Annotated in this window: 436 protein-coding genes, 6 tRNA genes, 4 pseudogenes and 2 riboswitches (2 of these 448 running past the window's edge); of the genes and pseudogenes, 232 read left to right on the top strand and 214 right to left on the bottom strand. The window is 64.3% G+C overall.

Features of this window, described 5'->3' with window-relative positions; translation table 11 throughout:
- The 3 genes in view from J2X62_RS10720 to J2X62_RS10710 are tightly spaced (at most 23 nt apart) and all read right to left on the bottom strand, a layout consistent with a single transcriptional unit that may run on beyond the window.
- Positions 1 to 431, bottom strand: the start of a protein-coding gene (locus J2X62_RS10720; protein ID WP_310180314.1) for a siderophore-interacting protein. It extends 457 nt beyond the left edge of the window; 431 of the gene's 888 nt are visible here — the first part of the coding sequence; it begins with the start codon at positions 429 to 431; the stop codon falls past the left edge of the window.
- A 10-nt stretch (positions 432 to 441) separates the two neighbouring features.
- A complete protein-coding gene (locus J2X62_RS10715) occupies positions 442 to 1,488 on the bottom strand; it encodes an ABC transporter substrate-binding protein (RefSeq protein ID WP_222081538.1) in 1,047 nt (348 codons plus the stop codon).
- Between the two features lie 23 nt (positions 1,489 to 1,511).
- Complete coding sequence (locus J2X62_RS10710) at positions 1,512 to 2,093, bottom strand: TetR/AcrR family transcriptional regulator (protein ID WP_027494702.1); 582 nt, start codon at positions 2,091 to 2,093, stop codon at positions 1,512 to 1,514.
- Between the two features lie 102 nt (positions 2,094 to 2,195).
- On the opposite strand from J2X62_RS10710, the gene J2X62_RS10705 reads away from it, so the two are divergent.
- Genes J2X62_RS10705 through J2X62_RS10690 form a run of 4 tightly spaced genes read left to right on the top strand, consistent with a single transcriptional unit; the run spans position 2,196 to position 6,585 of the window.
- Positions 2,196 to 3,110, top strand: coding sequence for a metal-dependent hydrolase (locus J2X62_RS10705; protein ID WP_310180307.1), 915 nt, complete (start codon positions 2,196 to 2,198; stop codon positions 3,108 to 3,110).
- Positions 3,107 to 4,216 (top strand): PDR/VanB family oxidoreductase, encoded by a 1,110-nt coding sequence (locus tag J2X62_RS10700; RefSeq protein ID WP_310180305.1) that lies wholly within the window; start codon positions 3,107 to 3,109, stop codon positions 4,214 to 4,216. The genes J2X62_RS10705 and J2X62_RS10700 overlap by 4 nt, the downstream gene beginning before the upstream one ends.
- Before the next feature lie 15 nt (positions 4,217 to 4,231).
- Entirely contained in the window at positions 4,232 to 5,755 is a 1,524-nt protein-coding gene (locus tag J2X62_RS10695) for an NAD(P)/FAD-dependent oxidoreductase (RefSeq protein ID WP_310180303.1), read from the top strand.
- Positions 5,752 to 6,585 (top strand): SDR family NAD(P)-dependent oxidoreductase, encoded by an 834-nt coding sequence (locus tag J2X62_RS10690; RefSeq protein ID WP_310180300.1) that lies wholly within the window; start codon positions 5,752 to 5,754, stop codon positions 6,583 to 6,585. Before J2X62_RS10695 ends, J2X62_RS10690 begins: the two co-directional genes overlap by 4 nt.
- 16 nt (positions 6,586 to 6,601) lie before the next feature.
- Here the strand turns inward: J2X62_RS10690 and J2X62_RS10685 are convergent, their stop codons facing one another.
- Positions 6,602 to 7,246 (bottom strand): TetR/AcrR family transcriptional regulator, encoded by a 645-nt coding sequence (locus tag J2X62_RS10685; RefSeq protein WP_057472472.1) that lies wholly within the window; start codon positions 7,244 to 7,246, stop codon positions 6,602 to 6,604.
- Between the two features lie 124 nt (positions 7,247 to 7,370).
- Between J2X62_RS10685 and J2X62_RS10680 the strand changes: the two genes are divergently transcribed.
- From J2X62_RS10680 to J2X62_RS10665, 4 genes are read left to right on the top strand one after another with little or no spacing between them, the layout of a single operon-like run.
- Positions 7,371 to 8,504 (top strand): VOC family protein, encoded by a 1,134-nt coding sequence (locus tag J2X62_RS10680; protein ID WP_057472471.1) that lies wholly within the window; start codon positions 7,371 to 7,373, stop codon positions 8,502 to 8,504.
- The gene (locus J2X62_RS10675) at positions 8,501 to 9,436 is read left to right on the top strand and encodes a fumarylacetoacetate hydrolase family protein (protein WP_310180292.1); all 936 of its coding nucleotides are present in this window, start codon (positions 8,501 to 8,503) and stop codon (positions 9,434 to 9,436) included. Before J2X62_RS10680 ends, J2X62_RS10675 begins: the two co-directional genes overlap by 4 nt.
- Positions 9,433 to 11,040 carry a bifunctional 3-(3-hydroxy-phenyl)propionate/3-hydroxycinnamic acid hydroxylase gene (locus tag J2X62_RS10670; RefSeq protein ID WP_310180290.1) on the top strand — a complete coding sequence of 536 codons (1,608 nt, stop codon included), beginning with the start codon at positions 9,433 to 9,435 and terminating at the stop codon, positions 11,038 to 11,040. Before J2X62_RS10675 ends, J2X62_RS10670 begins: the two co-directional genes overlap by 4 nt.
- Positions 11,037 to 11,852 carry an SDR family oxidoreductase gene (locus J2X62_RS10665; RefSeq protein ID WP_310180289.1) on the top strand — a complete coding sequence of 272 codons (816 nt, stop codon included), beginning with the start codon at positions 11,037 to 11,039 and terminating at the stop codon, positions 11,850 to 11,852. The genes J2X62_RS10670 and J2X62_RS10665 overlap by 4 nt, the downstream gene beginning before the upstream one ends.
- On the opposite strand, the gene J2X62_RS10660 is transcribed toward J2X62_RS10665, so the two are convergent.
- The 3 genes from J2X62_RS10660 to J2X62_RS10650 all read right to left on the bottom strand — a co-directional run bounded on the left by J2X62_RS10660 (position 11,849) and on the right by J2X62_RS10650 (position 14,855).
- On the bottom strand, positions 11,849 to 12,949 hold the full coding sequence (locus tag J2X62_RS10660) for a lipase family protein (RefSeq protein ID WP_310180401.1): 1,101 nt from the start codon (positions 12,947 to 12,949) through the stop codon (positions 11,849 to 11,851). The genes J2X62_RS10665 and J2X62_RS10660 overlap by 4 nt on opposite strands.
- Before the next feature lie 53 nt (positions 12,950 to 13,002).
- Positions 13,003 to 14,124 (bottom strand): HoxN/HupN/NixA family nickel/cobalt transporter, encoded by a 1,122-nt coding sequence (locus tag J2X62_RS10655; RefSeq protein ID WP_310180287.1) that lies wholly within the window; start codon positions 14,122 to 14,124, stop codon positions 13,003 to 13,005.
- Between the two features lie 128 nt (positions 14,125 to 14,252).
- Entirely contained in the window at positions 14,253 to 14,855 is a 603-nt protein-coding gene (locus tag J2X62_RS10650; protein WP_371832717.1) for a TetR/AcrR family transcriptional regulator, read from the bottom strand.
- A gap of 116 nt (positions 14,856 to 14,971) precedes the next feature.
- On the opposite strand from J2X62_RS10650, the gene J2X62_RS10645 reads away from it, so the two are divergent.
- The 6 genes from J2X62_RS10645 (at position 14,972) to J2X62_RS10620 (ending at position 21,524) form a co-directional block, all read left to right on the top strand.
- The gene (locus tag J2X62_RS10645; protein WP_310180281.1) at positions 14,972 to 16,549 is read left to right on the top strand and encodes a carboxyl transferase domain-containing protein; all 1,578 of its coding nucleotides are present in this window, start codon (positions 14,972 to 14,974) and stop codon (positions 16,547 to 16,549) included.
- Between the two features lie 5 nt (positions 16,550 to 16,554).
- Entirely contained in the window at positions 16,555 to 18,552 is a 1,998-nt protein-coding gene (locus tag J2X62_RS10640) for an acetyl/propionyl/methylcrotonyl-CoA carboxylase subunit alpha (RefSeq protein WP_310180279.1), read from the top strand.
- Positions 18,549 to 19,715 (top strand): acyl-CoA dehydrogenase family protein, encoded by a 1,167-nt coding sequence (locus tag J2X62_RS10635; protein ID WP_222066648.1) that lies wholly within the window; start codon positions 18,549 to 18,551, stop codon positions 19,713 to 19,715. Before J2X62_RS10640 ends, J2X62_RS10635 begins: the two co-directional genes overlap by 4 nt.
- Entirely contained in the window at positions 19,712 to 20,197 is a 486-nt protein-coding gene (locus tag J2X62_RS10630; RefSeq protein ID WP_027494718.1) for a MaoC family dehydratase, read from the top strand. Before J2X62_RS10635 ends, J2X62_RS10630 begins: the two co-directional genes overlap by 4 nt.
- Positions 20,194 to 21,003 (top strand): CoA ester lyase, encoded by an 810-nt coding sequence (locus J2X62_RS10625; RefSeq protein ID WP_310180274.1) that lies wholly within the window; start codon positions 20,194 to 20,196, stop codon positions 21,001 to 21,003. The genes J2X62_RS10630 and J2X62_RS10625 overlap by 4 nt, the downstream gene beginning before the upstream one ends.
- Positions 21,004 to 21,071: 68 nt before the next feature.
- Entirely contained in the window at positions 21,072 to 21,524 is a 453-nt protein-coding gene (locus J2X62_RS10620; protein ID WP_032373551.1) for a MarR family winged helix-turn-helix transcriptional regulator, read from the top strand.
- Positions 21,525 to 21,526: 2 nt separating this feature from the next.
- Here J2X62_RS10620 and bla read toward each other — a convergent pair whose 3' ends face one another.
- On the bottom strand, positions 21,527 to 22,456 hold the full coding sequence (gene bla, locus J2X62_RS10615; protein WP_310180269.1) for a class A beta-lactamase: 930 nt from the start codon (positions 22,454 to 22,456) through the stop codon (positions 21,527 to 21,529).
- Between the two features lie 224 nt (positions 22,457 to 22,680).
- Here bla and J2X62_RS10610 point away from each other — a divergent pair, with 224 nt between their 5' ends.
- Positions 22,681 to 22,899 carry a hypothetical protein gene (locus J2X62_RS10610; protein ID WP_032367887.1) on the top strand — a complete coding sequence of 73 codons (219 nt, stop codon included), beginning with the start codon at positions 22,681 to 22,683 and terminating at the stop codon, positions 22,897 to 22,899.
- 97 nt (positions 22,900 to 22,996) lie between these two features.
- On the opposite strand, the gene J2X62_RS10605 is transcribed toward J2X62_RS10610, so the two are convergent.
- Both J2X62_RS10605 and J2X62_RS10600 read right to left on the bottom strand, forming a co-directional pair.
- Positions 22,997 to 23,806: an enoyl-CoA hydratase/isomerase family protein gene (locus tag J2X62_RS10605; protein ID WP_032367888.1), complete on the bottom strand. Its 810-nt coding sequence runs from the start codon at positions 23,804 to 23,806 to the stop codon at positions 22,997 to 22,999.
- Entirely contained in the window at positions 23,787 to 25,325 is a 1,539-nt protein-coding gene (locus J2X62_RS10600) for an acetyl-CoA acetyltransferase (protein WP_230592075.1), read from the bottom strand. The genes J2X62_RS10605 and J2X62_RS10600 overlap by 20 nt, the downstream gene beginning before the upstream one ends.
- Positions 25,326 to 25,387: 62 nt before the next feature.
- On the opposite strand from J2X62_RS10600, the gene J2X62_RS10595 reads away from it, so the two are divergent.
- Positions 25,388 to 25,987, top strand: coding sequence for a TetR/AcrR family transcriptional regulator (locus J2X62_RS10595; RefSeq protein ID WP_032367890.1), 600 nt, complete (start codon positions 25,388 to 25,390; stop codon positions 25,985 to 25,987).
- Between the two features lie 54 nt (positions 25,988 to 26,041).
- On the opposite strand, the gene J2X62_RS10590 is transcribed toward J2X62_RS10595, so the two are convergent.
- Genes J2X62_RS10590 through J2X62_RS10575 form a run of 4 tightly spaced genes read right to left on the bottom strand, consistent with a single transcriptional unit; the run spans position 26,042 to position 31,196 of the window.
- Positions 26,042 to 27,148 carry an ABC transporter substrate-binding protein gene (locus tag J2X62_RS10590; protein ID WP_201010491.1) on the bottom strand — a complete coding sequence of 369 codons (1,107 nt, stop codon included), beginning with the start codon at positions 27,146 to 27,148 and terminating at the stop codon, positions 26,042 to 26,044.
- Entirely contained in the window at positions 27,148 to 28,908 is a 1,761-nt protein-coding gene (locus tag J2X62_RS10585) for an iron ABC transporter permease (RefSeq protein ID WP_080966139.1), read from the bottom strand. The genes J2X62_RS10590 and J2X62_RS10585 overlap by 1 nt, the downstream gene beginning before the upstream one ends.
- Positions 28,905 to 30,020 carry an ABC transporter ATP-binding protein gene (locus J2X62_RS10580; RefSeq protein WP_048317094.1) on the bottom strand — a complete coding sequence of 372 codons (1,116 nt, stop codon included), beginning with the start codon at positions 30,018 to 30,020 and terminating at the stop codon, positions 28,905 to 28,907. Before J2X62_RS10580 ends, J2X62_RS10585 begins: the two co-directional genes overlap by 4 nt.
- 45 nt (positions 30,021 to 30,065) lie before the next feature.
- Positions 30,066 to 31,196: a PrpF domain-containing protein gene (locus J2X62_RS10575; protein ID WP_310180257.1), complete on the bottom strand. Its 1,131-nt coding sequence runs from the start codon at positions 31,194 to 31,196 to the stop codon at positions 30,066 to 30,068.
- A gap of 182 nt (positions 31,197 to 31,378) precedes the next feature.
- Here J2X62_RS10575 and J2X62_RS10570 point away from each other — a divergent pair, with 182 nt between their 5' ends.
- A complete protein-coding gene (locus J2X62_RS10570) occupies positions 31,379 to 32,275 on the top strand; it encodes a LysR family transcriptional regulator (protein WP_048317096.1) in 897 nt (298 codons plus the stop codon).
- A gap of 11 nt (positions 32,276 to 32,286) precedes the next feature.
- On the opposite strand, the gene J2X62_RS10565 is transcribed toward J2X62_RS10570, so the two are convergent.
- Positions 32,287 to 33,423 (bottom strand): PrpF domain-containing protein, encoded by a 1,137-nt coding sequence (locus tag J2X62_RS10565; protein WP_310180254.1) that lies wholly within the window; start codon positions 33,421 to 33,423, stop codon positions 32,287 to 32,289.
- Positions 33,424 to 33,536: 113 nt separating this feature from the next.
- Positions 33,537 to 34,928 (bottom strand): SLC13 family permease, encoded by a 1,392-nt coding sequence (locus tag J2X62_RS10560; RefSeq protein WP_032367891.1) that lies wholly within the window; start codon positions 34,926 to 34,928, stop codon positions 33,537 to 33,539.
- A 137-nt stretch (positions 34,929 to 35,065) separates the two neighbouring features.
- On the opposite strand from J2X62_RS10560, the gene J2X62_RS10555 reads away from it, so the two are divergent.
- Positions 35,066 to 36,001 carry a LysR family transcriptional regulator gene (locus J2X62_RS10555; protein ID WP_032367892.1) on the top strand — a complete coding sequence of 312 codons (936 nt, stop codon included), beginning with the start codon at positions 35,066 to 35,068 and terminating at the stop codon, positions 35,999 to 36,001.
- On the opposite strand, the gene J2X62_RS10550 is transcribed toward J2X62_RS10555, so the two are convergent.
- On the bottom strand, positions 35,985 to 36,656 hold the full coding sequence (locus tag J2X62_RS10550) for a GntR family transcriptional regulator (RefSeq protein WP_027494729.1): 672 nt from the start codon (positions 36,654 to 36,656) through the stop codon (positions 35,985 to 35,987). The genes J2X62_RS10555 and J2X62_RS10550 overlap by 17 nt on opposite strands.
- 166 nt (positions 36,657 to 36,822) lie before the next feature.
- Here J2X62_RS10550 and glyA point away from each other — a divergent pair, with 166 nt between their 5' ends.
- Genes glyA through J2X62_RS10510 form a run of 8 tightly spaced genes read left to right on the top strand, consistent with a single transcriptional unit; the run spans position 36,823 to position 45,824 of the window.
- A complete protein-coding gene (glyA, locus tag J2X62_RS10545; protein ID WP_032367893.1) occupies positions 36,823 to 38,103 on the top strand; it encodes a serine hydroxymethyltransferase in 1,281 nt (426 codons plus the stop codon).
- Positions 38,100 to 39,338: a sarcosine oxidase subunit beta family protein gene (locus J2X62_RS10540; RefSeq protein WP_032367894.1), complete on the top strand. Its 1,239-nt coding sequence runs from the start codon at positions 38,100 to 38,102 to the stop codon at positions 39,336 to 39,338. The genes glyA and J2X62_RS10540 overlap by 4 nt, the downstream gene beginning before the upstream one ends.
- Before the next feature lie 51 nt (positions 39,339 to 39,389).
- Positions 39,390 to 39,668, top strand: coding sequence for a sarcosine oxidase subunit delta (locus J2X62_RS10535; RefSeq protein ID WP_027494732.1), 279 nt, complete (start codon positions 39,390 to 39,392; stop codon positions 39,666 to 39,668).
- Positions 39,665 to 42,508 carry a 2Fe-2S iron-sulfur cluster-binding protein gene (locus J2X62_RS10530; RefSeq protein WP_032367895.1) on the top strand — a complete coding sequence of 948 codons (2,844 nt, stop codon included), beginning with the start codon at positions 39,665 to 39,667 and terminating at the stop codon, positions 42,506 to 42,508. Before J2X62_RS10535 ends, J2X62_RS10530 begins: the two co-directional genes overlap by 4 nt.
- Positions 42,501 to 43,079: a sarcosine oxidase subunit gamma gene (locus J2X62_RS10525; protein ID WP_032367896.1), complete on the top strand. Its 579-nt coding sequence runs from the start codon at positions 42,501 to 42,503 to the stop codon at positions 43,077 to 43,079. The genes J2X62_RS10530 and J2X62_RS10525 overlap by 8 nt, the downstream gene beginning before the upstream one ends.
- A gap of 41 nt (positions 43,080 to 43,120) precedes the next feature.
- On the top strand, positions 43,121 to 44,038 hold the full coding sequence (gene folP / locus J2X62_RS10520) for a dihydropteroate synthase (protein ID WP_052074046.1): 918 nt from the start codon (positions 43,121 to 43,123) through the stop codon (positions 44,036 to 44,038).
- The gene (locus J2X62_RS10515; protein ID WP_052074029.1) at positions 44,035 to 44,445 is read left to right on the top strand and encodes a glycine cleavage system protein H; all 411 of its coding nucleotides are present in this window, start codon (positions 44,035 to 44,037) and stop codon (positions 44,443 to 44,445) included. The genes folP and J2X62_RS10515 overlap by 4 nt, the downstream gene beginning before the upstream one ends.
- Positions 44,442 to 45,824, top strand: coding sequence for an L-serine ammonia-lyase (locus tag J2X62_RS10510; RefSeq protein WP_310180223.1), 1,383 nt, complete (start codon positions 44,442 to 44,444; stop codon positions 45,822 to 45,824). The genes J2X62_RS10515 and J2X62_RS10510 overlap by 4 nt, the downstream gene beginning before the upstream one ends.
- A gap of 95 nt (positions 45,825 to 45,919) precedes the next feature.
- Here J2X62_RS10510 and purU read toward each other — a convergent pair whose 3' ends face one another.
- The 3 genes from purU to J2X62_RS10495 all read right to left on the bottom strand — a co-directional run bounded on the left by purU (position 45,920) and on the right by J2X62_RS10495 (position 51,079).
- Positions 45,920 to 46,768, bottom strand: coding sequence for a formyltetrahydrofolate deformylase (purU, locus tag J2X62_RS10505; RefSeq protein WP_310180220.1), 849 nt, complete (start codon positions 46,766 to 46,768; stop codon positions 45,920 to 45,922).
- Positions 46,769 to 46,793: 25 nt separating this feature from the next.
- Positions 46,794 to 49,259: an FAD-dependent oxidoreductase gene (locus J2X62_RS10500; protein ID WP_310180218.1), complete on the bottom strand. Its 2,466-nt coding sequence runs from the start codon at positions 49,257 to 49,259 to the stop codon at positions 46,794 to 46,796.
- Positions 49,260 to 49,435: 176 nt separating this feature from the next.
- Complete coding sequence (locus tag J2X62_RS10495; RefSeq protein WP_080730000.1) at positions 49,436 to 51,079, bottom strand: BCCT family transporter; 1,644 nt, start codon at positions 51,077 to 51,079, stop codon at positions 49,436 to 49,438.
- A 361-nt stretch (positions 51,080 to 51,440) separates the two neighbouring features.
- On the opposite strand from J2X62_RS10495, the gene J2X62_RS10490 reads away from it, so the two are divergent.
- The 6 genes from J2X62_RS10490 (at position 51,441) to J2X62_RS10465 (ending at position 57,274) form a co-directional block, all read left to right on the top strand.
- Positions 51,441 to 52,526: an S-(hydroxymethyl)mycothiol dehydrogenase gene (locus tag J2X62_RS10490; protein WP_032391485.1), complete on the top strand. Its 1,086-nt coding sequence runs from the start codon at positions 51,441 to 51,443 to the stop codon at positions 52,524 to 52,526.
- Positions 52,527 to 52,896: 370 nt separating this feature from the next.
- Positions 52,897 to 53,259 (top strand): bifunctional 3-phenylpropionate/cinnamic acid dioxygenase ferredoxin subunit, encoded by a 363-nt coding sequence (locus J2X62_RS10485; RefSeq protein WP_027494739.1) that lies wholly within the window; start codon positions 52,897 to 52,899, stop codon positions 53,257 to 53,259.
- Positions 53,256 to 54,419, top strand: coding sequence for an NAD(P)/FAD-dependent oxidoreductase (locus tag J2X62_RS10480; protein ID WP_179274907.1), 1,164 nt, complete (start codon positions 53,256 to 53,258; stop codon positions 54,417 to 54,419). The genes J2X62_RS10485 and J2X62_RS10480 overlap by 4 nt, the downstream gene beginning before the upstream one ends.
- A 95-nt stretch (positions 54,420 to 54,514) precedes the next feature.
- The gene (locus J2X62_RS10475; protein ID WP_310180213.1) at positions 54,515 to 55,666 is read left to right on the top strand and encodes an aromatic ring-hydroxylating dioxygenase subunit alpha; all 1,152 of its coding nucleotides are present in this window, start codon (positions 54,515 to 54,517) and stop codon (positions 55,664 to 55,666) included.
- Positions 55,667 to 55,708: 42 nt separating this feature from the next.
- Entirely contained in the window at positions 55,709 to 56,401 is a 693-nt protein-coding gene (locus J2X62_RS10470; protein WP_201010485.1) for a GntR family transcriptional regulator, read from the top strand.
- A 69-nt stretch (positions 56,402 to 56,470) separates the two neighbouring features.
- Positions 56,471 to 57,274: an IclR family transcriptional regulator gene (locus J2X62_RS10465; RefSeq protein WP_027494743.1), complete on the top strand. Its 804-nt coding sequence runs from the start codon at positions 56,471 to 56,473 to the stop codon at positions 57,272 to 57,274.
- Here the strand turns inward: J2X62_RS10465 and J2X62_RS10460 are convergent.
- Positions 57,244 to 58,119, bottom strand: coding sequence for a bifunctional methylenetetrahydrofolate dehydrogenase/methenyltetrahydrofolate cyclohydrolase (locus J2X62_RS10460; RefSeq protein WP_310180209.1), 876 nt, complete (start codon positions 58,117 to 58,119; stop codon positions 57,244 to 57,246). The genes J2X62_RS10465 and J2X62_RS10460 overlap by 31 nt on opposite strands.
- 113 nt (positions 58,120 to 58,232) lie before the next feature.
- Here J2X62_RS10460 and J2X62_RS10455 point away from each other — a divergent pair, with 113 nt between their 5' ends.
- Together J2X62_RS10455 and J2X62_RS10450 are read left to right on the top strand one after the other, a co-directional pair.
- Entirely contained in the window at positions 58,233 to 58,691 is a 459-nt protein-coding gene (locus J2X62_RS10455) for a hypothetical protein (protein WP_310180207.1), read from the top strand.
- Positions 58,692 to 58,902: 211 nt separating this feature from the next.
- Positions 58,903 to 59,178, top strand: coding sequence for a hypothetical protein (locus J2X62_RS10450; RefSeq protein ID WP_310180204.1), 276 nt, complete (start codon positions 58,903 to 58,905; stop codon positions 59,176 to 59,178).
- A 40-nt stretch (positions 59,179 to 59,218) separates the two neighbouring features.
- On the opposite strand, the gene J2X62_RS10445 is transcribed toward J2X62_RS10450, so the two are convergent.
- Entirely contained in the window at positions 59,219 to 60,709 is a 1,491-nt protein-coding gene (locus J2X62_RS10445; RefSeq protein WP_310180202.1) for an AMP-binding protein, read from the bottom strand.
- Positions 60,710 to 60,803: 94 nt separating this feature from the next.
- On the opposite strand from J2X62_RS10445, the gene J2X62_RS10440 reads away from it, so the two are divergent.
- The 5 genes and pseudogenes from J2X62_RS10440 to J2X62_RS10420 all read left to right on the top strand — a co-directional run bounded on the left by J2X62_RS10440 (position 60,804) and on the right by J2X62_RS10420 (position 67,156).
- Positions 60,804 to 62,087 (top strand): helix-turn-helix domain-containing protein, encoded by a 1,284-nt coding sequence (locus J2X62_RS10440; protein ID WP_310180199.1) that lies wholly within the window; start codon positions 60,804 to 60,806, stop codon positions 62,085 to 62,087.
- A gap of 197 nt (positions 62,088 to 62,284) precedes the next feature.
- A complete protein-coding gene (locus tag J2X62_RS10435; protein ID WP_310180196.1) occupies positions 62,285 to 64,132 on the top strand; it encodes a DUF3556 domain-containing protein in 1,848 nt (615 codons plus the stop codon).
- On the top strand, positions 64,129 to 65,547 hold the full coding sequence (locus J2X62_RS10430) for an NAD(P)/FAD-dependent oxidoreductase (protein WP_310180193.1): 1,419 nt from the start codon (positions 64,129 to 64,131) through the stop codon (positions 65,545 to 65,547). Before J2X62_RS10435 ends, J2X62_RS10430 begins: the two co-directional genes overlap by 4 nt.
- An 85-nt stretch (positions 65,548 to 65,632) precedes the next feature.
- A pseudogene (locus J2X62_RS10425) lies at positions 65,633 to 66,409 on the top strand (SDR family oxidoreductase).
- A 189-nt stretch (positions 66,410 to 66,598) separates the two neighbouring features.
- The gene (locus tag J2X62_RS10420) at positions 66,599 to 67,156 is read left to right on the top strand and encodes a hypothetical protein (protein ID WP_310180189.1); all 558 of its coding nucleotides are present in this window, start codon (positions 66,599 to 66,601) and stop codon (positions 67,154 to 67,156) included.
- Positions 67,157 to 67,258: 102 nt separating this feature from the next.
- Here J2X62_RS10420 and J2X62_RS10415 read toward each other — a convergent pair whose 3' ends face one another.
- Positions 67,259 to 67,852, bottom strand: coding sequence for a hypothetical protein (locus tag J2X62_RS10415; protein WP_222072284.1), 594 nt, complete (start codon positions 67,850 to 67,852; stop codon positions 67,259 to 67,261).
- Between the two features lie 61 nt (positions 67,853 to 67,913).
- A complete protein-coding gene (locus J2X62_RS10410) occupies positions 67,914 to 68,561 on the bottom strand; it encodes a hypothetical protein (protein ID WP_143536207.1) in 648 nt (215 codons plus the stop codon).
- Between the two features lie 214 nt (positions 68,562 to 68,775).
- On the opposite strand from J2X62_RS10410, the gene J2X62_RS10405 reads away from it, so the two are divergent.
- The 14 genes from J2X62_RS10405 (at position 68,776) to J2X62_RS10340 (ending at position 84,405) form a co-directional block, all read left to right on the top strand.
- Positions 68,776 to 70,407 (top strand): methane monooxygenase, encoded by a 1,632-nt coding sequence (locus J2X62_RS10405; RefSeq protein ID WP_027494756.1) that lies wholly within the window; start codon positions 68,776 to 68,778, stop codon positions 70,405 to 70,407.
- Between the two features lie 87 nt (positions 70,408 to 70,494).
- Positions 70,495 to 71,538: an FAD-binding oxidoreductase gene (locus tag J2X62_RS10400; protein WP_032366492.1), complete on the top strand. Its 1,044-nt coding sequence runs from the start codon at positions 70,495 to 70,497 to the stop codon at positions 71,536 to 71,538.
- Between the two features lie 65 nt (positions 71,539 to 71,603).
- Positions 71,604 to 72,728, top strand: a complete 1,125-nt coding sequence (locus J2X62_RS10395; protein WP_283548715.1) for an aromatic/alkene monooxygenase hydroxylase subunit beta — start codon at positions 71,604 to 71,606, stop codon at positions 72,726 to 72,728.
- On the top strand, positions 72,725 to 73,069 hold the full coding sequence (gene mimD, locus J2X62_RS10390) for a propane 2-monooxygenase effector subunit MimD (protein ID WP_027494759.1): 345 nt from the start codon (positions 72,725 to 72,727) through the stop codon (positions 73,067 to 73,069). Before J2X62_RS10395 ends, mimD begins: the two co-directional genes overlap by 4 nt.
- A 71-nt stretch (positions 73,070 to 73,140) precedes the next feature.
- Positions 73,141 to 73,482 (top strand): hypothetical protein, encoded by a 342-nt coding sequence (locus J2X62_RS10385; protein WP_310180170.1) that lies wholly within the window; start codon positions 73,141 to 73,143, stop codon positions 73,480 to 73,482.
- A gap of 42 nt (positions 73,483 to 73,524) precedes the next feature.
- The gene (gene groL / locus J2X62_RS10380; protein ID WP_222072281.1) at positions 73,525 to 75,174 is read left to right on the top strand and encodes a chaperonin GroEL; all 1,650 of its coding nucleotides are present in this window, start codon (positions 73,525 to 73,527) and stop codon (positions 75,172 to 75,174) included.
- 308 nt (positions 75,175 to 75,482) lie between these two features.
- A complete protein-coding gene (locus J2X62_RS10375) occupies positions 75,483 to 77,249 on the top strand; it encodes a sigma-54-dependent Fis family transcriptional regulator (RefSeq protein ID WP_371832706.1) in 1,767 nt (588 codons plus the stop codon).
- Between the two features lie 1,083 nt (positions 77,250 to 78,332).
- Positions 78,333 to 79,067, top strand: coding sequence for a hypothetical protein (locus J2X62_RS10370; RefSeq protein WP_167325899.1), 735 nt, complete (start codon positions 78,333 to 78,335; stop codon positions 79,065 to 79,067).
- Positions 79,068 to 79,452: 385 nt separating this feature from the next.
- On the top strand, positions 79,453 to 80,097 hold the full coding sequence (locus J2X62_RS10365; protein WP_310180162.1) for an MspA family porin: 645 nt from the start codon (positions 79,453 to 79,455) through the stop codon (positions 80,095 to 80,097).
- A gap of 90 nt (positions 80,098 to 80,187) precedes the next feature.
- Entirely contained in the window at positions 80,188 to 80,574 is a 387-nt protein-coding gene (locus J2X62_RS10360; RefSeq protein ID WP_032366499.1) for a hypothetical protein, read from the top strand.
- A gap of 108 nt (positions 80,575 to 80,682) precedes the next feature.
- Positions 80,683 to 80,967, top strand: a complete 285-nt coding sequence (locus tag J2X62_RS10355) for a hypothetical protein (RefSeq protein WP_240933861.1) — start codon at positions 80,683 to 80,685, stop codon at positions 80,965 to 80,967.
- Entirely contained in the window at positions 80,964 to 82,970 is a 2,007-nt protein-coding gene (locus tag J2X62_RS10350; protein WP_310180157.1) for a hypothetical protein, read from the top strand. The genes J2X62_RS10355 and J2X62_RS10350 overlap by 4 nt, the downstream gene beginning before the upstream one ends.
- A 40-nt stretch (positions 82,971 to 83,010) precedes the next feature.
- Positions 83,011 to 83,490, top strand: a complete 480-nt coding sequence (locus tag J2X62_RS10345; protein WP_052053680.1) for a hypothetical protein — start codon at positions 83,011 to 83,013, stop codon at positions 83,488 to 83,490.
- A 285-nt stretch (positions 83,491 to 83,775) separates the two neighbouring features.
- On the top strand, positions 83,776 to 84,405 hold the full coding sequence (locus tag J2X62_RS10340; protein WP_310180405.1) for a hypothetical protein: 630 nt from the start codon (positions 83,776 to 83,778) through the stop codon (positions 84,403 to 84,405).
- A gap of 80 nt (positions 84,406 to 84,485) precedes the next feature.
- Here J2X62_RS10340 and J2X62_RS10335 read toward each other — a convergent pair.
- A pseudogene (locus J2X62_RS10335) lies at positions 84,486 to 84,719 on the bottom strand (transposase); the annotation flags it as partial.
- Between the two features lie 601 nt (positions 84,720 to 85,320).
- Here J2X62_RS10335 and J2X62_RS10330 point away from each other — a divergent pair.
- The 3 genes from J2X62_RS10330 (at position 85,321) to J2X62_RS10320 (ending at position 90,690) form a co-directional block, all read left to right on the top strand.
- A complete protein-coding gene (locus J2X62_RS10330) occupies positions 85,321 to 85,983 on the top strand; it encodes a TetR/AcrR family transcriptional regulator (RefSeq protein WP_162247545.1) in 663 nt (220 codons plus the stop codon).
- A 199-nt stretch (positions 85,984 to 86,182) separates the two neighbouring features.
- Positions 86,183 to 89,263 (top strand): MMPL family transporter, encoded by a 3,081-nt coding sequence (locus J2X62_RS10325; RefSeq protein WP_310180151.1) that lies wholly within the window; start codon positions 86,183 to 86,185, stop codon positions 89,261 to 89,263.
- A 593-nt stretch (positions 89,264 to 89,856) separates the two neighbouring features.
- A complete protein-coding gene (locus J2X62_RS10320) occupies positions 89,857 to 90,690 on the top strand; it encodes an SDR family NAD(P)-dependent oxidoreductase (RefSeq protein WP_310180148.1) in 834 nt (277 codons plus the stop codon).
- Positions 90,691 to 90,783: 93 nt separating this feature from the next.
- Here J2X62_RS10320 and J2X62_RS10315 read toward each other — a convergent pair whose 3' ends face one another.
- Complete coding sequence (locus J2X62_RS10315; protein WP_310180146.1) at positions 90,784 to 91,389, bottom strand: hypothetical protein; 606 nt, start codon at positions 91,387 to 91,389, stop codon at positions 90,784 to 90,786.
- A gap of 805 nt (positions 91,390 to 92,194) precedes the next feature.
- Positions 92,195 to 92,410, bottom strand: coding sequence for a DUF3263 domain-containing protein (locus J2X62_RS10310; RefSeq protein WP_032366508.1), 216 nt, complete (start codon positions 92,408 to 92,410; stop codon positions 92,195 to 92,197).
- Between the two features lie 499 nt (positions 92,411 to 92,909).
- Here J2X62_RS10310 and J2X62_RS10305 point away from each other — a divergent pair, with 499 nt between their 5' ends.
- Positions 92,910 to 93,932, top strand: coding sequence for a diguanylate cyclase (locus tag J2X62_RS10305; RefSeq protein WP_196249358.1), 1,023 nt, complete (start codon positions 92,910 to 92,912; stop codon positions 93,930 to 93,932).
- Between the two features lie 418 nt (positions 93,933 to 94,350).
- The gene (locus J2X62_RS10300; RefSeq protein WP_032366510.1) at positions 94,351 to 94,776 is read left to right on the top strand and encodes a helix-turn-helix domain-containing protein; all 426 of its coding nucleotides are present in this window, start codon (positions 94,351 to 94,353) and stop codon (positions 94,774 to 94,776) included.
- A gap of 24 nt (positions 94,777 to 94,800) precedes the next feature.
- Here the strand turns inward: J2X62_RS10300 and J2X62_RS10295 are convergent, their stop codons facing one another.
- Genes J2X62_RS10295 through J2X62_RS10285 form a run of 3 tightly spaced genes read right to left on the bottom strand, consistent with a single transcriptional unit; the run spans position 94,801 to position 97,029 of the window.
- Positions 94,801 to 95,718, bottom strand: coding sequence for a hypothetical protein (locus J2X62_RS10295; RefSeq protein WP_310180137.1), 918 nt, complete (start codon positions 95,716 to 95,718; stop codon positions 94,801 to 94,803).
- Position 95,719: 1 nt separating this feature from the next.
- Complete coding sequence (locus J2X62_RS10290) at positions 95,720 to 96,211, bottom strand: ImmA/IrrE family metallo-endopeptidase (protein ID WP_032366511.1); 492 nt, start codon at positions 96,209 to 96,211, stop codon at positions 95,720 to 95,722.
- Complete coding sequence (locus J2X62_RS10285) at positions 96,208 to 97,029, bottom strand: hypothetical protein (protein WP_310180133.1); 822 nt, start codon at positions 97,027 to 97,029, stop codon at positions 96,208 to 96,210. Before J2X62_RS10285 ends, J2X62_RS10290 begins: the two co-directional genes overlap by 4 nt.
- A 707-nt stretch (positions 97,030 to 97,736) precedes the next feature.
- Here J2X62_RS10285 and J2X62_RS10280 point away from each other — a divergent pair.
- The 3 genes from J2X62_RS10280 to J2X62_RS25445 all read left to right on the top strand — a co-directional run bounded on the left by J2X62_RS10280 (position 97,737) and on the right by J2X62_RS25445 (position 100,501).
- Entirely contained in the window at positions 97,737 to 98,177 is a 441-nt protein-coding gene (locus J2X62_RS10280; RefSeq protein WP_306901183.1) for a hypothetical protein, read from the top strand.
- A gap of 71 nt (positions 98,178 to 98,248) precedes the next feature.
- On the top strand, positions 98,249 to 99,871 hold the full coding sequence (locus J2X62_RS10275) for a cholesterol oxidase substrate-binding domain-containing protein (RefSeq protein ID WP_310180125.1): 1,623 nt from the start codon (positions 98,249 to 98,251) through the stop codon (positions 99,869 to 99,871).
- Positions 99,872 to 100,072: 201 nt separating this feature from the next.
- The gene (locus J2X62_RS25445; protein WP_397517583.1) at positions 100,073 to 100,501 is read left to right on the top strand and encodes a helix-turn-helix domain-containing protein; all 429 of its coding nucleotides are present in this window, start codon (positions 100,073 to 100,075) and stop codon (positions 100,499 to 100,501) included.
- A 166-nt stretch (positions 100,502 to 100,667) separates the two neighbouring features.
- On the opposite strand, the gene J2X62_RS10270 is transcribed toward J2X62_RS25445, so the two are convergent.
- The 6 genes from J2X62_RS10270 to J2X62_RS10245 are packed head-to-tail and all read right to left on the bottom strand — an operon-like array spanning position 100,668 to position 107,606.
- Entirely contained in the window at positions 100,668 to 101,501 is an 834-nt protein-coding gene (locus J2X62_RS10270) for a GAF domain-containing protein (protein ID WP_135044806.1), read from the bottom strand.
- A gap of 54 nt (positions 101,502 to 101,555) precedes the next feature.
- Entirely contained in the window at positions 101,556 to 103,043 is a 1,488-nt protein-coding gene (locus J2X62_RS10265; protein ID WP_310180120.1) for an FAD-dependent monooxygenase, read from the bottom strand.
- Positions 103,044 to 104,282, bottom strand: coding sequence for a cytochrome P450 (locus tag J2X62_RS10260; RefSeq protein WP_283548706.1), 1,239 nt, complete (start codon positions 104,280 to 104,282; stop codon positions 103,044 to 103,046).
- A complete protein-coding gene (locus tag J2X62_RS10255; RefSeq protein WP_310180115.1) occupies positions 104,279 to 105,868 on the bottom strand; it encodes an MFS transporter in 1,590 nt (529 codons plus the stop codon). The genes J2X62_RS10260 and J2X62_RS10255 overlap by 4 nt, the downstream gene beginning before the upstream one ends.
- Positions 105,865 to 106,584: an HAD family phosphatase gene (locus J2X62_RS10250; RefSeq protein ID WP_032392937.1), complete on the bottom strand. Its 720-nt coding sequence runs from the start codon at positions 106,582 to 106,584 to the stop codon at positions 105,865 to 105,867. The genes J2X62_RS10255 and J2X62_RS10250 overlap by 4 nt, the downstream gene beginning before the upstream one ends.
- A complete protein-coding gene (locus J2X62_RS10245; protein WP_310180112.1) occupies positions 106,581 to 107,606 on the bottom strand; it encodes an AfsA-related hotdog domain-containing protein in 1,026 nt (341 codons plus the stop codon). The genes J2X62_RS10250 and J2X62_RS10245 overlap by 4 nt, the downstream gene beginning before the upstream one ends.
- Positions 107,607 to 107,924: 318 nt before the next feature.
- On the opposite strand from J2X62_RS10245, the gene J2X62_RS10240 reads away from it, so the two are divergent.
- The gene (locus tag J2X62_RS10240; RefSeq protein ID WP_230072767.1) at positions 107,925 to 109,160 is read left to right on the top strand and encodes an MFS transporter; all 1,236 of its coding nucleotides are present in this window, start codon (positions 107,925 to 107,927) and stop codon (positions 109,158 to 109,160) included.
- A 340-nt stretch (positions 109,161 to 109,500) separates the two neighbouring features.
- Here J2X62_RS10240 and J2X62_RS10235 read toward each other — a convergent pair.
- The 3 genes from J2X62_RS10235 to J2X62_RS10225 all read right to left on the bottom strand — a co-directional run bounded on the left by J2X62_RS10235 (position 109,501) and on the right by J2X62_RS10225 (position 110,606).
- A tRNA-Arg gene (locus tag J2X62_RS10235) sits at positions 109,501 to 109,573 on the bottom strand.
- A gap of 55 nt (positions 109,574 to 109,628) precedes the next feature.
- Positions 109,629 to 109,718 (bottom strand) — tRNA-Ser (locus tag J2X62_RS10230).
- A 123-nt stretch (positions 109,719 to 109,841) separates the two neighbouring features.
- On the bottom strand, positions 109,842 to 110,606 hold the full coding sequence (locus J2X62_RS10225) for a dienelactone hydrolase family protein (protein ID WP_027494763.1): 765 nt from the start codon (positions 110,604 to 110,606) through the stop codon (positions 109,842 to 109,844).
- 96 nt (positions 110,607 to 110,702) lie between these two features.
- On the opposite strand from J2X62_RS10225, the gene hisC reads away from it, so the two are divergent.
- A complete protein-coding gene (hisC, locus tag J2X62_RS10220; RefSeq protein ID WP_204847133.1) occupies positions 110,703 to 111,758 on the top strand; it encodes a histidinol-phosphate transaminase in 1,056 nt (351 codons plus the stop codon).
- Here the strand turns inward: hisC and J2X62_RS10215 are convergent.
- Positions 111,747 to 112,793, bottom strand: coding sequence for an alpha/beta hydrolase family protein (locus J2X62_RS10215; protein WP_032388159.1), 1,047 nt, complete (start codon positions 112,791 to 112,793; stop codon positions 111,747 to 111,749). The genes hisC and J2X62_RS10215 overlap by 12 nt on opposite strands.
- A 292-nt stretch (positions 112,794 to 113,085) precedes the next feature.
- Positions 113,086 to 113,289, bottom strand: coding sequence for a DUF3072 domain-containing protein (locus J2X62_RS10210; RefSeq protein ID WP_032368910.1), 204 nt, complete (start codon positions 113,287 to 113,289; stop codon positions 113,086 to 113,088).
- Between the two features lie 160 nt (positions 113,290 to 113,449).
- Between J2X62_RS10210 and J2X62_RS10205 the strand changes: the two genes are divergently transcribed.
- Both J2X62_RS10205 and J2X62_RS10200 read left to right on the top strand, forming a co-directional pair.
- Entirely contained in the window at positions 113,450 to 113,785 is a 336-nt protein-coding gene (locus J2X62_RS10205; protein ID WP_027494767.1) for an excalibur calcium-binding domain-containing protein, read from the top strand.
- 78 nt (positions 113,786 to 113,863) lie between these two features.
- Positions 113,864 to 114,787, top strand: coding sequence for an RluA family pseudouridine synthase (locus J2X62_RS10200; protein ID WP_310180099.1), 924 nt, complete (start codon positions 113,864 to 113,866; stop codon positions 114,785 to 114,787).
- Between the two features lie 16 nt (positions 114,788 to 114,803).
- Here the strand turns inward: J2X62_RS10200 and J2X62_RS10195 are convergent, their stop codons facing one another.
- The 14 genes from J2X62_RS10195 to J2X62_RS10130 form a co-directional block, all read right to left on the bottom strand.
- Positions 114,804 to 115,616, bottom strand: coding sequence for a formate/nitrite transporter family protein (locus J2X62_RS10195; protein ID WP_204847134.1), 813 nt, complete (start codon positions 115,614 to 115,616; stop codon positions 114,804 to 114,806).
- A gap of 519 nt (positions 115,617 to 116,135) precedes the next feature.
- Entirely contained in the window at positions 116,136 to 116,306 is a 171-nt protein-coding gene (locus J2X62_RS10190) for a hypothetical protein (RefSeq protein ID WP_310180095.1), read from the bottom strand.
- Positions 116,307 to 116,850: 544 nt separating this feature from the next.
- On the bottom strand, positions 116,851 to 117,438 hold the full coding sequence (locus J2X62_RS10185; RefSeq protein WP_310180092.1) for an AAA family ATPase: 588 nt from the start codon (positions 117,436 to 117,438) through the stop codon (positions 116,851 to 116,853).
- The gene (locus tag J2X62_RS10180; RefSeq protein WP_310180088.1) at positions 117,435 to 117,722 is read right to left on the bottom strand and encodes an acyl carrier protein; all 288 of its coding nucleotides are present in this window, start codon (positions 117,720 to 117,722) and stop codon (positions 117,435 to 117,437) included. The genes J2X62_RS10185 and J2X62_RS10180 overlap by 4 nt, the downstream gene beginning before the upstream one ends.
- The gene (locus J2X62_RS10175) at positions 117,700 to 118,752 is read right to left on the bottom strand and encodes a beta-ketoacyl-ACP synthase III (protein ID WP_310180085.1); all 1,053 of its coding nucleotides are present in this window, start codon (positions 118,750 to 118,752) and stop codon (positions 117,700 to 117,702) included. The genes J2X62_RS10180 and J2X62_RS10175 overlap by 23 nt, the downstream gene beginning before the upstream one ends.
- Entirely contained in the window at positions 118,749 to 119,456 is a 708-nt protein-coding gene (locus J2X62_RS10170; RefSeq protein WP_310180083.1) for an AAA family ATPase, read from the bottom strand. Before J2X62_RS10170 ends, J2X62_RS10175 begins: the two co-directional genes overlap by 4 nt.
- 25 nt (positions 119,457 to 119,481) lie before the next feature.
- Complete coding sequence (locus tag J2X62_RS10165; RefSeq protein WP_310180080.1) at positions 119,482 to 120,465, bottom strand: AvrD family protein; 984 nt, start codon at positions 120,463 to 120,465, stop codon at positions 119,482 to 119,484.
- A gap of 22 nt (positions 120,466 to 120,487) precedes the next feature.
- A complete protein-coding gene (locus tag J2X62_RS10160; RefSeq protein WP_310180077.1) occupies positions 120,488 to 121,618 on the bottom strand; it encodes an NADH:flavin oxidoreductase in 1,131 nt (376 codons plus the stop codon).
- Complete coding sequence (locus J2X62_RS10155) at positions 121,615 to 122,337, bottom strand: NAD(P)-binding domain-containing protein (protein ID WP_310180075.1); 723 nt, start codon at positions 122,335 to 122,337, stop codon at positions 121,615 to 121,617. Before J2X62_RS10155 ends, J2X62_RS10160 begins: the two co-directional genes overlap by 4 nt.
- Entirely contained in the window at positions 122,306 to 122,770 is a 465-nt protein-coding gene (locus J2X62_RS10150; RefSeq protein WP_310180073.1) for a nuclear transport factor 2 family protein, read from the bottom strand. Before J2X62_RS10150 ends, J2X62_RS10155 begins: the two co-directional genes overlap by 32 nt.
- A 50-nt stretch (positions 122,771 to 122,820) precedes the next feature.
- Positions 122,821 to 123,942 (bottom strand): LLM class flavin-dependent oxidoreductase, encoded by a 1,122-nt coding sequence (locus J2X62_RS10145; RefSeq protein ID WP_310180071.1) that lies wholly within the window; start codon positions 123,940 to 123,942, stop codon positions 122,821 to 122,823.
- A gap of 42 nt (positions 123,943 to 123,984) precedes the next feature.
- Positions 123,985 to 124,683, bottom strand: coding sequence for an alpha/beta fold hydrolase (locus J2X62_RS10140; protein WP_310180069.1), 699 nt, complete (start codon positions 124,681 to 124,683; stop codon positions 123,985 to 123,987).
- 443 nt (positions 124,684 to 125,126) lie between these two features.
- Positions 125,127 to 125,909 carry a helix-turn-helix transcriptional regulator gene (locus tag J2X62_RS10135; RefSeq protein ID WP_310180067.1) on the bottom strand — a complete coding sequence of 261 codons (783 nt, stop codon included), beginning with the start codon at positions 125,907 to 125,909 and terminating at the stop codon, positions 125,127 to 125,129.
- An 81-nt stretch (positions 125,910 to 125,990) separates the two neighbouring features.
- Positions 125,991 to 127,415: an MFS transporter gene (locus J2X62_RS10130; RefSeq protein ID WP_310180066.1), complete on the bottom strand. Its 1,425-nt coding sequence runs from the start codon at positions 127,413 to 127,415 to the stop codon at positions 125,991 to 125,993.
- A 165-nt stretch (positions 127,416 to 127,580) separates the two neighbouring features.
- Between J2X62_RS10130 and J2X62_RS10125 the strand changes: the two genes are divergently transcribed.
- A complete protein-coding gene (locus J2X62_RS10125) occupies positions 127,581 to 127,913 on the top strand; it encodes a helix-turn-helix domain-containing protein (RefSeq protein WP_310180064.1) in 333 nt (110 codons plus the stop codon).
- 342 nt (positions 127,914 to 128,255) lie between these two features.
- Here the strand turns inward: J2X62_RS10125 and J2X62_RS10120 are convergent.
- Positions 128,256 to 128,342 (bottom strand) — tRNA-Ser (locus J2X62_RS10120).
- 58 nt (positions 128,343 to 128,400) lie between these two features.
- Positions 128,401 to 128,913: a MarR family winged helix-turn-helix transcriptional regulator gene (locus J2X62_RS10115; RefSeq protein WP_048319194.1), complete on the bottom strand. Its 513-nt coding sequence runs from the start codon at positions 128,911 to 128,913 to the stop codon at positions 128,401 to 128,403.
- Between the two features lie 77 nt (positions 128,914 to 128,990).
- Here J2X62_RS10115 and mgrA point away from each other — a divergent pair, with 77 nt between their 5' ends.
- Both mgrA and J2X62_RS10105 read left to right on the top strand, forming a co-directional pair.
- Positions 128,991 to 130,025, top strand: a complete 1,035-nt coding sequence (mgrA, locus tag J2X62_RS10110) for an L-glyceraldehyde 3-phosphate reductase (RefSeq protein ID WP_310180061.1) — start codon at positions 128,991 to 128,993, stop codon at positions 130,023 to 130,025.
- 34 nt (positions 130,026 to 130,059) lie between these two features.
- Positions 130,060 to 131,049, top strand: coding sequence for an NAD(P)H-quinone oxidoreductase (locus J2X62_RS10105; RefSeq protein ID WP_048319190.1), 990 nt, complete (start codon positions 130,060 to 130,062; stop codon positions 131,047 to 131,049).
- Positions 131,050 to 131,121: 72 nt separating this feature from the next.
- Here J2X62_RS10105 and J2X62_RS10100 read toward each other — a convergent pair whose 3' ends face one another.
- Entirely contained in the window at positions 131,122 to 132,327 is a 1,206-nt protein-coding gene (locus J2X62_RS10100; protein ID WP_032366782.1) for a cysteine desulfurase-like protein, read from the bottom strand.
- 175 nt (positions 132,328 to 132,502) lie between these two features.
- On the opposite strand from J2X62_RS10100, the gene J2X62_RS10095 reads away from it, so the two are divergent.
- The 5 genes from J2X62_RS10095 (at position 132,503) to J2X62_RS10075 (ending at position 136,649) form a co-directional block, all read left to right on the top strand.
- Positions 132,503 to 133,081 (top strand): bacterial proteasome activator family protein, encoded by a 579-nt coding sequence (locus J2X62_RS10095; protein WP_027494774.1) that lies wholly within the window; start codon positions 132,503 to 132,505, stop codon positions 133,079 to 133,081.
- Positions 133,082 to 133,185: 104 nt separating this feature from the next.
- On the top strand, positions 133,186 to 134,022 hold the full coding sequence (locus tag J2X62_RS10090) for an ABC transporter permease (protein WP_167328462.1): 837 nt from the start codon (positions 133,186 to 133,188) through the stop codon (positions 134,020 to 134,022).
- Between the two features lie 16 nt (positions 134,023 to 134,038).
- On the top strand, positions 134,039 to 134,851 hold the full coding sequence (locus J2X62_RS10085) for an ABC transporter ATP-binding protein (RefSeq protein ID WP_186439974.1): 813 nt from the start codon (positions 134,039 to 134,041) through the stop codon (positions 134,849 to 134,851).
- Positions 134,832 to 135,746, top strand: a complete 915-nt coding sequence (locus tag J2X62_RS10080; RefSeq protein WP_310180057.1) for a glycosyltransferase family 2 protein — start codon at positions 134,832 to 134,834, stop codon at positions 135,744 to 135,746. The genes J2X62_RS10085 and J2X62_RS10080 overlap by 20 nt, the downstream gene beginning before the upstream one ends.
- 39 nt (positions 135,747 to 135,785) lie before the next feature.
- Complete coding sequence (locus J2X62_RS10075; RefSeq protein ID WP_032366779.1) at positions 135,786 to 136,649, top strand: TylF/MycF/NovP-related O-methyltransferase; 864 nt, start codon at positions 135,786 to 135,788, stop codon at positions 136,647 to 136,649.
- Here the strand turns inward: J2X62_RS10075 and J2X62_RS10070 are convergent, their stop codons facing one another.
- The 4 genes from J2X62_RS10070 to J2X62_RS10055 all read right to left on the bottom strand — a co-directional run bounded on the left by J2X62_RS10070 (position 136,650) and on the right by J2X62_RS10055 (position 141,897).
- A complete protein-coding gene (locus tag J2X62_RS10070; RefSeq protein WP_310180054.1) occupies positions 136,650 to 138,539 on the bottom strand; it encodes a glycosyltransferase in 1,890 nt (629 codons plus the stop codon).
- Positions 138,540 to 138,676: 137 nt separating this feature from the next.
- The gene (locus tag J2X62_RS10065) at positions 138,677 to 139,510 is read right to left on the bottom strand and encodes an alpha/beta fold hydrolase (RefSeq protein WP_310180052.1); all 834 of its coding nucleotides are present in this window, start codon (positions 139,508 to 139,510) and stop codon (positions 138,677 to 138,679) included.
- A complete protein-coding gene (locus J2X62_RS10060; protein ID WP_167325925.1) occupies positions 139,507 to 140,109 on the bottom strand; it encodes a TetR/AcrR family transcriptional regulator in 603 nt (200 codons plus the stop codon). Before J2X62_RS10060 ends, J2X62_RS10065 begins: the two co-directional genes overlap by 4 nt.
- The gene (locus tag J2X62_RS10055; protein WP_032407818.1) at positions 140,110 to 141,897 is read right to left on the bottom strand and encodes an amidohydrolase family protein; all 1,788 of its coding nucleotides are present in this window, start codon (positions 141,895 to 141,897) and stop codon (positions 140,110 to 140,112) included.
- Positions 141,898 to 142,060: 163 nt separating this feature from the next.
- On the opposite strand from J2X62_RS10055, the gene J2X62_RS10050 reads away from it, so the two are divergent.
- The 5 genes from J2X62_RS10050 to J2X62_RS10030 are packed head-to-tail and all read left to right on the top strand — an operon-like array spanning position 142,061 to position 147,585.
- Positions 142,061 to 144,313, top strand: coding sequence for a hypothetical protein (locus tag J2X62_RS10050; protein ID WP_084819034.1), 2,253 nt, complete (start codon positions 142,061 to 142,063; stop codon positions 144,311 to 144,313).
- A 41-nt stretch (positions 144,314 to 144,354) separates the two neighbouring features.
- Entirely contained in the window at positions 144,355 to 145,350 is a 996-nt protein-coding gene (locus J2X62_RS10045) for a glycosyltransferase (protein WP_032367283.1), read from the top strand.
- A complete protein-coding gene (locus J2X62_RS10040; RefSeq protein ID WP_032392948.1) occupies positions 145,347 to 146,288 on the top strand; it encodes an NAD(P)-dependent oxidoreductase in 942 nt (313 codons plus the stop codon). The genes J2X62_RS10045 and J2X62_RS10040 overlap by 4 nt, the downstream gene beginning before the upstream one ends.
- Positions 146,285 to 146,752, top strand: a complete 468-nt coding sequence (locus J2X62_RS10035) for a GtrA family protein (RefSeq protein ID WP_032374162.1) — start codon at positions 146,285 to 146,287, stop codon at positions 146,750 to 146,752. Before J2X62_RS10040 ends, J2X62_RS10035 begins: the two co-directional genes overlap by 4 nt.
- Entirely contained in the window at positions 146,749 to 147,585 is an 837-nt protein-coding gene (locus tag J2X62_RS10030; protein ID WP_032374163.1) for a glycosyltransferase family A protein, read from the top strand. The genes J2X62_RS10035 and J2X62_RS10030 overlap by 4 nt, the downstream gene beginning before the upstream one ends.
- A 12-nt stretch (positions 147,586 to 147,597) precedes the next feature.
- On the opposite strand, the gene rfbB is transcribed toward J2X62_RS10030, so the two are convergent.
- A complete protein-coding gene (rfbB, locus tag J2X62_RS10025; RefSeq protein WP_032407817.1) occupies positions 147,598 to 148,602 on the bottom strand; it encodes a dTDP-glucose 4,6-dehydratase in 1,005 nt (334 codons plus the stop codon).
- A 90-nt stretch (positions 148,603 to 148,692) separates the two neighbouring features.
- Between rfbB and J2X62_RS10020 the strand changes: the two genes are divergently transcribed.
- Genes J2X62_RS10020 through J2X62_RS10010 form a run of 3 tightly spaced genes read left to right on the top strand, consistent with a single transcriptional unit; the run spans position 148,693 to position 151,027 of the window.
- On the top strand, positions 148,693 to 149,469 hold the full coding sequence (locus tag J2X62_RS10020; protein WP_310180040.1) for a hypothetical protein: 777 nt from the start codon (positions 148,693 to 148,695) through the stop codon (positions 149,467 to 149,469).
- The gene (locus tag J2X62_RS10015; protein WP_310180038.1) at positions 149,466 to 150,674 is read left to right on the top strand and encodes a hypothetical protein; all 1,209 of its coding nucleotides are present in this window, start codon (positions 149,466 to 149,468) and stop codon (positions 150,672 to 150,674) included. The genes J2X62_RS10020 and J2X62_RS10015 overlap by 4 nt, the downstream gene beginning before the upstream one ends.
- Positions 150,671 to 151,027, top strand: a complete 357-nt coding sequence (locus J2X62_RS10010) for a hypothetical protein (RefSeq protein ID WP_057473994.1) — start codon at positions 150,671 to 150,673, stop codon at positions 151,025 to 151,027. The genes J2X62_RS10015 and J2X62_RS10010 overlap by 4 nt, the downstream gene beginning before the upstream one ends.
- A 15-nt stretch (positions 151,028 to 151,042) precedes the next feature.
- Here J2X62_RS10010 and J2X62_RS10005 read toward each other — a convergent pair whose 3' ends face one another.
- On the bottom strand, positions 151,043 to 151,561 hold the full coding sequence (locus tag J2X62_RS10005) for a maleylpyruvate isomerase family mycothiol-dependent enzyme (RefSeq protein ID WP_051364928.1): 519 nt from the start codon (positions 151,559 to 151,561) through the stop codon (positions 151,043 to 151,045).
- A 147-nt stretch (positions 151,562 to 151,708) separates the two neighbouring features.
- Between J2X62_RS10005 and rfbA the strand changes: the two genes are divergently transcribed.
- Positions 151,709 to 152,581 carry a glucose-1-phosphate thymidylyltransferase RfbA gene (gene rfbA / locus J2X62_RS10000; RefSeq protein ID WP_310180033.1) on the top strand — a complete coding sequence of 291 codons (873 nt, stop codon included), beginning with the start codon at positions 151,709 to 151,711 and terminating at the stop codon, positions 152,579 to 152,581.
- On the top strand, positions 152,578 to 153,159 hold the full coding sequence (locus J2X62_RS09995; protein ID WP_310180031.1) for a dTDP-4-dehydrorhamnose 3,5-epimerase: 582 nt from the start codon (positions 152,578 to 152,580) through the stop codon (positions 153,157 to 153,159). The genes rfbA and J2X62_RS09995 overlap by 4 nt, the downstream gene beginning before the upstream one ends.
- Before the next feature lie 62 nt (positions 153,160 to 153,221).
- Here J2X62_RS09995 and J2X62_RS09990 read toward each other — a convergent pair whose 3' ends face one another.
- Together J2X62_RS09990 and J2X62_RS09985 are read right to left on the bottom strand one after the other, a co-directional pair.
- Positions 153,222 to 154,250, bottom strand: coding sequence for a TerC family protein (locus tag J2X62_RS09990; RefSeq protein WP_310180030.1), 1,029 nt, complete (start codon positions 154,248 to 154,250; stop codon positions 153,222 to 153,224).
- 174 nt (positions 154,251 to 154,424) lie between these two features.
- Positions 154,425 to 154,943: a GtrA family protein gene (locus J2X62_RS09985; RefSeq protein ID WP_080729430.1), complete on the bottom strand. Its 519-nt coding sequence runs from the start codon at positions 154,941 to 154,943 to the stop codon at positions 154,425 to 154,427.
- A gap of 47 nt (positions 154,944 to 154,990) precedes the next feature.
- On the opposite strand from J2X62_RS09985, the gene J2X62_RS09980 reads away from it, so the two are divergent.
- The 3 genes from J2X62_RS09980 to J2X62_RS09970 are packed head-to-tail and all read left to right on the top strand — an operon-like array spanning position 154,991 to position 159,206.
- Positions 154,991 to 156,442, top strand: coding sequence for an FAD-binding oxidoreductase (locus tag J2X62_RS09980; protein ID WP_057473073.1), 1,452 nt, complete (start codon positions 154,991 to 154,993; stop codon positions 156,440 to 156,442).
- Positions 156,439 to 157,203, top strand: coding sequence for a decaprenylphospho-beta-D-erythro-pentofuranosid-2-ulose 2-reductase (locus tag J2X62_RS09975; protein WP_310180028.1), 765 nt, complete (start codon positions 156,439 to 156,441; stop codon positions 157,201 to 157,203). Before J2X62_RS09980 ends, J2X62_RS09975 begins: the two co-directional genes overlap by 4 nt.
- A gap of 5 nt (positions 157,204 to 157,208) precedes the next feature.
- Positions 157,209 to 159,206 (top strand): galactan 5-O-arabinofuranosyltransferase, encoded by a 1,998-nt coding sequence (locus J2X62_RS09970; RefSeq protein WP_310180026.1) that lies wholly within the window; start codon positions 157,209 to 157,211, stop codon positions 159,204 to 159,206.
- 45 nt (positions 159,207 to 159,251) lie between these two features.
- Here J2X62_RS09970 and J2X62_RS09965 read toward each other — a convergent pair whose 3' ends face one another.
- Positions 159,252 to 159,704 carry a helix-turn-helix domain-containing protein gene (locus J2X62_RS09965; RefSeq protein ID WP_310180025.1) on the bottom strand — a complete coding sequence of 151 codons (453 nt, stop codon included), beginning with the start codon at positions 159,702 to 159,704 and terminating at the stop codon, positions 159,252 to 159,254.
- Between the two features lie 79 nt (positions 159,705 to 159,783).
- On the opposite strand from J2X62_RS09965, the gene J2X62_RS09960 reads away from it, so the two are divergent.
- The 5 genes from J2X62_RS09960 (at position 159,784) to J2X62_RS09940 (ending at position 170,198) form a co-directional block, all read left to right on the top strand.
- The gene (locus J2X62_RS09960; RefSeq protein ID WP_052053690.1) at positions 159,784 to 160,482 is read left to right on the top strand and encodes a nitroreductase; all 699 of its coding nucleotides are present in this window, start codon (positions 159,784 to 159,786) and stop codon (positions 160,480 to 160,482) included.
- 96 nt (positions 160,483 to 160,578) lie between these two features.
- The gene (locus tag J2X62_RS09955; RefSeq protein WP_310180022.1) at positions 160,579 to 162,348 is read left to right on the top strand and encodes a glycosyl transferase; all 1,770 of its coding nucleotides are present in this window, start codon (positions 160,579 to 160,581) and stop codon (positions 162,346 to 162,348) included.
- A 10-nt stretch (positions 162,349 to 162,358) separates the two neighbouring features.
- Positions 162,359 to 165,529 (top strand): arabinosyltransferase domain-containing protein, encoded by a 3,171-nt coding sequence (locus tag J2X62_RS09950; RefSeq protein WP_310180020.1) that lies wholly within the window; start codon positions 162,359 to 162,361, stop codon positions 165,527 to 165,529.
- Between the two features lie 75 nt (positions 165,530 to 165,604).
- Positions 165,605 to 168,922 carry an arabinosyltransferase domain-containing protein gene (locus J2X62_RS09945; protein ID WP_032366762.1) on the top strand — a complete coding sequence of 1,106 codons (3,318 nt, stop codon included), beginning with the start codon at positions 165,605 to 165,607 and terminating at the stop codon, positions 168,920 to 168,922.
- Between the two features lie 304 nt (positions 168,923 to 169,226).
- A complete protein-coding gene (locus J2X62_RS09940) occupies positions 169,227 to 170,198 on the top strand; it encodes a hypothetical protein (protein WP_032366761.1) in 972 nt (323 codons plus the stop codon).
- Positions 170,199 to 170,361: 163 nt separating this feature from the next.
- Here the strand turns inward: J2X62_RS09940 and J2X62_RS09935 are convergent, their stop codons facing one another.
- The 16 genes from J2X62_RS09935 to cobM form a co-directional block, all read right to left on the bottom strand.
- Positions 170,362 to 171,906 (bottom strand): acyl-CoA carboxylase subunit beta, encoded by a 1,545-nt coding sequence (locus J2X62_RS09935; protein ID WP_032366760.1) that lies wholly within the window; start codon positions 171,904 to 171,906, stop codon positions 170,362 to 170,364.
- Between the two features lie 3 nt (positions 171,907 to 171,909).
- Positions 171,910 to 176,949, bottom strand: a complete 5,040-nt coding sequence (gene pks13, locus J2X62_RS09930) for a polyketide synthase Pks13 (RefSeq protein ID WP_032366759.1) — start codon at positions 176,947 to 176,949, stop codon at positions 171,910 to 171,912.
- Between the two features lie 42 nt (positions 176,950 to 176,991).
- Positions 176,992 to 178,890 carry a long-chain-fatty-acid--AMP ligase FadD32 gene (gene fadD32 / locus J2X62_RS09925; protein ID WP_032382997.1) on the bottom strand — a complete coding sequence of 633 codons (1,899 nt, stop codon included), beginning with the start codon at positions 178,888 to 178,890 and terminating at the stop codon, positions 176,992 to 176,994.
- Positions 178,891 to 179,069: 179 nt separating this feature from the next.
- Entirely contained in the window at positions 179,070 to 180,068 is a 999-nt protein-coding gene (locus J2X62_RS09920; protein ID WP_027494807.1) for an LLM class F420-dependent oxidoreductase, read from the bottom strand.
- Positions 180,069 to 180,357: 289 nt separating this feature from the next.
- Complete coding sequence (locus J2X62_RS09915) at positions 180,358 to 181,311, bottom strand: cutinase family protein (protein WP_027494808.1); 954 nt, start codon at positions 181,309 to 181,311, stop codon at positions 180,358 to 180,360.
- Positions 181,312 to 181,320: 9 nt separating this feature from the next.
- A complete protein-coding gene (locus J2X62_RS09910) occupies positions 181,321 to 181,872 on the bottom strand; it encodes a DUF732 domain-containing protein (protein WP_310180015.1) in 552 nt (183 codons plus the stop codon).
- An 83-nt stretch (positions 181,873 to 181,955) separates the two neighbouring features.
- Positions 181,956 to 183,860: an alpha/beta hydrolase-fold protein gene (locus J2X62_RS09905; RefSeq protein WP_371832707.1), complete on the bottom strand. Its 1,905-nt coding sequence runs from the start codon at positions 183,858 to 183,860 to the stop codon at positions 181,956 to 181,958.
- A 219-nt stretch (positions 183,861 to 184,079) separates the two neighbouring features.
- A complete protein-coding gene (locus tag J2X62_RS09900) occupies positions 184,080 to 185,093 on the bottom strand; it encodes an alpha/beta hydrolase family protein (protein WP_057473080.1) in 1,014 nt (337 codons plus the stop codon).
- A 331-nt stretch (positions 185,094 to 185,424) separates the two neighbouring features.
- The gene (locus J2X62_RS09895; protein ID WP_174557192.1) at positions 185,425 to 186,435 is read right to left on the bottom strand and encodes an alpha/beta hydrolase family protein; all 1,011 of its coding nucleotides are present in this window, start codon (positions 186,433 to 186,435) and stop codon (positions 185,425 to 185,427) included.
- Between the two features lie 213 nt (positions 186,436 to 186,648).
- Positions 186,649 to 188,514, bottom strand: a complete 1,866-nt coding sequence (gene zomB, locus J2X62_RS09890) for a flagellar motor control protein ZomB (RefSeq protein ID WP_032366755.1) — start codon at positions 188,512 to 188,514, stop codon at positions 186,649 to 186,651.
- Positions 188,492 to 189,397 carry a decaprenyl-phosphate phosphoribosyltransferase gene (locus tag J2X62_RS09885; protein ID WP_027494814.1) on the bottom strand — a complete coding sequence of 302 codons (906 nt, stop codon included), beginning with the start codon at positions 189,395 to 189,397 and terminating at the stop codon, positions 188,492 to 188,494. Before J2X62_RS09885 ends, zomB begins: the two co-directional genes overlap by 23 nt.
- Positions 189,394 to 189,930 carry a phosphatase PAP2 family protein gene (locus tag J2X62_RS09880; RefSeq protein WP_310180009.1) on the bottom strand — a complete coding sequence of 179 codons (537 nt, stop codon included), beginning with the start codon at positions 189,928 to 189,930 and terminating at the stop codon, positions 189,394 to 189,396. The genes J2X62_RS09885 and J2X62_RS09880 overlap by 4 nt, the downstream gene beginning before the upstream one ends.
- On the bottom strand, positions 189,908 to 191,815 hold the full coding sequence (locus tag J2X62_RS09875) for a glycosyltransferase (protein WP_204858831.1): 1,908 nt from the start codon (positions 191,813 to 191,815) through the stop codon (positions 189,908 to 189,910). The genes J2X62_RS09880 and J2X62_RS09875 overlap by 23 nt, the downstream gene beginning before the upstream one ends.
- The gene (gene glf, locus J2X62_RS09870; protein ID WP_032366753.1) at positions 191,812 to 193,041 is read right to left on the bottom strand and encodes a UDP-galactopyranose mutase; all 1,230 of its coding nucleotides are present in this window, start codon (positions 193,039 to 193,041) and stop codon (positions 191,812 to 191,814) included. Before glf ends, J2X62_RS09875 begins: the two co-directional genes overlap by 4 nt.
- A gap of 67 nt (positions 193,042 to 193,108) precedes the next feature.
- Positions 193,109 to 193,858 carry a precorrin-6A synthase (deacetylating) gene (gene cobF, locus J2X62_RS09865; RefSeq protein ID WP_027494818.1) on the bottom strand — a complete coding sequence of 250 codons (750 nt, stop codon included), beginning with the start codon at positions 193,856 to 193,858 and terminating at the stop codon, positions 193,109 to 193,111.
- On the bottom strand, positions 193,855 to 194,598 hold the full coding sequence (cobM, locus tag J2X62_RS09860) for a precorrin-4 C(11)-methyltransferase (protein WP_032366752.1): 744 nt from the start codon (positions 194,596 to 194,598) through the stop codon (positions 193,855 to 193,857). Before cobM ends, cobF begins: the two co-directional genes overlap by 4 nt.
- Before the next feature lie 282 nt (positions 194,599 to 194,880).
- Between cobM and J2X62_RS09855 the strand changes: the two genes are divergently transcribed.
- Positions 194,881 to 197,067, top strand: coding sequence for an N-acetylmuramoyl-L-alanine amidase (locus J2X62_RS09855; protein ID WP_204847149.1), 2,187 nt, complete (start codon positions 194,881 to 194,883; stop codon positions 197,065 to 197,067).
- A 78-nt stretch (positions 197,068 to 197,145) separates the two neighbouring features.
- Here the strand turns inward: J2X62_RS09855 and J2X62_RS09850 are convergent, their stop codons facing one another.
- Positions 197,146 to 197,982: an HAD family hydrolase gene (locus J2X62_RS09850; protein ID WP_310180006.1), complete on the bottom strand. Its 837-nt coding sequence runs from the start codon at positions 197,980 to 197,982 to the stop codon at positions 197,146 to 197,148.
- 75 nt (positions 197,983 to 198,057) lie between these two features.
- On the opposite strand from J2X62_RS09850, the gene J2X62_RS09845 reads away from it, so the two are divergent.
- Positions 198,058 to 199,089, top strand: a complete 1,032-nt coding sequence (locus J2X62_RS09845; RefSeq protein ID WP_310180005.1) for an NADP-dependent oxidoreductase — start codon at positions 198,058 to 198,060, stop codon at positions 199,087 to 199,089.
- A 55-nt stretch (positions 199,090 to 199,144) separates the two neighbouring features.
- Positions 199,145 to 199,657 carry a peptide-methionine (S)-S-oxide reductase MsrA gene (msrA, locus tag J2X62_RS09840; RefSeq protein WP_032366748.1) on the top strand — a complete coding sequence of 171 codons (513 nt, stop codon included), beginning with the start codon at positions 199,145 to 199,147 and terminating at the stop codon, positions 199,655 to 199,657.
- A 53-nt stretch (positions 199,658 to 199,710) separates the two neighbouring features.
- Here the strand turns inward: msrA and J2X62_RS09835 are convergent, their stop codons facing one another.
- Positions 199,711 to 200,757, bottom strand: coding sequence for an NAD(P)-dependent alcohol dehydrogenase (locus J2X62_RS09835; protein ID WP_222081805.1), 1,047 nt, complete (start codon positions 200,755 to 200,757; stop codon positions 199,711 to 199,713).
- Between the two features lie 94 nt (positions 200,758 to 200,851).
- On the opposite strand from J2X62_RS09835, the gene J2X62_RS09830 reads away from it, so the two are divergent.
- From J2X62_RS09830 to J2X62_RS09805, 6 genes and pseudogenes are all read left to right on the top strand, one after another.
- Complete coding sequence (locus tag J2X62_RS09830) at positions 200,852 to 201,445, top strand: TetR family transcriptional regulator (RefSeq protein WP_310180001.1); 594 nt, start codon at positions 200,852 to 200,854, stop codon at positions 201,443 to 201,445.
- A 51-nt stretch (positions 201,446 to 201,496) separates the two neighbouring features.
- Complete coding sequence (locus J2X62_RS09825; protein ID WP_371832708.1) at positions 201,497 to 202,795, top strand: YhgE/Pip domain-containing protein; 1,299 nt, start codon at positions 201,497 to 201,499, stop codon at positions 202,793 to 202,795.
- A 19-nt stretch (positions 202,796 to 202,814) separates the two neighbouring features.
- Positions 202,815 to 203,558: a CPBP family intramembrane glutamic endopeptidase gene (locus tag J2X62_RS09820; RefSeq protein ID WP_027494825.1), complete on the top strand. Its 744-nt coding sequence runs from the start codon at positions 202,815 to 202,817 to the stop codon at positions 203,556 to 203,558.
- Between the two features lie 5 nt (positions 203,559 to 203,563).
- Positions 203,564 to 204,157 carry a DinB family protein gene (locus J2X62_RS09815; RefSeq protein ID WP_051365305.1) on the top strand — a complete coding sequence of 198 codons (594 nt, stop codon included), beginning with the start codon at positions 203,564 to 203,566 and terminating at the stop codon, positions 204,155 to 204,157.
- Between the two features lie 393 nt (positions 204,158 to 204,550).
- Positions 204,551 to 205,009, top strand: coding sequence for a nitroreductase family deazaflavin-dependent oxidoreductase (locus J2X62_RS09810; protein ID WP_052053248.1), 459 nt, complete (start codon positions 204,551 to 204,553; stop codon positions 205,007 to 205,009).
- A gap of 28 nt (positions 205,010 to 205,037) precedes the next feature.
- Positions 205,038 to 205,787 (top strand): annotated as a pseudogene (locus J2X62_RS09805) (TIGR03619 family F420-dependent LLM class oxidoreductase); the annotation flags it as partial.
- A gap of 201 nt (positions 205,788 to 205,988) precedes the next feature.
- On the opposite strand, the gene J2X62_RS09800 reads toward J2X62_RS09805, so the two are convergent.
- Positions 205,989 to 206,591: a hypothetical protein gene (locus tag J2X62_RS09800; RefSeq protein ID WP_310179997.1), complete on the bottom strand. Its 603-nt coding sequence runs from the start codon at positions 206,589 to 206,591 to the stop codon at positions 205,989 to 205,991.
- A 127-nt stretch (positions 206,592 to 206,718) separates the two neighbouring features.
- Here J2X62_RS09800 and J2X62_RS09795 point away from each other — a divergent pair, with 127 nt between their 5' ends.
- Both J2X62_RS09795 and J2X62_RS09790 read left to right on the top strand, forming a co-directional pair.
- Complete coding sequence (locus J2X62_RS09795; RefSeq protein WP_072691980.1) at positions 206,719 to 207,402, top strand: response regulator transcription factor; 684 nt, start codon at positions 206,719 to 206,721, stop codon at positions 207,400 to 207,402.
- Positions 207,399 to 208,814, top strand: a complete 1,416-nt coding sequence (locus J2X62_RS09790; protein ID WP_230591995.1) for a HAMP domain-containing sensor histidine kinase — start codon at positions 207,399 to 207,401, stop codon at positions 208,812 to 208,814. The genes J2X62_RS09795 and J2X62_RS09790 overlap by 4 nt, the downstream gene beginning before the upstream one ends.
- 9 nt (positions 208,815 to 208,823) lie before the next feature.
- Here J2X62_RS09790 and J2X62_RS09785 read toward each other — a convergent pair whose 3' ends face one another.
- Positions 208,824 to 209,309, bottom strand: a complete 486-nt coding sequence (locus J2X62_RS09785) for a GNAT family N-acetyltransferase (protein WP_032366739.1) — start codon at positions 209,307 to 209,309, stop codon at positions 208,824 to 208,826.
- Positions 209,310 to 209,318: 9 nt separating this feature from the next.
- Positions 209,319 to 210,059 carry a 1-acyl-sn-glycerol-3-phosphate acyltransferase gene (locus J2X62_RS09780; protein WP_032366738.1) on the bottom strand — a complete coding sequence of 247 codons (741 nt, stop codon included), beginning with the start codon at positions 210,057 to 210,059 and terminating at the stop codon, positions 209,319 to 209,321.
- Between the two features lie 100 nt (positions 210,060 to 210,159).
- Between J2X62_RS09780 and J2X62_RS09775 the strand changes: the two genes are divergently transcribed.
- Positions 210,160 to 211,044 carry a hypothetical protein gene (locus J2X62_RS09775; RefSeq protein WP_032366737.1) on the top strand — a complete coding sequence of 295 codons (885 nt, stop codon included), beginning with the start codon at positions 210,160 to 210,162 and terminating at the stop codon, positions 211,042 to 211,044.
- A gap of 7 nt (positions 211,045 to 211,051) precedes the next feature.
- Here the strand turns inward: J2X62_RS09775 and serS are convergent, their stop codons facing one another.
- A complete protein-coding gene (serS, locus tag J2X62_RS09770) occupies positions 211,052 to 212,305 on the bottom strand; it encodes a serine--tRNA ligase (protein ID WP_032366736.1) in 1,254 nt (417 codons plus the stop codon).
- Between the two features lie 11 nt (positions 212,306 to 212,316).
- Positions 212,317 to 212,709: an ankyrin repeat domain-containing protein gene (locus J2X62_RS09765; RefSeq protein WP_032366735.1), complete on the bottom strand. Its 393-nt coding sequence runs from the start codon at positions 212,707 to 212,709 to the stop codon at positions 212,317 to 212,319.
- A gap of 34 nt (positions 212,710 to 212,743) precedes the next feature.
- Here J2X62_RS09765 and J2X62_RS09760 point away from each other — a divergent pair, with 34 nt between their 5' ends.
- Both J2X62_RS09760 and J2X62_RS09755 read left to right on the top strand, forming a co-directional pair.
- Positions 212,744 to 213,826, top strand: coding sequence for a septum formation family protein (locus tag J2X62_RS09760; protein WP_032366734.1), 1,083 nt, complete (start codon positions 212,744 to 212,746; stop codon positions 213,824 to 213,826).
- A gap of 13 nt (positions 213,827 to 213,839) precedes the next feature.
- Positions 213,840 to 214,172: a metallopeptidase family protein gene (locus J2X62_RS09755; protein WP_027494838.1), complete on the top strand. Its 333-nt coding sequence runs from the start codon at positions 213,840 to 213,842 to the stop codon at positions 214,170 to 214,172.
- Positions 214,173 to 214,300: 128 nt separating this feature from the next.
- Here J2X62_RS09755 and J2X62_RS09750 read toward each other — a convergent pair whose 3' ends face one another.
- Both J2X62_RS09750 and J2X62_RS09745 read right to left on the bottom strand, forming a co-directional pair.
- Positions 214,301 to 215,071 carry a CbtA family protein gene (locus J2X62_RS09750; RefSeq protein ID WP_032366733.1) on the bottom strand — a complete coding sequence of 257 codons (771 nt, stop codon included), beginning with the start codon at positions 215,069 to 215,071 and terminating at the stop codon, positions 214,301 to 214,303.
- Positions 215,062 to 215,256: a CbtB domain-containing protein gene (locus tag J2X62_RS09745; protein ID WP_027494840.1), complete on the bottom strand. Its 195-nt coding sequence runs from the start codon at positions 215,254 to 215,256 to the stop codon at positions 215,062 to 215,064. The genes J2X62_RS09750 and J2X62_RS09745 overlap by 10 nt, the downstream gene beginning before the upstream one ends.
- 50 nt (positions 215,257 to 215,306) lie before the next feature.
- Positions 215,307 to 215,441, bottom strand: a riboswitch (cobalamin riboswitch).
- Positions 215,442 to 215,505: 64 nt separating this feature from the next.
- Between J2X62_RS09745 and J2X62_RS09740 the strand changes: the two genes are divergently transcribed.
- The 4 genes from J2X62_RS09740 to J2X62_RS09725 all read left to right on the top strand — a co-directional run bounded on the left by J2X62_RS09740 (position 215,506) and on the right by J2X62_RS09725 (position 218,589).
- A complete protein-coding gene (locus tag J2X62_RS09740) occupies positions 215,506 to 216,072 on the top strand; it encodes a histidine phosphatase family protein (protein WP_032366732.1) in 567 nt (188 codons plus the stop codon).
- An 88-nt stretch (positions 216,073 to 216,160) separates the two neighbouring features.
- Positions 216,161 to 216,472, top strand: coding sequence for a PE family protein (locus J2X62_RS09735; RefSeq protein ID WP_027494842.1), 312 nt, complete (start codon positions 216,161 to 216,163; stop codon positions 216,470 to 216,472).
- Between the two features lie 66 nt (positions 216,473 to 216,538).
- Positions 216,539 to 217,714: a PPE domain-containing protein gene (locus tag J2X62_RS09730; protein ID WP_310179985.1), complete on the top strand. Its 1,176-nt coding sequence runs from the start codon at positions 216,539 to 216,541 to the stop codon at positions 217,712 to 217,714.
- Positions 217,711 to 218,589, top strand: a complete 879-nt coding sequence (locus J2X62_RS09725) for an ESX secretion-associated protein EspG (RefSeq protein WP_310179983.1) — start codon at positions 217,711 to 217,713, stop codon at positions 218,587 to 218,589. The genes J2X62_RS09730 and J2X62_RS09725 overlap by 4 nt, the downstream gene beginning before the upstream one ends.
- On the opposite strand, the gene J2X62_RS09720 is transcribed toward J2X62_RS09725, so the two are convergent.
- The 3 genes from J2X62_RS09720 to J2X62_RS09710 are packed head-to-tail and all read right to left on the bottom strand — an operon-like array spanning position 218,582 to position 220,908.
- Positions 218,582 to 219,247 (bottom strand): histidine phosphatase family protein, encoded by a 666-nt coding sequence (locus tag J2X62_RS09720; protein ID WP_032374193.1) that lies wholly within the window; start codon positions 219,245 to 219,247, stop codon positions 218,582 to 218,584. The genes J2X62_RS09725 and J2X62_RS09720 overlap by 8 nt on opposite strands.
- Positions 219,244 to 220,176 carry a prephenate dehydratase gene (gene pheA, locus J2X62_RS09715; RefSeq protein ID WP_032385342.1) on the bottom strand — a complete coding sequence of 311 codons (933 nt, stop codon included), beginning with the start codon at positions 220,174 to 220,176 and terminating at the stop codon, positions 219,244 to 219,246. The genes J2X62_RS09720 and pheA overlap by 4 nt, the downstream gene beginning before the upstream one ends.
- A 9-nt stretch (positions 220,177 to 220,185) precedes the next feature.
- Complete coding sequence (locus J2X62_RS09710; RefSeq protein ID WP_310179980.1) at positions 220,186 to 220,908, bottom strand: hypothetical protein; 723 nt, start codon at positions 220,906 to 220,908, stop codon at positions 220,186 to 220,188.
- 124 nt (positions 220,909 to 221,032) lie between these two features.
- Here J2X62_RS09710 and J2X62_RS09705 point away from each other — a divergent pair, with 124 nt between their 5' ends.
- From J2X62_RS09705 to J2X62_RS09685, 5 genes are all read left to right on the top strand, one after another.
- A complete protein-coding gene (locus J2X62_RS09705) occupies positions 221,033 to 221,803 on the top strand; it encodes a DUF2470 domain-containing protein (protein ID WP_310179978.1) in 771 nt (256 codons plus the stop codon).
- A 35-nt stretch (positions 221,804 to 221,838) separates the two neighbouring features.
- Complete coding sequence (locus J2X62_RS09700) at positions 221,839 to 222,648, top strand: type II CAAX endopeptidase family protein (RefSeq protein WP_310179975.1); 810 nt, start codon at positions 221,839 to 221,841, stop codon at positions 222,646 to 222,648.
- 286 nt (positions 222,649 to 222,934) lie between these two features.
- Positions 222,935 to 224,185, top strand: a complete 1,251-nt coding sequence (locus J2X62_RS09695; RefSeq protein WP_310180390.1) for an LCP family protein — start codon at positions 222,935 to 222,937, stop codon at positions 224,183 to 224,185.
- A 30-nt stretch (positions 224,186 to 224,215) separates the two neighbouring features.
- The gene (locus tag J2X62_RS09690; RefSeq protein WP_283549530.1) at positions 224,216 to 224,761 is read left to right on the top strand and encodes a ferritin; all 546 of its coding nucleotides are present in this window, start codon (positions 224,216 to 224,218) and stop codon (positions 224,759 to 224,761) included.
- A gap of 112 nt (positions 224,762 to 224,873) precedes the next feature.
- Positions 224,874 to 225,428 (top strand): ferritin, encoded by a 555-nt coding sequence (locus tag J2X62_RS09685; RefSeq protein ID WP_027494851.1) that lies wholly within the window; start codon positions 224,874 to 224,876, stop codon positions 225,426 to 225,428.
- A gap of 157 nt (positions 225,429 to 225,585) precedes the next feature.
- Here the strand turns inward: J2X62_RS09685 and J2X62_RS09680 are convergent, their stop codons facing one another.
- The 4 genes from J2X62_RS09680 to J2X62_RS09665 are packed head-to-tail and all read right to left on the bottom strand — an operon-like array spanning position 225,586 to position 228,807.
- Positions 225,586 to 226,497, bottom strand: a complete 912-nt coding sequence (locus J2X62_RS09680; protein WP_032401101.1) for a DUF5926 family protein — start codon at positions 226,495 to 226,497, stop codon at positions 225,586 to 225,588.
- Positions 226,498 to 226,507: 10 nt separating this feature from the next.
- Entirely contained in the window at positions 226,508 to 227,281 is a 774-nt protein-coding gene (locus J2X62_RS09675; protein WP_027494853.1) for a glycerophosphodiester phosphodiesterase, read from the bottom strand.
- Positions 227,278 to 228,456, bottom strand: a complete 1,179-nt coding sequence (locus J2X62_RS09670) for a DUF4328 domain-containing protein (protein ID WP_310179970.1) — start codon at positions 228,454 to 228,456, stop codon at positions 227,278 to 227,280. Before J2X62_RS09670 ends, J2X62_RS09675 begins: the two co-directional genes overlap by 4 nt.
- Entirely contained in the window at positions 228,457 to 228,807 is a 351-nt protein-coding gene (locus J2X62_RS09665; RefSeq protein WP_027494854.1) for a rhodanese-like domain-containing protein, read from the bottom strand.
- Positions 228,808 to 229,085: 278 nt separating this feature from the next.
- On the opposite strand from J2X62_RS09665, the gene J2X62_RS09660 reads away from it, so the two are divergent.
- Positions 229,086 to 230,030 carry an LLM class F420-dependent oxidoreductase gene (locus tag J2X62_RS09660; RefSeq protein ID WP_310179968.1) on the top strand — a complete coding sequence of 315 codons (945 nt, stop codon included), beginning with the start codon at positions 229,086 to 229,088 and terminating at the stop codon, positions 230,028 to 230,030.
- A gap of 286 nt (positions 230,031 to 230,316) precedes the next feature.
- Here the strand turns inward: J2X62_RS09660 and J2X62_RS09655 are convergent, their stop codons facing one another.
- Positions 230,317 to 231,456, bottom strand: coding sequence for an acyltransferase family protein (locus J2X62_RS09655; protein WP_371832709.1), 1,140 nt, complete (start codon positions 231,454 to 231,456; stop codon positions 230,317 to 230,319).
- A 259-nt stretch (positions 231,457 to 231,715) separates the two neighbouring features.
- On the opposite strand from J2X62_RS09655, the gene J2X62_RS09650 reads away from it, so the two are divergent.
- Positions 231,716 to 232,339: a superoxide dismutase gene (locus tag J2X62_RS09650; protein ID WP_019667073.1), complete on the top strand. Its 624-nt coding sequence runs from the start codon at positions 231,716 to 231,718 to the stop codon at positions 232,337 to 232,339.
- Positions 232,340 to 232,418: 79 nt separating this feature from the next.
- Here J2X62_RS09650 and J2X62_RS09645 read toward each other — a convergent pair whose 3' ends face one another.
- Both J2X62_RS09645 and J2X62_RS09640 read right to left on the bottom strand, forming a co-directional pair.
- Positions 232,419 to 233,339 (bottom strand): sucrase ferredoxin, encoded by a 921-nt coding sequence (locus J2X62_RS09645; RefSeq protein WP_310179959.1) that lies wholly within the window; start codon positions 233,337 to 233,339, stop codon positions 232,419 to 232,421.
- Position 233,340: 1 nt separating this feature from the next.
- On the bottom strand, positions 233,341 to 234,288 hold the full coding sequence (locus J2X62_RS09640; RefSeq protein WP_310179957.1) for an ABC transporter substrate-binding protein: 948 nt from the start codon (positions 234,286 to 234,288) through the stop codon (positions 233,341 to 233,343).
- 157 nt (positions 234,289 to 234,445) lie between these two features.
- On the opposite strand from J2X62_RS09640, the gene J2X62_RS09635 reads away from it, so the two are divergent.
- The 5 genes from J2X62_RS09635 (at position 234,446) to J2X62_RS09615 (ending at position 238,995) form a co-directional block, all read left to right on the top strand.
- Positions 234,446 to 234,973: a hypothetical protein gene (locus J2X62_RS09635; protein WP_027494858.1), complete on the top strand. Its 528-nt coding sequence runs from the start codon at positions 234,446 to 234,448 to the stop codon at positions 234,971 to 234,973.
- Positions 234,974 to 235,179: 206 nt separating this feature from the next.
- Complete coding sequence (locus J2X62_RS09630) at positions 235,180 to 235,887, top strand: TMEM165/GDT1 family protein (RefSeq protein WP_032388118.1); 708 nt, start codon at positions 235,180 to 235,182, stop codon at positions 235,885 to 235,887.
- 312 nt (positions 235,888 to 236,199) lie between these two features.
- Entirely contained in the window at positions 236,200 to 237,102 is a 903-nt protein-coding gene (locus J2X62_RS09625; protein WP_371827933.1) for a sensor histidine kinase, read from the top strand.
- Complete coding sequence (locus J2X62_RS09620) at positions 237,099 to 238,115, top strand: hypothetical protein (RefSeq protein ID WP_310179956.1); 1,017 nt, start codon at positions 237,099 to 237,101, stop codon at positions 238,113 to 238,115. The genes J2X62_RS09625 and J2X62_RS09620 overlap by 4 nt, the downstream gene beginning before the upstream one ends.
- A 112-nt stretch (positions 238,116 to 238,227) precedes the next feature.
- A complete protein-coding gene (locus J2X62_RS09615) occupies positions 238,228 to 238,995 on the top strand; it encodes an SDR family NAD(P)-dependent oxidoreductase (protein ID WP_027494862.1) in 768 nt (255 codons plus the stop codon).
- A 40-nt stretch (positions 238,996 to 239,035) separates the two neighbouring features.
- Here J2X62_RS09615 and J2X62_RS09610 read toward each other — a convergent pair whose 3' ends face one another.
- Positions 239,036 to 240,658 (bottom strand): TM0106 family RecB-like putative nuclease, encoded by a 1,623-nt coding sequence (locus J2X62_RS09610; protein WP_371832710.1) that lies wholly within the window; start codon positions 240,656 to 240,658, stop codon positions 239,036 to 239,038.
- A 129-nt stretch (positions 240,659 to 240,787) separates the two neighbouring features.
- Here J2X62_RS09610 and J2X62_RS09605 point away from each other — a divergent pair, with 129 nt between their 5' ends.
- The 9 genes from J2X62_RS09605 (at position 240,788) to J2X62_RS09565 (ending at position 248,479) form a co-directional block, all read left to right on the top strand.
- Positions 240,788 to 241,438, top strand: coding sequence for a DUF6474 family protein (locus tag J2X62_RS09605; protein WP_027494864.1), 651 nt, complete (start codon positions 240,788 to 240,790; stop codon positions 241,436 to 241,438).
- Positions 241,439 to 241,454: 16 nt separating this feature from the next.
- Positions 241,455 to 241,988, top strand: a complete 534-nt coding sequence (locus J2X62_RS09600) for a hypothetical protein (RefSeq protein ID WP_032391162.1) — start codon at positions 241,455 to 241,457, stop codon at positions 241,986 to 241,988.
- A gap of 51 nt (positions 241,989 to 242,039) precedes the next feature.
- Positions 242,040 to 242,702 carry a YcnI family protein gene (locus tag J2X62_RS09595; protein ID WP_032366718.1) on the top strand — a complete coding sequence of 221 codons (663 nt, stop codon included), beginning with the start codon at positions 242,040 to 242,042 and terminating at the stop codon, positions 242,700 to 242,702.
- Positions 242,699 to 243,298, top strand: coding sequence for a copper resistance protein CopC (locus tag J2X62_RS09590; protein ID WP_310179950.1), 600 nt, complete (start codon positions 242,699 to 242,701; stop codon positions 243,296 to 243,298). Before J2X62_RS09595 ends, J2X62_RS09590 begins: the two co-directional genes overlap by 4 nt.
- Positions 243,299 to 243,314: 16 nt before the next feature.
- Complete coding sequence (locus J2X62_RS09585; RefSeq protein ID WP_310179949.1) at positions 243,315 to 244,259, top strand: CopD family protein; 945 nt, start codon at positions 243,315 to 243,317, stop codon at positions 244,257 to 244,259.
- A gap of 68 nt (positions 244,260 to 244,327) precedes the next feature.
- Positions 244,328 to 245,518, top strand: a complete 1,191-nt coding sequence (locus J2X62_RS09580) for a DNA cytosine methyltransferase (RefSeq protein WP_027494869.1) — start codon at positions 244,328 to 244,330, stop codon at positions 245,516 to 245,518.
- On the top strand, positions 245,487 to 246,362 hold the full coding sequence (locus tag J2X62_RS09575; protein ID WP_222073964.1) for a GIY-YIG nuclease family protein: 876 nt from the start codon (positions 245,487 to 245,489) through the stop codon (positions 246,360 to 246,362). The genes J2X62_RS09580 and J2X62_RS09575 overlap by 32 nt, the downstream gene beginning before the upstream one ends.
- A 24-nt stretch (positions 246,363 to 246,386) precedes the next feature.
- Positions 246,387 to 247,295: a LysR family transcriptional regulator gene (locus J2X62_RS09570; protein ID WP_310179945.1), complete on the top strand. Its 909-nt coding sequence runs from the start codon at positions 246,387 to 246,389 to the stop codon at positions 247,293 to 247,295.
- Positions 247,296 to 247,363: 68 nt separating this feature from the next.
- A complete protein-coding gene (locus J2X62_RS09565) occupies positions 247,364 to 248,479 on the top strand; it encodes a TDT family transporter (RefSeq protein ID WP_310179943.1) in 1,116 nt (371 codons plus the stop codon).
- 2 nt (positions 248,480 to 248,481) lie between these two features.
- Here J2X62_RS09565 and J2X62_RS09560 read toward each other — a convergent pair whose 3' ends face one another.
- On the bottom strand, positions 248,482 to 248,832 hold the full coding sequence (locus tag J2X62_RS09560; protein WP_032391160.1) for a VOC family protein: 351 nt from the start codon (positions 248,830 to 248,832) through the stop codon (positions 248,482 to 248,484).
- A gap of 226 nt (positions 248,833 to 249,058) precedes the next feature.
- Here J2X62_RS09560 and J2X62_RS09555 point away from each other — a divergent pair, with 226 nt between their 5' ends.
- Both J2X62_RS09555 and J2X62_RS09550 read left to right on the top strand, forming a co-directional pair.
- Positions 249,059 to 249,544: a MarR family winged helix-turn-helix transcriptional regulator gene (locus J2X62_RS09555; RefSeq protein WP_032366715.1), complete on the top strand. Its 486-nt coding sequence runs from the start codon at positions 249,059 to 249,061 to the stop codon at positions 249,542 to 249,544.
- 3 nt (positions 249,545 to 249,547) lie between these two features.
- Complete coding sequence (locus tag J2X62_RS09550; RefSeq protein ID WP_287453754.1) at positions 249,548 to 251,608, top strand: MDR family MFS transporter; 2,061 nt, start codon at positions 249,548 to 249,550, stop codon at positions 251,606 to 251,608.
- 74 nt (positions 251,609 to 251,682) lie between these two features.
- On the opposite strand, the gene J2X62_RS09545 is transcribed toward J2X62_RS09550, so the two are convergent.
- Positions 251,683 to 253,236, bottom strand: a complete 1,554-nt coding sequence (locus tag J2X62_RS09545) for a succinic semialdehyde dehydrogenase (protein ID WP_027494877.1) — start codon at positions 253,234 to 253,236, stop codon at positions 251,683 to 251,685.
- 156 nt (positions 253,237 to 253,392) lie between these two features.
- Here J2X62_RS09545 and J2X62_RS09540 point away from each other — a divergent pair, with 156 nt between their 5' ends.
- Positions 253,393 to 254,598 carry a lipase family protein gene (locus tag J2X62_RS09540; RefSeq protein ID WP_032366712.1) on the top strand — a complete coding sequence of 402 codons (1,206 nt, stop codon included), beginning with the start codon at positions 253,393 to 253,395 and terminating at the stop codon, positions 254,596 to 254,598.
- Positions 254,599 to 254,708: 110 nt separating this feature from the next.
- A complete protein-coding gene (locus J2X62_RS09535) occupies positions 254,709 to 255,461 on the top strand; it encodes a MerR family transcriptional regulator (protein ID WP_032367256.1) in 753 nt (250 codons plus the stop codon).
- Here the strand turns inward: J2X62_RS09535 and J2X62_RS09530 are convergent.
- Complete coding sequence (locus tag J2X62_RS09530) at positions 255,430 to 255,813, bottom strand: WhiB family transcriptional regulator (protein WP_256983338.1); 384 nt, start codon at positions 255,811 to 255,813, stop codon at positions 255,430 to 255,432. The genes J2X62_RS09535 and J2X62_RS09530 overlap by 32 nt on opposite strands.
- A gap of 31 nt (positions 255,814 to 255,844) precedes the next feature.
- Complete coding sequence (locus J2X62_RS09525) at positions 255,845 to 256,876, bottom strand: amidohydrolase family protein (protein WP_230593068.1); 1,032 nt, start codon at positions 256,874 to 256,876, stop codon at positions 255,845 to 255,847.
- Between the two features lie 115 nt (positions 256,877 to 256,991).
- Between J2X62_RS09525 and J2X62_RS09520 the strand changes: the two genes are divergently transcribed.
- The gene (locus J2X62_RS09520) at positions 256,992 to 257,375 is read left to right on the top strand and encodes a DUF5313 family protein (protein WP_094642801.1); all 384 of its coding nucleotides are present in this window, start codon (positions 256,992 to 256,994) and stop codon (positions 257,373 to 257,375) included.
- Positions 257,376 to 257,399: 24 nt separating this feature from the next.
- Entirely contained in the window at positions 257,400 to 257,879 is a 480-nt protein-coding gene (gene rraA, locus J2X62_RS09515; protein ID WP_032371978.1) for a ribonuclease E activity regulator RraA, read from the top strand.
- 64 nt (positions 257,880 to 257,943) lie between these two features.
- Here rraA and J2X62_RS09510 read toward each other — a convergent pair whose 3' ends face one another.
- The gene (locus J2X62_RS09510; protein WP_310179934.1) at positions 257,944 to 258,783 is read right to left on the bottom strand and encodes an alpha/beta hydrolase; all 840 of its coding nucleotides are present in this window, start codon (positions 258,781 to 258,783) and stop codon (positions 257,944 to 257,946) included.
- A gap of 103 nt (positions 258,784 to 258,886) precedes the next feature.
- Here J2X62_RS09510 and J2X62_RS09505 point away from each other — a divergent pair, with 103 nt between their 5' ends.
- Together J2X62_RS09505 and J2X62_RS09500 are read left to right on the top strand one after the other, a co-directional pair.
- On the top strand, positions 258,887 to 259,447 hold the full coding sequence (locus tag J2X62_RS09505; protein ID WP_027494884.1) for a TetR/AcrR family transcriptional regulator: 561 nt from the start codon (positions 258,887 to 258,889) through the stop codon (positions 259,445 to 259,447).
- 66 nt (positions 259,448 to 259,513) lie between these two features.
- The gene (locus J2X62_RS09500) at positions 259,514 to 260,662 is read left to right on the top strand and encodes a serine hydrolase domain-containing protein (protein ID WP_310179931.1); all 1,149 of its coding nucleotides are present in this window, start codon (positions 259,514 to 259,516) and stop codon (positions 260,660 to 260,662) included.
- On the opposite strand, the gene J2X62_RS09495 is transcribed toward J2X62_RS09500, so the two are convergent.
- A complete protein-coding gene (locus tag J2X62_RS09495; protein WP_310179929.1) occupies positions 260,663 to 261,574 on the bottom strand; it encodes an aminotransferase class IV in 912 nt (303 codons plus the stop codon). It abuts the gene before it with no gap.
- A gap of 64 nt (positions 261,575 to 261,638) precedes the next feature.
- On the opposite strand from J2X62_RS09495, the gene J2X62_RS09490 reads away from it, so the two are divergent.
- Entirely contained in the window at positions 261,639 to 262,649 is a 1,011-nt protein-coding gene (locus tag J2X62_RS09490; RefSeq protein WP_310179926.1) for an aldo/keto reductase, read from the top strand.
- Entirely contained in the window at positions 262,636 to 263,112 is a 477-nt protein-coding gene (locus J2X62_RS09485; RefSeq protein ID WP_310179924.1) for a GNAT family N-acetyltransferase, read from the top strand. Before J2X62_RS09490 ends, J2X62_RS09485 begins: the two co-directional genes overlap by 14 nt.
- Here the strand turns inward: J2X62_RS09485 and J2X62_RS09480 are convergent.
- Together J2X62_RS09480 and J2X62_RS25440 are read right to left on the bottom strand one after the other, a co-directional pair.
- Positions 263,078 to 263,335, bottom strand: coding sequence for a hypothetical protein (locus tag J2X62_RS09480; RefSeq protein WP_141215083.1), 258 nt, complete (start codon positions 263,333 to 263,335; stop codon positions 263,078 to 263,080). The two genes, J2X62_RS09485 and J2X62_RS09480, sit on opposite strands and share 35 nt — an antisense overlap.
- Positions 263,332 to 263,481, bottom strand: coding sequence for a PLDc N-terminal domain-containing protein (locus J2X62_RS25440; protein ID WP_397517584.1), 150 nt, complete (start codon positions 263,479 to 263,481; stop codon positions 263,332 to 263,334). Before J2X62_RS25440 ends, J2X62_RS09480 begins: the two co-directional genes overlap by 4 nt.
- A gap of 136 nt (positions 263,482 to 263,617) precedes the next feature.
- On the opposite strand from J2X62_RS25440, the gene J2X62_RS09475 reads away from it, so the two are divergent.
- The 3 genes from J2X62_RS09475 to J2X62_RS09465 are packed head-to-tail and all read left to right on the top strand — an operon-like array spanning position 263,618 to position 266,405.
- The gene (locus J2X62_RS09475; RefSeq protein WP_310179921.1) at positions 263,618 to 264,619 is read left to right on the top strand and encodes a hypothetical protein; all 1,002 of its coding nucleotides are present in this window, start codon (positions 263,618 to 263,620) and stop codon (positions 264,617 to 264,619) included.
- A gap of 31 nt (positions 264,620 to 264,650) precedes the next feature.
- Positions 264,651 to 266,171 (top strand): hypothetical protein, encoded by a 1,521-nt coding sequence (locus tag J2X62_RS09470; protein WP_310179919.1) that lies wholly within the window; start codon positions 264,651 to 264,653, stop codon positions 266,169 to 266,171.
- A 36-nt stretch (positions 266,172 to 266,207) separates the two neighbouring features.
- A complete protein-coding gene (locus J2X62_RS09465) occupies positions 266,208 to 266,405 on the top strand; it encodes a PLD nuclease N-terminal domain-containing protein (RefSeq protein ID WP_032366706.1) in 198 nt (65 codons plus the stop codon).
- Between the two features lie 4 nt (positions 266,406 to 266,409).
- On the opposite strand, the gene J2X62_RS09460 is transcribed toward J2X62_RS09465, so the two are convergent.
- Positions 266,410 to 266,766: a hypothetical protein gene (locus tag J2X62_RS09460; RefSeq protein WP_310179915.1), complete on the bottom strand. Its 357-nt coding sequence runs from the start codon at positions 266,764 to 266,766 to the stop codon at positions 266,410 to 266,412.
- Positions 266,767 to 266,884: 118 nt separating this feature from the next.
- Positions 266,885 to 268,783, bottom strand: a complete 1,899-nt coding sequence (locus J2X62_RS09455) for a DUF222 domain-containing protein (RefSeq protein ID WP_310179913.1) — start codon at positions 268,781 to 268,783, stop codon at positions 266,885 to 266,887.
- 183 nt (positions 268,784 to 268,966) lie between these two features.
- On the opposite strand from J2X62_RS09455, the gene J2X62_RS09450 reads away from it, so the two are divergent.
- Together J2X62_RS09450 and J2X62_RS09445 are read left to right on the top strand one after the other, a co-directional pair.
- Complete coding sequence (locus J2X62_RS09450; protein WP_310179911.1) at positions 268,967 to 269,551, top strand: hypothetical protein; 585 nt, start codon at positions 268,967 to 268,969, stop codon at positions 269,549 to 269,551.
- Between the two features lie 62 nt (positions 269,552 to 269,613).
- A complete protein-coding gene (locus tag J2X62_RS09445; protein WP_310179910.1) occupies positions 269,614 to 270,141 on the top strand; it encodes a hypothetical protein in 528 nt (175 codons plus the stop codon).
- A 6-nt stretch (positions 270,142 to 270,147) separates the two neighbouring features.
- On the opposite strand, the gene J2X62_RS09440 is transcribed toward J2X62_RS09445, so the two are convergent.
- Positions 270,148 to 270,618, bottom strand: a complete 471-nt coding sequence (locus J2X62_RS09440) for a hypothetical protein (protein WP_283541695.1) — start codon at positions 270,616 to 270,618, stop codon at positions 270,148 to 270,150.
- A gap of 42 nt (positions 270,619 to 270,660) precedes the next feature.
- Positions 270,661 to 271,914 (bottom strand): formamidase, encoded by a 1,254-nt coding sequence (gene fmdA, locus J2X62_RS09435; protein ID WP_310179906.1) that lies wholly within the window; start codon positions 271,912 to 271,914, stop codon positions 270,661 to 270,663.
- A gap of 68 nt (positions 271,915 to 271,982) precedes the next feature.
- Between fmdA and J2X62_RS09430 the strand changes: the two genes are divergently transcribed.
- Together J2X62_RS09430 and J2X62_RS09425 are read left to right on the top strand one after the other, a co-directional pair.
- Positions 271,983 to 272,342 carry an FmdB family zinc ribbon protein gene (locus J2X62_RS09430; RefSeq protein WP_306438637.1) on the top strand — a complete coding sequence of 120 codons (360 nt, stop codon included), beginning with the start codon at positions 271,983 to 271,985 and terminating at the stop codon, positions 272,340 to 272,342.
- A gap of 42 nt (positions 272,343 to 272,384) precedes the next feature.
- A complete protein-coding gene (locus J2X62_RS09425) occupies positions 272,385 to 273,605 on the top strand; it encodes an FAD-binding domain-containing protein (protein WP_032392680.1) in 1,221 nt (406 codons plus the stop codon).
- On the opposite strand, the gene J2X62_RS09420 is transcribed toward J2X62_RS09425, so the two are convergent.
- The 3 genes from J2X62_RS09420 to J2X62_RS09410 are packed head-to-tail and all read right to left on the bottom strand — an operon-like array spanning position 273,599 to position 276,296.
- On the bottom strand, positions 273,599 to 274,378 hold the full coding sequence (locus J2X62_RS09420) for a DUF4097 family beta strand repeat-containing protein (protein WP_027494896.1): 780 nt from the start codon (positions 274,376 to 274,378) through the stop codon (positions 273,599 to 273,601). The two genes, J2X62_RS09425 and J2X62_RS09420, sit on opposite strands and share 7 nt — an antisense overlap.
- Positions 274,375 to 275,031, bottom strand: a complete 657-nt coding sequence (locus J2X62_RS09415) for a response regulator transcription factor (protein ID WP_027494897.1) — start codon at positions 275,029 to 275,031, stop codon at positions 274,375 to 274,377. Before J2X62_RS09415 ends, J2X62_RS09420 begins: the two co-directional genes overlap by 4 nt.
- A complete protein-coding gene (locus tag J2X62_RS09410; protein WP_218828676.1) occupies positions 275,022 to 276,296 on the bottom strand; it encodes a histidine kinase in 1,275 nt (424 codons plus the stop codon). Before J2X62_RS09410 ends, J2X62_RS09415 begins: the two co-directional genes overlap by 10 nt.
- 194 nt (positions 276,297 to 276,490) lie before the next feature.
- On the opposite strand from J2X62_RS09410, the gene J2X62_RS09405 reads away from it, so the two are divergent.
- Positions 276,491 to 276,673 (top strand): hypothetical protein, encoded by a 183-nt coding sequence (locus tag J2X62_RS09405; protein ID WP_027494898.1) that lies wholly within the window; start codon positions 276,491 to 276,493, stop codon positions 276,671 to 276,673.
- Here J2X62_RS09405 and J2X62_RS09400 read toward each other — a convergent pair.
- Positions 276,661 to 277,494, bottom strand: coding sequence for a MerR family transcriptional regulator (locus J2X62_RS09400; protein ID WP_032374602.1), 834 nt, complete (start codon positions 277,492 to 277,494; stop codon positions 276,661 to 276,663). The two genes, J2X62_RS09405 and J2X62_RS09400, sit on opposite strands and share 13 nt — an antisense overlap.
- Before the next feature lie 379 nt (positions 277,495 to 277,873).
- Here J2X62_RS09400 and J2X62_RS09395 point away from each other — a divergent pair, with 379 nt between their 5' ends.
- Positions 277,874 to 278,524 carry a cutinase family protein gene (locus J2X62_RS09395; protein ID WP_057473124.1) on the top strand — a complete coding sequence of 217 codons (651 nt, stop codon included), beginning with the start codon at positions 277,874 to 277,876 and terminating at the stop codon, positions 278,522 to 278,524.
- 6 nt (positions 278,525 to 278,530) lie between these two features.
- Here J2X62_RS09395 and galK read toward each other — a convergent pair whose 3' ends face one another.
- The 5 genes from galK to J2X62_RS09370 form a co-directional block, all read right to left on the bottom strand.
- Complete coding sequence (galK, locus tag J2X62_RS09390) at positions 278,531 to 279,697, bottom strand: galactokinase (protein ID WP_094621315.1); 1,167 nt, start codon at positions 279,695 to 279,697, stop codon at positions 278,531 to 278,533.
- A complete protein-coding gene (gene galT / locus J2X62_RS09385) occupies positions 279,694 to 280,809 on the bottom strand; it encodes a galactose-1-phosphate uridylyltransferase (protein WP_094621341.1) in 1,116 nt (371 codons plus the stop codon). Before galT ends, galK begins: the two co-directional genes overlap by 4 nt.
- Before the next feature lie 23 nt (positions 280,810 to 280,832).
- On the bottom strand, positions 280,833 to 281,648 hold the full coding sequence (locus J2X62_RS09380) for a DeoR/GlpR family DNA-binding transcription regulator (protein WP_032367561.1): 816 nt from the start codon (positions 281,646 to 281,648) through the stop codon (positions 280,833 to 280,835).
- Positions 281,649 to 281,737: 89 nt separating this feature from the next.
- Positions 281,738 to 282,013 (bottom strand): YrhK family protein, encoded by a 276-nt coding sequence (locus J2X62_RS09375; protein ID WP_027494905.1) that lies wholly within the window; start codon positions 282,011 to 282,013, stop codon positions 281,738 to 281,740.
- A gap of 38 nt (positions 282,014 to 282,051) precedes the next feature.
- Complete coding sequence (locus J2X62_RS09370) at positions 282,052 to 283,320, bottom strand: reverse transcriptase family protein (protein WP_310179894.1); 1,269 nt, start codon at positions 283,318 to 283,320, stop codon at positions 282,052 to 282,054.
- A 389-nt stretch (positions 283,321 to 283,709) separates the two neighbouring features.
- Here J2X62_RS09370 and J2X62_RS09365 point away from each other — a divergent pair, with 389 nt between their 5' ends.
- Positions 283,710 to 284,264: a DUF3558 family protein gene (locus J2X62_RS09365; protein ID WP_310179893.1), complete on the top strand. Its 555-nt coding sequence runs from the start codon at positions 283,710 to 283,712 to the stop codon at positions 284,262 to 284,264.
- 26 nt (positions 284,265 to 284,290) lie between these two features.
- Complete coding sequence (locus J2X62_RS09360) at positions 284,291 to 284,677, top strand: hypothetical protein (RefSeq protein ID WP_222060661.1); 387 nt, start codon at positions 284,291 to 284,293, stop codon at positions 284,675 to 284,677.
- Positions 284,678 to 284,951: 274 nt separating this feature from the next.
- Here J2X62_RS09360 and J2X62_RS09355 read toward each other — a convergent pair whose 3' ends face one another.
- On the bottom strand, positions 284,952 to 285,779 hold the full coding sequence (locus J2X62_RS09355; protein ID WP_057473129.1) for an SDR family oxidoreductase: 828 nt from the start codon (positions 285,777 to 285,779) through the stop codon (positions 284,952 to 284,954).
- A 167-nt stretch (positions 285,780 to 285,946) separates the two neighbouring features.
- A complete protein-coding gene (locus J2X62_RS09350; RefSeq protein WP_032400928.1) occupies positions 285,947 to 286,504 on the bottom strand; it encodes a helix-turn-helix domain-containing protein in 558 nt (185 codons plus the stop codon).
- A gap of 66 nt (positions 286,505 to 286,570) precedes the next feature.
- Here J2X62_RS09350 and J2X62_RS09345 point away from each other — a divergent pair, with 66 nt between their 5' ends.
- The 3 genes from J2X62_RS09345 to J2X62_RS09335 all read left to right on the top strand — a co-directional run bounded on the left by J2X62_RS09345 (position 286,571) and on the right by J2X62_RS09335 (position 289,029).
- Positions 286,571 to 287,269, top strand: a complete 699-nt coding sequence (locus J2X62_RS09345) for an AzlC family ABC transporter permease (RefSeq protein WP_057473131.1) — start codon at positions 286,571 to 286,573, stop codon at positions 287,267 to 287,269.
- Entirely contained in the window at positions 287,266 to 287,577 is a 312-nt protein-coding gene (locus tag J2X62_RS09340) for an AzlD domain-containing protein (RefSeq protein ID WP_057473132.1), read from the top strand. Before J2X62_RS09345 ends, J2X62_RS09340 begins: the two co-directional genes overlap by 4 nt.
- 432 nt (positions 287,578 to 288,009) lie before the next feature.
- A complete protein-coding gene (locus tag J2X62_RS09335; RefSeq protein ID WP_027494916.1) occupies positions 288,010 to 289,029 on the top strand; it encodes a DUF5914 domain-containing protein in 1,020 nt (339 codons plus the stop codon).
- Between the two features lies 1 nt (position 289,030).
- Here the strand turns inward: J2X62_RS09335 and J2X62_RS09330 are convergent, their stop codons facing one another.
- Positions 289,031 to 289,498: an SRPBCC family protein gene (locus J2X62_RS09330; protein ID WP_310179884.1), complete on the bottom strand. Its 468-nt coding sequence runs from the start codon at positions 289,496 to 289,498 to the stop codon at positions 289,031 to 289,033.
- Positions 289,495 to 289,839: a metalloregulator ArsR/SmtB family transcription factor gene (locus J2X62_RS09325; protein WP_167330003.1), complete on the bottom strand. Its 345-nt coding sequence runs from the start codon at positions 289,837 to 289,839 to the stop codon at positions 289,495 to 289,497. Before J2X62_RS09325 ends, J2X62_RS09330 begins: the two co-directional genes overlap by 4 nt.
- 206 nt (positions 289,840 to 290,045) lie before the next feature.
- Between J2X62_RS09325 and J2X62_RS09320 the strand changes: the two genes are divergently transcribed.
- Positions 290,046 to 290,495 carry an Hsp20/alpha crystallin family protein gene (locus J2X62_RS09320; RefSeq protein ID WP_310179880.1) on the top strand — a complete coding sequence of 150 codons (450 nt, stop codon included), beginning with the start codon at positions 290,046 to 290,048 and terminating at the stop codon, positions 290,493 to 290,495.
- 58 nt (positions 290,496 to 290,553) lie between these two features.
- Complete coding sequence (locus tag J2X62_RS09315; RefSeq protein ID WP_032371449.1) at positions 290,554 to 290,736, top strand: hypothetical protein; 183 nt, start codon at positions 290,554 to 290,556, stop codon at positions 290,734 to 290,736.
- An 84-nt stretch (positions 290,737 to 290,820) separates the two neighbouring features.
- Here the strand turns inward: J2X62_RS09315 and J2X62_RS09310 are convergent, their stop codons facing one another.
- The 7 genes from J2X62_RS09310 to J2X62_RS09280 are packed head-to-tail and all read right to left on the bottom strand — an operon-like array spanning position 290,821 to position 296,824.
- Positions 290,821 to 291,276 carry a GNAT family N-acetyltransferase gene (locus J2X62_RS09310; protein WP_310179878.1) on the bottom strand — a complete coding sequence of 152 codons (456 nt, stop codon included), beginning with the start codon at positions 291,274 to 291,276 and terminating at the stop codon, positions 290,821 to 290,823.
- A gap of 49 nt (positions 291,277 to 291,325) precedes the next feature.
- Complete coding sequence (locus tag J2X62_RS09305) at positions 291,326 to 292,843, bottom strand: NAD(P)/FAD-dependent oxidoreductase (RefSeq protein ID WP_167326989.1); 1,518 nt, start codon at positions 292,841 to 292,843, stop codon at positions 291,326 to 291,328.
- Positions 292,840 to 293,577: a class I SAM-dependent methyltransferase gene (locus tag J2X62_RS09300; RefSeq protein WP_032367575.1), complete on the bottom strand. Its 738-nt coding sequence runs from the start codon at positions 293,575 to 293,577 to the stop codon at positions 292,840 to 292,842. Before J2X62_RS09300 ends, J2X62_RS09305 begins: the two co-directional genes overlap by 4 nt.
- Entirely contained in the window at positions 293,574 to 293,807 is a 234-nt protein-coding gene (locus tag J2X62_RS09295) for an RNA-binding S4 domain-containing protein (RefSeq protein ID WP_027494925.1), read from the bottom strand. The genes J2X62_RS09300 and J2X62_RS09295 overlap by 4 nt, the downstream gene beginning before the upstream one ends.
- Before the next feature lie 43 nt (positions 293,808 to 293,850).
- On the bottom strand, positions 293,851 to 296,040 hold the full coding sequence (locus J2X62_RS09290; protein WP_310179874.1) for a heavy metal translocating P-type ATPase: 2,190 nt from the start codon (positions 296,038 to 296,040) through the stop codon (positions 293,851 to 293,853).
- On the bottom strand, positions 296,037 to 296,285 hold the full coding sequence (locus J2X62_RS09285) for a hypothetical protein (protein WP_032385296.1): 249 nt from the start codon (positions 296,283 to 296,285) through the stop codon (positions 296,037 to 296,039). Before J2X62_RS09285 ends, J2X62_RS09290 begins: the two co-directional genes overlap by 4 nt.
- Positions 296,286 to 296,311: 26 nt before the next feature.
- On the bottom strand, positions 296,312 to 296,824 hold the full coding sequence (locus J2X62_RS09280) for a GNAT family N-acetyltransferase (RefSeq protein WP_287454766.1): 513 nt from the start codon (positions 296,822 to 296,824) through the stop codon (positions 296,312 to 296,314).
- A gap of 104 nt (positions 296,825 to 296,928) precedes the next feature.
- On the opposite strand from J2X62_RS09280, the gene J2X62_RS09275 reads away from it, so the two are divergent.
- The gene (locus tag J2X62_RS09275) at positions 296,929 to 298,635 is read left to right on the top strand and encodes a cutinase family protein (RefSeq protein ID WP_371832718.1); all 1,707 of its coding nucleotides are present in this window, start codon (positions 296,929 to 296,931) and stop codon (positions 298,633 to 298,635) included.
- 22 nt (positions 298,636 to 298,657) lie between these two features.
- Here J2X62_RS09275 and J2X62_RS09270 read toward each other — a convergent pair whose 3' ends face one another.
- Positions 298,658 to 299,890: a hypothetical protein gene (locus J2X62_RS09270; protein ID WP_152530362.1), complete on the bottom strand. Its 1,233-nt coding sequence runs from the start codon at positions 299,888 to 299,890 to the stop codon at positions 298,658 to 298,660.
- A gap of 16 nt (positions 299,891 to 299,906) precedes the next feature.
- Complete coding sequence (locus J2X62_RS09265; RefSeq protein WP_057473178.1) at positions 299,907 to 301,442, bottom strand: aldehyde dehydrogenase family protein; 1,536 nt, start codon at positions 301,440 to 301,442, stop codon at positions 299,907 to 299,909.
- A gap of 157 nt (positions 301,443 to 301,599) precedes the next feature.
- Here J2X62_RS09265 and lat point away from each other — a divergent pair, with 157 nt between their 5' ends.
- Positions 301,600 to 302,895 carry an L-lysine 6-transaminase gene (gene lat, locus J2X62_RS09260; protein ID WP_161631828.1) on the top strand — a complete coding sequence of 432 codons (1,296 nt, stop codon included), beginning with the start codon at positions 301,600 to 301,602 and terminating at the stop codon, positions 302,893 to 302,895.
- Positions 302,896 to 302,968: 73 nt separating this feature from the next.
- Positions 302,969 to 303,373 carry a hypothetical protein gene (locus tag J2X62_RS09255; protein ID WP_027494931.1) on the top strand — a complete coding sequence of 135 codons (405 nt, stop codon included), beginning with the start codon at positions 302,969 to 302,971 and terminating at the stop codon, positions 303,371 to 303,373.
- A 1-nt stretch (position 303,374) separates the two neighbouring features.
- Here the strand turns inward: J2X62_RS09255 and J2X62_RS09250 are convergent, their stop codons facing one another.
- Complete coding sequence (locus J2X62_RS09250) at positions 303,375 to 304,229, bottom strand: LysR family transcriptional regulator ArgP (RefSeq protein WP_371832713.1); 855 nt, start codon at positions 304,227 to 304,229, stop codon at positions 303,375 to 303,377.
- 75 nt (positions 304,230 to 304,304) lie between these two features.
- On the opposite strand from J2X62_RS09250, the gene J2X62_RS09245 reads away from it, so the two are divergent.
- The 3 genes from J2X62_RS09245 to J2X62_RS09235 all read left to right on the top strand — a co-directional run bounded on the left by J2X62_RS09245 (position 304,305) and on the right by J2X62_RS09235 (position 305,955).
- A complete protein-coding gene (locus J2X62_RS09245) occupies positions 304,305 to 304,922 on the top strand; it encodes a LysE/ArgO family amino acid transporter (protein WP_032400921.1) in 618 nt (205 codons plus the stop codon).
- A gap of 122 nt (positions 304,923 to 305,044) precedes the next feature.
- Complete coding sequence (locus J2X62_RS09240) at positions 305,045 to 305,566, top strand: DUF664 domain-containing protein (protein ID WP_032381985.1); 522 nt, start codon at positions 305,045 to 305,047, stop codon at positions 305,564 to 305,566.
- The gene (locus J2X62_RS09235) at positions 305,563 to 305,955 is read left to right on the top strand and encodes a VOC family protein (RefSeq protein WP_222069314.1); all 393 of its coding nucleotides are present in this window, start codon (positions 305,563 to 305,565) and stop codon (positions 305,953 to 305,955) included. Before J2X62_RS09240 ends, J2X62_RS09235 begins: the two co-directional genes overlap by 4 nt.
- A gap of 4 nt (positions 305,956 to 305,959) precedes the next feature.
- On the opposite strand, the gene J2X62_RS09230 is transcribed toward J2X62_RS09235, so the two are convergent.
- Positions 305,960 to 306,346: a VOC family protein gene (locus J2X62_RS09230; protein ID WP_310179866.1), complete on the bottom strand. Its 387-nt coding sequence runs from the start codon at positions 306,344 to 306,346 to the stop codon at positions 305,960 to 305,962.
- 19 nt (positions 306,347 to 306,365) lie between these two features.
- Complete coding sequence (locus J2X62_RS09225; RefSeq protein ID WP_032371440.1) at positions 306,366 to 306,743, bottom strand: VOC family protein; 378 nt, start codon at positions 306,741 to 306,743, stop codon at positions 306,366 to 306,368.
- A 67-nt stretch (positions 306,744 to 306,810) separates the two neighbouring features.
- Between J2X62_RS09225 and J2X62_RS09220 the strand changes: the two genes are divergently transcribed.
- The 3 genes from J2X62_RS09220 (at position 306,811) to J2X62_RS09210 (ending at position 309,050) form a co-directional block, all read left to right on the top strand.
- Positions 306,811 to 307,635, top strand: coding sequence for a helix-turn-helix transcriptional regulator (locus J2X62_RS09220; RefSeq protein ID WP_230074833.1), 825 nt, complete (start codon positions 306,811 to 306,813; stop codon positions 307,633 to 307,635).
- 115 nt (positions 307,636 to 307,750) lie between these two features.
- On the top strand, positions 307,751 to 308,821 hold the full coding sequence (gene mraY / locus J2X62_RS09215) for a phospho-N-acetylmuramoyl-pentapeptide-transferase (RefSeq protein ID WP_027494939.1): 1,071 nt from the start codon (positions 307,751 to 307,753) through the stop codon (positions 308,819 to 308,821).
- Between the two features lie 16 nt (positions 308,822 to 308,837).
- On the top strand, positions 308,838 to 309,050 hold the full coding sequence (locus J2X62_RS09210) for a hypothetical protein (RefSeq protein WP_027494940.1): 213 nt from the start codon (positions 308,838 to 308,840) through the stop codon (positions 309,048 to 309,050).
- Between the two features lie 6 nt (positions 309,051 to 309,056).
- Here J2X62_RS09210 and J2X62_RS09205 read toward each other — a convergent pair whose 3' ends face one another.
- Positions 309,057 to 309,737, bottom strand: a complete 681-nt coding sequence (locus J2X62_RS09205) for a hypothetical protein (RefSeq protein ID WP_310179862.1) — start codon at positions 309,735 to 309,737, stop codon at positions 309,057 to 309,059.
- A 67-nt stretch (positions 309,738 to 309,804) separates the two neighbouring features.
- Between J2X62_RS09205 and J2X62_RS09200 the strand changes: the two genes are divergently transcribed.
- Complete coding sequence (locus J2X62_RS09200; protein WP_032389476.1) at positions 309,805 to 310,254, top strand: MarR family winged helix-turn-helix transcriptional regulator; 450 nt, start codon at positions 309,805 to 309,807, stop codon at positions 310,252 to 310,254.
- Positions 310,255 to 310,278: 24 nt separating this feature from the next.
- Here J2X62_RS09200 and J2X62_RS09195 read toward each other — a convergent pair whose 3' ends face one another.
- Together J2X62_RS09195 and J2X62_RS09190 are read right to left on the bottom strand one after the other, a co-directional pair.
- Positions 310,279 to 310,506, bottom strand: a complete 228-nt coding sequence (locus J2X62_RS09195) for a hypothetical protein (protein WP_032389475.1) — start codon at positions 310,504 to 310,506, stop codon at positions 310,279 to 310,281.
- Between the two features lies 1 nt (position 310,507).
- Positions 310,508 to 311,233 (bottom strand): haloacid dehalogenase type II, encoded by a 726-nt coding sequence (locus J2X62_RS09190; RefSeq protein ID WP_310179861.1) that lies wholly within the window; start codon positions 311,231 to 311,233, stop codon positions 310,508 to 310,510.
- Between the two features lie 112 nt (positions 311,234 to 311,345).
- On the opposite strand from J2X62_RS09190, the gene J2X62_RS09185 reads away from it, so the two are divergent.
- Positions 311,346 to 311,807 (top strand): GNAT family N-acetyltransferase, encoded by a 462-nt coding sequence (locus J2X62_RS09185; protein WP_310179860.1) that lies wholly within the window; start codon positions 311,346 to 311,348, stop codon positions 311,805 to 311,807.
- Positions 311,808 to 311,829: 22 nt separating this feature from the next.
- Here J2X62_RS09185 and J2X62_RS09180 read toward each other — a convergent pair whose 3' ends face one another.
- A complete protein-coding gene (locus J2X62_RS09180; protein WP_310179859.1) occupies positions 311,830 to 312,903 on the bottom strand; it encodes an aldo/keto reductase in 1,074 nt (357 codons plus the stop codon).
- 129 nt (positions 312,904 to 313,032) lie between these two features.
- Between J2X62_RS09180 and J2X62_RS09175 the strand changes: the two genes are divergently transcribed.
- The 3 genes from J2X62_RS09175 to J2X62_RS09165 all read left to right on the top strand — a co-directional run bounded on the left by J2X62_RS09175 (position 313,033) and on the right by J2X62_RS09165 (position 315,473).
- Positions 313,033 to 313,902: a helix-turn-helix transcriptional regulator gene (locus tag J2X62_RS09175; protein WP_310179858.1), complete on the top strand. Its 870-nt coding sequence runs from the start codon at positions 313,033 to 313,035 to the stop codon at positions 313,900 to 313,902.
- 89 nt (positions 313,903 to 313,991) lie between these two features.
- Positions 313,992 to 314,861 carry an AraC family transcriptional regulator gene (locus tag J2X62_RS09170; RefSeq protein WP_094665913.1) on the top strand — a complete coding sequence of 290 codons (870 nt, stop codon included), beginning with the start codon at positions 313,992 to 313,994 and terminating at the stop codon, positions 314,859 to 314,861.
- Positions 314,862 to 314,978: 117 nt separating this feature from the next.
- Entirely contained in the window at positions 314,979 to 315,473 is a 495-nt protein-coding gene (locus J2X62_RS09165) for a hypothetical protein (protein ID WP_310179857.1), read from the top strand.
- Positions 315,474 to 315,588: 115 nt separating this feature from the next.
- Here J2X62_RS09165 and J2X62_RS09160 read toward each other — a convergent pair whose 3' ends face one another.
- Positions 315,589 to 316,032 (bottom strand): MarR family transcriptional regulator, encoded by a 444-nt coding sequence (locus J2X62_RS09160; protein ID WP_310179856.1) that lies wholly within the window; start codon positions 316,030 to 316,032, stop codon positions 315,589 to 315,591.
- A gap of 60 nt (positions 316,033 to 316,092) precedes the next feature.
- Between J2X62_RS09160 and J2X62_RS09155 the strand changes: the two genes are divergently transcribed.
- Both J2X62_RS09155 and J2X62_RS09150 read left to right on the top strand, forming a co-directional pair.
- Positions 316,093 to 316,611: a phenolic acid decarboxylase gene (locus J2X62_RS09155; protein ID WP_197077467.1), complete on the top strand. Its 519-nt coding sequence runs from the start codon at positions 316,093 to 316,095 to the stop codon at positions 316,609 to 316,611.
- 1 nt (position 316,612) lies between these two features.
- Positions 316,613 to 317,068, top strand: a complete 456-nt coding sequence (locus J2X62_RS09150) for a DUF3237 domain-containing protein (protein ID WP_310179855.1) — start codon at positions 316,613 to 316,615, stop codon at positions 317,066 to 317,068.
- Positions 317,069 to 317,163: 95 nt separating this feature from the next.
- On the opposite strand, the gene J2X62_RS09145 is transcribed toward J2X62_RS09150, so the two are convergent.
- Both J2X62_RS09145 and J2X62_RS09140 read right to left on the bottom strand, forming a co-directional pair.
- Positions 317,164 to 317,595 (bottom strand): PPOX class F420-dependent oxidoreductase, encoded by a 432-nt coding sequence (locus J2X62_RS09145; protein WP_032389469.1) that lies wholly within the window; start codon positions 317,593 to 317,595, stop codon positions 317,164 to 317,166.
- A complete protein-coding gene (locus J2X62_RS09140; protein ID WP_052060783.1) occupies positions 317,592 to 318,137 on the bottom strand; it encodes a tetratricopeptide repeat protein in 546 nt (181 codons plus the stop codon). Before J2X62_RS09140 ends, J2X62_RS09145 begins: the two co-directional genes overlap by 4 nt.
- A gap of 292 nt (positions 318,138 to 318,429) precedes the next feature.
- Between J2X62_RS09140 and J2X62_RS09135 the strand changes: the two genes are divergently transcribed.
- Positions 318,430 to 318,900, top strand: coding sequence for a nuclear transport factor 2 family protein (locus tag J2X62_RS09135; RefSeq protein WP_027494954.1), 471 nt, complete (start codon positions 318,430 to 318,432; stop codon positions 318,898 to 318,900).
- Positions 318,901 to 318,980: 80 nt separating this feature from the next.
- Here the strand turns inward: J2X62_RS09135 and J2X62_RS09130 are convergent, their stop codons facing one another.
- The 4 genes from J2X62_RS09130 to J2X62_RS09115 all read right to left on the bottom strand — a co-directional run bounded on the left by J2X62_RS09130 (position 318,981) and on the right by J2X62_RS09115 (position 323,191).
- Positions 318,981 to 319,769 (bottom strand): ABC transporter ATP-binding protein, encoded by a 789-nt coding sequence (locus J2X62_RS09130; protein WP_032373381.1) that lies wholly within the window; start codon positions 319,767 to 319,769, stop codon positions 318,981 to 318,983.
- On the bottom strand, positions 319,766 to 320,791 hold the full coding sequence (locus tag J2X62_RS09125; protein ID WP_310179849.1) for an iron chelate uptake ABC transporter family permease subunit: 1,026 nt from the start codon (positions 320,789 to 320,791) through the stop codon (positions 319,766 to 319,768). Before J2X62_RS09125 ends, J2X62_RS09130 begins: the two co-directional genes overlap by 4 nt.
- Entirely contained in the window at positions 320,788 to 321,816 is a 1,029-nt protein-coding gene (locus J2X62_RS09120; RefSeq protein WP_032373382.1) for an ABC transporter substrate-binding protein, read from the bottom strand. Before J2X62_RS09120 ends, J2X62_RS09125 begins: the two co-directional genes overlap by 4 nt.
- Before the next feature lie 41 nt (positions 321,817 to 321,857).
- Positions 321,858 to 322,000: riboswitch (cobalamin riboswitch) on the bottom strand.
- On the bottom strand, positions 321,992 to 323,191 hold the full coding sequence (locus tag J2X62_RS09115; RefSeq protein ID WP_032371426.1) for an MFS transporter: 1,200 nt from the start codon (positions 323,189 to 323,191) through the stop codon (positions 321,992 to 321,994). It overlaps the preceding riboswitch by 9 nt.
- 46 nt (positions 323,192 to 323,237) lie before the next feature.
- Between J2X62_RS09115 and J2X62_RS09110 the strand changes: the two genes are divergently transcribed.
- The 4 genes from J2X62_RS09110 (at position 323,238) to J2X62_RS09095 (ending at position 326,923) form a co-directional block, all read left to right on the top strand.
- Entirely contained in the window at positions 323,238 to 324,284 is a 1,047-nt protein-coding gene (locus tag J2X62_RS09110) for a LacI family DNA-binding transcriptional regulator (protein WP_310179846.1), read from the top strand.
- Between the two features lie 83 nt (positions 324,285 to 324,367).
- On the top strand, positions 324,368 to 325,723 hold the full coding sequence (locus J2X62_RS09105; RefSeq protein ID WP_310179845.1) for a bifunctional diguanylate cyclase/phosphodiesterase: 1,356 nt from the start codon (positions 324,368 to 324,370) through the stop codon (positions 325,721 to 325,723).
- Positions 325,724 to 325,733: 10 nt separating this feature from the next.
- Positions 325,734 to 326,153 carry a TIGR03668 family PPOX class F420-dependent oxidoreductase gene (locus J2X62_RS09100; protein ID WP_027494960.1) on the top strand — a complete coding sequence of 140 codons (420 nt, stop codon included), beginning with the start codon at positions 325,734 to 325,736 and terminating at the stop codon, positions 326,151 to 326,153.
- A 215-nt stretch (positions 326,154 to 326,368) separates the two neighbouring features.
- Positions 326,369 to 326,923 carry a GNAT family protein gene (locus J2X62_RS09095; RefSeq protein WP_310179842.1) on the top strand — a complete coding sequence of 185 codons (555 nt, stop codon included), beginning with the start codon at positions 326,369 to 326,371 and terminating at the stop codon, positions 326,921 to 326,923.
- Here J2X62_RS09095 and J2X62_RS09090 read toward each other — a convergent pair.
- Positions 326,905 to 327,876 (bottom strand): hypothetical protein, encoded by a 972-nt coding sequence (locus J2X62_RS09090; RefSeq protein WP_032367600.1) that lies wholly within the window; start codon positions 327,874 to 327,876, stop codon positions 326,905 to 326,907. The two genes, J2X62_RS09095 and J2X62_RS09090, sit on opposite strands and share 19 nt — an antisense overlap.
- A 305-nt stretch (positions 327,877 to 328,181) precedes the next feature.
- Here J2X62_RS09090 and lysX point away from each other — a divergent pair, with 305 nt between their 5' ends.
- The 5 genes from lysX (at position 328,182) to J2X62_RS09065 (ending at position 334,811) form a co-directional block, all read left to right on the top strand.
- Positions 328,182 to 331,493 (top strand): bifunctional lysylphosphatidylglycerol synthetase/lysine--tRNA ligase LysX, encoded by a 3,312-nt coding sequence (gene lysX / locus J2X62_RS09085; protein WP_371832714.1) that lies wholly within the window; start codon positions 328,182 to 328,184, stop codon positions 331,491 to 331,493.
- A 109-nt stretch (positions 331,494 to 331,602) separates the two neighbouring features.
- Positions 331,603 to 332,499, top strand: a complete 897-nt coding sequence (locus J2X62_RS09080) for an alpha/beta hydrolase (RefSeq protein WP_310179840.1) — start codon at positions 331,603 to 331,605, stop codon at positions 332,497 to 332,499.
- 100 nt (positions 332,500 to 332,599) lie between these two features.
- Positions 332,600 to 333,604, top strand: a complete 1,005-nt coding sequence (locus tag J2X62_RS09075) for a beta-ketoacyl-ACP synthase III (protein WP_027494965.1) — start codon at positions 332,600 to 332,602, stop codon at positions 333,602 to 333,604.
- A 239-nt stretch (positions 333,605 to 333,843) separates the two neighbouring features.
- Positions 333,844 to 334,245 carry a PPOX class F420-dependent oxidoreductase gene (locus J2X62_RS09070; RefSeq protein ID WP_032367602.1) on the top strand — a complete coding sequence of 134 codons (402 nt, stop codon included), beginning with the start codon at positions 333,844 to 333,846 and terminating at the stop codon, positions 334,243 to 334,245.
- Positions 334,246 to 334,295: 50 nt separating this feature from the next.
- The gene (locus J2X62_RS09065; protein ID WP_310179837.1) at positions 334,296 to 334,811 is read left to right on the top strand and encodes a DUF4190 domain-containing protein; all 516 of its coding nucleotides are present in this window, start codon (positions 334,296 to 334,298) and stop codon (positions 334,809 to 334,811) included.
- On the opposite strand, the gene J2X62_RS09060 is transcribed toward J2X62_RS09065, so the two are convergent.
- Positions 334,797 to 336,029, bottom strand: a complete 1,233-nt coding sequence (locus J2X62_RS09060; RefSeq protein ID WP_051365314.1) for an MFS transporter — start codon at positions 336,027 to 336,029, stop codon at positions 334,797 to 334,799. The genes J2X62_RS09065 and J2X62_RS09060 overlap by 15 nt on opposite strands.
- An 82-nt stretch (positions 336,030 to 336,111) precedes the next feature.
- Between J2X62_RS09060 and J2X62_RS09055 the strand changes: the two genes are divergently transcribed.
- From J2X62_RS09055 to J2X62_RS09045, 3 genes are all read left to right on the top strand, one after another.
- Entirely contained in the window at positions 336,112 to 337,023 is a 912-nt protein-coding gene (locus J2X62_RS09055; RefSeq protein WP_155290241.1) for a LysR family transcriptional regulator, read from the top strand.
- 4 nt (positions 337,024 to 337,027) lie between these two features.
- The gene (locus J2X62_RS09050; protein ID WP_094642767.1) at positions 337,028 to 337,642 is read left to right on the top strand and encodes a histidine phosphatase family protein; all 615 of its coding nucleotides are present in this window, start codon (positions 337,028 to 337,030) and stop codon (positions 337,640 to 337,642) included.
- Between the two features lie 96 nt (positions 337,643 to 337,738).
- The gene (locus J2X62_RS09045) at positions 337,739 to 339,235 is read left to right on the top strand and encodes a phage infection protein (RefSeq protein ID WP_235579956.1); all 1,497 of its coding nucleotides are present in this window, start codon (positions 337,739 to 337,741) and stop codon (positions 339,233 to 339,235) included.
- On the opposite strand, the gene J2X62_RS09040 is transcribed toward J2X62_RS09045, so the two are convergent.
- The gene (locus J2X62_RS09040) at positions 339,170 to 339,463 is read right to left on the bottom strand and encodes a putative quinol monooxygenase (protein WP_032367959.1); all 294 of its coding nucleotides are present in this window, start codon (positions 339,461 to 339,463) and stop codon (positions 339,170 to 339,172) included. The two genes, J2X62_RS09045 and J2X62_RS09040, sit on opposite strands and share 66 nt — an antisense overlap.
- 102 nt (positions 339,464 to 339,565) lie before the next feature.
- Here J2X62_RS09040 and J2X62_RS09035 point away from each other — a divergent pair, with 102 nt between their 5' ends.
- Positions 339,566 to 341,092: an MFS transporter gene (locus J2X62_RS09035; protein ID WP_032392647.1), complete on the top strand. Its 1,527-nt coding sequence runs from the start codon at positions 339,566 to 339,568 to the stop codon at positions 341,090 to 341,092.
- On the opposite strand, the gene J2X62_RS09030 is transcribed toward J2X62_RS09035, so the two are convergent.
- The 4 genes from J2X62_RS09030 to J2X62_RS09015 form a co-directional block, all read right to left on the bottom strand.
- Positions 341,093 to 341,995 carry a cutinase family protein gene (locus tag J2X62_RS09030; RefSeq protein ID WP_310179830.1) on the bottom strand — a complete coding sequence of 301 codons (903 nt, stop codon included), beginning with the start codon at positions 341,993 to 341,995 and terminating at the stop codon, positions 341,093 to 341,095.
- Between the two features lie 228 nt (positions 341,996 to 342,223).
- The gene (locus tag J2X62_RS09025; protein ID WP_032367609.1) at positions 342,224 to 343,675 is read right to left on the bottom strand and encodes a glutamate synthase subunit beta; all 1,452 of its coding nucleotides are present in this window, start codon (positions 343,673 to 343,675) and stop codon (positions 342,224 to 342,226) included.
- Positions 343,668 to 348,257: a glutamate synthase large subunit gene (gene gltB, locus J2X62_RS09020; RefSeq protein WP_032385264.1), complete on the bottom strand. Its 4,590-nt coding sequence runs from the start codon at positions 348,255 to 348,257 to the stop codon at positions 343,668 to 343,670. Before gltB ends, J2X62_RS09025 begins: the two co-directional genes overlap by 8 nt.
- 424 nt (positions 348,258 to 348,681) lie before the next feature.
- Positions 348,682 to 348,767: transfer RNA gene (locus tag J2X62_RS09015), tRNA-Leu, on the bottom strand.
- A gap of 207 nt (positions 348,768 to 348,974) precedes the next feature.
- On the opposite strand from J2X62_RS09015, the gene J2X62_RS09010 reads away from it, so the two are divergent.
- The 7 genes from J2X62_RS09010 to pknB all read left to right on the top strand — a co-directional run bounded on the left by J2X62_RS09010 (position 348,975) and on the right by pknB (position 358,780).
- On the top strand, positions 348,975 to 350,444 hold the full coding sequence (locus J2X62_RS09010) for a DUF3662 and FHA domain-containing protein (RefSeq protein ID WP_032407757.1): 1,470 nt from the start codon (positions 348,975 to 348,977) through the stop codon (positions 350,442 to 350,444).
- 180 nt (positions 350,445 to 350,624) lie between these two features.
- On the top strand, positions 350,625 to 351,089 hold the full coding sequence (locus J2X62_RS09005) for an FHA domain-containing protein (protein WP_027494977.1): 465 nt from the start codon (positions 350,625 to 350,627) through the stop codon (positions 351,087 to 351,089).
- Positions 351,086 to 352,531: a PP2C family serine/threonine-protein phosphatase gene (locus tag J2X62_RS09000; protein ID WP_032371412.1), complete on the top strand. Its 1,446-nt coding sequence runs from the start codon at positions 351,086 to 351,088 to the stop codon at positions 352,529 to 352,531. The genes J2X62_RS09005 and J2X62_RS09000 overlap by 4 nt, the downstream gene beginning before the upstream one ends.
- A complete protein-coding gene (locus tag J2X62_RS08995) occupies positions 352,528 to 353,985 on the top strand; it encodes an FtsW/RodA/SpoVE family cell cycle protein (protein ID WP_027494979.1) in 1,458 nt (485 codons plus the stop codon). Before J2X62_RS09000 ends, J2X62_RS08995 begins: the two co-directional genes overlap by 4 nt.
- Entirely contained in the window at positions 353,982 to 355,466 is a 1,485-nt protein-coding gene (locus tag J2X62_RS08990; RefSeq protein ID WP_032367613.1) for a penicillin-binding protein 2, read from the top strand. The genes J2X62_RS08995 and J2X62_RS08990 overlap by 4 nt, the downstream gene beginning before the upstream one ends.
- Positions 355,467 to 355,472: 6 nt before the next feature.
- Positions 355,473 to 356,849, top strand: a complete 1,377-nt coding sequence (locus J2X62_RS08985) for a serine/threonine-protein kinase (RefSeq protein WP_310179827.1) — start codon at positions 355,473 to 355,475, stop codon at positions 356,847 to 356,849.
- Complete coding sequence (gene pknB, locus J2X62_RS08980; protein ID WP_032373397.1) at positions 356,846 to 358,780, top strand: Stk1 family PASTA domain-containing Ser/Thr kinase; 1,935 nt, start codon at positions 356,846 to 356,848, stop codon at positions 358,778 to 358,780. The genes J2X62_RS08985 and pknB overlap by 4 nt, the downstream gene beginning before the upstream one ends.
- Before the next feature lie 3 nt (positions 358,781 to 358,783).
- Here the strand turns inward: pknB and J2X62_RS08975 are convergent, their stop codons facing one another.
- Positions 358,784 to 359,425 (bottom strand): aminodeoxychorismate/anthranilate synthase component II, encoded by a 642-nt coding sequence (locus tag J2X62_RS08975; protein ID WP_032371409.1) that lies wholly within the window; start codon positions 359,423 to 359,425, stop codon positions 358,784 to 358,786.
- A gap of 13 nt (positions 359,426 to 359,438) precedes the next feature.
- Positions 359,439 to 360,185 carry a DUF881 domain-containing protein gene (locus J2X62_RS08970; protein ID WP_310179824.1) on the bottom strand — a complete coding sequence of 249 codons (747 nt, stop codon included), beginning with the start codon at positions 360,183 to 360,185 and terminating at the stop codon, positions 359,439 to 359,441.
- Between the two features lie 203 nt (positions 360,186 to 360,388).
- On the opposite strand from J2X62_RS08970, the gene crgA reads away from it, so the two are divergent.
- Entirely contained in the window at positions 360,389 to 360,652 is a 264-nt protein-coding gene (crgA, locus tag J2X62_RS08965) for a cell division protein CrgA (protein WP_310179822.1), read from the top strand.
- A gap of 36 nt (positions 360,653 to 360,688) precedes the next feature.
- A complete protein-coding gene (locus tag J2X62_RS08960; protein ID WP_045841529.1) occupies positions 360,689 to 361,174 on the top strand; it encodes a PH domain-containing protein in 486 nt (161 codons plus the stop codon).
- A gap of 216 nt (positions 361,175 to 361,390) precedes the next feature.
- Here J2X62_RS08960 and J2X62_RS08955 read toward each other — a convergent pair whose 3' ends face one another.
- Both J2X62_RS08955 and J2X62_RS08950 read right to left on the bottom strand, forming a co-directional pair.
- Positions 361,391 to 362,308, bottom strand: a complete 918-nt coding sequence (locus tag J2X62_RS08955; protein WP_094642762.1) for a rhomboid family intramembrane serine protease — start codon at positions 362,306 to 362,308, stop codon at positions 361,391 to 361,393.
- 24 nt (positions 362,309 to 362,332) lie between these two features.
- The gene (locus J2X62_RS08950) at positions 362,333 to 362,869 is read right to left on the bottom strand and encodes a peptidylprolyl isomerase (protein ID WP_094621787.1); all 537 of its coding nucleotides are present in this window, start codon (positions 362,867 to 362,869) and stop codon (positions 362,333 to 362,335) included.
- Between the two features lie 82 nt (positions 362,870 to 362,951).
- Between J2X62_RS08950 and J2X62_RS08945 the strand changes: the two genes are divergently transcribed.
- Positions 362,952 to 363,341, top strand: a complete 390-nt coding sequence (locus J2X62_RS08945; protein ID WP_052054687.1) for a hypothetical protein — start codon at positions 362,952 to 362,954, stop codon at positions 363,339 to 363,341.
- Here J2X62_RS08945 and J2X62_RS08940 read toward each other — a convergent pair.
- From J2X62_RS08940 to dnaA, 15 genes are all read right to left on the bottom strand, one after another.
- Entirely contained in the window at positions 363,330 to 364,961 is a 1,632-nt protein-coding gene (locus J2X62_RS08940) for an alpha/beta hydrolase (RefSeq protein WP_310179815.1), read from the bottom strand. The genes J2X62_RS08945 and J2X62_RS08940 overlap by 12 nt on opposite strands.
- Positions 364,962 to 365,083: 122 nt before the next feature.
- On the bottom strand, positions 365,084 to 366,079 hold the full coding sequence (locus tag J2X62_RS08935; protein ID WP_310179813.1) for a GGDEF domain-containing protein: 996 nt from the start codon (positions 366,077 to 366,079) through the stop codon (positions 365,084 to 365,086).
- 196 nt (positions 366,080 to 366,275) lie between these two features.
- Positions 366,276 to 367,226, bottom strand: a complete 951-nt coding sequence (locus tag J2X62_RS08930; RefSeq protein WP_032367964.1) for an acyl-ACP desaturase — start codon at positions 367,224 to 367,226, stop codon at positions 366,276 to 366,278.
- Positions 367,227 to 367,618: 392 nt separating this feature from the next.
- Positions 367,619 to 367,691 (bottom strand) — tRNA-Ala (locus tag J2X62_RS08925).
- Positions 367,692 to 367,881: 190 nt separating this feature from the next.
- Positions 367,882 to 367,955, bottom strand: a tRNA-Ile gene (locus tag J2X62_RS08920).
- 109 nt (positions 367,956 to 368,064) lie between these two features.
- Positions 368,065 to 369,426, bottom strand: a complete 1,362-nt coding sequence (locus J2X62_RS08915) for a DUF3566 domain-containing protein (protein ID WP_283549470.1) — start codon at positions 369,424 to 369,426, stop codon at positions 368,065 to 368,067.
- Positions 369,427 to 371,970, bottom strand: a complete 2,544-nt coding sequence (gyrA, locus tag J2X62_RS08910) for a DNA gyrase subunit A (RefSeq protein WP_027494992.1) — start codon at positions 371,968 to 371,970, stop codon at positions 369,427 to 369,429.
- Between the two features lie 65 nt (positions 371,971 to 372,035).
- The gene (gyrB, locus tag J2X62_RS08905; RefSeq protein WP_027494993.1) at positions 372,036 to 374,078 is read right to left on the bottom strand and encodes a DNA topoisomerase (ATP-hydrolyzing) subunit B; all 2,043 of its coding nucleotides are present in this window, start codon (positions 374,076 to 374,078) and stop codon (positions 372,036 to 372,038) included.
- Positions 374,079 to 374,333: 255 nt separating this feature from the next.
- Complete coding sequence (locus J2X62_RS08900; RefSeq protein WP_371832719.1) at positions 374,334 to 375,431, bottom strand: 2Fe-2S iron-sulfur cluster-binding protein; 1,098 nt, start codon at positions 375,429 to 375,431, stop codon at positions 374,334 to 374,336.
- A gap of 32 nt (positions 375,432 to 375,463) precedes the next feature.
- Positions 375,464 to 376,381, bottom strand: a complete 918-nt coding sequence (locus J2X62_RS08895; RefSeq protein WP_027494995.1) for a metal-dependent hydrolase — start codon at positions 376,379 to 376,381, stop codon at positions 375,464 to 375,466.
- A 167-nt stretch (positions 376,382 to 376,548) separates the two neighbouring features.
- Positions 376,549 to 377,109, bottom strand: coding sequence for a DUF721 family protein (locus tag J2X62_RS08890; protein ID WP_094621757.1), 561 nt, complete (start codon positions 377,107 to 377,109; stop codon positions 376,549 to 376,551).
- Positions 377,106 to 378,338, bottom strand: a complete 1,233-nt coding sequence (gene recF / locus J2X62_RS08885; protein ID WP_310179806.1) for a DNA replication/repair protein RecF — start codon at positions 378,336 to 378,338, stop codon at positions 377,106 to 377,108. Before recF ends, J2X62_RS08890 begins: the two co-directional genes overlap by 4 nt.
- Positions 378,339 to 379,265, bottom strand: a complete 927-nt coding sequence (gene gnd / locus J2X62_RS08880; protein ID WP_027494998.1) for a phosphogluconate dehydrogenase (NAD(+)-dependent, decarboxylating) — start codon at positions 379,263 to 379,265, stop codon at positions 378,339 to 378,341.
- Between the two features lie 104 nt (positions 379,266 to 379,369).
- Positions 379,370 to 380,554 (bottom strand): DNA polymerase III subunit beta, encoded by a 1,185-nt coding sequence (dnaN, locus tag J2X62_RS08875; protein WP_027494999.1) that lies wholly within the window; start codon positions 380,552 to 380,554, stop codon positions 379,370 to 379,372.
- 659 nt (positions 380,555 to 381,213) lie between these two features.
- Positions 381,214 to 382,746, bottom strand: a complete 1,533-nt coding sequence (gene dnaA / locus J2X62_RS08870; RefSeq protein WP_027495001.1) for a chromosomal replication initiator protein DnaA — start codon at positions 382,744 to 382,746, stop codon at positions 381,214 to 381,216.
- A gap of 622 nt (positions 382,747 to 383,368) precedes the next feature.
- Here dnaA and rpmH point away from each other — a divergent pair.
- From rpmH to J2X62_RS08825, 9 genes are all read left to right on the top strand, one after another.
- Entirely contained in the window at positions 383,369 to 383,512 is a 144-nt protein-coding gene (rpmH, locus tag J2X62_RS08865; protein ID WP_026347786.1) for a 50S ribosomal protein L34, read from the top strand.
- Positions 383,513 to 383,542: 30 nt separating this feature from the next.
- Entirely contained in the window at positions 383,543 to 383,923 is a 381-nt protein-coding gene (gene rnpA, locus J2X62_RS08860; protein ID WP_032367623.1) for a ribonuclease P protein component, read from the top strand.
- Positions 383,920 to 384,249: a membrane protein insertion efficiency factor YidD gene (gene yidD, locus J2X62_RS08855; RefSeq protein WP_027495003.1), complete on the top strand. Its 330-nt coding sequence runs from the start codon at positions 383,920 to 383,922 to the stop codon at positions 384,247 to 384,249. Before rnpA ends, yidD begins: the two co-directional genes overlap by 4 nt.
- 4 nt (positions 384,250 to 384,253) lie before the next feature.
- Positions 384,254 to 385,345 carry a membrane protein insertase YidC gene (yidC, locus tag J2X62_RS08850; RefSeq protein ID WP_310179779.1) on the top strand — a complete coding sequence of 364 codons (1,092 nt, stop codon included), beginning with the start codon at positions 384,254 to 384,256 and terminating at the stop codon, positions 385,343 to 385,345.
- Between the two features lie 25 nt (positions 385,346 to 385,370).
- Entirely contained in the window at positions 385,371 to 386,063 is a 693-nt protein-coding gene (locus J2X62_RS08845; protein WP_032371398.1) for a R3H domain-containing nucleic acid-binding protein, read from the top strand.
- Between the two features lie 2,657 nt (positions 386,064 to 388,720).
- Positions 388,721 to 389,398 (top strand): 16S rRNA (guanine(527)-N(7))-methyltransferase RsmG, encoded by a 678-nt coding sequence (rsmG, locus tag J2X62_RS08840; protein ID WP_310180376.1) that lies wholly within the window; start codon positions 388,721 to 388,723, stop codon positions 389,396 to 389,398.
- Positions 389,399 to 389,474: 76 nt separating this feature from the next.
- Positions 389,475 to 390,476 carry a ParA family protein gene (locus J2X62_RS08835; RefSeq protein WP_027495008.1) on the top strand — a complete coding sequence of 334 codons (1,002 nt, stop codon included), beginning with the start codon at positions 389,475 to 389,477 and terminating at the stop codon, positions 390,474 to 390,476.
- Positions 390,477 to 390,479: 3 nt separating this feature from the next.
- Entirely contained in the window at positions 390,480 to 391,556 is a 1,077-nt protein-coding gene (locus tag J2X62_RS08830) for a ParB/RepB/Spo0J family partition protein (protein WP_310179775.1), read from the top strand.
- Between the two features lie 235 nt (positions 391,557 to 391,791).
- Positions 391,792 to 392,472, top strand: a complete 681-nt coding sequence (locus J2X62_RS08825) for a hypothetical protein (protein WP_027495010.1) — start codon at positions 391,792 to 391,794, stop codon at positions 392,470 to 392,472.
- Positions 392,473 to 392,510: 38 nt separating this feature from the next.
- Here J2X62_RS08825 and J2X62_RS08820 read toward each other — a convergent pair whose 3' ends face one another.
- From J2X62_RS08820 to J2X62_RS08785, 8 genes are all read right to left on the bottom strand, one after another.
- Positions 392,511 to 393,704, bottom strand: a complete 1,194-nt coding sequence (locus tag J2X62_RS08820; protein ID WP_032371397.1) for an N-acetylmuramoyl-L-alanine amidase — start codon at positions 393,702 to 393,704, stop codon at positions 392,511 to 392,513.
- Positions 393,705 to 393,842: 138 nt separating this feature from the next.
- Positions 393,843 to 394,175 carry a thioredoxin gene (trxA, locus tag J2X62_RS08815; protein ID WP_008711582.1) on the bottom strand — a complete coding sequence of 111 codons (333 nt, stop codon included), beginning with the start codon at positions 394,173 to 394,175 and terminating at the stop codon, positions 393,843 to 393,845.
- Between the two features lie 47 nt (positions 394,176 to 394,222).
- Positions 394,223 to 395,212 carry a thioredoxin-disulfide reductase gene (trxB, locus tag J2X62_RS08810; protein ID WP_032367966.1) on the bottom strand — a complete coding sequence of 330 codons (990 nt, stop codon included), beginning with the start codon at positions 395,210 to 395,212 and terminating at the stop codon, positions 394,223 to 394,225.
- Positions 395,213 to 395,337: 125 nt separating this feature from the next.
- The gene (locus J2X62_RS08805; protein ID WP_283549464.1) at positions 395,338 to 396,096 is read right to left on the bottom strand and encodes a hypothetical protein; all 759 of its coding nucleotides are present in this window, start codon (positions 396,094 to 396,096) and stop codon (positions 395,338 to 395,340) included.
- 59 nt (positions 396,097 to 396,155) lie between these two features.
- Positions 396,156 to 396,737: an RNA polymerase sigma factor SigM gene (sigM, locus tag J2X62_RS08800; RefSeq protein ID WP_045841535.1), complete on the bottom strand. Its 582-nt coding sequence runs from the start codon at positions 396,735 to 396,737 to the stop codon at positions 396,156 to 396,158.
- A 99-nt stretch (positions 396,738 to 396,836) separates the two neighbouring features.
- Entirely contained in the window at positions 396,837 to 401,027 is a 4,191-nt protein-coding gene (murJ, locus tag J2X62_RS08795; protein ID WP_310179767.1) for a murein biosynthesis integral membrane protein MurJ, read from the bottom strand.
- Positions 401,024 to 403,426 (bottom strand): DUF6049 family protein, encoded by a 2,403-nt coding sequence (locus J2X62_RS08790; protein ID WP_310179765.1) that lies wholly within the window; start codon positions 403,424 to 403,426, stop codon positions 401,024 to 401,026. Before J2X62_RS08790 ends, murJ begins: the two co-directional genes overlap by 4 nt.
- 2 nt (positions 403,427 to 403,428) lie before the next feature.
- Positions 403,429 to 404,004, bottom strand: coding sequence for an NUDIX hydrolase (locus J2X62_RS08785; protein ID WP_027495017.1), 576 nt, complete (start codon positions 404,002 to 404,004; stop codon positions 403,429 to 403,431).
- 101 nt (positions 404,005 to 404,105) lie between these two features.
- Here J2X62_RS08785 and J2X62_RS08780 point away from each other — a divergent pair, with 101 nt between their 5' ends.
- Positions 404,106 to 405,572 carry a CCA tRNA nucleotidyltransferase gene (locus J2X62_RS08780; protein ID WP_032371394.1) on the top strand — a complete coding sequence of 489 codons (1,467 nt, stop codon included), beginning with the start codon at positions 404,106 to 404,108 and terminating at the stop codon, positions 405,570 to 405,572.
- Between the two features lie 50 nt (positions 405,573 to 405,622).
- Here J2X62_RS08780 and J2X62_RS08775 read toward each other — a convergent pair whose 3' ends face one another.
- The 3 genes from J2X62_RS08775 to J2X62_RS08765 are packed head-to-tail and all read right to left on the bottom strand — an operon-like array spanning position 405,623 to position 409,422.
- Positions 405,623 to 407,119: a DUF4185 domain-containing protein gene (locus J2X62_RS08775; protein ID WP_310179758.1), complete on the bottom strand. Its 1,497-nt coding sequence runs from the start codon at positions 407,117 to 407,119 to the stop codon at positions 405,623 to 405,625.
- Between the two features lie 59 nt (positions 407,120 to 407,178).
- The gene (locus J2X62_RS08770; RefSeq protein WP_032389443.1) at positions 407,179 to 408,465 is read right to left on the bottom strand and encodes an MFS transporter; all 1,287 of its coding nucleotides are present in this window, start codon (positions 408,463 to 408,465) and stop codon (positions 407,179 to 407,181) included.
- Between the two features lie 24 nt (positions 408,466 to 408,489).
- Entirely contained in the window at positions 408,490 to 409,422 is a 933-nt protein-coding gene (locus J2X62_RS08765; protein WP_222097938.1) for an NAD-dependent epimerase/dehydratase family protein, read from the bottom strand.
- A gap of 117 nt (positions 409,423 to 409,539) precedes the next feature.
- Between J2X62_RS08765 and J2X62_RS08760 the strand changes: the two genes are divergently transcribed.
- Entirely contained in the window at positions 409,540 to 410,229 is a 690-nt protein-coding gene (locus tag J2X62_RS08760) for a TetR/AcrR family transcriptional regulator (protein ID WP_057474596.1), read from the top strand.
- A 54-nt stretch (positions 410,230 to 410,283) separates the two neighbouring features.
- Positions 410,284 to 410,901: a YqgE/AlgH family protein gene (locus J2X62_RS08755; RefSeq protein WP_032371389.1), complete on the top strand. Its 618-nt coding sequence runs from the start codon at positions 410,284 to 410,286 to the stop codon at positions 410,899 to 410,901.
- Positions 410,902 to 410,965: 64 nt separating this feature from the next.
- On the opposite strand, the gene J2X62_RS08750 is transcribed toward J2X62_RS08755, so the two are convergent.
- Genes J2X62_RS08750 through J2X62_RS08735 form a run of 4 tightly spaced genes read right to left on the bottom strand, consistent with a single transcriptional unit; the run spans position 410,966 to position 414,753 of the window.
- On the bottom strand, positions 410,966 to 412,327 hold the full coding sequence (locus J2X62_RS08750) for a glutamate decarboxylase (protein ID WP_094665886.1): 1,362 nt from the start codon (positions 412,325 to 412,327) through the stop codon (positions 410,966 to 410,968).
- A 32-nt stretch (positions 412,328 to 412,359) separates the two neighbouring features.
- Entirely contained in the window at positions 412,360 to 413,355 is a 996-nt protein-coding gene (locus J2X62_RS08745; RefSeq protein WP_094665885.1) for a bile acid:sodium symporter family protein, read from the bottom strand.
- A gap of 8 nt (positions 413,356 to 413,363) precedes the next feature.
- On the bottom strand, positions 413,364 to 414,344 hold the full coding sequence (locus J2X62_RS08740; protein ID WP_310179753.1) for a DUF1648 domain-containing protein: 981 nt from the start codon (positions 414,342 to 414,344) through the stop codon (positions 413,364 to 413,366).
- 4 nt (positions 414,345 to 414,348) lie between these two features.
- Positions 414,349 to 414,753, bottom strand: a complete 405-nt coding sequence (locus J2X62_RS08735; RefSeq protein WP_027495026.1) for an SdpI family protein — start codon at positions 414,751 to 414,753, stop codon at positions 414,349 to 414,351.
- Positions 414,754 to 414,821: 68 nt separating this feature from the next.
- Here J2X62_RS08735 and leuS point away from each other — a divergent pair, with 68 nt between their 5' ends.
- Together leuS and J2X62_RS08725 are read left to right on the top strand one after the other, a co-directional pair.
- Entirely contained in the window at positions 414,822 to 417,644 is a 2,823-nt protein-coding gene (gene leuS / locus J2X62_RS08730) for a leucine--tRNA ligase (RefSeq protein ID WP_310179752.1), read from the top strand.
- 88 nt (positions 417,645 to 417,732) lie between these two features.
- Entirely contained in the window at positions 417,733 to 419,007 is a 1,275-nt protein-coding gene (locus J2X62_RS08725) for a lipase family protein (RefSeq protein ID WP_310179749.1), read from the top strand.
- 5 nt (positions 419,008 to 419,012) lie between these two features.
- On the opposite strand, the gene J2X62_RS08720 is transcribed toward J2X62_RS08725, so the two are convergent.
- On the bottom strand, positions 419,013 to 419,438 hold the full coding sequence (locus J2X62_RS08720) for a pyridoxamine 5'-phosphate oxidase family protein (RefSeq protein ID WP_222063333.1): 426 nt from the start codon (positions 419,436 to 419,438) through the stop codon (positions 419,013 to 419,015).
- Between the two features lie 91 nt (positions 419,439 to 419,529).
- Between J2X62_RS08720 and J2X62_RS08715 the strand changes: the two genes are divergently transcribed.
- Positions 419,530 to 420,255 carry a molybdopterin-dependent oxidoreductase gene (locus J2X62_RS08715; protein WP_094693119.1) on the top strand — a complete coding sequence of 242 codons (726 nt, stop codon included), beginning with the start codon at positions 419,530 to 419,532 and terminating at the stop codon, positions 420,253 to 420,255.
- Positions 420,239 to 420,829 carry a cytochrome b/b6 domain-containing protein gene (locus tag J2X62_RS08710; RefSeq protein ID WP_310179746.1) on the top strand — a complete coding sequence of 197 codons (591 nt, stop codon included), beginning with the start codon at positions 420,239 to 420,241 and terminating at the stop codon, positions 420,827 to 420,829. Before J2X62_RS08715 ends, J2X62_RS08710 begins: the two co-directional genes overlap by 17 nt.
- Before the next feature lie 21 nt (positions 420,830 to 420,850).
- Here the strand turns inward: J2X62_RS08710 and J2X62_RS08705 are convergent, their stop codons facing one another.
- Entirely contained in the window at positions 420,851 to 422,089 is a 1,239-nt protein-coding gene (locus J2X62_RS08705; protein ID WP_310179744.1) for a TetR/AcrR family transcriptional regulator, read from the bottom strand.
- A gap of 303 nt (positions 422,090 to 422,392) precedes the next feature.
- Between J2X62_RS08705 and J2X62_RS08700 the strand changes: the two genes are divergently transcribed.
- Entirely contained in the window at positions 422,393 to 422,662 is a 270-nt protein-coding gene (locus J2X62_RS08700; protein ID WP_370878644.1) for a LuxR C-terminal-related transcriptional regulator, read from the top strand.
- A 218-nt stretch (positions 422,663 to 422,880) separates the two neighbouring features.
- Here J2X62_RS08700 and J2X62_RS08695 read toward each other — a convergent pair whose 3' ends face one another.
- Positions 422,881 to 423,552 (bottom strand): SDR family oxidoreductase, encoded by a 672-nt coding sequence (locus J2X62_RS08695; RefSeq protein ID WP_032399372.1) that lies wholly within the window; start codon positions 423,550 to 423,552, stop codon positions 422,881 to 422,883.
- 13 nt (positions 423,553 to 423,565) lie between these two features.
- The gene (locus J2X62_RS08690) at positions 423,566 to 424,081 is read right to left on the bottom strand and encodes a DinB family protein (protein ID WP_027495035.1); all 516 of its coding nucleotides are present in this window, start codon (positions 424,079 to 424,081) and stop codon (positions 423,566 to 423,568) included.
- Positions 424,082 to 424,188: 107 nt separating this feature from the next.
- On the opposite strand from J2X62_RS08690, the gene J2X62_RS08685 reads away from it, so the two are divergent.
- The gene (locus J2X62_RS08685; protein WP_167328992.1) at positions 424,189 to 425,526 is read left to right on the top strand and encodes an amylo-alpha-1,6-glucosidase; all 1,338 of its coding nucleotides are present in this window, start codon (positions 424,189 to 424,191) and stop codon (positions 425,524 to 425,526) included.
- Positions 425,527 to 425,536: 10 nt separating this feature from the next.
- On the opposite strand, the gene J2X62_RS08680 is transcribed toward J2X62_RS08685, so the two are convergent.
- Positions 425,537 to 426,223 (bottom strand): thioesterase domain-containing protein, encoded by a 687-nt coding sequence (locus J2X62_RS08680; RefSeq protein ID WP_032371378.1) that lies wholly within the window; start codon positions 426,221 to 426,223, stop codon positions 425,537 to 425,539.
- A 140-nt stretch (positions 426,224 to 426,363) separates the two neighbouring features.
- Positions 426,364 to 427,557, bottom strand: coding sequence for an MFS transporter (locus J2X62_RS08675; RefSeq protein WP_310180371.1), 1,194 nt, complete (start codon positions 427,555 to 427,557; stop codon positions 426,364 to 426,366).
- Between the two features lie 138 nt (positions 427,558 to 427,695).
- Between J2X62_RS08675 and J2X62_RS08670 the strand changes: the two genes are divergently transcribed.
- Positions 427,696 to 428,577 carry a LysR family transcriptional regulator gene (locus J2X62_RS08670; protein WP_310179740.1) on the top strand — a complete coding sequence of 294 codons (882 nt, stop codon included), beginning with the start codon at positions 427,696 to 427,698 and terminating at the stop codon, positions 428,575 to 428,577.
- 67 nt (positions 428,578 to 428,644) lie between these two features.
- On the opposite strand, the gene J2X62_RS08665 is transcribed toward J2X62_RS08670, so the two are convergent.
- The 5 genes and pseudogenes from J2X62_RS08665 to J2X62_RS08645 form a co-directional block, all read right to left on the bottom strand.
- Positions 428,645 to 430,696, bottom strand: coding sequence for a PhoX family phosphatase (locus J2X62_RS08665; RefSeq protein WP_310179738.1), 2,052 nt, complete (start codon positions 430,694 to 430,696; stop codon positions 428,645 to 428,647).
- A gap of 83 nt (positions 430,697 to 430,779) precedes the next feature.
- A complete protein-coding gene (locus J2X62_RS08660; protein WP_174557188.1) occupies positions 430,780 to 431,508 on the bottom strand; it encodes an amino acid ABC transporter ATP-binding protein in 729 nt (242 codons plus the stop codon).
- Between the two features lie 5 nt (positions 431,509 to 431,513).
- A pseudogene (locus J2X62_RS08655) lies at positions 431,514 to 433,229 on the bottom strand (ABC transporter substrate-binding protein/permease).
- A 125-nt stretch (positions 433,230 to 433,354) separates the two neighbouring features.
- Complete coding sequence (locus tag J2X62_RS08650) at positions 433,355 to 434,119, bottom strand: LLM class F420-dependent oxidoreductase (protein ID WP_310179736.1); 765 nt, start codon at positions 434,117 to 434,119, stop codon at positions 433,355 to 433,357.
- Positions 434,120 to 434,191: 72 nt separating this feature from the next.
- Positions 434,192 to 434,701, bottom strand: a complete 510-nt coding sequence (locus tag J2X62_RS08645; protein WP_032367655.1) for a TIGR04338 family metallohydrolase — start codon at positions 434,699 to 434,701, stop codon at positions 434,192 to 434,194.
- Between the two features lie 106 nt (positions 434,702 to 434,807).
- Between J2X62_RS08645 and J2X62_RS08640 the strand changes: the two genes are divergently transcribed.
- From J2X62_RS08640 to J2X62_RS08615, 6 genes are all read left to right on the top strand, one after another.
- Positions 434,808 to 435,533: an ABC transporter ATP-binding protein gene (locus J2X62_RS08640; protein WP_310179734.1), complete on the top strand. Its 726-nt coding sequence runs from the start codon at positions 434,808 to 434,810 to the stop codon at positions 435,531 to 435,533.
- Positions 435,530 to 436,291, top strand: coding sequence for an ABC transporter ATP-binding protein (locus tag J2X62_RS08635; protein WP_230074305.1), 762 nt, complete (start codon positions 435,530 to 435,532; stop codon positions 436,289 to 436,291). The genes J2X62_RS08640 and J2X62_RS08635 overlap by 4 nt, the downstream gene beginning before the upstream one ends.
- Positions 436,292 to 436,308: 17 nt before the next feature.
- Positions 436,309 to 437,793, top strand: a complete 1,485-nt coding sequence (locus tag J2X62_RS08630) for an ABC transporter substrate-binding protein (protein ID WP_238325138.1) — start codon at positions 436,309 to 436,311, stop codon at positions 437,791 to 437,793.
- 3 nt (positions 437,794 to 437,796) lie between these two features.
- Positions 437,797 to 439,548, top strand: coding sequence for an ABC transporter permease subunit (locus tag J2X62_RS08625; protein WP_310179730.1), 1,752 nt, complete (start codon positions 437,797 to 437,799; stop codon positions 439,546 to 439,548).
- On the top strand, positions 439,545 to 440,810 hold the full coding sequence (locus tag J2X62_RS08620; RefSeq protein WP_204847230.1) for an MFS transporter: 1,266 nt from the start codon (positions 439,545 to 439,547) through the stop codon (positions 440,808 to 440,810). Before J2X62_RS08625 ends, J2X62_RS08620 begins: the two co-directional genes overlap by 4 nt.
- Before the next feature lie 288 nt (positions 440,811 to 441,098).
- The gene (locus tag J2X62_RS08615; RefSeq protein WP_310179727.1) at positions 441,099 to 441,908 is read left to right on the top strand and encodes a MerR family transcriptional regulator; all 810 of its coding nucleotides are present in this window, start codon (positions 441,099 to 441,101) and stop codon (positions 441,906 to 441,908) included.
- Between the two features lie 3 nt (positions 441,909 to 441,911).
- Here J2X62_RS08615 and J2X62_RS08610 read toward each other — a convergent pair whose 3' ends face one another.
- Positions 441,912 to 442,730 (bottom strand): DUF2786 domain-containing protein, encoded by an 819-nt coding sequence (locus J2X62_RS08610; protein ID WP_032385407.1) that lies wholly within the window; start codon positions 442,728 to 442,730, stop codon positions 441,912 to 441,914.
- Positions 442,731 to 442,918: 188 nt separating this feature from the next.
- On the opposite strand from J2X62_RS08610, the gene J2X62_RS08605 reads away from it, so the two are divergent.
- Genes J2X62_RS08605 through J2X62_RS08590 form a run of 4 tightly spaced genes read left to right on the top strand, consistent with a single transcriptional unit; the run spans position 442,919 to position 446,248 of the window.
- Complete coding sequence (locus J2X62_RS08605) at positions 442,919 to 444,199, top strand: ABC transporter substrate-binding protein (RefSeq protein ID WP_032367659.1); 1,281 nt, start codon at positions 442,919 to 442,921, stop codon at positions 444,197 to 444,199.
- A 14-nt stretch (positions 444,200 to 444,213) separates the two neighbouring features.
- Complete coding sequence (locus J2X62_RS08600) at positions 444,214 to 445,260, top strand: carbohydrate ABC transporter permease (RefSeq protein WP_196248930.1); 1,047 nt, start codon at positions 444,214 to 444,216, stop codon at positions 445,258 to 445,260.
- Positions 445,257 to 446,078 (top strand): carbohydrate ABC transporter permease, encoded by an 822-nt coding sequence (locus J2X62_RS08595; RefSeq protein ID WP_032367661.1) that lies wholly within the window; start codon positions 445,257 to 445,259, stop codon positions 446,076 to 446,078. Before J2X62_RS08600 ends, J2X62_RS08595 begins: the two co-directional genes overlap by 4 nt.
- The gene (locus J2X62_RS08590; RefSeq protein WP_167327633.1) at positions 446,075 to 446,248 is read left to right on the top strand and encodes a hypothetical protein; all 174 of its coding nucleotides are present in this window, start codon (positions 446,075 to 446,077) and stop codon (positions 446,246 to 446,248) included. The genes J2X62_RS08595 and J2X62_RS08590 overlap by 4 nt, the downstream gene beginning before the upstream one ends.
- Here J2X62_RS08590 and J2X62_RS08585 read toward each other — a convergent pair.
- Together J2X62_RS08585 and J2X62_RS08580 are read right to left on the bottom strand one after the other, a co-directional pair.
- Positions 446,232 to 447,116, bottom strand: a complete 885-nt coding sequence (locus J2X62_RS08585) for a LysR family transcriptional regulator (protein ID WP_032373433.1) — start codon at positions 447,114 to 447,116, stop codon at positions 446,232 to 446,234. The genes J2X62_RS08590 and J2X62_RS08585 overlap by 17 nt on opposite strands.
- Positions 447,107 to 447,541, bottom strand: a complete 435-nt coding sequence (locus tag J2X62_RS08580) for an MmcQ/YjbR family DNA-binding protein (RefSeq protein WP_032385219.1) — start codon at positions 447,539 to 447,541, stop codon at positions 447,107 to 447,109. Before J2X62_RS08580 ends, J2X62_RS08585 begins: the two co-directional genes overlap by 10 nt.
- Before the next feature lie 108 nt (positions 447,542 to 447,649).
- Between J2X62_RS08580 and J2X62_RS08575 the strand changes: the two genes are divergently transcribed.
- Positions 447,650 to 448,000: a nuclear transport factor 2 family protein gene (locus J2X62_RS08575; RefSeq protein ID WP_310179718.1), complete on the top strand. Its 351-nt coding sequence runs from the start codon at positions 447,650 to 447,652 to the stop codon at positions 447,998 to 448,000.
- Between the two features lie 95 nt (positions 448,001 to 448,095).
- Here J2X62_RS08575 and J2X62_RS08570 read toward each other — a convergent pair whose 3' ends face one another.
- Together J2X62_RS08570 and J2X62_RS08565 are read right to left on the bottom strand one after the other, a co-directional pair.
- A complete protein-coding gene (locus J2X62_RS08570; protein WP_027495057.1) occupies positions 448,096 to 449,178 on the bottom strand; it encodes an inositol-3-phosphate synthase in 1,083 nt (360 codons plus the stop codon).
- Positions 449,171 to 449,761 carry a PadR family transcriptional regulator gene (locus J2X62_RS08565; RefSeq protein WP_027495058.1) on the bottom strand — a complete coding sequence of 197 codons (591 nt, stop codon included), beginning with the start codon at positions 449,759 to 449,761 and terminating at the stop codon, positions 449,171 to 449,173. The genes J2X62_RS08570 and J2X62_RS08565 overlap by 8 nt, the downstream gene beginning before the upstream one ends.
- 197 nt (positions 449,762 to 449,958) lie before the next feature.
- Between J2X62_RS08565 and J2X62_RS08560 the strand changes: the two genes are divergently transcribed.
- The 3 genes from J2X62_RS08560 to J2X62_RS08550 are packed head-to-tail and all read left to right on the top strand — an operon-like array spanning position 449,959 to position 450,946.
- Positions 449,959 to 450,402 (top strand): phage holin family protein, encoded by a 444-nt coding sequence (locus tag J2X62_RS08560; protein ID WP_310179715.1) that lies wholly within the window; start codon positions 449,959 to 449,961, stop codon positions 450,400 to 450,402.
- Positions 450,399 to 450,677, top strand: coding sequence for a DUF3618 domain-containing protein (locus J2X62_RS08555; RefSeq protein ID WP_032367665.1), 279 nt, complete (start codon positions 450,399 to 450,401; stop codon positions 450,675 to 450,677). Before J2X62_RS08560 ends, J2X62_RS08555 begins: the two co-directional genes overlap by 4 nt.
- Positions 450,674 to 450,946: a DUF4235 domain-containing protein gene (locus J2X62_RS08550; protein ID WP_032370038.1), complete on the top strand. Its 273-nt coding sequence runs from the start codon at positions 450,674 to 450,676 to the stop codon at positions 450,944 to 450,946. The genes J2X62_RS08555 and J2X62_RS08550 overlap by 4 nt, the downstream gene beginning before the upstream one ends.
- Before the next feature lie 26 nt (positions 450,947 to 450,972).
- On the opposite strand, the gene J2X62_RS08545 is transcribed toward J2X62_RS08550, so the two are convergent.
- On the bottom strand, positions 450,973 to 451,815 hold the full coding sequence (locus J2X62_RS08545) for a DUF1707 domain-containing protein (protein ID WP_310179705.1): 843 nt from the start codon (positions 451,813 to 451,815) through the stop codon (positions 450,973 to 450,975).
- Positions 451,816 to 451,839: 24 nt separating this feature from the next.
- Complete coding sequence (locus tag J2X62_RS08540) at positions 451,840 to 452,655, bottom strand: DUF1707 domain-containing protein (RefSeq protein WP_310179703.1); 816 nt, start codon at positions 452,653 to 452,655, stop codon at positions 451,840 to 451,842.
- A gap of 99 nt (positions 452,656 to 452,754) precedes the next feature.
- Here J2X62_RS08540 and J2X62_RS08535 point away from each other — a divergent pair, with 99 nt between their 5' ends.
- The 3 genes from J2X62_RS08535 to J2X62_RS08525 all read left to right on the top strand — a co-directional run bounded on the left by J2X62_RS08535 (position 452,755) and on the right by J2X62_RS08525 (position 457,509).
- Positions 452,755 to 453,186, top strand: coding sequence for a DUF5318 domain-containing protein (locus J2X62_RS08535; protein WP_027495064.1), 432 nt, complete (start codon positions 452,755 to 452,757; stop codon positions 453,184 to 453,186).
- A gap of 411 nt (positions 453,187 to 453,597) precedes the next feature.
- A complete protein-coding gene (locus J2X62_RS08530) occupies positions 453,598 to 455,949 on the top strand; it encodes a transglycosylase domain-containing protein (protein ID WP_230591041.1) in 2,352 nt (783 codons plus the stop codon).
- Positions 455,950 to 456,060: 111 nt separating this feature from the next.
- Entirely contained in the window at positions 456,061 to 457,509 is a 1,449-nt protein-coding gene (locus J2X62_RS08525; RefSeq protein ID WP_310180369.1) for a glycosyltransferase 87 family protein, read from the top strand.
- Here the strand turns inward: J2X62_RS08525 and J2X62_RS08520 are convergent.
- The 4 genes from J2X62_RS08520 to J2X62_RS08505 form a co-directional block, all read right to left on the bottom strand.
- Positions 457,484 to 458,710, bottom strand: coding sequence for a TerD family protein (locus J2X62_RS08520; RefSeq protein WP_310179699.1), 1,227 nt, complete (start codon positions 458,708 to 458,710; stop codon positions 457,484 to 457,486). The genes J2X62_RS08525 and J2X62_RS08520 overlap by 26 nt on opposite strands.
- A 90-nt stretch (positions 458,711 to 458,800) precedes the next feature.
- Entirely contained in the window at positions 458,801 to 459,028 is a 228-nt protein-coding gene (locus J2X62_RS08515; RefSeq protein WP_032367670.1) for a helix-turn-helix transcriptional regulator, read from the bottom strand.
- A complete protein-coding gene (locus tag J2X62_RS08510; RefSeq protein ID WP_230591619.1) occupies positions 459,028 to 459,606 on the bottom strand; it encodes a hypothetical protein in 579 nt (192 codons plus the stop codon). Before J2X62_RS08510 ends, J2X62_RS08515 begins: the two co-directional genes overlap by 1 nt.
- A 105-nt stretch (positions 459,607 to 459,711) precedes the next feature.
- Positions 459,712 to 459,792: the end of an ESX secretion-associated protein EspG gene (locus tag J2X62_RS08505; protein WP_310179698.1), read on the bottom strand. 630 nt of this gene lie beyond the right edge of the window; 81 of the gene's 711 nt are visible here — the last part of the coding sequence; its start codon lies off the right edge, out of view; its stop codon occupies positions 459,712 to 459,714.

Raw genomic sequence — 459,792 nt, 5'->3', positions numbered from 1 at the left:
CCCGGTAGATCGGCGATCAACAACATCCACTCCGTGTCGGCGGGCGGCTCGTACCACGACCGTGTTCCCCACATCCCCAGCGCCGTACCCGGCTCGGCCGAGCGAGCCCAGTCCGCGGCCACGCCGCCGACGTGGTCCACGAAGTCGATCGTGATCCGGTTCTCGTCCCAGCACCGGACGGTGTAGTTGCGGCATTCACGAACCACGTCGTCATGGTGCGCGAGAACGCCGTCGCGTCGGGTCATCTCGGGCGGTACGTCCTCTCCGTCGGCCGGAAAGTACAGGTGCACGATTTCGTCGGGCACTCCGCTCGACTCGAACCCGCGTGCAGCGGAAGCATCGAACACGACGCGAATCAGCGACGGTGACAATCGTTTCGATTGGACTACCCGTGCGGTGAGATATCCACCCCCGTCACGTCGACCGGCCATGACAGGGCGTTCAGCTCTGCTCTGCCGGCTCGACGAACATCGTTTCGATGTCGTCCATGATCCTGTTCAGGCCGATCGGGTCCGACGAATTCCACACGCTCGCCGAGACCCAGTGCACCCGATTCTGCTGCACCGCAGGCAGTGTCGACCACAGCGGTGCAGCACTGATCGCGTCCCGTTCACTGTCGGCACCCTGGTCGGTGTACACGAACAGGGTGTCGGCGGAGTTCAGAATGTTCAGCGTCTCGTCGGTGATGTCGATACGGAACACACTGGGATCCTGCTGGCCCTCGGGCTGCGCCATGCCCACACCGCGGAAGGCGATGCTCTCACCCGTGCCGACGCGAATCGAGTACTCCCCACGCTCGCTCAATCGAACAGCGGAGACCGGCTTGTCGGCCAGGCCCGCGTCGGCAACCCGCTGCTTCAGCGCGGCCATGCGATCGGTCAGCCCCTGCATGAGGTCCGTTGCCTGGCTCTGCTTTCCGAGCGCATCCCCTACGGCCGCTACCCCGTGCGAGACATCCTCGAGCGACACCCCGTCGTTGTAGGCGAAGCCGTAGGTCGGCACTCCGCTGGCCGCGAGCTTGTCGTAGATCTCCTTGTTCCAGGCCTTCTCGCCTTCGCCGTCGTACCCGGCGACCACCACGATCAGGTCGGGGTCCTGAGCCAGAATTCCCTCGACGTTGGGATCGAAGCCGCCACCCTCACCCGCAATGTTCGCGATGTCGCCGATGCGCTCGTCGACGTGCGCGGGTAGCGCCAGCGGGTTGAAGGACGCGGCCACGGGATTCACCTCGAGCGACAGCATCAGTGCCAGTGAGATGGGGTCGGCGGCGACGACCCGGGCGGGTCGCTCGGGAACCTCGACCGGGCCGAAGTAGTCCTGCACCGTCCTGGTGCCGGCGGCCTCGGCTGGACCGGACGGTTCCGACGTGGCGCTCGAGCATCCGACCAGAGCCAGAGAGAGTGCGCCGACGAGCGTGTACAGCCCAGCAGAGGCGGAACGTCTCATCCGGCCGGTTGCACGGCCGTGGAACACGAAGAATCGAGGCATGACTGGGCAGCCTAGCCTAACTTCTAGCCGCGGTGGTCACCGCCGACAAGCAACGGCACGATGCTGCGGTGCGCGAAGGCCAGCAGATCGTCGTACGTCTCGAGTGCAGCGCCGGCTGCCGGAGTCAGCAGAATCGAATGCACGACGCGGACCACGATTTCCGGGGCGTCGGGTACCGCGAAACTGTCCGAGTCCAGCCCTCCCCGGGCGATCTGGGCGGCAGCGTCTATTGCAGACGCGAGCAGGGTCGACGCATTGGTCGTCAACTGTTCGAGTACCAGCGCACTCTCGGAGTCGAACATCTTGAGCAGGACGGGGTTGGTTCGCACCGACTCGATCGTCGTCGCGAATCCGTGCGCGGCGCGATCCGCCCGTGACGATTGTTCGGCGGCCGCTGCCGCCACCGCGACGAACAGTCTCGTCGACTCACGTGCCATGACCGCGCGCACCAGCTCGTCCTTGGATCCGATGCGGCGATAGACCGTCACCCGGTTGATCTTGGCGCGCTTGGCTACGTCCCCGATGGTCGTTCTGGGGATGCCGACCTCACCGAACAACTCCAACGCGGCATCGAGGATCGGCCCGTCGTCACCGTCTGGATGCATCGTCCGATCCTAACGGCACCCTCGATGATTGAATGCAACATTGCAACACTCTCTGTTGCTATGTAGCATCGCCTCATCAGCATTTCGACGAATGGAGCTCGAATGTCTCGTGACCGAGCGATCGACCCGAACGCGCGCCACCTGGACGAGTCCTACGCGATCGTGGCCCGCGCAGTGACGTTCGACTGGACCGGCGTTCCGCTGCAGTACATTCCGCACGAGTGGTACGCCACGCACTTCTGGAACGTGATGCACCTGGTGCTTCCCGAGGGCGAACGGGCAATGGCAGACGTGTTCGCCCTCGCGCTTCCGTACATCGACGACCGCAGACTGCACGAGGAGGTCGTCGGATTCGTCGGACAAGAAGCCACGCACGCGTCCTCCCACGAGAGCTTTCGTACGTACCTCGTCGCGCACGGCGTCGACATCGAGCCGATCCTGCAGCGCATTCGATTCGCGGTGGGGGTCGTGTTCGGCGATCACGGACTCACCGGCCGCGCAGGCAAAGCGTGGCTGAACGAGCGCCTCGGGATCTACGCCGCAGCCGAACATTTCACCGCAGTAGTGGGCGAATGGCTGTTGGACAACACACAATTCGACCGTCTCGGTGTCGATCCGACGATGCTAGACCTGCTTCGCTGGCACGGGGCCGAGGAACTCGAACACCGCAACGTTGCCTTCGACGCATTCCAGTACGTCGACGGGGGTGCGTTTCGCCGCGCCCGCACCGCGGTGATAGCCAGCGCGGGGTTGGCCGTGCTCTGGTTCAGCACCGCCGCGTACCTGTACAAGAACTCGGTGGCCACCCCGCGCACCGGGAAGCGCCGACTTCGCACCCCCTGGCCTCTCGCCTTCGCACGAGCATCCCGCAAGCAACTGGTACCGGGCCTGTCGTTTCTGTTCGTACAACTCGCCCTGTACATCCGACCGGGTTTTCACCCATCGAAGATGGGCGACATCGACAAGGCCGTGCGATACCTGGCGACGTCACCTGCAGCACTGGCGGCCCAGCAGTGACCACCGAAACAGCCTCGAGGCACAGCCATCTGGGTGAGATCACGGTGACCGACCCCGGCCGTGGTCTCCGAGCCATCGCTGCGGCGTCTCGGGTGTACGCAAGACTGGTCACCGACTCGTCCGTCGTGACCGCTCTCTCCCCGGCGCGACCGCGCCGATGCGTCGGCTACGAATTCGAGACCAGCATCGACGAGATCGTCGACGAGGCCGAGGACGTGCGCTCACTTCTACTGCGTCGCAGCGACGGAAGCGCATTGCCGACCTGGTTGCCCGGTGCACACATCGACGTGACCACACCGGCAGGCTCGGTTCGGCAGTACTCGCTCGCAGGTCGGCCGGCAGGAGGCGATCGATATCGCATCGGTGTCCGCAGGATCCCCGGCGGCGCGGCCTCCACCGAGATACACGGTCTCGTTCCAGGAGACACCCTCCGAGTCCGTGGACCCCGCAACGCATTTCCCATGGCCGCCGCCGAGCACTACTTGTTCGTCGCGGCCGGCATCGGCATCACGCCCATTCGGTCCATGATCGAGCGAGCCGTCGCCGACGGCACACGGTGGACCCTCTACTACCACGGCAGATCTCGTGCGAGTCTGCCGTTCGTCGCCGAACTGCAGCAGCTGGCGCTCACCTCCCGCGGGCACGTGATCGTCAAAACCGATGATGTAGAGGGACTTCCGAGTCCGTCGGACATCGTCGATCTCGGGACGGGATCCTCGGCCCTGTACGTCTGCGGCCCCGCGGCACTCTCGCGTCGGCTGCGCGAGGAGGCCACCCGAAGTACCGCGGTTCGAGAGTTCCACACCGAGCTGTTCGCGCCCGCCCCCGTGGTCGACGGCCGTCGGTTCGTGCTGAAGCTCGCACGGTCCGGCGACACCGTCGAAGTCGGTGCACAGGAGACCGCCCTCGACGCCCTCCGACGAGTCCGTCCCGATCAGCCGTTCTCGTGCCGCCAAGGTTTCTGCGGTGCCTGCGTCGTCGGCCTCACCGGCGGACGCGTCGACCATCGCGATCGCGTGCTGAGCCGCACCGAACGCGAGAACTCACTCACCCTGTGCGTGTCACGCGCCGCGGTCGACGGCGACGTCGTCGTTCTCGATCTGTAGAAGGAGCCACACATCATGATCGACAACGACTCTGCCGCGCCGCACATCGACGTCGCCATCATCGGTGCCGGCTTCGGCGGTCTCGGAGCTGCGATCAGGCTCGAACAGGAAGGCCGCGGCAACTTTCTGATCTTCGAGCGTGACAGCGCGGTCGGCGGGACGTGGCACGTGAACACCTACCCCGGCGCCCAGTGCGACATTCCCTCGGCGCTGTATTCGTTCTCGTTCGCACCCAACCCGGACTGGACCCGCCTGTATCCACTGCAGCCCGAGATCGAGCAGTACCTCAACGACTGCACCGACCGGTTCGGTATCCGGGATCGAATCCGATTCGGACACGAGGTGCTCGACGCGACGTGGGACGACGACCGGGCGCGTTGGATCGTGCGAACGAGCGGCGGAACATGGACTTCTCGGATTCTGATCGGAGCCCTCGGCCCGTTCAGTGAACCCGCCACTCCGAGTATCGACGGTCTGGACTCGTTCTCGGGCAGCATCTTTCACTCGGCTCGGTGGAACCACAAGCATTCGGTCGAGGGTAGGCGTCTCGCCGTCATCGGCACCGGCGCATCGGCGGTGCAGTTCGTACCCCGACTCGCTCCGTCGGCCGCACATCTGACGCTTTTTCAACGCACGCCCACGTGGATCCTTCCCCACCCGGACCGTTCCATCTCCGAGTCCGGCAGATCCGCGCTCAGGATGTTTCCAGCGGCTCAGCGCGCCATGCGTCGTACGTTCGATCTGTTCCAGGAAGCTTTGGTGCCCGGCCTGATTCGGCACCGCGCCCTGCTGATGCCGTTGACCGCACTGGGCCGGGCTCACCTACGCAGACAGGTGAAGGATCCCGTACTCCGTGAGAAGCTGACTCCCACCTACACATTCGGCTGCAAGAGGCCGACGTTCTCGAACAAGTTCTACCCCGCCCTGTGCCGCGACAACGTCACCGTCGAGACCACCGCCATCTCCCGCGTCGTGCCCGAGGGCGTCGTTACGACCGACGGAACCGTCCACGAGGTCGACACCATCGTTCTCGGAACAGGTTTCACCGTCGCCGGGCATTCAGGCTTTCGGCGCATCGTCGGTCGAGGCGGTCGGTCGTTGGCGCAGACCTGGCCCGACGGAGAGATGTCGTCGTATCGAGGGACGACGGTGCACGGTTTTCCGAACTTCTTCATGGTCCTCGGCCCCAATTCGGTGGTGTACACCTCGCAGGTCGTCACCATCGAAGCACAGGTGAACTACGTTCTCGCAGCACTGCGGGCGATGGACGACAAGCGCTTGGCCGCAATCGACGTCACCCGCACTGCACAAACGGAATTCGCGGACTACACAGACGAACGGTTGGCCGGTTCGGTGTGGAACTCGGGTGGGTGCAGCAGCTACTACCTGAGCCCATCGGGCCGCAACGTCACCTACTGGCCGGGTTCGGTACGCAACTTCACCCGTCGTATGGCGACCATCGAACTCGACCACTATTCCTGCCGCAGTGCCACTGTCGGTGTGCCGGGCACACTCGCCGTCACCAAGGAGTCCGTATGAAGAACCACATGGATCTCACCGGCAAGGTCGCACTGGTGACCGGCGGTGCACGCGGCATCGGTGCCGCGACCGTAGCAAAACTGGTGGCCGCCGGTGCGTCCGTGGCAGTGGTGGATCTTCACTTCCCGACCGACGCGGCTGGCGCTGCACGGGTGTTGCTGTTGACCGGGGACGTCACGGATCCGGAGGCGATGACGGAGTGCGTGCAGGCGACGGTGCGCGCCTTCGGCGGGATCGACATCGTGATCGCCAACGCCGGCATCACACCGCCGCCTGCCACCATCCGGACCGTCGACCGCGCGGTGTTCGACTCCGTCATGGCGGTCAACTTCGGCGGTGTGCTCACCATCGTCCGCGCCGCGGCGGACGAGATCGTGACCAGTGGTGGACACATTTTGCTCGTATCCTCCTGTGCTGCATTCACTCCCGGCATGGGCGGGTCTGCCTACATGGTCAGCAAGGCCGCCGTGGAACAGCTGGGCCGCGCGCTACGCATCGAACTCGCAGCGGTCGGTGCATCGGCCGGTCTGGCGTACTTCGGGGTGGTCGACACCGATCTGGCGCGCCACACCCTCGACAACGATCCGATGGGGCAGCGGATCGGCGGATTTCTCCCCTGGCCGTTGAGCCGTCGACTCCCGTCCCCACGGGCGGCGGACCTCCTGGTCGACGCGGTCCGTACGCGTCGAGCACGGCTGATCGCCCCCGCAGTGTGGGCACCGTACTTCTGGTTCCGTGGGATCCTCAACCCGATCCTGGAGTGGAAGCTACTGCGTGACACCGCAGTCGGCGATATCATTCGCGACCTCGAACACAGCCGGGCGCGCTGACACCCGCACGGGCCCGTTACGCGTCGACGCTCGGAACCGCGTCCAACGGAGGCAGGGTTCGCGAACACAGCTGGCGCGCATCCGCGTCGGACATCCCGAGGGCGAGCAGCACGCTGTGCGCCATGTTGTCGACGGCATCGACGTCGCTTCGTTCCGGCTGTTCGAGCAGTAGTTGCCCCATGCCCAGTAACGCCCCCGCTGCCAGGGCCAGAGCCAGCTGGGTGTCCTGCACGCGGAAGTGCCCGCTCAGTACTCCGGCTTCGATGTCGCGCGAGGCCCGCGGACCGAGACCGTGCTTCGAGGTGATCAACTCGGGCCCGGAGTGGATGAGCACTCGGCTCAGATCCGGTTGTTGCCGGAACAGCCGGCCTGCGATGCGGAACGACCGGGTGAACGCTTCTGCGGGATCGTCCTCGTCGTCGCTCAACGAGTCCAGGTAGATGCCCAACAGCTCGAGGGCACCGTCGACCGCAGCCTGGAACAGCTGCTCTCGGCTCTCGAAATGGTTGTAGAACGACCCCATGCCCACGTCTGCGGCCTGAGTGATCTCGGCAATCGGCACGTGCAATTCGCCGCGGGCGATGAAGCTCTGCGCGGCAGAGATCAGGGCACCGCGCGTGCGCGCTTTGCGTCGCTCGAGGCGATTCGGGGTTTCGGTCATGGTCCCTACTCCTGAGTGCATTTGTCGCCGCCTTGACCCTTCCTCACCGCTGACGAATTTGTCAACACTCTTGACTGACCGATTAGTCATAGGTGACGATAGTGTCACCAACGAGGGAGGGCTGATGGGACACGACGTCGACGGCCACAAGAACATGCATGTGGATCAGGGCGCGCTTCCAGGCGAACACCCGGGAAAAGCCGCCGACCCGATCATCAAGGTGCGCGACATCGCGTGGCTCGAGTTCCGCAAACCCGACCTGGCCAAGGCCGAGGCATTCGCGGTGGCGTTCGGTTTCACCGTCTCACTGCGCACGTCCGAGGAGATTCACCTACGCGGCACGCACGTCGGGTCGCCGTGCGTGATCATCCGACGCGGCAAACGAACGCGGTTCGTCGGCGCGGCGTTCGCTGCCGCCGAGGACGCCGACGTCGTCCGCCTCGCCGATGCCACCGGGCAGCAGGTGCACCGGCTACCCGACACACTCGGCGGCATCGCCGTCACTCTGACCGATCCAGGCGGACAGCCTGTGCAGATCGTGTCGGGCTACACCGAACATCCCGAACTCCCGGGCCAGGACGCGCACACCTACAACTTCGGCGATCCACGCAACCGGATCAACGCCACCCAGAGGCCCCCGCGTCAGCCGGCGCGCGTCCAACGGCTCGGGCACGTGGTGCTGCAGCGAGTGGACTACCTGGAGAATCTGAACTGGTACCTACACCACCTGGGTCTGATCGTCAGCGATTTCCTCTACTACGACGGCCAACGCGACCGTGGACCGGTGATGAGCTTCATCCGCTGCGATCGGGGCAGCATCCCGTCCGATCACCACACGCTCGCGATGACTCTCGGCCCGTCGAATCGCTACGTGCACTCGGCGTACCAGGTGACCGACATCGACGCCATCGCCGCCGGTGGCGAATTCCTCACCGAGCGTGGGTACAAGCACTCCTGGGGCATCGGCAGACACATCCAGGGCAGTCAGATCTTCGACTACTGGCGCGATCCCGACGGTTTCCTGGTGGAGCATTTCAGCGACGGCGACATGTTCGACAGCTCGCTCGAACCCGGCTGGGCACCGATGACGGCATCCGGCCTCGCCCAGTGGGGCCCACCGGCATCGAAGGACTTTCTCGGTATCGCCCCGAGCAAAGCCTCTCTGCACGAGCTCAAATCGATCCTGTCCTCCCTACGCACCGACAACGAGTTCGACACCGAACGCCTTCGCGGCCTGATGAAAGTGGCTTCCTCATGAGCATCGCTGTACTACGCACCGCCGACGCCTGGTGGGTCGAGACCCCGGCCGGGGCGTCGCGCATCGACACGTCGGCAACCACGACCGCCGAGCTTCTCGCCGATCGCGCCGCTGTGGACGCAGCGCGTACCGGCACCGATGTGCTTGCAGTGGACACGCTTTCGCTCCTCTCCCCGGTCACCGCACCGTGCCGGGTAGTGGCGAACATGACCAATTTCGTCTCGCACGTCAAGGACTCGGGAATGAACCCCGACACGGTGCCACTGACGTTCTTTCGGAAGACGTCCGGTTCGATCAGCGGCCCCACCGACGACATCGTCAAGCCGACGCACGTGAAACTCCTCGACTACGAAATCGAGATCGGCCTGGTATTCAGCAAGACGCTGACCGTCGGCACCAAGATCGATGCCAGCAACGTGGCCGAGTACGTCGCCGGACTCGTCATCACCAACGACGTGTCTGCGCGAGACGTCCAACTACCGAAAACCCAGTTCTACGAGGGCAAGTCGTACCCCACGTTCACGCCGGTCGGCCCACGACTGCTCCTTCTCGAGGCCGGAGAATTCGACCGGTTCGGCGAGCTGACTCTGACACTGCGCGTCAACGGGACTGTGCGACAGGACAGTACCGTGGCCGACATGATTTACCGGCCGGTCGAATCGCTGAAGGCGCTGAGCAATTTCCAGCGGCTCGACGCGGGCGATCTGCTGCTCACCGGCACTCCCGGTGGTACTGCGCTGAAGGCTCCGGCCAAGCCGATCGAGATGATCGGATCCCTGATCCCGCCGGCGCTCAAGTGGAAGGTGTTCTTCAAGAAGCAGGCCAAGAATCCCGACTTCCTGCAGGACGGCGACGTTCTCGAACTGACGTGCTCCACCCCCGACGGATCCCTCGACCTGGGAGTGCAGCGCACCCGGGTCTCGTACCGATGACCGAACGCGGATCCGACGGCACCCACCACCCGGTGGTCATCGTCGGATCCGGCCCGACGGGCATGACGGCCGCTCTGCTGTTGGCGCAGTACGGCATCCCCTGCCTGGTGCTCGATCGCTGGGCCGACGTCTATCCGCAGCCGCGCGCAGTACATCTCGACGACGAGGTGTACCGAATTCTGCACGACATCGGTGTCGCAGAGGATTTCGCCGGCATCTCACGTCCCGGGCGTGGGCTGCGACTGTGCACCAAGGATCTGCGCACTTTGGCCGAGTTCGAGCGCGATCCCGACGACAGACCGCACGGCTATCCCCAGGCGAACATGTTCGATCAACCGGACCTCGAGCGCCTCATGCGCACGCACGTCGCCCGATACGACACGATCGAGATGCGCGGCGGGTGCGAGATCACCGACGTGCAGAACCTGAAAGATACGGTCCGAGTGTCGTACACATCCACCGAGGACGACACCCCACACTGGGTGACCGCGGACTACGCGCTGGGGTGCGACGGTGCCAACAGCATCGTGCGCCGGTCCATCGGGTCGAAGATGGAGGACCTCGGGTTCGCGCAACGGTGGTTGGTGATCGATATCGCCACCGATGCCGAACTCGATCAGTGGGACGGCGTTCACCAGGTGTGCGACTCCGAACGATCCGCCACGTACATGCGAATCGGTTCCACCCGCTACCGCTGGGAATTTCGGATGCTCGACGGCGAAACCCTCGACGAGTTCGAGGATCTCGCCGCCGTCCGGCCGCTCATAGCGCCGTGGCTGCGGCACGTCGACGACCCCTCGATGGAGCTGATTCGGAGCGCCGAGTACACATTTCGGGCGCAGGTCGCCGATAGCTGGCGGGATCGACGCGTGTTCGTCCTCGGCGACGCGGCGCACTTGACTCCACCGTTCATCGGACAGGGAATGGGCGCGGGTCTGCGCGATGCGCGCAACCTGGTCTGGAAGATTGTCGGGGCCCTGGATGGGCACGTCTCCGATTCGGCACTCGACAGTTACGAAATCGAGCGAAAGGCCCATGCCACAGCCATGATTCGGATGGCCGTCGCCATGGGCTGGGCGATGACCGGCGGCAGTCGACTGACCGGAATCTTGCGCACCACGCTCGCACCGGCTCTCGGCCACCTGCCCCTCATCGGAGCGAAGGTGTCCGACAGCGCCACTCCTCCGCTCACCCGTTCCGATTTCGTCCAGCGTCCGGCCGCGCAGATCCGTTCGGTGGTAGGCGCGCTGTGCCCCAACAGCTCCCTGGACAACGGCGCCCGACTGGACAGCATCGCGCCGGGACAGTTTCTCTTCGTCTCGACGACCCCGTTGACCGTCGAACAGCGACGCGAGGTCGATCGTCGTGGCGCTGTCGTCGTCGAGGTCGCGGCCTCCTCCGAGCTCGGACTGTGGTTGCGGCGCGGTCACGCGGTAGCGGCTGTCGTACGACCGGACCGAACCGTCATGGCGGCGGGTAAGTCGGTGCCGGCCTTGCACACCCGAGTTCCGAGCACCAGGTTGCGAAGAATCGATCGAACCACTCCCACGGCGGCAGTAGCCACCCCGAGAACCGGAAACACCGCAACGAAGAGGCGTAGATGAACACCGCACTTGTCACCGGAGCCACGTCCGGTATCGGCCAAGCCGTCGCCGAACTACTGCTCGCTCGCGGCTACCGCGTCATCGGCACGAGCCGCAGTTGTTCCACCGTGGTCGACCCCATCCCCGGGGTCGAGTACCGAGATCTCGATCTGACCGAACCGGACTCCATCCGGACGTTCGTCGACGGACTTGCCGACGTGGAGATCGATGTTCTGATCAACAATGCGGGCGAAAGCCAGTGCGGCCCCATCGAGGAACTCCCGATCGAGGCGGTCACCCGGTTGTTCCAGCTCAACGTGTTCGGTGCCGTCGAGCTCATGCAAGCCGTGCTGCCGGGGATGCGCGAACGCCGTCGGGGCAAGGTCGTCAACATCGGCTCGATGCTGGCCAGCTTCCCGTTGGCCTATCGCTCGTCGTACGCCGCGACCAAGGCAGCGATCAAGGGCTTCTCGACGGCGGCCCGCTTCGAGCTCGCGCCCTACGGGGTGGACATCACCACCGTCGAACCCGGCTCCATCGCCACCGGACTCTCCGCCCGCCGCACGAAGTACTGCGGACCGCATTCTCCGTATCTCCGCGATTTCACGACAGTGATCTCGCACCTCGACGCCAAAGAGGCACAGGGTATCTCCGCGGACACCGTGGCCGAGACGGTCCTGAAAGCCGTCGAGGACAAGAAGACTCGACCCCTCTATGCCGTCGGCAGCAACGCTCCCGCGGTGTTCATGGCGCAGCGACTGCTGCCGCGCACCGTGCTCGAAAAGTTCACCGCCCGGGCGTACGGACTGCCCACCAAGCGACCGGTGACCTAACGGAACAGCCCTGCGACGAACGGGATCGTGTCGGCCTGTGATTGCACGAGCGCTCCGCTGTGATCGGCGTCGTAGGGCCGGAAGGTCACCGGCTGACCGTTGGCGGTGAGCCTGGCGACGTACGCGGCGGTCGTCGGGAACGGGACATCGGTGTCCCGCAGTCCGTGGCCCATGAAGAACGGCTTGTCGAAGCCGGCCTCGGGCATGGCCATGTAGTCGTCGAGAACTGCGGTGAAATTCGGCAGGCTGGCCAGCGGCGCAGTGAAGAAATCACCGACCTTCACACCCTCGAGCTGCTCCTCGAGGTCCGCGACACAGGCCGTCTCGGCCAGATCAGCGTACTTCTTTCCGACGGGAGTGAGGATATTGTCCAGGCCCAGCTCCGGGTGCGAATAGCGAAGAGCCGCACCGATGTACGCGACGTACGCGGTCAGACCGGCCGGGAGCGCGACCGGCGGCATCCCCGGTCCACCGATCGAGACGAGCTTCTCGATGTACGCGGGAGTTCCGGTGCCCACTGCGCCGCGATAGTCCAGATCCGGTCCACCGAATTCGGTTGCGTAGCGCGCGGTGTAGATCGCTGCTCCGCCGCCCTGGGACTGACCGACCGTCACCCACTTGCGCGAGAGTTGATCGCTGTAGTTGCGCCCTGCCTTCAGCATGTCGACCACGTTGTGCGCCGTGGTCCGCCCGTCCAGATATGCCTGCAATCCTTCGGTGCCGAGGCCGGCATAGTCACTGGCCACAACGGCGTAGCCCTGCGCGAGCCAGTTACCGAGGTACGGCAGATCTCGTTCGGCCAGCGCCGGTCCCGCGACCGACGGCGCGCACGAGTCACCGAGCCCGGAGGTGCCGTGAGCCCACGAGATCACCGGCCAACCGCCCTCGGGCGCAGTGCCCTGAGGAAGGAAGACAGTGCCGGTGCTGAGCGCCTTCTCGCCGAACGTGTCGGTGGTGACGTAGGTGAGTACCTCGGCCGAGGACGAGCCAGGGATCCAGAATTCTTGCGGTAGAGCGCGACTGGAGACGACGTCGCCGATGTTCTGAGTGATCGTCGGCGCAGCCGAGGCAGGGGCGGTCAGCAGGCCAGAAGCCATGCTCGACGCCAGCGCCGTAACTACTGCAAGGGCACCGATCCGACGACGAGCGATCACTGGGTCTCCGTTGCGTTCGAGTGTGCGCCACCGCGTTCGTCGATGCGCGCCACCTTGTAATACACGACCGCGCCGATCCAGACAACGAAAAACGTGCCGACGACGAGTTGGCCCGCGAGGTTGAGGTCGATGACGGCCAGTGCGTCCCACAGGCCACCGGTCAGCTCGAACTGCTCGGCAAGCAGCGTCAGCAGCTGGACCGTCCCGATCACCAACGCAACGAAGACCGACAGGCCCGTCATCGTCATGTTGTAGTAGATCTTGCGGACCGGAGTGACGAACGCCCAGCCGTACGCCTTGGACATGAAGATGCCGTCGATCGTGTCCATCGTGGTCATGCCCGCGGCGAACAGGACCGGCAGCGCGATGATGGCCATCGGTGGGAGTCCGCCGGCGATAGCGGTGGTGCCGGCGATCGCGAGTAGACCGACCTGAGTCGCGGTGTCGAAACCGAGCCCGAACAGTAAGCCGAGCGGGTACATCTGCCACGAATGGTTGATCATCTTGTCGTAGCGGCCCCGGAACAGTCGATTCATCAAGCCGCGCTTGGCCAACAGCTCGTCGAGCCCGGCCTCGGTGACGTCACCGCGTTTTGCGCGCCGCCAGACTCCGACGATGCCGGCGAGGACCGCGATGTTCAGCGCGGCGATGAGGTACAGGAAGGTTCCCGACACCAACGTGCCGATGATGCCGCCGACCCCGGCGAACGCGTCCTGAAACGCCGTCGCCTGCGACGCGACGAAGGCAATCGCAGCGACGAAGACGAACACGACCGTCGAGTGTCCGAGCGAGAAGAACAGCCCGACGGCCAACGGCCGCTTGCCCTTCTGCAGCAGAAAGCGGGTGGTGTCGTCGATGGCGGCGATGTGATCGGCGTCGAACGCATGCCTGAGACCGAGGGTGTACGCCAGTACGCCGGCTCCTGCGTAGACGAGAGTGCCGTCGGCTCCGGTGAGGCCGTGGATGCTGGGAATCGAGTCGTAGTGGGTGAACAGGCCCCAACCGATCACATGCAGAGCGGCGAGGAAGCCGGCCATCGCCAGCAGTCGCGGCACCTCGTCACGAGTGAATCGACTCTGCCGTCGGCCGATCTCGACGGGCGAAAGTTGGGTCGTCATGTCGATCATTGTCTCCGATAACGACGATTTGCTCTTCCTGTGTGACGGCACAGTAGGTGTGCTGAGTGTCCACAGTTCGTGTCTGTAGGCGGGATCGCGATCGTCGACGCCCATTGTGGACGCTCAGATCAGTGCGATACGCCCAGTGCCGCCAGTGCCATTGTTCGCAACACCGGCCGAGCATTGCGCGACGGAGTGCGGCCCGCGCTGTAGGGCGTGGAGTTGATGAGTCCGAACACCGCGTGCGCCGTGGTTCGGGCAGCGGATTCGTTCAGTTCCGGGTCGACGGCACACAGGGTCGCCACCCACAGTTCCACGTACTCGCGCTGCATGCGGCGCACCTTGCGTCGCGCCCCCTCAGGGAGGCTCTGCAGGTCGCGATCCTGAATCCGAATGAAAGCCGGTGTCTCGAAGGCGAAGTCGAGGTGGAAATCGACCAGAGCCGACACCGTCTCTTCATCGACCTTCCGCGAGCCGACCACCTCGCGACCGCCGTCGAGCAGATACTCCGAGATTCCGACCATCAGTTCGACGAGCACCGCCTCCTTGTTCGGGAAGTGGCGATAGACGGCCGGTCCACTGATGCCGACGGCTGCACCCAGATCCTCGAGCCGCACCGACGCGAACCCGCGTTCGGCGAACAGTGATGCCGCGGCATCGAGCAGTTGCTGCCGACGTTCGGCTTTGCGTTGCTCACGCACCGTGGCCGGCTTGACCTCGATCTCCTGCACTGCCACCCCCTCGAACCTGGACTCTCGGTTAATCGTAGTTTACTATCATGTCAGTTATCAACCATTAACTGAACCCTGTGTGACACCGACGTCCAACCCCTGAAGGCGTGCATCTCATGGCGATCGATACCGCTGCCAACCGCGCAGATCATCAGCTACTCACGCAGCAGCTCTCCCAGAAGCTCGCCGTGGCAGCACTCGGCGGTAGCGAGAAGTCCCGGGAACGGCACATCGCCCGCGGCAAGCTGCTCCCGCGCGACCGCGTCGACGAGCTGTTGGATCCGGGTAGCCCGTTCCTCGAGATCGCACCGCTGGCGGCCAACGGCCTGTACGACGACGAGTGCCCCGGGGCAGGCGTGATCGCCGGCATCGGTCGCGTGGCCGGTCGAGAGTGCATCATCATTGCCAACGACGCCACCGTCAAAGGCGGCACCTACTACCCGATGACGGTGAAGAAGCACCTGCGCGCGCAGGAGATCGCCCTGCAGAACACACTGCCGTGCATCTACCTCGTCGACTCCGGCGGCGCATTCCTCCCGCGCCAGGACGAGGTATTTCCTGACCGCGACCACTTCGGACGCATCTTCTTCAACCAGGCGACCATGAGCGCCAAAGGAATTGCGCAGATCGCCGCCGTGATGGGCTCGTGCACTGCGGGTGGGGCATACGTGCCTGCAATGAGCGACGAGGCCATCATCGTCAAGAACCAGGGCACCATCTTCCTCGGCGGCCCGCCCCTGGTGAAAGCCGCGACCGGCGAGGTCGTCACCGCCGAGGAACTCGGTGGCGGAGACCTGCACTCGAAGGTCTCCGGAGTCACCGACCATCTGGCAGACGACGACCGCGACGCATTGCGCCGCGTCCGGAAAATCGTCTCCACCCTCGGGCCCCGCACGCCGCGGCCATGGGATGTCGCTCCCACCCGCGACCCGATCGCCGACCAGAGCGAGATCTACGACGTCGTCCCCACCGACCCACGCACCCCGTACGACGTGCGAGAGGTGATCACCCGGGTGGTCGACGCAGGCGAATTCGACGAGTTCAAAGCCGAATACGGCAAGACACTCGTCACCGGATTCGCCCACCTCCACGGCCATCCCGTCGGGATCATCGCCAACAACGGTGTGCTGTTCGCCGAATCTGCGATGAAGGGCGCGCATTTCATCGAACTCTGCGACAAGCGCAGCATCCCACTGGTGTTCTTGCAGAACATCACCGGCTTCATGGTCGGCCGAGACTACGAAGCCGGCGGCATCGCCAAGCACGGCGCGAAGATGGTCACCGCAGTGGCCTGCGCCCGCGTTCCGAAGATCACCGTCGTCATCGGCGGCTCGTACGGTGCAGGCAACTACTCCATGTGCGGCAGAGCGTATTCCCCGCGTTTCCTGTTCATGTGGCCGAACGCGCGGATCTCGGTGATGGGCGGTGAACAGGCGGCATCCGTTCTTGCCACAGTCCGAGGGGACCAACTGGATGCGTCGGGTAAGCCCTGGTCTGCCGAAGACCAGGAGGCCTTCAAGGCACCGATTCGAGATCAGTACGAAAGTCAGGGCAACCCCTACTATTCGACGGCCCGGCTGTGGGATGACGGCATCATCGACCCCGCCGACACCAGAACTGTTCTCGGACTGGCACTCTCGGCGTGCGCCAATGCGCCGCTCGAGCCGGTCTCCTACGGCGTTTTCCGGATGTGAGAGAGATGACCACGATGTTGGACACCATTCTGATCGCCAACCGCGGTGAGATCGCGGTACGCGTCGCTCGAACGTTGCGCCGCATGGGCATTCGCACCGTCGCCGTCTACAGCGATGCGGACGCCGACGCCCGGCACGTCCGCGAAGCCGATACCGCGGTACGACTCGGGCCCGCCAGTGCACGCGAGAGCTACCTCGACATCGACAAGGTGATCGCCGCCGCGAAAGCTACCGGCGCACAGGGAATTCACCCCGGCTACGGCTTCCTCTCGGAGAACTCCCACTTCGCTGCGGCCTGCGCCGAAGCCGGAATCGCCTTCCTCGGGCCGCCGGAGAAGGCCATCGAGGTGATGGGCGACAAGATCGCCGCCAAGGCCGCCGTCAGCGCCTTCGGTGTCCCGGTGGTACCCGGCATCTCCCGACCGGGGCTGTCCGACGACGACCTCGTCGCCGGTGCACCCGACGTCGGATTCCCGGTCCTGGTCAAACCGTCCGCAGGTGGCGGCGGCAAGGGCATGCGTCTGGTCGAGCGCGCCGAGGATCTGCCCGCCGCGCTGGCCAGTGCCCGCCGCGAGGCGGCCTCCTCGTTCGGCGACGACACGCTGTTCCTCGAGCGATTCGTGCTGCGTCCCCGGCACATCGAGGTGCAGATCCTCGCCGACGGTCACGGCAACGTCATCCACCTCGGTGAGCGTGAATGCAGCCTGCAGCGACGCCATCAGAAGGTCATCGAAGAAGCGCCGTCCCCACTGCTCGACGCGCAGACCCGAGCGCGTATCGGCGAGGCTGCCTGCAACACCGCTCGCAGCGTCGACTACTCCGGCGCAGGCACCGTCGAGTTCATCGTCTCCGCCTATCATCCCAACGACTTCTTCTTCATGGAGATGAACACTCGACTCCAGGTGGAACACCCGGTGACCGAGATGGTGACTGGCATCGACCTCGTGGAGTGGCAGGTCAGGATCGCCGCCGGCGAGTCACTGACGCTGAGTCAGAACGATATTCGACTGACCGGGCACGCCATCGAGGCGCGCGTCTACGCCGAGGATCCCGGCCGCGAGTTCCTCCCGACCGGCGGCACCGTCGTCGGGTTGCGCGAGCCCACCGGCACGGGCATCCGCGTCGACTCCGGCCTCGCCATCGGCACCGAGGTGGGCAGCAACTACGACCCGATGCTCTCGAAGGTCATCGCGCACGGCCCCGATCGCAGCACAGCGCTGCGCAGCCTGGATCGTGCTCTGGCCGATACCTCGGTACTCGGCGTCGTCACCAACATCGAGTTCGCTCGATTCCTGCTCGCCGACAACGAGGTCCGTGCCGGCAATCTCGACACCGGCCTACTGGACCGCCGCGTCGAGGATTTCGTTGCCGCCGACGCCCCCGACGAGGCGATGATCGCCGCAGCCACCGTCGCCTGGCTCGACACGTGGCAGGAGGCGGGCCAGGACATCTGGGCAACGCCGTCGGGATGGCGGGTGGGAGCGCACGCACCCTTCCAGCTCCGACTGACATCCGGCACTCGAACCGCGCACGTGTCCATCACCGGGACCCTCGATGTGGCGACGGTCGTCGTCGACGACGACGAACCGCGCCGACTGCGGGCCTCCGCTACCGAGGATTCCATCGACCTCGTACTCGACGATCGACGCGAGTCGATGACCGTAGCCCGAAACGAATCGTCCACCTGGGTATCCAGCTCACGCGGCACCTGGAGAATCGATCGAATCGCCGAACCCAATGTGCGCGAAGACGACACGCAGTCCGGCGACGCAGAGATCCTCTCGCCGATGCCGGGTTCGATCATCGCGATCGGAACGACCTCCGGCAGCGCCGTCACCGCAGGCACGGCCATCGTCGTCGTCGAGGCGATGAAGATGGAACACACTTTGACCACGCCCATCGACGGCACCGTCGAACTCACAGTCGCAGTAGGAGATCAGGTCCGCGTCGACCAGGTCCTCGCCCGCATCGTTCCCACCGACACCGAAGAGGACAAGTCATGACCGAACATCTGTCGTCGTCCAATCTGCCCGACGAATACCAGCAACTGGTCAAATCCGTGGCGGACTTCACCCGCACCGTCGTCGCGCCGGTCTCGGCGAAACACGATGCCGAGCAATCCTTTCCGTACGAGGTGGTCGCAGGGATGGCCGAGATGGGCCTCTTCGGTCTGCCCTTCCCCGAGGAGTACGGCGGCATGGGCGGCGACTACTTCGCCCTGTGCCTGGCACTCGAAGAGCTCGGCAAGGTCGACCAGAGCGTCGCGATGACGCTCGAGGCAGGCGTCTCGCTCGGTGCCATGCCCGTCTACCGTTTCGGCAACGACGAGCAGAAGCAGCAGTGGCTACCCAAGCTCACCGCGGGCAAAGCTCTCGCGGCCTTCGGGTTGACCGAGCCGGGTGCCGGTAGCGACGCGGGCGGCACCAAGACCACTGCCAAGCGCGACGGCGGTGACTGGATCATCAACGGCAGCAAGCAGTTCATCACCAACTCCGGAACCGACATCACCGAACTGGTGACCGTCACCGCTGTGACCGGCGTCGACGAGACAACAGGACGCAAGCAGATCTCGTCGATTCTGGTGCCCACCGACACTCCTGGGTTCGTGGCCGAAGCTGCGTACAACAAGGTCGGCTGGAATGCCTCGGACACACACCCGCTCAGCTTCACCGATGTACGAGTCCCACAGGAGAACCTGCTCGGCCAGGAAGGCCGCGGGTACGCGAACTTCCTGCACATCCTCGACGAGGGCCGGATCGCGATCGCTGCCGTATCGGTCGGTGCGGCTCAGGGTTGCGTCGACGAGAGCGTCAAGTACGCCAAGGAGCGCGAGGCGTTCGGCGCTCCGATTGCCCGCAATCAGGCGATCTCGTTCAAGATCGCCCGCATGGAGGCACGCGCACACACCGCACGGACGGCGTATTACGACGCGGCGGCACTGATGTTGGCGGGCAAGCCGTTCAAGAAGGCCGCGTCCATCGCCAAGCTCGTGGCCTCCGAGGCTGCGATGGACAACGCCCGCGACGCGACGCAGATTCACGGCGGCTACGGATTCATGAACGAGTACGTCGTCGCCCGTCACTACCGCGACAGCAAGATCCTCGAAATCGGTGAAGGCACCACCGAGGTTCAGCTGATGCTCATCGCCCGGAGCTTGGGGCTATGAGCGACAAGCGCATTCGGCAACGCGGCCTGTGGTTCGAGGAGATGGAGCTCGGTACCGTCTACGAGCATCGCCCCGGCCGCACCATCACCGAGGCCGACAACACATCGTTCACCACACAGACGATGAACACCCAGGCCCTGCATCTCGATGCCGCCTACAGTGAGACAACATCTTTCGGTCAACGGCTGGTGAATTCGATGTTCACCGTGTCCACCCTCGTCGGATTGTCGGTGACGCAGCTGACCCAGGGCACGATTGTCGCCAACCTCGGCTTCTCCGAGGTCTCCTTCCCGAAGCCGCTGTTTCACGGCGACACCCTCTACGCGGAGACGGTGATCTCGGACAAGCGCGAATCCAAGTCCCGCCCCGGCGAGGGAATCGTGACGTTCACCCACACCGGTCGAAATCAGCACGGTGACGTCGTCGCGATTGCCGTCCGCAAGACTCTCGTCCGGATGCGGCCCGAGGACGACGCGTCGTGACCTGGATTGCCCCTGGCCCGGCGTGGCTGTTCTGTCCCGCTGATCGACCCGAGCGATACGAGAAGGCAGCGGCCCGAGCCGATGTCGTCATTCTGGATCTCGAGGACGCTGTCGGTGCCGCGGACAAAGCCGGCGCTCGCGAGTCCGTGGTGTCGACACCGCTGGACCCGTCGCGCACCATCGTTCGAGTCAATGCGCACGGCACCGAGGACCAGGCTGCCGACCTCGACGCGTTGCAGCGCACCGAGTACACGACCGTCATGTTGCCCAAGTGTGAATCTGCCGGTCAGATAACAGCTCTGGCCCCACTGAATGTCGTCGCACTGATCGAATCCCCCCTCGGGGCGATGACGGTGTTCGACGCACTCGCAGCCGACAATGCCATCGGTGCCATGTGGGGCGCCGAGGATCTGGTCGCTGCGATGGGCGGGAATTCGAGTCGACACACCGGTGGGCAGTACCGCGATGTCGCACAGCATGTTCGGTCGCAGACATTGCTGGCCGCCAAGGCGCGGGGACTGTTCGCGCTCGATTCGGTCTACCTCGACATTCCCGATCTCGACGGCGTCCGCGCCGAGGCCGACGACGCTGTAGCCGTGGGCTTCGACGGCAAAGTGGCCATCCACCCCAGTCACATCCCCGTCATTCGCGAGGCCTATGCGCCCACGGTCGAGGAAATCGATTGGGCCACAGCCGTACTCGACGCCGTCGAGCACAATCGCGGGGTGTTCGCCTTCCGAGGTCAGATGGTGGACGCACCGGTGCTGGCCCATGCTCGACGCATCGTCGCCCGCCGACCGATGTAGTTGCAGACGCCGATTAACGGCAGGCGCTGTACGGTGGCTGTACGAGCATCGGCACGGAAGGCGCAGCAATGACGGCGAAGGACCCCGCCCTGACGGCGCTGGCCCAGAACTGGCTGGCGTTGTCGGTCCTGCACGGTCGCATCGAGAGCCGCATCGAGAAGGCTCTGCAGGCCGGCCACAACCTCAGCGCTCGCGAGTATTGGCTGCTCGACGTCCTGGCACGTCAGCACGACGGGGTGGGCGGACACCTGCAGATGAAGCAGGTGGCCGACGCCGTCGTCCTGAGCCAGAGTGCAACGACCCGTCTGGTCACCCGCCTCGAGGACCGCGGCCTGCTCACCCGGTACCTCTGCCCCACCGACCGCCGCGGCATCTACACCGACGTCAGTGACGAAGGCCTGGCTCTGCTCGAGGCAGCGCGGCCGACCAACGACGCGGCCCTGCGTGAGGCCCTCGACGAAGCAGCACGCGAACCGGACCTCGTACCCCTCGTCGACGCCGTCCGCCGATCCGCGAACTGACGTCAATCCAGCTGTTCGACGACCGTCCGAGTCGTATCGGCGACAAGGGCGTTCATGGCCGGTGAGTCCTCCGCGCCCGACGTCGTAGCACTGAGGACGACGAGCAGGATCCTCTGACCTTCGGGTCCGAGCATGAGGCCCGCGTCGTTGGAGACACCGTAGCTAGCGGTTCCGGTCTTGTCGGCCGACGTCCACTGCGGGGGAATGCCCGCGCGGAAGCGAGCCGTGGAGGTTTGGGTGCCCGCCATCCAGTCCAGCAACTGCTGTCGTGATGCCTGCGTCAGTACGTCGCCGTCGAGCAGGGTCCGATAGCCGGCGGCCATCGAATTCGGAGTTGTGGTGTCCCGAGGGTCGTCCGGGATGGCCGTGTTCAACTCCGGCTCGATGCGATCGAGGCGGAATTCGGTGTCGCCGAGCGATCGCGCGAAGTCGGTGAGCGCCGCTGTGCCACCTGCTTCACGTATCAGCAGATTACCGGATGTGTTGTCGCTCTTCGTCAACGCTGCGGAGGCGAGATCTGCGATGGTGACGACCGAGCCGGGTGCCCAATCGACGGCCGACTCGGGCACCTTGTCCTCTGCGGCGATTGTTCTGGTGTCGGTCAGCTGCAGCCTGCCTGCGTCGACGGCAGCGAGTACGGCACCGACGGCGTACACCTTGAACGTCGAGCAGAACGCGAAACGTTCGTCACCGCGATAACTCTGGATGGATCCGGACGTGAGATCGAGTGCGCTGACGCCGAGCCGAGCGCTGTCCCTCGCCTCGAGCTGAGAATATGGCTGTTCGGCCATGGCCTGATCGGTCGCGGTCCGAGATGCACTCGCTGCGGATTGCGGTGGCTCGGTAGTGGTCGTCGAGGAGCACGCGACGCCTGCCGTCAACGTTGCCGCCGCGATCACGGTGATCAGTCGGGTGGATGTCGAGGTACGCATGGGGTCATGCGATCACAGAACCTGGGTACGTAGCTACTGGCCCCACGCCCTTTCATTCCGCTTTTCGCCCAGCAGCTGTTCGCGGGCTCGAGCGCCTGGTGGCGAAAGCCGACCACGCGGGTGCGTGGAACCTTCAGCTCCATTATCGTTACTTCTGGTACGTAACGGAGGCCTCAATCGACCTCGAACGAGCCGCCCGGACGACAACAATCAGGAGGCACTTCATGAACGCCACCACACGCGCGCTATTGAGCCCGGTCGTCGGCGCCATCGTCGCGCTGGCAATTCTCTGGGGCGTCGGCGGAGACATCCCGCTCTGGCGAGCCGCATCGATGGTTCTGGTCGGTGCGGGCGTCGTCTTCGGACTGAATTTCGCCTGGGAAGCCAATCCCTGGACCGAGAATCCCACAAGCGACGAGCACGAGCAGGTCACTGCCCGATAGAGGAACACTGCGGGAGGATCACTCGGCTTTCGACGGTGCCTCCCGCACTGCAACCGCCTGAGTAAAGCTTGGATTTCCCACGCTCACGGCCGTGCGTTCACTGCGCGGTCCACGTCGGATCGCGTTTCTGCAGGAATGCGGTGATTCCTTCGACGACGTCCTGCGTGGTGCTGAGTCGATCCAATTCCCGACGGTTCTGTGCCCACGAATCTTTCTCGTGCGCGATGGCACCGTCGGTGATACGTCGAGCCAGACGCTTGGATGCGCGCACCGCCAGCGGAGCGCCCTCTGCGCAGAGCCGAGCGAGTTCGAGGGCGGTGTCGAGGACCTCGGTCGGGGCCACAACTCTGTTGACCAATCCCCACCGTGCGGCATCCTGCGCGGAGATCGGCTGTCCGGTCAAGATCATCTCCAGGGCAATGTGTTCCGGCACCGCGGACATCAGCCGAAAAGCGCCACCTGCACCGGCGATGAGACCACGCCGGATCTCGGGCAGTCCGAACACGGCCGTGTCCGACGCGACGACCATGTCCGAGACCAGAGCTATCTCGGTTCCTCCTCCCATCGCCGACCCGTTCACGGCCGCGATGACCGGGACCGAGATCGGGTGTCGGACAATGCCGGCAAACCCCCAGTGTTCGGTCTCGGGCGGGGTCACCGCGCCGGGCCCTCCGGTGCCGAGGGCCTTCAGATCGGCACCGCCACAGAAAGTCGCCGACCCCGCGCCGGTCAGGACGATGGCTCGGACGTCTCGATCTGCCTCGGCGGACTCCCACGCCTCCCCCAGCAACGTGTGCACGCGAGCGTCGATGCTGTTGGCAGCCTTCGGTCGGTTGATCGTGACGACGAGTACATGACCTTCCCGTCTCGTCAGGACAACAGGTTCGTTACTCGCTGCTTCGGACACGGATGTTCCCCTCGATGGTGTCGACAGTGACTGCGGTCCCGATGATTTCGCGTGCCGGATCGGTTCGATACAGGGACAACGCACGGGCGCTGGCCGTATCCCCGGGAGCCGTCTGTGCGGCGACACGTCGTCCGCGCTCGTCTCTCGCGACGAGGAACGCCTGGTTGGGTTCCTGCTGCCGCGAATGCTCGACGGCGACGGTCTCCACCACGAGAGTCCCGTCCTGTACAGGTGCTCGAGGCGGTGGTTCCGGCGTCAGCACTGCGGGTTCGGGGTTTCCGACGTAGCCGAGTGGGTGCTGGTCGCCACCGAGCAGCACCGAGTGGTGATACGTCAGATAGCCGCCGTTCGCGTGCACCAGCGCACAGCTCTTTCCGCCGCGGATCTCGCGGACCGATGCGGTGATCGAATGCAGCGAATGGCTGCTGAGGGGACCACCGAAGGACGAATGCCCACCGGTCACACTGGGTATCAACGACTTCGGCGTTCCGAGGTGGCGGGTAGCGAGGGTCGGCACGATCGGGAAACAGCTGTACACGTCGACCACCTCGAGTTGTTCGACTCCGATCTCCGCGGCGCGCAAGGCTCGGTCCATCGCATCCTCCATCGCTGGAGACCGGCCGAAATCGCTGCGGTCGAGAATGTCGACCGAATCCTCGGCACCCGCACCGCCCCAGACGAACACGATGTCACCCTCGGGGACACCGCGTTCTCGGGCTTCGGCCAAGCTGGTCACCACGATGCACGCCGCCTGGTCGACGAAGGGCATGGCGTTCATCGACAACGGATACGGCTCGCACACGATGCGGTTCTTCGGCGACGGCGTGCCGATGTCGGCAGCCGTCCGCACTCGCCCGTTCCACGAGTACGGGTTCTTCTGGGCGACAACGGAAAACTCCGCATAAACGTCGCTGCACTCGACCAGTCGAGACTCCGGATCCAGTCCGGCCTCGAATCTGAAGCGGCTCTCGAACAACGGATAGATCCGAACCGGAGTGATGAGGCCGGCCTCTTGCATTGCGGCACTTCCGAGTTGATCGAGGTCGAAGGTGGGCGGACCTCCCGGGTCCGCGCTCCATCCCCCATCCCGCACGGGCTCTCGCCCGGCCTTGACCAAGGCGCCCATCGAGGCCTGCGCTTCACCGCCCGCGATCACCGCTACCGTCGACTCCCCGGACGCAATGCGCGAGGCTGCGCGATCGAGAAGGCGCGCGGGCCACTGGCCACCGATCGGCGCGTCGAACACATCTGTGGGGGTGGCACCGAATCTACGGGCCAGCGCAGCGGCGGGACTGGCGTAAGCCCAGCTGGCGATGTGGCAGAACGTGATGCTGTCCGCTCTGCAAATCCACGGCTCCGACGTCGGCGAATCCTGAAGTGCCTCGGTGGCAGCGCGCGTGATCAGTTCCATGGGTTCGACGCCCATGGGTTCGCCGCGGCCGCTTGTCTCACCGATAGCCACGATCACCGGAACACGTCTCGGATCCACCGTCGACGCCTCGTGGCGTACAGAACTCATGACCGGGAACCTATTACAGACACAGATTGTCCGCAATGCCGGGTAGGTGCCACAATCCCTGGGTGACCGACAAAACCACGAGCCGACGGGGCAGGCCGCGTGATCCCGATCTGGAGGACCGCGTCTACGACGCAGTGCTCGAGGTCTACTGGGAGAAAGGCTGGTCGGGTTTCACGCTCGACGCCGTTGCTCGCCGCGCGTCCGTCGGCAGGGCGGCGCTCTACCGACGCTGGGAATCGAAGGGGGCCTTAGTCGTCGATGCGCTGGAAGCTCGAAGTCCGCTCGCGACACCGATCGACCTCGGCAACCTGCGGGCGGATCTCGTCGAATTGGCGGTGCAGCTTTTGCAGGGCTACCGAGGAACGGCCGGTCTCGTCAGCCTGCGCGTCGCCCTCGATGCGCGGGTGCACCCCGATCTACTCGGGCACATGATCGACACACTCAACCGAAGCCGACTGGTTGCGGCCCGGCTGATCGTGCACCGAGCCCAGAAACGGGGCGAATTACCCGAGTCGGCCGATACCACCAGGATTCTCGAACTCGTGACAGGAGCGGTTCTCAGCCATGTCATCTTCTCGCATCACACCGATGCCGATCGAGGCGACACCGAGGACCGCGTCTACGCAGAAAGTCTGGTCGACGCGGTCCTCGGTGGTGTGTAGCTACCGTCGTGCGCGTTTTGCGTACCTGGAGGTGCGCAAAACGCGCACGACCCGTTATTCGTTGTAACCGAAGATCGCGTTCCAGGCCTCTTGGTCGTCCGCCGAATTCTCGATCGACTCCGACTGCGTGATCCGGTTGACCTTGGGGTCGGTGAACTTCGGCAGCTCGATTCCGCGGATCACCGGCGGGTCGATGTCGTTGCGCACCGAGTACTCACCGAGATCGCTGAACACCTGTTGTCCCCTCTTGGAGAGGTTCCAGTTCATGAATACCTGCGCGGCCGCAACGTTTTTCGCAGTGGACGCGACACCGGTGTAGTAGTCGTAGGCGGTGAGCCCCTCCTCCGGTACCACGAAGTTGACCGGCGCATTCTCGTTGTTGGCGATATTGACGCTGCTCACCACCACGGTCCCTGCTTCGATCTCGCCTCGAGCCAGCGCATCGAGCTGAGCTCCGATCGAGTCGAACACCCTTGCTTCCGACGAGTACTCACGGAGGTAGTCGTCACCGAGGACCTCGCGCTGGAACCGAGTCAGTGCCAGTGCGCTACCGCCGGCGCCGGCCTGAGCGATACCGAGATTGCCCTTCCACCGATCGTCGAGAAGATTCGCCCACGAGGTCGGCCTGTCGTCGCCCTCGATCAGCGCGCTGTTGTAGCCCATCGTGTAGATCGGGTCGAACGTCCGGTAGTAGTTCCCACCGTCGAACACCACGTCGTCCTGCAGCTCGGTAGCTGTCGGCGGCGTATAGGGCTGGAACACACCACGTTCGCTCAGTCCGCTGACGAAGCCGGCATCGGAGATGCGCACGACGTCCGCGTCGAGACGGCCGGCACCGTACTCGGCCACCAGTCGCTCGTACAGCCGGTTCGGGGTGAGTCGCACGAGCTTGACGTCGAGTCCGGTGTCCTTCTCGAAGTTCTTCAGCACCGTCGCCTCGGTGACCGCGGTGTAGCCGCTGTATAGGGTGATGCCACCCTCGGCCTGGGCCCGCGTCCACAGATCCGGATCAGCGATCTGTTCGCCGTCGATGACGAGACCGTTGTCGGTGATGATCTCCTCCGCCGCCCGAGCCAGAGCGGGCCGTTCGGGTGGCGGCGAGCAAGCCGTGGCCGTTGCCACTGCGACACCCAGCGCGATTGCTGTGACCAATTTTCTCATCAGACAGTTTCCTTGGATCCGAAGCGACGCGAGAGGATTGCGAGCACACCGATCACGACGCAGTACAGCAGACTCAACTCGGCCGCCGACTGGAACGAGCCGTTGTCGTAGGCGTCGAAGATCGCGATCGACAGCAACCGGGTGTCGGAGGTGAACAGGAACAGCGCGGCGGTGAGCTCACGCATGGACAGCATCAACAGCAACAGGAACGTCGAGGACAGTCCGACCTTGAGCAGCGGCGCGGTGACGAACGAGATCGCCCGATGCCGTCGTGCACCCAACATGACGGCGCTGTCTTCCAAGTCCTTGTCCAACTGGATGATCGACGCCGATACACCGCGATAGCCCTGGGGAATGGTGACAGCGACAAACGCGATCACCAGCACCGCCAGTGTTCCGTAGATCGGAAGCGGGAGCGCCAGCCACGTCCACAGCAGACCCAGCCCGAGCACGATGGCAGGAACGGCCAGCGGCAGCATCGCCAGGTACTCCAACAGCTTTCGGCCCGGAGCGTTCGTGCGATACCTCGTGTACGCCAAAGCGAAGCAGAACGCGGTACCGATGGCGGCGGTGGCGACACCGACGATGACGCTGTTGGTCATCACACTGTGGAAGTCGGCACTGCGCAACGTTTCTCCCAGTCCCCAGAACGACAGGGCCCCCGAGTCGAAGAGCTGACCGATGTTCGCGACGTACGGGCTCGTCTGCAGCGCAGCCAACACCAGGGCGATTAGCGGCAGGAGAACGGCGAGGGCGAAATACACCCACGCGAACACTGCAGCCGGGATACGCCATGCGCGCAGCGGAACCTGGCGCGCCCGAACACCTTTGCCGCTGACGGTGGTGTATTCCTTGCTGCTCATCGCGCGCTGCTGGAATGCGACGACGGCAACCAGCAGGACGGTCAGTACGACGGCGACAGCAGCGGCATCGTTACCGCGGGCCGGCGACGCGTTCATCAGCCGGTAGATCAGAGTCGGCAGAGTGTCGACTCCACCGGGAACACCGATCACCTGTGCGACCGGGAAGTTCTCCACGGTGAGTGCGAAAACCAGGATTCCCGAACCGATCACGGCAGGCATGACGAGCGGGAAGGTGATCTTGCTGAGCATCTTCGTCAGCTTGGCACCGTGCAGGCTGGCGGCGTCCTCTAGGTCGGGGTTCATCAACGACAGTGCGGAGTGGACCATCAGGAACGGGTACGGCGCGTAGTAGATGCCGAGGATGAAGATCATGCCGCCGAAGCTGTAGATGTCGATGAACCCGGGCAGGCCGATCGCTGTCAGCACCAGGTTGATGTAGCCGGTGGCCGGTCCGGCCAGCAATGCCCACGCCAGTGCGCCGACGAGTGCCGGCAGAAAGAGCGGGGCGATACCTATGCCGTAGATCATCTTTCGCCCCGGCACGTTGGTGCGGGCGGCCAGGAAAGCCAGCGTGCACCCGATCGCCAGGGCGACGATCGAGGACCCGATCCCCACCAATGCCGAATTCCACAGGGCACTCTGCGCGGTCGAGGATCCGAGCAGCGAGAAGTTGTCGAGGGTGAAGTTGCCGAAGTCGAACAGCGAGGTGCGCTCGGCGTTGTCGGTGAATGCGCCCATCACGATGAAGAACATCGGGAACAGCACGATCACGGTGAGCAGAGCCAACTGCAGAAGCGTCGGAATCCACTTCTTCAGACCGGGCCTGCGTTGGGGTGCGGGAGTGTCGACCGGCGGCGTCGTCGTGGTGACGGGCCGATTGTCGGTGGGAGCGCTCATACCGGCACCGCCTCGGAGGCGACGCGATCGTCGACGAGAACCTGAGCTCCGCCCGCTACTGCTGTGACCCGTGCGCGTTCTCCCATTCCCAGGATTCGGCTGGCGTGTCCGGTGGCGACGGCTTCGATCTCGGGGCCGTCGTCCAGTGTGACGCGGTACCGAATGGACGCCCCCTGGTAGCTGGCGACATCGACTGTGCCCATCCAGGACTGGCCCTCGGGCTCGACATCATCCAACGGGGTGACCAACAGATCCTCGGGCCGCAAGCACACCACGACGGGCCCGTCGGCGGCCGACGCTGCGTCGACCGACACTGCAATCTGTCCGAAGTCCGTCAGCTCCATCGTCGAGCGCGGTCCCGACGCAGCCGTGGCGCGGAAAATGTTGCCGACACCGAGGAACTCGGCCACCGAGGCGGACATCGGCGAGGTGTAGATGTCCTCGGGGGTACCGATCTGGACGATTCGGCCGTTCTGCATCAACGCGATTCGGTCCGCAAGGGCGAATGCCTCGACCTGATCGTGCGTGACGTAGACGGTAGTCAGTCCGAGTCGGAGCTGAAGCTCTCGCAATTCCATCCGAAGTCGTTCGCGCAGTCGGGCATCGAGGTTCGACAGCGGCTCGTCGAGGAGGAGCACGCTGGGGCGCATCACCAACGACCGAGCCAGCGCCACCCGCTGCATCTGACCGCCGCTGAGCAAGCTTGCTCCGCGGTGGGCCATTTCGCCCAACCCGACGAGGTCGAGGGCTTCGAGGACGCGCTGGTTCATCTCGGTCTTGTTCACCTTCTGCATCTTCAACGAGAACGACACGTTGTCGAAGACAGTCCGGTGCGGCCAGACCGCGTAGGACTGGAAGACCATGCCCACGTTGCGCTTGTGCGGTGGGATCGTCTTGTTCTTGTGCGAGTCGTGGACGACGCGATCACCGATGGTGATACGCCCCGCGCTGGGGGTCTCCAGCCCTGCGACACAGCGCATCGTGCTCGTCTTACCGCAACCCGACTGGCCCAGTAACACCAGGGATTCTCCGTCGGCGATCTCCAGGTCCAGGTCTCGGACCACAGTGTTTCCCGAGTATGCGAGGCTCAGATTCTCGATGCTAACCTTCATGATCTTCCTTTTCTTCAGTCGTCGAAGCCGTGTTCACTGGTCGAGCTATCCGATCGAAAGTGCCTTCGCCGCAGCGGAAACGAACAGTTCTGCCGTCGCGATGCGTCGGGCAGCGCGGTGCAGGGTCACGCTGGTGAGGTTGCCGTCCGCAGCGATGTCGAAGCCGACGACCAACACACCTGCCGGTGTCCCCAGCCGTAGGGTCGAGGTAGCGGCGCCGTCGACGACTCGATCGACCACGCCGCCGCGCACGGTCGCGGCTGCGGCCACCGCCACTGCCGACGTCAGGCCGATGGACGGGTGCGGTGCCATCATCGAGAGCATCCGCACGCAGACGTCGTACTCACCGGCCGAGACGAGCGTTCCGTCTTCGAGGTGGTAATCCACCGGCGGAGCGATGATGCCGACCTTCGGCACTGCATGAGTGATGGGGTCCTCCGGGCGCGACAGGCCCATGAGCAGAGCCGATGCGCGCCGCAGTTCGACCAGCAACGGAACTCGGTCCATCAGTTCGGCATTCGACTCCGCTCCGGTCATGCCCACGTCGGCCGCATCGAACAGCGCAGCGGGAGCGCCGGCGACCACCATGGTGCCGCGGTAGTGCGATCCGTGCAGCTCCACGGTGTCCTGCACCGATCCGGTGGGGAGCAACCGAGTGCGATCGGCACCGAGGTCGACGAACGTCAGTCCGACCGGAACACCGAGGGCCGACGTTCCGGCAACCTGGGCGGATCCCTCGGACGGAACGACGCCGCCCGGTGTATCGATCTCGGTGAGCAGCACGGCACCGGTGTTGCGGTTACGCAGCCGCACGACGGTGGTGACCGGATCGACCGCCACCAGTCCCTGCTGAAGCGCGTACAGGCCGATCGCGGTGGCACAGTTGCCACAGTTGCTGCCCCACTCCACCTTTCGGTCATCGATGGCGACCTGCGCGAAGAGGTAGTCCACGTCGATTCCGTCCTCGGAGGACCTGCTGACGATGGCCGCCTTCGAGGTGGTCGAGCTGCCGCCACCGACGCCGTCGAGCTGGCGGGGGTCGCCGGATCCGAAGGCGGAGACCAGAATCTCGTCCAGAGATCCTGCCTGTTCGATCAGTGGCTCGACATCGACGGAGCTGAAGAGCCAGCATTTGCTGGTCCCGCCCCTCATCCACGTGCCACGCAGTGAATACATTTTCGGATACCTTCCGATCGTTACTCTCGAAAAGGTTCTTGGAGTTGAACATTCGAGGGAGCGGTGCGGTCGTGTGACGCAGCTCTCGTGCGGTTGCTGTACATAGCCTGCATCACACAGCCGTCGAGTACAATTACGAAAAAGTCGAGATCCCTTAACTTTCACTTAAAGGTGGTTCGATCGTGTTCGACACCCGACGCCTACTGCTCTTGGTAGAGGTGGTGCGCACCGGGTCCATCACTGCGGCCGCAACTCGATTGAGCTTCACCACATCTGCTGTATCGCAGCAACTGAGCAAGCTCGAACTCGAAGCCGGTCAACCCCTGCTCGAACGACACGCTCGCGGGGTGCGCCTGACCGAGGCCGGCGAAGTGCTGGTCCGGCACGCCGAACGGATCGAGACTCAATTGCTCGCTGCGCGTAACGAACTCGAAGATCTGTCCGGTCTACGCGCCGGGACCTTGAGAATCGGCACTTTCCCGACGGCCGGTGCCAGCTTGCTACCTCCGGTGGTGAAGCTGTTCAAGTCGCGGTATCCAGCCGTCGCATTGACCGTGCGCAGCTCGCGGTTCGCAGGACTGCGGGGAATGCTCGACACCCGCGAGGTGGAGCTGTCTCTGCTCTGGGATTACGAGTGGGCCAGAATCACCGACTCGGATCTGACGGTGCACCAGCTCATCGTCGACCCACCGATGTTGGTCATCGCAGTCAATCACCATCTGGCCGAACGCGATTCGGTGGACATGACCGAGCTGGAACACGAGCAGTGGATCACCCGGGAAGACACTCATCCGGTCGGTGCAGCGCTCGAGCGCGCATGTCACGCTGCGGGCTTCTCCCCCACCGTCTCGTTCGCCGCGAACGACTACCAGGAGGCGCAGGCAATGGTGGCAGTGGATCTGGGCGTCTCGTTCGCACCGCGCATGGCACTGTCCAACATCCGTGACGATGTGCGATTGGTCCCGTTGACGGGCGCGCCGTCACGTCGAATCCTGTTGGCGCACTTGGCGGAGCAGAAGCTGTCGCCGAGCGCCACCGTACTGCTGAGAATCTTTCAGGACGTCGCCGCCCGGTTCTGAAAGCCGCGACCTCAGGCGGAGACGGCACCGACCAGAGCCGGCATCGGCACCACGAAGAGGTCTGCGGTGGCGATGCGTCGCACTGCGCGGTGCAGGGTGACCGATTGCAGTAACCCGTTGGCGTCCACCGTGTAGTCGACCTCGAGCACTCCCGCGGCGGTGCCGATCCGAATTGTTCCTGGACGGCCGGACCCTGCGTTGGCAGTGACGACCCCACCGATGACCGTTGCCGCTGCGGCCACGGCTACCGCGGAGGTCAGTCCGATCGCCGGGTGCGGGGCCATCATCGACAGCATGCGCACCGAGATGTCGTAGTCGGCGGCAGCGACGTGCTCGCCCGTGGTGGTCACGTACTCCCGCGGTGGCCCGACGATGCCGACCTTCGGAATGGCATGCGAGACAGGTTCTTCGGGCTTGGTCAGCCCCATCCGCAGAGCGGCCTGTCGGCGTAGCGCGATCAGAGTGGGGACGTGAGCGGCGACGAGGTCGTTGGGCTCCGACCCGGTCAGTCCGAAATCGGCGGCGTCGAACAATGCGGCGGGCGCACCCGCTCGAACGAACGTTCCGCGGAACTCGTTGCCGCCGAATGCGACTCGATCGACCTCGGCACCGGTGGGAAGCATCGTCACTCGGTCCGACGCCGGATCGGTGAAGGTCAATCCCACCGGGACGCCGAGAGCCGTGGTGCCGGGGACGGACGCGTCGCCCTCGGCAGGAATGCGTCCGCCGGGGGTCGCGATCTCCGCCGCCAGAATTGCGCCGGTGTTCTCGTTGCGCATCCGAACCACGGTGACGTGGTCGTCCACAGCGACGAGACCGGTCTGCACGGCGTAGAGGCCGATTGCCGTCGCACAGTTTCCGCAGTTGCTGCCCCACTCCACGGTGCGGTTCTCGATGGCGACCTGAGCGAACAGGTAGTCGACATCGATACCGGGTGCGCTGGAGCGTCGAACGATGGCGGCCTTGGAGGTGGTGGAGCTACCGCCCCCGACCCCGTCGAGCTGACGCGGGTCACCCGATCCGAAGGCCGCGGTCAGGATGTTGTCGAGACCGCCGGCGTCGGCGATGTACGGGTCGATGTCGACCGCGTTGAACAGCCAGCACTTGCTGGTGCCTCCACGCATCCACGTTCCACGAAGAGTGAACATCTGGTGTGCCTTCCGATCAGAATCCGATGCTTCCACCCTGCGACAGAGGATGGTCAAGCACAATTACGAAATATGTTCAGGCCGTGCAGAAGCGCTTAACGCGCTAGTCCCGGTCAGAACAGCTCGGGCACGACGACCAGGATCAACCAGCACAGGGCCGGCGCGATGGCGACGACGATTCCGGCATTGAGCAGCAGCTGACGGTAGAAGCGCGGGCGCTCGATGTTCTGCGCGTTGGCCAGCACGAGCGCACCGTTGGTGGAGAAGGGCGAGACATCGACGACGGTGGCCGAGATGGCCAGAGCAGCGACGACTCCGACGACCGGCAGTGCACCGGTTCCCAGCAGTGGCATGGCCAGCGGAATGACGGCTGCCAGCAGAGCGGTGGAGGACGCGAAGGCCGAGGTGATGCCGATGACGTAGCAGAGCACGATGGCCACGATGATCGGAGCACCGATGGTGATCGCCATTTCGGCGAGGTGATCGATGGTGCCCACTTCTTGCAGGATGGAGATGTAGGTGACCATGCCGGCGACCAGCAGAACCGTCGACCAACTGATGTCTGCGATGGCCTCGTTCTGCTTCTTCAGATCCGTGAACGCCAGAACCGCTCCGGCTCCGATGGCAATGAAGCTGATCGGCAGGTGCAGTACGAGAACGAGTACCAGGAGTGCGCCGATGAGGAAGAGCGTGAGCTTCTGGACGAACGTGACCGGGGCCGGGGCGTCGACCAGTGTGGTTGTGGTCGGACGAGTGAGCACCTGGGTGCTGCCGCCTGCCGAGCTGCCGCCGCCGGTACCGCCGCCGGTGGGGACGGACGTCTTGACCGGCGTTCCGCCGACGGGGCCACTGCCGGGAGCGGGATCGGTGGACCCCGTTGCGGTGTACTCGAAGCCCTTCATGCGGGCCAGGGCCGCGTAGCCGACAACCGTCAGCACCGAGAGCAGCAGGTTGATGCCGTAGCTGGCGAAGAACAGCGTCCACGGGTTCAGGGCGAGGCCGTTGTTCTCGACGATGTCGCGAACCAGTACACCGGAGACGGAGATCGGGGAGAACGCGCCTGCATGGGCACCGTTGATGACCATGATGCCCATGACCAGCGGGCTCATGCCGGTTCGAGTTGCGAATGCCATGGCTGCAGGCACGATGAGCGCCACCGCGGCGGGGCTGAAGGTACCGAGTGCAGTCAGGACCGAGGCGACGAAGAAGAACACCCACGGAACCACCGTCACCCGGCCGTGCACCGCTCGGATGCAGCTGTTGACCAGAAGATCGATGGTGCCGTTGCGTTTGGCCATGCCGAAGAAGTAGGTGACTCCGACGATGGTCAACACGATCGAGCTGGGGAACTCGTTCAGAATTTCCTTGTCGTCGAATCCCAGCGCGAAGTATCCGACCACGAAGGCACCGATGAAGCCGAGGATGCCGATGTTGATCGGAAAGAAGGTTGCGATCACGAACATCGCAACCAATGCGATGAGCGGGAGGATCTCGATGGAGGTCATGGGCGTCTTTCAGGTGGCTGGTAAGTGCTCGGTTACATCCGCACTCGAACGTTGTCCCAGTCACATTATTGACGTCCGCTTTTTAGGACAATATCGTTTTGCTACCTAGCCGTTTAGCTGAGCTGAAAGACAGGCGCATGAACCACACCTTCGACGTCGTGACGTTGTTTCTTCTTCTCGACATCGCCGAGGCCGGATCGCTGACCGCCGGTGCCGAGCGGGCGAACATGACCCCCTCCGCGGCGTCGCAGCGCATCAGCAAACTCGAACACGGCATCAAACAGCCGGTGTTGACCCGCCTGCCACGCGGCGTACAACTCACCGAAGCCGGCGAAATCCTCACCAGCCGCGCCCGCTTGTTTCGACGGGAGATGCGGGCCGCGAGCGGCGACCTCGAAGCAATTCGGGGGCTCGAACGCGGTTCGGTTCGGCTCGGCTCGTTTCCCACGGTCAGTGCGTCGCTGCTCTCCGACGCACTGAAGGACTATCACTCACGATGGCCCGGTGTGGACGTTCGCGTGCGATCGGCGGTGCGCCCGCAGTTGCTCGACATGCTGCATTCGAGCGAAATCGACCTGGCGCTGCTGTGGAGCTACGCCTGGACGGAAGAGGCCGAACGATCGCTGTCACTCGAGCCGCTGATGGAAGACCCGACCGTGCTGCTGCTGCCGATCGACGACGATCGGGTGCAGCACGATGTGTCGCTGCATGATCTTCGTGACGCGCGATGGATCATCCGCAGCAACGACCACCCGGCTGCCGAAGTTCTCTATCGCAGTTGTCGCGTAGCAGGATTCGAGCCCGACGTCGTCTACGAGGCACATGACTATCAGGAGATCGAGGCCATGGTGGCTGCCGGTGTCGGCATCGCAATGGTGCCCGGGTTGTCGGTGATTCACCATCGACCCGACGTCACCACCATCGACTTCCCCGACACGGATCGGGTACCGACGCGCGTCATCTACATCGCGTCACTCGCCAGGCGTCAGTACACCCCGGCGATGTATGCCATCTCGACCGCATTGCGCGGTGCGGCCGAGCGCATCGCGGCTGCGACTACAACAGTTCCCTGATGGCGTTCTCGAAGCCGGTGACATGTTCGAGGGTCAGTTCGGCAGCGGTATCGGCGTCGCCGTCGATGATCGCCTGCAGCAACACGACGTGCTCACGGACATGGCCGGCCACATTCGGGAGTCGGTCGAGAAACAGGCACCAGATGCGCGTGGCGTGCGCGTCGAGGCTGACCAGAATGTCTTCGAGGTGAGGATTGCCCGACGCCCGATAGATCTCTCGGTGCACCGCAACATCTTTGCGCAGCACCTCGCGTGAATCGTCGGTGTCGTCGATGCTCGCGATGGAGGCCGCGAGCTCGGCCAGCCGGTCTCGGGCCGCCCGTGTCGCGGTCCGCGCCGCACGAGCCGAGGCCGCCGGCTCGAGCTGCTTGCGGATCTCCGAGATGTTGGCCAGGTCGGTCATGTCGACGGCGGTCGCGAAGGTTCCGCGCCGGGGATACGCGACGACGAGGCGCTCTCGTTCGAGTCGTTTGAGACCCTCACGAATCGGTGTGCGACCCAACCCCAATTGCTCGGCCAGGCGGTCGTCGTTGATCGGTTCACCCGGACGAATTTCCAGCATGATCAGCTGCTCACGCACTATTTCGTAGGCTCGATCGGCATTGGTTCCGACAAACTGCGTGGCATCCATCACCGGCTGAATTTCGATCGTCATCTTGTCTGCTCACTCCCGGTCGACGCCCCGCCCTTGACGGCTCTGCTTTGTGATCTTACTCTATTGGCATCTTGATATATCAGTTCCAGATCATTGATCTTCCAGAAGGGCGGCCATCTTGACGCAGGACTTCGCACCGACGGCGACGGCACCGCACCCGAGAGGCGTGACGAACCGAGTACTCGCCGATCTCGACCCCGAGGTGCACCGCGCGATCAGTGCCGAGCTCGGCCGCCAGCAGAACACCTTGGAAATGATCGCGAGTGAGAACTTCGCACCATTGGCCGTCATGCAGGCGCAGGGTTCGGTACTGACCAACAAGTACGCCGAGGGCTACCCCGGCCGGCGTTACTACGGCGGATGCGAAAACGTCGACGTCATCGAGCAACTCGCGATCGACCGGCTCAACGCCCTGTTCGGATCGTCGTTCGCCAACGTGCAGCCGCACTCGGGTGCGCAGGCAAATGCCGCTGCCATGGCGGCACTGCTGCAGCCGGGCGATTCGATTCTCGGTCTCGCACTCGCCCACGGCGGACACCTCACGCACGGCATGAAGCTGAACTTCTCGGGCAAGTTGTACGACGTCTCGGCCTACCACGTCCGCGAAGACGACCATCTCGTCGACATGGAAGAGGTGGAGCGCCTCGCCCACGAGCACCGTCCCAAGCTGATCATGGCCGGTTGGTCCGCCTACCCGCGCCACCTCGACTTCGCCGAATTCCGCCGCATCGCAGACGAAGTCGGCGCCTACCTGATGGTGGACATGGCGCACTTCGCCGGCCTGGTCGCCGCCGGACTGCACCCGTCACCGGTACCGCACGCACACGTGGTCACCTCGACGACGCACAAGACGCTCGGCGGACCGCGCGGCGGCGTCATCATCACCAACGACGCCGCGCTGGCGAAGAAGTTCAACTCCTCGGTCTTTCCCGGTCAGCAGGGCGGGCCCCTCGAACACGTCATCGCCGGCAAGGCCGTCGCCTTCAAACTCGCTGCCGAAGAGGACTTTCGGGAACGGCAGCAGCGCACCCTCGAAGGCGCGAAGATCCTGGCCGATCGACTGTTGACCGACGACGCAGCAGCCGCAGGCATCGACGTGGTCTCGGGCGGCACCGACGTCCACCTCGTTCTCGTGGACCTGCGCAAGTCCGAACTGGACGGCAAGCAGGCCGAGGACAGACTCCATCACGTCGGAATCACCGTGAACCGCAACGCAGTTCCGTTCGATCCACGGCCACCCATGGTGAGCTCCGGAGTCCGCATCGGCACCCCGGCCCTCGCGACCCGCGGCCTGGACGCCACGGCCTTCGCCGAGGTCTCCGACGTCATCGCCCACGCGTTGCGTCCCGACACCGACGACCGCGGACTCGATGCACTGCGAATCCGGGTCGAAGCCGTCGCCGCGCAGTTCCCCCTCTACTCCGACCTGACGGAAGGCTACCGATGACCGCCCCCGCAACCCCTCCGGGCGCACATCTGCCCGACCACCCGGACTTCCTGTGGCGCAACCCCGAGCCGAAGAAGTCCTACGACGTCGTGATCATCGGCGGCGGCGGACACGGCCTGGCCACCGCGCACTACCTCGCCAAGAACCACGGCATCACCAATGTGGCTGTGCTGGAGAAGGGGTGGCTCGCCGGAGGAAACATGGCGCGCAACACCACCCTCATCCGGTCCAACTACCTGTGGGACGAGAGCGCGCGCATCTACGAGCACTCGCTGAAACTGTGGGAAGGGCTCGCCGACGACCTCGACTACCCCATCCTGTTCAGCCAGCGCGGCGTCCTCAACCTCGCGCACAGCCTGCAGGACGTGCGCGACAGCGTGCGACGCGTCGAGGCCAACCGACTCAACGGCATCGACGCTCAGTGGGTCGACCCCGACGAGGTCAAGAAGCTGTGCCCGATCGTCAACATCTCCAGCGACATTCGCTACCCGGTGCTCGGTGCGACGTACCAGCCACGCGCCGGCATCGCCAAGCACGACTACGTCGCCTGGGGATTTGCCCGACGCGCCGACGCGGCCGGTATCGACATCATCCAGAACTGTGAGGTCACCGGCTTCACCACCGACGGCAACCGCGTCACCGGGGTGAAGACCACGCGTGGCGACATCGCCACCGGCCAGGTCGCGCTCTGCGCAGCCGGGCACACCTCGACGCTGACGGACATGCTCGGCATCAAGACTCCGCTGCAGAGCCATCCGCTGCAGGCCCTCGTCTCGGAGTTGCTCGAGCCCGTGCATCCCACGGTCGTCATGTCGAATGCCGTGCACGTGTACGTCTCTCAGGCCCACAAGGGCGAACTGGTGATGGGTGCAGGCGTCGACTCCTACAACGGCTACGGCCAGCGCGGTGCGTTCCACATCATCGAACGGCAGATGGCGGCTGCGGTGGAGTTGTTCCCCGTCTTCGCTCGCGCGCACCTGCTGCGCACCTGGGCCGGCATCGTGGACGTCTGCCCCGATGCCTCCCCCATCGTCGGACGCACGCCGTTCGACAACGTGTTCCTCAATTGCGGTTGGGGTACAGGCGGATTCAAGGCCACCCCCGGTGCCGGTTGGTGCCTGGCCGACACCATCGCCAACGACGAGGTGCACGAGTACATCGCACCGTTCAGTCTGGACCGATTCGTCACCGGCGCGCTGGTGGACGAGCACGGTGCCGCAGGCGTGGCGCACTAGTTTCTCCGCCCCGACACACGCAGCACCCGAACGAGAAATCTTGGAGTGGCAATGCAATTGATCGAATGCCCGTGGTGCGGGAGTCGAGAAGAGACCGAGTTCCACTACGGCGGCCAGGCGCACATCGCCTACCCCGAGGATCCCTCGGCTCTGACCGACGAACAGTGGGCGCACTTCGTGTTCTTCCGCGACAACCCCAAGGGGCTCTTCGCGGAACGGTGGAGCCACAGCGCGGGCTGCCGGCGTTGGTTCAACGCCGTGCGGGACACCGCCACCTATCGAATCCACAGTGTCTATCGCCTCGACGACCCGAAGCCGGTGAACCCATGACCGCATTCCGCACCGCATCCGGCGGCCGCATCGACCGCACGAGCACCTTCGACTTCACGTTCGGCGGCTCGGCCCTGCAGGGCCACCCGGGCGACACGCTGGCATCTGCGTTGCTCGCCAACGGTATTCATCAAGTGACCACCAGCATCAAGCTCGGCAGGCCCCGTGGATTCACCGCTGCATGGGCCGAGGACACCGGCGGACTCGTACAGATCGAGGAGCCGTTCCCCGAGCCGATGCTGCTCGCCACGACGATCGAGCTGTACGACGGCCTGGTCGCTCGGGGCATCCCCGGACAGGGCCGTCTCGCCGAGATCTCCGACTCCGCCAAGTACGACGCCATGCACGCCCACGCCGACCTGTTGGTCGTCGGTGCCGGTCCGGCTGGTCTGACGGCCGCTCTGGCCGCCGCCCGCAGTGGCGCTCGCGTGGTCGTCGTCGACGATCAGAGCGAGTTCGGCGGCTCCCTGCTCGGCTCCGACGACGTCATCGACGGACGGCCGGCCCTGGACTGGGTTGCCGACGCGGTGGCCGAGTTGTCGACCTTCCCCGACGTGAGCTTGCTGCGCCGCACCACCGCGTTCGGTTCCTACGACGACGGCTTCGTGCTCGCCCTCGAGCGCCGCACCGATCACCTGGGCTTGGAAGCTCCTGCAGCGCTGAGCCGTCAGCGAGTCTGGCGTATTCGCTCGCGTCACATCCTGGTGGCCACCGGTGCCCACGAGCGGCCCGTCGTCTTCACCGACAACGACCGACCCGGAATCATGTTGGCGCACAGTGCACGTACGTTCCTGCATCGCTACGGCGTGACGGTAGGAACCGAGGCCGTGGTGTTCACCACCAACGACAGCGCGTACAAGGCAGCCGTCGATCTGCACGACGCCGGGGTCCGCATCGCGCGCATCGTCGATGCCCGCTCCGAGGCACCGGAACACTGGCTCGGCCTGTGCCGCGAGCGCGGTATCGAGGTGCGCACCGGCAGCGTCGTATCCGGCACCCGCGGCGACACCCGCGTCACTCATGCATTGGTGACCGGTGCCGACGGTGCCACCGACACCGTGGCGTGCGACGTACTGCTCGTCAGCGGCGGTTGGAACCCCGCCGTCCACCTGTTCAGCCAGGCCCGCGGAAAGCTGCGCTACGACGGCGAACTCGGTGCGTTCGTCCCGGCGGACGACGTCGAGGGCATCAGCGTAGCCGGATCGGCCTCGGGAGTGTTCGATCTGGCAGGATGCCTCCGCGACGGCAACTCGGCCGCGGCAGGTGTGCTGACCCGTCTCGGCTTCGACGTCACCGAAACGTCGCCACCAGCAGTCGAATCCGTGCCCAGCAGCGAGTCGCTGGTGCTGTGGCGGGTGCGCGACGACTTCGGAGCCGACAGCCAGTTCGTCGACGTGCAGCGTGACGCGACGGTGGCCGATCTGGTCCGCGCCGTCGGTGCAGGCATGTCGTCGATGGAGCACATCAAGCGCTACACCACGATCGGCACCGCGCACGATCAGGGCAAGACCTCCGGTGTGGTGTCCTCGGGCATCGTGGCGGAACTGCTCGACAAGCCGGTGGAGAACCTGGGCACCACCACCTTCCGACCGCCGTACACCCCGGTGGCGTTCGCGGCGTTGGCCGGCCGCAACCGCGGCATGGCTTTCGACCCGGAACGGGTTACTGCAGTTCATGATTGGCACGTCGCCCGCGGCGCGGTCTTCGAGGACGTCGGACAGTGGAAGCGGCCCCGCTACTATCCACTGCCCGGCGAGGAGATGCACGACGCCGTGCTCCGCGAGTGCGCGGCCGTGCGTGCGAGCGTCGGCATGCTCGACGGTTCGACACTGGGCAAGATCGACGTACAGGGCCCCGATGCCGGTGTGGTGCTGGACATGTTCTACACGAACATGATGAGCAACTTGAAGGTCGGCATGGTTCGCTACGGCGTGATGTGCGGTGCCGACGGCATGGTGATCGACGACGGCACCGTGATGCGGTTGGCAGACGACCGATTCCAGGTATTCACCACCACGGGCGGCGCAGCAGGAATGCTCGACTGGATGGAGGAGTGGCTGCAGACCGAATGGCCGCACCTGGCGGTTCGGCTGACGTCGGTGACCGAGCAGTGGGCCACGTTCCCCGTCGTCGGACCGCGCTCCCGCGACCTCGTCGGCGAGATCTTCCCCGAGCTCGACGTCTCCAACGAGGCGTTCCCGTTCATGGCCTGGCGTGACGCCTCGGTCGACGGTGTGCCGGTACGCGTGGCGCGCATCAGCTTCTCCGGTGAACTGGCCTTCGAAGTGAACATCGATTCTTGGCACGCCCGCGCACTGTGGTCGCGGCTGATCGATGCGGGCGAGAAGTACGGCATCACCCCGTACGGCACCGAGACCATGCACGTGCTGCGGGCCGAGAAGGGCTACCCGATCGTCGGCCAGGACACCGACGGGACCGTCACCCCACAGGACCTCGGTATGAGCTGGGCGGTATCGAAGAAGAAGCTCGACTTCATCGGAAAGCGCTCGTTCGACCGTGCCGAGAACCGGAACCCGTTGCGCAAGCAGTTCGTCGGGCTCCTGCCCGTCGATCGGGAGACCGTCCTTCCCGAGGGCTCGCAGATCATCGAGCACTCCGAGAGCGGCGTCCTCCCCGAGCTTCCGGTTCCGATGCTCGGCCACGTCACGTCGAGTTACGCCAGCGCAGAATTGGGCAGGCCGTTCGGGCTGGCCCTGCTCGAGGCCGGGCGTGACCGACTCGGCGACATCCTGCACGTCCCGGTGGGCGACACCCTCGTCGCCGTGGAAGTCACCGGCTCCGTACTCGTCGACCCGGAAGGTAACCGCCGTGATGGCTGACCGACTCGCCGCCAGAAGCCCACTCGCAGAAACAGTTCTGCCGGACTCCTCTGCTGTACGCATCGTGGAGGAGCCGTTCCTGGCCGGGATCGACCTGTGGGTCGACCCGAGCGGGCCGGGCGGTGCCGCTGCCTCGACCGAGCTCGGCACCGAGTTGCCCGGCCCCGGACGCGTCGCCGAGGGCACGAACACCACCGCGATCTGGCTCGGCCCGGAGGAGTGGCTGGTGATCGGAGCGGGCCTCGATCCGGTCGAACTCGAACACCGTCTCGGCTCGGCCGTTCGTGAGCATCGCGGTGCGGCAACCGATGTGTCCGCACAGCGAACCAGTCTGCGCCTGAGCGGTTCCCGGGCCCGCGACGTGCTGGCGAAAGGGTGCTCGATCGATCTGCACCCCCGCGTCTTCCCGGCCGGGTCGACGGTACAGACGATGCTGGCGATGGCAGGCATGATTCTCATTGCCTGTGACGACACCGGAACGGACTATCGCATCCTGGTGCGCTCGTCGTTCGCACGCTATCTCGCAGCCTGGCTGACCGACGCGGCCGAGGAATACACCGACGCCGGCTGAGTCGGACCACCGAACCCGACGCGAGAGAAAAGGTGACCGCAGTGCTCACGACCGTCTCCACGGCAACCCGGGCAGCCGATGCCCGCGACCGGCTGCTGACCCGGCTGACGACCTCGCATCCGGTCGTCTGCGGGATCGTCAACGTCACCCCGGATTCGTTCTCCGATGGCGGCCACTTCCTGGACTCGGATCGTGCTGTGGCGCATGCTCTGTCGATGGTCGACGAGGGTGCCGAACTGCTCGACATCGGCGGTGAGTCGACCAGGCCGGGGGCAACCCCACCCACCGTCGACGAGGAGATCGAACGAGTCGTACCGGTGATCGACGCCCTGTCCAGGCTTACCTCGACACCGCTGTCGGTCGACACCTCACGGCCCGAGGTGATGCGAGAGGCGGTACTCGCCGGGGCGAGCGTCATCAATGACGTTCGTGCTCTTCGTCTTCCGGGCGCACTCGCGGCAGCTGCCGAACTGGACGTTGCCGTTTGCCTGACGCACATGCAGGGCGAGCCGGCGACGATGCAGCATTCCCCTCGGTACGGCGATGTCACGGCAGAGGTCTGCGAGTTCCTCGACGACCGGGCCGCCGAATGCATCCGGGCCGGTATCCCGGCGTACCGCATTCTGGTCGATCCCGGATTCGGGTTCGGGAAAACTCTCGAGCACAATCTGCAACTGCTGCAGGGCCTTCGGGCGCTCACCGCGGCCGGGCGACCGATCATGGCGGGTCTGTCGCGGAAGGGAATGATCGGTGCCATCACCGGACGAGAGGTCGACGGCCGACTCGCCGGATCACTCGCCGCCGCGATCTTCGCGGCCCAGAACGGGGCGTCACTCCTGCGGGTCCACGACGTCGCCGCCACCATCGACACACTGGCCGTGATGCGGGCAGTGCGGTCGCTCGACGTACTGCACTCACACCCAGGTCAATCCACGATGAATGCCGAGGCCACCTCATGACCGCATCCCTCTCCTCCGCCCGTCGGCTCTTCAGCGCCGAGCACGGTTGGATGGCCGTCGACCCGTTCGGTTCACCGGCCCAGACTCCGAGCCGTGTGGGGGTGACGCCGGCAGCGTTGGCCGACGCGGCCGACATTATCGGCGTCGATCTTCCGTCGGTTCGTACCGTGCTCGCCGCCGGTGATGCGTGCGGCACCATCCATAGTTCCGCCGGCTCGGTCACGGTGTACGCCCCGGCGAGCGGCATGGTCACGATCGTCAACCCCGCTGTGCGCGAGGACCCGTCGCTCGTCGCTGCCGATCCACTCGGTGCCGGCTGGCTGTTCGCGGTCCTGACTCCTGCGGCCTCGTCGTTCGACGACCTGACCATGTGCGAGCCGACCGGCGCAGTTCGCACGACCTCATGACCATCAGTGTGTTCGACCTCTTCTCCGTCGGAGTCGGCCCCTCGAGTTCGCACACCGTCGGACCGATGCGCGCGGCCGCTCGATTCGTCGACGACCTGCGGACGATGTCTGCGTTCGACGACGTTCGAGAGCTGGCGGTCGATCTGTACGGCTCGTTGGCCGCGACCGGAGCCGGCCACGGCACCATGAACGCCGTACTGCTGGGGTTGGAAGGCCATGCGCCCGAGACCATCACGACCGAGGTCATGGAAGAACGGCAGGCATCGATGGCGGCCACCGGCCGAATCGTCTTCGGTGGTCACCGCGAGATCGACCTGGCTGTCGACGACATCGTGCTGCGTCCGTTGACGGTACTGCCGTTCCACCCGAACGGGATGAAACTGACTGCGCGCAGAGCGGATTCGACCGAACTGCACAGCGAGGTGTACTTCTCCGTCGGTGGCGGCTTCGTGGTGACCGAGGCCGAAAGCGTCGAGGCCGTCGCACCCCTCGCCTCCGCGAACGGATTCGCGTCGGCCAAGGAACTACTTCAGCTCTGTGAACGTCGGCGCTGCAGCATCAGTGACGTCATGACCGAGGTCGAGCTCGAACGCCGCACACACGAGGAGATTCGGGACGCGTTGCTGCACATCCGTGACGTCATGGTCGAGTGCGAGGTTCGCGGCATCTCCCGCGACGGCTACCTTCCCGGCGCGCTGGGAGTGCGGCGTCGAGCACGGGACTGGTTCCTGCGGCTCGATGCCGAGGATCCGAACCGTTCGAGCGAATTCGCCGAGGACTGGGTCAATCTCGTCGCCCTCGCAGTCAACGAGGAGAACGCCTCCGGCGGACGAATCGTCACGGCACCCACCAACGGCGCGGCCGGCATCATCCCGGCCGTGCTGCACTACGCCACTCGCTACACCGCCGCGGGGGTCGCCGATCCCGACGGCAGCACGGTGCGTTTTCTGCTCACCGCCGGCGCGATCGGATCGCTCTACAAGGAGATGGCCTCGATCTCCGGTGCCGAAGTGGGCTGCCAGGGCGAGGTGGGTTCGGCAGCATCGATGGCGGCCGCCGGTCTGGCCGAGGTTCTGGGCGGCACACCCGAACAGGTGGAGAACGCCGCCGAGATCGCGATGGAGCACAGCCTCGGTCTCACGTGCGACCCCATCGGCGGACTGGTGCAGATTCCGTGCATCGAACGCAACGCCATCTCGGCAGGCAAGGCCATCAATGCCGCTCGGATGGCGCTACGCGGCAACGGTACTCACCGCGTCAGCCTGGACCAGGTGATCGAGACGATGCGCTCCACCGGGGCCGACATGCACTCGAAGTACAAGGAGACCTCCAGCGGCGGCCTCGCGATCAACGTGCCGGTCAATTTCGTGGAGTGTTAGAGCGTGGAGTGCTAGAGGCCGAGAACTTTCTCCACCGCCACACAACGACGAGGGGCCCGTACCGATTCGGTACGGGCCCCTCGTCGTGTGTCGGTTCAGCTGAAGATGACCGTCCGGTGTCCGTGCAGCAGGACGCGATTCTCGCAGTGCCAGCGGACCGCTCGCGAGAGTGCGAGTGCCTCGGCGTCCTGTCCGACGGTGGCCAGACGAGACGGGTCGTGAGTGTGGTCGATACGAATGACCTGCTGCTCGATGATCGGGCCCTCGTCCAGGTCGGGGGTGACGTAGTGCGCTGTCGCTCCGACCTGCTTGACGCCCCGGTCGAAGGCCTGGTGGTAGGGCTTTGCGCCCTTGAAGCCGGGCAGGAACGAGTGGTGGATGTTGATCGCCTTGCCGTGCAGCGCTCGACACGTCTCGTCGGAAAGCACCTGCATGTAGCGGGCCAGCACCACCAGGTCGACCTCGTACTCTGCGACGAGGTCGAGCAGGCGTTGCTCGGCCTCGGCCTTGGTTCCCGGGGTGACGGGAATGTGGACGAACGGCAGCCCGGCAGCCTCGGCCATCGGCCGCAGCACCTCGTGATTGCTCACCACGGCCACCAGTTCGCCGCCGAGATTCTGTGAGCGCCAACGGAAGATGAGGTCGTTGAGGCAGTGCCCCATCTTGGACACCATGACGAGCACGCGCGGCTGGCTGCAGCCGTTGAAGGTGTACGTCATCGCGAATCGATCGGCCACCTCGCGGAAGCTCTCGGTCAGCTTCTCGATGTCGGTGGTGCCGCTGGCCACGAACGAGGTGCGAAGAAAGAACGAGCCGTCCGTGGAGTCGTCGAACTGTTGGTGTTCGGCGATGTCGCAGTCGTTGTCGAAGAGGAACGCACTGACGGCCCGGACGATGCCCGGCCGCTGGCCGCAGCTGAGCGTGAGGGTGAAGTTCTCGGTCATCGAATCTCCTGGTACTGGTGGGTCGTCAGCTGCGGATCTTGGCCATCTCGGGGTCGACGAGGGGCTCGGCCACGACGGTGGCGGACACGAGCCGATCGAAGTATCGAATCTGTACTGCTGCACCTGGTTCTGCGCTACCGGCAGGAACCCAGGCGTAGGCGATCGGCGCACCGACGGTGTGACCGAACGAGGCGCTGGTGACGTAGCCGGCGGGTTCACCGTCCACCAGGACGGGCTCGTGGCCGAGTACCACCGACGTGCCGTCGTCGATCTTCAAGCAGACCAACTTCTTCGAGACGGTGTCGTCGGACATCTCGAGTACGGCGTCGCGGCCGCGGAATTCGCCCTTCTGTGGGCGTACCGCGAAGCCGAGGCCTGCCTCGTAGGGGTTGTGCTCGGTGGTCATGTCCGAACCCCACGACCGGTAGCCCTTCTCCATGCGCAGGCTGTTGAACGCAGCGCGCCCGCCGGCGATGATCCCGAACTCGGAACCGGCCTGCCACAACATGTCCCACAGTCGCTGGCCGTAATCGGCGGTGGTGTACAGCTCCCACCCGAGCTCGCCCACGTATGACAACCGCATCGCGGTGACGGGCACTCCCCCGATACGAACCTGCTTGCAGCGGAAGTACTTGAAGTTCTCGTTCGAGAAGTCGTCCTGGGTGAGCTTCTCCACGACCTCGCGGGCGTGGGGACCCCACAGGCCGATGCAGCACGTGGATCCGGTGATGTCGTCGACGGTGACGCTGCCGTCACTCGGTGCTTCGCGGCGAAGGTAATCGAAGTCGAGATTGCCGTTGGCTCCGACCTGGAACTCGTCCGCGGACAACCGCGCCACGGTGAGATCACTTCGGACGCCGCCCTTCTCGTCGAGAGCCAGCGTGTACGTGACGGCCCCGACGGACTTGTCCATCTTGCCGGACGTCAATCCCTCCAACAGTGCAAGCGCACCGGGCCCGCGAACGCGCAGACGCTTGAGCGGGGTCATGTCGTACATGGCGACGGACGTACGGGTCTTCCACGCCTCGGCCGCGGCAATGGGCGAATGGAACATCGACGCCCACTCGTCGCGCTCGGGCGGCTGCCACTCGACGGGAAGCTGGTGCACCAGATCGGCATTGGCCTCGTACCAGTGCGGGCGTTCCCACCCGCCGCCTTCGAGGAACACGGCACCGAGTTGATGCTGCCGCGCGTTGAAGGGGCTGACCCGAACGTCACGCGGGGACAACCGCGGCTGCGAGGGATGCAGCACGTCGTAGATCTCGATGAAGTTCTGCTGCGAGGTTTCGCTGACGTACGAGGGATCGAGCTGGAAATCCTCGAAGCGGTTGACATCGCATCCGTGCAGTTCGACCTCGGAGCGTCCGTCGACCAGCAACTGTGCGATGGCCCGGCCGACTCCGGCCGAATGCGTCACCCACACGGCCTCGGCGATCCAGAAGCCCTTGACGTCCGGGGATTCACCGAGCAGCGGTCCACCGTCGGGGGTGAACGAGAAGACTCCGTTGAAGCCGTGGTCGATCTTGGCGGTCTCCAGGCACGGCAACAGCAGCTTGGACTGCTCCCACGACGGCGCGAAGTCCTCCTGCGTGAAGTCGAGCATGGACGGCATCGCCTCGTCGGACACACCGTCCCCGCCGGGCAGGGTCTTGGTGTCGACGGGCATCGGGCGGTGCGCGTAGGTTCCGATGCCGAGACGGTCGACGTGCTCGCGGAAGTACAGGTCCTGATCCTGATGACGAAGAATGGGCATGCCGGCCTCGGCCGCTTCGGTGTTGCGTCCCACCAGTTCCGGGATCTGATCGGTCTTGGCGTACTGGTGCGCCAAGGGCAGCAGCGGCACCTTCATGCCGACCAGTTCGCCCACATCGGGGCCCCAGAAGCCGGCGCAGGACACCACGATGTCGGCCTCGATGACGCCGTTGTCGGTTGCCACACCGGTGACGCGGCCACCCGTCTGTTCGATTCCGATGACCTTGGTGGAACCACGGAACACGGCTCCGCGCGATTCTGCGCGACGGGTGAGTGCCACGACGGCACGGGACGCTTTGGCAAGACCGTCGGTCTCGACGTACAGACCGCCGAGAACCCGCGAACGGTCTATCAGCGGATGCAGTTTGGCGCATTCGGACGGGTCGATGACCGATCCTTCGATGCCCCAGGACGTGGCCCAGCCCTGCTTGCGATGCAGGTCGGCCAGTCGCTCCTCGGTGGTGGCCACTTCGAGGCCGCCGAGCTGATTGAAGCACCACTGCCCGTCCACCTCGAGGTTCATGAACTTCTCGACCGTGTATCGGGCGAGTTCGGTCATGGTCTTGGATGCATTGGTCTGGAACACCAGACCCGGTGCGTGCGAGGTGGATCCACCCGTGAGAGGGAGCGGCCCCTGATCCAGCACGGTGATGCGATCCCAACCGCGTGCGGTGAGCTCGTCGGCCACGTTGGTACCGACTATGCCGGCGCCGATGATGACAACTCTCGGTGAACCCATGGTGGTCCTTCCGTATCGGGGTGGAGAGATGGAGCTCGGCCGAAGCGGTCCACGGCCTGCACGACAACTAACCAGAGATTGATATATCAAGAGTATGGGCAGGGATGGTTGTGGTCAACCCCCGAAATACCGATGGTGCGGGACGCATAGTTTCGCGTCCCGCACCATCGCTCACTTCACTTGCCGGCCTTGACTTTCGGCGGGGCCTTGGGGTTCTTGACGATGAACGGATCGTTCGTGACGTCCTTGTACAGCGAGACACACGTACCGATCATCACCAGTACGAACGGTGCCGCCACGATGATGGTCATCGTCTGCAACCCGTTGAGGGCGTCCGAACCTCCCGTCCACAGCATCAGGATCGCGATGCCGCCGGTGACGACACCCCAGAAGGCGACGACCCCACGCGACGGATCCAGGGTGCCGCGTTGCGACAGGGTGCCCATCACGATCGAGGCAGCGTCGGCACCACTGACGAAGAAGATGCCCACCAAGACCATCACCAACACCGACGAGATGCCGGCCAACGGGAAGTGGTCGAGAACCGCGAACAGCTGCGATTCCGGCTTACCGAGGGCCACCAGATCCTCGGTTCCCTTCTGCTGCTCGCCGATTGCCGCTCCACCGAAGATCGAGAACCAGACCAAGCTCACCGACGTAGGGATGAGAATGACGCCGATGACGAACTGGCGGATGGTACGGCCACGACTGATGCGAGCGAGGAACATACCGACGAAGGGGGTCCACGAGATCCACCAGGCCCAGTAGAAGATCGTCCAGGACGAGAGCCAGGACTCGGTCTCGGGACCACCGGATGCCGCCGACCGCGCCGACATGCCGGCGATGTGCGCGGCGTAGTCACCGAGAGTGGTGGGCAGCAGATTCAGGATCAGGACCGTGGGGCCCGCGACGAACACGAAGATCGCAAGCACGAGAGCCAGCACCATATTGATGTTCGACAGCCACTGAATTCCTTTGGAAACCCCGGACACTGCCGAGGCCACGAATGCAAGTGTCAGGATGGCGACGACAGCCACGAGCAGAAGCGTCCCCGCTTGGTTGACCCAGCCGAGAACCTCGATACCGGAACCGATCTGGAGTGCGCCGAGGCCGAGGGATGCCGCGGTGCCGAACATCGTGGCGAAGATCGCCAGAATGTCGATGACCTTGCCGATGGGGCCTTCGGCTCGGCGACCGATCAACGGAATGAACGAGGAGCTGATGAGCTGCTTGCGGCCCATCCGGTAGGTGCCGTAGGCGATGGACAATCCGACCACCGCGTACATCGACCAGGGATGCAGTCCCCAGTGGAAGATGGCTGTCGAAAGTGCCGTTCCCACAGTGGAATCGGTGATTCCGGGCGGCGGGGTGACGAAATGAGTGAGGGGCTCGGCCACTCCCCAGAAGATCAATCCGATTCCCATGCCGGCGCTGAACATCATTGCGATCCAGCTGACGGTGTTGAATTCGGGCTTCTCACCGTCTTTGCCGAGCGGAATCTTTCCGTAGCGACTGAGCGCGAGCCACAGCGCGAAGATCACGAACCCGGTGGCCGAGAAGATGAACAGCCAGCCGACGTTGGTCACGACCCAGTCGAGTACCGACGCGTTGACGGACTTCATGTTCTCGGTGCCGAGGATGCCCCATGCCAGAATCGCGATCACGATGGCGGCGGTGATACCGAACACCACCTTGTCGGTGCGCGGCTTGCCCTCCTCTCCGTGGTGGTAGACCTCGAGGGGGCCGTAATGATGAGGGGCATGTTTCTCGGGTGCATCGACGCGAGTTTTGTCGCCCCGGGGTTTGCTGTTCGTTGTCACATCGTTCTCCCTCCGGCTCTCGCCGAATAGGTGTGTCGCCCGTGCACGCAGCGTGGGTGGTCGGATAGGTGCGCGACTCGTTGCTCTCTGCGCAACTACGATTTGTTTGGACTCGAACAAGACTGAGCCGACCCAGGGGCTATGTCAATAGATGGCTGGTCATTTAGACGCGTTCATCACGGTTTTTGGAAACGGACAACGCCCCTGAACAGCATCTATGCAAGTGTAAATGCCAAAAGTTGTCCGAATTCGATACTCGCTTTTAACATTCGATACTGCCCGGTAACTGATATATTAAGCCGATTCCACCACCGTCGCGGCCTCAAACGCCGCTCCTTCACCTCACCCAGGAGTACCAGTCATGCCGCAGCAGGTCCGCGCCGTCGTCGCCAAGAGCAAAGGCGAGCCCGTCTCGATCGAGACGATCACCATTCCCGATCCCGGCCCGAACGATGTCGTGGTCACCATCGCCGCGTGCGGGGTGTGTCATACCGATCTGCATTACCGCGAGGGCGGTATCAACGACGAGTTCCCGTTCCTGCTCGGCCACGAAGCCGCGGGCACCGTCGAAGCCATCGGCGATGCTGTCACTCATGTCGAGGTCGGTGATTTCGTGGTGTTGAACTGGCGGGCGGTGTGCGGGGAATGCCGAGCCTGCAAGAAGGGCACCCCCTGGTACTGCTTCGACACCCACAATGCGTCGAAGAAGATGACTCTCGCCGACGGCACCGAACTCTCTCCCGCGTTGGGGATCGGGGCGTTCGCCGACAAGACCCTCGTCCACGAAGGACAATGCACCAAAGTCGACCCCGACTCCGATCCGGCGGTCGTCGGGTTGCTCGGGTGCGGGGTGATGGCCGGACTCGGTGCGGCGATGAACACCGGCCACGTCTCGCGCGGGGATTCGGTGGCGGTGATCGGGTGCGGCGGTGTCGGTGATGCTGCGATCGCCGGAGCCCGGTTGGCGGGGGCGTCGACGATCATCGCCGTCGACCGCGACAAGAAGAAACTCGACTGGGCTCTCGAACTCGGCGCCACCCACACTGTCGATGCCTCGCAGGTCGATGCCGTCGAGGCCATCCAGGAGCTCACCGGTGGGTTCGGGGCCGATGTGGTCATCGATGCCGTCGGCCGCCCGGAAACCTGGAAGCAGGCGTTCTACGCCCGCGATCTCGCCGGGACGGTCGTCCTCGTCGGGGTGCCGACGCCGGAGATGACGGTGGAGATGCCGTTGATCGATTTCTTTTCCCGGGGTGGGTCGTTGAAGTCGTCGTGGTACGGCGATTGCCTGCCGGAGCGGGATTTTCCGATGTTGGTCGATCTGTACGAGCAGGGCCGGTTGCCGCTCGAGAAGTTCGTGACCGAACGGATCGGTCTCGGTGATATCGAGGCGGCGTTCGAGAAGATGCATCAGGGCACGGTGCTGCGTTCGGTGGTGGTCCTGTGAGCGGGCAGTTCCGGGTCGAGAAGGTGGCCGCTTCCGGTGACTCGAGCCCGTGCGCTGCGGCTCGACACCTCTGATATATCAAAGTGGGCCTCTTTACCCGTCGGTAGCGTTTTGTTTCATGATGCCCTCAACGTATTCCGACGTCGGGGGCATCATCGAGTCGGGCGGACGCGACACCGGCCACGCATGTCATTGCACGGGCTAACCACCTGCTCAGCTGGTACAACGCGTGGTTTGTCCGGTTCCGGTTACGTCGTGTTTCGCGTGTATGAAAAGTGCCGTCACCTATTGACACACTCTTGTGGCGATGTTCACACTGTTGTTGCGGGAAGTAAGACGTGTTCCGCATAGCGATACAGAAAGGATCCGAATGCTCAAGGTGTGTTCCTTGGCCGATCTCCCCGGCGGCGAAGCTCTGCGCGTCGACACCACCCCTCCGGTGGCGGTGTTCCACACCGAGGACGGTGAGCTGTTCGCGATCGATGACACCTGTACGCATCAGGACGCGTCGCTCGCCGACGGCTGGCTCGAAGGGTGCGCGGTCGAATGCCCGCTCCACGCGTCCACCTTCGACCTGCGTACCGGTGCTGTCGACGCTCCGCCCGCCAAGTTGCCTGTCCGCACGCACACCGTCGTCGTCGAGGACGGCGTCGTCTATGTCGAGCTGAGCACCGCGGCCCCCAATCTTCCGCCCGACGTTCGCAGCCGGTTGGCCGCCGAGGGACATTCATGAAGAGCGTCACCATCGTCGGAGCCTCCCTGGCAGGCCTGTGCTCCGCGCGTGCACTGCGGGCGGCCGGGTTCGACGGCTCCGTCACCATCGTCGGTGCCGAGAGCCATCGACCCTACGACCGCCCTCCCCTGTCGAAGGAATACCTCGCCGGCGACGTGGACGTGAGCACTCTCGCCCTCGAACCCGACGACGAAAACCTCGACGCCACCTGGATTCTGGGCCGCACAGCCACCGCCCTCGATCCATCGCGTCGCACCGTCACCCTCGACGACGGTGCCGAACTGACCTCCGACGGCGTCGTCCTCGCCACCGGCTCACGCGCGCGATCGCTTCCCGGTACCGATCACCTCGCCGGTGTGCACGTATTGCGTACGATCGACGACGCCGACCGGCTGCGTGCAGATCTCACGCCCGGCGCACGTCTCGTCGTCATCGGCGCAGGCTTCATCGGAGCCGAAGTAGCTTCCACCGCAAGGAAGTTGGGCCTCGAGGTCACCGTCGTCGAAGCCGCCCCGTCACCGCTCGCCGGGCCACTCGGTGCACGGTTGGGTAGCGCGGTGGGCAATCTGCACCGCGACAACGGCACCACGTTGATCTGCGGAATCGCCGTCGACGGCCTGACCGGCACCGACCGAGTGACGGGCGTTCGCCTCGCGGACGGCCGACTCCTCGACGCCGACGTCGTGGTTGTCGGCATCGGCGGCATTCCGAACATCGACTGGCTCGGCACCAGCGGACTCGCACTGGGCAACGGAATCCTGTGCGACGGCGGCGGCGCGACCGCCGTACCCGGAGTGGTCGCAGTCGGCGACTGCGCCGCATGGCTGGATTCGACCGGCGTCCACCGACGCGTCGAGCATTGGGCCGGGGCATCCGAACGACCCACCGTCGCAGTGGCCACCCTGCTCTCTGGCAGTTACGGCGGCCAACACGTCAAACCTCCGTATTTCTGGTCCGACCAGTACGGGTCACGTATTCAGTTCGCCGGCACCGCCGGACCGGACAGTGAATGCACCATCGAAGAGGGTTCGCCCGAACTCGGGAGTTTCCTCGCCGTGTATCGATCCGACGGACTTCCGGTCGGTGTACTCGGTGTCAATCAAGTTCGATTGTTCACCCGCTGGCGCCGACAGCTCTCGGCTCCCGCTCGCGCGGTCTGAAATCATCCAGGCCGCTGCTCCACCCGTCGTATTCCATTACCCCAGTTGACGTCTCGTCACCGATCCACAAGATCGGCCACGTACGGAGGACCGAAGTGACCACCATTCCCGACACCACGCCGCCCGCAACCTCCCTTCCCCTGCCCGAAAGCCTCATCTCCACCCTTCCCGGTCGCTACTACACCGATCCGGCCATCTTCGAGCTCGAGCAGGAGAAGATCTTCGAGGAACTGTGGATCTGCGCGGTCCGTGCCGCCGATCTGGACAAGCCCGGCGCCTTCCGCACCGTGCAGATCGGCCGCGAAAGCGTCATCGTGACGCGCACCCGAACCGGGGCGATCAAGGCCTACCTGAACGTGTGCGCGCACCGCGGTGCTCGAATCTGCATGGAGGACAAGGGCGAAGTCAAGCGATCGTTCCAGTGTCCGTACCACGCCTGGACCTACGATCTCGACGGAAAGCTCATCGCAGCACCGAATCTCACCAAGATGCCCGATATCGACCGAGTTCGCTACGGCCTGACGTCGGTGTCGGTCGAGGAATGGCTCGGGTACGTCTGGGTCAATCTCAGCGACGATCCGGCCTCCTTCGACACCACTGTCGTGCAGGACATCCGTGATCGACTCGGCGACGTCGAGTCGATCGACCGCTACAAGATCGAAGACCTCGGTCTCGGCCGCCGCGTGAGCTACGACGTCAAGGCCAACTGGAAGCTCATCATCGAGAACTTCATGGAGTGCTACCACTGCGCCACAATCCACCCCGAGCTGACCGAGGTACTTCCCGAATTCGCCGACGGTTACGCCGCCCAGTACTACGTGGGCCACGGAGCCGAATTCGGGGAATCCGTCAAGGGATTCACGCTCGACGGTTCCGAGGGACACGACTCCATTCCCGGAATCGCACCCGAACAGGACCGGCGCTACTACGCCATCACCGTCCGGCCACAGGTGTTCGTCAACCTCGTCCCGGATCACGTGATCATCCATCGGATGTATCCACTTGCCGCCGATCGCACTCTGGTGGAATGCGATTGGCTGTACCTGCCCGGAGTCGTCGCATCGGGACGGGATCTGCAGAAATCGGTGGAGTTGTTCCACCGCGTCAATCTGCAGGACTTCGAGGCGTGCGAACGCTGCCAGCCCGCCATGAGCTCACGGAAGTACCGCGACGGCGGAGTGCTGGTGGGCAGCGAACACCACATCGGCATCTTCCACGATTGGCTGAAGAACCGCATCGAGGCCTGACCGCACGCTGCCCCGCACTCGGTGCCGATAGGATCGGTAACCATGAGTGTCGAGGTCGCATCGCCGGGCGCCCCCGGATCGTCGGGGGTGCCGGGCGAACCCGGAGCGACGATGGCCGACGTCGCTTACTCGGCTATCCGCGACAAACTGATCATGCTGACCATCAAGCCGGGTGAGGCCGTCGTCGAATCGGCGTTGTCCGCCGAGCTGGGGGTTGGACGCACGCCGGTACGGGAAGCGCTCAAACGGCTCGAGTACGAGCGCCTCGTCATCTCGCACGCCCGCCGCGGCACTTTTGCCACGGCCATCGACGTCGCCGATCTGGGTGACATCTCCGAAATCCGCCAGCGGCTCGAGCCCCTGGCCGCCGCCAAGGCAGCCACCGCGGCCACCGCAACCCAACGCCAAGTTCTGCTGGGCATGGCCGACCGCACCGAAAAATTCGAGGCGACGCCGCCGAGCCAACACGACCTGATCAACTGGGACGCCGAAGTGCATCGCACCGTCTACCGGCTGGCGGCCAACCCGGTTCTCGAAGACGCATTGATTCGCTACAACAATCTCGCGACGCGAATCTTCTGGTTGTTCATGGATCGTCTGCCTCCCCTAGCCGACCATGTGGGAACGCACACCGAGCTGCTGCGCGCCATCGCGGCCGGGGATGCCGAGAAGGCCGCAACCATCGCCCGAGCACACGTGACCGAGTTCGACGACGCGGTGCGCGCCGTCATCTAGATCGCCGGCTCGGGCCACACCCCGAGGGGCAACACCACGGCCAAGTGCCTGTTACGTATAGTCGCGGGGGTGGCCAGCGACGATTCGACACGTGCCCCCGAGGGTGGCGTCCAGTCCGTCGACCGCGCATTTCGGGTGCTCGAGGTCGTGGCCCGGCTCGGAGAGGCCGGCGTGAGCGCCATCGCCACCGAGATCGGTGTGCACAAATCCACGGTGTCGAGGCTGCTGGCGTCGCTCGAAGAACACGACATGGTGATGCAGACGCACAATCGCGGCAAGTACCGGCTCAGCCTCGGAGTCCTCCGGCTCGCGGCGGCCGTGCCCGAGCGTCTGGAGATCACCGAATACGGCCACGCGGTCTGTGAACGCCTCGCCGGCAAGCTCGGCGAAACGGTCAATATCGCTGTGCTGCGGTCCAATACAGCGGTCCACCTGGACCAGGCCCGCGGGCCGAGCTCGGTGGGAACCCACAACTGGATCGGGGAGCAGACACCGCTGCACGCCACCGCGAGCGGCAAGGTGTTGCTGGCTGCCCTCGACTCGGATACTCGTCAGGACGTCGTGGACGGACTCGACCTCCACCGGTACACCGAGCACACGCTCACCACCAAAGCCGGTCTCACTGCCGAACTCGATGCCGCGGTATCCCTCGGATATGCCGTCGTCGTCGAAGAGTTCGAGACCGGACTCAACGCCATCGCAGCCCCGATTCTCGACTACACCGGCAAGACCACCGCCGCGCTGAGCATCTCGGGACCGGTATACCGCTTCGACGAAACCAGAATGCGGGCCATCGTCCCCGACGTACTGGCCGCCGCCGCCGAGATCAGCGAGAAGATGGGCTACCGGGAGTCCTTCATCCCCTCGGCCTGAGCGGCCTCCGCGCACTCCACCACGTTCGTCAGCAGCATCGCCCTGGTCATCGGCCCGACCCCGCCGGTCGCTCCGCTGATCCGCCCCGCAATGTGCTCGACGCCGGGGTGCACGTCGCCGAGAATGCCCTCGACGGTACGGGTGATTCCCACCGACAACACCGTGGCTCCGGCACTGATCCAGTCCGGTTGCACCAGATGCGCAACACCCGCTGCCGCGATGACCACGTCGGCGGCCCGAGTGTGCGCGGCGGTGTCCACCGTCGCCTCGTGACACATGGTCACGGTGGCGTGTTCGCTGCGACGCGTCAGCATCAAGCCGAGCGGACGACCCACCGTGATTCCACATCCGATGATGCAGAAGCGAGCACCGGTGATCGGAACATCGTGGTGCCGAAGCAGTTCCAATATCCCCCGTGGGGTGCAGGGCAGCGGCCCGTCCATGCCGAGTACGAGCCGGCCCAAATTGGTCGGATGCAGCCCGTCGGCATCTTTACTAGGATCGATCAGCTCGATCACCCGATGGGTGTCGATGTGCGAGGGCAGCGGCAACTGAACGATGAACCCGGTGCACTCGGGATCCTCGTTGAGAGCGTGCACGGCATCTTCGATCTCCTGCTGACTCGCGGACGCAGGCAACCGGACCTGAATCGAATGCAGTCCCACCTCGGCGCAGTCGCGATGCTTCGCCGCGACATAGGAACGGCTCCCCGGATCGTCGCCCACCAGAATCGTGCCCAGACCGGGCCGAATCCCCTGCTGGGCGAGCCGTTCGACGCGGTATCGCAGATCGTCCTTGACGATCGCGCTGACCGCGGTTCCGTCGATCTTGAGCGCTGTGGTCATACTTTCGATTCCTCGGTTCGGCGGTCCGCTGCGATTCTGATATATCAACTGTCGGTCAGGGTACGGTGAGTCGCAGGGACCGGTCAAGAGCCGCGGTATGGGAGGGTCGAGACATGGAGCCCCTGCAGCCGATGCGGCCGGTCGACGTGCAACGGGACGAGCGCGAAGCTGCACCTCGATGGAAGGTGTGGGGTGCGCGCATCGTCCTTGTAGGACTTGTTCTGACCGCGATTCTGTTCGAGGACGGACAGTCATGGATGGTTGTCGCAGGGATATGCACCACAGCGATAGGCGCGTCGCTGACCGTTGCGTCGACAAGGCGGACGCTGCGCGAGAACGCTGGCCACAGAATTCCCTGGAACGGTCGGCCACCGATCGAACCCCGGCAAGTAGACCTACTGGAGGCCTTCGGATTTCCGATGGCCGTCTTCGGCGTCGCGTTGACCGCGAAGAGCGCATACGTGCCGTGGTCTTTCGCAGTAGCGGTCGTCTGTATCGGCGCTGTCGGGATACCTCTGGCGGCGCAGGTATGGCACAACCACCGAGTCCGCAGACGCACGCCCACCCCCTGACCACTCGGGTCGGGTGCGAAGCTCGACGGCGATTGCCCGACGGCGCAGCGCATACAACTGGCCGCGACTCCCACCACATGCCGGTGAAATCCGACCGACCGTCGCCGATGAAGAGATGATCGAGTCTCTACTATGGAGGCGTCGTTGCCGGTTACCTGCAGAACAGGTCGGGGCGGTGCTGCCGCACTGCATGCGAGAAGGAGTGCCGGTGATGCGCAAGTCCCCTTCTCGGTCGATGTTCCGAGACGGTGCCGGAAACGTGGCGTTGATAGCGGGCATCGTCGCGGTCGTCTGCGCATTCGTGCCGTTCGTCGGAGACTTCGTGACCATCCCGGCCGGAGTGATCGCGGTGGTCAGTGGCTGGATCGGTCTCGGCCGCGCAGTCGAGGGCGACGCGTCCAACGGTCGCGACGCCGTGATCGGTGCGGCGCTCGGTGGCATCGGATTGTTCGTCGTGTTCCTGACCTACTTGGCGTCGTCCATGTGATCGCGGCCGTCCCGCCCCGGTACCGGCGGGCCGGATCGGACTACGCGCCGAGCTCCTTCTTCACGATCTTTCCGACGGAGTTCTTCGGCAGAGCGTCGTGGACGACTGTCCGAGTCGGTCGCTTGAACTTGGCCAGGCTCCGCGCGCAGTGCGCGTCCAGCTCGTCGACCGAGATACTGCGACCGGCTCGTGCAACGACGTGCGCGACGGGCACCTCTCCGTAGACCGGATGCGCTTCGCCCACGACGGCCACTTCCAGGACGTCGGGATGGGATTGCAGGACATGTTCGATTTCGCTCGGCGCGATGTTCTCGCCGCCGCGAATGATCATGTCCTTGAGTCGATCCACCAAGACGAGATAGCCGTCCTCGTCGAGGACTCCGATGTCGCCGGTGTGCAACCACCCCTCTCGAATGGTCTTTGCGGTCACGTCCGGCAGGCCCAGATATCCCTGCATGACCGTCTCGCCGCTCACCAACACTTCACCGGTCCGGCCAGGGAGGGAGCTCGGACCGTCGGGTGTATCGATCGCAATGTCGATACCGGGTAGCGCGATGCCGACCGTGCCCGGTTTTCGAATCCCGTTCGGCGGGTTGATCGTTGCCGCCACAGTGCATTCCGACAGGCCGTACCCTTCGACGACCGGCACGCCGAAGATCGATTCAAATGACGCGATCAGGCCGGCAGGCATGGGCGCTGCTCCACAGATGACGAATCGAAGCGACGAGATGTCGCGGTCGGTCGATCCACGGTCCGCAAGCAGTGAGTACATGGTGGGCACTGCGGAGAAGTAGGTGGGCCGGACGGTCTCCACGTTGTCCCAGAACGTGTCCGGCGAGAAACGTGGGGCGATGTGCACACGTCCACCGGCTCGCAGCGGAGCGACCGAGCCGACGACGAGTCCGTTGCAGTGGAAGAGTGGAAGCACCAGCAGGCTCGTATCGACATCGGTCAATTCGCAGGCCGTCACGATCGCGGCGCTCATTCGGTCGACGTTGCGATGAGTCAGCACACAGCCTTTCGGCCGCCCCGTCGTTCCCGAGGTGTAGACGATCAAGGCCGGTGCCGAGCTGTCGGCAGGCCCCGATCCACGATGCGTGCCGTCCAACTGCGGCGTGCGGGGACGACGATCGCGGGAGTCCACGTCGATGAACGAAATACCCTGCGCGCGGCCGAGAGTGCAGGCTTGCTCGCTACCGACGAGCACGCGGGCGGTCGAGTCCTCGAGTTGATAGCGCACCTCGTCGTCGGTGAGTGCGGGATTGACGGGAGTCAACGTTGCTCCCAGCACCCATGCCGCGAACATCGTGGTGATGATGTCGATGCGATTCGGAAGCAAGACTGCAACCACATCACCCGCTCCCACCCCCGCGTCGACGAGTTCGGCGGTAACCGAGTCGACTTCGAGCCCGAACTCGGCATTGCTCAACCGGGTGGAGTCGTCGGACAGACACGCGCCGTCCGGGTCGTTGTCGATCCGGCGGTACATGGCCTGCAGAACCGGCGAGGAGGCGTCGAGAATTGGCAGCATGTGACGTAGGTTACGGATTGCCCATTTGAAAGACTTCGGTCCAGCAGCACAAAAACCGCGGATTATTTGTAGCCCGAAACGAAAAGGAACACCCGTGCCGACACCTGCCGACATCTCGCCCGCCTCCGCCGAGGCGGTGCGCACTCACGTGGCCGCGGTTGCCGCGCACCTCAATGCCCGGCTGGCAGATGTCGTGGCGCAGATGCGCACGACACTCGCGTCGCGCATCACGGAACTGAACAACGAACCATCGCTGATCGAGCTGCTGGGATCGAGTATCGAGGGCAACGTCGACACGATCCTGCACGCTCTGCAGCACGACATCGGCGGTGCCGGATTCGAGCCGCCGGCGGCGGCCATCGAATATGCGCGCCGCCTGGCTCAGTGGGGCGTACCGGTCAACGCCCTGGTTCGCGCCTATCGACTCGGACAGCAATTTCTGCTCGATCGAGCGTTCGAGACCTCGATGTCGCTGGCCGCGCCGGACCCGGTTCGGATGGAGGCGCACCGCGTGATCGTCGATTCGGTGTTCGACTACATCGACTGGATCTCGCAACGGGTGGCCGCGGTGTACGAGACCGAGCGGGAGTCCTGGCTGGCGGATCGCGAGAATGCTCGACTCGATGCGGTACTCGATCTCCTGAACGGCAAGGGGTCGGTGGACGTCGTCGAGCGAGTGACCGGGTATCGACTGCGCGGACGCCACCTGGCCGTCGTGGCCTGGGTCGGCGAGTCCGCCGTTCGCGGCGACCGGATGCGCAGGTTCACCACCACCATCCGCGCTCTGGCGGCGGACTTGGACAGTCCGGCCCCTCCCCTGGTGGTCGGACGCGACGGCGCTACCGCGTGGGGATGGATTCAGATTCCAGCGAACGACACAGATCTCGCCGTCGTTCTCGATCGCATCAACACTCGACCGCGGACCGAGGACGCACCCCTGTTGGCGGCCGGGGCCATCGGACTCGACGCGGCCGGGTTCGTCACGTCCCACCGACAGGCTCAGCGCGCCCATCACGTGGCCGTTCTGGGTGGCCGAGGCCGAACGATCGAACGCTACGACGACCCCGGGTTGGCCGTGGTGGACCTGTGCGCTCGCGACCCGTCGGCATTGCAGGCCTGGGTCGTGAGCGTGCTGGGACCGCAGTTGGCTGCCGACACCACACATGCCGAACGATTGCGCACCACGTTGCGGATCTACCTTGCGTGCGAACGGAGCCTCTCCGCGGCGGCTGCGGTGATGACGATGCACAAGAACTCGATTCGCTACCGCGTCGACAATGCCGAGAAGCTGCTCCCCCGGCCACTGTCCGACGACCGACTCGCCGTCGAGGTTGCCCTCACCGCATGTCAGTGGCTCGGGTCTCGGATCCTCTCCTGAGAGTGCACTTTGTGTCGGCGTCACAAAAACGAAGGTGAGCCTCGGGTCGGCGAACCATTGGGACCGCCGATAGGAACCCCGTAGCTTTCTGTGGTGCAGGACACAGTCCGATGGTTGCGTCACCGCGACCCGAGCCTCGGGCGACAGGGCTGACTCCTGCTCCTTCATCCTCAGCGCTCGCTACAGAAAGCTCACTCATGGGATTCAAGAACGGACAGTTTCCACCTGTCGACCTCGAAACCTTCCTCGACCGGCCCCTGCTGGAACGAGTGAAAACCCTTGCACTGCATTGGGTCGACTACGGCTTCGGCTCGCCGAAGGTCATCCCCACCACCTACGTCGTCAAGCTCCTGGTGCTCTACATCGGGATCGGCCTGACTCTGGCGACACTGAGTTCCGGCGTCGGGATGCCGTGGGACGTCGGCTCGTGGTGGGACGACATGATCGTCTACCAGAAGTTGGTCTACTGGACGATGCTGCTCGAAACCGTCGGACTCGCGGGGTCGTGGGGACCGATCGCCGGCAAGTTCAAGCCGATGACAGGCGGAATCCTGTTCTGGGCGAAACCGGGGACCGTTCGGATGCCTCCGTGGCCGGGCAAGGTGCCGTTCACCTCGGGTGACACCAGGACGCCGCTGGACGTCGTGCTGTATCTCGCTCTCCTGGTGAGTCTGTTCGTCCCCGTCATCGCGCCCGGAACACCGCCCGGTGCATTTGCCTCGATCCTGCCCGAGGGCATCGGCAACCTCGTCGATCCACGCTGGGCGATCGCGCCGGTCTTGCTCACCATCGTTGTGGGCCTTCGCGACAAGACGATCTTCATCGCTGCCCGCGCCGAGCAGTACGGTCCTGCGATAGTCCTGTTCGGTCTCGTGGGAATTCTCGGTGACAACGCCATCGTCGACCTCGTCGTCGGACTGAAACTGCTCATCTTCTCGGTGTGGGTCGGGGCCGGCATCTCGAAATTCGGTGCACATTTCGCCAACGTCGTTCCGCCCATGGTCTCGAACAGCCCCTGCATTCCCACGCGCTGGGCCAGGCGCAAGCACTACCGGAATTTCCCGGACGACATTCGGCCCTCGGCAACAGCCAAATTGATCGCGCACGTATTGGGCACCACCGTCGAGATCGCGGTACCGGTCGTGTTGCTGCTCACCACCAACACGACCGTCGCCCTCGTCGGAGCACTTCTCATGGTGGCATTCCACCTGTTCATCATCTCGACGTTCCCGCTGGCGGTGCCGCTGGAGTGGAATCTGTTGTTCGCCTACGCAGCAGTGTTCCTCTTCGTCGGACATCCTGCAGGACAGGGCTTCTCGATCTTCGACGCCTCCCCGTGGTTCGTGGCGACAGCGCTGGTGTGCTTGTTCTTCTTCCCGGTGCTGGGCAACCTACGACCGGACCTCGTGGCCTTCACGCCCTCGATGCGCCAGTACGCGGGCAACTGGGCCTCCGGTCTGTGGGCGTTCGCACCGGGTGCCGAGGACAAGCTCGATCAGATCGTGCGCCCCACCCGCAATCAGGTACGACAGCTCGAAGCCATGGGTTACCCGCCTGCCGTCGCCGAGATCACGATGCAACAGACCATCGCATGGCGCTCGATGCACAGTCAGGGCCGCGGATTGTTCTCGCTTCTGATCCGCAACGTTCCCGACCTCGATCGATGGACGGTGCGTGAAGGCGAATTCGCATGCAACTCGATCCTCGGCTTCAACTTCGGCGACGGCCACCTGCACGACGCCTCCCTCATCGCAGCGATTCAGCGACGCTGCAACTTCGAGCCGGGCGAGTTCGTGGTGGCGTGGGTCGAATCGCAGCCCATCCATCGAAAGACGCAGTCCTACAAACTCATCGATGCCGCCCTCGGCGTGATCGAAACCGGTACGTGGAACGTCGACGACGCGGTGTCCGCCCAGCCGTGGCTACCCGACGGCCCCATCCCCATGTCGGTGACGTGGCGGCGTCGCGCAGACTCGACAACCGCTCGACACTCGGCACCAGAGGCGTCGTCAGCGACGGCCGGTGCTGGAGAATCGACATCATGACGCGATCCGCGACGATAGTGGGCAGCGGCCCGAACGGGCTTGCCGCTGCACTTGCTCTGGCACGCGACGGCATACACGTCACCGTGCTGGAGGCAGAGAGCGAGATCGGCGGCGGCACCCGTAGCCACCGGCCTTTCACCACCGTCGATCTGCTCGTCGATCACTGTGCCGGTTTCCATCCGATGGCGGTGGGTTCACCCGCCCTCGCCGGTCTCGAGCAACACGGACTGACGTGGCGGTGGCCCGAGATCGATTGTGCTCATCCGCTTCTCGACGACGCGGCAGCACTGCTCCATCGATCGATAAACGAGACTGCTGTGGGCCTGGGTGCGGACGGCAAACGATGGAAGGCACTGTTCGGGCAACCGTCGTCGTCGTACGACAGACTGTCCGCAGACCTACTCGGACCGGTCGTCCACCTGCCCCGACATCCACTGCTGCTGGGGAGATTCGGTGCGCCGACTGCTCTGCCCGCTGCGGTGTTGTCACGGGTGTTCGCCACGCCGCAGGCGCGGGCACTGTTCGTCGGAGCAGCGGCACACGCGATGCGGCCGTTGACCGAAGTGTTCTCCTCCGCCATCGGGGTGGGAATCCTGACCGCGGGACACCACAACGGATGGCCGGTGGCGGAGGGCGGAACCGCGGCGATCTCACGGGCGATGCACTCCGCGCTCATCGAACTCGGAGCAACCGTGCAGACTTCGACGCGGGTTGCCTCGCGAGCCGATCTGCCGTCGTCGGACATCACGATTTTCGACACGACGCCGTCCGTGGTGGCCGACGTACTCGGCCAGGAACTCACGACGCGTACACGTCGCTCCTACAACAGGTTTCGACACGGACCGGCTGCGTTCAAGGTCGACCTCGCGGTGCGCGGTGGAGTCCCGTGGACCGACACCCGGGTCGCGCAGGCCGGCACTGTGCACGTGGGAGGTAGCGCCGAGGACACCATCGCAGCCGAGGCGGCCGTTGCTGCAGGACGAATGCCCGATCGGCCGTTCGTCCTCGTCGGGCAGCAGTTCGTCGCAGATCCTCAGCGCGCGGACGGAGACGTCGTACCGCTGTACGCATACGCCCATGTTCCCGCCGGCCTCGACCACGATGTCACCGACGTCGTGATCGACCGCATCGAACAGTTCGCACCGGGCCTGCGTTCGCGAATTGTGGAGACAGTCACCACGTCTCCGCAGAGCTTCGCCGAAGGAAACGCGAATTTCGTCGGCGGCGACATTCTGTGCGGTACGTCGTCACCGACACAATTGCTCCTCGGACCACGGCCCGGCCGAGACCCGTACCGCACGGGTACGCCGGGGTTCTATCTGTGCTCGGCGGCAACTCCCCCCGGACCCGGTGCACACGGCATGGCGGGACTGAATGCAGCGCGACGAGCTCTGGATGACCTGCTGAAGCGCTGAAACATCGACACAGCAATACCTTTCGCCTTCTCTGTCGTCAGCGAGAAGGCACCACCTCTGCTTTCCCACGGAAGGACCGAACACAATGCCAATCGACGAATCTCTCCACGGCAAGGTCGCACTCGTCACCGGTGCCGGGGCAGGCCTCGGCGCCGCCATCGCGCGGCGACTGGCCTCCGACGGTGCACAGGTGGTCGTCTCCGACACCGATCTCGACGCCGCCCGCCAGGTGGCGTCTTCGATCGACGGTGCGATCGCTGTCGCGACAGACGTCACCGACGAGGATCAGGTTCGATCTCTCGTCGATCAGACCGTCGAACACTTCGGCAACCTGCACACAGCAATTCCCAACGCCGGTGTCGGCGAAGTCAGAGCGATCGCACAGATGTAGTACGCCGATTGGCGGCGTACCACCGCAGTCAACCTGGACGGCGTGTTCCTGACCATCCGCTACGCCGCACCCGCGATCGCAGCATCCGGCGGCGGCTCCATCGTCACCATCAGCTCGATCACCGCGACGGCAGGTTCGGCGCTGCTCGCGCCCTACGCCGCCAGCAAGGCCGCGGTGAGAAATTTGACCGAAACTGCCGCAACGGAGTTCAGAACGCAGGGTGTTCGAGTCAACGCTGTGCTGCCGGGGTTCATCGACACCGCCCTGGTCACCACGGCAGCCCCCGAATTCGAGGCAGCTCTGGGGCTACCGGAGGGAGGGTTCGACACCCTCATCGCCGACAAACAAGGGCGCTACGGCACACCGGAGGAAGTAGCAGCAGCGGTCGCGTTCTTCGCATCGCAACAGTCGTCGTGGTGCACGGGAAGCAGCCTCGTCCTGGACGGCGGACTGGTCGGCTCACTGCTCTGAACGCCTGACGGGGTTCGAGGAGCGAGGGCGCAGCCGTGGCATTTCGACGCGAATCGACGTGGGGCCCAGGTGTGGAAACTGCTCACGCGGGTAACCGATGGACAAGGAGCCGTTCACGCGGCCGCCAAAACCTCTGTTATATCGCGTGTTTCGCGATCGGAGCAGCGCACACAACCGAAGGATCCTCTGATGTCCAACAGAAATACCCTCATCCGTTCGCTACACGATCTCGGTGCCGCCGCCTGGTTCGGCGGCTCGCTCATGGGTGCCGTCGGCGTGAACGGTGCTGCCACTGCGGTGCGGGATCCGCGAGACCGCGCACAGGTTGCCGCGGCAGGGTGGGCGAAATGGGCTCCGGTCAACGCCGCGGCCATCGGTGCACATCTCATCGGCGGCGCAGGCATACTCATGGCCAACCGCGGTCGGGCTCGGCATCAGCAGGGTGTCACCGCCAATACCAACTTGAAAATCGCCGTTACCGGTGCCGCCCTGGCCGCCACTGCATACAGCGGCGTTCTCGGCGCGAAAACGACCAAGGCTCAGGGCCATTCGATCGATTCGGCAACCGAGCCGTCAGCAGCTACCCCACGCGAGGCCGCCGCAGCACAGAAGCAACTGAAGTACCTCCAGTGGGCATTGCCGGTCCTGACCGGAACCCTCGTGGTGCTGGGTGCTCAGCAGGGTGAGCAGCAGAGGCCGACCGAAATCTTGTCGGGAATCGCAGGAAAGCTGGTCGCCCGCGCGTAGATACACGCGCATGTGCCCTACCCCGTCGCAGACACTGCGGCGGGGTCGCACTTTTTGGGGCAGTGCCGACACCGGCGTGCAAGGTACGGCGGTCAAGGGGGCCTAGGAATTCCAGCGAAGACCGGGCGTCATCGCGATGTCGGTCACTTGCTGGACCGTCAACACGGGGTCGGCGGATACATCGACGATGCTGCCGTCGGTCCCGTATACCTCTACGCGACTGCCTCTTTCGGATGATCTCAGATCGACGACTGTGCCGTCACTCAGTGTCCGACGCTCATCGACGTAGCCGGCCAAACATGGACCGGCAGATTGGTCGGATGTCGACAGCCTCACGTTCAGGTCACCCACGGCTCCGCCCAGCGAGATACGCCCATACGCAGAGGCGCTGAAGTCGAATGTCAGCGGTGGGAACATGGCATCGGGTTCTACCGTGGTCCCGGCGGGAAGGGCTCGCGCCAAAGCGGCCGACTTGGCTGCTGCGTCGAACCCCGTCGGGGCGGAATCCGGTCCGACAATGGCGTAGTTGATTCTCTGCATGTCCTCGGGCTGAATGACCTCCGCACAGCCGGGTATCGACACGGCGTCGGGTTGCGGATCGTGGAAAAGACCGGCGACTACGACGCCTGCTGCCACGGTGCCGACGATCACCGAGACTGTCGTCCACACCGACTTCGGGTCACCTGGGCTGGCCATCCTGCCAGTGTCCACCGCCGGCGACGACCCCCATCGCCCGGGTCACGCTGCGTTGCAGGCTTTACCGCCGGGACCGTTCGGCAAACCCCGACCCCACTGCTCCGACCGCGAACACCGCTGCGGTCAGCACGATGTTCGGCCACAGACCGAAGCGGGGGTCCAGTGCCCACTCCCGCGGCACGAGATTCTCGACGTTGTAGAGGTTGGACACCAGACTCGCAGCAACGGCGACAACACCGATTGCCACCAGCAACCGCGACCGCAGGCCGACACCCCACACCAGGACCGCGATCGATATCGCCAGTAAGGGCAACAATCCTCGAATCGTCATGTTACCCACGTAGAACATCATTCCGTTCTGCACGAAAACTGCTATTGCACTCGACAATCCGAGACTCGCAACGAGCCACAGCCGAACATGCATGGCGACGCCCGATCGACGTTCGCTCCACACGCAGTAGACCGCGACGGCCCCGATGCACACCGGCAGAGCGCACAGCCAGTACACATCGGCTGCTGGTTCTCCGAGGTGCGCACCACCGAACCACGCCGGACCCGACACCGACTCACCGCTGACGACCGGTTGCCGAACGTAGAACGGCAACGCACCGACGAAGAGCACCGAGATGAACAACAGCGGGATAAACAACGGCGAAGCCTGAGCATCCGACTCGCTCACAGTCGCCGTTCTGCCTGATCCAAAACTCACGTGCCCTCCTCGGCGAGACAATCACACCTTACGTTCGGTTTGTTTCCAATGGGTGCACTTTCGACCGATCTATACGCCGTCTACCAGGCCGCACATCGAGTGCCACAAATCTCAAACTGAGACGGATGAGACGTAAGTCACGGTGTTCAATCATGTGCACATCTTCCCGAGAAGGTCGACAACCCCTGCCGACCTCGCATCCAGGAGGCGCACATTGAGTAGGCAAAGCCTTACCAAGGCACACGCGAAGATTTCGGAGCTGACGTGGGAACCCACGTTCGCTACCCCTGCTACTCGCTTCGGCACGGACTACACGTTCGAGAAAGCACCCAAGAAGGACCCACTCAAGCAGATCATGCGGTCCTACTTCCCCATGGAGGAGGAGAAGGACAACCGCGTGTACGGCGCGATGGACGGTGCCATTCGCGGCAACATGTTCCGCCAGGTCCAGCAACGCTGGCTCGAGTGGCAGAAGTTGTTCCTCTCGATCATTCCGTTCCCCGAGATTTCGGCGGCCCGTGCGATGCCGATGGCGATCGATGCCGTGCCGAACCCCGAGATCCACAACGGCCTTGCCGTTCAGATGATCGACGAGGTGCGTCACTCGACGATTCAGATGAATCTCAAGAAGCTGTACATGAACAACTACATCGACCCGGCCGGCTTCGATATGACCGAGAAAGCGTTCGCGAACAACTACGCGGGCACTATCGGCAGGCAGTTCGGCGAGGGCTTCATCACCGGTGATGCCATCACGGCCGCAAACATCTATCTGACCGTGGTGGCGGAGACGGCGTTCACCAACACCTTGTTCGTGGCCATGCCGGACGAGGCCGCCGCCAACGGCGACTACCTGTTGCCGACGGTGTTCCACTCGGTGCAATCCGACGAATCACGGCACATCTCGAACGGGTACTCGATTCTGCTCATGGCCCTCGCCGACGAGCGGAATCGTCCTCTACTGGAACGCGATCTGCGTTACGCCTGGTGGAACAACCACTGCGTTGTCGACGCGGCCATCGGCACCTTCATCGAGTACGGCACCAAGGATCGACGCAAGGACCGCGAAAGCTACGCCGAGATGTGGCAGCGGTGGATCTACGACGACTACTACCGCAGCTACCTGATCCCGCTCGAGAAGTACGGCCTGACGATCCCCCACGACTTGGTCGAAGAAGCGTGGAACCGGATCACGAACAAGGGTTACGTCCACGAGGTCGCGCGATTCTTCGCCACCGGTTGGCCGGTCAACTACTGGCGCATCGACACCATGACCGACACGGACTTCGAGTGGTTCGAGCACAAGTACCCCGGCTGGTACAGCAAGTACGGCAAGTGGTGGGAGGAGTACAACCGGCTCGCGTACCCGGGGATCAACAAGCCGATCGCATTCGAGGACGTCGGCTACCAGTACCCGCACCGCTGCTGGACGTGCATGGTGCCGGCCCTCATCCGTGAGGACATGGTGGTCGAGAAGGTCGACAACCAGTGGCGCACTTACTGTTCGGAGACGTGCTACTGGACCGACGCAGTTGCCTTCCGCGGCGAGTACGAGGGCAAGGAGACGCCGAACATGGGTCGTCTCACCGGTTTCCGTGAATGGGAGACACTGCACCACGGCAAGGATCTCGCCGACATCGTCTCCGATCTCGGCTACGTCCGCGACGACGGCAAGACGCTCGTCGGTCAGCCACATCTCGATCTGGATCCGAAGAAGATGTGGACACTCGACGATGTCCGCGGGAACACCTTCCAGAGCCCGAACGTGTTGCTGAACCAGATGACCGAATCGGAGCGGAACGCACACATCGCCGCGTACCGAGCCGGCGCGACCATGCCTGCCTGATCACAGACTCGGTGGGCAGCGGCCGATCACGGGCGCTGCCCACCGCATCCAGCACGATCACTTTCTTTCGATTCAGGAGAACCCCTCGTGGCCGACACACACCGAATCACGTTCGACCCGGTCGACATCGAGATGGAGGTCCGAGAGGACGAACACATTCTCGACGCGGCCTTCCGACAAGGAATCCACCTGATGCACGGCTGTCGCGAAGGACGTTGCTCGGCGTGCAAGTCGTTCGTTCTCGACGGAGACATTCAGATGGAGGGCCACTCCACTTTCGCGTGCAATGAGGCAGAACAGGACGAGGGATTCGTACTACTCTGTCGCACAAAGGCTTACAGTGATTGCACCATCGAGCTGCTCAATTTCGACGAAGACGAACTACTCGGTGGAATTCCGATTCAGAACGTCACCACCCGCGTAGTCTCGGTCGAGTCGGTCACCGCCGACATCGTGGCCCTACGCCTCGAACCGATCGAGCCCGAGGTGTTCGAGTTCAAACCCGGCCAGTACGCCGATCTGCAGATCCCCGGCACCGACGAGTTCAGATCCTTCTCCATGGCGTCGACACCGTCGACGCCGAACCAGGTCGAGTTCCTCATCAAGAAATATCCGGGCGGCGTATTCGCAGCCTTGCTGGACGACGGAATTTCGGTCGGCGACAGCATTTCCCTGACCGGCCCGTACGGTTCCTCGACCCTCAAGGACGGTCACGTCCTGCCGGTGGTCTGCATCGGCGGTGGTGCCGGCATGGCGCCCGTCCTGTCGCTGGTCCGGCACATGAGCGAGTCCGGCAACACCCGTCCCGTGCACTTCTACTACGGCGCGAGAACCCCGGCCGACTTGTTCTACGTCGACGAGATCATTGCCCTCGGTGCAGGTTTGGTCGACTTCACCTTCGTGGCGTGCGTATCCGACGCAGCGGGAGTCGCATCCTCGGGATCCTTGTCGATCGAAGAGGGAAACGTCACCGACGTCGTACGTCGTCTCGAACCCGACATCGCCAGAGCCGAGGTCTACCTGTGCGGACCTCCCCCGATGGTCGACGCTGCGTTGGACCTCCTCGACGTGTGCGGAACGCCGACGGACCAGATCTTCTTCGACAAGTTCACCAGCCCTGCCTTCGACTAGTTCACCGCCGAGACCGGGCACGCGTACCACGAACATCAGCCCCTACCTCAACCGAGAGGCCAGACATGACTGCCACCACAGACTCGACTGCCACGACGGAGCCGAAGCAACGCAGCTTCCCCACAATCGAATTCACCGATTCCGAAGCCGGAGCCAAGGAGTTCCCCAGTTCGAGAAGCCGTACGTACAGCTACTACACACCGGCCAAACGTCGGGCCACGATGTACGAGGACGTGACCGTCGACGTTCAGCCGGACCCGGATCGGCACCTCACGCAAGGGTGGATCTACGGCTTCGGCGACGGCCCGGGCGGTTACCCACAGGAGTGGACGGTCGCGAAATCCTCGAACTGGCACCAATTTCTGGATCCCAACGAAGAATGGGACCAGACGATCTTCCGCAACAACTCCGCGGTCGTGCATCAAGTCGAGCTGTGTCTGAGCAACGCCAAGCGGGCCCGTGCCTACGCCGGCTGGAACACCCCGTGGCTGAAGTTCATCGAGCGGAACGTCGGGGCGTGGATGCACGCGGAAAATGGACTGGCACTGCATGTGTTCACGTCCATTCAGCGTTCGGGGCCGACAAACATGATCAACACGGCCGTTGCGGTGAACGCCGCCCACAAGATGCGGTTCGCACAGGATCTCGCATTGTTCAATCTCGATCTGTCCGAAGCCGATGTCTCCTTCGACGGTTCGGCCCACATGGAGGTGTGGAAGAGCGCACCCGAGTGGCAGCCGACACGTGAGGTCGTGGAACAGCTGACGGCTGTGCCGGATTGGTGCGAATTGCTCTTCGCAACCAACATCGTCTTCGAGCAGCTCGTCGGCTCCCTGTTCCGCACCGAACTGGTGATGCAGATTTCCGCCCGCAACGGCGACTACATCACCCCGACCATCGTCGGTACCGGCGAGCACGACTACGACCGCGACCTCAACTACACCCGGACGCTGTTCCAGCTGCTCACACACGACCCGGAATACGGCGAAGCCAATCGCGCACTGTTCGGCGAGTGGATGTCGCTGTGGGTACCGAGATGTCTGTCCGCCGCGCGCGCCCTGCAACCCATCTGGTCGCAGCCCGCGGACAAGGCTGTGACGTTCGCGACCAGCTTGGACGCGGCGATCGCCAAATTCACCGTTCTGCTCGAATCACTCGGCCTCGACATCCCGCAGGAGTTGGCACTATGACCATGCATTTCGGATCGGACACGGAGTTCTCCAACAAGTGCGGCGTGACGCTGATGAACACGCCGGTCGGACGTGTGGTTGCCGAGGTGATGGGTGACAAGGACGGCGTCGAGCTCACCGAGTATCCCTCGATGATCCGCGTCGACGGCACCAAACTCCTCTCGTTCGACTACGACGAGCTGACCGATGCACTCGGCCAGGAATTCGACGGGTCGGTCTTCGAGGAGATCAGCTCGACGCATTACGGCCGCATGGTGCACCTCGACGACAAGACGATGCTCTTCGCTAGCCCCGAGGACGCCGCCAAGTACATCGGGTTCGATCTCGCCGAACGGCCCTGACCTCGCTTCGGCCGATCGAGCGCCGGCCATCGATGCGCAGCCCCGAACCGACACGAGTGGGAGATTCGAAGATGTACGAAACCGACGTCGACCAAGACCTCTTCGCTGCCGTGGGCACCGGCGGGGTCGACGAGACTGCTTGTCTCGAGGCTTATTTCGCGGTTCTGGAGCGTTCGATCGAGGAGCATCTGGCTCGCACCGGAGAAGGTACCGATCGTGTTCGTTCCCTGACACTCCGCGATATCAGGGGCGAACGACACACCACAGCATTGTTGCGACGGCGGAGCGCACTCGGGCTGAGCATCTGTCCCAACAGTCGCGTCTTCGTGGACGAGAGCGGCAAACCCATGATGCCGGACGACCGAAGAGGGCTTCGACTTTCGTCCGGACAGTCCACGCTCTCGACCCCGTGAACCGAACCGACCGCACATCACACCACTCGAAGGGAATACGTCATGGCCAAAGAACTGCGGTTCAACACCGAGGCGCGCGCTTTACTGGAGCAAGGCGTCAACGCACTCGCCGACGCGGTCAAGGTGACTCTGGGCCCGAAGGGGCGCAACGCCGTGCTCGAGAAGCTCACGGGCCCACCGACTATCACCAACGACGGCGTCACCATCGCAAAAGAGATTCAGCTCAGCAACCCGTTTGCGAACATGGGTGCGCAGCTGGTCAAAGAGGTTGCGATGAAGACGAACGGAGTGGTCGGCGACGGAACCACCACTGCCACCGTGCTCGCCCAAGCGATGGTGCGGGAGGGGCTGCGAGCAGTGGACGCCGGTGCCAACCCGATGCGTCTGCGCCGAGGCATCGAGACCGCCGTCTCGGCCGTCGTCGATTCCTTGCGCGCTCAAGCCGTCGAAGTGGTCGGCAATGCAGACCTCGAGCGCATCGCGACACTGGCGGCCAGCGACGACGACGCCATCGGACAGTGCGTGGCCAAAGCCGTGGAGTACGTGGGTAAGTCGGGCATCGTCACCACCGAGGAAAGCGACACTCTCGGGATGTCGGTCGACGTGGTCGACGGCATCGAGTTCGATCACGGGTTCATCTCCGGCTACATGATCACCGATCACGAGCGAGCAGAAGCCGTCCACGAAAATCCGGTCATTCTGTTGACCAACAAGAAGATCAACCAGGTCCAGGACATCATGCCGAGCATCGAAGCCGCGAAGCGAGCAGATCGTCCCCTGGTGGTCATCGCCGAGGACGTCGATGGACCGGCGCTGCAGCTGTTGGTCGGTGGAAACATGCACAACACGATGCAGTCCGTCGTGGTGCGAGCACCGGGCTTCGGACATCGCCGCGTCGCAGAACTCCAGGACCTCGCCGTGTCGCTCGGGGGCCAGGTCATCGCCAAGGACACCGGCCTCGAACTGTTCGAGGTCTCGCTCGACCAACTGGGCTCGTGCGACCGCATCACCGTCACCGAGCACTCGACCACCATTGTCGGCGGCCGGGGCGATCCCAAGCTGCTCGACGCGCGCGTGGCTCAGCTCGAGTCGCAATTCGAGCGCTCCAAGATCGACGGTGACCGGGACAGCCTCGAGCAGAGGATCGCACGACTGACCGGCCGGGTGGCCGTGGTCAAGGTAGGCGGGGCCACCAGTGTCGAGCTCAAGGAACGCATGCTGCGTGTCGAGGACGCCCTGGCAGCGTCTCGAGCAGCTCTGGAATCCGGGATCGTCTCCGGCGGGGGTACCGCGTTGGCGCAGTCCCATCGCGCCCTCGGCGAGTTGGAGCTGACCGGAGACCAGGCGATCGGTGCCGAAGTGGTCCGCAAAGCGCTCACCGAACCACTTCGATGGATCGCCATCAACGCCGGCTACGAAGGCGACGACGTCGTGGAGATCGTGTCCGGACTGCCACTGGGCCATGGCTTCAATGCGCTCACCGGCGAATACGGAGACATGTTCGACGACGGAGTGATCGATCCCTTCAAAGTGACGCGTGCGGCGCTCGAAAGTGCGGCTTCCATTGCAGCGCTGCTGATCACCACCGAAACCGCAGTGGTGGAAGAGGTATTCGGCAATCCGGGCGCGATCATGGCCCCCGGATTCGGCGATCTCGCCGAAGGAATGGTCCGCCCCTCGAACATCTACTGAAACCTAACAAGTTTCACGCTGCTCGGGGGTCGGCATCGCAGTGCGGACGCCGATCCCCGAGCGGCACCAAGGAGACAACCACGATGTCCTCATCGAATCCGCGACGCGAGCTGACCGATCACGACCTCCGAGTCGTGCTGCGAGTTCTGACCGGCATTCATATCGGCCCCGAGGTGCCTGCCGCAGCCGAGTGCCAAAAACCGCAGACGCCACGCTTTTCGACGGGTAGACTCGATCCCCGCAGAACACCTACGCCGAATCGATCACGCGCAGGCGGTAATTGAGTTTCCTCGATTGTTTGTGGGTAGGTGGCGGCTTTGGCAAGACAGGGCGCACGCGATCTCTCGAGAGCGCGTGACAAGTTCTTCGTAGAGAACGAGTTCGACGACGCGGTCCGAGACCAGATCTCGTTCTCGTGGGAACGATCGCGCGCACTGAACATCCAACCCGACATTCTGCACCTGCCCTTCGTTCGCGAACCCGACTTGGACAGCCCTCTCGTCGTCGCCGCAGCGCCCGTACTTCGCCAGCTCGCAACAGGTTTGGTGGACGAGCCGATTTCGGTGATCCTCACCTCGGCCGACGGTGTGGTGTTGGACCGCGTGGCCGGCAGCAAGCCACTGCTGGACAATTTGGACAACGTCAATCTCGCACCGGGCTTCAGCTACTCGGAAGAATATGCCGGCACCAACGGCATCGGCACAGCGCTCGAGACTCGCAAACCGACTCTGGTCTACGGAGCCGAACACTACGTCGAGAGCTTGGGCGGGTTGGTGTGCGCCGGTGTCCCCATCGTTCATCCCATAACCGGACTCGTCGTCGGCGTTCTCGACGTGACCGGATGGATCGACGACGGAGCTCCACTCCTGGTGACACTCGCGCAATCGGCGACGGCACAGATCGAAGGTCGACTGCTGTCCCAATCGAGTCAGGAGCAGACCGCTCTGCTCAACACCTATCTCAAAGCGTGCAGGCGATCCCAACAGGTCGGAGTTCTGGCACTCGGCGACGACATCGTCCTGCTCAATCGCAAGCTACGCAATGCCCTTACCCCGCAAGACCAAGCCGCGTTGCTCGAGCACGCAGTCGATCTGAGCGTCCACACCGACAACAGCAAGTATCTGCTGACCCTGCCCGGTGGGCAGACCGTCAGGTTGTCGCCGTTCCACGACGACGCCCTTGCGCCTCGACACGGCGTGGCGGTGTACCACGCCTACCTCAACGACACAGCCGGGCCGGCGGCGATAGCCATCGAGGGCATCAGGTCGCTGCCCGGCATCGTGGGAGACAGCGCATCGTGGAGGCGCGCGACCCGAGACGTGTCGCAGTGCGTCCGCAGGCACGAATGGGCCGTGGTGGCAGGCGAATCCGGCTCGGGCCGATTCGCGGTCCTCAAAGCTGCAGCACAACAGCATATTTCCAGTCGCACACACTTCGTCACCGCAGCCGAACTCGCCGACGGGGACGCAGGGATGCGGGCGCTCGAAACCGAGATCGAACAGGACGAATTCAGCGTCATCATTCGCGACCTCGACCTGGTTCCGAACTCTGTCCAGCAAGAGATCGCGAGCCTGATTCAAGGGCGCGAACACGCCGGATGGATGGGAGCCACCATCGGAACCGGTACGCAGAGCGCCGGAAGCGAGGCACTGATACTTCCCTTCTTCGGCCACACCGTGCACGTACCCGCCCTTCGACACCGCATCGAAGACCTCCACAAGTTGATTCCCTACCTACTGCGCCAAGTCAGTCGCGGTCAGGAGCTGTCACTGTCGGCGGCTGCTGTCCGCCAGCTGACCAAATACAGCTGGCCCGGCAATGTCGGACAGCTCCGCGACGTGCTCCAGGAGGTCGTGCAGAGTCAACGTTCAGGGGTCGTCGAGGCAGACAAGCTGCCACCATCCGTCCGAGCGGTGAGCCGCAGAACCCTCACCCCGATAGAGGCAATGAACCGAGACGCAATAGTGCGCAGCCTCGAGGAAAACGGTGGGAACAAGCAGGCCGCCGCCGATGCCCTCGGAATGTCACGGGCCACGATCTACCGAAAAATCCGAGAATTCGGCATCGAGTTCTAGACAGGCCAGACGCCGAGCCGGCCGCAGGTCGGATGCTCGACGAAAAAGCCCCGAACCGCATCGCTGCAGTTCGGGGCATCTTCTTCTGTGCGCCCGAAGGAATTCGAACCGAGCGGGTTGTGGGTTCGAGCGACCTCGAAGGTCTAGCTCAGTCCAACCACGTTTTCCCGCCCAGGTGTCTGCGTGATCGGACACATTGACGAGGTCGTATCGACTGCGAGGAGCCGGGTGCGCTGTCGCAATTCGGCACGTGCACTCGGGGCCACCCGCGCCACGAGACGCCTCGTGGCACTGCGTCGATGTTTCCGGCTTCACTCGGCTGGCACTTCAGCGGTGCCGAACAGGAGCGGACCACCGCCGCAGGGGTTTTGGCGGTCGGTGGTCGACTTCATATCGGAAGGCGTCCAGCTGATTGAAAACCTGCGCACCAAGCCGCCAAACGGGCACGAATACGTCACACAGCGTCCGATCGCGGCGTTCCACGCAGGCGCATGAGGGTGTTGTCTGATTCAATATCGCCATGACTGGGACGCGGAGTAACACACAAATTGGCCACAAGGTTGGTGACAAAGTCCAAATTCGACGCGAAGGAGGTATCAGCAAAGGGACCCTTGTCGAAGATTTCGCAGACTCGTTGATTCCCACCGAGCAGCTCGGGCGAGAGTGGGCACAGCCACACCGGTGGGCCGTTGCACTCGATACGGGTGTGCTCGTATTCGCGGACGACAGTGATGTCGTCGCGGGTGACGCCGTCAGGGCACAGTGACATCGATGACCGCGAGTGAGCCGGCGGCAACGACCGCTTCACTGTCGACGCGGTAGCCGTCGAATGCGGCAACACTCGAGCTCGTGCACGGCGAGAGCACTAGCCGCTCGGAATTGTTCTACGACAGCAGCTATCGCCTGCCGACTCGGTGGACTGGGTTCAGAGGGGACATGGTCTCGGTCCTCTGGGGGCTGTCCCTGACCGCTGTCGAACGCCCGCACCCTGTGCGGAGCGGCCTGTCCGTGGATTGGTCGGTGTGAGATAGTCCCGTCTTCCGGCCCTCCAATTGTGTTGCGAGAGAGGGCAGCATTGGTGGTGTGATGAAGGTACTGATGTGGTGGCTACCTGCGCGCCGCAGAGCCGCGCGGGTAGAGATCGCAGCCGTGGTGGAAGAGGCGCGAAAGGCGTTGATAGAGCATCAGAAATTGGCGCGGACTGCGCAGATCACTGGCAGTGCCGACGATCAGTGGGCTGCGGACGACGCGCGCAGACGGTGTCAGCATCAATGGTTCGCGATCGGCGACGCAATGCGGGCTCTACCCAAGCGTGAGCGTGAGCTGGTCGAGGTATGGGACCGGGCAGCCGCCATGGCGTGGTGGCACCGCACCAGTGACCGTCAGGGATGGGCATGCTTCGAAGCTGCAGCGGCACAGGTGATCGCAGCTCTACCGGGCGGCGTGGATTCCGATGCCGTTGCGGCTGTGATCGAGGCGAGTGCACGTCGTTTCGACGTTGAGCTGCAGCGGCGGAGCGAAGTGAATCCCGACCCGTCGACACCGAGTGCGCCCGAGCTGATCGACCAGGAAGAGCTGGTGCGGCTGCTGCGCGAAAATCTGCTGGAGGTACTCGCAGACGAGTCCGGCTCGGCGCGGGCGGACATGGCGTTGCGGCATCTCGAGCCTTGGCTGTGTGAGTCAGTTGTAGAGCTGGCGAAGCCACAGTCGCAGCATCGTCTGCGCGAAATCCTCGATCGGTGGCGCGCACTGCGCGCGCAGTTCTCCCCGCCCCGGATTGGTGGTCCGAGCGATCCCACACCGGCGCGAGGCGAGTGACCGCACGTTCCCATCCTCGCTTGCCATTGAGACCGATCTTGGTCGCGTCGGATACAGCCCACCCTCACGGGCACGGTGAATGCGATTCGGCCGTGTTCGGGACTGACAATCGTGAGCCCTGTCACCCTCGTTCGGTCAGCAAACCGCCTGGTCCACGACTTGCCGAAATGTTCCTGTAACTCCAAGTACAGCTATTCGTGGGCCATTCGAGCCTCGTGAACCGGTCGAGTGCCGGTGTGGTGTTGTAGCGTGCCATCCAAAATGCTCAGCAAATATCCAGCAACATAGATAGTCCTGACCTTTCCGGTCCGCCGAGGGAGACAACAAAGTGGGAACAACGACAAGCAGAACATCCACATCGAGGACGGCGCGGAGCCGCCACGCTGTGAAGAGAATCGCTATTCCAGCGGTGGTTTCGACGTTATTGGCCGCGGGTTCGCTTGCGTTCGCAGGCAGTGCCGCAGCAACCCCGACGCCATTGGCCGACAAGTTTTCGAGCACGGTCACCGATGACGGATGGATCCTCGATCTCACCGCGAGCAAACTATCGGCGAACCCAGTTCCGAACCTGGCGACTACAGCGTTCACGCGCGAGGGATTCGTGTCGGCAAAGGTGACCGGCACCGTCACCGGTGCCGGTGATAGCGCGGTGAAAACAGGGTACATCGAGCAGGGGTTGCAGATCGGGTGTCAGATCGATGTCTCGTCCGGACTCGGCTTGGGGCTTGGCTTTTCGTTCGGTCCGTCGGTGGGTGTGTCCATCTCTGGGGTTCCCTCGGCAAATATCGGTGTCAATGCTTCGGTGAACCCGAACATCCAGGCCACCATCGCTCCAGGAACGATCACCACGATTCCGCTCGGCAAGAAGGATCTCGAAACCTCGAAGGCCTCGATCACGGCGGAGAACGTGCATGTGAAGGTCGATGCCTGCCTGGGACCGGTCACGATCCGCTCCTACGCGCAGTTCGCGGTGTCGACAGCGACCTCGGACAACAGTGTGTTCGTGTACTCCGACCCCACTTGGCTCTGACCGACGTCTCGATTTCATCGAAACAGCACTGAGGCTGTTACCCAACAGTGTTCGAGCCCATCGGACCTGATCATTCACAGGGAGTACTCCATGTTCGACGCACGTATGAACAAAGCCGCGGCTGTGGCCGCAGCAGCGACGACTGTGGTCGGCGGCGTTCTGCTCGCCTTCGCACCGGCAGCATCGGCAGCACCCATCCTTGCTGAACTCGGTGCCCCCGTTGTGCAGATACCCATCGACCACACTGTCGCTATAGCAGCCCGGGACAGCGGCATCCCGGCCGCCCTGGCCAACGCGAATGTCACGATTCCGGTACAGGGGTGGGAGAGGGTGATCGACTCCTCAGCGAACGTTCTGGCAATCGCGACCGCTCGAGCTGCGCAGTACCCCAACGGTTGCGCTTCCTATCAGTTCTACCTTCCGCCGAGCGGGAAGTGGGCAGCCGCGGCCACCTCGTACATCAACTGCCCCTGGTAGAGAACATCTTCTTCCTTTCCAGATGCATCTCCTCCCGCCATGCGCCCCAGCTGATTGGGGTATCTCGAGTCCCGTGTTTCTTTTGGTAGAGAAAGGCATTCACTTTCGATGACCACTTCACCGGCCGACCCGATGACCCCACCGACCCGCCGCGTCGGCGCAGCACGGAACCAAACCTCCACAGCGGTTATCGCGACACTGTTCGGGCTCGGGTTGCTTATTGTGGCGTTCGCGGTGATCGGACGCCTCGCCGGGTGGGCTGCCGAGAACGGGACGATCCTGGTGTATCTGGCGTTCTTTCTGTGGATGTCGATCGCGGGCCGGGTGTTCTGGTGGGGCGCAGACAGATTGGTTGCCACGGTCCGGAAGACGGCGGCCCAGGACCACCGATGACACCGGAACCTATATCGAAACCGCCTGCGGCATCGAGGAAGCCGGCGCTACGCAGGTCGGTGGCGGGAGTCCTCGCTGCCGGGGCACTGTTGGCCGGGACCGCCGCAGTGATCGGTGCCGCGATCGTGCTCACAGCAGGGCCGGCGTATGCGACACCGGAAGAGGATTGTGCGGCGGTGCGGGCGCGGGATCATCAGATCTACCTGAACCTGATTGCCTCCTTACCGCCGGGCTCTCCGATCCCGCCGGAATACATCAACCCGTGCCTGACCGCACCGTCGACGACCACGACTGCTCCGCCGACGAGCACCGCCGGATTGCCGGGCGCGCAAGCACCCGGCGGTGGCCCGAACGTCGGAGCGAACGCGCCGACGAACTTCCCCACCTACAACGGCACCCCCATCGTCCCCGTGCCTGTACCTGCGCCGGGGGCGGCGCAGACCGCAACACCCGGCGCACCAACGGCCCCGGGTGTCGAGAACCCGACAGGCGTCCCGGCTGCGACGACGACCAGTGGGGATGCGCCGACATCGCCGCAGCCTGCTGGATCGACTGCACCCACCGCGGTACCCGATCGTGGCCCCGGGCCGATACCTACCAATACCGCACCAGCGCAACCGGTTTCGGAAGCTGGATCCTCGATAGCCGGGGAGGGTGCAGATCGTGACAGGTATCTCGAACTCGTGTTGGTCGGTGCCGCCGCGTTCACCGCAGCCGGGATCGGAGTGCGTGGGCGGCCCGGACCGTTCAGCCCTCGGACTCCGGAATCGATTCTCTCCCAAGCGGTCGGCACTGTTGCTTCGCCGTTGATCGCGTATGCCCCTGGTGGGCAGTCGAAGATCACCGTCCCCGATCCGGGTGGGGGTCGCCGCACGTTCTTCCTCATCCACGACCCGTCGTCCTCGCACGAATCGGTGATTCCTGTCGACGTGCCGCCCGGGGGCCACATGTCGATCGATCCGGACGGTTCGGTGACCGTTGTCGACGCCGACGGAAACCCGGTGTCGACGGTCGCCGCGCCGTGGGCGTACGACGCCGACGGCACACCGATTCCCACGCACTACGAGATCCGCGACGGACACCTCGTCCAAATCGTCGACACCGTGGGCATCGAGAACATTCTGTATCCGATCCTGGCCGACCCCTTGTCCGGCGGTGAGAACGCAGCCACCGGAAGGTCGATCACGGCGACACCGTTGTACAACGGGCAGGATGCGATCAGCGGTCAACCCGGCGGTATCGCCGTCGTCGGTGCTCCCGACCCCGGATACAGCCCATACCAACCCACCACCGACACCGTCAAAGACGGTACCGACCTCACCGTCGACCAAGGCGGCGGCACCACCAACCGCTACACCGGCACCGGCACCGATGCCGGTCTGCCGTACACCACCGAAGCCACCACCGACACCTATCAGCAAATGGCCGAAGACCAAGCCACCGCCGAGCAATCCGCTGACGATGCTGCGACGCAGGCCGAGGTCGAACAACAGCTCTCCGCGGCCCCGACGACAAGCGACTCCCTCTCCCGCGCCGCCGGTGCTGTCGCTATCGGCGCAGTGGGGGCCGGTGAGACTGGTATCGGAGTCCCTGCCGCCATCGGACTCGCAGTCCTCGCCGGAGGCTTGTTCATCGCGGGAATGGCGCTCGACCGCGGAGACGGACGAGACCTCGGCGGACATTACGCCGACGGCAACGACGGCCGGAGCGGCAAGGAAGCCGAACAAGCCGCACTCGACGAACGTGAAGAGCTAACCGGCGAAACGATCGAACGGCGACAGGTCCGGTCCACTGTCGATGGAGCCAGAAACGGCAGGTACTACGATGGGCTCGCCGAAAACCCAGATGGGACGTACACCGCGTACGAAGTCAAGAGCGGAACCGCTCGTAAAACGGCCGGCCAGCGCGCGTTCGACGACCTCGTCTCCCCGGAGAACCCCGCAACCGCCACACTGAACGGCAAGACGATCAAAATAGTCGAAGTCCAAGACCTAGCGGGATGATCACTCACTTTTCAGACGGCACTCACATCCAAGGAGCTCAATGTTTCTGTTCGTGTCCAACGGCGGCAAACAGCAATCCATTGCACATCGAATCGATTTTCCATGGCAGTTCGGGCAGCTACTCTCGCGGTTCGATGGAATGCAGCGGTCTGCGTTGACGGTCTCGAAGGTCCCAGAGGGCCGGTACTACGAGGATCTCAGCGACGACGAGAAAACCGCGATGAGCGAAAGCTACATCCAAGCAGCTGGGTCAGCGCGAGCGATGTCGGTCGAATTGAGGTTTCCCATCGACGGTGTTCATCGCCTGTTCGTCATCGGCCGACCCGGCCCTCGTCATGGCGAACCCACCGTCGGAATCCCCTTCTTCAGCGGCAAACGCTCCCTCACCGTGTACCCCGAAGAGGTGTTCACCGCTGACGATGCCACGCAGTTGTTCTTCGATTGGGCCACCACCGGAGACATCGACCGCACGAAGCACCATCTCCGCGAATTCGACCTCGACGCTTTCTACAGAACCTGAGACCTCGTCGACTGCTCCGATCCGACCGGGCGTGCACCCGACTTGTGGTTGCCCGCATCGACGACTGAGCCGGGCGCGCTCGAGCGCGATCACCCCGAAGTCGCGGCTTCCGATGTTGCGGTGTCCGTCAGTGCCGCCGACCCCAGAAACGTTGAGCAACAATACTATTGGAAGCTCCCTGTCGGCAGGCGGGCCATTTTCCATGGTCCACCTGCCGGTCATCACCTGAGCTATTCGCTGGAGACGTCGACCAGCACCTTGCCGAACACCCACTCAGGAGCAGCGATGACCAGGAACCCTCTTCGTGAGGCGGAGGAGAACAACCCCCACGGGGTGGGGGCGTTGACCGATGGCGAGGTGGCTCAGTTCACGGCGGCGGTGGAGTATTTGCGGTCGGTGATTCTTGCCGCGTTCGGGGTGGAGTGGACCGATCCGGTGTTTTCCGGTGACGGATACGTCGTGACCGAATTCCCACGCAGTCGTAGGTACTTCGCCGGGTATGACGGGGTGCGCAAGACTGCGCGCGGGTATGCGGTGATGTCGGGCGACGAGCGCAACCTCGAGGGTGGGTCGGTGACGTTCGGTCGGTTCGAGGATGCGGTGAAAGGCTACGCAGCGGGGGTGCTCGATTCGTTTCGGACGTGGCGCAGCGGCCGTTACCTGGGCAGCGTGGCGTGGATGTGGAACGGCACGATCGGGCCCGGTGTCGTTGCGCACCTGTTGGGTCGGTCGAATACTCAGTTTCGTTATTTCCTCGAAGAGGATCCGAGTGCATGGCTCGAGGGTGACAGGGTGGTTGCGACGTTGTCGCATGGTTTGGGTATGTCGGTTGCGGCGTTCATCGCGGTGATCGTCGCGCATCCGAAGGTGACTGCCAAGGATGCGACAGCGTGGCCGAAACCGGTGCGTCCCTGACCTTCTCGACCCGTATCGATGGTCCGGTCAGACCGGCATCTCCATCCCCACCGGCGGCAGGGGCCCAACGGTGAGAACAACGGGAGTGTGCGCGCCGCGTCAGCGATGAACGCATCTTTGGCGCCGGTCTTTCCCCTGCCGGGATACAGGTCGGCAATGCGTCGCATACGCAGCCCGGGTAGGTAGGCGGCATCGATTCCGCAATCGCAAGCAACCACAACCGGGTGTGCGCCGATGTTGCGTGGTCGGTCGACGATCACCAGCAGCTTCCCGTGACGGCTCAGATCGTCGAACATTCGCCGCAACGCGGCCTTGTCTTGACGATGAGCTCGCCGAGAACCCGACGGGACGTACACCGCATACGAAGTCAAAAGCGCGGAGCGACCGGAGACGAACGGGTTCCTATGTGGTCGGACCGTCCAGCTGGGCCGTTCGCGTGGCAAAACGGTGCGGTGTCTGCTTTGATTTCGATATGTCTGCAACGCGAAGTAACACTTACATTCACGATTCTGTCGACATAAAAGCTCAGTCGCGACACAATCCAGTCGCTGCTGACGGAAAGCCGGGGGCGACGTGACGGGCGGGGGTCTCGAACTGAGCGATGCGCTGGTCGCGTTCGCTGTGCAGTGGGAGCCGTTCGGGGGCGCGTCGCCTGCTGATGTCTTTGTCGAGTTCGGGATCGACATCGATGAGTATCGGCGTCGTTTGTTCAGTCGATTGTGCAGGCCCGATCGGGCGCTGGTCCCCCTTGATGTGCACGGGCGACTCATCCGGTACGCCCTCGAGCCTGCGGAATCCGAGCCCAGAGTCGGTGAGTAGTGCACCGCCGCTGATCTCGCCGCGACTGTTGTGATGCGGGCGCTCGGGTAGTCTTCGCGGTCTGGGTCGTGAAGAACCGACAGGGCAGGAATGTTCGTGAAGCAGGTGCAGTGCGTGTTTCGGTCGCTACTGGGTGCTGATCCGACTGCTCAGCGTTCGTTGAGCGATCCGGCTGCCGCGCGAATCGTCGACGAGGCGATCGAGGCGATCGCGGTTCTCGGTTGGCGTCGTATGACGATGAGCGATGTGGCCAAACGCGGCCGTATCGGACGCGCGACGCTGTACCGCTACTTCGCCTCCAAAGACGAACTGCGCGATGCCATCTTCCTGCGGGAAGTCAACCGCTTCATGGACGCGTCTACTCGAGCGAGGGCCAGCACAGCCTCCGTGGAGGATGCGCTGACCTCGTCTCTGGCGATTACGCTCGAATTCGTCCGTGACAACCGCATGCTGAACAGGCTTCGCGAAACCGACCGCGAAATGCTCCTGGAGGCCCTGTTCGACGACGACCTGATCGCAATGGGACGTGAATTCTCCGCACAGCTATGGAAGACCCAACTCCACGGCGAGGCACCGGTCGACGAATCTGTCATGACGCATCTTCGGACAGTCAGTGAGATCACCACCCGGCTGACGTTGTCGTTGATCGCCAACCCACAAACCGTCGTCGACTTCACCGCACCCGACGCGTCCCGCGCCTACGTTCAGCGGTATCTGCTGCCTCTGTTCCGCCCGTCCACGAACTTCGAGCAGGCGTAGACCCGCCCGCTGTAGGAGCTCCGAACGCGTCTTTCGCTTCGATGACCCGCCTCGAGGCGCGGCCTGCAGCACCGGCGAACATGGCCGGGCACACGACATAACCACTCGACAGTCCTTCTTGTAACTGACGTTCTGCGATGCTAACGTCACCGACACTGAGACACATTGCGTATTTGTGTCTCACTACGGAAGGCATTCGATGGGTCGTCGAGCAGTAGGTAGAAGTCCTTTTCGTGCGGTCACCGCAGTCGCCGCGAGGCATTCCTGGTGGGTCGTCGGCATCTGGCTGATCGCGGTCGCTGCTCTCAATGTCGTTGCGCCACAGCTCGAACAGACGGCAACCGAGAAGTCTGCAGCGATCGTTCCCTCCGATATGCCCTCGACCCAGGCCCTGGTTCGAATGGCGGACGACTTCGACACACCGGCATCGACGGCCGTCGGTGCTGTCGTCCTTGCCAGCGACAACGGGTTCGGTGAGCAAGAGCAGAAGTACTACTCCGAACTGATCGCCCGCCTGTTGGCGGACCGCGACCATGTGGCTTTCGTTCTCGATATGTACGGCGATCCCGCTACCCGAGACTTCGCGGTCAGCCCCGACGGCAAGGCCGTCACCGTGACGGTCGGTGAGCAGGGCGATATCGGTACCGCCGACGCGCATCGATCCACCGAGGCCATCCGTTCGACGATTACAGATGTCGCGGCACCCGAGGGGTTGGATGTGCACTTCTCCGGTCCGGCACCGACGGTGGTCGACGAATTCATTGCGGTCGATACTTCGATGGTCCTGATCACGGCGGTGTCGGTGCTGCTGATCACGTTGATGCTGGTCATCGCGTTCCGGTCGGTAGTGGCTGCGCTGATTCCCCTTCTGACCATCGGTATCGCGTTGGCGGCATCACGGGCAGTGGTGTCTGCACTGGGATGGAATGCGGTTCTTCCGGTCTCGACTCTGACGGTCACCCTGATGACAGCGCTCGTCCTCGCGTCCGGTACGGACTACGCCATCTTCCAAACGGCGGCGTATCACGACGCGCGTCGTCGCGGTGAGACTCCGCTGCGTTCGGTCGTCGCTGCGGGCTCGAACGTGGGAGCCGTTCTGACGGCATCGGCATTGACCGTCGCCGCCGCCGCAACGTCGATGGTCTTCGCCAAGAACGGAATGTTCACCACCTCCGGGCCGGCGATCGCCATCGGTTTGATGGTCACCCTCGCCGTGTCTGTGACCTTCACTCCCGCGTTGATCGCGATTTTCGGACGCCGCGGATGGATAGAGCCGCGAGTCTCGCACGAGCGGCAATGGCGCAAGCGCGGTACCCGAATCCTGCGCCGCGCAGGCGCGCTCACCGCAGTGTCGGTTCTCGCCCTCGTAGCGTTGGCCGCACCAGCGCTCGGCATGGTCCCCAACGGGGACGACAGCGCCATGATCATGGGCGACGCCGACTCCAAGGCGGGATACGACGCGGTGTACGAACACTTTCCGGCCAACGAGATCGTCCCGGAATACCTGGTGATTCGCGCCGACCACGACCTGCGAACCACTACCGATCTCGCAGCATTGGACCGCGCCGCCGCCGCAGTGGCGGACCTGCCGAACGTTGCGTACGTGCGGTCGTTGACCCGGCCGAACGGCGAACCGCTCCCCGAGTCTGCAACCGGTTACCAAACCGGCCTGATCGGCAGCCGCCTGGGTGCGGCGCAGGGCCAGATCGCCAACGCACAACCCGACCTCGAGCGATTGGCATCCGGCATCACCGAACTGCGAGACGGAGCGCTCGATGCACAGAAACAGCTGCCCCAATTGATCGACGGAACCAATCAAGTTGTCGCGCTCTCGAATTCGGTAATCGATCTGCTGCCTACCGTCACGGCTCTGACCACCGCCACCACTGCCGACGGCCGAACCCTCGATCAAGCACTCGGCCAGGTGCAGTCGCTGACCGGCACGCTCGGAACCCTGGCCTCGGCCATCCAGGCGAACCAGGGTGCGGTGAACGACTTGCAGAATGCGCTGGCCCCGTTCGCTTCTCCCGAACCGTCGCCGCAGTGCGCCGTGAACCCGGGCTGTACGGCCGGGCGCGCACTGTTCGATCAGCTCGACGCCGCAACCTCGGGCGCACTGACCGCAGCCCTGTCCGCATCCGAAGCCGTCACCGCGCTGCCACCCGACACCGTCGACACCATCGACAGCGTCCTGCCGACACTTCGCAACGGACTGGGCGAGATCGATTCGCTCGTCGCATCTCTCGGCGGCCGCACACCGCAATCGATCCGGTCCGACCTCGAGCGACTCCAGGACGGGATGTCGGCACTGGCAACAGGAATGGACCAGATAGCCGGTGGCCTCTCTCAGGCCAAGGACGGCACAGACACCACCGTGGCGCTGACCGGACAACTCTCCGGCGGCCTCGGCGACGCCGCGAACTATCTGGCATCCATGAGCCGAGACACCTCCACCGGACCCGGATCGGGATTCTATCTACCTCCGAGCGCCCTACAGGACCAGCGATTCGTCACCGGAGCGAAGTTGCTGATGTCGCCGGACGGTCACGTCGCACGTATGTTGGTGATGCAGGAGGGAAACCCCTACAGCGCCGACAACATTGCCACTGTCGGTGACATTTCCCAGGCCGCACGAAACTCGTTGCAGGGCAGCACTCTAGCGGACTCCGAGGTCGGCTCCACCGGCCTCACCTCGATCACGGCCGACATCATCGATCAAGCAGAACGCGATTTCCTGCTGATCGCGATCGTTGCTGCGGTCGCCGTCTTCGTCATCCTGGCAGGCCTCCTCAGGAGTCTCGTCGCACCAGCGCTACTCGTGACTACCGTATTGCTGTCCTTCGCCACAGCTGCCGGCATCAGCGTCCTACTGTGGCAGCACCTCATCGGAATCGGCCTGCACTGGTCGGTTCTACCGGTGTCGTTCATGTGCCTGGTCGCCGTCGGAGCCGACTACAGCATGCTGTTCGCCTCACGAGTTCGCGAGGCCAGCGCCGGCGGCACCACCAGTGGGATTCTGCGAACGTTCGGAACCACCGGCAGCGTGATCACCACTGCGGGAGTGGTATTCGCAGTCACCATGTTCGCCCTGATGTCAGGTTCGGTGGCGCTACTGCTGCAAACCGGCTTCACCATCGGTGTCGGACTGCTGATCGACATAGCCGTGGTGCGCACCGTCATCGTCCCCGCAGCACTGCACCTGCTCGGCAACCGAATCTGGTGGCCCTCGGCACCAGCAGCGCAGAACCGGCACATCCGAACACATCCCAGTCACCAGTGATGCCATGCAACCGGCCCCCATCTACCCGGCATCCGATACCAGCCCTCACCGTCTCGAATGCGAGGAGAAAAATATGCATTGCGCTCTCGATCAGCAACTCGTACTCGCGTGCAGGGGCACCCCTGATTCTGCACATCGAGGCGGACGCCGCCGTAGACACTCGAGTCCACATCGAAGTATCGAGTCCTCACCGATTCGCGCCGAGCACGAACCCATCACTGCCGTATCCCATTTCGACAATCGGATGGTCTCAGCTATCGAGTGGGCACCGTTCGGCGGCGGAACAGCCCGCGACATCGACGCTGTCCACGCGCTGACGGTGACCGCGTTCTACGAAGAAGTACTGTCGTTGGCCGACAGCGAGGAGTACCGCCGTAAGTTGCCCAGGATTGTGCTCGAGCGCGTAACCGAGACGGCACGTCTTCGCCTCCGCCGAGAGCGCAATATTGAACCAACACAAGCGAACCCCGACCGTAGCCCTGATCCACCGAACCAGGGGACCTCGTCGACGCGATGAGAGCTGCTGCACAGCCCACACCCACCAAAACCGTTGCTAGAAGCCCGATTGGATACATGAGACAGGAGCGAACGCAATGACCAGAACAGCCGTAGTGACAGGAGCAGGACGCGGAATCGGGAGGGCCATCACCGACCGATTGTGTGGCGAGGGATGGACGGTGTATGCGACGGTTCGTTCGGATGCACACATGCAGGAACTGTCCCAACTGGATCGGGTTGTTCCGATCCGAGTCGATATCACGGACGACGATGCAGGCGAGGTACTTACAGAAAATGTTCCTGCGCGAATCGACGCGCTGATCAACAATGCCGGATACGCGCTGACGGGACCACTCGAAACGGTATCGGCCGACCAGCTGATGAGTCAGTTGGCCACAAATGTGGTCGGTCACCACAGAGTGACCCGAGCCCTGCTTCCCAACCTACGCGCAAACGAAAACGCGAATGCAGGCCGGATTGTCTTCATCTCATCACTGAGTGGATTGTTCGCGATACCGGGCAATGGTGCGTATACCGCATCGAAGTACGCGGTCGAGGGGCTCGCGGACACTCTGCGTATGGAACTACGACGGTGGAGCATCGGAGTGAGCTTGATCGAGCCCGGGACCACGCGGACCGACATTTGGACCGGCATGCTGAACGACTTCGATGCCACCGTCGCACAGTGGTCCGATCGCGACAAGAACCTGTACCGGCCGGCCACCGACAAGATGCGCCGACTCATCCCCCTGCTGCAACGAAGTGCCGTCGCCCCCGAACGCGTCGCCGACGCAACACTGCGAGCACTGACCGACAAACGACCCCGACGCCGCTATCGATGCGACCTTGCCAGCCGCATACAGATCCACGCAATGGCCCTCACGCCCGCCGCTGTCACCGATCGATTACTGGCCCGCGTACTCGCCTGACTCGTCGCGCGCACATTCCTGGGCCTCTAGCAGTAGGGCCCCCGGAATGGGGGGACACCCGTCGATCTCTGGCCAGTTGCGGTCGGACACTGTTCAGCAATCGCCGCTCGATTCGAGGATGCGCACGCTCCGTTCGAGGTTGTGAAGCACGTCGATCTCACGAGCAGCGTTGTCGCCAACCCGCCCGGACCCGGCATAGAGGGTGATCGTGCTCGTCACGGTGCGCCCAGGAATAGAGATAACGGAGCCTGGTGCGATCGGCTGGTCATGATCGGACAGGCGGAAGGCGACGTGCACGCCGGGAGTCGATGTCGGTGGCCACATCGCGGCGTTGATCGCCGTGCAGATCAGGACGTGAAAATCCCGCGAGCGGAACCGCGGCCGCCCGCTCACCACATAGACCAGCGTTCTAGGAGTGAAATCGGGGTCGCCATACGGAGGGGGCAGAGGAAGGAAGGCGACCGCTTCCCAGGTCTTGTACGAATCGAGTGCACGGTTGTATGCGAAATCTTCTCGCAAGTGCGGCCTGGCGTCGAGAGCCAGCGAGTACAGAAACCGAGCAGCGAGCTCGGCATCACCGCGATCGACCGTGCCGTCGGAGATACCTCGGAGCTGGAGCGCTACTCTTTCGGCCTGGAAGGCTGACATCGCGATCGGGGCGTCGTCGCCGTCACGGATGGCATTGAAGTGATCGGTCACAGTGTTCCGGGGGCTAGGACGATCGAAGGATCGTAGTGCGGGCCGAATGATATCGGCTGAACGCTGTAGTCATTGGTAAGGCCGGTGGTGCGAGTGTTCCGCTCGATTTTCTGGTGCTCGATCGACGCGATTCGCGCTCGTGCCACCAACTCTGCAATTCGAACCCGTGCGGCTCGGCGGCCCGCAGGCGGCCACGACACCCACAATTTCCTCACGACAACCATGATGCCCTCCCAGACAACGCGATTGGACGTGAAAAACGAAGGACTATCTCACACCCGTACTGACTCGACGCGACCTTTGCGTCCGTTGCCGGCCGCTAGCCGGCCCGGCAGAGACATTCGAGTCCTGTTACGAACATACCTATTTGGAGACCACAGGTTCTCTCGCTTCTACGTGCCCTCGGTCGACGAGTTGGCGCTCGGCCCGTTGTCTTTCCAGGTTGCGCGAAGAGGGTCACCGCAGCTTGCCGCACTTACCCGGTTTGCGGACAGCTACTTTTCCGCTAACGTATGTGTGTCGGCGTCGAACACGCAGACGACGTCGGCCGCACCGGGCGCGGGGAGCCTTCCCCCGGGGTCTCGATACTCGCACCCGGTGCGCAAGTAGCCGAAATAAACTGACCAAAAACGATATACCCGGATCGTCGGAGTGACAGAGTTGTGTTCGGAAGAACCGACTCTTCGTCGTGTGACAACCGAAGCACAGACCACCCCAAGCCCTGAACAACGAGGCCACGGTCCGGGCTAACAGTCAGCGACACCTACATGGTGCCACGGGACGGATCACAGTCCTCGCGCAGCGCTCACCTGGTCGCCGCGTACCGCAGAAGTCGCCGATAAACGCCGGGGTCCAGGTCATATGCGGTGGTACGAGTCAAGATGCGGTGCAGCCGAGCTCGGAACTCGTCGACAGACAGGCCGAAGCACAGCAGAATCTCCGAGGCGTCCGCACCGCCGTAAGGCTCCCACCTTCTGGCGAAGTCCAGGACAACGGCATCCTCGGTTTGTCGTGGCATCATCGGGTAAACCTTTGCTCCAGAAGAATCAAATTGCTCCAGCTAACTCTAGGCTATCAGCCAGCCGACTGTCGACACTCGTTTGCATTCGCAAGCGCCCTGGCGCCCGTAATCGATACGCACCCGGCCGGCCAGTCGAATGATGTTCATACTGAACCATTGTCGAGAACGCATACGCTCTTGCCGTACGGACGACGACCACACTCATCGACAGGCTGCTCCACACCTCACACTGGCCACCGTCAGCCAGCAAGCAAACAGCAAGCAGTCGGCGTTCCATGTCACAGGCTTCCCAACGGCCCCTTCTCTCACCCACGCGATCAGCCTGAGACGTGTAAATAGCTGGTAGGTTGCCATGTGGACACCATGGTGCGACATCGACACATGAACGATGTGCATTCGCAGACAAACTACTTCGCACAGTGGCGCTCGACATCGACAGATGTTCATGCATGTTCGGTAACGGATCGATAGCTGCGTCGATATGCAGGGAGTGAAATCAGTGCGGACCACGCTACGACCCACCATCCACTTCCGGGAGGGTGGCCGCTGGATACTACTGTCCGTGCTCGCCCTGCTGGCTGTCGCAAACGGGGCCGGACTCACGTTGGCGAGGTCTGCTACCAACGACAGGCAGGCCACGGAGTACACCTCATGGTGGTTTTTCGCGGCCCTCGTTGTCGCTATCCTCGGGCTCGCATCGCTGGCTACGCCGAACGCCGGAAATGCCCGCCATTCGATCGCGCTGTCGTGTGCCGCCACGTTGCCGCCCTGCACCCTGGTCACCCAAGGACTCGCGATGCTCCAGATGTGGGGCCTGGTGTCGATTCTGTTCCTGGCCATATATATTCGAGTCTTCTACCCGGCTCGAACTGCCCGCTTACTCGTCTGTGCACTGGCGGCGACAGCCGTAATATCGGCAGTACTGTCCCCCACGCCATCACCTCTGGTATGGATCGGTTTCTATCTCGTGAGCGTATCCGTGGCGGCCGAAGTATTCGGTGCGATGGGGGCGACGCTGATAGATGGTGCCTTGCGTGACCCCTTGACCGGTGCACTCAATCGAGCAGGTGCGGCGCACGCGGCAAGCCACCTCCTGGCGCGCACCAGGAAACGCGGCGAGAACTTGGTCGTCATCGTGCTCGATGTCGACGATTTCAAAGCCGTCAACGATTGCCACGGGCATGCAGAAGGCGACCGCATCCTCGTCGAGTTGGCGCGGTCGTGGATGACGTCGCTTGCCCCGTCCGACGTGTTGGTTCGCTTGGGGGGTGACGAATTTGCAGTTCTCACAACCGGTTGCAGTCGATCCGAAGCAGAGGCTCTGGCATCCTCGCTGGTCGATGGCCATGTAGTCGAAGTGTCCTACGGAGTGGCCATTGCCGAGCCCGAAACGGACCCGTACGGAATTCTGATATCGATCGCCGACTCGGAGCTGTACTGCAACAAGCGTTTTCGCCGAAACCATTGCGACGGCACCAGCGGTGGCAACAGTTGCGACGCCGATCCCTCGATTGCCATCTGAGGTGCCGAGAGCGAGAACGACACATCGATCGAGGTGGTGAAGATTCGCTCCGAGACATTTGTGAACTTCGCAATACGCTGGGCTCGACTCGGTGGGGCAGACGAGAAGACAATCGAGGAAACATTCGGGATTTCCACGGATGAGTACCGGCGGCGGCTGCGCCTGGCGCTCACGCTGACGGACAGTTCGATCCTCTCTCCTGAAGAACGACGACGTCTTGTGCGTTCGGTTCGCACTGACGGCCCGCAGTCGAGACGATCCGGGCAGCACTAGCGGCGCTCCACCCGGCCACTGGTCGAAACGACAGCATTTACCTCGCGGGTGGAGAAGTCGGGGTCTCGAAAAGGTAACATCACGACCCGGAGCTATCGGGCGGTTATCCCGACGCTCATCACCACCACCGAGGAGGGCTTGGGCAGTGCCGACGCAGGGGTCTTTCGCGGAACGATTGAACAAGTTGTTCGAATCGATTCATCCTTCGGGACGGAAGCCGTACACGAATGCCGATGTTGCCGAAGCCCTGGCAGCGGCTGGTCACCCGATCTCGAAGCCATACATTTCGCAGTTGAGATCCGGTCATCGAACCAATCCCTCGAACGAGACCGTTGCGGCGCTGGCCCGCTTTTTCAAGGTCAAGCCCGACTACTTCTTCGATCCTGTGTACGAGGCATCGGTGGACCGCGACCTGGAGGTCTTGTCGCAACTCCAAGGCTATGGCCTGCGACGACTGTCCACGCGAGCATTCGACCTATCCGAGGAATCACAGAACCTGTTGACCGCAATGGCGGAGAAGCTGCGGACCAGCGAGGGGCTGCCCGCAGTTCCCCCGGATGGATCGGACTGACTCCTTCCGCTGTCGCGGATCGCGTCAGCGCCCGAATTCCGAAGCGATCATCGTCACCCACCTGGCCAGCGACACGCCGCTCGGCACAGCAATCCAATGTCCACCCATAACTGGGTCGGCAAGCGGATCCCGAACCGTGCGGGCCACGCGAACGGCTCGGGCACCGGATTCCACAGGCACAGGCGCTCCGTCGTCGAATTGCCCGGCACCGACCTGAAGGTACAACGCGTCCATGATTTCGGAGACGTGGTCCGATGCACGCAACACCGTCGGAGCGCCCGACCGTTTGTCGTCCACCACCTCGGGAAATCTGCGAGTGAGAGTGCGATGAAGGTTCCTGATGCGCCACAACAGGATCCGCGCACGAACCCAGCTCGTCACCAGAACCCACACTGCGGCAGCGGCCATCAGCAGCGCGCCGGCCGTGAGTACCGAGTGTCGGGGTGCAGACCCGAAGACAACCGATACCGCCACGAAAGTCGGTGCACACGTTCCGACACAGAACAGAGCTACCGCGCGGCCCAACGGCGTTCGATCGACCATTCCGAGACCTGTGACAATGAGTAGCGGAAACATGAGAAGAACGAAAACCCACGCAGCAGTAGGCCACACAGCGGAGGCAATTCCAGAAGCCACAGCGAAGAAGACCACTGCTGCGATCGATCGACGCTCTCGCGCCGCGCCGAGCATCGGTCGCGCAGTCAGAGTGATGACAGCGGAAGTTGCGGCAACTCCGATCCAACACATTCCGATGACGGTCGGCACGTCGACATAGGGTGTCAGGAGTCGCGCGACATCGTCGACCAGCAATGTTTGCCCCACAGCGAGGAAGCCAACGGCGAGCACAATGGACACTCGCACGGTATTCGCGCTCCGCACCACCACGCGGCCGACGCGAGCACCGACTGCGAGCCACACCAACAGCGCCGCTACCCAGTCCATGTCATCCCAGAGCCTGATCGAAACGCAACACCGACAATGGAGCGCCTCGGGTGTTCATCCGCCGCAGCCGCTGTAGCAATTGGCCGGCGAACGTTTCCGCCTCCCACTCTGCCAGGGCGTCCGACCCATCGAGAACTGTGGACATCAAGCTGCGCTCACTGAGCATGAACGCGATCAACTCGTCACTGACTACGTGCAACGATTTCTCTACCGGTGTGCCTTCGTGCCGAAACACGATGTGACCCAGCTCGTGCGCCAGCGTCCGTTCGTAGTTCGGTAGATCCGGGGCCAGAACGATGACGTCATGGTTGGGGAAAGCACGTCGTTGTCCGCACACGCCGGGCGGCAGCTCGGCCATCTCTACCTCGATCGACCTGCCCCGCTCTCTGGCGACTGCGGAGACTATGTCATCGAGATCGAATTCTGTTGTGTCCGAGGCAATGTCGAATACGACGTCAACTGCGGCAGACACGCGGCGGTGCGAACGGATCATGGGAACAACTCCGCGCGCGCGGCAGACCGTCGCGCCTCGGTAGCGCGCGCACCGCGAAAGGTGATGACACCCGCTCCGAACCCCGCCAGCGCCAGGCCCGCGACGCCACCGACAACCGGAAGAGGAGCCACGTCATCGAGACCACTTGTTGCCGATGATAATTCGGTATCGGGATCCTCATCTTCGATCACGCCATCGACGTTCGCCGCCGGCGTCGGTGACGGTGACGGTGACGGTGACGGATCGGCAGTACTCGTGGTTTCGGTCTGCGAATAGGACGACGTCGGTTCCCCGTCGCCAGGAGACTGGCCGGCGGGTGACTGGTCGGCGGAAGACTCGGGCGAGTCGGCAGCATCCGACGCCGGCGACTCGGCATCCCGCGGTTCGAGCGGGTGCACCGTCTTGCCGACAGTCGAAGGGTCCGAGTAGCGGGTGTCGGAATGCAGCTCGCCATCGACGATAGGTGGGCCGGCATTGGCACTGCTCTTCGGCTCGGCTGTTGCAGTCTTCTGCGTGTCAGCGGAAGTCCTGGTCGGGGCGTTGCTCGTCGCGGTCGGGGTGTTGCTCGCCGTAGTCGGCTCGACAGTGGTCGTGGTCGGATCGTTGCTCGTCGTAGTCGGCTCCACAGTGGTCGTGGTCGGACCGTTGCTCGTCGTGGGTGTCGATTCCCCACACTTTCCAGGCCGCCCGATGCATATTTCGATGGTGCTGGCCGCCGAGGTCTGGCCTGCCACAGCTATGGCGAAGACACCCGAGGTGAGGGCCGCGCAGCACATCGCCAGGCCCACTTTGCGCCCGACCGAGGTCATGGCAGGCACCGATCCCACCCAGACGTGGACCACGTGCCGATCTCATTCACGCAGTGCATCGCCCCTCCGCCTGATTGATGGTGGTACCGACCGGGATAGGACATCCGGCAATACAAAATGTGTCGCTGCTCTTGTAAACCGCGTTACTCGTCGATGCTGTGATGTCCAACACCGGCACTTCCTATGTCGTTTCTGCGAGACCGACCCGAATCAGCAGCATTGCGCCGCAACATGATTCGGCAACGTGCATTACGTCGACCACACGCGGCGCGCCGGGCGTGCCGCCGAGGCTCGATTCACGCATCCGACCGTAGGGTCGACACGCGCCGAACAAGGAACCCGTACTGCTCAATTTCATTTCCAATAGCAAGTGTTTCATACGCATCACACCCTCTGGCGGCCGCAAGATGTGTGACAGACCACAGCTGCGCGACCTGATCAACACGTCGAAGCCCTCGGCGCATCGTCCATGAGTTACTTTCCAGCACCTAGCAATGGTGAGACCTAAGACACTCCCGCATCGGGCGTCCAGGCTGCGATCCTTACAAAAGCAGAGGTTATTTGACCATATGGGTCAAGGTCGACGGGCGCTTCCGCGGATGGATACGCCACCCGGCATTCTCCAAAGGTTGCTGAACGTTAGCCAATGTGCCTGAATACAGGGACCACGCCGGTTTCTCCGGGCTGGTCTCAATCTCTTCGATTCAGGAGCTCCCATGAAACGTTCGATCAAGACCGTTATCGGTGCCATTGCTGTGGCCATCTCAGCAGCAACTATTGCGTCGCCGGTCGCTTCCGCAGCACCTGCGACAACGACAGGCCCCACCACGCAAGCTGCACCGACAGGAGACGGCGTCTGGGCACCGAGCCATGACGAAGCTCTGGCACTGATTCCGGTGTGCAGTGGACCGACCGCAACGTTCAGTTGGCTGAACGCGAATTTCGCAGACCATGGGAACGACGTGAAAGCTGCGATCAAGCGGAACACGGCTCTCGTCACGTCCATTCTCACGTTCTCCGCTTCCCCATACCAGGTTCTCGAGGGGTTGTTCGTCGACGTTCTCCAGGTACCCGTCTATGCGGTCAACGATGTTGTTTTTCACGATCCCGCGACGGTGAAGGACATTCTCACTTTCTGCGCCTCCACCCGGAAATGAGTCCGAAGCACTCGCGCCGAGCGGGCGATAGCGTGTTGGGCCGTCGGTCTTTTCTCACGGGTACCGCTGCCGTGACGGGTCTACTCTTCGCCGGGTTCTCTGCACCGGTGCGGGCAGAGACCGTGCTGCCGGCCTTCCCCGAAGGGCTGTCCCTGCGTAAGGCACAATTCCGCAACTGGGACGAGGCAATTGTCACGGAGGATCTGTGGACAGTAGCCATCGGCTCTGCCGACGATGCGGTAAGGGTTGCCGAGTGGGCTAGAATCAACTCGTATACGTTGCGCCCCCATGGATTTCGACACACTTGGTCACCGCTCGTCGTCGATTCCGGCACGCCCTCGTCGGCACGAGTGCTTCTTCTCGACATGACCACCTTGAACTCGATGGCGATGGTCGACGACACCGTTGTCGACGTCGAGGCAGGTGCCTCCATGCAGGACCTACTCGCCTACCTCCACGCGCACGGTCGCGCAGTACTTTCCGCGCCGGCACCGGGAGACGTCACCGTCGGAGGTGTGCTCGCAGTGGGTGGGCACGGTAGCGCCGTCGCTTCGGCCGCCGAACAGGGCAACCGGTCGTTGCCGTTCGGTTCGGTGAGCGACCTCGTCGAAACCATCTCGGCCGTTGTGTTCGACAGCCGCACCGGTACCTATATCGAGAGGACGTTCACCCGTTCCGAACCCGAATGTTCCTCTTTACTTGTGCATTTGGGGCGTACTTTGGTCACGCGCGTTCGTCTGTCGACGTTGCCGACGCACAACCTGCGGTGTCGGACCTTCACAGACATCCCGATCGAGGAACTGTTCGCAGCACCCAACGCAGCAGGCCCGCGGTCCCTGACCGCAATGCTCGACGACGCGGGTCGAGTCGGAGTCATCTGGTACACCTTCACCGATCGACCGTGGATTCAACAATGGTCCGTCTCGCCCACTCGCCCGGCCGAATCACGCCCGACCACAGGACCGTTCAACTTTCCGTTCGCGGACAACCTTCCCGATCCGATACCGCAGATGCTCGGCCGGATCATCGAGGGGCATACCGAACTCGCGCCGGCATTCGGGGACGCCGTCATCGCTGCCACCGATGCAGGCCTCACCCTGACGGGTGCTCGCGACATGTGGGGTCCGGCCAGAGATTTCATTCACTTCGTCAGACCCACAACGCTACGCGTCACAGCGGCCAGCCATGCGGTGATCACCCGTCGAGACAATGTTCAGCATGTGGTTCACGAGTTCACCGAAGTGATCAGCACGATGCTCGACGAGTACGCCACACGCGGCGAGTACCCCATCAACAGCTGTGTAGAAATCAGGGTGACCGGGGTGGATTCTCGATACCCGGTAGACAAAGCTCCCGCCCTCTCCCCCGCTACGCCGGTACCCGGACGCGCCGACTTCGATACAGCGGTGTGGCTCGACACGCTGACTTTGCCGGGCACCCCTGGGCATGCGGACTTCTACGCGGACCTCGAACGGCGCTTCTTTCGGCCCTTCCCAGCCGAACTCGGAATCGTTCGACCCGAGTGGGCGAAGCGCTGGGGTCACGGAGACGGTGGTGCATGGACCGACCCCCACGCGCTCAGCCACGAAATTCCCGACGTGTATCCGCAGTGGTCGATCGCGGCAAATACGTTGGCTGCTCTCGACCCACACAATCTGTTCACCACGTCGCTCACCCGACGGTTGGGACTCTGAACCAGACGTCCGGACCCGGGCACCAACACGTCCCATCGAATCACGATGGGCGACTTCACAAGGAGAAGAACATGTTCGATCCCATCATCACCACCCTGACTCTCGCCGGCGGCCTCGGAGCCCTCGTGATCGGTGTCATCCCCTACGCGATCAAGGGCCTTTTGTTCTGACCGTACGCAATCCGAGAGATCGGGCTGCACGATGATCGTTTCCCTTCCCGGGCCTGATCATCGTGCAGTCCCTTCTTCTCGAACTCGAAGCAGTGACACCACCGAGGCGCGACCGACAGCAACAGGCATGGGAAGGCAACCGATGACACCGACAGGCCCACAGAGCCCGTGCTTGGCCGAGCTCATGGATGCTCGCGGAATGCGAGACAGTATCGATTTGCTTCCACATCTGGCCGACCGCGGTGTGCTCTTGACCGAGTCACAGGTTCGCAGACTCGTTGCGCGGCGTCCGATGCTGGTGTCCCTGACAACGTTGATTGCATTGTGCGACATCTTCGGCTGTGCGCCGGCCGACTTCGCTCCTTCCGACGTGCACCGTGCCGAATATCGTAATCGTCTGTCGCAGAACGAAATTATCGTCGATATCAACACTGCGTTTCACACTCGGCGCGCCCCGTGACCGATTGCTGATCGATGCGACCGGCAGCACCTGCCGATACGCAGACTGCGCAATACGACACGAGAAGTGGAAACAATTTTCGCGCGGCGGCCATTTCATTTCCGGCGGCACAGCCGGGCGTCGGATGTGCGAGAGTGTCCAAATCTGCAGCGCACTGCTGCAGCGGTCAACCGGGATACGGTTCGGATCGCTCGAGGTCGAAGATTCCCAGCGCCAGTTGTCCGGTCTCGTCGATCGGAATTGTCGCTGATGGCGTGGGGGCGGCGATCAGCCCGGAGACGACTTCGGGAGGGAAGTCAGGGCGCCCGTCTGTGAGCCACGCGAGCACACGCCCGCTTGCGGCGTGCAGCACCGCCGTAGAGGTTCCAGCGTAGGTAGCGGTGGCCTGAAGTGCGGCGCGTGGAAGTAGCTCGTCTTCTACGGCGGCGGTCGGCTCAGGGAGGCGTACGGATACTGCAAGGATGGCCGGTCCATCGAAGGTCGCCACGACCCGCATCGTGTATCGCTCGACGGTCCCATCGGTGCGGATCCAGTCTCCGGCGAAGCGATCGCCGACAGTGGCACCGTGGACGTCCGCGGCGGTGCGACGGATATCGGACAGTCGAGCGCATCCGGAGAGCCAGTCGGTCATCGTGCCGGTCTTCGGGTCGTCGACGAAGCTCGGCGAGATCGGATCGGCCAGTTCCCATGCGAATGCCCACACCGGGGGCTCGGGTGGTGGCGTCTCGGTGGCGTCGCCGATCCACATCAATATCGCGTGTACCTGTCGAGACGGCCCGAGGACGGGCTGTGCCAGCGCCAACCGCGGCCCGCCGACGTCGAGGAGCACCTGCGATTGTTTCAGGTTGTTGAGGACGGTATCGAGTAGTTGCAGCACCGTTGTGTAGACCGAGCCGCGGAACATGTTGGAGACCGGTCGCCATTGCTTGGAGCGCGCACCGACCATGACCACGGCGGGGGTCGATCCCGAGGTCTCGACCAGAAACCAGCCATTGTCCACGACACCCTCAGTCTCCAGCCGAGTCGACGAAATCGGCAATGGGCGGCAACGATATCAGTGATCCTGCGTCCAGCGCAGCGCGAAATGACCCTCCAGAACCTTGCGCATCAGTGTGATCTGCGAACTTTCGCCGGCCCACGCGACGTATCCGTCCGGTCGGACGACGACGATCTCTGGGTAGAGCTCGGGCAATCCCTGGGCGACGACTGTGTCGGCGAACGGGATGGCTGCCGTCTCCTCGAGAGCCGAACGTGCTTGCGCACCGACAAGTATCACGATTCGGCCGCGGGCCAGAAGCTCCGACACGGTCGTCCGTGTGCCGTCGACGTCGATTTCGTGGTCGGGCAGGAACGACCCGTCGAGCTCGCTTTCCGACAGTCCGGGGATATCGTGGCGCAGGGAGTGACCGTTGATCTTGTCGCCCAACCAATCGTGAGTATCTTTGTGGCACAACATCTGCGAGACCATTCGACGCAGTGGGTCCTGTGCAGGATCTGGATTCATGATCGCCGACTGAAGACGCGTGTTGTCGATGACCCACTGCCCGACAGGTTGACGTTCGGTGGAGTAGCTGTCGAGCAGGGCGTCGTCTGCGGCACCGGTCACCACAGCGGCAAGCTTCCATCCGAGGTTGACCGCGTCGGAGATTCCGGTGTTGAGGCCCTGCCCACCGAGTGGGTAATGGATATGGGCAGCGTCTCCGACCAGGAACAGTCGACCGTCTCGATAGTTGTGCACGATCCGGCTGAAGTCACTGAACCTGTTGAGGTAGTGCGGCGACTCGAGCTCGACGTGCGAACCGACCACGCGGTCGATGGCGGCTCCGAACTCCTCCGGTGTGACCGGTGCATGCCGGTCGGCGGCTGGACCGTCGAACTCGAACACAATTATCCGGCTGTGTCCGTAGCGGTTCAGGTTGAGCAGCGTCCATCCGGCGTCGGTGCGGTTCCATCCTCCACGGAGATGCTCGGGGTGCGGCAACTGCGCGAGGCCCAGGATCGCGCGCATCGTCGGCGAGTATTCGGTTGTCGTGAACTCACCCGAACGCAGTACCGTGCTGCGGCCGCCGTCGGCACCGACCACGTAGCGCGCTGCGTACCGCTGCTCGGTGCCATCGGCGTCATGTGCAATGACGAGTGCCTGGTCGGCGGACTGTTGCACGGAGGTGACCGTGATGCCTCGGATCACCTGTGCGCCATGCGTTTCGGCCTTCGCTGCGATCGCGCGCTCGAGTTCGGCCTGAGCAATGCCCATCATGACCGGCCCGTCGATGGTTCGCGACCGCAGCGTCAGCCACGGGTATCCAGCGAACTGGAACAGCTCCGAAGAGATGGTCGTGTGATCGTTGGTCCGGCGTGGGACGGCGACGACCTGTCTGCGCGCAAGGGTCGCGATAGCGCGCGCGTGATAAGTCCCGGCCTTGGGGTACTCGTTGACGGCATCGCGACTCTCCAATACCACCGCCGAAATGTCGTGCAGCGCCAGCTCGTTGGCAATGAGCATCCCCACCGGCCCGCCGCCGACCACGATCACGTCGTACATCTACACAATTCCTCTCGCACCGAGATCCACCGGCAGGACGGCAGGTCGCCGCAGTCCGGTTCCTAGATCCCATTCCACATTCGACGGATCCACACGCAGGGACAGGTCCGGGTAGCGCGTGACGACCCGGGTGAGTATCGCGATCAACTCGGTCTGCGCCAGCGCCGACCCCATGCACCGATGCATGCCATACCCGTATTGCAGATGCCGACCACGCGGGCGATCCAGCCGGATCTCCAACGGTGCATCGAACACCGCCGGATCGCGATTGGCCGCGTTGATGTGTGGGTAGACGATCGCCCCGATCGGAAGCCGACCGGCCGTGGTTTGGAGAGAACGGGTCAATTCACGCGGGAACGACCCCGGCGTTCCGAGCGGCATGAGCCGCATGATCTCTTCCACCAAGTCAGATACGAGGGAAGGATCGTCGACAACTTGTGAATACAGATCCCGATGCGCCAGTGCGGCATACAGCGTTTTCGCGAGCATCGTCGCGACGTTGTTGTCCCCTCCGAGGACGATTCCCATCACGGTCCCGCTGATGAGGGTGTCGTCGATGGCGGCGAATTCCGGTTGCCGGGCCCGCCGCTTGTAGGTGGCGAGCAGTCCGGTGTCGTCGTGTTCGGTGTCGTCGGCAACGAGTTTCTGGACCCAGCCGTACAGCTCTACCCACGAGTCGACGATGAGAGGTATCTCGTCGCGACGAGCGAGCTGGATTCGTCGACCGAGCTCGTTCATCCACGGCGCATGGTCGAGCGAGATGCCGAGCAGAGTGCACACCATCTGCGCCGGCACGACACGGAAGACCTGAGCCATGACGTCGGGATCGGCCATCGCGTCGAGCGTGTCCAACGCAGCATCGGTGAGGGCGAGGATGGTGGGTTCGAGTCCCGCGATGGCGCGGGCACTGAACTCGTGAGACACGAACTCCCTCACCACACCGTGCACCGGGGCGTCGAGATTGATGAGCACCTCGGGTGCCCAGTTGGTGGGCATGAACGACGGACCGCCATCGACGTTGCAGAGCGTGCGGCTGGCAGTCCGGTCGAGCATCAACGTCTTGACGTCCTCGTATGACGTCAGGCAGATCGCACTGTGTCCACTGGGTAGCTCTATTCTCTGGTGCCCATCGTCACTGGCGAGTTCCCGGACGTACGGCGGCGGGGTGTCGAGATTCGGAATGTCGGTCACCAGAGGGTTTGTCGATGTGCCGTCGGGGCGGTGGATGGTCTGGGTCATTGCTGGATCTCCTCGCGATCGAGAGCGGTATCGGCATCGAGGACCGGATCGGCCGCGGTGGGTGTCGTCGAAGCATCGACGGGGCGGCGCAGCAGGAGTGTGACGGTCACCGCGAGGACAAGGGACAGGGCGGCGAGCACCCAGAGCAACGGAGTGAACCCGTCGGCGAACGCGGCTCGCAGCAGACCGGTGTCCACGGAGCTGTCGATACCTCCGATCTCCCCGGTGACGACCTTGTCCACGATGTTCTCCCGCTCGCCGGATCCCAGGGCGGCCGGCAGGCGGTCGCGGACCTGACCACCGACGCCCTCAGTCAGCGCGCTTGCAAACACCGCCACGACGACGGCCTCACTACCCAGCCGCACCGTGGACACCAGACCTGACACCATGCCCGACTTGTCGGCAGGCACCGATCCGATCGCCTGGCCGTCCACCAGCCCTACGCCCAACCCGAACCCCAGGCCGAGCAACAGGAACGGGACGATGATGGTGCCGATGTTCTCCTCGGTACCGACCAGAGTGAGTGCGGCCGCACCGGCGACGAACAACAAGACGCTGCCGCCGAGGATGATCCACACCGGTATGCCACGGGTGTGCATGGCACCGGCGATGAGCGGGCCGACGATGACCGGCACGGTCATGATCAGCATCACCAGACCTACGGTCCCGGTGCCCAGCTGCCATACCGTCGACAGGAACGTCGGGTAATAGGTGAGCAGCGTGACGAAGCCGACTGCGCCGGCGACGGGGACGGCGAGCAGACCGACGAGCCGGGAGGATCGCAGCAGCGTCAGGTCGAGCAACGGGTGAGCGGTGGTGAGTTCGATCCGGATGAACGCCGCGAACAGTGCCACCCCGGCGATCAAGGTGCCGAGTGTCGCAGGCGAGTGCCATCCCCACGAATCCGACTGCACCACAGCTGCAATCACCAACGTGAGTGACGCGGCGAAGGCGACCGCGCCGGGGTAGTCCAGCCTGCCGGTGGACTGGGCAGGCGTGTCGTGCACCTTCGACGCGATGACCAAGGCTGTCGATACAGCGATGACGACGGCGTTGAACCAAAAAATGCCTGACCACCCCACCACGGCGATGGCGGTCGAGGAGATCGTCGGCCCGAGCCCGAGTCCCACTCCTGCGGCGGTGCCGAACAGCGCGAACGCGCGCGCCGCAGCAGCGCCGTCGAAGGTGATGGCCAACAGTGCTCCTGAGCAGGCAAAGATGATCGCGGCCCCGATGCCGGCGAGCGCTCGACCGACATCGAGCAGCAGTAACGACGGTGCAACAGCGCTGAGGACCGCCGCCCCGGCGAACAGCGCGCCGCCCAGGACCAGGCCGCGGCGGCGGCCGAGATGATCGGCGATGGATCCAGCGACCAAGCTGAACACTGCGAAGGTGAGATTGAAACCGTTGACGACCCACTGCAGCAGTGCCGGATCGGAGCCGAGATCGGCCGCGATGTGCGGTAACGCCACACCGGTTCCGGACACACCGGTGGGTACGACGACGACGCCGAGCAGGATCGCCGCCAACAGAAGGTTGGGTTTGGCGGACGATGTGACTGTCGAGGACGATGCGGGTGCGGTCATGCGCTGGTCTCCCTGTCTGCGATATCACCGAGATCTGCGCGTAGCAGCGCAACGAGGTCGGCGAGGGTTCGATCGTTGTCGACGAAGCGGACTGCTCCCCAACCGAATTTGCGTGCGGCGGCACAGTTCGATTCGAGATCGTCGATGAGGACGGCGGTTCCAGGGGCGGCCCCGATCCGAGTCTCGGAGATCGCGAAGATCTCCGGCTCCGGTTTGCGACACCCGACGTCGTAGGAGTCGACGATCGCGTCGACGTCGTCGTCGAGTCCGACCATCGGGCGCCAGTGGGCCTCCCACTCGCGGACGTTGTTGGTGAGAATCCCGACTCGGTAGCCCTGCGCCTTCAGCTCGTAGACCAGGTCGCGCATCGTCGTGTTGACCTGATGGCCTGCGAACCACTGTCGACCGAAGTCGCTCTCCGCCCGCGAGACGTCGATCCCTCGGGATGTGAGCCATCGGTGCATGCGACTCACCCACTCGGCCTCGGTCAGCAGGCCGAGTTCGACGGGGGCGAGCACCTCGACACCGAGACCGTCGGCGACGCCCGCCATCGCTGCTTTGAGATCGGCTGGGCTGATACCTGTCTTGCGTTCGTAATCGACGAACAGGTCTTCGATGGGGGGCGAGAGCACGCCACCGAAGTCCAGGAAAACCGTCGTGTATCGCGACGCGGCGGATACCGGCGGGACGGTCCCGACGTGCGCTGAGGCGGTCATCGCGCGACCGCCACATGGCTGGATGCGTGCGACCGATCGAAGAGCACTCCACAGGAGGCGATGACTACACCTTCCTGTGTGATGTCGATGTCGAAACCGACACCCCGGTCGCAGGTGTCGGTCTGCGGCCGGACAAGCGCGCTGGTCGGTAGGTCGAGCTCGCCGAAGCGGGTGAATGTCGCAGACAGAGAACGTATTCGGAGACGTCGTGCACTGAGTCCGAAGTACTCGTCGGCACCGATGATCCCGGCCTGGCGTACCGCTTCGAAGAGAACTGCTCCGGGGATGTGATCGAGCGGGTGGTCGAACAGACTCGGGTGATGCTGGTCGACGAGTACATCGACGTCGAAGCCGCCCGATACGTGGCGTGCAGCACCGACAACAACATTGCGACCCAAGCTACGGCCGAGGGCTTCGGGCTCGTGCGCACCGACCTGTGGGTGAGGGTGGCGTCCGGACAAAGGTTCTATGCCGCTGCAATATTCGGCCAGCCCCAGCTTCGCCCGTCCCGATGCTCGGACCCGAGCCCAGACAGATTTCGGCATCCACTGAATCGACATAGTCATGGTGACTGCGGTCGTTCCGCCAAGTGTGACCGTCATATCGAGTGTGATGCCGATGATCGTGGTGTCGCGGACCTTCTCGCCGACGATCACCGCACTCAGCTCACCGTTGCCAGGGGCTGGCGTCACCGTCATCGCATCATCCGAAACAACGGTGAAGGAACCGGCATTGAAAATGAAGGACTGGTCGAACTCGACTCCCACGTGGCGATGGGCGATCAAGATCGACGCCTGCCGAAAGCACTCCAGGACGAGCAACGGGTCGTATCGGCCTGCGGCGGGCCCGACGTGATCGCTGTAGTAGCTGTGCGACTTCGGAAGATGAATACCGACGCGAAAGTTGGGGTACCGATCGCAGATGATGTCGGTGAGATAGACCTCCGACAATGCGTCGCGGTGCACATGTTCGCGCGGGACCAGAGTCGAATGTGAAAGTGGAGGGTAAAGAGTAGATGTCACGGTGAGCCCCTTGCTGAAGGTTCGGACGGATACACAGACGAGAGGTATTGCTGGCCACCGCACGGGTGCCGCTCACGTCTGCGATTTGTCTCAAGCGATCCGGCAGGTCTCGGGCTTGTAAGCAAGGGGCTCTCAAGCGACTCTGTTCGGACTGGCAGTAGTTTAGCGCGCGCAACGAGTTCCGTCGCGCCCGAGAACCGAGTGCGCGTGAAGTCACACCACTTGTTTGACGAGTGACTTGTTGCACACGCCTTCGCAGTGGCGCACATCATGTGTTGCTGGCGTGTCGATTCCATACTCGGCCCGCATAGTGGTCCGATGACTCCGAACCGACGACCGGTTGCCGTTGTCGCGGCGGGGATGGCCGTGGAGGGCTACGACTGGGTGACGTTCCTTACGCTGCTCCCCTATATGACCCGCGAGCTGTTCGGTGACGACGAAACCGGGATGACTGTAGGCCTCGCAATCTTTGCCGCCGGGTTCGTCTCTCGTCCCATGGGGGCTTACATTGTCGGGAGTATCGCCGACCGGCGGAGCCGCACAACGGCATTCGTAGCCTCTTTGTGGATCGGGGTCGGCGCGACTACCGGAATGGCCTTCACGCCCGCGATAGACGGAGTGGCCTGGGCAGCTCCGGTGTTGTTGTTGATCTTCCGTGTGATTCTGGGTGCCGCACACGGCGGACAGGCCGCGGTGGTCAATGCACACATGTACGAGATGCATTCTGTCGGAGGGAGACTGGACCCGTCGGCGTTGATCTACACGATGGCCGCGTGTGGAAAAGTGGTGTCGCTGACGGTCACCCTGCTGACGATTGCCTTGCTCGGTCATGAGCAGATGTCCGTGTGGGGCTGGCGAATTCCCTATGTGGCCGGGGCGGTGGCAGGTGCGCTGCTGGCAATAGCCGCAACCCATGGCACAGACGCCGCTCGATCACGATCTGAAGAGGTGAGCACTGCGCCGAACCTCCGGGGTTCGGCGATACTGGCTCGGATGGCGGCAGTCTGTGCGCTCACCGTGGGAACCACGCTGTCTTACAACATTTGGGTCGCCGGCACCGTTCCCTATGCGGTCACGCATCTGGGCGTTCGCGAATCGACCATGGTCGCAATATCTCTCGGGCAGACGGTTGGTTTCGCTGGACTGGTTGTTTGCGCCGGAGTGCTGATGCGGCACCGACCCCGCACCGAGCTGTACGCCGCCTCCGCGGTCATTAATGCCGTGTTCGCTCTGCCCGTGCTGTATCTGACCCGGCCGTCGGCGACACTGGCGACGTACTTGGTAGGCACGTCGCTGGCGACGGTGGCCTTGGCGGGACTGTGTGCGGCATTGCCCGCGGTTATCAGCGCGCTATTTCCGCGATCGGCGCGCGGGGTGGGCAACGGCCTGCCCTATGCCATTGCCGTTGCATTGATCGGTGGGACGGCACCGAGCCTGCGCGAGACGTTCTCATCGAACTACACAGTCTTCGCGTGGTACGCCGCGGCGACGTGTCTCATCACGGCAGGCACAGCAATCGTGGTCGACCATCGGTCAATCGGGCTGCGACGCTGAAAGCAACTTATGGCAGTAACATCTGGACCAAGTTTTCGATCGCGCTTCGACGCTGCCGGTCGAGCAGTACGTCGTCGTCAGAACTTTTGTTCCGATGTCATGTGTCCGCTCAGAGTTCGCCGGGAACGTATGAACGCCTCTGGGCTTTAAAATCTCGTGCCGAGGCAAAGCGCACCCACACGGAGCAATCCATCGATCGGGCCACCAACGTTCACACGAGTCCACATCACTCGATACTTTCGACGCAGTGCAGGTCGTTCGTGTTGAGTTGCAGGCACGTCCAGCACATACAAAAAGCCCCTGACCTACGAATGTTCGCAGATCAGGGGCTTTTTTCCTGTGCGCCCGAAGGGATTCGAACCCCTAACCTCTTGATCCGTAGTCAAGTGCTCTATCCGTTGAGCTACGGGCGCATGTTCAGTTGTGTCGGTTCCGAAGAACCGACGTGCCGATCCTTGCGGATCAGCGTGGCGGAGGCGAGAGGATTTGAACCTCCGGACCCGGTGAAGGGTCAAGTCATTAGCAGTGACTCCCATTCGGCCGCTCTGGCACGCCTCCTAGGCTGCCGGCCCTCTCGGACCGCCGAGGAAAGAGATTACACACGGCTGAGGCCAGAAGGCAAAACGGCTGGTCGACGCCCCAGGTTCGCGCGGCGTTCGCGTAAAAGATGCTTGTTGCTCGTCAACGCATGAAGCTGTCGAACCAGTCGAAGATGCGCGTCTGCGCATCGACGAGAGCGGCCTCGGCGGGGTCGGTGTCGTCGCTGCTGCCCGGCTGTTCCCGAGGATGATCGGCGCGATGCTCCACACCGGAGTAGCTGACGACGTTCGTGGCCACTGAGGCGCGCGTGGCGGCATCGCGAAGGGCTTCGATGTGTTCGGGTGGGGTGTGGGGGTCGTTCTCGCCGTAGAGGCCGAGCCACGGCGCCTGCAACTTCGGCGCGGCGTCGACCAAAGCGATCGCGTCCGAATTGAGCGGCTCCACGATCCCTGCTGCGGCGACACTGACCGCCGCTCCGACCGGACGGCTGGTGGCCACGATCAACGCGGCCGTTCCGGCATCGTCGAATCCGATGACGCCGATGCAATCGGAGTACACCCCGCGCTGGACGAGCCAGTCGGAGGTGGCGTCGAAATCGGCGAAGAGGTCGTCGCCGAACACTTCCTTGTCGTCGCCGTGCCCCCGATGGAACAGGTCCGGCGCTACCGCCAGCCACCCTTCCAACGCGAGCGCGCGCAGGAGATCCTTCAGCGACTCGGGAATCTCCCTGGCCTCGTGCAACACGACGATCCCGCCGCGCGGGGACCCATCGGGCTCGACGGCCGTCAACGGCACTTTCTCCTGCGAGACGGGTTTCGATGCGGCCGTATCCACCTCGTCGTCCGCGCCGACTGTGGGCGCGGGGGCGGACCGAAGGACTGCGAAGTCGCTGAAAGTTCCCGACATACTGTACGAAGATAGGACGATCGCGGCCGTCCTGCACAGCTTTGACGCGGACAGGCAGAAGTCGCTTACCGACAGGGTCGGCGCATAATGACTGACGTGACCGTGCACATCCGCCCCGACCTCGACGCCATCCCCGCTTACGTACCCGGCCGCAGCTTTCCCGGTGCGATCAAGCTGGCGAGTAACGAAACGACACAGGGCCCTCTGCCGAGTGTCCGCGAGGCGATCGTGGAAGCCGCCGGCGGCGTCAATCGCTACCCCGACATCCGCGCGACAGCGCTCGTCGAGTCGTTGGCGAAGAAGCTCGGAGTGGCCCCGGAGAACGTGGCCGCCGGAAATGGCTCGGTCGCGTTGTGCCAGGAGGTCGTCCAGATTACCTGTGGCCCCGGTGACGAAGTGATCTTCGCGTGGCGCTCGTTCGAGGCCTATCCGATCATCGTCCGGGTGACGGGAGCGACGCCCGTTCAAGTGCCGCTGACCTCGGACCACGTGCACGATCTCGACGCAATGCTCGACGCCATCACCGAGCGCACCCGACTCATCTTCGTCTGCAACCCGAACAACCCGAGCGGAACCGTCGTTCAGCGCGACAAGCTCGTGGCCTTTCTCGACGCGGTGCCGCCCAACGTCCTCGTCGTCCTCGACGAGGCCTACTTCGAGTACACCCGGCCCGACGCGGCAGGCAATCACACCGATGGGGTGGAGATCGCACGCGGTCGGCGCAACGTGATCGTGCTGCGGACGTTCTCGAAGGCGTACGGCCTCGCGGGTCTCCGAGTGGGCTACGCGGTGGCCGATCCCGAGGTGATCACTGCGCTGTCCAAGGTTCGTATTGCGTTCGCAGTCAGCACCATTGCTCAGCAGGCGGCTCTGGCGTCGCTCGAAGCCTCGGCCGAGCTACTGGCTCGTACCGATGCGCTGATCGCCGAACGTGATCGAGTGCGCGACGCCCTGGTCTCGGGTGGCTACGACGTGGGCGTATCCCAGTCCAATTTCATTTGGCTGCCGCTAGGCGAACGTTCGGGTGAATTCGCCTCGGGCGCAGCCGAACAAGGCGTGCTGTTGCGTTCCTACGGAAACGACGGAGTGCGGGTCACCATCGGCGACCCGCACGAGAACGACGCGTTCCTGAAGTTCGCTCTACAGTCCTAGCGCGCGCTCGAGCGTCGGCCAGGATTCCCGGAGATCGTCCTGCCAGTACGGCCACTGATGAATGCCGTAAGGGCGGTAGGTGAAGGTGGCCGGTATGTCGATCGAGCGCAGGCGTGTGTCGAAGAGCGTGGTGCAGTACAGCGCTGCAGCTTCGAGCGGTCCGCCCATCGCAGCCTCCTGCACACCACCGCCGCCGGGGCCCAGCTCGTACGGGCCGGGTAGGCCGGTGCCGACGGACACGTAGACGTCCTTGCCGCGCAATGCTTCTGCGTTGCGTGACGGATCGTGTTCGATCCACTTCGCGTCGGCGTTCTCGCCCCACATGTTGGTGGCGTTGCCGCCGTTGGTGGCGACCGTGGCGCGCACGGCGTCCTTGAGGTTGTTCTGCGAATTGTCGTAGCACCCGCTCAAACCGGCTACTCCGGTGTAGAGATCGGGGTGACGCGTGATGAGATCCATCGCGGCCTGGGCACCCATCGACACACCGCCGATGGCATTGGTGCCGTTACCGGAGAACCGCGCGTCGATCAGCGGCGGCAACTCCGCAGTCAGAAATGTCTCCCACTTGTTGACGCCCAGAACGGGGTCGGGCACATTCCAGTCGGTGTAGTAGCTACTCGATCCACCGACCGGCAACACCACATTGACCGGCTTGTCCGCGAAGAAGTCGACGATGTCGGTCTTCTGCGTCCAGGTGCTTTCCTTGTAATCGGATTCCTTGCCGGCACTGACCCCGTCGAGCATGTAGAGCGTCGGACGGGACACGGCCTGCGCGGCTGGAAGAAGAACCTGCACCTGAATCGCCCGACCCATGGCCGGCGAATCGACCCACACGGCCGCACGACGCGGAGTCAACATGTCGACTCGATCGATACGAGCCGCTGCCGTCGGCAACGACTGCGCCTGTATGCCAGGTGCCGCCCCGCCACCATCGGCACTGCCGGTACCCGGAAGCGGCTGCGCTCCGGCGATACCCGACGACAGCAAGGACACAGCCAGCGCAGCCCCCGCTACTGCCAACACACGACGGTGCATCTGATCTGCCATCCTCCCCAGGCGCACCCTCGCGGGCGCAACACAAACAACATCCGTTCCACAACGTACCCACCGCGACGCAGACACGCCGAGGGCTGTGGGTCCGCTCACAGTAGCCGCGAAATCCCGGGTACAAAAGTCTGCGTAATCCTTTGTTACATGTACCGAAGAAATAACGGTCTACCTGGTGGGATGCTGCCGTCGGGCGGCGCTTCGGAAGGCACTCAATGTGACATTCGGTGGACTTTTCGGGGGTCGATGTCACATCGAGTGGACTTCTGACGGAGCAGGCTCAACCGCGGCCGGTTTCGCCCTGCAACTTGTCGATCATTTCCGACGCCTGCGCCTTGTTCAGGCCGTCGGGAACTTCCTCCCCTGCTTCCTGCGCGAGGGTGCTCAGGTAGCTCTTCTGCGGACCGGTCATCGGCTCGTCGCCGGTGACCCAGTCGTCGGGATCCTTCTCGGGGTTCTGGTTGACCTGCTCGTTTTCGCTCATACGTTCGTAAATACGCTCTATTGCCGGTTTCCAAACGCATCGACCCTGCGCATTTCGGTGCCGCCCTGCTCAGCACGGCTGTCGGTCGCGCGAATGACTTCGTTGACAGTTCAAGGATCCGACGAGGAAGCTCCATCGCACCCCCTCGAATTGGAGCAACATGAAGACGAAGAATCTGCTGGTCAGAATCGGCATCGGAAGCGCGATCGCTGCGGCAGCCATGGTCACCACCCCCGCCCTCGCTTCGGCGGATCCGATCACCGATTTCCTGTGCGGTGCCGGCTCGGCGCAGTTCTGCATCCTTCCGCCGCCGCCTGCTTTCGCTCCCCCGCCCGCACCGCAGGGTGCGCCCGCCCCCGCACCCCGGCCCAACGGTGGGTTCCAGTACCAGAACTGCGACGCCGCCCGCGATGCCGGAGCTGCACCGGTCTATCGCGACGAGTACGGCTACGGCCCCCACCTCGACCGCGACAACGACGGCATCGGCTGCGAGTAGCGAGTTCGCACTTGTGTAGGTGAATCGCTGTCGATTGTCTGCACAAGTGCGATCTCGGCGGGCGGATACGCTCGGTCGGTGAGACGACGCCAGCAACCGCCCCTGGCGAAGCGCTACGGCCTCGACCCCGCACGCGTCCGAATGCCCGAGGACGGGACATGGCCCACCGTCCGCGAGTTCTTGACGGCGACCGAGCAACGGATCTCGCCGGAGCGCATCGACGAGATGCTCGCTGCGGGTGAGGTCGTCGACATGGGCGGGCCTGTATCCGCTGATGCGCCGTACGTCCCCGGCGACGCTGTCTGGTTCCACCGCGACCTCCCGACGGAAACCGTTGTGCCATTCGATATCTCGATCGTGCACCAGGACGACGTCATATTGGTGATCGACAAACCGCACTTTCTGCCGACGATCCCGCGCGGCGGCCACATTCTGCAGACCGCGCTGGTGCGCCTGCGCCTCGAACTCGGCCTTCCGCAACTGGTGCCTGCTCATAGACTCGATCGCGTCACCGCGGGCCTGGTGCTGTTCGTCGTCGATCCGACACTTCGCGGGGCGTATCAGACGTTGTTTCAGGATCGGAAAGTACACAAGGAATACGAAGCCATCGCGGCCTACGAACCGTCGCTAATCCTGCCTACCGAGGTACGCAGTCGAATCGTCTCGGACAAGGGCCAGTTCACTGCACGCGAGGTGGACGGAGAACCCAACGCGCACACCGTCGTCGAACTCTTGGACCACCGCGAGGGCATCGGACGGTATCGACTGACACCGTCGACGGGACGAACCCATCAGCTACGTCTGCACATGAACTCGTTGGGCATCCCCATCCTGGGTGACGATCTGTACCCGACGGAATCCGGGCGAGCCGTCGACGATTTCACTGCTCCACTCCAATTACTCGCCAGTGCAATCGAATTCATCGACCCGATCTCGAAAGCTGTACGACGCTTCGAGACTCGGCGCAGCCTGGAGCGCTGGGTGTCGAACAGCAGTCCGTGACTCCCGGTTCCGCTGACTACTCAGAATTCTGGTCACGCTCGGACTTCACCAGTTCCTTCGTGCGGACCAAGCGCAGCGCCGTGACCAACACGACGCCGCCGATGATGTTGAACAGCACTGTGTATCCGAACCATTCGATCCACTCGCGGTAGCTCACATCCGCTCCTGCGTGGATGGCCCCGAAGATCAGCAGAGAATCCAGGACCGAGTGGAACAACTGCAATCCGGCCAACAGAAAACCCGCCGCCATGGCGGCGATGATCCGCGCCACGTCGGATTCGGTTCCCTGCTGCATGCGGGTCAGCAGTGTCATCGTGCTGCCGCCGAGAACAGCGAGGCAGATCGACTGAAGATCCAAGGGTGCGTAGACGAAATGATGCGCCGACTCGGACAACACTTCGAGCCATTGCGGAAACGCGTGCGCGATCAACCACATCACGAACCAACCGCCGAGCAGATTCGCGAGCAGCGCCCCGACCCATAACTTCGCGAGCTGTGCAGGCGTGCCGTTGCGGGCCACAATCGCGGCGATCGGCATCAGGAAATCCTCGGTGAACAGCTCACCGTGTGCGAGATAGATGGCCACGAGGCCGATTCCGAACGCCAGGCCAGCCAGCAGGTGACTGCCGGTCTCGTCCAGCACCGCCAGGTACGCCATCACCCCCAGAGCGACCTCGAGTCCGCCGAATAGTCCGGTGATCAGCACGGTGCGTACGGTGCGATGCAATCGCTCACCACCTTCGGTGACGACAGCGTCGAAACTCTCCTCGAGCTCCTCTTCCAGAGGTCCCTCGTTGTCGCCGTCGTTGCGCCGCGCTTCTTCGCTCATTGGCAGGTAGTACCCACTGAACCGGTATTGATGCCACGCCGAGTATTCGCTGCTTCGCAAACGATCAAACCCGGTCCACCCTCGCGGGCGGACCGGGTTTGATCAATCGACATGTGGCGGGGGTAAGTGCATGGCAATCAAACCTGTCGAAAGAAACTCGTCGGATGCTGAGCAAGTGGTCTGAGCTATAGGCCTCAGCGGCTGAGCCTTGCCGGTCGCTTGCACTAGTTCTCCAGTTCAGCAAGGAGGCGTGCCGCGAGTGCGTCGACTCGACGTAGGTTCGCTTGTGCCGTAGACAAGTCCGGCCACATTGGTCGACGCTTCTAGTAGCTCGGGCCCGTTGATCGTAGCCAGGCCAAGGACTCAAAAAGTTGAAAGTCCGCTCAATACCGGTCACCTGGGGTTGACAAGCCCAACATGCGGCATTTTGTGTCATTGAGGGCCTCGTGGGGCGTGTCGGTCGCGGCGCTAATCTATCGCGCGCACGAACTCGACTACATCGATGACTCCCGGTATCGATCACTTCAGATCCAAATGTCGAAGTGGCGCAAGAATGAGCCTGGCGGTTTTCGTGCCATGCACGGCACCCTGTTCAGCTGGCTGGTAAAGAGAAACGGCGGCACCGCGGAATTCGCTGAGAACTTTGGTTGCAATAGAAACCACGTCGCCGAACTCCAAGACTGGCGTCATCTTAGAGCTGCATAACTGACCGACCCAACCTGGGTAGACCAGGCGTCTTCGATGCGCCCGTCCACGTCGGCCCCTCGTCGACACGTTGGCGTGTGCTCACGAGGTCGAGAGGGGCGGGCCTGTCGATCGGTGCTGGTTAACGTGACGGTACGTCAGCGAAAGCTCGGACTGCCCGTCTGCAACAAATCACACGCTGTCCGCGCGGGCCTCTTTTACGGCGAACTAAAAAGTCGTGGCGGTCACTCCTGATCATGCAATGTTCGCGCAGGTAGTAACACCGGTCCGGGCTTGCTTGGGCTTGCTCGACGGTCAGATCATCGGTAAGTGTTCGCCACCGGCGCGAGTCAGGTGGGTTGGTAGATCGACCAATCCCATTGGGTCTCTTCACCTTGCGGGCGATCGATCACCGTATTGGGTCGCTTGGCCGCGGTCAGGCAGGGTATACGACGTAGCCACAAGGCCGGATCCAATTCCACAAGTCGTTCCGACCGGATCAACTGGTTCACACATTCAAAGTGAATACAAAGCGCTGAGCACGGAATATCTACAAACTCGCGATAAAGCCGGTCGCAGCGTCGGTGCGCTCTCTGACTGGACCCCGCACTACTACATAAGGAAACCTTTCGGCTTTCAATAAGTCCAGCATTGCACTGTCAAGCAGCGCGCGGAATTGTTCACTTATTGGCGGGGGATCGTCGCTTAGCCGCTTCTCGTTCGGTACGAAGATGACGGCATCGTAGGTCTGCCGAGCGTAGTTCACGACCTCGACCCTTAGAGCTTCCACCGCCTTGGCCTCGGCTGGCAGGATCCGCGTGGGCACACATTCTCCGTCGGATGGGTGGAGACCAAAACGGTAGCGGATGGCGGCGTACAGTAGCTCATGAAGCACAGACCCGTCGGATACGAAACCGGTATCAAGTGCGGCACTTTCAGCGCTGACGCGCTCGATCAGCCGGCGACTCACGAGCTGTAGCAACTCCAGTTCGTCACACTGTTCCAATGAAATTTGGAGCGCGCCGTCGCTAAGCACCATGGGGGTCGCATGAACACGCGAAAGGTTTAGCTCCTCAGCGATGGCCGTAGACAACGTAGTCTTGCCGTTCCCGTACGAGCCGACAACTGCTAATTTCATTTCAAAACATCCGATCCGATTTCATCACCGCTTACTACAGCACCCCGTCTCAGGATGTAGCCGGCGGCGCTTTCGATTTCCGCCAGCTCGTAGAACTGCTCATCGGTCACAACGACTCCGAGATCTTTCTCGACCAATAGACCCAACTCGATCAGACTGAGCGAGTCCAGACCCAGTTCGTCGAACCGGCTGGAACCGACTACTTGACCATCCTGCAAATCGACATTCTCCAACCGATTCTCAATCGCATGTATCAAATACTTAGCTATAGATTCTTGATTCATCTCGATCTCCGTTTCTTTCGTCCGAAGACACCGACACCGGCGCCGCCACGACGATCTCTGGCCAAGTTAGAGAAATAGAACCCCACGTCGTCCCACCTCCGAAGGCGGTTAGCAAAAGCTTGTCACCTCCACGCATATTGAGCTCTCTCGCACCATGTATTAGCGCCAGTGGGATTGATGCGGCTGAAGTATTTCCCACTCTGTCGAGATTGCTCACCAGATTTGACCGATCCACTCCGAGCTGATCAGCTAGCGCATGTAGGATTCTTTGATTTGCCTGATGACCCACGATCCAGTCGACATCGCGCGGCTCCCACCCGGTCCGCTCCAAAGCGGCTCGAGATGAGCGTGACATCCGTGTGACCGCGCTATGAAAGACGTCCCGTCCCTGCATAGTGAAGTAGGGCCCTGAGTCACTTTCAGGGTGAGCGGCTTGATAGGAGCCGCCACCTGGAATTTGAATCAGCGACCCACCCGAGCCGTCACTTCCAAGATCCACCTCGTAAAGACGGCCGATCTCACCATCCGTCCCGGCCCTCAACACGCAGGCTCCAGCACCATCTCCGAAGATAACGGATGTTGTTCTGTCGTTTGGATTGAGAATCGTGGAGTATGTCTCGGCCCCGATCACGAGCGCCGAGCGTGCCAATCCCCCAGCTATGTATCCCTTTGCTGTGGCTAGCGCGTATACAAAGCCACTGCAGACCGCTGCGAGGTCGAACGCCGGAACGGTACCGAGTCCGAGCCGAGCCGCGACAGACGGGGCCGTCGCCGGGCAGCGGTAGTCGGGCGTAGTCGTGGCCACGATGACGATGTCGACCTCTTCAAGACCCGCCGAGTCCAAGGCCTGCCTACCTGCTGCGTATGCCAAGTCTCCGGTCGACACACCCTCAGCCCAGTACCGGGCACCGATGCCCGTACGCGTCCGAATCCACTCATCGGTTGTATCCATCCGCAGAGCCAGGTCGGCATTGGACACCCGATTGCTCGGAAGTGCCCCGCCAACTCCAGCGATGACTGCGCTGGTCATGTCATGACCTGCGTCTCTGTCCGTTCCGATTCCGAAGTCGTGTCGAGCTGGGAGTAATCCTCCTGCGCCCGCCAAATCGCATCCTCGATAGACATTTTAGGCGTGAAATCATAGATCGAGAGGATCTTCTCCAATCGTTCTGGTATTGAGCCTCCAACGATATGAACTGGTATGTCGAGTTCTTTCAACGTACTCAGCAGCATGTCGTCCGCCAGTGAGCGGAATCGTTCGCTCACTGGACGATGCCCATCTGCAACCAGCGGAAACTCGATAGGTAAGTGCACGAATGAGTCATACGAGGCAGTCGCGTGCTGTTTCGCGGGAACACCGATCTGTTTCATTACTTCCGCGTAAAATTTGAGCTCGTCTGTGAGCGGTACATTCTCCAGATTAATCGATTCGTTCGGATTGATACCCACTAGCACTCGTACGGTGCCGTAGCACCACTCATGAAGAGAGGAACCATCTGAGACGAAGCCATCTGTCAGGTGACTCTCGTTTACGGCACGCCCCTGATTACGCCGCGTGATGAGCATGATTATCTCGGCTGCAGTGCACTCTTCAAGAGTTTTACCTGGCACTGAGACTGGCAAGAGTTCACGCATGGTTAGTGCCGAGCTCCTTGTTAGCCCGGTGAGATGCGAAACCGCCATCGTTGTCAGCGTCTTGCCCACTGAGTAGGTTCCTGAGATTGCCAATCGCATTGCTGCTCCTATTTTTCGGTTTGTTTCAGGGAAGTTGGTGGGCAACGGAGCACCGCGTGGTGACGCCGTAAACGTCTCCTACAACGTCTGCAACCCTCCATGGGTGACCACTTTTTTCGAGCAATCGCATCTTTTCGAGCCGAAAAGTGCTTATATCCGACTTCAATACGCCCGGGGCTGGCCAGGTCAAACTGGTATGACGCATCCACAGCGTTTGACTAGAGGCTCTCTCGATCGAATCGAGTTCGTACAGCAAGATCTGACCGACCTGGAGGGTGACAACGAACGAATCAATCACTGCATCCGCGGGGCGGAAACTGCGGATGTCCGGCAACGTTGCCGGACGGGCCGTGGCCGTCCAATCAGCACGGTCGATAGCAATATCGTTCACGACATTGCGGCGAACAGCCCAGTCTGTCGCGAAGCAACGTCGCCCCGACGTCTGTGCCACCGCTTCTTCAATACTTACTTCGCTTGGAGACTCAAACGACATTCGTACTCGCGATTGCACCCAGAAAGGGTGCTCAAGCGTCACATCCAAGCGCAGTTTCCCAATATGGCAGATGAAACTGGTCGCCGCCGTGCGTGCACCGGGTTCAGACTTCGAGGCGGCGATCAATTCGAGCGGGAATTCGCTTAAATCATCTTCTACCGCCGTTATTCCGGCGTCCACGCGCAACCCGCTCTTGATTGTTATCGAAGGGTCAGACGGATCGCCCCTCAGAGCAGAGACGAGGTAAAGCGATATCATCTCTTCGCCTAGCGCGATTACATCAACAGTACTGAGGTGGGGTGCCTGATCGTTCTGCCCTTTTCTCGACCAGTCTTTCGGATACGAAACAGCGGCGTTCGCAGTTAGCGTTCCATGTCCGAACCCGTCAGTCTGTATGGCAATATCACGCATCTCCCGCGAAGACCGCCGGTAGCCGTCGCCGAAAAACCGTCTTTCAGCGGACCCCAGGTAAACATCGGCCGATGAAAGAGCAAGCGGATCTAAGGTTACAGACATTGACATCTCCTTTCGGTCCAGATCAAAAAAGTGTTTCAAGCATTTCAGCCTCGAAGGCCTGGGTCGCCTGTCCATGCAAGACTCGAATGGGCCAGTTTGGGTCCGCAATTAGCGCTCGTCCGACAGCCACCAGATCAAACTCGCCAGCGGCGAGACGGTCACACACGTCCGATACGTCCGAGGGGCTCGCTCCCCCGCCATCCAGGTAGGTGAGAAAGTCACTATCGGCGAGACCAACTGAGCCCACCGTGATAGCTGGTCGGCCGCTAAGGTCTTTGACCCAGGCAGCCAGATTCAGTGGCGATCCTTCGAACTCTGGCTGCCAGAACCGACGCTGCGAACAATGAAAGATGTCAACGCCGGCAGCAGCCAAAGGTTGAACCAGCGTTGCGAGTTCGCCTGGGTCTTGAGCTAGTTTGGCCCCGTAGTGACCGACTTTCCACTGTGACAGACGAAAGATAATTGGAAATTCTGGCCCAACTGCAGCTCGGCAGGCTGCCACGATCTCTTGCGCAAACCGGAGTCGATCCGAGATTGACTTACCCCCATACCTGTCGCCTCGCTGATTCGTTACCTCCCAGAGGAACTGATCGATCAGGTAGCCGTGCGCACCGTGAAGCTCGATCCCGTCGAAACCGAGCTGCTTTGCAACGCGCGCTCCTGATGCAAAACCGTCGATCACATCGGCAATATCGTTCTGCGTCATCGGGTTACGAGATACTTTCGTGCTGGGGTCAATCCCCGATGGGCTGCTTGGGTATCGAAGCTCGCGACCGAAATCGCCTTCATGACCCCAATGCAACGGGTCCCAGCCGACGTGCCACAGCTGCGGAACGATCGCGGCACCGTTCTCGTGGACAGCATCCACCACTGCCCGCCAGCCAACCAGCGATTCTGCGCCGAAAAACCTCGGTATATCGTCTCTACTGGAGGATGTCGGGTGGTCGATGACGGTTCCCTCAGTGATGATGAGCCCAACTCCACCTGCGGCGCGGCGTGCGTAGTACTCAGCAACGTCCGGCCCAGGAACTCCACCCTCGGACATTCCTCGGGTCATAGGTGCCATGACGACGCGGTTCCGTAGCTTGAGTCCGCCGAGTTCGAAGGGCTCGAACAGTGGTGCAACGGCGGATTCAAGCTTGGCCGAAGTCACACTGTCACCGCGGGGAGGTCGCTAGGAGCATCGAAACCGACGACGCACCGCAAGTCTTGAGGTGTGAACATGTGAGGGAACAACACACCGCCGGGATCGAGGGGCTTGGATTGAGCCAGCGAGCCGATGTCCACTGGTACAAAGCCTGCAGCAGTGACCAGAGCCGCCACCGACGCCTTACTCGACGGATCGTCACCGGCGAGCGCCATTCCCCAGAACAGCGATTGCTCAGTGCCACGAGACCACAAGAGCTCTTCCATGACGTGACTAAAGCCCCTGACCACAGAGGAGCGCGGAAGCAAGTCGGCGGTATGCTGGCCGGAGGCTCGGTCATCGTCCAAGGTCGATATAATTCGACCGTCGCCGGACAGGCCCATCGGATTTGTCGCATCAATGACTACGGTGTCTGCAAGATTGCCCGATTGCGCGGCCGCAACATCTTTGAGCGCAGGGTAGGGAACCGCCAAAAGTGCGATATCGGCCGCCGCCGCTGCATTGTCCAGAGTCGTAACCGGTGCGGTCAATCCGTCAGCCACGATTCGTTTGTGTAACGCTTCTGGTGAGCGCGACCCAAGAATGACATGGTAACCCGCCCGAATCCATAGCCTTGCGATCGGGAGTCCAATTCCGCCGACACCCAAAACTGATACGGTCGGCTTCTTACCTGTTTCGCTCATTGTCTTCCCTTCATGGCAGGTCTCGGATATTCCGATTTCCATCAGCCCAGATTATCCGCATTGCAAGGCCGCTAATGCGCCACCCGGAATTTGAACTGGAGAATGTATATTCATACTCTCCTCCCAGTGTCCACAACGGCCCGCCCTGATCGTTGGGCTTCAGGTGAGTCGCTTGAAACATCGCAGTAGCGGTTGCCGAATCGTCGCTCAGTCGTGAAACGAGATGGTTTGAAATGAGATGCTGTGTCGAGGTCAAAGGCTCCCGGTTTTTCGCCCACTTTTCTACCATCGCAGCGCGGTCAACAACCGCGACGTCGCCACCGTTGAGACCTGTGTAGTCGAGTCTCACACGATCAGTGAATAATTCATCCATCAATTCCCACTGCTTGTGGTCAAGATACCAGCCCATCTTCACCGTCAGCTGTACTAATTCTTGATGTAGTTCGGGCGTCACGGTTTGATCGAAGAGTGTCATGGTTCGCCATTTCCTAGATTTACAGACTGAACAAGGTAGTGACAGGCCCGCTACGGCGTCAGCTGGCTAAAAGTGTGCCGATTCTCTTTGAACCAATCGGCCGATTCGTTAAGTCGCCGCGTCGACCCATTGAAGTGTGGTGCCACGTAGCGTGCGAGCCGCTCATAGCTTCGTTTGGTCTTGTCCCAGTCGGCCCAATCCTGGGCATAGACCAGCAGGGTGCCAAATCCGCCAGTCACATCTTGAAGGTGGCGGATCCCCTCCACTACGTCATCCACAGACCCCACCAACACGCCACCGAGCTCGATCGATCGATCCAGGAGCTGGTCGTCACGGACTCCGTCGACACTAATGTTCAGTCCGCGCAGGTCACGCCAGTATTCATGCGTCCAACGATCGTATCCTTCGCGCACGTCATTTATGGCCTGCTGCCGGGTCTCCCCCACATAAACCGGCAAGGTGATGCGCCACTTCTTACGATCCATCGTATTGCCGTGCTCTGCAGCAGACTCCTCGGCGTACGACCACTGCTTCCTGAGGTCAACGGGAGGATGGCCTGGGCGGGGCGCTCCGAACGAAACAACGCTGACACCGTGCTCGCCGGCTAGCCGCATACTATTTGGTGAGCCGACGCTCGCCGTAACAATTTCGAGTGGTCCACGGTATGGGGCTAGTTGCAACCGCGCCTCGTTGAGCGTGAACCATGACGTCTTTTTTGTCACGCGCTCATCAGTGTTGATGAGTCTGACTACTGCATCGAGGGATTCACCCATCATTGCGCGTATGTCGGTCATCTCTATGCCGAGAGTTCGCGCGTCGACCGGGATTGATCCAGCCCCAACGCCCAGCACGAATCGACCGTGACTGAGGTGATCTAGATGCAAAGCGCGTGTGGCGACCATGAAAGGGTGGTGGTAAGGCAACGTCGCTACCCCGGTCGCAAGTGTGATCCGGGATGTGCGCTCCGCCGCAGCGGCGACCAGCAACTCGGGTGCACCGATCGTGTTCCAGCCCATCGAATGGTGCTCGCCAAGCCAATATTCTTTGTAGTTGAGCTGGTCGAGAAGCTCTGCGAGTTCCAAATCGCGCTGATAGAGCAACGTGAGATCCTCCCCGATTGGATGCATCGGAGACATAAACACGCCGAAATCAATGCGTTCTGTCGGTTCCATATCAGTACCTCATTCTCCCGAAGATTAGATGCCAAAGGAACATCAGGCAGCCATTAAGTCGGCACAGCATTGGTTGATTCGATCGACAAATTTGGGAATCCGATGAAAAAAGTGATCCCCAGCAACTTCCTCGACTGCGACATCGCCGACGGTCTGCAATTTCCACGCCGCCGGCATTACAGGCAGTGGGTCTTGGTTTCCGACGAAGACGCGAATCGGGAACGATGCCTTCCTCGGAAACGTCGAGGAGCAGTATGTCCGCACTCGCTCAAGCACATAGAGGTCGGACACTAATTGCTGCTGCTTTACGCTGCCGAGATCAGACTGCTGGTCAGGATTTATAGCAGCGCCCACCAGGTCTACCACAGCCGTTGACCCCAACAGTACCGTCGGAGATTTCGGTGCGGCCGCGGCACCGACAAGCAACGAAATTGGCGGCCTTCGGTGTCGTTCACCCTGGTACATCGCGAAGGCATATCCGATTGTTGCACCCATGCTGTGGCCGTAGACGACGTACGGTCCTGCGCATTTGTCGCGTAATTGCATATCGAGGTCGAGCAAAAGATTCTCGACGTCTCTGCGCTTGTAACTCGCGAGGTCCTTTCTACCCGGTAGCGAGACCGCGATAAATCGGATATCGGTGCCCAGATGCCGCCTCCAGTTGGTGAACGCTGCTGGGGAACCACCCGCGTGATGGAACGCCACCAGAGTCAAAGGTGCGTGTTCAGATTCCGATGTCATTACTCCTCCTCCCTGACGTAGACGCTAGTGAGCCTTGCGAACGGGGGGGAGTGTGAGTTTCACCTATGAGTGTCACCACCACTCAGGCAGATGGCGATCGACTCGACTACTTCGAGCCCTGAGCCTGGGGTCGGCGGTGTACACACTTATGCCGGCGCTTGTGGGCGCAGCAGTCATTGCCCTCGCCCGGAGACGGCGGTGGCAGGCCTGAAATCTATTGCAGATCAACAGTACTGATGGCAGCTACGCCGACGCTCGTCTCATGCCAGTCGTCCGAAGCCTTCGATTCGGGCGTTGGAGATCTGTGCAGGCCTGCCTACCTGGCGTGACGACGACCGGGAGTTTGGCAGTCGTCTTATCAGCATTCGGTTCAGACGGAGCGGAGCTTCTACCATCCAGTTGGCTGCGAACACGGCGGCGTTGACGGCCCTCGCCGTGAGTGGTCAGCTCTTTCGCGGGATATAGCTAATTAGCTGGAGATCATCGCAGCCGCTTAGATCCATGGCGGCAGCATCGAAAATGGCGTCGGTACCGTCCGGGAGCTTCAGAACTACTTTCCGCGCTTTACGATGCGCAGTGGAATGCTGCTGCCACAACTCCAAGAAGAAGGGGTTCTCGCTCAGCGCCCCGACCAATTTCATCAAATCCTTGTCGTCGGGGAACGCTCCGGCGCGAACCCGTAGGCTACCCACGAAGCACTCCGCCATCTCGTCCCAGTTGACCACCAGGTTTCTGTACGAGGAGTCTAGAAAGAAATATTCAAGGAATGCTCTTTGTCCTGGTATCAAATGAAGAAGAGTCTGAGCCTGATCGTTGACATACAAAATTCTCCAATGTTTATCAACGACGAATGCTGGACTTGGCATGTCCTCTGCAATTCGCGCGAGCAACGAACGCTCATTGCTGGATGCGGCCGTCGAGACGGTGGGTGGATTCATATCGGCCAGATTGTAAAGGTGTGCGCGGTCTGTTTCGTCCAGTTGAAGTGCTGTGGCAATCGAGTCAAGTGCAGATTCGGAAATCCGAATGTTGCGGCCCTGCTCGAACCATGTGTACCAAGATGTGCTGACACCGGCAAGTACCGAAACTTCTTCCCTCCGGAGGCCGGGTGTATTGCGTCGCCCATAGGCGGGCAAGCCCACATCGCTAGGCTTCACTCTCGCGCGACGGGACTTTAGAAATTCGCTGAGTTCGTTCCTTCGTGCAATCAGGGCGGGCGACGGCATGCGCACAACCTACAGTCCGCACGTCAGCGATGTCAGGCCTGCATCGGACAAACCGGGCAATAGGTTGGTTTGTGATGAAGATCATGCCTTAGCAGTTTTGGCTGCCGCTGATCGCCACACGAGACGCCACGCGCAGACGGCTGCGAGGGCATACGCGATTGTGATCATAAAGAACGCGATGGATGCGCGGTCGTACCAATCTTCACCAACGCTAATAGCAACGCCCATCGCGGCGATGCCGAACAATGAGCCGATTTGGCGGTTCGCGTTGAGAACAGAGCCCGATACGGCCGCATGTTCAATACCTGCAGAGTCAACTAGAACGGCGGTCATCGCCGGCGAGATGATTCCGGCCCCAATATTTGCGAGACCGACGGCCACCGCCAGCACCCAGTAGGGAGTACCCGGAGAAATGGCCGTGAGACCGACAGTCGCGGCTGCTGCAACGACTAGGAATCCGGTCAGCAGCGGACCGTTAGAGAATCGACCGGAGATCTTTGAGTACACGATATTGGAGATCGGAAAGAACATGGTCATGGGTAAGAGCTGAAGCCCAGCTTCGAAGGGCGTTGCCCCCCTCGCGTTCTGCAGAAAAAGGCCGAGAATGAAGATTCCTCCAAAAAGCGAAAAGTTGAATAGAAACCCGATCAGGTTACCCCCGGCGAATGCTGGTCGACGAAAGAGGGACCACGGCATCACTGTCGACGTGGCTGATCGCTCCCGGAGATACAAGAGAACAATTGCCACAATAGCCAGGATAAACGCACCAAGGACTTTCGCGGAGAGCCATCCCTCATTGGGCCCTTCAATAATCCCGTAGCAGGTCGCGGCCAGCAGGAGCACTGCCAAAGCGTGCCCAGCTACAGGTACTGGGGATCTCGTGGGCGCGATGGGTGCAATCACACGGTATGTGAGCAGTGCACCGATCACCCCAATTGGCAGATTGATGAGGAAGATACTTGGCCAGCCGAATGCTGAGACCATGATCCCGCCGACTGTCGGACCGACACCAGATGCCGTGGCGACGATGGCCGACCAGAGACCCAGCATACGTGTCCGCTCCATTGGGTCAGGGAACGAACGGACAAGCAGGGCAAGGGAGCTGGGCATGAAAAGTGCAGCTCCAACACCTTGAACGAATCTGGCTCCAATTAGAACTTCGCTGGTGGGTGCCACTGCGCAGGCGAGTGACGCAGCGACAAATACCGCCATGCCGATCATGTAGATACGTAGGCTGCCAAATCGGTTGGCCAAGCCGCCCGCGAGGAGCAAAAGTGCGGCAAAGGCGAGAACATAACTGTCGACTATCCAAGTCAGTTCTGTGATCGAGGTGTCGAGGTCGCTCTGAATTCGGGCACCCGCAACGTTCACGACGGTCGTGTCCAGAGAAGCCATCACAAATCCAGCTGCCAGCGCTGTGATTTTCAGTCCACGGTTAGCGACGTGCGGTGATCCTTGGTCACTAGCGACATCGGGTGTCTCCGAGACGCGTTGGTTATGAGTCATGCGTGTCTCCCTCGGTTACGCAATTTGGTTGGACGGAGCTGATCACTCGCGACGATGTCGCCAGCCCCATGTAGCTAAGCCCTTATGACGATGGCTGTCAACCTTTGATGCTCATCAACCGTTCATGACAGTGATACGATGGCGACCGAAGACAGGAGAGCGACAATGAGCATCGCCACCGACAACCGCGTGACCGACCACATCGACATCAACGAGATCAGCACTCAGGGCCTGCTTGACGCGCTCGTTGACCCGGTGCGCCGGAGCATCGTCCGGCAACTTGCAGAAGCTGATCACGACATTGCTTGCGGAACGTTCGATATCAATGTCAGTCGGTCGACGGGAACGCACCACTTCAAGGTCTTACGTCACGCTGGAATAATTCGTCAGTATTATCTCGGCACGTCGAAGATGAACTCGCTACGCCGCGAGGATCTGGAAGCGGTTGCTCCTGGCCTAATTGACGCCGTGCTGGCAGCACCGGAAAGACTGCGCTAGCGATGCGAGTAAATGGGTGGAGATCGGAAATATAGGGAAGAGATCCGCCACTTTTCGGACCAGAACGAACTCGCATTCAGTCCAGCACATGCCCGAAGGACGCCCCGGACGCGAGATGCGTAGTCCGAGTTCCCGCAACGCAGAAGAACACCGGCACCATGGAAGCGGTGCTGGCATTCGCGGAGGTCCCCACTGCTCACACCACCGCGATGTTCTCGTGATGTAGCGCCGCCCTCGCCGGTGAGATACAACGCGACGGTAACGGCACCTCAACCTTCAACATTTTCTAGCAAAAAGACCCTGACCCGCATCGTTCGGTGCGGGTCAGGGCACGTCTCGCAGCGGAAGCGGAGGGATTTGAACCCCCGGACGCTTTTACACGTCTCTCGCTTTCAAGGCGAGTGCATTGGGCCGCTCTGCCACGCTTCCGTGTGCGATCTTAACGGCCGAGGCGGCACCGGCCCAATCGCCCCTCGTTGCCGGTCTGTCAGCGTCGGGGTCGGGTTGCCGATGCGTCCATTGCGGCGTCCACCTTCTGGAAGATGTCGCCCAGGACCTCGAGTTCGGTCGGGGTGAGGAGATCGACCAGATGTTGCCGGACGCTGCGGACGTGCGTGGGTGCTGCCTCCGTCAGTCGTCGTCGACCTTCCTCGGTGATGACGGCGAGGACGCCACGGCCGTCGTGCGCGCAGGTACTGCGGCGCACCATGTCCTGGACTTCCATCCGCCTGATCTGGTGGGTGAGGCGACTTCGGGAGGACAGAACCCCGTCGGCCAACTCGCTCATGCGGATGGAGCCGTCGTCCGCCTCGGACAGCATCACCAGGATGCGGTACTCCGCCATCGACAGGTCGTGTCTGTCCTGTAGATCCCTGTTCAATACCTCCATCAATCGTTGACCGCCGTCGACATAGGCACGCCAAGCTCTCATTTCCGCAGTGTCGAGCCACTGCGGGTCCCCCCCGGGACCAATGGCTAATTCGGCCGTCACGCGAGTCATCTTAGGCAGGAAATCTACTCACGAGTAGCTTGCCGTGGTTCGGGGTCCGATTCGCCGATGCGACCTAGGGTCGAGTTATGACAGATCCCTACATCGACCCTCCGTACGTTGCCGCCGCCGATCGCTACGAATCCATGTCGTATCGCCGAGTGGGATCGCGTGGGCCGGTACTGCCGGCTGTGTCGCTGGGCCTGTGGCACAACTTCGGCGACGACGTTCCACTGATGAAGCAGCGCGCGATTCTTCGTCGCGCCTTCGATCTGGGAATCAACCACTTCGACTTGGCGAACAACTACGGTCCGCCGTACGGAAGCGCCGAGAAGAACTTCGGCCGCATCTTCTCCGAGGACTTCGCCGGGTACCGCGACGAACTGATCATCTCCAGCAAAGCGGGATGGGACATGTGGCCCGGCCCGTACGGCTTCGGCGGCTCCCGCAAGTACCTGCTGTCGTCACTCGACCAGTCGTTGACGCGTATGCGACTCGACCACGTCGACATCTTCTACAGCCACCGCCCCGACCACGACACCCCCATCGAAGAGACAGCCGGCGCGCTGATCAGCGCTGTCCAGCAGGGGAAGGCCCTGTACGCGGGTATCAGCTCGTACAAGCCCGAGGGCACGCAGAAGATGGCGGATCTACTCGCCGACGCCGGTGTTCCGTTGCTGATCCATCAGCCCAGCTACTCGATGGTCAACCGGTGGATCGAACCCGAACTGTTGGGCACACTCGACGCGATCGGCGCAGGCGTCATTGCATTCTCTCCCCTCGCCCAAGGCATGCTCACCGACAAGTACCTCGACGGCATTCCTGCGGATTCGCGCGCAGCACAGGGTAAGTCGCTGAACCCGGACTGGCTCACCGACGACCACATGGGGCACCTTCGCGCACTGAACGACATCGCGTCCACCCGCGGTCAGTCACTGGCTCAGCTCGCGCTGAGTTGGGCGCTGCGCGACCGGCGAGTGACGTCGGTACTGATCGGCGCATCGAGCGTCGAGCAGCTCGAGAACAACGTCGCGGCGCTGGACAATCTGGACTTCTCCGACGCCGAACTCGAACAGATCGACAGCCACGCCGGCGACTTCGGCATCAACCTCTGGGACCTGTAAAGCGCCTGCGACAGTGGTGGCGCATCATGGATGCATGCGTGCAATCACACTGAAAGAATTCGGCGATCCCGACGTCATGGAGTGGACCGAGGTTCCCGATCCACGACCGGCCCGCGGACAGGTGATCGTCGACGTCTCCGCCACTGCCGTCAACCGTGCCGATCTGATGCAGCGTCAGGGCAACTACCCGCCGCCCCCGGGTGCCAGCGAGATCCTCGGTCTCGAGTGCTCGGGAATCATTTCCGAGCTCGGTGACGGCGTCAGCGGCTGGAACGTCGGCGACAGGGTCTGCGCGCTTCTGGCCGGTGGCGGGTACGCCGAGCAGGTCGCCGTGCCCGCCACCCAGCTGTTCCCGATCCCTGCGGGCCTCGATCTTCATGTGGCAGCGGCACTTCCGGAGGTCGCGTCCACGGTGTGGTCCAACCTGGTGATGGATGCGCACATGCGTTCGGGGCAGGTGCTGCTGATTCACGGCGGCGGTAGCGGAATCGGTACGCACGCAATCCAGGTCGCGAAACAGCTAGGTGTCACCGTCGCCGTGACCGCCGGATCCAAGTACAAACTGGACATGTGCGCGGACCTCGGTGCCGACATCCTCATCGACTACAAGAATCAAGACTTCGTCACCGAAATCCGTTCACAGACAAACGATCACGGTGCCGACCTGATCCTGGACAACATGGGCGCGAAGTACCTCGACCGAAACCTCGATGCCCTCGCCATGGACGGCACCGTCGTCACCATCGGAATGCAGGGCGGCGTGAAGGGTGAGCTGAACTTCGGCAAGCTCATCGCCAAGCGCGGCTCGGTACACGCGGCCGGATTGCGTGGACGCCCCGAGACCGGACCGTCGAGCAAAGCCGACATCGTCGCCGACATGACCGCACACCTGTGGCCGATGATCTCCGAGGGCCGGGTCACCGCCGTCGTGCATGCCGAAATCCCGATAACCGAAGCAGCACAAGGGCATCGAATGCTCGATGACGCCGAGACGATCGGGAAGGTCATCCTGCGCGTGCAGTGATGTGCGTCCGAGGGTCGTGCGTGGAACTTCGTAGTGGGCTACGAAGTTCCGCGCACGTGCGGCGCAGCCGCTCTATAGAGCGAGCGCAGCGAGAGCTTTCACGAGCTGATCGATCTCGTACCGGGTGGTGTAGGGAGCGAGTCCGATGGTGACGGCACCACCTTCGTCGTTGACGCCCAGGGCGTCGAGCAGACGACTGCCACCGTGGACCCCGCTGACGCTGCCGATGCGAGCCTGCGCGAGTTGCTCGGACACCTTCACCGCGGGCATACCGTCGACGGTGAAGCTGACGGTCGGGATACGCGTGGGCGCAGTGCCGAGCACCATGACGTGGTCGAGGGTGGCGAGCGCAGCCATCAGATGCTCGAAGAGCCGATCCTGATAGTGCTGCAGCGACCCGATGGACAGCTCCAGCCGCTCACGGCGAGTGCCGGTGGCTGCGTCGTCGAGGTTGGCCAGGTAGTCGATGGACGACACGACACCGGCCAGCAGCGCGTACTGATGACCACTGACCTCGAGCCGCTCGGGCCCCTTCGCCGACGGGTTCAGCGACATCGACGGCAACTGGTCGAGCAGTGTCGGATCGCGGAAGATCAGCGCACCCACCGACGGCCCACCCCACGCGGCCGCGTCGATCGCGACGACGTCGGCTCCGAGTTCCTTGATGTCGACGTGTGCGTAGGGGGCTGCTCCGGCGGCATCGACGACGATGAGTCCACCGACCTCGTGGACCAGATCCGCCGCGACGCGAACGTCGGGAGCGCTACCCACGATCGGCGACGCCGCGGTGACCGCGACGAGCCGGGTGGTGGAGGTGATGAGTTCCTCGAACTGCCACGTGGGCAGCTCGCACGTATCGATCTCGACCTCGGCCCAGCGCACGTGTGCGCCGGTTCGGCTGGCGACCCGCAGCCACGGCGCGACGTTGGCTTCCTCGTCCAGACGCGAGAGCACCAAGCCGGTTCCGAGCCCGAGCCGGGAGCTCAGAGAATCGGCGAGCCACGATAGCAGCGTCGCCCGATCCGGTCCGATGACCACCCCGGACGGATAGGCACCGACCAGATCTGCGATTGCGACGCGGGCGGATTCGAGCAGAGCAGCACTCCGCTTGGCGGCGATGTTGCCGGCCGAATGATTGGACGCACTGTGCCGGAACGCCGTGGAGACGGCCGTCGACACGCGATCCGGAATCAGCATTCCCAGCTGAGGGTCCAAATGAATCCACCCGTCGCCGAGGGAGGGAATGGACCCTCTGACCCGTGCGACGTCGTACCCCATGCCGGACACTCTAAGCGCCGACCCGCCGAGGGTGTGTTTCACGTCCCGTTTCCCCAGGGAACGGCAGCCAACAACGCACGCTTCGATCCTCCTGACACCCCGGTTGCGAACGACCGAACCAGGATAATCGCCCCTGTCGATCGCGCAACGGCAGGCGACGCGTAAAGATGGATGCATGACGCAATCCGAGTCGAACAATGCACCCGGCGATCACGTCGTCGTGATCGGCCCCAACGGAGAGCCACTCGCACTGAGCCGCGAGGAAGCCACCGCTGCTGCAGCCCGCGCTTCCGGATCGGCGGCCAACGAGGAGTCGTCCGACGGATCGGACCTCTCGGAGATGGTGGAACAGCCCGCCAAGGTGATGCGCATCGGCACGATGATCAAGCAACTGCTCGAAGAAGTGCGCGCGGCACCTCTCGACGACGCCAGCCGTAATCGGCTCAAGGAAATCCACAAATCGTCCATCCAGGAGCTCGAGCAGGGCTTGGCCCCGGAGCTGCGCGACGAGCTCGAGCGTCTGGTGCTGCCGTTCGGCGACGACGTCGTGCCCACCGACGCCGAACTGCGGATCGCGCAGGCTCAGCTCGTCGGCTGGCTCGAAGGACTGTTCCACGGCATCCAGACGGCATTGTTCGCTCAGCAGATGGCCGCACGGGCCCAGCTCGAGCAGATGCGTCAGGGCGCGTTGCCTCCCGGCGTCATGCCCACACCGGGCGGCGGCCACGGCAGCGGTACCGGCCAGTACCTGTAACACCACACACACGCTCGCAAAATGAGCTGCATGGTCGATTACAGGTAGTGTCGACCGTCGTGTCGGCACCAGCGAAGGATCCCGAGAGCGAGGCAGGAGAACAGATGCCTGCTCCGGTTTCGGACTCACAGACTTATCGGCGCGCGTTCGGCGATCTGCGGACCGGTTTCAACCAGCGTGAGCTGTGGCTGCATCTCGGCTGGCAGGACATCAAGCAGCGCTATCGACGGTCGGTGATCGGCCCGTTCTGGATCACCATTGCCACCGGCGTGCAGGCCATCGCCATGGGCCTGCTGTATTCGGTGCTCCTGAACATCGATCTGCGCGAGTTCCTGCCGCACGTGACCGTCGGGCTGATCGTGTGGGGCCTGATCAGCGCCGCAATCCTCGAGGGCGGAGACGTCTTCGTCGCCAACGAGGGCCTGATCAAGCAGCTGCCCAGTGCGCTGAGCGTGCACGTCTATCGGTTGGTGTGGCGCCAGCTGCTGCTCCTCGGCCACAACCTGCTGATCTACGTGATCATCATCGCGATCTTCTGGCCGCCCGGCGGACTGCACTGGACGGTGATCTTCGCGATCCCGGCGCTGGTCCTGATTCTGCTCAACGCGGTGTGGGTGTCGATCCTCTTCGGCATCATCGCCACCCGCTACCGCGACATCGCGCCGATCCTCGGCAGCTTCGTCACACTGATGTTCTTCATGACGCCGATCGTGTGGACAACCTCGGGCCTACAGCAGATGGGCGGCGAGGCCGCGAATCGCGCCAAGCTCGTCGAGATCAACCCGCTCTTCCACTACCTGGACATCATCCGGGCCCCTCTGATCGGCGAGGACCAGCAGGCGTACCACTGGTACATCGTGCTCGGGTTCACCGTGGTCGGGTGGGCGCTGGCCATCGTCGCTCTCAAGAAGTACCGGGCCCGCGTGCCCTACTGGGTTTAGGGGTCAGCAGTTGTCCATCAGCATCAGTACCCATGACGCATGCGTCGACTTCCCGATCTTCGACGCCAAGACGCGGTCCTTGAAGAAGGCATTCCTCGGTAAGGCGGGCGGTGCCATCGACCGCAACTCCTCCGACGTCGTCGTCGTCGAAGCTCTCAAGAACATCACGATGAACCTGAAGGACGGCGATCGCGTCGGCCTGGTGGGACACAACGGTGCCGGCAAGTCGACGCTGCTGCGGCTGCTCTCGGGCATCTACGAGCCGACGCGTGGCAGCGCCACCATCCGCGGCCGCGTCGCGCCGGTGTTCGATCTGGGCGTCGGTATGGACCCGGAGATCTCCGGTTACGAGAACATCATCATCCGCGGTCTGTTCCTCGGCCAGACGCGCAAGCAGATGCTCGCGAAGATGGACGAGATCGCCGACTTCACCGAACTCGGCGACTACCTCGACATGCCGCTGCGCACCTACTCCACAGGTATGCGGGTGCGCGTCGCGATGGGCGTCGTCACCAGCATCGACCCGGAGATCCTGCTGCTCGACGAGGGCATCGGTGCCGTCGACGCGGAGTTCATGAAGAAGGCCCGGCACCGACTGCAGCAATTGGTGAAGCGCTCGGGAATCCTGGTGTTCGCCAGCCACTCCAACGAATTCCTGGCTCAGTTGTGCGATACCGCGATGTGGATCGATCACGGCCAGATTCGGCAGCAGGGCGGCATCGAGGACGTGGTGCGGGCATACGACGGCGACGACGCCGGAGACCACGTCGCGCAGATCCTGAAAGAGATCGAGCGGGAAGACGGACCTGATGGGCAAGCCGGTGCCTGACCGGATCATCGGGGTCATCGTCACGCACAAGCGGCGTGAGTTGTTGGCTCTGTCGTTGGACGTGATCGGTGCCCAGACGCGTCCGCTCGATCATCTGGTCGTCGTCGACAATGCGAACGAGCCGGACGTCCATGAGTTGGTGGAGTCGACGGCCCTGCCGACGACGTACCTCGGCTCTCAGCACAATCTGGGTGGCGCAGGCGGATTCGCGCTCGGCATTCTGTATGCGCTCTCGCTCGGCGCGGACTGGGTGTTTCTCGCCGACGACGACGGCCGACCCGAGGGCCCGAAGGTCCTCGAAACCCTCTACGACTGCGCGCTCGCGCACGGACTGGACGAGGTCTCCCCCGTCGTCTGTGACATCGAGGATCCGGATCGTCTGGCGTTCCCGCTACGACGCGGCGTCGAGTGGCGTCGTCTTCGCTCGGAGTTGATCGACCCGGAGAATCCCGACGACGATCTGCTCGAAGGCATCGCATCGTTGTTCAACGGTGCCTTGTTCAAAGCGTCGACGATCGATGCGGTCGGCGTGCCGGATCTGCGACTGTTCGTGCGCGGCGACGAGGTGGAAGTACACCGCCGATTGCAGCGCTCGGGCCTGAAGTTCGGAACGTGCCTCACCACCGCGTACGTCCACCCCAACGGGGCCGAGGAGTTCAAGCCGATCCTCGGTGGCCGGATGCACACGCAGTACCCGGAGGATGCGACCAAGCGGTACTTCACCTACCGCAACCGCGGTTACCTGATGTCGCAGCCTGGTATGCGAAAGCTGTTGCCGCAGGAGTGGATTCGCTTCACCTGGTTCTTCCTGATCACCACCAGGAATCCTCGCGGTCTGGCCGAGTGGTTCCGGTTGCGCGGACTCGGCCGTCGAGAGCACTTTCGTAAGCCCTGACGTGTTTGCGAACGCGCCCTCACCGGCTACCGTGTGCCCATGACGGAACCTCGGAAGCTCGCGGATCGCATCAAGTCGTCGGCTCGAGAAAAACTTCAACGAGCAATAGGTGAGGTTCTGGCGCAGCAGACCGCGCAGCTGGCCGAGCAGACCAGCGATCAGCAAGCGAAATTGCTCGACGTCCTCGAACGCCAACGGCGCGAGATCGACGATCTGCACGCCTTCATTCGCGGTCTCGAGATGCGGATGCGTCGCGACATTCCGTACGCCTCCGATGTCGAGGCCGCCGCTCAGAGCGCAGAGTTCGCCGAAGAGATGATGCCGGAGGCACCGACCTTCCTACGGCCGCACGCCACGCTGCGATTCGCCCTCGGCGAGGTCTCCATCCGCGGCATGGCGCTCGAGTTCGGAGTGGCCAGCGGGACGACGCTCGAGATCATCGCCGAGGAATTGGCGTCGCGTAAGGACATCACCGTCGTCGCCGGATTCGACGTGTTCTCCGGCCTACCCGAAACCTGGCGTACGGGCTTCCCGAAGGGACTGTTCGAGCAGGACACCATCCCCGAAGTGCCCGGCGCACAGATCGTCCCGGGGCTGTTCGAGGATTCGCTGCCGGGATTCCTGAAGGGCCACCACGAGAAGTTGGCCTTCCTGCACCTCGACGCCGACCTGTACTCGTCGACGGTCACCGTGCTGGACCTCGTGGCCGATCGACTCGCAGTGGGCACCGTCATCGTGTTCGACGAGTACTTCAACTTCCCCGGCTGGCGCAACCACGAGTACCGGGCGTGGACGGAATTCGTCGCACGCACCGGCACCGAATTCGACTACCTCGGGTACACCGCCGACAACGAACAGGTCGTCGTACGGATTCGCACGGCACCCAAGGTCCGGTCGAACTAGCTACTGCCCGTAGAGACGAGCCCAGTTCTCGCGGCTCGTCAGCTGTGGGACGGCGGCGCGGTACGACGCCGCCACTGCGGGTGTCTCGGTGCGCAGACGCTTGAGTGCCGACACACCGCGCTTGAGCAGCTCGACGGCATGTGCCTTGTTGCGCTTGCGAACTCGGACGCCCTCTTGCGAGCGGTCGGTGACGATCGCGTGGGAGAACAGCGAGACGTGCCACCAGTGCGCGTCGTCGGCGGAGATGGAAACGGGGCCCGGATCGACCGTGCCGCGCCACTGGTTGAGGACGCGCTTGGCGAGCACGGCGAACTCCATGCTCTTCTTCGGGTGCGGGCCGGCCGGGGTGATGAACATATCGGCCGGACGCACCCCCGGAACGTCGTTGGAGTTGTGTCGCTTGGTTTCTCCGTACGCCGCGCGCTCACGCCGGATGGAACCGGCCGCGTCCATGCCGCCGTCGAGCAGATGTTCCGGACCGGCCAGGAAGTCCTCGACGGACTTGATCAGCGTGTACGCCATGCCGTACTGCATCGACACCAGGTAGCGAAGCAGGTCGGTGAACAGCTGCTTGGCGAGCGTCTTACCGTCGAGTTCGATGTGCAGGGCGGCGGTGATCATGCCGTTGCGCAGGTTGAAGTAGCGGTGCCACTCGTCCCAGTCCTTCCACGCGAAGTCGGCGTGCCACACCGCTGCGCCCGGCAGCGTCACGGTGGCGAATCCGTTTGCGCGCGAACGGTATCCGTACTCGATGTCGTCCCACTGGAAGAACAGCGGCAACGGGTAGCCGACCTGCCCGACGATCTCCGACGGGATGAGGCACGACCACCAGCCGTTGTATCCGGCGTCGACGCGGACGTCCTGCTGACGCTTGCGCTTGAATGCGCTCTTGTCCGATACTGCGTTCTTGACGTGGACTCCGGCCTCGAGCTTCTGCAGGTTGGCCACCTCGGCACCGACGTGCACGCGGTCGGGGTGCAGCAGGTACAGCATCTGGGCGCCGATGATCGCCGGCTCGACGGTCATGTTGGCGAACGAGTTCATGCGCACGATCGCCTCGGGCTCGCACAGCACGTCGTCGTCCATGAAGATCACGTTGGCCGGATCGCCGCCCTTGCCCTGCACCTCGTAGAGCCCGCGAGTGAATCCGCCCGCGCCGCCGAGGTTGGGCTGCGTGATGTAGACGAGCTTGTCGCCCAGTTCGGCCGCGACGCGCTGGAACTTCTCGCGCGTCTGCACCTGATCGGTGCCCTGATCGACGACGTAGACGTTGTCCACGCCGAGCAACGCGATGGGATCGTCGGCCATGGCAGCGACGGTGTTGGCGCAGTCGTCGGCGCGATTGAACGTGCAGATCACCACCGAGGTGGGACGCAGCTTCTCCGGTGCGGCGACGGTCCATTCCGCGTCCTGCACGGACAACTCGCTCGACGTCGTGGTGAAGCGGACGTACAGCGCGCCGCCGTCGAGGAACTGCGTGGTGGCGACGGGAACGGCCAACTGAGTCGACGCGTTCGCGGAATCGACCGTTGTGCTGGCCATCGTGCGCTCGTGACCCTTGTAGTCCGTGGCCACCAGATCGATCCGGCCGGCACCGGCGACGGTCGCCCGGAACACCACCTCGGTGACCGTCGTCCACCGCTGCCAGTAGCTGGCCGGGAACCGTCCGAAGTAGCTGTTGGTATGTACGACGCTGCGCTTGGCGATCCGGACGCCGGTGCGGGTGCGCTCGGCGTTGCCCTTCCTGACCTCGCTGTACATGTCTGCGCTGACCAGGGGCGACGGGCCGTCGAACAGAAGCCTCTGAACTGTCAGTTCGGCCGTATCGTCACCGCCGGCGGCAGCCGGCACGTCCGAGGAACCGAGACGATCGAGAGCAGTGCCGTCCATACCGAGAAATACCCCATCCAGTTCGAGTAGTGACAGTTCGAGCGATCACAGGTGTGGCCGTACCGAGAAGAAGACCACTGACCATGGTTGCACAGCCCACGGCCGATCCGTCCGACGCTCGCCGCACTGCCCGCCACCTACTCCCCTTCCCGCACCCTCTCCATCAGCACGCGAGCGGCGTCGGCCGGGTGCGTGTACGGCCACCAGTGGCCCGCCTCGACGTGAACGACGCGCAGGTCGGGGATCCACCGATCGAGACCCTCGGTGAGGTTCGTCGACAGCATCGGGTCGTGTGTCGGGACCACCACGGTGGTCGGGACGACGCAGCGCGGATCGGGTCCACGGAACACCCGCCGCAGCACGTTGGCCCGGTACAGCGCGATGCCGCGCTGCTGGTCGGCCGCCGTCGGGGTCGGCTCGCCCTCGGCCTGCAGTCGGGCCAGCAGAGCCGGTATTCGCGTTCGCAGGACGGGCACGTGAAACCCGAAGACGTACCAGGACCTGGCCAACTGCCCCACCAGCGACGGCCATCGATGCGGCCGGACCGACCGCGCCCGTGCCACCTGCCGCAGATGATCCAGACTCGGCCCGGACACCGACGTGTACGACGCGAATGCGGTGCTCGCCCGAGGCGAGGCCATCGCCTCCCACATCTGGACCGACCCCCAGTCGTGGGCGAAGACGTGCACCTTGCCGGTGAGGCCCGGAATCGACTCGACCACCGCGAAGGCGTCCTGCGCCAGCCGCTCGATGGCGACGTCTGCCGCGGGCTCCAGCACGGACGCTCCGCTGCCTCGTGTGTCGTAGGCGATCACCCGGACCGTGTCACCCAGCGCGGTGATCAGCGGATCGAACACGTGCTGGTTGTCGGGATAGCCGTGCACCAGCAGCACTGTGGACTCAGCCGCCGGGTCCCCGTATTCGAAGACGGGAAGCTCGGCACCGGCGATGCGTACCGTCCAGTGAGTCATCCCGCGTCGGTCAGGGCGTGCAGTGCGCCACCGCGCAGCAGGTGAGCAATCATCCTCAGCCGCATGGCTTCCTGCTCGGGCTGCGGATGGACCACGGCTGCCAACGCCTCGCCGTCGAGCAGGTGGACGACGCTGAAGACCACCGTTTCCAGATGCTGCGGATCGATCACGCCGGCAACGGGAAGCGCACGAGCAAGTTCGGCGATCTGCTCGTGATATCGAACGGTGAAGGGCTGCAGTCTCTCTCGCAGCTCGTTGTCGCTGCGGGCGGCGGTCAACAGCTCGTACCAGGCCCCGTTGATCGGGGCGCGGCACGCTGCTCTGAGCAGTTCGAGACAGTGCTCGATGGATGCGCTACCGAAACCGGACAGGCCGCGGCGAAACTCCTCGAACTGACGTCGACGAACCTCGTCGGCTGCGGCGACGATCAGGTCGAGCCTGGTGTCGAAATGTCGAAACATGGCCCCGGACGACACCCCGGCCCGGCTGACGATTTCACTGACACTGGTTGCGGCGTAGCCCTTCTCGCACAACGACGAAATAGTCGCGTCGAGCAGTTTTCCGATGGTCTCGGTTCGACGCTGGTGTTGACTCGCCACTCACACACGCTCCCGGCGTCGCGGGGCGGTGGGAGTGCCTGCCCGCAGGAAGCTACCGGCCCGCTCCGACACACCGAACCAGGGCGCAAAGGTGCCGCCGGAGAACACGACTCGGCCCGCGACCAGAGTGGCGGTGACTGCTCGGTCGTTGCGATTGACCATGCGGCTCAGGCCACCGAATTCCGGCATGGTCTCCTCGCGATAGGCCAGGACATCCTCGTTCAGGCCCTCCGGGTCGATCACGACGATATCGGCACGGTCCCCCACCCGCAGGTGACCGGCGTCGACACCGTAGAAGTCGGCCAGTTCGCCGCTGAGCTTGTGCACGGCCTTCTCCACGGTCATGAACGGCCGGCGATCGTTTCGCGCGTCGTGCACGCGGTGCAGCAACCGAATGCCGAAGTTGTAGAACGCCATGTTGCGCAGATGAGCGCCGGCATCGGAGAACCCCACGGTCACCCCGGGCTGATTGATCAGCTTGTCCATCTGCCGCTTGCGATGATTGGCAACCGTCGTGTGCCAGCGCAACTTTCGGCCGTGCTCGACCACCAGATCGAGGAATGCGTCCACCACGTGCACACCGCGCTCGGCCGCGACCTCCGCGATGTTCTTTCCGACGACCGACGCGTCGGGGCACTCGGTGATCTCGGCGTCGGCGAAGTCGCGATGCCAGACGCGCGAGCTGAACTTCTTCTCGAAGTCGGCACGGAACCAGCGTCGGTAGGCCTCGTCGGACAGCAACTCGTTGCGTCCCAACTCTTCTCGCAGATGCAGCGCGGCGCGGCCGGAGCCGAACTCCTCGAACACCACGAGATCGATGCCGTCGGAATACACGTCGAACGTAGTGGGGAGGTGCTGCCAGCGGAACTGCCCCTTGCCCGGGCCGTTGACCATCCGGGCGAGCGGGCCGAAGACGCGATGGATCCACGGCGACGCCTTGGCATCGGCCGCCGCCAGCAGCGAGATCTTGAGCGGAGTGCGGCCGACCCCGGTGGCCGAGGCGAGGAAGAACAACATGTCGTACTTGGTGTTCAGGTTCGGAATGCTCTGCAACAGCCGACCGCGTCGACGCAGAATCTTGTGCAGAGAACGGAATTCGCTCCACCGCGCATAAGAGGACGGCAACGAACGAGACCGGTATCGATCGCCGTCCAACTTGTCCCACGGGTTCGTCATGGTCGACATTCCGAGCAGCCCGGCATCGAGCGCCTTCTCGAGCGCGTCGGACATGGCACGCCATTCTTCGCGGGTGGGCTTCTGACTTCGGTCGGTCGAGCGGTCGAGCCCCATGACATGCGCCCGTAGATCCGAATGACCCACCAATGCAGCAATATTGGGCCCGAGAGGCAGGCGCTCGAGGGCTGCGATGTACTCGTCGGGACTGTTCCAATTTTTGTGCGCATCGACTGCCTTGAGCACATGATCGCGCGGCAGCGCCTCGACCCGACTGAACAGGTCCGCAATGTCGACCGGAGTGGAATAGAGCGTCGACAACGAACAGTTGCCCAGGAGAACAGTCGTGACCCCGTGCCGGACGGATTCTTCGAGACCCGGCCCGACCAACACCTCTGCGTCGTAATGGGTGTGTACGTCCACGAAGCCCGGCGTGACCCACTTGCCGGTGGCGTCGACCACCTCGGTCGTCGCGCTCGGCTCGAGAGGAGTGGACGACACGGCCCGCACGACGCCGTCGACGATGCCCACATCCGCCCGAACTCCCGGGCCGCCGGATCCGTCGTACACGGTTCCGCCGGCGATGACGACATCGAAAGGAATGTTCGGGTTCATGTGACCTCCGTCATAGAATGACGAAACCATAACTTAGAGAGTGGTCACTCGCAATAGCCGCTTTCCTGCGGACATCTGCGTGGTGCATGCGTCGGCGTTTCGGCTCGGGAGCAAGACGACAGCTACAGTCGGGTGTCTTTGCCCGAACTCACGGAGTTGACCCTTGCCCACCACGGATACCCAGATCGCGAGCAGCTCCCTGCCCGACAGCAGACGAGAGCGCCTCGTTTGGGGAGCGGCAATTGCTGCCGTCGTCGTGTTGGGCTATCTCTTGGTGCTCAGCGTCGACCCTCGCTTCTTCTACATCGACGACACCGAATCCGGTGCCATCCCCAACTGGCTTCAACTCGGGCGCATCATGCGCGACGGTCACTTCCCGTCCCTCGTGCTCGATCAGTGGATGGCGGGCAACTATCCCGTCGAAGGCCAGGGCGGACTGTGGAACCCGGTGCAGATGGCGATCAACTACGTCTCGCCCTCGATCGACAACCTGGTCCTGCTCGCGACGGTCGTCAAACTCGGCTTCTCGATCCTGCTGGCCTGGGGTGTGTACCGCGTCGCGCTCGTCTACGGGGCACGCGCCAACTGGGCCGCCGTCGCAGGCGCAAGCGCACCGTTCGTCGGCTTCACCCTCTTCTTCGAGAACACCTCGTGGGTGACGGCCCTCATCGGCACCGCGTACATCACCAACGCGTGGGCGAGCTCGGTGAAGTACGCCCGCGGCCACAGCGGTCCCGTCGTGCCGTTCGTGTTCCTCTACCTGGCCATCAGCGTGGGATACGTCCACGCCGCGGTCATGGCCGGCGTCATGATCGGCTCGGTCGCGATCGGCGAACGGTTGTTCCAGCGCCTGTGGCCTCCGGCGCTGAAGGTGTGCAGCGTCGGCATCGCCGCGGCAGCCTGCGGGGCCGTCACCTTCCTGCCGGGAGTACTGACCTCCGCGGTCACCTGGCGCAGCGGTGACGAGGGAACGTTCAACGACAACTTCCTGACGGCACCGTGGTCGGAATCGTTGACCGCCAGCATCCCGACGGCCGTGACCAGCATCGAATCGTGGGCAGGCGAGACCACCGAAGCCCCGGTCACCTACATCGCCTGGTTCCTCGTCCCTGCGCTCGCGTTCATCGCGTGGCGTCGGGTGCCCGCGGCCTTGCGTGAGCTGGCCGCACCACTGATTCTGTTGGCGTTCGCGCTGGTCTTCACCGCGGGCCCCAGCGACATCGGCCCCATCCGCTGGCCCGCGCGCATCCTCCCCTTCGTCGCCATCGTCGCGTTGATCCTCGTCGTCACCCTGATCAGCCGATACGGAACTCTGGACAAGCTGCGGCCCCGATTGCTCGCCGCCGGCCTGCTGACGCTGGTGTTGCTGCTGCGTGCCGGCTCGTCGGGTCCGGAGTTCTTCGGCCGCCACATCGTTGCTGCGCTCGCGATCCTGCTGGTCGGCGCACTCGCCCTGCTGCTCGCCCACCGCTTCTCCACCCGGGCCACCGCCGCGCTCATCCTGGTCACGATCGCGCCGATCGCGATGTACCAGGTGGCCGGATACCAACCGCCGTTCGCCAAATGGTGGCTCCCCACCTCGCAGTCCGAGGCCAAGGCGCAGTTCCCGCAGTGGCAGGGCTCGACGCTGCAGCTCGGCAGTCGTGCGCTGACCGAGACCGAAGCCGACGGGCCCGACGACCCGCAACTGCCGTGGCACTCGCAGGTCTACGGCAACTCCGCCAAGGTGATGGGCCTGGACTACGTCAACGCCTACACCCCCGTCGGCTACCTCGATTTCGCAAACCTGCTGTGCTTCGAGCACGAGGGTTCGACCTGCACCGACGCCTTCGACCGGCTCTTCGAGATCGAGCCGTACACCGGCAAGACCTATGCCGATCTGATGCAGCTCGACCGCGTCGTACTGCAGAAACTGCAGTATCCGCTGGCCGAGAGGGAGGCCGCGCCCGCAGGCTGGCAGTGGGTCACCGCGCCCACCCCCGACTCCGCTCGGCAGGTCTACGTCCTCGAACGCGTCGATGGATTGATTCCTGCCGCGTCGGGACGCGTCGTAGCGACGGTGAACGCCTCCGCCGACCCGATCTCGTCCGACGCGGACTCCGAGCACGTCACCGTCTCCGCGCCCGCCGGTGGCAGCGTCGTCTTCTCGCGGTTGGCCTGGCCCGGCTACACCGCCACTCTGAACGGTGAGCCGCTGCAGACGAAGGGCCTGGCCGATATCTTCCTGTACGTCGACCTGCCGCCCGGCACCGACGCAGCGGACCTGGAACTCACCTTCCGGCCGCCCGGTGAACGACTCGGACTCGCTGCCATGGCCGGTGGGGTGATGGTGCTGATCGGCCTGGTCGTACTCGATGTTCGACGACGTCGACGCCCCTCCGCGCCGGAGTTCGGCAGTACGACGTCCAGCAGATAGGGTCAGACCTCGTGACGTCCGACGCTGCTGCTCCGCACCGCATCTCCATCGTGGTTCCGGTCTACCAGGGCGAACGGACGCTCAGCGCGCTGATGGACGAGATCATCCCGTTGACGCAGGTCACCCACACGCCCCTCGGGCGGCCGATGATCGTCGAAGAAGTTCTCCTCGTGTTCGACCACGGACCCGACAACTCCGCAGCCGTGATCCGGCAGCTGACCGAGGCGCATACGTTCGTTCGTGGCGTGTGGCTCAGTCGTAACTTCGGCCAACACCCCGCCACCCTCGCCGGCATGGCATCGAGCGGCGGCGAGTGGATCGTCACGATGGACGAGGACGGCCAGCATGACCCGGCCGCGATCGGCGGCATGCTCGATACCGCCCTCGACCGGCAATCCACCGTCGTCTACGCCAAGCCGACGAACGTCGCACCGCACGGACTCTGGCGCAACGCCGCATCACGCGGAGCGAAGTGGCTCATCGCCAAGGCTCTGGCCGGAGACAACACCGTCGACTACCAGAGCTACCGCCTGGTCCTCGGCGAAGTCGGTCGATCCGTTGCCGCCTACGCCGGCTCCGAGGCATACCTCGACATCGCACTCGGGTGGATTGCAGGCGACGTCACGACGAGCCCGGTGGCCCTGCGAGAAGAAGTGGACCGTCGATCGGGATACCGACTGCGGACGCTTCTGTCGCACTTCTGGCGCATGGTGCTCTCCAGCGGCACCAAAGGTCTGCGACTGGTGTCCTTCATCGGCATCGCCTTCGCGCTACTGGGCCTCGTTCTCGTCGCCTACGTGCTGGTGTCGTACTTCGTCTTCGATTCCGGTGCCGAAGTGCGAGGCTGGGCATCGACGATGGTGATCCTGCTGTTCGGCTTCGGAGCCACCCTGTTCTCACTCGGAGTGGTGGCCGAGTACGTCGGCGTCAACGTCAAGACCGCCATGGGCAAGCCGCCCTACCTGATCGTGACCGACCCTGGAAACGGGCCGCTCGGACGCACCGAACCATCGACCGATCCCGCACCGCCGGCGTGAACGCGACGCACACCTGGGTCGTCGGCAGCGGCGGACTGCTCGGCGCATCGGTGACGCGGGAAGCTCGACGACGCGGACATCACGTGCACACCAGTGCAATCCCGTGGTCCGACCGATCACTGGCCGAAGAAACTCTGCTACAACGCTGTTCGGCCTTCTTCGACTCCTTCCGGACCGGCGCGTGGAACGTCGTCTGGGCCGCCGGAGCCGGCGTGAACGGCACCAGCGCAGCACAATTCGCCGAAGAGAACGATCTGATCCGGACCGTACTGGCCCGGGTCGAGTCCGTCGCTGCGGACCGCGCGGACACCGGAACGGTGTTTCTCGCGTCGTCTGCCGGAGGCGTCTACGCCGGCGCACCGGGAGCCCCCCACGACGAAGAAACACCGCCGATCCCGTTGGGTGACTACGGTTTCGCGAAACTGCAGTCCGAGTCGGTCGCGACCGAATTCGGCATCCGCACCGGGGTGAACGTTGTCGTCGGCCGGTTCGCCAACCTCTACGGCCCGGGACAGAATCTCGCGAAACCTCAGGGGTTGATCTCGCACCTGTGCCGCGGATACCTGATGGCCTCACCGGTGTCGATCTACGTCCCCATGGACACCCTGCGCGATTACCTCTACGTCAGCGACGCCGCCGAAATGGTGGCCGACGCCCTCGCCGTCTCCGCCGAACGACGTATCGCGCCGACCGTCAAGATCTTCGCCTCGGGTGAGGCCGTCACCATCGGTTCCATTCTCGGCGCCTGCCGAACGGTCTTTCGTCGACGCCCCAACGTAGTGCTTGCCGCCTCTCCCCTCGCGGCGTTCCAAGGACGCGACCTACGACTGCGGTCGACCGTCTGGCCGCAGATCGATCGACGCACCCACCGCACACTGCCTGCGGGTATCGCCTCGACCCTGTTCGCGACGCGTCAGGCACTGGCGGTGGGCCGATGACCGAACCGCAGACTCCCGCGCCTCCGGCCGGCATGAACGGTGCACCGGGACCACTGATGCGCATCGTCAAGAATCAGAAGATCGCATTTCTGCTCGTCGGCGGCGTCAACACCGCACTGGGCACCGCATGGTTCATCGTGTGGCAGTTGCTGATCGGCGAGCGATACGGCTACCACGCCGCCATCGTGCTCGGGTATCTCTGCAACGTACTGTGCGCATTCGCGATGTATCGCTACCTCGTGTTTCGCGTTCGCGGGCACTTCTTCAGAGATCTGCTCCGGTTCTTCGTGGTCAACTTCGGAGCGTTCCTCGCCAACATCTCACTGATGACCCTCGCCGTCTCGGTGTTCCACTTCCCGCCCATCCCTTCCCAATTGGTCGTCACAGCAGTGATGGCAGTCGTCAGCTTCTTCGGCTACCGCGACTTCTCGTTTCGCAGAAAGAGCCAGGACCCCACACCATGACACCCCGAGTATCCGTCGTCGTCCCGGCGTACAACAACGCCGAATACCTGGCCGAGACCATCGATTCGATTCTCGCCCAGACGTTCACGGACTTCGAGCTGGTCATTGCCGACCACTCGTCGACCGACGGCACCCTGGCCGTTGCCCAGAAGTACGACGATCCACGCATTCGACTCCTCACCACACCCGCGGGCGGCGGGGCACAGGCCAACTGGAATCGCGTCACCGAGGAAGCATCGGGCGAGCTGATCAAACTCGTGTGCGGTGACGACACCATCCACCGCACCGCGCTCGCCGCCCAGGTTCAGGCTTTCGACGCCCATCCGACCGCGGTACTCGTCGCCGCGCAACGCACGTTGATCGACGCCAACAGCAAAACCGTCATCGCCGCGCGCGGACTCGGCGGACTACAGGGAAAGACGTCGGGTCGAGTGGCCGCGAGAACAGCAGTTCGGGCCGGAGCCAACATCTTCGGTGAACCCGGCGGCGTCATGATGAAGCTCTCGGAACTGCGCGCAGTCGGACTGTGGGACAACAGTCATCCGTACCTGATCGACCAGGCCACCTTCATCGCCGTAGCGCTGCGCGGCGACATCGTTGCCATTCCCCAGCCGCTGGCGTCGTTTCGCATCAACTCGGGACAGTGGAGCGTCGAGCTCGCCACCCAGCAGGCCCGTCAGGCCGCCGACTTCCACCGCTCCCTCCAGGCGAGCGACCCGACGTTGTTGTCCGACAGTGACGTTCGCATCGGCAACGCCAAGGCACTCATGACCTCGTTCATGCGGCGAGCCGTGTACCTGCTGCTGCGACATAGGATGTCGCGCAGCAGCTAGCGTTTCGGATTTTCAGGGCAGTACGGATTCCTTCGTCGCATAGACGGCCTCGGTGGCGTCCTTCTGCGGTCGCCACCACTGCTCGTTATCGCGGTACCAGTCGACGGTCGCCTTCAACCCTGCTCGGAAGTCGACATAGGTTGGTGTCCAACCCAATTCGGTGCGGAGTTTGGTCGAGTCGATGGCGTAGCGCAGATCGTGGCCGGGGCGGTCGGTGACGAAATCGAATGCGTCGGGTGCGTTGCCGGTTTCTTCGAGGATCGCTTCGAGGACGGTGCGGTTGTTGGCTTCGCCGTCGGCTCCGATGAGGTAGGTCTCGCCGATGCGGCCACCGTCGATGATGGCCCAGACGGCACTGTTGTGGTCGTCGACGTGGATCCAGTCGCGCACGTTCTGCCCGGCACCGTAGAGCTTGGGGCGTGAGCCGCTGAGGATGTTGGTGATCTGACGCGGGATGAACTTCTCCACGTGCTGATACGGGCCGTAGTTGTTGGAGCAGTTGGAGATGGTGGAGCGGACCCCGAACGAGCGGGTCCAGGCGCGCACCAGCAGGTCGCTCGAGGCTTTGGTCGAGGAATACGGGCTCGACGGGTTGTACGGGGTCGATTCGGTGAATCTCGCCGGGTCGTCGAGTTCGAGGTCGCCGTAGACCTCGTCGGTGGAGATGTGGTGGTAGCGGACGTCGTGCTCGCGGACCGCATTGAGCAACGTGGTGGTGCCGATGACGTTGGTGTGCACGAACGGCCACGGGTCGGTCAACGAGTTGTCGTTGTGGGATTCGGCGGCGAAGTGGACGACGAGATCGGTCTCGCGGACGAGGCGGTCGACGAGATCGGCGTCGGCGATGTCGCCGTGCACGAAGTCGATGCGATCGGCGACGGGGTCCAGAGAGGCCTTGTTGCCGGCGTAGGTGAGCTTGTCGAGCACGGTGACCTGGGAGTCGGGGCGCTGCGCGAGGGTCTGATGTACGAAGTTCGCGCCGATGAACCCGGCCCCACCCGTGACGAGAATTCTCATGAACAGGCACTTTACCGGGGGATGCTCGTGTGGGCCGTTCTTGTCGGGCGCGCGTGCTAGCTTCTGTTCGACTTCGGGGGGAGTACGTCAATGGGTCTGGGAAAAATTCTTGTCCGTCTCGCGGCACTGACAACGCTGCTGTTCGGGCTCATGTGGGCAATTCCGCAGCTGGCTCCGCAAGTGCCGGAACCGTACGAGGGTGTACGGACTCTGCCACCGGTGTCACCGAAACCCACGGGCTCGACGACCGTGCCGCCACCATTGCCGCCGGGTTTTCCGTCGATGGAACGCCCGCCACCGCGAATCGAGGTACCCGACGGGCAGCCGCAGCCCATCGCCACCAAATTCGGCTGGACTTACGACATTCCGGCTGACTGGGAGAATTGGAACGACGGATTCTCGGAGTGGGTCGGCGAGGACGGATCGACCGCAACATACGGCGCAATGGGTCTCCACGGACGATTCGATTGCGAAGGCGGTGAGTTCGAGTCTTCGGCAATCAGCGGAATGACCGGTCGTCGTGCCGGTGACTTGACTGTCCTCGCCTATCGAGAGGTGCAGAAAGCGTCGATGATCTTCACCAACGAAGATGGGTCTCTGGAACCCACCGTTCGGATCGGGGACCCCAAGTATCTGCAGATCGACGGAGCTCCGGCTGTCCACTACACAGCCCTGGTGGAAGACATACCGGATTCGCCGTACTGCCCTCCTCCCCGCGCGACATTCGATGTAGTCACGACTACCGGTTTCGCCACCGCAGAGGTCGCGGTCTTCGTCGTGCTTGCCGACCGTGATGTCGAGAACGCACTGACCGACGAAGACGTCGAAGGCCTCATCTCCTCACTACGGAAGAGCTCGACGGAATGACCGAACAGCTCTCGGCGAAAACATCCGAAATCGCCGGTCTCGGTAATCTTCTCGATCGCATCGGTGTCGATACCCTGGCCAGTCACCACTACTTGCTCGACAACGCGGGCCTCGGCGAGAACGTGGTCGGAGAGATTCTGAAGAAGCTGCGTCCGTATATCGCGCGCTTCCAAGAGATGACCCGCACCCGACACGTTCACCTGTCGGCCAACTGCGGCGAGATGGGGGCCGAGCTGAACAAAGCTGCCTGGTTGTATGCCGATCAAGATCGAAAGAATTACGACCTGCTCAACGCCCACACATCTGTGCCACCGCTACCCGGCAGCGACCGCGGGAGTTCGGATCACGCCGCGGCCGGGCATGTAGACGAATTCGACGGTGCCGCTGACTACGGTCATCCTCACGGAATCGATTATTCTCCAACCAATCCCGCCATCGGCGACATCCGCGACGTGCTCGCCGATGCCTCCGAGTGGCTCGGCGAGATCGACCGAACGATCTTCGAACTCTCCGGGTGGAGTCCGCTACGCGAAGCGACCATTCCTGTCACCGGCAACTGGAACGAAATCCGTCGAATCGGTCAGGCGTACCAGATTGCGGGCGACGCCATGGAAGCCGCAGCCGAGTCGTTGGCTGCAGGAGTACGCCGCGTCGACGGTCACTGGAACGGTGCAGCCGCACAGGCATTCACCGACTATGCCGACCGACAACTCGCCGCAATGCGATGGGAAGGGCATGCCGGCCGAACGATCGCCGCAATCTGTACAGCCATCGCCGAGCAACTTCGTGGCGCAGCGCTGGCAGTGGTCCGCAAGATCGTCGAATTGCTCGAGTCCGAAGTGGCCCTCGACAACGCCCGCGGTGCGTTGAAGGTCGTGCTCAAGAAAGTGCCGGTGGTCGGCACTGCATGGCAGGTGGAGAGCATCATCGAAATATGCTTGACGGCAATGGATCTGACCAAGGATCTCATTGTGAAGATCGAGCAGGTGGTCGACGACTTCGGCGGGTTCCTCGACGCGCTCGGCGACCCCGAAGGCCAGGTGGGCCAGAAGATCGACGACACACTGCGACCGCTGAACGACCTCCTCGACTACGGCACGCAAGCCGTCGAAGCGGGCAAGACCGCGGATATCCGACCGGTACTCGACACACCGGACGAGGACTTCTCCGTCGGCACCGGCGACGAACCATGGCGGGACGCATGATCGAGTCCCTGCCTCCGCACGCCCGCGCTGCCTACGACCGACTGATGGCATCCTGCGGAGAGCTCGAAGCCACGCGTACACGCGCCTCGAACGCAGACCTGAAAACCCGGACCGTCACAACGGAACTACTGGCCCGCGTGGCGTCCTCACCGCGAGCGTCGGCCGACCTGATCCACTACGCACGCCGCGTCGCGTCGGGTGAATGCTGTTGGGAACGAATCCAGGTGGACGCGAATCCGCTGCCTCCGGAGGTGGACGAGCTCACAGCCGATCCGCTGATCGTGTGGCCGTCGGAATGGCCGACATCGACGACCGACGCCCTGTCTCAGCCCTATCGAATCCCGTGGGAGTGAGTGCCGCTGAACGTGTCAGGACCGTCGAACAGTGCGCCCGGCAAAAGCCGCGATGCGCTCGTACGCGTTTGCTCCGTCGGGTGCAGGCTGCTCGGGATCGAAGGCACCACCCCTGCGCTCATCGGTCATATTGGCCGACATGAACACCATCCCCTCCTCCGCCACGGTCTGGTCGAAGTCGTCGGTACCGCGCCCGAGCGCGGTCGCAAGGTCCCACGCGTGCACCGAAAGTTCAGCAGCGACCATGCCGGCCGGCAGCGGTGAACCTGCGTCGAGCTCGGTCAGCAGTTCGCGGGTCCGGGCGGTCCACAGCGGAACCGGATCCGAGGAGGGCTCGGGTGCGGCCGACCAGTCGATCTCCCCACCTCGCGCCATCGTCACCAGGTTGGCCGCGGTGTGCACCAGGTGGTCCGTCAGGTCAGCGACTGTCCACTCCGTGCAGGGCGTGGCCGACGCGCGTTCGGCGTCGGTCATTCCGGCCATCAATTCGGTGATCTGAGTGGCACCGGTGGCGATCTGGCTACTCGTCGTCACGTGGCTTGTCCTTTGTTCGGTCGACGGGCGGTTCCGTCGGAACGGGGCAGGGCTGGCCGGAGTCTATGGGCAGTTGCCACCTCGCGCGCCGGAAACGAAGGTGCACGACCGAGCGGGCGATCGGAGGGTCTGGAAGACTTCGGGCTCATGCGGGGAATCATTCTGGCGGGCGGCACGGGCTCACGGCTTCATCCGATCACGATGGGAGTGAGCAAACAGCTGGTCCCGGTCTACGACAAACCGATGATCTACTACCCCCTCTCGACCCTGATCCTCGCCGGCATCCGCGAGATCCTCATCATCACCACACCCCAGGACGCCGACCAGTTCGCACGACTACTCGGCGACGGCTCCCAATTCGGCATCTCCTTGACCTACCAGGTCCAACACGAACCCAACGGCCTCGCCCAAGCCTTCGTCCTCGGAGCCGATCACATCGGCACCGACTCCGCCGCCCTGGTGCTCGGCGACAACATCTTCTACGGCCCCGGCCTGGGCACCCAACTCTCACGCTTCGACACCATCGACGGCGGAGCCGTCTTCGCCTACGAGGTCTCCGACCCCACCGCCTACGGCGTCATCGAATTCGACGACAACCGAAAAGCCGTGTCGTTGGAAGAAAAACCCACCGCCCCGAAATCGAACTACGCCGTCCCCGGCCTGTACTTCTACGACAACGACGTCATCGCCATCGCCCGCGACCTCGCCCCCTCCGCCCGCGGCGAATACGAGATCACCGACGTCAACCGCCACTACCTCGACGCCGGCCGCCTCCAGGTCGAAGTCCTCCCCCGCGGCACCGCCTGGCTCGACACCGGCACCTTCGACTCCCTCCTCGACGCCTCCAACTACGTGCGCACCATCGAACAACGCCAAGGACTCAAGATCGGATCCCCCGAAGAAGTCGCCTGGCGACGAGGATTCATCACCGACGACGAACTGCGCGCCCGCGCCGAGACACTCGTCAAATCCGGCTACGGCCGCTACCTGCTCGACCTGATCGACCGAGGAAACCGATGACCTTTCGTGAACTGAAAATATCCGGTGCCTACGAATACACCCCACGCCAGTTCGGTGACGACCGCGGCGTGTTCTTCGAATGGTTCAAAGCGAGCCTGTTCGAGAAAACCACCGGGCGAGCGTTGGATCTGAAGCAGGCGAACTGCTCGGTCTCCGCCGCCGGAGTGCTGCGCGGGATCCACTTCACCACCAACCCACCCGGGCAAGCGAAATACGTCACCTGCGCCCGCGGAGCGTTCCTCGACGTCATCGTCGACCTGCGCGTGGGCTCCCCGACGTTCGGGCAATGGGACAGCGTGTTGATCGACGACATCGACCGGCGAGCAGTGTTCCTCTCCGAAGGCCTCGGGCACGCCATCTTGTCGTTGGAAGACAACTCCACCGTCATGTACCTGTGCGGCCTCGAATACACCCCGGCACTGGACCGCGACATCAACCCCCTCGACCCCGCCCTGGGCATCGACTGGCCCACCACCGGCCGCGACGGATCGCCTCTGACCTACGAGCTCTCCGCCAAAGACAAAGCCGCCCCCACCCTCACCGAAGCCCTCGAAGCAGGAAACCTGCCCACCTTCTGAGTAAGTCGTTGTGGGGGCGACACCGCGGCCGTGCCGCGTCGCCCCAACACCCGATGCGAAGGCTACAGACGGTCGCTCTGTCGACCGCGCGTGCTCCACAAGGGTTGAGCCGCAACAAGTTCAGCATCTGTTGCCGTCCGGAACGGCGACACCGGCCGGTCGACCTGCGGGTGCGCATCCTGCCCTCGGGTGGCTCGCAAACTGAGTATCACGGAGACCGCGAGAATCGACGAGATGACACCGAGCGAGACGGCGGTGGGGATGTAGAACACGTCGACCTTGAGTGCCATCTTGATGCCGACCCAGATCAGGACCAACGCCAGTCCCACCTTCAGGTACACGAATCGGTGCATCAGGTCCGCGAGCAGAAAGTACATCGCCCGCAGTCCGAGAATGGCGAATGCGTTGGCGGTGAACACCAGGAAGGGGATGTCGGTGACGGCGAAGATCGCCGGGATGGAATCGACAGCGAAGACGATGTCGGTGACTTCGACGAGGACCAGCACCGCCAATAGCGGAGTGGCCAGCGCAACGCCCCCGATGCGCACCACGAACTTCTGCCCGTAGAACGCGTCGGTCATGGGAACGTAGCGACGGAACAACCGCAGCGTACGAGACTGTTCGGGATCGAGATGCTCGTTGCGCTGACGCACCATGCGGTATCCGGTGAAGATCAAGAAGGCAGCGAAGAGGTAGAGCACCGCGCTGAAGCTGGCGATGAGGGCAGATCCCCCGGCGATGAAGATGCCACGAAAGACCAGAGCACCGAGTACGCCGAAGAACAGGACGCGGTGTTGCAACTCTCTGGGCACCGCGAAGTACGTGAAGATGATGGCCCACACGAACACGTTGTCGACCGCCAGCGACTTCTCGATCAGGTAGCCGGCGAAGTACTGCTGGCCGAACTCGGCACCGGCGGTGGCCCAGATCAGTGCACCGAATCCAACGCCGAAAGCGACCCAGATACCGGACCAGACAGCCGCTTCGCGCACTCCGATGACGTGTGCTCGCCGATGGGCGAACAAATCGACCGCAAGCATGGCGACGATGAAGCCGAGTACTGCCACCCAAGCCCAAATTGGAACGGACATGACAACCTCCAGTTCTGTGAACTGGAGGTCTCTCCCGCCCGACGTGGGCCGCTCGCCGGGCCCGGATTGCCGGGCCGTGGTGACGACGAAGCTGCTGGGGGATACTCCCCTCCTGAGGCCATACTGAACCAGGACTTCGGCCCAGGATCAAGGAAACTTAGCGCCCCACAACAGTTACCGAATTTTGAAGATCACGAACCGCTGAACGAGGAAGTTGATGACCGTCGCCGTTCCCTGCGCGACGACGAACGCCACGTTGGCGTACCAGAAGCCGTCGGGAAGAACCTGGTAGAGCCAGGTGTAGATGCCGACTTGGACGGCGAAGGTGACCCCGTACAGTGCGACGACGGCGAGGAACCGGGCACGCGACGGTGCCGCGTTGAACGTCCACCGGCGGTTGATCAGGTACGCCGTGGTGGTGCCGAGCACGAAGCCGATTGCCTTGGCCAGCGTCACCCCGACGCCGAACACGAAATGCAGGATCAGATTGACGCCCTGGTCGACGATTGCCGACAGCACACCCGTCGCCAAAAACCGCACTACCTGCGTCTTGAGATCGAGGGCCGCGTCGGCGATGTTCTCGGTCAGTGGCAGCTCGACGGGCAGCGGGACGTGATGCTGCAGCTCGTCGTCCTCGGGCGACCAGTCGTCGTTCCCGGAGCCGTCTTCGATGGAGCGATCAGGGGTGGACACGAGGACTGACATTAGCTGCTATCGCAATGCGGGTACCCTCTTGAGCGATGTCCACGACAGCCGACGACGCACTCTTCCCCCTGGAACCACAGGCCGGGAACACTGCGCCGCTACCCACGCAGACCCGCACGATCTCCGGATTCGGACGCACCGCGCGCTCGACCGGAGAGGTGCTCGCTACCTCCGACCCCGAGCTCATCGCGAACGCGGTCAAGCAGGTCGCCGAGCAGAACGACTCCAAGCCGACTTACCTCCGACGCGGCGTCATTCCACGCGGCCTCGGCCGGTCTTATGGCGACAACGCCCAGAACTCCGGTGGGCTCGTCATCGACATGACGGCGCTCAACCGCATTTACAGCATCGACACCGCGACGCGGATCGTCGATCTGGACGGCGGCGTGAGTCTCGATCAGCTGATGCGCGCTGCGCTGCCGTTCGGCCTGTGGGTACCGGTGCTTCCGGGTACCCGTCAGGTCACCATCGGTGGTGCCATCGGCTGCGACATCCACGGCAAGAACCACCACAGCGCGGGTAGCTTCGGCAACCACGTCCGCTCGATGGAACTGCTCACCGCCGATGGCCAGATCCGTCACCTGACGCCGACGGGCAAGAACGCCAAGCTCTTCTGGGCGACGGTCGGCGGCAACGGCCTGACCGGCATCATCCTGCGTGCGACGATCGAGATGACGCCGACCGAAACGGCTTATTTCATCAACGACGGCATCCGCACCGAGAGCCTCGACGAGACCGTCGCGGCTCACCAGGACGGCACCGAGGACAACTACACGTACTCGAGTGCGTGGTTCGACGTGATGAGCGCACCACCCAAGCTTGGGCGCGCAACGATTACTCGCGGATCGCTGGCCAAGTTCGACGAACTTCCCGCGAAACTGCAGAAGGATCCACTGAAGTTCGACGCACCCCAGCTCTTGACTGTGCCGGACATCTTTCCGATCAGCGGCTTGAACAAACTGTCGATGAGCATGATCGGCGAGGCGTACTACCGCATGGGCGGAAACTACACCGGCAAGGTGCAGAACCTGACGCAGTTCTACCACCCCCTCGACCTCGTCGGTGAGTGGAACAGAGGCTACGGGCCCAAGGGTTTCCTGCAGTACCAGTTCCTTGTTCCGACAGAGGCGCTCGAGGAGTTCAAGGACATCATCCGGTTCATTCAACGCTCCGGCCAGTACTCGGCACTGAACGTGTTCAAGCTGTTCGGCCCGGGAAACAAAGCTCCACTGAGCTTTCCGATGGCCGGCTGGAATGTCGCGATGGACTTCCCCATCAAGGCGGGCCTGAACGAGATGGTCCGCGAACTCGACAAGCGTGTGCTCGAGTTCGGCGGTCGTCTGTACACCGCGAAGGATTCGCGCACCGACGCCGAGACGTTCCACTCGATGTACCCGCGGATCGACGAATGGATCAAGGTTCGTCGATCTGTAGACCCCACAGGCGTTTTCGCCTCCGATATGGCTAGAAGGCTGGAGCTGCTGTGACGATAGACGCCGTAGGTAACCCACAGACGATTCTCGTTCTGGGTGGCACCAGCGAGATCGGTCTCGCGATCACCGAGGAGTACCTGTCGAAGTCTCCGGCACGCGTCGTTCTCGCTGCGCTGCCCAACGATCCGCTGCGTGAGAGTGCCGTTGCACAGCTCACCGCCAAGGGCGCGAAGTCCGTGGAAGTCATCGACTTCGACGCACTCGACACCGCGTCGCATCCGAAGGTCATCGACGCGGCCTGGGCCAAGGGTGACGTCGACGTCGCCATCGTTGCCTTCGCCGTCGACTTCGATGCCGAGCAGCTCTGGCAGGACCAGCGCAAGGCCGTCCTGGCCGCGAACATCAACTACACCGCATCCGTGTCGGTCGGCGTTCTGCTGGGCGAGAAGATGAAGGCGCAGGCGTACGGCCGCATCATCGTCATGTCCTCGGTGGCAGGCGAGCGGGTCCGTCGCTCGAACTTCGTCTACGGCTCCACCAAGGCTGGTCTCGACGGTTTCTACCTCGGACTCGGAGAAGCGTTGCGCGAGTTCGGTCCTCGGGTCACGGTCGTTCGTCCGGGCATGGTGCGCACAAAGTTCAGCGCCCACGTCAAGGAAGCGCCGATGACCGTCGACAAGGAGGTCATCGCGAAGCTCGCGGTGAACGCTTCGCGCAAGGGCACCCCGCTCATCTGGACTCCCGCACCGTGGCGTCTGGTGATGATGGTGCTGCGACACGTGCCGCGGCCGATCTTCCGCAAGCTGCCCATCTGATCTCGATGACTGACGGGGTTGCACCGGCTCGCAGAACCGCCTCTGCCGTCGGGGAGATCGTTCTCGGTGCGCTCGTCGCAGTCGTGGTGGCGACGGTCGGGCTGTACGCCTTCTCGCTGGTTCAGTGGCCGGCGTTCAACTCGTCCAACGTCACTCGCGCTCTGACAACTCTGGGCCAGGTGGTAGCCGCGGCATTGTTCGCGTCGTCGATCTACCTGTACCGAATCCGCAAGTGGCCGTGGATCGCTCGACTCTCGGCGTGGGTCGGGCTGTCCGGTTTCGTTACCGTGACCCTCGGAATGCCGTTGGCGGCAACCAAGCTGTACCTGTTCGGCATCTCCGTCGACCAGGAGTTTCGGACCGAATACCTGACGCGGCTGACGGATTCGGCGTCGTTGCGCGACATGACGTATGCCGATATCCCACCGTTCTACCCCGCCGGTTGGTTCTGGCTCGGTGGACGGGTCGGCAACCTGCTGGGTATGGACGGCTGGGAAGTGTTCAAGCCGTACGCAATCGGACTGCTTGCTGTCACGTCGGTGGTCGCTTTCGTACTGTGGAAGGCCTTGATCCGCAGTGACTGGGCTGTCGCCGTCAGCGCTGTCACGACTGCATTGGTTGTCGCCTACGCCTCGCCCGAGGCCTACAGCGCCGTCATCGTGCTGCTGTTCGCCCCGGCATTGCTCCTGGCCTGGGGCGCGTTGCATCGCCCCGTCACTCCTGTCTCCAACGGGGCTGGAGCGGCCACCCCTGTCGGGATGAATGCGACATCCAGTCGGTCAGACGGCAAGAATGGGACATTCATCCCCACGGGGGGACGCGCAGCAGGCGGCTGGGGAGCGGTAATCGGTACCGGCCTGTTCCTCGGTCTGGCCGCGACGTTCTACACCCTGTACCTGGGTCTGGCCGCGTTCACCGTCGTGCTGATGGCCTTGTTCGCCGCCGTTCTCGCCTGTCGCGAGCGCAAGACCTGGCGGGCTTTGATTCCCATTGCACTCAAAGTGGCTGCGATCGCCGTCATCTCGGGCCTCATAGCGGCGACGGTATGGCTGCCGTATCTCGTCGACTTCCTCCGCGGCGCACCGTCCACATCGGGCACCGCACTGCACTACCTGCCCGAGGCCGGTGCAACGCTTCCGTTCCCGATGTTCGAGTTCTCGATGATGGGCATTCTGTGCCTCTTCGGAACGGTATGGGTCGCAGTACGTTTCTCGTCGTCGCGTCGAGCACAGGCACTCGGAGTCGGCGTCGTCGCGGTCTACCTGTGGACGTTGCTGTCCATGGCGGCCACGGCTGCGGGCACCACACTGCTCTCGTTCCGACTCGAAGCGGTTCTCATCGTATTGCTCGGCAGCGCAGGCGTTTTCGGATTCCTCGAAGGCAGCCACGCGATCTACCAGGCCATCAACGAGCCACCGAAGTTCCGCATCGCTGCCGTCGTCGTCGCGGCCATCGGCGCAATGGCCTTCGCGCAGAACATCCCCCAGGTACTGCAGAGCGAGATCACCGTCGCGTACTCCGACACCGACGGTGACGGCAACCGTGCCGATATGCGTCCGCCGAGCGCCGTCTCGTACTACCGCGAGGTCGACGACGCCCTGACCGAACAGACCGGTCGACCGCGCGATGAAACCGTCTTGCTCACTGCGGACACCTCGTTCCTGAGCTACTACCCGTACTTCGGATTCCAAGGACTGACGTCGCATTACGCCAATCCACTGGCGCAGTTCGATCAGCGGGCCGACGCCATCGAGCGGTGGACCGAGCTCGAGACTCCCGACCAGATGATCGAGGCGCTCGACACCAGCCAGTGGCGCGCCCCCGATGCCTTCCTGTTCCGCCGCGGTGCCGACGGCTACACCTTGAGACTGGCGGAGGACGTCTACCCGAACGATCCGAATGTGCGGCGCTACACCGTCACCTTCCCCGAGTCGCTGTTCGAGGATCCACGCTTCACGGTGACCGATATCGGGCCCTTCGCACTGGTCGTACGCACTGCATAATCGCTGCGCGCGCCGGATCGAGACCGCGGCTGCAGGCCGAGTACGTCACGGCGCAAGCGGGTTACCCGCGGCAGGCGTCGGCAGCACCTGACGAGCCGTGATCTCATCGCCGCACGAGTCACACTCGAGCCTCACGTGTGCGTTGCCCCCACAGTCGCGGTGCGTGTAGTGCACGGGGACACCGTCGGGTGCCATGTACGCGTCGCCCCAGTCCTTGAAGGCCATCAGAATCGGATAGATGTCGTGGCCCTTGCGGGTCAGCCGGTATTCCGCGTAGGTGGAATCGGTCTGCACCTTGGCGAGAATGTCGTGCTCGACGAGGCGGTCGAGTCGATCCTGCAGCCGACTTCGTGAGATCCCCATGGCGCTCTGGAAGTGGTTGAAACGGCGAACCCCGGCGAACGACCACTTCAGAATCACCAGCGTCCACCGGTCACCCAGAACGGACAGAGACCTCGAAATCGAGCAGGGCACATCGGCCAGCTCCGCATGACGCATACCGTCGACCTTACCCAGCAGTCTCGAAACGAGACTATTGCTGCTACTTTGTAGTCTCGAAATGAGACCAGGGGTGTACATGGACGCTGTGACAGACGATCGAGGGCAGCAATTCTCGGCACTCGCCGGAATTCTCGAAGAACGCTGGACGTGCCGACAGTTCCGGCCGGATGCAGTGCCACGCGGCGATATCGAGCGTGTGCTCGCGCTGAGCCAGCGCACACCGTCGTGGTGCAACACCCAGCCGTGGCAGGTCATCGTGACGGAAGGGGAAGGGACAGACCGCTTCCGCCGGACACTCCAGGACCACGTCCGCGGCGGCGGCCCCGTGCAGAGTGACATCCCCTTCCCCACCCAGTACGCCGGCGACTATCGCGACCGTCGCCGTGCGTGCGGACTGCAGCTCTACGACAGTGTCGGCATCGAGAAGGGGGATCCGCGCGCCCTTGCTCAGATGCTCCGCAACTTCGACTTCTTCGATGCGCCACACGTCGCCGTGATCACCACCGAGGCCGATCTCGGCGAGTACGGAGCGATCGACTGCGGTCTGTACGTCAACACCTTTCTGCTCAGTGCACACAGCCTCGGCATCGCAACCGCCCCACAGGCCGCCCTCGCGTCGTACTCCGATTTTCTGCACGACTACTTCGACATACCGGAGCACCGGCGCATCGTGCTCGGCATCTCGTTCGGATACGCGGACCTGGAGCACCCGATCAACTCGTTCCGAACCGAACGGGCGGACGTGACGAATGTGGCCACCTGGATCGGTGACTGATCTGTACATAGGGGTGGGGCGGCGTCGCACTCCAGCCGGTGTGACCCAGCACGTTCGAGTTTTCGCCCACCGTGATCTTTCTGTAACCTCGACGCGATGACCACCCACGACCAGAGCGTTCTCGAGCGGCAGCCGACCACGGCACCGGCTCGACACTCCGGCGTCGGGCGAGGCGACATCGGGGCGGCCGTCGGGTTTCTGATCGCCGCCGTGTACGTCCTGCAGGGTCAGTGGCGCAATCTGAACGGTGGCTACCTCTACAACAGCGGCCAGGACCAGACGATGTGGGAGTGGTTCTTCTCCGTCGCCGCCCATGCCGTCGCGCATCTGGACAATCCACTGTCCAGTGACCTGCAGAATTACCCACTCGGGGTGAATCTGATGGCGAACACGGCGATGTTCGGCATCTCCATTCCGCTGGCCCCGATCACGTTACTTTTCGGACCAACGGTGACCTGGGCAATTGCCCTCACAATCGGCCTCGCAGGCACCTCGTTCGCCTGGTACTGGCTGTTCTCGCGTCAGTTGAACGCGTCCAAGGGTGCCGCCGCAATGGGCGGCGCACTGTGCGGCTTCGCGCCCGGTGCCATCTCCCATGCCAACGGCCACCCCAACTTCGTGGTGCTGTTCCTGCTCCCGGTCATCGCGATGCTGGTCACCCGCGTCGCACACGGCGGTGGAACCACCAAGAACACCGTCGGGCTCGGCCTGATCGTCGCGCTGCAGATCCTGCTCGGCGAAGAACCGCTGCTGATCTTCGCGATGTCGTTCGCCATCTTCGCCGTCGTCTACTACCTGTCCCGGCCGCGTTCCCTGTGGCCGGCCGTCCGCAATGCCGTACCCCGGCTCGCGGTGTCGGCGAGCATCGCGCTGGCCATCGTCGCGTTGCCGCTGTGGTGGCAGTTCTTCGGACCGCAGTCGTATTCTTTCCTCGAACACGGCCCGATGGGCAACGACGCCAAAGCCCTGTTCCAGTTCCCGACGCAATCCATCGGTGGCGTCGCCACCCCGGGGCAGAACGTACGGATCAACGCCACCGAGGAGAACGCCTACTTCGGTTGGCCGCTGCTCGTGCTGTGCCTCGTGGCGGCAGTGTGGATGTGGCGTGTTGCCTGCGCCAGGGCCGCGGCTGCCACGGCCATCGTCATGAGCGTGCTCTCGCTCGGCGCGACGCTGATGATCGGCAAGAACGACACCGGCATCACCCTGCCGTGGACGAAACTCGCCGAATACCCACTCGTCGAATCCGTCCTCGAGACCCGCTTCGCCCTCGGCGCGGTCCCTGCGCTGGCTCTGTTGCTCGTCCTGGCCACCGATCGGACGTTCCGCAACGGACTACGGCCGTTGCCGGCATTCTGGATCGCCGGACTCGCCCTCGCCCTCGTTCCGCTGATCCCGACGCCGCTGGTCACCGTCGACAAATCCCCCACACCTCGGTTCTTCGCCGACGGCGATTGGCAGAACTACGTCGACGACGGTTCCGTCGTCACCGTCCCTCTCCCACGGCCCGAGGACGCCCGGCCGCTGCGTTGGCAGATGGACGCGGACATGGGCTTCACGCTGGCCGCCGGATACTTCGTCGGACCGAGCGATCAGGAAGAGAAGGTCGCCAAGTACGGTGCCGTGGATCGCCCGACGGCGCTGCTGCTCGGCTCGGTCTACGACTCCGGCACCGTCCCCGAGATCACCGCTGATCAGCGCAGCCAGGCGGCGCAGGACATGAGCTTCTGGGAAGCCGACGTCGTGGTACTTCCGCCGAGCAAGAACACCGTCGCCCTGCGCAGCACGGTGACCGAGCTGCTCGACGTCCAGCCGCAATACACCGGCGGCGTATGGGTGTGGGATGTGCGCTCGCTCGTCCAATAGCATCGCCGGTGTGCCTGCGACCGCTCCGAACATCACGACCGCCCGGCTGATAGCGATCGTCACCGGCATCATCGGTGCCGTTCTGGCCATCGCCACTCCGCTGCTGCCGGTGCAGCAGGACGTCTCCACGCTGTCGTGGCCGCAGAGCTCGTTCGGCAGTGTCAACGCTCCGCTGGTGAGCTACTCCCCGCTCGATCTGGACGCAACGATCCCGTGCAGTACTGCCACTCGGCTCGACGGCGGCGGCACGGTGATGTCCACCGCTCCGATCGCGGCGGCGAAAACCGAGCAGCGAGCACTGACCGTGCGGGTCGACGACGATCGACTGCAGGTGCTGCTGCGCGATCGCGTTCTCGCCGAGGCTCCCGTATCCGACCTGGCCTCCGATTGCGCGCTGACCATCTCCTCGAACGCCGCTCGCACGGTGGTCGACCTCGGCGGCGCGGCCACCACTGTCGACGGCGACGTCCGACCTCAGGTCGTCGGCATCTTCACCGACCTCACCGCGCCGGTCGACGGTCTGAACGTGCGCGTGGACATCGACTCCCGTTACTCCTCGACCCCGACGACGTTCAAGCTGCTGGCGATGATCGTCGGCGCGCTGGCCGTCGTCGCCTCCCTGTTCGCATTGCATCGCCTCGACAGCGTGGACGGTCGACGTCACCGCCGCTTCCTGCCGTCGCGCTGGAAGACGGTGACCGGCGTCGACGCCGTCGTCGTCGGAGTGCTGGTGTTGTGGCACTTCATCGGTGCCAACACCTCCGACGACGGCTACCTGCTCAACATGGCCCGCGTCTCCGAGCACGCCGGATACATGGCCAACTACTTCCGCTGGTTCGGCGTTCCCGAAGCACCGTTCGGCATGCCGTACTACGACATGCTGGCCGCCCTCGCCAAAGTCAGCACCGCCAGCATCTGGATGCGCCTACCCGCCACGATCGCCGCACTGCTGTGCTGGCTGGTCATCAGCCGCGAGGTCATCCCCCGCCTCGGGCGCGCGGTACTGACCAACCGCGTCGCGCTGTGGACCGCAGGCCTGGTGTTCCTCGCCTTCTGGCTGCCCTACGACAACGGACTGCGTCCGGAACCCGTCATCGCCCTGGGCGCGCTGCTGACGTGGTGCTCGGTCGAGCGGGCGATCGCCACCGGACGACTGTTGCCCGCCGCGGTCGGCACACTGATCGCCGCCTTCTCCCTCGCCGCCGGACCCACCGGACTGATCGCCGTCGCCGCGCTGCTCGCCGGCCTCCGCCCGATCGTGATGATCATCGTCAAACGAGCCCGCCAAGTGGGGTTGCTCGCGGTCCTCGCGCCGCTGATCGCGTCGGGACTGGCCGTGGTGATCGCGATCTTCGCCGACCAGACTCTGAGCACCGTGCTCGAAGCGACCCGGGTGCGCTCGGCTCTCGGACCCAACGTGCCCTGGTTCGAGGAACGGGTGCGCTGGGACGCGTTGATGACCATCTCCCCCGACGGCTCGCTCGCCCGACGATTCGGCATGTTCGCGATGCTGCTGTGCATCGTCGTCTGCATCGCGGTGATGCTCCGCAAGAACGGACGCATCCCCGGTACCGCCACCGGGCCATCGCGTCGGATACTCGGAATCGTCTTGGGCGCACTGGCTTTGATGATGTTCACCCCCACCAAGTGGACCCACCACTTCGGTGTGTACGCCGGTCTCGCCGCGTCTCTCGGCGCACTGGCAGCGGTGGCCGTCACGGCGGCCACCGTCCGATCCCCGCGTAACAGAACGCTGTTCACGGCAGCGGTGCTGTTCCTGACGGCCGTGGCGTTCACCAGCTCGAACGGTTGGTGGTACGTCTCGAGCTACGGCATTCCGTGGTTCGACAAGCCGCCGTCCATTGCCGGCAAGGGCTTCTCGACCATCCTGCTCGGCCTGACCGTGCTGACCCTGCTGTATGCGGCGTACCAACATGTCCGATTGCCTTATCGCACAGCAGAAACCACCACGCGTCGACGCTTCGCCCCCTCCGCGTTGACCATCGTCGCCGGCGGTGTCGTCGCATTCGAAGTGCTCTCGTTCGCCAAAGGTGCTGTGGCGCAATACCCTGCGTACTCCATCGCGCGATCCAACTTCTCCGCACTCGCGGGCAACTCGTGCGGACTCGCCGGTGACGTGCAGGTGGAGACCGACGTCAACGGATCCGTCCTGCAGCCGATCGAACCCGCCCCGGACGCGCTGGGAGCAGGCGGCAGCACCGGATTCACCCCGGACGGCGTCGCCGAAGACCTCACGGCCGACTCCGAGGACACCGCCCAGGGCAGTGCCAACTCCATCCGCCCCGAGGACTCCGAAGAGAGCGCGTCGGCCACCTCGTCGAACTCCGCAGGCACCTCGGGCGGAACCAACGAGAACGTCGGAATCAACGGCAGCACAGTCGCTCTGCCGTTCGGACTGAACCCCGAAACGACCCCGGTCCTCGGCAGCTTCGGAGCGACCGAGCCCGCGTCACTGACCTCCGGTTGGTATTCGCTGCCTGGAGAGGGCGACCTGATCGCCATCGCCGCCGCAGGCCGAATTCGCTCGGTGGACAAGGACGGCATCGTCACCCCGGGCCAACGCGTCGAACTGGAATACGGACGCCGCGACGGCGGCGACGTCCAGGCACTCGGCCGTGTCACGCCTCTCGACATCGGCCCCGCACCGTCGTGGCGCAACCTGCGCGTACCGATGAACGACCTACCCGCCGACGCGAACGCCGTTCGCATCGTCGCCGAGGACAACGACCTGGCCGGAGATCAGTGGCTCGCCGTCACTCCCCCACGCGTCCCGAAAACTCAGACGCTGAATTCTCTGGTCGGGTCCACCGACCCCGTTCTGCTCGACTGGGCGGTCGGGCTGGCGTTCCCGTGCCAGCGTCCGTTCGATCACCGTGACGGCGTCGCCGAGGTGCCGAAGTACCGCATCCTGCCCGACCGAACCGGAGCCGAATCCACCAACGCCTGGCAGGACTCGTTCGGCGGCGGCCCGCTGGGGTGGACCGAACTGCTGCTCGGTGCCCAGACTCTGCCGTCGTATCTCGCCGACGACTACGCCCGCGATTGGGGGTCGATCGAGAGATACACGCCACTCGATCCGGCTGCCGCGACCGCCGGGATCACCGTCGAGCAACAGTCTCGGTCGGGACTGTCCAGCGACGGACCGATGAAGACCGGCTGATTCCCTGTTTCTCCAACGGATCCGGGGACGGCGCCTGTGTGACCTCGAAGTCACGCTCGCATAACATCGACAATTGTGCCCGACGTCGTGACAGATTCATCAGCTGGTCCCCCCGTCCCCGCTCCGCTCGGAGCCTCGGACGAACTTCGTGCTCAGGTACGGATTCCCAGGCTGATCGCGATGGTGGCCGGCATACTCGGCGTGCTGTTCGCACTGATCACTCCGTTCGCACCCGTCACGCAGACCACCGCGAGCATCGAGTGGCCGCAGAACGGCCTCCTACAGGACGTGGACGCCCCACTGGTGTCTCAGGCACCACTGCGACTGTCCGCAACCCTCCCGTGCTCTGCTGTGGCCGCATTACCCGCGTCAGGCGGGCTGTTGCTGGCGACAGCACCCCCGCAAGGTGAGGGTGCCGCGCTCAACAGCCTGTTCGTTCGCGTCGGCGAGTCGAACGTCGATGTCCTCGACCGCAACGTCGTCGTCGCGACGGCACCGCGCGCCGACGTCCAGAGCACGCGCTGCGCCGCCATCGAGATCACCTCGAACGACCAGTACACTTCCGCAGCCTTCACCGGACTGACCGACGAAAGCGGCCAACCCGTCCAGGGTCGGCTCGACGGCGACCTCCGTCCGCAGGTCGTCGGCATCTTCAGTGATCTCAGTGGCGCGGCCCCGGCCGACATGTCGGTCACCGTCGACGTCGACTCCCGCTTCTCGTCGACTCCGACCATCCTGAAGTCGTTGATCATGGTGCTGGCGATCGCCTGCACGTTGCTGGCCATGGGCGCGCTCGCACGGCTCGACGGCACCGACCGCCGCGCGCACCGCCGCTTCTTCCCGTCGCACTGGTGGAAGTTCACCGGCGTCGACGTCACGGTTCTCGGAGTCCTCGTCGGCTGGCACTTCGTCGGAGCCAACACCTCCGACGACGGCTACCTGCTCACCATGGCCCGCGCGGCCGAACATTCCGGCTACATGGCCAACTACTTCCGCTGGTTCGGCGTCCCCGAGGCACCGTTCGGCTGGTACTACGACGTCCTGGCCGTCTTCGCCAAGATCTCGACCGCAAGCCCGTGGATGCGCCTGCCCGCCCTGATCGCCGGAGTCCTGTGCTGGATGGTGATCAGCCGCGAGGTGGTGCCGCGACTCGGACGCGCGGTGCGCAAATCGAACGTGGCGCTGTGGACCGGCGGATTGGTGTTCCTCGCCTTCTGGCTCCCGTACAACAACGGACTGCGTCCCGAGCCGATCGTCGCCCTCGGCGCATTGCTGACCTGGTGCTCGATCGAACGCTCCATCGCCACCGGCAGACTGCTCCCAGCCGCAGCGGCCTGCCTCATCGGTGCCTTCACCTTGGCCGCCGCACCCACCGGATTGATGTGTGTCGCAGCGCTTCTCGCCGGAGCCCGGCCCATCGCTCGCATCGTGGTCCGACGTCACCGGCAGGTCGGCACCCTCGCCATGCTGGCACCGTTGGCCGCTGCCGGAGTACTCGTCCTCGTCGTCGTGTTCGCCGACCAGACCTTCGCGACGGTCATCGAATCCACCCGAGTGCGCACCATCATCGGCCCCAACGAGGCCTGGTACCAAGACTTCCTGCGGTACTACTACCTCTTCGTCCAGACCGTCGACGGTTCCGTGGCCCGCCGCTTCGCGTTCCTCGCGATGCTCCTGTGCCTGTTCACCACGCTGTTCGTGCTCCTGCGCCGCCGGCGCATTCCCGGCATCGCGAACGGGCCTGCCTGGCGACTGCTCGGCGTCGTCCTCGGAACCATCTTCTTCATGATGTTCAACCCCACCAAGTGGACTCACCACTTCGGTTCCTACGCCGGAATCGCCGGGGGGCTCGCCGCACTGACCGCAGTAGCCGTGTCGGCCAGTGCACTGCGCTCACGCCGAAACCGATCCCTGTTCACGGCCGGCCTGATGTTCGTTCTCGCACTGTCGTTCTCGGGCATCAACGGCTACTGGTACGTCTCGAGCTACGGCGTGCCGTGGTTCGACAAGACGGTCTCGCTCGGCGGCAACGAATCCGGCTCGCTGTTCCTCGTCCTCTTCGGACTGGTTCTCGCCGTCGCGGCATTCCAATACCTACGTGAGGGATACGCACCGCCACAACCGAAACCGACGTCGGCCCGCGGTAGACGCATTCGCAAGTTCGCTGCCGCACCACTGACCGTCATCGCCGGAATCATGGTGCTGTTCGAGGTCCTCTCCCTCGTCAAGGGTGCCGTCTCCCAATATCCCGCATACTCGCTCGCACGCTCCAATGTGCAATCGGTACTGGGCAATTCGTGCGGACTCGCCAACGACGTGCTAGTCGAAGCCGATCCCAACGCTGATGTGCTGAGCCCCCTGCCAGGTGAATTCGATCCCGTCGCAGGCCCCCTCGGCGGAGCCAGCGACACCCTGCGCAACTTCACCGCCAACGGGATCCCCAGCGACCTCAGCGCCGACGCCGTGGAAGTCAAACCAGGACAGGGCAATACCGACCAACAAGCCGTCGGACCCGCCTTCGAGGAAGGCCAGAGCTCGGGCACAGCAGGAGGCACCGGCGCACTGGGCGTCAACGGTTCCACCGCCGCCCTCCCCTTCGGACTCGACCCCGCCACCACACCTGTCCTCGGCTCCTACCAAGAAGGAATCCAGGAACCGGCCGAGGCCACCTCGAGCTGGTACCAGCTACCCGCCCGCAGCGACGACGCACCACTTGTCGTGTTCTCCGCGGCGGGACGTATCTGGTCCTACGACGACACCGGTGCCCTCACCTACGGCCAGTCGCTGCTGCTCGAATACGGCAAGCGCCAGCCCGACGGAAGCGTCCAGGCGCAGGGCACCTACCTGCCTCGCGACATCGGACCCGCACCCTCGTGGCGTAACCTGCGAGTTCCGTTGGCAGACATCGCACCCGACGCCGACGCCGTCCGCATCGTCGCCAACGACCCCAACCTCACCGGCGACCAGTGGCTCGCATTCACCCCGCCGCGAGTTCCGGTGATGGACAACCTGAACACCATGATCGGCAGCGAGCAGCCCGTTCTGCTCGACTGGGCCGTCGGACTCCAGTTCCCCTGCCAACGGCCGTTCGACCACCGCTACGGCGTCGCCGAGGTACCGGGCTACCGCATCCTCCCCGACCGCCCACTGGCCGTCAGCTCCACCGACACCTGGCAATCCGGCGAGAACGGCGGACCGCTCGGATGGTCCGAACTACTCGCCAAGCCTGTCGCCGTCCCCACCTACCTCAAAAACGACTGGGCCAGGGACTGGGGCTCACTCGAGCGCTACGAGCAGTACTACCCCAGCGCCGTGCCCGCCGACCTGCAAACCGGAGAAACCACGCGATCGGGATTCTACGAAGACGGAAAGCTGCGAGTCTTCGAGAAATAGTCCACCCAGCCTCGCGCGCCCCTCCGCGTGGTGTCGCCCGCTCCTTTTTGGGATCAATGTCCCTTTGTTGCACTCTGACTGACTGAATCCCGCATTCATTCGGACGGGGTTGGCGTACGGCCGATGGAGCGGGGTTCGGCACACGATCGATGGAGCGGGGGCTTACCACCGACCCCCGACAGTTTTCGGTGGACAAGACACGCCCTCGGGACATTTGTGCACAACCTCGTCGACCATCCACAGGGAACCCCTGAACGGCCGTTTTCGACGTCGAAGTGTCAGTGTCGCGTTCGACAGTCGAGGCATGAAACGGGGAGTTTGGGCCACAGACCTATCAATGCTCGAGGACGTCGCCGATCACGGCGTCGTGACAAGGGCACAGCTTCGCTCGGCCGGTGTCGCGGACGGGACGGTAGCCGGCCGATGCGCAGCCGGCGGACCCTGGCAGCACTTGCTGCCAGGGGTGGTGCTGCTGCACAACGGCTTCCCATCTCACCGACAGCGAATGGCTGCTGCCCTGGCGTACGGCGGTCCACACAGCATCCTCACTGGGAACGCGGCATTGAGTGTGCATGGCTTGGGGCCGAATCCACCGTCGAATGAAGTTCACATTCTCGTCCCGAACGAGATGCAGCGAGCATCCGTCAAATTCGTCCGATCCGAACGCACCTGGCGCATGCCCGAAGCCGTGTTCGACCACGGTCCGCGCTGCGCTCCGGTATCCCGGAGTGTCGTCGACGCGACCCGCGCACTACGCGGACGATCTCAGTGCACGGCTTTGATTGCGGAGATCATCAGACGGGGTGCGGCATCACTCGAAGAGCTGGCAATCGAATTGGCGGAGGGGCCGAGACGCTACAGCGCATCGACACGGTTGGCGATCAGGGATCTGGAAGGAAACGCTCACTCCGTCGCCGAGGCGGACGCTCAACGGCTCTACCGATCGAGCGGACTCCCACCAATGATTCACAATGCCCGGCTGTTCACCTCGGACGGTACATTCCTCGGTAGCCCCGACGGCTTCCTCGACACAGTCTGCTTCGGGTGGGAGATCGACTCCCTCGCTCATCACCTCTCGCCGATCGATCATGCGAACACGATGGCTCGCCGAGCTCTCCTGCAACGCCACGGCGCGATCGTGGTGTCACATCTGCCGCAGGACATCCGGGACGACCCCCAGCGCGTGCTCGCGGATCTTCGGGCCGGCTATCAACAGGCTCTGGCGCGGCCCCGTCCGAACCTCGTTCTTCGACGGAGCGCGACGTCGACCGGATGAATGTCTCTTGCAAGCACTTCAACTGCAACAAAGCCGCATTCATTCGCTACTGGCTCGAGGAGACAGACGAATGAATGCGGCTTTGTTGCAGTCAGAGCGACTGAAACCCACATTGATCCCAAAAGGGAGCGAAGCGACCCCGACGCAGGACCGGCGCGCTTGGCTAGATCGGGAGCAAAGAGTGCTTACGCGGACTCTTGTGTACTTCCTTGTCTTTCAAGATGTGCAGAGCCTTGCGAATTTCGAGGCGCGTCTGCGAGGGCTCGATGACGGCGTCGATGTAGCCACGCTCGGCGGCGATCCACGGCGTTGCGACATGCTCGTTGTAGAAGTTGATGAGCTGCTTGCGCAGCGCCGGAGCATTTTCGCCTGCTTCGGCGAGTTGCTTGCGACTCATGATGTTGATGGCACCTTCGGCACCCATGACGGCGATGCGGGCGGTCGGCCAGGCGAGGTTGATGTCGGATCCGAGCTGCTTCGAGCCCATCACCGCGTATCCGCCGCCGTACGACTTACGAATGACGACAGTCAGTTTCGGCACCGTCGCTTCGACGAACGAGAAGATGAATCGGCCACCGCGATGGATGACGCCGAGGGTTTCCTGGTCGACGCCGGGCAGGAAGCCGGGTGTGTCGACGAGGAAGATGATCGGAATGTTGTAGGCATCGCTGAGGCGGATGAACCGCGCACATTTGTCCGCTGCCTTCGCGTCGAGTGCCCCGGACAGGTGCATCGGCTGATTGGCGACGATTCCCACCGGACGACCGTCGACGCGGGCGAAGCCGGTGATGACGTTCTGTGCAGTTTGGGCGGCGATCTCGTGGAACTCGCCGTCGTCGAAGATGCGCAGGATGATGTCGTGCATGTCGTAACCGGCGTTGTCGGCGTCGGGCATGAACGAGTCGAGCGTGTGATCGGATTCGGTGATCTCCGGCTCGAGCCCCGGGTTGATCACCGGTGCCTCTTCCTGGCAGCTCGACGGCAGGTAGCTCAGGTAGTTCCGAATCCAGTCGAATGCGGCCTTCTCGTCGGCAGCGACGTGGTGCACGTTGCCGTTGATGGCCTGGACGCGGGCACTGCCGAGTTCGTCGAGGCTGACGTCCTCGCCGGTGACGGACTTGATCACGTCCGGCCCGGTGACGAACATGTACGCCTCTTCGGTGGCGACGACGATGTCGGTGTTGATCGGTGCGTACACCGCGCCACCGGCGCATTTGCCGAGGATCAGCGAGATCTGCGGGCACAGGCCGGAGAGCGCCTCATGGCGTCGACCCAGTTCGGCGTACCACGCGAGGGAGGTGACGGCGTCCTGCACGCGAGCTCCACCGGAGTCGTTGATGCCGACGACCGGGCAGCCCATCTTGATCGCGAAGTCCATGATGCCGGCGACCTTGCGGCCGAACATCTCGCCGACGGTTCCGCCGAACACGGTCTGATCGTGTGAGAACACTGCGATCGGACGTCCGTCGACGGTTCCGTGCCCGGTGACGACGCCGTCGCTGTAGAGGGCACCCGGATCGTTCGGGGCCTTCACCAGCGCGCCGATCTCGACGAAACTGCCGGGGTCGAGCAGCGAGTTCACGCGATCTCGGGCGCTGGGTATGCCCTTCTTGGCGCGCTTGGCGATGCCGATCTCGCCGGCCGGTTCCTTGGCCAGTTCCAGCCTCGCCCGTAGCTCGGCCAGCTTCTCCGCAGTGGTGCCACTCAAAATCTACGCTCCGGTTCTTGCAGACTCGATGTTCTCGAGCGTCTTCGACAGATGGGCCGCAATTTTTCCAATGTACGGCTCGTCGACGACCGCGAGGTGGTCGCCTCCGACGTAGACGATCTCGAGGTCCTTCACCACCGGTCCCCAACCACCGTGCTCTTCGCGGGTGGCGTATGCGGGCTCGAGGGCGATCGCGTCGTCGTGGTACTTGTCGGCGAGGTACAGCGTGACGTGCCCGCCGTACTCCTTGAGCTCGGCTGTCTGGATAGCCCGATTGTCGAGCCACGACGTCCGCTGATGCTCGATGATGCCGCCGGGAATCTTTGCTCCACTGAGCTTGACGAGATCGGTGATGATCCGGATCTGGCCCTCGTCGTCGGAGTCGACCAACTTGTCGTACGGGATCGGGTAGTCGACGTTGTACGTCTTCTTGGCGAACGCGGCGTACCGCTCCCACCGCTTGCGGACTTCGTCCTTGGTGTCGGGGATCTTGGTGCCGGGCATGACGGTATCGAGCAGCCCCACGTAGGCGACCTCGATGCCTTCCTCTTCCATCTGACGCGCCACCTCGTAGGCGAGGATGCCGCCGAGCGACCATCCGACGAACACGTACGGTCCCTCGGGCTGGATCGCCTTGATCAACGGCACGTACTCCGCGGCGCGCTTGGCAATGGGTCCTTCGACGCGCTCGAGGCCGTACATGGGCGTGCCTGCCGGCAACTTCCGCAGCAACGGCTCGTAGGCGACGGTAGAGCTACCGGCCGAGTGGAACGCGAACACCGGTGTGGCCGTAGAGCCCTCGGGACGGGCCCGAAGATTGCGCACGACACCGTCGATCTCGCCGTCCTCGAGATGCGGGCGCACCTTGTCGGCGAGCTGCTCGATGGTCTCCGAGTCCAGTACGTCGTCGAAAGTGATCTCGCCGCCGGCCCGCTCGGTCAGGCGAGCGGCCAACTTCTCGGCCGTCTCGTCGTCGAGGATCGGCAGAGTGTTGAAGATGCCCTTGGCTGATTCCTTCGTCACCACTGCCCACGTTGCGAACGTCATCCGCTCGGCGTTGTCACGTGGGGGCACATCTGATCCGGCGGCCTCGGCGAACGCTTCCTTGCCGCCCAGGTCGGTCTGCGCTGCGACCACCGGTGCGGGTTGGTATTCCGCACTCGGCACCGCGGTCTCCGGTGCGGCGACGGCCGTCTCCAACGCTTCGTCGCGTGCAGTCGCGCCACTCTCGGCAGCCTGCTCGGCAGCCTTTTCGGCGGCCTGCTTGTCTGCCAGCGCCTGCACCTCGTCGCGGTTCTCGATCGCGTAGCGCAGGTACTTCTCCACCTCGCGCAGGTTCGCATCACGCACGGCCTGCAATTGCACTGTGGGGATGTCGAATTCGTACTCGACGCGGTTCTTGATCCGAACGGCGCTGAGCGAATCCAGCCCCAGTTCGATCAGCGGCACCTCGGGAGGCAAGTCCTCGGGTGCGTAGCCCATCGACTCGGCGACGATGATCGCCAACCGATCTTCGAGCTTCTGATTGCCGTTGGGATCCCAGCGGTCACCGAACGTCTCGACGACCTCGGGCAACTCTTCCATCGGAGACGAGGACCGCTCTTCCACCGCCACAACGGGTTCCGGCCGCACATCGCCCGAGGTGACTACAGCCTCGTGCAGCAGGGTGAACGCCGAGCCCTCGTGCGCATGGACCTGGACCGACGCACCACCGAGGTGCGAGGTCAATGTGGTGACGACCGTGCCGGCCGCGGGCACCGATGCGTGCGAGACCGAAGCACCCAGAGCCACATCGGAGAACACCTGCGACGCAGCGGCGGTGACCAACGCATCGAATCCCGAGACGGCCGAGGCCTGAACTTCCCAGACGTGGCGGCCGTCGGGCAGTGCCACCCGGGCACCGGGAACGCGAGAGTTACCGCTGGAGCTGACCTGCGAGTTGAGCCAGAACTCCTTGCGCAAGTACGCAGTTCGCGGGATTGCAGCGTACGGACCCGACTCGAACAGCGTCGCCAGTTCCAGCGCATGACCGTGCACGTACAGCTGCGCCAGCGCGGCGAGGAACGTGTCTGCCTCGTCTTCCTTGCGCTTGAGCGTCGGAATCAACGTGGCGTCGGCCAGGCCGGCAGCCCACGCGGTAGCAGCGACCGACATCAGCGCGACGGGGTTCGGGGCGAGCTCCACGAACGTTGTGTGCCCGTCTCCCACAGCAACATTGACGGCCTGGGTGAACCAGACCGGGTGACGCATTCCCTTGGTCCAGTAGTCGACGCCGTGAATCGCCGCATGTCCGACGCGGTAGTGCGCCTCACGATCGACCGAGGAGTAGACGCCGGCGGTGAGCTTGCTCGGTTCGATTCCGGCGAGCTCGGCGGCGAGCTCACCGAGCAGTACGTCGACGGCTGCGGTGTGTCCTGCTCCCTTGACGTCGAGCAGACGGGCCATTTTGCCTGCGGCCTCGGCCTTTTCGACGAGGGCTTCGACCTCGCCACGGGGTCCACCGACCGTGGTGTGCGTCGGCGCGGCGTACACGCAGGGCTCCACGTTCGGGAACTGATCGGTGAGGGTCTTGACCTCGTCGGGGGTGTACTCGACGAGTGCCATGGCACCCTGCGAGGCGGCACCGAGGCCGTCCTGGCCCTCGGCCAGCAGCCGCGAGCGGGCGTAGATGATGCGGACGGCGTCTTCGAGATTGAGGCCTCCGGCGACATACGCTGCCGCGACCTCACCCATCGAGTGGCCGATGACGGCCGACGGCTCGGCACCGTGTGCGCGAAGCGTTGCGGCCAAAGCGATCTGGATGACGAAGATGGCGACCTGCGAGTTCTCGAACTCGTAGGTCTGCGAATCGTCGAGGATGATCTCGCGGATGGAGTAGCCGGCTTCGTCGACGAGCAGCTCGTCCACCTTGTCCACCTCGGCGGCGAACACGGCATTGGTTCGGTACAGCCGCGATGCCATCTTGCGGTGCTGCGAGCCGAATCCGGAGAACACCCACACTGCGCCGTTGGACGCAGGCGAGTCCGCGGAGAACACGCCCGGTCCGGGCTTGCCTGCCGCGATGGCGCGCAATCCGGCGATGGCCTCGGCCGTGGTGGACGCGAGAACCACTGCGCGCGAACGCCCGTGGTTCCTGCGGGCCAACGTGCGGCCGACATCGACGAGGGGCGTGGTGCTGCCTTCTTCGGTCTCGAGCCAGTCGGCCAGTTCCGACGCCGCGCGCTTACGACGCGACGGCAACGCCGCAGACACCGCGAGAATCACTGTCTCCGGAACACTGTCGGACTCCGCCAGGATGGTCTCGGCCTCGGCGACCGGGCTGGTGGTCTCGGCATCGAGCTGCTCCTCGTAGACGCCCTCCACCACCGCGGCCTCGGGATCCACGGCAGCGGGGTCGAATTCGGCCGAGGTCTCACCCGGTACGTACTCGCGCACGACGACGTGGGCGTTGGTGCCGCCGAAGCCGAAACCGGAGATGCCGGCGACGGCCTTGCCGGTGTACCGCGGCCAGTCGGTGGCCTCCGGGATGACCTTCAGGTGTGCTTTGTCGAAGTCGATGTACGGGTTGGGGCCCACGTAGTTCAGTGACGCTGGGAGCTTGTTCTCCTGCATCGCCAGCACGACCTTGATCAAACCTGCTGCGCCCGCGGCGGATTCGAGGTGCCCGAAGTTGGTCTTCGCGGAGCCGAGCAATGCCGGCTTGTCCGCGTCGCGACCACGGCCGACCACTCGGCCCAGCGCGTCGGCCTCGATGGGATCGCCCAGGATGGTTCCGGTGCCGTGCGCTTCGATGTAGTCCACGCCTGACGGGTTGATGCCGGCGTCGCGGTATGCGAATCGCAGTGCGTCGGCCTGTGCGTCGGGGTTCGGCGCGAGGAGTCCGTTGGAGCGGCCGTCCTGGTTGATGGCGGATCCGGCGATGACAGCGAGCACCTGATCGCCGTCTCGCTCGGCGTCCTCGAGTCGCTTGAGCACGACGAGTCCGCCGCCCTCGGAGCGAATCATGCCGTTGGCGTCGGAGGAGAACGCCTTGATCTTGCCGTCGGGTGCCAGCACACCGGTCTGGCCGAAGCCCACGGTGATCGGCGGCGCTAGCAGCATGTTGACGCCACCCGCCACGGCCAGATCGGATTCGCCGGTACGCAGGCTGCGCACTGCCTGGTGCACAGCAACCAGCGAGGACGAGCAGGCGGTGTCGACGGCGATCGACGGCCCGCGGAAGTCGTAGAAGTACGACACGCGGTTGGCGACGATGGCGGTGGAGGTGCCGGTGAGTGCGTAGGGGTGCACGGCCGGATCACTGACGGCGATGAGCTGGTAGTCGTTGGACGAGCTGCCGATGAAGACGCCGACCTGGCTGCCCTTGACCGAGCTGGCCGGGATGTGCGCGTGCTCGAGCGCTTCCCAGGTCAGTTCCAGCGCGAGGCGCTGCTGCGGGTCGACGTTGACGACCTCGTTGGGCGACATCGCGAAGAACTCGGCGTCGAAGGTCTTGACGTCGTCGAGGTAGCCACCCTTGGTGACCGTCGCGTCGACGGCTGCGGCGATGACGGGATCGGAGGTGAATTCCTTCCACCGGCCCTCGGGCAGGTCGGTGATGCCGTCGCGGCCCTCGATGAGCAGCGACCACATCTCCTCGGGGGTGTGACCGGTGCCGGGGAAGCGCGACGACAGTCCGACGATCGCGATGTCGTGGGCGTCGCCCGACTGCACGCCGCTGGTGTAGAACGCGTCGTCGACGGTACCCACCGGCTCGTCGGGTTCGCCCTCGATGATGATCTTGGCCAGAGACGCGATGGTGGGGTGCTGGTAGACGACGGTCGCGGTCAGCGTGACCCCCACCAGCTCCTCGATCTCACCGCTCAGTGCGACGGCATCGCGAGAGGACAGACCGAATTCCTCCATCGGACGGTCGTCGGAGATGGCCGACGCGGGTTGACCCGTCGCGTCTGCAACCCAGTTGCGTAGCCAATCCCGCAGTTGGGCGACCGTGAGGTCCGTCCCGTCGGCACTCTGAATCTTGTCTGTCTCTTGTTCAGCCATTACTCACCAAGCTATGTATCGAAGGAACGGGAGGCCCAGAGATCAGTCGGGTAGTTCGGCGTCCGGGAATGCCGTCTGCTGGTAACCGCCGCGCAGGGTGCCCTCGATGTAGGCGGCCTTGCACGCGCGTCGGGCGATCTTGCCGCTCGACGTACGCGGGATGGAACCGGCCGGGACGAGCAGGACGTCGCGGACCGTGACGCCGTGCCGCGCCGAGACTGCGGTGCGCACCTCGTCGGCGATCGGAGCCGGGTCTGCCTTGCCCGAGCCGGGAGCGCGCTCGGCAACGATGACGAGCTGTTCGGAGCTGTCGTCCGAATCCTTGGTCAACGCGGCACCACTGAACTCGAACACGACGTCGGGCAGCTGGTTGAGCGGCACCGCGAACGCCGCCACGAAGCCCGGCCGCAGAGCCTTGCTTGCTTCCTGCGCCGAGAACTCGATGTCCTGGGGGTAGTGATTGCGGCCGTCGACGATGACGAGGTCCTTCACGCGGCCGGTGATGTAGAGCTCGCCGTCGTGATAGACGCCGAAGTCTCCGGTGCGCATCCAGTTGGCGCCCTCGGGGGCACCCGTGGCGTGCGACCCGTCGGCGACGCGGTGGACGAGCTTGTTGTGGAAGGTTTCGCTGGTCTCGGTCTCGCGACCCCAGTAGCCCTTGCCGATGTTCTCGCCGTGCAGCCAGATCTCGCCGACGTGTTCGTCGGGCACCTCGGTGGCGGTTTCGGAGTCGACGATCGCGGCCCACTGACTCCGGGCGACGGTTCCGGTCGATACCTGCGGGATGGCTCCGGGAGCGTCGGGTGCGACGACGACGAAGTTGCCTGCGTTCAGCTCGACACGGTCGACGTAGACGACCTTGGCCTCGTCGGCGTGCTTGCTCGTCGAGACGAACAGCGTGGCCTCGGCCATGCCGTACGACGGCTTGATCGCGGACTTCGGCAAACCGTACGGGCCGAAGGCCTCGTTGAACTTCTTCATCGACGACGTGGTGACGGGCTCGCTGCCGTTGATCAGGCCGATGACGTTCGACAGGTCGAGACTCTCACCGTTCTTGGGCAGTCCGCGCTGGGCGGCGTGCTCGAACGCGAAGTTCGGTGCCGCGGCGAACGTGCCTGCTCCGTCGGAGACAGCGGCGAGTTCCTTGATCCAGCGCCACGGCCGCTGCACGAACGCGCGCGGGCTCATGATCGTGATGTATTTGCCACCGAGGGCCGGGAGGATGACGGTGAGCAGACCCATGTCGTGGAACATCGGCAGCCAGGTGACGCCGCGCGAGTCGTAGTTGATCTCCATGCTGTCGACCATCTGCAGCGCGTTGACGCCGACCGCGCGGTGCGTGATCTCGACGCCGGCCGGGGTCCGCGTCGAACCCGACGTGTACTGCAGGTAGGCGATGTCGTCCAACCCTGCATTGGGCTCGACCCACGTCTCGCCGACGCTGTCGGGAACGGCGTCGACGGCGATGATGCGGGGCCGCTCGGCAGCGGGGAGCGCGCGGAAGAACGCGCGAACGCCCGCCGCGGAGTTGCTGGCGGTGAGGATCGCGCTGGGCTTGCAGTCGCCGAGGACGGCATGCAGGCGGTCGGTGTGGCCGGGCTCGTCGGGATCGAACAACGGCACCGCGATGGTGCCCGCGTAGATCGCACCGAAGAACGCGATGACGTACTCGAGGCCCTGGGGAGCGAGGATCGCCACGCGGTCACCGGGCTCGGTGACCTGCTGCAGACGGGCGGCGACAGCGCGCAGCCGCTTGCCGAACTGTGACCAGGTCAACTCGTGCGCTTCACCGTCCCGTTCCCGGGAGTAGTCCATGAACCGGTACGCGAGCGTGTCGGCGTTCTCTTCGACGTTCGCCTCGACGTGGCGGACGAGTGTCTGCCCTTCACCGATGGTGATGTGGCCGTTCTCATCGATGAAATCATCGAACGTGTGGCTCATTTGCTTCAATCTCCTCCGACACGAATCGCTGCCACACATCGTGCGTGACCTGGCCTTGCATTGACGACGTTCATCGATGCAGACCCCGAACAGCGTTTTATGTTACTAAGTGGTAACTCCAGCGGTGGCGGTTTCGGTCGACCTCGAGGCCGACTCCATGCTACCGACACGCGCCTGCGTCACTCGCCTTTCAGCAAGTCGACAACCGGAGCGAATGCTTCCATTTGTGTGGGGAAAACCCCGACATAGGACATCGTCGTCCGCGCGCGAACGTTACGGATCTGATCGGCGATTTCCTCGTACGTTCCGAAGGCGAGGTACGGCGACGACAGAATGTCCTCGACCGTGAGCTTGACGTCGACGTCCACGTTGGGCGGATAACCGTTGTCCAGCGCGGCCAACGCCATCTCGGCCATCTGCTCGCGATCGTCGGTGACCACGATGGTGGTGATCGCCCAGTTCAGCTCGATGTCGTCGAACCGATCCCCTGCGGCAGCCCGGATGAGCTCGACGCGCTCGAGAGTCTTCTCGATGGTCATGCCCGACAGCAGCAACTTGCCTTCCTTCGAGGTGCTCGGCACCACGGAGATGATGTCGGCGTGCTTGGCCGCCAGCGCGAGCATCTTGGGGCCGCCGCCGCCGATGCAGATCGGCGGACGCGGTCCCTGCCGCGGACGAGGGCTGCCCTTGAGACCGGTGATCGTGTAGTGCTTGCCCTCGTAGTTGCATTCCTGGCCGCGCAGCAACACGTCGAGAATGTCGAGGGTCTCCGCGAGCTTTTCGATGCGGACGCCGGGACGGTCGTAGGTGATGCCGGCCTTGTCGTATTCCTCGCGCATCCAGCCCGCGCCGAGTCCGAGTTCGAGCCGTCCGCCGGAGAGCACATCGATGGTTGCCGCGTCCTTGGCGAGCACCGCGGGATGGCGGAAGCCGTTGGCGAGCACCGCCGTGCCGAGCCGAATCTTGTCGGTGGCGACGGCGAGAGCTCCGAGCGCCGCGATCGGCCCGACCTGATTACCGAGATGATCGGGAATCATGAAGCTGTCGTAACCCAGTTCCTCGGCCTGCTGAGCCAGCTTGATGAACTTCCGAGCCCCGCCCTCCTCCGCGTTTCCCTCTCCGCCTGCAGCGAAGCGGAATTTGCGCGGCCCGGGGGTCGCGGCCTCGGCGGAACTCATCTATTGCTCTCCTCTGGGGTCTGGAGCGGCCGGTACCTGGGGTCTGAGGTGGTCGGTACCGGGGGTCTGGGCACACCGTGCGGGGCAGTCGGCCGGGGCCGATCCGCGCAGGTCCAAGGCGTCACTCTAGCCGCTCGCGGGAGCGGATCCCACCGACTGGGGGTCGTAGACCACAGGTTTGTGCCCTGCACCAGTTGGCGACACGCCGCGTTGTGACCTGTCCGTTATCGATGACACCGGTCACTGCGCTACCCACGACCCCGATCACGCCGTCGTCCACACGACCCGATCACGAGTGCGGAGGCGTCGGCGCATTCTCGATCAGATCGGCCGCCCATGCCGCCGTCCACTGGGTGGCCGTCGTGCCGGAACCGTCGACGACGAAACTGTTGTACGACGCGTGCACCGGATTGCCCGCCGCCCCGATCAGAATTTGGATGCTCTGCGGAATGTTGCGTAGCGACAGTCCATCCGACGGGGACGCACAGATGAGGTCGCCGGGCGCACAGATCTGATTGGTCCGGTCGTCGAGCGCGCCGAATCCGCCGTCCCGACGCCCCGTCATGGTGATGCCGGGGAGGTCGAGTCCCCCGAGGGCGACCTCGGCTCCGACACCGTCGAGCGGTCCCGGCACGTCGGTACCCGACACTCCGTCGCGGCGGCCGTCGGCGATGAGGGTGACGCCGAGGACACGATCGGCGGAGATGGGTCCGTTACCCGCGCCGATATCGGCCGCGATGTCGCCGGAGATGACTGCTCCCTGAGAGAAGCCCGCCATGACGAAGTTGGTCAGTGGGCATCGCGCTGCGACGTCCGACATCTTCTGCACCGCAACGTTTTTGCCCTCGGTACGGCTGTTGTTGTACGACTGTTGGCCGTCCGGCGGCAGCGCGATGGGGTTCGAGAACTGTGCGACGTAGGGAACCGTGTAGACGTCCGCGCGAGATCCGGGGAACTGCTCCTGCAGCGGCCGGGTGACGTTGAGCATCAGCGACACCGGATTGGCGGTCGGGTTGTACGGGTCGTCGGTCGACGACGACTCCCACGTACCGGGGATGGCAATGACCTGGACGTCCGGGCAGTCCGCCGGTTGCGAGGTCGGCTGCTCGGGCCCCGGCGGCGGTACCGGTCCCGGTCCGGGTCCGAGACGCCCGGCGAGGAGGTACCACAGGGCCACGATGACGAGCCCGATGATCACCGCGAAGGCGATCACCGGCAGAACTCTGCGTTTACGTTTGGCCATCAGCGCGAACTACGGCGTGCAGTACGTCGCCTGCGCGGCGGCGATGTAGGTCTGGGCTGCCTGCTGGGCCTGCGTCTCGTTCATCTGCGTTCCGGCGGCACTCGCCTCGACGCCGACGTTCGCGGTGACGTAGGTCGTGATTTCGTCGGCTGCGACGCCCTGCGCCTGCGCGGCACAGATGTAGTTGGCCGTCGACACCGCGATGTCGCCGTTGCCCGCCGGAGTGACGCCCTTGCTCTTCAGCTCGTCGAGGAAACGCTGGCCGCGGTTGTCGATCTGGCTCTCCGTCGGCCCCGGGAAGTCGTCCGGCACGGCCTGGGGTTGCTCCGGCGGTGCCGTCGCCGCCTCGCCCGGACTGGTGGTCGGAGTGACAGTAGTGGTGGTGCTCTCGGCCGCCGACGTCGACGAACTCGCCTCGGTCGTCGTCGCAGCTGCCGTGGTGGTGCTCGTCGGCGCGCCGGTGGCCGTCGAGTCGTCACTTCCACACGCCACCAGCATCGAGCTCGCCGCCACGGCGAGCACGCCGAGTGACAGAGTTCTGGCCAGAGAGTTACGCGTCATCGATCGAAATCCTTCGGTCGTCGGGTCGCAGGCGAGAGTACAGCCACGCTCTGAGAGAACTCTGAAGCCGTGACTGCCTCCGGTCACGGAGCGATCGTGGCCTTGCCGTCCTTGACGGTGATGATGCCGAACTGGAAGTTCTGTTGCTTACCGCCACCGTCGATGTCGAACTGATCGCTGGTGGGGTAGCCGAGGCGGCCACCTTCGTAGCCCACCGATCCCCAGGCGTCGAAGATCGGGCCGTACGGCATGGACCAGGCTCCGCTGACCGGGCTCCAGTAGATGTTGCCGGTCTCGAACTGATTGAACCGTCCGCCGTCCCGGATGGGGCCGATCTCGTTGGACTTGGGGAACCCGAGAGGTCCACTCTCCCAACCCAATTCACCGTACTTACCGAGAATCATGCCCTGCACAGAATGCACGCCCGCGTCGGGCGAGGTGTAGATCGCGCCGATCTCGAAGCCCTGCACCGAGCCGGGCTTGTTGGGTGTTGCCACCTCGTCGAGCACCGGGTATCCCAGAGGACCGCCCTCGTACCCCTGGGCTGCCCACTCGTCGAGCACGGCACCCTTGACCACATGGGCTCCGGTCTGCGGCGTGAAGTAGACCATGCCGTTCTGGAAGGCGTTGAAGCGGCCGCGGCCGTCGGGAGTGGCGATCTCGCCGGTCTGCGGGAAGCCGAGCGCACCCTCGGGGCCCTTGTTGCCCTGGTAGATACCGCCGATAGCGCCGGCAACCACCTGCGCCCCGGTGTCGGGAGTGAAGAAGACCCGACCGAACGTGAAGTCCTGAGCTCGTCCGCCTGCGACGTTGTACTCCGCGGTGAGGCAGGGACCCAGCCACGAGTTCGCGCCGCTCGCATTGCCGATCATGCCCGCGACACTGCAGGCGGGCTTGTCGACCTCGACGCCGAGTGCCGTAGCGAGCTGCGGCCACAGCTGGTGCAACTCGAACTGCCAGTACGGCCACGAGTGCGTTCCCGAGGGGCGGTAGTTGACCTGCGCGGGGATTCCGAGCTGGTTGAGCTTGGTGGCGAAGGTCTGGGAAGTGAGTCGCGAGAGGATCTCGAGGCCCATGCCCGCGTAGTTGGTGCTGACGCCCGGAATCGGCGACGGCTGATCGTACGGGCCGGTCGAGCCGTTGCCGCTCGAGATGTAGAGGCTGACGCCCTTGAGCTTGTCGGCCAGCAGGTACGGATCGTGCTGAGCCCACAGCGAGTTGGACGGTGCGCCCCACATGGCCTTGGAGTTGTAGCCGCCGGCGTCGGTCATCGCGTACTGGATGGCTTGCGGCATGCCGAGGGAGGTGGTGGTCAGGATGCCCGACAGCGAGCCGGCGAACTTGAAGAAGCCGGGGTTGCGGGCCGCGAGGAACATTGCCGACGTGCCACCCATCGACAACCCGACGACGCCGCGGTTGTCGGTGCTGCGCCAGTCCTTGGCCAGGATGGGCGGCAGCTCCTTGGTCAGGAACGTCTCCCACTGGTAGTTCTTGCCGTTGTCCTGATCGACCCAGTCGGAGTAGAAGCTGGACTGTCCGCCGATCGGCAGGACGACGTTGACGTTCTTGTCGGCGAAGTAGGCCTCGGCGTCGGTCTCGGCCGTCCAGCCGTTCTCCTGGTCGGTCGCCCGGAGTCCGTCCAACATGTACACCTGCGGGAACGTGGCCTGCGGGTTGATGTTCCAGTCACGCGCGAGCAGCAGCTGCACCTGGATGGGCGTTCCCATCGAGGGCGACTGGATCCACAGCGCGACGCGGCGATCGGAGAGCCAGTCCACCGAGGTGACGGTTGCTCCACCGGCCTGGGTGTAGGCGGGGCCGGTCTGCGCCATCGGGGCGGCATGAGCAACCGGGGCTGCAGTGGCCAACGTCGTCGTCGCGAAGGGAATCATCAGCGCGGAGGCGACAGTTACTGCTGCTGCTGCCGCTCGCCGAGCCCGTGTGCCGGCCGATGGGGTACGACCGAACCGAACAAGCCCAGTGCGCATGATGGTGACTCTCTTTCCTGTGACGACCGAAGGTCTCGTCTCGAGACATGCTTCGTATGTCTTTCTACACGTGCTCGATGGCCACGAACAGCAGACTCGCTGTGACTGGTGGTGCGAATGTGAATTGGGGAGGCTCGGAGAGCCGGCGCTCGAACCGACAATGCCGCCCGACGCGAGAGCGTGGGGCGGCATTGTCGGAGAGCACGTTACGGAACCGAATCAGGCGTTCAGCGCGTCCAGGATCTGGGTGCGTGCCTTCCACAGCTCGGCACCCCAGTACGGCCAGGCGTGAATTCCGTTGGCCGGGAAGCTGTAGGTCGCCGGTATACCGAGGGTGCCCATGCGGATCTGGAATGCACGGGTGTTGGCGAGCGAGAGTGCCTCGAGGGCCATGCCGTTGGCGGTGTTGTAGAAATCGATCGGCGCGGCCGGGTGGTCGAACTGACCGGGCAGGCCGCTGGCTGCGGAGATGTACAGCGACAGGCCCTGCAACCTGGGTGCGAATACGAACGGGTCGTTGCGCAGCCACGCCGGGTTCCAGGGCGGTCCCCACATGGAGTCGACGTTGAAGCGGCCGGCATCGAGCATCGCGATACGAATCGCCTCACGCATGCCCGGGGCCGAGATGTTCAGGTAACCCGAGAGCGAGCCGGCGAACTTGAACTGGTCGCGGTGGTACGCGGCGAGCGTCAGGGCAGCCGAACCACCCATCGACAGTCCGAGAACACCGTTGTTGTTGCGCGAGACGCCGTAGTTCTCCAGGAACGCCGGGAGCTCCTGCGTCAGGAACGTCTCCCACTTGTAGGTGACTTCCTGGCCGTTGAAGTTCGACGAGGTGTACCAGTCGCTGTAGAAGCTGGACTGTCCGCCGACGGGCATGACCAGCGTCACGTCGTCGTTGGCGAACTGATCCTGCGCGTTGGTCTCGAAGGTCCAGGCGTTGCGATCGTCGCGGGCACGCAGGCCGTCGAGCAGGTAGAGAGCAGCGTTTCCGCCGCGTGCCGCCCACTGGACCTGGACCTTGATCGGACCCATCTCGGACGGGACGATCAGGTCCTCGCGGCCACCGGCCGGGGTCTGATGGACGACGGCAGTGGGGGCAGCGACTGCGACTGCGCCACCGACGACACCGGCTGCGATCGGCAGAACGAGTGCGGCAGCACCCACGCCGAGCAGGCGCTGACGCCAGCGTGATGACGCCTTCGGGTTACTGCTGAGGCCGGCAAATCGCATGAATCGTGCTCTCTCTCATCTACGCGGTCTCCGCTGTCGTAGCGGCCCCCGGCAATCGAACAGGGCTGACTGACGGCCCATGAGGCCGGGGTGAAGCTGTGGTGTGTCGAAACGTCGAGGTTCTGCTGCATAACAGGCGAACCGCTCGATGGAGGTTATTCCATCGAGCGGTTCCAAGGCAAAACTGTGATCAGCGTCCCAGTTTCGCCTCTGCGAGTTTCTGAAACAGGAGACTATCCTGCGCTGTCCCCGCTGAACAGCCCTGAAAAGTCGTGAGTTATCACTACAGGGCCGAAAGCGGGGACTGCGACAGCAAACGCTGCCGGGTGGATCAGTTACCGATGTTGGCGCTCAGGTCCGGTGCCATGACGCGGATCTGCTCGCCCCAGTAGCCCCACTGGTGGGTACCGACGGCCGGGAACGCATACGTGACGTTGTTGGCACCGATGCTCGCCATGCGGATCTGGAAGGCACGGCTGTTCGCCAAGGCGATGGCCTCGAGGCCCATACCGTTCGCGGTGTTGTAGTAATCGATGAAGCTCTGCGGGCGATCGAGACCGCCGGGCAGACCGCTGCCTGCGAAGACCCACACGCGCGTGCCGTTGTCACGCAAGCGAGGCGCGAAGACGAACGGGTCGTTGCGCAGCCACGCCGGATCCCACGGCGGGCCCCACATCGCGTCGATGTTGTAGCGGCCGGAGTCCAGTAGCGCCAGGCGCATGGCCTCGCGCATGCCGGGTGCGGAGATGTTCAGGTAGCCCGACAGCGAACCGGCATAGCTGAACTGGTCCGGGTGGTATGCAGCCAGCGTGAGGGCTGCGGAGCCGCCCATCGAGATGCCGATGACACCGTTGCGGTTCGGGTTGAAGCCGTAGTTCGCGCGCAGGTTCTCGCGGAGGTTCTGCGTCAGGAAGGTTTCCCACTTGTAGGTGGTCTTCTGACCGTTGAAGTTGGACGGTGCGTACCAGTCGGAGTAGAAGCTCGACTGTCCACCGACCGGCTCGACGACGTTGATGTTCCACGAGGCGAGAACTGCTCCGGCGTCGGTCTCGTGCTCCCAGCCCGAGATGTCCGTCGTGGCGCGCAGGCCGTCGAGCAGGTAGACGACGCGGTTGGTGTTACCGTCCGCTGCCCGCCACACCCGGCTCTTGATCGGGCCCATGCTCGAGTCCGTCCAGACGTCGATGGCATTGCCGTCGAACGCTGCGTTGGCAGTTGCGCCACCGCCCGCCACGGCCAAGCCCAGTGGTAGCACCACTGCCATCAGCATGGATGTTGCGGCGCGGCGTCCCCAGGAGCCCGCTCGCTTGTCCCCGGACCGGCTCTTCCATCTACCCAGCATGCACTCGACCTCTCAGCAGCTTCGTCACATCGGTTACGCAATCAACGATTGATCTCGCAAGTTCATCATGTATGCGCCCGACCCAGGGTCTGGCGCATACATATCCTCCGCACTTATCGCACGAAGTACGTCGCCCGTTACAGGATCGAGACAGCTCATCTTCGCGTCGAGACCGAATCGGCGCAACCCGGTGATCTTCTCGTGTTCTGTCGGCTAATTATCGGCCTTCAATACAGGTGCCGGAAGATCACATCGCTGTATTTCGTATTTCGGCACCCGGTCGAATCGATAACCGGCATAGAACAACGAACGTTTCACATTCCGGACGAACAGATCCTTCGTCAACGGTGCTCGGTAGGACGTCAGCATTTCTTGGGTGTCCGGGCAGGTCAACGCCACCTGAGCTTCGGTCACCCAGTCCTCGTCCATGTACCAGGGCAGGTACGGATGGATGCCGACCAGCCCCAGATCGGCGACGACCCAGTCCGGGTAGAGGTTCTTGTCGTGACCGATGCGGCCGTTCTCGAGGCGTTCGGTGTGCGATGCCAACGGGTACGCCAGCCCCATCTGATCGATGACCCGCACGTCGAGGCCGACGTTCATGCTCGTCATCCCCAGGTTGAGGAAGTAGACGGTGTGACCGAATCCACCCTCGGGGATCGGGAGGGGCGGCGGGACGACATCCCAGTAGGTGAATTGCGCGGACGGCAGCAGCAATCCGCCGTCCGGGGTGTCGTCGATCGCCTGAACCATCGCCCGCATCCGCGGATAGTCGAGATAGTCCGACGCCAGGATCGGATGAGCGTGCCCGGTGTTGAGCGAATAGAACGCTCGTTCGTCGACGATTCCGCTTCGTCCGACGATCGAGCCCTGGGGCATTCCCGTCGTGTTCGCCGCAATCACAGCCCAGACGACGATCCCACCCCAGACGAATACATCTGCGACGAAAACAGCAGTCGCACGATTACCGGACCATCGTTGCGGGAGCGCGACGGGCAATATCGAAATGGGCAACAGCAGCGTGAACAGGGCGGGCAACAATGTTCGCCCGTGCATGAAATCGCCACCGACTCGAATTGCGTAGACCGCGAGCAACAATCCACTGACGAGCACGAATACGACGACAGCGGTCGGCGTGCGCAACGCGGCGAGCAGGCCGCCCACAGTTCTGGGCAGCGTCGGGCGCACTCGTGTCACCGACAGGGCGGCACCGAGCAGGAGCAGCACCAGCGGGAGCCACAGTAGGTACGGTCCCATCAGGTTGGTCAGATACGCCCACCCTTGCGACCACTTGGCACCGCCGGCGTCCTTGGACACTGCGGTGTTGGGGTACGGAAGGCCGTAGTAGCCCATGCGCCAAATTTGGTACAGCACGGGAACCGCGCCCGCGAATGCGAACACGCGCAGCCTCGACAACCACGTCTGCGGGGCGAGGAAGATCATCGCCAGTGCCAGAACCGACACGATGGACAGCTCGGGGCGCACCAGCGGGCCCAGGCCCGCGAAGAAGGCCAGCAGCAGCAGCTCGACGCCACCTCCGCGGCGCTGCCCCCAGCGAACCATCAGCAGCCACAAAACCGCCAGCCAGAAGATGACCAGGCAGGTCTCCAGCCCGGACGTCGCGAAGTCACGGGCCGGCGGTACCGCGATGTACACGAGCACACCGGCGGGGAGGAAGAGAGTGCGTGACGCGGTGCGCCCACGCAGGGCGAACGTGCCGATCATCGCGATGACGACGGCTGCTGTGGACAGCACGAGCGCGATCGTCAGCACCACGTACTCGAGCCGGCCGTCGCTGAGCCAGCTGCCCGCGTAAACGAGGTACGTCCAGATGGTGCTGGTGTTGGTCTCGACCCGCTCGCCCGCATTGAACACCGGGCCGTTGCCGGCCAACAGGTTGCGGACGGTGCGCAGGACGATCAGGCCGTCGTCGGCGATCCAGCGACGTTCCCAGGCACCCCACAGAAACAGGGCACCGGTGACGACGGTCCCGACCCAGAAGACCGCCCTGGTCGAGACCGCCGGTGCCGGGGTGTCTTCTCGCGTGTCTCGCTGGTCAGGCGAGGTAGACAGCGACACCAACCACTCCGATCCACGCTATAGCGAGTAGCTGGAGAACCCTGTCTCCCAACGCGATCTCTTCGGGTTCGCCTGCCTCGCCGCCGTCTACATCCACTGCGTATCGCAGGATTGCGATAGTAAACGGAATCATCGAGATGGCGAACCAGTTGGAGTCCGTTTCGGCGTCCTGTTGAAAAGCCCACAGGCCGTAGCAGATGACGACGGCCGTCGCGGACAGCGTCCACACGAAGCGCAGATATGTCGTGGTGTAGTTCTCGAGCGACTTACGGATCTTCGCCCCGGTGCGTTCGGCCAGTTGCAGCTCGGCGTAGCGCTTGCCTGCCGCCATGAACAGCGAGCCGAACGCCATGATCAGCAGGAACCACTGCGAGAGCGGGATCGAGGCAGCGACGCCACCGGCGATCGCGCGGAGCAGGAAGCCAGAGGAGACGATGCAGATGTCGAGCACGGCCTGGTGCTTGAGGCCGAAGCAGTACGCCAGCTGGATGACGATGTAGACGCCGATGACCAGCGCGAGCTTCCAGTTCGCGAAGAACGACAGGCCGACGGCGAGTCCGAGCGACACCACGGCCATCGCGTAGGCGATCGTGACGGGCAGGACTCCTGCAGCGATCGGCCGGAACCGCTTGGTGGGGTGCGCGCGGTCGGCTTCGACGTCCATGGCGTCGTTGACCAGGTAGACACCGGAGGCGGCGAAGCAGAACACGATGAACGCGAGCGCGACGGACAGCAGCACGTCGCGATCGGTGACCGAGCCTGCCGCCAACGGCGCGGCCAGGACCAGCACGTTCTTGACCCACTGACGCGGGCGAAGCGCCTTGACGATGCCGTCCGCCAGATTCTTCGGCGGTGCGCCTACGGGTGCGGCATCCTCGCTCATTTGTCTCCTTCGAACTTCACGACGGCAGCAGCCGTCAACGCGCCGAGTGCAGATCCGGCCAGCACGTCGGTGGGGTAATGGACTCCGAGCACCAAGCGCGAGAGCAACATGGGTGGGACGAGGACCGCCGGTAACGGTAGCCCGGTCACGCGGCCGAGGAGAACCGCAGCCGCTGTGGTGGATGTCGCATGCGACGACGGAAAACTCAGCTTGCTCGGCGTCGAGACATTGATCCGGACGGCCGGATCGTGGGGACGCGGCCTGCGCACGATGCGCTTGATGACGATGGACGCGGCATGTGATCCGACGGCACCGACGGCCACCGACGCCCACTGGCGTCGCCGCGGCGCGTCCAGAACAGCGCCGATACCTGCGATCGCCACCCAGCCGAGGGCATGTTCGCCGAAATGCGACATCCCGCGCGCAACGGTGATCGCACCGGGGGCGCTGCCGACCGTGGCCTGCACCTTTTCGAGAATGCGCACTTCGGTCGACACCTCGGTCTGGCCTTTACGCCTGGTAACGAAAGACACGTTCCCACGTTTCCTTACTGGTCAGGTGCGGCACGGCATCACGGTATCGAGCCTTGAGCGCAGGGAATTCGGCTGCCAACTGCTTGCGCAACGACAGCGCTTCCTTCAGCAATGCCGCGGCCTGCGCGCGGTCGCGCTTGCGGTAGACGACACCTCGGCCGTCCGCTGTCGTGACGGTGACGCCGTCGACCTGGGACAGCAGGAACCAGCGTGCGTCGAGAGTCGGCACGTTGAGCTGCGGACGCTCGTGGTGCTGCTCGTGCGCAGGCTTGACGTTGTGCAGCAAGCCCTTGGCCAGACGACGGACCTTGGAGATCGGGTTGGTCGGCAGGCCGACGGCTCCGACTTCCTCACCCGATGCGAGCGGCAACTCCGTGGAACTGCCGACAACGACGGCGTCGGGGAATTTCTTGCGCAGTGCGTGCACCGTCGGCAATGCCGTGGGCAGGATCTCCAGGATGTGCTCGGGACCGGCCAGGAAGTCACGGATCGCGAGGTTCTGGATGGCGACCGTCGAGTACTCGAGGCACAGCAGGTGCTTGACGGTGGCCTTGATGGTGTCGAGAACCAGGCCCTTGCCGTCGCCGGGCATGTGCAGCGACGCAACAACGAGACGGTTACGCAGGTGGAAGTACGCCTGCCAGTCGATGGCGTCGTCCTTGTCGCTCCACGCCATGTGCCAGATCGCGGCACCCGGCAGCGTCACCGTCGGGTAGCCGGCTTCGCGTGCGCGCAAGCCGTATTCGGCGTCGTCCCACTTGATGAACAGGGGCAACGGCTGCCCGAGTTCCTCGGCGACGACGCGCGGGATCATGCACATCCACCAGCCGTTGTAATCGACGTCGATGCGGCGGTGCAGCAGCTTGCTGGTGCGCAGCGGGTCCTCGGAGAAGTCGTGGTCGTATTCGACGTTCTGCGCGCCGGTCCACATGAAGTTCCCGCGGTCGATCACTTCACCCATGACGTGCAGGTGACTACGCGCCTGCAGATTCAGCATCTGGCCGCCGACGAGCGTGGGCACCTTGGCGAAACGCGACATCGCCAATGCCCGCAGAATCGAGTCGGGCTCGATCTCGATGTCGTCGTCCATGAACAGAATGTGTTGGCAGGCAGTGTTGTTCAGCGCCTCGTACATGATCCGGCTGTAGCCGCCGGACCCACCGAGGTTCGCCTGATCGTGGATCGCGAGACGGCCACCGAGCGCAGCTGCGGCCTCGTCGAAGCCGGGTTCGTCCTTCGCCTTGCGGGTGCCCTGATCCGGCATGATGACGGCCTGGATCACGTCGAGCACCAACGGGTCCGAGCCAAGGGCGACAAGCGCTTTGACGGCGTCGGTGGGTCGATTGAACGTGGGGATGCCGACGGCGACGGTCGCCTCACCGGGAGCGTCGATCGGCGCGTACCAACCGGCGCTTTCGAGGACCACCTCGGAATCGGAGGTGATGTCGAACCAGATCCACCCGCCGTCCTCGAACGGGCCGAGGTCGATCAGAAACTCTTGCGCCGCATCGCCGTCCACAGCCTCGCGGCCCTCGACGTGGATGCGCGACGCATCGGCCTTGGACCGGTAGACGTCGATCCGGCAGTGGCCGGACACCTCGACGCGCAGCACCACGGACTTCAGGATGCTGTAGCGCCGCCAGTAGCTCGCCGGGAATGCGTTGAAGTAGGTGCAGAACGACACCTCGGACTCGCCGCCGATGGTGAGCGAGGTACGCGAGAGCGAGTGCGCGCGTTTGGCATTGGTGGTCGCTTCTTCGAGGTACAGCGTGCGCACGTCGAGCGGCTCACCCGAACGGGGCAGCAGTACACGCTGCAACAGCGATTTTCCGAGGACCGGCGCGACGTCTGCAACCCCGTCCTCGAGCAGGTGCTTGGCGGTCATTTGTCCCCCGCCAGGGCGGTGCCGGTCTCGAAGTGCGGGGCCAGGGTGTTGTCGTACATGTTCAGTGCGCTCGCGATGGCCATGTGCATGTCGAGGTACTGGTACGTCCCGAGTCGACCACCGAACAGCACACCGTTGGAGGCCGTCTCGGCCTTCGCCCGGTTGCGGTACGCCTCGAGCTTCTGCCGATCGTCGGGGGTGTTGATCGGGTAGTACGGCTCGTCGCCGCTCTCGGCGAAACGCGAGAACTCGCGCATGATGACCGTCTTGTCGGTCGGGTACTCACGCTCGGGATGGAAGTGGCGGAACTCGTGGATCCGAATGAACGGCACGTCGCCGTCGTTGTAGTTCATCACCGGCGTTCCCTGGAAATCGCCGACCGGGAGCACCTCGGTCTCGAAATCGATGGTTCGCCAGCCCAATTCGCCCTCGGAATAGTCGAAGTAGCGGTCCAGCGGCCCGGTGTAGACGATCGGGGCGTTCGGGCTCTCGGCGACCAACTCGTCGCGTACATCGAACCAGTCGGTGTTCAGGCGAACGTCGATTTTCTCGTCGCGTGTCATGTTCTCGAGCCACGCGGTGTAGCCGTCGACCGGCAGCCCCTCGTAGGTGTCGTTGAAGTAGCGGTTGTCGAAGGTGTAACGCACCGGCAACCGGGTGATGTTGCCCGCGGGCAGTTCCTTCGGATCGGTCTGCCACTGCTTGGCCGTGTAGTCCCGGATGAACGCCTCGTAGAGCGGACGTCCGATCAGCGAGATCGCCTTCTCCTCGAAGTTCTGCGCGTCCTTGGAGTCGAACTCACTGGACTGATCCTCGATCAGGGCCCGCGCCTCGGCCGGGGAGAAGAACTTTCCGAAGAACTGCGAGATCAGCCCCAGGCCCATCGGGAACTGGTACGACTGACCGTTGTGCAGCGCGAAGACGCGGTGCTGGTAGCCGGTGAAGTCGGTGAACTGGTTGACGTAGTCCCACACGCGCTTGTTGGACGTGTGGAACAGGTGCGCACCGTACTTGTGAATCTCGATACCCGTCTCGGGCTCGGCTTCCGAGTACGCGTTGCCGCCCAGGTGGTGCCGCCGGTCGAGAACGAGAACACGCTTGCCCAGCTGGGACGCCGCCCGTTCTGCCACGGTCAGACCGAAGAACCCGGATCCGACGACGATGAGGTCGTAGCGGCCGGTCGCGGTGGCGTCGGAAGAGGTGGTCTCGGGGCTTACAGCAGTCACGGGCAACCAGGGTATCCGACGATCGTGACGGCTCCACCCCGCCAGGCATCGCCCGGCCGGTCCGGTGTCAACCCGGCAGGCGTCGGAGCAGGTAGGTATCCATCACCCAGCCGTGTGCCTCTTTGACCTCGGCGCGGGCGCGGCGAATGTCGTCGAGCACGTCGTCGAGCGGCCCGGCCACGAGCTTCTCGTCGGTCGTACCCAGGTTGGCTCCCCAGTGGATGCCCCAGCCTGCGCCGGTCAGCGCACTGCAGGCCAGGTTGCCGTCGAGCATGACGACGAGGTTGTCCAGCCCGGCTGCGACGTCGCCGGCCAGGTTCCTGCCGGTGGTGATGACGATCGGGCCCCCGATGCGATTGAGGACGAGTCGATGACTCGCCGCCAGCATGGACACGCTGGAGATGCCGGGTGTGACATCGAACTCGATGTCGCCGCGCAGTTGGGCGATCCGCTCGACGACGCGGATCGTGCTGTCGTAGAGCGCGGGGTCTCCCCAGACGAGAAACCCCACGACGGTGCCGTCGGCGAGACCGTCGAGCACGTCGGCGTACGCCCGGGCGCGGGCGTCGTGCCAATCGAGGACCGCGGTCTCGTACTGCCGAGGTGACCGGTCGCGTGGGGGGTCGGGCACCTCGATGACCCGGTAGCTGCCACCGTGGTGGCGTTCGAGGATCTCCTGCCTGGCTGCTGCGAGATCCCCGACGGACGCACCCTTGTCTGCCACGACGAACACGTCCACAGCCCGCAGCTTCTCGACGGCTTGCACCGTCACCTGATCCGGGTGACCACCGCCGATGCCGATCAGATGGATTTTCACGAGCGGTCCCGACACGCGTCGTACAGGTGGGATTCGGCGACGACGCGACGAGCCAGAGCGGGACCGACGAGGATCACCGCAGCTTGCCGTAGGCCGGCGTTCTCGACCTGGTCGGCGATGTCGGCCAGGGTGCCGCGGAGGACAATCTCGTCGGGCTTGCTGGCATGGAAGACGACAGCGGCGGGGCACTCCGGACCGTAGAACTCCGTCAGTTCGTCGGCGATGATGCGGGTGCGTGTGATCGCCAGGTGCAGCGCAAGCGTTGCCCTGGTAGCGGCGAAGTTCTTCAGCGCCTCGGTATCGGGCATCGCCGTCGAGCGGGCCTGCGCGCGGGTGAGTACCACCGATTGAGTCACCTCGGGAACCGTCAGCTCGACGCCCAGTGACGCGGCCGCAGCGGCGTAGGCCGGCACTCCCGGGGTGACGTCCCACGGCACACCCGCGGCGTCGAGTCGAGCCGACTGTTCTGCGATCGCGGAGTAGAGGGACGGATCACCCGAGCACAGGCGTGCGACGTCGTCCCCGCGCTGGTCGGCCGCAACGAGTTCGGCGGTGATGGCATCGAGATCGAGCTTCGCGGTATCGACCAGGCGAGTACCGGCCGAGCAATGTTCGAGGATCGCGTCGTCGATGTAGGTACCGGCGTAGACACACACCGGACTGGATCGCAGGAACTCGACGGCCCGCAGCGTGAGCAGGTCTGCCGCTCCGGGTCCGGCTCCGATGAAGTGCACAGTCACAGGTGGAAAGCGTAGGGGGCGGGAGTGGAGCCTGCGGAACGACCCATGAAGGCGGGAGTGGAGCCTGCGGAACGACCCATGAAGGCGGGAGTGGAGCCTGCGGAATGACCCAGGAATGCAAGCCCCGACGCGCCGCGCCATTGGAACTTCCCGGCTGTGGCTAACTGTCAAGCTAAGGTTTAGCCTTGTGTCTGATGGGACTCATGTTGCTGATGTGAATGTTGTTGTTCAGCAGTCGGAGATTCTACGACGCGTACCTACCACCAACCAGGGAGTACCGCCTTGCCGAACCGTCGAACGAAGCCGTCGATCGTTCTCGGTGCTGTCGCACTACTCGCCGTCGCGACCCCGTTTGCGGTCGCAGGGCTGACAGACAGCACGACCACCGGAGTTCGACCGGCCAACGAGACAACCCCGGTCACCGTGCCGACGAAGATCGTCGAGACCGCGCTGAGCGCAGCACCGGACATCGTCATTCCGCTGCAGGAGCTCACCGGCCTGCCGCTGCCCGATCTGCGGCTCTCCGATCTGAAATACCTGCCGTTGCCGGATTCCATCGTGATCCCGCCGATCGAGATTCCCGACATCCCGGGTCTCACGACGCCGGCTCCGGGTGGCGCAACCGCGCAGGCCCCGATCCCCAGGGTGGACGCCTCGGCACCGGTCAATCCTGAGGCTGCCGACCCCACCGGGCCGCCGCTCGGAGCGGCAGTCAAGGAGATCTCGCAGGACACCCCGTTCAGCATGGTGGCGTTGACCTCCGAGCAGCTGAACGGCGCGAGCGCACAGGTTCGTCGGCAGCTCGAGGACGGATCCTGGGGCCCGTGGCTGCAGACCGCACCGGTGGATACCACTGCGAGCGACGCCGTTCCCGCTGCGGAAAAGCAGGGCACCGAACCGATCTTCGTGGGACTCACCAAGGCCGTGCAGGTGCTGTTGACTCCGCTGACGAGCAGCGCTGCTCCCGAAAGCTTTGCGACGCCGCCGGTTCCGGAGGTCCCGGTTGTTCCGCTGCCTTCCGATGCCTCCGCACCTGCGCCTGCTCCCGCCGTTGCGGAGCAGCCTTTGGGCTACACACCCGCGTCGTCGAGCAAGCCGCTGCGCCAACAGGATCCGGCACCGATAGAGCCTGCTGCGCCCGAAGCCGCTCCTGAGGTGTCGGCCGAGCAGTTGGCGTCGGCAGTGAGCGACATCAGCGCCGTGCTCATCACCCCCGGCACGTCCCCCGCCGATTCGGCGTTGAGCGACCTCGCTACTCCGGTGGCGGGCGATGCAGGTCCCAACGTCATTACCCGCGCCCAGTGGGGTGCCGACGAGTCGATCCGTTGTGCCAACCCGACAATCGACGATTTCATCGGCGGTGCCACCGTGCACCACACCGCGGGCAGCAACGACTACTCGAAGTCCGAGTCGGCCGAGATCGTCCGCGCCATCTACGCCTACCACGCACAGACGCTCGGCTGGTGCGACATCGGCTACAACGCACTGGTCGACAAGTACGGCCAGATCTTCGAGGGTCGCGCCGGCGGCTTGGACAAGCCGGTCCAGGGTGCGCACGCCGGTGGATTCAACGAGAACACCGTCGGAGTGGCCATGATGGGCGACTACTCCACTCAGGATCCGTCGCAGGAGACCGTCGATTCGGTCGGCAAGTTCCTCGGCTGGCGACTCGGCAAGGCAGGTCTGGATCCCAAGGGGACCACGACGATGACCTCCGAGGGAACGGATTTCACGTTCATCGGCAAAGGCAAGAGCGTCGACCTGCCGGTGATCTTCGGTCACCGCGACGTCGGCAACACCGAATGCCCCGGTGATGCCGGATACGCCAGGCTCGGGGAGATCCGCGACATCGCGGCCGCGAACCTCGGCGGTGGCGGCGACGTCACACCGGCAGCACCCGAGACCGCGCCCGATGCCACCGCACCGGATACCGCGGTGACCGACCCGGCACCGTCACGCCCGGGCACGGACGTCAGTTCGACTCTGGGCGAGAACATCCCGGCCCTGGTCGCAGAATTGCAGCGCCTGGCGTCGACGAGCCCCGTCGCGCAGAAGTGGTTGTCCTCGGGCGGCGAAACCGGCGCTCTCGGCGTACCGGTCAGCGGCCTGGTTCAGGTCAGCGGCGGCCGCGAGAAGGCGCAGTTCCAGAACGGCGAGATCATCACCAACATGGCCGGCCAGGCCGTGGCCGTCATCGGCAAGATCTTCCAGCAGTACTTGCAGCAGGGCGGTGTCGACGGCGTCCTCGGTCTGCCGCTCACCGACGAGTTCAAGGTGCCGGAGGGCTTCCGAACGGACTTCGAGAACGGTTCGCTCATCTTCAACGAGCTCACCGGCATCGTGACCACGGTCATCAAGACGTACAACGACACCTACAACGCAGAAATGCAGAAGCCGGTCGCCGCGCCGGTGGAGCCGGCACCTGTTGCCGAGCCCGCTCCGGCACCGGAGCCCGCACCCGCGGGCTGAGTTCAGACAGTCGACAAGGGCCGAGTCACCGTGGTGACTCGGCCCTTGTCGTGTTCGATGCGCCGCTCTACCGGCGAATCACCACCAGCGTTCGAGTACCTGCGCCACTCCGTCGTCTGCGTTGGTGACGGTCACTTCGTCCGCGGCGGCGACGGCGGCCGGATGCGCGTTGCCCATGGCGACGCCCAGGCCGACCATCGACAGCATCGGGACGTCGTTGGGCATGTCCCCGAAGGCGACGATGTCGGCGACGTCCACGGACAGGGTCTCGGCGACCTTCGCCAGGCCCGACGCCTTCGTGACGCCCGGGGCCGACAGTTCGATGAGCCCGTTGTCGGTGGAGAAGGTCAGGTCGGCGCGGCCGGAGATCAGCGGCGAGAGAATGTTTGCCATATGGCCGCTGGTCGATCCCGACAGCCGTATCAGCAGCTTCACCGCGGGGACGTCGACGACGTCGTCCTCGGACATCTCGACGTTGTCGGGATTGAGCCACGCGTGCTCGTAGCCGGGCGAGCTGACGAACTGCGGCGTGGCCGCGTCGTGCGCCGATCGGCCGACGCGCTCGGCGGCGAGACCGCAGCCGGGTAGCGCGCGGTACGCGACGTCGGCCAGCCACTGCAACATCTCGACATCGAGGGTCTCCGCACTGAGCACGCGATCGGTGGCCGCGTCGTAGATGACCGCACCGTTGGCACACACCGACATCGGCGCGTATCCGAGACCGTCGACGACGGGGTGGATCCACCGCGGCGGCCTGCCGGTGGACAGCACGAACGGCACTCCGTCCGCTACGACGGCTGCGACAGCTCGCTTGGTGCGTTCACTGACACGTTCGTGCTGGTCGAGCAGGGTCCCGTCGACATCGCTGGCGACGAGGCGAGGGGCGAGGCGGGTGGTGTTCGGCGCGTTGGTCATCGTGACGTCATTCTGCCCTAGTGTCGAAGGACCCTGTTTTCGACATGCACGTCTTCGATGTGGAAGGAACGGTAGATGACATCCGTGAACCGTCAGATCCGCTTGGCTCAGCGGCCCGTGGGGCGTCCCGACGAGTCGACGTGGGATCTCACCGAGGAACCCATCCCCACCCCGGGCGACGGGGAATTCGTCGTCACCGTCGACTACGTCTCCCTCGATCCCGCCATGCGCGGTTGGCTCAACGATGCGCGCTCGTACGTGCCTCCCGTCGGCATCGGTGAGGTGATGCGTGCTCATGCCGTCGGCCGCGTCCTCGAGTCCCGGCATCCGGATTACGCTGTCGGCGAAGTCGTTTCGGGCTCGTTCGGCGTCACCGAGCATGCGATCTCGGACGGGTCGGGAGTGCAGAAGGTCGACGAATCGATCGCACCGGCACCCACCTGGCTCGGTGCCCTCGGCTTCCCGGGATTGACGGCCTACTTCGGGTTGATGGACGTCGGCAAGCTGGCCGAGGGCGATACCGTCGTCATCTCCGGGGCGGCTGGTGCCGTCGGCAGCATCGCGGGTCAGATCGCGAAAGCCAAGGGAGCCACCGTGATCGGAATTGCCGGCGGACCCGAGAAATGCGCCTGGCTCACCGAGGAGCTGGGCTTCGACGCGGCGATCGACTACAAGAACGAGTCGGTGTACAAGACCCTGAAGGCTGCTGCACCGAAGGGCATCGACGTCTACTTCGACAACGTCGGCGGCGAGATTCTCGATGCGGCGCTCTCGCGCCTGCGTAAGGGTGCGCGAGTGGTGTTGTGCGGGGCCATCTCCGGCTACAACGCCACCGAACCGCAGCCCGGACCCGCGCACTACCTGTCCCTGCTGATCAACCGTGCGTCGATGACCGGGTTCATCATCTTCGACTATCTCGATCGCTACCAGGAAGGCGTCGACGCTCTGTCGGAGTTGCTCACCAGCGGCAAGATGACCGCGCGCGAGCAGATCGAGATCGGCGGAATCACGGCGTTCGGATCGACGCTCAACCTGTTGTTCGACGGTGCCAATACCGGCAAACTCGTCCTGGAGGTCGGCGAACGCACCCACGATTCGGAATTATGAGGACAACTCGTTCGTTGAACCCCACGTATCGCTCGATAGAGAACTAGGAGAGCACATGTCTGCAGCCACCGAAACCGCCATTCTCGCCGGAGGATGCTTCTGGGGAGCCGAGGAGCTCGTCCGCAAGCTGCCCGGGGTGGTCTCCACTCGCGTCGGCTACACCGGCGGCGAAATCCCCAACGCGACGTACCGCAACCACGGCAACCATGCCGAGGGCCTCGAAGTGATCTATGACCCCACCCAGACGTCGTACCGGGATCTGCTGGAGTTCTTCTTCCAGATTCACGACCCGACCACGAAGAATCGTCAGGGCAACGACATCGGAGCCAGCTATCGCTCGGCCATCTTCTACCTGAACGACGAGCAGAAGCGCGTGGCCGAGGACACGATCGCCGATGTCGACGCGTCGGGCCTGTGGCCGGGCAAGGTCGTCACCGAGGTGACCCCGGCAGGAGATTTCTGGGAAGCCGAGCCCGAGCACCAGGACTACCTGCAGAAGTACCCCGAGGGCTACACCTGCCACTGGGTTCGCCCGGACTGGAAGCTGCCGCGTCGCGCAACCGCCTAGGAGCGGCTGCGCCGCATGTGCATGGAACTTCGTAGCCTGCTACGAAGTTCCACTCACATGGGTAGGGCAGCCAGGTCCGACATATCGAGTACGAACCTGTACCGAACGTCGTTGGCTGCCAACCGATCGAAAGCCTCGTTCACTCGAGCGGACGGCATCGTCTCCACCTCGGCGACGATGCCGTGTTCGCCACAAAAATCAAGCAATTCCTGGGTGTATCGGCGTCCACCACTGCCCGCCGACGCCAGACTCTTCCGGCCGATCAGTAAATCCAGGAAATCGACCGTCGTCGAGCCGAGATAGCCCACTGTGCAGAGCGTTCCGTCGAGTGCGAGGCAACGTAGGTACGGCGCGAGATCGTGCTCGACGGGCACGCAGTCGATGATCAGATCGAGACCACCTGCCAGTGCGTTCATCGCGGCGTCGTCGGTCGAGACGACCACGTGATGAGCACCCAGCTCCTTCGCGTCGGCGGCTTTGCCTGCACTGGTGGTGAATACGGTGACCTCCGCCCCGAGTGCGCGGCCCAGCTTGACCGCCAGATGGCCGAGCCCGCCGATTCCGGCCACCCCCAACCTCACGCCGGGGCCGACGTTCCAGCGGCGCAACGGCTCCCACACGGTGATGCCGGCACACATCAGGGGTGCCACTGCCGCTGGGTCGAGGTTCTCCGGGCGGTGGTAGACGAACCGATCGCGAACCACGTATTCGTCGGAATACGCACCGCGAGTGGTAATTCCATCGTGTCTGTCGCGCCCTCCATAGGTCAGGGTCGGGAACTCTCGACAGAAATTTTCCTGACCCACCGTGCACATATCGCACCGCCCGCACGAGTCGACGATGTTTCCGACGGCCACCGCATCGCCGACGGCAAAATCCGTGACTCCGGGACCGATCTCGGTCACCTCCCCGACGAACTCGTGCCCGGGCACCACAGGGAAGTCACCGGGATTCCGCGTCGAGTGCAGATCGGTGTGGCACACCCCGCAGAACGTCACCCGAACGGCAACGTCGTCGTCGCGAAGATCCCGCCGGTCGAATGTCCACCGCTCGAGTGCCGCGGTCTCGTCGACGGCTCTGTATCCGGTAGCTGTCCGCATGTTCGTATCCCTTCAGAAATAACCAACTGGTTGGAAACGGTAGCGGGTCGTGGGACAGTTTTCAACCAACCAGTTGGAAATGTATGGTTCTCGCATGGGCAATTCGACGGCTACCCGAGCTCGGCTGCTGGCCGCCGCCACCGAGGAGTTCGCGACGCACGGCATCGCCGGAGCACGAGTGGACCGAATCGCGGCGACGGCCGCATCGAACAAATCGTTGATCTACAGCTACTTCGGCAACAAGGACACCTTGTTCGACACCGCCTTCGACACGCGAGTCGACACCGATATCGAGAACATCGCCTTCACTCCCGGCAACCTGCCCGGGTACGCGATGAAGCTCTACGACATGTACCTCGGCGACCCCACGCTGGTACGTCTGCTGACGTGGGCCCGGCTGGAGCGAACCCCGACCGGGCCGCTGTTCGACCGCAGACCCGGACACGACGATGAGAAATTCGTCATGATCGCCGAGGCTCAACGCGCCGGGCTGCTCGTGGACGACGTAGACCCCGCGGATATCTGGTCGATGCTGATCGCGTTGGCCGGCACGTGGGCTCAGGCGGCGATCATTCACACCGCCGACCGTAGTGAGCCCGAGACGGACCACGACCGACGCCGGGCCGCCCTCGCCGCCACCGTCCGGCGTGCATTCTGCCGACCTGTCCAGAAGGGCGGGACTTCCTAGCAGGGGTCGAACTACCGCGCACATGGGAGCCGAACTTGCGACACTGATCCGGTGACACCCGACAGAACCCCTCGGTCGATGGCCGACGTCCTCCGTTCGCCGCGCTTCTGGCTCGCTCCGATCTTTGTCGTCTCGACCCTCATGTCGTTTCTCGCGGCCCTGTATCTGGGCGGCGTTCTCGATCCACGGGGCAACTTGCACGATCTGCCCATTGCGATCGTCAACCAGGACGAGGGCGACACCCTTGCGGGCGAGCAACGCAATATCGGCAACGACATCGTCGACGGATTGATTCAGAACGTCGATTCCGAGAAGGTCGCTTTCCGCGAGGTCGGCCCGGCGCAGGCCGAATCGTTGCTGTCCACGGCCGAGGTCTACGGCTCCATCGTCATCCCCAGTGATTTCACCAAGAGAATGGGAATCCTGGCCGAGGGCAGCATCATTCCCGGTGATATCGAGAAGCCGATCATCACCGTCTACACGAATCCGCGGGCGGGTAGCTTCGGAATGTCGCTCGTGACCGGAGTGGCCACTCCGGCATTCGAATCGGTGAATCAGACCGTGGGCCAACAGATCACCGATCAGGTTCGCCAGCAGCTCGGCGACACTCCCCTGGCGGGCGCGAGCGCTCTGGCATTGGCGCAGCCGATCAGTGTGATTGTTGCCCAGCACGATCCACTGCCCGACGGTACCGGCGGTGGCCTGTCTGCGTTCTACTACGCGCTACTGCTCGTCTTGGCGGGATTCACCGGTGCGACCATCGTCAGCACCCTCGTCGACGGCTTGTTGGGGTTCACCCCCACCGAAATCGGCCCGAAGTACATCCACCGCGGACCCACCCGGATCAGCCGGTTCCAGACGCTGGTGGTCAAGTGGCTGGTGATGTTCGTTCTGGCCATGCTCGTATCCGCCCTGTACCTACTGATCAGCCACTTGCTGAGCATGCCCATCACCCATGCGTGGACCCTGTGGACGTACGGCGCGTTCGCGATCACCGCCGTCGGATTCACGGCGCTGGCGGTGATGTCCGCATTCGGCACAGCAGGGTTGCTGGTCAACTTGGTCGTCTTCATCATCCTGGCCCTGCCGTCCTCGGGTGGCACGATTCCTCTCGAGGCAAGCCCGCCGATTTTCACGTGGCTGGCCCAGTTCGAGCCGATGCATCAGATTTTCCTCGGCACCCGATCGATCCTGTACTTCAACGCCTCGCCCGACGCCGGCCTGCTGCATTCGGTGGGTATGACGTCCCTCGGACTGCTCATCGGGCTCGTGTTCGGCCTGGTGTTCACCCTTCTCTACGACCGTAAGGGCCTCGACAGAGGCCTCGATTCTCCGGGTGTCATCAGCTGACGCCGGTACACTCGATCCAATGCTTGCCGTCAATCCAGCCGGGAGCGTGGCACCCCGACGGGCCGTCCGCGCCTATCTCGACGTCGCCATCGTCGTTCTCGTCCTCGTGGGCACCAACCTCATCGCACACTTCACCACGGTGTGGGCGAGTATCGCGACGGTTCCGATCGCCGCCGTTCTCCTGGTGATCCTGTCGAACCGTCGCGGACTCGGATGGGCCGAGCTGGGACTGTCACCCAAGCAGTGGAAGACGGGTTCGCTCTACGCACTCGGTGCCGTCGGCATCGTCCTGACGGTCATCGCCATCGGTGCATTGCTACCGATGACGCGGCCCTTCTTCATGGCCGATCGCTATGCCACCATCTCTGCGGCGCTGGTCGCCTCGATGATCGTCATTCCGCTGCAGACGGTCATCCCGGAAGAACTTGCGTTCCGTGGGGTGCTGCACGGCACGTTGGGCCGCATCTACGGTGCCCGCGGAGTCTTCGCGGCGGGATCCCTACTGTTCGGTCTGTGGCACATCGCGTCCTCGCTCGGCCTGACCGCCGGGAACGTGGGACTCAGCGGATTTCTCGGCGGCGGGCTGTTCGGGCAAATCGTCGGGATCGCGCTCGCAGTCGTCGCGACCGCAGCAGCCGGGGTCGTCTTCACCTGGCTGCGCAGCCGAAGCGGGAGTCTCATCGCACCCATCGCCCTGCACTGGTCGTTGAACGGACTCGGCGCACTGGCCGCAGCCCTCGTGTGGCACGCATCGACGAGCTGAGCGACATGAAAGACGAGCTGCACCAATACCTTCGGATCGCTCGCCAGAACATGCTGTGGAAGCTCGACGGCCTCACCGAATACCAGAAGCGACGACCGATGACGCCGACGGGAACCAACCTCTTGGGGTTGGTCAAACACCTCGCCATCGTCGAATACGGCTACTTCGGCCTCACGTTCGGTCGTGAGTTTCCAGCTCGTTTCGCGGAATTGGAAGCAGAGGGCATGGCCCGGCTGAATTCCGACATGTGGGCCACCGCCGAAGAATCGTCGGAATCCATTGTCGCCCTGTACCGCGAGGCGTGGACGTATGCCGACAAGACCATCGATTCACTCGACCTGGATGCAGCGGGACGCGTCCTGCACTGGCCTGCGGACAAACAAGAAGTGACGTTGCATCGCGTACTGGTGCATCTGTGCATCGAAACGAATCGACATGCCGGACACGCAGACATACTGCGCGAATTGATCGACAACTCCGTCGGACTGCGCCTCGGCAACGAGAACATGGCCGACGGCGACGCAGCATGGTGGGCAGAGTACCGATCCGAGTTGGAAACCGTTGCTCTAGAAGCTGATCAAGCCCGTCCCGCCGACTGAGCCATTTTCGGCTCGACGGCTATTTTCGCGGTGTACCTGTCCAACCGCGATCGATGACCCGATTCAGCGCGACGACAGCCTGCGCGGAAATCCCGGGCAGTGATCACTGTCCGTCTACCGTTCTTTTTCTCGATTCTCACGGCCTTCCCGGAGCGCAGCTTCGATACCGGTGTCGCCCCTGCTATCGAAGCGAAGACCCCAGCCTGCCCGATCGCGCATCGGATGCACGTCCGACACGGATGTACCCCAAAATGTCTTCGGCAATAGTCTGCGCCCGCGGCCAACCACGCGTTGCCCACGCATCGATGCCACGATCCCCGGTGTGGAAGGGGGTGGAATTACCAGGAGAGGGGCAAAGTTTCGGTGAGCGAGACGTGTCAGGAATTTCCGGCCATGGCGATTGTTGGCGCCCACGTGCTTAACAACGAGACCGCCACCGAAACCGAGCTGAGCCCCAAGTCCTGGGTCCGCGAGCTGACCGAGCAGATTCTCGAGCAGGGCACCACCGAGGGGGCCGAGTATCAGGGTCTGCCTGTCGTGCTGTTCACGATCACCGGGGCGAAGTCCGGCAAGAAGCGGTACGTGCCCTTGATGCGCGTCGAAGCCGACGGCAAGTACGCCATGGTCGGTTCCAACGGTGCCGGTGCCACGAACCCGTCGTGGTACTACAACATCAAGGCAAACCCCACCGTCACGGTGCAAGACGGGACGAAGGTTCTCACCCTCCAGGCCCGCGAGCTCGACGGGGCCGAGCGCGAGAAATGGTGGACGCTAGCCGTCGAGTCCTTCGCTCAGTACGCCGAATTCCAGTCCCAGACAGACCGGCAACTCCCCGTCTTCATCCTGGAGTGACCCCGGCTGTGATCCCACTTCACGCCCCGTGCACGGGCGACACCCGACGTTAGGAACAGCCTTGAAAATCGGAATCTCCACCTTCGTCACCGACGACGGGATCGACCCGGTGTCGCTGGCTCGCGCCATCGAGGAGCGTGGATTCGACTCGCTGGTTGTTGCCGAGCACACTCACATCCCAGCCAGTAGGGAGACGGCGTTTCCCACCGGCGAAGAGATGCCCGACTTCTACTATCGGACGCTCGACCCCTTCGTCACTCTGGCAGCGGCCGCAGCGGTGACATCGAAGATCGAGCTGGTCACCGGTATCACCTTGCTCATTCAGCGTGATCCCATCACCACTGCAAAAGAATCCGCCAGTATCGACCTGATCTCACGGGGCCGGTTCGTATTCGGCGTGGGAGCGGGTTGGCTCCTCGAGGAGATCCGCAACCACGGCACCGACCCGAAGACACGGGGTGCACTGTTGGACGAGCAGATCGAAGCAATCAAAGCCCTGTGGACGAACGAGCCGGCCGAGTATCACGGCAAGCACGTCGATATCGAACCCTCCTACCTCCGTCCCAAGCCGGTGCAGACACCGCACCCCCCCGATATTCATCGGCGGTGCCTCCGATGCGACGGTGAAGCGCGTCATCCGGCACGACGCCGGGTGGATAGCCAACCCACAGCCCGTCGATGTCATGTCCGCGCGCATCGATGCGATGCGCGAAGGACTCGGGCACGACGTTCCGTTGCTACAGTTCGGCACCCCCGCGGATCCCGAGTACTGGCACGCCTGCGAAGAGTTGGGATTCGGGCAGCTTGCGCTCATGCTGCCCACCGCGCCGCACGACGAATCGTTGAAAATCCTCGACGAGTACGCCGCGCTGGCGTCCGCGTACCGCGGGAGATAAAACCCTGGGCGCGTTCGGAAGTCGCGCGTCCACCCACACCGGTCCCCGCACCGATCCGGTGCGGGGACCGACCTAGCTTGCGTTCAGGAACCGGACGGCGCTGCCGGCGGTACGGGAGGCGTCGCACCATCAGCGGGTGCCGGCGGCGCGGGCGGAGTTGTGCCATCGGCCGGTGCCGGCGGCGCGGGCGGCGTCGCTCCGTCTTCTGGTGCGCACACCGCTCCCGGGCCACCTGCGCCCGGCCCACCCTTACCCGGACCACCATCGGCCGGTCCGCCCTTGCCCGGACCACCCGCGGGCGGGGCAGGCGGAGTTGCGCCGTTATCCGGCACGGCCGGAGTTGTTCCGTCCGCGGGTCCCGGTGGCGTCGGAACCGCGGGGACCGTAGATCCGTCGCCGGAATCCGTCGCCTCGGGGCTTGCCGGAACAGCAGGCACGTCCGACCCGCCACCGCCATCGGTTCGCTGTCCGAGGGCAGACGACGACGCCACGGTCGACACGCCAGGCGAGGGGTCGGGTCCGGTGGCTGCGAACACAGCCGCGGTCACCAGGGCTCCGATGGCAAGTCCCGCTGCTGCGGTCGCGGCCAGCGGCGCACGTCCCTTCCACCGCTTGGGCTTGTTCTCCCGAGCGGTGCCGGGCTCGGGGTTCGATGCGGCGGGAATCGGTTGGGTCTGATCGTTCACGTTCACTCCTTGTTCGGACTGCGTCGTTCGTTTCGGTCTGTCACCGACACTGCCGCCGCTAGCTGAAGTCACCCTGAAGCCGAGCGCATCTTCAGGATCACTTCAGCTGGTGGGTGACAATCGAGGCATGACATACAGTTCCGCTCCCCGGGTGATGGTGGTGGAGGATTCGTTACCCATCAGGGAAGCGCTGGTGGCCGCGTTCGAGGACGCGGGTTTCACCGCCGTGTCCCTGCCCGACGGCGACGACTTCGAGACCACGATGGCAGGCTTCCGTCCCGATGTGGTGATCCTCGACGTCATGCTGCCCGGTGCACGGGACGGGTTCGATCTCATCGACGTCGTCCGGCAGAGCAGCGACGCAGGCATCATCATGGTCACCGCGAAAGATCAGCTGGCCGACCGGTTGCGGGGCCTGGGCGACGGCGCTGACGACTACGTGGTCAAGCCCTTCCAACTCGACGAGGTGGTCGCCCGCGCAAAATCCGTGCTGCGGCGTCGCGGTCGTTCGTCCGACGCGGTCCAGGTCGGTGATCTACTGGTCGACGAGCCCGCCGGAGTGGTCACTCGGGCAGGTCAGGTTCTCGATCTGACGGCGACGGAGCTCCGTTTGGCCACGTTCCTCGTCGCACAGCGCGGACGTACTGTCTCCAAAACCTCTATCCTGGAATCGGTCTGGGGCTACGGCGCGTACGACGGGAACCTGGTGGAAGTTCACATCAGTGCGTTGCGTCGCAAGATGGAAGCGCATGGGCCGCGGTTGATCCATACCGTCCGCGGCTTGGGTTATGCATTGCGGGCTCCGCAGTGAAGCGGACGCCGACCCCGTCGCTTCGGATGCGGGTGGTCGCCACCGTCGTCGTGTTGTTCGCGGCACTGCTGGTGATTGTCGGATCGTCGGTGGATGTCGTTCTGGGTCAACAGCTTCGGCGTGATCTGGAAGCGCGGTTGTCGGACCGGGCAACTCGGGCTGTCGAGCTCGTGGAGAGCGGCGTCGGGCCCGGGGATCTGGTACAGGCCCTGCAGGGCGACGCCATCCGAGTTCGGGTCACCGCTGCGGACGGCACGGTGTACGGCGCTCCCGGCAGCGGACCGCCTGGCCCGGACATCCGGCCTGCCACCCCGGCTCCGCCTGCGGGCCAGTCGCGAACTCCGAGTCCCCCTGGTCCGCCGGATCCTCCTGCGCCCCCGTCCGATTCGTTCGAGATCACCGAACCGTTGCCCGACGGTTCGACGCTGTCTCTCCTCGGCGATACCACGGCCATCGCCGATGTTCGGCGACAACTGCGCATCCTCATGCTGGGAGCGGGTGCTGTGACGCTGTTACTGGCCGCCGCTGCGCTGACCTTTGCCGTGCGGCGAGCACTGTCCCCGCTAGACTCGATGACATCGGTCGCGCGCCGAATAACCAACGGCGACAGGGGTAGACGTCTGCTTCCCACCAAACCGAACACCGACCTCGGCCGTACTGCCTCGGCCGTGGACGAGATGCTCGACGCCCTCGAGGACGCCGAGCGCCGCGAGGCAGCAGCGGCGCGCACAGCCCGCCTCGCCGAGGAGGACATGCGGCGCTTTCTGGCCGACGCCGCACACGAGCTGCGCACTCCCGTCGCCGGGATCTCGGCGTTGGCGCAGTCGCTGCAGCGCGACGCCGAGCATCGCCCCGATCGAGTCGCACGCTGGAGCGAACTGCTGGTCGGGGAATCGAGCAGGGCGTCACGGTTGGTGGGCGACATGCTCGATTCCGTCCGCGCGGAGAACACGTCGGATCTCGACGCAACCGATACCGACCTCGCCGACATCACCCGCCGCACAGTGGAGCGAGCAGCTCTACTCATGCCGGATATTTGGTTCGATGTCGCTGCCGCGCAACCGATTCCGGTTCACATCGACGTCGGACGTATCGAACAGATCCTGTCGAACGTGCTCGACAATGCCGGTCGCTTCACCCCGTCCGGCGGCACGATTCGGGTAGCGGTCGGCAGGGACACCCACGCATTCATCACCGTGGACGACGAAGGGCCGGGTGTCGCAGAGGCAGACCGTGAGCGCATCTTCGAACGACTCGTCAGGCTGAACTCCGCCCGTGACCGAGCATCCGGTGGCGTCGGACTGGGGCTGTCGATCGCTCGAACACTGGCGCGCGCCCACGGCGGCGAACTCGTCTGCCTCGCAGGGCCTTCGGGCGCGCGATTCCGGCTGACTCTCCCCCTGAACGCGTGAACATGTCAGCTAGTCGACGATCAGGTCCATCAGCAGACTGTCGTGCCAGCCGTCCGGCCCCTTCTCGTACTTGCGCATGATCCCGACCGGCTCGAAACCGACTGCGCTGTAACAGGCTATCGCTGCCGCGTTGTCGGCGGCGGGATCGATCACCAGGCGGTGATGACCGAGATCGACTGTCAGGTAGCGCACCAGCGTGCCTACCGCGTCCTGTCCGACGCCGCGGCCGTGTACCGCCGGATCGAGGAAGATGTCGATCGACGCGTGCCGGTACATCGGGTCGGTCTCTTCGCCGTACTGGATCAAACCGACTGTCGCGGAGCTTAATTCGACAACCAGGCGGGTCTCTTCAGGGTTGTCGAACGGCCAGTTTGCGTCGGCGTCCTCGTCACCCCACCGCGCATGCACCTCGGGGGTGTGCAGTATTCGGCGTAGCTCCGGCACGTCCTCGGCGGTGATCGGCCGCAACACGACCCGTTCACCGCGGAGGTTCATGCCCGCCGACTACTCGACGCGCTTGGCCGCGCGTGCCGCCAGATCCTGGGCGTCGAGCTTGTCGGCTTCCTCCAGGGTCGGGGCACTGCCACCGAGTCGGGCCGGAACCCAGTACGCGCCGGGCTCGTGGTGGTAGCCCTCCTGAAGCTCGAGCAGCATCTTCTGCATGACCGACCGCAGCTTGTCGGTCAGTTCGTTCGGCGGCCCGACCGGCGCAATCGGTTCACCGACGGCAATGGAGATCGGAGTGTTGGTGCGGCCCAATCGCTTCGGGTAGCCCTTGGTCCACACTCGCTGCGCACCCCAGATGACCGTCGGGATGATGGGGACGCCGGCCTCGATGGCCATACGCGCTGCACCGGACTTGAATTCCTTGATCTCGAAGCTCCGGCTGATGGTGGCTTCGGGATACACGCCGACGAGTTCGCCCTTACGCAGACTGTCGACGGCCGCCTTGTACGACTGCGCACCGGCACCGCGGTCGACGGGGATGTGCTTGAGTGCGCGCATGATGGGGCCGGAGATCTTGTTGTCGAAGACTTCCTTCTTGGCCATGAAGCGGATGTAGCGCTTCACTCGCCGCGGCGGCAACCCGGCGTAGGTGAAGTCCATGTATCCGGTGTGGTTGACGGCGATGACCGCTCCACCGGTAGCAGGGATGTGCTCCTCGCCCTCGACCTCGAACTTCAGGCCCTCGAACGCGAACACTGTGCGAGCGATGCCGATGACTGATCGGTAGACGGGTTCCACAGTCGGTTAGCGTAGTCGGTGGACGGGGTCGGAGAAAGGTCCGGCCAGGAGCGCGGTCGGGTCGTGCGCAGTTCGAGAAGCTACGGGGGAGAGAATTCACGTGAAGAACAGAGCGGCTTCACCGCGGCGCAGCCGGGTCTGCCGAACCGCGCTGCCGCTGATAGCGATGATTGCGCTGGTCGGTGCCTGCGATTCCGCGGTCGGGATCCCATCCGATCAGGCCGCAGCCCCGTCCAGCAGCAGTGCAGGGTCCACCGCCGAGTCCGCGAATGCCGCCGGGTCGAGCACCCCAGAGCCCACCACCACCCCGGCACCGCCGCCCATCCCACCGGGTCCGCCCGTCGGCGATGCCCCCGGAAATCCTGCGGCCGCCGCGGCACTACGGCCGTTCGTCAACGATCTCACCGGCGGCGGAATAGGTGTCGTCACCGCGAGGTGCTGGACTGTGCCGCCGACCGACATTCCGACGATGTACTTCGACACCGGCGCCATCCTCGCGGCGGTGGCGGCTCCCGCGGTCGACGGTCAGTACGCGGTGACGTGGACCGGACCCACGGCAACGGTCGCCATCAAACGCAGCGAGATCGCGTCGGGCTACGCCTGCCCTACCGTCTATCCCACCGGCACGACGCCGGTCTTCGACGCGACGGACGCGGTCTACACCGTCGATCGCTATCTGGGACGCATCGCCGGTATCCCCGTCAATCGGGGCGACGTCGAAGAGAGCTACCCGCTGGTGTGCGACAGCCGCGGCACGTGGGATCCGAACGGCACCGGGTCTCCCACTGCCCCACCTCTGGCCGAGAATCCGGCAATTCTGCCGAGCATCACCTCGTTCGATCCCGACAGTGTGTTCGTGACGGCCCAGAACGGCGTCTACACGCAGGTCAATGCAGACATCATCGACGCCTCGGGGGTGTACCAGAACCGCACGTTCCTGCTGGCGATCGGCGGCGAGGGCTACTGCATCGGCGACATCGCCTGATCCTGAACTACTTCAGGACATCGGTCCCGACGAAAGGCACGAGGGCTTCCGGAACCCGGACGGTGCCGTCGGCCTGCTGGTGGTTTTCGAGGATCGCCACGATCCACCGCGTGGTGGCGAGGGTGCCGTTCAGGGTGGCGGCGGTCTGAGGCTTGCCGTTCTCGTCGCGGTAGCGCACGCCGAGGCGTCGGGCCTGGAAGGTCGTGCAGTTCGAGGTCGAGGTGAGCTCGCGGTATGCCTTCTGCGTGGGGACCCAAGCTTCGCAGTCGAACTTGCGCGCGGCCGACGACCCGAGGTCTCCGCCTGCGGTGTCGATGACGCGGTAGGGCAATTCAACCGCGGCGAGCATTTCCTTCTCGTACTGCAGCAGCTTCCGATGCTCGGCCGCCGCGTCCTCGGGCTTGATGTACGAGAACATCTCGATCTTGTCGAACTGATGGACGCGGATGATGCCGCGGGTGTCCTTGCCGTAGCTACCCGCTTCACGACGGAAGCACGACGACCAACCGGCGTAGCGCTTGGGGCCGTCGGCGAGGTCGATGATCTCGCCCGAGTGGTAGCCCGCGAGAGCAACTTCGGAGGTTCCGACGAGATACAGGTCGTCGGCTTCGAGGCGGTAGATCTCGTCTGCGTGTGCGCCGAGGAAGCCGGTTCCCGACATGATCTCCGGCCGCACGAGAACCGGCGGGATCATCATGGTGAACCCGTTCTTGACGGCCTTCTGCGCGGCGAGCTGAAGCAGCCCCTGCTGCAGCAACGCGCCGTAGCCGGTCATGAAATAGAAGCGTGAGCCCGACACCTTGGCTCCGCGTTCCATGTCGATCAGGTTCAGCGACTCGCCGAGTTCCAGGTGGTCCTTCGGTTCGAAATCGAACTCGGGGACGTCGCCGACGGTCTCGAGCAGCACGAAGTCGTCCTCGCCGCCCGCGGGCGTTCCCTCCTCGACGATGTTGGAGATCGCCCGGTGAGCCGTGTCGAGAGCTGCGTCGGCCTCGGCCTCGGCTGCCTGTGCCGCCTTGACCTTCGCGGCCAGTTCCGATGCCCCGGCCAGCAGCGCGGGACGGTCCTCGGCCGAAGCCTTGCCGACCTTCTTGCCCAGCGCCTTCTGCTCGGCACGCAGCTGATCCCCGGCCAACACAGCGGCGCGGCGGGAGGCGTCGGCGTCCAGAAGAGCGTCGACGAGAGCGGGGTCCTCGCCTCGGGTGCGCTGCGAGGCGCGCACTGCGTCGGGGTTCTCGCGAAGCATTTTCAGGTCGATCACGAGAGCAAACCTTACTTGCCGAGCAAGCCCAGGTAGTCCTCGCGTCCGAACATCGTGGCTGCGTCGATCGCCGACGGGTGGCCGCCGTGTGGGTCGGCTCCGCCGTCGACGAGCAGCCGCACCACCTCGTCCTCGCCTTTGAACACAGCGCCCGCGAGTGGGCTCTGGCCCTTGTCGTTGGCCTTGTTCACATCGGCACCGCGTTCGACCAGCACCCGTACCGCATCGGCATGACCGTGATAGGCGGCCAACATGAGCAGGGTGTCCCCCGACTCGTTGTGCAGATTCACCGGAACTCCGGCGTCGACGTAACTCGCCAGACCGACGGCGTCACCGGTACGTGCCATTGCGAACAGTCGACCGGCCAGCTCACTGAGGTCGTCGTCACCCGTTGGGTCGCTCATGTCGACCGAACATACTCGGGCATGATGGAGGGCGATGTCCGCTACAGAACCAGACCCCACGACGAGCGAGAGTCGGAGAACTCTCTCGGCCACCACTGCTCGACGCGGCCTCGCCATGGTGGCCGTCGGTGCAGTCCTGGCCGCGGGGGCAACAGTGTTCCTGTCCGGCGGATTCTCGACTCCCGAGAAGATCACCACGCATTCGACGGCCAGTGGCCCCGCCACCGCAGGTCCGGTGTCCGCGAAGTCCTTCGGTGCCGCCGACCCGGGCGTATGCCTGCAGTGGACGCCCACCGACGATCCCGAGACCGATCGTCAGGACCTCAGCGAAGTGCCGTGCGCCGACGCCCACCGCTTCGAGGTGGCACGCGACATCGACATGAGCGTCTACCCCGGTATCGAATTCGGCCCCGGCGCGCCGTACCCGGGAGCGCTGCGCTTCGGCGAACTGCGCGACGAGCACTGCACCGCCGCCGTCGACGGCTACGTCGGTGCCAAGTTCGACCCGAACGGCCGCTACGGCGTCGGCCTGATGTTCCCCAGCCAGGCCGGATGGGCCAAGGGCGAGCGCACGCTGCGGTGCGGTGTGCAGATGCCGTCGAACACCGGTGCGCTGCTCGAGATGACCGGCTCGATCCTCGACCAGGACCAGTCCAAGGTGTGGCCGACGGGCACGTGCATCGGAATCAACCAGAACGTGCCTGCCGACCCGGTGGAATGCTCGACTCCCCACGCGTTCGAGGTGGCCTCGGTGATCAACCTCACGCAGCAGTTCCCCGGCGGGCACCCGTCGGAAGGCGACCAGGACGCGTACCTGGAGAAGACCTGCACCGACGCCGTCAACGGATACCTCGGCTCGGAGAACGCGCTGCGGGACAAGACGCTGACGTTGTTCTGGGACACGATCGACGTCTCGAGCTGGCTCGCCGGTAGCCGTCAGGTGACCTGCTCGGTGGGCAAGGAACTCGACTCCGGTGGATTCGCGACCATCGTCGGCAGCGCGAAGGGCGACATCCTCATCAACGGTGCCGCGCCCGTGCCGCCGCCCGCAGCCCCCGACGGCCGCGCCCTCCCGACCCCGCTGCCCGGTGCTGCTCCGATCACCACCGGAGGCTGACATCCCCACCCACATGACCCGCGTCGATTTCGAGGAAGCGGTGTCCGACGCTCTCGACACACTGCCGCGAGAACTCACCGACTTCATGAACAACGTGGTCGTCCTCGTCGAGGAAGAGCACCCCACCGAGGACATCCTCGGGTTGTACGAGGGAATCGCGTTGACCGAACGCTACGAATACAGCGGCCACTTGCCCGACGTCATCACGATCTACCGCAAACCGATCCTCGACATGGTCGACGACGAACACGAGGCTCGACGCGAAATCGCCATCACCGTCGCGCACGAAATCGGCCATCACTTCGGCATCGACGACGAACGCCTGCATCAACTGGGATTCGGCTGATCGCGCTCGCCCCCGATCGCACCCCCACCCCCGTAATGCCACCCCCGGTTGGGATCAATGTGGGTTTCAGTCGGTCAGACTGCAACAAAGGCGCATTGATCCCAACCTGGGGGGCGGGCAAAACAGGGTTAAGCCGAGACAGCCTCTCGGCGAACAGGTCGCACCGCGCGGTCGGTCAGGAACGCGAATCCCAGTCCCAGAGCCAGCCACAGGGTTGCCTGCGTGGCCAGTGACGAGAGTCGGAATTCCCACAGCAGGGTCGCCGGGAAGTCCGAACCCACTTCGTTCACACCCGGTAGAAGTGCATAACCCACACCGACGATCACGAGGAACGCCACCGTCGGAGCACCGACGCGAACCGCCACCGACGACTGCGACGCCACCGCCTTCGCCACGTAGATCGCGACGCCCACGGCCAGCAGACCGAGAATCACCGAGGCCAACCACAGCCAGGTGCGCTGGGTGATCGTCTCCGGGTCCCCGACGGCCGGTGGGTTTGCCGGATACTTGAAGAACGGCACCGCTTCGATTGCCAGCCATCCGGCCCCGGCTCCGAGGAGCGCGAGGATCGAGCCCGGAAGCGAGCTGAACCGTCGGGCATAGTGCAGTACCGACGCGAAGATCGCGCCGAGTGCGAGTCCGGCGAGTCCGGTGGCGAGGAAGAGTCCGACGCGTTGCCCGTCGCGACTGACGAGGGCGTCCTCGTCTCCGTGCGAGTGCGCAGCAGTCGCATCGGAGTCGGCGTGGTGTGCCTCGCCTGCTGCTTCTTCGATGGAGATGGCCGAATCGACGTGCGGCTCACCGATGACGAAGGCAACTCCGCCGGCGAGCAGTCCCGCGACGAGACCGGCGAGCAGACCTCGCACCAGCAGTTGAACGAACGTCCCGGTCAGTGGCATGGCAGGCCCAGCAGGTGGCGGCCGTCGTGCATCAGTTCGTGCATGTACATGCCACTACGCGAGATCGCGCCCTGGTCGAATCCGACGAGGTAGAGCACAACGAATGCGAGCAGTATCGTCGCGGCGACGATGACGGCGAGGGCCGCCGATTCCGTCGTGTTGCTGGGTGCATGAAGTATTGCCATGGGGGTGTCCTCCTGGGATTGTGCGTCCCGTAGTCCCTTCGGAGATGAAGGGACGGCCATGCGATGTACGAGTTTTCTGGCTCTCGAATTCGGACATCTGCCCGACGTCGATCACAGTGGCGCAACCGTTCCGGATTTTCACCGGATTACCTGCGTACATCGCGTCTTACCTGCGCACTGTGGCACCGCGTTCGACTCTCTGTCAATCACTGTCCTCGAGAGAACACAGTCCGATGCCACAATGACGCGGTGACTGCGCCTACGACCCGCCTGACGTTGGTGAGCCACGCAAGGACCGATGCGATGCGCTCGGGCCGCTTTCCTGCCGACGAGCCACTCGACGAGGCGGGTGTGCGCGCACTCGCCGAGGTGACCGACTTTCCGCGTGCCGACCGAGTGGTGTGCGGCCCGGAGCTGCGGTCCCGATCCACTGCCGACATCTTCGGCAGCGACGTCGCCGTCGAACCCGCGTTGGCCGACGTCGCGTACGGCCGGTGGTCCGGTCTCGAGATGACCGATCTGCCCGACGCCGACGCGATGGCCTGGCTCGGCGACCCGGCATTCACACCGCCGGGCGGTGAATCTCTGGAGGCGTTGTTCGCTCGCGTCCGGACGTGGCTCGACGAGGTCGGTTCGACGCCGGGCCGCACGCTGGCCGTGACCGCACCCGCGGTGATCAGGGCCGCGGTCGTGCTGGTGCTGGCGGCACCGGTCAGCTCGTTCTGGCGGGTCGACGTCGCACCGTTGACGCGCACCTCGATCCATCGCCGAGGCTCGCTGTGGACGACGGATTCGGTGGCACAGAAGTCTCTCTGAATTCTTTCCGGCATCGATGGAACCGATCCGGGCACGGCGGCGTCCTACCTACCGACAGCCCAGTTCGTCGATCGCAGGGAGCGTGCTCATGACCGTCATCAAAGTCGATCCGGTGGCTCTGCAGCTGGCTGCCTCGGAACTCGATGCGGTCGCTGCCCGATTGCAGGCCGCCGTCACTGCGACGGCGCTTCCTGTTCGGCCGCTACCGCCGGGCACCGACGAGGTGTCGCTCTTGACCGATCGCTTCTTCGCCACCGCGGCCGATACCTTCGGACCTGCTGCAGCACAGGGTATTTCGGAGCTACACCGGGCCGCCGAGGAACTGCGCAAGCAAGCCGCGGACTACTTGGCGACCGACGACGACACCGCCGGGGGCCTGCCGGGGCTCGCCGGCATCTGACGCACTCATCGACCGGCAGCGGTTTCGAAAACGACACGGGGGCTCGAACATGACGGGGGCTGGACAATGACGCTCGGTGTGACAGGTGTGGTGTGGCTACCACGAACTGCGACAGGAAATTCGACGCGACTGTTGGGGCCCGGGCCGGTGCCTCTACATGTCGCAGGCGGGGCCTGGGGTTCGGTGGCCGCGGCCTTCACCGAGGCCTCGGTGAGCATCGCCGCCATCACGACAGCTCTGACTGCAGGCTGGGAGGGTGAGTCGGCTCTCCTCGCGCAGGCCGCCCTCGCCCGGTTCGCCACGTGGACCGGAGCCACCGCACTGAAGGCGGCGGCACTGTCGATCGAAGCCCCCGCCGCGGGAACCTCGTACGGCGTCGCACTGGCCACCATGCCGTCGCTCGTCGAGATCGGTGCGGTGCAAGCTGCCAAGGTGACGGCTGCGTCGACCGGCGGTGCATTGAACGGAAGTTACGAGGCAGCCGAGGTCGCAGATCGATTGCTCGACATCCGCGCTGCCATGGTCATGGAGGGTTTCGAGCTGGTCTCCTCGCACCTGATCGCAAAGACGACGTTCGATCATGCGCCCGCCATCGTGTCCGAATCCGGCAGTGGTCTCGGCAAATTCGCCAACGGTGCGCTGATGACGTCCCCCGTTCAGGCTGCGGTCGGCGGTCTGATGGCCGCGACGCAGAACCCAGGCGTCGCAGCCGCAGCCGGGCAGCTCGGCAGTGCCGCCACCTCGATCGCCGGAACGGGCGTGTCCACGGTGGCCACCGCGGCATCGAATCTGGTCTCGACGCCACCGCCGAGTGGACCCGGATCCGGCATCGGCCACTCCTTCGCAGCCGGCGGTTCGGCATCTCCCGCCGTCGGGCCGGCATCCACCCGTCCAGTGGCGTACGGCGGACTGGGCGGAAGCAGCGGCAGCATCGTCGGCGGACCGGGAATGCCCGGTTCGGCGTCCAGTCCCGTCGGCGGTGGATCGGCGCTCACGGGTGCAGTACAGAGCAGTCCTGCCACCACGGTCGGCGCACCGACCACAGCCGAGGGTGGCCTCGCTCAGCGCGGAACCAGTGCCGGTGCTGCGCCCGCATCGGGCACACGGGCGCAGGACGACGACGAACACGACACCCCGGAATACCTGAAACAGTTCGAGCATTTCGCCGACGGCCGCACGGTGGCACCGTCGGTCATCGGAGCAGACCCAGCCCTCGACAACATCAGTGAGAACGGCCGGTGATCGACTTGGGAACCGTGCCGGTGGGCCACACACTGCCGAGTGCCGCACTCGGTGTCGACGAGATGGATTTCCTGGTCGACGAGCTCTCGATAGCCGAACTACCCGTCGTGCTCGACGTCTTCCCACGCTTCGACGACGCGAAAGCCCGCGACCGTGCTGTCGACCGCGGCCGTCAGGCCCTCGCGGCGGCAGGACTGTGGGACGGCTCCGCGGTCCACGAGGACGTTCGCCACTGGCTGCGGGTCCTGGAACAACCCCGCTGGTACGTCTCGGCGCGACAGTTCGAGGGCGACACCGTTCCCGTGACTCGGATCTGCATCGCATCCGACGACACCATCGCGGTGTCGGCGGTACGGCGAGAGAACGTCATCACTCTGCGCGTCATCGCCGGGGATCCGGCTCGCGACCTCGTCTCGTCACTGGGATCGGCACCGCCGTTCGATCCCGGCAGCATCAACGCGCCCACCGACCTACTGGCCGAGGCACTGGACGCGGCACCGTCCGACGTGGGCGGCACCGCTTCCCGTCTGCGCAGCATCGGAATCGCCGACGACCGGGCCCTCACTCTGGCCGCGGCGATGGCCACGTGCGCGGGCAGGACCGAGATCACGGCCGTGACCCGCAGGCACGGGACTCGGCGCGGGGCCGGGCGTCCGGTGGCCCTGTTCGACACCCGCGTCGGACGAATCGTCGCCACCTCCGCTGTCGCCGCGGACGGTCGTTCGTGGAGCTCGTTGACCGGCGCGTCGGATCACCGGGTGACCGCGGCTCTGACAGAGCTGATCTCGTCGGCCAAGGACCCAGCGACCACCAACCCAACGACCACCAACCCAACGACCACCAACCCAGCGATCGGCAATCCCGCGATCAGCTGATCGGGTTGTCTGCCTTGTCGCTGCCCTTGCCCTCGAACGGCGGCAGGAACGTGCCCCACTTGGCGCATGCCCAGCCACCGTCGGGTAGCGGCAACAGCTCGATTGTCTGGGTGTTGTCGAGATGGTTGTCGGCGGCGAAGGTGCCGTCGACACCGGTGAGGGCCGCCGCGACCAGTCGAATTGCGGCACCGTGGCTCACGACGACGACGTCTCCTGCGGTGTCGTCACCCAGGTACTGTCCACGCAGCTCGTCGAGCACCGGGACGTAGCGCGCCAACACTGCGCGCCCGCTCTCGCCGCCCGGCGCGGCCGCATCCAGATCTCCGGTATGCCACCGGTAGAAGATTTCAGTGAACAGTCGGTGCGCCTCGGGATCGTCTCGATCTTCCAGCTCTCCGGCGGACGTCTCCTGGATACCGTCGGTCACGACGAGGGGCACTCCGGTGCCGCGCTCGACGTAGCCCGCAGTCTGCTTGGCGCGCAGAGCAATCGACGAGACCAACACGGCGGGGGGATTACCCAGCCGCGTCTGCGCGTACGCCTCGGCTTGTCGGTGCCCGAGCTCGGTGAGTTCGGCTCCCGGCGGCGCTGTGTCCAGCTTCTTCGCGACGTTGGAGACGGTCTGCCCGTGCCGAACGAGAATGAGCTTGCCCATCACAGATCACCCCGACCGGAACGGATTTCGGACAACCACTGCACGTGCTCGTCGATCGGTTGCGGCACCGAACCTCCCGATGTCGTTGCCGTGGGCCATGATCCGAGGAAACGTAGCGGCATCTTCCGGTGGAACGCGGTCAGCGCCTCGGCGACGAGGGGATCGTCCACATGCCCGGCGCAATCGACGAAGAACATGTAGGTGCCCAATTGCGAACGGGTAGGGCGTGATTCGATGAACGTCAGATCGATGTTGCGAATTCCGAACTCCGCCAACGCTGCCGGCAGCGTACCCGGGTCGTTCGGCGGCTTCAGTACCACCGAGGTGCGGTCGGCGCCGGTGCGGGCGGGCACCGGCTGCGGCGGAGTCACCAGCACGAAGCGGGTGCGCGCACCCTCGACGTCGATGATGCCGTCGGCCAGTGTCGGCAGAGACAATCGCTCCCCGGCCAACCGTGTCGAGACGGCGGCGTCGACCACGCCGGCGGCAACATCTTCTGCTGCACCGGCATTCGAGGTCGCAGACTGCACGACGGCGTCGGGCATCGTGGCCTGCAACCACTGCCGGACCTGGCTGAGGGCGATGGGGTACGCGCTGATCGTGCGGGCCGAGTCGAGCGTGACACCGGGCCCGCCGACGATGGTGAACGCGACCTCGATCTCGGTCTCGGCGACGATCTGCAATCGCCGTCCTTCGGACAATGCGTCGAGCGTCGGCGGCACGGCCCCCTCGATGGAACTTTCGATGGGAACCACTGCGGCGTCGGCGGCACCGGATCGAACGGCTTCGAGCGCCGCGGGCGGGCTCGCGGCCGACACCCTCTGGACGTCCCCGCTCAGGCCGACCCCGCCGAATGCGCCGAGCGTTTCGAACTGCGCCAGCGCCATCTCCGTGAACGTTCCCGATGGGCCGAAGTAAGCGATGCGAGGCACGTCTCGAGGTTACGTTGTCGACGTCCCCGAAGCGATCAAACCGACATCGACCAGCCGGGCGTGGGCGGCGACAGCGTCGGCGATCTCGACCCCCAGCAGTACCTCCCGCACGGCCTCGGCGGCCTCGGGTATGAGCTTGCGCAGAGCGTCGACATTCGGCGCGGCCAGAGCCGACGCGATGTCGTCTCCGCGCAGCGACGCCACCGTCGCCGCGAGGATCGCGATCACGTCGTCTCCGGTGTCGGCGCGGGCGACCAGACCGACATCGGCATGCGAGACGACGGCGAGCACGTCGGCGATACGCCTCGCCGTGTCGCCGACACCGATGCCGGGGGTCCGATGAGCGGCAACGATGGTCTCCGCGGTCTCGGCCACGTCGATCGCGTCGAACACCGGGAAGACGACGAGGGGCGAGGGCAGTCGCAACCCGAGCGCGTCGGCGAGATGCTCGGGGACCGCGTCGACCTCGAATCGAACGGCCTCGTAGTTGCCTGCGCTCGAGGCCCGGAGCTCGTCCGGGTCGATGTCGAGTCGCACGACGATGCGCCCGAGGTTCTCGGTGGGCGGCAGCGTCAGCAGGGTCGAGGCCAGCACGACGGGCGGGCCGTACTCGGCGGCGCGTGGAGCGGCCTGCACGGCAGGGGCATCGGCGCAGAACGGCTGCAGCAGTCCGGCGACGAGCGCGTTCGGATCTGGTCGGTGCGGCACACCGAGGGTCAACGGAATCGGCACGTCTTCACGGTAGTCCCAGCTTGCCCTTGCGATACCCGCCACATCCGGCTAACTTAGGGGCACGTTACTTAGGTATGCCTCACCTACTGGCCATTCAACTGTACCGATCGCATCGGAGGAGCCCATGCTCGGCGCAACCACCACCACCGGACCGTCCACCGCCGAGCGCGTACGCAGCGCCTGCATGCGCGCCGAGGGCGCAGCTCTCGTGATCGACGGCAGCGACCCCGTCGTGACGTCCCTGCACCACCTGCGACCCAACGGCGAGATGATTCTGGCCGTCCCCACCGATTCCATCGACGACGCGATCACCTGGCAGTCCTCCCGCGCCGGCGTTCCCGCCGTCGTCGAGCTCACCGATCACGCACCTCTGGCACTGCGCGAACCGGTGCGGTCACTGGTGTGGCTGCGCGGAGAACTGCGTCCGGTGCCGGAATCGCTGATGCGCCCGATGGCCGGCGCGGTGGCCGCCGAGCATCCCCACGCGGCCCTGCTCGACGTCGGCCACACCACCTCCCTGGTACGTCTGATCGTCGGCTCCGCAGTGGTGGCGGACAGCACCGGAGCCGAGCCGGTCGACGTCGACTCGCTGCTGGCAGCCGAGCCCGATCCGTTCTGGGAGATGGAAACGAGCTGGCTCGAGCACCTCGACTCCGATCATCCCGACCTCCTCGCACAACTGTCCCGACGCCTCCCACCGTCGCTGCGGCAGGGACGCGTCCGTCCGCTGGGCATCGACCGCTACGGCATTCGTCTGCGTATCGAGGGCGAGTGCGGCGACAACGACGTCCGGTTGGGCTTCGCCGCGCCCGTCGACGACACGATCTCCCTGAGCCGGGCCCTCCGGGTTCTCGCCGGTTGCCCGTTCCTCAACGGCCTGCGCGCCCGGGGCTGACGCCGCCGCGGGGCTCAACAGGGCACACTCGTGCCGTGATCGACTTCAGGAACTGGTTGACGCCACCGCCGCCGGAGAGCCCCGCGCCACCGCCCGATGCGCGCGAACGCGCGACCATCAAGGTCGAGATCGCGATCGTGCTGCTGGTGACGTTCGGCCTCAGTGGCATGAGCAGCATTCTCTCGCTGATCGAGGATGCCCTGCAGACCGCAGCGCTGTCCGATCAGACGGTCGCCCTGAACTCCTCGCGATCGAGCTTCAGCGTCATCGACCTGCTGTTCCAGCTGCTGAGCATCCTGCGCCTGTGCGCGTGGGGAGCATTGGGGCTGTACCTGCTGTGGCGAGCAGATCTGGCACCGCGTGCGATCGGACTGGCGAAACCGCGCCTGAAGATCGATCTCGGCCACGGCGTCGGGCTAGCGGCACTCATCGGGCTGCCGGGTCTCGCGCTCTACCTGGTCGGCAACGCCCTGGGATTCAATCTGAACGTCGTCCCCAGCGCGCTCGACGACCACTGGTGGCGAGTGCCAGCCCTGATTCTGTATGCACTTGCCAACTCCGGTGCCGAGGAGATCATCGTCGTCGCCTACCTGATCTCTCGACTCCGCCGACTCGGCCTGAGCGAGAACAAGTCCTTGCTGTGCTCCTCGCTGCTGCGCGGGAGCTATCACTTCTATCAGGGGGTGGGCGGAGGATTCGGCAACTTCCTGATGGGCCTGGTGTTCGGCCGATACTGGCAGCGCACCGGGAGGCTGTGGCCACTGCTGATCGCGCACGCACTCATCGACATCGTCGCGTTCGTCGGTTACGCCCTGCTGCGCGAACACCTGGAGTGGTTGCCGTGATGGGTACAGTCGATTCGTGAACGACGACGATCGCTACGGACGGCACGGCGCGCCGAATCGGCGTACCCCGCCGCCGAGCCAGCCGCCGCCACCGCGTCGACCACCCGGCCAGCAGCCCCCTCCCCCGCCTCGGCGCGCCGGTGGAGCCCCTGGACAGCCACCGCCGCCACGCCAGTACCGACCCGGTCCGCCGCCGGTTCCGAACCCCCGTCGGTACAACCCGGAACCTCCCGCGGAGCGAGGGACCCCTCGCCGTCCGGGGCCTGCACCCGAGGGCACCGAATTCATCAGACGCGACGGCCGCCCGGCCGCTCCCCGCCACGGTGCCCCTGCCCCACCGCAACAGGCGTGGTCGCAGGCACCCGAGCCCGGCCCTGCCGGTTCCGTTCCACCGAACTCGACGCGCCAGTACTCCCGCGCTGCCGAGGACGAGGCCGGGCGCACCGGGTACGCACCGCGCCAACAGCCGGAACCGTACGTCGACGAGCGCAGGCAGCCACCGGCTTCTCCGCAGCGCGCCTTACGCCGACCGGAACCAGCTCGGCCACAACGTGATTCACGTCCCCCCAAGGTTGCGAAGCCGCGCAAGCGTCGGCGCTGGGGCCGTCGCTTCCTGATCGTCCTGCTCGTCCTCGTTCTGGGCATCGGCGGCATCGTCTACTACGTCGACAGTTCGCTCACGCGAGTCGACGCTCTGACCTCGTACCCCGGCAGGATCGGCGACACCCCGGGCACCAATTGGCTTCTCGTCGGATCGGATTCACGAGCCGGCCTGACGCCGGAGCAGGAAGCAACTCTCGCGACCGGCGGCGAGGTGGGCCCCAGCCGCACCGACACCATCATCATGATCCACATCCCCGAGGGCGGCGGGGCGACGACGATGGTCAGCCTGCCCCGCGATTCGTACGTGCCGATTCCGGGTAACGGCGAGGACAAGCTCAACGCGGCGTTCGCATTCGGCGGGCCGTCCCTGCTGGTGCAAACGGTCGAAGGCGCGACGGGAGTGCACATCGATCACTACGCCGAGATCGGCTTCGGTGGGTTCGCCGGAATCGTCGACGCTGTCGGCGGAGTCAACGTGTGTGTGCAGAACGCGATCGACGATCCGTTGGCGGGCATCAACATTCCCGCGGGCTGTCAGGATCTCGACGGTTCCGAGGCACTCGGCTTCGTGCGATCCCGCGCGACCGCATTGGCCGACCTCGACCGGATGAACAACCAGCGGGCCTTCATGTCCGCTCTGCTCGACAAGGCAACCAGCGCTTCCACTTTCCTCAATCCTTTGAAACTGTGGCCGTTGGTGTCCGATACCGCGTCGTCGTTGAGTGTCGACGACGGAGACCACATCTGGAACCTGGCCGGGTTGGCCTGGGCGATGCGCGGTGGGCCGGTGACGACGACCGTGCCGGTCGGCGGCTTCCAGGACTCCGATGTCGGCAACGTCCTCGTGTGGGACGACACCAGGGCACCGGCATTCTTCGACGCCATCGCTCAGGATCGGGAAATTCCGGCAGATCTGCTGACCGGCGGCCCCTGACGAGGGCGTGCGGCCGGTACGTTGTGGATCATGACATTGCCGTCGCATGAGCCCGCCACCTCGTTTCACGATCTACTGCGCGCCCAGGTTCGGTACGAGTTCACCGCCTCGCAGCAGTACCTCGCCATCGCGATCTGGTTCGACCGCAACGATCTTCCGCAGTTGGCGCACCGCTTCTACGCCCAGTCGGCCGAAGAGCGTCGGCACGCCATGATGATGATCCGATTCCTCATCGACAACCGACTCGAGGTGGACGCGTCGGGTATCGACGACGTGGTGACCGCGTTCGATTCGGTCGCCGAACCGGTGGAGTTGGCGTTGGCGCAGGAGGTGGCGGTCACCGATCGGATCACCGCGCTCGCACAGGCGGCCAGAGCCGAGGGCGATTACATCGGGGAGCAATTCATGCACTGGTTCCTCACCGAACAGGTCGAGGAAGTAGCTGCGATGCAGAGCCTGCTCAACATCGTGCGGCGAGCAGGTTCGGATCTGTTCGACATCGAGCAGTACGTGGCACGCGAGCTCGGCTCGGTGACCCGCGCCACCAATGCACCCAAAGAGGCCGGAAGCGCGTAACTTACGCCCTGCTCAGAGCCGACATTTAGGATTGACTGTATTAGGCTACGTTCGCCTCAATAAGGCTCGACTTGGATGACAATGCCCTCTGACCAGGCATATTGTCCTCACCATGAGCGCAGACATCAAAGAAACGAACCACACCAAGTTCCACGCACTTCTTCGCGACCAGATCCGCAACGAGTTCAACGCCTCGCAGCAGTACATCGCCACCGCCGTCTACTTCGCCAATGTCGACCTGCCGCAGCTGGCCAAGCACTTCTACGCGCAGTCGGTCGAAGAGCGTAACCACGCGATGATGATCGTCCAGTACTTCCTCGATCGCGACATCACCGTCGAACTGACCGGTGTCGACGCGTCGAAGTCCGTGTTCACGGACCCGCGTGAGGCCATCGCCCTCGCACTGGCACAGGAAGAGACGGTCACCGAGCAGATCATCGCTCTGGCGAGCACCGCCCGCGAAGAGGGCGACTACCTCGGCGAGCAGTTCATGCAGTGGTTCCTCAAGGAGCAGGTCGAGGAAGTTGCCAGCATGAAGACCTTGCTCAACATCGCAGACCGCGCCGGCCACAACCTGTTCGACCTCGAGCAGTTCGTTGCCCGCGAGATGAACACCAGCGTCGTCGCCGATGCAGGCGCACCCACCGTCGCCGGCGGATCGCTGTAATTTCGCTTCACGCGACACGCATCGACGAGTAACGCGAGAGATCTCGCGCTCATACGGGTGGTCGTCGGACAAGCAGCCCCTTGTCCGACGGCCACCCGACGTGCGTTTCGGTGCACCGACTTTCGGGCCGCCGCACCTCTCGGTTGAGCTCGACTGCTCAGCGCAGGGTGACCTGACGGCCACGAAGGCCGTCCCGCGAGCGCAGCTGCGCTCCCGTGAGCGGGGCGTCGACGGCAAGAGCCTCGTTCAGCTTCTCCCCGAATTCCTTTGTCGGAGCAGCCCATTCGGTGGGATGCATCTCCGGATCGAGATCGAACACCGGCACCAGCAACCCGTGCGTACGGAACGAGCCTGCGTACCGCGAGCCCTCACCGAGATTCAGGTCTCCGGCAGCGTGCAACCGTGCGAGGGCGAGCATGACGTCGTCCTCGCTCTCCGGGCGAACCCACCGGATGTGCGCCTTGTCGCCGGCATCGACCCACCATGCTGCAACGACGCCGTCCGCCTCGATCCGCGCCGAGGGCATGATCGCCTGATTCGCGCGCTCCACGGTTGCGGCCACATCGGCTGCGGGAGTGGCACTTTCCGGGATCCACCAATTGAAATCCTGATGCACGGTGATCTCGAGGAGTGCGGACGGGTCGAGGACATCGGTCAATGCGGGGGTGTTCTCGTCCACCTTCGAAGCTTCGAGCGACTCACCTGCGGGAGCGGCGGCGACCCAGCCCAACGCGCTACTGATATCTGCTGCAACGTCTTTCGACTGCAACTGCACCTGCAGGCCGACGAATCCTTCTACAGTGCCCGCCTCTTCGCGTACCAGAGCGGCGACGGCTCCCGGCAATACCGTTGCCAGAGTGACGGTGCGGCCGCCGGACGTGATCGGCGCGGTGGCGGTGGCCGACGGCACGAATTCGCGCAGCGCCACCAGGTCGCATTCTGCGGCCAGGCCCTCGAACGGCCGCGTCGTCCCCGACTCGAGGCTTGCACGCTCGGCCTCACGCTGTGCGAGCTTGGCCGCCCGGTTGCTGTCCTGCTTCGGTCCGCTGTTTCTTTTGCTCTTACCCACGCCAGAAAACCTACACGTTCTTCGATTCCAGCCAGGCGCGCGTTCGTCCGGGATGGTTGGTCGCGATCCACCCGACACCGAGTTCCCGGCACAGGTCCACGTCCTCTTTCTCGTCGACCGTCCACACGTAACTGGCACGGCCCGACGCGGCTGCTCGATCGACGAGCGTCGGGTGCTCACGCAACGCCCGGATCGACGGACCGACCGCGGTGGCACCGACGGTCGTCGCTGCTCCGCCGCCCAAATAGTGCGAGCTGTCGCCGAGGAGGACCGTCGGAAGCATCGGTGCCGAGCGGCGCACTCGCCACACGGCCGAGGGCGCGAAAGACATGATGACCGCCCGCGAATGATCCGCCGAGGCAGGCGCGCCGATGCCGAAGTGGTGCAGCTCGGCCAGCACCGAGGCCTCGATCAGCGAGCCGTAGCGCACCGGATGCTTGGTTTCGATGAAGAGCTTGACCGGCTTGCTGGTCCAATCCAGAATCAGCGCGATCAGGTCGTGCAGCGTCAGAAGTTCGGCGGGTTCGTCAGCATCGCCGTAGTTCAACCGGGCGAGCTCGTCGAAGGTCATCTCGCTGACAATTCCGGTGCCGTTCGAGGTTCGGTCGACGCGGCGGTCGTGCACACACACGATGCGGCCGTCCTTCGTGAGCCGGACGTCGCATTCGACCCCGTCCGCTCCCTCCCGCAACGCGAGATCGTAGGCCGCGAGCGTGTGTTCTTTCTTCGCCGCAGATGCTCCTCGGTGCGCGACGACCAAAGGGCCGCGTCGGTCCGGGCTCACGAGACCGTCACCGCCCGGTCGTCCTTCTCGGCCCCGGAGTCCGTATGAGCTGCGTCGGCCGGCTCGGTCTCGGTCTGCTCAGTATCGGTCTCGGTCTGCTCAGTATCGGTCTCGTTCTGCTCGGTCTCGGCCTCGGCCTGCTTGGTCTCGGACTGCGTGGCCTCGGTCTGCGTGGCCTCGGACTGCGTGGCCTCGGACTGCGTGGTCTTTCGCTCGATGCTGGGTGCGATGACCCATCGGGTAGGACGAGACAGCGCCGAACCGCGCAGGGTGCGGCCCTCGAGTCGGCGCATGACGGCCAGGGTCAGCACCGCGGAAACTGCGGCCACGAGCGCCACGACGGCGGCGAGCAGAACGCCGTCGGCGCGGGCTTGCAGTGTGTTGCGCAGACTCCACAGCACCTGCACGACGACCAGCGCGTTGCTCGTCGCCCAGACGGCCCACCAGATCCGGATCAAGGTGAGCTCGCGGTACACGTCGCCGTCGGATTCGGCTCGGAGGCGCACGATCTCCGTCAGGTACACCCCGGGCATGACGATCCGAACCAGAGGCAGCATCGAGAGCAGCAGCATCCATCGCACCGACCGCGGCTCGGTCGCACCGACCGATGCGTAGGCCAGCCGGCGTTGCCGTATCAGCCAGCAGGACGTCGTGATCAGCGCGAGCAGACCGACGATGAGCGCGCCGACCTGTGCGAAATAGACCAGCGCATCGGAAATTGCCAGCGTGATCGGCGACAGCAGTCGGGTGCGGTTGTACAGCAGAATTCCGTAGCGAAACAGCTCGGCGAACGCCGCCAGCCCGAGCAGCAGCGCCGTGATCCAGACGAACGTCTGCGCGTTGGCTGCGTACTGCTCGACGCGGCCGGCGGGCGTGTGTGCTGCGGGGTCGCGTGGGGTGTCGCGCAGTCCCCACGGGGGCGTCGAGTCGTACCGCGGAGTGGGGGTCGGTACCGCGACCCGGGCGGGACCGACGGCTTTGCCCTTCGACGACGCAGGCCGCGCAACCCACCGAAAATTGCGGCGGCCCTGTGCCGGTGCCCGAGCGGACACCGGCGAGAGCAGCACGCCGTGGCAGCGGGGGCACCACGTACCCGGCCGTGCGCCGACCGCCCAGCGAGTGCTGCAGCGGGCGCAGACCTGGAACGCCTGTGCGCGCCCCTGCGGTGCCGACATCTAGATGATTCTCGCTTCGTCCGAATCGTCGTCGCGCTGGATCGGCCTACCGGCGGCATGCCAGTCGAGCATCCCGCCCTCGACGTTGATGGCCTCGTAGCCCACGCGATTGAGGTATTCGACGACCCGAGCCGAGCGCCCGCCGGCTTTGCAGACGACGTAGATCTCGGACTGGTTGTCGATTTCGCCTGCTCTGGACGGAATGTCGCCCATCGGGATGTGCACGGCACCGGGTGCATGTCCGGCCTGCCACTCGTCGTCTTCTCGGACGTCGAGCAGCACTGCCGCTTCCGGGAACGGCACCGGAAGGCGGTCTACGGTGACGGCGGGCGACTGCTCGGGGTGAGACACCTCTCGATCTTGTCACGGGTGCGATCGCGACTGCCACTCGTGCCCGCCTGACGATGGACGGCCCCAGCTATGACCTACGTCACTTTGGCTCACAAAAGTTATCCACAATATCCACAGGTTGATGCACAGAATCGGGGCCCGTGCCGGTTTCTATCCACAGGTCACGGCCTCACAACTGAATGCCGGTGTATCGAGTACCAACGAAGGCTGTGGATCGATCGTGATTTGACACAGCAGTTGTCTGCGGTCGTTTATCCAAGCTGATTACCCTGGCAAACATGACTTCTCACTCCTCGGTCGAGCTACGCGTCTTCACCGAACCGCAACAGGGCGCCACCTACGACGACCTCCTCCGGGTCGCCACAGCCGCGGAGCAATTCGGCTACGGTGCCTTCTTCCGATCCGACCATTACCTCGCAATGAGCGGCGACGGGTTGCCCGGCCCCACCGACGCGTGGATCACCCTGGCCGGCCTGGCTCGTGAGACGTCGACCATCCGGCTCGGCACGCTCGTCACCTCCGCCACATTCCGCTACCCCGGCCCTCTCGCCATCAGCGTCGCGCAGGTCGACGCCATGAGCGGTGGCCGCGTCGACCTGGGGTTGGGTGCCGGCTGGTTCGAGGACGAGCACAAGGCATACGGCCTGCCGTTCCCGGCGCTCGGTGAACGCTTCGACCGACTGGAAGAGTCCCTCGCCGTCATCACCGGGCTGTGGGAAACACCGACCGGCGAGACGTTCTCGCACGCGGGAACCCACTACCCCGTCACCAATTCCCCCGCCCTCCCCAAGCCCGTCCAATCGCCGCGTCCCCCCATCCTCATCGGCGGCGGAGGCAAGAAGCGCACCCCGGCCCTGGCCGCGAAATACGCGGATGAATTCAACATCCCCTTCGCCTCGCTGGCCGACACCGAAACGCAGTTCGGACGCGTCCGCGCCGCCTGCACTGCCGCCGACCGTGACCCCGATTCCCTCGTCTACTCCAACGCACTCGTCCTGTGCTGCGGCCGCACCGAAGAGGAAATCGCCCGACGCGCGGCCGCCATCGGCCGCGACGTATCCGAACTCCGCGAGAACGGGGCCGCGGGAAGTCCCGCCGAACTGGTCGACAAAATCGGCCGCTTCGGGGCCATCGGCGCGACTCGCGTGTACCTGCAGACCCTCGACCTCACCGATCTCGATCACCTCGAACTGGTCGCCTCCGAGGTCATCCCGCAGCTCTGATCTCCCCCGCCCCCCATCCGCCCCAGTCCACTCAACGTGACATTGACCCCCGAAAAGGCCACCAAATGTCACATTGACTACCCAGCAGGAGCGAGTAGCCGGCGAGGCCGACACCCGGGTGATGTCGGTCGACCGGAGAAGTCGGGTCGGCGGGAGATCGAGCCCAGTCGTGCCACCCCAGTCCACTCAACGTGACATTCACCCCCGAAAAGGCCACCAAATGTCACATTGACTACCCAGCGGGGGTGAACTACCCAGCGGGGGTGAACTACCCAGCGGGCTGGGGTCAAGCGGCAGATCGAGTGCGTAGTTGTCGGTAGCGCGTGCTGATGTGTCGTGCTGCGGGCAGTTCGATCCAGCGGTAGATGATTTCGGCGAGTGCGGCGGTGCCGGTCAGGAAGGCCAGGACGGCGGCGGTGGGTCCGAAGTGCGGTTCCACGGCTGCGTAGATGCGGTAGAGCACGAGTGTGTGGATCAGGTAGATGGCGTAGCTGCGGGTGCCGATCCAGCCGATGATGGGCCAGCGGGTGATGGGTCCGTCGTATCGGGCGAGGATCAGCACGGTGCCGGTGACGACGAGCAGTGACCACAGGTAGGTCTCGCCCATCCAGAAGGTGTGGACGTCGATGGCGAGGCGGATCACTTCGATTTGTGCGACGACGCCGATGACGATCCAGCGCCAGGTGACGAGTTTCGCCCAGCCGAGGTAGAAGATCTGGCCGAGGAACAGGGTGGGCAGTACTCCGGCGACTTTGGTGAGGAACGGGATGGTGTACGGCTGGGGCAGGTAGAGGTTCCAGAGGATCACCAGTGTGCAGAGTGCGGCTCCGATGAGGGGCACGGTGATCGGGCTTGCTCGTAGCGCCGAGCGCATTGCGACGCAGTAGAGGTAGAACACGATCTGCACGACGAGTGTCCAGGTGACGCCCAGTACGGCGACCTCGGGTCGGAGGAAGAAGCCGCCGAGGAAGAAGCTGAGTACGGCCTCTCCGTTGCTGATTCCGGGTTGTCCGCTGAACATGCCGTTGACGCCGAGTTTGACGAGTACGACGGCCAGGGCGATGGCGAACCAGAGGGCGGGCACGAGTCGGGCGAGGCGCGCGAACATGAAGTCCCGACGCGATTGCCGCATGGCGGATCGGGTGATGAGCAGTCCGGTGAGCAGCATGAACATGCTCACGCCCACGAAGGAGAGGTGAAGGTTGAGGCCGACGTCGTCGATGAGGACGAGGTTGACGATGTCGAGCATCCACCAGTCGCCGCCGACGTCGTCGAGTAGGTAGAACGAGATGTGCGAGTAGAGGACGGCGCAGACGGCGATGACGCGCAGGAGATCGGCACCGTTCATCTGGACGCGGGGCGCGGTCACGGCCGGTGCGGCGGCGGACTCGTCGACCGAATTTCGGTTCGGACGGTCCCCTTTCACACCCTCGAGTTTAGGTTCCGTTCATGGTGTGGACCAATTCGGCGCTGTTACGCAACTATTTCGTGACAATCGCAGGTTTTCGCAGCCCAGGAATTCGGCTGTCTTGTTCACGTGGATTTATTCCGAGAAAAGCATCTCGGTTACAACGGTTGCACAAGGGGTAGGAATGAGATTGGGTTGAACCCTACGAAAGATCCGCAGTAGGACGAACGTGCCCGCATCACGCGATGGGCACGGCGTCGTTAGAGAAGGGAACCACGTGTCCGAGTACACCTTGCCCGACCTTGATTTCGATTACTCCGCCCTCGAGCCGCACATCTCGGGCGAGATCAACGAGCTCCACCACTCCAAGCATCACGCCACCTACGTCGCCGGTGCCAACACCGCGCTCGAGAAGCTGGCTGCAGCCCGCGAGGCCGAGGATCACGGCAGCATCTTCCTGCTGGAGAAGAACCTCGCGTTCCACCTCGGTGGCCACGTCAACCACTCCATCTGGTGGAAGAACCTCTCGCCCAACGGTGGCGACAAGCCCGAAGGCGAACTCGGTGCCGCGATCGACGACCAGTTCGGTTCGTTCGACAAGTTCCGCGCACAGTTCACCGCTGCTGCCAACGGCCTGCAGGGCTCCGGCTGGGCAGTGCTCGGCTACGACTCGCTGGGCAAGAAGCTCCTCACCTTCCAGCTCTACGATCAGCAGGCCAACGTGCCGCTGGGCATCATTCCGCTGCTGCAGGTCGACATGTGGGAGCACGCCTTCTACCTGCAGTACAAGAACGTCAAGGCCGATTACGTGAAGGCGTTCTGGAACGTCGTCAACTGGGCCGACGTCCAGGCTCGTTTCGAGGCTGCCACGTCGAAGACCCCGGGCCTGATCTTCCCGTAGGTTTCGAGATTGCCGCACGACGCGCAATCGCAGACAGGGCCACCGCGTTCGACGCGGTGGCCCTGTCGCATTTCGAAGGTCACGCCCTCCCGGCGGCGGGCACCGACCCGATGGTTGCGACGCCGTGGTCCGGTCTCGCGACGTCCTCGGAACGGCAGGTCGTTCGGCGCGGGGGCTCGGGATCGGGTGTCACGTGTACCTGCACGCTTCCCGACGTCGTCACCACCACAACATCCGACGCGACGCCGGACGACGTGACATCGGACGGGTGGACGTCGTCGATTCCGGTGAGCCCGTATTCGGTTCGTACTGCGTGTTCGGCGATCTGGGCGACGGTGTCGTCGGTGCAGCGGCCTCGGTAGTGGCGCAGCGTGAGGTGCCCGCGGTCGTGGTCGTCCACGACGGCCTGCGCGTTGGTCGGTTCGAGGTTGCCGTAGTAGCTGCCGTCGGGCAGGGCCACCATGCCCGCTGCGTATCGATCGCCGCCCAGGTGCGTCGATTCCCATACCCGCCCGCTGGGTCCGGCGAGGGCCGCCGCCACCGGCCGACCGAGCACCGCGCAGCACGGATCCTTCTTTCCGTGCGTGCAGACGAGGTAGAGCCGCTGGTCGACGCGAGTCCCGATACCAGGTGGGGTGCCCGCCGCAGCGGTTTCGATCGGTAGTTCGAGAATCTGCTCGACGGTGTCGACCGTGTATTTCTCCAGCCACGGGCCGCGGCGACCCGAGTGCGCAAGAAACACCTGTCGCGTCTCGGTGGGTTCACGCCTGCCGTGCGTTTCTCGCACCAGTTGCGGGCGTACCCCGACGGCCTTGCAGCGACGCGAGAGTTCGGTGCCGATTCGACCCAGCGGCCCGTCCGGCCCCCACGGTTCGCGCCCCCACGGGCCTCGGTGCTCGATCAACACCCAGCCGTGTGCGCGTGCAGCTGTCCCGCGAAGCGATTCGTCGTTCTCGCGCGCCACTGCAGCGCAGCCGACCCAGCGTTCGGATGCCGGCACGTCAGCCCCCGATTTCGGTCGCGGTCTCGACCAGGGCTTGGGCGGTCAGCACGTTGCCGAAGAGAAAATCCTTGGACGGTAGCTCGGTCACCCGAGCTCCGAGACCGGTGAAGAGCGGGTTCTGCCGCAGTTGCGCCACGGCGTCCTCCGTCCCGGCATCGGTGAGCAGAAGGATGTCGTCGGCCGCCAGCACGTCGATCAGTTCCGGGCTGACGTCGACCGTCTGCACCGCGTCGGATCCGCGATCCTGCTGTGCGGGCGCGCGGTAGCCGAGATCGGCCAGGACGGCGTAAGGAAACGATCCGTCCTGCGTCATGTACCGCAACGAGTCGGCGCGCACTCGCGCGACGGTCAACGTGCTGTTTTCCCGAGGTGAGCGCGACTTGGATCTGTCGACCGCCTGTCGATAGTCGGCCAGCAAACCGTCGGCGATCTCCTGCCGATCGAAGATTCCCGCCAGCTGCTGCAAGGTGTTCTGCCACGAGGCCGGGGTGTATTCCACGACGACGGTCGGCGCGATCGGGGCGACCCGGTCGTACAGCGCTCGGTTGTCCTCACCCGTCGTTCGCATGACGATCAGGTCCGGTGCGGCAGCCGTCAGAGCCTCGATGTCGACGTCGGCGTCGACGGATCCGATGTCGATCGGTTCGGTGGTGAGCCGATCCCGGACGACGGGTGCGTAGTCACCGGTGAGCGGCGGCTTCACTGCCGCGACGGGTTGGATGCCCAACGCGACGACGGCTTCCAACGTGCGGTCGCCGTCGAGCACGGCCACGCGCTGTGGATCGACGGGAACACTCGTCTCATCGAACGCATGCTGCACGGTGCGAACCTCGCCGCCGGTCTCGCCCGGGGTCGATGCTTCCCGACTGCATGCGGCGACACTCAGCAGTAGCGCCATGGACAGCAACGAGACGACGGTTCGCCGGGCGGATCCTCTGTTTTTCACCGCAGCAGCGTATCGGCTGGCGAGCCGCCGTGGGCCGGCTACGTTTTCGGCTGGCACTCTCCCCATCTTGTGTGCCAGCCGTTTTCGGGTCATTCTTCTCCTTACCCAACGTCGTGTACCCGGCTTCTGCCTCGTACCTGTCTGGGAGGGATGCGCAATGGACGATCGAGATCTCATCGGTGTCTCGCCTTTTCACGCCGCCGGTCTACTGCGCGGGTTCGTGATCTCCGGTCGTTGGCCGGACACCACCAAGGAGTGGGCTCAATTCCTGGCGCTGGCCGTCCGGGTCGCGTCGATGCCGGGTCTGTTGGCGACGTCGACGGTGTTCGGGGTGCGGGAGGAGCTGCCCGAGGATCCGGAGCCGGGGACGGTCGGCCTGGTGTTGGCCGAGGGACCGGTGATCGGAGATTTCGCGTTGGCTCCCGGGCGGTTCTCGGACCATCAGCCGGCCGCGTTGCTGATGCTGCATCCACCGTCGGAGACGACGCCCTCTCTGCCGGAGTGCGCGGGCGCGGCGTCGGGTTGTGTTCTGCTGCCCGGTCTTCCGCATCTGGGCCTCGATCACCGGGCCGCGTGGGTGGAGGCAGAATCCGACGGCACCGTGACGTCGATGATCAGTCGGGTCGGCCTCGATCCGATCAGCGATCCCGACACCGCAGTTTTGGCGATGCTCCTCGCATCCTGACCGCTCCCCGTACACGATTTTTCGGGTCCCCAAACTTATTGTCGCATTGGACAATTGGAGAAACGGCACTTAAAGTCGTCTGCAGCGAAGGGGAGTAGCCCCCAATCAACGTGTCGACATACTGGTCGTTTTCCACGACCCGGCACCTGAACCGGTACTTCCGGTGGGCGAGACCTTCGGTCCGTTCGACGACCGAGGAGTCTGCTGTGCTGTCCGCTCTACTGTTGAGTTTCGCTGTCATTTTCGTGGCCGAGCTGGGTGACAAATCCCAGCTGATGGCCATGACGTTCGCCTTGCGCTACAAGTGGTACGTCGTCATCGGCGGCATCACGGTGGCCACGACCGTCGTGCATCTGGTCTCGGTCGCCGTCGGCCATTTCCTCGGTGTGTCCATCCCCACCGAAGCCATCTCGATCGTCGGCGGGCTCGCGTTCGTCGTGTTCGGTCTGTGGACCCTGCGCGGAGATTCGCTGTCCGACGACGAGGGTGCCAAGGCGTCGCGAGTCACCAAGTCGGCCTTCCTGGCCATCGCGTCCGCGTTCTTCCTCGCCGAACTGGGCGACAAGACGATGCTGGCCACCGTCACTCTGGCCGCCGACAACGACTGGGTCGGAGTGTGGATCGGCTCGACAGTAGGCATGGTCGCCGCCGACGCCCTCGCTATCGTGCTGGGTGCCGTTCTCGGAAAGCATTTGCCGGAACGGATGATTCAGTACGGTGCGGCCATTCTGTTCTTCGTCTTCGGCGCGGTCCTGTTCTTCGAGGGACTGATGCCGGGTACGTCGGCTCCGTACGTGGCGGCCGCAGTCGTGGTGGCGATCTCGGCCCTCGTCGTCGCCGCTGCGTTCGTCCGACGCTCCCGCAGCGACGCTCCGCAGGAAGTGGAGAAGCGCAGCACCACCGAAGACGTCTGACCTTGGTTTACACTCCTAGCGGAGGGGTGAATGAACGACAACCTGCAGGCGACGGGTAGCGACGCGGCACACCGTTCGACCGATCGGCTCATCAGGATCTTCGGCCGGTTCGTCGGTACCGGCTACGCGGCGTATCTACTGCTGCTCGTTCCTGACATCGCGCGCAGCAGCGTCACGGTCCCCGGGTGGTGGACCCCGGCCGCCGTGATCGTCGTGTTCGGTACCGGTCTCGCGTTCGGAGCCTTCACCTTTCACCCGAGCATCAGGGTCAGCCAGGTTGCGGGTTCGATCGCAGCGTTGGCATTCCCGGTCATGGCCCTGCTGTGGTGGGTGGCCTGGGACGGGACCACCTTCGATCGGAGCGGAATGTTCCTGTCCGCATTCCCCGGCCTGGCCTCACTCGCGGCCGCGACCGTGTGGCGACCCATCCCGGCATTCGTGCACACGGCCGTCTCGGTGGTGATCGTGCAACTGATCAATCAAGCTGTGCGAGAGCCGTTCCCTCGCAGCAACATCATCGCCGAAATATTCTTCGGGCTGATGTTCTGCACGGTGTTCGTCGCGGCGACTCTGGCCGCACTGCGTACCGGTCGCATTCTCGACGCCACCATCAGCGCCACCCACGGCGATGCCGCACGGGCGGCTGCGGCGAATGCACGCGAAGTCGAACGGGAACGGTTCGACGCCCTCATCCACGACGAGGTCATGTCGTCACTGCTGGCGGTCGCTCGCCAGGGCCGCACTGCCAGCCTGGCCCGTCAAGCACGTTCGGCATTGGCCCATCTGGACGGACTGCACACCGACACTGCGACACACGATTTCACCGTCGACGACACGATCGCTCTGATGCGGGCCTCCGCATCGACGGTCGACGAGTCGATCGATTTCAGGGTCCGCGAGGACCCCGCCGATTCCTCGGCGAACTACCCTGCCGATGCGGTCCGGTCGATCGCGGGCGCACTAGCAGAAGCACTGCGTAACAGCGTCGTTCACGCTCAGGCGTCGACCAGATCGGTGACGGTCGAGCTGGCCCCGTCGGCACTGCGAGTCATCGTGCGAGACAACGGTATCGGCTTCGATCGACGCTCGGTGCCTCCGCACCGACTCGGCGTCGCCGTCAGCATCGAGGGGCGGATGCGTCAGCTCGACGGTGGTTCGGCCGAGATCGACACCTCCCGCCGCGGAACCACTGTGCGATTGAGCTGGGCGCGATGAACGGCGAGGATGTTCGCGACCTGCTGTCGATGAAGTCGGGGGCCGCGTACGCCGTCGCCGGCTTCTACATCCTCGCGTGCGCCGTGTGTGCGTCGGCGACGCTGAAGGGCATGTCCGCGGTGTGGCCGCCGTTCGTCTCGGTGGTGGTGTTTTCGGCCGCGGTCATCCTGCTGCTCAGCGCTCCGGGGGATCCGCTGAGCCCACGGTCGACGGCGCTGCTCACCGTGTCCGGGCCGGTGGCCGCGTCGTTCGTCTTCGCCGTGGCGCCGGTGCCGCTGACCGGCAGTCTGCAGTCCTGGCCTCTGGGTATGTCCATTGTGATCTACACGTTCATGTGTGTCCGTGGCCGCACGCCGGCCGCGTGGTTCGGACTCGCGCTCACGATGTCTGTCGTCGTCGGTTGGGCAGCCTGGACGGGTCAAGGCGCACTGTTCGGGTTGTCGTTCAGCGCCATCAATATTGCTCCGTTGTTGATGGCGACCTTCTTCGCCTTCACCATCCGACCCCTCGGTGCAGCGATCTTCGAGCTCCGTGAACAATCCACCATCCGCATCGCCGCCCAGGCCGCCGCTGCGGCGGTACTCGAAGAACGTGACGCCCGCCTGGCCAGTCTCGATACGCTCGCCCGCCCGCTCCTGCAGCGCATCGCGGACGGCCCCGATCTCACCGACGAGGAAGTCCTGGCGTGCCGACTCCTCGAAGCCGAGCTCCGCGACACCCTGCGGGCCCGCGGGCTCGTACTGCCCGAGTTGGCCAGGGCGGCACGCTCGGCTCGCGCCCGCGGGGTCGAGGTCACGATGCTCGACGACCGAAGCCCCACAGCATTGAGCGAGAAGGTCCGCAACGACATCGCGGCGGGGGCGTCGAGCAGTCTGGACGGTGCCGTGACGGGATCGGTGACGGTTCGCTTGCTGCCTCCGGGCAGACCGGCCGCGGCGACGATCCTGCTCGACGACCTCGGTGACGGCGCTCAGCGAGTCGAATACGACGACTCCGGCCGCATTCTGGCCTGATCGGCGGGTGCCTGGGAGTGGGGTGAGGTCCCCCGCCGGTTATGGTGCAGAACACAGCGTGGTCGCTGCCTGTGCCGCGACCCGACACCGCTAACGAAGGGGATCGTACGACGTGGAGATTTCAGGAACAGCAGCGCTCGTCACCGGTGGCGCGTCGGGCCTCGGAGCAGCAACCGCAGCACGTCTGGCAGGCGCCGGCGTCACGGTGTTCGGTCTCGATCTGCCGCAGTCCATCGAGCGCGCCGGAGACAGTGTCCCGGACGGCGTGACCCTCATTCCCGCCGACGTCACCAGTGAGGCCGAGGTCGAGGCCGCACTGGACACCATCGTCGAGTCCGGTGTGCCGCTGCGCATCGTCGTCAACTGTGCAGGCGTGGGCTGGGCGGGTCGCATCCTGTCCAAGAAGGGACCGCACGATCTCGAGCTGTTCCGCACGGTCATCACCATCAACCTGCTCGGCACGTTCAACGTGATGCGGCTGGCCGCCAACCGCATTCAGTCGCAGTCCACCGTCGACGACGCCGGCCAGCGCGGCGTTGTCATCAACACCGCATCGGTCGCCGCATTCGAGGGTCAGATCGGCCAGATCGCCTACACCGCCTCCAAGGGCGGCGTGCACGCGATGACCATCACCGCGGCCCGTGACCTGGCCCAGGTCGGCATTCGCGTGAACACCATCGCCCCCGGCATCGTCGACACCCCGATGCTCGCCGGTGTCACCGAGGAATACCGTCAGGGACTCGAGGCGTCCGTGCCCTTCCCGTCGCGTCTCGCACAGCCCAGCGAGTACGCCCAGCTGGTGCAGATGATCGCCGAGCACGACTACCTCAACGGCGAAACGATCCGCATGGACGGCGCGATCCGGATGGCACCGCGCTAGAAGTCCTTTCGCGTGTGGCCCCGACTTCTCGGGCGCGGGGTCACACGCGAGCGCGCAGGTCCGCCACGGTCGGGATCTCGTGCTCGGCGCGGTCGGACATCCACTCGCGCAACACTTTGGTGGCGAGCACATCGTCCTCGTTGTAGACGAGTAGCCGTTCTCGCTGGGTGTGATCGGGATCGGCGTCGTATCCGACAGCCTCGCGGTACCAGCCCATCGACGCCTCGCCGCCGGCTTCCTCGTCGCGCCAGAAGAATCCGGCCACCGGGGCAATCTTCTTCAGCCCCTTGCCGTTCGGGCAGATGAACTGGTCGCTGACGGCCTGATAGATATCCACCCACTGCTCGCTGTCGATGAATTCGCGTATCTGCGCCTCGGTGGGCACTCCGGGGACGTCGGCGAAGCGTCGGGCCGAGTCGAGTAGCCATTTGTCCTCGGCTTGTCTCGAATAGCAATACGCTGCAAAGGTTTTCCCGCGAGCCGCGGCATCGGCTCGCGTGTCCATCAACCAATTCCAGAACACCGCGAACGAGCGTCCTTCGTCGACGGTGGGCAGCGGATCCCACGTGACAAAGCCGCGATACTCCGGCGGCGGTCCGCCTGCCTCGGTGAGGAGCGTGCCCCACAGGTACGCACCGTGCTCCTGATAGCTCTCCATGTCGACGTCCACCTCCACGTCGGCGCGGTGGACCGTCACGGTCTCCGATCGACGCAGCAGCGGCACGTCGGCACGCCAAGCCAACGCCGCGGACACCGCGTCTTCGAAGTTGCCGAAGGGCCACTCCTCGGGAGCCGGACCGGTCCATTGCGCCAGCTCGTCGATCGTCCGCACTCCCACGCTGCGCAGTACGTCCGCTCGGGATCCCGATGCGACGAGTGAGACGTCGCGGGCCGCCACCAACTGTGGCTTGCAGTCGAACCACCAAGCACACGAACGGCATTCGCTGATCTGCGAGGGAACGGTCACCGCGTCACCGCTCGCGACAGCAAGCCGGTCCGCGAAGCGAATATCGTATTCGTCGAGCGCGGCAGTCAGGTCGTGTACCAACACGCACTCTCCGCGATAACCCACTGCGCCTCCGACCGGGGTGGCCGTGGCCAAGCCCTCGTGGGCGAGCATGCGGTACAGGTGCGCGAGGCGGAGCTGATCGCGCAACTGGCTGCGCACCTTGCGGGTCTCGTCGACGGCGGGAGCCCAATGCGTGAGCGGTGTGGTGCGCGCACCGCGCCCGGGGTCGGTGACCTTGCGATTGACGACGATCACCGGAATGTAGCCGCCCGACGCGTCACGCACGAGAAGCTCGCTCCGTCCGCGGCGGCCGGTATCGCGTTCGAGTGGCAGAACTGCGTTCCAGATACGTTCGACGCCTGCGCTGCAGGCCGCGACGGTCGCATCGGCCGCAGCACGGGCCGTGGGCTCGTCGATCTCGGTCCACTGCATGGGGTCGGCCGCTGCCAACTGCGCGCGAATGTTCTCGCGATGCGCCTGGGCCGCCTCTCGGCGTTGCCGCACCCCGGGATTCTCGGGTTCACCGCGCAGGAGCGCCCCGTAGGCGGTGTCGAGATAGAGCCGGTGCCGACATCGCGTCAACGATCCGGCGTCGAGCAGCACAGGTGCGTGCGACGCTGCCGCATCTCGTTGACCGTTCACACCGCTAGACATTAGGTGAGCCCTCCGACAGCCGAAGAAGAACAGCTGCCCATTAGGCGGGAGTGGAGCCTGCGGAATGACCCATTAGGCTGTGTGGAACGCACCGTTACCGCCTAGCAGCACATGTCAGGAGCCTTGTCGATGGGTCTGTTCCGTAAGCGCAAAGGTCGTGCCACTCGCAAGGCGGAGGCGAAGGCCCTCAAGCACAAGGCCACTCTCGAGGCGAAGCTCGGCGCGAAGAACGAGCGCAAGCAGCTGAAGTCGATCGCCAAGGCGCAGCGCAAGCTCAGCGCGGTGGAGGCGAAGTCGCAGAAGAATGTCGAGAAGGCGCAGGTCTCGGCGTTGCGGGCTCAGCAGAAGGCGGCTGCGGCCGGCACGCTGAACGTGGCTCAGATTCGTAAGTATCTCGGTATTGCTCGGCTTCTGTTGCCGGTGCTGGCTCCGATCGCCTACCGCGCTGCCACCGTCGTTCGCGGGCAACTCGACAACCGTAAGGCGCAGCAGCTGGGTGTCGCACCCGATCAGCTGAGCGAGTACTCGGGCCACGGCGGCAAGCTCAGCGCCCGGATCGCCGGTGCCGAGAAGTCGCTGAGCACCATCGGATCGCGTCATTCGGATCCGGAGACCAAGAGTTTCGGTGCCGCGATCAGCGAGCGCCTCGACGATCTGACCACCGCTGTGCGCGCAGCCGAGCAGATGCCGCCCGCACGTCGCAAGACTGCCCACGCCGCCATTTCCGCTGAGCTCGACGGCATCGAAGCGGACGTGCTCGCTCGCCTCGGCGTGCGCTGATCTCACCGACCATCCGATGACCGACGGCTCTGCTGCACCGCTTCGCGGCGGAGCTGTCGGTACGGTCACCGCCGCGCTCGCGGTGGCTGCGCACGGAATGGCGGGCGGCGGCTATCTCAGCGGATCGGGCCTGGCTCTGCTGATCGTGGTCAGCCTCGGCGTCGGTGCCATGACTGCCGTTCCGCGTCGCTCGACTGTTCTGTTGCCCGCCCTGATGGGTGGCCAACTCCTCGCTCATACCGCACTGAGCCTGAGCGACATGGCCGGCATGTCGGGCTCACCACACAGTCATTCGCTGCTGCCCAGTGCCGCGATGATCGGCTTTCACGCGGCCGCGTCGCTGGTCGCCGCACTGTTGATCGCCGCAGCCGAACGTCTCTACGGCCCGATCACATCGATCGTTCGTGCCGTTCTCGCGCTCCTCACTCCCCTGCCCGACGGTTCTGCTGTCGGTCGCGTCCGGTTCTCCGTCGCAATGCCGTCGGTGCACGGTATTGCCCTGGACTGGGCCATTTCTCGTCGTGGGCCTCCGATGTCGATCAGCTCGTAACTCTGATCCGACATCCTCTTTCCACCTCCGTACAGAAATGACCCAACACTCATGAAGAGTTCCATTCCGCGTGCCTTGTTCGTATCCGGTGCCACCGTCGGCGCACTGCTGATCGGCGCAGGCGCAGCCTCCGCCCATGTGGTCGTCTCCGCGCCCGACGCCGCGCAGGGCGGCTACTCGGTCCTGACGTTCCGCGTCCCCACCGAGTCCGACACCGCATCGACCAACTCGGTCAAGGTCACCTTGCCCGGCCTCAATTCCGCTCGCACCCAACCCATTCCGGGGTGGACGTCCACCGTCGAGAAGGACTCCGCCGATCTCGCCGTGTCGGTGACCTGGACGGCGAATCCCGGTGCCGAGGTCGGTCCGGGCCAGTTCCAGCAGTTCCTGCTCTCCGCGGGGCCGCTGCCCGAGCAGGAAACCGTGTCGTTCCCGGCCACCCAGACCTACACCGACGGTGAGGTCGTGCAGTGGAACGAGCCGATGACCGAGGACGGCAGCGAGCCCGAGTTGCCCGCTCCCACACTGACCCTCGCAGCATCGAGCGGTGACGCGCACGGCGGAGCCCACGCCGAGACGACGGACGCAGCCGAGCAGACGTCCACGTCCTCCTCGGACACCACCGCCCGGTGGATTGCCGGTGCCGGGCTCGTTCTCGGTGCCGTCGGCGCCGGCCTCGGAATCGGTGCAACCGTACGGAGCCGACGCTCGTGAGGGCGCTGACCGTGTCCGCCAAAGCGGTGGTCGTATCGGCGGTGGCCTTGCTGGCACTGCTGGTCGCGGCTCCGATTGCCTCGGCTCATTCGCAGGTCACCGGGTACAGCCCGGCCGACGGTTCCTCGCTCGACGCATCTCCGGCGACGGCATCGGTGACCTTCAACGAGGTGCCGCAGTCGCAGTTCGCAACGCTCAACGTCGTCGGCCCCGACGGCAACATCTGGTCGAAGGGCGATGCTCGCATCGAGGGCCAGAGCGTGGTCGTCGACGTCGGTGATCTGGGCCCTGCCGGCGAGTACACCCTCGCCTACCGCATCACCTCGGCAGACGGTCATCCGGTAAGCGGCACGGCCACGTTCACGCTGACGCAGGAAGGGTCCGGAACACCCGGGGCACCGGCCGATGCGTCGGGCACCTCGGAAGAGTCCGAGGACGGGTTCCTCGGCGGTTACGGACCTATCGTGCTGGTCGTGATTGCGGTCCTCGCCTTCGGCGGAGCATTGGCATTCGCACTGCGTAAGCCAAAAGACCTGCGTAAGCCAAAAGACCTGCGTAAGCCAGAAGACCAGCGTAAGCCGAAGAGCGAGAAGTAGATCCGACGTGGCTGCGGTGAGCGAGAGGAGCGTTCGGCTCGTGCTCGCCGCCGCAGCCTCGGCGGTGGTGGGGGTCGCGGCAGCGTTCGCGCTGGCGTACCCCACCTTTCCCAGCGGGTCGTCGTGGCTCCGCGTCATCGCTGTCGCGTCGGGTTCGGTGGTGTTGGGGTTCGGAATTCTCGCTGTCCTGGACGGTAATTCCGCATCTCGACGCCCCGCCCTCGACTCGCTGGTGATGTGGCGGTCGATCGGGTTCCTGTCGGGTCTGTGGGCGGTGGCCGAGTTCGTCCTGTTGGCAGCGGCCGCAGCCGAGGCCGAGGGCCGAGCAGTGACGGCGCTGTCGCCGAGTGCATTTGCGGCCTTCGTCGCGTCGATCTCCGTCGGTCGACTCGGCGCGACGACGGTGCTCCTCGCGCTCGTTCTGTGCGCCATGGGCGTACTCGGATATCGACGAGACGCATCCTGGTCCCCGGTTCCCGTGGTCACACTGGCGGCGCTGGCCCTGGTCGCGCGACCGATCACCGGACACATGTCGCAATTCGCATTCGGGTCCATTGCCGTTGCCGTTCATGTGGTGTGCGCCTCGGTGTGGCTCGGTGTGCTCGGCGCGATGGCGCTGAGTCTGCGGACCAAGACAGCGTGGGCGACGCTTTTACCGGCCTATTCCCGGATCGCGCTGTGGTGCGTCGTCGGGGTGGCCGTGACCGGCGTATTCGACGCGGTCCTGAAGTTGGAGAGCCCGGCCGCTGCGATCGAGACAGGTTACGGCCGAATCGTTCTCGCCAAAGTCGTGATGACCGTGATCCTGGTGGCTGTGGCATCTCGGATCCGCCGCACGTGGTTGCCGACCGCCACTGCGCACCGCTCCACGGCGGACTACTCGGTGCGGCGAGCTGCAGCTCATGTCTGTCTGCTGGCGGTGGCGTTCGGACTGGCGGCGGCGTTGGCGACCACGGCGTAAGGCCGGAGTGCAGCCAGCGGAATGACCAGGAAAGCGAGTCTGTCGGGGCTCTGTACTAGCCTGAGTGCATGCCGAAGTTGACTGTGGTGCCGGGTGGTTCCTCGGTGTCCGCGCGCGATCGGATTCCCACGGTCGCCGAGTTCTTCGCCGGTATCGGTCTGGTGCGAATGGGCTTGGAGCAGGCCGGTTTCGAGGTGTGCTGGGCAAACGACATCGAGCGCGACAAGCACCACATGTATCGCCAACACTTCGGTGACGACGCGGCCCATTTCCAGCTCGGGGATGTTGCCGGCACGCGCGGCGGCGATCTGCCGGACGGTCTGTCGTTGGCTTGGGCGTCGTTTCCGTGCACGGATTTGTCTCTGGCCGGGGGCCGGGCCGGTCTCGCGGGCAAGAACTCCTCGACATTTCGGCACTTCACTCGGGTGTTGGACGAAATGGGTGACGGCCGACCCGAGGTGGTCGCGCTGGAGAACGTCGTCGGCCTGGCCACCAGTCATGGGGGCGACGATCTGGCGGCCGCGGTCCGTGAGCTCAACGAACTCGGCTATTCGGTGGACGTCCTCACCATCGATGCTCGACGGTTCGTCCCGCAGTCCCGTCCTCGTCTGTTCCTGATCGGTGCGCAACATCCGCCGGAGGATGCCCGCGATCCCAACAGTGAACTGCGTCCGGATTGGTTGCAGGCGGTCTACGGCGATTCGACGCTGTCGACGCATCGGGCTCCACTACCCAGCCCGCCGATCCCGTTGACCAGTGGTCTCGGCGATCTGGTCGAGCGGATGGATTACCGCGACGAGCGCTGGTGGGATGCAGACCGCACCGAGGCGTTCGTACGCTCGTTGTCCCCGATTCAGTTGCAGCGCATCGAGATTCTGAAGAAGGCGCGCAAGGTCAGTTACCGTACCGCCTACCGTCGTACCCGCAATGGCGTCGCGGTGTGGGAGGCCCGCCCCGACGACATCTCCGGCTGCCTGCGTACTGCGCGCGGCGGGTCGTCGAAGCAGGCGGTGGTCAAGATCGGCCACGGCCGGTTGCAGGTGCGCTGGATGACGCCTCTCGAGTACGCCCGCTTGATGGGCGCCGGCGACTACACGCTCGGCGGTCTGCGGAACAACCAGGCGCTCTTCGGTTTCGGTGATGCGGTGTGCGTTCCGGTGGTCGCGTGGCTGGCGGAGCACTACCTGATGCCCCTGGTGAACGGGACACTCGGTTCCATCGCGCCGAATGCGACTGCTGCGCATGTCCAGTCACGGTAAGTCCTCGCTGCGGGCGTCGGCGGTCGCGCCGCGCAAGAGCAGTCTGCCTGCGGACGATGTGCAGTCCTTTCGAGCTGCACTGCGAGAAGTGCTGAGCGAGAAGGACGATCGAGGGCGCGTCTGGTCGGCGGCCAAGTGGGGCGTGTATGCGTTCTACGACTACGACGGCGAGCCGATCTACGTGGGGCAGACCAAGGAGAAGCTCAGCGTTCGGGTGCAGCGGCATCTGACCAATCAGCGGACCGACGCCGTCGCGATGCGAGTGCTGGACGTGTTCGAGGTCGCGGAGATCGAGATCTGGCCGCTCTGGCAGTACGAGGACCTCAAGAAGTCCGACGGCGCAGAACAATTCCGCGCCGCCGAACGAGACTTGAACGCCCACGAGTACACGGCGTACCTCGAGGCCATCGACAGGTCGCGTCACAAGGCAATTCTGAACGAGAAGATCCCGCCGGTCTCCGAGCCCATCACTCTGCCTGCGTCACTGCGGCGGTCGCTGATTTCCGAGCAGACCCGAATAGAGCGCGGGCACCCAGACATTCGGATCGCGCGACGCGCGGAGACCATCTCCCGATTGGCTGCGGTCACTCGCGAGCGCGGCGAGGTGTCCGAGGGTCTGCGACGCGTCCTGGTGGTGCAGGCGGTGCGGCTGGCGTATTTGTCTGCAGAGCGACTCGCCTTCGTCGAGGGTCACCCCATTCCCGATCCCGCGGCCATCGACGTCACCGCCCTGGTGGGTTCGGTGCTGCACGAACGTAGCGATCCCGTGGATCCGGACGACCCCGAAGACCCAGAGGACCTACCCGAGCCCGACGCCGAGCTGGACCTGTTCAGCGACTACTGACTCCCGTCGCCGTAGGCTCGACCTGTGCCGCTTCCCCCTCACGTTGCCGATCTCACCAGCATCGATCTGTTGCTGTCGGTGGCAGAGCTCGGCAGCATCGGCCGTGCCGGACACGCCCACGGCATGTCGCAGCCCGCGGCAAGTTCTCGCATTCGCGCGCTGGAGCGTCGCGTCGGAGCGCCGTTGTTGAAGCGGGGCGCACGCGGAACGGTGCTGACGGAGTTCGGCGAGCTCGTCGCGAGTTGGGCAGCGCCGGTCGTCCGGTCGGCCGAGGACTTGGCGACGGCGATCGCCACGCTGCACGCCGAGCGCATCGGCCACCTGCAGATCGCGGCCAGTCAGACTGTCGCCGAATATCTTCTGCCGAGATGGCTGGTCACACTGCACACGACGCTGCCCCAGATCGTGCCCACGCTGAGCTCGGGCAATTCGGCGGTGGTCGCCGCGACGGTGCTCGCCGGAGACGCAGACCTGGGGTTCATCGAAAACCCCAGTGTCCAGGCCGAACTCACGTACCGTACCGTCGCAACCGACGAACTGGTTCTGGTCGTGGCACCCGGACATCCGTGGGCACACACTGCACCGTCGACCGCGCAGGTAGTCGAGACGGCGCTGGTCACCCGCGAGGCCGGGTCGGGAACCAGGTCCGTGTACGAGAGTGCGGTTGCTGCAGCAGGTTTCGGCCCGCCCACACCTCCTCTACTGGAAGTGTCGTCGACGACGGCTATCAAGTCCGCTGTGGCGGCGGGGATCGGCGGTGCCGTCCTCAGTTCACTGGCCGTCGCGACGGAGCTGGCGGCGGGCAGTCTGATCGGAGTGCCGCTCCCCGATCTGTCCCTGCACAGAGACTTGCGCGCGATCTGGCGATCGGGCCGTGAGCCCAGCGGCCCGGCCGCGGAACTTCTGACGGTCGCTGGGTCCATCCAGTCATAATCTTCAGTTATGGCTGGCTAGCGAATTGCTGTCTACCGGACGTGGGCCGCGTCGCGCACAGTGAAGTCATGACCGTCCTCGAGTCCGTCTCGTATGCACCCCGGCTGTCGCGCAGGCGGACCGTCGAGCACATCACCCCCAACTGGTTCGCCGCCGTCATGGGAACCGGCATCGTCGCCACCGCGGCCGCCACACTGCCCGTCGACCTCCCTGCGTTGCGCGTCGTCGCCGTCGTCGTATGGGTACTCGCTGCCGCAGCACTCGCAGTGATCGGCGCAGCCTTCGTGCGGCACTGGACCGGGTACCGCGCACGCGCAGTCGACTACGCGCAGCACCCGGTGATGATGCAGTTCTACGGCGCACCGCCCATGGCCTTGCTCACCGTCGGCGCCGGGGCCGGCCTGCTCGGCGGAGACCTCATCGGTCCCACGGCGGCCACGGCACTGTTCGCAGTCCTGTGGGTCGCCGGCACGGTCACCGGCCTGCTCACCAGCGTTGCCGTGCCGTTCCGCATGATGACGTCCGGTCCCCGGGATCAGGTCACGGCATTGCCGGCGTGGTTGATGCCCGTCGTCCCGCCGATGGTGTCGGCATCGACCGGAGCGTTGTTGCTTCCGCATCTGCCCGACGGCCAGTGGCGGTTGGCGCTGCTGTGCGCGTGCTACGCGATGTTCGGGCTGTCGCTGATCGTCGGAATGCTCACCATGACGTTGATCTACGGACGCCTGCTGCACGGCGGTCTGTCGTCCGTCGACGCGGCTCCGATGGTCTGGATCACGCTGGGGTTGATCGGCCAGTCGATCACGGCGGCGAACCTGCTCGGCACCGATGCATCGATGGTGTTCACCGGTCCGCAGTCGTCGATCGCCGTCGGGCTGCACGTCGTCGGGATCGGCTACGGACTGATCATGGGCGGATTCGGCGCGCTGATGTTCGCACTGGCCACTGCCCTGACCGTGCACGCGGCGCGCAAGAAGATGAGCTTCTCACTGACGTGGTGGTCGTTCACGTTCCCGATCGGCACCTGCGTCACCGGAGCGACCGCGATGGGCAATGCCCTCGATTTCGGCGCGGTCCGTGCCCTTGCCGTACTCCTGTACGTCGTGCTCGTGACGGCCTGGATCACTGTCGCCACTCGAACTGTCCGAGGCGTGTGGCGAGGAAACCTGCTGCAGCCCAGCTGATCTCACATGTGCGCGAGCACGTTCACCACGTTGCCGCCCGCGTCTCGGAAGAAGAATCGGCGCACGCCCCACTCCTCGTTGGTGATCTCGTACACGATCTCGAGATGTGCACCCACCGCGGCGCGGTAGGCCGCGTCGACGTCGTCCACTTCGAGAGACGCCGACGGATTCACCGGGCCGGTGGGGTCGACGGTGATCAGACTCAGTTGCGCGTTGCTGTCCCCCGGTGACGCAAGTGTGGCGATCCAACCGTGGTTCATCACCACCTCCATGCCGGTGACCTGGACATACGCGTCCAGCGCCGCATCGAGATCGGTGACCGTGAGCAGGGGCATCGCGCGCACAACGTCCATGTTCGGACTGTATCGCCCTCCCCTGGGCCCGGGATCGGCTCCCCAGTTTCGGATTTGTGCCGCCGATCGCAGGCTGGAATCCAGATCGGGGGAGCCGATCCCCCACCTCGGCCCCACCTCGCCACGACGCTGTGACCCACCAGACAGATATATTGTTTGCTTAGCGCATGTATGTATATATATGGTTGCAGACAGCAAGTAAATCGAACTCAGCGTTGGAGTACTCATGGCAGTTCAATCCACGACAGCGGAATCGCTCGTCGAAGAGGTTTTCCTCTTCGGGCGCACGCTGAAGCGGGCCGTGACCACCGGAGTCGAGGATTCACCGTTGCCGCAGGCGCTGACCGGAGTTCTGGCCATCCTCGCGACAGAGGGTGAATGCAGACAGACCGACCTCGCCAGCAGGCTCTGCGTCAGCCAGTCCGCCCTCAGCCGGCAGATCGCGGACCTCGTCGAACTCGGCTACATCGATCGGCACCCCGATCCGGACGACAGAAGAGCGTCCCGGGTCTGCGTGTCGGACGAAGGCCAAGCTCGACTGAAACAGATTTGGGACAGGCGAGCTCGTCGCCTGGCAGAGATGTTGAGCGAGTGGAGCGAAACCGAGGCTCTCGATGCCCTCGATTCCATCCGCAAGCTCAACGACACGTTCACCGAAGACGCCCACGCCCAGCACCAGGACGTGGCCCGCATTGAATTGATTGCGAGATAACCAATGACAACATCCGCGGAGAATCCGCCGAATCAGGCAGTCGCCGATCCCGATGCGATGACGCATCGCCAGATCCTCGAAGCCCTCACCGGTCTGCTGGCCGCGCTGTTCACCGCGCTGCTGAGCACCACCATCGTCTCGACCGCTCTGCCGACCATCATCGGTGACCTGAAGGGTTCGCAGACCGCGTACGCCTGGGTCATCACCACCGCCCTGTTGGCCAACGCCGCATCGACGCCCATCTGGGGCAAGCTCGCCGACCTGTTCAACAAGAAGGTCCTGGTCCAGAGCTCGATTCTGATCTTCGTCGCGGGCTCGCTCATCGCCGGCTTCGCGCACAACGTTCCGGTGCTGCTCGCCGCACGTGTGGTGCAGGGCATCGGCATGGGTGGCCTGACGGCACTCGTCATCGCCATCATCGGAACCATCGTCTCCCCGCGTGATCGTGGCCGCTACTCCGGTTACACCGGTGCCGTCATGGCCGTATCGATGTCCGGTGGCCCCATCCTCGGCGGCGTCATCGTCGACAGCCCCCTCGGGTGGCGCTGGTGCTTCTTCGTCTGCGTGCCGCTCGCTGTCATCGCCCTCGGCCTGCTGCAGAAGACGCTGCACATCAAGACCGTCCGCAAGGACAACGTCTCCATCGACTGGCTCGGCGCACTTCTGCTGACCGCAGGCGTGTCCGTTCTCCTCGTGTGGGTTTCGTTCGCAGGCAAGGCCGACTACTACGCCTGGATCTCACGTGAGACCGCGTACCTCGTCGGCGGCGGAGTTGCGCTGCTCGTCCTGACGATCATCGTCGAGGCTCGGCACAAGTCGCCGATCATCCCGCTCAAGATCGTCACCGAGCGCACCACCGGCCTGGCCATCATCGCGTCCATCGCCGTCGGCGTCGGCCTCTTCGGAGCCACCACGTTCCTCGGCCAGTACTTCCAGACTGCTCGCGGCTACACCCCCACCGAGGCTGGATTGCTGTCCATCCCACTGGTATTCGGCATGCTCGTCGCCTCCGTGGGCTCCGGTCAGCTGATCACCAAGTTCGGTCAGTGGAAGCCGTTCATCGTCACCGGCTCCATCTTGCTGGTCATCGGATTCCTGCTGCTGGGCACCATCGACCACGCCACCAGCCTGGTGACGGTCGGCATCTTCATCACCATCGTCGGTCTCGGTACCGGCATGCTGATGCAGAATCTCGTTCTCGCAGTGCAGAACACGGTCAGTGTGCAGAACGTCGGTGCAGCATCGTCGACGGTTGCCTTCTTCCGTACCTTCGGCGGAGCGATCGGCGTCTCGGTTCTCGGTTCGCTGCTGGCAACCCGTGTCGCCGAGAAGTCGGCAGCCGGTCTGGCGCAGCTCGGTGTGGACGGTTCGGCCGGAGGCGGCGGATCGCTCGACCTCACGGCACTGCCTGCTCCGATCGTCAGCGTCATCCGCACCGCATACGGCGACGCGACCGGACGCATCTTCATGATCGCCGGCTTCGTTGCGATCGTCACGCTCATCGCAGTGGTCTTCATCCCGAACCGCCCGCTGCGCAAGACGATCGACATCGCGTCGGCACCGGCGCAGGGACCCGTCGCCGATCTGGACAAGACCGATCTGGACCAGAACGATCTCGACGCTGATGCTCAGGCACAGCCCGAGCGTCGGGAACAGCTCGCCGAGATCCCGTCCTTCGGGGCGACTCAGGATTACGTCGGAGCGCAGTACGGCAACGAACGGCGCTTCGAGCGTCGCAACGAAGGTCGCCACGAGGCTCAGCCGGGTCAGCGTCCCTTCGATGGACTGAGCACCGATGCCCGTGATCGACTGCTCACGCTGCTGCTGCCCCAGCCCGAGGACACGTTGACCGCACTCGACGAGGCCGAGGCCATTCGCGCCGAGGTGATCGAGCTGCAGCAGGAACTCGACGCCAAGATGCTCGACTTCGATGCAGTGTGCGAGCGACTTCGTCGACTCGGACTCAGCGAGCAGCAGGTGGCCCGGGTGTTGGGAGACAACCACATTCCCGACAGCCACAATCACTACGCCAACGCCGGACTGAACGGCCACAGCGTCAACTGATCTGCCACAGAACAGCGAAAGGCCCCGCACACCCGAAAGGGAGTGCGGGGCCTTTCTCGTTCGCCTGCCGACTACTACCGGCCGGGTATGTACTTCAGCGCTTTGACGAAGGGAGGCATGATCTTTGCCCACAGCTTCGGCGGAAGTCCGCGCGGTCCACCGAGATTGAGCAGGCGGGTCGTCGCGATGGTCTGCGGCTCGGTGTACTTGAGCAGTCCCTCGTTTCCGTGCCTACGGCCCATGCCGGAGACGCCCATTCCGCCCATCGGTGCACCGGTGGTGCCCCAGGTCGGCGCGTAACCCTCGTCGACGTTGACCGTGCCCGCGTGCAGACGTGCCGCAATGGCCTCGCCCTGCGCCTTCGTCTTGGCCCAGACACTCGCGTTCAATCCGTAGTCGGTGTCGTTGGCCTTCGCGATGGCCTCGTCGACGTCGGCGACGGGGTAGATCGACACCAGCGGCCCGAAGGTCTCGGTCGCCGCACACTCCATGTCCTCGGTGACGTTCGTCAGCAACGTCGGCTCGTAGAACAGCGGGCCGATGTCGGGACGCGCCTTGCCGCCCGCGACGACGGTCGCGCCCTTGACCTTGGCGTCGTCGACGTGCGCCGAGACCGTCTTGATCTGGTCCTCGGAGATGAGGCTGCCCATTTCGATGCCGAACTCGTAGTCGGCACCCACGGTCATGTTGCGTACCCGCTGGCCGAACTTCTCGGTGAACTCGGCGGCGATCGACTTCTCGACGTAGATGCGCTCGATGGAGATGCAGAGCTGACCGGAGTTGGAGAAGCAGGCGCGCACTGCCGCGTCGGATACTTCCCGCAGGTTCGCGCCCTTCGCGACGATCATGGCGTTCTTGCCGCCGAGCTCGGCGGAGAAACCGATGAGTCGACGCCCCGCCTGTTCGGCCAGGAGCTGACCGGTGGCCGTGGAGCCGGTGAACATGACGTATTCGGTGTTCTCGACGATCGCGGTGCCCACCACCGAGCCGGGGCCGGGGACCACGGCGAACAGGTCGCGGGGCAGACCGGCCTTGTAGAGCAGCTCGACGCAGGCCAGCGCGCAGTACGGCGTCTGGCTGTCGGGCTTGAGCACGACGCCGTTGCCGGCCAGCAGCGCCGGAATGGCGTCGGACACCGCGAGAGTCATCGGGTAGTTCCACGGCGAGATGATTCCGACGACACCCTTCGGCTGGTACCGAACGCGAGTCTTGGTCAGCACGGGAAGCATGCCGGTGACCTTCTTCGGGGCCAGCAGCTTGGCGGCCGTGCGTGCGTAGTGCCGCGAGGTCATCGAGATGTCGAGGACTTCCTCGAGGGCGGCGGCGCGGGACTTGCCCGTCTCGGCCTGCGCCATGTCCATGAGCTCGTCGCGGTGCGCGAGCACCAGGTCGCGGTAGCGGTGGAAGATCTCTGCGCGCTCGGAGACCGGACGCTTGGCCCAGGCCGCCTGAGCGGTACGGACGCGAGCGATCGCAGCCAGAGCATCTGCAGCCGTGCCGACCGGAATGGTCGCCAGCTCCTTACCGGTGAACACCTCGGTGATCGTCTTGGTGGGACGCGAGTCCGCGTCGGGAATGGCGATGAGATCAGCGAGCCGGGAAAAGGTCGCAGTGGACGGAGCAGGCATTTTTGCATCCCTACTGATGAGTAGTGTTCGGAGTAACAGACAACCTACCTGGTCTTCGGCTCAGTTCACAGGGCCGATGTTCCCTGGCCCTGTGGCACGATGGGCGGTGGTCTACTCCGACGTCGGGGCGTTCGGAAGCAACAGGGTGGGGAATCCATGCGCAAGGCACTAGTTCTGGCCGGAGCAGCAGCACTGATGGTGGTATTCGCGGGGTCTGCGCAGGCAGATCCGGTCCAAGATTTCATTGCTCCACCGAGCGATCCGGCTGCGTATCTCCCCACGTCACTCGGCGATGCGTGGTTCGATCCGCCGGCGGGATACGAGAATCTCGTGCCCGGCACTGTCCTCGCTCGACGCGATGTCTCGGTGACCCCCGAGGCCTCGTCCGTCCAATTGCTCTTCCGCTCCACCGATTCGAAGAATCGTCCCATCGCAGCGGCGACGACTGTGCTGACTCCCACTGCGCCGTGGACCGGTGGTGGAGATCGCCCCGTCATCGCATACAACGAGGCGACGGATTCACTCGGCAACAAATGCGCGCCGTCGTACACCCTCCCGCGGGGCAACAACAAAGAGATCGATCAGGTCCGGATCCTCCTCGGCCGCGGTTACACCGTGGTGATGACGGACTATCAGGGGCCGCGTCAGGCATATTCGGCCGGTCTCGTGTCGGGGCACACCGTGCTCGACGGTCTGCGTGCCTCCCGGACTGCAGGCGTGAGCGCGGATGCACCCATCGGCATCACCGGATATTCCGGCGGTGCGATCGCCTCGGGCTGGGCGGCCCAGTTGGCCCCCGAGTACGCACCCGAGCTGAACATCGCCGGAGTCGCGTTCGGCGGCCCGCCGACCGATTACAAGATTCTGCAGACGTCGCTCAACGGCCAGATCGGATCGGGCTTGTTCACTGCGGCGACGATCGGACTGTCCCGGGAGTACCCGGAGATGCGGCAGCTCGCCAACGACAACGGCAAGCGACTGGCGCTGGCGCAGAAGGATCAATGCGTGGATGTGTTGTCCTACAGCGGACTACTGCTGTTGGACCAGCGAAATCTCTCCAACGTCCCGGACGTCTTCGCGCATCCGATCACCACGGCCGTCGTCGAGGAAAACCGCATGGGCCAGACGAAGCCGGACGCGCCGGTGTACATCTACCAGGGCCTGCAGGACTTCCTCATTCCCAAAGAAGGTGCCGAGGCAGTGCAGGATCAGTGGTGTGCAGCGGGAGCGTCGGTACATCTGGAAGAGGTGCCCGGCGACCATTCACAGGCCCAGACCAACGGCCGTCCCGGTGCCTACGACTGGCTGGCGCAACGACTGGCCGGAGTACCCACCTCGGGTTGCGAACGTGTGATTCGCTAGAGGTCCATAACGAATCGTTTTTTCGTCTTGACCCTCACGCCACGGGAGGCAGCACAGTGTCCTTCGTGAGTGATTCGTCCGCGAACAGTTCGGTTGACGTCCAGGTCGGCATGCAGGTCGGCGCGGTCTCGAAGTTGGTGGGTGTCAGCGTCAGAACGCTGCATCACTACGACGAGATCGCGTTGGTGGTGCCGTCGGGGAGAACTCCCAAGGGCTATCGGACGTATTCATCGGCCGATGTCGAACGGCTGCATCAGGTATTGACCTACCGCGAGCTCGGGTTCCCGCTCGAGGTCATTGCAGCGTTGCTCGACGACCCGGCGGTCGATGCCATGGCGCATCTGCGGCGGCAGCGAGAGTTGTTGAATGAGCGGATCGATCACTTGCACGCAATGGCTGCGGCCGTGGACAAGATGATGGAGGCGAAGAAGATGGGTATGCAATTGACTCCCGAGGAGCAGCGAGAGATCTTCGGCGACAACTGGACCGGCGAGGAATACGCTGAGGAGGCCGAGCAGCGCTGGGGCGAAACCGACGAGTGGAAGCAGTCGCAGCAGCGTACGGCGTCGTTCACCAAGGACGATTGGAAGGCCGTCAAGGAAGAGACGGACCTCCTCGAAGCCGATCTCGCTGCCGCGATGCAGCGGGGTGTGTCGCCGAATTCCCCCGAAGCCGGGGTACTGGCCGAGCGTCATCGCGCGTCGATCGAGCGGTACTACGACTGCGGTTACGAGATGCAGGTGAACCTGGCGGAGATGTACATCGCCGACGAGCGATTTGCCAAGCACTACAACGGTATCGCCGACGGTTTGGCGCAGTATCTCCGTGACGTCATCGTCGCGAACGCCGCTCGTCAGGGCTGACTCGTCTCGATCCGCACCCCTTTTCGGAATCCGCGCCTCCTGCAGGGGGTGCGGATTCCGACCCGGGGCGTAGATATCCGGGCGAACGCTGCTCGTCAGGGTTGACGCGGGCCATCGCGGACCGCTCGTGTGCGGTCGATCCGCCCCACACACCGTGCCGTTCGTCGGTGTCCAACGCATGCTGCAGGCACCGCGTGACGACGGGGCATCGGTCGCACACGAGCTTCGCCTGCCGTTCGAGATTTCTCAGCGAGTATCCCCGCAGCCCCAGGGGCGGGTAGAACATCGAGACCGGCATCGAGCGGCAGGCGGCATTCATCTGCCAATCCCAGTGGTCAGAGATAGGTTGCATTGCTTGTCTTTTCATCGAACTCTCGTATGGATCAGACACCGAGGAGACTGCGGGCATTGCCGGATGTGACGGCGCGCCAGTTCTCCAGTCCACCGTCCGCGGCACCGGCGTCGAGTAATCGCAGTTGTTCTTGCACAGCGGCGATCGGCGTGAAGCAGTAGTCGCTGCCGTACACCAGACGATCGGGCCCGACCGTCGAGAGCAACGCCGGCAGCTGCCGCGGAACCGGCGTACCGGCGAGGTCGAACCACAAGCGCTGCAGTACATTCGGCGTCGACGGGGTACCGAGACCGACCTGCGTCCGGAAGAAGTCGACCCGATCTGCCAACAGCGGCAGCACTCCGCCGCCATGAGTGAACACCCAACGGATGTGAGGGAACCGATCGACCACGCCCAGCAGAATCAAGTCGACGACCGTTCGTGCTGTGTCGAAAAGGAATTCGACCATCGGAGCGGGCCTACCGAGCTCTACCGCAGCTGCATTCGGCGGTGAGGTGGGATGCACGAAGACCACCGCCGACCGCGCATCGAGCGCCGCGAGCAACGGCGTAAGCATGGCGTTGCCGAGATACATGCCGCCGGCGTTCGACATCACGGTGACCCCGTCGGCACCGAGCTGATCGAGAGCCCGAATGGCCTCGACCGTCGAGTCGACGACGTTCGGAAGGGGCAGCGACGCAAAGAAACCGAGGCGTGGCTGACCCTGGACAACTCCGGCTCCGAAGTCATTGACCCGTCGGGCCAGATCGGCAGCCTTACCGTCGTCCCCGAAGTGCACCCCTGGGCTCGACACGGACAGGATCGCCCTGTCGATCCCACACCGGTCCATCATCTGCAGATGCTCGGTCACCGACCAGGACGGCCACTTCGGCATGCCGTCGGGAAAGACGATGCCGGACGCGAGCGCTTCCCGCAGGTAGAAGTCGGGGACCATGTGCGAGTGCACGTCCACTACTCCCCCGGCGGCAGGCTTCGGTGACGCCGACGCGGTCGCTGCGGACAGGGCGACGCCCGAGAGCGTGGCTGCACCGAGCGCGCCGAGCAAGGTTCTGCGGTCGATCACGATCTACGTCCTTGTCGTCGACACCACCCGGTCCGAACTGACGCTATCGTCACATATGAGATTATCCGCAGTCAACGGTGACTTGTACCAACTGATGTAGGACTAACATGGCGCGATGACGACCGAACGTACGAAGCCCAGTCCTGCGCAATTTGTGGGGTACTCGTTCGGTCAGGTCCTGCCCCCGTCGATGCAGGATTGGGTCCGAAACGACCTCGTCGGCAACGGTGCCCAAGTGCGCTACCTGGCTCGATTCACGGTTCCCGTCATCCCGTTGCTGCTGCTGTTCCTGCTGATACCCGGCCCACTGTGGATGTCGCTGGCGATGATGGCATTGCTGTTCATTCCGCTGGTGTACTTCGCGATAGCGCTGATGAACGTCTATCGGCGGCACCGGTTGCTCATTCACGGCCTCGATCCCCAGTTGATCAACGCCAAGGCGCAGACACGCGTCGACCGCACCCGGGACGACTACGAGCGACGTCACGGCCGCGGCTGACGATCGGACGTTAGTCTTCTGCGCATGACTTCACCTGTGGTATTCAAAGCAACCGCTGATCTGGCCGACGAGATCGGTCCCGACATCCGCAGCTGCGACACCCAGTTCATCCAGTTCGGCAAGCACACCGAGTTCGCCGGACCCATCACCACCATCCGCTGCTTCCAGGACAACTTGCTGGTCAAGCAGACGTTGAGCGAGCCCGGCAACGGCGGCGTTCTCGTGGTCGACGGCGACGCCAGCGTCCATACCGCGCTCGTCGGCGACATCATCGCCGGGCGAGGCGTCGACAACGGCTGGGCAGGCGTCATCGTCAACGGCGCTGTGCGGGATTCGGCGATTCTGCGCACCCTCGACATCGGCGTCAAGGCATTGGGGACGAACCCACGCAAGAGCACGCAGACGGGATCGGGCGAGAAGAACGTGCCGGTGACCTTCGGCGGCGTCACCTTCACCCCCGGCGAGATCGTCTACAGCGATCACGACGGAGTGGTCGCAGTCTGATCCGACGCGAAAGGGACGGCCGCGGTGCCGTCCCTTTCTGTTGCGTCTTTGTACGACGTCGGTGCTACTTCACGAACGCGAGAAGCGCGTCGTTCACTTCCTGGAAGTGTGTCCACAGCAGCCCGTGGGGTGCGCCGTCGACCTCGACGTACGTTGCCTCCGGGAACGCCTCGTGGAACGGGCGGCCGGTGGAGTCGATCGGCAGGATGTTGTCGGCCGTGCCGTGCAGGATCAGCGTCGGCTTGCCCGATGCGCGGACCTTCTCGACGTCTCCGCGAAAGTCTTCGAGCCAGGTGGGCACGACGGCATAGGCCGCGACGGGCGCGCTGGTGGTGGCGGTGTTCCAGCTGGCGCGCACGGTGGCCTCGCTGATGCGGCTGCCGAGGTTCTCGTCGAGGTTGTAGAAGTCCTTGTAGAAGTTCTCGAACCAGGTGAAACGATCCTCGCGCGCTGCGGTCTCGATGCCGTCGAACACCGACTGCGGAACGCCGGTGGGGTTGTCGTCGGCCTGTAGCAGGAACGGCTCGAGCGAGGCGAGAAACGCGAACTTGGCGACGCGATCGGTGCCGTACTTCGCGGCATACCGAGCCAGTTCTCCTGTGCCCATGGAGAATCCGACGAGGATGACGTCGTTCAGGTCGAGCTCGGTGAGTACCTTGTCCAAGTCTGCAGCGAAGGTGTCGTAGTTGTAGCCGACGGTGGGCTTGCTCGACTGCCCGAATCCACGGCGGTCGTAGGTGATGACGCGGTAGCCGGCATCGAGCAGCGCACGCGACTGGCGCTCCCAGGAGTTGCCGTCGAGCGGGTAGCCGTGGATGAGCACAACCGGCTGGCCGGAGCCGTGATCCTCGTAGTAGACCTCGACGGGGGTGGAGTTCTCGGTTCCGACGTTGATGTACGCCATGATCCTGCCTTCCTGTGTCCTGAACATCGAGCGGGAGAACGGTCGTTCTCTCCGTGTGTGGACTACTGTAGAGAACGTTGGTTCTCTCGGCAAGGGGTAAGCGATGACCATTACGGAAATCGGACGGGCACAGGTGGTGAACGCCGCGGACGAACTGTTCTATGCGCGCGGCATCCAGGCCGTCGGCATGGATGAGCTGCGCACCGCAGCGGGAATCTCTCTCAAACGCATGTACACACTGTTTCCGTCCAAGACGGCCATCGTGGCCGAGGTCCTCCGTGGCCGCACTGCCCAGTGGAACGACGGGATCCGCGCCGAGGCGGACCGACACGACACGCCGCGCGGAAAGCTGTTATCCATCTTCGACTTCCTGGATCGATGGTTCCGAGAAGACGACTTTCGCGGGTGCGCGTTCATCAACTCCTTCGGCGAACTGGGCGCAACCATGCCCGAGGTCGCCGACGCCGCGCATCAGCACAAGAAACGTTTCATCGAGTACGTCACCGCCTTGGCCGTCGAAGACGGATGCGAGCCGACCGTCGGTCTGCAGATCGCACTTCTCGCCGAGGGTGCTCAAACCACCGCCGCCATCACCGAACTGGCCGAATCCGCCTCTGCAGCAAAGACTGCGGCCGAGGTTCTGTTGAATTCGAGCGCGAAGTGACCGGCATCGCGGATCACTGACATTTGACACTGAAATTGTCCGATTCGGGACGTTAGTGTCGAATCCATGAGCAAGCTACGAGTCCTCGCCGCCCTCACCGTCTCGACGTCCCTGCTGGTCAGTGGATGCACGTCGTCCGACGAGCCCTCAGCCGTGCAGGCGACCACTACGACGACGTCGAGTGGGAACATCAGGACCGACGACGTCCAAGCCGCTCTGGACGCACTGGTAGCGGCCGGGTCCGTCGCCGCCGTCGCGCAGGTGCGCGACGGCGAGGATTCCTGGTCGGGAGCAGCAGGACTCGTCGAGCGTGATGGCACCGAGCCGGCGGGTGCCGACAATCCGGTGCGCATTGCAAGCGTCACCAAGTCGATGGTCGCGGCGGTGGTGCTGCAGCTCGTCGACGAGGGAAAACTGCAGCTCGATCAGCGGGTCGACGAACTCCTTCCGGGCCTGCTGTCCAAGTCCGTCACCGTCCGACAACTGCTCGACCATACGAGCGGAATACCCGACTACCTCACCGGACTCGATACGGCGCAGCAGATCGCTTCTCGCGCCGATGATTCCGTCGCCGATGATGAGCTGATCTCGCAGGCATCGGCCATGCCGTGGACAAGTGAACCGGGCCAGGAGTTCAGCTACTCGAACACCAACTATGTTCTACTCGGGCGGATCGTGGCCGATCTCGATGGGCGGCCCGTCGGACAGTCGTTGCGGGACAGGATCTTCGAACCTCTGCAGATGACCGACACCACTTACCCCACCGACGCCGATATCGCCGGCGATGCACTGCACGGCTACGTGCTGGAGAACGGGATCTACACCGACGTCACCGAATACGACGCGAGTATCTGGTCTTCCGCTGCTGCAGTGGTCTCCACCGTAGAGGACATGAACACGTTCTTTCGTGCTTTGTTCGACGGCACACTGCTACCTCGCAACATGGTCGACGACATGCAGGTGGTCAGCCCCTCCGGCTACGGCCTCGGATTGCTGCTGGGAATCGACGCCTGCGATCCAGAGTCCGGTGAGCTGCTGTTCGGCCAGCGCGGCAACGGCTTCGGATATCGCACTTTTCAGTTCTCGAGTCCCGACGGCACCCGTCAGGTGTCACTGGCCTGGACCACAGCCGCGCCGACCCCGGGCACCGATCCGCTGCTAGAACCCGCATCCGAAGCCCTGATCGCCGGGCTGGCATCGACCTGCCCGGCGTAGCTAGAGGGTCGTCACCCAGCCGTGCACTTCGTCGCTCGTGAGTGCAGCCTGGTGACGCTTCCGCAGAGTGAGCGTCACCGGGCCCGGCTCCTTGGTTCCTATTGCGCGGCCGTCGATTTCGTATACCGGGGCCACCCCGGCCGACGTGCCACACACGAATACCTCGTCGGCGATGTACAGCTCGGTGAGGTCGACGGTGCGTTCCTGAACTGTCATTCCTTCTTCGCGCGCCAACGTCAGGAGCGTTCGACGGTTGATGCCATCGAGAATGTCGCTGGTGACGTCGGGTGTGATGAGCGCTCCGTTTCGGACGAGGAAGATGTTGGCGGCACTGAGCTCGCAGACGTGTCCGTTGATGTCGAGGAAGATGCAGTCGTCGAAACCGCTGTCGATCGCATCCTGTTTCGCCAGAACGGAATTGACGTATGCTCCGTTGACCTTCGCGCGCGACGGGATCGCATAGTCGGGGATGCGACGCCACACACTGGTCTTCAATCGCATACCGTTTTGCGGCACAATGGGATTGGCGTCGTAGAGGAAGATCGACACTGTTGTGTGCAGGCCACGGACCCGCGTTCCGGGAATGGACTCGTCGACGTGGACGGTTGCCCGCACGTACACCTCGTCGGTCGGGGCGTTGGCGGCGATCACGTCGCGTGTCGCCTGTATGAACCGCTCGAAACTCCACTGTGACGCGAACGTGTCGATACCGATGATCTTGCAGGACTCGACGAGTCGCTGGTAGTGATCGAGTAACCGAAATGCGGTGCGCCGATCTCCGTCCACCTGCACCGGAAACACGGTGTAAACACTCAGGCCGTAGAGGACGGCCGAGGTCGCGACCCCGAGTGTCGCGTCCTGCGCGTCCACCAAGCGATCGCCGAAATACACCTTCGAGTGCGGGAGTGCCATGCGGCGATGCTAGTCGCCCGGTGAGTCCAAGCGACAACGCTTTTACTTCTCTATGGTCGAGTACATGAGCGAACGCACAGTATCCTGGCCACCCCTTGGTCGTTCCGCAGGCTCCACTCCCGCCCGCACACTCTGGAACGACGGCCCCGAGGTGGGTGCCATCGGCTTGGGCTGCATGGGAATGACCTGGGCATACAAGGCAGACGACCAAACAGAGTCCCCCCATCGCGTCATCGGGCACGCCCTGGACCTGGGTGTGAACTTCATCGACACGGCCGATGTGTACGGACCGTTCACCAACGAGGAAGTCGTCGGCGCAGCCATCGGCAGTCGACGCGACGAGGTGGTGCTCGCGACCAAGGGCGGATTGACCTCCCACATCGGCGACGCCGGAGAGCCGGTCATTTCCGGCCCCAACGGCAAGCCCGAGCATCTGCGGTCTGCCATCGACGACTCGCTCCGACGGTTGGGCGTCGACCACATCGATCTGTATTACCTGCACCGTGCCGATCCTGAGGTCGACGTCGAGGACAGCATCGGCGCGATGGCCGAGGCCGTGCAGGCCGGAAAGGTTCGCGCACTGGGTGTTTCGGAGTTCACCGTCGAGCAGCTCGATCGGGCTCAGCGGGTGCATCCGATATCCGCTGTGCAGTCGGAGTTGTCGTTGTGGACACGCGACCACCTGGCAACCTCGTTGCCATGGACGAAGGACAACGGTGCCGCCTTCGTGCCGTTCTCGCCGCTGGGCCGAGGGTTTCTGACGGGCAACTTCCGCGGAACCGCACCCGCTGCAGATGATTTCCGCTCGCGACTGCCGCGTTTCAGTCACGACAACCTCGATGCGAACCTCGTCATCGTCGACGCCATCGCGGCCATCGCCGACGAGCTCGGTGCGACGCCTGCGCAGGTGGCCCTGGCATGGGTGCTGGCGCAGGGAGAGCACGTGGTGCCGATTCCCGGCACTCGCCGCACTTCACGTCTCGACGAGAACGCCGGTGCCGCCTCGCTCACGTTGAGCTCCGAGCACCTCGCCGCACTCGACGCATTGCCTGAGCCCGCTGGTGGCCGGTATTGAGATAGCGCAGGTCGATCCGTCGACGGATCGGTTGTCGGCCGAGAAAATCCTGGCCGTACAGAGGAGTGCGTACGCTGTCGAGGCCGAGCTCATCGGCGACGACCGCATCCCACTACTGCACGAGTCGGTGGACGATCTGTGTGCAGCACAGGTCCACTGGCTCGTCGCGCGTGATCTGGACGAAATCCTCGGTGCCGCAGCGTGGTCCGGCTCGGAAATCGACCGTCTGGTGGTGGCTCCACACGCACACCGACAGGGCATCGGTCGAGCGTTGGTCGAGGTGATGCTGAATTCGATTGCAGGACAACGACTGCGAGTCGCAACGGGACGCGACAATGCGCCGGCGCGACGGCTGTACGAATCCCTCGGCTTCGTGCACAGCCAGAATCAAGAGGTGTTGCCGGGACTGTGGCTGGCCCGCTACGAACTCAACCGCTCAGAGCCCAGACGACTACAGCGATGACCGCCCCGAACGCTGCGGAGCCGGCCAACACGGCTCCGTGCCGAGATCGTTCTCCGATCATCAGAAGCAAGGCCGTCGACGCCGCGACTCCCACCGCTACGGCGAACACGAGATTGAATGCCCTCGCCGAGTCCATTCCGAACACGAACCGCGCTGCCAGCCCCAGCAGAATGACCACCGCGGCCATGACGAAAGTGGTGGCGATACTGCTTCGCACTTTCACGAGTTCTCGAGACGTGTTCGGGCCCAAAACCAGATCAGCGCACCGGAGATCGGCATGACAAGCACCAATAGGCACCACCAGAGTTTCGCGCCCGTACGCGACTGAGTACTGCGAACTATCGACACCCAGGCGACAGCAACGAGCATGAACCACAGAACAATTGCAGCAATCCATACCAAATCGAACGCCAGCGGAACGGTGGGATTGCTGCCGTCCATTGTTTCCACTCCCTTTGCCTCGAATAGCCAGCCTATCGATCTTGCTCGGCGTTAGGCTGCGACCATGACCGCCTGGATCGAAGTTCTTACGGCCATGACCACTGAATCGACCATACCGATGCGGGGCACTATCGAGGAGATCCACGAAGCAGGAAGTCCCGAGTCCTTCCGGCACGGATTCGCCTACAGTGGCACTCCACCCGTGCTGATCGCACCCGAAGATAGCTGTCGGGTATGGCGATCCGGGCGCAAGACACGCGTCGAACGTCTCGACGGCAGTCCCATCTTCATCAGTGACGGTACGCGGGCCTGGGACTTCACGGGCCCGGCCGACCGACCACGCGTCGGACCGCTTGGCAGGGTGATGTATCTGGGGCCTAGCCAATTCTTGTTGCAGCAACGCAGTACCGCCGAGTGGACCGGAAACGAATTCGCGCAACCGATCGGCACGGTGGAGACGGTCGAGTTCGCCGGACGCGATTGTTGGACACTGCAATTGGCTCCTCCCGATGGGAAACCGTATCCGCTTCGCATCTGGGTCGACGTCGAAACCGGGTTCATCCTGGGCGACCTCATCGACGAGGCAGGAATCGGTTCGCAGTTCGTCGAACTCGCTGTCGGCGAACCGATCGACGACACGATGTTCGTCTGGGACGGGCCGGCGTACACGGGCGAGGAGTATCAGCAGATACTAGAGGACGAGTCGAGAGCGCTGCGGCACACGCACGCGCAGTGGTTCAGAGAGAACGTGGCGCCGACACCATTGATCGTGCGCGCACCGCTCGATTTCACTCCCGAGTACGTGCATTTCGCAGAGGCCGGCGACGGGGGCTTCGATACGAGCAATCGGAGAACACTGTTGGGACGTCGCCCTCGCAGTGGCGAGGGATGGACACCGAAGTGGGGAGTGTCGCATTACGTTTGGTCCACTCCGGACTGGGATTGGGCTGCCGGAGCGACAAACGGACAGCTCGATGATCCTGCAGTCCTGGAATTGCAACATTCATTACATCCTGGAGAGCCGGTGGACCGTGGTCGGAGAGTCGCTGGACGCGCTCACGAGTAGCCTCAACTCTCATGACCTCGTTGAAAGGCGCATGAGCGACCATCGCACGCTTGTCGTGCACATCTCGGCGTCGGTGATCGGTGACGGAGAGATCGACCCGCCCCGTGTGGGTTCGGTGTTGACAGGCCCATTGCGTTTCGTAGAGCTACCCGAGAACGAGCGGCAGGTCGTCAGGATATCGGCGAGCCTCGAACCGTCGGGGCAGGAGCCGATCTGGCAATACACGGGGCAGAAGTCTCCTCGTCGCTGGGAATGGACCGGACTGCTTCGCGGCGACGGCTGGACTGCGTCATGGCGCGGATTCACCGCCAGGACTGGGCAAGTCGAGTTGACCGGCCGCTTCTACGGCGTCTTCGGCTACGACACCGAGGGGTGGTTTCGCGGTCGAGTGACCCGAGCTCAATTGGTGTCGGAGCGCTACCAGTTGATTCCCGGCGAGGGTTGGGTCATATGCCCTGGTCACCGTGCCACTCGCGACGTGGAAGAAGTCCGTCGAATCTTCGGCCACGAGTCGATGCGCGAGGACGGTGGCCCCGTCGACCAGGAGAACAGCGTCATGATCGATCTCGATCTCGACGACGTTCCGCCTCTACCGACCCGCCCGAGCATCGTGCCGGGAGACGTGGCCGCTGCCGGCGGCGTCACCTGGGTTCTCGACGCGGAATTGCCGCTGGTAGTCAGCATCGATTCGGAAGGTATTGCTGCCGAACATGTTCTACCGGCCAGGGTCGGTGGTTCGCGTTCCGTCTGGGCCACCGAAGCAGGGTGCTGGGTCGGCGGAATGGACGGAATGTTCTGGATTCGCCTCGGTCAGGAAGCAGTTCGGGTCGATACCTTGCCCTCGCTCATCGGATCCGTCAACGGGGGGCTGTTGCTCGTCTGTGCCGGAGCGGCAATGTGGCGCCTGTACACACCGGGTTCGGATTCGACGGCCGTCGCGGCTGTCGCGGGCCACGTCAATTCCATAGCTGTGGAACGTGATGGTTGGGTCGTCTGCGTTCAGCCTCCCGCGGAATCAGTGGTGAGCCTGGTTCGGGTGTCAGGGACGGGGCATTCGACCATCGGACCCGTCATTCCGCAACTACCTCGCGGCCACGGAAATCCATATCTTGCAGGCGATCCACTTCGTCTGGTCCGAGGAGTCGACGTTGCATTCGTCGAACCGGACCTCACCATTCGCGACGACGGTGAAAAGCTGGGGCGCAGCCAGTTTCACGGTGGTCAGCTCGGTCGCTTTGCCTGGTCGATCGGGCATGCACCCGACGGCACTTCATCAGCGGGGTGGTGGCCGCTCTCTGGCCCGGTCACCTACGAACGAGGCGAACAGTTCTGGTTGTTCACCATCTATGACGCGACGACCTTGACGCCACTGACGAGCGTTCCCGTGATCGCGACCAGCCCGAGCGTCGCGATCGACGACGTAGGTCGGATTCTGGTCATCGCGCGTGGGGTCCAAGTACTTCGACACGACGATCCGGTGCTGCGATGGCCCGTGAAGCTCGATATCGCAGCAATGCTCGACGATTCGACGTCGGGCGAACAGCAGAGGTGACCGCAGGTTGCCGCAGAGGGAGCTAGCTTTGCAGGCATGACTTCTGCCGGCGGCGCGATTGCATTGGCTCTCTTCGGCATTGCTCTCGTGTCGATCGTCCGTGACACAGGCTCCAACTGGCTCATCAAGCTGGCATGGGTAGTGGTGACACTGATCCTGCCCATCGTCGGCCCGATCCTGTGGTTCGCAGTCGGGAAGCGCTATCCGTATGGGGTGAACGGCGGCAACAGCTGAGAGTTCAGTGTCCAGTCGCATTGCGTAGGTCGATGTTGATCAGATGCCTTACCTGGTCGCGGAGCCATTCAACCGTCTGCGGGTTGGGGGCGGGTGTGTGGGCCAACAGCGTCCAGCGAAGTCGGGTTGCTGCGGTCAGATCGAACTGCACCAGGATGTCGGGAAGACTCGGCCACGGCGAGCTCCACACCACGCGGTCGAACTCACTACTCTCGACGATGCGCGGCAGAGCGGCACCCTCGAACATCACCGGCCAGGCGAACCCTTGATTCTTCGGATGCACATCTGGGCGCATCAGTGCCTTCCAGACGAAGAAGACCGGCGGCGACAACTCCGCAGTCCTGCTGGCGAGAACCATCATGGGGTCACCGTACGCGGGCGCCGACTCGGGAGCCCTCCTATTTTTCGCGCACGCCGGTGCGGTCGGTCGCGATGTACTGACAACAGACAGAGCTGTGCCCTGACGCTTGTGTGGGTCGTCAGGCGGGTTGTCGTGGTTCTTCGTCGCCGGTGTCGCGGGTGTTGTCGCAGTGGTGGTCGGGTGGGTAGAGCACCTCCTCGGGGTGGTGGGCGTGATTGATCAGCCCACGGCGTGTGGGGTCCATCCCTGTTGGTGGATGCCACAGGGTTCTGCCCGGATAGCGATGTCCTGCTGTGGTTTTGGTGGTGGCCCACTTTCCGGGTCCGGTGCCGACGAGTGCGTGGTGCATGTCGCATCCGAAGGTGAGGGAGTCGATGTCGGTGGGTCCGCCCTCGACCCAGTCGTCGAGGTGGTGGGCTTGGCACCAGGTCGCGGGGCGGGTGCAGGAGGGGAAGCTGCAGCCGCGGTCGCGGGCGATGAGGACGATGCGTTGGTCGGCGGAGGCGATGCGTTTGGATCGTCCGAGGTAGAGGGCTCTGCCGTTGTCGTCGAAGATGGTGAGGTAGTGGTGGGCGTGCGAGGCCATGCGGGTGGCGTCGCGGATCGAGACGCGGGATCCGGTGGCGGTCATGGCGTAGCGGCAACCTGATTCGAGGTCTTTCGAACTCATGGTGACGATGGCGGTGACGGGCAGCCCGCGGTGGGTGCCGAGGGTGCCGGAGGCGAGGGTGTGCCGGAGCGCCATCTTCAGGGCATCATGGCGGCGTTCGTTCTGGGTGCGTCGATCCCGCGCGGCGGCAGCATCACGAGCAGCGGTGTCCGATGCGTCGGCGTCGGCGTGGCCGCCGGGTTCAGCAGTGCTGTCGGAGCCGGCATCGTCGTTGGTGTCGTTGGTGTCGGGCGTGCTGTGTGGCGTTGTGCCGCAACCACAGTCGCTGCTGTCGGTGCACTCACCCTCACCGCGGCCGTCGCCACTGCGGTCGTCGCCACCGTAGAAGTCGGCACCGCAAAAGTCGGCACCGTTGCCGTCGGTCCCATCCCACAGGTACTCGTCACCCGATCCAGCATCGCCGGATCCTGCCTCGTCGGGCATCGGCCCGGGCTTTGGCGTAGCCGTACTGCCGTCCCCGCCGTCGTCCCTGTCCCCGCCGCCGTCCCCGCCGCCGTCCTCGTCGCCGGTGGTCTCATCCTCGTGGACGACCGATGTCGGGTCGGCAGGGTTGTTGACTCCCGGCTTCGCGGCTTTCGAGAACAGGGCTTCGAGGTAGGCGCGTAGTTCGGAGTCGACGCAGAACTTTCCTTCTGACATTCCGTCGGAACCCTGCTCACCGAGGTAGAAGAACGCATCCCGTTTCCGTGGCCTCGGCTTCGCGTTCTTGTCCTCGTCTTCGTCTTCGTTCTCGTCGAAGTCGCCGTCGGGGTCGAGGATCGAATCCAGATGCGCCACCAGCGGTGCGAAGTCGTCGGGCCGCCTCGTCGAGGCGAGACCCACCAACTGCTGTTCGGCGCGATCGCGGGTCTGCGGATCCACACTCGCCGGTAGGTGCCGGAAGAATTCGCGGATCATCTGCACGTGCTGGGCATCGAGCAACCCTGCCCGCACCGCTGCAGCGGTGTGCGGCAACAAGGGAGGTAGCGGTTCGCCGGACAATGCGGTGCGGTCACCCAACTCTGCGGCCAGACGCACCCGCGCACCGGCTGTTCGTGGGGTGATTCGCAGCATCCATGCCACCGAGCACGGCACCGACCCCGGATAGACGTCGAGGCCGTGCTGTGCGATCAGTTCGTTGAGCCAGGTGTGCGAATACGCCGTCACAGACCGCGACACAGTGTCCACGCGTTGGATCACCGCACGCCGGTCGGCATTCGACCATGCCACCGACGCCTGCCCCGCCAACTCGGCGACCGCGGACTCGACACGGTCCACCAGCACCGACAGTTCGGGGTCGGACACGACGGGGGCAGGCGGCACCGTGTCGATGCCGTCCACCCCTGATCCGCCGTCCCCCGAAAGCATGAACAGAATCTACCGCGACCCACCGACAAACTTTCGAACACACGTTCCTATCCAACTCTGTCGCCTCAGGCCGCGGTGACGACGGGCACCACTTCGTAGGCCAGCTCCGGTAGTCCGGTCCACCTCATGGATCGGTAACGTCGCACTAGCGCAAGCCCGGTATCGACCCAGAAAGGGCGCACCATGACCGTGCGACCATCCAGCGATCCCACTGCCGCCGACTGGCTCGTCCACGCTGATCGAGATTGGTGGGACCTCGCCACCAGAGGTCCACTGGGGTACGAGAGCTACGCGCGTCTCCGGTTCATCCCGGATCCGACGCACGCGGATCAGCGTGAGGGCGAGGCCGACGTTCCGTACGACGAGCGTTCGGAGACAAACCAATTGGCGATGGTCGTTGCGACGCTGGCCAAACACACGACGACACCAGCGGACTGCTACTTTTGCGTATGGGAGGGGTGGGGTGGTCTCGAGGTGCACGGTGCCGCGCGAATCCACCTCCCGGAACGGGAAGCATTCTTGTTCCGGGGAGCTGCCCTGGACCTATTGCGCTGGGAACAGGCACTCGATCCCCCTGATCGCGAGGGTCTGCCGATCCCCTCGTTCGTCTGGCCCGCCGACCGAGCCTGGTGCATCGCCAACGACATCGATCCCCACTTCGCCACCATCGGTGCGAGCTCGTCCGCGATAAAGGACGTTCTCGCCGACCGTCGAGTCGACACAGTCATCGACGACCCTGCCAGCCCACAACCCTGGTACAGCCATTGAATACCGGTGGCACAGAATGGTCGAATACTGATCTGCAGCAGGATGTCTCGGAAGCAGAGTGGGTGGACTACAACCTCGATGGCGTCGCGAGGACCACGGTGGGCTCGCTGGTCCCCACTGTGTTCGACGCCTACGCCCGCATCCTGTATCCCGCTCGTAACGGCATGCCACACCGTACAACGCCGGCGAAACCCGTTGCAGCCTGGCATGTTCAGCTGGCATCCATCACCGACATTCTCGCTCGAAGCACGAAAACACCCGACGAATGCTGGTTCGCCGTCTGGGAAGGCAACACGGCACTCGATGACATTCGCGTGACGGCACCGACCGCGGAAATCGCCGGCTACAACTATTTCCTGTTGAGGGGTCCGATCGAACGCGCAACGGACACCCTCGGTGGGTTGTCACCGAATCTGTGGTGGCCCAACGACAACGCGTGGTGTGTAGCTCAGCACTTCGACTTCCCCTGTGCCTATATCGGGGGCAGCAGGGATGCCGTTGCGGACCTTCTCGCGCTCACAGAGATCGATTCGTCGGCGGTCCGCGTCGACCAGATCATCACCGTGAACTACGACCAGCACATCGACTGAGATACCTCAACCAGTCGATGCAACGGTCTCGACGACGGATGCCCTCCATCGGACCCCGAGTCCCTCCGGCATTGAATCTCGTCGGTGATACTCGAACTCGCCGTCGTAGGTCACACTGAATGCACCTGGGTGTCGCGTCGCGACCAGTGTCTTGCGTTGCGCGAGAAAGCCGGCCCGATCCAGGATGCGGAGGGTGCCTCGCGGCCGCGTCCGAAAGTCCAACCACAGATACCTGTCCCACACCAGGCAGCCGCGTAACGTCACATCACCGACCAGGCCGCCGTCGCCCATCATCGTGGTGAAGCCGTTCCCGAGATGCGCCACCCACTCCGTCAGACCGTCCACAGTGACAGTCTCGACCCGAGCCGGCACCTCGGCACACATTTGCGCCGGCAGGTCCATCTGGTCGGGTGACGCCCAGTACGTGGTGGGAGAAAACACCGCGCCCACGGCAGGCTCGTCAGGCCACGGTTCCATGTCCTGGAGCATCCACAGTTGCGACATATCAAGCGAACTGAATCAGAACTGCGCCCGAGGCGCTCCCATTCCCGGGTCGATTTGGAACGGTCCGCTGGCGGACGGCGCTATCGGGAAATCGAAGATTGCGGTGGGGATGTACACGGTGGCACAGGAGTTGGGTATGTCGACCACTCCGGACAGGCGTCCCTCGATCGGGGCCGAGCCCAGCAGCAGGTACGCCTGCTCGGGGCTGTATCCGAATTTGGTGAGGTAGTCGATCGCATGCATGCAGGCGTTCTGGTAGGACAGGTCGGAGTCCAGATACTTCTGCTCGCCGTCGACGGTGACCGAAATGCCCGAGAAGGCAATCCATTCCGAGTACTGCGGTGCGGTGTTTCCGGGCATGAAGATCGCGTTTTCACTGACCCCGTACGTGTCCATGCCGCCCTTGATCAGGTCGACGTGCAGGTCCATGAAACCGCCCATTTCGATGGCACCACAGAAGGTGATCTCGCCGTCACCCTGCGAGAAGTGCAAGTCTCCGAACGACAACTTCGCCCCTGGTACGAACACCGGATAGAAGACGCGAGTGCCCTTGGTGAGATTCTTGATGTCTTGATTGCCACCGTTCTCTCGTGGCGGTGCCGTACGTGCGGCTTCGCCTGCGACACGCGAGAACTCGTCGCCGCTCAACGATCCCAAAATTGCCCCGTCGAGTTCGGGTGCTAAAGCCAGCGGGGGAACACGCTGAGGATCCGTGGCAATCAGCGCACCTTCACGGGCGTTCCACTTGGCCAGCAGTGCAGCCGACGGCGCGGTCCCCATCAGGCCGGGATGGGTGATTCCGGTGTAGTTCACGTGCGGAACGTGGCGAGATGTGGTGGTCTGGCCGGAAAAGTCCCAGATCGCCTTGTACGCGTCGGGGAATCGATCAGTGAGGAATCCGCCGCCGTTCTGCTTGGCGAAGATCCCCGTGTATCCCCAGCCCTGACCGGCCAGTGGGCCCGAATCTTCCTGCGGGATCGGACCGACGTCGAGGATATCGACGATCAGCAGGTCCCCGGGCTCGGCTCCCTCGATGTGGAACGGCCCGGACAACGTGTGCACGTTGTTGAGCGGCGCATCCAGAATGTCCTCGGCGGAGTCGTCGTTGTGAATGGCCCCGTCGAACCATTCGCGGCAGTGCGCCCGAAACGACGTGCCGGGCTTCACTGTGACCGCGGCCGGTATGTCGGGATGCCATCGGTTGTGACCGACGATCTCCTGTTCGGTGAAACTCTTCGTCGAGTCGAGCGGAAACAGCAGTTCGGGCACGAGGCACCTCCGGTTGCGCGGATTCTCCTGCCTCGATCATTGCACCGTCGTGGTGTATTCGGCCCAGTATGACGTGTAAATGTTGTATGACGTTGCGCCGGAACGCCACTGACACGACACCTCGCGCTACCCTCGTGTGCGTGCCCACCTACAGCTTTCGCTGCACACAGCGTTGCGAACCCGTTGAGCAGAGATTCTCCATGGCCGATGTCCCCTCCCAGGTGACGTGCCCGGAGTGCGGCGAGAGCGCTGCACGCCGAATTTCGTCTCCTGCCCTCGGCAGGGGGAACAGCGCTGCGATGAAGGCACACGACGCCTCGCGGGCCACCGCCGACTCACCGACGGTAGTCACCTCCATCCCACGGCAAGGGCGGGCGGCTAGCCCGACGACGTCGAACCCGCTCCACCGTCGCCTGCCACGTCCCTGATCTCGGCGTTTCTCTTTCGTGCCGACGGGGAAGTCCGGGTGCATGTCCCAGCTCCCCGCTCCCCCGTCGATCGCCGACGGCTTCACCACCGACGACGTCGTTTCCTGGGTTGCCGAGCATCTGGGCGACCTGACGCTCGAGCGGCCGGACGACATAGCTCCGGGTGGCATTCGCGGCGGACAATCGGCGGCCGATGCCGCGCTGGCGAGCTTGTACATCACCGGCTACGCCCGCGACCGCAGCACTGTCCTTCCTGCGAATCGTCGTGGAGCCAGTCGAATGTCGCCGTACATCCGGCACGGTCTGCTCACTCTCCGTGAGGTGTGGGACGCCGTAGCGGACGCCCCGGCGCGCGATCGCACGCGGTACCGGGACGAACTCATGTGGCAGGAATACGCCCGCCACCTCTATGCCCGCGTCGGAACCGATCTGGGGAGATCCCTTCGTCGTGAACAACCACGACCGCACAATTGGACTTCCGAACCCTGGCCCGACGAGATGAACTGCATGTCCACGGTGGTGGGCGAATTGCACAGTGACGGTTGGCTCGTCAACCAAACACGCATGTGGCTGGCGTCCCAATGGGCTGTGCGTGCCGGCGCGACATGGCGCGACGGCGAGGACGAGATGTTCACCCACTTGCTCGACGGCTCACGGGCGGCCAATCGACTGGGTTGGCAATGGACGGTCGGTACCGGAAGCGGCAAGGTGTACGGCTTCAGTCGGTGGCAGGTGAACAAGCGCGCACCATCCCTGTGCCGCAACTGCGCGCTGAAAGACGCCTGCCCCATCGAGAATTGGCCCGACGATGATCTCGGACCGGCAGTCGACGGACCCGATCTCAACAAGGCACCGGTACCCGCGGGCCCTGCGAGCATGGAAGGTGATGGTGCAGAACAGGTCTGGCTGACCGCCGAATCGCTCGGCACCACAGACCCCGCCATGGCTGCGAATCTCGAGCGACCCGCCGTCTTCGTGTTCGACGAACCGCTCCTCCACAAGCTGCGGCTGTCCGGAAAGCGACTGGTGTTTCTCGCCGAGACTCTCGGCGAGATCGCGTCGACCCGGCCGTTGGAGGTACGTCGCGGCCGAGTATCGGAGGAACTTTCCGGACGGTCTCTGGCCGCCACCTGGGCACCTGTTCCCGGCTTCTCTCGCATCGCCGACGCCATCGCCCCGGTCGAATTGCATCCATGGCCCTGGCTGACGCGTCCCACCACATCCTCGGTCCGGTCGTTCAGTGCGTGGCGGCGCAGTCACTGACGTGCCCGCACCGTGATCTGCCCTTCCTCGCTGGTGGCGGAGACCGTCTTCGGCGATCTGGGGTCGTTGATCACGTCGACGACGACGTCGCCTTTGTCGGATGCCGCGTCGACGGCATAGAAGTCGGCGGGCGGAAGCCCGATCGTCGTGTCGCCGATCACGTTGCGCGCCTTGACCGATTCCGGTGCAGTACGCGATTCGACGCTGATCTCGCCGAACGTCGTGCTCACATCCACGATGGACGCAGTTGCATCACTGATCTTCACGTCACCGAACCGTGTGTCGACCCGGATGGCTCCCGCCGATCCACGAGCGAACACCGATCCCGACGCTGTCGAGACGGATACGTCTGCACCGACATCCGACAGCACGACATCACCGCCCGCACCGTTCACCGCGAGGGTCAGGCCTGCGGGTATCTGCAATTCGACGTCGGCGTCACACGTCTTGTACCTGCCGTAGGAACATTCCACAGCCACGCTCGACCCGTCCGCACCGACGTCGACCGTGGGGGCGTCCCCTCGGTAGATCCCGTGCGCTCGAACATGCAGCGAATCATCGGGACTGGGCACGAACTTCAGGTGCGCGAACCCGGTCGTCACAGTCAGCTGCGAGCCGTCGATCGCGTGATCTACCGAGTAGTCGTAGTTCTGAGTCTTCGGAACGGAGAAACCGAGCGCGATCGCCGCAGTGGTGCCTGCTCCGGCCGCACCGACCACGACGGCCGCTGTGGTGATCGCCAACGTGTAGCGCAACAATGGAATTCGATTCATCGAATAGCTCCCAGGTATCGTAGGACTGCCATGACCCGGCGGTGATCCGCACTGTCACCGAGCAATCCGAGTTTGGCGAAGATGTTTCCGATGTGCTTCTCGACGGCTGCTTGGCCTACGACCAGAGTGGAGGCGATGCCGGCATTGGACTTACCTTCGGCCATCGCCGTCAGCACATCTCGCTCTCGCGGTGTCAGCGAGTCGAGTGGATCCGATCGTGGTGCGCGCGCCAAAATCTGTTGCACAACTTCTGGATCGATGACGGTTCCGCCGTCGGCGACCGTTTTCACCGCGTCGGAGAATTCGTCCACATCGGCGACGCGATCCTTCAGCAGATATCCTACGCCGTCCGTGCTCTGCCGAATCAGTTCTGCCGCATACCTTTCCTCCACGTACTGCGAGAGCACCAGTACTCCGACATCGGGCCAACGCTCACGAATGACCAGTGCCGCTCGCAGACCCTCGTCGAGAAATGTCGGAGGCATCCGCACGTCGATGACGCAGACGTCGGGCAGCGGCTCGGTGGACGACATCAGCGTCAACAGCTGCGCCGCGTCACCAACTTTTCCGATCACCTCGGCACCGGAGTCGACCAACAAACGCGCAACACCCTCACGTAGCAGTACCGAGTCGTCGGCAATGATCACTCGCACGGGATGGTCACCTCCACTCGTGTCGGGCCGCCCGACGGCGAAGTCACCGTCAGGGTTCCGTCGATTCCGCTGAGCCTGTCGGCCAATCCGGCCAATCCGCCGCCGGGCTCGAAATGCGCACCGCCGCAACCGTCGTCGACCACGGTGACGGCGACGGAGGACTCGCCGCGAGCGACATCGACCTGCACGTTTCCGGCGTGGGCGTGCTTGCCGACATTGGTCAAGGCCTCGGACACCACGAAGTACACCGTCGACTCGGCGGTGGCGTTCAGACGTCGCTCGCCGGTGAGGGCCGGGTCGATGTCGATCGTCACCGGAACTGTCGACAACGCCGCGACCGACGACAGCGCTGCGTCGAGTCCGCGATCGGTCAGGATCGGGGGATGCAGTCCGCGCGTCAACGTTCGGATCTCACCGATCGCGTTCTTCGCCTCCCGATGTGCATCGTCGAGCAAACCCTTCAAGACCACGTCGTCCGTAGCCGACGCGCGAGACTTCGCTTGTCCCACTGACATTGCCACCGAGACCAGCCGTTGCTGGGCACCGTCGTGCAGGTCCCGTTCGATGCGTCGCCGCTCGGCATCGGCGGCGTCGACGACGCGAGCACGGCTCATGGTCAGCTCGTTCACCCGCTTGCTCGACTCCGACTGCCCGAGAAGTGCTGCAGCGCTCCACCAATCGAGCTTGGCAATCAGGGTCGTCAGTGGCGGAACGCCGGCAACCAGGACTACCAGAGCTGCCACTCCGATCACCGCAACCAGCGGAAAGTCCACTCGTTCGGCTATCTCCAACCCGGTGCCCTCGGGATCGGTGACCAACCACGCGACCGGGGCGGCCGCCAGAACCGGAAGCGCCAGGAAGAGCGCAGGCAGCAAGAACAGCAGCGCAGCCGAGATCGGAATACGAATGATCCAGTAGACGAGCGACTTCCACAGCCCGACGTCACGAACACACCACACCAACTTTCGCCAACTGGTCGGATAGACGATGGTGTCCGGTTTCGTGATCTCGATGCCACTGGTCAGGTCGATGCCCGCTCGCGCCGCGATGTCCAGCCAACGAAGGACCACGATCGTGAACACGAAGACGAGCACACCGCTGAGGGCGAACGGCAACGCGAACACCGCGAGCAGGAGCAGACCTACGATCAGCCATCCGCCCAGTCCGGCGAACGTCGTCGCCAACAGCGACGCCATTGCCAACCACCACTGCTGCGAAATCCACGCTCTGAGCGGATTGAGGGGAATCGGTAATGCCTGGTTCATGCGGATGAGCCTAAGTGGGCAGTCGCCGGGGCGTCCTCACTGCGAACCCACGAGGTGAGGTAGGGCCAGCCCTACCCTCGGCGCGCAGGTCCATGTGAGTTCGCCCAGCTCAGGCGTCGAACACGCCCTTTGCTTCCCGAACTTGTCGGTAGCCGGTGATATCAAGGAAGTACACGACTACAGAAAGGGTTCCCATGTCCGCCAGTGTCGATACCTGCCACGGAACGCTCGTGATCCACGCAGTCGGTAGTGCGGAATGCACGGAACCCGATTGCGTGGATCTCGAGTACGTTCGCCACTTCCTGGTGCTCGAGTGCGAGGAGATCACCGGCGGCTGCCAGTGCACAGCGCTGGTTGAGCTCGCTCAGGCGTCCTGACGCCGGACGACCGGCTGCTGCAGCTCCGTCACCCAGTTCTCCTGCGGCGCAGGCTCGGAGACCAGGTAGTACTCGCGGCAGATGCCGGAGAGCTCGTAACCGTTGGCGTCGATCCAGGCCATGAACTGCTCCCAGGTTTCCCCGATCGTCGCCATCGAGCCGTGGTGCACGGTCGTCAGCGCGAGGTCGATCGCGGGTAGCTCGGTGACGTCGTAGTCCTCGCCTGCATCAACGTCGGGGGTGATCTCGAACGCGGCATGCACCGTGATGCCGGTGCCGTCACCGTCGTCGACGGCCTCGTACAGGGCGATCGACGACGGTCCGAATTCGACTCCGTCTCGTGCCAGAGACGACGCGAGCCGGGCGTACATCGGACCGATCACCGGGCCGATGTTCTGTGGCCCGTAACCGGCAGCATTCTCGGTGACGACGGCGACGCGGGTGGCCGGCAGCGACTTGGTGTCCACAATGATCATCGAATCTTCTCCCTCTACGGCGCGGAGGCGCGCATCGATCCGACGCAGTCGGGCGGCGTCGAGATCGAGTCGATGGGCGACGTCTTCACGTTTGGCGACGAGCATCCGACGCAATCGGTCGGCGCTGACCTGCGCATGCACGATCTGCTTCACCTCGTCGAGCCGAAATCCCAGGTCCTTGAACATCAGGATGCGGCCCAACTCCTCGAACTGTCTACCGTCGTACGACCGATATCCGGTGAACGGATCCACCCGTGCCGGCGTCAACAGCCCGATCTCGTCGTAATGCCGAAGCATGCGAACCGAAACCCGGCCGATCGATGCGAACTCTCCGATACTGAACATGACCCTCCGAGACTGCCGTCTCACACTGTGTGAGGGTCAAGTATCGCGCGCCGTGCGGTGGCTCGACCCGTTCTGCGCGCACCGATCAACCGATTTCGCCGGTCGTCGCATCGATCGAGTGCGCTCCCTGATAGTCACGAAAAATTCGGACCAGGCCATTCGCCAGGTCTACGGCACCCCAGCGGTCACCGTAGCGCAACAGGCGTTGAGAAACCAGGCTTGGCAGTGAATTCCCGACACATCCCGATACGGCCTCCCGGACCCGCCTCGATAACCGACCGGGCGTCTGTAATCAAATGTTGAACGACCCTGTGAATGCGACGTCGCAGCGGTTATGGTTCGTTTCGATGCTCCTCCCCCGAACGCACAAGGACTCGCCATGAAGAGACGCCTGATCGCCTATTCCATTGCTGCACTTACTATCTCCGCCACCGCAGTGGCGCTTCCCACCGGAGTGGCGTCGGCCGCGCCGTGTTCGGATGTGGACGTCTCGTTCGCTCGCGGCACCGGGGAACTTCCCGGCCTCGGCATCACGGGTACTCCTTTTGTGAGCACCGTCAAATCGCAACTCTCGGATCGCTCGGTCAGCACGTACGCCGTGAACTACGCCGCCGACTTCACCCAGGCCAGCGCGGGACCCGGATCTCGCGACCTCGTGGCTCATCTCAATTCCGTTGCGGCATCGTGCCCGTCGACGAAATTCGTGATCGGCGGTTACTCGCAGGGGGCGACCGTGGTGACCAACGCAGTCGGTCTGCGCACTCCCAGCAGCTTCACCGGTGCCGTCATCCCGGCCGCGATCGCCGACCGTATCGAGGCCGTTGTGGTGTTCGGCAACCCATTCGGGCTTACCGGCAGGAAGATCGAAACAGCCAGCAGCACATACGGTTCACGCACCAACAGCTTCTGCAACTTCGGCGACCCGGTGTGCCAGATCGGCGGCTTCAACACCTTCGCTCACCTGACCTACGGCACCAACGGCTCTACGACGCAGGGTGCCTCGTTCGCGGCCGCTCAGGTACGGAGCTGAATCGACTCACCAAAATCGGTGCGCGGGCCCCGATGGTTCTGCGGATAGAAAAGTCGGTTCCGGTAGCCCGGATTGCTGTGCGCTCGTATAGATTTCCTCAGCGACTGCATCGACCCGAGCTATCGGAACCAACGCAATGGCAGAACCCCCGAACCCCCCACCCGTCATACGGGCCCCGTATGCCCCGGCTCGCAGCGCAGCATCGACAGCGCTGTCCAGCTCGGGGGAACTGACCTCGTAGTCGTCTCGAAGCGAGACGTGCGACGCCGTCATCAGGTCGCCGAGTTCGGTACCGATGTCACCGCCGTCCAGCAACGCTACTGCCCGCTCGACTCGTCGTATCTCGCTGGTGACGTGACGAACTCGGGGAACGAGAGCCTGATCGACGAGCCCCGATACCGCCCGCTCGGGGTCGAGTCCGCGCAGCGTCGGCACACCCAGCTCCAGGTAGGCCCGGTCGAGGGCGGCCCGGCGGGCACCGTACTGGCCGTCGACCAGACGGTGCGGAGCGTTGGTGTCGATCACCATGATGCGAGCACCCGACGACGCGACGTCCAGTGGGATCTGGCGGGTCGACCCGTCGAGGCAGTCCAGAAGCAGGGCGTGTCCTCGTTCGGAAAGCATCGCGATGGCTTGATCCATTCCCCCGGTCGACGCGCCGGCCACATCGTTCTCGGCCCGAATGCTGGCGTCGATCAGCACCTTTCGATCGACGTTCAGATCAAACAGATCGCTCAGGGCCAAGGCGAACGAACACTCGAGGGCCGCCGAACTCGACAGGCCCGAGCCCACCGGTACCGAGGAGTGCACGGCAACATCGACTCCGCCTATCCCGTGATCCTGCAGCGCCCAGGCAACGCCCGCCACGTACGCGGCCCATCCCGACGGACTCCCCGGTCCGATGTCACCGAGTTGCCCCGTCCACGTCCGGTCCGTGTGCGTGGAGACCGCCCGCATCGTGGCATCCTCGCGCCGCCGAACAGCGACTGCAGTGGCGAAGGGCAGCGCGAACGGCAGCACCAGACCACCTGCGTAGTCGATGTGTTCGCCGATCAGGTTGACTCGCCCCGGTGCCAACCAGACGCCGTCCGGTTCACCGCCGAACGCGGCCTCGAACAGCTCCGAAGCAGCGTCGGCGAGGCTCTGCTCGGACACGACGCTCAACCAGTTCACACCAGCACCTCACGCAATCTGTCTGCGATTCTCTCGGGAGTCGTGTCGTTGATCCATGCGCCCATTGCCGACTCGGATCCGGCGAGAAACTTCATCCGGCCCGGTGACCGCATCATCGAGAACAGCTGTAGGTGAAGACGTCCCAGCTCTCGATCGGATCCGACGGGAGCCTGATGCCACGCCGAGATGTACGGCACCTCGTCCACGCCCTCGAAGAATGCGTCGACGCCCCGCAGCAATGCGCGGTAGACGCCGGCCAGCTCGTCGCGCTCCGCGTCGTTCAGTTCGGCAAGATCTGCGACGTCGCGGCGCGGAGCAAGATGCACCTCGAGCGGCCACCGTGACGCCGCGGGGACGTACGCCACCCAATGCTCGACATCCACGACTATCCGTCGACCCGAGCGCAATTCGGCGGCGAGTACATCGGCCAACAGAACTCGACCAGTGTTCTCGAAGTGCTTGCGCGACTGCCTGATCAAAGCATCGGTACGAGGAGGAAGGTAGGGGTAGGCGTAAATTTGGCCGTGCGGGTGCGTCAAGGTGACACCGATCTCCTTGCCACGATTCTCGAAGCAGAACACCTGTTTCACTCCATCGATCGCCGAGAGCTCCGTGGTCCGGTCTGCCCACACGTCGATGATCGTTCGGACCCTCGACAGTTCCAGCGAGACGAAAGACGCGTCGGGATCACTGGCGAAACAGACGACCTCGCACCGACCGGTACCCGACAACAGCGGCCACAGCGGCTCACCGTCGACCTCATCCGGAAGAGTCTGTTCTGCAGCACTTCCCGCCAATGATGGGAAACGGTTCTCGAACACCACGACGTCGTAATCCGAGGCCGGAATCTCGGTCGCCGGCCGGCCCGGACGGCTGGGGGCCAACGGGGACAGGTCGGCGGGAGGCAAGAACGTGCGGTCCATTCGCTGGGCAGCCATGACGATCCACTCGCCGGTGAGAACGTCGAATCTCATCTGCGAGAGCGACATCGACGGCGGCAGCGGCCGTGAGTCCACGAGCTCCCGGGTGGCACCACCGGAAAGGTAGGGCTCTGTGTCGTCGTAATAGATCAATTCTCGACCGTCGGCCAACGTGGTCGAGGTCTTGCGCATGGGATGGGTGGTGTCCTGCGTGGTCATCGACTGTTCGCTTCCTGGGTGGTCGGCCGGGGTTCGGCGGGGCCGGTTGCGACGACCACGTCATGGACGATGTCGGTCAGCGCGTCGCGAATACGTTCGGGCACATCGACATCGGTGACGATCACATCCACCTCCGACAACGCAGCGGTGGTTGCGAGGGCGCGAACACCCCACTTGGTGTGATCAGCGAGGACCGCGACGCGTCGAGCCGAGGCGACGAAGGCCTGATTGGTCTGTGCCTCCAGCAGATTGGGGCAGGTGAGGCCCGCATCGATATCCACTCCATGCGTGCCGAGAAACAGAATGTCGACGTGCAGCGTCTGCAACGCGCCGACCGCCAACGGGCCGACGAGTGCGTACGACGGGGTGCGTTGGCCTCCGGTGAGCAACACGGTGTGGTCTGCTCTGCCGCCGGCATGAAGGACGTCGGCGACGGGCAGGGAGTTGGTCACCACGGTGATGTCGGGTACACGAAGCAGTTCCCGCGCCAGCGCGTGTGTCGTCGTACCTCCGGAGATGCCGATGGTCGTTCCTGGCCGGATCAATCGTGCGGTGGCGCGGGCAATGGCGGCCTTGGCGTCACGGCTCTGCTCGGACTTCACCGGAAAGCCCGGCTCGAACGCGCTCGCGGAACTCGGCGCGGTGATGCCGCCATGCACTCGCTCGACCAGGCCCTGGGCGACCAGTTCATTGACGTCTCGTCGAATGGTCATGTCGGACACCGACAGAGCAGTGCCCAACGCGGCCACCGTGACGGCTCCCTCGGACCGCACCCGGTCCAGAATCTTCTGCTGACGTTGATGGGCGAGCATCACACCATCACCAGACCTGATTCCATGCACACAACATTCACCAGATAGCAACAAATGTCAACAAAAGCGAACAGGGTGCGGCGATGTGGTCAGAAGTCGTCGTCGCTCTCGGACGCGGTTCGTGCACGACCGATCCGTGTCAGATGCACCCGTCGCGCCAGTCGAATCACGGGACGGATGAGCAGTTCGATACTCCCCAGCAGGAAGAACCACGTACCGATCACCGTCGTGCTCTCCCGAAAGAAGAGGATGCTGCCGACGATGAACCAGACCGCAACGAGAATGTCGTTGATGATGCTGACAACTTCCCACCGCTGGCGAATCACCAGTTCCTCGTGCCCGATAGTGAAGGTCAGGTCGTTCATAGCGGCTCCTTCGTAAAACGTCGGTGTACCCAGTCCGACTACCCGGATCCCTCCCAATCGACCCGGGCTGCCATCTCGAGCAGTTTCCGACGACGTGTCTCGCTGGTCTCGCCGATCCGCGCGATACGTCCGTACACATGGGCGCGGAAGTCGGTCAGATCGTCCCGATTCTGTTGGGCTGCACCGCTACCGATGCAGTTGTTCAGTAACGCGCGGAGGTTGTCGTACTCCTCTCGCGGAACTGCGGGCCACGCATTGACCACCAGCCCCGTGAGCTGTTGCCGTTGATGCGCGCGCCGTACTCGGGTTTTGTCGGGATGAATCGTGAAGCCCTCGTCGTGCACAATCTGGGACAGCACCCACAGCAACTTGTAGACGTCGAGCTCGGCCGAACCGGAGAACGCCAGGTCATCGGCGTAGCGGGTGTAGCGGGCACCCATGGTGCGGGCGAGCCCGGCAACTCGAATATCGAGTTGGCGGGCAGCCAGGTTGGCCAAGGCGGGCGACGTCGGTGCGCCCTGCGGCAAGTGAGTGGCGCGAAGCCTTGCCGCCGTTGCGCGGTCCATGCCCGTCAATTCGCCGGCCGGGGTGACCGTTGTGCACAGCGCGGCAAGATTGGCCGCGACCTTTCTGCGGTAGCCGACGGCCTCGAAGATCGCAACCACGCGATCGAACCCGATGGACGGAAAAAAGCGACGTAAGTCGACCGAGACCACCACCTCACGCTCGGCGTGGGGCGTCGCGAACGTGCGGGGGCTGCGCCCTTTACGAAAACCGTGCGCGGCGGGATGTGGCGGAATTCGATCCAGGATGCGGTGCAGTATCTTTCGCTGAATCTCGCGCAAGCGCGGTTTGGGCACCTCGAGCAGACGGACGCCGTGGCGCTTGTCGAGACGAGCAGATCGATAGTGCTGCAGGGGAAACGGTGCAGTACGCAGCCTCCCCTGCAGGTCGGCAAACCACTCGATTTCGGAAATGGTCAGATCCAGTGATTGCGCGAGCTGGCCCGTCGTCTCGTAGCGAGGCACCTCGAACCGCCAGGGTACGACACGGCCACGTATCGGCGATCGCTGTGACGACTTCGACGGCTGCGTAATCAACGGAAGATCTCGCAGCAGAACGAATATCGACGCCTCGTCGAACGGCGGACTCGGGTACAGGTCGATGATTCGATGGGCCAACCGCGAGGCCTTGGCCGGCATGAACCGAGAGAACGCCTCCTCGAGCCCCGATTGCGTCCACTCTGCGTCTGCAGCCAAACGAGCCAGGGTTGCGGCGGCGCGCGGAGACAGTTCGCGGTCGTTCACGTCGATCGCTCCAACGGGTCTCGAGCGAGAAAATGCAGCGGCGCGCGGCGACCGAAATCTTTCGTCCTCGGAGCTGCCAAGCACGCGTAGCGTGCAGACCAGCTTCGGACGCAGTGCTCGATTCTCAATATGTACCCAGGGGTTACCCCTGAGACCGGTCCCGCGGACCAACTCTCGCCCACGCGCCGCTGCATCCCACCACAATGCCAAACCGACGCGGATCTGTCAGCGGGATGACTCACTAGTCCGACCGACCGGTCGGGTTTTGAAGTTCTCGTGAGTTGCTCGATTGCGAGCCGGAGCTCTCGAGTCCGGAGTAGGTGAACGGAACCAGTGCCGACTCCGTTGCGTCCAACCCGTAGATGGGCTCTTGGGAAAGGACAGTGCACATGCATCGAAGCAGTCGATGGGCGGCAATCGCAGTAGGTCTGCTCCTGCTCAACGCATGTTCGACGGGCCAAGACGGTACTGCAGTCCCCGAAGTCATCGCGACGGCCAGCACCGCCGTCGCCGCACCGACGCCGTGGGATCCATGCACCATCCCCGACGACGCCATCGAGCAGGCGGGATTGAACACGTCCACCAAGGAATCGGGGGTGTTCGGCAGAGATCAAAACGGATTCAAGATCTGTGGCTGGGAGGCCAACCCTCCGAGCAGCGAGTACTTCTTCTCAATATTCGTCGGACTGGAGAACATCGATTACATCGACGATCCGAGTTACTTCGACCGACTTCAACCCGTTCGAGTGGGCACGCGTAACGCCACCCAATACCAGCAACTATCTGCTGACTCGTCCCGAAATTGCGGAGTCGCCTTCGTGGCCGGCGCTGAATTGATCAGGGCCACGATCATCACCAGCGCGTTGGTACGCGACCCGCCGTATGCCCCATGCACGGAGCTGAACTCCTTGGTGGCAGTGCTCGACTCAGAACTCCCCAGCTGAATCCATCGACCGAAAGAGGCGACACCGTGACTGAAGCCAGGCCGGACCTCATCGCACACTGGCGAGACCTCAACGCCCAAGCCGACGCGGGCACCATCACGATTCCACCCGACGTCGCCGCGAAATGCGACGCGGCATGCGCAACCTACCTCGTACACCTCGCCAAGATGCAAGCTCAAGCAACCCAGCTGAGCGAAGTCAAGTCCTGGGGCGACTTCAAGTCTGCTCAGGATTTGCAAAACAGGTTTGCTCGCCTGGCGACCGGCAAAAGCACGTCACTCGATGTCATTCTGCAGCAGCACATCGATGTCATCGATTCGATGCGTACGTTGTTTCGGCGCTACTTCGACGAGACGGCCAACACGGAAGAACGAACCGCCGCGAACATCGCCGCGCTCACTCCGGAGAACTGATAGACCGAAGCACTTTTCGATGGACATCGACCTCGCGTTTGTCGTTCTCCAGTCGCCGCTACACCGGCACGCAACTGCGAGAACGCCACCACTCGATCCGCGCCCTCAGCCGTCAGGCACACCCCACCGACGAGGTGTGGATCCCGACGATGGGCGTGAATCCCCGCCTCCCCGCGTTTTCGTCGCGTTCGGAGCGTAGCTGCAAGCAAGCCTCCTGAGACGGATCAAGGCCGCCCAGGTTAGAGCCACACCTAGAGGTTCGCGTGGTGGAGACTCAGCCTCCGTGCGCCTCGACGGCCACTGGCTGCCATTCGCGCCAGTTCGCCAGGCGTGATTCGTAGTCCGTCGTCGCGATCTGGAGCGGTGCTTCTCCGAAAAAGACTCGCAGCGGCGGCTTTTCGGCGTCGACGACCTTGAGCAGCGCCGAACGCGTAGCTACCGGATCGCCAGGAGTCGCCTGCCTTGCACTCCGCAGTTCGGCGGCCTTCTCCCGAATCGGGTCGTACGCGGCGATGTCGGTGGACTTCTTGGCAGACGGGCCGGACCAGTCGGTGGAGAACCCACCCGGCTCGATGAGCGTCACGTGGATACCGAAGTCCTCGACCTCCTGCGCCAATGCCTGGCTGAATCCTTCGAGCGCCCACTTCGAGGCGTGGTACGCACCGACATTCGGGAATGCTGAGATTCCGCCGATGGACGACACCTGCAAGATGTGGCCACTCCCCTGCTCACGCATGAACGGCAGCGCCGCCTGCGTAACCCATAGCGCTCCGAAGACGTTCGTCTCGATCTGCGCCCGAGCATCTTCCTCGGAGAGTTCCTCGATCATGCCGAACTGGCCGTATCCGGCGTTGTTGATGACGATGTCGAGTGAACCGAACTTGTCGTAGGCCTGTTGGACTGCCGCGAAGTCGGCGGCGCGATCGTTCACGTCGAGTTCGATCGGCAGAATCGCATCGCCGTACTGTTCGACAAGATCTTTCAAGGTGTCTGTGTTGCGAGCAGTCGCTGCGACCCGATCGCCACGGTTGAGTGCCGCGATCGCCCACTCCCGCCCGAATCCCTTGGAGGTGCCGGTGATGAACCACGTCTTGGCTGTCATGAATCTCGTCCCTTCGCTACACGGACAAAAGTAAGGACGACGTCCGCTGCAAACGCCTCTCGGCGAGTGGTCGCTCGAAGCGACAGATGGGGTGAGGCCCGGGGCTTGCCAAGCGAACGCCGTCGAAAGAGTCCAACGGGGTGGGTACGCCGACTATTCCCCGCACGTCAGCTGTGTTCGGTGATCATCACCGCCATGGTGTTCGGCTCCAGCGCCTCGAAGATGTGCAGCGCGTCGCCGGGGTAGGCGACGTAGTCGCCGGGCGCCAGCTCGACTGCCTCGCCCACCGGCCCCACCAGAGCTCGTCCAGCGCTGAGCACCACATGCTCGACCACGCCGGGGGAATGAGGGTCCGAGCGCCTCGGCTCGCCGACGTCCGCGCTGACCAGATAGATGTCTCGTCGCGCGTTCGGCGGAGACGACGCCAGCAGCGTCGCGGAGTAGTCCGCCCGGTCCGATGCAAATCTTGGCCCCTCGCCCGCACGGATCAGGCGGACCGACTGCTTCGCGGGCTCGACCAGTCTGGAGAACGGCACGTCCAGGGTGACGCTGAGCGCCCACAGAGTTTCCAGACTTGGATTCCCCGTACCCGATTCCAGTTGCGACAGAGTCGATTTCGCAATTCCGGCGCGGCGCGCCACCTCGGCCAGCGAGAGGCCGACGCGTCGCCGCTCCTGCTGCAGAGCGGCAGCGATGGCTGCGATCGGTGGTCCGGCGTCCGCCATTCGTTCACTCCATCGGTACGTTCGTTTGATTTGACGAACAGCTTAACATCGTCCACTATAACGATCATGCGTTCGACATGGCGAACCCTGCAGGGGGTCAACATCCGCGACATCGCGTTGGTCTGTCTGGCCGACGCCTTGGTCGGGGCCTCGTTCGGTGCCATCGCCGTAGCCGCCGACCTGCCACTGTGGCTACCGGTGGTGATGTCCCTGGTGGTCTTCGCGGGCTCCTCCCAATTCATCTTCGTCGGCATCCTGGCCGTCGGCGGCAACCCCGTCGCCGCCGTGGCGAGCGCGTTGCTCGCAAACACACGGCTCGTACCGCTCGGATTCTCCATAGGATCCGTTTTCGACAACGTCTCGCCATGGAAGCGACTGCTCGGCACCCACCTGATCACCGACGAAGCGGTCGCATTCAGCGTCGCCGAAGTAGACGAAGGACGGCGTCGAACAGCGTTCTGGCTGTGCGGAATCGGACTGTTCGTCACCTGGAACATCGGGGTGGTGATCGGCACGCTCGGTGGTGGCGCAATCACCGATACCGCCGCGCTCGGACTCGACGCCGCATTTCCGGCAATCCTGCTCGGACTGATCATGCCTGCGCTCCGAGATCGGGGCACGCGCAATGCCGCACTCGTCGGCGCAGGGATCGCCCTGGCAGCGTCGATGTTCCTACCGAGCGGACTGCCGGTGCTCCTCTCGCTGATCGCCGTGGTCCCCGCACTGCTGTCCACCAAGCCCGCCGCACGCAAGGAATCCGCATGAGCCTCACGATTCCCCTGATCGCCATGATCGTCGGCACCTTCGTGCTCCGCCTCATCGGCCCGGCCCTGCGCTCGCGCATGACCATCTCGCCCCGCATCGACCGCGTCATGTCCACCTCGGTCGCCGTCGTGTTCGTAGCCCTCATCGCCACCTCGACCCTGCTCGTGGGCAAGGACTTCGCGGGCTTCGCAGCCCCTATCGGCGTCACCGTCGCCGGAATCCTCGCCTGGCGCAAAGCACCCTTCGTCGTCATCGTGATTGCCGCTGCCGCGACCACCGCTGCCCTCCGCTGGTTCGGTGTCGCCTGACCGAACCGCGGCACCCCAAGTCCACTAGATGTGACATTGACCCCCGAAAAGTCCACCAAATGTCACATTGAGTGCATCGGATGGGGAACACGGGTGACAGCCATCGCCCCTTCGCGGACTACCGACACGGCAACAAGCCCATTGCCACCCGGGCGACCTCGCTTACTGACCTGAGCGCCCACTATTTCTCTGCATCCACGGGATCCCGCCTTTCGAGCCGAATTGTGGGCGCTGACATCAGTTGACCGGCGCAGCGTGAACCGCCGACCCCCACTGGACCCACCTGACCTCGTGCACCGCTACCCGTTCACCGGCACCCCGGGTCCACTAGATGTGACATTGACCCCCGAAAAGTCCACTCGACGTCACATTGAGTACCCCCGGGCGGGGACAATGGACAGTGAACACAATGTCTCGATGTGGGGAGCAGCAATGACCGCGCTGGATGCAGTACGACGACGCTGGCCGAAGACGATGCCACTTCAGCCGCTTCCGTCTGAGTCGTGGGCCAAGCAGGAGCCGACGTGGAAGGGTGCGAATCCCCAGGTCATCGAGTCGGCGTTGAAGCGTGCGAAGACTCGGACGTCGGGTAATTGGTTCGTTTTCGCTGCGAGTCGTGACGTGAAGGCCGACAAGCCGTTCGGTCGCTATGTCGGCACCACCGAGTTGGTTGCGTGGCGGGATTCGGCGGGCAAGGTGCATATCGGTCCGGGTGCGTGTCCGCATCTCGGGGCGGCGCTCGATACCGCGAAGATCGAGTGCGACGCGTTGGTGTGCCGGTGGCATGGGCTGGCGTTGGGTCCGAAGGGTAAGGCTGGCTGGCGGCCGGTTCCTGCGTTCGACGACGGTGTTCTGGTGTGGGTCCGGCTCGACGAGCTGGGCGGCGAGGAGCCGACGCCGGTGCCGGTGGTTCCGATCAGGCCCCCTGCGTCGACGTCCATTCCTGGTGTCGTCACGTTGATCGGGAAGTGCGAACCGGACGACATCATCGCCAATCGCCTCGATCCGTGGCACGGCGCATGGTTCCATCCGTACTCGTTCGCGAGGTTGAAAGTGGTGAGCGCGCCCACCGACATCGATGTGCCCGAGGAGGACGATCGCTTCCTGGTCGATGTCACGTTCCGCGTCAGTCGCGGCATCGGTGTTCCGGTTCGAGCCGAGTTCGTCTGCCCCGGCCCACGCACCATCGTCATGCGCATCCTCGACGGTGAGGGGGCGGGAAGCGTCGTCGAGACTCACGCGACTCCCCTGGCTCCTGCGCCCGACGGCACCCCGCGGACGGCGGTCATCGAGGCGACGATCGCGAGCTCGGATCGACCCGGCTTCCAGATGGCGCGCAAGGTCTCGGGACTGCTGCGTCCGGCGATGAACTTCACCGCAGCACGTCTGTGGAAGGACGACCTCGATTACGCCGAACGCCGTTACGAACTGCGCTCGACGGGTCGCGCGTGATCTAGCCTTCGACGAACGCGGCGAGTTGGCCGATGACGGTTCCCCAACCGTCATGGAAGCCCAACTCCTCGTGCATCTTTCGGTCTTCTACGTTGCGGTGCATCACGTGCGCCCGGTACTGCGTCCCGTCGGGATGGTCGGCGAACGTGATCACCGCGGTCATGAACAGCTGTAGGGCAGGTCGCCAACCTTCGACGAGGGAGTTGGTGAACACGATGCGTTCCTGATGGTCGACGGCGAGGAAGCATCCGTCGATGTGCGGTTCGAAGTCTCCTCCGGGTTCACTCATCAGCGTTCGGAATGCGCCTCCGGGCTGCAGATCCCACGCGTCGACTCGGCACAGAGTAGGTGCCGGAATCCACCATTTCTCGAACTTCGACGGGTCGGCCCACGCATCCCACACCGTCTCGCACGGAGCCGCGATGATGCGGGAGATACTCAGGTCGAGTTCGGGATCGAAGGAAGTCATTGTTGTTCACTCTCTTTCGAGGATCGGGTGACGAACTGTTCGAGGCGGTCGGTTCTGGATTCCCACACGGACCGTTGCTGCTCCAGCCACGCGGAGGCCGCGTCCAGGTTGGTTCGCTCGATCGTGCATGCGCGTACACGTCCGGTCTTGTGGGTGCGAATCCATCCGCTGCGCTCGAGTACATGGATGTGCTTCATGAACGACGGCAGAGTCATGTCGAATGGTTCGGCCAGTTCCCCCACGGTGGCAGGCCCGGACCCCAGTCGGCCCAGTACTGCACGCCGCGTGGGATCGGCCAACGCCTGGAACACGTCGTTGAGGACCTCGGAATACTGAGCCATATGGCACAGTATCTCGACTGATCGATATCCACAAGAGCACGGCACCACTCCTGCTGCGCCGCAGCACTATTGGTGTTGAAAAAATTCCGAAAAAGTGCCGAACAGGTCTTGGCACTCGCCGCAATCGAGTGCTAATTTTTGTGTTGCACAGTTGAGGAGCGCCTCGCCACAGGGGCGAGCGCATCTGGGTACAGGAGGTGGTTGCTGTGCTTCGTTTCGATCCGTTCCGTGACGTCGATTCGCTCACCTCGGCATTGTTGGGTGCGTCTACCGGTTCGGACCGCGCACCGCGATTCATGCCCATGGATCTGTACAAGGTCGACGATCACTACGTACTCAGTGCCGACCTTCCCGGCATCGACCCGGGATCCATCGACGTCGACGTTGATCGCGGCACATTGACGCTCACCGCGCAACGAACAGTGCCGGAAAGCTCCGGCGTGCAATGGATTTCATCGGAACGGTTCGCCGGAACGTTCCGTCGACAGATCTCACTGGGTGACGGCGTCGACACCGAGGGCATCTCGGCGTCGTACGACAACGGCGTCCTGTCGATCACCATTCCGCTTGCCGAGCGAGCGAAGCCGCGCAAGGTCGACATCGCTCGTGCCGAGCTGACCGGCGAGCAGAGATCCATCGAACACCAATCGACCTGATCCGTCACGCGCACAAGCACATCGAGCACTGTCGAACTACTCAGGGAGGGTGATGCATATGGAAACGGATACCGTGGTCTGGCCGGAATCTCCCGATCGTGACCAATGGTGGCGCACGGTTCTCGGGGTCGGGACCGAGATACGTGAATGCGCCACGGCCGATCTACTGGATCAGCAGCGAGCAGAGCCGGTCGACGACGACCTCTACCCGCACGTACCGCGAGAGCCCGTCGCTGCGTGACCCCAACGACCGCAAGGCCGGCACCGACATTCGGTGCCGGCCTGCGTCATTGCCGCACCGAGTAACCGGTCACAAGGCCAGACATCACAGGACCAACGAATAGAATGTGCTCGACGGGTCCACGACGTAGTCGCCGAACGGGGGCACTGCGACGAATCCGTATCGCTCGTAGAGGCGTCGAGCTGCGGCGAAGTAGTCCTGGGTACCCGTCTCGAGGCTGACGCGCTCGAACCCCAACCGCCGCGCCTCCGTCAGTACGTGCTCGAGCAGTCCGGACGCCACCCCGCGGCCTCGCGCGAAACTCGAGGTGCGCATCGATTTCAGTTCTCCGTGTTCAGGAGTGAGTGTCTTCAGCGCGGCAATGCCGAGCAGTGCCCCGGCCTCCCACGCCGTCCACACCCGCATATCCGGCCCGCGCAGACCCGGCAGATCCAGTGCGTGAACACTCTCTGCCGGTGACGTCGCGTGCATGTCCGCAAGGTGCTCGACGAGCAACACACCGACCTCCGGCCGCGACAGATCGTCGACCTCGAGACGCATGCAACCTCCTGTCGTGAGTGGAAGTTCGACCCCTGCTACGAAGTACCACTCACCTGCGGCGAAGCCGCTCCAAAGCGTCGAACATCTTGAATCGTCCACTCGTGGGCACGGTTTCGATGTCGTGGCCGGTGACGCCCCAGCCCGCCAACAGGGTGTTCGCTGCCTGCAGTCCGGTGGTGGCGGCACGTTCCATGAGAGCCACGGGCAGATCGATCCGAATGCCGTCACCCGCGAGTACCAGCGAGGGCTCGGGGGTACGCACGGTGGGCCGCTCGGCGAATGCTCCGAGGCCGAACATCGGGCAGTCGTCTCGCCATTCGGATCGTTCCGCGATTACTTCTGCCGCAGCGGTTTCCGGGTAGATCTCGTGCATGCGGGCCATCAGCTGCGCGCGGGTGACCTCCTCGGATTCCTCGGCGGCGTAGGCATGCAGTTCGACGACCGAACCTCCGGTCCTCGCTGCCCACTCCGCGGCCTCGTCCTCGAACCGCTCGAGCACACTGATGTTGTCGATCGGAGGCATACCGCCGGTGCCGATGAACGCGGGACGATCGGCATTCACCGCCTTGCTCAGCCACACGCGGTGGACCATGAAAGGCGGGGTGTTCTGCAGCGCGCCGATCTGCTTGCGCCACGCCGGCGTCCCGAGCTCGGGGGATTGCTCGAGCACCCGCTGCAATCCGGCGATGTCGGTAGCGAGGACCACCGCGTCGGCGTCGATGATTCCGCCGGCGTCGACGCGGAACTTGCGCAGGCCACCGCGGGTGATCTCGCCACACGGAGTGGACGTTCTGATGTCGACACCGAGACCACTGAGATACTCCCCCAACGGGTTCCACAGTGCCTGTGGGTAGGGATCGCGGGGGACGTCGAAGATCAGACCCTCGGAGGAGCCGAGGAAGTAGATGTGGAACATCATCGCCAGTTCGGCAGCCGACATCTCCTCCGGGTCGGCGAAGAAGCTGCGTGAGAACACCCCGAACGCCAGATGGCGTGCCGCTTCGGGAAAGTTGATGTTGCGCAGGAACTCCGCCGCGGGAGTGGTGTCGAGTTCGTCGAAGGTCTTCGGCACGCTCACCGTCATGAGTGGCAGGGCGGCGATTCCGTTGAGGTCGGTGAGGTCCTTCCACCGGAACGTCGGACTGCGCTTGACGAACGCGAACGCATTGAGCGGTGGCGTCTCGGGCAGCCCCTTGAATCCGTCGATACGACCGTCGCCGTCGATCAGCGGGTAGTCGTCGACCGGGCGTAGACGCGCCAGGTCTGGGTCGGTGCGGCGCAGCAGGTTTCGCAGGTTGTAGTACTGCCGGAAGAACGCGTGGAAGCCGCGGCTCATCGTCGCGGGCGAGCCGTCCTCCAGCGTCGTGTCCCATCCACCGACGCGGCCGCCGAGGTAGCTTTCGCGTTCGACCAGATGAACCTTGACGCCGCGTTCGGCCAGCGCGGTCGCGGCGCTCAGCCCCGCGATACCGCCGCCCACCACCACCACATGCGGGACGTCAGCCAGCTGGCCTGCGTCCGAATATCCTTGCACCGCAGCATGGGTGACCTTCTTGGAGTCGGTCAACGCTCTTCCTTCGCGGGTCGAGAGCCCAGGAACGTGTGCACCACACCGTTCTGCCATCCGGTCATCGTCTCTCGGGCGACACCGCTGTAGCCCGCACGCTGCATCCGTCGCATGAACGCCGATGCGCCGTCGAACGTCACGACGCTGCGCCACAGATGCCGATACAATGTGGCGTCTCGCGTCGCGAGCCAGCCGAGCGGGATGATGATGCCCCAGCTCACGACGTTCCAGGAGATGCGAGCACGCAGTGAATCGTGCACCGAGTATTCGTGGAACGCGATCGTCGAACCCGGACGCAGCAGCGCCAGTAGCGATTTGAGTTCGGTGTCGGGGTCGTCGACGTTCCTGATCAGATATGCGGCCAGGATGGCGTCGAACGGTCCGTCGACCCCGTTCACGGCCAGATCCTCCACCCGCGAATGCACGAACGTGACGTTCGACGGCCAGTCCTTGCTCCGGGCGACCTCGAGCATCTCGGCGGACGCGTCGGCGGCGACGATCTCGGCGTGCGGTGCCGCTTCGAGCAGCGCTGCGGTGGACGCACCCGTACCGCAACCGATATCGAGCAGGCGCAGTCCGCTCCCGAGGTCGGGGATGCGGAGGCGCTGCGCGGACTTGACGAGGTGCTCGTGGTAGCCGGGGTTCGCTCCGACGAGTCGGTCGTACGCCTTGGCACCGACGTCGAATGCGCCGGGAACTTCGTTTCGCGGCAGACCGCGCTTACCGACCTTCACAGTGCCTCTTCCTTGCTCACGCGGGCAGCTGGCCCACCCTGGACCGACACGACATCTCCGTGCTGCAACTGCCGTCCGCGGCGGATGTCCACGTCCCCGTTGACGCTGACCAGGCCGTCGGCGATGATGCCCTTGGCTTCGGCACCGGATTCGATCAGGTTGGCGAGCTTGAGGAATTGGCCCAGCCGGATCGATTCGTCGCGGATGGGGACATCGTGTGCATCGGACATGTCTCCATCCTGTACTAGCGGGCCGCTCGCTGCTACCAACGAGTCACATCGTGGCGCGGAAGCGGCGCAACCGCAGGCTGTTGCTCACCACGAACACCGAGGACAGCGCCATCGCCGCCCCGGCGAGCATCGGGTTGAGCAGGCCCGCGGCCGCGAGGGGTATCGCCGCGACGTTGTAGGCGAACGCCCAGAACAGGTTGCCCTTGATGGTGCTCAGTGTGCGACGCGAGAGCCGGATCGCATCGCCGACGGCCCGTAGGTCGCCGCGGACCAACGTCAGGTCGCTCGCCTCGATCGCTACATCGGTTCCGGTTCCCATCGCGAGCCCCAGGTCGGCGGTAGCCAGTGCAGCCGCGTCGTTGATGCCGTCGCCGACCATCGCCACGACCTTGCCTGCGGCCTGCAGTTCACGAACGGCATCGACCTTGCCCGACGGCAGCACACCGGCAACGACCTGATCGATGCCTACCTCCGCGGCGATCGTTCGGGCGGCGGCCTCGTTGTCGCCGGTGAGCATGACCGGCGTCAGGCCCAGCTCGCGCAGTTCTGCGACGGCCTGCTTCGACGTCGGCTTGACCGAGTCGGAGACCACCAGAACCCCGCGGGCCTTCCCGTCCCACCCGATCGCGACGGCGGTGCGCCCCTGGCGTTCGGCGTCGTCGAACGCGTCGGCCAGTTCCGGGGGCAGAGGCATCGACCAGTCGGCCAGCAGGCTGCGACGGCCGATGACCGCGGCGCGACCCTCGACGAGGCCCTGGACACCGAGACCCTCGAGGCTGGCGAACCCCTCGACAGCCGTGGACTGGGTCGAACCTGCGATGGCCCGAGCGATGGGATGCTCCGAACCCGATTCCAACGCTGCCGCCACGGCACGGACCACGTCCTCGTCCTCACCGTCGGCCACGTGCACCGAGTGCAGTGTCATCTCACCGGTGGTCACGGTGCCGGTCTTGTCCAGCACGACGGTGTCGATGCGGCGGGTCGATTCGAGCATTTCGGGGCCCTTGATCAGAATCCCCAGCTGCGCCGCCCGTCCGGTGCCGACCATCAGTGCTGTGGGGGTGGCCAGCCCGAGTGCGCAGGGGCACGCGATGATCAGGACGGCGACCGCCGCCGTGAAGGCAGCGGCCACCGAATTGCCGGTGCCGAGCCAGAATCCGAGCGTTGCCACCGAGATGGCGATGACGATCGGCACGAAGATTCCCGAGATGCGATCGGCCAGACGCTGGGCCTGAGCCTTGCCGGTCTGCGCATCTTCCACCGCCTTCGCCATCTGCGCAAGCTGGGTGTCTGCACCGATTCTGCTGGCGCGCACAGTGATTCGACCACCGACGTTCACCGTGGCTCCGGTCACCGCGTCGCCGGCCCCGACCTCTACCGGCACCGACTCGCCCGTCAGCATCGACCGATCGACGGCCGAGGATCCACTCTCGACGGTTCCGTCCGTGGCGATCTTCTCACCCGGACGAACGACGAACAGATCGCCGACGGCGACCTGATCGATCGGAATCTGCTGTTCCTCATCGCCTTTCAGCACGGCGACGGTCTTGGCACCGAGGTCCATCAGTGCGCGCAACGCCGCACCGGCCTGCCTCTTGGACCTGCTCTCGAACCACCGGCCGGCCAGGATGAAGGTGGTGACGCCCGCAGCCGCCTCGAGATAGATATTGCTCGCCCCGTCCATCCGCGCGATCGTGAACTCGAACGGATGCGTCATACCGGGCTCGCCGGCTGTACCGAAGAACAGCGCATACAGCGACCAGCCCAGTGCAGCAAGGGTTCCCATGCTCACGAGGGTGTCCATCGTCGACGTACCGTGCTTCAGGTTGGTCCACGCGGCCCGGTGGAACGGCAGCGCTCCCCAGATGACGACCGGCGCGGCGAGAGTCAACGACAGCCACTGCCAGTTGGTGAACTGAAAGGCCGGAATCATGGCCATCGCGATGACCGGCACGCTGAGCACCGCCGAAACGATCAGACGCTGCTTCAACGGATCGACCGGTGTGTCGGCGTCGACCGGCTCGGCCACCGGAAGGCTCGCGGTGTACCCGGCAGCTTCGACGGCGGCGATCAGATCCTCGGTGGCGACGCCGTCGCTGGTGACTCGCGCCTTCTCGGTGGCGTAGTTGACCGTCGCCGATACCCCGTCGAGCTTGTTGAGCTTGCGTTCGATGCGGTTGGCGCACGACGCACAGGTCATGCCGCCCAGAATCAGTTCGGTTTCCGTACTCATCCCCGATTCCCTTCTGCCTCGATGACGAATGTGGCCGTGCGGACGACACCCTGATGCTGGAAGTCCGGATAGAGCGCAGATGTTCCGTCGTGCGACTCGTGGTCGGAATGCGTCGGTTCGCTGGGCGACGCGTCGGGTCCGATCGCGTGGCCGACGAACAGGGCAAGAAAGAACACGAGGGCTATCCCGACGACGAATCCGACGAGCTTGGTCGGGGTGCCGAGTTCCTGTCGTGTGGAGTTCACATCCCTACCCTACCCCCCCAGGGTATCTAGTGGGTAGTGCCGATCGCCTTCTTGAAGCCGACGTGTGAGGCAGTGAAGCCCAGACGGGTGTAGAACCGGTGGGCATCCACTCGACGCGAGTCGGACGTCAGCTGCACCAGAGCGCACCCTCGCCGCGTGGCCTCCTCGATCGCCCACTCGATCAACGCGCCACCGAGCCCGCGGCTGCGCCAGGTAGCGGCCACCCGTACGGCTTCGATCTGAGCGCGCAACGCACCACCTCGCGCCAGTCCCGGAATGACCGTCGACTGCAGAGTTCCCACCACCTCGTCACCGTGCACGACGACGACCAGCACGTTCCGTGGATCGGAGGAAATGTCCTCGAAAGCGGTGCGATATCCGTCCATGTTCTCGACGGATTCGCGCGTCGCGCCCAACTGGTCGTCCGCCAGCAGCGCCACGATCGACTCGAGGTCCGACGCCACCGCCTCACGCACGACGCAGGTCGATCCATCGGTCAGAGCTAATTCCATCGGTGTCATTCGAGCGTGAAAAGTCATGTCCACGACGGTAAACGAAGCGTTTTGTAACGCGAACCATCCGAGCGACGAAATGCCGGGTAACCCACTGGCAATTGCAGTCGGGATCGGTTCGGGCGTGGATGATGGGGATCGAAAACATGAATGGTGGCAAGTCGAAGCGTGTGCGCATCGCGCTCAGCGCGTTTGCGATCGGCGCACTCGGTGCCGGAGTGCTGGTAGCAGCACCCTGGTCTGCGTCGGAAACGAGTGTCGAGGCCTCCGTCGAGCTGGTCTCGACATCGACCTGCTACGACATGGTGAGCATCGCCATCGGCGGACGCGGCGACACCCCACGCGAGGGCGTCAAGTGGCTGACCAAGCCCGACGGCACCCGCCTCCCCGCAGCGATGTCCGGTGACTACTCGAGCGACTGGATCGACCAGGCCGTGCGAGCTCCGAACAACGGCAACGTGGTTCCCGACTCCTACGCCGCGGTCTACGTCGAGTACCCGGCCGACCTCGCGAGCTACGAGAACGCCGTGCAGACGGGCGTCACCAACTCGCAGACCATCATGAAGGAAATCTCCGCGTCCTGCCCCAAGACTCGCTTCGCCATCGTCGGCTACAGCGAAGGCGCAGACGTTGCTCGCCGCACCGCCATGGAGATCGGCAACCAGGCCGTTCCCGAGGACGGCAAGTACGGCATCATCGACCCCTCGCAGGTCGTCGGCGTCGTCATCTTCGCCGACGCGGGACGCGTCGCAGGAGAGGGACCGTTCCCCGGTGCCGAGAACCCGTTCAGTAACCCGGACGGTTTCGACACCAAGTACCAGAACGGCAACAACGCCATCCCCGGACAGGGTGCATTGCCGGGAACGTCGGGCGGCTTCGGCGCACTCGACGGACGCGTCGCGTCCTTCTGCTCCGACGGTGACCTGACCTGCGCACTGCCCGCCAACACGTCGCTGATTCACCTGGCCGCCAACGTCGGTCGACAGGTCAACGCCGATGCGCTGCAGAACGAGAACCTCACCCCGGCCACCGGAGCCGACCTGGCTCTGGCACTGGGACGCATCGCAGTCAACGCCTTCAACGACATTGCGTCGCAGCCCAATTGGATGCAGAGCGACGAGACCTTCCTCGACGTACTGATCAAGGTGTCCGAGCCCAACTACAAGCCCGGCACCGCAACGACCCCCGTCTCGGCCAAGGTCGACGGTGAAGAGCCGATCGAGACCGGCCAGATGGTCGACATGGTGTACCTGCCGCAGAAGATCTTCAAGGAGATCACCGGGTTCATCTCGTCCAACCAGAACACGATCCCGGTCATCATGAACGATCCCTACGGCCTGACCCTCGGGCCCGGCTCGGGACACCACTTCGACTACTGGCGCGACGCCGACGCCGCCAACGGCAAGCCACTGACCTCGGTCCAGTACGCCGCAGCCTGGCTGACCCAGCTGGCCGAGCAGGCCAACCGGGGCGAGCCGGTGAAGACCAAGGAAGTACAGGAGAAGGCAGGCCGCGCAGCAATCCAGGCCATCGCCGCCACACCCGAGACCACCACCTCGGCAACGGCAACTCCGACGGCAACGACGCCGGCACCGGTCACCACCAGCCCCGCTGCGCCGGCCGCCCCCGTTGCGCCTGCTCCCGCCCCCGCGGCCGAGGTGCCGGCACCCGCACCGGCTCCCGCTGCCGAGCCTGCAGAACCGGCCTGCACGACTCCGGTCGAGGGTGAGCCACCCGTCGAGGGCGCACCGCCGGTATGCGTCACCGCGCCCGCCACGGAAACGCCGGTCACCCCCGAGGCCGCAGCTCCGACGACGACTGTCGCACCGACCCCGTAGGTGTGTGGAAACTCGTAGCCCACTACGAGTTTCCACGCACGACGGGTGAGCGACGCGCCAGCAGAACAGCGGCACCCGTCACCACAGCAAGAACCACGAGCCCGGCCACCGACAGCACCAGGTGGTCGGGCTCGCTTGTGCGTGAGATGACCGATTCATCCATGGAAAACGACGGTGTGTAGCCGGCGGACACCACGGTCACGGGCAGGGCCATGACGAACACCGCCGGCAGTGAGATCACCAGAGATCCGGGCGAGGTCGCCAGTGCGGAGACCAGAACATAGGCCGCAACGAGCGGCAGAGCGAACTGCGAGACGATCGGAATGTCGACGTAGTTCTCCGTCAGGCTCGTAGCAGCGATGACGAACAGGCCGCCCAGCCCGATGTACAGCTGCGGCCACCGGTAACCGATCCCGGCTCCCACTACCAACAGTGCTGCGCTCGCGCACAACCGAACGGCATCTCCCGCGGCGAAGCCGGAGGTGCCCAGGGCCGTCGCCGACACTGCGAACAGCACCAGCAGCAGGCATCCGTCGCGCCCAGGAAGTAGGAACGAGGCCAGCAGCGCGGCAGCCGTCATACCGACGAGAGCCCCGAGCCACTCGACGCTCCGCGTATCGGCATCTGCCGCAATCCAGCTCAGGACGCTTGCCACGACGGGCAGCGACAGGCCGACGAGCAGAATCCGCGGGGTCTCGGGTGGCTGCACCACCTCGTGGCGGCGTGCCAGGAACAACGTGACTGCCGCGGCCACTGCAGCGATCACCATGACGATCGCGCGCTCGGGCGCCACATCGTCCTCGGCACCGACCACATCCCAGACGAAGACGGGACCGTCGTTCGCCTGCATCAGCGCATCGAGCCAATAACCCAGCAGCCCGGCGCCCACAACCGAGACACCCAGGGCGGCCTGTGCACCACGGTGGTGTCCCGACAAGACCGCGGCCGCACCCAGCAGCACACCGGTGCCCACTGCAGCGGCCCAGTGCCCGAGTATGCCGGGCACCATTCCGACGGTCTGGAACACCACGACGAGCAGCGCTGCCATCGCCACGATGGTCGCAGTTGGCGCACTGACCCGGGCCACGGCGACCGCCGTCCCACAGGCAGCGACGGCAACGACTGTGAGCCCGTTGACAATCGACCAGAACGACCCGAATTCCGCAGTGCTGTTCACCAGCGACTCGACGGGGCCGATGTCACTGATGGCATAGCCGAGAACGAAACCGGCCAAGAGCATCGACAGTACTTTCATACTGCCGATCATGCCGTCAGCCGAATTTCACTCCCTGCGCCAGGGGCAGTTCGTTGGAATAGTTGACCGTGTTCGTCGCCCGGCGCATGTAGGCCTTCCATGCGTCCGAACCTGATTCGCGTCCGCCACCGGTTTCCTTCTCGCCGCCGAAAGCACCGCCGATCTCGGCACCGGAGGGACCGATGTTGACGTTCGCGATGCCGCAGTCCGATCCCGCAGCCGACAGAAAGCGTTCCGCTTCACGCAGGTCGGTAGTGAAGATCGACGACGAAAGTCCCTGCGGCACATCGTTGTGCAGGGCGATGGCCTCGTCGAGGGTGTCGTAGGTGAGCACGTACAGGATGGGCGCGAACGTTTCGTGCTTGACGATGTCGGTCTGGGCGGGCATCGTCACGATCGCGGGCTGCACGTAGTACGAATACTCGTCGACGACATTCACGCGCTCACCGCCGACCACCACCGTTCCGCCGTCGGACTTGGCGGCCTCGAGCGCCTTCTGATAGCCGGCGAACGCGCCCGCGTCGATGAGCGGACCCACCAAAGTGTCGCTCTCCAAGGGAGATCCGATGGACAGCGTCTCGTACGCCGCGGCCAACTTGGCCACCAGTTCGTCCGCAACCGAGGAATGCGCGATGACGCGTCGGAGCGAGGTGCACCGCTGACCGGCCGTACCCGCAGCCGAGAACACCAGCCCGCGCGTCGTGAGATCGAGGTCTGCCGACGGCGTCACGATCGCCGCGTTGTTGCCGCCGAGTTCGAGCAGCACGCGCCCGAATCGCTGCGCAACCCGCGGCGCAACAGCCTTGCCCATCCTGGTCGAACCGGTTGCCGACACCAGAGCAACACGCGAATCATCCACCAGCGCTTCACCGGACGCTCGGTCCCCGATCACCAACTGAGCGATCTTGGGATCGACACCTGCAGCGGCAGCAGCACGCTCGAACAGAGCCTGCACGCCGACGGCAGTCAGCGGGGTCTTCTCCGACGGCTTCCAGATCACGGTGTCGCCCGCCACCAACGCCAACGCCGTGTTCCAACTCCACACCGCGACAGGGAAATTGAACGCCGTGATGACGCCGACGACACCGAGCGGATGCCACTGCTCCATCATGCGATGCCCGGGGCGTTCGGTGGCAATGGTGTTGCCGTACAGCTGACGTGACAGGCCGACGGCGAAGTCGCAGATGTCGATCATCTCCTGCACTTCCCCGAGCCCCTCGGAGACGATCTTTCCGGCCTCGATGGAGACCAGGGCGCCGAGGTCCTCCTTGTGCGTACGCAGCAGTTCCCCGAGTTCTCGGATCACCTGACCCCGCGCCGGTGCCGGCACCTGCGACCACGAGACGAACGCCGCAGCTGCGTCCGCGATGACACCGTCGACGTCTGCGGCAGAGGCCGATGCCAGCGACGCCAAATTTCCGCCGGTGATCGGCGATCTCGCGGTGATCGCGTCGGGACCGGCCGGCACGTCGAGCGCGATCGTCGCACCCAGCCGGTCGAGAATGGCGCGCGTACGCACACTCAGCTCGTCGTGGGTGATGGATGCAGACATGCGCGTACACCTTCCGTGGAGAGAATCGAACCGTCGGACATAAGCCTACCGACGGGGGTTACAACAGTATTATTTCCTGCCCAATGGTCTTGCTTACGGAATATTAACGCGTATGTTCGTCATCATGACGCAAGTATTACAGCGCACCGGAGTGCCCATCGACGCCTCGACCGCCCGCGGCGTGATCGGTGAACACCTATTGGCCGACGGTTTCGAGCTGGTCCTGGACCTGGACGCCTCCACCGGGTCCACCCTGGTCGACGCCCGAGACGGCACCCGCTACCTGGATCTGTTCACCTTCTTCGCGTCCAATGCCCTGGGTATGAACCACCCCGCCCTGACCGACGATCCGGATTTCCGGGCCGACCTGCTGCAGGCGGCGATGAACAAACCCAGCAACTCCGACATCTACACCGTGCCGATGGCACGCTTCGTCGACACGTTCGCCCGGGTGCTGGGCGATGCTCGGCTACCGCACCTGTTCTTCGTCGAGGGCGGTGCATTGGCAGTGGAGAACGCATTGAAGGTGGCATTCGACTGGAAGTCCCGGTGGAACGAGCGCAAGGGCATCGATCCGTCCCTGGGCTCGCAGGTGATGCACTTCGAGCACGCATTCCACGGGCGCTCCGGGTACACGATGTCCCTCACCAACACCGACCCGAACAAGGTCGCACGCTTCCCGAAATTCGACTGGCCCCGAATTCCGTCCCCGTTCATCAGATCCGACGCGAACATGGACGAGCTCGAAGACGCATCGTTGACGGCCGCGCGGCTGGCCTTCGAAGCCAATCCGCACGACATCGCCTGCGCCATCATCGAACCCATCCAGGGCGAGGGCGGGGATCACCACTTCCGCCCCCGCTTCCTGCAGAAGCTGCGCGCACTCTGCCACGAGTTCGACGCACTGTTCGTCATGGACGAGGTGCAGACCGGAGCCGGAATGACCGGCACCGCATGGGCTTTCCAGCAGCTCGACGTCGTCCCGGATGTGGTCGCCTTCGGTAAGAAGGTCCAGGTCTGCGGCGTGATGGCGGGCGGTCGCGTCGACGACATCGACGACCACGTGTTCGCGGTCAGCTCCAGAATCAACTCGACGTGGGGTGGCAGCCTCACCGACATGGTGCGGTCGCGTAAAATATTGGAGGTCGTCGAAGCCGAGAACCTCATCGAACGCGCCGGCCGACTCGGAACAGTGCTGCTGAAGCAGTTGCAGGAGTTGGCAACTCGACATGCGATGGTCACCGAGGTTCGTGGACGCGGACTCATGTGCGCCTTCTCCCTGCCCGACGCTACGACCCGCGACCGAGTGATCGAACTGTTGCGCACCGAGGAGCACGTACTCGCGTTGGGCTGCGGCGACGCGGCAGTGCGATTCCGGCCGGCACTGACGGTCACCGAAGCCGAACTGACACAGGCAATCGAGTCCATCGATCGGGTGTTGAATCGGCTCTGACCCACCGCGTCAGGTAATCCTTGACATCAGCCGCAGCCTTCTGTCAGGATAAACCTGACACAGGAGGTGGATCATGGATCCGATCGAGCTGGCCGCCGAGGCCGACATCACTGCGGCAACACGGGCGGTCGTGACGGCCGCAGCCACCGAGGCCGGTCGCATTGCCGACGAGATCATCGGCACCGGCCCACTGCCGGGCACACCGGAATGGGAGGCAGAGCAGTCGACCGACCTGCCTGCACGACGGAGCCTCGCGTGGCATCTGTTGAGTCTTCGTGTGCAACTGGCGGCGGGGCTCGACGGCATCGAAACCGTTGTGGTGCTGCGCGTTCAGGGTGCGACGTGGGCGATCATCGGCCAGGCGGTCGGCATGTCTCGTCAATCGGCGCACGAGCGGTGGGGTGCCCGCGCGGCGGCGATTCTCGATCCCGTCGGCGATGGGCAGCCCGACATCGTTCCGAACGACAGTCCGGCGTGACTCACCGCAGCACGGTCGCTGCCGCGGCTGCGACGGCGTCGGCCGCTCGCTGCAGTGCAGGCGACGACAGCGACCACTGCTGCCAGTACAGCTGAACGTCTTCGATGCCGTCGGCGTCGAAGCACGTCAGCGAGTCACAGTCCTGGAGGTCCGGGATCATTCCCCAGCCGAAGCCGAGTTCCACCGCCCGGGCGTAGTCCGAGGACGCCGGAACGAGGTGCCGGGGCGGAGTATGCGAATCGACGCCTCGGTGCCGTAAGTAGTTGTCCTGCAATCGGTCGTCGGCGTCGAACACCACCACCGGCGCGGTGCTCAATGCCTCGGTCGTCGCACCGGAGCCGAACCATCGTTCGATGAACCTTTCGGTGGCAGACGGCCGGTAGCGCATGGCACCGAGGGATCGGACAGTACATCCACGGACCGGTTCGGACACCGATGTGATTGCGGCAGAGACGATTCCGTCGTGCAGCAACTGGGCCGTGCGGTCCTGGTCCTGGCGATGCAGATCGAAGGTCGTCGTACCGGCGAGTGGCGCGAGCGCAGGCAGCACCCACGTCGCCATCGAATCGGCATTGACGGCAATCGAAATGGGGGCCGAGACGCCGTCGTCGTTGAGCTCGGCCCTCGTCTGATCCGTCAGCGTATCGATCTGACGAGCCAGGCGTAATACCGCCGCACCCGATTGGGTGGCCACCACCGGTTTCGTCCGCTGCACAAGAGTGCGCCCCAACGACGCTTCGAGCGACTTGATTCTCTGACTCACTGCCGAGGGGGTCACATGCAATGCACGTGCGGCGGCCTCGAATGTGCCACCGTCGACGACTGCTTTCAACGCTCCGAGCTGCTCGATCTCCACAATATGAAGCTACACTTACCGATGGTGAAAAACATTCGCTGGCTCTAATGCTGGCCGACTCCTAGCGTGAACAGCATGACCTCGCTTGCCGCAGCACAATCGACGTTGACCGGATTGGGAGTCGGCCTGTCCCTCATCGTCGCCATCGGTGCGCAGAACGCGTTCGTCCTGCGCAAGGGCCTGCAACGCACGCATGTGCTGCCGGTGGTTGCGGTATGCGCGCTGTCCGACGCCGTGCTCATCGTCGCCGGGGTGGCGGGCATCGGCGTCCTCGTGGACCGGTTTCCGCTGGCGCTACGCGTCGTCACCGTGCTCGGAGCGCTGTTCCTCTTCGTCTACGGAGTGATGGCGCTGAACCGCGCCCGCACCCCAGCGGCGATGACCACCGACGGCGGCGGTGGGGGCTCGCTGATCGCCGCTGTCGCAACGTGTCTCGCGTTGACGTGGCTCAACCCGCACGTCTACCTCGATACCGTCGTATTTCTCGGGTCCATCGGTAACCGGCAGCCGGGCGAGCTTCGGTGGTGGTTCGCCCTCGGTGCCGTGCTGGGCAGCGTGCTCTGGTTCACCGCTCTCGGATACGGATCGCGCGTGCTCAGCCCCCTGTTCGCGCGGCCGACGGCGTGGCGGGTCCTCGATCTCGGTATCGGAATCATGATGCTCACCCTGGCCGCGCTGCTGTTGTTTGGCTGAGTCTGCCGCGCCGACGGAGCGCGAGCAGTGAGCTGAGTGTCCACAATTCTCGATCGCGGCCCTCATTCCGATTTCGCATCCACAGAATGGACACGCAGCCCACCACCCGATACGAAGGACCCATGGCACAGCTGACGACGTTCCCGGAGCCCGATTCCTCCTTGTCCGATCCCGCCGACCTGTTCGTCGAGTACCTCCGCTTCTACCGCGGTGAGCTCGCCCGGCGGATCGCCGCGTTGAGTGACGACGCGCTGGCCACGTCGGCTGTGCCGTCGCAGTGGACTCCCCTCGAGATGCTCATCCATCTTGTGTACATGGAACAGCGCTGGTTCGTCTGGGGGTTCCTCGGGCGCGCCGTCGACGATCCGTGGGGGGACAAGAAGGACGGATCCTGGCATGTGCCGACCGACGTGCCGGCGGCGGCATTGCTCGCGCGCCTCGACGACGGCGCTCGACTGACCGAGCAGGTGCTGCGGTCTCATCGCATGGACGACGTGGCCACCCTGGGTGGACGATTCACCGAAGAACAGCCCACCCTGATCTGGATCTGCTTTCATGTACTGCAGGAATACGCCCGCCATCTCGGCCACCTCGACGTCGCCGTCGAACTGACCGGCGGGCCCACAGGCGAGGGGCCGCAATGAGAATCAACATCACCAGTGTGTTCGTCGACGATCAAGACAAGGCACTGGCGTTCTACACCGACGTACTGGGCTTCGTGGTCAAGCACGACATTCCCATGGGCGGAACAGATCGCTGGCTCACGGTCGTATCTCCTCAGGAGCCGGAGGGCACCGAGCTACTGCTCGAGCCCAGCGGCCATCCGGCAACCGGCCCGTTCAAGACGGCACTGTTCACCGACGGCATTCCGTTCACCCAGTTCGCCGTCGAAGACGTTGCAGCCGAACACGATCAGCTTGTCGGACTGGGTGTCAGGTTCACTCAGGAGCCCACCGAGATGGGCCCGGTGATCACCGCCGTGTTCGACGACACCTGCGGCAACCTGATTCAGATCATCGCTCCGGTGAGCTGACCGGTCACACGTTCGCGTACAGATCGACGGTGGTGCCGTCGGGATCGTGCACGACGGCATAACGCTGCCCCCAGAACGCATCCCACGGCTGCAGGTGCCCTGTGTACCCCGCGTCGGTCACTGCGGCCCACGCGGCATCGACTCCGGCGGCCGTGCCGCAGTCGAATGCCAGCGCGACGCGGTGGCCTCCGCTGGGCGCGGTCCACGTCGGATCGAACGAGGTGATCGTCCAGGGTAGGTCGAACAACAACCGAACCCCACCGAGGTCGACCTCCACATGTTGCTCGGCATCGGCCTCGGCCGGAATGTCCAGTCCCAGAACGCGGTAGAACGCCAATGCAACTGCCATATCGGCGACGACGATTTCGATTCCTGCCAGACGTGGTTTCACCCGGACAAGGGTAGCCACGTCAGCCCCAGTTCGCGGCATTTGTCAGGCAGAACGGATGCCCGGCCGGATCCAACAGCACACGCCAGGTCTCACCCGGTTGCTCGTCGGGCACAGTTGCCCCCAACTGCACTGCGGCTGTCGCGGCCGCATCCAGATCGTCGACCGCGAGATCGAAGTGAAACTGTTTGCTGCCCTTCGTGTTCGGCCACTCCGGCCGCTGATAATTCTCCACGCGTCCGAATCCGAGCGCGCTGGAGGGCCCCTGCAGCATCGCGTAATCCTTCTCCGCGTGGACGACGGTCCAGCCGAGTAGCGCAGACCAGAACGTCGCGCTGGCCTCGGGATCTCCGCAGTCCAGCGTGACCATCTTCAGGGTTGCCACGGGTGCATCGTTCATGGTGTTTCTCCTCGACAGCGTCGATCGTTTCTCGAAGGTGTCGGACCAGACTCCTACACTGACGCCCGTGCCGGATAGGAAAAATGCGACAGCCACCCACGCCGGTGTCCTGCGGCCGGATCAGCTGGCGCAGTATGTCGACCTGGTCCGGCTGCCGTGTGCGGCGTCGTTGGAACCGTGGGTCGAGAACTACTGGCAACTTCGGTGGGATCTGCCGTCGGGCATCTCGTATCGCAGCTCGACCCTGCCCCACCCGGCATGCACGCTCAGCGTCGAGCACGGCTGGACCCGCGCCGGCGTCACCGAGCCGGTGGTCGTGACCGGAGTGCTGACCCGACGGTTCGACGTCGAACTCGCCGATTCCGGGTGGGTGTTCGGCGTCAAGTTCCGACCCGGCGGCTACGCGAGCTTCACCGGAACCGTGGCCCGAACTCTGCGAGACGTCCCAGTAGCTCCGCCCACCCCGTTCCGGCTGGAGACCGTCGCCGCGTTGACGCGACTGGACTCACAGCACGATGCCGACCACTGCCGAACCGTCGTCGACGCGGTTCTCGAGCCCTACGCCCACGATGTCGAGCCGGAGTACGAGATCGTCTTGGATGTCATCGGCACGATGCTCGGTGATCGGACGCTGATACGCGTCGGCCAGGTGGAGGACAGATGTGGCATCGGGACTCGTCGGCTACAGCGGTTGTTCGAGCGTTATGTCGGTGCGACGCCCAAGTGGGTTCTGGGCCGATATCGGATTCACGACGCCCTCAGTGATCTCGACAACGGATACAGCGGGTCGCTGGCGGAACTGGCCGCGCGGTACGGATGGTTCGACCAGGCGCATTTCACCCGCGAGTTCACCGAACTGGTCGGTGTGTCTCCCGGTACGTATCAACTGTGAGTAACACCTTCGTCACGCAATGCGACTTTTGCCGATTCGTTTGGCACAGTATCCCGCGGTGCTCGGTAGCACCCGGTGGGCAACCGCAGCACAGAGGAAGAGTGGGCTTCAACGCATGATCAACATTCTCGTCGCCGGTGGAATCGCATTGGCGGTCTCGATTCTGTTGACGCCATTTCTCATCGCGCTGTTCACCCGGCAGGGCTTCGGCCAGGAGATTCGCGTCGAAGGCCCGGCGAGCCACCAAGCCAAGCGAGGTACGCCGACGATGGGCGGCGTCGCGATCATCGTGGGTCTGTGGGCCGGTTACCTCGGTTCCCACCTCGTGGCGATGGGAGGCGACGGGCCGTCGGCATCGGCGCTGTTGATCCTCGGTCTCGCGACCGCCCTCGGCATCGTCGGTTTCCTCGACGACTACATCAAGCTCCGGATGAAGCGAAGCCTCGGCCTCAAAGCCACCGGAAAATACGTCGGGCAGATCAGTGCCGCGGTGATCTTCGCGGTTCTGGCTCTGCAGTTTCGCAACGGCAACGGGCTGACGCCGGGCAACGTCGAACTGTCACTGGTGCGTCAGTCGACGTTCTTCACGATGGCTCCGATCGTCTTCGTGCTGTTCTGTGTGTTTCTCGTCGTTGCCTGGTCCAATGCCGTCAACCTCACCGACGGGCTCGACGGGTTGGCGGCGGGCTCGATGACCCTCGTCCTCGGCGCCTACACGGTGATGACGTTCTGGCAGTACCGGCAATCGTGCGCCACCAATTCGGTGGCCGGGTGCTACCAGGTGCGTGATCCCCTCGACCTCGCTGTCGTGTGCGCGGCGGCCGCGGGAGCGTGCATCGGATTCCTGTGGTGGAACGCGGCACCGGCCAAGATCTTCATGGGCGACACCGGCTCCCTGGCACTCGGTGGTCTGCTCGCCGGCCTGTCGGTCGTCAGCAAGACCGAGCTGATCGCGGTTGTCTTCGGAGCCCTCTTCGTCGCCGAGAGCGCGTCGGTGGTCATCCAGGTCGCGTCCTTCAAGTCCACCGGCAAGCGGCCGTTCCGGATGGCACCGATCCACCATCACTTCGAGCTGGGTGGCTGGGCGGAAACAACCGTCATCATCCGACTGTGGCTGTTCGCGGCCATCGCGTCGGCGCTGGGGCTCGGATTGTTCTACAGCGAATTCCTCGCGGCCGTCGGCTGACCTCTACGATTCCGATATGACCGACGAACTGTCTCCGCTGGCCAAGGTCGATGCTCTCGCCGCCGAACTCGAGACCCTCGATGCTCGACGCGTCGCCATCGGAGTCGAACTCGTCAACCTTCAATTCGGACTCGACGGAAACGCAAAGATCCGCGCCACCGAGGTCTTTCACAGCGACTACCTGGGCAGGCTGTTCACGTTGGTCGACGAACTGCGCACGGACGAGTAGGGCTCGCTAGAGCGCATCCGGGTCCGATCGCGACACCGCAGTCAACCGAAAATCCCTCAGCGACAACGTCCATGCCGCCACCGCGGCCAGCACGGCACCGCCGACCGGAAACACCGTCCACGGACTGCCGATGATCGGGGTGAAGGTCGACTCCGGCTCACCGCGAGAGATGTACGACGTATCGGTGCTGTACAGGTCCGATACATACGTGTCCGAGAAGTACGTGTCTGCAGTGTGAATGTCCATCGAAGTCCAGCCGTAGTCGGATGCTGGAGTCGTTGGCTCGTCACCCGAGTCCACGAACATCAACGTGGGGAGCAATGGAGCCGCGGTGTCCGCCTCCGACCGCTGCGGCGGCCAGTGGGTCCACGCGAAGGCGCTGCCCGCTCCCAACGCCGCACCGACGACGATCAGCAACGCGAACAGGTGGGCGGAACTGTACCGACGGTCTCTGACGACGCGCATTCCGGAATCGACGAGAAACCACGCCACCACCAGAGCCAGAGCCACTCCGGCGGCAACGAGATACAGCGACACAGGGAACCAGCTCGGTCGCAGATGTGCCGTCCCAGGAGTGTCCGGCGGTTCGGTGATCGCAACGTGCCACACCACTGCGGCCGCAGTCCCTGTGGCCGCGCCGACGCCCCCAAGCACTGCGACGAGCGATCTGCCGGATGGTCTGTCCACGCGCGAGACTCTACCGGCCAGTCGGTCTCTTGACCTGAAGCATTGTTCAGGTTCTACCGTTCGATGCATGACGACACAGCGCCCCATGCAACCACCCGACAAGCAACCCATCGGCTTCTGGACCGTCCGCGCCGGGGAGGCCGTCCGCGCTCGAACGCGCGGAGTGCTCCGCGACATCGGCATCACCCAGGCCGAATGGTGGCTCCTGCATCAGATTTCACTGCATCCCGCTGGTGCCGATCGAGCGAAGACGATCGACACGATCGGACACAACGACACGCCCGAAGCGATCGTCGACGCAATCGACTCCGCTACCGAGAAGGGTTTGATCATCGAATCCGATTCACGCCTGAAGTTCACACCGGAAGGTCAGCAACGATTTGCCCGCGGCGTGGACATTCAACGAATGCTGCAGGACGAACGCATGCAGGGAATCAGTCAGGACGATTTCGCGACCACCATCCGCGTCCTGCAACGAACCATCGAGAACGTCGGCGGCGACGCATGGCACTGGTAGGGCAGTCGCCCGGAAACGACAGCGTCAGCGTCGCTTTCTGGTGAACAGAACACCGACCACGAGGCCGAGAACAGCGCCGAGGATGGGTAGGCCCAGAACTATCAATGCCGTTGTGTGTGTCTGCCACAACGATTGGATAAAGCTTGGATCGTCGGCAACGAATACATAGTTGATGCGTCGCGGCCTGTTCTCCCACAGCAAGTATCCGAACGAGCCGATCAATCCGAGACACAGCCCAACCAGGGTGCTCAACCTACGCATTGCCGTGCGCCCCACGGGCCGCGTCGGCAAACTCCGCCATGCTCGGGAACTGCATCGCAAAACCGTAGTCGCCGTTCGGCTCCGGTGTTGCGCCCCACCCTGGCCGATCGTGTCTGCGATCGATCCACACCGACGCAAGGCCGTGACGCCGCGCCGGGACGTGATCGTGGAACAGGCTCTGCGCCACGTGCAGCAGACGTGATTTGGGCACACCGAAGTCGTCGAGGATCGCGTCGAGCGCATCGAAATGGTTGTCCGCCGGCTTGTATGCGTGCACATCCTCGGCTGTGACGATGGCGTCGAATTCAACGCCGAGCCGACGGTTGCTACCGGCAAAACCCGCGCGGTGCACGTTGGACAGAATCACCAGCTTGTAGTGCTCGGCGAGTGATGCCAGTGCGTCCGCCGAGTCGGGAAAGGCCGGCCAGTCCGGAACGGAGCCGGCGAGTCTGCCTGACCATTCCGGGGTGACCGGAATACCGAGCGCGTCGCCTGTTCGTCCGAATGCGTCGGCCAGGATGTCGGGATAGAGCATCGACGGTGAATCCTGCTGTGCCTGTGCTTCGTTGGGGGCATAGGCGGCGAGCAATTCGTCTTCGGACATCGGCGATCCTGCATCCGCAGCCCATGCGCCGAGCACGTCGCCGATCCCCGACTCCCAATCGATCAACGTTCCATAGCAATCGAAGCTCAAGACGTCGTAGTCGGCCAGGTTCATCGGGCTCCCTTGGGTATTCGGTGGCGGTCGGATCCGGATGCCTCTATCGTCTGCAGGTCATGTGCATCGTACTGCGGTTGGCCGACCCTCGACCGATCGATGGTCGGCGGTTGTGACGTCGACCCGGCTACGGCCGGCAGCCGCCACGGATGCCGAATTCCTGTACTCGATGGCCTCGGACGCCACAGTCATGCGGTGGGTGGGCGACGGAAAACCCTGGACAAGAACCTGTTTCGATGGTCGATTCAACCGCGCACTGGCGACGACGGACCTCGATACACCCGACCTGCCGATGTGGTCGATCGGCGTCGAAGACGCGGTACCGGTCGGACTGCTGAGCCTCATCCGTCGCGCCGATCACGTCGAGGTGGGCTACTGGGTGCATCCAGAGCACTGGGGACGCGGCTGCGCAGGACGGATGCTGGGCCAGGTCCGCGAGACCGTGGGCAACCTCGCGTCGGTTGCGACAGTCGCACGCGGCAATGCCGCGTCGCGCCGAGTGCTGGAAAAAGCAGGTTTCACGGTCGTGCAGGACGGTGATCCGTTGACCTATCGTCGATCACCGTCGTCCTGATTCGACTGCTCACCAGGTCCGATCACCAGGACCGCGGCGGACGTGGGCGCACCGATGTTCGCCCGCTCGTGACCCCGCGGACCATCGGACGCGCCAGGAATTCGTGCGGAAAGCCCATGTCGATGGCGCTGACCGAATGCAGCCGAGCCAACTGCGACTCGTCGAAAACGACATCGAGGGCACCGATGTTGTGCTGCAACTGTTCTGCCGTCCGCACACCGATCAACGAACTGACGACGGCGGGATGCAGCAGCGTCCATGCCAACGCCACCTGGGCCGGAGTCGCACCCAGCTCTCCTGCCACCTCGACGACGACATCGGCTGTGCGCAACCCACGTTCGGTCAGTGTTCGGTTAGACCTCGCGTGATCGCGCCGACTGCCCGCCGGTGAATTCGAGCTCGCGCCTTCGAGGTCGGCACCGGCGTACTTGCCCGTCAACACACCCCCGCCGAGGGGTGACCACGGAACCACACCGAGACCCAGATCTGCTGCCATCGGTAACAACTCGCGTTCGGTAGTGCGCTCGATCAGGCTGTACTCGACCTGAAGTGCGGACAGCGGTGGCCATCCGCGTAGCTGCGCAAGGGTCTGCATTCGCGCGACCTCCCAGGCCGGGGTATCCGAAATACCGAGGTAGAGAACCTTTCCCGATTGCACCAAGTCACCGAGGGCGGCCATGATCTCGTCGCTCGGCGTCACACCGTCCCATGCGTGCAGGTACATCAGATCGATGTAGTCGGTGCCCAGGTTCCGCAAACTGGCCTCGACCGAACCACGCAGGCTCTTTCTCCCGCCGCCACCCGCATTCGGGTCCGCCGGATCGCGCGTCGCCGCATATTTGGTCGATACGACAACCGAGTCGCGACAACCTTCGAGAAATTCCCCCAGATACCGCTCCGATTGACCGTCGGTGTAGATGTTCGCGGTATCGATCATGTTGCCTCCGAGGTCCAGATAAGCGTCGAAGATGCGTTTCGACTCCTGCTTGTCGGCTCCCCACCCCCAGGCGTCCCCGAATGTCATGGCCCCCAACGACAACGGTGCCACGCGCAGTCCCGAGCGTCCCAGGAGTCGATAGTCGTCCATCCGTGTCATCGTGTGTCTCCTTCTCGATCGATCCGTCCGGCTCACAGTGCCGGTCCGGTCGAGAAGCGGGAAGGTCATGGTCATCCTGGGACGCGCGATACCAGGCTGACTGGTCCGAATTGACCTACGCTGTGTGGAATGACCACGACGCCAACGGAGATGGCCCGCCGAGAACTGGCGGCCTTCCTGCGGTCTCGACGTGAATCGCTCGTTCCGTCCGACGTCGGTCTGCCGCCGCGGATCGGGGCCTCCCGGACCCCCGGACTCAGGCGCGAGGAGGTCGCCGCGCTCGCCGGTGTCAGCGTCGATTATCTCGTGCGGCTCGAGCAGGCCCGTGATATCCGACCGTCCGCCCAGGTGGTGGGGTCACTGTCGAGGGCCTTGAAGTTGTCCGGCGACCAGACGGGCTACCTGTTCACGTTGGCGGGGCATCGTGCACCCGAACGGCCCACCGACCGAAAGATTCCCGACGGAATCGCCCAGTTGGTACACGACGTCGAGCCGCTGCCTGCCATGGTCCTCGATTACAGACTCGACATCCTGGCCATCAACGAAACCATGGCCGCCCTGCTGCTCGACATAGACGAACGGCCCGCCGAGAGTCGTAATGTCCTCCGAATGTGCTTCTTGGACAAATTATTCGACGGCTTCTACGAGTCACGCGATGACGTCGTCCGCGGTGCCGTCGCCGATTTGCGTGCCGCGTGGGTCGACCACTCGCACGACACTCACCTCGCCCTGCTGATCGACGAACTCCAACACGGCAGTGCCGAATTCTCGCGATACTGGCAATCACGAGAAGTATCGATACGAAGCCGGGGAGACAAGCCGATGCGGCACCCGCTCGTCGGCCCGGTGACCGTGACGTTCGACGTCCTCACTCCACTCGGCGACCCGGATCTTCGATTGATCGTCTATCGCCCGGCCGACGCACAATCGCATGCCGCGTTGGCCGAACTCGGTCGCCTCCGTGCGCGGCGACGCGGACGGCATCTGCGCACCATCTGAACCCGACGCAGCCGGGCTCGAAAAGTCGAGCCAGCCGTGCCTGCGCCTCCCTATCGTTGTCACCAGAACGAAGGAAAGGCCACCGGCACATGCTCGAACGATGGAATGCAGCACTGGACTACATCGAGGACAACCTCGACCACGACATCGACCCGGCACAGCTTGCTCGCATCACCCTCACGTCCGACTATCACTTTCGACGCGTGTTCTCCGCACTGGCCGGAATCCCACTGTCGGCGTACATCCGACAACGGCGAATGTCGTTGGCAGCCGCAGACATTCTCGCCGGCAACGGGGTGCTCGACGTCGCGACCAAGTACGGCTACAGCGGTGACGCATTCACTCGCGCATTCCGAGACATGCACGGGGTCACACCATCCCACGCCCGCAAGCCAGGGACCACCCTCCGCTCCAGACCACCACTGGCATTTCACCTGACCATCGAAGGAAAGAGCACCATGGACTACCGCATCACCGAACTGCCCGCATTCCACATCATCGGCAAATCGACGCGAATCCCCCTCACATTCCACGGCGAGAACACCGCCATGACCCAGTTCCACCAGACCTTGCCCACCGGATTCGGCGAACAACTCCGCCGACACGCCGACCTGCCCGAACTCCCCCACATCCTCTTCGTCAGCGATGGCTTCGAGGCCGACCGAACCGACGGCAGTCTCTTCGACTACTACTTCGCCGTCGCCACCACAGCCCCCATACCGGCCGACCTGGACTCCCTCAGCGTCCCCGCATCGACATGGGCGGTCTTCGAAACACGCAGCGACACCGCACTCGCCCCAGCACTACAACAACTCTGGGCCGACGCATTCAGCGAGTGGTTCCCCTCCCACCCCTTCCACATCACCCCCGGCCCGGAAATTCTGACCGTCACCGAGAACACGCCCGACTGGTCATCGGGAGCGGGAGAACTCTGGATCCCGGTTGCCCGCAACCAATGACTTCCCGCCCGCCCTGGTCACTCAATGTGACATTTGGTGGCCTTTTCGGGGGTCAATGGCACATCCAGTGGACTGTGGGGGCGGGTGTCGGTGCCAACTCATGACTAATCTGGCGTGATGTCCAGTGGTCGCCGGAACGCGTTGCGGCGACGGTATCTGTCGCTCGGCCTGGGTGAGCTGTCCGCCGCAGCGGTGTTTGCTTCGATTGCGCTCACCATGGCAGAACCACGGCTCGACGGTCGAGAGGAGTCTCTCGCCATGTGGTCCGTTCTCATTCCGTTGCTCGCCGTCCTCGTGCAGGCGGGGATCTACTGGTTGATGGCGCGATCCTGGGTCGAACTCAACCCGATGCCACCGGTCATTCGCGCGTTCTATCGCGTATGTCGAGTCGCAAACGTTCCATTGTTGGCGGCTGGGCTCATCGGTGTCGTCGTATGGTTCCCGTCGAGCGCCGGAATTGGCGTCGCACTGCTCGTCGTGTGGCTGTTCGCCGTTGTCGAATTCGTCAACTACTTCGTGGTTCGACTGTCGTATCCCGCACACCGCTGGTGGCCGACAGTCGGTCAGATGCGCACTCCTCGGCTTGTCCTTGACATCAACACGCGTCGCTGATCGAAACAGGGAGCATTAGCACGACATCCCGGTACTCAATGTGACATTCGGTGGCCTTTTCGGGGGTCAATGGCACATCGAGTGGACTGCATGGGTGCGGGCGCACCGCCGAGAATCAGGAGCTGCGGCGGGAGAGGATGCTCGTGATTTCCGCCAAGGCCGGCAGAGCTGCGGCGATGGCCTCGCGGTTGTGTCGACTCAGTTCGTCCAGTGCGTCCGCGAGTACTCGGGAGCTCGCCGTGTCGTATTCGGCGAGGAGCTTCACAGCTTTCGGCGATGCGGTGAGTGTCGCCCCTCGAAGGTCACCCGCGGTGATCGATCTTTCCACCAGGCCGGCGTCGACCATCGCTCTGATCAGGTTGCTCACGGTGGATCGGGCCAGGTTGAGGCGAGTGGCAAGGCGTCCCGGACTCATGGACGGTTCTGCTGCGAGGGCTCGCATCACCTCGATGTGCGAGTCGGCGATGTCGGGCAACTGCGCGACATCCCGCGTCGCCCGGAGCAGTGATCGCCGCAGGGGCCCCAGCTGTCGGCCCAATTCCGTTGCGGTGGAGTCCATGCGTCGATGATCGCACAGATAGTTTTGCCGCAAACATAGTTTTGTGACAAAATGAAGACCATGACCACAGTCGAGAACCCCATCCCCAGCCAAGATCTGAGCGGCATCGTCGGGCATCGCTTCATCTACACGTACGCCAACAGCTGGCAGTACGAGATGTATGTGAAGAACGCGACCACGATCGACTACCGAATTCACACCGGCATGGTCGGCGGACGCTGGGTCAAGGACCAGGAAGTCGATCTCGTCCAGCTCGACGACGACGTCTACAAGATCTCGTGGAACGAGCCCACCGGAACCTCGGTCGTCGTCAACGTCATCCCAGGCAAGCGTCGTCTGCACGGAACCATCTTCTTCCCGCAGTGGATCGAATTGGACGGCACCAAAACGGTCCTCTACCAGAACGATCACCTCGACGAAATGCGTGCGTACCGCGACGCCGGACCGACCTACCCCATCTATGTCGTCCCCGAGTTCGCCACGATCACGCTCTTCGAGAACGTCGGAGCCGACGACGAGACCATCGTGTCCGTCGCACCTGGCGATCTTCCCGACGGCTTCGCGGACCGAACGAACTGACGTGCGCCCCGATCTGACGTTCGTCGCGCACCTGTCCGTCACGGTCGGGGAGCCCATCGATCTCGGCCAGGTCAGCGACGGACATCGACGCCTCGTGCCGATCCTCGGTGGGACCGTCGACGGGCCGGTGATACGAGGACGCGTCCTGGCCGGCGGCGCCGACCACCAGGTCCTCAGATCGGCCACTGTCACCGAACTCGACGCCCGATATGCACTCGAGACCGACACAGGCGAACGGATCTCGGTCCACAACGTCGGGGTTCGCACCGGCAGCGAACAGGACATCGACGCATTGACTCGCGGCGAGCAGGTTCCCGCCGACCGAATCTACTTCCGCACCATTCCCCGACTGTCGACGTCCGCCGACTCCCTCAGCTGGATGAACGGAACACTCTTCGTGGCCACCGGTGAGCGTCTACCGGATTCCGTCGAACTGGACGTCTACCAACTCACATGACGGAGGCGGATGTGCACCGACCCCAGTGCACTCAATGGCACATTCAGTGGCCTTTTCGGGGGGTCAATGGCACATCGAGTGGACTGCCGGGGCGATCAGGTGAGGCTTTCGCCATAGACGTGGTCGACGGCGATGGTCACCAGAACTCGGCGATCCGCGGCCATCGCGGCGCGGTATTCGTTCCAGTCGGGGTGCTCTCCGGCGGCGGCGCGGTAGTAGTCGACCAGCGCATCGATTTCGGGGCTGTTCGGGTTCGCGCCCGGTCCGGTGAGGGTGACGGATCCTTCTGCTGTTGCCCAGGCCTTGCCGTCGGCGCTGGTCACTTCGAGTGCAGCGCGCGGGTCTCGGCGTAGGTTGGCCGTTTTCGCTCGTCCTTCGGTGACCGAAATCTTGATTGTTCGCTCGGTGCGATCGTAGAACGGCGTCACCGGCGACAGTTGCGGCAGGCCGCTCGCTTTTATCGTGGCGAGTACGCCGAGTCGGCTGCGCTCGAGGAGGTCGTGTGGATCGAATGCTCCGCTGGTCATGGCTTCACCTCGGGGTCGTCGAACGAACTGGCACGATCATGGTGGGCAACACGGTCGTCGGTGCCGCTGTTCCTCGGCCTGTCGGTAGGGAGGTCGTCGGCATAAGTTCCGATTGCGCGACGGTATGTGCCGAGCGCAGGCTTCGCTGCCTGCAGTGCCGCCTTCAGCGCGCCAGCACCATCGCCCAGATCCCACAGGATCAGGGCAATGAATGCATCTCGCGCAGAGGAGAATTCGTCGGAAAACTCGAAGTCTTCCAACACACGCGACGCCTCCTGGAGTCGGCCGACATTACGCAGCGAACTGGCGAGCTGAATTCTGGCCTTGCTCTCGTGCACGGAATCGAGCCCACTCGACAGCGCCGCCTCGTACAACGGAATCGCAGCCGATTCTTCGCCCAGAAAATCCTCGAGCGACGCACGTTCGAACAGTGTCCGTGCTCGGGAAAGCCTTGTCGCCGAGAGCAACTGATTCATCTCCGACCGCATCAGAGCAGGCTCGCCGTCATCTGCGTGGCACCAGAACGCAGCTATGGAGTCCATCTGGGCCCCCCGAAATTCGGCCGGACAGCTACCGACAAGCGACATGCGCTCACGTTCGTCCCCTTACCAGTCCATCGTTGCAGAGCATGCCTACGCTTGGAACCTTCACTCTGTGATGCTCTCTGAACCGAAGCGAAGTACACGATATCGATGTGAGTCGTCATCGACGGTATCGGCCGGGCTGCGAACTCGAAAAGATGGTGAACAGCACCACCACCGACCTGGGTGAAGCCGGGTCTCGAAACGTCCCACTCGATTGACACGTCGGTGAACGGTAAGCAAACGTATAGCCATGCAACTGAGATTTCTGGCCGGCATCTCGACGGCCTTCGCATGCAAGCTTCTGCTGATGCGAGTGCTGACCCTCAAGTTGCAGCGAGACATCGAGGCGCTCAACAACGGAAACTATCGCCCACTGCTCTCGTCGTTCCACCGAGACGCGGTGCTCAAATTCGCCGACGGTGACAGCCGATGGTCGGGCACCCACCGCGGACGACCGGCAATCGAAAAGTTCTTCCAGGACTTCGTCGCCGCCGGCATCCGCGGGCAGGTCACGGAAATCTACAGCGGCGGAGCCCCCTGGCGCATGACCCTCCTCGTCCGCTTCGACGACCAAGCACACGCAGCCGACGGCACCGAGTTGTACAGCAACCGAACGGTGCTCCTTGTCCGCACCAGCTGGGGCAAAATCGTCTCGCAAGAGGACTTCTTCGAGGACACCACACGCATCGACGCATTCGAGCGGAAATTGCGCCAACTCTAGATTCGGTCTCCCCTCCCCCGGTTTTGCCCCTTTCCCCGGGTACTCAATGTGACATCTAGTGGCCTTTTCGGGGGTCAATGTCACATCGAGTGGACTCCGGGGGCGGTCGGGCGGGGGCGGCGATAGGTCACCTGGGGGTAGTCGTCGGTATGCGAGACGCTCGCGTGCACGTTGTACACCTCGCGCACCAGGTGTTCGGTGATCACTTCGTGTGGGGTTCCCGATGCCACGATGCTGCCGTTGTTCAGGACGATGATGCGGTTGCAGAACATGGCGGCGAGGTTGAGGTCGTGGAGGGCGATGTAACTGCTCAGGGGTAGGCCTGCGACGAGGGTGAGGATGTCGAGTTGGTGTTGGATGTCGAGGTGGTTGGTCGGCTCGTCGAGCAGTAGTTCGGTGGGTTGTTGAGCGAGGGCCCGTGCGATCTGGGCGCGTTGGCGCTCTCCACCGGAGAGGGTGTGCCAGCGTCGGGTGGCTTTCGACGCCATGGCGGTGTCGGTGAGTGCCTGTTCGATCGCGGCGTCGTCGGCGGCTGTGTCTCCGCCGAGGATGCCGTGGTGTGGGATGCGGCCCAGGCGTACGACGTCGCGGACGGTGATGTCGACGTCGGTGTCGGAGTGTTGGTCGACCATCGCTACGCGGCGGGCGATGCTGCGACGACGTTGGGTGCGCAGGTTCTTTCCGTCGAGCAGCACGTCGCCGCTGTCGGGTGCCACGATACCGGCGAGGATGCGCAGTAGCGACGATTTGCCGGAGCCGTTGGGGCCGATGAGCCCGATGGTCTCGCCCGGTTCCGGTGCGAAGCTGATGCCGTCGAGAATCGGGTTCCCGCCGCGAGTCCACTGGATGTTGTTCACGTGCAACGTCATCGGGATCTCCTGATCCGAAACAGAATGAGCGCGAATGCCGGCACGCCGATGAGTGCGGTCACCACTCCGACGGGTATTTCCTGCGGGGCGAACAGCGTTCGGGCGATGGTGTCGACCCACACCATGAAGATCGCGCCGATGACCACCGTCGTCGGCAACAGTCGTCGATGCCGTGCGCCGACGAGAAAACGGGCGGCGTGCGGCAGAACGAGACCCACGAACCCGATGGCTCCGGCGGCGCTGACGAGCGAGGCCGTGATCAGTGCGGTGATGACCAACAACAGGATTCGCACCCACTTGACCGGAACACCGAGGGACGCGGCCGCGTCGTGCCCGAATGTGAAGGCGTCGAGGGCCGAGGTGTTGAACAGACACACCACCATTCCGAGCAGCGCAACCGATCCGCACAGCACCACGTCCGTCCAGTCGGCACCGCTCAGCGATCCGAGAAGCCAGAACAGCACGCCGCGTGTCTGTTCGGCGTCGGCCGAGGAAATGACGATGAACGACGTCAAGGCCGAGAACAGCTGCGTCCCCGCGACCCCGGCCAGCACCACGCGGTCGTTTCCGCCGCCTGCCCCTGCGGCCAGCAGCATCACCAGGACGAACGAGAGCAGCGCACCGGCGAATGCCCCTGTGGACAAGGACAATGCGCCACCGCCGACGCCGAGAACCGCGACGAGGACCGCTCCGGTGGATGCACCGGACGAAATGCCCAGGACGAAGGGATCGGCGAGAGGGTTACGCAGCAGCGATTGCATGATCGCCCCACACAGCGCGAGACCCGCGCCGCATACGGCGGCCAGCAAGGTCCGGGGCAGGCGCAGCTCCCAGACGATTCCGTCCTGGATGCGACCGACTCCCGAACTCCCGATACCCATGTGCGTCAATATCACTCGATACACGTCGGGCACCGACACGTTCGCGGGTCCAATGGTGACGGCGACGCCGATCGAGAGCACCAACAACGCCGATCCTGCGAGCAGCAGTGGGACGAGCACCCCGCGATCGGTGCGGCTCATCGCGACGCCATTCCCCAATCCTGCAGGGCGGCCGCAACTTTCTCGACACCGTCGATCGTCCGAATGGACGGGTTCAGATCGGCACCGTTGACGACGATGTACCGCTTGTTCTCGACGGCGGGCATTCGGTTCGTGACCGAGTTCGACTCCAGGAAGCCGATTTTGCTGTCCAGGGCGTCCCCGGCGATACTGCGTCGACTCAGATCTGCGAGCACCAGTGCAGTCGGGTTGCGATCGAGCACACTCTCCCAATTGACCTGTGGCCATTCGTCGGTGGTGTCGGCGTAGATGTTCTCGGCGCCGACGGAGTCGGTGATGATGCCCGACGATCCGCAGCAACCGGCCATGTACGGCGTATCGGTGTCGGCGAACCAGTAGGCCAACGACACACCTGACGCGTCGACCGAACCGGAGGCCTTCTCGAACCGATCCTGCAGTTCGGCGACCAGGCGCTCGCCACGGTCTCGCACGTCGAAGACCGCAGCGAGATCACGAATCTCCCGATAGACGGTGTCGATCACCAGCGGCTCCGTGCGGGCGCCGTCGGAATTGACGCTCTCGTCGGTCTTGCCCTGACAGTCGGTGGGCGAGAGGTAGTTCGGGACGCCGAGTTGCTCGAACCTGCTCCGATCTGCGACTCCCCCGGGTCCGAGGGTGCCGCCGAAGGACGCGGACACGAAATCGGGCTCGGTATCCAACACGACCTCGAGCGATGGCTTGTTGTCCGCGAGCCTCGGCACCCTGGCGTTCTCGGATTCGAGGTTCGAGCGGACCGGGTCGGTCCAGGTGGCGGTGCCCACCATCCGGTCTGCGAGGCCGAGCGAGAGCAGTATCTCCGTCGAGCTCTGGTTCAACGACACCGCGCGTTGCGGTGGTGCGTCGACGACGACGTCGCGTCCGCAGTTCTCGATGGTCAGGGGATAGTTCCCGGAGGTGTCGGTGGACGCGTCGGGGGTCGACGCGGTCGAACAACCGGAGACCAGAAGGATGGAGACAGCGCCTAGTGCTGCGAGAGAGGTACGCATCGAAGAGCTTCCTGCTTGGGGCTCGTGTCGCGGAGCCGCGGGTGGGGTTCGATCACGACGTCCGAGCATTCGGACTTCGAGCTCTCACCCGTCACCGTTGCGCGCCAGCTCCGGAATTGCACCGGATTCCCTCGTTCGTCGCGTGCTGACCCTATCGCGCGAGAGCGCCGAGAGGTCAGTGCGCCGGCGTCGAGACCGGTACCGACGGATACGAGCTCGGAAAGGCTCTGCGCGCGACCACTACGACTGTGAGTGCCACAGCCACCAGGATCGTCGCCGCAGCGGTCACCGCCCCGATGCCCCTGGCGTCGACGACGACGCCTCCCACCAGGGCCCCGGTGGCAATGGCCAGTTGAAAGGCGACGACGTAGATCGCCGACGCCTTGTCGGCGTCGGCAGGGGCGGCCCGCACCACGGCGGACTGGATGCAGACCGGCAGCGTGGTGAAGGCCAGACCCCACAACGCGATCGCCCCGACAGCAAGGACGGCCAGGCTGCCCGGTGCTGCGCTGAGGGTGCCCCACAGGATCGCCGTCGCGGCCGCGACGGCACCCAGAGCTGCGATGGTGGAGGGCCGCGGCCAACGGTCGTACGTTCTGCCGATCACCCAGATACCGACGACCCCGAACAAACCGTAGAGCATCAACATCAGCGTCAGAGTGGTTCCGGCCGAACCGATTGCGCGATCGACGATGAGCGAGAAGTACGTGTACGCGGCGAAATGGCCGAGGACGGCCAGGAACGTCACTCCACACAGGATCGCCAGGGTGCCGTCGAGCACCCGCGGTGATTTCTTGTTGCCCGCAGCTGCTCGGGTGACCGGTAGTGCGGGGAGGACGAAGTAGAGCGCCACCGCGATAGCGGCGGCGACGACACCGAGAATCGTTGCAGCAGTACGCCACCCGAACCACTGACCCATGGCCGCGGTGATCGGATTTCCGGCGACCAACGCCAACGAGGTGCCGGCGTACACCGTGGCGATCGCTTTTCCTTGCTTACCGGGAAGTGCGAGTGACGCCGCGACGGGTGCGACCACGGCCCAGAAGACTCCGTGGGTGGCCGCGCACAGCATCCTCGACAGCACCAGCATCGGGTACCCGACGGACACCGCGGACAGCAGTTGCGAAAAGGCCAGTGCTGCAACGGTGATGACGACGACCCGTCGCCGCGGCCAGTCGCGTACGAACCTGATCAACGGCATGGTCATGACGGCGACGCCGTATGCGTAGAAGGTCAGCAGCAGACCGACTGCGGATTCGCCGACGCCGAGATCGCCCGAGATCTCCGGAAGCAGACCCACGGGCAACGTTTCGGCCGTGACATAGATGAAGGCGGCTGCACCGAGGACCAGCAGCTTGGGGAGGGGCGACGACATGGTGTGTATCGTTACACAGATGGTCGACGCACGCTAAGGTGACCCCGTGAACAATCGGGTGACGATGGCCGACGTCGCGGCGTCTGCGGGAGTCTCCACCATGAGCGTCTCGTACACCTACAACCAGCCCGACCGCGTCTCGCCTGCCACCCGAGACCGCGTCCACGCAGCGGCGGCGGCCCTCGGATACGCAGGTCCCAACCGTGCGGCACGCTCGCTCCGGAGCGGAAAGCACAACAGCATCGGCGTCGTACTCGGTGAAAAACTCACCTATGCCTTCGAAGATCCCCAGGCCCGACGGTTCCTCTCGGGCATCGCCGACGCGTGTCTCGACGCCGACACCGCGCTGGTGATGTTGCCGAACCTGCACCGCGACAGCGATATTGCGAGAATTCGCGACGCGCAGGTCGACGGCTACGTCGTCTGGACCACCGGCGTCGACGACCCCGTCCTCGACGTGCTCGTCGGCACCGGTCGACCCACCTGCGTCCAGGGCGGCCCCCAGCATCCGGGATTGCACTCCATCGGAATCGACGACCGCGCGGCCGCCGACGCGATCGCCACCAGTGCTCTGCGCAATCGACGTCGGCCCGCGATCGTTGCGCTACGACCCGATTCGCGACGCGAATCGACGGTGGTGCACGGCGCCGACGCGTCGGGCATCTCGATGCCGGTGACCCGCGCACGACTCGAGGGCTACCGCGATGCGTGCGTGCGTCGAGGAATCGAGTGGTCGACGGTACCGACGCTGTTCACCACCCACAATTCGCGCGAAGAGGGCGCACGGGCAGCACGACTGTTGTTGCGCGACAACGTCGTCGATGTGATATTCGCGATGAGCGACGAACTCGCCTTCGGCGCACTCGACGCGGCGACGGGTGCCGGGATCGACATTCCCGGCCACGTCGCACTGACCGGATGGGACGACTCCCCTGCAGCGGCGGCGGCCCACTTGACCACCGTCGCGCAATCGTTGTTCGACCAGGGCCGATCGGCGGCCCGGTGGGTGCTCGGTCTCAGCGACGCCGTCGACGCGGCGGTATGGAACATCGAGACGCGAGGGTCGACGGGCACGCTGCGTGAGGGCCAGTAAAAAGGGCACGCTCCCCGTTTATAGGCGTTAAGCAAACTCTTCGGCTAGTATCGCCGGTGGCCGTACGGCTACGAGGGGGCACTGTGAGTCGAGAACACGACACGCCGCTCCGCCGTGCCGACCCCAACCCGACGCTCGACGCCCTCACCGGGCTTGCGAACCGGGACGAAATCCTGGCCACCATCACTGCCGCGCTGGTCGACCTAGGCCCTGACCAGCACTTCAGCGTCCTCCTCGTCGACATCGACGGCTTCCGTGAATTCAACGACGCGCTCGGACCGGCCCAGGGCGACGAGCTGCTGTGCATGGTCGCCGACCGACTCACCGCATCGACCCGACCCGGCGACACCATCGGCCGACTCACCGGGGACGAATTCGTCATCGTCGCCTACGGCTGCCATTCCCTGGCAGCCCGAGCAATGGCCGCGGGATTCGCCAGCATCTTCGAGCCCCCCTTCGAGCTCGGCGGCCGTCAACTCACCCTTACCGCCAGCGTCGGTGTCGCGTCCACCACCGGCAGCACCGATCGCGCCACCCAGCTGGTACACAACGCCACCGCCGCGATGCATGCCGCCAAAGCCACCGGCCGCAACCGGCATCACATCTTCACCGACGAGCTGCACCACACCAACCGCACGCGGCTCGAGCTCCTCGAACGACTGCGCGGGGTCGCCATGACCGAGCGCGAGCTCACCATGGTCTACCAACCCATCGTCGAACTCGCGACCGGAGCCGTCGTCGGAGCCGAAGCCCTCGTTCGGTGGAACCACCCCGAGCTCGGACTCCTGATGCCCGACGCCTTCATCCCCCTCGCCGAAGACAACGACCTGATAATCCCCCTGAGCATGTGGATTCTCACCGACGTCGCGGCAACCATCGCCGACTGGCAATCCCGCGCGATCATGCTCCAGGTCGGTGTCAACGTCAGCCCCGCACACTTCGCCGCAGGAACCCTGGCCACCGACGTCATCGACATCGTCGACACCCACGGCATCGAACGCGGTCGACTCGCACTCGAACTCGCCGAATCGCAGACGCTGCACGACCTCGACGCCGTGCACTACCAACTCCGCGACGTCCAACGCCACGGCGTCCTCATCGCCATCGACGACTTCGGCTCCGGCTTCTCCTCCCTCGAACGACTCGCCACCCTCCCCGTCGACATCCTCAAAATCGACAGATCCCTCACCCAACACCTCGACAGCACCAACCTCCACCGACGCCGCGCCATGACCACCCTCTGCACCGCCCTCGTCGACGTCACCACCACCCTCGGCAAAGACACCGTCATCGAAGGCATCGAGACCACCGAACAACTCCGAATCTGCACCGACATGGGCGTAACCTTCGGCCAAGGACACCTACTCGGACGACCCATGCCCGTCGCCGACCTCGAGCAATACATCACCCGACACAGCAGCCACAGCGAATCCGCATGAGGAACCGAACGTGAAGATAGACAACGAAATTCAACGCTTCACCGACGCACCCCGCGCCCAACTCTCCACCATCAACCCCAACGGCACCCCACACCTGGTCCCCATCGTCTTCGCTGTCGCGCCCACCGGCGATCGCATCTACACAGCCATCGACTGGAAACCCAAAACCACCCAGAAACTGCAGCGACTCGAGAACATCCACGCCGACCCCGCTGTCAGCCTCATCGTCGACCACTACTCCGACGACTGGTCCCAACTCTGGTGGATCCGCGCCGACGGCAACGCCCGCATCGTCGACGCGGGAAGCGCCGAAGGCACAGTCGGTACCGACACCCTCGTCGCGAAATACAGCCAATACAAGAACAACCGACCCGAGGGGCCGGTCATCGTCATCGACAAACTGTCCTGGAGATCGTGGTCAGCTTCTTGATCGTTTTCCTCCTCTCCACAGCATCGCCCACCCCACTACCGCCTGACCACTCCCGTCTGACACCACTACCGTCTGACACCACTACTGTCTGACCACTCAATGTGACATCCGGTGGCCCTTTCGACCGTCAATGGCACATCGAGTGGACTGCACATGGGTCGGGGGGCACCGAAAAACCAGTGGAATCGGCAGTAGCAGGGAGTCAGACTGTCTCAATGGTCAGCAAACCTCCCGTTCGGATTGTCACCGACCGTCTCGTGGTTCGACGCGAGACGGCAGACGATGCGGTCGTCATTGCCGAGGCGATCGAGCGAAATCGGGTCCGCCTGCTGCCGTGGCTCGGTTGGGCCACCGAGGACGCTGCCGACAGGTCGGCGCAGATCGTCCGCATCGCGGAAAGCCGGAAGTTGTGGGACGCCGACGAAATGTACGACTACGGGATTTTCGGTCGATCCACCAGCGCATTCCTGGGGAAGATTGCATTGCACCGACGAGTCGGACCGGGTGGGATCGAAATCGGGTACTGGCTCGACTGTGCAGCCGAGGGTGACGGCATCATCTCGGAAGCCACCGCGACCCTCACGCAAGAGGCATTGAAACTCGCCGACGTCGATCGCGTCGAAATTCATTGCGATGCAGCCAATTCGAGGAGTCGAGCCGTTCCGCGGCGGCTGGGTTTCGTCCTCGACAGGATCGAGCCGCGAGCCTTGGCCGCTGCGGCCGAAACCGGAGACCACATGATTTGGGTGTATCAGCCCGATCGGCGGTAGGACGGGTCGACGGTGACGTGGGGGCGCGGACGCGCGAGCGCCTGTCGGTACCGAGACCGCAGGTCGGAGAGAACACGTTCCGGATCGTCGCGAATATCGCTCGGCAGGTGAGTCACGACAATGATGCCGGCGTTCTGAGCGCGCTCCCGTCGTTCCACGGTGGCGCGGTGCGCCGCGGGTGAAAGGTGATATTCGAGCGAGTCGATCTCCCAGTCGAGGGCGACGTCGTCGAGCCAATTGTCGGCCACCAGCAGCAACCTGCCCGACTCGTCGCGTACCGCGACATTGTGAGTCATCGGGGGAAGACCGCTGCGCGCGTACAACTTCTGCGCGTGTGCTTCGGCAACGGAGTGCGCGCCGGCGGCCAGTTCGCGAAGTACTCGACGAGGCATCGCGGTTCCACGCGTGGTGCCGGCGTCCAGTTCCTTCATGATCGCCTCGATCGTTGCGGCACCCCGCTGCACGACACTGGCAACGAGCGCCATGCACTGCTCGGCGTTCTTCATGCGACGAATCGCGTCGCACAAACACCGAACAACCGGCGCGACGGGAAGACCCGACTTACTTTCCGCCGTTGGCATCCGCCACGTACGTTCCACCGCGGCGAAGCTCACGGACCTGCGGTGCTGCGCCTCGGGAATGAGCACGAACGTCTCCTCGAACGAGCCGGATGTACCGAGACCATGCAACGCCAGCCCGGCCCGACCACTGATGACGCCATCACGACCGCAGTAGATGGACGCGGCAACCGCCCGCTCCAAGGGCGTCAGCGAACGGTTCTTCAAGAACACCAGGCCAGGTAGCGCCCGTGACCAGATACCGTCCGGCAGCGTGCGCCGAACAATCGTCTTCGACGCCACGCCGAGTTCGAGAAGATGAGCAGTCCGCACCAGCCCGCGATCCGATGCGGCCGCAATTACCCTCGCATCGACCCGTGCGCCGCCCCTCTTCATACAGACGATCCTGCACGCTCGGCCGGACACCGGATCGCACCCGACGTCGCACTATCAACAGCCCTGTGGACAACCGAATGCCTGTGGACAAACGCATACAGGAGGGGTGGCCCACACTCTGACTCGAGCACGGCCAGGCGCGCTCTCGTGACCGGACGCGAGTCCACTCGATGTGCCATTGACTGCCGGAAAGGCCACCAAATGTCACATTGAGTGGACGGCGGGGCGGCAACAGGCAACCCACCCACCTCAGCGGGGATACCGTCTATCTTGCAACTCGTGCGTTCTTATTTCGGGAGTGAGACATGACGGCGACAGCAGTTCCCTCGGATCGGTCGGGTACTACGGCACCACGGTCGTTTTCGCCGCCGCAGCGCGGTCGGTTGAGTGAGGTTCCGCATATCGCGGGGCTGGTGCTCGGTGTGTTCGCGGCGGCGTTGTTTCTGTGGAGTCTGTCGCCCACTTTGCGGTATCTGGTTCATGCGCCGCGGGAGTATGTCGACACGTATTACTTCGATGCTCCGGATACGAGTTTGTCGTGGGCGTTGGTTGTCGGGTTGTTGGCGGCGGCGTTGGCGAGTCGGAAGCGTATTGCGTGGTGGTTGCTGACGATTTATTTGGTGTTGTTGGCGATCACGAATGTCGCGGAGGGCATCGAGGACAAGAACGTCAGTTCGTGGATTGCGTTGGCGGTTCATGTCGTCGTGACGGGTCTGTTGATCGCGTCGCGCAAGGAGTTCTACACGCGGGTTCGGCGCGGTGCGGTGTGGAAGGCGCTCGGGGTGCTCGTGCTGGGGGCGGCCGTCGGCACGATTGTCGGGTGGGCGTTGGTGGCGTTGTTCCCGGGTTCGTTGCCGGAGGGTCAGACGTTCCTGTGGGCGTTCAACAGGGTGACGGCGTTGGCGACGGTGGACAACGAGCAGTTCGACGGTAGGCCGAACGGTTTCGTCAATACGGCGTTGGGACTGTTCGGAGCGCTGGCGTTGCTCGGTGCCGTGGTCACGTTGTTTCGGTCGCAACGGTCGAGCAATGCGTTGACCGGGCGCGACGAGTCGGCTCTGCGCGGCCTGCTCGACAAGTGGGGTGCCGACGATTCCCTCGGCTACTTCGCGACCCGCCGCGACAAGGGCGTCATCTTCGCCACCAGCGGCAAGGCGGCGGTGACGTATCGCGTCGAGGTCGGGGTGTGTCTGGCCAGTGGTGACCCGATCGGCAACCCCGAGGCGTGGCCACATGCGATATCCGAATGGCTCGACCTGGCCGAGAAGTACGGTTGGACCCCAGCTGTCATGGGGGCCAGCGAGATCGGGGCCACGGCCTACAAGCGGGCCGGCCTGAGTGTTCTCGAACTCGGCGACGAAGCGATCCTGAAAACCAAAGATTTCAACCTCAATGGACGCGAGATGCGTCCCGTGCGTCAGGCCGTCAACCGGGCTCGCAAAGCGGGTGTCGTGGTCACCGTGCGTCGTCATCGCGATATTTCTGCCGAGGAGATGGACGAGATCATTGCGTGCGCGGACGCGTGGCGCGATACCGAGACCGAGCGTGGTTTCTCGATGGCGCTGGGCCGGTTGGGCGATCCGCTCGACGGCGATTGTCTTCTGGTGCAGGCAGTTCAGGGCGAGAAGATAGTCGGTGTTCTGTCGCTGGTGCCGTGGGGTCGGACCGGCGCGTCGTTGGACCTGATGCGCCGCGATCCGGCGTCGCCTAACGGTGTCATCGAGTTGATGGTGACCGAACTTGCCACCGGCGCGGATCATTTCGGTGTCAGCAAGATTTCGCTGAACTTCGCGGTGTTCCGTGCTGCATTCGAGGAGGGCAGTCGGATCGGGGCCGGTCCGGTCCTGCGAATCTGGCGCAGCGTATTGGTGTTCTTCTCGCGCTGGTGGCAGCTCGAGGCGCTGTATCGCTCGAATGTGAAGTACTTGCCGGAATGGGAGCCGCGCTACCTGTGCTTCGCCGACAATCGGGTGCTGCCGAAGGTCGGTGTCGCGTCGGCCATCGCCGAAGGCTTCTTGACTCTGCCGACTTTTCGGCGCGCCTCGAAGCACACCGGGTCCCACGTCGCGGTGCCCGCAGCCTTGGTCGACGCCGAGGACATTCATTCCGACGGCAGTGGACCCGAGACTCCCGCAGACGACACCGTGCCCGGCCGTAAACGTCCCGACCAGGTGCGCGTGCGCGTGGCCAAACTCGATCGTCTCGAAAGTGACGGCATCGAGGGCTATCCCGTCGCCTATCCCCCGACGCACACCGTCGGTGAAGCGGCGGCATCGCCCCAGGGCACGACGGTCCGAATTGCGGGTCGAATACTGCGCATTCGCGACTACGGCGGCGTGTCGTTCGCCGTCATCCGGGACTGGTCGGCCGATATTCAGGTGCTGTTCGACCGCGAACGCGTCGGCGACAGAATCGAGGAATTCGATGCCGACTTCGACCTGGGTGACCTCATCGAAGTCAGTGGCACCATCGGATACAGCAGGCGTGGTGAGCTGTCGCTGCTCGCCACCGAGTGGCGAATGAACGCCAAATGCCTGCACCCCCTGCCCGACAAGTACCGCGGTCTGACCGATCCGGAAGCGCGAGTACGGCAGCGGTACGTGGACCTGGCGATCAACCGCGATGCGCGCGCGCTGATGATCGCACGCTCGAATGTGGTGAAGTCGCTTCGTGATTCACTGAGCGATCGCGGCTATATGGAGGTCGAGACACCGATCCTGCAGCAGGTACACGGCGGTGCGAACGCTGCCCCGTTCGTCACCCACATCAATGCCTACAACCTGGATCTGTACCTGCGCATCGCACCGGAGCTCTATCTGAAACGGCTGTGCGTCGGCGGCATGGAGAAGGTCTTCGAGATCGGGCGAGTGTTCCGCAACGAGGGAGCGGACTTCAAGCACAATCCGGAGTTCACGATCCTCGAAGCGTACGAGGCACACAGTGACTACGAGCGCGCAATGGTGTTGTGCCGCGAACTGATTCAGCGTGCAGCCGTGGCAGCGCACGGCCGCGAAATCATTCTGCGTCCCGACGGCCCGGACGGCGAGATGATCGAGATCGACATCTCCGGGGAATGGCCCATCAAGACATTGCACGGTGCCGTCGCCGAAAAACTGGGTGTCCACGTCGAGCCGTCGACGCCCCTGGACGAGCTGCAGCGGTTGTGCGACGAGAACGACATCCCCTACGAGAAGTCGTGGGATGCGGGTGCCGTCGCCCAGGGGATGTACGAGCACCTGGTGGAGGACTACACCGAATTTCCCACCTTCTACAAGGACTTCCCGACGTCGATGTCGCCGTTGACGAGACCGCATCGGAGCATCCCCGGCGTCGCCGAAAAGTGGGACCTGGTGGCGTGGGGGGTCGAACTGGGCACGGCCTACAGCGAGCTGACCGATCCCGTCGATCAACGTCGACGCCTCACCGAGCAGTCGTTGCTGGCTGCGGGTGGCGACGAAGAAGCGATGAGCTTGGACGAGGACTTCCTGCAGGCGCTCGAGCACGGGATGCCCCCGACCGGCGGCCTCGGCATGGGCGTCGACCGCGTCGTCATGCTCATCACCGGCGGCAGCATTCGCGAGACACTCGCGTTTCCGCTGGCCAAACCGCGTCAATGACGGTCCTCCCGAGGCGATCCTTCGCGCGAAAGTTGCAAAACGGGGCGAATGATGGAAACTGGAGACTCAAACAGACCTTGAGTCGGCTATGCATGGTGGGGACGAAAACATGGATCACGGGAACCGAACTGAGCGCGAGGCATTGTTTCCCGTGAAACATCCTCCCGGGCAGTACCTCGAAGTAGACGGGCAACGTCTGCATCTGTTCGTCCGGGGAACCGGCCCCACGATCGTTCTCTGCGGCGGCCTGGGCAGTAACTGGTTCGACTGGAACGACACCGTCGATATCTTGAGCGCCCGCCATCATGTCGTGGTTCTCGACCGCCCCGGCTTCGGACTCAGCGACCCTCTACCCGATGGCGCCACTCCCAACGTCCGCGGCGAGGCCGACAGGATCGTCGGCGTCCTCGACGCGCTCGGTGTCACCGAGCCGGCCGTCGTCGCGGGTCACTCGATTGCCGGCTTCTACGCAGAAGCAGTGGCCCGGCTGTACCCGTCGCGCATACGTGGTGTTCTTCTCCTGGACTCGAGCGCCGAGTCCGACCCCCGCCGCATCCTTCCGGCGGCTCTGCGAGTGCGCGCAGCGCATTCCCTGTCGACGCTACTGAGCCGCACGGGCCTTCAGCGGCTCGTCGGCCCGCGCGTCCGACCGATACTCAACCAGGCGACGCCGCCCGACGGGACACCGAAGGACGTCGTCGACTGGGTCGACGACATCTACCGCAGGCCTACCTATCTCACGGCTGCACTCGTCGAAGATGTCGTCTACCCGGACCTCGCGGCCGAATTGAACCGACTTCGGAAGCGATTGCCACTCGTTGTTCCCGTTATCGTCGCGGCCGCCCACACCGGACGCCCGTCCCCGTGGGGACGCAGATGGATCAAGACCCAGCGCAAGCTGGCCACATACTTGCGAGCGGATTTCACCGTCGTCATACCCGCCCATCACCACGCCATGATCGACAAACCCGCCGAGGTCGCGGCGCTCATCACCGAACTGGTGTGAACCTTTCCCGTCGACGCACGTAACGTGTGTCGACGAGCCCGTAGCCCAAGACCCGAGCCGAAGCTCGGCGATGGCGCGGTAGCACGAGAGGAAATTGAAGATGGGTGCGATCAGCACAACGCAAGGTCGACAGTCGAAGATGCTCGGTCTGGGCGTTCACCGCCCCGAACGTATAGTCACCAACGATGAGATCTGCGAGTTCATCGACTCCAGTGACGAGTGGATTCAGACGCGATCGGGCATCAAGAACCGCCGATTCGCCGACCCCGAAGAAAACGTCGTCCAGATGTCGATCTCGGCAGGCCGAAAAGCACTCGAAGCCAGCGGCATCTCCGCCGAGCAGGTCGACACCGTCATCGTCGCGACCTCCACACACCTCGAACTGACACCCCAAGCAGCCGCCAAGGTTGCCCACGGACTCGGCACCAAAGGACCGGCCGCGTTCGACATCTGCGCCGGATGCGCAGGCTTCTGCTACGCACTCGCCGTCGCATCGGACCTGGTCAAGGCCGGAACCTCGCAGTATGTCCTCGTCATCGGAGCCGAGCAGCTCAGCGTCACCACCGACCCGTACGACCGCACCACCCGCTTCATCTTCGCCGACGGCGCCGGAGCCGTCGTCGTCGGACAGAGCGACGAAACCGAAATCGGACCCGCCGTATGGGGGTCCGACGGCTCGCAGTCCGACGCCATCGTGCAGACCACGGACTGGTACGAATACATCACGACAGCCAACATGGAACGACCCTGGATCAGGATGAACGGAATCTCCGTCTTCCGCTGGGCTGCATTCGAGATGGGCAAGGCCGCACAGAAGGTACTCGACGTCGCCGGCATCAAAACCGACGAACTGCACGCCTTCATCCCGCACCAGGCCAACAGCCGCATCACCGACCTGCTGGCGAAGAGTCTCAACCTGGACGAAGGCACCGCCGTCGCCAACGACATCGCCGAAACCGGCAACACCTCGGCTGCGTCCATCCCCCTGGCAATGGAAGAACTACTGCGCACCGGAAAAGCCAAAGCAGGCGACACAGCGCTGCTCCTCGCCTTCGGTGCGGGACTGTCCTACGCCGGACAGGTCGTCAAACTCCCGAAGCTGTAATCACTCCACCCGTCCGCAGCCCACACCCACCCGCAGTCCACCTATCCGCAGTCCACTCGATGTGACATTCAGTGGCCTTTTCGGCAGTCAATGTCACGTTGAGTGGACTCGGGCCGGGTGGGGTGGGGTGGGTGCGAGTGGACTCGGGCCGGGTGGACTTGGGTGCGGGTGGACTCGGGCCGGGTGGGCGGTCCGCCGAGGGTCTGGCCGAGTCAGCTTTCGGGTCGTAGGGTTGGTTCATGCCCAAGCCTCCGTTGCCCGTTGATGCTGTCGAGTTGCTGAAGAAAGCGAATCCCGCTGTCATGGCGGTGGTTCGTGCCGATGGAACTCCGATCACCGCGCCCACGTGGTATTTGTGGGAGGACGGGAAGATCGTGCTCAATTTCGATGCTTCACGTAAGCGGCTGGAGCACATTCGGGCGAATCCGAAGGTCTCGATTTCGGTGATGGACGAGGCCAGTTGGTATACGCATGTGACGGTGCACGGTTCGATCGAACTGCAGGACGACCCGGATCTGGTGGATATCGATCGCATCGCGACGCATTACACCGGCGAGCGGTATCCGGTTCGCGATCAGCCGCGCGTGACCGGTTACGTGACTGTCGACGCGTATGTGGGCTGGGGCAAGGTCGGTTCGTAGACGTCGCGTTGCCGCTTGCGACGGCCCAATTCAGGTGCAAGACTCCCGCAATGGTCAATCCGCAGGGTGAAGGTAGCGACGCGTTCGAGAAGGACGAGCCGTACGGGGGTCAGCAGTACCCGCCGTATCAGGACCCGAACACGAGCTACCAGAACCCGCAGCACGGACAACCTCAGTACCAAAATCGTCAGTACCCGAACCCTCAGTACGGACAACCCCAATACGGGCAACCCCAGTACGGGCAACCCCAGTACGGACAGCCGCAATACGGTCAGGCCCCGTATGACGGAGCGGGTTTTCGGCCGGCACCCGCGACGAACACGTTGGCGATCGTGTCGCTCGTGTTGGCGGTGTTGGGTCTGACGTTCATCCCGCTGATCGCGTCGGTGTGTGCGGTGGTGTGTGGCCACGTTGCGAAGGGCCAGATCAAGCGCACCGGCGAGGGCGGGTCAGGATTTGCGACGGCAGGTCTGATCGTCGGCTACGTGTCGGTTGCCCTGTTCGTCCTCGTCGTGGCTGCTATTTTCATCTTCGCGATAGCAGCCTCGAATTCATCCACGTATTGAGTTCGGTTGCTGCGCCAGTCGGCCGTTCATCGCTGCGGCCCACAGGCCGGCGATGACTGCCAACGCAATGACGAACAGCGCCAAGGCGTTCCATCCGAGTGACTGAAAGACCACTCCGCCGAGCCAGCCCACGACGGACGATCCTCCGTAGTAGAACAGGTTGTACAGCGATGTCGCCTGCGCCCGTCCGTGGACGGCTCGCTGGCCGGTCCATCCCGACGCGATGGCGTGGGCGGCGAAGAATCCCATCGTGAAGATCACCAGCCCGGTGAGGATCACGGCCAGGTTCGACGCCATCGTCAGTGCGACTCCGACGATCATGGTAGCGGTCGATCCGGCGAGGACGATCGACCGGCCGTGCTTCGTCGCCAACTTCCCCGCCACTCGCGAGGACACCGTGCCACTGAGGTAGGCCACGAAGATCAGGCTGATCAGAGACTGTGGAAGTCCGAAAGGTGCTGCCTCGAGCCGGAATCCGAGGAAGTTGTAGACCGCGACGAATCCTCCCATCAGCAGGAACCCCTGGCCGTACAGCGCCAGCATCCCCGGCTCTCGAAGATTCACCCACAACCGACCGGGTAGGTCACCGATCTTGCTGTGCACGAGGGTGGTTCGCGGCCGCGGTGCCAACCACACGAACAGTCCTGCTGCCAGCGCCGCGATCACCGACACCGTGAGGGTTCCGATTCGCCAATTGGTCTGTTCTGCAACGGGTCCTGAGACTATTCGCCCCAGCAGCCCACCGAGCGTCGTACCGGACACGTAGGTCGCCGCTGCCAGCGCGGTGTGATTGCGGTGCACCTCCTCGCTGAGATAGGCGATCGCAATGGCCGGAAGTCCGCCCAGCGCAGCACCTTCGAAGAATCGCAGGACCAGCAGCACCTCGAGCGAAGGCGACAGAGGCACCAGCAAACCCAGTGTCGTCGCGACGAGTATCGAGGCGGTCATCGCTCGAACGCGTCCGATTCGGTCGGCCGCGACCGACCACGGAATGACCGACACCGCGACGCCGACGGTCGCCAGGCCGACGGCGAGCGAGGACTGCGACGGGGTGATGTCGAGACTGGACGCGATCAGCGGCAGAATCCCCTGTACCGAGTAGAGCTGCGCGAACGTCGCCACTCCGGCGAACAGCAGCGCCAACACGAGACGCCGGTACTCGGTCGATCCCTTGGGATGCCCCTCCCACTCCAGGACCTCGGGCTGCGTCGTAGTCATGTCCAAGACGTTAGAAGCGCTCACGGTATACGTCCAATGCATGAGACCTCAGCGATCGATACGTCAGCGATATGCTTCGCTCATGCGCCGCGAGACCACCGAGCTGCTACCACTTCTGCCGACCCTGGTCGCGGTGGCGGACACCGAGCACATCACCGACGCCGCCCACGTCCTGGGAGTCCCGCAACCCACCGTCAGTCGGCAGGTCGCCCGCGCGTCGGCGATCCTCGGCGTCGACATCGTGGAACGACGGGGCCGCGGCATCGTGCTGACCAGTACCGGCCGCGTCCTCATCCCGTATCTTCAACGAGCCCTGAGCGACATCGACGCCGGTATCGACGCCATGACCGAGCACGACGCCCGAGCGCGTGGCCGAATAGCCGTCGCGTTCCAGAACACACTCGGTGAGGACGTCGTGCCCGCACTGATCCGGCACTTTCGCGTCGACCATCCCGCGGTGACGTTCGATCTCGACCAAGGCGCACGTGCACGCTGCCTGGATCGCCTCGCAGATCGCGCGTCCGACCTGGCGTTCGTGTCTTTGAGCGCCGAACACACCGACACGAATTCCTTCCAGCTGTACGACGAGCGGCTGATGCTGGTGGTCCCCGAACATCACCGCCTCGCGTCGCGGAAGACGGTCGATCTCGCCGATACCGCCGACGAGAACTACATCGCCATGGGCCACGGATACGGAATGCGCTCGATCTGTGACGAGCTGTGGGCCGATGCCGGATTCAGCCCGCGCATCGCGTTCGAGGGACAGGACACCCATACCGTGCGCGGACTCGTCGGCGCCGGCCTCGGCATTGCCATCCTGCCGCGGATCCGTGCACACGGCGCCGAGGGTGGAACGGTCGACGTGGGACTCACCCAACCGGCTGCGCGCAGGCGAATCGGCATGGTGTGGGAGCCGGGGACGGACATGCCCCGCCAGGTGGCGGCCTTCCGCTCGATGGTGCAACGCAGTGGACGCACACTCGTGATTAGGTGAGTCGATGCAACTGGTTCTGGTACGGCACGCCCTTCCGCGACGATCGGAGTCCTCGGCCGATCCCGATCTCGACGAACTGGGCGTCGAGCAATCCCGCCGAGTGCCGGATGCGCTGGCACGCTTCACGGTGTCCCGAGTCGTGTCGAGTTCGCAGCAACGCGCGATCCGGACCGCGCAGCCACTCGCCGAACGGCTCGGTCTCGAGATCACGACCGACGACCGTCTGACCGAGTACGACCGGGACTTCGGCGGCTACGTCCCGATCGAGGCCGCGAAGACCGAATTTCGCGACGCCTACGACCGCATCAAGGCCGGTCACCTACCCGAGCAGGTCGACGAGCAGGCCTTCCGCCGGCGAGTTCTCGCCGGAGTGGCCGAAATCGTCTCGACCGCCGCGCACTCCGATACCGTCGTCCTCTTCGCTCACGGCGGCGTCGTCAACATGCTGTTGCAAGACATTCTGCAGACCCCGAAGGTGCTCGGATTTCCCATCGACTACTGCTCGGTGACGCGTGTGCTCTTCTCCCGCAGCGGTGCCCGATCGGTCTCGTCGGTCAACGAGACCGCCCACGTGTGGGACCTGTTGCCGCGCAACCGACAATCCACAGAGACCTCTTAAAGTCCCTGCTAGAGGGGCAGAACGGCCGCTGTGGATCGCTCCGAGTGGTCGGTGCGGCCGGCGGTGGCAGTTAGCCTCGAAGTCATCATGGGTGAAATGCGTATCTTCCGACGTCCTGCCGTTGCTCTCGTCGCACTGGCGTTCCCTCTGGTGGCTGTGGGTGCGTTCGCACTCGGCACCGGCTACGACCTGGGCGGAGAATCGACCACGACGACCGCCGTTGTCGCAGACACTCAGCAGGCCCCGGCCGAGGCACAGCAGACGGCCGATCCCCTGTCCAAGGCCAGGAGCAGCCTCAACAGCGCCTCGCTCCCGATCACCTTTCTCTCCAGCGGCATCGGTCAGCTGACCGAAGGCGGAACGCAGCTCAACGACGGCGTCGGCCAACTTGCCGACGGCATCACCCAGGCTCACGACGGAACCATCCAGCTCGCCGACGGGTTCGGCCAGTACCGCGACGGCATCGGCCAGCTCGGTGACGGCGCATCGCAGATCAGCGGGGGTGTCGACCAGGTCGTCGACCAGCTCGCCGGATTCGGAGCTCTGCAGGCCGACTTCACGGCAAAGCTCGCCGCCACGGCAGACACGGTCGATCGCTTCCCGCATCCGGGGTCCGACGCGATTTCCGGCGAGATCCGCGGAGTGATCGACAACCTCAACACTCAGGCGTTCGGTCCCGATACGCTCGCTCAGCTGCAGACCCTCAAGGGTGGTGCTCAGCAGCTGTCGACCGAACTGAACGACCCCAACAGTCAGTTCCTCGGTGCCACCGCGCAGCTCGGCGACGCAACCGTGCAGTTGCGTGACGGACTCGGCCAGCTCGACGACGGCGGGCAGCAACTCAAAGCCGGCACCGATCAGCTCGTGACGTCGGTGAAACCCGTCGAGGGAATCGTCAACGGCATCGCCACCAATGTGCGCGACGCCTCCGCCGCCCTCCCGGCAAAAGCGGCGGCCACGACCGATGACGCGACCTCCGACCAGAGCGTTGCAGCGACGGCGACGAGCACCGGTACCGGTGCCACCCCGTATCTGATTGCCGCCCTCGTGGCACTCGGAGCTCTCGGCTGCGTCAGCCTCGTGCGGGTCCTGGGCAGGGACACCAAGCCGCGGTGGCTCGCCGTCGGAGCGGCCGTCGCCGCAGTGGGTGTCAGCGCGGCCGTCGCATTCGCCTTCGCCACCGACGCCGCCCTCGGACCGGTGATCGGAGCCGGCGCGTTCCTCATCGTGTCGGCCGCGGCTTATCTCGCCACCGCAGGCGCAATTCAACGAGTCCTCGGTGCCGTCGTCGGGCAGATCGTCAACGTCGTCGCCCTCGTGGTGCAGGTCGTCGTCTGCGGATTCGCGTACGCATCGACGGCACCGATCTGGGGCGACCTCGCCGCCTTCATGCCGATGAGCTACACCGCCGCCGGTGCCCGCATCATCGCGTCGGGAGAGATGAGCGGGACCGGGTGGCTGGCGATCGGTGCCACGGTGGCGCTGCTTGCCGTCTCGGCACTCGTGTACGTCAGCGCGCGGGCAGGCTCAACCGACGGGCCGGAGCGGATGGATGGCGGGCGGGGCCGCGAGATGGGCACCGAATTCGCTTAGCGCCTGCTGCAGGTGCGGGGTCTGCATGTGGCCGTCGAGGTCCTCCTGCGACTTCCATACCTCGATGGTGATGAAGGTGCCCGGCTCGACCGCCGACTCGAACAACTTGTAGGAGACGTTGCCGCTCTCCTTGCGTGACTCGGCGACCAGAGCCACGAGCCCGTCGCGCACGGTGTCGATTGCGTCCGGCTTGGCGGTGATCGTCGCGACTACCTCGAGATCGTTGATCATGCGGAATCGGTTCCTTCGTTCGGCGAGACACACTCTTCCTCACCGAACGTACTCCCGACCCACCTAAGGTGAGGTGTCCACGCGGGAAGGGAAGAAGCAGTGAATCAGACGGCAACCGAGGATCGCGCCACGAAGAAGGAATGGCTCGGCCTCGCGGTACTGGTGGTGCCGATCCTCGTGGTCTCCATGGACATGTCGGTGCTGTATCTCGCACTGCCCTTCATGACGGCCGATCTCGAACCCACCAGCAACCAGACCCTGTGGATCCTCGACATCTACGGATTTCTGCTTGCCGGTCTGCTGATCACCATGGGCTCGCTCGGCGACCGCATCGGTCGGCGGACCCTGCTGATGGTCGGCGCGGTGGTCTTCGGCGCGGCATCACTCGCCGCGACGTTCTCCACCTCCCCCGAGATGCTGCTCGTCGCACGTGCTCTGCTCGGAGTGGGCGGAGCCACCATCGCGCCGAGCACACTGTCGTTGATTCGCAACATGTTTCACAACCCTGCACAGCGCAAGGAAGCGATCGGCCTGTGGACCGCCGGTTTCGCAGGCGGCGCAGCCGTGGGCCCAGTTGTCGGAGGCGTTCTGCTGGAACACTTCTGGTGGGGTTCGGTCTTCCTGATCAACATCCCCATCATGGTCGTGCTCTTCGTTGCGGCCCCGCTACTGGTCCCCGAGTTCAAGGACAGTGACCCCGGAAAGTTCGACCCGATCAGCGTGATCCTCGCGATCTCGTCGATGCTCTCGATCGTGTTCGCCATCAAGCACGGGGCCCAGGACGGTATCGACGCCACGACGATCACCACCGCGATCCTCGGCCTGGCACTCGGCTTCGTGTTCGTCATCCGGCAACGCAAGGCATCGAACCCGCTCATCGACGTGACGCTCTTCGCCGAACGTGCTTTCAGCGCTGCAGTCGTCGTGCAATTTCTGGTCATCTTCTCCATGACCGGCTTCAGCCTGTTCGCCTCTCAGTACCTGCAGCTGGTTCTGGGACTCGGACCACTCCGCGCCGGACTGTGGTTGCTGATTCCCGCTGCCGCAGCGGCGGCCGGTGCCGTCACCGCACCGACGATGAGCAAGGTGATCCCCACCGGCACCATCATTTCGGCGGGCCTGCTGTCCATCGTCTTCGGCTGCGTCGCACTGATATTCGTGCAATCCGACTCCGGCCTGCCGCTGCTGCTGACCGGAATGGCCCTGGTCACGTTCGGGATCGGAGCAGCATCGACTCTGAACTCCGACATCGTGCTGACCGCTGCGGCCCCCGAAAAGGCCGGGGCTGCATCGGCATTGTCGGAAACCGGGGCCGAGCTCGGCGGTGCCGTCGGCATCGCGATTCTCGGCACCATCGGCAGCACCGTCTATCGACACCGCATGGAGGACGCCATCCCGGCGGGCACACCGGCCGAGATCGCCGATCCGGCCCGCGAAACCATCGGCGGCGCAATAGCAGTGGCCGACTATCTGCCGGAGCCGTTCGCATCGCAGTTGACCGATGTCGCGCACTCGTCCTTCATCGACGGCTTCAACCTCGCCGCCGGTACGAGCGCCGTGCTGATGTTCGTCAGTGCCGTCGTCGTGTTCCTGTTGCTCCGTCGGGTTCCTGCTAGTACGTCGTAGTCAGACCGCGTCGGCGAGGTAACGCGCCAACCACCGCGTCGCCGACACCCCGTCTCCGACGTCGTAGGTCTGATATTCCTGGTGGATGCCCGAACGGTAGAAGGCCTCGATCTCCCGCTGACGCTGGGCGTTGGCCTGATCCGACAGCTGCCCCTGCAGTACGGGTAATCCACCGGACGCAGCGAGGTCGGCGATCAACGATTGTGCTTCCTGGGTGTACTGATCTGCGACGTCGGGCGCAGGGTTGGACGACACGGCGAGGAAGCCCGCGAGTCGCGCCACGTAATCGTCCTTGGGCGTCGAGCAGTACAGATCGCCGACGGCGCAGAACGTGCGCACCACCGGACTGACGTAGCCGAATCCGCCGACCCTGGGTCCACCGACGCCGGTACCCACCACAGGGGGACCGACCAGGGCGTCGGTGTCCGACCGCTTCGGGTCGGAGACGAGCCCGACCGCCACCACCTTGTCGGCCGGAACCACCCCGAGACCGGTTCCGATGGACGCGGCGAGATCACCGGCCGCGTCCGCTCCCTGGCTGTAGCCGATGATGCCTAATTTCGTTGCGCCGCAGCGATCCGCCATCGCCTTCAGCATGCCGCCTGCATTGGTGACGGCAGCAGCACGCGACTGCCCGTACACCTCGCCCTCCCACGGGAACGCGGTGGCGGGATACGAGACGTACTCGGTGCGGATGTCCCCGCCGAGGCGATCGGTGACGTCGGTCAGCATCCCCGGCTTCGGCGCAGCACCGGAGCTGGTCTCCCACGTTCCCGGAATCGCGACGACGTACATCGAGGGACAACCGCCGGGATCGGCGGCGGCGGGCGATGCCCCGACGACCAGACCGGACGCAACAGCTGCAGCGACGCCGACACCGGCGCAGAATTTCTTGACACTCATGGGGAGGGGGCCTCACTGGGTGATCGAACGCTTCTTGTGTTCGATCACCACAATGACAGCGGCCTGTGACCATCCGATGCCCACATGGTTAACGGACGTAACCGTGCGTCACACGGTTCGCCGCCACCCGTCGGGATCGGTCGCGCCCCCGTCGGGATCAATGCGGCTTTCAGTCGCTCAGAGTGCAACAAAGGGACATTGATCCCGACGGGACGGACGGAAAACTACCTACCGCTGCGGCGCCTGGGTGGGCACGATCGGCGACGGCAGTGCCGTTGCTCCCTGCAGGAAGGTGTCGACGGCGGCCGCGCAGGAGCGGCCCTCGGCGATGGCCCACACGATGAGCGACTGACCGCGGCCCATGTCTCCGGCGACGAAGACGCCAGGGACGTTGGTGACCCACTCGTTGGTGCGCTCGACGTTTCCGCGCTGGTTGAAGTCGACGCCCAGGTCGGTCAGCAGACCGCCCTTGTCGGGTCCGACGAAGCCCATGGCGAGGAGCACGAGATCGGCTTCGAGGGTGAACTCGCTGCCTTCGATCTTCTCGAACTTGCCTGCCTTGAACTCGACCTCGCAGGCTTCGAGTGCGGTGACCTTGCCGTTCTCACCGACGAAACGCTCGGTGTTGACGGAGAAGACGCGCTCGCCGCCTTCCTCGTGTGCGGACGCGACGCGGTACATCAGCGGGTACGTCGGCCATGGGGTGGAGGTGGCGCGCTCCTCGGGCGGACGCGCCATGATCTCGAACTGGTGGACGCTTGCCGCGCCCTGACGGTGCGAGGTGCCCAAGCAGTCGGCCCCGGTGTCGCCGCCGCCGATGATGACGACCTTCTTGCCCTCGGCACTGACCGGCGGCTGCTCGAAGTCGCCCTGCTGGACGCGGTTGGCGTGCGGCAGGAACTCCATGGCCTGGTAGATGCCGTCGAGTTCGCGGCCCTCGATGGGCAGGTCGCGCCAGGCGGTGGCACCGCCGGAGAGGACGACGGCGTCGAACTGCTCACGCAGTTCGTCGGCCGAGATGTCAACGCCCACATCGACACCCGTGCGGAAGACGGTGCCCTCGGCCTCCATCTGCGCGAGCCGACGATCGATGTGGCGCTTCTCCATCTTGAACTCGGGAATGCCGTAGCGCAGCAATCCGCCGATGCGATCGGCACGCTCGAACACGGTGACGGTGTGGCCGGCGCGGGTGAGCTGCTGCGCAGCAGCAAGTCCCGCCGGTCCGGAGCCGACGACGGCGACGGTCTTGCCGGTCAGGTGCGTCGGGTAGACCGGCGTGACCCAGCCTTCCTCGAAGGCCTTGTCGATGATCTCGACCTCGACCTGCTTGATGGTCACCGGATCCTGGTTGATGCCCAGGACACACGCCGCCTCACACGGAGCGGGGCACAACCGTCCGGTGAATTCCGGAAAGTTGTTGGTGGCGTGCAGGCGATCGATGCTGTCGCGCCAGCGATCCTTGAACACCAGGTCGTTCCACTCGGGAATCAGGTTCCCGAGGGGACAACCGTTGTGGCAGAACGGAATGCCACAGTCCATGCATCGGCTGGCCTGGGTGCGCAGAGTGTCCTTCGAGAAGTCCTCGTAGACCTCTTTCCAGTCCATCAGGCGCAGATCGACGGGCCGCCGCTTGGGTACTTCGCGAACCGTGTTCTTCAAAAATCCCTGTGGGTCACCCACGAGCTGCCTCCATGATCGCTTCGTCCACGTCCGCGCCGTTCTTCTCGGCTTCGGAGATGGCCAGCAGTACCTTCTTGTAGTCGCGAGGCATGACCTTCACGAAATGGTTCACCTGCTGTGACCAATCCGCGAGGATCCGCTCGGCCACCTCGGAGCCGGTCTGCTCCTGGTGACGAGTGACGATGTCCTTCAACCAGGTGAATTCGTCGCCCTCGAGCTCGTCGATGTCGACCAGCTCGGTGTTGAGGTTGGCCTCGAACGTCTTGTTCGGATCGAAGATGAACGCGACGCCGCCGGACATGCCGGCACCGAAGTTTCGTCCCGTCGTGCCGAGGATGACGACCTTGCCGCCGGTCATGTACTCGCAGCCGTGATCGCCGACGCCTTCGACGACAGCAACGGCACCGGAGTTACGAACCGCGAACCGCTCGCCGACGACGCCGCGGATCAGGGCTTCACCGCTGGTGGCACCGAACAGGAACACGTTGCCGCCGATGATGTTGTCCTCGGCCACGAAGCCCTTCGGAGCGTTCAGCGACGGTCGCAGCACGAGATGTCCACCGGATAGGCCCTTGCCGACGAAGTCGTTGGCGTCTCCGTTGAGGCGCAACGTCATACCGGAGGGCACGAACGCACCGAAACTGTTGCCGGCCGAGCCGGTGAACGTGATCTCGATGGTGTCGTCCGGGAGGCCGACCCCGCCGTACGCCTTGGTCACCTCGTGTCCGAGCATCGTGCCGACGGTGCGGTTGACGTTGGTGATCTTGGACTCGAACGCGACCTTCTCGCCCTTGTCCAACGCATTGCGGCTGGCCGAGATGAGCTGCTGATCGAGGGCCTTGTCGAGACCGTGATCCTGAACGCCTGTGTTGTACAGGTTCTGGTTCATGAACGCCGACTCGACCTCTTCGAGGATCGGCGACAGATCGAGCTTCGACGCCTTCCAGTGCTCCTTGGCCGCGGTCGTGTCGAGCAGACCGACCTGGCCGACGGCTTCGTCGAGCGTGCGGAAGCCGAGCTCGGCCATGAGCTCACGCACCTCTTCGGCGATGAACATGAAGAAGTTCTCGACGAACTCGGGCTTGCCAGCAAAACGCTTGCGCAGCAACGGGTTCTGTGTCGCAACACCGACGGGGCAGGTATCGAGGTGGCAGACGCGCATCATGATGCAGCCCGACACGACGAGCGGAGCGGTGGCGAAACCGAACTCCTCGCCGCCGAGCAGAGCAGCGACCATGACGTCGCGGCCGGTCTTGAGCTGGCCGTCGACCTGCACGACGATGCGATCGCGAAGACCGTTGAGCAGCAACGTCTGCTGGGTCTCGGCCAAGCCGAGCTCCCACGGTCCACCTGCGTGCTTGACCGACGTCAGCGGCGTCGCGCCGGTGCCGCCGTCGTGGCCCGAGATGAGCACCACGTCCGCGTGCGCCTTGGACACACCCGCCGCAACGGTGCCGACTCCGACCTCGGAGACGAGCTTGACGTGAATGCGAGCCGACGGGTTCGCGTTCTTCAGGTCGTGGATAAGCTGCGCCAGATCCTCGATCGAGTAGATGTCGTGGTGCGGCGGCGGCGAGATCAGACCGACACCCGGCGTGGAGTGCCGAACCTCGGCAACCCACGGGTACACCTTGTGAGCCGGAAGCTGGCCGCCCTCACCGGGCTTGGCTCCCTGCGCCATCTTGATCTGGATGTCGGTGCAGTTGGTCAAGTAGTGCGAGGTGACGCCGAAACGTCCCGACGCGACCTGCTTGATGGCACTGCGTCGCCAATCGCCGTTCTCGTCCGGCTCGAAGCGCGAGACGTCCTCGCCGCCCTCACCGGAGTTCGAGCGTCCACCGAGACGGTTCATCGCGATGGCAAGGGTCTCGTGTGCCTCGGCCGAGATGGAGCCGTAGCTCATCGCACCCGTGGAGAAACGCTTGACGATCTCGCTGGCCGGCTCGACCTCGTCGATCGAAATAGCCTGTCGCTCTTCGGTCTTGAAGCGGAACAGACCGCGCAGCGACGCGAGCCGCTCGGACTGGTCGTCGACCATCTTCGTGTATTCCTTGAAGATGTCGTACTGACCGGTGCGGGTGGAGTGCTGCAGCTTGAAGACGGTGTCGGGGTTGAAGAGGTGGTACTCCCCTTCCCGACGCCACTGGTACTCGCCGCCCGTCTCGAGCTCACGGTGTGCGCGTTCCTGACGGTTGTCGAGGTACGCGACGCCATGTCGCGCTGCGACGTCGTCGGCGACCTGGTCGAGATCGATACCGCCGAGGTGGCTGTTGAGCCCGGTGAAGTACTCGTCGACCAGTTCCTGCGACAGGCCGATGACCTGGAACAGCTGGGCTCCGGTGTACGACGCGAGAGTCGAGATGCCCATCTTGGACATCACCTTCAGCACGCCCTTGCCTGCGGCTTTGATGTAGTTGCCGACGGCCTTGTCGAAGTCGATGCCGGTGAGGGCACCGCGCTCGATCATGTCCTCGATCGACTCGAAAGCCATGTACGGATTGACAGCTGCCGCACCGAATCCGATGAGCAGAGCCATGTGGTGCACCTCGCGGGCGTCACCGGCTTCGATGATCAGACCGACCTTGGTGCGGGTCTTCTCACGAACGAGATGGTGGTGCACTGCCGAGGTGAGGAGCAACGACGGAATCGGAGCGAGCTTCTCACTGGACTCTCGGTCGGAGAGCACGATGATCCGCGCCCCGCCCGAAATGGCAGCGGAAACCTGAGCGCGGATGGCCTCCAACGCCTTTCGGAGACCTTCACCGCCTTCGGCAACCGGGTACAAGCCACGCACGACCACCGAGCGCAGCTCTTCCTGCGTGCCCTCGTCGTTGATGTGGACGAGCTTGGCGAGGTCGTCGTTGTGCAGGATCGGCTGGGGCAGCACGATCTGCTTGCAGCCGTCGGCACCCGGGTTGAGCAGATCACCCTCGGGACCGATGGTGCCACCGAGGCTGGTGACGATCTCTTCACGGATCGCGTCGAGCGGCGGGTTGGTGACCTGGGCGAACAGCTGCGAGAAGTAGTCGAACAACATCCGCGGACGTGCCGACAGCACGGCGATCGGGGTATCGGTACCCATCGAACCGATGGCCTCGGCACCGGACTTCGCCATCGGCGAGACCAGCACGTTCAGTTCCTCGGTGGTGTATCCGAAGATCTGCTGGCGGATCAGCACGCGATCGTGCGGCATGTGCACGTGCGGCCGCTCGGGCAGATCGTCGATCGACGTCAGGCCCTCGTCGAGCCACTGCTGGTACGGGTGCTCGGCGGCGAGTTCGTCCTTGATCTCGTCGTCGGAGACGATGCGGCCCTGTGCGGTGTCCACCAGGAACATCCGGCCCGGCTGCAGACGCACCTTGCGGACGACCTTGGACGGGTCGATGTCCAGCACGCCGACCTCGGAAGCCATGACGACCAAGCCGTCGTCGGTGACCCACAGGCGGCTGGGGCGCAGACCGTTGCGGTCCAGAACGGCGCCGATGACGGTGCCGTCGGTGAAGCACACCGAGGCCGGTCCGTCCCAGGGCTCCATCAGCGAGGAGTGGTACTTGTAGAACGCCCGGCGCGCGGGGTCCATGGACTCGTGCCGCTCCCAGGCCTCGGGAATCATCATCAGCACGGCATGCGGCAGGCTGCGGCCGCCGAGGTGCAGCAGTTCGAGCACCTCGTCGAAACGTGCTGTGTCACTGGCTCCGTGGGTGACGACGGGGAAGATCTTCTCGAGCGCTTCCGAGCCACCGAACACGTCGGAGGTGATGAGGGCCTCGCGGGCGCGCATCCAGTTCTCGTTGCCGGTCGCGGTGTTGATCTCACCGTTGTGTGCGACCCGGCGGAACGGGTGGGCCAACGGCCACGACGGGAACGTGTTGGTCGAGAAACGCGAATGCACAAGTCCCAGTGCACTTTCGACGCGCTCGTCCTGCAGGTCGAGGTAGAAGCCCTTGAGCTGGGGCGTGGTCAGCATGCCCTTGTAGACGAACGTCTGCGAGGACAGTGACGGGAAGTACACGGTCTCGCGACCGGGGCCGTCCTTGCCTGCGCCCTCTTCACCCAACTCGTGTTCGACGCGCTTGCGAATGACGAAGGCACGACGCTCGAGTTCGAGGTCGGTGATCGCCGCGTCGGGAGCGGAGAAGAACAACTGACGGAACGTCGGCATCGCGTCGCGCGCCAACGCGCCCAAGGAGGAGTCGTCGGTGGGGACCTCACGCCATCCGAGGACGGTCATGCCTTCGCTCTCGACGATGCGCTCGACACCCTCGCACGCGCGTGCGGCGTCGCTGCGGCCCTGCGGCAGGAATGCGACACCTGTTGCGTAGGCACCGGGTGCGGGGAGCTCGAAATCTACGACGGCGCGGAAGAACGCGTCCGGTACCTGGATCAGAATGCCCGCACCGTCGCCGGTGTTCGGTTCGGAGCCCGCGGCACCGCGGTGCTCGAGGTTGACCAGTGCGGTGATCGCCTTCTCGACGATGTCGCGACTGCGGCGACCGTGCATGTCCACCACGAATGCGACACCACAGGAGTCGTGTTCGTTGACGGGATCGTAGAGGCCTTGCGGGCCCGGAGTGTGCTTCATACCTAGCCTTCGGATAAGTCCAGCCTTGAAACTCGTCGGCGACGGTGTGGTGTAACCGGCTGCTCGAACGGCCTGCGGTGCGTCCTCGCCGTTGAAGCAGCACCTGTCGATCTTCCACGCTTTCCTCTGCACGGGCGGGTGGGCTCGTGGTAGAAAAGTGAAGGTCTCGACGGATCAGGCCGTGGTGAGGCCGATCCAATTACGAACGATAAGTCAGTACCAGGGTGCTCTCGCAAATAAGGTAAGCCTACTTCGGGCTCTCACCTGCGATTTTCCACCGAATCGACGGGGTCCGGAATCCGGCTCTGCATCGACACGTCGACATCGTTGTCGAACTACACGAATGTAAGGCATCACCCGCGCTCACACGCCGGGGTTCGAAGAAACTACTGGCCGCAGCGATCGAGATCAGCTGCGGCCAGTGTGGTGGGCGGAGGGGGACTTGAACCCCCACGTCCCGAAGGACACTGGCACCTGAAGCCAGCGCGTCTGCCATTCCGCCACCCGCCCGGGTGACGGCGAGAACACTAACACGCACCCCGCCGTGCTCGAAAATCGCCGTCTCGAGCTGCCCCGAGCAACCGGCGGCACAGCGTTGCTGTCGGCCGCACCGTATATCATGCTTGCAGCGCGACTTCGTGATGACACGCGGCCGTCGCACCGTTGTAGGCAACAGGCACCACAGGGTGGAAGAACACAGTGAGAGGAGGGGTCACGATGGGCATCGTTCAGCGTTTCGAACGCAAGCTGCAGAGCGCTGTCGGCGACGTCTTCGCCCGCGTGTTCGGCGGCGGCGTCGTACCGGCCGAAGTCGAGGCGGCGCTGCAACAGGAGGCGTCCGATCTCGTTCGCCCCTTGGACGGCGGTCATTACCTGGCACCCAACAACTACGTGATCACGATCAACAGCTCGGATCACGAGGAACTTGCCGGTGATCGCGAGCTCACGGTCAAGGCTTTCTCGCGTCACCTGGACGATTACATCCGTGATCAGGGGTGGCAGACCTACGGTGACGTGGTGGTTCGCTTCGAACCGTCGCCCACCCTTCACACCGGACAGTTCCGGGCCAGTGGCTCGGTCGATCCCGATGTGGGACGATCGGCGATTGCTGCGCAGAACAGCTCTGTTCAGCAGAACGCGTCGGCACAGCCAGCCCGTCCCGTCCCTTCAGCCACGCAGCGACCGACTGCCCCACCGATGTCGATACCAGGAGCCGGCCACATGACGCAGAACCCAGGCTACGACCCGCAGCGCGACCCCGCGGACGGACATCGTCCGGATCCGCGCGCGCGCAACGGATACGCCGGTGGCCAGGATCCCCGCTACGCGGCGCGTGAGCAGAACGGATACGACGCGCAGGGTTACGCGCCCGCCGATCGAGATCAGCGCTACGACCAGCAGCCGTACAACGCCCAGGGCTACGAGAACCAGGGCTACGACGAGCAGCCGTACGCCCAGCACGGCCAGGCCTACAGCGCCGCCGGCGGCCAGGAGCAGGGATACGACCAGGCCTACGGAGCACCCAACGGTCAGGAGCAGGGTTACGACGCCCAGGGCTACGACCGAGCGGGCTACAACGCGCAGGGTTACGACGCTCAGGGCTACAACGCCCAGGGTTACGACGCGCAGGGCTACAACGGTGCCGGTTACGACTACAACGGTGGCGAGCAGGGCGGTGCCTACAGCGAGGCTCCCTATCAGGAGCAGGCGTACGGCGAGCCCGCCGGCCGCTATGCCGAGCCGCAGGGTGCCGGTTACCCACAGCAGGGCTACCAGCAGCCCGCCTACGACTACCCGCCTGCCCAAGCGCCCTACGGCCGCGGCTACCCCCAGGGTGCCGGTGATCGCGGGGACGGCTACGGCTACGACCAGCCGGCGTCCTACGCAGGTCAGCCCCAGGCGCTCGCCGCGACCCTTCAGCTCGAGGACGGCAGCGGCCGCTACTTCCAGCTCCGGGACGGACAGAACATCATCGGGCGCGGCCAGGACGCCCAGTTCCGCCTCCCCGACACCGGAGTGTCACGCCGACACATCGAGATTCGCTGGGATGGCCGAGTGGCCATGCTGTCCGATCTGGGATCCACCAACGGAACCACCGTCAACGGTGCACCCGTCCAGGATTGGCAACTGGCCGACGGCGACGTGATCCGCGCCGGTCACTCCGAGATTCTGGTCCGGATCGTCTGATCACCGGAGTGGCCCGGCCGACCGAGATGTTCGTCTCCTCGACTCGCAGGTTCGCCCACCCGTATGTCGTCCACACGAGCGACTGCACCCTATGATGCTGCGAGACAACCATGTCTGTCGCGCCGCCGCGTCGGATTGTGGGGGATGCAGGTCCGATCGCGAAGGAGGAGGTGAATCGTCGTGCAGGGATTGATTCTGCAACTGACCAGGGCAGGTTTTCTGCTTCTGTTGTGGTTCTTCGTCTGGGCCGTTCTTCGGACGCTGCGCAGTGACATCTATGCCGCAGCCGGTATGCGTGTGCCCGCCCGCTACTCCGGTGGCTCGAAGGTGCTCCCGTCGTTCAACAAGCAGAAGGTGGCGAAGTACCTCGTGGTGACCCAGGGCGGCCTCGCCGGCACGCGCATCTCGCTCGGCACTCAGCCGGTTCTGATCGGACGCGCAGACGATTCGACTCTCGTTCTGACAGACGACTATTCGTCCACCAGGCACGCTCGCCTCTCGCCTCGCGGCGGAGATTGGTACGTCGAAGACCTGGGCTCGACCAACGGCACCTACCTCGATCGAGCCAAGGTCACCACCGCTGTACGCGTTCCACTGGGAACTCCGGTTCGCGTCGGCAAGACCGTGATCGAGTTGCGCCCGTGACCCTTGTTCTCCGCTACGCCGCCCGCAGCGATCGCGGTCTCGTTCGCTCCAACAACGAGGACTCCGTCTACGCAGGTGCGCGACTGTTGGCTCTGGCCGACGGCATGGGCGGTCACGCCGCAGGCGAAGTGGCCTCGCAGTTGATGATCGCCGCGCTGGCGCACCTCGACGACGACGAACCGGGCGAGGATCTGCTCGGCAAACTCGAAGCCGCCACCCGCGAGGGCAACGCCTCCATCGCCGACCAGGTGGAAGACGAGCCCGAACTCGACGGCATGGGAACCACGCTGACCGCAATCCTGTTCGCGGGCAAGCGAATGGGTCTGGTGCACATCGGTGACTCGCGTGCCTACATGCTGCGCGACGGCTCGCTCACTCAGATCACCCGCGACGATACGTTCGTCCAGTCACTGGTCGACGAAGGCCGCATCACCGCCGAACAGGCGCACACGCACCCGCAACGCTCACTGATCATGAGGGCGCTGACCGGTAACGAGATCGAGCCGACGCTCACCGTCCGCGAGGTCCGTGCCGGCGACCGCTACCTGTTGTGCTCCGACGGTTTGTCGGACGTCGTGAGCGACGAAACAATCGAGAACACCCTCGCCGAGGGCGAGACCGGGCCGTGCGCCGACCGCCTCATCGAACTAGCCCTGCGCAGCGGCGGTCCGGACAACGTCACCGTCGTCGTCGCCGACGTCATCGACCTCGACTACGGCCAGAGCCACCCGATTCTCGGCGGCGCAGCCAGCACCGAGGACGAAGAAGACGCTCCGCCGCCGAACACTGCAGCGGGCCGCGCCGCCGCCATGCGTCCCCCGCGCACGACGCCCAAGCGCGTGACCGCCCCTGTGGTGACACCGGAGAAGAAGTCGCACAAACTGCGGTGGTCGCTGATCGCGCTGACCCTGATCGTGTTGGCCGGAATCGGTGTCGTGGTGGCCAATTCGGTGATCAAGGGCAATTACTACGTCGGTGCCGACAACAGCAAGGTCACCGTGCTGCGCGGTCTCCCCGGTTCCGTTCTCGGGTACTCGCTGCAGAGCGTGGAATTGATCGGCTGCCTCGACGACAACGGTGGCGTCACACTGACCGCACCCGACGCCGCGCCGGCCGATTGCGTCCCGTTCGAGATCGACGACCTGTTGCCGGCCGCGCGCGAGCAGGTGACCGCAGGACTCCCGTCGGGCTCTCTCGACGACGCCCGCGGTCAGGTGCAACGGTTGGCCTCGGGAGACCTACTGGAGGTCTGCGAGACCGAGCCGGCAGTGACCACCACGGCCGCACCCGCCCCGACGACGACGATCATCCCGCCCCCCGGAGTTCCGTTGCCTCCGCCCGCGCCGGAGCCCGTTCCGGAAGCTGCCCCGACCACTACCGCCGTGCCGACACCGACCGTCGCGCAGATCCCAGGCCAGAACTGCAGGACCGGTACTCGATGAGTTCCAATCCGTCCGCAGGAGGCTCCTTTCCGAGTCCTCCCGGTGGGTTCGCTCCCGCACCGATCCAGTCGAATCGTCGCAATGTCGAATTGCTGCTGCTCGGTGCCGCGGTCCTGATCACCACCATCTCGTTGATCCTCGTCGAAGCCAGTCAGGAACAGACGATCACCTGGGACCTGGCCAAGTACGCGCTGGCCTACCTCGCACTGGTGACGGTGGCGCACTTGGCCGTACGACGGTTCGCCCCCTATGCGGATCCGCTGCTGCTGCCGATCGTCGCGCTGCTCAACGGTCTCGGCCTGGTGCTGATCCATCGACTGGACCTGGCCGATCAGCAACAGGCGCAGTACCTCGGCAACCCCATTCCCTCGCCCGACGCCAACCAGCAGGTGCTGTGGACGACGCTGGCCATCGCCGGCTTCGTGGCCCTGCTGGTGCTGCTGCGCGACTACCGCACCCTGGCTCGCTACGGGTACACCCTCGGCCTGGCCGGGCTGATCCTTCTCGCCATTCCCGCGCTGCTGCCGTCGGCGTTCTCCGAGGTCAACGGATCCAAGATCTGGATTCGGTTGCCCGGCTTCAGTTTGCAGCCCGGTGAATTCGCCAAGATTCTGCTGCTGATCTTCTTCGCGTCACTGCTGGTGTCCAAGCGCGAACTGTTCACCACGGCAGGCAAACACTGGCTCGGCATGGACTTCCCGCGCGCTCGCGATCTCGGGCCCATCATCGTCGTGTGGATCGTCTCGGTCGCGGTGCTCGTGTTCGAGAAGGACCTGGGCACGTCGCTGCTGATCTTCAGCACCGTTCTGGTGATGATCTACATCGCCACCGAACGTGTCGGCTGGATCATCATCGGCAGCGGTCTGCTGATGGTCGGATTCTTCTTCGCATACCAGGCGTTCAGCCACGTGCGCGTGCGGACACTGACCTGGCTGGACCCGTTCGCGGACTACAACGACACCGGCTACCAGATTTCCCAGTCGCTGTTCGGTCTGGCCACCGGCGGGCTCGCCGGCACCGGCCTCGGCAGCGGTCGCCCGTCGCAGGTTCCGTTCCCCAAGACCGACTTCATCATCGCCACCGTCGGCGAGGAACTCGGCCTCATCGGTTTGGCAGCAGTGCTGATCCTGTATCTGCTGTTCGTCATTCGCGGAATGCGTACTGCGCTCGCCGTCCGAGACAGCTTCGGCAAGTTGCTCGCCGCCGGGCTCTCGTTCACCGTCGCCGTGCAGCTGTTCGTCGTCGTCGGCGGCGTCACCAAACTCATCCCGCTGACCGGTCTGACCACCCCGTACATGTCGTACGGAGGATCCTCGTTGCTGGCGAACTACCTGTTGGTGGCCTTGCTGATCAAGATCTCCGACGCAGCGCGTGAGCCTGCGACCCCCAAGAAGAAGCCCGCTGTGGCCGCCCCGATCGCCGAGGCGCCGACCGAAATGGTGAAGCGCGCATGAACACTCCCTTACGCCGCGTCTCCATCGCCATCATGGTGATGGTGGTCGCCCTGCTCGCCAACGCGACCTACGTTCAGGTCATCAAGGCCGACGACCTGCGCACCGACCCACGGAACTCCCGCGTTCTGCTCGACGAGTACTCACGTCAACGCGGTCAGATCTCGGCGGGTGGTCAGGTTCTCGCATCGTCGGTTGCCACCGACGATCGCTACAAGTACCTGCGCACGTACCCGCAGAACTCGATCTCCCCCGCGAGCCCGCAGGCCAACGCCCCGATCACCGGCTTCTATTCGATGCTGTACTCGAGCACCGGTCTCGAACGCGCCGAGGACCCGGTACTCAACGGATCCGACGACCGGTTGTTCGGCGGACGCCTGTTCGACCTCATCTCCGGCCGTGATCCCCGCGGCGGCAACGTCGTCACCACCATCGACCCGGTCGTCCAACAGGTGGCGTACGACCAGCTGACCGCCAAGGGATACACCGGCTCCGTCGTGGCCCTCGACCCCGCCACCGGCAACATTCTCGCCATGGCCAGCACGCCGAGCTACGACCCCAACCTGCTGGCCAGCCACGACGGCAGCACCACGTCGACCGCGTGGGAGAACCTGAGCGACGATCCGGGCAAGCCGCTGGTGAACCGCGCGATCTCGCAGACCTACCCACCGGGATCGACGTTCAAGGTGATCACGACCGCCGCTGCGCTCCAAGCGGGCGCCACTCCGGACGATCAACTCACGGCCGCGTCGAACATCACCCTTCCTGGAACGTCGACGACGCTCGAGAACTACAACGGTTCGACGTGCGGAGGCGGTCAGACCGCCTCGCTACGTGAGGCGTTCGCACGGTCGTGCAACACCGCCTTCGTCGAACTCGGCATCGACACCGGCGCCGACAAGATGCGCGAGACCGCCGCCAAGTTCGGTATCGGAGAGGACACCAGCATCCCGCTCACCGTTGCCGACAGCACCATCGGATCCATCGACGACGACGCGGCTCTCGGCCAGTCCAGCATCGGTCAGCGCGACGTGGCGCTCACCCCGCTGCAGGACGCCGTCATTGCCGCGACCGTCGCCAACGGCGGTGTACGGATGGCTCCGAACCTGGTGCAGCAGTTGCAATCTCCCGACCTGTCGGACCTGTCCAGCTACCAACCCCAATCGATGGGTGAGGCGATCAGCTCCGACACGGCCGCGACCCTGACCGATCTGATGATCGGTTCCGAGAACAACACCAGCGGGGAAGGCAAGATCCCCGGGGTGCAGATCGCGTCGAAAACCGGTACCGCAGAACATGGTTCGGATCCTCGCAACACCCCGCCCCATGCGTGGTACATCGGTTTCGCACCGGCGAAGGACCCCAAGGTCGCCATCGCCGTCATCGTCGAGGACGGCGGAGATCGAGCCCTCGCCGCCACCGGCGGTTCGGTGGCAGCACCCATCGGCCGCGCCGTCATCGCCGCCGCATTGCAGGGGAGGTGAGCATCGGTGCCACTGAGTAACGGAGCCGTCATCGCGCAGCGCTACAGACTGCTGCGCCTCATCGCCACCGGCGGCATGGGACAGGTCTGGGAGGCAATGGACAATCGCCTCGACCGCCGTGTCGCCGTGAAGGTACTCAAAGCCGAGTTCTCCGAGGACCCGGAGTTCTTGCAGCGCTTCAGGTTCGAGGCCCGTACCACCGCTCAGCTGAACTACCCCGGAATCGCTGGGGTGTACGACTACGGCGAGACCCGCGACGGTGCAGGCGAATCGCTCGCCTATCTGGTGATGGAACTGGTCAACGGTGAGCCGCTCAATGCAGTGCTGGGTCGCATGACGCGGCTGCCGCTCGGCCACGCCCTCGACATGCTCGAACAAACCGGGCGCTCACTGCAGATCGCGCACACGGCAGGGGTCGTCCACCGCGACGTCAAGCCCGGCAACATCTTGATCACCCCCACCGGGCAGGTCAAGATCACCGACTTCGGCATCGCCAAGGCCGTCGACGCCTCCCCGGTCACCAAGACCGGAATGGTCATGGGCACCGCCCAGTACATCGCTCCCGAGCAAGCCCTCGGCGAAGAGGCAACCTCGGCATCCGACGTCTACTCACTCGGCGTCGTCGGATACGAAGTACTGGCGGGCACACGGCCTTTCGTGGGCGACGGCGCCTTGACCGTCGCCATGAAGCACGTCCGCGAAGCACCGGCACCCATGCCGGTCGACCTACCACCTGCCGTCCGTGAGCTCATCGAGATCACGATGGTCAAGGATCCGGCCGCCCGGTACGCCAACGGCGGTGAATTCGCCGACGCCGTCGCCGCAGTTCGGGCCGGCCGCCGGCCGCCTGCACCCGGCAACTCGCGCGGTACCGGAACCGGGAGAGTCATGATGCCCGGCGTCGTGCCCAGCCCGCAGCCGCCTCCGCCGTCGAGCACCCAGATGATGCCGACCTCGCAACGGGATTACCGGGGCCCGGCTACCGGCACTGCAGCTGCAGCGGCTCCCGAGCAGACCGGCATGTCCTCGGCACAGAAGGCGTTGGCCTGGGGCGGCGGCGCGCTCCTGCTGTTGGCCATCCTGATCGGCGGTTACGTACTGCTGACCGGTGGCAGGGACGACTCGCCGACACCGTTCGTGCAGCCGACGACCACCACGCAGCCGACGACCACGACCACAACGACCACCGAGCCGACGACCACCACCGAAGAAACCACGACCACCGAAGAAACGACGACCACCACCACGACGACCACGACCACCTCGGAGGAGCCGACGACCACCGAAGAGAGCACGACGACCTCGGCGCAGCCCACCCAGACGACGACTCGCAGGCCGCTGATCGAGATTCCGTTCCCGCAAGCACCACAAGGACAACGATGACGACTCCCCGTACGCTCTCCTCTCGCTACGAGCTGGGCGAGATACTCGGTTTCGGCGGTATGTCCGAGGTTCACCTCGCTCGGGACACACGACTCGATCGTGACGTCGCCATCAAGGTTCTGCGCGCCGACCTCGCTCGCGACCCCACGTTCTACCTCAGGTTCCGACGTGAGGCGCAGAACGCTGCTGCGCTCAATCACCCCGCCATCGTCGCCGTCTACGACACCGGTGAAGCGGAGACCGAAGCCGGTCCGCTCCCGTTCATCGTCATGGAATACGTCGACGGCGACACGCTGCGCGACATCGTGCGCGCCGAAGGACCCATGGAGCCGCGTCGGGCCATGGAGGTCATCGCCGACGTCTGTGCTGCGCTCGATTTCAGCCACCGCAACGGCATCGTGCACCGCGACGTCAAACCCGCCAACATCATGATCAACAACGCCGGCGCGGTGAAGGTGATGGACTTCGGCATCGCCCGCGCCATCGCCGATTCGTCCTCGCCGATGACTCAGACCGCGGCCGTGATCGGAACCGCGCAGTACCTCTCGCCCGAGCAGGCCCGTGGAGAACAGGTCGATGCGCGTTCGGACGTCTACTCGCTCGGCTGCGTGCTGTTCGAGATCCTGACCGGCGAGCCGCCGTTCAAGGGGGATTCGCCGGTCGCCGTCGCCTACCAGCACGTCCGTGAAGACCCCCAGCTGCCATCGCTCGTCAACGACACCGTCCCACGCGAACTCGACTCGATCATCCTCAAGGCAATGGCCAAGAACCCGGCCAATCGCTACCAGAGCGCCGCCGAGATGCGTACCGACCTGGTCCGCGTTCTGGGTGGACAGCGCCCGAGTGCGCCCATGGTGATGAACGACGAGGATCGAACCACCATCCTCGGCTCCGTCGATTCTCGTCAGGCCGATTTCTCCGGCAAGGACAAGCCCGCCGCTACCGCGGCACCTCGGTCGTCGCGCCACACGGAGGACTACGAGGAACCGAAGAACCGCCGCGGCCTCAAGATCGCGTTGATCTCGGCGGCCGCGATCATCGTCGTCGCTATCGTCGGTGCCTTCCTGTGGTCGCTCGGTCCCGGTGCCGACCCCAAGACCGTCGCCGTGCCCACCGTCGTAGGACTGTCCGCAGACGAGGCGCAGCGTCAACTCGAAGAAGCCGGCCTGCGAGTGAGCATCCAGGAGAAGCCCGACGCGGCGATTCCGGAAGGCTCGGCCATCGGCACCAATCCGGCGGCCGGATCACAGACCGAATCGCCGGGGAACATCCAGCTCGACGTGTCCTCGGGACCGCAGCAGGTGCAGGTTCCGCGACTGACCGGACTCACGCAGCAGCAAGCGTCGGATGCACTGAACGAGGTGGGCCTCCAGCTCGATGCCACCGTCGCCCGTGCTCCGTCGTCACCCGAGAACCTCGACAAGGTCGTCGAGCAGAATCCGTCCTCGGGCGTGAGCATGAACGCGAACTCGCAGGTTCGCATCACGCTGGGCACCGGGCCGGCGCAGGTTCGGATGCCCGATGTCGTGGGGCAACTCGTGAACGTGGCACAGCCGAACGTCGAGGGAGCCGGACTGCGCGTCCAGGTTCAGAACATCGACTCGGGACAGCCGACGGGTCAGGTCGTCTCCACAGACCCCGTGGGCGGCACCAATGTCACCGAGAACACCGTCGTCACGCTGCGCGTGTCGAACGGCGACAAGATCCCCATGCCCGACCTCGCCGGTCTGACCGAGGCGCAGGCGTTGGCCGCGCTGCAGTCGGCCGGCTGGACGGGCACGGCGGCGGAACTGACTGCGACAAGGGAAGCGACGCTGGATCCGTTGATGGTCGGGCGAGTGGTGAATCAGACGCAACCGGCAGGGTCCGAGATCAGCAAGTCCGACACCGTCACGATCAGCATCGGTGCCCTGGGTATCCCCGGGCGTTAGCGATCAGGCGAAGGCCTCGGCGACCTGCGCCTCCAGGGTTCCCACCAAACCGGAATCGGTGGGCATACCGCACACTGCGAGCCAGTTGGCCAGCATCCGGTGCCCGCCCTCGGTGAGGATGGACTCCGGATGGAACTGCACGCCGTGAATGGGTAGCTCGGTGTGCCTCATGGCCATCACCAGACCGGACTCGGTACGGCCGATGATCTCGAGCTCCGCGGGGATGGTGTCCTCGCGGACGGTCAGCGAGTGATAGCGGGTGGCCGTGAACGGCTCGCCCATCCCTTCCAGGACGCCGACGCCGGTGTGATGGACGAGGCTGGTCTTACCGTGCAGCAACTCCGGGGCCTTCTCGACCGTGGCACCGAACGCGGCTCCGATGGCCTGATGGCCCAAACACACACCGAGCAGGGGGGTTTTGGCCCGCGCGCTCGCCGAGACCAGGTCCATCGTGGCCCCGGCGCGCTGCGGGGTTCCCGGGCCCGGGCTGAGCAGAATGCCGTCGAACTCCGCGGCGACAGCGTCGCGATCGGCGAGTCGCTCGTCGTCGTTGCGCCACACCTCGACCTCGGCGTTCAACTGGCCCAGGTACTGGACGAGGTTGAAGACGAAGCTGTCGTAGTTGTCGACGACGAGAATGCGCATGTCGACAGCGTACTCAGCGCGGCTCCGCGAAACGCATGCGCACCGATTCGGTGTACGCCGGAACCGAGAGGTTCTGATAGGCCGCGACCTCGTAGCGGAGGCCATAGCGCAACGCATACTGCTCGTACAGCCGCACCCCGGGCTCGTTGTCCAGCGCAGCCCGCAGTCGATCCGGGTCGCCTATAGCTGTCATCACGTACGGCGGACTGTACGTCCGGCCGCCCAGCAGCAGTGTGTTCCCGATACACCGCGGCGCTGACGACGCCACCAGACGCTGATCCTGCATCGCCATCGCCGACGCACCACCGGCCCACAGGGCGTTGAGGACACTCTGCACGTCGACCTGATGAACCACCAGGTCGTCCGGAGACGCGTCGGACGCATACGACCCGTCGGGACCGCGTGGAGCGTCGGCCATCGTCACCGTCAACCCCGTGCCGGACGCCTCCTCCCGGCCCGCCGCGTCCGAAAGAGCGTCGACCCGGGCCAACGCGTCGGCCACCTCGGAGTCGCCCGCCGCCGTCCGCTGCTGCAGGAGATCGACCTGCTGCTCCAGCGCATCTCTACTGCGCAGCGCATCGTCGCTGCTTCTCTGGGCCGAATCGACCAGATCGGCGAGCCGTGTCGTGTCACCGCCCCGCAACTCGTTGCCGTCCGAGGCATGCCTCGTGGTACCGAGCAGCAGACCGACCACAGCGCACACCGCCACAGCGAGCACCCACCATCGGGTCTCGGAGGAATCGGTCGATCGTCGTCTCACAGAGTGCTCGCCACTGTTCGGTAGGTCGGTGCTGCGCTGATCTGAGTTAGCGTGTACTACAAACCGGGTGGATGACCGCCACGGCTCTCCGGGAGACAATAACCTGGGGATGCACGCAACTCGATCGATCCACAGGTTGTCACCGTCAGTTGTCCACAGGCACGGCGCACGCCGATGACCGTCAAGAACACGAAGAGGACGCAATGCCGAAGTCGAAGGTACGGAAGAAGAACGACTACACGATCAACCCGGCCAACCGCACGCCGGTAAAGGTCAACGCCGGCCCATCGCCGGTCTGGTACGTGGTCCTGATGCTCGGATTCATGCTGTTAGGGCTGCTGTGGCTGATTGTGTACTACCTGGCCCAGGAAGACATCTCGTTCATCGGCAACCTCGGTGCGTACAACTTCCTCATCGGATTCGGCTTCATGGTCGTCGGCCTCGTCATGACCATGCGATGGCGCTGAGAGCCGGCCGAGTTACACCCATGTCATTCATCCCCAATGTGGATAAACCCTGTGGATAACTTTCCCAACCATCCACAGGGTGTGTACGAACACCGATGGGCGACGCCGGCCGTAGCCGTCGGCGCGCTGGTGGCAGGCGGTATCGCACTCGCCATCGGTGCCGTCCTCGCCTCCTCGGACGCCGCCGGAACCTTCCTCGTCGGACTCGCCGCCGTCGGAACCTGGGTGATGGCAGCCCTCGCGGCCGCACAACGCCCCCGACTCGCCATCACACCCGACGGCTCCCTGGTGATGAAACGACTCACCGGCACACGTACGTACTCGCGCGCCGACATCGTCCAAATCAAAGTGGTCCGCTACCCGAGACTGGGACGACGAGTGCCGATGCTCGAACTGGACGTCCGCCCACCCGACGAGGACGACGATCGACTCATCATCTTCGGTCGATGGGACCTGGGAGCCGACCCACGCGACGTGTTCGAGGTACTCGACACCTACGGTCTGGTGCCGCCGAACAACTGACCGCCCACCGTCCCTGCCCCCTCCGGGGTACTCAATGTGACGTTCAGTGGACTTTCCGGGGGTCAATGGCACATCTAGTGGACCAGTGAGCCGTCGCAAAGCCGCCGGGCACCAGCCAGCAGCACGTGGGGATTGCCGAGCTCGCGATCGGCGTCGTCGGGAGTCAATGTGACGTCCAGTGGCCTTTTCGGGGGTCAATGGCACATCTAGTGGACTTCAGAGGCCCATCTGCGCGCGGAGGTCGAGGACTCGGACCGCGATGGTGCCCAGGGCTATCAGGGCTACTGCGGCCACGGAGAGCCAGGCGAGGGATATCCCGGCACGAGGCTGCGCGCTGTTGCGGTTGGGTAGGAACACCAATCCGGCGGTCGCTGCCGCTCCGGCGACAAGTCCGCCCATGTGGCCCCACAGCGAGATGCTGGGGATGGAGATGCTGATGAAGATGTTCAGCGCGATCACGATCAGGACCGGGGTCGGGGAGCGCTTGAGTCGCAGCAGAATGACGGCCTGCGCACCGAGCAATCCGAATACGGCACCCGACGCGCCGGCGGTGGCTGCGAGGGGGTTCTCGAACAGCATGACCGATGCACTGCCACCGAGCAGCGACAGGAAGTAGACGGCGAGATAGCGGCTGCGGCCCAGCACCAGTTCGACGTCCCGGCCGATGATGTACAGGGCGAACATGTTCACCAGCAGGTGAATGGGTCCTATGTGGATGAACCCGCTGCTGAGGAGGCGCCACACATCGCCGTCCGCGACCAGCAGGCTGTTCAGTGCCCAGGCGTCGGCCAGCGAGGATCCGCGGAAATTGCTCATGAGGTCGCCGGATTGAGCGGCGGTGAGGCCGAAGATCACGACGTTGATCGCGATCAGCGCGAAGGTCAGGGGTGTCTTGGCGGAGCGTGTCATCGGCGCGCCGGCGACCGTACGTGCGGTCCGGACGTTCTTGTTGCCGTCGCGCACACAGTCGACACAGTGTTGCCCTACGGCCGCGGGCTGCAGGCACTGTGGGCACGCGGGCCGGCCGCATCGAGAGCAGGCCAGGCCGGTCGGGCGATCGGGATGTCTGACGCACACCGACTGGGGTGGGTTGGGCTGGTCGCCGTACGCGCCACCCCAGCCGGGGTTTGTCATCGTGTAATTCCTTCTACAACCGAATCAGGCGATGGTGATGCTGTTGATGACGACCTCTTCCACCGGGCGATCGCCGCGGCCGACCTGCGTGCTCGAGATGGCGTCGACGACCTTCTTGGACGCCTCGTCGGTGACCTCACCGAAGATGCTGTGCTTGCGGTTGAGGTGCGGGGTCTTGCCGGTGGTGATGAAGAACTGCGAGCCGTTGGTGCCGGGGCCTGCGTTGGCCATGGCCAGCAGGTACGGGCGGTCGAAGGAGAGCTCCGGGTGGAACTCGTCCTCGAACTTGTAGCCCGGTCCGCCGGTGCCGGTTCCGGTCGGGTCGCCGCCCTGGATCATGAAACCGTCGATGACGCGGTGGAAGACTGCGCCGTCGTAGAACGGTCCGGTCTTGGCTCCCGACGCGTTCTGCGTCGTGTATTCCTTCGACCCGTCCGCGAGACCGACGAAGTTCGCGACGGTCTTGGGGGCGTGATTGCCGAACAGTTCGATGACGATGTCGCCGCGGTTGGTGTGCAGCGTTGCCGTTTGGGTCTTGTTTGGTGAAGTCACGCTCACCATCGTGCCATCTCGAGCGACCGGGTAGTTCACAGGTGGTGTATTGGGAGGGTCGATCGGGGCGCTGTTGTGGAACAGTGAGGGCATGACGAGCACAACGAAAACCGAGCGGGTTCACTCCTCCACCGGTACGGCGGCGTCGACGCTGCTCGGTGCCGCTTCCGTCGTGAGCAAGGGCCCTGCCGGAGTGGGCCTGCTCCTCGCCAAGCGCGGCTACGGCCTGGCGCGTAAGCAGGCTGCGCAGCGTCGCGCGGCAACCGCCGAGCGGATTGCCCGGGCCGATCTGACCAAGGCAGCTCTCACGGCTGATCGGACGCCGGGAAACAAGCGTCGCGTCCTGGCGCTCGGAGCTGCCGCTGTCGCCGTCGGAGGTGTCGTGTTCTACCTCAGCCGTCGCCGCCACGAAGTGCCGCCGCCCGCAGATGCGCCGCCCAGCCTGGTCGATTACGAAGACGAGTCGACGTCACAGGTATAGCAGCTTCTGTAGTAGATCGAACAGGCCCGGCCGGGGCCTGGTTTCTGCATCGTCACCCCGGCCGGCGACGACCAGCGCGACGTTGTGTTCGACGCTCGAACCGTCCGTGAGGTAGTCGCCGTGACCTGTGGTGCCCGGACGCCCGTCGCCCTCGTCGGTCGCCAGTTGGGTCACTCCATCGAGTGTGCCGGGATCGCGACCGAAGGCACCGATGTCAGCAACGATGTCCGCGCGCGCCTCCGCCGCGAAAACGTGACCGTCGGGAACCTGTAGGTCGGTCACACTGTCGGTGCCGAGGCCAGGTGATCCGAGGGCCACGAACTCGTCGACGCCGGTGCTCTCGTGCAGGGCAGCGGCTGCGGTCAGTGATCCGTACGAGTGTGCGAGCACCGACAGATGTGGATCGTTCGACCGGGCCACGTCGAGGCCCTCCAGAAAGGGCACCAATCGCGTCGCCCCTGCGTGCGCTGCTGCATCGGATACGACGGTCCGATCGGGATCGAGCAGGCCCCATCCCAGCTGTGGTGCCTGGTAGTTCATCCACGTCACGGCTGCGAAGGTGGGCGTCGGATCCTCCGAAAATGTCTGCTCCACAGTAGTTTTGAGATTCACCAGGTCGCCGTCGTAACGTACCGCGTCTCCGTGGACCGTCGAGCCGAGGCCGGGTACGAACACCGCCACGTGTGTTGCCGTGTCGACGTCACCCACCGCAATCGCGGCAGTGGTCTCTGCATACGTCGAATTGTCGAGCGCCAACAGTTGCCTGTCACCCTGCGCCAGAGTGCTCTCGATCGCGTCGAGCGAACTCAACCGCGTTCGCGTCTGTTCCAAGCCGGCGTCAGCATCACTGAATAATCCTCCGAAAATGTTGTCCTGCAATTGGTTTCCGAGTTCACCCGCAACAGCCTGCAGTCGGATGCGCTCACTGGCAAGTACCCGACGGTTCGCTGAATCCCGAACTCGACCCGGTAATCCGTCGAGATTGCCGATGAGAGCCGGGTGCTCGACGAGCAGTCGAGTGCGCTCGGCGGGCGAGAGGGCGCTCCAGAACGCCGCATTCGTGGCCGGGCTCCCAGCGACCGGCACTTCCGATTCCCCTGCTGTGGTCACGCTCCCCGGTGAGATGTCGCCGGCGAGGCGTCGGGCAAGGTCGTCGTCGAACGCGGTCGCCGCTCGCATCAGTTGGGTGATGCGTTCGGCCAACTCGGTGCAACGGCGACGCCGATCGCGAACGGTCGACGACAGGTCCTGCTGCGCAACCGAATACGACGTCAGCACGTCGGTCACCGAACCGTCGCGTCGGATATCGAAGTGCTCGCGCGCGGCGTCCGCTTCCACAGCGGTCAGCGCCGAGACGAGTCCGGCCATGTCGATGGCCGCCGGACCGGTGCACAGCGCTACCCGCAGTAGCTCCGTCGCACAGTTCCCCACCTGCGCACGGAGAGCTCCGATGGCATCTCGGTATGCCGTTGCCGCGGGGCCCTGCCATCCGTCGTCGACGACGGTCTCCAGCAGTGAGCTGTGCACGGCGGTCAATTCACGCCAACTGTGCATGAACCGATTCGAGACGGCGGTCAGCGCCTGACTGTCCCATGATCTGACGTCATCGAGCGTGACCATCGCAATCCCCCCGCAGCGTTGTCGTCGTACTCGACGAGTCAACGTCAGCGAGACGGTGCAGCGAGAAATCTATCCCCAGGCTGTGGATGAAATCTGGGGATGACGGCCACATCGGTGTATCGCTACACGATTCTGCGTACCGGCCCGCGATGTCCGTCGCCGGGCTCGGTATGGCGAGACGCCTTCGGGGGACGACTCCGCTTGGCGCGGTACAGGTCTGCGTCTGCAGCGCGGTATATTTCACCCCACCGGCGGCCGGCAGGCATACACGCCAGACCGACGCTCCACTCGGCTCGATGGGATCGACGCAAGCCGTCGATGACCTGCCAGGCTTCGGCCTCGAGAACCCCTGGCATGAACAGGACGAATTCGTCTCCGCCGAGCCGGCCCAGAACGTCCCGTTTCGTCAGTTGCCCCTTCCACGCCTTCGAGACGCGAGTGAGCAACACGTCGCCGGCAATATGGCCGTACTCGTCGTTGATCTCCTTGAAGTTGTCGAGATCGAGCACCGCCAGACTGACCGTCAGACCACGAGCGGCGCACGCGGGCAACATCTTCTCGATCTTCGACTCGAAACCGAATCGATTGAGCAGGCCCGTCAACGCGTCGTGAGTGGCCGAATACCGCATTCGACGCGCGAACACCCCAAAGACTTCCGTTGCGCCGACGATGCCCAGGGCGACCAGAATGTAGCTGATGAAGGGCGTGCCGTAGGGGGCGACAGCGGCGCCCACGACCGCAGACACGGCCAGTACTGCAACCCATATTCCAGCGTCGCGCTCGGACCAGAACGCACCGATGTGCATGCCGAGGAACATCGCCGCTTGCACACAGATCAAGAACGCGGGCATCGTGTTGCTACTGCCCAATGCACAGGCAAGCGCGCCCACCGACAGGGCGGTGGCGGTGCCGACCGCATGCTTGGGACTCGGCGCTCCTGCCCTGGCGAGAACAACGATCGCCGCCGGCCCCAGAACCACTGCGAGCGCGGCGAGGAGCTGCTGCGGGCCGGACAGGTCCGACCACGATGCGATGCCGTTCGCGATGTAGAGAACCGTGGTCACCGCGGCGAATACCGCCAGCATCCGGCCGGACTCGTCGAACCTGAATCTGCTCACCAGCAGACACCGTCGATTACGCGTGACGCCTCACCGAGGCACGCAACGAACCGGACACCACCGCTCACGCGATTCCCCCCAGGCACCATCGGCCCTCCCCACGCACTACGACCATCGCCTCATCGGGCCCACCCGTGACCGGACTCTAACACCTCCGAGCTTCGATCACGACCCGCAGCAGCGATTCCGTAGCAGGTCAGGACGCTTTCTCGGCCCGCGCTGCCTCCCGCGCCAACAGGCGATCGCGTGATTCCTCGAACTTCGTCGCCTTCGCCTCGAGATCCTGGACGAATGCGGCCAGACGATCGCGATCGCGTTCGCCCTCACCACTGAAGTCGTTGCGCTCGAAGATGTTCCATTTCCGCAGCACCGGCATCAGCACCTCGTCCAGATGCTGGCGGAGATCGTAGATCCCGTGCTTCGCCAGGATCATGGCGTTCTTGCGGAAGTTCGGCATGTTGAGTCCCGGCATCTGAAAGTCCGTCGCGACATCGGCGATGGCCCGCACCATCTGGTCCGGGACCAGGTCGAGCGACGCCTCGCCCAGGTTCCGGTAGAAGATCATGTGCAAATTCTCGTCGGCGGCCACCCGGGCCAGCATTCGATCGGCGATCGGGTCACCACAGGCCAGACCCGTGTTGCGATGCGACACGCGCGTGGCGAGCTCCTGGAACGTCACGTACGCCACCGAATGCAAGAAGTTGGAGCCGTCCATGGGGGCATCGACACCGACGGTCATGTGGTGCATCCGAGCCCGCTCCAGCTCGACCGGGTCGACGGCGCGTGTGACGACCAGATAGTCGCGCATCACGATCCCGTGACGGTTCTCCTCCGCGGTCCAACGGCCCACCCAGGTGCCCCAGGCTCCGTCCAACGAGAAGTTGTCGGCCAGACCGCGGTGGTACGACGGCAGATTGTCTTCGGTCAACAGATTGGTGATCATCGCTGTACGAGCCAACTCCGACAAAGACGACTGCTCCAGCGACCAGTCCTCTCCGCCCATTGCTGCAAAATTGCGACCCAGATCCCACGGCACGTAATCATGCGGATGCCACTCCTTCGCCATTGACAGATGGCGATTCAGGTTGGCTTCCAACGTGCCGTCGAGTTCGGTCAACAGCTCTTCATGATCGAGAACACGCGTCATCTGTGGGGCTCCTCCGAGAAATATGAGACGTCCGAACCGAAGACCGATCCGAGACGCCGAGATCGAACGACGGCACACCCCCCTGCGGTGCGCCGTCGCGACCTGTCCCGTCGATCCGCGAACCGACGCTGCTGTACCCGAAGAACGCTAGGGACCGCGGACGTGATGCGAAACGAATCCAACAATGATCTGGATATCTGGGCACCGATCTCGACAGCGGTTGGTCCGAGTCACAACAGTGGTCGACGCATCCCTGCCACTCGGCCGGGACTCAATGTCACGTTCGGTGGACTTTTCGGGGGTCAATGTCACATCTAGTGGACTTGGGGTGAGCGGCAGTCGGGTGCAGACACGAAAAAGGACGCCCATCGGAATGGACGTCCTTTTGATTGTGGAGCCTAGGAGATTCGAACTCCTGACATCTGCCTTGCAAAGGCAGCGCTCTACCAACTGAGCTAAGGCCCCGGGTGTTGCTGTCGAACGTGCACGAACTTTACACGTTCTCTCCGAGCGATTGTCACCCGGTGGAGATGCTATGCCAGACGCCTTCCGAGCTGCGCGTGGAACGCACCTTCGATACTGTCAGCACTGCGATCACCACCGAAGCAACAAGAAGAAGGATTTTCACGTCCTGCCTCTTTTCGTTCGTTCGGTGTGGGCCTAGGAGGACTTGAACCTCCGACCTCTTCCTTATCAGGGAAGCGCTCTAACCGCCTGAGCTATAGGCCCTCGATACTGCTTCGGGCCGAAGAATTGCTCTCCTCGAACCGAGGGATGAGATTACCGTATCGGGCCGCTGTCTTCCAAAACGGCCCGATACGGCAGTCGTTCGTGCTGGTCAGTCGCGATCTGCCAGCGTCACTTCGACGCCGCCGACCAGGTCCGACGACAGGTTGTAGATGAAGGCACCGATCGTGGTGAGTGCGGTGAACAGTACGACATTGATCACACCGATCACTGCGGCGTAGCCGAACACCTGACCGGCGCTGACGAGTCCGCCGTCGCCGGATTCGTTGACGATCTCGGTGAAGGCACTGTTGAGTCGGTCCCACACACCCATGCCGTCGAGCACGGCGTACAGCAGGCCGACGGCCACCATCCACACGAAGAACAACGACACAGCGATGACCAGAGCGATCTTGAGCGTCGACCAGGGATCGATCTTGCGAATCTGGATCGTCGCCCGCAGAGGATCGCCGTCCGCGCTGGGTACCGCCGTGATAGCGGTGGGGGCTGCGCGATCGGCTGCCGTCGGCTCAGGATGCCGGGTGGCAGACAGATCCGGCATGTCCTTCGCCAGATCCTTGCGCTCGATGTGCCGAGTCGGCCCGTCGATCACGGCCGCCTTCGACCGCGCTGCCTCGCGTCGTTCGGTCTTGTCCTCACCCGATTCACGCTCGCCCGATTCACGCTGGCCCGGAGCTGCCGAGGCGGCTGCAGCTGCCACTGTCGAACGATCGAACTCACCTGTTGCCGGCAGTGCGGTGCCGCGCCCGGACAGGTTCGTCTGAGGTTGGTTCTGGGGCTGCTGACGGTCGTCGAGCCCCTGCTGTGCCGGACGCTGGCCGGGGCCGCGCTGCCAGGGCGGAGTGCCGGAACCGCCCTGCGGGCCGTCTCCGCGTTGAGTCGGTATCGCCTGGGTCGGTGCCGGAGCCTTCGACTCGGCTGACCCCTCGGCGGCCGGAGCAGCGTCATTGGCGGGACGCGGCGGCGATGCGGGACCGGACGGTCCCTGACCCTGCGGCGGCTGGCCGTTGGCGGGGCGACCGCCGTCGGCGTTTGCTGCACCCGGCTCACCGGGCCGACCGTTGGCCGCCTGAGGCGGGCGAGACTGAGCCGGTCCCTGCGGTGCCGGTCCCTGTTGAGGTGCTCGCGGCGGCGGTCCCTGAGGTGCCGGCTGACCCTGAGAACCCGGCTGACCTTGCGGTGCCGGTGGGCGCTGCGGCGGCGGTCCCTGCGTCGGACGAGGCGGGCCGGCCGGACCACCCTGTGTCGGGCGTGCCGGTGGCCGAGCACCCTGCTGCGGTGCCGGTCCTCGCCCGGCCGCGGGTGCCGGACGCGTCGCCGGCTGGGGGCGACTTCCCGGTCGGGCACCTTCGGGAGGTGCCGGACGCGATGGCTGCTCGGTCTGCGCAGCGTCCCTGCCGTCCGGTCCACCCGTGGGGCCGGGCCTGCTGCCAGGCCGGTTGGGAGTGCTCACTTACGACTCCTTCGGTGCATCGTCTTCGGGACCTGCTGCGTCCGGTTCGATCTCGTCGGCGTTGCGCGCTATCGCGAGCAGTGTGTCGCCTTCACCGAGATTCATCAACCGCACGCCCTTGGTCTGTCGGCCGGCTTTCCGAACCTGCTTGGCAGCGGTCCGGATGACGCCACCACTGGACGTGATGGCGTACAGCTCGTCCTCGTCGTCGACGATGAGAGCTCCCACCAGCGTGCCACGCTTGGGGTCGTACTGGATTGTCAGTACTCCCTTTCCGCCGCGGCCCTGCTGCGGGTAGTCCTCCATCGCGGTGCGCTTGGAATAACCGCCCGACGTCGCGACCAGCAGGAACTTGTTCTCGCTGACCACGTTGAGCGAGAGCAGCTCGTCTTCGCCGTTGAAACGCATGCCCTGGACACCGGAGGTGGCGCGGCCCATGGGTCGCAGTACCTCGTCGGTAGCCGAGAATCGGATCGATTGGCCCTGAGCAGAGACGAGCAGCAGGTCGTCGTCGGACGACGCCAGAACTGCTCCGACCAGCTCGTCCTCACCGCGGAGGTTGACGGCCACGATGCCGCCGCTGCGGTTGGAGTCGAAGTCGGTCAGACGCGACTTCTTGACCAGACCGCCCTTGGTGGCGAGCACCAGGTAGGGAGCATCTTCGTAGGTCTTGATCTGGATGACCTGCGCGATGCGTTCGTCGGGCTGGAACGCCAGCAGGTTCGCGACGTGCTGTCCGCGCGCCGTGCGGTTGGCCTCGGGCAGCTCGTACGCCTTTGCCCGGTAGACACGTCCCTTGGTGGTGAAGAACAGGATCCAGTCGTGCGTCGAGCAGACGAAGAACTTGCTGACGATGTCGTCCTGCTTGAGGCCTGCTCCCTGCACGCCCTTGCCGCCGCGCTTCTGCGACCGGTACAGATCGGTTCTGGTGCGCTTGGCGTATCCGGTCTCGGTGATCGTGACGACCACGTTCTCCCGGGCGATCAGATCTTCGTCGTTGACGTCGCCGTCGGCAGCGATGATGCGCGTGCGACGGTCGTCGCCGAACTTCTCGACGATCTCGGCCAGTTCGTCTCGCACGATCTGACGCTGACGCTCCGGCTTGGCCAGAATGTCCTGCAGGTCGGCGATGGTGCGTTCGAGTTCGGCCAACTCGTCGATGATCTTCTGGCGCTCGAGTGCTGCGAGGCGCCGCAGCTGCATGTCGAGAATTGCCTGCGCCTGGATCTCGTCGATGTCGAGCAGATCGATCAAGCCCTGCTTGGCGAGATCGACCGTCTGCGACGCACGGATGAGGGCGATGACCTCGTCCAACGCGTCGAGCGCCTTCACGAGACCGCGCAGAATGTGGGCCCGCTCCTCGGCTCTGCGCAGGCGGTACCGCGTACGACGAACGATCACGTCGAGTTGGTGGGTGACGTAGTACCGGATCATCTGATCGAGCCGCAGGGTGCGCGGCACGCCGTCGACGATCGAGAGCATGTTGGCACCGAAGCTGGTCTGCAGCTGCGAGTGCTTGTAGAGGTTGTTGAGCACGACCTTGGCGACGGCGTCGCGCTTGATCGTCACGACGATGCGCATACCGACGCGGTCCGAGGACTCGTCGTCGATCTTCGAGATACCGGACAACTTGCCGTCACGGACCTGCTCGGCGATCGAGGTGATCAGGTTGTCGGGGTTGACCTGGAAGGGCAGTTCGGTGATGACGATCGTCGTGCGACCGTTGGAGTCTTCCTCGATCTCGACGACGCCGCGCATGCGGATCGAACCGCGGCCGGTCGAGTACGCATCCTGAATTCCCTGGCCGCCGACGATGAGTCCGTGGGTGGGGAAGTCGGGACCCTTGACGCGTTCCATGCAGGCCGCGAGTGTCGCTTCCTCGTCGGCCTCGAAGTTGTCGAGAGCCCAGAACACCGCATCGCCGAGTTCACGCAGGTTGTGCGGCGGAATGTTGGTGGCCATACCGACGGCGATACCGTTGGAGCCGTTCATCAACAGGTTCGGCACACGCGACGGAAGTACCGTCGGCTCTTGGGTTTTGCCGTCGTAGTTGGGGATGAAGTCGACGGTTTCCTCGTCGATGTCGCGCAGCATCTCCATGGCGAGCGGGGTCAGACGCGCTTCGGTGTATCGCATGGCGGCGGCGCCGTCGTTGCCGCGGGAGCCGAAGTTGCCCTGGCCGTCGACCAGTGGGTACCGCATCGACCACGGCTGAGCCAGACGCACGAGCGCGTCGTAGATCGAGGTGTCGCCGTGGGGGTGGTAGTTACCCATCGTTTCGGCAACGGGCCGTGCGGATTTCACGTAGCTACGGTCGGGACGGAAGCCCGAGTCGTACATCGCGTACAGCACACGTCGGTGCACCGGCTTGAGACCGTCGCGGACCTCGGGAAGCGCGCGGCCGACGATGACGCTCATGGCGTAATCGATGTAGCTGCGCTGCATTTCCTGCTGGATGTCGACCGGATCGATCCGGTCGCCGCCCTCGGCGTTGGTGGTCGAGCCCGGCGGGGGCCCGACCGGCGGTTCGGTGATGTCAGACATAGAAGATCTCCTCGAAAACGGTCGTCGGACGCACCGACACTGAGTGCGGTGCGTCCGAGAAACGACTAAACGTCAAGAAAGCGAACATCTTTCGCGTTACGCGCGATGAAGCTTCGGCGGGCGGACACGTCCTCGCCCATCAGGACGCTGAACAGTTCGTCCGCGGCCGCGGCATCGTCGAGAGTGACCAGACGAAGAACTCGCACTGCCGGGTCCATCGTGGTTTCCCACAGCTCCTTGGCGTTCATCTCGCCGAGGCCTTTGTAGCGCTGGACGCCGTCCTCGACGTTGATCTTGCGCTTGTTGGCGATACCGGCCTCGAGCAGACCGTCGCGCTCGCGGTCGGAGTACGCGAAATCCGGTTCGCCGCGGCTCCACTTGAGCTTGTACAGCGGCGGCATGGCCAGGTAGACGTGACCGTTCTCGATCAGCGGCCGCATGAACCGGAACAGCAGGGTCATCAGCAGGGTGGAGATGTGCTGGCCGTCGACGTCGGCGTCGGCCATCAGCACGATCTTGTGATAGCGCAGCTTGGCGATGTCGAACTCGTCGTGAATGCCGGTGCCGAACGCGGTGATGATCGACTGGACCTCGTTGTTCTTGAGGACGCGGTCGATGCGGGCCTTCTCGACGTTGATGATCTTTCCGCGCAGCGGCAGGATCGCCTGGAACATCGAGTCACGGCCGGATTTGGCCGAGCCGCCGGCGGAGTCGCCCTCCACGATGTAGATCTCGGACTTGCTCGGATCGTTCGAGCGGCAGTCTGCGAGCTTGCCGGGCAGGCCACCGATATCGGTTGCGCTCTTGCGCCGCACCAACTCTCGCGCCTTACGCGCGGCCATGCGGGCCTGCGCGGACGAGACCGCCTTGTTGATGATTGTCTTGGCATCGGCCGGGTTGGACTCGAACCAGTGCGAGAGGTGCTCGTTGCACGCCTTCTGCACGAACGAGCGAATCTCGGTGTTGCCGAGCTTGGTCTTGGTCTGTCCCTCGAACTGGGGCTCCCCGACTCGCACCGAGATGACGGCGGCGAGGCCTTCGCGGATGTCGTCGCCGGTGAGCTTGACGTCCTTTTCCTTGACCAGTTTCTTCTCGATGGCGTACTTGTTCACCGTCGACGTCAGCGCGGTACGGAAACCCTCTTCGTGGGTACCGCCCTCGTGCGTGTTGATCGTGTTGGCGAAGGTGTGCACCGATTCGGAGTAACCAGCGTTCCACTGCATGGCGATCTCGACCTCGTGGCCCTCACCCTTGCCGGTGAAGCCGACGACCGAGTTGTGAATCGCGGTCTTGGTGCGGTTGATGTGCTTGACGAAGTCCACCAGACCGTCGGGGTAGTGGTACGTCCGCTTACGAACCTTGGCCGGCTTCGCGTTGGCCGCGTCGGCCTGCTCTTCCTCGGCGGTCTTGGGTGCCTCGGCGGTCTCGCCGAGTTCTTCCTCGGTCGCGTCGGTGGCCGCCACTCGCTCGTCGGTGAAGTTGATGGTCAGTCCCTTGTTGAGGAACGCCATCTCCTGCAGGCGACGGTGCACGGTCTCGAAGCTGTAATCGAGGGTCTCGAAGATCTTGCCGTCGGCCCAGAACCGCACCGTGGTGCCGGTCTCCGTGGTGTCGCCGACGGTCTCGAGTGGGCCGGGCTTGGCGTAATCGTACGTCTGCTTGTAGCGGTGACCGTCACGCGCGATCTGCAGTTCGACCTTGGTCGAGAGTGCGTTCACGACGGAGATACCGACGCCGTGCAGACCGCCGGAGACGGCGTAGGAGTCGGAGTCGAACTTGCCACCGGCGTGCAGCTGGGTCATGACGACCTCGACGGTGGGAACACCGGAGGAGTGCATGGCGACGGGGATGCCTCGGCCGTCGTCCTTGACCTCGACGCTGCCGTCTTCGTGGATGGTGACGTCGACGGTGGAGGCGTAGCCGGCCATGGCCTCGTCGACGGAGTTGTCGACGACCTCCCAGATCAGGTGGTGCAGGCCTCGTTCACCGGTGGAACCGATGTACATACCGGGCCTCTTACGGACTGCTTCCAGGCCCTCGAGGACCGTGATGGACGAAGCGCCGTAATCCTTGCTGTTCTCACTGTTACCTGACTTCTGGGCAGCCACGGTTAGCTGGTTCTCCTTCTACGCGTCCACTACCCCGCTCACACCTGCTGTAGGTGCTACCGCAGGGTCGGCACGGTCGTTTCCGCCGTGCTCGGTCCATGCGTTTGTTCCGGGCTTGATGTCGTACCGGTCCATAGTACTGGGTGGCTGCGACAGCATGGGGACGATGACACCCCTAAAAGGCCCCTGATTGCTTCACAGGCGCATTTTCTCGACATCGGACGACAAAGATGAAGGGTAAAACCGGCGATTCGGCTACAGATCGAGGACGATCCGTTCTCCGTCCGACCGCGAGACGCAGATCAACATCTCGTGCCGCTGCTCCTCGGTCGTCAACCGATTCTCTCGATGCTGCGGTGTTCCGCTGAGCACTCGCACCCGGCACGTGCCGCAGAAACCCTGCTGGCACGAGTACGCGACGTCCGGCCTGATGCGTCGAATGGCATGCAGCGCAGTCTCTTCCGCACCGACCGACAGAATTTCGCCGGAATCGACGAGCTGCACCTCGAATTCCGTCCCGTTCTTCACCGGCGGCGGTGAGAAGCGCTCGAAGTGCAGATGCGTGGCCGGGAGGGCGTCGAACGAGGCGCGAACGAGGTCGATCATCGGCGGCGGACCACATACGTAGACCGAACCGCCGGGGGCCGTCGAGCCCAGCAGATCCATGCTCGACGGCATGCCGTCCACGTCGTCGGTGCGCACGGTGACCCGGGCGGGATCCCAGCCCTCGATCTCGTCGAGAAACGGCATCGACTCGCGGGAGCGGCCGCAGTAGACGAGGTGCCAGTCCATGCCCAGATCGCGGGCACGGCGCACCATCGAGATGATCGCGGTGATGCCGATTCCACCCGCGACGAACACTGCATGTTCGGACGGTACGAACGGAAACCCGTTGCGCGGCCCCCTGATCGACACCGCAGTGCCGACCGTCAGCGCGTGCATCTCCGGAGATCCGCCGCCGCCGTCCGGCACGAGTCGTACTGCAATCGAGTACGTGTCGTCACTGGGCAATCCGCACAGGGAGTACTGCCGTCGCCGACCGGACGGGAGGTAGAAATCCAAGTGCATTCCCGGTGCCCACGCCGGCAGAGCCGACCCGTCGGCGGCGGCGAAGGTCAGCTGGACGACCTGTTCGTCGATGCACAGAACGTCATGGGAGACCAGTGTCAGTTCTCGGGTACGCGCGACGGGAGGGGCCGCGAACGAGGCGTCGTACTCACCGTTGTCGAGGAGGGCGAACCACTTGTCCAGTGCATCGGTGACCAGCGAGACCGTCTGATCCGGCTCGTCACGCCCGTACAAATTCTGTGGAATCGTGCGGCCTACTCGGAACGAGTCGACCTTTCGAGCCATCGCGTCGAGCCTGCTCCGCAACGTGCGTTTGGTCATCGATCAGCGGACCGCGCCGCCGGCGAGGTGGCGAGATACTGCACGGCCTGGGCCGTCGAGCCTTCCTGAGACGGGTGATACGTGCTCTTGAAGTACCGCAGGGACGCCTTGACCATGGACATCGGAGTCGGAAACAGACCGGCCTTGGCGACGCGTCGGAATTCCCGGAACGACGGCGTGCGCTCCTTCGGCGACAGATGCGCCAACGTCGGATCCTGGCTCATGAGGTATCGCACGCCGCGCGTCCAGAACCAGACGAGAGTGGGTGCAATGACCACGTAGGTACGGATACGCCGGGCCGGCCGAACGTCGAAGTAGCGCATCACCTCGTACGCCACCGAACGATGCTCCACTTCTTCGGCGCCGTGCCACCGCAACAGATCTAGCATGACCGGATCGACGTCGGCTTCGTCGAGCTCGCGCGCGTTGAGAACCCAGTCGCCGAGGAACGCGGTCAGATGCTCGGCGGCCGCGATCAAGGCCAGCCGCTCCACCAGGCTGTTCTGACCGTGGCCCGAGCGATTGCCGAGTGCGCGTCCGAACAGGAACTTCATCTGGTCGACGTACGGATCGACATCGATGCCGTGGGCCCGAAGCTGATCGTGGACCTCGGTGTGGGCCTGTGCATGCATGGCTTCCTGGCCGATGAAGCCGATCACGTCGTCGCGCAACTGATCGTCGTGGATGAGCGGCAACGCCTCTTTGAACGTGCGCACGAACCACTCCTCGCCCTCGGGCAGAAGCAGGTGCATCACGTTGATCAGGTGGGTGGCCAGGGGATTGCCGTCCATATAGTGCAGCGGCAGAGTTTCCCAATCGAATTCGACGTTCCGAGCGTGCAGAACCACTCTGTCTTCGGGGGTCCCATCGACGTCGACCGCCGTTGTCGACGCCTTCTTCGTAGGTGCAGACACAACTTCTCCTCGTCCGATGGCCGCATGGAACAGTATTCGGTCCCCCGACCGTTGCGTGTCCCGAATCACGCTACGCATACCAACTGTCTCACAGCAACACTGCCCCCAACATCTGTTGAGGATCACCTGGACCAGGGGCTACGTCGAACGCGCATTGGGAACAGTCACTATCCGTAGGTGTCCCGCGGACCACGACCTTTGACGTGTCGCTCGCCTTTTCGCCAGCTCTGCGTCGTCGGCCCGGTGATCCGAAGCGACGTCACCACACCGTGGCCCACCGCCGCCGCGATCTTCGCCAGAATCTGCGACTGCATCAATCGGAGCTGCGTCGCCCACGCAGTCGACTCGGCGGAGATGCTGAGCACTCCGTCCTTGAGGCCGGTGGGGTCGGCGTGCGCCGAGATGTCCTCACCGACGACGCTGGGCCACCGCCCCAGCACGGCACCCTCGGATACCTTGGCCGACCAACCACGCTTGGACGCGATCGAATTCGCCAGTGCTCCGAACGCCTGCGGATCTCGATCGTCGGGGCCAGCCCCCGACCAACCCCGTCGTCGACGCCCCCGCAGTGCCCGGACACCCCCGGTCGGTGACGAACGACCTTGACCGACCGACTTGCCGCTCGCCTTGGCCGCGGCCCGGGCATCTTCGAGCGCCCGACGCGCAAGGTCGACGCCCTTCAACTCCGGCTGCTCATCCGGTGCCGGTGAATTTGTCTCGTCGCTCATGACACCTCACTCTCCGACGTCGACAGCTCGGTGATGGTCGAAATACGCCCTGCCGCACCGGAATCGGATTCCTGACGAGCTTCGACGCCGTAGCGTCGTGCATCGAGTTCGGGTGGCACGTCCTCGGGAACCGCGGCGGTGATCAGTACCTGTTCCGCGTCGGCCGCAACCGCCGCCAGGGCCGTGCGACGCTTGCGGTCGAGCTCGGCGAACACGTCGTCGAGCATCAGGACGGGGTCGGTCCCGTCCTCGCGCAGCAACGAAAAGGAGCCGAGCCGAAGAGAGAGTGCATACGACCAGGATTCACCGTGGCTGGCAAAGCCTTTGGTGGGTCGGTCGCCGAGCATCAGTTCCAGATCGTCTCGATGGGGCCCGACCAGACACACCCCACGTTCGATCTCTCGCTGCCTCATCACCGAAAGCTGGTGTAGGAAAGCAGCTTCCAGCACGTCGACGTCGTCGGACTCCGGTGCTCGGCCGGCATCGGAGAATTCCGGCGGCAGTGCCTCGGCGAGACTGCAGCGATAGGACAACGTGGCGAGCCGCGATTCCGGCGCGATCGACTCGTAGGCCTGCTGCACGAAGGGCATCAGCTCGTGTACCAAAGATATTCTGGCCGACAGCAATCGGGCACCGTGGGTAGCAAGATGGCCGTCCCAGACATCGAGCGTGGCCAGAGCGCTCGAGCCGTCGGTGGACGACGAGCCTCGGCGCAACGCCCCGCTGGCGGTCTTGAGCAGTGCCGACCGCTGACGCAGCACCTTGTCGTAATCTGCACGCACAGCGGCCATTCGAGGAATTCTGGTGGTGAGCAGCTCGTCCAGATACCGACGGCGCTCACTCGGGTCGCCGCGCACCAGCGAGAGGTCCTCGGGTGCGAACAACACACTCTGCAGTACACCCAGAATTTCTCGTGGTCGACGCAGCGGAGACCTGTTCATCCTCGCCTTGTTCGCCTTGCCCTCGAGCAGTTCGACGTCGATGATCAACTCGCGTCCGTGGTTGACCACGGCGCTGCCGACGAACGCGGTGGACGCACCTGCCCTGATCATGGGCGCATCGGTCGAGACCCGGTGCGAGGACAGCGTCGACAGATAACCGAGTGATTCCAGCAGGTTGGTCTTACCGTGGCCGTTGGGCCCGACGAACACGGTCGATCCCGGGCCCAGGTCGACGATGACGTCGTCCCAGGACCGGAAATCGTGAAGTTGCAAAGACCGGACGAACACTTACTCGGTGTTCTTCGGCGCGGGTGCGCGCAGTGTCTCGTCCGCATCCGCCTTCTTGACGGCATGCCCGCCGAACTGGTTCCGCAACGCCGACACTGCCTTCATTGCAGGCGAATCTTCTTGTCGCGAAGCGAATCTCGCGAACAGAGCTGCGGAGATGACCGGGGCTGGTACGGCATGCCGAATGGCCTCCTCGACGGTCCATCGACCCTCGCCGGAGTCCTCGGTGTACCCCGAGATCTCACTGAACTCCGGATCCTGACCGAGTGCCTCGACCAACAGATCGAGCAGCCACGACCGCACGACGGTGCCCTTGCTCCAGGCCCGCAGTACGCCCTGCACGTCCTGCACCAATTCTTCGGCCTCGAGGATCTCGTAGCCCTCGGCGTACGCCTGCATCAGACCGTATTCGATGCCGTTGTGCACCATCTTCGAGTAATGCCCGGCACCGACAGGGCCGGCGTGGACGAATCCGTCCGCGCGTTCCCCTTCCGGACGCAGGGCGTCGAAGATCGGCATAGCGCGTGCAACGTGCTCGTCGTCGCCGCCGACCATCAGGCCGTAGCCGTTCTTCAATCCCCAGACACCGCCCGAAACTCCGGCATCGATGTACCCGATTCCCTTGGCGTCCAACAGTTCTGCGTTGGGCTTGTCATCGGTGAAACGCGAGTTTCCACCGTCGATCACCAGGTCGCCCGGTTCGAGAACATCCCCGAGCCCGGTGATGGTGTCCCGGGTGATCTGGCCGGAGGGCACCATCACCCACACCACCCGGGGGGCGGTGAGGGATTCCGCGAGACCGGCGAGTGACGGAGTGTCCGTCACCTCGGGCCTCGGGTCGTAACCGATGACCTCGTGGCCGTGCTCGCGCAGCCGCTCGCGCATGTTGAAGCCCATTTTTCCGAGACCGACCAAGCCCAGCTGCATGAGGAAGCGTCCTTGTCTGTGTCAGGTGTAATTCCGGTCGAGCGGGAGTGGAGCCGGCGGAACGACTCGTACGATCCCGCAACTTCAACAGTAACCAGGCAGGATCAGCCCGGCAGCCTGACCGGCATCAACAGATAGGTGTATTGGGACTGAGGCGCCGCGAACTTGCCGGAATCGTCGGGCACCAGCTCCTCGTCCGACGTCGGACGCAGCACTGCAGGCCGACTCGGGGTCGTGAAACCGAACGTGACCTTCTCGCTGTGCAAGGAGGACAGGCCGTCGATGAGGTACCCCGGGTTGAACGCGATGGTGAGCGCCTCGCCCTGGAAGTCGGCCGGCAGAGCTTCCTCGGCGCGGCCGGCATCGTCGCCGCCTGCCGACAGCAGCACACCTTCGGCGTTGAATTCCAGACGCACCTGCGCACCGCGTTCGGCGACGAGTGCCACGCGCTTGATGGCCTCGACCAGCGGCGCGATCTCGAGTGTTGCGACGGCAGTGTGTTCTGCCGGCAGCAACTGACGGAACTTCGGGAATTCCGCATCGAGCAGACGAGTGGTCGTGCGGCGCCCGTCACTGACGATTCCGAGCAAACCGTCGCTCCCGATGGAGGAACCCGAACCGAGAGCCAGCTCGACGGGCGAACCCGCGTTGCCGCCGAGAGTCTTGGCCGACTCGGACAGAGTCTTCGCCGGAATCAGCACTGCGGTGGTGGTGTCGGCGCCGGCGGGAGTCCAGTCGACCTCACGAACCGCCAACCGGAATCGGTCGGTCGCAGCCAGCACGACGTTGGTGCCGTCGATCTCGACACGGATACCGGTCAGCATGGGAAGCGTGTCGTCCTTGCCCGCCGCAATGGCGACCTGGGCAATGGCCTCGGAGAAGACATCACCGGCCAGCGAACCGGTGTTGCTGGGCAACTCGGGTAGCTGAGGATAGTCCTCGACCGGCATCGTCGGCAGCGAGAATTTTGCGCTTCCGCAGTTGACGAGAACGCGAGTCCCGTCGACGGTGACGTCGACGGGCTTGTTCGGCAACGACTTGGTGATATCGGCAAGTAGCTTGCCCGACACCAGAACTCGTCCTGCGGTGGCCACTTCGGCCGACACCTTCACCTGGGCGGAGACCTCGTAATCGAAGCCCGAGACCGTCAGACCCTGTTCGTCGGCGGCGAGCAGAACGCCACCGAGAACGGGAACGGGCGGCCGGGACGGCAGGCTGCGGGCCACCCACGCCACGGAATCGGAAAAATCTTCACGAGCAACGCGAAACTTCAAACTTCCAAGCTCCATCGCTCGGCATTTCCTCTCGTTCGGGGCATTCGTGTGCACAGTCGAGCGGTGCGACCACGATCGTCGCGGCTCCAACCGATGCAACGACGAGTCTGGCACATCCAGCGCAAGCACACCGTATGCCCTTCGAGACGAAGTTGAAAGCTCGGGCGAGGCCGCGAAGGGCACCGATGCGGTCGTCGGAAGGGGGCTGTGAACGGATCGTTCCCCAACACCTGTTTTCAAAGAAGTTCTTTCAAGGAGAAAACAGAAGTATTAATAGGTCCTGTGCAATCTGTGCATGGAGACCTCGCGATGCTGGTGGCTCGGCGTGGTGTCGTGGGGATGAACTCGGGACCAATCTGCGGTTGACGGACGGCTGCCTGTGGACCAATCGCATCGGTGCACAGGCGCCCACATTCCATCCCCAGAAGTCGACGGTTGTCCACATGGTTATCCACAGGTGTGAATCAATGGTCGTCGGCTCCGAAATGTCATCCGATTCGGCCCAGAATCGGCGCGGAATCGACCCAGATTCGATCCGGAATCGACTGGAGATCGTGTTCGATCGACGCCCGAGTCGAACCGAGGCGGCACCGATCACCGACGAAAACGGCGACGGCACCGACCCCCGCGATGGGAATCGGCGCCGTCGCCGTCGTTGCCGAAGGACTGTGGAGCTATCGCTTCGAGCGCTGCTTGATGCGCGCCGTCAACTCCTGGACCTGGTCGTAGACCTTGCGACGCTCGGTCATTTCCTTGCGAATCTTCTTGTCCGCGTACATCACCGTCGTGTGATCTCGGCCGAACGTCTGACCGATCTTCGGTAGCGACAGGTCGGTGAGCTCTCTGCAGAGATACATCGCGATCTGCCGGGCCATGGCCAACGCTCGGGCCTTACCCGGTCCGCACAGGTCCTCGATGGAGGTGTCGAAGTACTCCGCGGTGACGGCCATGATCGTGGCCGCGTTGATCTCCAAGCTGGACGAATCGGGAATCAGGTCACGTAGGACGACCTCGGCGAGGGTGAGGTCGAGGGCCTGTCCGTTCAACGAGGCGAATGCCGTCACGCGAATGAGGGCGCCTTCGAGCTCGCGGATGTTGCGCTCGATGCGGCTGGCGATCAGCTCCAGGACGTCGTGCGGCACGTCGAGTCGATCCATCCGAGCCTTCTTGCTCAGAATGGCGATCCGCGTCTCGAGCTCCGGTGGCTGGACGTCGGTGATCAGGCCCCACTCGAAGCGGGTACGCAGCCGCTCCTCGAGGGTCGCCAACTGTTTGGGTGGTCGGTCGGACGAGACGACGATCTGCTTGTTGGCGTTGTGCAGCGTGTTGAAGGTGTGGAAGAACTCTTCCTGGATACCTTCCTTGCCCTCGATGAACTGAATGTCGTCGACCAGCAGCACGTCGGTCTCCCGGTAGCGGCGCTTGAACGCCACCTTGCGGTCGTCACGGAGACTGTTGATGAAGTCGTTGGTGAATTCTTCGGTGGAGACGTACTTGACGCGCATGCCCGGGAACAGGCGCTGCGCGTAGTGACCGGCCGCGTGCAGCAGGTGCGTCTTGCCCAGGCCCGATGCCCCCCACACGAACAACGGGTTGTACGCCCGGGCGGGTGCTTCGGCGATGGCGACCGCGGCGGCGTGCGCGAACCGGTTGGAGGCGCCGATCACGAACGTGTCGAAGGTGTACTTCGAGTTGAGGCTGTTGGCACCCGACGACGGTGGCGTCGATTCCGGTGGTTTGGTGAAGTACGTCGGCCACGAGTTCTGGACGCTGGCGAGGGCTTCCCGCTCGTCGTCCACTTCCTCGTAATCGGCGGTCTCGGAGTCCGACGGCTCGTCGTCTCTGCTGGTCAGGACGCGGCGCCGGTACGTCGGGGAACTGACGGCATCGGGATACGTCGAGCGCTCGGTTTCGAGCTTCTCGTCCTCGGGGGCGGAGATCCGAACGCCGAGACCTTCGACACCCTGTCCCAGATGACGCCCCAGGGCTCCCAGGATGGGTTCGCGCAGGTCACGTTCGATCGCTTCCTGAGCGAAGGTCGACGGGACGGCGAGCAGAGCGAAGCCCTGAGTCAACGTGAGCGGTTTGACCAGCGCGAGCCAGGCCTTCTGGCCCTTGGTCAGCGGCGACCCACTGTGTCGGTCGGACGTCAGCTCCGCGACTACCTCGGGCCAGATGCGCGCAAGCGCATCCGGATCGTCGTTCACGTCGATCCCTCCGTCGTCGAGCTTGTAGGTCTCGCCGGACTCCGACAACCGATTCGGTGCGGCGTTTCGAACCCGCGCAACCGCGTCGTCGGATAGCGTCGTCGATCGTGCGCCTCCGCGGCCGAGACAAGGGTCCTTCGGTGGACCCCGCAAGGTACGAATATGCCACCTGAACTGTGTTTCCACACAATTATCCACAGGTGTGGATAAACGACACCGATGTGAGCCCAACCGTCACCGAGTGGCGTGGTAGTACGTATACGACAGTCTGACCTGCGGCGATAGCCATTGTCAGTCGTTCGATCGCAGCAACGACCAGTTGCGCGGCGCCGCGGAACGACAGATATTGTCGACTCTTCGGCCCGTCCCAGGTCTCGTCGTCCGTGGCCTGTGTATGAATCGACGGATCGGTCGATGTCGAGCGAGTTTGACCACCGGTGACTCGATCAGTACTCTCGAACAGTCACCCAATAGCGAGGTGGCCGATGCTTGCTGGCTGCTCACAGTCTGTCTTCACTCGGATTTCTCGCTCGGGAGGCTAGCGAGTTCATCCGAACTCGCTGAGAACCTTTACAGCAGGCGCCGACAGATCGGCGTCTTCGAATCTCGAGGAGTGTTGACCGTGGCCAAGGGCAAGCGGACGTTCCAGCCGAACAATCGCCGCCGCGCGCGCGTTCATGGCTTCCGTCTTCGTATGCGTACCCGTGCGGGTCGTGCAATCGTTTCCGCACGTCGCGGCAAGGGCCGCAAAGAACTCACAGCCTGATAACCGTTCGTCCGAAGCTTGGAGCTCGGGATGCTTCCTGAGCCGAATCGGCTGCATCGCGCACGTGACTTCACCGTGGTGATGCGTCGAGGACGCCGAATGGGTAGATCGGACCTGGTCGTACACGCAGTTGCGCGTCACGAGCAGGACATCGCATCCACCGTTCATGGGCCACGTTTCGGATTGATCGTCAGCAAGGCAGTCGGGCCGGCCGTAACTCGTCATCGAGTTGCGCGCCGGCTTCGGCATATCTGTGCCGAGGTGATCGACGGGCTCGCGGTGAACACCGACGTGGTCATTCGAGCACTTCCAGGTGCTGCGCACGCATCCTCGGCAGATTTACACGTTCAACTGCGTTCAGGTTTGAAGAAGCTCGGTCTACTCGAAGCTCCGAAGGGTCCGCCGTCATGACATTCATGGGCAACCTTCGTTCCATTCCTGCTCGAACTCTCGTCTACTGCATCGTGTTGTACCGGACCTATGTGTCCCCGATGCGGCCCCCTACCTGTCGCTTCTCCCCCACCTGCAGTGAATACGCCATCGAGGCGCTCCAGGTGCACGGGATGCCGAAGGGCTCGCTCCTGGCAGTCGTCCGCCTCCTCAAATGTGCTCCCTGGCACTCTGGAGGCTGGGACCCGGTGCCCGAACCCGGTAGGTGGCGCGCAACCGTCACCGAGCTGACCGAAACCGAAGAACACCACGATCTCCTGCGAGTGGAAGAACAGAGGAGTACATAGAGCCGTGCTCGACTTCATTTACTACCCGGTTGCCTGGATTCTCTGGGTGTGGCACAAGGTGTTCGGCTTTGTGTTCCAGGATCCCAGCAATGGCTTCGCCTGGGCATTGTCCGTCGTCTTCCTCGTCTTCACCCTCCGGCTGATCCTGTACAAACCCTTCGTCAAGCAGGTACGCACGACGCGGCAGATGCAGGAGCTACAGCCGCAGATCAAGGCGCTGCAGAAGAAGTACGGCAAAGACAAGCAAAAAATGGCCGTCGAGATGCAGAAGCTGCAGAAGGAACACGGCTTCAACCCGCTGATGGGTTGCCTCCCCGTGTTGGCACAGGCACCGGTGTTCATCGGCCTGTTCCACGTGCTTCGCTCGTTCAACCGCACCGGCACCGGTTTCGGTCAGCTCGGGCTGACGCCCGAAGAGAATCGTGAGCTGTCGAACTACGCGTTCAACGTGTCCGATGTGCAGTCGTTCCTCGATGCTCGTCTGTTCGGTGCACCGATCTCGGCGTGGATCACGATGCCGCAGGATCAGCTCAACGCTTTCGCTGTGGGTCCGGGAGCAACAATTCCGTCCACATGGGTCATCGCGGCCGTATCCATCCCACTGATGATCATCGCGGCGATCATGACGCACCTGAACTCACGTGCGTCGGTCGCACGTCAGAGCGCTGCCGCAGCAGCAAACCCGCAGTCCGCGATCATGAACAAGCTTGCGCTGTACGTGTTCCCGCTCGGTGTCCTCGTCTTCGGCGCATTGCTTCCGATCGCCATCCTGCTGTACTGGGTCAGCAACAACACCTGGACCTACGCGCAGCAGCACCTGGTGTTCGGCAAGATCGACAAGGAAGAGGCCGCCAAGGTAGCGGCCGCCGCCGAGAAGCGCTCGGAGAATGCGCCCAAGCCAGGAGTGAAGCCGGTCTCGACCACCAAGCCCAAGCCCGGTGCTCGGCCGAAGCTCTCGAAGATGGCACCGACAGGTGAAGAGTCCTCGACCGATGCCGGAACCACCGGGACGGAGTCCTCGTCAGGGTCTGCCACGCCGAACAAACCGCGACCGCAGGCGAACAGGAACAAGTCGACCAAGCGCAAGCGGCGCTGACCGACACGTCGAGAGAAGGACGAACATGGCAGCGCACGCCGAAGAAGCACAGAACGACGAAGTACGGAACGCAGCAGCTGGGGATGGAGTGGGTGACGTGATGGTCGAGACCGATCAGGTGAGTGCCGTCGAGAAGGAGTCCGACGACGAAGCAACCGTCGGCGACGCCGTACAGAAGACGCCGTCGGTTCCCACGAACGCCGATGACGTTGCGGACTCGAATGACGACGATTCGGATGAGGACGACGAAGACGACGAGGACTACTTGGTCGAGGAAGGCGAAATCGCCGGCGACTACCTCGAGCAGCTTCTGGACGTTCTCGATTTCGACGGAGACATCGACCTCGACGTGGAGGGTGATCGCGCGATCGTCAGCATCGACGGCGGAGACGATCTCGCCAAGCTCGTCGGTCGCAAGGGCGAGGTACTCGACGCTCTGCAGGAACTGACCCGTCTGGCTGTGCAGCAGTCGACGGGCGAGCGCAGCAAGCTGATGCTCGACGTTGCCGGGTGGCGCGCCAAGCGACGCACCGAGCTCGGGAACCTGGGTGCCGAAGCAGCACGTCGAGTACTCGAATCCGGAGAGCGTGAAGAACTGACTCCGATGACTCCGTTCGAGCGCAAGATCGTGCACGACGCAGTCGCCAAGATAGACGGTGTCGCAAGCGAGAGCACCGGCGTCGAACCCGCTCGACGGGTAGTCGTCGTCAAGGCATAGCGACACTTTCGATAAGCGATGGCCCCCACTTCGGTGGGGGCCATCGTCGTTTGTGTTGAAAGCTCGGGCTTGAATTGCATGGATGTAATTTGCCTTGGGTGTTAGCGATCGGACGGGCTCCGAGAACGAAAAATACAGGGCCCAGCGGTATCGGACGCTTTCGTCACTGTGACGGGTGGTTGCAGGGCGGCTCTGTCCGTGATTCCACGTGATGAACGATGTTTCACGTGAAACGAACGCTGAGGCAGATGTCAATTGGTAGGTCGAGGTGGCTCGCCCTTGTGGCGGTCATACGCACGCCGACCATGCGACCGGATCCCGTTTGGTCGACAGCCGATGATCGAGGAATGCCTCGCGGCTCGGCGAGGTCGAGGGTGTCAACCAACTCTTGGACCCCAGCCGATTGCGAGTAGCCGAGACCACCCATCGTGCAGACGCTAAGAAGCGCCTGCATAGTTCTGTCGGCGTCAACGCACGTGGTTGCTCAGTTCCAAGTCCGAGGAAGGAACCAGCCACGGTTGTACAGCGGACTACACGACCGTCGGTTCCCTTGCCGCGATGCGCGCCCGCAGCGGGGACTTCGTCACCGTGGCCCATTGCGCGATGACACGGCAGGCGGGCCTCCGTGTATCGGCCTGGCACACCGGGTTAGTTCATGACCGCGAACTCTGCTGTCGTGTCGGAAGAAGGTGTACTCCCCAATTGCCGAGACGCTATCGGATGACGACGAGAGCCGATCGACGGACGGTGGGTTGTCACTGTGCTGTGCGTGCTGCGCGAACTTCTAGAGGCATGAGGCGTAGCAGGATCCGTCTGGGTGAATTCTGTGATGACCTTGTTCTGGATTGCGACGGTGGAGAGTCCGGCGCGGTGATGTCGCAGGTTAGGTCAAATGAGCATGACCGGTTCACCATGGCGTGACGTGTGGCGGCCGGCAGTTTCGTAGTCACCGTCGGTCTCGTCACGCTGAGCTTGACTCGATACACCAGCATCGGATCTCGAGTGTCTGCGAACGCAGGATCACTCATCCTGGGTGCGCCCCGGCATCGCGTCATGGACACGACGGTCGCGTAGGGAGAACCACCTCCCCCCCGGGTGACTTACGAGGGGTGCGGACGCGTGAGCGTGTTTCACGTGAAACAGTCGGGTTTCTGGCCGGCTGTCGCTTATCGAGACTGGGCTCGATTTGGACTGGTGCCGGCTCGCTCTATGCGCGTCCGACCCCATTTACTCGAGGGATCGACGCTGCCGCCCTCAATCGCGGTGCAGTCGTCGTCTTCGAATTGCGTCTGCGGGTGAAGTGGTCCAACCTATCGGAGGCATCCGAGGGTCGCCTGCGAATCTGACGTCCGGACGGATTGTCAGCAGGACCCGTGTAGAACCTGGCGCCGAGACGGACTGACGGTCATCGAGACTACGGCGACGTCGACGGCGAACGTGACCCGCAGAGAGTTGGATCGTGTTTCACGTGAAACACGATCTAGGACACGATCCTGCTCTCGAAGCGTCCGACGCTTTTGAATACGCTCCGGCCGATGCTCACGACATTCGGCGGGCCCGGCCCGAGGAGCAGTCCGAACCGGGCGTCGATCTTGCGACCGGTCGACCGGTGCTCGCGACAGCCGGCGGTAGGCGGGTGCGAGGAGCAGTCCGAGCCGCGCGACATTTCGCGACAGGACAAACGATGCCCGAAGCTGTTCGGTTGTATCCGACAGCGTGGGTGCCAATCGCCCGACGATCCCACGACGGGTGCTCGCGAGAGCCGGTCGAACGAGGGGGTGCGGAGTCGGCTTCGAGCTTGGTGCTGTGGGGCGAGGCTGTGGTCGAGAGTGAGGGCGACGTGTAGCGGGCTCGGTGGAGGCATGATCGATTGCGGTGTCCTTCGCGCGACGACTCTGCCGACTCTGTTCGCCCAGAGTGCCTGTCCGGTTTCACGTGAAACAGCGGAGGGCTCCGCCCGACAGCACGGAGACGGATAACAGAGTTACGATTCGTCTCGACGAAGTGGTTGCTCAAAACCTGGGCGGGGATGGCGGATGCCCTTCACTGAACGCGGTCCCCAACGCCGTCCTCGGGTGGCCTCATTGCATCGGCGGATTGTGTGGGACCCGTGACGGCTGGTCGGGTCAATGTGCCGATTGGGGTGCGTCCCTTGGCGGGCTCGCCGAGTGTCCATATAGCAACGGTCGTATGCGGCCCGACCGAGGACGCACGACGGCGGAGGGCATAGAACAGCGATCCACTTCGCGTTCCCAGCAGGCGCTCCCGGATCGGATAGGCGACGGGAAAGGGTCCCATACCGGATGGTTCTGGCCGTACCGGTATCTCGTTCACCATCGCCGGGCAGGGAAGTCCTAGGCAATATCAATTGGTGCGCGAGTGCATCGGGTCGCGCTGAGGAGACCGGGTCGGTCGCTCGAAGTCCACGCAACCGTCGCCTCCCCAGCCGTCGGGCCCTGGCTCGGTTTCACGTGAAACACCGGCGAACTCCGGAAGGCAGAAGTGTCGGGCAGGATGAACCGTCGAATCGGAGTGGGCGCGCGGACGGCGGTCCTGGTGTGCTCCACCCAGCGAATCGGGACTCCAACTCCCGGAACCTCGCGATCTCGTTGACTTACAGAGGTGTCGTTTGGCGATCCGTGCCCGAGCACGGGATGATGTTTCACGTGGAACAAGAAGCGTCGGATAACACCGGGTTGATGGCCGTCGCCGAGCAGATGTTCGGAGATCGACTGGATCTCGCCCGGAGGTATCACGAGTCCTTGGCTACCGCCGGAGTCGAACGGGGGCTGATCGGTCCACGCGAAGTTCCGCGACTCTGGGAGCGGCATATCCTCAATTGCGCTGCGATCGGCGAGCTCATCGACGAGGGCGAGACTGTGGTCGACATCGGCAGCGGTGCCGGTCTGCCCGGTATCCCTCTTGCCATCGCTCGACCGGATCTTCGGGTGACGCTCGTCGAGCCTCTTCTTCGGAGAACCGTCTATCTGGCGGAGTTCATCGACGAGCACGATCTGAACGTGTTGGTCGTACGTGGGCGGGCCGAGCAGCCCGGCGTGAAGAAGGAAGCCGGCGGCGCGGATGTCGTCACGTCGAGGGCTGTGGCCCCGCTGGAGAAGCTCGCCAAATGGTCTCTCCCCCTCGTTCACGAACGCGGCCGGATGCTCGCGCTGAAGGGTTCCAGCGCGAGTGAGGAGATCGAACGCGACAGGACTTCCCTCACCCGTATGGGTGCTGGCAAGCTGGAGGTCGTGGAGTGCGGTGTCGGTCTTCTCCCGACGCCCACCATCGTCGTCAGGGCAGTCCGTGAGCCGCGGCGGCTCAGTCGCCACTGATGATCGATTGCGGGAATCGCCCCGCGCCGTTTGTATCGAACGTAGAACACATTCAGTTCCGCACTAAGGAGCACATATGTCGGGTGGGTCGGATCCCGCTGTTTCACGTGAAACAGAGTCCAAGAAGAAGTCGTCGAACGCAGCCGCCAACAAGGCGGGGGTGACGAGTGGCTTCGAGTACACCAACTCGATTTCGACCGACGACACCCCGATCGGGGCCGCCGCGCACCGGGCCAGTCAGGTCCTTCACCCGGGATCGGTGACGCTGCCCAAGCCGGCGAAGCGCCGCATGCTGACGATTGCGAATCAGAAGGGTGGCGTCGGCAAGACCACGACGGCGGTCAACCTCGCAGCCGCACTCGCGCTCCAGGGCCTGACGGTCTTGGTGGTGGATCTGGACCCTCAGGGCAACGCCAGCACGGCACTGGGCGTCGAACATCATTCCGGTGTGCCGTCGAGCTACGAGGTGCTCATCGGCGAAGTGAAGGCCAAAGACGCGATCCAGCAGAGTCCGCACAGTGAGCGGTTGTTCTGCATCCCGGCAACGATCGACCTCGCGGGCGCGGAGATCGAATTGGTCTCGATGGTGGCCCGGGAAGGACGCCTCAAGACGGCGTTGTCGGTCGAGGAGTTGGCCGGACTCGACGCCGATTTCATCCTCATCGACTGCCCACCGTCACTCGGTCTGTTGACTGTCAACGCGCTTGTGGCGGCCACCGAGGTGCTGATTCCCATTCAATGCGAGTACTACGCACTGGAGGGTGTGGGGCAGCTGCTTCGGAATATCGAGCTGGTTCAGTCCCATCTCAATCCTGAATTGCACGTCTCGACCGTCATCCTCACGATGTACGACGGCCGCACCAAACTGGCCGATCAGGTCGCCGAGGAAGTGCGGAAGCACTTCGGCGATGCCGTGCTGCGTGCCGTGATTCCGCGCAGTGTGAAGGTCTCCGAAGCACCCGGGTACGGCATGACGGTGTTGGATTACGACCCCGGTTCGCGTGGAGCAATGAGTTACCTGGACGCCGGACGAGAGCTCGCTGCTCGCTCGGCCGGCATCGACGCACGAAAGAAGTAGGACATGAGTCAAGCACGTAAGGGCGGTCTGGGGCGCGGACTCGCGTCGCTCATCCCCACGGGCCCCGATGCCGGACCGCGCCTCGGTAATGCAGCAGCCGACGTCATCATCGGTGCCGACCGCAACGCCAAGGACAAGCCGGACACGTCGACGAAGCCCAAGCGGGCAACGGCGTCCGACGACACCACAGAGACCGCAACGGCGCCTACTCCGACGCCGCCGGTGCTGAACGGGGACGACCTCTCCCCTGTCGGTGCCGTGTATCGGGAGATCTCGCCGGACCGAATCGAGGCGAATCCCAAGCAGCCGCGGCACGTCTTCGACGACGAATCCCTTGCCGAATTGGTGCACTCGATTCGCGAATTCGGCCTCATGCAGCCGATCGTGGTGCGTCTCGTATCCGGTTCTGCAGCTGCAGGAGATGCCAAGTATCAACTCGTCATGGGCGAGCGGCGGTGGCGCGCGAGCCAGGAAGCGGGCCTGGAGTGGATCCCCGCGATCGTCCGGGAAACCGCAGACGACGCAATGCTGCGCGACGCACTGCTCGAAAACATCCATCGCGTACAGCTCAATCCTCTCGAAGAGGCGGCCGCATATCAGCAGCTGCTCGAGGAATTCGATGTCACGCACGAGGAGCTCGCGGCAAAGATCGGTCGCTCACGCCCCGTGGTGACCAACATGATCCGTCTGCTGAAGTTGCCGATTCCGGTACAGAGACGTGTCGCAGCCGGTGTCCTGTCGGCGGGACATGCACGCGCACTGCTGTCGTTGGACGCGGGATCGGATGCACAGGAATCGTTGGCTGCGCGCATCGTGGCCGAGGGTCTCTCGGTTCGAGCGACGGAAGAAGCCGTCACTCTGGCCAATCGCGAGGACGGTAAGTCGCCCGAACCGGCGGCGAAGCGCAAGCCGATCCAGATGCCGGGCCTTCAGGATGTGGCCGATCGCCTCTCGGATTCGTTCGATACGAGGGTGACAGTGAGTCTGGGTAAGCGAAAGGGCAAGATCGTCGTCGAATTCGGGTCGGTCGACGACCTTCAGAGAATCGTCGAGATGATGGAAGCTCAGAAGAAGAAGTAGCCGCGTTTTTTCAGGACTAGTCATACCAGGGCGTAACGTCACTGTGACGTATATCGACGACGAGTGGTCCCGAAAACGGCAAGTTGGATCGAAAACTATTGTGATGCACTAGGTTTCGAGGATCTTCCCCGATCACTAGGTAGCGCGACCCCGTCGCCTATCCTGGTCGAGGAGAGAATCGGCTCCCCACCGAGAATCGAGCGGTGGAACGACTGCACGGAGGCTGAGGTACGCGGTGTCGGCGATGGTGACCGGAGTGACCCTCGGCTCGTTCGAACATCTGCCGGCACATTCTCGGCGGTGTAGCTTCTGGGTCCTCGATCCCACGTCCGACGGCGCGGCAGTGGACCTCGAATTCGAGAACGAGGTGTGGCTGTCGACGATCATGCTCGAGTGGGGATCGTGCGGACAGCTGTTGTCCGTGGACGGCAACACGATCGGGTGTGCGTTGTATTGCCCGCCCCGCGCAGTTCCTCGGGCGTCGACCTTCCCTACTTCGCCCGTCAGTCCTGACGCGGTCCTACTGACCCAGCTTCGTATCGATTCCCCGGCCGATGCGGATCTGCACTCGGCAACCCTGATTCAGGCGGTGGTCGGCGATCTCGTCAATCGTGGTGTTCGTGCCTTGGAGGCCTTCGGCATTCGCCACAATGCGGACGACGCGTCGCCGGCAATTCCCAACGCGACGGCACATGCGACGTGCTCGGCTGCGACATGCATGATCGACGCCGACTTTCTGGAGAAGGTCGGCTTCGAGGTGGTGGCGCCGCATCACAGGTTCCCGAGACTCCGCCTCGAACTGGATCGCGATCACGGGTGGAAGCAGGACGTCGAATCGGCGCTCGAGCAATTGCTGGTGGCGGCGAGTATCTCGGTGGTCGACATCGAACAGAAGTCGACGGTCGGAGCTCGCTGAACGACGGGCTCCGACCGGTGGAGCGGGGGTGCCGTCGATCAGGGACGGTCGGCGGCTGCGAGTTCCTCGGCCAGTAGTTCAGCGAACGTGAACGTGCCGGTCGGTTGGTCGTCCTGACCCAGGAGGTACAACCGCTTGACGGCGATCAGGATTGCCTCGGCAATGATGTCGCGGAATCGCGGATCGCTCAGTACTTCGACGTCGGATTCGTTGGTGAGGTAGCCGAGGTCTATCTGGATGGTCGGCATGTTGGTGAGCCGCAACAGATCCCACGTGCGGCCGTGACTGCGGCAATCGAGAAGTGGTGTGCGAGCCACGATTTCGCGTTGCACGTAGCTGGTGAGGACCTGGCCGATCATCGAGGTGGATCCGTGCGAGTTACCGAAGTGGAAGCTGGCCACTCCGTTGGCCACAGGACTGGTGCTCGACGCGCAGCGCAGCGAGATCATCAGATCTGCGCCCCAGGCGTTGGCGGTTTCCGCGCGGTCGGCCACCGACGGGTTGGTGCCCCGTGCACGAGAGAGGAACGTTTCCATTCCGGTCGCCGCCATTCGGCCTTCGAGACGACTGGCCAGATCCCACAGAATTTCCGATTCGGAGACGCGTCCGAATGTGCCGTCGACGATGCGGCCGGTGTCGGCACCACCGAGATCGGGGTCGATGACGATTCGCTTACCCGTCAACTGTGGGCCGGATTTGCGTACGAGTTCTTCTTCGCTCATCGCGTGGGGCGATCCACCGGTGACGCGGGTTCCGAGGAGGTCGAGCGAACGTAGTGTCGCCGGACCACAGATACCGTCGGGTGCCAGACCGATCTCGCGTTGAAAAGACGACAGGCCCTCGTGCGTCTTCGGACCGAAGAAGCCGTCGACGCGCTCGTTGTAGAAACCGAGGTCCTGCAGGCGTGTCTGCAGGGTAGCGACGTCATCGCCGTACAGCGGAGCGGACAGCTGGTAGATCAGCGTGCGGGCACCGAGGTGGTAGGACGCTTCTTTGAGGGCGCGGTACGTGGCCGGTCCGACGACGCCGTCGACCAGTAAGCCGCGATGTTGCTGGAACGCGCGGACGGCACCGTCGAGGGCCCGGTCGAATACCGATCCTGGGGCCGTCCAGTGGCCGTCGTCCATCGGGCCGGGCGGAACCACGGCCTCGTGGAGGAAACCGAGTGCCGAGAGAGTGCCGCGGACCTCGGCGACGGCGGGTCCGGAATCGCCGTGACTGAGCTCCTGCATCCTGGAAAAACCCTCTCGATCGTCCTGACGGTCAACACGCACTTCGATGCGCTGATGTGCCGACGCAAGCATCGGCACATCAGATGATTGTCGCAGAAAGACAGGCTTCTGCGGCAATCCACACCAAGCGTGGGTGAGTCAGATAACGCCTTCGAGGTCCTTGAGCAGCGCGGCCTTGCCCTTTGCGCCGACAATCTGCTTGACCGGCTTGCCACCCTGGAACAGGATCAGCGTCGGGATGGACATGACCTTGAAGTCCCGAGCCGCCTGCGGGTTGGCGTCGATGTCGAGCTTGGCGATGGTCAGCTTGTCCTTGTGCTCGGCGGCGATCTCTTCGAGAACGGGAGCAACCATCTTGCACGGGCCGCACCAGGTGGCCCAGAAGTCGACCAGAACGGGCTTCTCGCTGGTCAGAACGTCGTCGACGAACGACGCGTCGGTGATGGTGACTGTGCTCTTGTCGTCGGACATGTGTATCTCCTCGGTGTGGGTCTGCAAACAGGTGGTGGGGCTACCGGTCAGGCGTTGACGGCGTCGACAGGCTGATCGGCGTGCTCGAGTGTGTTGGTGGTGATGTCGCCCTGCTCGGCCAGCCAACGCTCGGCGTCGATGGATGCGGTACAGCCGGTACCCGCAGCGGTGATGGCCTGCTGGTAGACGTGATCGACGAGGTCGCCTGCAGCGAACACCCCTTCGACCGAGGTGGCCGACGTGGGCGATGCGACCTTGACGTAGCCGGCATCGTCGAGTTCGACCTGGCCCTTGACCAGCTCGTTGCGAGGATCGTGGCCGATCGCCACGAACATCCCGGTAACGTCCAAAGTCGTCTTCTCGCCGGTGACTGCATGTTCCAGTGCCAGTCCGGTGACGCTGGTGTCGCCGAGGACTTCGAGAACCTTGGTGTCGGTGAGGAAACGAATCTTCTCGTTCTTCTTGGCGCGCTCGAGCATGATGCGCGACGCGCGGAACTCGCTGCGGCGGTGCACGATCGTCACGCTGCGGGCGAAGCGCGTGAGGAAGGTTGCCTCTTCCATTGCCGAGTCGCCGCCGCCGATGACGGCGATGTCCTGGTCGCGGAAGAAGAACCCGTCGCAGGTGGCGCATGCGCTGACGCCGCGTCCGAGGAGCTTCTCCTCACCGGGAATGGAGAGGTAGCGAGCGGCTGCGCCCATCGCGAGAATGATCGCGCGAGCACGGTAGGTCTCGCCCCCCGCCGAGACGGTCTTGATCGGCCCGGTCAACTCGAGCTCCTCGACGTCCTCGGTGCGGATGTCGGCACCGAAACGTTGCGCCTGCTCGCGCATCTGTTCCATCAGATCGGGGCCCATGATGCCCTCGCGGAAACCGGGGAAGTTCTCGACCTCGGTCGTCGTCATCAGCGCGCCGCCGAACTGGGTTCCCTCGAACAGGATGGGCTCCAGCTCTGCGCGGGCCGCGTAGACACCGGCGGTGTATCCGGCCGGTCCCGAGCCGACGATGATGAGATCGTGAACCTTGGGGGTACTCAATGCAGACCTTCCGATCTTGTGCGGCGTGTTCTTGGCGTCGACGCGAAAGTGCACTGAGCACTGCCTATCGACGTACATCTGGTCAACACCACCCTAGAGGCAGTTGTTCCCCGGTGAGAGATGTGTCAGCCGATATCGCGACGCGTGAGGACGTCGGGATTGCCGCCGCGGCAATCGTTGCCCACTGCCAGAGCGATGAACTGCGCGGGCCCGGCCCCGGCGAGGACGAGGAGAGTTCCCTGTCGGCCGTCGATTCGAACCTGACTGGATCCGAGAACGGCGGCGGCGGGGTCCACGCCGTTGGCGTCGAGACACGCGGCCAGGTCTGCCGGATCCGACAAGCTGCCGGAGTCTCGTTTACCGATGACGGTGAACGCGACGTTCGAGTCGAGATCGGTGGAATCGAGAACGAGGGACGAGTCGGGTGGCGTGGTCCCCGGCTCGGCTACGACGGGATCCGACGTGCCCGGGCTGTGCAGAACGGCGGCGAAGGTGACCGAACCACCCGCGAGAAGTGCTGCAGCAGCGGCGATTCCGACGATCACGTGCCGGCGTGTACGCGCGCTACGTGGAGGTCTGCGAAGCGGAAGGACATCGGCGGTACGGTCCGCCGACTCTGTGTCGGCCAGGGTCTCGAGGGTGCGATCGATCTGCCGGGCGACGTCGGCGGGAACGGGCATCGTGCCGTTCGGATCCTCGCCCAACTCGTGCAGCCGAGCGGTGACGGTGTCCAGTGTCGCCAGGATTCGCATCGCCTCGGCGTCGGCACGCACCAACGGCCACAGCCGACTGCTGACGTCCTCGGGTAGTGCATCTGCATGCAGGTCGGCCAGCAACTCGGGTGAGAACGGGGCACCGGGTAGAGCGTCGGTGTTCGACGACACGTTCCTGCCTCCCTTCGCCGAGTCTTCTTTCCCTCTCACACGGTTTAGACGCGAGGGGTCTAGATTCGGTTCCCTGCGTCCTTGAGGTATGCGAGCTGCGTCGACAACTTGAGTCTGCCGCGAGCGCATCGACTCTTCACGGTACCGGTGGGAACCCCCAGCAACGCTGCGGCGTCGGCCACCGAGTAACCCTCCATGTCCACGACGACCACCGCCGCTCGCTGGTCGGGCGGCAGCGTCATCAGGGCCTGTCGGACGAGGATGCTGGTCTCGGATTCGGAGATTCGGTCCCGAGGCGACACCGGTTCGTGACTCTCGTTCTCGCTCAACGGAACCGACGGACGTGCCTTGTTTCGGCGAATGCGATCGAGGCACGCGTTGACGACGATCTTGTGCAACCAACTGCGGACTGCAGCGTCCGCGCGAAACGACCCGGCCGTTCGATGCGCGGAGAGCAACGCCTCCTGCAACGCGTCGGATGCGTCCTCGGGTGTGTAGCTCGTGCGGCGTGCCGTGAGCCACAGGTGTTCCTGATGGCGATGGATCAACGTGGCGAATGCGGTCGGCTCACCGGCTGCATGAGCAGCCAACAATTCCGCATCCGTGCGCTCCCCCAGCGCCGAATCGATACGTTCGGTCATACGAAAACGGCTCCCCCCGTGTTAACGCATTGGGGGGAGCCTAGGCCATCGATACCGCGAAGTACGAAACGAACGCGATTTGCCTCTGTATCGCCGGTTTTACGTGTCGAAACCGATCCCGGAGATCGAGGTAGCGATGCGGCCACCCTGCTCTCCGAGGGTGGTGATCCACACCAGGACGTTGCCGGTGGGTTCGGTGCCGTCGAGCGCGATGTCGGTGCGGCCGTTCTGCAGAGTGGCTTCACCGAGCAGCGTGGTGTCGCCGAGGCTCGGTGAATCGTTGGGAGCGGACCTGATCTCGACGACCGTTCCCGGCGACGTCGATTCGATCCACGCGTTCTTCAACGTCGACGACGGGATGGTGACGAGCAGTCCGACACCGTTCTTCAGTGCCGGGAACTGCTGGAAGTAGGAGTCGGTGGTCCAGGCCGTGCTGGGGTTGTTGTCGATCACGTTCGATGCCGTGCCCGGGTTGTCTGCAGACCCCTGTGGGGAGAAGACGCTGACATCGCTCATCGCGACGGGTCCACCCGTCGGCGCCGGGGGCGCAGCGGTGTCGCCGGCCGGCGGTGCGGCAGCCGGGGTCGTCAGCCCGAACTCCTGGCTGTCCAGCGGCGCATCGGTGTTGTCGCCCGCGATGGAGGTGAACAACCAATAGCCGGCGAACGCCAGAATCAGCACCGTCAGAGCGCCGAGAACGGCGATGGCGATGTTGGTTCGCGTCGACTTCGCCTTCTCTGCGGCCAGCTCTTCCGGGTCTGCGAGCGAGTGACCGCTGGCTCCCGGGGCACGCTGGCCCAGTCGCAGTGCCGGCATCAGGTCGGTCTTGTCGTTGACCACCGCGGCCTGATCGAGAACGTGCTGCACCGTCGCGGCGGTGCGAATGCCACTGTTCTGCTCGAGCGCTCGTACCGCGACGGCAGAGATCTCGAACGGAACGTCGGGGCGAATTTCGCGAGGCTCGCGCGGCGCACCCTTGTCGTCCCGATCGGCCGGACGCATGCCGCCGACGCTGCGCAGGGATGCCGCGTCACCGGGAACGACGGCTTCTCCGGTGGTGTCCGACAACGGCCAGCGTGCAGTGATCAGGGCGTAGAGCATGGCACCGAGACCACGGACGTCCGAACTGGAGTCGGCGTCCGCCAGAGTCGCGGGAAACGCCAGGACGGCGTTGCCGCTGGTACTGATGCGTACGCGATCGGGGTGGTCGATCGACAGCGCGCCGCCGCTGCGGTGCGCAGCCTCGGCCGCGGCGGCCAGGACCTTGATCGCACGAGCGGCACCGGTGGGGGCAGGAACCGTATCGGCCATCTCGCGCAGCGAGCGACCGGGAGTCCACTCGGCGACGACGATGCCGCCGGAGCTACCGCGCACCACGTCGAGCACCCGGGCGAGACCGGGAGAGTTGATCCGGCCGAGGCGCAGCGTCCGGGACAGGATTGCCTGCGGGCCCTGAGTGCGGTCGTTGGGTGACGCCGTGGACTGCTGATCGGCGTCGACGAACGTCAACGCGACCTCGCGGTCGAGCTTGACGTCGTGGGCCTGCCAGAACTTCAGCCCGCGAGCTCCACCGTGCGGTGCCAACAGGCGGTAGCGTCCGCCGGCTACCGAAGCACCGGGAATCAGCGTCGGTCCGCGAAGGGTGCGCCCGGGGGCGTCCGCGGTGGACTGGTCCTCGGCTGGTTTTTCGGCAGCTTTGTCCGTTGTCGGCTTCGGTGCTCCTGGTGTGTCGACTGCAGCCGATTTCTTCGTCGCCTCCACCGGTGTGCTGTCGGTCTTCGGCTCGGCCTTGCTCGCGTCGTCGACCGGCAGCTTCGCCTTCGAGATGGAGACGGTCTTGTCCGACGGCTTGGCCGCCAGCGCTGCCTTGGAGATCGCGATCGTCTGATCCTTGGGAGCGGACGCGTTGGTTTCCTTCTTCTCGGTGGCCTCGGCACTCGACGCTGCCGCCGACTCAGGCGTGCTGGGTGTGCTCGGCTTCTCCGAAGAATCAGGTGCTTTCGAGTCCGCTGTCTTCGACTCGGGTGTTTTCGACTCGGGTGCTTTCGACGACGCAGCAGACTCGGCCTTCACGGGCTCGGTGCGGTCCTGGGTGTCGACTTCGACTCCGCCGCTCGTTCGGTCGGCTTCGTTTGCTGGAGACTGTGCCGGCCCCCCAGCAACATCGTCGTCGGTCACTGTTACTCCTTCAGGCGAATATGCCCCGTGTTGTTCTACAAGCGGTCGACCTGCAGGGGCGTCTGCCCCCGGGTGCCGTTGACCAGGGTACGGGAGTCGATCCCGCGCAGTGTCCCATGTGGGCTCGGTTCGAATAACAGGAATCACGCTGGTTTCCGCGGCAGCCGGATCCGGCACCGAACCGGACGTCGCAGGCTCGGGCGGGGCCGACCGTCCGAGGACCCGGCGGACGAGACGGCTCAACGCGACGGTGACGGCCAGTACTTCGGGAATCTTGCCGAACCACAGGATGGAGAACGTGATGCCGAGCATGATGACGGCGTCCATCGCGACGCGCACGAAGTTGCCGATCCAGCCGTTCGCCATGGCGTCGAATCCGACGATCCGGTCGATGGCGAGCATGGCTGCGCCGCCGGCCAGCGAGGCGATGAGAACCAGCCAGACAGTCTTCCCGACGTTGGCCATCCGCAGGTTGCCGAGGCTCTTGTGCAGCAGGTATCCGCCGATGACGGCACCTGCGGTGTAGCCGAGGCCGGTCGCGGTGCCGAGGAGCAGCACCACTTGTTCCGGATCGGTTGCGACGATCGGGGCGAGCAACGACAGGCCGATCTTGACGGCGGTGATGCCGAGGACGATCCAGGTGGGCGTCCAGGCCTGCTCGCGGGCGTAGAACACGCGCAGGTGGATCAGGACCAGCGCGTACGGGATAAGGGAGAACGCCGACCAGCTCACGGCCTCACCCAGCCGGTTGGCGTCGGGCGCAAACTTGCCGAACCCGTACAGCGCCTCGCCCACCCACGGCCCCGCGAACGTCAGGAACACGACGATCGGGACCATCGCGACCATCGTCAGCCGAGTGGCGACGGAGAGATCGTCGACGACCGAGGGCGTGTCACCGTTGGCGGCATTACGACTGAGTCGGGGCATGATCGCCGTCAGAACCGTGACGCCGAGAATGCCGTACGGCAACTGCAGCACGATCCAGGCCTGGGAATAGATCGTGGGGCTCGCGTCGTCGGCTCCCGACGAGATGTTGGTGGCGACGATCAGACCGATCTGACTGATGACGACGTAGAGCACGATTGCGGCCGCCATCGCGCCGAACTTTTTCAGGCGCGCGTCGAACCCCCAGAGTGGGCGCAGGTCGATCTTCTCGCGGCGAAGCGCAGGGATCAGCGCCAGTACCTGCGTGATGACACCGGTGGTGACGCCGAGGCCGATGATCAACAGCTGCGGGTTCGTCATGTCGACCGGATTGACGGTGATCTCACCCGGCATCAGGAAGTAGATGCCGAACACCGCAAGAACCACGAGGTTGTTGAACACCGGTGCCCACGCACCGGGTTTGAAGTTCTGTCGGGTGTTGAGCACCGCGGTGAGCAAGCCGGAGAGCCCGTAGAACATCAGCGCCGGCAACACCAGATAGGTGAAGGCAATGGTCAGGTCCTCGTTGACCTTCGGATCACCGTTGAGCATCAGACGCGCCAGCAGCGGCGCAGCGATGGTTGCGGCCAACGCCACGGTGCCGAGCAGCGCGACCGCGATGGTGAACAGGCGTCGGACGAAGTCACGTCCGCCGTCGGCGTCCTCTTGTTCTGCGCGTACCAGGACAGGAACGACGATCGCTCCGAGGACGGCACCGAGCACCAGCTCGGAGATCATGTTCGGGAGAATCGTCGAGACGGTGAACGCACTGGCAAGGCCGGCACCGAGGGTGGCCGTCATGGCTACTTGCTTGGCGAATCCGGTGATCCGGCTGACGAGGGTCGCCACCGCAATGGAACCGGAGGCGGCCAGCAACGACTTCTGAGGTCTGGGTTCGGGCTGCGGTGGTGACTCGTTGCCGCCCGGTGGTGTCTGCGGCGGAGGGATGTTCCCCGACGGCGCGGCGGGTGGGTAGTCCTCGTCCCGGAACCGTGGGATGAGCTGAGTTGCGGAGTCGTCCGCTGCCGGTTGACCGTCGAGCGGGGGCGGTGCCGGATAGGAACGCATCTCCGGTCGCGGTTGCCGCTCCCAGGGGGCGGGGCGTGGGGGCGTCGTTCTCCGGAACACCTGCGCTGCGGGCATGCGTGACCGGGGCAGGTCGCCGTCGTACGGCACATTGCCTGTCATGGTCTCTCGTACCCTTCGTCGGCCGGGTCGGGTTGTCCTCGGAATCGGTGCCAGAGTCGTCGGCCTGCAAGCAACAGTAGGAGCGCGCCGGCGCAGGCGGTAATTATCGCGAGAGCTTGACCGTATGCGTTCGATCGAACCGACACCGTCGATACCTCGCCGAGCCGGGTGCCGTCGAGGGTGGTGACGGAGAAGTCGACCGACAGATTGCGTTTGTCGTCCACCTCGGCGGGCACGGTGATGGTTCGCGATCCGCGCGCCGGAAGTTGGGTCACACCGACGTCGCTGATCGTCATCTCCGGTGGCGCGTCCACTCGGAGTAGCACGTTGACCGGCACCGGTAGGTCGTTGCGGGCCACGAGCAGCAGCGGACTCTGCTCGGAGGCGAGTGTGTAGACGCCGCCCGGGGCCAGCACGGTCACCGATCCGTAGACGGTGTCGAGTCCGACGCGGGTCGCGGTGAGACGGGTGCGTGCCATGGCCGCGGCGTCCTCGCTTTCGGCGCTGGCGCGACCCGCGGTCGACAGGGCGCGGAGCATGTCCTCTCGCAGCGGGGCGGTGTACAGGCGCGGAGTCAGTGCGGACTGGGGATCCTCGACCAGCGACTGCGCCAGGGTGTCCACGCGTGCGCTTTGTGTTCGCACCGTGTCGATGGCAGACGCATCGAGATCGGTCGGCACATCGATGCTGGTCACCGGGATGCCGGTGGGGGGCTCGGTGATCAGGCCGGGCAGCGGGCGAGGCGTCGCCAGGCCCGAACGCAACAGCGAGGACACCGTCGACAGGATTGCCGATGGTTCGTCTCCTCCCGCGGTCCAGTACTGCGGCGGTGCGACGGTCACCGTGCGGCCGGGTCGATCGGCACCGACGAGGGCGTGGAAATTGATGGCGCCGAGGGCGTCCTGCAGCCGTGCGGTGCGAGAGTCGGTGCCCAGGTCGAAGCGTTGATTCGCCGGGGTCAAGGCCGGGGTGGACGGGGTCGTCCCGACGCCGGCCAGTGCTGCGGTGGTCGCCGAGTCGTAGTGGGTGGCGGCCAAGGTGCCGGTCGGATCGGCGGCGGTCGGCGCGGTGTCGGTGGACACCAGCAGAGACGTCGGCGACGACGTGGGTGGGCTGATGCTGTTGTCGGCGACGAGGACGGTCCCGGTTCCCGACGATCTCAGCGCGTCCGCAGCGCCCGCGTCGACGCCGCCGGTGGCACTCCAGGTGAAACCGCGTAACGAGCTGATGCCGAGGATGCCGTCGACGATGTCGGCCGGGGCGGCGACAGCGCTGCTGAGCAGCGAGGAATCACCGATGTCGGCGACGGCGGCGAGGTCGGCCTGAGCGAACGGTAGGGCCGTCACGCACGTGTTCGACGCCAGTGCCTCGAGCCGCGTCAACCACTGGGCTGCGGCCCCGCTGCCGGAGCCCTCCCGCGCGGAGCTGGCCGGATCGGCCGGGTTGTCGACGACGAGGTAGCCGCGGGTCATGTTCGAGACGGTGACCAGCAGGTCGGGATCGATGCCGATGCACAGGCTCGACGCCAGTTTGCCGTCGGGATCGAGACCGGGCTGCGTCGCGAATTCCAGGGCTTTGAGCAGGGTGTCGAGCCGACCACCAGCGGCGAGCTGGGTCGCCAGGTCGTCGTCGATCAGACGCACTCGATCGTCGATGGAACCGGGGATTCCGGCTGCGAGACGGGGAATGTCGGCGAGTGGCCACAACACCGTCATTGCAACGGGGTTCCGGGTGTTGGGGGGGAGCGGCATCGCGTCGGGCGCTGCGGGGTCGAGCTCACCGGGATTCCGCGGCAGTCCCACGACGGGTAGCAGGAAGCGGGCGTCGTCGAGTCGAGCCGTCCCGCCGTACTCGGGGGTTCCGTTGACGTTCAGCAGCAGGGGGTAGACACCGGGAGCCTCGATCCCGAGGGAGGGCTCGGTACTGCTTCTTAGCTGCATCGACAGATCGAACTGCCGGCTCTGGTCCTTCTCCAGCGACTCCGCGACCGTGACGAAAGTCCCGACGCGGTCGAATCTTTCCTGGTCGAGGGTGAGCGAGGTCCGCAGACCGGACGTCGTGTCGATGGCCGCCGCACCCTGTAGGCGAACGCTGACGTCGTCGACGCGTCGATCGCCGGTGTTCTTCACTGTCGCGCGAACCGTGACGAACGGATCGCTGCTGGTGGTGACCGTCGAGGGTGCGACCGTATCGATGCTCAGCGTCAGGAACGGATCGCCGGCCTGCGTCATCGGGGTATCGGGAACGGCGCTGGTCGTGCCGCTGATGTCTCCGGCGGAATCTGGCTGCGCCGTGGCAGTAGGGAGCTGTTGGGGTCCCAGTGCTGCGGTGCCGACGGCCGGCGCTGCAGCGAGGAAAAACGAGGTCAATGCGGCGGCAGCGACCTTCCGGGCCCGCACGATCACTTCCCGCCGGGCGTGGGTGCGTTCGTGTCGCCGCCGGTTGCCTGCTCGCCGTTCATGTCCTCGATGAGGCGGGTGGCGATGGCGGCGAGTTTGCGTTCGTCGGCGTAGGCGAGTCGGGACGGCAGTTCGCTCAGCGGTACCCAGGCGACTTCGGTGACTTCGAGATCCTCGTCGGACAGTTCACCGCCCAGGAAGCGGAGGAGATAGTGATGAACGGTCTTGTGGACCCGGCGGCCTTCGGTGACGAACCAGTAGTCGATGCTTCCCAGCGACGCCAGCACGGTGCCGCGGATGCCGGTCTCCTCGGCGACCTCGCGCATGGCTGTCTGCTCGGCGGTTTCGCCCTGCTCGATGTGCCCCTTGGGCAGGGACCAGAGCAGGCGTCCGCGCCGGTCGGTGCGGCCGATCAGGGCTGCGCAGCGGGTGGCAGGCGGGCCGTCGAGGCCGTCGACCACCAGGCCTCCGGCAGAGGTTTCTCGGACGGTCCGCAGCTTGGGTGCTTCGGTGTCGGCGCGTGCTTGACGCCGCCGCGGGTTGCGGCGGCTCCTGTTCGCACGTTCGGCAGCAGACACCCGATCCATACTAGTTGCCTCGGCGCCCCGCTCCGGCTTGCCGCACCGTGGCCGATGGCCGAGACGATCCGGTCGGTACTGCGCCAGTAGGCTCTTCCACCGTGGCCGATCAGTCCCTGTCTTCCGTTTCCCCCGAGCACGCCGATGCGCGCCGGGAAAGGTTGCTGGCTGCAGCTGCGGTGACGTTGCGTGAACTCGCGCCGGTATTGACCCCGCTGGGCGCGTTGTTCGCCGCCGCGGGCCACGAGCTGTACCTCGTCGGTGGGTCCGTTCGGGACGCGGTTCTCGGTCGTTTGGGAACCGATCTGGATTTCACCACCGACGCCAGGCCGGAGGTCGTTCAGACGCTGCTGTCCGGGTGGGCGGACCATCAGTGGGACACGGGCATCGCGTTCGGAACGATCAGTGCGGCCAAGGACGGCCAGCAGATCGAGATCACGACGTTCCGCACCGATTCGTACGACCAGGTCTCGCGCAACCCCGAGGTGCAATACGGCAGCAGCCTCGAAGAAGATCTCGTTCGACGCGATTTCACCGTCAACGCCATGGCCGTGCGGTTGGGTGCGGACGGCGTGCAGGAGTTCGTCGATCCGCTCGGCGGCATGGACGCGTTGCTCGAGGGCGTTCTCGACACCCCGTCGGCACCGGAAACGTCGTTCGGTGACGATCCGCTGCGGATGCTGCGCGCGGCTCGATTCGTGTCGCAACTCGGTTTCTCGTTGTTGCCGCGGGTGCACAGCGCCATCGTCGACATGGCCGATCAGATCGACCGCATCACCGCCGAGCGCATTCAGGTGGAGCTGGACAAGCTGATTCTCGGTGCCCACCCGATCGAGGGCATCGACGTGATGTGCGAGACCGGTTTGGCTCAGCGGATCATTCCCGAGGTGCCGAACATGAAGCTCGAAATCGACGAGCATCATCAGCACAAGGACGTGTACTGGCATTCTTTGACGGTTCTGAAGCAGGCCATCGATCTCGAGGACGGCGACCCCGATCTCGTATTGCGTTGGGCCGCACTGCTGCACGACATCGGCAAGCCCGATACCAAACGTAACGAGCCCGGCGGCGGCGTCAGCTTTCACCACCACGAGGTCGTCGGGGCCAAGATGGTGCGAAAGCGTATGCGCGCGTTGAAGTATTCGAAGAAGATGATCGAGGACGTCTCGCATCTGGTGTTCCTGCATCTGCGATTCCACGGATACGGCAAGGGTCAGTGGACCGACTCGGCGGTGCGTCGCTACGCCACCGATGCCGGTGAGCTACTGCCCAAGTTGCACAAGCTGGTTCGAGCCGATTCGACCACCAGGAACAAGCGTCGAGCGGCTGCCCTGCAAGCCACCTACGACGATCTCGAAGAGCGCATCGCCCGCATCGCCGAGCAAGAGGACCTGGCGCGGGTTCGTCCCGACCTCGACGGCAACGCGATCATGGAGCTGCTCGGCATCCCCGCCGGCCCCGACGTGGGCAAGGCGTGGAAATACCTGAAGGAACTGCGCCTCGATCGAGGACCACTCTCACGTGAGGACGCCGAAGCGGCGCTGCTCGAGTGGTGGCCGACGCAGTAGCGCGTCCCGCGCACGTGCGCGGAACTTCGTAGCCCACTACGAGTTTCCACTCACGACGAGCGAAGCTCGGCCTTGACGAGATAGACGTTGTAGCTGTCCCACTCCGAGACGGTGAAGTACAGCTCGTTCGCCGTCGACCACGGATGAATGAAGCCGCCGTAGGTCTTGGGGTACTCGGCGGTATCGATCAGGGTGCTCGGGGCGGTCCACTCGCCCTGCGGTGAATTTGCTTCGCGCAGAACGATATCGCCGCGTAACGGATCCAGATACGTCATCCGCCAGAGGCCTCGGGCGTCGTCGTGATGAACCGACAGTTCCCCGGCCATACCGTCGGCGATGGGGGTGGCTTCGTTCGATCCGACGGGAGCCCAGGTGCCGTTCACCCAGTACTGGTAGGCGGTCTTGTTCAGTACGTCCGCTTTCGGGACGCGTGCCAGGCCGACCTGGCCGGCGCGACCGTTGACGGTGCCGAACATGTACACGTACTCCCCCGCCGGGACCATCGTCGACACCTGGAACTTGGAGAACCCGAAGACGTTGTCCCACTTGGCATGCTCGTCCTTGACCCAGGTGGAACCGTTGTCGTCGGAATAGGCGATGCCGCCGTAGTTGGTCCACCACATGCCGGGGATCGTGCTCCACCGCCGGATGGACATGTACGACATGTACTGCCGGTCGTCGATCGCGAACCCGGACGTGGGGATGACGGTGGTCTCCCAATTCTTGATCTTGCGCGAGGGTAGTAATTCGGCTGCGTGACAGCGGGAATCCTGCACCATCGAGTCCAGGGTCATACCGTCGGACAGGTCGGTGTCGGTGCTGTGTCCCAGTACGTTCGACCGCCAATCGTCTCCGCCGACCACACCGAATTCCCAACCCTTGCCGAAGGAATCGCCGAAAACGACGGCGACCTCGCCCGGTTTGCTCTCCCACATGATGCCGAGGTCGGTGCCGTCGACCTGCCAGCGCTTGTCGGTGCGGTTCTCCGATCCCGGTCCGGTCAGCTGCGAGACCACCTCGACGTGTCCGAGGGCCGGTGCCACCGGCGGTACCGTCGTCGGCCCGGACTCCGCCGCGGTCACGGCGGGTGCCGGCGGCGGGGTTCCCGGAGTTCCACCGGGGCCGGGAATCGGGATGGGAAGGGTCTCGGGCTGCGGGTCGATCTCGATGCGAGGGAACGGGAGATGGTCTGCCGAGCCGGTGGTGGGCGACTCCGTGGCGTCGGTGAGGTCGGGGCAGGGGTCCGCGCACGGGTCGGCCGACGGCTCGGCCTGGACACGGGTGTTGTTCGGCGGCGGGTCGGGCACCGGCACGAGTTCGATCGACGGATACGGCACGGGGATCACCACACGATCCGGCAACGGCGGCAGCTGCGGCGGATTTCCGGGCCCGACGGGCTCTGGTGGGTAGTCCTTGGGGTCGAATCCGGTTTCTCCACAGGAATTCACCGGCGGCGGCGGGGCCGCGTACGCGGGGGGTGCGGAAAGAACGGCTGTACCTGCGGCAACCGCGATGATGCAGCCGAGCGACGTCGTGCGGCCATGCATGCGGTGCCCCCGTGTTGTCCGACGAAACCTAGCGGTCCGATACGGGAAGATACACCACGTCAGCGCGGTGCGCGCCTCGTGTTGAGTACCGCTGCGACGAAGCCGACGGCGTAGATTCCTGCTCCGACGAACACCAGCGCGTGCGCAGTGGGATCCTGGCTCAGCTCCGTGGCGTCGGGGCCGACGGCGAATGCGGCCGCGGCGAGGGCGCCGACGAACGCGACGTTGAACACGGTGTCCTGCAACGCGAAGACTCGTCCGCGATGCGCGTCGTCGATCTCGATCTGCATGGCGGCGTCCCCACTGAGTTTGACGGTCTGCCCGGCGATCCCGAGGAGAAAAGCTCCGAGCAGCAGACTGGTCTGGGTGAGGCCGGAGACGGCACCGACCTGAGCGGCGATGGCCAGGACGAGGGCCGTGGCGATGGTGCGGGTGCGGCCGAACCGCGGGACGGCGAACGGCGCGATGACGGCGGCGAGGAACATTCCGGTGGCCGTGGCTCCGACGGCAATGCCGAAGCCGGCGAGGCCGCCGGGCAGGGAACTCTGCGTGCTCTCCCGCAGCACCAGCACCATGATGAGGGTGTTGATGCCGAACACGATGCGGTGTGCCCCGATGCCGATCATCGCGGTGGTCACGCCCGGCGACCGCCACACCGCCAGGGCACCCGATTTCAGGCCGGCGGCAACATCTTTCAGCGGGTTGCCGGGCCGATCGTCCGTATCGGGACCGAGAGACCGCGGCGCGAACCGTCCGGCCGCAACAGCACCGACCACCGAGCCGGTCGCGGCCAGCCCCACGGCGACACCCGAGCCGAGATCCCCCGCTCCGACGGCACCGATCACTGCGACCGCCAGTCCCGCACCGGCCGCCGCGAAACCGGAGCCGACGGTGGCCAGTACCGAGTTCATCGGCACCAGCCACGATTGCCGCACCACATGCGGCAAGGATGCCGACGCGCCCGCCAGGACGAACCGACTGAGCCCGACGGTGGCCAGAGCCAACAGCAGCAGCGGCGTGGCGTCGACCCCGGCACACAGAAGCCCGGCGGTAGCGGTGATGAGAACGATGCGAACGATATTGGCCCACAACAGAACCGATCGACGATCCCAGCGGTCCAACAGCGCACCTGCGAACGGGCCCACCAAAGAGTAGGGCACGAGCAGAACAGCGAAACCGGCGGCGATCTCGGCGGGGTTGGTGGCGCGTTCGGGATTGAACAGGATGGCACCGCTCAATGCGGCTTGGAACAATCCATCACCGAACTGGCCGGCGAAACGAACGGTGGTGAGCTTGCCGACGCCCGGGGACTCACGTAGGCGGGTACGAAAGGAGGCGTCGTTCACCGACGGGACTCTATCCCGCGTCGGTCACACCGATACGGCGGGCTTGTCTGCCTTCCACCACGCGATCGTGGCGGCTGTGCCGTCGGCGAGCGGGGTGGGCTCGAGGCCGAGAACGCGCTCGCTGCGGCTCGAATCGAGGATGTAGGGGTAGCGGAACTGGTACAGGGTGTCCCCCAGCTCTTTCATCGGACCGGAAACGAGCCCCAGTGCTCGCATGACCCAAGCCGGCACGACACCGATCTTCGGGGTCGGCAAGTGCGCTGCAGCGGAATACATCTCGATCATCTCCCGCTGAGTCACCGCGGGGGCGGTCGGTGCATGCAGGACGGTGTTCCACGTGGACGGTCGTGCGGCCGCGACGATCATCGCGGCTGCGAAATCCGGCACGTACGTGAAGGAATGGGGTAGGTTCGCGGCCCCGATCACCCGAATGGTCTTACCGGCGAGCACATTGGCGACCACACGTTCTCCCATGTGCGAGACGAGCACCCGTGGGCCGTAGAAGTCGGATGCCGCGATGCTGACGGTGGGGGTCGAGTGAGCGTCGCGTGCGGCCAGGAGTTCGGTGCGCACACCCAGCTTGCGGAACGTGGCATTTCTGGGTGAGTCCTCGCGGATGGGCCCGTCGACCCGGCCGTAGGCGTAGAGACTTTCGGGGAACACGACGACCGTGCCCGCGGCCGCGTCGAGCACACGTCGTTCCATCGCCTCGAGCTTGTCGCGCCACACCGTGTTCTCGTAGGCGGCGTGGGTGCAGTGATAGATGGCGGTTGCTCCGTCGACGTGCGCTCGGAGGTCGTCGGACTCGATGTCGACCGATCGCCGTTCGATGTTCGGATGCTGTGGCCCGCTGCCGGATCGAGTCAGGATCCGCACCGTATGTCCCTGTGCAGCAAGCTGTTCGGCGATCGTCCAGCCGACGGGTCCGGCACCGGTGACGACGTGAAGTTCTGACATGGCTACTCCGTTTCGGTAAACGAGAGCGGTGCTCTCTGATGTGTCGAGTGTGCACCTCTGCTCGGAGAAAAGCAAGAGCAGTGCTCTCGGAAAAGAGCGGCAGTTACAGTAGCGAGCATGGCGAGCACTCCGCGTACCCGAGCCCGCGCCCAGACTCTGAGCGACATCACCCGCATCGGACGCGAGCACCTGGCCGCAGACGGTGCTGCGGCCCTGTCGCTACGCGCGGTCGCCCGAGATCTGGGCGTCGTCTCCTCGGCGGTCTATCGCTACGTCTCGAGCCGGGACGAACTACTGACGTTGCTCGTCGTCGACGCGTATTCCGAGCTGGGCGACGAGGTCGACGCGGCCGTCGACGCCGCGGACGGCCCTGCCGACCAATTCCGGGCGTTGAGCCGGGCGGTGCGTCGATGGGGACTGCGAGAGCCGGCCCGGTACGCGCTGCTCTTCGGCAGCCCCGTACCCGGTTACCACGCGCCCGCCGAACAGACCACCGGCCCGGGGACCCGGGTGATCACCACATTGGTCGCGGTCCTGCAGTCGGCCTGGGACATCCGTCGCCCGGACATCGAATCGGCACCTACCGAGTTGGCGTCGCTGCACGCAAGTTTCGAGGACATCCGCGCCCAGATGGACATGGACCTGCCCGACGAGCTCATCGCATTGGGCGTGATGGTGTGGGCGTCACTGTTCGGCGCGATCAATTTCGACGTGTTCGATCAGTACGGCGCGACGACGTTTGCCGACCGGGACGCGTTGTTCGAGTTCCAGTTGGGGATTCTGACGAAGATTGCCGGGCTCGAGTAGGACCGAGGACTGGCCGTCGTGCTTGTGCCACATCCGGCGGTGTGCGGTGCCACAATGGCTGATGTGGCAGCGCATGCGGAGGAACCCGAGGACCGGACGGCGTCGGCACTGCACGATGTTCGTCCCGGCAGTCTGCTGGTGTCGTCCATCGAACTCGTGGAGCCCACGTTTCGGCGCACCGTCATCTACATCATCGAACACAACGACGCGGGCAGTCTCGGCGTCGTGATCAACCGCCCCAGTGAGACCGCGGTGCAGAACGTGCTGCCCGATTGGTCCGAGCTCGCCGCCAAGCCGCGGGCCCTGTACGTCGGTGGTCCGGTCAAACGCGATTCGGCACTGTGTCTGGCCACGCTGCGCACCGGCGCGTCGATCGACGGGGTCGCCGGTCTGCGCCGAGTCGACGGCCGGGTGGTGATGGTCGATCTGGATTCCGACCCCGCAGACATCGCGCCGTACGTGGAGGGTGTGCGCATCTTCGCCGGGTACTCGGGGTGGACGTTCGGGCAGCTCGAAGGTGAACTGGACCGAGAAGACTGGATCGTGTTGTCGGCCTTGGCTTCCGATGTGATCGGTCCGCCGCGCGTCGACCTGTGGGCGCAGGTTCTACGTCGTCAGCCGATGCCGTTGGCGCTGTTGGCGTCCCACCCGATCGACGTCGAACGGAATTAGTGCCTACGGCAGTGGTGTGGTTGAGTGCCGCCCAGGGCACCTAACCGCACCACTGCCGCAGGCACTAGTGCGAAAAAGCCCGCGCGGTCGAGTGTCCGCCTGATTTCAGACCGTCGATCACCTCGTCGATGGCGATGCACAGCATGCGGCCGAGGTCTGCGCTGAAGCCCTCGCGGACGACGATTCTGAGTACGGCGACGTCGGTGGCGTTGTCGGGCATCGTGTACGCCGGCACCTGCCAGCCGCGGGCGCGCAGTTCGTGGGACACGTCGAACACGGTGAACTCGCAGTTCTCTTTCAACATGAACGACAGGACCGGGATGGCCGATCCGTCGGTGATCACGTCGATGTCGGGATGTCCCGCGAGATGAGTGCTGACGCGAACTGCGGTGTCGCGCAGTGCTTTCATGATGTCGGTGTAGCCGGACCGTCCCAGGCGCAGAAAATTGTAGTACTGGCCGATGACCTGATTGCCCGGCCTCGAGAAGTTCAGCGTGAAGGTGGGCATGTCTCCGCCGAGGTAGTTCACGCGGAACACGAGATCCTCGGGCAAGTCTTCCTTGGTCCGCCAGATGGCGAATCCGATTCCCGGATAGGTCAATCCGTACTTGTGTCCGCTGGCGTTGATGGACTTGACCCGAGGCAGACGGAAGTCCCATTCGTGCTCCGGGTACAGAAACGGTACGACGAACCCACCGCTGGCCGCGTCGACGTGAACCGGTACGTCGGGTCCACCGCCGCCGGCGATCTCGTCGAGGACGGCGCAGATTTCCTGTACCGGTTCGAGTTCACCGGTGAACGTGGTGCCGAGAATCGCCACGACGCCGATGGTGTTCTCGTCCACCGCGTCCCGAACCTGCTCCGGGGTGATGACGTAGCGCCCGCGTTCGACGGGCAGGTACTTGGGTTCGACGTCGAAGTAGCGACAGAATTTCTCCCACACCACCTGGACATTGCTGCCCAACACCAGGTTCGGGGTTCCTGTCCCGGCGCCCTTCGCCCGCCAGCGCCACTTGAGCGCCAACCCCGCCAACATGACTGCTTCACTGGAGCCGATGGTCGAGACGCCGGTGGCCGATGACGGGTCCTCGCGGTCGAGGCCGGGTGCGTGGAACAGATCTGCGACGATGTTGACGCAGCGTTCTTCGATGGCCGCGGTGGACGGGTACTCGTCCTTGTCGATCATGTTCTTGTCGAACGTTTCCGCCATCAGTTTCTCGGCCTGCGGATCCATCCAGGTGGTCACGAACGTCGCCAGGTTGAGGCGTGAGCTGCCGTCGAGCATCAGTTCGTCGTGGATGTAGCGGTAGGCGGCGTCGGGGTCGAGTTGATTCTCGGGGAGTCGCAGTGCGGGTACAGGATCGGTGGCGAGCCGGCCGGTGTAGGCGGCAGAGACGACGCCGTCCGTGTGCAGTTTCCTGGGCATTGTCTTCTCCGATTGCTCGACTGACACCCAACCTAGTCCGCGACGACCGCCGCCGGGCTCGGTTCCGGTCGACGCGCGAAATGCTGAGCGATGACGGTGCACACCATCAGCTGGATCTGATGGAACAGCAACAGCGGCAGGACGATCAACCCGATGGGTTGGCCGACGAAAAGCACAGCGGCCATCGGCAGTCCGCTCGCCAAGCTCTTCTTGGATCCGCAGAACAGCAGCACCAGACGATCCTCGAGCGAGAAACCGAACGACTTGCCTGCGTACCAGGTGATCGTCAGAACGAGGGCGAGCAGCAGGATGCACACGGCGACGACGATGCCGATGCGCCACAGGGCGACCGAGGACCACACGTGTTGGTTCATCGACGCGCTGAAGGCGGAGAAGACGACCAGCAGAATCGATCCCCGGTCGACGAGCTTCGTCGACGCGCTGTGGCGGGTCAGCCAGCCCGTCACCCAGGGTCGGAGCAGCTGACCGACGGCGAACGGGAGCAGCAGCTGCGCAACGATGTCGAGGATCGAGCTGGGATCGATGCTCGCCGAGCCCGTGGTGGTCATCAGCGCGAGCACCAGCAGCGGGGTGACGAACACACCGAGGATGTTGGAGAACGACGCGCTCACCACGGCACCGGCCACGTTGCCTCGGGCGATGGAGGTGAAGGCGATCGAGGATTGGACGGTCGAGGGCACCAGGCAGAGGAACAGCACTCCGGTGTAGAGGTCCTCGCTGAGCAGACTCGGTTCGAGGACCCTCAGGGCCAGGCCGAGCGCGGGGAACAGCAGGTACGTCGACGCCAGGATCACCGAGTGCAAGCGCCAGTGTTTGACGCCTTCCCAGGCGTCACGTGGGGACAGTCGCGCGCCGTAGATGAGAAACAGCAGCCCGATGGCGACGCGTGTCACCCAGCCGAGAACGTCCTCGGCGGTTCCCGACGCGGGGAAGATGCTCGCCAGCGCGGCGACCGCGAAGATGCTCAGCAGGAAGGGATCCAGGACGGTGTCCCGCAACGCTTTCACTCGGCCACTCAGTCCGCAGTGGTGGTGCGGGCACGGTCGGTGAGGGTGTTGAGCGTTCCCGCGATCGTGTCGGCGGCTGCGGTTCCGATGGTCAGTCGATCACCGTTGGCGAAGGTGACGAATGCCGCCGGCCCGGCTTCGGTGGCGACGGCGTAGTTGCCGCGGCCCTTCGCTCGAAGACCCCACCCGCCGAAGTCCTTGGCCGGGTTCACCGTCCGCACCGAGGCACCGGTGATCTCGGCGATGTCGTAATCGAATGCCGCCATTCCCAGGCTCGAGACGTAGAGGCCGTCGCTGTCGATGTGCACGGTGAATCGCAGTAGGGACAGGATCAGGATGGTCAGCGGAACGAACAGAAAGATCGGCCACGGCGAATTCGAGAGGTAGCACGTCACGCCGGCTCCGGCCGCAGACAGCGCGATCACCGTGACTGCGGCGACGCGGCTGGCTCCGACGGGAATCACCAGCGGCAGTTCGAGGCCGCACCGAGGTAGGTCGGTGTGCAGGGGTGCGGTGGCGACGACGCGTTCGCGGTGATCCCGCAGGCGCGTCGCTCCGAACAGTCCGATGGCGAACCCGGCAACGGTACCGACGGCGATGGCCCAGCCGGGAATGGTGACGCTCTGCTCGGTGGGTAGGTCGAGTTCGCGTGCGAGGGTCGCGATCTCCAGCACTCCGATCGTCCCGACGACGGTGAGCCCGATGATCAGCATCGTCCGACGCATGATCAGCAGCACTCGGGCCAGGGCGGCAACCGCGCTCACACCGCCGCCGACCAACACGATGACGATGGCGACGGTCCAGGCGTTGGCGAGCGGATTGGAGAAGTCGTCCGGCTGGGTTCCGCTGAAGTGAGTCGCCACCTGGTCCGGCAGGCGACCTTCCCACAGATAGGCCAGGACGAGGCAGAGAGCGGCAACCGCGAGCGGGAGGACGACGCCGAAGACGACTCCGGCCGGATCGAAGGTGCGCAGACTCTTCTGTTTCATGCGCTCAGCTCGGCTGGCAGGCGTCCTTGAGGCTGCACGAGATGCACGATTGTCCGCATCCGTCGGCCTCGGCGGGTGCCGGCACTGCCGCGGCTGCGCGGGCACCGATGGATCCGCCGGCTGCGGCGATGAACAGCGCTGCAGCGAGGGCAACGACCACTCCGACGACCGCTGCGATGCCGCTCAGTGCGAGTGCGGCTACGCCGCCGATGGCCAGTACCAGCGCAGATGCGGCTGTGGTCGGGCCGGCGACACGGTTCGCGAGGACGAACGTCTCGTCGTCGCGCATTGCCTCGGGGGTACGGACACCGGCGAAACGATTGCGCGGGAGCCGGCCGAGCAGCGACAGGGCAGCGACAGCCCCGACGACGAGGGCGAGCACGAACAACACAACCGAGACGATGACCACCTGGCCAGGATACGGCGCAGCGAGGTCCTGGTACCAGGCGGGCCGCGTCACACTTTAGGCTGGTAGGTGTGACCGATTCCGTTGAAGCATCCACCGAGTCCGTTCCCGAGTACCGCTACACAGCCGAACTCGCCGGGCGCATCGAGGGGCAGTGGCAGGACCTGTGGGAATCGCAGGGCACCTTCGACGCGCCCAACCCGGTCGGAGCGCTCGCCGGAGACGTCCCGAAGGACAAGCTCTTCGTCCAGGACATGTTCCCGTATCCGTCGGGCAGCGGCCTGCATGTCGGGCACCCCTTGGGCTACATCGCCACCGATGTCTTCGCGCGGTACCACCGCATGCAGGGACGCAACGTGCTGCACGCACTGGGCTACGACGCCTTCGGACTGCCCGCCGAGCAGTACGCCGTGCAGACGGGTACGCATCCGCGCAGCACCACCGAGGACAACATCGTCAACATGCGACGCCAGTTGCGTCGCCTGGGTCTCGGGCACGATCGTCGACGGTCCCTGGCGACGACGGATGTCGACTTCTACCACTGGACGCAGTGGATCTTTCTGCAGATCTTCAATGCTTGGTTCGACGACGAGCTCGGCAAGGCGCGCCCCATCTCGGAGCTGGAGGCGGAATTCGCCTCGGGTGAGCGGACCTTGGACGACGGCCGCTCCTGGGAGTCGCTGACCGTCGGTGAACGCCGCGAGGTGATCGACGGCTTCCGTTTGGTGTACGAGTCGAACTCGATGGTCAACTGGTGCCCTGGTCTGGGTACCGTGCTGGCCAACGAGGAGGTCACCGCCGACGGACGTAGCGATCGCGGCAACTTCCCGGTCTTCCGAAAGAACCTGCGCCAGTGGATGATGCGCATCACTGCGTACTCCGATCGGCTGGTCGACGACCTCGAATACCTGGATTGGCCCGAGAAGGTCAAGACCATGCAGCGCAACTGGATCGGGCGCTCCCGCGGTGCGCAGGTCTCGTTCTCCGGGATCGAGGTGTTCACCACTCGACCGGACACACTGTTCGGTGCCACCTACGTGGTGCTGGCGCCCGAGCACGATCTGGTCGACGGCATGGTGGCCGAGCAGTGGCCGGCCGGAATTTCGGACAAGTGGACCGGCGGTGCCGCGACACCGGCCGAAGCCGTTGCCGCATACCGCGCGTCGATCGCCGCGAAGTCCGATCTCGAGCGGCAGGAGAACAAGGAGAAGACCGGCGTCTTCATCGGTGCGTACGCCGAGAACCCGGTCAACGGTGAGCAGGTGCCGGTGTTCATCGCCGATTACGTGCTGACCGGGTACGGCACCGGCGCCATCATGGCCGTTCCGGGCCACGACGCACGTGACTGGGAGTTCGCGACGGCATTCGATCTGCCTGTGCGCGAAGTCATCTCCGGCGGCGACGTCACCGAGGCGGCTTACGTCGGCGACGGTGAGTTGGTGAACTCCGGTTTCCTCGACGGCCTACCGGTCGACGAGGCCAAAGCCGCTGTCATTTCCCGACTGGAGTCGGAAGACAAGGGCCGCGGCACAATTCAGTACAAGCTGCGCGACTGGCTCTTCGCGCGCCAGCGCTACTGGGGCGAGCCGTTCCCGATCGTCTGGGACGCCGAAGGCAACCCGCACGGACTGCCCGATTCTGCTCTGCCGGTAGAACTTCCCGAGATCGAGAACTACGCCCCGGTGTCGTTCGATCCTGACGACGCCAGCTCCGAGCCGTCCCCACCGCTGGCCAAGGCCGACGAGTGGGTCAACGTCGAACTCGATCTGGGCGACGGACTGCAGACCTACACCCGCGACACCAACGTGATGCCGCAGTGGGCCGGCAGCTCCTGGTACCAGCTGCGCTACGTCGACCCCACCAACTCCGAGGCCTTCGCAGACCCGGAGAACGAAAAGTACTGGGTGGGGCCGCGTCCCGAAATCCACGGACCCAACGATCCGGGCGGAGTGGATCTCTACGTCGGTGGCGTCGAGCATGCGGTGTTGCACCTGCTGTACTCGCGCTTCTGGCACAAGGTGCTGTTCGATCTGGGTCACGTCAGCTCCAGCGAGCCCTACCGACGCCTGTACAACCAGGGCTACATCCAGGCCTACGCGTACACCGATTCCCGCGGGGTCTACGTACCTGCAGCCGAGGTCGTCGAACGCGACGGCGGCTACTTCTATCAGGACCAGCCCGTCAACCGTGAGTACGGCAAAATGGGTAAGTCGCTGAAGAACTCGGTCTCACCCGACGAGATCTTCGCCGAGTACGGTGCCGACACCCTGCGTGTCTACGAGATGTCGATGGGTCCGCTGGACACCTCACGCCCGTGGGCGACGAAGGACGTCGTCGGCGCGCAGCGTTTCCTGCAGCGCGTGTGGCGACTGGTGCTCGACGAGGTGACCGGCGAGGTTCGCGTCACCGACGCCAAGCCCACCGAGGACACCCTGCGGGTACTGAACCGCGTGATCGACGGTGTGCACGCGGATTACGCTGCGCTGCGCGACAATACGGCCGGTGCCAAGTTGATCGAGCTGACCAACCACATCACCAAGGCGTACCCGGACGGTGCTCCACGCGGTGTGGTGGAGCCGTTGATCCTGATGCTCGCTCCTTTGGCGCCGCACCTCGCCGAGGACTTGTGGGGCAGGCTCGGACACGAGAAGTCGTTGGCGCACGGGCCATTCCCGCGCGTGGAGAAGAAGTGGTTGGTCGCCGATACCGTCGACTACCCCATCCAGGTCAACGGCAAGGTCCGCAGCCGCATCACGGTGCCCGCCGATGCAACGAAGGACGACGTCGAGAAGACGGCATTGGAAGACGAGAAAATCGTGGCCCTGCTCGACGGCAAGGCCCCGACCAAGATCATCGTGATCCCGGGTCGCATGGTGAACATCGTCCTGAAGTAACTCTCGCCTCCGCCGAACTCGAAGTTATGGATGAAAATCTTGCGATTTCCGTCCATAACTTCGAGCTCGCGGGGGTTTAGTTTGTTGCATGTCACTGGCTGGTAGAGGGTTTGCGTTGAGGCTGATCGCCTCCGTGGTACTGCTTCTCGGGTCCGTAACTCTGGTGAGTGTCCCTGTCGCACAAGCAGATCCGGGACCCGGCTCACCGATTCCTGCCGACGATCCGTTCTACGATTGGGACGGCGGCCTGGACGTCTCCCCGGGAACGGTGCTGCGGTCGAGGCCCATGACGTTCCGTACCCCCACCCAGCCGACGCCGATCACAGGCAGCCAGGTGCTCTACAGGACTACCGACCAGCAGGGCGACGGCGTCGTCACGGTCGCCACAGTGCTGCGGCCCTTGATCCCTGGGCCGACGCGGATCGTCTCGTACCACATGGCGTACGACGCCCTCGGCTCGCAATGCAATCCGTCGTACACCCTCAGCGGCGGGTCCACGAGTCCCATTGCCGGCGCGGAACAGGCGGTCATTGCCGGTTACCTTGCAGCCGGCTACACCGTCGTCGTGCCGGATTACGAGGGCGAGGAGCTCGAATGGACGATCGGGCGGCAGTCGGGCTACGCCGCTCTGGACGGCATTCGTGCGGCGCAGTCCCTCCTGCAGCTTCCGTCGAGCACGCCCGTCGGCATGGTCGGGTACTCCGGTGGATCCGTCCCGACGCAGTGGGGTGCCGAAGTTGCCCCCGAGTACGCGCCCGAGCTGAATCTGGTCGGTGCGGCGGCCGGCGGGCTACCGGTCGACCTGGCTCACAACCTTCCGTACGTCATCGGTAACAGAGAGTGGGCGGGTGTCATCCCGGCACTGATCGTCGCCTACGAGCGTGCGTACGGACTCGACCTGAACAGTTTCATCTCCGACTACGGCTTCGAGGTGATCGACCAGGTCGATCAGGAATGCATTGCCCAGTTCGCCGACGACTACCCGACACTCACCGACGCCTCGATGGTCAAGGCCCCGTACACCTCCCTGCTGGATGTACCCGAGGTGGTGGCGGCGATCGACGACAACATCATGGGCAGCCAGGGCACTCCGCGGACGCCGATGTTTCTGGCCGTCGGTCACGCCGATCCGATCGGCGATACCGTCATGATCACCGGCGATGTGCAGGGACTGGCGTACGGCTACTGCGGCCGGGGCGTGGATGTGCAGTACGCGCAGTACGACGGCCTGACGCACAGCGACGCCTTCCCGGTATTCGAGGCGCAGAGCCTGCAGTTCCTGACCGAACGGTTCAGCGGTGGGCCGACGCACAGCAACTGTGTGACGATCCCGCCCGGCAATGCCTTGACCCCGACTTCGTAGTTCTCTCAGATGGCCCCGAGATCGGCAGACAGCCAGTGTTCGGGGCGCAGGTAGAACACCACGTTCTCCTCGTGCTCACGGTTGGCCATCTCGAGGTAGCCGTCGACCTTCTCCGGGGGCAGGTAGCGGGCTGCCATGGCGCGCAGCAACTCGGGAGTACTCGGCTCCTCTCGCGCCACCGGACCTTCGACGCTGACGTAGCGGATCGTCGGATCGGACTGCTCGATCATCAGAGTGAATCGCCCTGCATTCCTGATCAATTGGGCCTTCTTCGACGTGGCACCGGTCAACACCCAGGCTTCACCGCCGGGGGTGTAGTCGTACCAGATCGGTACCGTCAGCGGGCCACGGTCCGCCCCGGCCGCTACCGAGAGGGCGGCGATATGCGATTCGGCCAGATACTCTTCGCGTTCTGTCTTCGACAGTGCCATGAATCAACCGTAAGACTTCTCCGGGCGAAGTCCCAGACCTGATTCGACGCCCGATGTGGCCTGATCCGGGTCCGCCGTGGACAGTGGAGGGATGCCGATCGACGAGCCGAAGATTGCGGGTAGCCCCGTGGGTCGCCGAGTCGTGCTCGGCCTGGTGGCGGCCGGGGTCGCGGGCATCGTCGGTGGGGGCGCGGTGCAGAAGGGTCTCGCGTCGGTACTCGGGCCGATCGGTAACCACGATCCGACGGGACTGATCGGGCTGATTCCCGTGGGCGACAACTTTCGCTTCTATTCGGTGACGCAGGGCGCGCCGCGCAAGGACGAGAACTCCTATGCCCTGACGGTGGGCGGTTCCGTCGACACACCGCGCACGTTCACGCTGCAGGACCTCCGCTCGATGCCGCAGACGTCACTGGTGCGTGACTTCCAGTGCGTGACGGGATGGCGGGTACCCGAAGTTGCCTGGAGCGGAGTGCGATTGGCGGATGTCCTCGATGCCGTCGCACCCACCGCGTCGGCGACGTCGGTGCGGTTCACCTCGTTCGACGGCACGTATACCGAGAGCCTGACGCTCGAGCAGGCCCGTCGCGACGACGTGCTGGTTGCGTTGACCATGCTCGACGGCCCCGTCACCCACGATCACGGAGGTCCGGTGCGGCTGTTCGTCGCTTCGATGTACGGCTATAAGAGCATCAAGTGGCTCGGCGGAATCGAGTTGACGGACAACGTGGTTCCCGGATACTGGGAGAAACGTGGATACGACATCGATGCGTACGTCGGCGAGTCGAACGGACGTCGAGATGACCCCACGAGCTGACGACCGCGCACGGTTCGACCGGGTAGAACGGTACGTGCACTGGGCAGTCGGGGTCTTGGTGATCGTGTGCATGGTGACCGCGGCGATTCTGTACATCGGGTCACTCGCGGTACTCGTCGGCAATCGCCCGGTGGTGGAGTTCGTGCACGTGTGGTCGGGCTTTCTGCTGCCGATTCCGTTGATCCTCGGTGCAGTCTCACGCAGCTATCGCACGGACCTCGGCCGTCTCAACAGATTCGTCGCCGACGACTGGAAGTGGTTGCGCTCCAAAGCACGTCGACTCGGGGCGGTGGGGGTCGGGAAATTCAACGCCGGCCAGAAGCTGAACGGTGCCCTGAGCGCCGGGTCGATTCTTGTACTCCTCGGTACCGGCGTCGTCATGTACTTCTCGTCGTGGAGTCCACTGCAATGGCGTATCGGTGCAACATTCGTACACGACTGGTTCGCCCTGGGATTCGGCCTACTCGTCGCCGGTCACATCACCTACGCCTGGCGTGACCCGGAAGCAATGCGCGGAATGACACAGGGTGCCGTGACCAGGGAGTGGGCAGAACACGAGCATCCGGAGTGGTGACAACAGTTCTGTCCAGCGTCCTCACCGCGGCCGTATTGCAACACCGGGCATCAGTATTCGCAGGACACCCTGCGCCACTTCGGTTGCGGACTCCGCAGGACGCGTCAGGCAGCGGAAGAGAATGTTGTTGGTCAACATGATTGCGGCTTCGAGTGCCGGTGCGTCGTCGCTGAACACGCCGCTTTCACGTCCGCGTTCGAGGATGGGGACCACAGCGGACGGGAGGTAGAGGTTTTCGATGACCGTCGTGATGGTGCTCGGTTGGTGGAATTGTTCGAAGCTCAACGCGAGCAGCATGCCCGAGCTCATGGCTCGATTGTCGATGACGAACTCGCCCAAAGAAACCAACGTGCGTTGCAGTGCGGTGGCGGGGTCGACTCCGAGGCGTTCGTCGGCGCGACGGAGCCGGAGCACACGGTCGAATTCGGGCTTCAGCGCCGCAACGATGATGTCGACCTTGCTCGGAAACAGTCGTCGAAGGTCTTCTACGCGGATCTTCGCCGCCGCCGCGATGTCGGCCAGGGTGACCAGGAAGTAGCCGTTGTCGACGAACAGAGTTTCGGTCGCCGCGATCACGTCGGCCTCGAGGTCGGGCCGCAGAGCATCCGAGATTTCGCCCGGATCGGGTTGGGCAACGGTGCGATCGGAATGCAGTGGATCTATGGCCCACTGGAGAATCGAGTTGGTGGCCGATGCAACGTCGTCGGAGGACACCGAGCCCGGCGTGAGCACCTCCCGGAGCGCCAACCCGTCGAGCAGAGCCCCGACGACCGCCGAGAGGTTTGTCAGCGACAGTGGTTGGCGCAACGATCCGCCGTGAGCCTGCACCGCTCGGCCGATGATGGATCGCAGGTCGGTGTCGAAGCGCTCGAACTCGGGGATAACGGCTTTTCGGGCACCGTTGTGGTCGGCAGCCAGCAGCACTGCGACGAGGCGACGTCGCATGAGACCGGACGTGAGGTCGTCGAACAGCGCCGACACCGGAGCTTTCACGTCCTGGCTGCCGGCAGGAGCCGCCGTACCGGTGTAATCGAGTGTGAGGTGGTCGAGGAGGTCTTCGACGAAAGCTTCCTTGCCGCCGGACCCGCCGCCGCGAGAGTTACCGGGGTACGTGTTGTGGAAAGTTTGGTGCGACAGCCCCGCGCGTTCGACGACGGCCGAGATCGAGAGCGAACGCGCAAGATCGGTCGTGTCCATCTCACCGAGCAGGCGATATCCGGCCTGAAGGAACTGCTCCCGTGGGAGTGACTTCTGGTTCACCGACTACCGCCTTCGTCCACCTGCACCGCATTGTTGGATCTTGAACTATAGCAATTGGATGGTCCGGTTCCCGTTGTTTAGTTTCAACTAAAGCATGGTGTAGCCGAACATGCTTTGTGGAGTAAAGCCTCGAATAAGCTTGTGTTGCATGGAGTTCGGCAACCGTGGTCAGATTCAGATCGGTCCGTAGGCCGATTGCATGAGGAGGCCAAGATGGTAGCGACGAGTCATCGACCCCAACTTTATTCGCGAGTCTCGGTGTCGAGCGGCGTCCGCTCTCCACTCGCTACCAGGCCCGGCGGAGTGAGGCCCACCCCTGCGCCCGCTCGGGCTGTGCGGGTGTACACCTCACCGGGCCTGACCGCGCGGGAGATCACCGTGCTCAAGGCGTGGCTGGACTGCGATTCCAAGGTCGACGTGGGCGCACGCCTCCACATCGCATTGGGCACCGTCAACACGCACCTGACGAGAATCCGTGACAAGTACTCCCGCGTCGGCCGCGCCGCTCCAACGAAAGCTGCACTCGTCGCGCGCGCCCTGCAAGACGGCATCGTGAAATTGGACGAGCTCTGACGCTGGATTGTCCGCGTTGCTGAAACCTGTGGATGCGTGCCCGAGGTAGTCGGCAGTCGCCGCCCCGGACCGTAGGCGATAGATCATCCGAGTGAATGAGAAGACCCTATTCGTCCACTGGCAAGGGTGAAGAGGGAGATGCAGTCGGTCCTGTGAACAACGCCGGGGTCGAAGCCGTTGTTGTGAGTGGAAACTCGACCCCTGCTACGAAGTTTCGCTCACCTGGTGCGGAGCACCAATTCCGTGGGGTGAGCATCGGCGGGAGTATCGATTGCGTTGCGCACTGCACGGGCAACGGTGCTGGGCTGCAAGAACTTCGAGCCGTCGTACTCCCCGCCTTCGTGCGCGACGATCTCCTGCTGCATCTCGGTGTCGATGCGTCCTGGGTGCACCGAGGTGACGCGCAACGACGGTTCCTCGAGGCGCAGTGCATCAGCGAAGGCGCGGAGCGCGAACTTGCTCGCCGCGTAGGCACCCCAACCGGGGTTGGCGCGTATGCCGGCACCCGAATTGATCAGCACCACATGGCCTTTGGCGGAGCGCAGTGCAGGGAGTAGCAATCGAGTGAGTTCGACGACGGCGATGACGTTCACCTCGTACTGGCGACGCCAATCGTCCGCCGTCGACTCTTCGACCGTCCCGAGTGCTGCCACCCCGGCGTTGTGCACCAACACATCCAGAGAATCGATGTTCGACGCGGCAGCGGCCACCGCGTCCGGATCGGTCAGTTCCACCGGCCACGGGGTGGACCCGGACAGTTCCGACGCAATGGGGGCGAGGGACTCGGTGGACCGACCACCCAGCAACACGTGATGGTCCGGAGCGAGCAATCGAGCGATATGGGCCCCGAGACCCCGGCTTGCTCCGGTCACCAACGCAGTACGAGTCATGAACTCAGGTTAGCTAGAAGCTCATCCCCGCCTCGGATGCCCATGCCTGGGTGGTGTTCGCGCCGTCGAGTTCCTCGCGAATGATGTCCGCGTGGCCGGCGTGCTGAGAGATTTCGCGAAGGATGTGCAGAACCGTGAATCGTGCACTTTGCCAGATTCGTTCGGGTGCCCACGGCGCCGTCGGGACAGGTACCGACAGGTCGAGGTCCAAAGTTTCCAGGGCTGCCGAGGTGGCACCGGCCACCTCTTCCCATTCGGCGACGAGTCCGGCGACGGTCTCGTTTTCGGCCATCACGTACTCGCTGCCGGCGGCGGCCATGTCGAATTCGGCCGTCTCGTCCAGCTCTGCGATCACTGTCATCCAGTGGCGCTCGTTGCTGATCACGTGGTGCAGCAGTCCGCCGAGGGTCAGCTCGCTCGCGGTGGTGCGGGTGCGTGCCTGTTCCTCGCTGATGCCGCGGACGGTGATGAGAAAGTTCGCGCGCTGTTCGGCGAGCATTTTCTGGATGTCGGTGTTCTCGGTGGCCATCGTTTTCCTCCTGGTAGCTGGTGAAACTCATACTAGGAGCGATCGCGGACACGTTCGGTCCGCAATCCAACCGAGCAGAAATCGGCCGCCGGACGCAAACTATCTGCATGGGCGATCGCGGTTTCACTTCCACGCAGCTGGCCGCACGTGCGGCGTATCTGCTCCGAGGCAACGACCTGGGCACCATGACCAGCGCAGCACCCAGGTTGTACCCGCACATGTGGAGCTGGGACGCCGCATTCGTTTCCGTCGGCTTGGCACCGTTGAGCGTCGAGCGGGCCGTCGTGGAGATGGACACGTTGCTGTCGGCGCAGTGGAAGAACGGGATGATTCCGCACATCGTGTTCGCCAACGGTGTCGACGGCTACTTCCCCGGCCCTGCGCGGTGGGCCACCGGGACGCTGGCGACCCACGCTCCGATGAGTCCGCAGACCTCCGGAATCACCCAACCGCCCGTCCACGCGATCGCCGTGCAGCGCATCCTGGATCACTCCAAACGCCACGGCCGCACGACGCGAGCGGTGGCGGAGGAGTTCCTCGATCGCCGCTGGGGTGATCTGGTGCGGTGGCATCGTTGGCTCGCCCAGGCCCGCGACGTCGACGACAACGGACGCATCGCGCTGTTCCATGGCTGGGAGTCCGGTATGGACAATTCGCCGCGATGGGATTCGGCCTACGCCAATGTGGTTGCCGGCGAGATGGATCCGTATTTTCGCGAGGACAAGGCGGTCATCACGGACTCGTCTCAGCGGCCCAGCAATCTCGAGTACGACCGCTACATCTGGTTGGTGGAGGAGATGAAACAGGTTGGCTACGACGACGATGCGTTGAAGACCAAGATGAGCTTCGCCGTCGAGGATGTGTTCGTCAGTGCCATCTTCGCGGTCGCGTGCGACGTCCTCGCCACCATCGGAGAGGACCACTCGCGGCCGCGCTCGGATGTGCGCGAATTGCGCGGGTGGGCAGACAAGTTCCGCAAGGGAGTCATCGCGACCACCGACACGCGTTCGGGCGGGGCACGAGATTTCGATCTGCGGACGGGTCAGTGGATCGGCACCGAGACCATTGCCATGTTCGCGCCGCTGCTGTGCGGAGGACTGCCGCGCGAGCAGGAGCGCAATCTCATTCGGATCTTCGAGGGCACCCGGTTCTGCGGGCATCCGGATCTGCGGTACGCGGTACCGCCGTCGACGTCCCCGGTGTCGAAGGACTTCCGTGCTCGCGAGTACTGGCGTGGACCGGTGTGGCCGGTGATGACATGGCTGTTCTCGTGGGCTTTCGCACGCCGCGGGTGGTCGGAGCGATCACTGTCTTTGCGAGACGAGGGTCTGCGTCAGGCGAGTGACGGCAGTTTCGCCGAGTACTACGAGCCGTTCACCGGCAAGCCGCTCGGCAGCATGCAGCAGTCCTGGACGGCCGCTGCCGTGCTGGATTGGCTCGGATGAGTCGGCCGGGTCAGCCGAGGTAGCTGTCGACCAGCGGGCCGACGACGTCGAACGCGGTGGCGTCGGGCACGAGGTACTTGGCGATCGTGCCGCAGACGAAGGGGTGCCACGCGGAACCTGAGTCGGTTCCCATCGAGGAGACGGCGAGGATGTCACCGAAGTAGATGCCCGGCAGGTGTCGCTGGGCGAGTTCGTCGTTGTGCGAGGCAACGGCGAGCAACTCTTCGGCGTGGCTGCGATCGATGTCGTCGCCCATGGACCCGAGCAGGTCGGCGCTGTCGGCGCTGGACCGAACGGGGTCGCTGTCGAGCAACGTCAGTGCACCGACCGTGACGCCGCGACTCTGCAGCTCGACGGCGATGGCGTGCGCGAGTACTCCACCGAAGGACGTGCCCAGCAGGTGCACGGCCCCGTCGGTCTGGATGCGAACGATGTCGTCGGCGTACTGCGAGGCCAAGGCGACGAGGGACTCCGCGAGCTCTCCCGACGTCGGGACCTGGACGCCGTAGATGGGACGCGCGTCGTCGACATGTGCTGCGAGTTCCGCGTAGCAGTCGACCAGCCCGACGAGGGGGTGGATGCAGAACACCGGGTCGAGGTGGCCGGCCGTACGAATCGGTGCGATGGTCGGCACCGCGTAATCGGACGGGTCGAGTTCCGTGAGAGCCACGTGGATGCGATCGTTCACGACAGTCATGGGTGCGCCTCCGAGCCAAGAGAAGTAGTTCGTGTTTCTATGGTTTGTTCGTGCCGACTCTGGGTATGTCGCCGTCGGCAGCGTGAGTGTTACCCACGTCTCATCGAGAACGACTCAACCACGTCTCGGAACAGAACGCATTAGTGACTGTTCACCATCGTCGGCTCGGGTCCACCGGGCGTCCCGCAGGTGTTTTCCCGCCGATGACGGGCGTCCACCTGCAGATCCAGCAGCCAGACCAGTAGTCCGGCAATGGCGAACACGGCCCCCGCAGCGCACACTCCCGTCCACTCGAAATGCTTCCACGCCCACGTCCCGACGGCAGATCCTGCTGAGGCGCCCACGAAGTACGTCGTCATGTAGACGGAGTTGATTCGGGCGCGAGCAGCCGGTTCCAGGGCGTAGACGATGTGCTGGTTGCTCACGTGCACGCCCTGCAGTGCCAGGTCGAGAAGTACGAATGCGACCACGAACACCACCCAGTAGTGGCCGCCGACGGCGAACATCGGCCAGAGTGCGATCAGCAGAACCGCACAGGTGCCGCTGGCCCATTGCACCAGTCCGCGGTCCGCGAGCCGGCCCGCGACCGAGGCCATCAGAGCGCCGCCGACCCCGGCCAATCCGATCAGTCCGATCTGGACGGCACCGAAGCCGAACCTCGACGACAGCAACAGCGTCATCGTCGCGAACACCGTGCTCACCGACGCGAAGCCGAGACCGCCGAGCACCGCGCGGGTCCGAAGCCTGGGGTGGGTGCGTACCAGCCGAACCATCGACACCAGCGCCGAGCCGTAGGTGACGTCCGCCGTCACGGTGTTGCGTGGCAGCACCCGCCACAGGCCGACCGCGGCAATCAGCATCAACACCGCGGCCACACGGTAGACGCCCTGCCACCCCGTCACCGACGACAGCAGCCCCGAGATGCTGCGGGCCAGCAGGATGCCCGTCAGCAACCCGCCCATGACCACTCCGACGATGCGTCCCGCTTGCTCCGGGTGTGCCATCGACGCGGCGAACGGCACGATCACCTGCGCCGCCACCGAGAACAGTCCAGCGATCGCCGTGCCGACGAGGAGCCAGGAGAGGCCGGGAGCGAATCCGGTGATCGCCTGACCCGTCGCAGCGAGAATCATCAGCCCGACGCTCAACGTGCGGCGATCGACGACGTCGCCGAGAGGCACGATGAGCAGCAGGCCGAGGGCATAGGAAATCTGTGCGACGGTCACCGAGGTGGCTGCCGCTGTCTCGGACACGTCGAATTCGGTGGCAACGAGGTCGAGCAGCGGCTGGTTGAGATAGTTGCCGCCGGCCGAGAGTCCGGTGGCGATCGCCATGAGGGCGACGACGGGGGTGCTCACGCCGGTGCGCGAGGTGCTTGCTGTCTTCACATGAACAAGGGTGCTCGTTGCACATCCAGCTGTCCAATAGAACGTTCCGAACGATCGATCGTCGAAACAGATAGAGTCGCGAACGTGGAACTCAGACACATCCGGTACGCCGTGGCGGTCGCCGAAGAGCAGCACTTCGGGCGTGCAGCAGCTCGGCTGCGAGTCGCTCAATCGGCGCTGAGCAGCCAGATCAGAGACCTGGAAAAAGAGCTGGGCGTAGAACTGTTCGCGCGCACGAGCCGAAGCGTCACCATCACCCCGGCCGGACAGATCTTTCTCGAACGCGCGCACAGCGTGCTCGGTGCCGTGTCCCGATTGGTGGCCGACGTCGCGCCCGATCCCACGACCGCCATCAGGCGGCTGCGTATCGGCATGATCGCGCCTCTCGCCCGTGTCGATCTGGCCGCGGTGGTCGGCCGGATCTCCCAGCGATTTCCCAACACGTCGGTGACGTTGCTGCCGCGGCCGAGCGCCGACGTTCTCGACGGCATCGCAAGCGGAGACCTCGATCTCGGAATCATCGGACTCGCGCCCGGACGCCCACATCCGGGATTGACCGTCACCGCCCTGTGGACCGAGCCGCTGTCACTGTTCGTCGGTCCCGATCATCCTTGGGCTCAAAGGAATTCGATACGGTTGGCCGACCTGTCCGAGATGACGATGATCGACCGGCCGGCGGGAAGCGAGGCCAGACTGCAATCCGATCATGCATTCACCCGCTCGTCGGTTCCCCGTGGACACATTCTGGAGGCCGATTCGGCCGACCTCATCGGTCAACTCACCGCAGCAGGGTTGGGGGTGACACTGCTGCCGTCGTCCTTGGCGTCGATCCTCCCCGAACTGCACATGATCGACGTCATCGATGCACCGACCCGAACGGTGTCGGTGGTGACCAACCCCGAGCATGCGAATGCCGCGATCGCCGCCGTGGTCGAGGATTTGATCGCGTCGTCGGTGGCGACGTGAACACCGCCCGACGCCCGTAGTCGAGGGTTCGACTACGGGCATCGTGGCTGACTCGAAACAGCTTGGGCTATGCGGACTTCCACACCGCGACGATGGACGGCCGCGGCTGGGTGTCGCCGCCGTCGGGCCAGTGCGAGATCGGAGCGTCGGCGGTGGCGTCGTCGCTTTCACCCGGGTGCTGGACGCAGACCATGACGCGCTCGTCGGTGACGATGGGGCCGCAGGTCTCGCCGCCGGCGGGGACGGTCAGGAACTGACGTGTCTCGCCGCGACGGGGGCCGTCGAGCACCACGGCGAACAGGCCGTCGTTGGAATCGAGGGCGTTGCCGTCGGTCGAGACCCACAGGTTGCCCTTCGAGTCGAACGCGAGATTGTCGGGGCACGAGATAGGGCTGACCTGACTCTTGTCGAATCCGCCGAAATACGTGTCGGCCTCGTTCGGATCACCGCAGACCAACAACAGGTTCCACGTGAACGACGTCCCGGCGTGGTCGTCGTCGAGTTCGAGTACCTGCCCGTTCTTGTTCTTGTTGCGGGGATTGGCCTCGTCGGCCGCCGCTTTGCCCTCGGTGCCGCGGTTGGAGTTGTTGGTCAGTGCTACATACACCTTGCCGGTCACCGGGTTCGGCTCGAAGTCTTCGGGGCGGTCCATCTTGGTTGCGCCCACGGAGTCACCCGCCTGACGGGTGAACACGGCCACCTCCTCGGCCGACATACCGTCGACGAGAGACTTGCCGCGGCCGTCCTCGCCGGTTTCGAGCAAGGGAATCCACGTTCCGCTGCCACGGAATTCACCGTTGGAGGGCAGCGCGCCCGAGCCGTCGATCTCGTCGGGCGTATCACCGGTGAGGCTGGCGACGTACAGCGTGCCGGCGTCGAGCAAGGTCAGGTTGTTGCGCATCGCGGCCTGGCCGGTGCCGGGCATCATCTTTCGGCTCGAGACGAACTTGTACATGTAGTCGAAGCGCTCGTCGTCGCCGCTGTACGCCACCACCGTGCCGTCGTCGGTGACGTGGATGGTCGCGGCCTCGTGCTTGAACCGGCCCAGAGCGGTGTGCTTGATCGGTGCCGACTGCGGATCCCACGGATTCACCTCGACGATGTAGCCGAATCGATTGACCTCGTTGGGTTCTTGCGCCAGATCGAATCGCTTGTCGAAGCGCTCCCACTTACGTTCGCTGGCGGCGCCTTCGACGCCGTAGCGCGACAGGCGCTTGGCCACAGTCGCATCCGTGACGCTTTCGGCATTGGCGAAGTACTGGTTGAAGTTCTCCTCGCCGGAGAGCACCGTTCCCCACGGGGTGAGGCCGCCCGAGCAGTTGTTGAACGTGCCGAACACCTTGGTGCCGGTGGGGTCCACGCTGGTCTTGAGGAAGTCGCTGCCTGCGGCGGGCCCGGTGATGACGAACTCGGTGGTGCCGGTGATGCGCCGGTTGTACTGGCCCATAGCGGGGGTGAGCTTGCCGGTGCCCGATTCGCCCTGCACCTGTACGACGGAAAGGCCGTGTGCCGCAAGGGCTACGTCGAACTGCTCGCGGGTGGGGTTCTCCGCGTCGTAGCCCTTGAACATTGCCGGCTCGGTGCTGTACTCGTGGTTGACCACCAGCAGGTGGGCGTTGGGCGTGCCCTCGATCGGCAGCAGGCCGGCGAAGTCGTTGTTGAATCCGAACTGCTTCTCCTGCGCAGCGCCGGTCTGCTTGTCGAAGTCGAAGGCCGGTGCGCCCGCGACGACGGCGTCGCCCCAGCGAATGACGATGCCCTGCTCGTAGCCGTCGGGAACGACGACCGCGTCCTCGGTGTTCGGTTCCACTGCAACGAAATCCACGCCGTCGACGGGCGGGGTATCGGAGCCCGAGGTGGTCGAGGTTCCGGTGGCTGCCGGCTCGTCGGTCGAGCATGCGGCCAGCGCGCTACCCGCGCCGACAGCGAGCACTGCCATCGCCCCGCCCTTGATGACGCCGCGCCGCGACATCGCGGTCTTGACGATGTCGCCGAAGTACTGGCCCTTCGACGTATTGGGAATCTCGTGGAAACAGGCATCGCCGCACTTGTACTTGCAGGTCAACGATGATCGTTTGGAGCTTCCGTCGTGAACGGCGAACAGGGGCAGTGGCTTCATGTCACGGCACGCTGTCACCCAAAAGCGAAAGTAAAGGAACGCTCAGGTGAAGTCCCGGATAACGAGGTAACCCTTGGTCGCTGCTACAGCACCTGCGAGAGGAATGTCTTCAGTCGATCGGTGTGCGGATCGTCGAACAACTGCTCCGGCGTTCCGGTTTCGACGGCGCTGCCGTGATCCATGAACAGGACCTTGTTCGACACCGACCGAGCGAAGCCCATTTCGTGGGTCACCACGACCATCGTCATGCCGCCCTTGGCGAGGTCGGCCATCAATGCCAGCACTCCCTTGACCAGTTCCGGGTCCAGTGCAGAGGTGGCCTCGTCGAAGAACATCACCTCGGGCTTCATGGCCAGTGCTCGCGCGATGGCGACGCGCTGCTGCTGGCCGCCGGAGAGATTGCCCGGACGCGAATCCGCCTTGTTGGCCAGGCCCACCAGTTCGAGCTGCTCCATCGCGGCCGCGCGCGCCGCATCCTTGTTGAGCCCCAGCAGCTTCTGCGGCCCGAGCGCGATGTTGTCGGCGACGGTCTTGTGCGGGAACAGGTTGAAGTGCTGGAACACCATGCCGATGCGTTGACGAAGTTCGTCGGGATTGTCCTTCAGCACCGACTTGCCGTCGAGCAGGATGTCTCCCTGCTCGGGCTCGTGCAGGCGATTGAGGGCCCGCAACAGCGTGGACTTACCCGAGCCCGAAGGCCCGATGACAGTGGTGGTCTTACCTGCGTCGACATGCAGGCTCACCCCACGCAGAACCTTGTTGGTGCCGAACGACAGGTGAATGTCCTTGCCGGTCAGAGAAACTGAAGTCACGTCGGCTACCTCTCCACCACGATGGATGTTTCGACGGGACCGAGGGTGCCCGAGGTGTCGGCCTTACCGGATCGTAGGCGTCGGTCGATGTAATTGACCAGGTGCGTCAGTGGGATGGTCAGGATGAGATAGAACAATCCGGCGGCCAGCAGCGGCGAGAGATTGCCGGTCTGGGCGGCGGTGTCCTGGCCGACGCGGAACAATTCTCGTTGCGAGGCAAGCAGACCCAGGAAGTAGATCAGCGAGCTGTCCTTGATCAACGAGATGAACTGGTTGACGATCGCCGGCAGCACGCGCCGAATGCCCTGCGGCACGACCACCAGGTTCATGGACCGGCGGTAGCTGAAACCCAGTGCGCGGGAGGCTTCGAGCTGTCCGGAGTCGACACTCTGAATGCCGGAGCGGAAGATCTCACCGAAGTAGGCCGCTGCCATCAACGACAGTGCCAGGATGCCCAGCGGGAACGGGCTTCTGCTGCCGGTGAATTGGGTCAGCGTCGGGCCGAACCCGAGGCCGATGAGCAGGATGACCACGGCGGCGGGTAGTCCACGAAAGATGTCCGTGTACACCCGCGCCGGCCACCGGAGCCAGCGGGTGCGGGAGATACCCGCCACCGCCAGCCCGAGTCCGATCACGGTACCGATCACTCCCGACGAGACCGCCAGAATGAGGGTGTTCGGCAATCCGACCGTGACCAGTTTGGGAATGGTCTCGCCGATCAGTTCCCAATCGAAGAACGTGTCGTACAGATTCGACAGAGTGCTCATGAGGTACGAGTGCCCTTACGACGCCGGCAGAACGGACGCCTTGCTGCCCGGCTTCCAGTCGGCGGGGACCTCACGGTCCGGGTACCACTGCTTCTCGAGCGTGCTCCAGGTGCCGTCGTCGACCACGGCGTCGAGGCCGGCGTTCAGGGCGTCGATCAACGGCTGGTTGTCCTTGGCGACGGCGTAGGCGGTGAAGTTGGTGGTGTTGATGGTCTTCTCCAGAATGGAGACACCGTCCTCGGTCTTGACCTGACCGGTTGCCTGCTGCGACGGCGCGACCCAGGCGTCGACCTGGCCGGACTTCACGTTCGCGTACGCGGTGTTGTAATCCGGGAACCGCACCGGCTCGATGCCGAGGGTGTTGGTGACGTAATCGTCCTGCACGGTGCCCTGCACCACGGCGATGCGCTGATCGGCGTTCAACTCGGCGATCGTCTTGATCGAGTAGTCGTTCTTCGCGACCAGTGCCATCTCACCGAAGTCGTACCCGTTGGTGAAGCCGACGGTCTGGCGACGCGCATCCGTGGTCGAGATGGACGAGGAACCGGCGTCGTAGACCTTGTTGTTGACCGCTGCGAGCAGGCCCGAGAACTCGGTCGCCGAGAACTCGACGGTGAGGTTCAGCTTGGCCGCGGCGGCTTTGAGCAGCTCGTTGTCGAAGCCGGTGAAGTTGCCTGCGTCGTCGATGAAGATGTTCGGCGGCGCGTCGGACAGAGTGCCGACGTATAACGTCCCCGGCTTGATCAGACCGAGGTTCGCGGTGTCGATCTGATCGAGCGCGGTGACGCTGTCGGTCGTGTACTTGTCGAGCGAGGCCTGGTCGGAACCGGCCAGAGCGTTCTCGCCGGTGCCACCCGAGCTTCCGTCGGAACACGCGACGGCTCCGAGCGTGAGTGCGAGCGTCGCAGCAACTGCTGCGATGGCACGGCCTCGTAAACGACGTGTGTTCAAGATGAAGCTCCTAGGTGCAATCGGGAGGGACGAACGAGGCTATCGTGCCGATGGAGGCACACGACAATCACATTGCAGTTGTATGAAGCAACCCGCTTGTTCCCGAAATTCCCTCACCTCAATCGCGTCTAGCAGTGTGCGTCCCGCCACGCGATGGCCTCGCCCAATTCCGTGAGGTCGTAATCCGGTCCCCCGGTACCGACGGTGAACAGCGTGGCCCCGGCGTCGACGAAGTCCTGTGCGGTGTCCGCGCCCGGCCACGAGACCGAGCGGGTGATGCCCGAGGTGTCCCGCCCGACGGTGGTGCCGTGCTCGGCGAGGATCTCGGATTTACGCTTCAGTGCATCGAGGTCGGCGAAGCTGTGCCAGATGTGGGCGTACTCGGCCACGAGCTTGAGGGTCTTCTTCTCACCGCCGCCGCCGATGAGGATCGGGATGTCGCGCGTCGGGGCCGGGTTACCGACGTCGAGGCGGTGCCGGATCCTGCCGAGGCTCTCCTTGAGCAGCGCCAGACGTGAACCGGCCGTACCGAATTCGTAGCCGAAGTTGTCGTAGTCCTTCTCGTTCCATCCGGCACCGATGCCGAGAATCAACCGGCCGCCGCTGATGTGGTCGACGGTGCGCGCCATGTCTGCCAGCAGGTCGGGGTTGCGGTAGCCACCTCCGGTGACGAGCGCGCCGATCTCCACGTTCGACGTCTGCTCGGCCCAGGCACCGAGCATCGTCCAGCACTCGAAGTGCGCGCCGTCGAGGTCGCCGTACAGCGGGTAGAAGTGGTCCCAGTTGAAGACGATGTCGACCCCCGCGTCTTCGGACCGCAGCACCGCGTCGCGGATCAGCTGATAGTCGGGCGCGTGCTGGGGCTGAAGCTGAACACCGATCTTGACGGTCATGTACGTCTCCTCGTCGTGTGGGCTGTCTCACCCATGATGCACCTCGTTTCGCGCGATGCACGTCGATCGAGATCAGCCGACTCGTACTCCGCTCTCGGCCATCATCGCTCGGAGGACGAACCCGGCCTCGGAGCCGACGATGTCGCCGACCAACGTGATGTAGCGATCGACGAACGCTCCGCCGTGCTGTTGCTCGTCCTCGTCACCGAAGTGGTGAGCCAGTTCGTGGAGCACCACCAGCTCGCGCAGCGCCCAGGCCCGATTGCCCTGATGCAGGGGTACCGCGATGGTCGCGGCGTCGCGTTCGTAGTGGGCGGCACCCGATCCGGATCTGGCCCGGACGGTCACCGTCCGACCGGCGTCGGGCCAGGTAGTCGCGATCCAGTCCAGCGCCAGCACCGCATCGACATAGCTCTGCACGGATTCCAACGAGGCGAACTTCCGCTCGATCGGCAGCGTGATCTGTGAGCCCAACACCGTCACGACGCGGTTGTCGCGCTCCTCGGCTCGATCGAACATGATCCGCACCATCTGTTCGGCGTCGTACACCGCCGACCGCTGCGCATCCCTCGGTCTGCTCACTCGTCCAGCTTAAGCAGGTCGAGTTGTTTCCGTACCGGCGCTCGCCTATGGTTCAAGTGACAACGATTGTCGAAGTCATTCCCACTTCCAGGCTCAGGAGTTCGTCGTGCTCGTCGTCGAGAATCTCCGCATCGACGCCGGACGCACCCGCATCGTCGACGGCGTCTCGTTCGAGATACCCACGGGTCGACGCGTCGGCCTGCTGGGCGCCTCGGGTTCGGGCAAGTCCTCCATCGCCTCGGCTCTGGTCGGATACCTCCCGCCGGGCATCACGTGTTCCGGTCGCGTCGTCGTCGACGGCCACGATGTCGCCGGTGTTCCGACCCCGCGGCGGCCGCGCACCGCACGCCCGGCGATGGTCTTCCAGGACTCCGCGACGGCGCTGAACCCGATGGTCACCGTCGGCAGGCAACTCCGCACGCCCGAAGCCGCCGCGCTGCTCGCGCGAGTGGGTCTGCACGACACCGCGCGCGTCCTGGCCTCGCACCCACTCGAACTTTCGGGTGGTCAGCGTCAACGAGTCTGCATCGCAATGGCATTGGCGCGCGAGAGCTCGCTGGTGATCGCCGACGAACCGACGACGGCACTGGACGTCCTGAGTCAGGCGCGCGTTCTCGACGCTCTGCGGCAGGTGCCGTCGTTGCTACTGATCACCCACGACATCGCCGTCGCCGCGCAGTTGTGCGACCACCTGCTGGTTCTCGATTCCGGCAGAATCATCGAATCCGGTTCCACTGCAACGGTACTCAAGAATCCTTACTCGGATCGAACGCGACAGATGATCGATGTGGCTCGGGCGGCCGATCCGTTCCGGCAGCTGGTTGCGTCGTGAGCCTGGACGAGTCTGCCGGTTTGGTGGGTACGGCACTCACGCGGCAGTACGACCGGCACGGCACGTCGCACACCGCCTTGGATGCCGTCACGTTCGCGGTGCCGCCGACCGGGCGGATTGCCGTCGTCGGTGAATCCGGTTCCGGTAAAACGACATTGCTGCGCTTGCTGCTGGCCGTCGATGCCCCGAGCGGCGGAAGGATCTCGCTCGACGGGCGAGCCGTCCGACCCGGATCGGCCGGATCGCTGCGGTGGTTCCGCCGCCGTGTGCAGTACATTCCGCAGGATCCGGCGACCAGCCTCGACCCGCGCCGCAGCGTCCTCGACCTCGTCGCTACTCCGCTACGCCTACTCGGTATCGAGGGTGATCACCGAGCCACGGCCACCGGCGCATTGTCTGCCGTCGGACTCGATGCGCACTTCCTGGCTCGCCGTTCGGCCGAGCTGTCCGGCGGACAGAAACAACGAGTCGCCATCGCCCGAGCCGTGGCCTGCGCGCCGCACTATCTGTTGGCGGACGAGCCGGTCAGTGGGCTCGATCCCGACCTCCGAGAGCAGGTGCTCGATGTACTTGCCGGCCTACCGGGTGCGCTGCTGATCGTCAGCCACGACCTGTCGGCCGTGGCCAGACTCTGCAGCGACGTGTCGGTGATGCAGGAGGGTCGCATCGTCGAATCCGGTTCTGTCCGCAGCGTTCTCACTCGGCCCCAGCACGAGCACACCCGAGATCTGATCGACGCCGTTCCTCGGCTCACGTAACACAATCAGGAGCTACATTGACCAGCAACATGTTTCGCATCGGCGCGCTCGCAGCAGTGGGCACACTGACGCTCACCGGGTGCTTTTCGTCCAGTTCTGCCTCCTCCGACGACGGCGAGAACCGCGTGCGCGTGGCAATGCTGCAGCCACCTCGTTCGGGGTTGTCCCAGTTCAGTGACGACGCCTTCAAGCTGTCGCGCTGGTCCACCGCCGAGACGTTGATCGTTCTCGACGATCTCGGTGAGGCCGAGCCGGGTCTGGCCACCGCCTGGAACCGGGTGGACGATCGGACCTGGAACTTCGACATCCGGCCGGACGTCACGTTCCACAACGGTGCCCCGCTCGACGCAGCGGCCGTCGTCACCGCGCTCACCGCAGCCACGCAGTCGGCCCCCAAGCCGCGCATCCTTGACGGCGTCGACATGACGGTGACCGCCACCGACGCCGACAGCGTCGCTGTGACCACTGCCGACGTCGATCCACTGGTACCGCAACGACTGTCGAGCCCACAGCTGGCCATCCTGGCACCCGACGCGTACTCGACGGGTAGCAGCAACCCCATCGGAACCGGCACCGGGCCCTTCGTGCTGAAGGCCGTGAACGGCACGTCGACAGCAACTCTCGACCGCAACGAGAACTACTGGGGAGAGCCGGCGAAGGTCTCCGGCATCGACGTCGACTTCGTACCCGACGGCACGGCCCGCGCCGCAGCGCTACGCAACGGCACAGCCGATGTGGTGGAGGCGATTCCGGTGTCTCAGGCCGCCAACGTCGATCAGGCACTCGTGCACGAGGTGCCGATGCCGCGCACCAACACCCTGTACCTGAACACCGAGTCCGGGGTCTTCGCAGACCCGGCCATGCGCGCCGCCGCGCGGGAGTCGGTCGACAAGGATCGGCTGGTCGACCAGGTGTACGAGGGCCGTGCCGACGCCGCAAACGGATTGCTCGGCCCGGCATTGCCGTGGGCCGCCGACCGTCCGGCGCGTACGCAGACCCCGGCCGGCGACGCCGCAGGCAAGAAGATCACCCTCGCCACCTTCACCGACCGAGCCGAACTCCCGGAGGTCGCGGTGCTGCTGCAGCAGGAGCTCGAAGCCAAGGGCTTCGTCGTCGAACAGGTCGTGCGCGAGTATCAATTCATCGAAACCGATGCTCTCGCCGGTGCATTCGATGCGTTCATCCTTTCCCGCGCCACCGTGCTCGACTCCGGAGACCCGGCCGCGTACATGTACTCCGACTTCGCCTGCGAGGGATCGTTCAACATCTCGCAGTTCTGCGATCCGCAGGTCGACACCGCGCTCGCCGACGCCGCAGCCACCGATCCCGGCGACGCTCGCCGCACCGCGATCCTCGACGCCGAAAAACTGATCCTCGAAAAAGACGCTGCGGTACCGCTGCTGCACGAACGCGTCATCCAGGGAGAATCCGAGGGCGTGACCGGCGTGGCCCGCGATCCACGCGAGCGCACCTTGATCACCAACCAGACCGCTTTCGAGTAGGCAGTGAGAACGACTGTCTCACGGCTGCTCTCGGTGGCTGGCGTCGTACTGCTCGTCGGGATGCTGCCGTGGTTGTCCGACCGAGACCCCGCACTGAGCATTCTGCGGGCACGCTCCGCCGAGCAAGAAGCGACGCCCGAGGCCCTCGCGGCCATCCGCAACGACCTCGGTCTCGACGCCGGGCCGCTACGAACTTTCTGGAACTGGCTCACCGGCCTCGCGTCGGGCAATCCCGGAACATCCTGGAACACCGGCAAACCCGTACTGCCCGGTGCGCTCGAGGCACTGTCCGTCTCGCTGACCCTGATGGGTTTCGCGATGGTCGTCGCGCTCGTGACGGCCGCTCTCGTCGTCCTGCCGAGCATGCGGGCCGGGCTGCGCGGCACGCCGAAACGTACCGGCGGAAGCATTGCGGCCGCGCTGACGTCTCTGCCGGAGTTCCTGCTCGCCTCGGTACTGGTGGTCGTCGGAGCAGTGTGGTTGTCGTTTCCGGCGTACGGGTGGAACGGGCCGGAATATGCGGTGTTGCCCGCACTGGCACTGGGCCTTCCAGCGGGTGGCTTGATCGGTCGCCTCCTCGCCGACGCGGTAGCCGTGACCTTCACCGAGGGATGGGTGATCACGTGGACGGTGGCCGGGTTCTCGCGGCGGCAGATTGCCGTCGCTGTGTTGCGCCGGGCCGTCCCCGGACTCGCGTCGCAGGTCGGTTTGATCATGGTGGCCATGACGGGCGGCGCAGTGGCCGTCGAAAAGGTCTTCGCCATACCGGGATTGGGGCGCTCGACGCTCGGTGACGCGCAGTCGCAGGACCTGCCCGCCCTACAGATCGACATCCTGCTGCTGCTGGCCGTCAGTGCCGCCCTCGGTATCGCGGCGGAACTGTTACGCCGTCTACTGCTCGGCAGCGCACTGCACGAGAAGGCGATGCCAATTCCAGGCGGGGTGTTCCACCCCTCATCGCGTCGGTGGATCGTCCCGATAGCAGCCGCATCGATGCTCGCGGTGATGGTACTGGTGGGGCTGCCACGAGACGGCCAGGTCACCACCCGTGAGAAGTTCGCCCGACCATCGTCGACGTTCCCGTTCGGAACCGACGCGTCCGGCCGCGACTTGCTCGCCCGAGTGGCGGACGGGGCAGTGCGGTCGATCGGCCTGTCGCTGGCAGTCACGCTGGCGGCGTTGTGCGTCGGGGTACTGCTGGGGCTGATTCCCCGAGCGACCCGCGGCCTGGTGGAGGTCACCAATGCCGCACCGCCCGTCGTGACCGGCATCCTCATCGCCGCGATCTGGGGTCCGAGCGCCGGCGGGGCGGCTGTCGCGGTCCTGATCGTGACGTGGGCTCCACTCGCCGCGCACACCGCCGCACTCGTCGACGAGGCGCGAGCACAGCCCTACATCTCCATCTTGCCGACACTCGGTGCCGGCAACGGTCGAATCCTGTTCGGCTCCATCGTTCCCGGCGTGCTGCCGGCCGTGTTCCGGCACGCCATGATCCGCCTTCCCGGTGTCGCTCTGGCGCTCGCCGCCCTCGGATTTCTGGGACTCGGTCCGCAACCTCCGACCGCGGATTGGGGACTGATCCTGTCCGACGGGGTAGCCGCCGTCGAGCGAGCACCGTGGGTCGCGGCAGCACCGCTGGCGTCGTTGATCGCGCTGGCCGTCCTCGCCGTCTCCGTCGCCAGCGCGACGTCGGGGCGGGTGAGAACGACCGGTAGCGTTGACGGCAAAGTCGATGCAGGAGGGCGCGTTACATGAGTTCGAGGACCGACAAGTCGCCGACGCGGTGGCGGTGGTCGTTTCTCGTCGACCTCGGGCGCGCCACGCCCACGGTGCGATTGCTGGTTCTCACCCAGATGACGTTCAACATCGGCTTTTTCATGGTGTTGCCGTATCTGTCGGTGCACCTGACTTCCGATCTGGGACTCGGAGCGGCACTCGTCGGCGTCGTCCTCGGTATCCGAACGTTCTCGCAGCAGGGCCTGTTCTTCGTGGGCGGCACCCTCGCCGATCGGTGGGGCATCAAGCCGGTGGTCCTCGTCGGCTGTGTCCTGCGAGTACTGGGGTTCCTGGGCCTGGCTGCGTTCGATTCTCTTGCCGGTGTCGTCGCCGCGACGGTACTGGTCGGGTTCGCGGCCGCATTGTTCTCTCCCGCAGTGGAATCCGCGATCGCCATCGAAGCCGGCAAGAGCGAACGCAGCGGCGGTGCCACCCGGGTTCAGACCTTCGCGCTGTTGTCGGTGTGCAATCAGATCGGATCGTTCACCGGCCCACTCATCGGATCTCTGCTGTTGTTGGCCGACTTCCGAATCGCATGTCTCACGGCCGCAGTCATTTTCGTCCTCGTCATCGCCGCACACATCAGATGGCTGCCGCGCGAGCCCGGCGAACACCGCGACGATCCGTGGCTCTCGGGCTGGACCGACGTGATCCGCAACCGCACCTTCGTGCTGTTCGCCGTCGCTATGAGCGCGCAGTTGGTGGCCTACAACCAGCTGTATCTGCTGCTCCCCCTCGAGGTCGAACGGGCCTGGGGATCCCAGACGGTACTCGGCTGGTTCTTCGCAATCTCCGCGGTACTCGTCGTCACGACGCAGTTGCCCATCACCCGACGCGTCGCCGCGGTCTCGCCGCGCATCACGCTGCCGATCGGATTTGCCGTCATGGCACTCTCTTTCGCGCTGGTGGCGATCCTCAGTCCTCTGGAGCTGACGGGGCTCGTCGGCCTGATTCCGGCCGCCCTGTTCGTGTTGCTGCTGGCACTGGGGCAGATGATCGCGATGCCGCAGGCGCGCGACCTCGTCCCCAAGATGGCTGCCGAACGCCGACTCGGCTCCTACTACGGATTCATGGCCTCGCTCGGTGGGATCGGGGTGCTCATCGGCTCGATCGCCGTCGGAGCGGTGATCGACGCCTCGCCCGACACCGGCTGGGGAGCAGCAATCCCATGGCTGGTCGCTGCCCTGTTCCCCATCGCCAGTGTCATCGGCCTGCGAATCGTGTTGGCTCGACTCGACTGAGTTGGTTCTGGTGTCGCCGGCTTCTGTCGGCCGCCCGCATTTCCCCGCCCCCTTTCCTCCGCCCCCATCCCGCCGCCCCCATCCCGCCGTCGTCCCCATCCCGCCGCCCCCATTTCCCGCAAACGCGCGCGCGTTTGTCATACGCGAGTGGATTCGCCTCGAATTCGGGGCTATTCCGCGCGCATCTGGCGAACGCGCGCGCGTTTGCGGCGGCCTCGGCTACATCCGGCGTCACCCCTCCCCCGGGAGAGTCGACTCTCCCCCACGGGGAGGGGCGAGAATATCGACATGAACGGATTGCTCACGATCGGCGAGTTCTCGCGAATCACCCATTTGTCGGTGAAGACCCTGCGTCGCTATCACGAGTCGGGTTTGCTCGAACCCGCGACGGTCGACGACTACTCGGGCTATCGGTACTACGCCACCGATCAGGTCGGGGTCGCGCAGATCATCGGTCGATTCCGGAAGATGCAGATGCCGGAGCGGGAGGTGCGGGCAATCGTGCAGACACCCGATCCCGATGCCCGCGCTCGACTGATCGCCGAACATCTCACTCGACTCGAGCGTCAGTTGGACGACACCAGATCAGCCGTGACGGCGCTGCGCCGGTTGCTCGATCCCACTCCGCCCGCGATCGATGTCCGACGCATTCTCACCGAACAGGGTTCTGTTGCAGCCATTTCCGAGGTGGTCGACGCGTCCGACGTGCTGGTCTGGTACTCGGACGCGATGGCCGAGATCGACGCGGTCGTATCGGACACCACGGGGCCGCCGGGCGGGTTGTACGACAACGAACTCTTCACCGACGGGCGGGGTGAGTTGACCGTCTACGTTCCCACCGTCGATGCGCCATCCGTCTGCAGAGTTCGGCCGATGACGCTGCCTCCCGTCGAACTCGCGGTGACGGTTCATCACGGACCCCACGACGACATCGACGTCACGTACGGTGCGCTCGGGGTGCACGTGGAGACCAACGGCCTCGCCATTGCGGGGCCGGTTCGCGAGGTCTATGTCGTCGGGCCGCGGGATACCGAGAACTCGGCGCTCTGGCGTACCGACATCGGATGGCCGGTGTTCACGGCATCACCGGCCACGTAGGAGTCAGCGTCCCAGCTGCCGGCTTGCTCCGCCGATCTCTGCGTGGGCGCCGATCTTCGCGTTTCGTCCCGCTCGATCTCCGGCCTTGCGTGCGCCCTCGGAGTACCCGGCGTTCGCGCTCTGGCCTCGCCAGTGCCCGCGTGCGGTGGACGTCTGGCGGTAGTAGTCGCGTAGCTCGATCTCTTTGTCTCGCAACACCAGAGCGGTTCCGGCACCGGAGGTCTCCTGCGCGATGGCCTTGGCCTCGGTGTCCTTCTTGACCTCCGCGAGCCGTTGACCGATGCGCGACGCGAATGCCGTCTGGAAGTTCAGACGTGCCGTCACGGCGGCGACGGGCACTTCCTCGCGTCGGGTGTAGCGGCGACGATTCTTGACCTCGGTGACGGTGCGGATGGCCGTCTCGGATTTGTAGGCACCGGACTTGATGTACCCGTCGGACGCTCGGACCATCTGAATCAGCAAAGAGGAGTACAGGGCCTCGGTGGTCTCGATGTCCGAGTCGAAACCGTAGGCGAACACCTGCGTCGACGATCTGGCGACGTCGCACTGCACATCGTTTGCGTGGGCGATGGCGACGAACAGTTGAACGTAGGTCTTGAGTCCACGCTTGCCCGGTTCACCGATGGGGATGACCTTCTGAGTCGGCGTCGCCTGCCGTTCGCGGGATGCGCTGTGCGAACGCGCCACCGCCAGATCCACCGACGCCGACGTGGCCAAACGCTGCGCAGCCTCCATGAAGGCCTCGGCCTCGTGGGGGTTGTCGGTGGACTCCGCCTGACGCAGCAATCCGCCGATTCGCGTCAGCATCTTGTCCGAACTCATGAGCGAAAGGGTACCGGGCACCTCCGACACGTCCGGGTTGACCGATTCAGGAACTCGATAATGACCCCTACGCGGTGAGTTGTGTGCCACAGTACCCATCGACATATGTGTCGGGGGAGCATCACAGCACGATTCTGCGTGCCCATCTCCGGGCGCATACCACCGCGTAGAAGTAAGTGGAGAAAACAATGGCGTCTTTGATCACGAAGGTGGCAGTGGTTGCGACAGCAGCCACGCTGCTGACGCTCACCGCATGTTCGAGCGACAGCGGTTCGAGCGGCGATTCGGGTGCTGCATCCGAAAATGCCGACGGCCGTGGACCTATCACGTATGTAGAGGGCCAGGACACCACCGAGACCGGTGTCGTCCAGCAGATCATCTCGGAGTGGAACGCCGCCAACCCTGATCAGCAGGTCACCTTCAAGGAGCAGTCCGCCGACGCCGATCAGGCCCACGACGACTTCGTTCAGCAGCTCCAGGCGCAGCAGAGCGACTACGACGTCATGGCACTCGACGTCGTCTGGACCGCCGAGTTCGCGGCCAAGGGCTGGCTCGTGCCGCTCGAGGGCGAATTCGCACTCGACAACGCAGGCGTTCTTCCGGCGACCGTCGCGAGCGCGACCTACAACGGCAAGCAGTACGCCGCGCCGAAGAACACCAACGGTGGACTGCTCTACTACCGTAGTGATCTGCTCCCCGAGGCACCCACCACCTGGGCCGAGCTCACCGAGGACTGCCAGGTCGCCCGCGACAACAACATCGACTGCTACGCAGGGCAATTCGCCCCCTACGAGGGTCTGACGGCCAATGCGTCGGAGATCATCAACGCGCACGGCGGATCGATCGTCGGCGAAGACGGCAAGACCCCCACCGTCAACAGCCCGGAAGCCAAGGCCGGACTGCAGACTCTGGTCACCGCGTTCGAGACCGGCGTCATCCCGGCCCAGGACACCACGTTCAAGGAGTCCGACAGCCAGCAGGCGTTCCAGGACGGAAAGACACTGTTCCTGCGCAACTGGCCGTACGTCTACGGCACCGCCGCAGAAGAAGGTTCGGCTGTGGTCGGAAAGTACGCGGTCGCACCGCTTCCCGGCGTCACCGGAGTGGGCACCTCGACGCTCGGCGGATACAACGCCGCGATCAGCGCGTACTCCGAGAACAAGGCAACTGCTGCCGACTTCCTGCGCTTCATGCAGGGCGAGAAGGCGCAGCGCATCATCGCCGAGGGTGCTTTGCCGCCCGTGCTCTCGTCGCTGTACGACGATCCCGCACTGATCGCCGCGATGCCGTACCTTCCCGCATTGAAGGCATCCATCGAGAACGCAGTTCCGCGTCCCGTCACCCCGTTCTACCCGGCCGTCTCGAAGGCCGTGCAGGACAACGTCTCTGCCGCCATCAAGGGTGAGAAGAGCGTCGACCAGGCGATCACGGACATGCAGGCCGGTATCGAAACCGCCGGCGCCAACTGATTTCGGGAGAACCAATGGCTGTACCTGCTGGTGTGACCAGTGGGGCCGCCGCAACCACCGCGGCCGGAGGCTCGTCCCCCGGCCGCGGTCGGCATGTGCGGTCCAAAAACAAGCGGTTCGGCCTGACGCAGGGTCGGGCCTGGCTGTTGATCGCACCGACGATGGTGATCCTCGCGATCGTCATCGTCTACCCGGTGATCCGAGCCCTGGTGATGTCCTTCTCCAAGGATCCCGGTCTCGATCCCGCCACCGGCATGTTCGTCACCGGTGGATCTGCCGGCTTCGACAACTACACGCACTGGATTCTGCAGCAATGCACCTCGGCGTCGGGCACATCGGTGCCCTGCCCGCCGGGAACGCTGGGGTCGCAGTTCTGGGGTGCCGTCGGAAACACCGCGTTCTTCACGGTCGTCACGGTGTCCATCGAGGTGGTCATCGGCTTCGGAATGGCCGTCATCATGGGCAAGACCTTCGCCGGACGCGCCCTGTTGCGCGCGGCAATCCTGATCCCCTGGGCGATCCCGACGGCGGTCACGGCCAAGCTCTGGTACTTCATCTTCGCGTACGACGGTGTCGCCAATCGCATTCTGGGAACGAACATTCTGTGGACCGGTGACGCGTGGCCCGCTCGTTTCGCCGTCATCATCGCCGACGTGTGGAAGACGACGCCGTTCATGGCGCTGTTGATTCTGGCCGGGTTGCAGATGATTCCCGCCGACGTCTACGAGGCGGCTCGCGTCGACGGTGCGTCGGCGTGGCAGCGGTTCACCAAGATCACACTGCCATTGGTCAAGCCCGCGTTGATGGTGGCAATTCTGTTCCGCACCATGGACGCGCTGCGTATGTACGACTTGCCGGCCATCCTCACCGAGGGCAATCCCGCCACCCGGACCATCTCGATCCTGGTGGTGGATCAGATTCGGCAGGGATTCAACAGCGCTGCCTCGCTGTCGACGATCTCGTTCATCATGATCTTCGTCGTGGCGTTCATCCTGGTGAAGTTTCTCGGTGCCAATGCCGTTGCCACTCAGGACAATCAGCGCAAGGGGCCCGGCCGATGAAGCAAGCTCGCATCTATCTCGGCGTCGTCGTCATTCTCGTCTGGGGACTGGCACCGTTCTATTGGATGGTCGTCACCGCATTCCGCGACCCGCGCTACACCTTCGACACGACGCCGTGGCCGACGCACGTCACGTGGGAGAACTTCGAGAACGCGTTGTCGACGGCGAACGGCAACAATTTTCTTCGTGCGGTGGGCAACAGCCTGATCGTGGGCGGCGCGACCACACTGATCGCGTTGGTCATCGGCATTTTCACCGCATACGCGCTCTCCCGCATCGACTTTCGCTTCAAGTACGTGGTGACGGGCATCATCCTGGGTGCGTCGATGTTCCCCGTCGTCGCATTGGTGACCCCGCTGTTCCAGTTCTTCACCAACATCGGCTGGATCGGCAGCTACCAGGCGATGGTCATCCCGAACATCTCGTTCGTCCTACCGCTGACGATCTATACGCTGGCGGCGTTCTTCGCCGAATTGCCCTGGGAGCTCGAAGAAGCCGCGCGGATCGACGGCGCCGGACGATTCCAGGCATTCCGCCTGGTGATGCTCCCGCTCGCCGCGCCTGCCTTGTTCACCACCGCGATTCTTGCGTTCATCGCCGCAGTGAACGAGTACCTGCTGGCCAGTCAGCTCTCGAGTGACAAGACCGAACCGGTGACCGTCGCCATCGCGCGGTTCACCGGCAACGATCCGCTTGTGGTGCCGTATGCCGCGATCATGGCCGCGGGCACCATCGTTGCGATTCCATTGGTGATCATGGTGCTGCTGTTCCAGCGCCGCATCATCTCCGGACTGACGGCGGGCGGCGTCAAGTCGTGACGGCGCAGGACCACCTGCAGTTGTTGGCAGGCATTCTCGGGTTCTTTGCGCTGGTAGCTCTCGGTTTCGCCGTAGCCGGGATCATCGGAGGTGATCCCGGCGTGCTGCCGTCCGTAGCGCTGCTCGGCTTGCTGGTCGCACTGTGGTTCACCGTCAAGAAGATTCGCTGAAACTCGTCGTCGAGATACCCACCAGTTCGGCCAGTGCCGGACTCATCGCGCTGCGCCACACCAGGGCCAGCAGGGCGGCGGTGTGCGAGTCGGTCAGCTCGATCGCGACGAGCCGGTCGCCGTAGAATTCGGCCATCGACCGGCTGAGAATCCCGACCCCCAAACCGCGGGTGGCGAGGTCGGCTACCGCGTCAGGTGCGCTGGCCTGCAACGTGATCGACGGTGACAGACCTCCCCCGGCGCAGTCCCTGTCGAACACCGCACGAATTCCGGTGCCCGGCGGAAGGGCAACGATCGGATATTCGCACACCTCGGCGAGTGTCGCGTCCTTCTGCGCCGCCAGTGGATGCTCCGCCGGCACGGCGGCAACGATCCGCTCGTCGATCACCACCATCGATTCGAGTCCGGCGGGGGTCCGAGAAGCGAGACCGACCAACGCAAGATCCAGCTCGCCGGATCGAACATCCGCGACGAGATCGTCCGAATTACCCTCGCGCAAAGCAATGTCGACGCCGGGATGTGCCGCGTGGAAGCCCGCCAACGCGTCGAACAGTGGGGGAACGGTGCAGGCGGTGACCATACCGACGCTCAGTCTGCCGCGCAGTAGGCCCGTCACATCGTCGACGGATTGTTTGACGGATCCTGCCGCGGCGAGTGTCGCGCGGGCCTGCGGCAACGCCGCCTGGCCGGCTGTGGTCAAAGTGGCTGTGCCACCGGATCTGTCGATCAGCTCGGCCCCGAGTTCGCGCTCGAGCGCCCTGATCTGTGCGCTGACCCCCGATTGACTGATGTGAACGCGGGCGGCAGCGCGGGTGAAGTTCGCTTCCTCGGCCACCGCGACGAAATACTCGAGCTGCCTCAGTTCCATTGCTGTACTCCCAGATCGGGACCTTCGCCGGCATCGAGGCGGGCTATCGCGCGCTTCGGCGCGGTGACGCGGTAGCTGCAGTCGATCAGTTCGGCGGCTTCGGCCCAGACATCGCTGTCGGCCTTGTCTTTGCGGTCACTGCTCAGGTCGAACCCCACCCAGCCTGCGGGTCCGAGGTAGGCGGGATGAAAGTAGCGCGGCTCGAGTTCGCAGGCTCGCTGCTCCTCGGCGCTCTCGCATTTGACGATGATCGACAGATCGAACTGATCGCCGCCTTTGACGCCGCCGCCGAAGTAGACGAACACCGAGGTCGTGCGGAAGGTCGGCCTGCCGTGCGAAACCTTCTCGGTCACGTCGGGGTACGCGAACGCCAGAGCGCGAACGCGTTCGAGAATCGGATGCTTCGAGGTGGGATCGATGGCCACGCGAGAACCATAGCGCGTAGCGTCTAGCTGCGGCTATGAGTAAAAGTTCTGGTGATGATCGGAACCAACTGTTGGACTTCTGACTGCGCCGGTTCGAGACTCGAATCCATGACACAGACACCCGCACAAATTGCAGCAACCTACTTCGAGGCCTGGAAGGCGAAGGACTTCGACACTCTGGCGTCGATCCTGCACGAAGACGCCACGTTTCGGGGGTCACTGGGCACCGCCGACAGCGGCGAAGAATGCGTCGCCGGGTTGAAGGGAATGTCGCAGATCGTCACCGACATCGACATCGCGCACGTCTTCGTCGATGGCCCGAACGTGCTGACGTGGTTCGAGCTGCACACGTCCATCGCACCCCCGGCCCCCACCGCGAACTGGCAACAAATCGAGAACGGCAAAATCACCGAAATCAGGGTGACATTCGACCCCCGCGCCATCGTCGAGGCGGGATAGACGAACGCCCGCCGGTACTCAATGTGACGTTTAGTGGCCTTTTGGGGGGTCAATGTCACGTTGAGTGGACCGGCGGGCGTCAGTGCCGCGGAGAATTACGCGTCGATGATGAAGGCTTCGAGTTGTTCGCGAGCAACGTCGTCGGCCAGCTGCTTCGGCGGGCTTTTCATCAGGTAAGCGGAAGCCGGGATGACCGGTCCACCGATGCCGCGGTCCTTGGCGATTTTCGCGGCGCGGACTGCGTCGATGATGACGCCGGCAGAGTTGGGCGAGTCCCAGACCTCGAGCTTGTATTCGAGGCTCAGGGGAACGTCACCGAAGGCGCGGCCTTCGAGGCGGACGTAGGCCCACTTGCGGTCGTCGAGCCAGCCGACGTGGTCGGACGGTCCGATGTGGACGTCCTTGGCGTTGAATTCCTTCTGCAGGTTCGACGTGACGGCCTGGGTCTTCGAGATCTTCTTCGACTCGAGGCGGGTGCGCTCGAGCATGTTGAGGAAGTCCATGTTGCCGCCGACGTTGAGCTGCATGGTGCGGTCGAGCTGCACGCCGCGGTCTTCGAACAGCTTCGCCATGACGCGGTGGGTGATGGTGGCACCGACCTGGCTCTTGATGTCGTCGCCGACGATGGGGACGCCAGCGTCCTCGAACTTCTTGGCCCAGACGGGGTCGGAGGCGATGAAGACGGGGAGGGCGTTGACGAAGGCGACGCCTGCGTCGATGGCTGCCTGTGCGTAGAACTTGTCGGCTTCTTCGGATCCGACGGGGAGGTAGGACACGAGGACGTCGACCTTGGCGTCACGCAGTGCCTGTGCGACGTCGACTGCTTCGCCGTCGGCCTCGGTGATGGTTTCGCGGTAGTACTTTCCGAGGCCGTCGAGGGTCGGTCCGCGCAGGACGTGGACGTCCTTCGGGGGCACGTCGGCGATCTTGATGGTGTTGTTCTCGCTGGAGAAGATGGCCTCGGAGAGGTCGAAGCCGACCTTCTTGGCGTCGACGTCGAACGCGGCGACGAACTCGACGTCGCGGACGTGGTACTTGCCGAACATGACGTGCATCAGGCCGGGAACGGTGGCGTTCTCGTCTGCGTCCTTGTAGTACTCGACACCCTGGACCAGGGATGAGGCGCAGTTGCCCACACCCACAATGGCCACGCGGATTGCGTTGTTGTTCTCACCCATGGTCGGGTTCTCCTTCTGTCTTGACTGTCCTGTTTGGTGCTGTGTGGGACGGTGCTGGGTTGGGGGCGGCTTGCTCGGCTGCGATGACTTCGTTGAGCCAGCGCACCTCGCGTTCGCTCGATTCGAGACCGAGCTGGTGGAGTTGCCGGGTGTAGCGGTCGAGCGTTCCGTTCGCCTTGGCCACAGCGTCGCGGAGGCCTTCTCGGCGCTCCTCGACCTGGCGTCGTCTGCCTTCGAGAATGCGGACCCGAGCTTCTGCCGGGGTTCGACTGAAGAAGGCCAGATGTACGCCGAATCCGTCGTCGGTGTAGTTCTGCGGTCCGGTGTCGGCCACCAGTTCGGCAAATCGTTCCCTGCCGAGGGGGGTGAGCACGTACACCCGTTTTGCTCGTCTTTTCACGAGCAGTTCGGGACCGGCGTCCTCGGCGATGAGCCCGTCGGTTTGTAGTCGACGGAGCGCCGGGTACAGCGATCCGTACGAAAACGCACGAAATGCTCCGAGCAGGCCGGTCAGCCGCTTGCGAAGCTCGTAACCGTGCATGGGTGATTCGAGAAGCAGTCCGAGAATTGCGAGCTCGAGCATGCAACTCCCCCTTCTCGAATCCAACGATCACATCCTGGCGATGCGATGAGCCACACTATCGGAGAATGTATCGCGCCGATACATGAAGTGGCAAACCAATGGCCGGTTACATCGCGCGAATCGGCATTTGTGGGCGTGTTTTTCGGGGTCCTTCGCGGGTATCGACACAGGACGGCACTACATCGAAGGAGCGCATCATGCACGAATACGATCAACCGCCCCCACTGTCGTACGGCGAGTCCGAGCGCGGTTCCCACGTGGCGGACCTGTCGACGGTGCAACTGATCGAGCGACTGACGACTCAGGTCTCGACGCTCGTCCGGACCGAGATCGACGCCGGACTCGCCGAAGTCAAGAGCAAGGGAAGCCGCCTCGGGGTAGGCGTCGGAATCTCCGGCGCGGGTGCGTTGCTGCTGTTCCTCGGGCTCGCCACCCTGATCGCTACCGCAGTGCTCGGACTGGCGACAGTGTTGTCCGCATGGCTCGCGGCGCTGATCGTCGCGATCGCGGTGCTGGCGATCGGGGGCATTCTGGCCGCAGTCGGCGCGTCCCGTGCCAAGAAGGCCTTGCCGCCGATTCCCGCGGACACCGCAGCACGTATCGGCGACGACATCACCGCGGTGAAGGAGGGACTCCGATGACCGACACACCGGCGCACAGTGTTCCCGGCAACTCCGATCAGCCGCCCAGCATCGAGGAACAGCGTTCCGAACTGGCCGACACCGTCGCCGCTCTCGCGGCCAAAGCCGACATCCCCACTCGAGTGGGCAACGAGGCCTCTCGACAGGCGACACGTGCCTCCGATGCGGTGCGCAGTAGGCCCGGCACTGCCGCAGGGGCCGTGGGCTTCGTGGTGACCGCAGTGTTGGTGACGGTTCTTCTTCGTCGCCGACGTACGAGGAAGGTGTTTCGATGAGTGCAGTATCGAAGGCGTTCTACAGACCGATGTCGTTGGCGACGAGTGTGCTCGGCGGGCTGGCGGCCGGCGCGGTATTCAAGCAGGTGTGGAAGCACGTCGGCGACGACGACGCGGCGGCCCCCGACCCGAAGGATCTGAATCGCTCCGTCCGAGAGGTGCTGATCGCGGCAGCCGTCCACGGTGCGGTGTTCGGCGTCGTCAAGGCCGCAGTCGACAGGGCAGGGGCAACCGGTTACCGCGCCATCACGCACGAGAGCCCGAAGTAGCCGACACGCAACATGATTCGCGGCGTCTATCGGCTTACCGAGACGATGTTGCCCGCGAAGTCCGCTTCGACGCGGCCGCCCTGGTCGTCGTCGTTGTGTGCGGTGATCGAGATGCGCTGCTCACCGCGGGAGTCGGTGATCATGACGTATTCGACGGCGGCGTCCGGGACCCCGACGGCCTCGGGCGTTCCCGCGACGAGGCCTGCCAGAACCGCGGAATCGACTGTGGCCCAATCGAAGAGCGCCTCTTGTTCCTCGGGCGGCTCGGTCTCGTGATACACCTCGAACCCCCCGGAGACGAATACGCGCTCTCGTCGGCCCTCTGCCGTCGGGCGATAGACATCGGCACGGTTGCCGTCCATCTGGACGAACACCTCGAGAACCTGCGAACTGCCGAAGCGTTCCACGTAGCGTTCTCGAAAATCGTCGAGTCCGGCTGCCGTGTCGAAAACGAAGGGACGGGCGATGATCGGGGTGACGTCGACCGGCAGGTCCATCGGCACGGTGGGGGTCACGCTGCGCGTCGTCGTGGACGCGACGACGGCAGCAGCCGGAACCGGTTGTTCGCCGGTCCTGGTCGACAGAAACACCACCAGCCCTACAGTCACGATGACGACCGAGCCGAGTGCCAGCAGTAGCCGGTTCTTCGGTTCGGATGTTCGCGGCGGTGGTTCCGGAAGGTCGACGTCGATTTGTAGGTCGGAGACCAGTCGTCGCAGATCGCGCAGGGTGATGGCCACCCGCGCACGTTCGCTACGTAGGCGGTGCTCGTCGAAGGTGAGCTGGCCGTCGGCGTATGCGGAATCCAGAACGGTGGCGGTCAGTGCGCGGTCGATGTCACGGGCGCGAAAATCGGGTCGTTGTGCCATCCTGCGGCCTCCTTTCCGGACACATCAGCCGAACGAAAACGGCGTGACACGCAGGAAGTTGCCTGCGGGATCGAACAGGAGAGTTCCGCTTTCCTGGTCGGTGTTGTCGGCGGAGACGGAAATTTGCGGACCGTTGTCGCTGCCGTGGAAGCTCACGGTGTAGCTGTCGATGCGACTCATGTTCAAGCTCTCGCGGGCACCGGCGATGATCCCCGCTGCCTTCGTCAGATCGACCGTCGCCAGGTCGATCTGAGGTTCGTCGAAGTCGCGGGTGCTCGAGAAATTGTCGTCGTAGTCGCCGATCACGCCGTTGCGATAGGTGTAGCTGACCTGTTTCTGTGGCACGCCGGGTGCGGGTGCCGAAATGACGGCGTAGTCGTCGTACAAACCGAGTCTGTCGACCACCGACGTGCCGATCTTCTGTTGCAGTGCATCGACGATGTCCACGACGACTGCAGGATTCTTGTACCCGGCCGACCCGAGACCCGATTCGGGGTCATCGGTGTTCGAGCACGCGCGAATGCCGAATGTGAGCGCCACGAGTGCGGCAACGGCAGGGACCGCGACGGCCATGAAGCCCAGGCGTGAGCCCTTTGCCGTCGTGATCGGATGCGCGAACTCGATCGGGTCGGCCATCGGCGGCAGATCGGTGTCGTTCTGAAGGTCCTCGATGAGGGCGTGCAGATCGGCGATCGTGTCGGCTTCCTTCGCCAGATCGATCCTTGCGGCGTGCTCGAAATCGGACAGCTGGCCATCGGCGAGTGCTTCGTCCAACGTGGCGCAAGTATCGGTGCGATCCACATCACGCGCTCGCGTACTGGGTGACAGTCGCGTCGGCACAGGTGGAGCATAGTTTCTCGGCCCAGGAATGGGGGTCGATCGTCGTCCAGGCGGGGATCGCAGGTCTCCATCGACACTGCCGCACGTACTCTGGTTCTCGTGCGACTTCAGCGACAGGTGGTGGACTACGCCCTTCAGCGTCGGTCGCTGCTGGCCGAGGTCTACTCCGGTAGGACGGGCGTGGCAGCGGTCTGCGATGCAGATCCCTATCTTCTACGTGCCGCCAAGTTCCACGGCCGCGGCAGCGACGTAGTGTGCCCGATCTGCCGGAAGGAGCAGCTCACGCTGGTGTCGTGGGTGTTCGGCGAGAAGCTCGGACCCCTGTCCGGCTCCGCGAGAACGGCCGACGAACTCGGTCGGCTGGCTGCCACCCAAGAGGAATTTTCGGTCCATGTGGTCGAGGTCTGCCGCTCGTGCAGCTGGAATCACCTCGTCCAGTCCTACGTCCTCGGGGCCGTGCCCGCACCCAAGCAACCCCGTCGCCCACGATCGGGATCCCGTCAACCGAACCGTCGAACTGCGAGTGAATGACACAATCGCTTCGCTGAACCCAGCCACCGAGAATTCGACGCGGCCGCCGAGATTACTGGAGATTCGTACGTGAGTTCCCCCTACGACAACAACCCGGGTAACAACGAACCTGGCCGTAGCGACTCCGGACGGCGCCCCGACGTGCCCGGACCACCGCGCGGCAGCCGCCATTCCGATCCGCCCGGACGTCGTCCGGTACCCCCACCGGGCCAACGTCCGGTGCCTCCTCCGGGCCAACGTCCGCTACCGCCTCCGGGTCAGCGCCCCGGACCGCCTCCCGGGCAGCGTCCGATGCCACCGCAGGGTCGACCGCCGATGCCACCTCCGGGTCAGCGTCCGGTACCGCCTCCGGGTCAGCGCCCCGGGCCCCCTCCTGGGCAGCGTCCGATGCCACCGCAGGGTCGACCGCCGATGCCTCCCGCCGGCCAACGCCCGGGTCCGCCTCCGGGCCAGCGTCCGATGCCACCGCAGGGTCGCCCGTCCGGTGACGGTCGCTACGCCGCGGCAGGTGTCACCCGATCGGGATCCGTCCCGCCGCCACACGAACCGAACGATCCATCAGCTAGCTCCTCGGGCAACGAACCGCCCGAGCCCCCCGAAAGAGGTTCCGCCGCGAAAACGAAGAAGAAGTCCAAGTGGCGGGTTGTTCGACGCACCATTTACGCGTTGATCGCCTTGGGCCTGATAGTGCCGATTCTGCTGTTCATGGTGGCGTACACGCTGGTGGACGTCCCGCGGCCCGGTGACCTCAGGACCAATCAGGTTGCGACGATCTTCGCCTCCGACGGGTCGAGCGTGCTCGGCAAGGTGGTGCCACCCGAGGGCAACCGAACCGATGTCACGATCGACCAGATTCCGGAGCACGTGCGTAACGCCGTGCTCTCGGCGGAGGATCGCGACTTCTATTCCAATCCCGGGTTCTCGGTGACCGGCTTCGGCCGTGCCCTGCGCGACAACGTTCTCGGACGTGACAGCGCGGGCGGTGGTTCCACGATCACCCAGCAGTACGTCAAGAATGCGGTGGTCGGCTCCGAGCGGACGTTGACGCGCAAGATGCGGGAGCTGGTCATCTCGTCGAAGATGGCTCGCCAATGGTCCAAGGACGACATTCTCGCGGCGTATCTGAACACCATCTATTTCGGTCGTGGCGCTTATGGCATCGCTGCCGCGTCGACGGCGTACTTCGGCAAATCCGTGGATCAGCTCTCGGTCGAGGAAGGCGCAGTACTGGCTGCGACCATCCAGCAGCCGTCCGGACTCGATCCGGAAGTCAACCCCACCGGTGCTCAGTCGCGGTGGAACTACGTGCTCGACGGCATGGTCTCGCAGGGCCAGCTCGATGCGACTCAGCGTGCGGCGATGCAGTATCCGCAGTGGGTCCCCATTTCTCAGGTCGATTCGGGTGATGCCGCCGACGCAGGTCCCAACGGTCTGATCAAGGCGCAGGTACTGCGTGAGTTGTCGGCTGTCGGGGTCAGTGATCAGGATCTGAACACCGAGGGTCTGCAGATCACGACGACGATCGATCCGAGGGCGCAGGCCGCCGCGGTCGAGGCCGTGGACAACAACCTGCAGGGTGAGCCGTCGGAGCTGCGCACGGCGTCGGTGTCGATCGATCCGCGCAGTGGCGCGGTCCGCTCGTACTACGGCGGCGCGGACGGGCGCGGTTTCGACTTCGCGCAGTCCGGGTTGCAGACCGGATCGTCGTTCAAGGTGTTCGGCCTCGCCGCTGCCTTGGACCAAGGCATTCCGCTGTCGAAGATGTACGACAGTTCCTCGCTCGACGTCAACGGCATCCAGATCAGCAACGTCGAGGGCGAATCCTGTGGCACGTGCACCATCGCCGAAGCCCTCAAGCGGTCGCTGAACACGAGCTTCTACCGCATGATGCTGGGCATGGACAACGGCCCGCAGGCGATCGCGGACATGGCACACAAGCTCGGTATCCCGCAGGAGATCGAGGGCGTAGGCCCCACGCTGACCGAGCCCGACAACGCGGGCCCGAACTACGGAATCGTGCTCGGCCAGTACCAGTCGCGGGTGATCGATATGGCCTCGGCCTACGCCACACTGGCAGCCTCCGGCGTCTACCACACCCCGCACTTCGTGCAGAAGGTCGTCACGGCCGACGGCACGGTGTTGCTCGATCGTGCACCCGAGGCCGGTCAGCAGGTCGTCTCGGCGGCGGTGGCCGACAACGTGACGTCGGCGATGCGTCCGATCGCCGGGTACTCCAACGGTCACAACCTCGCGGGTGGTCGTCAATCGGCGGCGAAGACCGGTACCGCGCAGCTCGGTGATACCGGGCAGAACAAGGACGCCTGGATGGTCGGGTACACCCCGTCACTGTCGACGGCGGTGTGGGTCGGTACCGAGCAGGGCTTGCCGCTCGAGAACAGTTACGGCGGTCCGATCTACGGATCGGGCATACCGTCGGACATCTGGAAGGCGACGATGGACGGCACGCTCGAGGGCACCTCGAACGAGACGTTCCCGACGCCCGAGGCCATCGCCGGTCAGGCAGGTGTCCCGCAGTACTCGGCACCGGCCGCCCCGGTCACGACGGTGGCTCCGTCCGCGCCGCCGCCCGTGACTCTGCCGATCCCGACGGAGATCTCGCCGCCGGTGGTCATCACGCCGCGTCAGGTCGAGATTCTGCCGGGCGTCACCATTCCGCTGCCGGGTCTGGCCCCGGCTCAGCCCGCACAGCCACCGGCAGCACCCGAGCCGGCAGCCCCCGAACCGGCGACTCCCGGCCAGTAGCACCGAACGGTGACGACCGAACCCGAGCGCAAGGGCAGAACCCTTGCCAGTCCTGGTCGCCTGGACACGGCGAGTGCAACGGACCGTGACGCACCCAGCCGTACCGATCCGATGACCGAGGAACTGTCCTCGGTCATCGGCGGGCCGGTGGGCGCGCACGCTCTGGTCGGTCGGCAACGGTGGTTCACTGCGCTGCGGGTCATCCTGTTGCTCGCGGTGGTCTTTCTCTGCTTCGGTTGGTTCGCCAAGGCGGCGTGCATTCAACAGGCACCGGTGGGTCCGAACGGTGAACTCGGTCTCGACTGGAGCGGCAGTCGCCAGTACGTGGCGATGTGCTACTCGGACACCGTGCCGCTCTACGGTGCCGAGCGGCTCGACCAAGGTGCGTTTCCGTACAAGAAGTCCTGGGAAGAAACCAAGGCCGACGGGTCGAGTCAGATCCGGTACATGGAGTACCCGGTCATTGCCGGCCTGTACCAGTACGGCTCGATGGTCGTCGGAAAGGCATGGAACTCACTGAGTTTCCTGCCGCAAGCCCTGCCTGTGGTCGTCTACTTCAACGTCGTTGCTCTGGGATTGGCCGTCGCGTGGCTGGTCACCGTGTGGGCGACGGCGATCTCGGCGGGGCGACGCATCTGGGACGCTGCCCTGGTGGCTGCCTCACCGCTGGTGATCGTGCATGGATTCACCAACTTCGACGCTCTCGCAACGGCATTCGCGCTCACCGGTCTGCTGGCCTGGGCCAAGAAGCGGCCCGTACTGGCCGGTGTACTACTCGGCCTCGGCGGCGCCACCAAGCTCTACCCGTTGCTGTTCCTCGGACCGCTGCTGGTGTTGTGCTGGCGGGCGGGCCGCATGCGCGAGTGGGGGCTGACCGCAGCGGCTGCCCTCGGGGCCTGGCTTGCGGTCAATCTTCCACTGGCTCTGCTGTATCCGACGGGGTGGTACGAGTTCTTCCGGCTCAACTCCGAGCGCGGAGCCGACCCCGATTCGCTGTACAACGTCGTCACTTCCTTCACCGGATGGACGGGCTTCGACGGCCCCCTCTATCCGGGGGACAAGCCGATGGTTCTCAACGCAGTCACGCTGCTGCTCTTCGCCGTCGTGTGTGCGCTGATCGCCTACATCGGTACGACGGCTCCGACCCGGCCGAGGCTGGCCCAGTTGGTGTTTCTGGTGGTGGCCGGGTTCCTGCTGACCAACAAGGTGTGGAGTCCCCAGTACTCGTTGTGGCTGGTCCCTCTCGCGGTGCTGGCTCTACCGCATCGTCGAACCCTGTTGGCGTGGATGGCAATCGACGCGTTCGTCTGGTTCCCCCGGATGTACTACTACCTGGGCGTGGACAACAAGGGTCTGCCCGAACAGTGGTTCACCGCCACCGTGGTCGTGCGCGATATCGCAGTGATCGGCCTGTGCGCGTTGATCGTTCGGCAGATCTACCGGCCGTCGGAGGATCTCATTCGAAACGGCAGCGCCGTCGACCCGCTCGGTGGCGTGCTCGACGGCGCTGCAGATCGAACCGGTCGGCGTGCGGTCACATATAGCGGCCGAGCTGCTTGACGGCTTCACCGGCGTGCTTGGCCTGGATGCCGTCGCCGATGGCCTGTAGCTTCCATTCACTGCCCTGGCGGTAGACCTTTGCCATCACCAATCCCGTGAACGGCATGCCGCCCTGCAGGGTGAAGCGGGCGAGTTCGGTGTTGGTGGTGTTGTCGACCAGCCGGCAGAACGCATTGGCGACCTGCTCGAACGTCTGGCCGCGGTACGAGGTGACCGTGAAGACGATGCCGGTGACGTGCTGGGGTACTCGCGTCAGATCGACGACGATGACCTCGTCGTCGCCCTCGCCCTCACCGGTCAGGTTGTCTCCCTTATGGGTGATCGACCCGTCCTTGGCGTTGAGCTGGCCGTAGTACACCACATCGTTGACGTTGCGATCTGCCAGCATGATTGCCGACGCGTCCAGGTCGATGTTCGCCGCACGGCCTCCGCCGCCGAACAGTCCACCCTTCTTCGGGGTCGTCACCGGGTCCCAGCCGAGGCCCATGCGAATCACCGTCAGGGCCACGCCGCCGTCCTTGCGGAGAGTGACCTTCTGGCCCTTGGACAGACTGACGGGCTTGGACTTGGTGAGGCTGACTTCCGGAGCCTCGGAGCGAACCGGGGCGGGAGGGGCTGCGGGAGGCGCGGCCGGGGCGGCCGGGGCGGGTGGCGTCGGCGGTGCAGGGGGCGGGGTGGGAGCCGGCGCGTCGTCCACGGAGACACCGTGATCGGTCACCAACGCAGCGAAACCACCCGCGTAGCCCTGCCCCACGGCGCGCACTTTCCAGCTCCCCTGGCGGCGGTAGATCTCCAGCGCAATGACGATGGATTCGGAGCTCAAGCCGTCGATCGTGTACTCGTACAACACATTTCCCGCTGTGTCGCTGACTCGCGCGACCGGGGGTGCAGATCGGCCGAAGTTGCTCGACGCGTCGTCGAGGGTGATGACCGCACGGATCTGCTCGATGTCGGACGGAACGGCGCCGAGCGAGACGGCGAGCCGAGCCGGCCCGCCCTGCCCGGGTTCGAGGCGGACGCCGGGGCCGGTCGGCTGATTGAAGAACACGAAATCGGCGTCCGTGCGCACCTTTCCGGCGTCGGTGACCAGAAGTGCAGACAGGTCGGCCGGCACCGCCAGGGCGATGGACACGACGACGTCGCCGACGGTGAGGGGGCCGTTCTGACCCTTGGACAACGGTTGACCGGCCGGAGCAGACAATGTGGTGGACTCTCTCTCGAAGTGCTGGTTACCGTCATCCAATGTACTTGGTCGATTTGTCCGACTGATGTGACCGCGAAGGCCTGTCGGTCAGATCTGGCGGAGGGTGAACAGGTCGCCAGGGGTGCAGCCGAGCACCCGGCATACGGCGGTCAAGGTGGAGAATCGGATGGCCTTGGCGCGGTCGTTCTTGAGTACCGACAGATTCACGACGCTGACCCCCGCCAGACGCGACAGTTCGGCGAGCGTCATGCCGCGGGCTTCGAGGATCTCGCCGAGATGACACACGACGAGATGGTCGACCAACTCCTCGGCCATCAGACCAGACCATCGGCATCACGAGCGAGCTTGGAGCCCTGGGCGATGGTGGCGTAGACGAATTGCAGGAACGTGGACACGAAGATTGCGATCCAGAGACCGGTGGCCGGTCGAGCGGTGTCCACGGTCCCGCTCAGCTCGAGCGCACCGACGACGCTGTTGGTGCCCAGCATGTTCATGAACCCAGTGATGATGGGGTAGGCGAGAATGCACGCGCCGATCACTACGACGTCGGTGCGTGCGGCGTTGGTGAAGGGATTCCCGGCGATGACGCGATCGCAGAAGCGGTAGAAGAACAGCAGGCCCACCAGGATGATCACCAGTCCGACGGCGAGGGATCCGTAGCGCATCACGTCGATGAAGCCCAGCAGTCGTACGATTTCGGCTTTCGGGACGCTCAGCTCGACCGAGTTCCCCGGTTGCAACTGGCCTCCGAACAACTCCACCGGCGGGGTGTTCCACTCGGGTTCGACCGTGGCAAGGACGTAGTCCGAGGAGTGGTATTTCCACATCTTCCAGCCGGTCCAGCCCACGGCCAGTGCTCCGTAGAACACCATCGCCCACTTGTTGGTCCTCATGGAACCCAGTCCGTATGCCATCCCGCCGCCTCCATATCGATAGTCGATAACAACGAATATCGATAACCTATCGAAAATCGATACGGTGTCAAGGGGTGGGCTGTGTCATCGGCGTAAGGCCGACTCCAACTGTCGCCCGATTTCGGCGACGAATCGGGTGGAATCGGCGGGCACGACGTCGATCGA

The sequence above is a fragment of the Rhodococcus sp. 3258 genome (assembly GCF_031456475.1).
GTDB classification, from domain to species: Bacteria; Actinomycetota; Actinomycetes; order Mycobacteriales; family Mycobacteriaceae; genus Rhodococcoides; species Rhodococcoides fascians.
The sequence above is the reverse complement of the archived record's forward strand: the minus strand, read 5'-3'. Positions and strand labels throughout refer to the sequence as shown.

Excerpts from the sequence above, each read along its gene's own strand:
- J2X62_RS08765 (WP_222097938.1), bottom strand. The coding sequence starts at position 409,422 with ATGTCAGAACTTCACGTCGTCACCGGTGCCGGACCCGTCGGCTGGACG.
- J2X62_RS10320 (WP_310180148.1), top strand. The coding sequence starts at position 89,857 with ATGACCAGAACAGCCGTAGTGACAGGAGCAGGACGCGGAATCGGGAGG.
- yidD (WP_027495003.1), top strand. The coding sequence starts at position 383,920 with ATGACATTCATGGGCAACCTTCGTTCCATTCCTGCTCGAACTCTCGTC.
- J2X62_RS08720 (WP_222063333.1), bottom strand. The coding sequence starts at position 419,438 with ATGGCACTGTCGAAGACAGAACGCGAAGAGTATCTGGCCGAATCGCAT.
- rraA (WP_032371978.1), top strand. The coding sequence starts at position 257,400 with ATGACTTCACCTGTGGTATTCAAAGCAACCGCTGATCTGGCCGACGAG.
- J2X62_RS09255 (WP_027494931.1), top strand. The coding sequence starts at position 302,969 with ATGGATCCGATCGAGCTGGCCGCCGAGGCCGACATCACTGCGGCAACA.
- J2X62_RS10360 (WP_032366499.1), top strand. The coding sequence starts at position 80,188 with ATGTTCGACGCACGTATGAACAAAGCCGCGGCTGTGGCCGCAGCAGCG.
- J2X62_RS10190 (WP_310180095.1), bottom strand. The coding sequence starts at position 116,306 with ATGACGCCAGTCTTGGAGTTCGGCGACGTGGTTTCTATTGCAACCAAA.
- J2X62_RS08570 (WP_027495057.1), bottom strand. The coding sequence starts at position 449,178 with ATGGGTGAGAACAACAACGCAATCCGCGTGGCCATTGTGGGTGTGGGC.
- J2X62_RS09845 (WP_310180005.1), top strand. The coding sequence starts at position 198,058 with ATGACATCCGTGAACCGTCAGATCCGCTTGGCTCAGCGGCCCGTGGGG.
- J2X62_RS09265 (WP_057473178.1), bottom strand. The coding sequence starts at position 301,442 with ATGTCTGCATCCATCACCCACGACGAGCTGAGTGTGCGTACGCGCGCC.
- J2X62_RS09345 (WP_057473131.1), top strand. The coding sequence starts at position 286,571 with ATGCGTTCGACATGGCGAACCCTGCAGGGGGTCAACATCCGCGACATC.
- J2X62_RS09545 (WP_027494877.1), bottom strand. The coding sequence starts at position 253,236 with ATGCCTGCTCCGTCCACTGCGACCTTTTCCCGGCTCGCTGATCTCATC.
- bla (WP_310180269.1), bottom strand. The coding sequence starts at position 22,456 with ATGCGTACCTCGACATCCACCCGACTGATCACCGTGATCGCGGCGGCA.
- J2X62_RS08610 (WP_032385407.1), bottom strand. The coding sequence starts at position 442,730 with ATGAGTTCGGACAAGATGCTGACGCGAATCGGCGGATTGCTGCGTCAG.
- fadD32 (WP_032382997.1), bottom strand. The coding sequence starts at position 178,890 with ATGAGCCACACGTTCGATGATTTCATCGATGAGAACGGCCACATCACC.
- J2X62_RS08750 (WP_094665886.1), bottom strand. The coding sequence starts at position 412,327 with ATGCCCAGGAAACTGCACACGGACGGCGTCGTCTCTGCCGCCTACACC.
- J2X62_RS08605 (WP_032367659.1), top strand. The coding sequence starts at position 442,919 with ATGGCGTCTTTGATCACGAAGGTGGCAGTGGTTGCGACAGCAGCCACG.
- J2X62_RS09355 (WP_057473129.1), bottom strand. The coding sequence starts at position 285,779 with ATGACAGCCAAGACGTGGTTCATCACCGGCACCTCCAAGGGATTCGGG.
- J2X62_RS09915 (WP_027494808.1), bottom strand. The coding sequence starts at position 181,311 with ATGGCCAAACGTAAACGCAGAGTTCTGCCGGTGATCGCCTTCGCGGTG.
- J2X62_RS10355 (WP_240933861.1), top strand. The coding sequence starts at position 80,683 with ATGACCACTTCACCGGCCGACCCGATGACCCCACCGACCCGCCGCGTC.
- J2X62_RS08940 (WP_310179815.1), bottom strand. The coding sequence starts at position 364,961 with ATGGTCACGCTCGATGACGTCAGATCATGGGACAGTCAGGCGCTGACC.
- J2X62_RS09820 (WP_027494825.1), top strand. The coding sequence starts at position 202,815 with ATGCTTGCCGTCAATCCAGCCGGGAGCGTGGCACCCCGACGGGCCGTC.
- J2X62_RS10620 (WP_032373551.1), top strand. The coding sequence starts at position 21,072 with ATGACGGCGAAGGACCCCGCCCTGACGGCGCTGGCCCAGAACTGGCTG.
- galT (WP_094621341.1), bottom strand. The coding sequence starts at position 280,809 with ATGCGCAAGACCTCGACCACGTTGGCCGACGGTCGAGAATTGATCTAT.
- J2X62_RS08595 (WP_032367661.1), top strand. The coding sequence starts at position 445,257 with ATGAAGCAAGCTCGCATCTATCTCGGCGTCGTCGTCATTCTCGTCTGG.
- gltB (WP_032385264.1), bottom strand. The coding sequence starts at position 348,257 with ATGAAGCACACTCCGGGCCCGCAAGGCCTCTACGATCCCGTCAACGAA.
- J2X62_RS09575 (WP_222073964.1), top strand. The coding sequence starts at position 245,487 with ATGCGACTGCTGCGCATGTCCAGTCACGGTAAGTCCTCGCTGCGGGCG.
- J2X62_RS10280 (WP_306901183.1), top strand. The coding sequence starts at position 97,737 with ATGAAACGTTCGATCAAGACCGTTATCGGTGCCATTGCTGTGGCCATC.
- J2X62_RS09595 (WP_032366718.1), top strand. The coding sequence starts at position 242,040 with ATGAAGAGTTCCATTCCGCGTGCCTTGTTCGTATCCGGTGCCACCGTC.
- J2X62_RS09055 (WP_155290241.1), top strand. The coding sequence starts at position 336,112 with ATGCGCCGCGAGACCACCGAGCTGCTACCACTTCTGCCGACCCTGGTC.
- J2X62_RS10530 (WP_032367895.1), top strand. The coding sequence starts at position 39,665 with ATGACCGCATTCCGCACCGCATCCGGCGGCCGCATCGACCGCACGAGC.
- J2X62_RS09685 (WP_027494851.1), top strand. The coding sequence starts at position 224,874 with ATGAGCGCAGACATCAAAGAAACGAACCACACCAAGTTCCACGCACTT.
- J2X62_RS09270 (WP_152530362.1), bottom strand. The coding sequence starts at position 299,890 with ATGAAAGTACTGTCGATGCTCTTGGCCGGTTTCGTTCTCGGCTATGCC.
- J2X62_RS10535 (WP_027494732.1), top strand. The coding sequence starts at position 39,390 with ATGCAATTGATCGAATGCCCGTGGTGCGGGAGTCGAGAAGAGACCGAG.
- J2X62_RS09275 (WP_371832718.1), top strand. The coding sequence starts at position 296,929 with ATGGGGATCGAAAACATGAATGGTGGCAAGTCGAAGCGTGTGCGCATC.
- J2X62_RS09180 (WP_310179859.1), bottom strand. The coding sequence starts at position 312,903 with ATGACACGGATGGACGACTATCGACTCCTGGGACGCTCGGGACTGCGC.
- J2X62_RS09970 (WP_310180026.1), top strand. The coding sequence starts at position 157,209 with ATGACTGACGGGGTTGCACCGGCTCGCAGAACCGCCTCTGCCGTCGGG.
- J2X62_RS09115 (WP_032371426.1), bottom strand. The coding sequence starts at position 323,191 with ATGTCGTCGCCCCTCCCCAAGCTGCTGGTCCTCGGTGCAGCCGCCTTC.
- J2X62_RS09495 (WP_310179929.1), bottom strand. The coding sequence starts at position 261,574 with ATGGCACTCCCGCACTCGAAGGTGTATTTCGGCGATCGCTTGGTGGAC.
- pknB (WP_032373397.1), top strand. The coding sequence starts at position 356,846 with ATGACGACTCCCCGTACGCTCTCCTCTCGCTACGAGCTGGGCGAGATA.
- J2X62_RS09705 (WP_310179978.1), top strand. The coding sequence starts at position 221,033 with ATGCTCGGCGCAACCACCACCACCGGACCGTCCACCGCCGAGCGCGTA.
- J2X62_RS10055 (WP_032407818.1), bottom strand. The coding sequence starts at position 141,897 with ATGAACCCGAACATTCCTTTCGATGTCGTCATCGCCGGCGGAACCGTG.
- J2X62_RS10250 (WP_032392937.1), bottom strand. The coding sequence starts at position 106,584 with ATGACCGCCTCAGCGCACGTCGGGACCGTCCCGCCGGTATCCGCCGCG.
- J2X62_RS10015 (WP_310180038.1), top strand. The coding sequence starts at position 149,466 with ATGACCGAACAGCTCTCGGCGAAAACATCCGAAATCGCCGGTCTCGGT.
- J2X62_RS09620 (WP_310179956.1), top strand. The coding sequence starts at position 237,099 with ATGAACGGCGAGGATGTTCGCGACCTGCTGTCGATGAAGTCGGGGGCC.
- J2X62_RS08575 (WP_310179718.1), top strand. The coding sequence starts at position 447,650 with ATGACACAGACACCCGCACAAATTGCAGCAACCTACTTCGAGGCCTGG.
- J2X62_RS09850 (WP_310180006.1), bottom strand. The coding sequence starts at position 197,982 with ATGACCAACGCGCCGAACACCACCCGCCTCGCCCCTCGCCTCGTCGCC.
- J2X62_RS10660 (WP_310180401.1), bottom strand. The coding sequence starts at position 12,949 with ATGGCTTCTGGCCTGCTGACCGCCCCTGCCTCGGCTGCGCCGACGATC.
- J2X62_RS09745 (WP_027494840.1), bottom strand. The coding sequence starts at position 215,256 with ATGGCAATACTTCATGCACCCAGCAACACGACGGAATCGGCGGCCCTC.
- rfbA (WP_310180033.1), top strand. The coding sequence starts at position 151,709 with ATGCGGGGAATCATTCTGGCGGGCGGCACGGGCTCACGGCTTCATCCG.
- J2X62_RS10070 (WP_310180054.1), bottom strand. The coding sequence starts at position 138,539 with ATGGACGGCACTGCTCTCGATCGTCTCGGTTCCTCGGACGTGCCGGCT.
- J2X62_RS10470 (WP_201010485.1), top strand. The coding sequence starts at position 55,709 with ATGAGTGTCGAGGTCGCATCGCCGGGCGCCCCCGGATCGTCGGGGGTG.
- J2X62_RS10670 (WP_310180290.1), top strand. The coding sequence starts at position 9,433 with ATGACCGAACGCGGATCCGACGGCACCCACCACCCGGTGGTCATCGTC.
- J2X62_RS09795 (WP_072691980.1), top strand. The coding sequence starts at position 206,719 with ATGACATACAGTTCCGCTCCCCGGGTGATGGTGGTGGAGGATTCGTTA.
- J2X62_RS10165 (WP_310180080.1), bottom strand. The coding sequence starts at position 120,465 with ATGTCTGTAACCTTAGATCCGCTTGCTCTTTCATCGGCCGATGTTTAC.
- J2X62_RS10240 (WP_230072767.1), top strand. The coding sequence starts at position 107,925 with ATGACTCCGAACCGACGACCGGTTGCCGTTGTCGCGGCGGGGATGGCC.
- J2X62_RS08560 (WP_310179715.1), top strand. The coding sequence starts at position 449,959 with ATGCACGAATACGATCAACCGCCCCCACTGTCGTACGGCGAGTCCGAG.
- J2X62_RS09410 (WP_218828676.1), bottom strand. The coding sequence starts at position 276,296 with ATGAACCAGGCATTACCGATTCCCCTCAATCCGCTCAGAGCGTGGATT.
- J2X62_RS10145 (WP_310180071.1), bottom strand. The coding sequence starts at position 123,942 with ATGGAACCGACAGAACGCATTGATTTCGGCGTGTTTATGTCTCCGATG.
- J2X62_RS10115 (WP_048319194.1), bottom strand. The coding sequence starts at position 128,913 with ATGACTCGCGTGACGGCCGAATTAGCCATTGGTCCCGGGGGGGACCCG.
- J2X62_RS09580 (WP_027494869.1), top strand. The coding sequence starts at position 244,328 with ATGCCGAAGTTGACTGTGGTGCCGGGTGGTTCCTCGGTGTCCGCGCGC.
- J2X62_RS09635 (WP_027494858.1), top strand. The coding sequence starts at position 234,446 with ATGGACGATCGAGATCTCATCGGTGTCTCGCCTTTTCACGCCGCCGGT.
- J2X62_RS10500 (WP_310180218.1), bottom strand. The coding sequence starts at position 49,259 with ATGGGTTCACCGAGAGTTGTCATCATCGGCGCCGGCATAGTCGGTACC.
- J2X62_RS09605 (WP_027494864.1), top strand. The coding sequence starts at position 240,788 with ATGGGTCTGTTCCGTAAGCGCAAAGGTCGTGCCACTCGCAAGGCGGAG.
- J2X62_RS10150 (WP_310180073.1), bottom strand. The coding sequence starts at position 122,770 with ATGACACTCTTCGATCAAACCGTGACGCCCGAACTACATCAAGAATTA.
- J2X62_RS09755 (WP_027494838.1), top strand. The coding sequence starts at position 213,840 with ATGACCCGCGTCGATTTCGAGGAAGCGGTGTCCGACGCTCTCGACACA.
- J2X62_RS10125 (WP_310180064.1), top strand. The coding sequence starts at position 127,581 with ATGAGCATCGCCACCGACAACCGCGTGACCGACCACATCGACATCAAC.
- murJ (WP_310179767.1), bottom strand. The coding sequence starts at position 401,027 with ATGACAGGCAATGTGCCGTACGACGGCGACCTGCCCCGGTCACGCATG.
- J2X62_RS09565 (WP_310179943.1), top strand. The coding sequence starts at position 247,364 with ATGACCGTCCTCGAGTCCGTCTCGTATGCACCCCGGCTGTCGCGCAGG.
- J2X62_RS08930 (WP_032367964.1), bottom strand. The coding sequence starts at position 367,226 with ATGACGCGTGTTCTCGATCATGAAGAGCTGTTGACCGAACTCGACGGC.
- J2X62_RS10180 (WP_310180088.1), bottom strand. The coding sequence starts at position 117,722 with ATGAATCAAGAATCTATAGCTAAGTATTTGATACATGCGATTGAGAAT.
- J2X62_RS09980 (WP_057473073.1), top strand. The coding sequence starts at position 154,991 with ATGTCCACGACAGCCGACGACGCACTCTTCCCCCTGGAACCACAGGCC.
- rsmG (WP_310180376.1), top strand. The coding sequence starts at position 388,721 with ATGTTTCACGTGGAACAAGAAGCGTCGGATAACACCGGGTTGATGGCC.
- J2X62_RS10075 (WP_032366779.1), top strand. The coding sequence starts at position 135,786 with ATGACGGAACCTCGGAAGCTCGCGGATCGCATCAAGTCGTCGGCTCGA.
- J2X62_RS08600 (WP_196248930.1), top strand. The coding sequence starts at position 444,214 with ATGGCTGTACCTGCTGGTGTGACCAGTGGGGCCGCCGCAACCACCGCG.
- J2X62_RS08525 (WP_310180369.1), top strand. The coding sequence starts at position 456,061 with ATGACCGAGGAACTGTCCTCGGTCATCGGCGGGCCGGTGGGCGCGCAC.
- J2X62_RS10710 (WP_027494702.1), bottom strand. The coding sequence starts at position 2,093 with ATGCATCCAGACGGTGACGACGGGCCGATCCTCGATGCCGCGTTGGAG.
- dnaN (WP_027494999.1), bottom strand. The coding sequence starts at position 380,554 with ATGGAGCTTGGAAGTTTGAAGTTTCGCGTTGCTCGTGAAGATTTTTCC.
- J2X62_RS09910 (WP_310180015.1), bottom strand. The coding sequence starts at position 181,872 with ATGACGCGTAACTCTCTGGCCAGAACTCTGTCACTCGGCGTGCTCGCC.
- J2X62_RS08955 (WP_094642762.1), bottom strand. The coding sequence starts at position 362,308 with ATGACAAACCCCGGCTGGGGTGGCGCGTACGGCGACCAGCCCAACCCA.
- J2X62_RS10675 (WP_310180292.1), top strand. The coding sequence starts at position 8,501 with ATGAGCATCGCTGTACTACGCACCGCCGACGCCTGGTGGGTCGAGACC.
- J2X62_RS09135 (WP_027494954.1), top strand. The coding sequence starts at position 318,430 with ATGCAACTGAGATTTCTGGCCGGCATCTCGACGGCCTTCGCATGCAAG.
- J2X62_RS08695 (WP_032399372.1), bottom strand. The coding sequence starts at position 423,552 with ATGACTCGTACTGCGTTGGTGACCGGAGCAAGCCGGGGTCTCGGGGCC.
- J2X62_RS10135 (WP_310180067.1), bottom strand. The coding sequence starts at position 125,909 with ATGCCGTCGCCCGCCCTGATTGCACGAAGGAACGAACTCAGCGAATTT.
- J2X62_RS09530 (WP_256983338.1), bottom strand. The coding sequence starts at position 255,813 with ATGCAACCTATCTCTGACCACTGGGATTGGCAGATGAATGCCGCCTGC.
- J2X62_RS09245 (WP_032400921.1), top strand. The coding sequence starts at position 304,305 with ATGACCTCGCTTGCCGCAGCACAATCGACGTTGACCGGATTGGGAGTC.
- J2X62_RS10630 (WP_027494718.1), top strand. The coding sequence starts at position 19,712 with ATGAGCGACAAGCGCATTCGGCAACGCGGCCTGTGGTTCGAGGAGATG.
- rnpA (WP_032367623.1), top strand. The coding sequence starts at position 383,543 with ATGCTTCCTGAGCCGAATCGGCTGCATCGCGCACGTGACTTCACCGTG.
- J2X62_RS10130 (WP_310180066.1), bottom strand. The coding sequence starts at position 127,415 with ATGACTCATAACCAACGCGTCTCGGAGACACCCGATGTCGCTAGTGAC.
- J2X62_RS08775 (WP_310179758.1), bottom strand. The coding sequence starts at position 407,119 with ATGCATGGCCGCACGACGTCGCTCGGCTGCATCATCGCGGTTGCCGCA.
- J2X62_RS09625 (WP_371827933.1), top strand. The coding sequence starts at position 236,200 with ATGGCCCTGCTGTGGTGGGTGGCCTGGGACGGGACCACCTTCGATCGG.
- J2X62_RS10345 (WP_052053680.1), top strand. The coding sequence starts at position 83,011 with ATGTTTCTGTTCGTGTCCAACGGCGGCAAACAGCAATCCATTGCACAT.
- gnd (WP_027494998.1), bottom strand. The coding sequence starts at position 379,265 with ATGCAGCTGGGCTTGGTCGGTCTCGGAAAAATGGGCTTCAACATGCGC.
- J2X62_RS09765 (WP_032366735.1), bottom strand. The coding sequence starts at position 212,709 with ATGAGCGACCCAACGGGTGACGACGACCTCAGTGAGCTGGCCGGTCGA.
- J2X62_RS09535 (WP_032367256.1), top strand. The coding sequence starts at position 254,709 with ATGCAGGTCGGCGCGGTCTCGAAGTTGGTGGGTGTCAGCGTCAGAACG.
- J2X62_RS10385 (WP_310180170.1), top strand. The coding sequence starts at position 73,141 with ATGTACGAAACCGACGTCGACCAAGACCTCTTCGCTGCCGTGGGCACC.
- J2X62_RS10225 (WP_027494763.1), bottom strand. The coding sequence starts at position 110,606 with ATGTCGGGAACTTTCAGCGACTTCGCAGTCCTTCGGTCCGCCCCCGCG.
- J2X62_RS10215 (WP_032388159.1), bottom strand. The coding sequence starts at position 112,793 with ATGCACCGTCGTGTGTTGGCAGTAGCGGGGGCTGCGCTGGCTGTGTCC.
- purU (WP_310180220.1), bottom strand. The coding sequence starts at position 46,768 with ATGACCGAGAACTTCACCCTCACGCTCAGCTGCGGCCAGCGGCCGGGC.
- J2X62_RS09895 (WP_174557192.1), bottom strand. The coding sequence starts at position 186,435 with ATGCTGGGTAGATGGAAGAGCCGGTCCGGGGACAAGCGAGCGGGCTCC.
- J2X62_RS10585 (WP_080966139.1), bottom strand. The coding sequence starts at position 28,908 with ATGAGCGCTCCCACCGACAATCGGCCCGTCACCACGACGACGCCGCCG.
- J2X62_RS08900 (WP_371832719.1), bottom strand. The coding sequence starts at position 375,431 with ATGGCTCGAAAGGTCGACTCGTTCCGAGTAGGCCGCACGATTCCACAG.
- J2X62_RS09280 (WP_287454766.1), bottom strand. The coding sequence starts at position 296,824 with ATGACTTTTCACGCTCGAATGACACCGATGGAATTAGCTCTGACCGAT.
- J2X62_RS08650 (WP_310179736.1), bottom strand. The coding sequence starts at position 434,119 with ATGACCGTCAAGATCGGTGTTCAGCTTCAGCCCCAGCACGCGCCCGAC.
- J2X62_RS09990 (WP_310180030.1), bottom strand. The coding sequence starts at position 154,250 with ATGTCCGTTCCAATTTGGGCTTGGGTGGCAGTACTCGGCTTCATCGTC.
- J2X62_RS10175 (WP_310180085.1), bottom strand. The coding sequence starts at position 118,752 with ATGACCAGCGCAGTCATCGCTGGAGTTGGCGGGGCACTTCCGAGCAAT.
- J2X62_RS09555 (WP_032366715.1), top strand. The coding sequence starts at position 249,059 with ATGGCAGTTCAATCCACGACAGCGGAATCGCTCGTCGAAGAGGTTTTC.
- J2X62_RS10205 (WP_027494767.1), top strand. The coding sequence starts at position 113,450 with ATGAAGACGAAGAATCTGCTGGTCAGAATCGGCATCGGAAGCGCGATC.
- J2X62_RS09500 (WP_310179931.1), top strand. The coding sequence starts at position 259,514 with ATGAGCAAGCTACGAGTCCTCGCCGCCCTCACCGTCTCGACGTCCCTG.
- J2X62_RS08835 (WP_027495008.1), top strand. The coding sequence starts at position 389,475 with ATGTCGGGTGGGTCGGATCCCGCTGTTTCACGTGAAACAGAGTCCAAG.
- J2X62_RS09310 (WP_310179878.1), bottom strand. The coding sequence starts at position 291,276 with ATGCGTCTCGAGGTCGACGATCTGTCGCGGCCGGAGGTCGGTGTGTTG.
- J2X62_RS09610 (WP_371832710.1), bottom strand. The coding sequence starts at position 240,658 with ATGTCTAGCGGTGTGAACGGTCAACGAGATGCGGCAGCGTCGCACGCA.
- J2X62_RS10010 (WP_057473994.1), top strand. The coding sequence starts at position 150,671 with ATGATCGAGTCCCTGCCTCCGCACGCCCGCGCTGCCTACGACCGACTG.
- J2X62_RS09225 (WP_032371440.1), bottom strand. The coding sequence starts at position 306,743 with ATGAACGATGCACCCGTGGCAACCCTGAAGATGGTCACGCTGGACTGC.
- J2X62_RS09235 (WP_222069314.1), top strand. The coding sequence starts at position 305,563 with ATGAGAATCAACATCACCAGTGTGTTCGTCGACGATCAAGACAAGGCA.
- J2X62_RS10540 (WP_032367894.1), top strand. The coding sequence starts at position 38,100 with ATGACCGCCCCCGCAACCCCTCCGGGCGCACATCTGCCCGACCACCCG.
- J2X62_RS10290 (WP_032366511.1), bottom strand. The coding sequence starts at position 96,211 with ATGATCCGTTCGCACCGCCGCGTGTCTGCCGCAGTTGACGTCGTATTC.
- J2X62_RS09405 (WP_027494898.1), top strand. The coding sequence starts at position 276,491 with ATGTCCGCCAGTGTCGATACCTGCCACGGAACGCTCGTGATCCACGCA.
- J2X62_RS09335 (WP_027494916.1), top strand. The coding sequence starts at position 288,010 with ATGACCGCGCTGGATGCAGTACGACGACGCTGGCCGAAGACGATGCCA.
- J2X62_RS10560 (WP_032367891.1), bottom strand. The coding sequence starts at position 34,928 with ATGACCTCCATCGAGATCCTCCCGCTCATCGCATTGGTTGCGATGTTC.
- J2X62_RS09350 (WP_032400928.1), bottom strand. The coding sequence starts at position 286,504 with ATGGCGGACGCCGGACCACCGATCGCAGCCATCGCTGCCGCTCTGCAG.
- J2X62_RS09365 (WP_310179893.1), top strand. The coding sequence starts at position 283,710 with ATGCATCGAAGCAGTCGATGGGCGGCAATCGCAGTAGGTCTGCTCCTG.
- J2X62_RS08585 (WP_032373433.1), bottom strand. The coding sequence starts at position 447,116 with ATGGAACTGAGGCAGCTCGAGTATTTCGTCGCGGTGGCCGAGGAAGCG.
- J2X62_RS10640 (WP_310180279.1), top strand. The coding sequence starts at position 16,555 with ATGACCACGATGTTGGACACCATTCTGATCGCCAACCGCGGTGAGATC.
- J2X62_RS10715 (WP_222081538.1), bottom strand. The coding sequence starts at position 1,488 with ATGCCTCGATTCTTCGTGTTCCACGGCCGTGCAACCGGCCGGATGAGA.
- J2X62_RS10555 (WP_032367892.1), top strand. The coding sequence starts at position 35,066 with ATGAACCACACCTTCGACGTCGTGACGTTGTTTCTTCTTCTCGACATC.
- J2X62_RS09010 (WP_032407757.1), top strand. The coding sequence starts at position 348,975 with ATGGGCATCGTTCAGCGTTTCGAACGCAAGCTGCAGAGCGCTGTCGGC.
- J2X62_RS10080 (WP_310180057.1), top strand. The coding sequence starts at position 134,832 with ATGGGCAAGCCGGTGCCTGACCGGATCATCGGGGTCATCGTCACGCAC.
- J2X62_RS09330 (WP_310179884.1), bottom strand. The coding sequence starts at position 289,498 with ATGACTTCCTTCGATCCCGAACTCGACCTGAGTATCTCCCGCATCATC.
- J2X62_RS09940 (WP_032366761.1), top strand. The coding sequence starts at position 169,227 with ATGAAACGGGGAGTTTGGGCCACAGACCTATCAATGCTCGAGGACGTC.
- J2X62_RS10310 (WP_032366508.1), bottom strand. The coding sequence starts at position 92,410 with ATGATGCCACGACAAACCGAGGATGCCGTTGTCCTGGACTTCGCCAGA.
- J2X62_RS08550 (WP_032370038.1), top strand. The coding sequence starts at position 450,674 with ATGAGTGCAGTATCGAAGGCGTTCTACAGACCGATGTCGTTGGCGACG.
- J2X62_RS08675 (WP_310180371.1), bottom strand. The coding sequence starts at position 427,557 with ATGGCGATCGCCACCGGACTCTCGGCCGGCGGCAACTATCTCAACCAG.
- J2X62_RS10635 (WP_222066648.1), top strand. The coding sequence starts at position 18,549 with ATGACCGAACATCTGTCGTCGTCCAATCTGCCCGACGAATACCAGCAA.
- J2X62_RS10325 (WP_310180151.1), top strand. The coding sequence starts at position 86,183 with ATGGGTCGTCGAGCAGTAGGTAGAAGTCCTTTTCGTGCGGTCACCGCA.
- J2X62_RS10260 (WP_283548706.1), bottom strand. The coding sequence starts at position 104,282 with ATGACCCAGACCATCCACCGCCCCGACGGCACATCGACAAACCCTCTG.
- J2X62_RS08990 (WP_032367613.1), top strand. The coding sequence starts at position 353,982 with ATGAACACTCCCTTACGCCGCGTCTCCATCGCCATCATGGTGATGGTG.
- J2X62_RS08975 (WP_032371409.1), bottom strand. The coding sequence starts at position 359,425 with ATGCGCATTCTCGTCGTCGACAACTACGACAGCTTCGTCTTCAACCTC.
- J2X62_RS08565 (WP_027495058.1), bottom strand. The coding sequence starts at position 449,761 with ATGCTCGAGCTCGCAATTCTCGGACTGCTTCTCGAATCACCCATGCAC.
- J2X62_RS09060 (WP_051365314.1), bottom strand. The coding sequence starts at position 336,029 with ATGACTACGACGCAGCCCGAGGTCCTGGAGTGGGAGGGGCATCCCAAG.
- J2X62_RS09475 (WP_310179921.1), top strand. The coding sequence starts at position 263,618 with ATGACCGCCTGGATCGAAGTTCTTACGGCCATGACCACTGAATCGACC.
- J2X62_RS09095 (WP_310179842.1), top strand. The coding sequence starts at position 326,369 with ATGGTCAGCAAACCTCCCGTTCGGATTGTCACCGACCGTCTCGTGGTT.
- J2X62_RS08820 (WP_032371397.1), bottom strand. The coding sequence starts at position 393,704 with ATGCAGGAGCTCAGTCACGGCGATTCCGGACCCGCCGTCGCCGAGGTC.
- J2X62_RS09600 (WP_032391162.1), top strand. The coding sequence starts at position 241,455 with ATGACCGACGGCTCTGCTGCACCGCTTCGCGGCGGAGCTGTCGGTACG.
- J2X62_RS09165 (WP_310179857.1), top strand. The coding sequence starts at position 314,979 with ATGTCCAGTGGTCGCCGGAACGCGTTGCGGCGACGGTATCTGTCGCTC.
- J2X62_RS09295 (WP_027494925.1), bottom strand. The coding sequence starts at position 293,807 with ATGTCCGATGCACACGATGTCCCCATCCGCGACGAATCGATCCGGCTG.
- J2X62_RS10090 (WP_167328462.1), top strand. The coding sequence starts at position 133,186 with ATGCCTGCTCCGGTTTCGGACTCACAGACTTATCGGCGCGCGTTCGGC.
- J2X62_RS10705 (WP_310180307.1), top strand. The coding sequence starts at position 2,196 with ATGTCTCGTGACCGAGCGATCGACCCGAACGCGCGCCACCTGGACGAG.
- J2X62_RS10430 (WP_310180193.1), top strand. The coding sequence starts at position 64,129 with ATGACGCGATCCGCGACGATAGTGGGCAGCGGCCCGAACGGGCTTGCC.
- J2X62_RS09145 (WP_032389469.1), bottom strand. The coding sequence starts at position 317,595 with ATGACCAGCGGAGCATTCGATCCACACGACCTCCTCGAGCGCAGCCGA.
- J2X62_RS25440 (WP_397517584.1), bottom strand. The coding sequence starts at position 263,481 with ATGCTCGTTGCTGTCGCCTGGGTGTCGATAGTTCGCAGTACTCAGTCG.
- J2X62_RS09030 (WP_310179830.1), bottom strand. The coding sequence starts at position 341,995 with ATGAGTGTCAAGAAATTCTGCGCCGGTGTCGGCGTCGCTGCAGCTGTT.
- J2X62_RS09290 (WP_310179874.1), bottom strand. The coding sequence starts at position 296,040 with ATGAGTACGGAAACCGAACTGATTCTGGGCGGCATGACCTGTGCGTCG.
- J2X62_RS10065 (WP_310180052.1), bottom strand. The coding sequence starts at position 139,510 with ATGACTCACTGGACGGTACGCATCGCCGGTGCCGAGCTTCCCGTCTTC.
- mraY (WP_027494939.1), top strand. The coding sequence starts at position 307,751 with ATGATCAACATTCTCGTCGCCGGTGGAATCGCATTGGCGGTCTCGATT.
- gyrA (WP_027494992.1), bottom strand. The coding sequence starts at position 371,970 with ATGTCTGACATCACCGAACCGCCGGTCGGGCCCCCGCCGGGCTCGACC.
- J2X62_RS10550 (WP_027494729.1), bottom strand. The coding sequence starts at position 36,656 with ATGACGATCGAAATTCAGCCGGTGATGGATGCCACGCAGTTTGTCGGA.
- J2X62_RS09455 (WP_310179913.1), bottom strand. The coding sequence starts at position 268,783 with ATGCTTTCGGGGGACGGCGGATCAGGGGTGGACGGCATCGACACGGTG.
- J2X62_RS09130 (WP_032373381.1), bottom strand. The coding sequence starts at position 319,769 with ATGACGTTGCACGTGAACAACATCCAGTGGACTCGCGGCGGGAACCCG.
- J2X62_RS09430 (WP_306438637.1), top strand. The coding sequence starts at position 271,983 with ATGACGTGTAAATGTTGTATGACGTTGCGCCGGAACGCCACTGACACG.
- J2X62_RS09885 (WP_027494814.1), bottom strand. The coding sequence starts at position 189,397 with ATGAGCGAGGATGCCGCACCCGTAGGCGCACCGCCGAAGAATCTGGCG.
- J2X62_RS10140 (WP_310180069.1), bottom strand. The coding sequence starts at position 124,683 with ATGACATCGGAATCTGAACACGCACCTTTGACTCTGGTGGCGTTCCAT.
- J2X62_RS10480 (WP_179274907.1), top strand. The coding sequence starts at position 53,256 with ATGAAGAGCGTCACCATCGTCGGAGCCTCCCTGGCAGGCCTGTGCTCC.
- J2X62_RS09490 (WP_310179926.1), top strand. The coding sequence starts at position 261,639 with ATGAGCGAACGCACAGTATCCTGGCCACCCCTTGGTCGTTCCGCAGGC.
- J2X62_RS10435 (WP_310180196.1), top strand. The coding sequence starts at position 62,285 with ATGGGATTCAAGAACGGACAGTTTCCACCTGTCGACCTCGAAACCTTC.
- J2X62_RS09905 (WP_371832707.1), bottom strand. The coding sequence starts at position 183,860 with ATGCGCACTGGGCTTGTTCGGTTCGGTCGTACCCCATCGGCCGGCACA.
- trxA (WP_008711582.1), bottom strand. The coding sequence starts at position 394,175 with ATGTCCGACGACAAGAGCACAGTCACCATCACCGACGCGTCGTTCGTC.
- J2X62_RS09505 (WP_027494884.1), top strand. The coding sequence starts at position 258,887 with ATGACCATTACGGAAATCGGACGGGCACAGGTGGTGAACGCCGCGGAC.
- J2X62_RS08845 (WP_032371398.1), top strand. The coding sequence starts at position 385,371 with ATGGCAGCGCACGCCGAAGAAGCACAGAACGACGAAGTACGGAACGCA.
- J2X62_RS08515 (WP_032367670.1), bottom strand. The coding sequence starts at position 459,028 with ATGGCCGAGGAGTTGGTCGACCATCTCGTCGTGTGTCATCTCGGCGAG.
- J2X62_RS10455 (WP_310180207.1), top strand. The coding sequence starts at position 58,233 with ATGGAGCCCCTGCAGCCGATGCGGCCGGTCGACGTGCAACGGGACGAG.
- J2X62_RS09070 (WP_032367602.1), top strand. The coding sequence starts at position 333,844 with ATGCCCAAGCCTCCGTTGCCCGTTGATGCTGTCGAGTTGCTGAAGAAA.
- J2X62_RS09560 (WP_032391160.1), bottom strand. The coding sequence starts at position 248,832 with ATGGACGTTGTGCGCGCGATGCCCCTGCTCACGGTCACCGATCTCGAT.
- J2X62_RS08510 (WP_230591619.1), bottom strand. The coding sequence starts at position 459,606 with ATGAGGACCAACAAGTGGGCGATGGTGTTCTACGGAGCACTGGCCGTG.
- J2X62_RS10645 (WP_310180281.1), top strand. The coding sequence starts at position 14,972 with ATGGCGATCGATACCGCTGCCAACCGCGCAGATCATCAGCTACTCACG.
- J2X62_RS10340 (WP_310180405.1), top strand. The coding sequence starts at position 83,776 with ATGACCAGGAACCCTCTTCGTGAGGCGGAGGAGAACAACCCCCACGGG.
- J2X62_RS10035 (WP_032374162.1), top strand. The coding sequence starts at position 146,285 with ATGACCGAACCGCAGACTCCCGCGCCTCCGGCCGGCATGAACGGTGCA.
- J2X62_RS08995 (WP_027494979.1), top strand. The coding sequence starts at position 352,528 with ATGAGTTCCAATCCGTCCGCAGGAGGCTCCTTTCCGAGTCCTCCCGGT.
- J2X62_RS09670 (WP_310179970.1), bottom strand. The coding sequence starts at position 228,456 with ATGTCGGCACCGCAGGGGCGCGCACAGGCGTTCCAGGTCTGCGCCCGC.
- J2X62_RS10665 (WP_310180289.1), top strand. The coding sequence starts at position 11,037 with ATGAACACCGCACTTGTCACCGGAGCCACGTCCGGTATCGGCCAAGCC.
- J2X62_RS08620 (WP_204847230.1), top strand. The coding sequence starts at position 439,545 with ATGAGTTCGAGGACCGACAAGTCGCCGACGCGGTGGCGGTGGTCGTTT.
- J2X62_RS08740 (WP_310179753.1), bottom strand. The coding sequence starts at position 414,344 with ATGAAACAGAAGAGTCTGCGCACCTTCGATCCGGCCGGAGTCGTCTTC.
- J2X62_RS09660 (WP_310179968.1), top strand. The coding sequence starts at position 229,086 with ATGACTTCTCACTCCTCGGTCGAGCTACGCGTCTTCACCGAACCGCAA.
- rfbB (WP_032407817.1), bottom strand. The coding sequence starts at position 148,602 with ATGAGAATTCTCGTCACGGGTGGGGCCGGGTTCATCGGCGCGAACTTC.
- J2X62_RS10195 (WP_204847134.1), bottom strand. The coding sequence starts at position 115,616 with ATGAGCGAAGAAGCGCGGCGCAACGACGGCGACAACGAGGGACCTCTG.
- J2X62_RS08760 (WP_057474596.1), top strand. The coding sequence starts at position 409,540 with ATGGCGAGCACTCCGCGTACCCGAGCCCGCGCCCAGACTCTGAGCGAC.
- J2X62_RS09240 (WP_032381985.1), top strand. The coding sequence starts at position 305,045 with ATGGCACAGCTGACGACGTTCCCGGAGCCCGATTCCTCCTTGTCCGAT.
- J2X62_RS10395 (WP_283548715.1), top strand. The coding sequence starts at position 71,604 with ATGACTGCCACCACAGACTCGACTGCCACGACGGAGCCGAAGCAACGC.
- groL (WP_222072281.1), top strand. The coding sequence starts at position 73,525 with ATGGCCAAAGAACTGCGGTTCAACACCGAGGCGCGCGCTTTACTGGAG.
- J2X62_RS09510 (WP_310179934.1), bottom strand. The coding sequence starts at position 258,783 with ATGGCGTACATCAACGTCGGAACCGAGAACTCCACCCCCGTCGAGGTC.
- J2X62_RS08960 (WP_045841529.1), top strand. The coding sequence starts at position 360,689 with ATGTGGATAAACCCTGTGGATAACTTTCCCAACCATCCACAGGGTGTG.
- J2X62_RS09170 (WP_094665913.1), top strand. The coding sequence starts at position 313,992 with ATGCTCGAACGATGGAATGCAGCACTGGACTACATCGAGGACAACCTC.
- pks13 (WP_032366759.1), bottom strand. The coding sequence starts at position 176,949 with ATGGCTGAACAAGAGACAGACAAGATTCAGAGTGCCGACGGGACGGAC.
- J2X62_RS09440 (WP_283541695.1), bottom strand. The coding sequence starts at position 270,618 with ATGGAACCGTGGCCTGACGAGCCTGCCGTGGGCGCGGTGTTTTCTCCC.
- J2X62_RS09460 (WP_310179915.1), bottom strand. The coding sequence starts at position 266,766 with ATGATGGTTCTCGCCAGCAGGACTGCGGAGTTGTCGCCGCCGGTCTTC.
- J2X62_RS09120 (WP_032373382.1), bottom strand. The coding sequence starts at position 321,816 with ATGCGTACCTCTCTCGCAGCACTAGGCGCTGTCTCCATCCTTCTGGTC.
- J2X62_RS10255 (WP_310180115.1), bottom strand. The coding sequence starts at position 105,868 with ATGACCGCACCCGCATCGTCCTCGACAGTCACATCGTCCGCCAAACCC.
- J2X62_RS08665 (WP_310179738.1), bottom strand. The coding sequence starts at position 430,696 with ATGAAGCCACTGCCCCTGTTCGCCGTTCACGACGGAAGCTCCAAACGA.
- J2X62_RS10590 (WP_201010491.1), bottom strand. The coding sequence starts at position 27,148 with ATGAGAAAATTGGTCACAGCAATCGCGCTGGGTGTCGCAGTGGCAACG.
- J2X62_RS08545 (WP_310179705.1), bottom strand. The coding sequence starts at position 451,815 with ATGGCACAACGACCCGATTTTCGCGCCCGTGACATCGACCGCGCACTG.
- J2X62_RS10680 (WP_057472471.1), top strand. The coding sequence starts at position 7,371 with ATGGGACACGACGTCGACGGCCACAAGAACATGCATGTGGATCAGGGC.
- J2X62_RS10685 (WP_057472472.1), bottom strand. The coding sequence starts at position 7,246 with ATGACCGAAACCCCGAATCGCCTCGAGCGACGCAAAGCGCGCACGCGC.
- J2X62_RS09075 (WP_027494965.1), top strand. The coding sequence starts at position 332,600 with ATGGGTGCGATCAGCACAACGCAAGGTCGACAGTCGAAGATGCTCGGT.
- J2X62_RS09730 (WP_310179985.1), top strand. The coding sequence starts at position 216,539 with ATGACGCTCGGTGTGACAGGTGTGGTGTGGCTACCACGAACTGCGACA.
- J2X62_RS09160 (WP_310179856.1), bottom strand. The coding sequence starts at position 316,032 with ATGGACTCCACCGCAACGGAATTGGGCCGACAGCTGGGGCCCCTGCGG.
- J2X62_RS09735 (WP_027494842.1), top strand. The coding sequence starts at position 216,161 with ATGACCGTCATCAAAGTCGATCCGGTGGCTCTGCAGCTGGCTGCCTCG.
- J2X62_RS09375 (WP_027494905.1), bottom strand. The coding sequence starts at position 282,013 with ATGAACGACCTGACCTTCACTATCGGGCACGAGGAACTGGTGATTCGC.
- lysX (WP_371832714.1), top strand. The coding sequence starts at position 328,182 with ATGACGGCGACAGCAGTTCCCTCGGATCGGTCGGGTACTACGGCACCA.
- J2X62_RS10155 (WP_310180075.1), bottom strand. The coding sequence starts at position 122,337 with ATGGAAATCGGAATATCCGAGACCTGCCATGAAGGGAAGACAATGAGC.
- J2X62_RS09050 (WP_094642767.1), top strand. The coding sequence starts at position 337,028 with ATGCAACTGGTTCTGGTACGGCACGCCCTTCCGCGACGATCGGAGTCC.
- J2X62_RS08555 (WP_032367665.1), top strand. The coding sequence starts at position 450,399 with ATGACCGACACACCGGCGCACAGTGTTCCCGGCAACTCCGATCAGCCG.
- J2X62_RS09065 (WP_310179837.1), top strand. The coding sequence starts at position 334,296 with ATGGTCAATCCGCAGGGTGAAGGTAGCGACGCGTTCGAGAAGGACGAG.
- J2X62_RS09550 (WP_287453754.1), top strand. The coding sequence starts at position 249,548 with ATGACAACATCCGCGGAGAATCCGCCGAATCAGGCAGTCGCCGATCCC.
- J2X62_RS10610 (WP_032367887.1), top strand. The coding sequence starts at position 22,681 with ATGAACGCCACCACACGCGCGCTATTGAGCCCGGTCGTCGGCGCCATC.
- J2X62_RS10695 (WP_310180303.1), top strand. The coding sequence starts at position 4,232 with ATGATCGACAACGACTCTGCCGCGCCGCACATCGACGTCGCCATCATC.
- J2X62_RS09190 (WP_310179861.1), bottom strand. The coding sequence starts at position 311,233 with ATGAACCTGGCCGACTACGACGTCTTGAGCTTCGATTGCTATGGAACG.
- J2X62_RS09425 (WP_032392680.1), top strand. The coding sequence starts at position 272,385 with ATGTCCCAGCTCCCCGCTCCCCCGTCGATCGCCGACGGCTTCACCACC.
- J2X62_RS09200 (WP_032389476.1), top strand. The coding sequence starts at position 309,805 with ATGACGACACAGCGCCCCATGCAACCACCCGACAAGCAACCCATCGGC.
- J2X62_RS09875 (WP_204858831.1), bottom strand. The coding sequence starts at position 191,815 with ATGACCGCCAAGCACCTGCTCGAGGACGGGGTTGCAGACGTCGCGCCG.
- J2X62_RS09540 (WP_032366712.1), top strand. The coding sequence starts at position 253,393 with ATGCGCAAGGCACTAGTTCTGGCCGGAGCAGCAGCACTGATGGTGGTA.
- J2X62_RS09835 (WP_222081805.1), bottom strand. The coding sequence starts at position 200,757 with ATGCGGACAGCTACCGGATACAGAGCCGTCGACGAGACCGCGGCACTC.
- J2X62_RS10265 (WP_310180120.1), bottom strand. The coding sequence starts at position 103,043 with ATGTACGACGTGATCGTGGTCGGCGGCGGGCCGGTGGGGATGCTCATT.
- J2X62_RS08890 (WP_094621757.1), bottom strand. The coding sequence starts at position 377,109 with ATGAGCGACGAGACAAATTCACCGGCACCGGATGAGCAGCCGGAGTTG.
- J2X62_RS10445 (WP_310180202.1), bottom strand. The coding sequence starts at position 60,709 with ATGCTGCCAATTCTCGACGCCTCCTCGCCGGTTCTGCAGGCCATGTAC.
- J2X62_RS08950 (WP_094621787.1), bottom strand. The coding sequence starts at position 362,869 with ATGGTGAGCGTGACTTCACCAAACAAGACCCAAACGGCAACGCTGCAC.
- J2X62_RS10690 (WP_310180300.1), top strand. The coding sequence starts at position 5,752 with ATGAAGAACCACATGGATCTCACCGGCAAGGTCGCACTGGTGACCGGC.
- J2X62_RS10095 (WP_027494774.1), top strand. The coding sequence starts at position 132,503 with ATGACGCAATCCGAGTCGAACAATGCACCCGGCGATCACGTCGTCGTG.
- J2X62_RS08680 (WP_032371378.1), bottom strand. The coding sequence starts at position 426,223 with ATGACTGTCGTGAACGATCGCATCCACGTGGCTCTCACGGAACTCGAC.
- J2X62_RS10655 (WP_310180287.1), bottom strand. The coding sequence starts at position 14,124 with ATGACGACCCAACTTTCGCCCGTCGAGATCGGCCGACGGCAGAGTCGA.
- J2X62_RS09955 (WP_310180022.1), top strand. The coding sequence starts at position 160,579 with ATGACCACCCACGACCAGAGCGTTCTCGAGCGGCAGCCGACCACGGCA.
- J2X62_RS10575 (WP_310180257.1), bottom strand. The coding sequence starts at position 31,196 with ATGTATTCACTGCGTGGCACGTGGATGAGGGGCGGGACCAGCAAATGC.
- J2X62_RS09450 (WP_310179911.1), top strand. The coding sequence starts at position 268,967 with ATGACCGTGCGACCATCCAGCGATCCCACTGCCGCCGACTGGCTCGTC.
- J2X62_RS08830 (WP_310179775.1), top strand. The coding sequence starts at position 390,480 with ATGAGTCAAGCACGTAAGGGCGGTCTGGGGCGCGGACTCGCGTCGCTC.
- J2X62_RS10515 (WP_052074029.1), top strand. The coding sequence starts at position 44,035 with ATGACCGCATCCCTCTCCTCCGCCCGTCGGCTCTTCAGCGCCGAGCAC.
- mgrA (WP_310180061.1), top strand. The coding sequence starts at position 128,991 with ATGACAGATCCCTACATCGACCCTCCGTACGTTGCCGCCGCCGATCGC.
- J2X62_RS08945 (WP_052054687.1), top strand. The coding sequence starts at position 362,952 with ATGACGAGCACAACGAAAACCGAGCGGGTTCACTCCTCCACCGGTACG.
- J2X62_RS08755 (WP_032371389.1), top strand. The coding sequence starts at position 410,284 with ATGGCTGATGTGGCAGCGCATGCGGAGGAACCCGAGGACCGGACGGCG.
- J2X62_RS09080 (WP_310179840.1), top strand. The coding sequence starts at position 331,603 with ATGGATCACGGGAACCGAACTGAGCGCGAGGCATTGTTTCCCGTGAAA.
- J2X62_RS10600 (WP_230592075.1), bottom strand. The coding sequence starts at position 25,325 with ATGAGTTCTGTACGCCACGAGGCGTCGACGGTGGATCCGAGACGTGTT.
- J2X62_RS08715 (WP_094693119.1), top strand. The coding sequence starts at position 419,530 with ATGCCGATCGACGAGCCGAAGATTGCGGGTAGCCCCGTGGGTCGCCGA.
- J2X62_RS09830 (WP_310180001.1), top strand. The coding sequence starts at position 200,852 with ATGGGCAATTCGACGGCTACCCGAGCTCGGCTGCTGGCCGCCGCCACC.
- J2X62_RS09760 (WP_032366734.1), top strand. The coding sequence starts at position 212,744 with ATGTCCGCTACAGAACCAGACCCCACGACGAGCGAGAGTCGGAGAACT.
- J2X62_RS09520 (WP_094642801.1), top strand. The coding sequence starts at position 256,992 with ATGACGACCGAACGTACGAAGCCCAGTCCTGCGCAATTTGTGGGGTAC.
- J2X62_RS10350 (WP_310180157.1), top strand. The coding sequence starts at position 80,964 with ATGACACCGGAACCTATATCGAAACCGCCTGCGGCATCGAGGAAGCCG.
- J2X62_RS09400 (WP_032374602.1), bottom strand. The coding sequence starts at position 277,494 with ATGTTCAGTATCGGAGAGTTCGCATCGATCGGCCGGGTTTCGGTTCGC.
- J2X62_RS10510 (WP_310180223.1), top strand. The coding sequence starts at position 44,442 with ATGACCATCAGTGTGTTCGACCTCTTCTCCGTCGGAGTCGGCCCCTCG.
- J2X62_RS09810 (WP_052053248.1), top strand. The coding sequence starts at position 204,551 with ATGGCGATTGTTGGCGCCCACGTGCTTAACAACGAGACCGCCACCGAA.
- J2X62_RS10450 (WP_310180204.1), top strand. The coding sequence starts at position 58,903 with ATGCGCAAGTCCCCTTCTCGGTCGATGTTCCGAGACGGTGCCGGAAAC.
- J2X62_RS25445 (WP_397517583.1), top strand. The coding sequence starts at position 100,073 with ATGATCGTTTCCCTTCCCGGGCCTGATCATCGTGCAGTCCCTTCTTCT.
- J2X62_RS09140 (WP_052060783.1), bottom strand. The coding sequence starts at position 318,137 with ATGGACTCCATAGCTGCGTTCTGGTGCCACGCAGATGACGGCGAGCCT.
- J2X62_RS08685 (WP_167328992.1), top strand. The coding sequence starts at position 424,189 with ATGGGCGATCGCGGTTTCACTTCCACGCAGCTGGCCGCACGTGCGGCG.
- J2X62_RS10020 (WP_310180040.1), top strand. The coding sequence starts at position 148,693 with ATGGGTCTGGGAAAAATTCTTGTCCGTCTCGCGGCACTGACAACGCTG.
- J2X62_RS10415 (WP_222072284.1), bottom strand. The coding sequence starts at position 67,852 with ATGGCCAGCCCAGGTGACCCGAAGTCGGTGTGGACGACAGTCTCGGTG.
- J2X62_RS10460 (WP_310180209.1), bottom strand. The coding sequence starts at position 58,119 with ATGACCACAGCGCTCAAGATCGACGGAACCGCGGTCAGCGCGATCGTC.
- J2X62_RS09965 (WP_310180025.1), bottom strand. The coding sequence starts at position 159,704 with ATGCGTCATGCGGAGCTGGCCGATGTGCCCTGCTCGATTTCGAGGTCT.
- J2X62_RS10100 (WP_032366782.1), bottom strand. The coding sequence starts at position 132,327 with ATGGGGTACGACGTCGCACGGGTCAGAGGGTCCATTCCCTCCCTCGGC.
- J2X62_RS09785 (WP_032366739.1), bottom strand. The coding sequence starts at position 209,309 with ATGAACCTCCGCGGTGAACGGGTCGTGTTGCGGCCGATCACCGCCGAG.
- J2X62_RS08690 (WP_027495035.1), bottom strand. The coding sequence starts at position 424,081 with ATGGCCACCGAGAACACCGACATCCAGAAAATGCTCGCCGAACAGCGC.
- J2X62_RS10490 (WP_032391485.1), top strand. The coding sequence starts at position 51,441 with ATGCCGCAGCAGGTCCGCGCCGTCGTCGCCAAGAGCAAAGGCGAGCCC.
- J2X62_RS10030 (WP_032374163.1), top strand. The coding sequence starts at position 146,749 with ATGACACCCCGAGTATCCGTCGTCGTCCCGGCGTACAACAACGCCGAA.
- J2X62_RS09900 (WP_057473080.1), bottom strand. The coding sequence starts at position 185,093 with ATGCGATTTGCCGGCCTCAGCAGTAACCCGAAGGCGTCATCACGCTGG.
- J2X62_RS09380 (WP_032367561.1), bottom strand. The coding sequence starts at position 281,648 with ATGCTCGCCCATCAACGTCAGCAGAAGATTCTGGACCGGGTGCGGTCC.
- J2X62_RS08530 (WP_230591041.1), top strand. The coding sequence starts at position 453,598 with ATGCCTCCCGCCGGCCAACGCCCGGGTCCGCCTCCGGGCCAGCGTCCG.
- J2X62_RS10295 (WP_310180137.1), bottom strand. The coding sequence starts at position 95,718 with ATGGACTGGGTAGCGGCGCTGTTGGTGTGGCTCGCAGTCGGTGCTCGC.
- J2X62_RS09395 (WP_057473124.1), top strand. The coding sequence starts at position 277,874 with ATGAAGAGACGCCTGATCGCCTATTCCATTGCTGCACTTACTATCTCC.
- J2X62_RS10485 (WP_027494739.1), top strand. The coding sequence starts at position 52,897 with ATGCTCAAGGTGTGTTCCTTGGCCGATCTCCCCGGCGGCGAAGCTCTG.
- J2X62_RS09090 (WP_032367600.1), bottom strand. The coding sequence starts at position 327,876 with ATGAAGAGGGGCGGCGCACGGGTCGATGCGAGGGTAATTGCGGCCGCA.
- J2X62_RS09315 (WP_032371449.1), top strand. The coding sequence starts at position 290,554 with ATGGAAACGGATACCGTGGTCTGGCCGGAATCTCCCGATCGTGACCAA.
- J2X62_RS09045 (WP_235579956.1), top strand. The coding sequence starts at position 337,739 with ATGCGTATCTTCCGACGTCCTGCCGTTGCTCTCGTCGCACTGGCGTTC.
- J2X62_RS10170 (WP_310180083.1), bottom strand. The coding sequence starts at position 119,456 with ATGCGATTGGCAATCTCAGGAACCTACTCAGTGGGCAAGACGCTGACA.
- msrA (WP_032366748.1), top strand. The coding sequence starts at position 199,145 with ATGTCTGCAGCCACCGAAACCGCCATTCTCGCCGGAGGATGCTTCTGG.
- J2X62_RS10420 (WP_310180189.1), top strand. The coding sequence starts at position 66,599 with ATGTCCAACAGAAATACCCTCATCCGTTCGCTACACGATCTCGGTGCC.
- J2X62_RS10210 (WP_032368910.1), bottom strand. The coding sequence starts at position 113,289 with ATGAGCGAAAACGAGCAGGTCAACCAGAACCCCGAGAAGGATCCCGAC.
- J2X62_RS08615 (WP_310179727.1), top strand. The coding sequence starts at position 441,099 with ATGAACGGATTGCTCACGATCGGCGAGTTCTCGCGAATCACCCATTTG.
- J2X62_RS08710 (WP_310179746.1), top strand. The coding sequence starts at position 420,239 with ATGACCCCACGAGCTGACGACCGCGCACGGTTCGACCGGGTAGAACGG.
- J2X62_RS09465 (WP_032366706.1), top strand. The coding sequence starts at position 266,208 with ATGACTTCTGCCGGCGGCGCGATTGCATTGGCTCTCTTCGGCATTGCT.
- J2X62_RS09175 (WP_310179858.1), top strand. The coding sequence starts at position 313,033 with ATGACCACGACGCCAACGGAGATGGCCCGCCGAGAACTGGCGGCCTTC.
- sigM (WP_045841535.1), bottom strand. The coding sequence starts at position 396,737 with ATGACCGAACGTATCGATTCGGCGCTGGGGGAGCGCACGGATGCGGAA.
- J2X62_RS09815 (WP_051365305.1), top strand. The coding sequence starts at position 203,564 with ATGAAAGACGAGCTGCACCAATACCTTCGGATCGCTCGCCAGAACATG.
- J2X62_RS09750 (WP_032366733.1), bottom strand. The coding sequence starts at position 215,071 with ATGCCACTGACCGGGACGTTCGTTCAACTGCTGGTGCGAGGTCTGCTC.
- J2X62_RS09420 (WP_027494896.1), bottom strand. The coding sequence starts at position 274,378 with ATGAATCGAATTCCATTGTTGCGCTACACGTTGGCGATCACCACAGCG.
- J2X62_RS08725 (WP_310179749.1), top strand. The coding sequence starts at position 417,733 with ATGTCACTGGCTGGTAGAGGGTTTGCGTTGAGGCTGATCGCCTCCGTG.
- J2X62_RS10525 (WP_032367896.1), top strand. The coding sequence starts at position 42,501 with ATGGCTGACCGACTCGCCGCCAGAAGCCCACTCGCAGAAACAGTTCTG.
- J2X62_RS09125 (WP_310179849.1), bottom strand. The coding sequence starts at position 320,791 with ATGAGCCGCACCGATCGCGGGGTGCTCGTCCCACTGCTGCTCGCAGGA.
- J2X62_RS09920 (WP_027494807.1), bottom strand. The coding sequence starts at position 180,068 with ATGAGTTCCGCCGAGGCCGCGACCCCCGGGCCGCGCAAATTCCGCTTC.
- J2X62_RS10105 (WP_048319190.1), top strand. The coding sequence starts at position 130,060 with ATGCGTGCAATCACACTGAAAGAATTCGGCGATCCCGACGTCATGGAG.
- J2X62_RS09960 (WP_052053690.1), top strand. The coding sequence starts at position 159,784 with ATGGACGCTGTGACAGACGATCGAGGGCAGCAATTCTCGGCACTCGCC.
- J2X62_RS09210 (WP_027494940.1), top strand. The coding sequence starts at position 308,838 with ATGACCGACGAACTGTCTCCGCTGGCCAAGGTCGATGCTCTCGCCGCC.
- J2X62_RS09995 (WP_310180031.1), top strand. The coding sequence starts at position 152,578 with ATGACCTTTCGTGAACTGAAAATATCCGGTGCCTACGAATACACCCCA.
- mimD (WP_027494759.1), top strand. The coding sequence starts at position 72,725 with ATGACCATGCATTTCGGATCGGACACGGAGTTCTCCAACAAGTGCGGC.
- J2X62_RS09155 (WP_197077467.1), top strand. The coding sequence starts at position 316,093 with ATGACCACAGTCGAGAACCCCATCCCCAGCCAAGATCTGAGCGGCATC.
- J2X62_RS10580 (WP_048317094.1), bottom strand. The coding sequence starts at position 30,020 with ATGAAGGTTAGCATCGAGAATCTGAGCCTCGCATACTCGGGAAACACT.
- J2X62_RS09470 (WP_310179919.1), top strand. The coding sequence starts at position 264,651 with ATGAGCGACCATCGCACGCTTGTCGTGCACATCTCGGCGTCGGTGATC.
- crgA (WP_310179822.1), top strand. The coding sequence starts at position 360,389 with ATGCCGAAGTCGAAGGTACGGAAGAAGAACGACTACACGATCAACCCG.
- J2X62_RS09340 (WP_057473132.1), top strand. The coding sequence starts at position 287,266 with ATGAGCCTCACGATTCCCCTGATCGCCATGATCGTCGGCACCTTCGTG.
- J2X62_RS10185 (WP_310180092.1), bottom strand. The coding sequence starts at position 117,438 with ATGAAATTAGCAGTTGTCGGCTCGTACGGGAACGGCAAGACTACGTTG.
- J2X62_RS10565 (WP_310180254.1), bottom strand. The coding sequence starts at position 33,423 with ATGTTCACTCTTCGTGGAACGTGGATGCGTGGAGGCACCAGCAAGTGC.
- J2X62_RS09690 (WP_283549530.1), top strand. The coding sequence starts at position 224,216 with ATGACATTGCCGTCGCATGAGCCCGCCACCTCGTTTCACGATCTACTG.
- J2X62_RS09325 (WP_167330003.1), bottom strand. The coding sequence starts at position 289,839 with ATGGCTCAGTATTCCGAGGTCCTCAACGACGTGTTCCAGGCGTTGGCC.